This is a genomic window from Vibrio sp. CB1-14, assembly GCF_040412085.2.
Lineage (GTDB): Bacteria > Pseudomonadota > Gammaproteobacteria > Enterobacterales > Vibrionaceae > Vibrio > Vibrio chaetopteri.
In genome coordinates this window covers 633,955-1,095,327 of the sequence record NZ_CP115921.1, presented here as the reverse complement: position 1 = coordinate 1,095,327, position 461,373 = coordinate 633,955, and the positions used below count along the sequence as shown (strand labels likewise).

372 protein-coding genes and 3 pseudogenes (1 of these 375 only partly in view) are annotated in these 461,373 nt (G+C 46.4%); 185 read left to right on the top strand and 190 right to left on the bottom strand.

Going from position 1 to position 461,373, the window contains the following annotated elements; translation table 11 throughout:
- From PG915_RS20765 to PG915_RS20740, 6 genes are all read left to right on the top strand, one after another.
- Window positions 1–5: the 3' portion of a sigma-54-dependent Fis family transcriptional regulator gene (locus PG915_RS20765; protein ID WP_353498903.1), read on the top strand. 1,786 nt of this gene lie to the left of the window's left edge; only the last 5 of its 1,791 coding nucleotides appear in the window; its start codon lies off the left edge, out of view; the stop codon is at window positions 3–5.
- Between the two features lie 254 nt (window positions 6–259).
- Window positions 260–2,170, top strand: a complete 1,911-nt coding sequence (speA, locus tag PG915_RS20760) for an arginine decarboxylase (protein ID WP_353498902.1) — start codon at window positions 260–262, stop codon at window positions 2,168–2,170.
- A complete protein-coding gene (gene speB, locus PG915_RS20755; RefSeq protein ID WP_353498901.1) occupies window positions 2,171–3,091 on the top strand; it encodes an agmatinase in 921 nt (306 codons plus the stop codon). It abuts the gene before it with no gap.
- 174 nt (window positions 3,092–3,265) lie between these two features.
- Window positions 3,266–3,991, top strand: coding sequence for an RluA family pseudouridine synthase (locus PG915_RS20750; RefSeq protein WP_353498900.1), 726 nt, complete (start codon window positions 3,266–3,268; stop codon window positions 3,989–3,991).
- Between the two features lie 121 nt (window positions 3,992–4,112).
- Window positions 4,113–4,259: a hypothetical protein gene (locus tag PG915_RS20745; protein ID WP_353498899.1), complete on the top strand. Its 147-nt coding sequence runs from the start codon at window positions 4,113–4,115 to the stop codon at window positions 4,257–4,259.
- A gap of 151 nt (window positions 4,260–4,410) precedes the next feature.
- The gene (locus PG915_RS20740) at window positions 4,411–4,644 is read left to right on the top strand and encodes a CG2 omega domain protein (RefSeq protein ID WP_353498898.1); all 234 of its coding nucleotides are present in this window, start codon (window positions 4,411–4,413) and stop codon (window positions 4,642–4,644) included.
- A 101-nt stretch (window positions 4,645–4,745) separates the two neighbouring features.
- On the opposite strand, the gene PG915_RS20735 is transcribed toward PG915_RS20740, so the two are convergent.
- The 6 genes from PG915_RS20735 to PG915_RS20710 form a co-directional block, all read right to left on the bottom strand.
- Window positions 4,746–5,207, bottom strand: a complete 462-nt coding sequence (locus PG915_RS20735) for a hypothetical protein (protein WP_353498897.1) — start codon at window positions 5,205–5,207, stop codon at window positions 4,746–4,748.
- A gap of 12 nt (window positions 5,208–5,219) precedes the next feature.
- A complete protein-coding gene (locus PG915_RS20730) occupies window positions 5,220–5,882 on the bottom strand; it encodes a DUF3313 family protein (protein WP_353498896.1) in 663 nt (220 codons plus the stop codon).
- Between the two features lie 109 nt (window positions 5,883–5,991).
- Window positions 5,992–6,990 carry a phospholipase A gene (locus PG915_RS20725; RefSeq protein ID WP_353498895.1) on the bottom strand — a complete coding sequence of 333 codons (999 nt, stop codon included), beginning with the start codon at window positions 6,988–6,990 and terminating at the stop codon, window positions 5,992–5,994.
- A gap of 152 nt (window positions 6,991–7,142) precedes the next feature.
- On the bottom strand, window positions 7,143–7,499 hold the full coding sequence (locus tag PG915_RS20720; protein ID WP_353498894.1) for a hypothetical protein: 357 nt from the start codon (window positions 7,497–7,499) through the stop codon (window positions 7,143–7,145).
- A 90-nt stretch (window positions 7,500–7,589) separates the two neighbouring features.
- Window positions 7,590–10,715 (bottom strand): efflux RND transporter permease subunit, encoded by a 3,126-nt coding sequence (locus tag PG915_RS20715; protein WP_353498893.1) that lies wholly within the window; start codon window positions 10,713–10,715, stop codon window positions 7,590–7,592.
- Window positions 10,715–11,764, bottom strand: coding sequence for an efflux RND transporter periplasmic adaptor subunit (locus PG915_RS20710; RefSeq protein WP_353498892.1), 1,050 nt, complete (start codon window positions 11,762–11,764; stop codon window positions 10,715–10,717). The genes PG915_RS20715 and PG915_RS20710 overlap by 1 nt, the downstream gene beginning before the upstream one ends.
- A 157-nt stretch (window positions 11,765–11,921) precedes the next feature.
- On the opposite strand from PG915_RS20710, the gene PG915_RS20705 reads away from it, so the two are divergent.
- Together PG915_RS20705 and PG915_RS20700 are read left to right on the top strand one after the other, a co-directional pair.
- The gene (locus PG915_RS20705; RefSeq protein ID WP_353498891.1) at window positions 11,922–12,998 is read left to right on the top strand and encodes a sensor histidine kinase; all 1,077 of its coding nucleotides are present in this window, start codon (window positions 11,922–11,924) and stop codon (window positions 12,996–12,998) included.
- A gap of 10 nt (window positions 12,999–13,008) precedes the next feature.
- Window positions 13,009–13,731, top strand: coding sequence for a LytR/AlgR family response regulator transcription factor (locus tag PG915_RS20700; protein WP_353498890.1), 723 nt, complete (start codon window positions 13,009–13,011; stop codon window positions 13,729–13,731).
- Window positions 13,732–13,792: 61 nt separating this feature from the next.
- Here PG915_RS20700 and PG915_RS20695 read toward each other — a convergent pair whose 3' ends face one another.
- Window positions 13,793–14,311 (bottom strand): DUF2058 domain-containing protein, encoded by a 519-nt coding sequence (locus PG915_RS20695; RefSeq protein WP_353498889.1) that lies wholly within the window; start codon window positions 14,309–14,311, stop codon window positions 13,793–13,795.
- A gap of 226 nt (window positions 14,312–14,537) precedes the next feature.
- Here PG915_RS20695 and PG915_RS20690 point away from each other — a divergent pair, with 226 nt between their 5' ends.
- From PG915_RS20690 to PG915_RS20680, 3 genes are all read left to right on the top strand, one after another.
- Window positions 14,538–15,314, top strand: coding sequence for a sulfite exporter TauE/SafE family protein (locus PG915_RS20690; protein ID WP_353498888.1), 777 nt, complete (start codon window positions 14,538–14,540; stop codon window positions 15,312–15,314).
- Between the two features lie 148 nt (window positions 15,315–15,462).
- Window positions 15,463–17,199 (top strand): gamma-glutamyltransferase, encoded by a 1,737-nt coding sequence (ggt, locus tag PG915_RS20685; protein ID WP_353498887.1) that lies wholly within the window; start codon window positions 15,463–15,465, stop codon window positions 17,197–17,199.
- Between the two features lie 156 nt (window positions 17,200–17,355).
- Window positions 17,356–18,585 carry a DEAD/DEAH box helicase gene (locus PG915_RS20680; RefSeq protein WP_353498886.1) on the top strand — a complete coding sequence of 410 codons (1,230 nt, stop codon included), beginning with the start codon at window positions 17,356–17,358 and terminating at the stop codon, window positions 18,583–18,585.
- 273 nt (window positions 18,586–18,858) lie between these two features.
- Here the strand turns inward: PG915_RS20680 and PG915_RS20675 are convergent, their stop codons facing one another.
- Both PG915_RS20675 and PG915_RS20670 read right to left on the bottom strand, forming a co-directional pair.
- Window positions 18,859–19,608, bottom strand: coding sequence for a DUF1989 domain-containing protein (locus PG915_RS20675; protein ID WP_367357786.1), 750 nt, complete (start codon window positions 19,606–19,608; stop codon window positions 18,859–18,861).
- 9 nt (window positions 19,609–19,617) lie between these two features.
- Window positions 19,618–20,358 carry an SDR family NAD(P)-dependent oxidoreductase gene (locus tag PG915_RS20670; protein WP_353498884.1) on the bottom strand — a complete coding sequence of 247 codons (741 nt, stop codon included), beginning with the start codon at window positions 20,356–20,358 and terminating at the stop codon, window positions 19,618–19,620.
- 97 nt (window positions 20,359–20,455) lie between these two features.
- On the opposite strand from PG915_RS20670, the gene PG915_RS20665 reads away from it, so the two are divergent.
- A complete protein-coding gene (locus PG915_RS20665; protein ID WP_353498883.1) occupies window positions 20,456–21,490 on the top strand; it encodes an AraC family transcriptional regulator in 1,035 nt (344 codons plus the stop codon).
- A gap of 94 nt (window positions 21,491–21,584) precedes the next feature.
- Here the strand turns inward: PG915_RS20665 and PG915_RS20660 are convergent, their stop codons facing one another.
- From PG915_RS20660 to PG915_RS20650, 3 genes are all read right to left on the bottom strand, one after another.
- Window positions 21,585–23,066, bottom strand: a complete 1,482-nt coding sequence (locus PG915_RS20660) for an amidase (protein ID WP_353498882.1) — start codon at window positions 23,064–23,066, stop codon at window positions 21,585–21,587.
- Between the two features lie 123 nt (window positions 23,067–23,189).
- Window positions 23,190–23,981: a hypothetical protein gene (locus tag PG915_RS20655; protein ID WP_353498881.1), complete on the bottom strand. Its 792-nt coding sequence runs from the start codon at window positions 23,979–23,981 to the stop codon at window positions 23,190–23,192.
- A gap of 176 nt (window positions 23,982–24,157) precedes the next feature.
- Window positions 24,158–25,681: a DUF1566 domain-containing protein gene (locus PG915_RS20650; RefSeq protein ID WP_353498880.1), complete on the bottom strand. Its 1,524-nt coding sequence runs from the start codon at window positions 25,679–25,681 to the stop codon at window positions 24,158–24,160.
- 644 nt (window positions 25,682–26,325) lie between these two features.
- On the opposite strand from PG915_RS20650, the gene PG915_RS20645 reads away from it, so the two are divergent.
- Window positions 26,326–26,568: an EF-hand domain-containing protein gene (locus tag PG915_RS20645; protein ID WP_353498879.1), complete on the top strand. Its 243-nt coding sequence runs from the start codon at window positions 26,326–26,328 to the stop codon at window positions 26,566–26,568.
- 87 nt (window positions 26,569–26,655) lie between these two features.
- Window positions 26,656–28,650 carry a DUF3466 family protein gene (locus PG915_RS20640; protein WP_353498878.1) on the top strand — a complete coding sequence of 665 codons (1,995 nt, stop codon included), beginning with the start codon at window positions 26,656–26,658 and terminating at the stop codon, window positions 28,648–28,650.
- A gap of 125 nt (window positions 28,651–28,775) precedes the next feature.
- Here the strand turns inward: PG915_RS20640 and PG915_RS20635 are convergent, their stop codons facing one another.
- On the bottom strand, window positions 28,776–30,152 hold the full coding sequence (locus PG915_RS20635; protein WP_353498877.1) for an aldehyde dehydrogenase: 1,377 nt from the start codon (window positions 30,150–30,152) through the stop codon (window positions 28,776–28,778).
- A gap of 662 nt (window positions 30,153–30,814) precedes the next feature.
- On the opposite strand from PG915_RS20635, the gene PG915_RS20630 reads away from it, so the two are divergent.
- Window positions 30,815–32,194, top strand: coding sequence for an ATP-binding protein (locus PG915_RS20630; protein ID WP_353498876.1), 1,380 nt, complete (start codon window positions 30,815–30,817; stop codon window positions 32,192–32,194).
- Between the two features lie 23 nt (window positions 32,195–32,217).
- Window positions 32,218–32,913, top strand: coding sequence for a response regulator (locus PG915_RS20625; RefSeq protein ID WP_353498875.1), 696 nt, complete (start codon window positions 32,218–32,220; stop codon window positions 32,911–32,913).
- Between the two features lie 43 nt (window positions 32,914–32,956).
- Here PG915_RS20625 and PG915_RS20620 read toward each other — a convergent pair whose 3' ends face one another.
- The 3 genes from PG915_RS20620 to PG915_RS20610 form a co-directional block, all read right to left on the bottom strand.
- On the bottom strand, window positions 32,957–33,250 hold the full coding sequence (locus tag PG915_RS20620) for a hypothetical protein (protein ID WP_353498874.1): 294 nt from the start codon (window positions 33,248–33,250) through the stop codon (window positions 32,957–32,959).
- A gap of 51 nt (window positions 33,251–33,301) precedes the next feature.
- Complete coding sequence (locus PG915_RS20615; protein ID WP_353498873.1) at window positions 33,302–34,048, bottom strand: sugar nucleotide-binding protein; 747 nt, start codon at window positions 34,046–34,048, stop codon at window positions 33,302–33,304.
- Window positions 34,049–34,459: 411 nt separating this feature from the next.
- Window positions 34,460–35,836, bottom strand: a complete 1,377-nt coding sequence (locus PG915_RS20610) for an aldehyde dehydrogenase (RefSeq protein WP_353498872.1) — start codon at window positions 35,834–35,836, stop codon at window positions 34,460–34,462.
- 574 nt (window positions 35,837–36,410) lie between these two features.
- Between PG915_RS20610 and PG915_RS20605 the strand changes: the two genes are divergently transcribed.
- A complete protein-coding gene (locus PG915_RS20605; protein ID WP_353498871.1) occupies window positions 36,411–38,000 on the top strand; it encodes a diaminopimelate decarboxylase family protein in 1,590 nt (529 codons plus the stop codon).
- A 52-nt stretch (window positions 38,001–38,052) separates the two neighbouring features.
- Here PG915_RS20605 and PG915_RS20600 read toward each other — a convergent pair whose 3' ends face one another.
- A complete protein-coding gene (locus PG915_RS20600) occupies window positions 38,053–38,649 on the bottom strand; it encodes an alpha-ketoglutarate-dependent dioxygenase AlkB family protein (protein WP_418643013.1) in 597 nt (198 codons plus the stop codon).
- A 16-nt stretch (window positions 38,650–38,665) separates the two neighbouring features.
- Window positions 38,666–39,457, bottom strand: a complete 792-nt coding sequence (locus PG915_RS20595; RefSeq protein WP_353498869.1) for an MBL fold metallo-hydrolase — start codon at window positions 39,455–39,457, stop codon at window positions 38,666–38,668.
- 137 nt (window positions 39,458–39,594) lie between these two features.
- Between PG915_RS20595 and PG915_RS20590 the strand changes: the two genes are divergently transcribed.
- Complete coding sequence (locus PG915_RS20590; protein WP_353498868.1) at window positions 39,595–40,551, top strand: GlxA family transcriptional regulator; 957 nt, start codon at window positions 39,595–39,597, stop codon at window positions 40,549–40,551.
- A 68-nt stretch (window positions 40,552–40,619) separates the two neighbouring features.
- Here the strand turns inward: PG915_RS20590 and PG915_RS20585 are convergent, their stop codons facing one another.
- The gene (locus PG915_RS20585) at window positions 40,620–41,258 is read right to left on the bottom strand and encodes a hypothetical protein (protein ID WP_353498867.1); all 639 of its coding nucleotides are present in this window, start codon (window positions 41,256–41,258) and stop codon (window positions 40,620–40,622) included.
- Window positions 41,259–41,704: 446 nt separating this feature from the next.
- Here PG915_RS20585 and PG915_RS20580 point away from each other — a divergent pair, with 446 nt between their 5' ends.
- Entirely contained in the window at window positions 41,705–42,349 is a 645-nt protein-coding gene (locus PG915_RS20580) for a flagellar brake protein (protein ID WP_418643014.1), read from the top strand.
- A gap of 67 nt (window positions 42,350–42,416) precedes the next feature.
- Here PG915_RS20580 and PG915_RS20575 read toward each other — a convergent pair whose 3' ends face one another.
- Window positions 42,417–44,777: a Lon protease family protein gene (locus tag PG915_RS20575; RefSeq protein WP_353498865.1), complete on the bottom strand. Its 2,361-nt coding sequence runs from the start codon at window positions 44,775–44,777 to the stop codon at window positions 42,417–42,419.
- A gap of 246 nt (window positions 44,778–45,023) precedes the next feature.
- Between PG915_RS20575 and PG915_RS20570 the strand changes: the two genes are divergently transcribed.
- From PG915_RS20570 to PG915_RS20560, 3 genes are all read left to right on the top strand, one after another.
- On the top strand, window positions 45,024–45,923 hold the full coding sequence (locus PG915_RS20570; protein ID WP_353498864.1) for a hypothetical protein: 900 nt from the start codon (window positions 45,024–45,026) through the stop codon (window positions 45,921–45,923).
- 4 nt (window positions 45,924–45,927) lie between these two features.
- On the top strand, window positions 45,928–46,452 hold the full coding sequence (locus tag PG915_RS20565; RefSeq protein ID WP_353498863.1) for a GNAT family N-acetyltransferase: 525 nt from the start codon (window positions 45,928–45,930) through the stop codon (window positions 46,450–46,452).
- Window positions 46,453–46,597: 145 nt separating this feature from the next.
- Window positions 46,598–47,059 (top strand): fasciclin domain-containing protein, encoded by a 462-nt coding sequence (locus PG915_RS20560; RefSeq protein WP_353500176.1) that lies wholly within the window; start codon window positions 46,598–46,600, stop codon window positions 47,057–47,059.
- 82 nt (window positions 47,060–47,141) lie between these two features.
- Here PG915_RS20560 and PG915_RS20555 read toward each other — a convergent pair whose 3' ends face one another.
- The 3 genes from PG915_RS20555 to PG915_RS20545 form a co-directional block, all read right to left on the bottom strand.
- A complete protein-coding gene (locus PG915_RS20555; protein ID WP_353498862.1) occupies window positions 47,142–47,741 on the bottom strand; it encodes a DUF4136 domain-containing protein in 600 nt (199 codons plus the stop codon).
- 91 nt (window positions 47,742–47,832) lie between these two features.
- The gene (locus tag PG915_RS20550) at window positions 47,833–48,537 is read right to left on the bottom strand and encodes a lipid-binding SYLF domain-containing protein (RefSeq protein ID WP_353498861.1); all 705 of its coding nucleotides are present in this window, start codon (window positions 48,535–48,537) and stop codon (window positions 47,833–47,835) included.
- 100 nt (window positions 48,538–48,637) lie between these two features.
- Window positions 48,638–49,219, bottom strand: coding sequence for a class I SAM-dependent DNA methyltransferase (locus PG915_RS20545; protein WP_353498860.1), 582 nt, complete (start codon window positions 49,217–49,219; stop codon window positions 48,638–48,640).
- Between the two features lie 180 nt (window positions 49,220–49,399).
- Here PG915_RS20545 and PG915_RS20540 point away from each other — a divergent pair, with 180 nt between their 5' ends.
- Together PG915_RS20540 and PG915_RS20535 are read left to right on the top strand one after the other, a co-directional pair.
- Window positions 49,400–50,278: a LysR family transcriptional regulator gene (locus tag PG915_RS20540; protein ID WP_042502669.1), complete on the top strand. Its 879-nt coding sequence runs from the start codon at window positions 49,400–49,402 to the stop codon at window positions 50,276–50,278.
- Window positions 50,279–50,473: 195 nt separating this feature from the next.
- Window positions 50,474–51,151 (top strand): cation transporter, encoded by a 678-nt coding sequence (locus tag PG915_RS20535; RefSeq protein WP_418642563.1) that lies wholly within the window; start codon window positions 50,474–50,476, stop codon window positions 51,149–51,151.
- A gap of 8 nt (window positions 51,152–51,159) precedes the next feature.
- On the opposite strand, the gene PG915_RS20530 is transcribed toward PG915_RS20535, so the two are convergent.
- The gene (locus PG915_RS20530) at window positions 51,160–51,765 is read right to left on the bottom strand and encodes an START domain-containing protein (protein WP_367357784.1); all 606 of its coding nucleotides are present in this window, start codon (window positions 51,763–51,765) and stop codon (window positions 51,160–51,162) included.
- Window positions 51,766–51,915: 150 nt separating this feature from the next.
- Entirely contained in the window at window positions 51,916–52,833 is a 918-nt protein-coding gene (yddG, locus tag PG915_RS20525; protein ID WP_353498858.1) for an aromatic amino acid DMT transporter YddG, read from the bottom strand.
- 204 nt (window positions 52,834–53,037) lie between these two features.
- Between yddG and PG915_RS20520 the strand changes: the two genes are divergently transcribed.
- Window positions 53,038–54,573, top strand: a complete 1,536-nt coding sequence (locus PG915_RS20520; RefSeq protein WP_353498857.1) for a phospholipase D family protein — start codon at window positions 53,038–53,040, stop codon at window positions 54,571–54,573.
- A 59-nt stretch (window positions 54,574–54,632) separates the two neighbouring features.
- Here the strand turns inward: PG915_RS20520 and PG915_RS20515 are convergent, their stop codons facing one another.
- From PG915_RS20515 to PG915_RS20475, 9 genes are all read right to left on the bottom strand, one after another.
- Window positions 54,633–55,448, bottom strand: a complete 816-nt coding sequence (locus PG915_RS20515; RefSeq protein ID WP_367357783.1) for a nitrate- and nitrite sensing domain-containing protein — start codon at window positions 55,446–55,448, stop codon at window positions 54,633–54,635.
- Between the two features lie 10 nt (window positions 55,449–55,458).
- Complete coding sequence (locus tag PG915_RS20510) at window positions 55,459–56,565, bottom strand: methyl-accepting chemotaxis protein (protein ID WP_353498855.1); 1,107 nt, start codon at window positions 56,563–56,565, stop codon at window positions 55,459–55,461.
- A 269-nt stretch (window positions 56,566–56,834) separates the two neighbouring features.
- Window positions 56,835–56,987: a hypothetical protein gene (locus tag PG915_RS20505; RefSeq protein ID WP_128650681.1), complete on the bottom strand. Its 153-nt coding sequence runs from the start codon at window positions 56,985–56,987 to the stop codon at window positions 56,835–56,837.
- A 173-nt stretch (window positions 56,988–57,160) separates the two neighbouring features.
- Window positions 57,161–58,312 (bottom strand): arginase family protein, encoded by a 1,152-nt coding sequence (locus PG915_RS20500; protein ID WP_353498854.1) that lies wholly within the window; start codon window positions 58,310–58,312, stop codon window positions 57,161–57,163.
- Between the two features lie 176 nt (window positions 58,313–58,488).
- Window positions 58,489–60,078, bottom strand: a complete 1,590-nt coding sequence (locus PG915_RS20495) for a hypothetical protein (protein WP_353498853.1) — start codon at window positions 60,076–60,078, stop codon at window positions 58,489–58,491.
- A gap of 148 nt (window positions 60,079–60,226) precedes the next feature.
- Window positions 60,227–60,988, bottom strand: a complete 762-nt coding sequence (locus tag PG915_RS20490; protein ID WP_353498852.1) for an ABC transporter ATP-binding protein — start codon at window positions 60,986–60,988, stop codon at window positions 60,227–60,229.
- A gap of 11 nt (window positions 60,989–60,999) precedes the next feature.
- On the bottom strand, window positions 61,000–61,950 hold the full coding sequence (locus tag PG915_RS20485; protein WP_353498851.1) for an iron chelate uptake ABC transporter family permease subunit: 951 nt from the start codon (window positions 61,948–61,950) through the stop codon (window positions 61,000–61,002).
- Entirely contained in the window at window positions 61,943–62,902 is a 960-nt protein-coding gene (locus PG915_RS20480) for an ABC transporter permease (RefSeq protein WP_353498850.1), read from the bottom strand. The genes PG915_RS20485 and PG915_RS20480 overlap by 8 nt, the downstream gene beginning before the upstream one ends.
- Window positions 62,903–62,977: 75 nt before the next feature.
- A complete protein-coding gene (locus PG915_RS20475; RefSeq protein WP_353498849.1) occupies window positions 62,978–63,898 on the bottom strand; it encodes a siderophore ABC transporter substrate-binding protein in 921 nt (306 codons plus the stop codon).
- A 269-nt stretch (window positions 63,899–64,167) separates the two neighbouring features.
- Between PG915_RS20475 and PG915_RS20470 the strand changes: the two genes are divergently transcribed.
- Window positions 64,168–64,881 (top strand): GntR family transcriptional regulator, encoded by a 714-nt coding sequence (locus PG915_RS20470; RefSeq protein WP_353498848.1) that lies wholly within the window; start codon window positions 64,168–64,170, stop codon window positions 64,879–64,881.
- A gap of 225 nt (window positions 64,882–65,106) precedes the next feature.
- The gene (locus PG915_RS20465) at window positions 65,107–66,267 is read left to right on the top strand and encodes an MFS transporter (protein ID WP_353498847.1); all 1,161 of its coding nucleotides are present in this window, start codon (window positions 65,107–65,109) and stop codon (window positions 66,265–66,267) included.
- A gap of 76 nt (window positions 66,268–66,343) precedes the next feature.
- On the opposite strand, the gene PG915_RS20460 is transcribed toward PG915_RS20465, so the two are convergent.
- The 5 genes from PG915_RS20460 to PG915_RS20440 all read right to left on the bottom strand — a co-directional run bounded on the left by PG915_RS20460 (window position 66,344) and on the right by PG915_RS20440 (window position 72,508).
- Window positions 66,344–67,936 carry an ATP-binding cassette domain-containing protein gene (locus PG915_RS20460; RefSeq protein WP_353498846.1) on the bottom strand — a complete coding sequence of 531 codons (1,593 nt, stop codon included), beginning with the start codon at window positions 67,934–67,936 and terminating at the stop codon, window positions 66,344–66,346.
- A 301-nt stretch (window positions 67,937–68,237) separates the two neighbouring features.
- A complete protein-coding gene (locus PG915_RS20455; RefSeq protein WP_353498845.1) occupies window positions 68,238–69,386 on the bottom strand; it encodes a DUF1501 domain-containing protein in 1,149 nt (382 codons plus the stop codon).
- Between the two features lie 5 nt (window positions 69,387–69,391).
- The gene (locus tag PG915_RS20450) at window positions 69,392–70,753 is read right to left on the bottom strand and encodes a DUF1800 domain-containing protein (RefSeq protein WP_353498844.1); all 1,362 of its coding nucleotides are present in this window, start codon (window positions 70,751–70,753) and stop codon (window positions 69,392–69,394) included.
- 125 nt (window positions 70,754–70,878) lie between these two features.
- Window positions 70,879–71,229, bottom strand: a complete 351-nt coding sequence (locus PG915_RS20445) for a hypothetical protein (RefSeq protein ID WP_353498843.1) — start codon at window positions 71,227–71,229, stop codon at window positions 70,879–70,881.
- A gap of 73 nt (window positions 71,230–71,302) precedes the next feature.
- Window positions 71,303–72,508: a peptidoglycan DD-metalloendopeptidase family protein gene (locus PG915_RS20440; protein ID WP_353500175.1), complete on the bottom strand. Its 1,206-nt coding sequence runs from the start codon at window positions 72,506–72,508 to the stop codon at window positions 71,303–71,305.
- A gap of 601 nt (window positions 72,509–73,109) precedes the next feature.
- On the opposite strand from PG915_RS20440, the gene PG915_RS20435 reads away from it, so the two are divergent.
- Window positions 73,110–74,714 carry a BCCT family transporter gene (locus PG915_RS20435; RefSeq protein ID WP_353498842.1) on the top strand — a complete coding sequence of 535 codons (1,605 nt, stop codon included), beginning with the start codon at window positions 73,110–73,112 and terminating at the stop codon, window positions 74,712–74,714.
- A 125-nt stretch (window positions 74,715–74,839) separates the two neighbouring features.
- On the opposite strand, the gene PG915_RS20430 is transcribed toward PG915_RS20435, so the two are convergent.
- Together PG915_RS20430 and PG915_RS20425 are read right to left on the bottom strand one after the other, a co-directional pair.
- Window positions 74,840–75,139, bottom strand: a complete 300-nt coding sequence (locus PG915_RS20430) for an isoamylase early set domain-containing protein (RefSeq protein ID WP_353498841.1) — start codon at window positions 75,137–75,139, stop codon at window positions 74,840–74,842.
- A gap of 137 nt (window positions 75,140–75,276) precedes the next feature.
- On the bottom strand, window positions 75,277–75,903 hold the full coding sequence (locus tag PG915_RS20425) for a hypothetical protein (RefSeq protein WP_353498840.1): 627 nt from the start codon (window positions 75,901–75,903) through the stop codon (window positions 75,277–75,279).
- Window positions 75,904–76,201: 298 nt separating this feature from the next.
- Between PG915_RS20425 and PG915_RS20420 the strand changes: the two genes are divergently transcribed.
- Together PG915_RS20420 and PG915_RS20415 are read left to right on the top strand one after the other, a co-directional pair.
- Complete coding sequence (locus PG915_RS20420; protein ID WP_353498839.1) at window positions 76,202–77,572, top strand: YjiH family protein; 1,371 nt, start codon at window positions 76,202–76,204, stop codon at window positions 77,570–77,572.
- Window positions 77,573–77,810: 238 nt separating this feature from the next.
- Window positions 77,811–78,974, top strand: coding sequence for a conjugal transfer protein TraF (locus PG915_RS20415; protein ID WP_353498838.1), 1,164 nt, complete (start codon window positions 77,811–77,813; stop codon window positions 78,972–78,974).
- Between the two features lie 79 nt (window positions 78,975–79,053).
- Here PG915_RS20415 and PG915_RS20410 read toward each other — a convergent pair whose 3' ends face one another.
- Entirely contained in the window at window positions 79,054–80,169 is a 1,116-nt protein-coding gene (locus tag PG915_RS20410; RefSeq protein ID WP_353498837.1) for a carbohydrate porin, read from the bottom strand.
- A 621-nt stretch (window positions 80,170–80,790) separates the two neighbouring features.
- Here PG915_RS20410 and PG915_RS20405 point away from each other — a divergent pair.
- Window positions 80,791–80,970, top strand: a complete 180-nt coding sequence (locus tag PG915_RS20405) for a hypothetical protein (protein ID WP_353498836.1) — start codon at window positions 80,791–80,793, stop codon at window positions 80,968–80,970.
- Window positions 80,971–81,051: 81 nt separating this feature from the next.
- Here PG915_RS20405 and PG915_RS20400 read toward each other — a convergent pair whose 3' ends face one another.
- From PG915_RS20400 to PG915_RS20385, 4 genes are all read right to left on the bottom strand, one after another.
- Window positions 81,052–82,479: a sucrose-6-phosphate hydrolase gene (locus tag PG915_RS20400; protein WP_353498835.1), complete on the bottom strand. Its 1,428-nt coding sequence runs from the start codon at window positions 82,477–82,479 to the stop codon at window positions 81,052–81,054.
- A gap of 77 nt (window positions 82,480–82,556) precedes the next feature.
- Window positions 82,557–83,918: a PTS transporter subunit EIIC gene (locus PG915_RS20395; RefSeq protein ID WP_353498834.1), complete on the bottom strand. Its 1,362-nt coding sequence runs from the start codon at window positions 83,916–83,918 to the stop codon at window positions 82,557–82,559.
- 196 nt (window positions 83,919–84,114) lie between these two features.
- Complete coding sequence (locus PG915_RS20390) at window positions 84,115–84,831, bottom strand: GntR family transcriptional regulator (protein ID WP_353498833.1); 717 nt, start codon at window positions 84,829–84,831, stop codon at window positions 84,115–84,117.
- A 6-nt stretch (window positions 84,832–84,837) separates the two neighbouring features.
- Window positions 84,838–85,845, bottom strand: a complete 1,008-nt coding sequence (locus tag PG915_RS20385; RefSeq protein ID WP_353498832.1) for a substrate-binding domain-containing protein — start codon at window positions 85,843–85,845, stop codon at window positions 84,838–84,840.
- A gap of 182 nt (window positions 85,846–86,027) precedes the next feature.
- On the opposite strand from PG915_RS20385, the gene PG915_RS20380 reads away from it, so the two are divergent.
- From PG915_RS20380 to PG915_RS20355, 6 genes are all read left to right on the top strand, one after another.
- Window positions 86,028–86,948, top strand: a complete 921-nt coding sequence (locus tag PG915_RS20380) for an aminoimidazole riboside kinase (RefSeq protein WP_353498831.1) — start codon at window positions 86,028–86,030, stop codon at window positions 86,946–86,948.
- Between the two features lie 156 nt (window positions 86,949–87,104).
- The gene (locus PG915_RS20375; protein WP_353498830.1) at window positions 87,105–87,707 is read left to right on the top strand and encodes a 2OG-Fe(II) oxygenase; all 603 of its coding nucleotides are present in this window, start codon (window positions 87,105–87,107) and stop codon (window positions 87,705–87,707) included.
- 270 nt (window positions 87,708–87,977) lie between these two features.
- Window positions 87,978–88,589, top strand: a complete 612-nt coding sequence (locus PG915_RS20370; protein WP_353498829.1) for a Crp/Fnr family transcriptional regulator — start codon at window positions 87,978–87,980, stop codon at window positions 88,587–88,589.
- An 83-nt stretch (window positions 88,590–88,672) separates the two neighbouring features.
- Window positions 88,673–89,041 (top strand): hypothetical protein, encoded by a 369-nt coding sequence (locus tag PG915_RS20365; RefSeq protein WP_353498828.1) that lies wholly within the window; start codon window positions 88,673–88,675, stop codon window positions 89,039–89,041.
- 13 nt (window positions 89,042–89,054) lie between these two features.
- Window positions 89,055–89,816, top strand: a complete 762-nt coding sequence (locus PG915_RS20360; RefSeq protein ID WP_353498827.1) for a hypothetical protein — start codon at window positions 89,055–89,057, stop codon at window positions 89,814–89,816.
- Between the two features lie 375 nt (window positions 89,817–90,191).
- A complete protein-coding gene (locus PG915_RS20355; RefSeq protein ID WP_353498826.1) occupies window positions 90,192–91,772 on the top strand; it encodes a S8 family peptidase in 1,581 nt (526 codons plus the stop codon).
- A gap of 65 nt (window positions 91,773–91,837) precedes the next feature.
- Here PG915_RS20355 and napH read toward each other — a convergent pair whose 3' ends face one another.
- The 4 genes from napH to PG915_RS20335 all read right to left on the bottom strand — a co-directional run bounded on the left by napH (window position 91,838) and on the right by PG915_RS20335 (window position 95,137).
- Window positions 91,838–92,683, bottom strand: a complete 846-nt coding sequence (gene napH / locus PG915_RS20350; protein WP_353498825.1) for a quinol dehydrogenase ferredoxin subunit NapH — start codon at window positions 92,681–92,683, stop codon at window positions 91,838–91,840.
- On the bottom strand, window positions 92,683–93,450 hold the full coding sequence (gene napG, locus PG915_RS20345; RefSeq protein ID WP_353498824.1) for a ferredoxin-type protein NapG: 768 nt from the start codon (window positions 93,448–93,450) through the stop codon (window positions 92,683–92,685). Before napG ends, napH begins: the two co-directional genes overlap by 1 nt.
- A gap of 323 nt (window positions 93,451–93,773) precedes the next feature.
- The gene (locus PG915_RS20340) at window positions 93,774–94,280 is read right to left on the bottom strand and encodes a bactofilin family protein (protein ID WP_353498823.1); all 507 of its coding nucleotides are present in this window, start codon (window positions 94,278–94,280) and stop codon (window positions 93,774–93,776) included.
- The gene (locus PG915_RS20335) at window positions 94,184–95,137 is read right to left on the bottom strand and encodes a M23 family metallopeptidase (RefSeq protein WP_353498822.1); all 954 of its coding nucleotides are present in this window, start codon (window positions 95,135–95,137) and stop codon (window positions 94,184–94,186) included. The genes PG915_RS20340 and PG915_RS20335 overlap by 97 nt, the downstream gene beginning before the upstream one ends.
- A 472-nt stretch (window positions 95,138–95,609) precedes the next feature.
- Here PG915_RS20335 and PG915_RS20330 point away from each other — a divergent pair, with 472 nt between their 5' ends.
- The 4 genes from PG915_RS20330 to PG915_RS20315 are packed head-to-tail and all read left to right on the top strand — an operon-like array spanning window position 95,610 to window position 99,575.
- Window positions 95,610–96,566, top strand: coding sequence for an HlyD family secretion protein (locus PG915_RS20330; RefSeq protein WP_353498821.1), 957 nt, complete (start codon window positions 95,610–95,612; stop codon window positions 96,564–96,566).
- On the top strand, window positions 96,567–97,493 hold the full coding sequence (locus PG915_RS20325; RefSeq protein ID WP_353498820.1) for an ABC transporter ATP-binding protein: 927 nt from the start codon (window positions 96,567–96,569) through the stop codon (window positions 97,491–97,493).
- Window positions 97,490–98,590, top strand: a complete 1,101-nt coding sequence (locus tag PG915_RS20320; RefSeq protein ID WP_353498819.1) for an ABC transporter permease — start codon at window positions 97,490–97,492, stop codon at window positions 98,588–98,590. The genes PG915_RS20325 and PG915_RS20320 overlap by 4 nt, the downstream gene beginning before the upstream one ends.
- 55 nt (window positions 98,591–98,645) lie before the next feature.
- A complete protein-coding gene (locus PG915_RS20315; protein WP_353498818.1) occupies window positions 98,646–99,575 on the top strand; it encodes a LysR family transcriptional regulator in 930 nt (309 codons plus the stop codon).
- A 97-nt stretch (window positions 99,576–99,672) separates the two neighbouring features.
- On the opposite strand, the gene PG915_RS20310 is transcribed toward PG915_RS20315, so the two are convergent.
- From PG915_RS20310 to PG915_RS20285, 6 genes are all read right to left on the bottom strand, one after another.
- Window positions 99,673–100,362 carry an oligogalacturonate-specific porin KdgM family protein gene (locus PG915_RS20310; RefSeq protein ID WP_162631331.1) on the bottom strand — a complete coding sequence of 230 codons (690 nt, stop codon included), beginning with the start codon at window positions 100,360–100,362 and terminating at the stop codon, window positions 99,673–99,675.
- 311 nt (window positions 100,363–100,673) lie between these two features.
- Window positions 100,674–101,849 (bottom strand): tetratricopeptide repeat protein, encoded by a 1,176-nt coding sequence (locus tag PG915_RS20305; RefSeq protein WP_353498817.1) that lies wholly within the window; start codon window positions 101,847–101,849, stop codon window positions 100,674–100,676.
- Window positions 101,850–101,970: 121 nt separating this feature from the next.
- Window positions 101,971–102,807 (bottom strand): MalM family protein, encoded by an 837-nt coding sequence (locus PG915_RS20300; RefSeq protein ID WP_353498816.1) that lies wholly within the window; start codon window positions 102,805–102,807, stop codon window positions 101,971–101,973.
- A 64-nt stretch (window positions 102,808–102,871) separates the two neighbouring features.
- Entirely contained in the window at window positions 102,872–104,173 is a 1,302-nt protein-coding gene (lamB, locus tag PG915_RS20295) for a maltoporin LamB (RefSeq protein WP_353498815.1), read from the bottom strand.
- Between the two features lie 468 nt (window positions 104,174–104,641).
- Window positions 104,642–105,451: a MalM family protein gene (locus PG915_RS20290; RefSeq protein WP_353498814.1), complete on the bottom strand. Its 810-nt coding sequence runs from the start codon at window positions 105,449–105,451 to the stop codon at window positions 104,642–104,644.
- A gap of 75 nt (window positions 105,452–105,526) precedes the next feature.
- Complete coding sequence (locus PG915_RS20285) at window positions 105,527–106,807, bottom strand: maltoporin (RefSeq protein WP_353498813.1); 1,281 nt, start codon at window positions 106,805–106,807, stop codon at window positions 105,527–105,529.
- A gap of 443 nt (window positions 106,808–107,250) precedes the next feature.
- Between PG915_RS20285 and glgX the strand changes: the two genes are divergently transcribed.
- Together glgX and PG915_RS20275 are read left to right on the top strand one after the other, a co-directional pair.
- A complete protein-coding gene (glgX, locus tag PG915_RS20280; RefSeq protein WP_353498812.1) occupies window positions 107,251–109,212 on the top strand; it encodes a glycogen debranching protein GlgX in 1,962 nt (653 codons plus the stop codon).
- A gap of 167 nt (window positions 109,213–109,379) precedes the next feature.
- Complete coding sequence (locus PG915_RS20275) at window positions 109,380–111,170, top strand: sensor domain-containing diguanylate cyclase (RefSeq protein WP_353498811.1); 1,791 nt, start codon at window positions 109,380–109,382, stop codon at window positions 111,168–111,170.
- 91 nt (window positions 111,171–111,261) lie between these two features.
- On the opposite strand, the gene PG915_RS20270 is transcribed toward PG915_RS20275, so the two are convergent.
- Both PG915_RS20270 and PG915_RS20265 read right to left on the bottom strand, forming a co-directional pair.
- Window positions 111,262–112,137 carry a LysR family transcriptional regulator gene (locus tag PG915_RS20270; RefSeq protein WP_042500572.1) on the bottom strand — a complete coding sequence of 292 codons (876 nt, stop codon included), beginning with the start codon at window positions 112,135–112,137 and terminating at the stop codon, window positions 111,262–111,264.
- A 148-nt stretch (window positions 112,138–112,285) separates the two neighbouring features.
- Complete coding sequence (locus PG915_RS20265) at window positions 112,286–113,443, bottom strand: hypothetical protein (protein ID WP_353498810.1); 1,158 nt, start codon at window positions 113,441–113,443, stop codon at window positions 112,286–112,288.
- Between the two features lie 544 nt (window positions 113,444–113,987).
- Between PG915_RS20265 and PG915_RS20260 the strand changes: the two genes are divergently transcribed.
- Together PG915_RS20260 and PG915_RS20255 are read left to right on the top strand one after the other, a co-directional pair.
- Window positions 113,988–114,683 (top strand): DUF2057 family protein, encoded by a 696-nt coding sequence (locus PG915_RS20260; RefSeq protein WP_353498809.1) that lies wholly within the window; start codon window positions 113,988–113,990, stop codon window positions 114,681–114,683.
- A 61-nt stretch (window positions 114,684–114,744) separates the two neighbouring features.
- Window positions 114,745–115,353 (top strand): GDSL-type esterase/lipase family protein, encoded by a 609-nt coding sequence (locus PG915_RS20255; protein WP_353498808.1) that lies wholly within the window; start codon window positions 114,745–114,747, stop codon window positions 115,351–115,353.
- Window positions 115,354–115,429: 76 nt separating this feature from the next.
- Here PG915_RS20255 and PG915_RS20250 read toward each other — a convergent pair whose 3' ends face one another.
- The 3 genes from PG915_RS20250 to PG915_RS20240 form a co-directional block, all read right to left on the bottom strand.
- On the bottom strand, window positions 115,430–116,818 hold the full coding sequence (locus tag PG915_RS20250; protein ID WP_353498807.1) for an SLC13 family permease: 1,389 nt from the start codon (window positions 116,816–116,818) through the stop codon (window positions 115,430–115,432).
- 324 nt (window positions 116,819–117,142) lie between these two features.
- Window positions 117,143–117,991 (bottom strand): alpha/beta hydrolase, encoded by an 849-nt coding sequence (locus PG915_RS20245; RefSeq protein WP_353498806.1) that lies wholly within the window; start codon window positions 117,989–117,991, stop codon window positions 117,143–117,145.
- 150 nt (window positions 117,992–118,141) lie between these two features.
- On the bottom strand, window positions 118,142–118,732 hold the full coding sequence (locus PG915_RS20240) for a TetR/AcrR family transcriptional regulator (protein ID WP_353498805.1): 591 nt from the start codon (window positions 118,730–118,732) through the stop codon (window positions 118,142–118,144).
- A 133-nt stretch (window positions 118,733–118,865) separates the two neighbouring features.
- On the opposite strand from PG915_RS20240, the gene PG915_RS20235 reads away from it, so the two are divergent.
- The 4 genes from PG915_RS20235 to PG915_RS20220 all read left to right on the top strand — a co-directional run bounded on the left by PG915_RS20235 (window position 118,866) and on the right by PG915_RS20220 (window position 122,528).
- Window positions 118,866–119,822 (top strand): AEC family transporter, encoded by a 957-nt coding sequence (locus tag PG915_RS20235; RefSeq protein WP_353498804.1) that lies wholly within the window; start codon window positions 118,866–118,868, stop codon window positions 119,820–119,822.
- A gap of 387 nt (window positions 119,823–120,209) precedes the next feature.
- A complete protein-coding gene (gene thiM / locus PG915_RS20230) occupies window positions 120,210–121,001 on the top strand; it encodes a hydroxyethylthiazole kinase (RefSeq protein ID WP_353498803.1) in 792 nt (263 codons plus the stop codon).
- Window positions 121,002–121,008: 7 nt separating this feature from the next.
- Complete coding sequence (gene thiE, locus PG915_RS20225; RefSeq protein ID WP_353498802.1) at window positions 121,009–121,641, top strand: thiamine phosphate synthase; 633 nt, start codon at window positions 121,009–121,011, stop codon at window positions 121,639–121,641.
- Window positions 121,642–121,655: 14 nt separating this feature from the next.
- On the top strand, window positions 121,656–122,528 hold the full coding sequence (locus tag PG915_RS20220) for a glycerol kinase (protein WP_353498801.1): 873 nt from the start codon (window positions 121,656–121,658) through the stop codon (window positions 122,526–122,528).
- Window positions 122,529–122,542: 14 nt separating this feature from the next.
- Here PG915_RS20220 and PG915_RS20215 read toward each other — a convergent pair whose 3' ends face one another.
- Window positions 122,543–123,121: an SPOR domain-containing protein gene (locus PG915_RS20215; protein ID WP_353498800.1), complete on the bottom strand. Its 579-nt coding sequence runs from the start codon at window positions 123,119–123,121 to the stop codon at window positions 122,543–122,545.
- A gap of 245 nt (window positions 123,122–123,366) precedes the next feature.
- On the opposite strand from PG915_RS20215, the gene nhaD reads away from it, so the two are divergent.
- Window positions 123,367–124,809, top strand: a complete 1,443-nt coding sequence (gene nhaD / locus PG915_RS20210; protein WP_353498799.1) for a sodium:proton antiporter NhaD — start codon at window positions 123,367–123,369, stop codon at window positions 124,807–124,809.
- A gap of 57 nt (window positions 124,810–124,866) precedes the next feature.
- Here the strand turns inward: nhaD and PG915_RS20205 are convergent, their stop codons facing one another.
- Window positions 124,867–125,301, bottom strand: coding sequence for a DUF962 domain-containing protein (locus PG915_RS20205; protein ID WP_353498798.1), 435 nt, complete (start codon window positions 125,299–125,301; stop codon window positions 124,867–124,869).
- 263 nt (window positions 125,302–125,564) lie between these two features.
- On the opposite strand from PG915_RS20205, the gene PG915_RS20200 reads away from it, so the two are divergent.
- From PG915_RS20200 to PG915_RS20190, 3 genes are all read left to right on the top strand, one after another.
- Window positions 125,565–126,461 carry a DUF1254 domain-containing protein gene (locus PG915_RS20200; RefSeq protein ID WP_353498797.1) on the top strand — a complete coding sequence of 299 codons (897 nt, stop codon included), beginning with the start codon at window positions 125,565–125,567 and terminating at the stop codon, window positions 126,459–126,461.
- Window positions 126,462–126,468: 7 nt separating this feature from the next.
- On the top strand, window positions 126,469–126,681 hold the full coding sequence (locus PG915_RS20195; RefSeq protein ID WP_353498796.1) for a hypothetical protein: 213 nt from the start codon (window positions 126,469–126,471) through the stop codon (window positions 126,679–126,681).
- Between the two features lie 308 nt (window positions 126,682–126,989).
- Window positions 126,990–127,529 (top strand): hydrolase, encoded by a 540-nt coding sequence (locus PG915_RS20190; protein WP_353498795.1) that lies wholly within the window; start codon window positions 126,990–126,992, stop codon window positions 127,527–127,529.
- A gap of 43 nt (window positions 127,530–127,572) precedes the next feature.
- Here PG915_RS20190 and PG915_RS20185 read toward each other — a convergent pair whose 3' ends face one another.
- Window positions 127,573–129,021 (bottom strand): PLP-dependent aminotransferase family protein, encoded by a 1,449-nt coding sequence (locus PG915_RS20185; RefSeq protein WP_353498794.1) that lies wholly within the window; start codon window positions 129,019–129,021, stop codon window positions 127,573–127,575.
- A 91-nt stretch (window positions 129,022–129,112) separates the two neighbouring features.
- Here PG915_RS20185 and PG915_RS20180 point away from each other — a divergent pair, with 91 nt between their 5' ends.
- The 4 genes from PG915_RS20180 to PG915_RS20165 all read left to right on the top strand — a co-directional run bounded on the left by PG915_RS20180 (window position 129,113) and on the right by PG915_RS20165 (window position 132,513).
- Window positions 129,113–129,772, top strand: coding sequence for a pyridoxamine 5'-phosphate oxidase family protein (locus PG915_RS20180; RefSeq protein ID WP_353498793.1), 660 nt, complete (start codon window positions 129,113–129,115; stop codon window positions 129,770–129,772).
- 224 nt (window positions 129,773–129,996) lie between these two features.
- Window positions 129,997–131,076 carry an acyltransferase gene (locus PG915_RS20175; protein ID WP_353498792.1) on the top strand — a complete coding sequence of 360 codons (1,080 nt, stop codon included), beginning with the start codon at window positions 129,997–129,999 and terminating at the stop codon, window positions 131,074–131,076.
- Window positions 131,077–131,129: 53 nt separating this feature from the next.
- On the top strand, window positions 131,130–131,855 hold the full coding sequence (locus tag PG915_RS20170) for a nitroreductase family protein (RefSeq protein WP_353498791.1): 726 nt from the start codon (window positions 131,130–131,132) through the stop codon (window positions 131,853–131,855).
- A 184-nt stretch (window positions 131,856–132,039) separates the two neighbouring features.
- A complete protein-coding gene (locus PG915_RS20165; protein ID WP_353498790.1) occupies window positions 132,040–132,513 on the top strand; it encodes a Dps family protein in 474 nt (157 codons plus the stop codon).
- Window positions 132,514–132,595: 82 nt separating this feature from the next.
- Here PG915_RS20165 and PG915_RS20160 read toward each other — a convergent pair whose 3' ends face one another.
- The 8 genes from PG915_RS20160 to PG915_RS20125 form a co-directional block, all read right to left on the bottom strand.
- Window positions 132,596–143,746: a tandem-95 repeat protein gene (locus tag PG915_RS20160; RefSeq protein ID WP_353498789.1), complete on the bottom strand. Its 11,151-nt coding sequence runs from the start codon at window positions 143,744–143,746 to the stop codon at window positions 132,596–132,598.
- A gap of 26 nt (window positions 143,747–143,772) precedes the next feature.
- The gene (locus PG915_RS20155) at window positions 143,773–144,600 is read right to left on the bottom strand and encodes a sulfotransferase (protein ID WP_353498788.1); all 828 of its coding nucleotides are present in this window, start codon (window positions 144,598–144,600) and stop codon (window positions 143,773–143,775) included.
- 14 nt (window positions 144,601–144,614) lie between these two features.
- Entirely contained in the window at window positions 144,615–145,259 is a 645-nt protein-coding gene (locus PG915_RS20150; protein ID WP_353498787.1) for a phage tail protein, read from the bottom strand.
- Between the two features lie 24 nt (window positions 145,260–145,283).
- Entirely contained in the window at window positions 145,284–145,931 is a 648-nt protein-coding gene (locus PG915_RS20145; protein ID WP_353498786.1) for a phage tail protein, read from the bottom strand.
- A gap of 3 nt (window positions 145,932–145,934) precedes the next feature.
- Window positions 145,935–146,975, bottom strand: a complete 1,041-nt coding sequence (locus tag PG915_RS20140; protein WP_353498785.1) for a formyltransferase family protein — start codon at window positions 146,973–146,975, stop codon at window positions 145,935–145,937.
- Complete coding sequence (locus PG915_RS20135; protein WP_353498784.1) at window positions 146,959–148,302, bottom strand: hypothetical protein; 1,344 nt, start codon at window positions 148,300–148,302, stop codon at window positions 146,959–146,961. Before PG915_RS20135 ends, PG915_RS20140 begins: the two co-directional genes overlap by 17 nt.
- 18 nt (window positions 148,303–148,320) lie before the next feature.
- Window positions 148,321–148,941, bottom strand: a complete 621-nt coding sequence (locus PG915_RS20130; RefSeq protein WP_353498783.1) for an aspartyl/asparaginyl beta-hydroxylase domain-containing protein — start codon at window positions 148,939–148,941, stop codon at window positions 148,321–148,323.
- Between the two features lie 397 nt (window positions 148,942–149,338).
- The gene (locus tag PG915_RS20125; RefSeq protein ID WP_353498782.1) at window positions 149,339–150,625 is read right to left on the bottom strand and encodes a hypothetical protein; all 1,287 of its coding nucleotides are present in this window, start codon (window positions 150,623–150,625) and stop codon (window positions 149,339–149,341) included.
- Window positions 150,626–150,810: 185 nt separating this feature from the next.
- On the opposite strand from PG915_RS20125, the gene PG915_RS20120 reads away from it, so the two are divergent.
- On the top strand, window positions 150,811–151,326 hold the full coding sequence (locus tag PG915_RS20120; RefSeq protein WP_353498781.1) for a hypothetical protein: 516 nt from the start codon (window positions 150,811–150,813) through the stop codon (window positions 151,324–151,326).
- Window positions 151,327–151,489: 163 nt separating this feature from the next.
- On the opposite strand, the gene PG915_RS20115 is transcribed toward PG915_RS20120, so the two are convergent.
- A complete protein-coding gene (locus PG915_RS20115; RefSeq protein ID WP_353498780.1) occupies window positions 151,490–152,092 on the bottom strand; it encodes a class I SAM-dependent methyltransferase in 603 nt (200 codons plus the stop codon).
- A 173-nt stretch (window positions 152,093–152,265) separates the two neighbouring features.
- Here PG915_RS20115 and PG915_RS20110 point away from each other — a divergent pair, with 173 nt between their 5' ends.
- The gene (locus PG915_RS20110) at window positions 152,266–152,961 is read left to right on the top strand and encodes a pirin family protein (protein WP_353498779.1); all 696 of its coding nucleotides are present in this window, start codon (window positions 152,266–152,268) and stop codon (window positions 152,959–152,961) included.
- Window positions 152,962–152,999: 38 nt separating this feature from the next.
- Here the strand turns inward: PG915_RS20110 and PG915_RS20105 are convergent, their stop codons facing one another.
- Both PG915_RS20105 and PG915_RS20100 read right to left on the bottom strand, forming a co-directional pair.
- Window positions 153,000–153,173 carry a hypothetical protein gene (locus PG915_RS20105; RefSeq protein WP_353498778.1) on the bottom strand — a complete coding sequence of 58 codons (174 nt, stop codon included), beginning with the start codon at window positions 153,171–153,173 and terminating at the stop codon, window positions 153,000–153,002.
- Between the two features lie 207 nt (window positions 153,174–153,380).
- The gene (locus PG915_RS20100; RefSeq protein ID WP_353498777.1) at window positions 153,381–154,364 is read right to left on the bottom strand and encodes an arginine deiminase-related protein; all 984 of its coding nucleotides are present in this window, start codon (window positions 154,362–154,364) and stop codon (window positions 153,381–153,383) included.
- Between the two features lie 576 nt (window positions 154,365–154,940).
- On the opposite strand from PG915_RS20100, the gene PG915_RS20095 reads away from it, so the two are divergent.
- From PG915_RS20095 to maiA, 6 genes are all read left to right on the top strand, one after another.
- Complete coding sequence (locus PG915_RS20095) at window positions 154,941–156,794, top strand: ABC transporter ATP-binding protein (RefSeq protein WP_353498776.1); 1,854 nt, start codon at window positions 154,941–154,943, stop codon at window positions 156,792–156,794.
- 191 nt (window positions 156,795–156,985) lie between these two features.
- Complete coding sequence (locus tag PG915_RS20090) at window positions 156,986–158,407, top strand: anaerobic C4-dicarboxylate transporter (protein WP_353498775.1); 1,422 nt, start codon at window positions 156,986–156,988, stop codon at window positions 158,405–158,407.
- Window positions 158,408–158,811: 404 nt separating this feature from the next.
- A complete protein-coding gene (gene hppD, locus PG915_RS20085) occupies window positions 158,812–159,897 on the top strand; it encodes a 4-hydroxyphenylpyruvate dioxygenase (RefSeq protein WP_353498774.1) in 1,086 nt (361 codons plus the stop codon).
- Window positions 159,890–161,023 (top strand): homogentisate 1,2-dioxygenase, encoded by a 1,134-nt coding sequence (locus tag PG915_RS20080; RefSeq protein ID WP_353498773.1) that lies wholly within the window; start codon window positions 159,890–159,892, stop codon window positions 161,021–161,023. Before hppD ends, PG915_RS20080 begins: the two co-directional genes overlap by 8 nt.
- A gap of 1 nt (window position 161,024) precedes the next feature.
- On the top strand, window positions 161,025–162,035 hold the full coding sequence (locus tag PG915_RS20075; RefSeq protein ID WP_353498772.1) for a fumarylacetoacetate hydrolase family protein: 1,011 nt from the start codon (window positions 161,025–161,027) through the stop codon (window positions 162,033–162,035).
- Between the two features lie 10 nt (window positions 162,036–162,045).
- Entirely contained in the window at window positions 162,046–162,684 is a 639-nt protein-coding gene (gene maiA / locus PG915_RS20070; RefSeq protein ID WP_353498771.1) for a maleylacetoacetate isomerase, read from the top strand.
- 56 nt (window positions 162,685–162,740) lie between these two features.
- Here maiA and PG915_RS20065 read toward each other — a convergent pair whose 3' ends face one another.
- Window positions 162,741–163,313, bottom strand: a complete 573-nt coding sequence (locus PG915_RS20065; protein WP_367357782.1) for an acyl-CoA thioesterase — start codon at window positions 163,311–163,313, stop codon at window positions 162,741–162,743.
- 140 nt (window positions 163,314–163,453) lie between these two features.
- On the opposite strand from PG915_RS20065, the gene PG915_RS20060 reads away from it, so the two are divergent.
- Complete coding sequence (locus PG915_RS20060; RefSeq protein ID WP_353498769.1) at window positions 163,454–163,858, top strand: PPC domain-containing DNA-binding protein; 405 nt, start codon at window positions 163,454–163,456, stop codon at window positions 163,856–163,858.
- Here the strand turns inward: PG915_RS20060 and PG915_RS20055 are convergent.
- A complete protein-coding gene (locus PG915_RS20055) occupies window positions 163,855–164,742 on the bottom strand; it encodes a LysR substrate-binding domain-containing protein (protein ID WP_353498768.1) in 888 nt (295 codons plus the stop codon). The two genes, PG915_RS20060 and PG915_RS20055, sit on opposite strands and share 4 nt — an antisense overlap.
- Window positions 164,743–164,834: 92 nt before the next feature.
- On the opposite strand from PG915_RS20055, the gene PG915_RS20050 reads away from it, so the two are divergent.
- Complete coding sequence (locus tag PG915_RS20050; protein WP_353498767.1) at window positions 164,835–165,710, top strand: DMT family transporter; 876 nt, start codon at window positions 164,835–164,837, stop codon at window positions 165,708–165,710.
- Between the two features lie 76 nt (window positions 165,711–165,786).
- Here PG915_RS20050 and PG915_RS20045 read toward each other — a convergent pair whose 3' ends face one another.
- Entirely contained in the window at window positions 165,787–168,375 is a 2,589-nt protein-coding gene (locus PG915_RS20045) for a cellulose-binding domain-containing protein (RefSeq protein WP_353498766.1), read from the bottom strand.
- A gap of 409 nt (window positions 168,376–168,784) precedes the next feature.
- On the opposite strand from PG915_RS20045, the gene PG915_RS20040 reads away from it, so the two are divergent.
- Window positions 168,785–169,021, top strand: coding sequence for a hypothetical protein (locus PG915_RS20040; RefSeq protein WP_353498765.1), 237 nt, complete (start codon window positions 168,785–168,787; stop codon window positions 169,019–169,021).
- 19 nt (window positions 169,022–169,040) lie between these two features.
- Here PG915_RS20040 and PG915_RS20035 read toward each other — a convergent pair whose 3' ends face one another.
- Window positions 169,041–169,322, bottom strand: coding sequence for a hypothetical protein (locus tag PG915_RS20035; protein ID WP_353498764.1), 282 nt, complete (start codon window positions 169,320–169,322; stop codon window positions 169,041–169,043).
- Window positions 169,323–169,700: 378 nt separating this feature from the next.
- Complete coding sequence (locus PG915_RS20030) at window positions 169,701–169,880, bottom strand: hypothetical protein (RefSeq protein ID WP_353498763.1); 180 nt, start codon at window positions 169,878–169,880, stop codon at window positions 169,701–169,703.
- A 175-nt stretch (window positions 169,881–170,055) separates the two neighbouring features.
- On the opposite strand from PG915_RS20030, the gene PG915_RS20025 reads away from it, so the two are divergent.
- From PG915_RS20025 to PG915_RS20005, 5 genes are all read left to right on the top strand, one after another.
- Window positions 170,056–171,396 carry a TolC family protein gene (locus PG915_RS20025; protein WP_418643018.1) on the top strand — a complete coding sequence of 447 codons (1,341 nt, stop codon included), beginning with the start codon at window positions 170,056–170,058 and terminating at the stop codon, window positions 171,394–171,396.
- Between the two features lie 17 nt (window positions 171,397–171,413).
- Window positions 171,414–173,144, top strand: coding sequence for an efflux RND transporter periplasmic adaptor subunit (locus PG915_RS20020; RefSeq protein WP_353498762.1), 1,731 nt, complete (start codon window positions 171,414–171,416; stop codon window positions 173,142–173,144).
- Window positions 173,141–176,263, top strand: a complete 3,123-nt coding sequence (locus PG915_RS20015; RefSeq protein WP_353498761.1) for an efflux RND transporter permease subunit — start codon at window positions 173,141–173,143, stop codon at window positions 176,261–176,263. The genes PG915_RS20020 and PG915_RS20015 overlap by 4 nt, the downstream gene beginning before the upstream one ends.
- Window positions 176,264–176,347: 84 nt before the next feature.
- Window positions 176,348–176,884 (top strand): copper-resistant cuproprotein CopI, encoded by a 537-nt coding sequence (gene copI / locus PG915_RS20010; RefSeq protein WP_353498760.1) that lies wholly within the window; start codon window positions 176,348–176,350, stop codon window positions 176,882–176,884.
- A 146-nt stretch (window positions 176,885–177,030) separates the two neighbouring features.
- On the top strand, window positions 177,031–177,693 hold the full coding sequence (locus tag PG915_RS20005; protein WP_353498759.1) for a cupin domain-containing protein: 663 nt from the start codon (window positions 177,031–177,033) through the stop codon (window positions 177,691–177,693).
- A gap of 6 nt (window positions 177,694–177,699) precedes the next feature.
- Here PG915_RS20005 and galM read toward each other — a convergent pair whose 3' ends face one another.
- The 7 genes from galM to PG915_RS19970 all read right to left on the bottom strand — a co-directional run bounded on the left by galM (window position 177,700) and on the right by PG915_RS19970 (window position 187,556).
- Window positions 177,700–178,734 carry a galactose-1-epimerase gene (gene galM / locus PG915_RS20000; protein WP_353498758.1) on the bottom strand — a complete coding sequence of 345 codons (1,035 nt, stop codon included), beginning with the start codon at window positions 178,732–178,734 and terminating at the stop codon, window positions 177,700–177,702.
- A 31-nt stretch (window positions 178,735–178,765) separates the two neighbouring features.
- The gene (galK, locus tag PG915_RS19995) at window positions 178,766–179,932 is read right to left on the bottom strand and encodes a galactokinase (protein WP_353498757.1); all 1,167 of its coding nucleotides are present in this window, start codon (window positions 179,930–179,932) and stop codon (window positions 178,766–178,768) included.
- A 59-nt stretch (window positions 179,933–179,991) separates the two neighbouring features.
- Window positions 179,992–181,044: a UDP-glucose--hexose-1-phosphate uridylyltransferase gene (locus PG915_RS19990; protein ID WP_353498756.1), complete on the bottom strand. Its 1,053-nt coding sequence runs from the start codon at window positions 181,042–181,044 to the stop codon at window positions 179,992–179,994.
- Window positions 181,045–181,251: 207 nt separating this feature from the next.
- Window positions 181,252–184,353, bottom strand: coding sequence for a beta-galactosidase (locus PG915_RS19985; RefSeq protein ID WP_353498755.1), 3,102 nt, complete (start codon window positions 184,351–184,353; stop codon window positions 181,252–181,254).
- A 101-nt stretch (window positions 184,354–184,454) separates the two neighbouring features.
- Entirely contained in the window at window positions 184,455–185,684 is a 1,230-nt protein-coding gene (locus PG915_RS19980; protein ID WP_353498754.1) for an ABC transporter substrate-binding protein, read from the bottom strand.
- 100 nt (window positions 185,685–185,784) lie between these two features.
- On the bottom strand, window positions 185,785–186,636 hold the full coding sequence (locus PG915_RS19975) for a carbohydrate ABC transporter permease (RefSeq protein ID WP_353498753.1): 852 nt from the start codon (window positions 186,634–186,636) through the stop codon (window positions 185,785–185,787).
- Window positions 186,636–187,556, bottom strand: a complete 921-nt coding sequence (locus PG915_RS19970; protein ID WP_353498752.1) for a carbohydrate ABC transporter permease — start codon at window positions 187,554–187,556, stop codon at window positions 186,636–186,638. Before PG915_RS19970 ends, PG915_RS19975 begins: the two co-directional genes overlap by 1 nt.
- A 328-nt stretch (window positions 187,557–187,884) precedes the next feature.
- On the opposite strand from PG915_RS19970, the gene PG915_RS19965 reads away from it, so the two are divergent.
- From PG915_RS19965 to sigZ, 5 genes are all read left to right on the top strand, one after another.
- Window positions 187,885–188,973, top strand: coding sequence for an ABC transporter ATP-binding protein (locus PG915_RS19965; RefSeq protein WP_353498751.1), 1,089 nt, complete (start codon window positions 187,885–187,887; stop codon window positions 188,971–188,973).
- Between the two features lie 138 nt (window positions 188,974–189,111).
- Window positions 189,112–190,110, top strand: a complete 999-nt coding sequence (locus PG915_RS19960; protein WP_353498750.1) for a substrate-binding domain-containing protein — start codon at window positions 189,112–189,114, stop codon at window positions 190,108–190,110.
- A 32-nt stretch (window positions 190,111–190,142) separates the two neighbouring features.
- Complete coding sequence (locus PG915_RS19955; RefSeq protein ID WP_353498749.1) at window positions 190,143–192,416, top strand: alpha-galactosidase; 2,274 nt, start codon at window positions 190,143–190,145, stop codon at window positions 192,414–192,416.
- Window positions 192,417–192,657: 241 nt separating this feature from the next.
- Window positions 192,658–194,631, top strand: a complete 1,974-nt coding sequence (gene uvrB / locus PG915_RS19950) for an excinuclease ABC subunit UvrB (RefSeq protein ID WP_353500138.1) — start codon at window positions 192,658–192,660, stop codon at window positions 194,629–194,631.
- Window positions 194,632–194,830: 199 nt separating this feature from the next.
- Window positions 194,831–195,376, top strand: coding sequence for an RNA polymerase sigma factor SigZ (gene sigZ / locus PG915_RS19945; protein ID WP_353500173.1), 546 nt, complete (start codon window positions 194,831–194,833; stop codon window positions 195,374–195,376).
- Window positions 195,377–195,403: 27 nt separating this feature from the next.
- Here sigZ and PG915_RS19940 read toward each other — a convergent pair whose 3' ends face one another.
- Window positions 195,404–195,724: a hypothetical protein gene (locus PG915_RS19940; protein WP_353500137.1), complete on the bottom strand. Its 321-nt coding sequence runs from the start codon at window positions 195,722–195,724 to the stop codon at window positions 195,404–195,406.
- 54 nt (window positions 195,725–195,778) lie between these two features.
- Entirely contained in the window at window positions 195,779–196,345 is a 567-nt protein-coding gene (locus tag PG915_RS19935; RefSeq protein ID WP_353500136.1) for an EndoU domain-containing protein, read from the bottom strand.
- Window positions 196,346–196,561: 216 nt separating this feature from the next.
- Here PG915_RS19935 and PG915_RS19930 point away from each other — a divergent pair, with 216 nt between their 5' ends.
- The 4 genes from PG915_RS19930 to rsgA all read left to right on the top strand — a co-directional run bounded on the left by PG915_RS19930 (window position 196,562) and on the right by rsgA (window position 199,524).
- Window positions 196,562–197,062, top strand: a complete 501-nt coding sequence (locus tag PG915_RS19930) for a hypothetical protein (protein WP_353500135.1) — start codon at window positions 196,562–196,564, stop codon at window positions 197,060–197,062.
- On the top strand, window positions 197,059–197,670 hold the full coding sequence (locus PG915_RS19925; RefSeq protein WP_353500134.1) for an SCO family protein: 612 nt from the start codon (window positions 197,059–197,061) through the stop codon (window positions 197,668–197,670). Before PG915_RS19930 ends, PG915_RS19925 begins: the two co-directional genes overlap by 4 nt.
- 62 nt (window positions 197,671–197,732) lie before the next feature.
- Entirely contained in the window at window positions 197,733–198,185 is a 453-nt protein-coding gene (locus tag PG915_RS19920) for a copper chaperone PCu(A)C (RefSeq protein WP_042500419.1), read from the top strand.
- Window positions 198,186–198,468: 283 nt separating this feature from the next.
- Entirely contained in the window at window positions 198,469–199,524 is a 1,056-nt protein-coding gene (rsgA, locus tag PG915_RS19915; RefSeq protein WP_353500133.1) for a ribosome small subunit-dependent GTPase A, read from the top strand.
- A gap of 71 nt (window positions 199,525–199,595) precedes the next feature.
- Here the strand turns inward: rsgA and PG915_RS19910 are convergent, their stop codons facing one another.
- From PG915_RS19910 to PG915_RS19880, 7 genes are all read right to left on the bottom strand, one after another.
- On the bottom strand, window positions 199,596–200,954 hold the full coding sequence (locus tag PG915_RS19910) for a sensor histidine kinase (protein WP_353500132.1): 1,359 nt from the start codon (window positions 200,952–200,954) through the stop codon (window positions 199,596–199,598).
- Between the two features lie 55 nt (window positions 200,955–201,009).
- Window positions 201,010–201,834, bottom strand: coding sequence for a response regulator transcription factor (locus tag PG915_RS19905; protein ID WP_353500131.1), 825 nt, complete (start codon window positions 201,832–201,834; stop codon window positions 201,010–201,012).
- Between the two features lie 65 nt (window positions 201,835–201,899).
- A complete protein-coding gene (locus tag PG915_RS19900) occupies window positions 201,900–202,595 on the bottom strand; it encodes a spondin domain-containing protein (protein ID WP_353500130.1) in 696 nt (231 codons plus the stop codon).
- Window positions 202,596–202,603: 8 nt separating this feature from the next.
- The gene (locus PG915_RS19895; protein ID WP_353500129.1) at window positions 202,604–203,287 is read right to left on the bottom strand and encodes a spondin domain-containing protein; all 684 of its coding nucleotides are present in this window, start codon (window positions 203,285–203,287) and stop codon (window positions 202,604–202,606) included.
- Between the two features lie 184 nt (window positions 203,288–203,471).
- On the bottom strand, window positions 203,472–203,909 hold the full coding sequence (locus tag PG915_RS19890; RefSeq protein WP_353500128.1) for a PaaI family thioesterase: 438 nt from the start codon (window positions 203,907–203,909) through the stop codon (window positions 203,472–203,474).
- Window positions 203,910–203,988: 79 nt separating this feature from the next.
- Window positions 203,989–206,277, bottom strand: coding sequence for an acyl-CoA dehydrogenase (locus PG915_RS19885; protein ID WP_353500127.1), 2,289 nt, complete (start codon window positions 206,275–206,277; stop codon window positions 203,989–203,991).
- 5 nt (window positions 206,278–206,282) lie between these two features.
- Window positions 206,283–206,945: a TetR/AcrR family transcriptional regulator gene (locus PG915_RS19880; RefSeq protein WP_353500126.1), complete on the bottom strand. Its 663-nt coding sequence runs from the start codon at window positions 206,943–206,945 to the stop codon at window positions 206,283–206,285.
- Between the two features lie 697 nt (window positions 206,946–207,642).
- Between PG915_RS19880 and PG915_RS19875 the strand changes: the two genes are divergently transcribed.
- The 4 genes from PG915_RS19875 to sstT all read left to right on the top strand — a co-directional run bounded on the left by PG915_RS19875 (window position 207,643) and on the right by sstT (window position 211,765).
- Window positions 207,643–207,987: a phasin family protein gene (locus tag PG915_RS19875; RefSeq protein ID WP_042500368.1), complete on the top strand. Its 345-nt coding sequence runs from the start codon at window positions 207,643–207,645 to the stop codon at window positions 207,985–207,987.
- A gap of 141 nt (window positions 207,988–208,128) precedes the next feature.
- Window positions 208,129–209,889 (top strand): class I poly(R)-hydroxyalkanoic acid synthase, encoded by a 1,761-nt coding sequence (phaC, locus tag PG915_RS19870; protein WP_353500125.1) that lies wholly within the window; start codon window positions 208,129–208,131, stop codon window positions 209,887–209,889.
- The gene (locus PG915_RS19865) at window positions 209,879–210,277 is read left to right on the top strand and encodes a MaoC family dehydratase (protein ID WP_353500124.1); all 399 of its coding nucleotides are present in this window, start codon (window positions 209,879–209,881) and stop codon (window positions 210,275–210,277) included. The genes phaC and PG915_RS19865 overlap by 11 nt, the downstream gene beginning before the upstream one ends.
- Before the next feature lie 270 nt (window positions 210,278–210,547).
- Window positions 210,548–211,765: a serine/threonine transporter SstT gene (gene sstT / locus PG915_RS19860; protein ID WP_353500123.1), complete on the top strand. Its 1,218-nt coding sequence runs from the start codon at window positions 210,548–210,550 to the stop codon at window positions 211,763–211,765.
- Window positions 211,766–211,866: 101 nt separating this feature from the next.
- On the opposite strand, the gene nagA is transcribed toward sstT, so the two are convergent.
- The 3 genes from nagA to PG915_RS19845 are packed head-to-tail and all read right to left on the bottom strand — an operon-like array spanning window position 211,867 to window position 214,622.
- Window positions 211,867–213,003 (bottom strand): N-acetylglucosamine-6-phosphate deacetylase, encoded by a 1,137-nt coding sequence (gene nagA / locus PG915_RS19855; protein ID WP_353500122.1) that lies wholly within the window; start codon window positions 213,001–213,003, stop codon window positions 211,867–211,869.
- Between the two features lie 31 nt (window positions 213,004–213,034).
- Window positions 213,035–213,925: an N-acetylmannosamine kinase gene (locus PG915_RS19850; protein WP_353500121.1), complete on the bottom strand. Its 891-nt coding sequence runs from the start codon at window positions 213,923–213,925 to the stop codon at window positions 213,035–213,037.
- Window positions 213,906–214,622: an N-acetylmannosamine-6-phosphate 2-epimerase gene (locus PG915_RS19845; RefSeq protein WP_353500120.1), complete on the bottom strand. Its 717-nt coding sequence runs from the start codon at window positions 214,620–214,622 to the stop codon at window positions 213,906–213,908. Before PG915_RS19845 ends, PG915_RS19850 begins: the two co-directional genes overlap by 20 nt.
- A 249-nt stretch (window positions 214,623–214,871) precedes the next feature.
- On the opposite strand from PG915_RS19845, the gene PG915_RS19840 reads away from it, so the two are divergent.
- The 7 genes from PG915_RS19840 to PG915_RS19810 all read left to right on the top strand — a co-directional run bounded on the left by PG915_RS19840 (window position 214,872) and on the right by PG915_RS19810 (window position 222,069).
- Entirely contained in the window at window positions 214,872–215,837 is a 966-nt protein-coding gene (locus PG915_RS19840) for a sialic acid TRAP transporter substrate-binding protein SiaP (RefSeq protein ID WP_353500119.1), read from the top strand.
- Window positions 215,838–215,915: 78 nt separating this feature from the next.
- Window positions 215,916–216,425 carry a TRAP transporter small permease gene (locus PG915_RS19835; RefSeq protein ID WP_042500613.1) on the top strand — a complete coding sequence of 170 codons (510 nt, stop codon included), beginning with the start codon at window positions 215,916–215,918 and terminating at the stop codon, window positions 216,423–216,425.
- 9 nt (window positions 216,426–216,434) lie between these two features.
- On the top strand, window positions 216,435–217,718 hold the full coding sequence (gene siaM, locus PG915_RS19830; protein ID WP_042500360.1) for a sialic acid TRAP transporter large permease SiaM: 1,284 nt from the start codon (window positions 216,435–216,437) through the stop codon (window positions 217,716–217,718).
- A gap of 54 nt (window positions 217,719–217,772) precedes the next feature.
- Entirely contained in the window at window positions 217,773–218,663 is an 891-nt protein-coding gene (locus tag PG915_RS19825) for a dihydrodipicolinate synthase family protein (RefSeq protein WP_353500118.1), read from the top strand.
- A gap of 157 nt (window positions 218,664–218,820) precedes the next feature.
- Complete coding sequence (locus tag PG915_RS19820) at window positions 218,821–219,654, top strand: MurR/RpiR family transcriptional regulator (protein WP_353500117.1); 834 nt, start codon at window positions 218,821–218,823, stop codon at window positions 219,652–219,654.
- Window positions 219,655–219,822: 168 nt separating this feature from the next.
- Window positions 219,823–220,974, top strand: coding sequence for an N-acetylneuraminate epimerase (locus tag PG915_RS19815; RefSeq protein ID WP_353500116.1), 1,152 nt, complete (start codon window positions 219,823–219,825; stop codon window positions 220,972–220,974).
- A 12-nt stretch (window positions 220,975–220,986) separates the two neighbouring features.
- Entirely contained in the window at window positions 220,987–222,069 is a 1,083-nt protein-coding gene (locus PG915_RS19810) for a YjhT family mutarotase (RefSeq protein WP_353500115.1), read from the top strand.
- A 63-nt stretch (window positions 222,070–222,132) separates the two neighbouring features.
- Here the strand turns inward: PG915_RS19810 and PG915_RS19805 are convergent, their stop codons facing one another.
- From PG915_RS19805 to PG915_RS19780, 6 genes are all read right to left on the bottom strand, one after another.
- Complete coding sequence (locus PG915_RS19805; RefSeq protein WP_353500114.1) at window positions 222,133–240,756, bottom strand: VCBS domain-containing protein; 18,624 nt, start codon at window positions 240,754–240,756, stop codon at window positions 222,133–222,135.
- 290 nt (window positions 240,757–241,046) lie between these two features.
- Window positions 241,047–241,532: an Lrp/AsnC family transcriptional regulator gene (locus PG915_RS19800; RefSeq protein ID WP_042499897.1), complete on the bottom strand. Its 486-nt coding sequence runs from the start codon at window positions 241,530–241,532 to the stop codon at window positions 241,047–241,049.
- Window positions 241,533–241,654: 122 nt separating this feature from the next.
- Window positions 241,655–241,888, bottom strand: a complete 234-nt coding sequence (locus PG915_RS19795) for a hypothetical protein (RefSeq protein ID WP_353500113.1) — start codon at window positions 241,886–241,888, stop codon at window positions 241,655–241,657.
- Window positions 241,889–242,196: 308 nt separating this feature from the next.
- Window positions 242,197–245,253 (bottom strand): efflux RND transporter permease subunit, encoded by a 3,057-nt coding sequence (locus PG915_RS19790; RefSeq protein WP_353500112.1) that lies wholly within the window; start codon window positions 245,251–245,253, stop codon window positions 242,197–242,199.
- Window positions 245,253–246,311, bottom strand: a complete 1,059-nt coding sequence (locus PG915_RS19785; RefSeq protein WP_353500111.1) for an efflux RND transporter periplasmic adaptor subunit — start codon at window positions 246,309–246,311, stop codon at window positions 245,253–245,255. Before PG915_RS19785 ends, PG915_RS19790 begins: the two co-directional genes overlap by 1 nt.
- Window positions 246,311–247,384 (bottom strand): efflux RND transporter periplasmic adaptor subunit, encoded by a 1,074-nt coding sequence (locus PG915_RS19780; protein ID WP_353500110.1) that lies wholly within the window; start codon window positions 247,382–247,384, stop codon window positions 246,311–246,313. The genes PG915_RS19785 and PG915_RS19780 overlap by 1 nt, the downstream gene beginning before the upstream one ends.
- Window positions 247,385–247,655: 271 nt before the next feature.
- Here PG915_RS19780 and PG915_RS19775 point away from each other — a divergent pair, with 271 nt between their 5' ends.
- From PG915_RS19775 to PG915_RS19765, 3 genes are all read left to right on the top strand, one after another.
- Entirely contained in the window at window positions 247,656–248,378 is a 723-nt protein-coding gene (locus tag PG915_RS19775) for a TetR/AcrR family transcriptional regulator (RefSeq protein WP_353500109.1), read from the top strand.
- Between the two features lie 60 nt (window positions 248,379–248,438).
- A complete protein-coding gene (locus PG915_RS19770; RefSeq protein WP_353500108.1) occupies window positions 248,439–249,284 on the top strand; it encodes a phytanoyl-CoA dioxygenase family protein in 846 nt (281 codons plus the stop codon).
- 168 nt (window positions 249,285–249,452) lie between these two features.
- On the top strand, window positions 249,453–250,037 hold the full coding sequence (locus tag PG915_RS19765) for an NAD(P)H-dependent oxidoreductase (RefSeq protein ID WP_353500107.1): 585 nt from the start codon (window positions 249,453–249,455) through the stop codon (window positions 250,035–250,037).
- A 71-nt stretch (window positions 250,038–250,108) separates the two neighbouring features.
- Here the strand turns inward: PG915_RS19765 and PG915_RS19760 are convergent, their stop codons facing one another.
- Entirely contained in the window at window positions 250,109–250,876 is a 768-nt protein-coding gene (locus tag PG915_RS19760; RefSeq protein WP_353500106.1) for a helix-turn-helix domain-containing protein, read from the bottom strand.
- Between the two features lie 164 nt (window positions 250,877–251,040).
- On the opposite strand from PG915_RS19760, the gene PG915_RS19755 reads away from it, so the two are divergent.
- Window positions 251,041–252,300: an MFS transporter gene (locus tag PG915_RS19755; RefSeq protein WP_353500105.1), complete on the top strand. Its 1,260-nt coding sequence runs from the start codon at window positions 251,041–251,043 to the stop codon at window positions 252,298–252,300.
- 20 nt (window positions 252,301–252,320) lie between these two features.
- Here PG915_RS19755 and PG915_RS19750 read toward each other — a convergent pair whose 3' ends face one another.
- Complete coding sequence (locus tag PG915_RS19750) at window positions 252,321–253,298, bottom strand: hypothetical protein (protein ID WP_353500104.1); 978 nt, start codon at window positions 253,296–253,298, stop codon at window positions 252,321–252,323.
- Window positions 253,299–253,409: 111 nt separating this feature from the next.
- Window positions 253,410–254,351, bottom strand: coding sequence for a helix-turn-helix domain-containing protein (locus PG915_RS19745; protein ID WP_353500103.1), 942 nt, complete (start codon window positions 254,349–254,351; stop codon window positions 253,410–253,412).
- Window positions 254,352–254,546: 195 nt separating this feature from the next.
- Between PG915_RS19745 and PG915_RS19740 the strand changes: the two genes are divergently transcribed.
- The 3 genes from PG915_RS19740 to eat are packed head-to-tail and all read left to right on the top strand — an operon-like array spanning window position 254,547 to window position 258,245.
- On the top strand, window positions 254,547–255,956 hold the full coding sequence (locus PG915_RS19740; RefSeq protein WP_353500102.1) for an ethanolamine ammonia-lyase subunit EutB: 1,410 nt from the start codon (window positions 254,547–254,549) through the stop codon (window positions 255,954–255,956).
- 10 nt (window positions 255,957–255,966) lie between these two features.
- Entirely contained in the window at window positions 255,967–256,833 is an 867-nt protein-coding gene (gene eutC / locus PG915_RS19735; protein ID WP_353500101.1) for an ethanolamine ammonia-lyase subunit EutC, read from the top strand.
- 11 nt (window positions 256,834–256,844) lie between these two features.
- Entirely contained in the window at window positions 256,845–258,245 is a 1,401-nt protein-coding gene (gene eat / locus PG915_RS19730) for an ethanolamine permease (RefSeq protein WP_353500100.1), read from the top strand.
- Between the two features lie 64 nt (window positions 258,246–258,309).
- Here the strand turns inward: eat and PG915_RS19725 are convergent, their stop codons facing one another.
- Entirely contained in the window at window positions 258,310–258,954 is a 645-nt protein-coding gene (locus PG915_RS19725) for a DsbA family oxidoreductase (protein ID WP_353500099.1), read from the bottom strand.
- A 116-nt stretch (window positions 258,955–259,070) separates the two neighbouring features.
- On the opposite strand from PG915_RS19725, the gene PG915_RS19720 reads away from it, so the two are divergent.
- The gene (locus PG915_RS19720; protein WP_353500098.1) at window positions 259,071–259,439 is read left to right on the top strand and encodes a winged helix-turn-helix transcriptional regulator; all 369 of its coding nucleotides are present in this window, start codon (window positions 259,071–259,073) and stop codon (window positions 259,437–259,439) included.
- Between the two features lie 66 nt (window positions 259,440–259,505).
- On the opposite strand, the gene PG915_RS19715 is transcribed toward PG915_RS19720, so the two are convergent.
- On the bottom strand, window positions 259,506–260,051 hold the full coding sequence (locus tag PG915_RS19715) for a peroxiredoxin family protein (protein ID WP_353500097.1): 546 nt from the start codon (window positions 260,049–260,051) through the stop codon (window positions 259,506–259,508).
- Window positions 260,052–260,276: 225 nt separating this feature from the next.
- Here PG915_RS19715 and PG915_RS19710 point away from each other — a divergent pair, with 225 nt between their 5' ends.
- Window positions 260,277–261,458 carry an MFS transporter gene (locus PG915_RS19710; RefSeq protein ID WP_353500096.1) on the top strand — a complete coding sequence of 394 codons (1,182 nt, stop codon included), beginning with the start codon at window positions 260,277–260,279 and terminating at the stop codon, window positions 261,456–261,458.
- Window positions 261,459–261,704: 246 nt separating this feature from the next.
- A complete protein-coding gene (locus PG915_RS19705; protein ID WP_353500095.1) occupies window positions 261,705–262,478 on the top strand; it encodes a DeoR/GlpR family DNA-binding transcription regulator in 774 nt (257 codons plus the stop codon).
- Between the two features lie 83 nt (window positions 262,479–262,561).
- Here the strand turns inward: PG915_RS19705 and PG915_RS19700 are convergent, their stop codons facing one another.
- Entirely contained in the window at window positions 262,562–263,350 is a 789-nt protein-coding gene (locus tag PG915_RS19700; RefSeq protein WP_353500094.1) for a DeoR/GlpR family DNA-binding transcription regulator, read from the bottom strand.
- Window positions 263,351–263,414: 64 nt separating this feature from the next.
- Window positions 263,415–264,674, bottom strand: coding sequence for a tagatose-bisphosphate aldolase subunit GatZ (gatZ, locus tag PG915_RS19695; RefSeq protein WP_353500093.1), 1,260 nt, complete (start codon window positions 264,672–264,674; stop codon window positions 263,415–263,417).
- Window positions 264,675–264,881: 207 nt separating this feature from the next.
- Between gatZ and gatA the strand changes: the two genes are divergently transcribed.
- The 5 genes from gatA to gatY all read left to right on the top strand — a co-directional run bounded on the left by gatA (window position 264,882) and on the right by gatY (window position 269,089).
- Window positions 264,882–265,352 (top strand): PTS galactitol transporter subunit IIA, encoded by a 471-nt coding sequence (gene gatA / locus PG915_RS19690; protein WP_353500092.1) that lies wholly within the window; start codon window positions 264,882–264,884, stop codon window positions 265,350–265,352.
- Window positions 265,349–265,630: a PTS galactitol transporter subunit IIB gene (gene gatB / locus PG915_RS19685; protein WP_042499917.1), complete on the top strand. Its 282-nt coding sequence runs from the start codon at window positions 265,349–265,351 to the stop codon at window positions 265,628–265,630. The genes gatA and gatB overlap by 4 nt, the downstream gene beginning before the upstream one ends.
- A 66-nt stretch (window positions 265,631–265,696) precedes the next feature.
- Window positions 265,697–267,070, top strand: coding sequence for a PTS galactitol transporter subunit IIC (locus PG915_RS19680; RefSeq protein ID WP_353500091.1), 1,374 nt, complete (start codon window positions 265,697–265,699; stop codon window positions 267,068–267,070).
- A 107-nt stretch (window positions 267,071–267,177) separates the two neighbouring features.
- Window positions 267,178–268,239 carry an alcohol dehydrogenase catalytic domain-containing protein gene (locus PG915_RS19675; RefSeq protein WP_353500090.1) on the top strand — a complete coding sequence of 354 codons (1,062 nt, stop codon included), beginning with the start codon at window positions 267,178–267,180 and terminating at the stop codon, window positions 268,237–268,239.
- The gene (gene gatY / locus PG915_RS19670) at window positions 268,232–269,089 is read left to right on the top strand and encodes a tagatose-bisphosphate aldolase subunit GatY (protein ID WP_353500089.1); all 858 of its coding nucleotides are present in this window, start codon (window positions 268,232–268,234) and stop codon (window positions 269,087–269,089) included. The genes PG915_RS19675 and gatY overlap by 8 nt, the downstream gene beginning before the upstream one ends.
- Before the next feature lie 57 nt (window positions 269,090–269,146).
- Here gatY and PG915_RS19665 read toward each other — a convergent pair whose 3' ends face one another.
- The gene (locus tag PG915_RS19665) at window positions 269,147–270,319 is read right to left on the bottom strand and encodes a benzoate/H(+) symporter BenE family transporter (protein WP_418642670.1); all 1,173 of its coding nucleotides are present in this window, start codon (window positions 270,317–270,319) and stop codon (window positions 269,147–269,149) included.
- Between the two features lie 96 nt (window positions 270,320–270,415).
- On the opposite strand from PG915_RS19665, the gene PG915_RS19660 reads away from it, so the two are divergent.
- A complete protein-coding gene (locus PG915_RS19660; RefSeq protein ID WP_353500088.1) occupies window positions 270,416–270,955 on the top strand; it encodes a helix-turn-helix domain-containing protein in 540 nt (179 codons plus the stop codon).
- 21 nt (window positions 270,956–270,976) lie between these two features.
- Here the strand turns inward: PG915_RS19660 and PG915_RS19655 are convergent, their stop codons facing one another.
- Entirely contained in the window at window positions 270,977–271,213 is a 237-nt protein-coding gene (locus tag PG915_RS19655) for a hypothetical protein (protein ID WP_353500087.1), read from the bottom strand.
- Between the two features lie 261 nt (window positions 271,214–271,474).
- On the opposite strand from PG915_RS19655, the gene PG915_RS19650 reads away from it, so the two are divergent.
- Window positions 271,475–271,684, top strand: coding sequence for a hypothetical protein (locus tag PG915_RS19650; RefSeq protein WP_353500086.1), 210 nt, complete (start codon window positions 271,475–271,477; stop codon window positions 271,682–271,684).
- Between the two features lie 194 nt (window positions 271,685–271,878).
- On the opposite strand, the gene PG915_RS19645 is transcribed toward PG915_RS19650, so the two are convergent.
- The 6 genes from PG915_RS19645 to PG915_RS19620 all read right to left on the bottom strand — a co-directional run bounded on the left by PG915_RS19645 (window position 271,879) and on the right by PG915_RS19620 (window position 277,310).
- Complete coding sequence (locus PG915_RS19645; protein ID WP_353500085.1) at window positions 271,879–272,760, bottom strand: L-ribulose-5-phosphate 3-epimerase; 882 nt, start codon at window positions 272,758–272,760, stop codon at window positions 271,879–271,881.
- Window positions 272,761–272,762: 2 nt separating this feature from the next.
- The gene (locus PG915_RS19640) at window positions 272,763–273,410 is read right to left on the bottom strand and encodes a 3-keto-L-gulonate-6-phosphate decarboxylase UlaD (RefSeq protein WP_353500084.1); all 648 of its coding nucleotides are present in this window, start codon (window positions 273,408–273,410) and stop codon (window positions 272,763–272,765) included.
- Between the two features lie 4 nt (window positions 273,411–273,414).
- The gene (locus tag PG915_RS19635) at window positions 273,415–274,236 is read right to left on the bottom strand and encodes a pyridoxal phosphatase (protein WP_353500083.1); all 822 of its coding nucleotides are present in this window, start codon (window positions 274,234–274,236) and stop codon (window positions 273,415–273,417) included.
- 21 nt (window positions 274,237–274,257) lie between these two features.
- Entirely contained in the window at window positions 274,258–274,950 is a 693-nt protein-coding gene (locus PG915_RS19630; protein WP_353500171.1) for an L-ribulose-5-phosphate 4-epimerase, read from the bottom strand.
- Window positions 274,951–274,965: 15 nt separating this feature from the next.
- Complete coding sequence (locus PG915_RS19625) at window positions 274,966–275,433, bottom strand: PTS sugar transporter subunit IIA (RefSeq protein WP_353500082.1); 468 nt, start codon at window positions 275,431–275,433, stop codon at window positions 274,966–274,968.
- 74 nt (window positions 275,434–275,507) lie between these two features.
- On the bottom strand, window positions 275,508–277,310 hold the full coding sequence (locus tag PG915_RS19620) for a PTS ascorbate-specific subunit IIBC (protein ID WP_353500081.1): 1,803 nt from the start codon (window positions 277,308–277,310) through the stop codon (window positions 275,508–275,510).
- Window positions 277,311–277,641: 331 nt separating this feature from the next.
- Between PG915_RS19620 and ulaR the strand changes: the two genes are divergently transcribed.
- The 4 genes from ulaR to PG915_RS19600 all read left to right on the top strand — a co-directional run bounded on the left by ulaR (window position 277,642) and on the right by PG915_RS19600 (window position 281,208).
- On the top strand, window positions 277,642–278,397 hold the full coding sequence (gene ulaR, locus PG915_RS19615; protein WP_353500080.1) for an HTH-type transcriptional regulator UlaR: 756 nt from the start codon (window positions 277,642–277,644) through the stop codon (window positions 278,395–278,397).
- A 123-nt stretch (window positions 278,398–278,520) separates the two neighbouring features.
- A complete protein-coding gene (ulaG, locus tag PG915_RS19610) occupies window positions 278,521–279,588 on the top strand; it encodes an L-ascorbate 6-phosphate lactonase (RefSeq protein WP_353500079.1) in 1,068 nt (355 codons plus the stop codon).
- A gap of 386 nt (window positions 279,589–279,974) precedes the next feature.
- Complete coding sequence (locus PG915_RS19605; RefSeq protein ID WP_353500078.1) at window positions 279,975–280,706, top strand: MFS transporter; 732 nt, start codon at window positions 279,975–279,977, stop codon at window positions 280,704–280,706.
- On the top strand, window positions 280,651–281,208 hold the full coding sequence (locus PG915_RS19600) for a hypothetical protein (RefSeq protein WP_353500077.1): 558 nt from the start codon (window positions 280,651–280,653) through the stop codon (window positions 281,206–281,208). The genes PG915_RS19605 and PG915_RS19600 overlap by 56 nt, the downstream gene beginning before the upstream one ends.
- A 55-nt stretch (window positions 281,209–281,263) precedes the next feature.
- On the opposite strand, the gene PG915_RS19595 is transcribed toward PG915_RS19600, so the two are convergent.
- Genes PG915_RS19595 through PG915_RS19575 form a run of 5 tightly spaced genes read right to left on the bottom strand, consistent with a single transcriptional unit; the run spans window position 281,264 to window position 286,123 of the window.
- Window positions 281,264–282,367, bottom strand: a complete 1,104-nt coding sequence (locus tag PG915_RS19595; protein ID WP_353500076.1) for an ABC transporter ATP-binding protein — start codon at window positions 282,365–282,367, stop codon at window positions 281,264–281,266.
- Complete coding sequence (locus PG915_RS19590) at window positions 282,364–283,122, bottom strand: glycerophosphodiester phosphodiesterase (protein WP_353500075.1); 759 nt, start codon at window positions 283,120–283,122, stop codon at window positions 282,364–282,366. Before PG915_RS19590 ends, PG915_RS19595 begins: the two co-directional genes overlap by 4 nt.
- A gap of 11 nt (window positions 283,123–283,133) precedes the next feature.
- Complete coding sequence (locus PG915_RS19585; RefSeq protein ID WP_353500074.1) at window positions 283,134–283,976, bottom strand: carbohydrate ABC transporter permease; 843 nt, start codon at window positions 283,974–283,976, stop codon at window positions 283,134–283,136.
- Window positions 283,963–284,832, bottom strand: a complete 870-nt coding sequence (locus tag PG915_RS19580) for a carbohydrate ABC transporter permease (RefSeq protein WP_353500073.1) — start codon at window positions 284,830–284,832, stop codon at window positions 283,963–283,965. The genes PG915_RS19585 and PG915_RS19580 overlap by 14 nt, the downstream gene beginning before the upstream one ends.
- Before the next feature lie 58 nt (window positions 284,833–284,890).
- The gene (locus tag PG915_RS19575) at window positions 284,891–286,123 is read right to left on the bottom strand and encodes an ABC transporter substrate-binding protein (RefSeq protein WP_353500072.1); all 1,233 of its coding nucleotides are present in this window, start codon (window positions 286,121–286,123) and stop codon (window positions 284,891–284,893) included.
- A 249-nt stretch (window positions 286,124–286,372) separates the two neighbouring features.
- Here PG915_RS19575 and PG915_RS19570 point away from each other — a divergent pair, with 249 nt between their 5' ends.
- Window positions 286,373–287,248 carry a MurR/RpiR family transcriptional regulator gene (locus PG915_RS19570; RefSeq protein WP_353500071.1) on the top strand — a complete coding sequence of 292 codons (876 nt, stop codon included), beginning with the start codon at window positions 286,373–286,375 and terminating at the stop codon, window positions 287,246–287,248.
- A 401-nt stretch (window positions 287,249–287,649) separates the two neighbouring features.
- Here PG915_RS19570 and putP read toward each other — a convergent pair whose 3' ends face one another.
- The 3 genes from putP to putA all read right to left on the bottom strand — a co-directional run bounded on the left by putP (window position 287,650) and on the right by putA (window position 293,073).
- Entirely contained in the window at window positions 287,650–289,143 is a 1,494-nt protein-coding gene (putP, locus tag PG915_RS19565; RefSeq protein ID WP_353500070.1) for a sodium/proline symporter PutP, read from the bottom strand.
- 90 nt (window positions 289,144–289,233) lie between these two features.
- On the bottom strand, window positions 289,234–289,923 hold the full coding sequence (locus PG915_RS19560; protein ID WP_353500069.1) for a 1-pyrroline-5-carboxylate dehydrogenase: 690 nt from the start codon (window positions 289,921–289,923) through the stop codon (window positions 289,234–289,236).
- A 12-nt stretch (window positions 289,924–289,935) separates the two neighbouring features.
- The gene (putA, locus tag PG915_RS19555) at window positions 289,936–293,073 is read right to left on the bottom strand and encodes a bifunctional proline dehydrogenase/L-glutamate gamma-semialdehyde dehydrogenase PutA (RefSeq protein ID WP_353500068.1); all 3,138 of its coding nucleotides are present in this window, start codon (window positions 293,071–293,073) and stop codon (window positions 289,936–289,938) included.
- Window positions 293,074–293,521: 448 nt separating this feature from the next.
- Between putA and PG915_RS19550 the strand changes: the two genes are divergently transcribed.
- The 3 genes from PG915_RS19550 to PG915_RS19540 all read left to right on the top strand — a co-directional run bounded on the left by PG915_RS19550 (window position 293,522) and on the right by PG915_RS19540 (window position 298,198).
- Window positions 293,522–294,898 carry a hypothetical protein gene (locus tag PG915_RS19550; protein WP_353500067.1) on the top strand — a complete coding sequence of 459 codons (1,377 nt, stop codon included), beginning with the start codon at window positions 293,522–293,524 and terminating at the stop codon, window positions 294,896–294,898.
- 437 nt (window positions 294,899–295,335) lie between these two features.
- Entirely contained in the window at window positions 295,336–297,099 is a 1,764-nt protein-coding gene (locus PG915_RS19545) for a hypothetical protein (RefSeq protein WP_353500066.1), read from the top strand.
- Window positions 297,100–297,241: 142 nt separating this feature from the next.
- Window positions 297,242–298,198 (top strand): hypothetical protein, encoded by a 957-nt coding sequence (locus PG915_RS19540; protein WP_353500065.1) that lies wholly within the window; start codon window positions 297,242–297,244, stop codon window positions 298,196–298,198.
- 70 nt (window positions 298,199–298,268) lie between these two features.
- Here PG915_RS19540 and PG915_RS19535 read toward each other — a convergent pair whose 3' ends face one another.
- The 7 genes from PG915_RS19535 to PG915_RS19505 all read right to left on the bottom strand — a co-directional run bounded on the left by PG915_RS19535 (window position 298,269) and on the right by PG915_RS19505 (window position 304,396).
- Window positions 298,269–298,931 carry an HAD family hydrolase gene (locus tag PG915_RS19535; protein ID WP_353500064.1) on the bottom strand — a complete coding sequence of 221 codons (663 nt, stop codon included), beginning with the start codon at window positions 298,929–298,931 and terminating at the stop codon, window positions 298,269–298,271.
- A 1-nt stretch (window position 298,932) separates the two neighbouring features.
- On the bottom strand, window positions 298,933–299,952 hold the full coding sequence (locus tag PG915_RS19530; protein WP_353500063.1) for an ABC transporter ATP-binding protein: 1,020 nt from the start codon (window positions 299,950–299,952) through the stop codon (window positions 298,933–298,935).
- Window positions 299,949–300,689, bottom strand: a complete 741-nt coding sequence (locus PG915_RS19525) for an ABC transporter permease (protein WP_420884636.1) — start codon at window positions 300,687–300,689, stop codon at window positions 299,949–299,951. The genes PG915_RS19530 and PG915_RS19525 overlap by 4 nt, the downstream gene beginning before the upstream one ends.
- Window positions 300,690–300,771: 82 nt before the next feature.
- The gene (locus PG915_RS19520; protein ID WP_353500061.1) at window positions 300,772–301,665 is read right to left on the bottom strand and encodes an ABC transporter permease; all 894 of its coding nucleotides are present in this window, start codon (window positions 301,663–301,665) and stop codon (window positions 300,772–300,774) included.
- A complete protein-coding gene (locus PG915_RS19515; RefSeq protein ID WP_353500060.1) occupies window positions 301,662–302,468 on the bottom strand; it encodes an alkaline phosphatase family protein in 807 nt (268 codons plus the stop codon). The genes PG915_RS19520 and PG915_RS19515 overlap by 4 nt, the downstream gene beginning before the upstream one ends.
- Window positions 302,469–302,494: 26 nt before the next feature.
- On the bottom strand, window positions 302,495–303,568 hold the full coding sequence (locus PG915_RS19510; protein ID WP_353500059.1) for an ABC transporter substrate-binding protein: 1,074 nt from the start codon (window positions 303,566–303,568) through the stop codon (window positions 302,495–302,497).
- 402 nt (window positions 303,569–303,970) lie between these two features.
- Window positions 303,971–304,396: a septal ring lytic transglycosylase RlpA family protein gene (locus PG915_RS19505; protein ID WP_353500058.1), complete on the bottom strand. Its 426-nt coding sequence runs from the start codon at window positions 304,394–304,396 to the stop codon at window positions 303,971–303,973.
- A gap of 212 nt (window positions 304,397–304,608) precedes the next feature.
- Here PG915_RS19505 and PG915_RS19500 point away from each other — a divergent pair, with 212 nt between their 5' ends.
- On the top strand, window positions 304,609–305,322 hold the full coding sequence (locus PG915_RS19500; protein ID WP_353500057.1) for a UTRA domain-containing protein: 714 nt from the start codon (window positions 304,609–304,611) through the stop codon (window positions 305,320–305,322).
- A 290-nt stretch (window positions 305,323–305,612) separates the two neighbouring features.
- On the opposite strand, the gene PG915_RS19495 is transcribed toward PG915_RS19500, so the two are convergent.
- The 5 genes from PG915_RS19495 to PG915_RS19475 form a co-directional block, all read right to left on the bottom strand.
- Entirely contained in the window at window positions 305,613–306,440 is an 828-nt protein-coding gene (locus tag PG915_RS19495; protein WP_353500056.1) for a DUF2971 domain-containing protein, read from the bottom strand.
- A 148-nt stretch (window positions 306,441–306,588) separates the two neighbouring features.
- Complete coding sequence (locus tag PG915_RS19490) at window positions 306,589–307,317, bottom strand: hypothetical protein (protein WP_353500055.1); 729 nt, start codon at window positions 307,315–307,317, stop codon at window positions 306,589–306,591.
- Window positions 307,318–307,443: 126 nt separating this feature from the next.
- Window positions 307,444–307,674, bottom strand: a complete 231-nt coding sequence (locus tag PG915_RS19485; protein ID WP_353500054.1) for an HNH endonuclease — start codon at window positions 307,672–307,674, stop codon at window positions 307,444–307,446.
- Window positions 307,667–307,942 (bottom strand): hypothetical protein, encoded by a 276-nt coding sequence (locus tag PG915_RS19480; protein WP_353500053.1) that lies wholly within the window; start codon window positions 307,940–307,942, stop codon window positions 307,667–307,669. Before PG915_RS19480 ends, PG915_RS19485 begins: the two co-directional genes overlap by 8 nt.
- Window positions 307,943–307,951: 9 nt before the next feature.
- Complete coding sequence (locus PG915_RS19475; RefSeq protein WP_353500052.1) at window positions 307,952–308,185, bottom strand: hypothetical protein; 234 nt, start codon at window positions 308,183–308,185, stop codon at window positions 307,952–307,954.
- Window positions 308,186–308,357: 172 nt separating this feature from the next.
- On the opposite strand from PG915_RS19475, the gene PG915_RS19470 reads away from it, so the two are divergent.
- Entirely contained in the window at window positions 308,358–309,386 is a 1,029-nt protein-coding gene (locus PG915_RS19470; RefSeq protein WP_353500051.1) for an IS110 family transposase, read from the top strand.
- A gap of 561 nt (window positions 309,387–309,947) precedes the next feature.
- Here PG915_RS19470 and PG915_RS19465 read toward each other — a convergent pair.
- Both PG915_RS19465 and pdxH read right to left on the bottom strand, forming a co-directional pair.
- Complete coding sequence (locus PG915_RS19465; RefSeq protein ID WP_353500050.1) at window positions 309,948–310,763, bottom strand: AraC family transcriptional regulator; 816 nt, start codon at window positions 310,761–310,763, stop codon at window positions 309,948–309,950.
- 283 nt (window positions 310,764–311,046) lie between these two features.
- The gene (pdxH, locus tag PG915_RS19460; protein ID WP_353500049.1) at window positions 311,047–311,685 is read right to left on the bottom strand and encodes a pyridoxamine 5'-phosphate oxidase; all 639 of its coding nucleotides are present in this window, start codon (window positions 311,683–311,685) and stop codon (window positions 311,047–311,049) included.
- A 358-nt stretch (window positions 311,686–312,043) separates the two neighbouring features.
- Here pdxH and PG915_RS19455 point away from each other — a divergent pair, with 358 nt between their 5' ends.
- The 4 genes from PG915_RS19455 to PG915_RS19440 are packed head-to-tail and all read left to right on the top strand — an operon-like array spanning window position 312,044 to window position 318,201.
- On the top strand, window positions 312,044–313,435 hold the full coding sequence (locus tag PG915_RS19455; RefSeq protein ID WP_353500048.1) for an HlyD family type I secretion periplasmic adaptor subunit: 1,392 nt from the start codon (window positions 312,044–312,046) through the stop codon (window positions 313,433–313,435).
- Window positions 313,436–313,471: 36 nt separating this feature from the next.
- Window positions 313,472–314,155, top strand: coding sequence for a transglutaminase-like cysteine peptidase (locus tag PG915_RS19450; RefSeq protein WP_420884635.1), 684 nt, complete (start codon window positions 313,472–313,474; stop codon window positions 314,153–314,155).
- A 6-nt stretch (window positions 314,156–314,161) separates the two neighbouring features.
- Complete coding sequence (locus PG915_RS19445; RefSeq protein ID WP_353500046.1) at window positions 314,162–316,072, top strand: bifunctional diguanylate cyclase/phosphodiesterase; 1,911 nt, start codon at window positions 314,162–314,164, stop codon at window positions 316,070–316,072.
- Window positions 316,073–316,086: 14 nt separating this feature from the next.
- Entirely contained in the window at window positions 316,087–318,201 is a 2,115-nt protein-coding gene (locus PG915_RS19440; RefSeq protein ID WP_353500045.1) for a type I secretion system permease/ATPase, read from the top strand.
- A 48-nt stretch (window positions 318,202–318,249) separates the two neighbouring features.
- Here the strand turns inward: PG915_RS19440 and PG915_RS19435 are convergent.
- Window positions 318,250–319,495: pseudogene (locus PG915_RS19435) on the bottom strand (carbohydrate porin).
- 233 nt (window positions 319,496–319,728) lie between these two features.
- On the opposite strand from PG915_RS19435, the gene PG915_RS19430 reads away from it, so the two are divergent.
- The gene (locus tag PG915_RS19430; RefSeq protein ID WP_353500044.1) at window positions 319,729–320,721 is read left to right on the top strand and encodes a 2-hydroxyacid dehydrogenase; all 993 of its coding nucleotides are present in this window, start codon (window positions 319,729–319,731) and stop codon (window positions 320,719–320,721) included.
- Between the two features lie 89 nt (window positions 320,722–320,810).
- Here PG915_RS19430 and PG915_RS19425 read toward each other — a convergent pair whose 3' ends face one another.
- Both PG915_RS19425 and gltS read right to left on the bottom strand, forming a co-directional pair.
- Complete coding sequence (locus PG915_RS19425) at window positions 320,811–333,740, bottom strand: Ig-like domain-containing protein (RefSeq protein ID WP_353500043.1); 12,930 nt, start codon at window positions 333,738–333,740, stop codon at window positions 320,811–320,813.
- A gap of 264 nt (window positions 333,741–334,004) precedes the next feature.
- Window positions 334,005–335,231, bottom strand: a complete 1,227-nt coding sequence (gene gltS, locus PG915_RS19420) for a sodium/glutamate symporter (RefSeq protein WP_353500042.1) — start codon at window positions 335,229–335,231, stop codon at window positions 334,005–334,007.
- A gap of 361 nt (window positions 335,232–335,592) precedes the next feature.
- Here gltS and PG915_RS19415 point away from each other — a divergent pair, with 361 nt between their 5' ends.
- Together PG915_RS19415 and PG915_RS19410 are read left to right on the top strand one after the other, a co-directional pair.
- Window positions 335,593–336,315, top strand: a complete 723-nt coding sequence (locus PG915_RS19415; protein ID WP_353500170.1) for a DUF4344 domain-containing metallopeptidase — start codon at window positions 335,593–335,595, stop codon at window positions 336,313–336,315.
- A gap of 13 nt (window positions 336,316–336,328) precedes the next feature.
- On the top strand, window positions 336,329–336,715 hold the full coding sequence (locus PG915_RS19410; RefSeq protein ID WP_353500041.1) for a thiol-disulfide oxidoreductase DCC family protein: 387 nt from the start codon (window positions 336,329–336,331) through the stop codon (window positions 336,713–336,715).
- Window positions 336,716–336,772: 57 nt separating this feature from the next.
- Here PG915_RS19410 and PG915_RS19405 read toward each other — a convergent pair whose 3' ends face one another.
- Window positions 336,773–337,648 (bottom strand): NAD(P)-dependent oxidoreductase, encoded by an 876-nt coding sequence (locus PG915_RS19405; RefSeq protein WP_353500040.1) that lies wholly within the window; start codon window positions 337,646–337,648, stop codon window positions 336,773–336,775.
- Window positions 337,645–338,568, bottom strand: coding sequence for a LysR family transcriptional regulator (locus PG915_RS19400; protein WP_353500039.1), 924 nt, complete (start codon window positions 338,566–338,568; stop codon window positions 337,645–337,647). Before PG915_RS19400 ends, PG915_RS19405 begins: the two co-directional genes overlap by 4 nt.
- Before the next feature lie 87 nt (window positions 338,569–338,655).
- On the opposite strand from PG915_RS19400, the gene PG915_RS19395 reads away from it, so the two are divergent.
- Window positions 338,656–338,898 (top strand): DUF2798 domain-containing protein, encoded by a 243-nt coding sequence (locus PG915_RS19395; RefSeq protein WP_042499975.1) that lies wholly within the window; start codon window positions 338,656–338,658, stop codon window positions 338,896–338,898.
- A 48-nt stretch (window positions 338,899–338,946) separates the two neighbouring features.
- On the opposite strand, the gene PG915_RS19390 is transcribed toward PG915_RS19395, so the two are convergent.
- The 5 genes from PG915_RS19390 to PG915_RS19370 all read right to left on the bottom strand — a co-directional run bounded on the left by PG915_RS19390 (window position 338,947) and on the right by PG915_RS19370 (window position 346,081).
- Window positions 338,947–341,985 carry an EAL domain-containing protein gene (locus tag PG915_RS19390; RefSeq protein ID WP_353500038.1) on the bottom strand — a complete coding sequence of 1,013 codons (3,039 nt, stop codon included), beginning with the start codon at window positions 341,983–341,985 and terminating at the stop codon, window positions 338,947–338,949.
- Window positions 341,986–342,216: 231 nt separating this feature from the next.
- Entirely contained in the window at window positions 342,217–342,933 is a 717-nt protein-coding gene (locus PG915_RS19385; RefSeq protein WP_353500037.1) for a YebC/PmpR family DNA-binding transcriptional regulator, read from the bottom strand.
- 85 nt (window positions 342,934–343,018) lie between these two features.
- Window positions 343,019–343,228: a DUF3283 family protein gene (locus PG915_RS19380; protein WP_338167070.1), complete on the bottom strand. Its 210-nt coding sequence runs from the start codon at window positions 343,226–343,228 to the stop codon at window positions 343,019–343,021.
- Window positions 343,229–343,407: 179 nt separating this feature from the next.
- Window positions 343,408–343,608: a PA3496 family putative envelope integrity protein gene (locus tag PG915_RS19375; RefSeq protein ID WP_353500036.1), complete on the bottom strand. Its 201-nt coding sequence runs from the start codon at window positions 343,606–343,608 to the stop codon at window positions 343,408–343,410.
- A 502-nt stretch (window positions 343,609–344,110) separates the two neighbouring features.
- Window positions 344,111–346,081, bottom strand: coding sequence for a replication initiator protein RctB domain-containing protein (locus PG915_RS19370; RefSeq protein WP_353500035.1), 1,971 nt, complete (start codon window positions 346,079–346,081; stop codon window positions 344,111–344,113).
- Between the two features lie 1,234 nt (window positions 346,082–347,315).
- Between PG915_RS19370 and PG915_RS19365 the strand changes: the two genes are divergently transcribed.
- The 4 genes from PG915_RS19365 to PG915_RS19350 all read left to right on the top strand — a co-directional run bounded on the left by PG915_RS19365 (window position 347,316) and on the right by PG915_RS19350 (window position 353,663).
- Entirely contained in the window at window positions 347,316–348,533 is a 1,218-nt protein-coding gene (locus PG915_RS19365) for a ParA family protein (protein WP_353500034.1), read from the top strand.
- Between the two features lie 8 nt (window positions 348,534–348,541).
- Entirely contained in the window at window positions 348,542–349,513 is a 972-nt protein-coding gene (locus tag PG915_RS19360) for a ParB/RepB/Spo0J family partition protein (RefSeq protein WP_353500033.1), read from the top strand.
- Between the two features lie 78 nt (window positions 349,514–349,591).
- Entirely contained in the window at window positions 349,592–351,679 is a 2,088-nt protein-coding gene (locus tag PG915_RS19355; RefSeq protein ID WP_353500032.1) for a GNAT family N-acetyltransferase, read from the top strand.
- Window positions 351,680–351,989: 310 nt separating this feature from the next.
- On the top strand, window positions 351,990–353,663 hold the full coding sequence (locus tag PG915_RS19350) for a DUF342 domain-containing protein (protein ID WP_353500031.1): 1,674 nt from the start codon (window positions 351,990–351,992) through the stop codon (window positions 353,661–353,663).
- Window positions 353,664–353,713: 50 nt separating this feature from the next.
- Here PG915_RS19350 and soxR read toward each other — a convergent pair whose 3' ends face one another.
- Entirely contained in the window at window positions 353,714–354,151 is a 438-nt protein-coding gene (soxR, locus tag PG915_RS19345) for a redox-sensitive transcriptional activator SoxR (RefSeq protein WP_353500030.1), read from the bottom strand.
- 95 nt (window positions 354,152–354,246) lie between these two features.
- Between soxR and PG915_RS19340 the strand changes: the two genes are divergently transcribed.
- Entirely contained in the window at window positions 354,247–355,488 is a 1,242-nt protein-coding gene (locus tag PG915_RS19340) for an MFS transporter (protein WP_353500029.1), read from the top strand.
- 8 nt (window positions 355,489–355,496) lie between these two features.
- Here the strand turns inward: PG915_RS19340 and PG915_RS19335 are convergent, their stop codons facing one another.
- Window positions 355,497–355,859, bottom strand: a complete 363-nt coding sequence (locus PG915_RS19335; RefSeq protein WP_353500028.1) for a hypothetical protein — start codon at window positions 355,857–355,859, stop codon at window positions 355,497–355,499.
- A 194-nt stretch (window positions 355,860–356,053) separates the two neighbouring features.
- Here PG915_RS19335 and lpdA point away from each other — a divergent pair, with 194 nt between their 5' ends.
- On the top strand, window positions 356,054–357,463 hold the full coding sequence (gene lpdA / locus PG915_RS19330) for a dihydrolipoyl dehydrogenase (protein ID WP_353500027.1): 1,410 nt from the start codon (window positions 356,054–356,056) through the stop codon (window positions 357,461–357,463).
- A 47-nt stretch (window positions 357,464–357,510) separates the two neighbouring features.
- On the opposite strand, the gene PG915_RS19325 is transcribed toward lpdA, so the two are convergent.
- Window positions 357,511–358,557: an alcohol dehydrogenase family protein gene (locus PG915_RS19325; protein ID WP_353500026.1), complete on the bottom strand. Its 1,047-nt coding sequence runs from the start codon at window positions 358,555–358,557 to the stop codon at window positions 357,511–357,513.
- Window positions 358,554–359,099: a TetR/AcrR family transcriptional regulator gene (locus PG915_RS19320; RefSeq protein WP_353500025.1), complete on the bottom strand. Its 546-nt coding sequence runs from the start codon at window positions 359,097–359,099 to the stop codon at window positions 358,554–358,556. Before PG915_RS19320 ends, PG915_RS19325 begins: the two co-directional genes overlap by 4 nt.
- 231 nt (window positions 359,100–359,330) lie before the next feature.
- On the opposite strand from PG915_RS19320, the gene PG915_RS19315 reads away from it, so the two are divergent.
- On the top strand, window positions 359,331–360,131 hold the full coding sequence (locus tag PG915_RS19315; RefSeq protein WP_353500024.1) for an acyl-CoA thioesterase: 801 nt from the start codon (window positions 359,331–359,333) through the stop codon (window positions 360,129–360,131).
- A gap of 178 nt (window positions 360,132–360,309) precedes the next feature.
- Window positions 360,310–361,662, top strand: a complete 1,353-nt coding sequence (gene yegD / locus PG915_RS19310; RefSeq protein ID WP_353500023.1) for a molecular chaperone — start codon at window positions 360,310–360,312, stop codon at window positions 361,660–361,662.
- A 65-nt stretch (window positions 361,663–361,727) separates the two neighbouring features.
- Here the strand turns inward: yegD and PG915_RS19305 are convergent, their stop codons facing one another.
- Window positions 361,728–363,746 carry an alkyl/aryl-sulfatase gene (locus tag PG915_RS19305; protein WP_353500022.1) on the bottom strand — a complete coding sequence of 673 codons (2,019 nt, stop codon included), beginning with the start codon at window positions 363,744–363,746 and terminating at the stop codon, window positions 361,728–361,730.
- Window positions 363,747–363,853: 107 nt separating this feature from the next.
- On the opposite strand from PG915_RS19305, the gene PG915_RS19300 reads away from it, so the two are divergent.
- A complete protein-coding gene (locus tag PG915_RS19300; RefSeq protein WP_353500021.1) occupies window positions 363,854–364,753 on the top strand; it encodes a LysR family transcriptional regulator in 900 nt (299 codons plus the stop codon).
- A 20-nt stretch (window positions 364,754–364,773) separates the two neighbouring features.
- Here PG915_RS19300 and PG915_RS19295 read toward each other — a convergent pair whose 3' ends face one another.
- The 4 genes from PG915_RS19295 to PG915_RS19280 form a co-directional block, all read right to left on the bottom strand.
- The gene (locus tag PG915_RS19295; protein ID WP_353500020.1) at window positions 364,774–366,114 is read right to left on the bottom strand and encodes an MATE family efflux transporter; all 1,341 of its coding nucleotides are present in this window, start codon (window positions 366,112–366,114) and stop codon (window positions 364,774–364,776) included.
- Window positions 366,115–366,213: 99 nt separating this feature from the next.
- Window positions 366,214–367,050: a helix-turn-helix transcriptional regulator gene (locus tag PG915_RS19290; RefSeq protein ID WP_353500019.1), complete on the bottom strand. Its 837-nt coding sequence runs from the start codon at window positions 367,048–367,050 to the stop codon at window positions 366,214–366,216.
- Window positions 367,051–367,240: 190 nt separating this feature from the next.
- Window positions 367,241–367,945 (bottom strand): DUF445 domain-containing protein, encoded by a 705-nt coding sequence (locus tag PG915_RS19285; RefSeq protein ID WP_353500018.1) that lies wholly within the window; start codon window positions 367,943–367,945, stop codon window positions 367,241–367,243.
- Between the two features lie 97 nt (window positions 367,946–368,042).
- Window positions 368,043–370,802, bottom strand: a complete 2,760-nt coding sequence (locus PG915_RS19280; protein WP_353500017.1) for a hybrid sensor histidine kinase/response regulator — start codon at window positions 370,800–370,802, stop codon at window positions 368,043–368,045.
- A gap of 141 nt (window positions 370,803–370,943) precedes the next feature.
- Between PG915_RS19280 and PG915_RS19275 the strand changes: the two genes are divergently transcribed.
- The 4 genes from PG915_RS19275 (at window position 370,944) to PG915_RS19260 (ending at window position 374,150) form a co-directional block, all read left to right on the top strand.
- Complete coding sequence (locus PG915_RS19275) at window positions 370,944–371,384, top strand: hypothetical protein (protein ID WP_418642693.1); 441 nt, start codon at window positions 370,944–370,946, stop codon at window positions 371,382–371,384.
- A complete protein-coding gene (locus PG915_RS19270; protein WP_353500016.1) occupies window positions 371,384–372,499 on the top strand; it encodes a porin in 1,116 nt (371 codons plus the stop codon). Before PG915_RS19275 ends, PG915_RS19270 begins: the two co-directional genes overlap by 1 nt.
- Before the next feature lie 116 nt (window positions 372,500–372,615).
- Window positions 372,616–373,047: a hypothetical protein gene (locus tag PG915_RS19265; RefSeq protein ID WP_418643022.1), complete on the top strand. Its 432-nt coding sequence runs from the start codon at window positions 372,616–372,618 to the stop codon at window positions 373,045–373,047.
- Window positions 373,048–373,049: 2 nt separating this feature from the next.
- Entirely contained in the window at window positions 373,050–374,150 is a 1,101-nt protein-coding gene (locus PG915_RS19260; RefSeq protein ID WP_353500015.1) for a porin, read from the top strand.
- 64 nt (window positions 374,151–374,214) lie between these two features.
- Here PG915_RS19260 and PG915_RS19255 read toward each other — a convergent pair whose 3' ends face one another.
- The 3 genes from PG915_RS19255 to PG915_RS19245 all read right to left on the bottom strand — a co-directional run bounded on the left by PG915_RS19255 (window position 374,215) and on the right by PG915_RS19245 (window position 377,641).
- On the bottom strand, window positions 374,215–375,138 hold the full coding sequence (locus PG915_RS19255) for a DUF368 domain-containing protein (protein WP_353500014.1): 924 nt from the start codon (window positions 375,136–375,138) through the stop codon (window positions 374,215–374,217).
- A 208-nt stretch (window positions 375,139–375,346) separates the two neighbouring features.
- Window positions 375,347–376,678, bottom strand: coding sequence for a pyridoxal phosphate-dependent decarboxylase family protein (locus PG915_RS19250; protein WP_353500013.1), 1,332 nt, complete (start codon window positions 376,676–376,678; stop codon window positions 375,347–375,349).
- Window positions 376,679–376,687: 9 nt separating this feature from the next.
- Window positions 376,688–377,641: an arginase family protein gene (locus tag PG915_RS19245; RefSeq protein ID WP_353500012.1), complete on the bottom strand. Its 954-nt coding sequence runs from the start codon at window positions 377,639–377,641 to the stop codon at window positions 376,688–376,690.
- Window positions 377,642–377,765: 124 nt separating this feature from the next.
- Here PG915_RS19245 and PG915_RS19240 point away from each other — a divergent pair, with 124 nt between their 5' ends.
- Window positions 377,766–378,791, top strand: coding sequence for an AraC family transcriptional regulator (locus PG915_RS19240; protein WP_353500011.1), 1,026 nt, complete (start codon window positions 377,766–377,768; stop codon window positions 378,789–378,791).
- Window positions 378,792–378,845: 54 nt separating this feature from the next.
- Here PG915_RS19240 and PG915_RS19235 read toward each other — a convergent pair whose 3' ends face one another.
- Window positions 378,846–380,336 (bottom strand): UxaA family hydrolase, encoded by a 1,491-nt coding sequence (locus tag PG915_RS19235; RefSeq protein WP_353500010.1) that lies wholly within the window; start codon window positions 380,334–380,336, stop codon window positions 378,846–378,848.
- A gap of 336 nt (window positions 380,337–380,672) precedes the next feature.
- Here PG915_RS19235 and PG915_RS19230 point away from each other — a divergent pair, with 336 nt between their 5' ends.
- From PG915_RS19230 to PG915_RS19215, 4 genes are read left to right on the top strand one after another with little or no spacing between them, the layout of a single operon-like run.
- Entirely contained in the window at window positions 380,673–382,112 is a 1,440-nt protein-coding gene (locus PG915_RS19230; protein ID WP_353500009.1) for a tagaturonate reductase, read from the top strand.
- 44 nt (window positions 382,113–382,156) lie between these two features.
- Window positions 382,157–383,149, top strand: coding sequence for a C4-dicarboxylate TRAP transporter substrate-binding protein (locus PG915_RS19225; protein WP_353500008.1), 993 nt, complete (start codon window positions 382,157–382,159; stop codon window positions 383,147–383,149).
- A gap of 49 nt (window positions 383,150–383,198) precedes the next feature.
- Window positions 383,199–383,729: a TRAP transporter small permease gene (locus PG915_RS19220; RefSeq protein ID WP_353500007.1), complete on the top strand. Its 531-nt coding sequence runs from the start codon at window positions 383,199–383,201 to the stop codon at window positions 383,727–383,729.
- Between the two features lie 2 nt (window positions 383,730–383,731).
- Window positions 383,732–385,021, top strand: coding sequence for a TRAP transporter large permease (locus PG915_RS19215; protein WP_353500006.1), 1,290 nt, complete (start codon window positions 383,732–383,734; stop codon window positions 385,019–385,021).
- Window positions 385,022–385,049: 28 nt separating this feature from the next.
- Here the strand turns inward: PG915_RS19215 and PG915_RS19210 are convergent, their stop codons facing one another.
- Window positions 385,050–385,958, bottom strand: coding sequence for a GntR family transcriptional regulator (locus PG915_RS19210; protein WP_042500034.1), 909 nt, complete (start codon window positions 385,956–385,958; stop codon window positions 385,050–385,052).
- A 150-nt stretch (window positions 385,959–386,108) separates the two neighbouring features.
- Here PG915_RS19210 and PG915_RS19205 point away from each other — a divergent pair, with 150 nt between their 5' ends.
- Window positions 386,109–387,128, top strand: coding sequence for a zinc-binding alcohol dehydrogenase family protein (locus tag PG915_RS19205; protein ID WP_353500005.1), 1,020 nt, complete (start codon window positions 386,109–386,111; stop codon window positions 387,126–387,128).
- A gap of 80 nt (window positions 387,129–387,208) precedes the next feature.
- Here PG915_RS19205 and PG915_RS19200 read toward each other — a convergent pair whose 3' ends face one another.
- The 3 genes from PG915_RS19200 to msrP form a co-directional block, all read right to left on the bottom strand.
- A complete protein-coding gene (locus tag PG915_RS19200) occupies window positions 387,209–387,520 on the bottom strand; it encodes a DUF2244 domain-containing protein (RefSeq protein WP_353500004.1) in 312 nt (103 codons plus the stop codon).
- A 172-nt stretch (window positions 387,521–387,692) separates the two neighbouring features.
- Window positions 387,693–388,298 (bottom strand): protein-methionine-sulfoxide reductase heme-binding subunit MsrQ, encoded by a 606-nt coding sequence (gene msrQ / locus PG915_RS19195; RefSeq protein WP_353500003.1) that lies wholly within the window; start codon window positions 388,296–388,298, stop codon window positions 387,693–387,695.
- Window positions 388,298–389,305, bottom strand: coding sequence for a protein-methionine-sulfoxide reductase catalytic subunit MsrP (msrP, locus tag PG915_RS19190; protein ID WP_353500002.1), 1,008 nt, complete (start codon window positions 389,303–389,305; stop codon window positions 388,298–388,300). Before msrP ends, msrQ begins: the two co-directional genes overlap by 1 nt.
- Window positions 389,306–389,533: 228 nt before the next feature.
- Here msrP and PG915_RS25125 point away from each other — a divergent pair, with 228 nt between their 5' ends.
- Window positions 389,534–389,896 (top strand): permease, encoded by a 363-nt coding sequence (locus tag PG915_RS25125; protein ID WP_418642697.1) that lies wholly within the window; start codon window positions 389,534–389,536, stop codon window positions 389,894–389,896.
- Window positions 389,829–390,119: pseudogene (locus tag PG915_RS25120) on the top strand (permease); the annotation flags it as partial. The gene PG915_RS25125 and the pseudogene PG915_RS25120, both read left to right, overlap by 68 nt.
- Here PG915_RS25120 and PG915_RS19180 read toward each other — a convergent pair.
- The gene (locus PG915_RS19180) at window positions 390,063–390,557 is read right to left on the bottom strand and encodes a hypothetical protein (protein WP_353500167.1); all 495 of its coding nucleotides are present in this window, start codon (window positions 390,555–390,557) and stop codon (window positions 390,063–390,065) included. The pseudogene PG915_RS25120 and the gene PG915_RS19180 sit on opposite strands and share 57 nt — an antisense overlap.
- A gap of 323 nt (window positions 390,558–390,880) precedes the next feature.
- On the opposite strand from PG915_RS19180, the gene ahpC (PG915_RS19175) reads away from it, so the two are divergent.
- From ahpC (PG915_RS19175) to PG915_RS19150, 6 genes are all read left to right on the top strand, one after another.
- Window positions 390,881–391,438, top strand: a complete 558-nt coding sequence (ahpC, locus tag PG915_RS19175) for an alkyl hydroperoxide reductase subunit C (RefSeq protein WP_353500001.1) — start codon at window positions 390,881–390,883, stop codon at window positions 391,436–391,438.
- A 432-nt stretch (window positions 391,439–391,870) separates the two neighbouring features.
- On the top strand, window positions 391,871–394,915 hold the full coding sequence (locus PG915_RS19170; protein WP_367357790.1) for a polysaccharide lyase family 8 super-sandwich domain-containing protein: 3,045 nt from the start codon (window positions 391,871–391,873) through the stop codon (window positions 394,913–394,915).
- 211 nt (window positions 394,916–395,126) lie between these two features.
- A complete protein-coding gene (gene ahpC / locus PG915_RS19165) occupies window positions 395,127–395,684 on the top strand; it encodes an alkyl hydroperoxide reductase subunit C (RefSeq protein ID WP_042500071.1) in 558 nt (185 codons plus the stop codon).
- A gap of 216 nt (window positions 395,685–395,900) precedes the next feature.
- The gene (gene ahpF / locus PG915_RS19160) at window positions 395,901–397,493 is read left to right on the top strand and encodes an alkyl hydroperoxide reductase subunit F (protein ID WP_353499999.1); all 1,593 of its coding nucleotides are present in this window, start codon (window positions 395,901–395,903) and stop codon (window positions 397,491–397,493) included.
- 157 nt (window positions 397,494–397,650) lie between these two features.
- A complete protein-coding gene (locus tag PG915_RS19155; RefSeq protein WP_353499998.1) occupies window positions 397,651–399,234 on the top strand; it encodes a DUF6056 family protein in 1,584 nt (527 codons plus the stop codon).
- A gap of 328 nt (window positions 399,235–399,562) precedes the next feature.
- Window positions 399,563–400,240 (top strand): SDR family oxidoreductase, encoded by a 678-nt coding sequence (locus PG915_RS19150; RefSeq protein ID WP_353499997.1) that lies wholly within the window; start codon window positions 399,563–399,565, stop codon window positions 400,238–400,240.
- A 136-nt stretch (window positions 400,241–400,376) separates the two neighbouring features.
- Here the strand turns inward: PG915_RS19150 and PG915_RS19145 are convergent, their stop codons facing one another.
- Complete coding sequence (locus PG915_RS19145) at window positions 400,377–401,342, bottom strand: chromosome partitioning protein ParA (protein WP_353499996.1); 966 nt, start codon at window positions 401,340–401,342, stop codon at window positions 400,377–400,379.
- On the bottom strand, window positions 401,339–402,664 hold the full coding sequence (locus PG915_RS19140) for a sphingomyelin phosphodiesterase (protein ID WP_353499995.1): 1,326 nt from the start codon (window positions 402,662–402,664) through the stop codon (window positions 401,339–401,341). Before PG915_RS19140 ends, PG915_RS19145 begins: the two co-directional genes overlap by 4 nt.
- A gap of 263 nt (window positions 402,665–402,927) precedes the next feature.
- Here PG915_RS19140 and PG915_RS19135 point away from each other — a divergent pair, with 263 nt between their 5' ends.
- Both PG915_RS19135 and PG915_RS19130 read left to right on the top strand, forming a co-directional pair.
- Window positions 402,928–403,824: a lipase family alpha/beta hydrolase gene (locus PG915_RS19135; RefSeq protein ID WP_353500166.1), complete on the top strand. Its 897-nt coding sequence runs from the start codon at window positions 402,928–402,930 to the stop codon at window positions 403,822–403,824.
- A 2-nt stretch (window positions 403,825–403,826) separates the two neighbouring features.
- Window positions 403,827–404,675 carry a lipase secretion chaperone gene (locus PG915_RS19130; protein ID WP_353499994.1) on the top strand — a complete coding sequence of 283 codons (849 nt, stop codon included), beginning with the start codon at window positions 403,827–403,829 and terminating at the stop codon, window positions 404,673–404,675.
- 61 nt (window positions 404,676–404,736) lie between these two features.
- On the opposite strand, the gene PG915_RS19125 is transcribed toward PG915_RS19130, so the two are convergent.
- From PG915_RS19125 to PG915_RS19115, 3 genes are all read right to left on the bottom strand, one after another.
- A complete protein-coding gene (locus PG915_RS19125; RefSeq protein WP_353499993.1) occupies window positions 404,737–405,501 on the bottom strand; it encodes a hydratase in 765 nt (254 codons plus the stop codon).
- Between the two features lie 99 nt (window positions 405,502–405,600).
- Window positions 405,601–405,834: a hypothetical protein gene (locus tag PG915_RS19120; protein WP_353499992.1), complete on the bottom strand. Its 234-nt coding sequence runs from the start codon at window positions 405,832–405,834 to the stop codon at window positions 405,601–405,603.
- Window positions 405,835–405,940: 106 nt separating this feature from the next.
- Window positions 405,941–406,459: a phosphoribosyltransferase gene (locus PG915_RS19115; RefSeq protein ID WP_353499991.1), complete on the bottom strand. Its 519-nt coding sequence runs from the start codon at window positions 406,457–406,459 to the stop codon at window positions 405,941–405,943.
- A 253-nt stretch (window positions 406,460–406,712) separates the two neighbouring features.
- Here PG915_RS19115 and PG915_RS19110 point away from each other — a divergent pair, with 253 nt between their 5' ends.
- Window positions 406,713–407,186 (top strand): peptide-methionine (S)-S-oxide reductase, encoded by a 474-nt coding sequence (locus PG915_RS19110; protein WP_353499990.1) that lies wholly within the window; start codon window positions 406,713–406,715, stop codon window positions 407,184–407,186.
- A 41-nt stretch (window positions 407,187–407,227) separates the two neighbouring features.
- On the opposite strand, the gene PG915_RS19105 is transcribed toward PG915_RS19110, so the two are convergent.
- On the bottom strand, window positions 407,228–408,433 hold the full coding sequence (locus PG915_RS19105) for a multidrug effflux MFS transporter (RefSeq protein ID WP_353499989.1): 1,206 nt from the start codon (window positions 408,431–408,433) through the stop codon (window positions 407,228–407,230).
- Between the two features lie 378 nt (window positions 408,434–408,811).
- Here PG915_RS19105 and PG915_RS19100 point away from each other — a divergent pair, with 378 nt between their 5' ends.
- The gene (locus tag PG915_RS19100) at window positions 408,812–409,483 is read left to right on the top strand and encodes a Qnr family pentapeptide repeat protein (RefSeq protein WP_353499988.1); all 672 of its coding nucleotides are present in this window, start codon (window positions 408,812–408,814) and stop codon (window positions 409,481–409,483) included.
- Between the two features lie 79 nt (window positions 409,484–409,562).
- Window positions 409,563–410,039, top strand: a complete 477-nt coding sequence (locus PG915_RS19095) for a hypothetical protein (RefSeq protein ID WP_353499987.1) — start codon at window positions 409,563–409,565, stop codon at window positions 410,037–410,039.
- An 86-nt stretch (window positions 410,040–410,125) separates the two neighbouring features.
- Here PG915_RS19095 and malT read toward each other — a convergent pair whose 3' ends face one another.
- The gene (gene malT / locus PG915_RS19090; RefSeq protein ID WP_353499986.1) at window positions 410,126–412,834 is read right to left on the bottom strand and encodes an HTH-type transcriptional regulator MalT; all 2,709 of its coding nucleotides are present in this window, start codon (window positions 412,832–412,834) and stop codon (window positions 410,126–410,128) included.
- Window positions 412,835–413,376: 542 nt separating this feature from the next.
- Between malT and PG915_RS19085 the strand changes: the two genes are divergently transcribed.
- From PG915_RS19085 to PG915_RS19070, 4 genes are all read left to right on the top strand, one after another.
- A complete protein-coding gene (locus PG915_RS19085; RefSeq protein WP_353499985.1) occupies window positions 413,377–415,830 on the top strand; it encodes a glycogen/starch/alpha-glucan phosphorylase in 2,454 nt (817 codons plus the stop codon).
- A 114-nt stretch (window positions 415,831–415,944) separates the two neighbouring features.
- Window positions 415,945–418,119, top strand: coding sequence for a 4-alpha-glucanotransferase (malQ, locus tag PG915_RS19080; RefSeq protein ID WP_353499984.1), 2,175 nt, complete (start codon window positions 415,945–415,947; stop codon window positions 418,117–418,119).
- A gap of 323 nt (window positions 418,120–418,442) precedes the next feature.
- Window positions 418,443–420,626, top strand: coding sequence for a 1,4-alpha-glucan branching protein GlgB (gene glgB / locus PG915_RS19075; protein ID WP_353499983.1), 2,184 nt, complete (start codon window positions 418,443–418,445; stop codon window positions 420,624–420,626).
- Between the two features lie 76 nt (window positions 420,627–420,702).
- Window positions 420,703–421,335: a TetR/AcrR family transcriptional regulator gene (locus tag PG915_RS19070; RefSeq protein WP_353499982.1), complete on the top strand. Its 633-nt coding sequence runs from the start codon at window positions 420,703–420,705 to the stop codon at window positions 421,333–421,335.
- Window positions 421,336–421,519: 184 nt separating this feature from the next.
- On the opposite strand, the gene PG915_RS19065 is transcribed toward PG915_RS19070, so the two are convergent.
- The 4 genes from PG915_RS19065 to PG915_RS19050 all read right to left on the bottom strand — a co-directional run bounded on the left by PG915_RS19065 (window position 421,520) and on the right by PG915_RS19050 (window position 427,939).
- The gene (locus PG915_RS19065; RefSeq protein WP_353499981.1) at window positions 421,520–422,119 is read right to left on the bottom strand and encodes a fructose PTS transporter subunit IIA; all 600 of its coding nucleotides are present in this window, start codon (window positions 422,117–422,119) and stop codon (window positions 421,520–421,522) included.
- Between the two features lie 10 nt (window positions 422,120–422,129).
- Window positions 422,130–423,827 (bottom strand): sugar phosphorylase, encoded by a 1,698-nt coding sequence (locus tag PG915_RS19060; RefSeq protein ID WP_353499980.1) that lies wholly within the window; start codon window positions 423,825–423,827, stop codon window positions 422,130–422,132.
- A 9-nt stretch (window positions 423,828–423,836) separates the two neighbouring features.
- Window positions 423,837–426,464, bottom strand: a complete 2,628-nt coding sequence (locus PG915_RS19055) for an alpha-mannosidase (protein WP_353499979.1) — start codon at window positions 426,462–426,464, stop codon at window positions 423,837–423,839.
- A 68-nt stretch (window positions 426,465–426,532) separates the two neighbouring features.
- On the bottom strand, window positions 426,533–427,939 hold the full coding sequence (locus PG915_RS19050; protein ID WP_353499978.1) for a PTS fructose transporter subunit IIC: 1,407 nt from the start codon (window positions 427,937–427,939) through the stop codon (window positions 426,533–426,535).
- A gap of 172 nt (window positions 427,940–428,111) precedes the next feature.
- Between PG915_RS19050 and PG915_RS19045 the strand changes: the two genes are divergently transcribed.
- Window positions 428,112–428,759: a MurR/RpiR family transcriptional regulator gene (locus PG915_RS19045; RefSeq protein WP_353499977.1), complete on the top strand. Its 648-nt coding sequence runs from the start codon at window positions 428,112–428,114 to the stop codon at window positions 428,757–428,759.
- A gap of 34 nt (window positions 428,760–428,793) precedes the next feature.
- Here PG915_RS19045 and PG915_RS19040 read toward each other — a convergent pair whose 3' ends face one another.
- Entirely contained in the window at window positions 428,794–429,399 is a 606-nt protein-coding gene (locus tag PG915_RS19040; protein ID WP_353499976.1) for an oligogalacturonate-specific porin KdgM family protein, read from the bottom strand.
- 268 nt (window positions 429,400–429,667) lie between these two features.
- On the opposite strand from PG915_RS19040, the pseudogene PG915_RS25115 reads away from it, so the two are divergent.
- From PG915_RS25115 to PG915_RS19010, 7 genes and pseudogenes are all read left to right on the top strand, one after another.
- Window positions 429,668–429,796, top strand: a pseudogene (locus PG915_RS25115) (multidrug transporter subunit MdtL); the annotation flags it as partial.
- A 51-nt stretch (window positions 429,797–429,847) separates the two neighbouring features.
- On the top strand, window positions 429,848–430,297 hold the full coding sequence (locus PG915_RS19035) for an HAD family hydrolase (RefSeq protein ID WP_420884634.1): 450 nt from the start codon (window positions 429,848–429,850) through the stop codon (window positions 430,295–430,297).
- Between the two features lie 418 nt (window positions 430,298–430,715).
- Window positions 430,716–431,618 carry a hypothetical protein gene (locus tag PG915_RS19030; protein ID WP_042500209.1) on the top strand — a complete coding sequence of 301 codons (903 nt, stop codon included), beginning with the start codon at window positions 430,716–430,718 and terminating at the stop codon, window positions 431,616–431,618.
- Window positions 431,619–431,705: 87 nt separating this feature from the next.
- Window positions 431,706–432,872 (top strand): DUF5692 family protein, encoded by a 1,167-nt coding sequence (locus tag PG915_RS19025; RefSeq protein ID WP_353499975.1) that lies wholly within the window; start codon window positions 431,706–431,708, stop codon window positions 432,870–432,872.
- Between the two features lie 59 nt (window positions 432,873–432,931).
- Window positions 432,932–433,792 carry a hypothetical protein gene (locus PG915_RS19020; protein ID WP_353499974.1) on the top strand — a complete coding sequence of 287 codons (861 nt, stop codon included), beginning with the start codon at window positions 432,932–432,934 and terminating at the stop codon, window positions 433,790–433,792.
- A gap of 59 nt (window positions 433,793–433,851) precedes the next feature.
- A complete protein-coding gene (locus PG915_RS19015) occupies window positions 433,852–434,412 on the top strand; it encodes a chalcone isomerase family protein (RefSeq protein WP_353499973.1) in 561 nt (186 codons plus the stop codon).
- Window positions 434,413–434,469: 57 nt separating this feature from the next.
- Complete coding sequence (locus PG915_RS19010) at window positions 434,470–435,300, top strand: alpha/beta fold hydrolase (protein ID WP_353499972.1); 831 nt, start codon at window positions 434,470–434,472, stop codon at window positions 435,298–435,300.
- 304 nt (window positions 435,301–435,604) lie between these two features.
- Here the strand turns inward: PG915_RS19010 and PG915_RS19005 are convergent, their stop codons facing one another.
- Window positions 435,605–436,264, bottom strand: a complete 660-nt coding sequence (locus PG915_RS19005) for a hypothetical protein (RefSeq protein ID WP_353499971.1) — start codon at window positions 436,262–436,264, stop codon at window positions 435,605–435,607.
- Between the two features lie 134 nt (window positions 436,265–436,398).
- Here PG915_RS19005 and PG915_RS19000 point away from each other — a divergent pair, with 134 nt between their 5' ends.
- The 3 genes from PG915_RS19000 to PG915_RS18990 all read left to right on the top strand — a co-directional run bounded on the left by PG915_RS19000 (window position 436,399) and on the right by PG915_RS18990 (window position 439,066).
- Entirely contained in the window at window positions 436,399–436,926 is a 528-nt protein-coding gene (locus PG915_RS19000) for a DNA mismatch repair protein (protein ID WP_353499970.1), read from the top strand.
- A gap of 40 nt (window positions 436,927–436,966) precedes the next feature.
- Complete coding sequence (locus PG915_RS18995; RefSeq protein ID WP_353499969.1) at window positions 436,967–437,848, top strand: LysR family transcriptional regulator; 882 nt, start codon at window positions 436,967–436,969, stop codon at window positions 437,846–437,848.
- A gap of 126 nt (window positions 437,849–437,974) precedes the next feature.
- Window positions 437,975–439,066, top strand: a complete 1,092-nt coding sequence (locus tag PG915_RS18990) for an alkene reductase (RefSeq protein WP_353499968.1) — start codon at window positions 437,975–437,977, stop codon at window positions 439,064–439,066.
- A gap of 38 nt (window positions 439,067–439,104) precedes the next feature.
- Here PG915_RS18990 and PG915_RS18985 read toward each other — a convergent pair whose 3' ends face one another.
- From PG915_RS18985 to PG915_RS18970, 4 genes are all read right to left on the bottom strand, one after another.
- Window positions 439,105–440,151, bottom strand: coding sequence for a S66 family peptidase (locus PG915_RS18985; protein ID WP_353499967.1), 1,047 nt, complete (start codon window positions 440,149–440,151; stop codon window positions 439,105–439,107).
- Window positions 440,152–440,268: 117 nt separating this feature from the next.
- Window positions 440,269–442,308 carry a heparinase II/III domain-containing protein gene (locus tag PG915_RS18980; protein ID WP_353499966.1) on the bottom strand — a complete coding sequence of 680 codons (2,040 nt, stop codon included), beginning with the start codon at window positions 442,306–442,308 and terminating at the stop codon, window positions 440,269–440,271.
- The gene (gene uxaC, locus PG915_RS18975; RefSeq protein ID WP_353499965.1) at window positions 442,305–443,738 is read right to left on the bottom strand and encodes a glucuronate isomerase; all 1,434 of its coding nucleotides are present in this window, start codon (window positions 443,736–443,738) and stop codon (window positions 442,305–442,307) included. Before uxaC ends, PG915_RS18980 begins: the two co-directional genes overlap by 4 nt.
- Before the next feature lie 95 nt (window positions 443,739–443,833).
- Window positions 443,834–445,600 (bottom strand): sodium:solute symporter family protein, encoded by a 1,767-nt coding sequence (locus tag PG915_RS18970; RefSeq protein ID WP_353499964.1) that lies wholly within the window; start codon window positions 445,598–445,600, stop codon window positions 443,834–443,836.
- 592 nt (window positions 445,601–446,192) lie between these two features.
- On the opposite strand from PG915_RS18970, the gene PG915_RS18965 reads away from it, so the two are divergent.
- The 5 genes from PG915_RS18965 to PG915_RS18945 all read left to right on the top strand — a co-directional run bounded on the left by PG915_RS18965 (window position 446,193) and on the right by PG915_RS18945 (window position 453,807).
- Window positions 446,193–447,959 (top strand): sodium:solute symporter family protein, encoded by a 1,767-nt coding sequence (locus tag PG915_RS18965; RefSeq protein ID WP_353499963.1) that lies wholly within the window; start codon window positions 446,193–446,195, stop codon window positions 447,957–447,959.
- A 112-nt stretch (window positions 447,960–448,071) separates the two neighbouring features.
- Window positions 448,072–450,066 (top strand): glycosyl hydrolase family 28-related protein, encoded by a 1,995-nt coding sequence (locus PG915_RS18960; protein ID WP_353500165.1) that lies wholly within the window; start codon window positions 448,072–448,074, stop codon window positions 450,064–450,066.
- 208 nt (window positions 450,067–450,274) lie between these two features.
- Complete coding sequence (locus PG915_RS18955; RefSeq protein ID WP_353499962.1) at window positions 450,275–451,456, top strand: alginate lyase family protein; 1,182 nt, start codon at window positions 450,275–450,277, stop codon at window positions 451,454–451,456.
- Window positions 451,457–451,469: 13 nt separating this feature from the next.
- Complete coding sequence (locus PG915_RS18950; RefSeq protein WP_353499961.1) at window positions 451,470–452,144, top strand: oligogalacturonate-specific porin KdgM family protein; 675 nt, start codon at window positions 451,470–451,472, stop codon at window positions 452,142–452,144.
- 73 nt (window positions 452,145–452,217) lie between these two features.
- A complete protein-coding gene (locus PG915_RS18945) occupies window positions 452,218–453,807 on the top strand; it encodes a methyl-accepting chemotaxis protein (RefSeq protein WP_353499960.1) in 1,590 nt (529 codons plus the stop codon).
- Between the two features lie 19 nt (window positions 453,808–453,826).
- On the opposite strand, the gene PG915_RS18940 is transcribed toward PG915_RS18945, so the two are convergent.
- The 3 genes from PG915_RS18940 to kdgR form a co-directional block, all read right to left on the bottom strand.
- The gene (locus tag PG915_RS18940) at window positions 453,827–454,546 is read right to left on the bottom strand and encodes an exonuclease domain-containing protein (RefSeq protein ID WP_353499959.1); all 720 of its coding nucleotides are present in this window, start codon (window positions 454,544–454,546) and stop codon (window positions 453,827–453,829) included.
- A 1-nt stretch (window position 454,547) separates the two neighbouring features.
- The gene (locus tag PG915_RS18935; RefSeq protein WP_353499958.1) at window positions 454,548–456,416 is read right to left on the bottom strand and encodes a DUF294 nucleotidyltransferase-like domain-containing protein; all 1,869 of its coding nucleotides are present in this window, start codon (window positions 456,414–456,416) and stop codon (window positions 454,548–454,550) included.
- An 87-nt stretch (window positions 456,417–456,503) separates the two neighbouring features.
- Window positions 456,504–457,286, bottom strand: a complete 783-nt coding sequence (gene kdgR / locus PG915_RS18930; protein ID WP_353499957.1) for a DNA-binding transcriptional regulator KdgR — start codon at window positions 457,284–457,286, stop codon at window positions 456,504–456,506.
- A 258-nt stretch (window positions 457,287–457,544) separates the two neighbouring features.
- Between kdgR and kduD the strand changes: the two genes are divergently transcribed.
- The 5 genes from kduD (at window position 457,545) to PG915_RS18905 (ending at window position 460,965) form a co-directional block, all read left to right on the top strand.
- Window positions 457,545–458,306: a 2-dehydro-3-deoxy-D-gluconate 5-dehydrogenase KduD gene (gene kduD, locus PG915_RS18925; RefSeq protein WP_268678337.1), complete on the top strand. Its 762-nt coding sequence runs from the start codon at window positions 457,545–457,547 to the stop codon at window positions 458,304–458,306.
- A gap of 15 nt (window positions 458,307–458,321) precedes the next feature.
- Window positions 458,322–458,846 (top strand): YgjV family protein, encoded by a 525-nt coding sequence (locus PG915_RS18920; protein ID WP_353499956.1) that lies wholly within the window; start codon window positions 458,322–458,324, stop codon window positions 458,844–458,846.
- Between the two features lie 10 nt (window positions 458,847–458,856).
- On the top strand, window positions 458,857–459,177 hold the full coding sequence (locus PG915_RS18915) for a cupin domain-containing protein (RefSeq protein WP_353499955.1): 321 nt from the start codon (window positions 458,857–458,859) through the stop codon (window positions 459,175–459,177).
- 39 nt (window positions 459,178–459,216) lie between these two features.
- A complete protein-coding gene (locus PG915_RS18910) occupies window positions 459,217–459,852 on the top strand; it encodes an RpiB/LacA/LacB family sugar-phosphate isomerase (protein ID WP_112477805.1) in 636 nt (211 codons plus the stop codon).
- A 303-nt stretch (window positions 459,853–460,155) separates the two neighbouring features.
- The gene (locus PG915_RS18905) at window positions 460,156–460,965 is read left to right on the top strand and encodes a peptidoglycan-binding protein LysM (protein ID WP_353499954.1); all 810 of its coding nucleotides are present in this window, start codon (window positions 460,156–460,158) and stop codon (window positions 460,963–460,965) included.
- The last annotated feature ends 408 nt before the right edge of the window (window positions 460,966–461,373 follow it).

The following is a 461,373-nucleotide window of genomic DNA, read 5'->3' as shown; positions in this document are numbered from 1 at the left end:
CGTAATCGTAATGACAAATATCTTTTGTTAGACATGAGGGATGATTTGTCCGTTAATGCGCACAAATCTTGAGTAAGCGCTCCACAACAATAAGCACTCAAGATCCTATTCGTGAGCATCATGGAAGATCATCACGAGGTTTGATTTTTCAGGTAAATGCTTCTTCTCAATCATCAAATCGAGCAACAATTCGAATCATATACCTTAAGCAAGTATAGAGATGAGCGACAGCCTGAACACATGATAAGTGAGACACGCTGTGACAACGACTTCAAAGCTTGACCGCGTACGTGCGGATTATAACGTCCAATACTGGAGCCAAAATTTCTTCGGAATCAATGACGAAGGGGATGTCATTGTTTCTCCACATAAAAATGGACAGCACCAAGTACCACTAACCAAAATTGCTAAAGCTCTGGAAGATAAAGGGCTGACGCTACCGGCATTGGTACGCTTTCCACAAATCATCCACCAACGCGTTCATGGTATCTGTGATGCTTTCAACCAAGCTATTCAAGATTACGGTTACCAGAACCAGTACTTGTTGGTCTACCCAATTAAAGTAAACCAACAAAAAGATGTGGTTGAGCAAATCCTAGAGAGCCAAGCGGAAGCAGAAACCAAGCAGCTTGGTCTAGAAGCAGGCAGTAAACCAGAATTGATGGCCGTCCTTGCGATGGCACAACGTGCCAGCTCTGTGATCGTTTGCAACGGCTACAAAGACCGTGAATATGTGCGTTTGGCACTGATTGGCGAAAAGCTGGGGCACAAAGTTTTCATCGTACTCGAGAAGCTCTCTGAACTTGATATCGTACTAAAAGAAGCAGCAGCACTTAACGTAAAACCACGAGTGGGTTTGCGTATACGCCTAGCCTCTCAAGGTGCGGGTAAATGGCAATCTAGTGGTGGTGACAAATCTAAATTCGGCTTGTCTGCCTCTCAAGTACTGCAAGTTGTCGACCGCCTAAAAGCGCAAGACCAATTGGATATGCTGCAACTTGTGCATTTCCATTTAGGCTCGCAGATGGCCAACATTCGCGATGTGCGAAATGGGGTAAACGAAGCGGCTCGCTTCTACTGTGAACTTCGCAAGATGTCTGTACCTATCTCCTATTTCGATGTAGGCGGTGGTCTAGCGGTCGATTATGACGGTACGCGCAGTCAGTCGAGCAGTTCTATGAACTACGGACTTGCCGAGTACGCTCGTAACATCGTGAGTACCGTTGGCGACGTATGTGCGCTCTACGAAGAAACCGCACCGGTAATTATTTCTGAGTCCGGTCGCTCGCTAACCGCGCACCACGCGGTACTGATCACCAATGTGATTGGCACAGAAAGCTATAATGTTCAGTCTGTTGACGCTCCAGCAGAAGAGGCTCATCCTCTGCTTCAAAATATGTGGCAAAACTGGCAGAGCCTAAAAGGCGGCACTGATGCTCGCGCTGTCATCGAGATTTACAACGATACACAAAGCGATCTAACAGAAGCACACACCTTGTTTGCATCTGGTGTAGTTGATCTGCATCAGCGTGCCTGGGTAGAGCAGCTCAGTCTAAGCATTTACGGTGAATTACATCGCCAAATGGACAACAAGAATCGCTTCCACAGACCGATTATTGATGAGCTTAACGAACGATTAGCAGACAAGTTTTTTGTGAACTTCTCTCTATTCCAGTCGATGCCAGACGCTTGGGGTATTGAACAGGTATTCCCAGTATTACCACTATCGGGTCTCGGTGGTGAAGAGCAAACGCGCGCGATCATGCTTGATATTACCTGTGACTCTGATGGTACCGTTAAGCAATATGTTGATGGCCAAGGTATTGAATCTACGCTACCAGTACCTGCTTGGAACAAAGATGAACCCTACCTAATGGGCTTTTTCCTTGTTGGTGCGTACCAAGAGATCCTTGGTGACATGCACAACCTGTTTGGCGATACACACAGTGCCGTTGTTAACGTTACTGACGAAGGCGAGTTTGAATTTACCGCCATCGACGTGGGTGACACTGTTGAAGACATGATGCGCTACGTTCACATCGACGTAGACGCGATTAAAAAGAACTACAAAGAGCTGGTTGAACGCCACATAGCGGCTGACGAACAAGCGCTTATTTTAGAAGAACTAGAGTGCGGCTTAACTGGCTACACCTATTTAGAGGATTTTTAAATGAATGATTTGTTTACTAAAACTGATTATTCACTGTATTCGAACGCAATGACCTTCTTGCGTCGACCTTACGTGAAAAACCCAGTATCTGCGGACGCAGACGTGGTGGTTTTTGGTGTACCTCTAGACATGGCGACTTCCGGTCGCCCTGGCGCTCGCATGGGGCCAGACGCGATTCGCCGCGCTTCGGTTAACCTAGCTTGGGAAGGCAAGAAATTCCCATGGGATTTCAACGTTTTCGACAAGACCAAAGTGATTGACTCTGGTGACTTGGTGTTCGATACCGGTGATGCTGAAGACTTCACTTACCGTTTGGAAGCAGCGACGAGCGAGATTCTAAAAAGCGGTAAAACCATGCTTGCTTTAGGGGGTGATCACTTCATCACTCTACCTATTTTGCGCGCTTACGCTAAACATCATGGTGAGATGGCATTGATTCACTTCGATGCTCACACAGACACGTACTCAAACGGCAGTAACTACGACCACGGTACTATGTTTTACCATGCACCAAAAGAAGGTCTTATTTCTGCTAAGCACTCCGTGCAAATTGGTATTCGTACTGAATACGACGACCACGGCTTTAACGTGATCAACGCCATGCAAGCGAACGATCAAAGCGCAGAAGAAATTGTGACTCAGATCCGCAGCATCATTGGCGATAAGCCCGTGTATATCACCTTTGATATTGACTGTTTAGATCCAGCGTTTGCTCCTGGTACAGGTACTCCGGTTTGTGGCGGTTTGAACTCGGACAAAGTTCTGAAAATCATCCGCGGTCTAGCAGGTATCAACGTCGTGGGTATGGATGTGGTAGAAGTGTCACCTCCTTACGACCAAAGCGATCTTACTGCACTAGCAGGAGCAACCATCGCACTTGAGCTACTTTATGTATGGGCAAGTAAGGAAAACAAGGAATAGAAACTAACACAGTGGGGCATTCAGCCTCACTGCTTTTTTAACACTGCGCCCTTGTTGATTCACCTTAAGCAAATTGATGTCAGCCTACAGTCGTCTTGCTCGTAAACTAGTGGTAAGCTCCACGGTTCTTTGGCTCGTGTGCCTTCTCTGTTATTGCATCAGGACTCCTACTGTATGTCTAAATCTGACCCTGCTAATGAAATCATCGATAACTTTGTGGCACCAAAATGTCAGACTAATGTAGAAATCCTCTATCAAGATGATGATGTTTTACTCATCAATAAACCGAGCGGGTTGTTAAGTTTATCCGGTAAAAATCCACTTAATTGGGATTCGGTGCACTATCGACTAGTAAATGGTCAAAGCGCAACCCAAACTCAAAATGAAACCCCTGCTTTTACAGGGGCAAAATTGCCACATCGGCTCGATTTTGGGACTTCTGGCGTGATGGTTATTGGGCTCAACGACACTGCATCAAAATCTCTTAATCAGCAATTTCAAGATCAGACTGTGCAAAAGCGCTACCTCGCGATGCTAGCGGGATGGGTTGAAGCAGATAGCGGCCAGATATCCGCTCCGATAGCTAAAGATAAAGCTCTATTTCCTCGCGTCAAAATTTGCCACCATACAGGAAAACAAGCCCTCAGTGACTACCAGATCATTCGCCGCCTAGACAACCCACTCAGAACGTTAGTGCAATACTCTCCCATCACCGGTCGCACACATCAATTGCGGATCCATAGCCTTGAGTTCGGCCACCCTATTCTAGGATGCGATCTTTATAACAGCCATCAACTAAATAACGGCTCACAGCGCTTAATGCTACATGCCAGCGACATTTACTTTAACCACCCATCCACTGGCGAGCGCATCCACGGCCATAGTCCTAATCCTTTTTAGCAAAATCGGCGTAAACCATCGCCCGATAAGGTCAACAACGCACTGGTCGAGCCGACTTCCCTGGAGGAAGCGCTGAGTCCATAAGACGACCATCGGTGAAGAAAAAGGTGCCAACGCCTTTATGGCAGCTCAAACCACAAAGCAGCAATTTGTTGATAAGCGAGAGCAGCGCGACCACCAGTTACCAGAGCCTAGATTGGTCGCCCCGGCTCTAACCTACAACCTGACAGCATCCATTTTTGAAAAAAGACAACGAGTACACCACTAGCTCAGACAAATAAGATATGACACCTCTGAACATTAATTAATGAATGGAAGTCAAACACTTATGCCTGATGGCGCAAAATGACAAATTTCCGCTGAGCATCTCCCCTACACTACGCCTCATCCAATTGTTACCACAATGAGACACCCATACAATGCGCAAACTTATCTTTATACTAACGGCCATGCTACTTCCTGTATCAATCAGCTTTGCAAGTATCTCTATTAAAGGCGATCACCTTGAGCTAAGTGAAGACTGTGTAAGCTACGAATCAGATCGCGTTCGAATTGAGTCCGAAGAGTGTGATAATAAACATAACAAAAACAAAGAGAACCGAAGTGTTCATGGCAAGGACAACCCAGGGAAAGGGCACGGAAAGAAAAAGTGAAAAACCGATAATAACGTCAAAATGATAAACGCAAGGCGTTGCGAGCAAACAAGAAGTGGCGATTGTTAATAACTATGACCGCCACTTGACAGCTTCTTAAACTAGCGGCTATCACGTCGATAAATGGAACCCAAGAGCGCAACCAGACAAACTAATACTAACGGTAGATTGATAAGCCCTCCGGGTGCATCACCAAGTGTGACAACGGGTTTCCAGCTACCAACCACAAACCTTCCAGCATACTCTGCGATAGCGATAACAAACATCAAAGGAATAAGGCTTTTATATCGAGCAGCCACCAACAAATATATAAAGGCAAGTAACAGCTGTGAAAGCCCCCACAAAGCAAATATACCAACGATGGTTGACGCGGCCCCCGAACTAAATGAGTCTAATGGAATGGTTGCAATACTTTGTGCGCCACCATCTGCGGCCAATAAGTGATGCTGACTGCGCCATAACGTCATAGCAGTAAGGCAATAAAAGAAATATTGGCTCAGCTTTACCCCTTGATAGCTGTTATCTATCACCTTAGGGAGTATAGATTTAAAGTCAAAATACATGATAAGTGATCCTTATTTGGCGTTTTCGGGTATCTGGTTCAACGTTTGTTCCAGTTTATTTACCCACCCTCTAAGTATGTTTTTAATTTCCTCTTCTGGCTCCAAGATATTATCTAGGCTTTTTTCACCCGCAGTGATGTCAATCGCAGAGAAGAGCGGCTCTTTAGTTTGACTATCAGATATTAAAACTTCAATCCTCGCCGTCGTTACATTGGTATGCTCCCCTGTTGTCAGCAGAGACGCATAAGAAATCGCAAGTCCAATCGGAAGCACTGAACTCGTTGTTGCAAGGATGGAATTTGGCGTAGCAACGTTGCTGATTGCGAACTGGACGGTCAGGCCATTTTCTTTAGGAGAAGACGCCGGCGTTTTATAGTTGGCCAGCGTCGTTTGAGCTTCAAACTCAAGGTAGTTGGCAAAACCTCTCAACTCCTGTTCGGAAAACTCAGAGTCTTGAACCTCCAATCGTGTTGGTGCGATATAAAAATTGGAATACGTGGAGAACTTCTCTTTGAGTAATGTTTGATCAGAATACTCTGCCGGCAACCACACATATCGCCAAGAGTCTGTGTTTGTATTAACTTGATAAGTGAAATCATTGTGCTTAGAGCGTTCAGAAACAGCGCTGCACGCCGTGAGTGTCGCAATCAAGCCCATAATAATGAGTGTACGCATCCTACTTCCAATGTTTGATATTCAAAGAGCTTGCTACTCTAACGCAGTAAAACTATTGAGTGAGTTTGTAGAGAATGAATGGGTACTAAACCGGTATGAACTGTCCGCATTAGAACAAGTCATTGAGGGTTACCCCAATGCCAAGACGTGTCTGAATATGGTTATAATCGATTAAACTATCCCCATAACCATGAAATACTTTGATATAGCCACGCAACTTGCCATAAAGCGGGGTAGTCACATTGAGCGTCATCGCACCTTTGCCTGTCTTGACATTTCCTCGCCCGAAAATCGACACTTTGTACTTGTCGAGATCGTAACCCAAGCCAATTTCACCATGACCAACGTAATCTTCAATATCTGGGTTATCATCACCACGAGCATCATTGATATCCGCTTTCGGATCTTCCGGTAGTCGATACCATGGGCGAATATAGGCCACGACTCGGTCACGTTCATAAGCGAGATTCAGATAGATACGATTCCACGAACGCGACTGAACGCCGGCACGACCATTGGATTGATGCTCAATACCTACCATCATTCCGGTATTGCCGCCTAAGGGATGCCAGTCAAGTGGCATCGCGTAGAACACCTCTGGCCGATAGTTAGTTTCTCGAAAGGGACTGGAAATATCTTTAGCATACACCTGCCACCAAGCCTCAAGCGTAAATGCTCCATAAATTTTATCCCCTGGTACGAAGAGTGAGTCAAACGTTAGAGGAAATTTCAAGCTTATTTGAAATTGCGTTTCGACGGTTTTGAGACCCTGATAAACTTCGCTCGAACTTTGGTTTTCAAGCGGGGTCAAACTCGACGTTGTATAAACTGGCAATATGTAATTCATTCTATGAGGCGTAAGAACAAAGGCTCCACTTTCGGCCTCTCTTTCCTGATTCAAACGCTGACTGATCGCCCCTGATTGGGACTTATTTGGCGCTGCTATGGATGGCGTCGAGCCGGTTTCATTGCAATAGCGCCTAACCTCACCTAATGTTGTGTCATCGTCTAACAAATGGAATCGTTCAAGTTGGCAGTCTGCGGTCTTTCCGCCATGAGCGTTATTCGCAAGACTCAGGGCAAAAAGCGTAATCAAAGTCCGTTTCATGAGGAGCGTATCCTATTGATATTATTTTAATATCAAACTACCCCTCTCTTTACTTTAACGCGACAAACTAGGGCACCAACGGGCACAAAATGGGGGTCAATGGGTCATTTCCCCATCCCCCTCTAAATCAAGCAAGTATCAGTACAACCCAGTTAATCGATGCGCGTCCAAATCATGGTTTTTTTGAAAAACCCGGCTTTCACCTCTATTTGCAATGTGTCATCCACTAAAAATATGTCTGCATCATAGTGCTTCGCCTTCTTGATCGCGTACACCTTTCCTTTAAAGCCATCCGCTACTTCTATCATTTCGGATAAGAGTTGTTGTCCTTCTAATTTAGGTTGTAACGGTGATTTAGTCACAATGCCTTGCCAAAGGCCCGGCTTAGACTGGCTAATTTCAATGTGTGTGGTTTTGTTTTCCGCCAACCACTGACCTTCGATGACTGTCGAATCCGCAAAAGTCATCATCGACCATAGGGTAAGGAATAAGGTAAACAGTATTTTCATTTTAATATCCTTGTAGAATTAAAGCCCACTTTTGAAAGTTGATAAAGGGAGCAAACCTCCCTTTATCATTAGCTCTCTAACAATCATTAGTTAGATCTTCACTCGATAGAAGACGCTATACAGTACAGGTACAAATATCAGCGTCAGCACAGTAGAGAAAATCAGACCCGCGACAATGGCAATCGCCATCGTCTGCCACATCGCTCCACCTGTAATCAGTAGCGGTATCATGCCCAGTACGGTCGTCAAAGTGGTGAGAAGAATAGGTTTCATACGCCTCTTACCCGCGGCAATCAATGCATCAATCGCTCGCTTGCCAGACGCAATCTCAATGTCTACTTGCTCTAGTAAAACAATGGCGTTATTAATCACGATCCCTGCTAGCGATATCACGCCTAAGAAGGTCATAAAACCAAAGAAACTTTTACCAATAAGTAAGCCTGCTACGACACCAACAAACGCGATCGGAATAGTCGAGAGAATGATGATTGGCTTTCTAAATGAATTAAACTGCGCCACCAGCAAGCCAATAATGACAAACAGCGCCAACGGTAAGTTCTCACTGATACTACCCGTCGACTTTTCCGACTTCTCAAATTCACCACCAAGTTCAAAAAACACGCCGCTTGGCCAATTTCCAGACTCTGCCTCTAGCCAAGGTAAAATCGCATTCAACCCTTCACTCGCGGTATAGCCAGGCCCCAACTGAGCGCCAATGGTGACGGATTTATAACTATTACGACGATAGATTTTGGCGTTTTGCCATACGATATCAACGTCAGCAATATGCGCGAGAGTCACATCTCCCGCAGGAGTATAGATAGGCAGCGCCAAAATTTGCTCGACATTGAGTTCCTCTCGCTCTTCATTGGAGAGCACGATAGGAATACTCAAGATACCGTCACGAAACTCACTCAAGGTCTTACCCACCAAAGAGGTCTGCAAACTCAGCGCGATATCTCTGTTACTCACACCTGCGAGCGCCGCTTTTTGTTGATCAATGACAATACGAATCGTCTTGGTTTTTTGCCCCCAGTCATCACTGATGTCTTTAAGGCCATCAATGCTCGCGAGTTTCGCCTTGATTTCTTGAGTAATCGCAAACACCTTGTCCTGATCCAATCCATTTAATCGGATTTCAACCGGGTTTAAAATTGCCGCACCATTTTCGATAAGCCTTGTGGTGGCAATGGCATCTGGGTGATGCTCATTGACGTAAGACTCTATGCGTTGCATCAATTCTGGGTTATCACGATAGTCATGCGTGTTAATGATCCAGAATGAGTACTCTGGGCTCGACGTTCGAGAACTGTGCGGCAAAACATAACGTGGGCCACCATAACCAACGTATACAGACCAGTTTTTAATTCCTTGGTTCTTGATACCTGTGTTTTTGATCCCTAGCTTGTTGCTACCTTCATCATTCACATCGCTCACAGTGATGCTAGGTTTACCATCCGAAGCGTCCTTAGCTTTTAGGGTTAATAAGTACTGCTCGATGTCAGCAACCATGGCTTGATTGTGCTCAATGGAGGTGCCCATTGGCATCGTCACTTCCATCTTGAAAAAAGCTCGCTCCGATGGTGGGAAGAAAATGTTCGGTAACCACTTCATCGCATGAAAAGTGAACACCGTAGCCACCAGCATCGCCACAACCGTCAACCAGCGAAAGCGAATAAGCGTTGTCAGTAGATTGGCATACCAAGCAAGTTGAGTAGGCGATTGTTGCTTCACCTGTTTGGTTGGTTTTAAAAGCAGCACACAAAGCAATGGGATCATCACCAAGCTTAATAGCCAAGAGGTCAATAACGTAATCGTCACGACCACAAACAGTGCTCCCGTATACTCACCCATGGTCGACTTTGCCAAGAAGATCGGCAAGAAAGCGGCGGACGTAGTTAAGGAAGACGTCAACAAAGGAAGTTTAAGCTCATTGGCACTCTCAATCGCTGCCGTTTTTTTACTCACTCCTTGGTTAATGCGAACTAATATGTTCTCTGACATCACAATGCCATTATCAACCAACATACCAAGTGCGATGATAAGTGCAGCAAGAGAGATCTGATCTAGACCGACCCCGATTTGAGACATCACTAAAATGGTCAGTAGCATGCTAACTGGCACCAACAAGGAGACAATCAAACCTGTACGCCAGCCCAAGAAAATAAACATGACTAAGCCAACGACCGTCATCGACTGCACTAGACTCGATACAAATTGATTGACCTTGTCTTCTACTTCCTTAGGCGCAAAATTGACCTTGCTGATCTCAAGACCAATCGGTAACTGACGAGTGAACTGCTCTACATAAGCGTCGACTTGTTCGCCCAAACGCACATTATTACCGGTTTCGACCATTGCAATCGCAACGTTAACAGAAGGTTTTCCATTGAAGTAAACGGGATTATTGATAGGAAACTCGTAACCAGATTCGAGAGTGACTAAACTGTCTAACCTTACCGTTTTACCGCTTGATGGTAGCGTCACTAAGGTACCTTTGACCTCATCGGGTGTGTTGTAGTTACCACTAGGTTCTATTGGCAAGCGTTCTTGCCCAAAGACGACACTCCCCCCACTCAAGACGATATTCTGTTTTGACAAAATATCCGCGAGCTGATTAGGCGTTAAATCATAGGCAGTCAGCGCATTAGCATCGAATTTAAGTTTGATTTGCTCTTGCTGCACACCATGAAGGTCAACCTTAGCCACAACGTCGAGTAAAAACAGCCCACTACGAAGATCTTCCGCCGTTTGCTTGAGCTCACGATAAGAAAAGCCTTCACCGTGAATCGCAAGAACAATGCCGTAGACATCGCCAAATTCATCGTTGACTACAGGCGCTCCAACCCCTTCAGGTAGCGTACTCGCTGCACGTTCGATCTTACGACGTAATTTATCCCAAATTGGCTGAAGGTCAGAGTAGTCCTCTTTGATAGCAACGGTGAGTATCGACACACCGTTTTTCGATTGGCTTTTAACATAGTCCAGTTCAGCAAGCTCTAACACGGCTTTTTCAAGCGGATCGGTGACCAGATCTTCAACCCGTTTTGGACTGGCACCTGGAAACTGGGTGATGACCTGAGCATTTCGAATTGTAAAGCCAGGGTCATACGCTTCTGGGATGGTGTTGTAGGCTTGGATACCCAAAAACGTCAACACCGCAATAATAAGCAGCGTGATACGGCTGTTGTTTAGAGAAAAGGCAGTCATCGACATTACTTCGCCTCCACTCTTACCTGTTGCCCGTCATGAACTTGGCTCACTCCGGCAATCACGACGCGCTCGCCGTTCGATAGCCCTTCGACAATATTGATGCCCTGCTCACTGACGCCATCTACGCGCACGGTTCGCTTCTCGAGTAGATGGGTTGTGGGATGTACTACGAACACATAATGCCCGTTGCCATCGCTAAGCACAGTATGACTAGGTAGTACCATTCCATTGCTGAGACCAAACGCTTCGGCTTTCACTTTGACTGACGTCCCAGTAAACAATCGGCGCTCAGACGGTGGCTGCATCACTAAGGTAACGTGTAGCTGCTGGCTACTTTGCTGACTTACACTGAGCTCATCGACTTTGAGTGGGAATGACTGTGCGAACCCTTCTATCTCTGCACTGAGTTTAACGGCGTCGGCTGTTTGAGTTTGCACAAACTGTGATTGTGGCACCGTGATGGTGATTTTGTATTGTTCAACATCCTGCAACGTAAGGATTTTGGTCGACGAAGTGACTTTAGAGAAGTTATCAATATAACGATGACTCACCACACCAGAAAAAGGAGCAAGTAAAGAGGTGTACTCAACATCTTTTACACTTTGCTCAAAAGCGGCTTGGGACGAAATATATTGCGACTCCAACGCATCTAAATTCGCTTGGCTGATTGCCTTTTTATTAATAAGTGACAGTGCTCGTTCGTACTCTGCTTTCGCTTGTTTTAAAGAGGCCTCACTCGATTTTTTGTTAATCAGCTGTTGGCTACTATCTAGTTGCGCCAATAACTGCCCTTTTTCTACTTTTTGACCAGATTTGATAGGAAGGTCTGTTAACTCACCTTGGATTCGAAAGTTCATATCGATGGTTTTGTTCGCCTCGAGAATCCCAGTAAAGTACCTCACCTGTTGCTGTTGTTGATTTACAACCAACGTTTTCACCGGTTTGATTGGCGCAGAGGTGGCTTCCGGCACTTCATCTTTGCTACACCCAAATAGGCTTAGCGCGACTATCAAGGTAGTCAGTCCGTTTTTATAAGTTTGTGGCGTTCTCATTTCATTCAACCATTACAACGACATTTACGAGCCATAGTAATCGGCTGGGCTTATCGCAAAATGGTAAAATGTACGATTGGGTCTATTTCGGTCATGAGCGGGTCAACAGACAACGTCGTTTCACTTATACTGTCAGCACCTTATTCCTAGAGTGCCTATGTTGAAACCTCCAATCCTAAAGTCTTTGTTCTCAAAATCACTGTTATCCAAGTTGTCGTTCTCACGACAGGACTTGCTGTTGCTGGTCGTATGGCCACTCATCAACTCTGTGATTATCTACTCTTCACTGTACTACGTTATGATTGCGCTGGATGAGCCTCTGACCTTGAACATGGTCTTTCGTGCCCTCACAGGCATATTTTCAATATGCGCACTATTTTGGCTATTGCGACGACTATTTGATGCCAAATTTGGTGCTCTCTATCGCCACAAGCTGCCATATCAAATCTTGATCAACTTGGTTTTAGCTTCATTAGCTATCGCCTTTACCTCCGGCGGTCTCCCGGCGCCGCAAACATTTGACACCGTAACCGTCTTTCAACTCGTCCGGCTAAAGCTGCTTACTCATTTGAACCTATTACTACAAGTGACCATTTACACTATGGTCGTTCACAGTTGGCAGCTGAAACAAAAAGCATTGGAGCTTGAGATGTCATTAAAAGAGTCTGAGATTTCTCTACTGCGCATTCAAACCAATCCGCACTTTCTGTTCAACACACTGAACCTGCTACACAGCGAGATCCCAGCACGTCCAGAACTCGCTCAGGAGCTTATTTTCGAACTCAGTGACTTACTCAGAGGCACGATTGCAATCTCCGACAAGAAGCGAATATTACTCAGTGATGAGATAGAGCTGATTGAGCACTATTTAGCGATCCAAAAAGCTCGATTTACCGAGCGATTGCATTTCTCCATAGATGTAAGTGAAGAGAGTCAAGCGCTGCAAATCCCGCCAATGCTGATCATGCCATTGGTAGAAAACGTCATTAAGCATGCAATAAGTAAGACCATCAACCCCATTCATCTTGAAGTCAAAACCCGCTATGCAGATGGGGAGCTTTGCATTGCTGTTAGCAACAGTTGGCCAGAAACCACAACGCCTAAATTTGAAGCTGGCAGTGGTCACCGTAATATTGTTGACACCCTAAATTTAGAATACGACGACGCCAATTTTTCAATGGGTTTTTCCAACGATACTAGCTGCGCACAAATCACCATTCGTCATGATTTTTAAGGAGAAACCTGTGTACCGAGTCTTATTAATAGATGATGAGCCCGCAGCGACTCAAGCTTTAGCACGTAGCCTTGCGGCATTTGAAGAGATTGACGTAGTTGGTAGCTACAACGATCCCCAAAAAGGGATTGAGGCAATTTGCCAGCAGACACCCGACATCGTATTTATGGATATAGAGATGCCAGGACTGGATGGTTTCATGGTCGCCAAAGCCACAGAGCATGTACCTTATCATCTCGTTTATGTGACAGCTTATTCAGAGCACGCGTTGAGCGCATTTGAAACCAAAGTCGTGGACTATCTATTAAAACCCGTTCGCCAGACCAGACTTGAGCGCTGCCTTGAAAAGATTAAAGCCCTTCCACCTCTGGTATCACCTTCTTTGGAACTGGAAATTCTAGTCCATGATGGCAAGACAACCTACAGGCTCACCGAGAACGATATCAGCTACATAGAAAGCATCGGCCGCTACCAACAAGTTAACCTAACAGCCTCAGGACAGAGAAAGTTTCAGTTACAGACGATAGTCACAGAAGAAACCATGACCAACTTTGAAAAAGAGTTGAGCACAGAGCAATTTTTGCGAGTACATCGCAGTTTTATCGTCAACGTGGGTTTGATAACCCAAGTCCAACGTGAGGCTAGAAATACTCTGCTGTCATTGAGTGGAGTGAGTCAGGCGATACCGGTCGCTAGAGCGAAGGTGGCTGTGGTGAATGAGTACTTGAAGTAACCGCCTTTAAAACCATAAAAAGCCCAATACAATGATTGGGCTTTAACGTAACGTTTGAGTATTACCACATCAGATCGTCTGGCACCACATATTGTGCATACGGGTCATCTTCTTCAACGACTTCTTCTTTCACGTCGTTTTCGATAATGGTCTCTTGGTCACGCTCGGCGATTTTCTTCGCAACGATGGTTGGGATCACCGCGTAGCCTTCTTCTAGACGTGCAATAGACAACTGACCTTTACTTAGCTGGTCACGCACTTCTTGAGTAACATATAACGACTTAACCAAAGTACCATCAGTGAAGTTGTATTTAATGTCACCGTTGCCATGTTCAATAGTGTTAAGAGTAATCAGTTGCTTCACTTGAGCTTTGATTTCTTTGCTCAGTTTTTCTTCATCACGCTGCTTGTTCAACGCTTGATCGCGCTCTTTTTGTGCCGCTTTACTCTCTTCAACGGCCGCTTTTGCTTCACGCGCTTGAACACGTGATTTTTTCGAACCTTTCTTGGCTTTTTTCAGTTTTTTCTCGTTGACCAGACCCGCTTTTAGCATCTGCTCTTGAAGGCTTAGTTTCGACATGGAATGCAATCCTAATTTGTTCTCACAATTGTGGGCATGATCCCAAGAAAGCCCGACAAGAGCAAGCCCAAACAAAGAGAATATCGACGATTTAGCTCTCAATTACCCACCGAGAGACATCAACAGATGATGACTCTGAGATCACGCTTCGGAATGCTGGTTTTGAGAATGAGTTAGGTTTGAGCTATGTTGGCTAACACTCCCCATCTCATTGATTTTACCGATTATGCTGCTTGACCTATCACAGATTGCTTTACTGTTTATTGCTGGTGTCTTCGGCGGTGTACTCAATTCTGTGGCCGGCGGTGGCAGCTTTATTACCTTTCCGACGCTGCTGTTGGTCGGTATCCCGCCAATTGTCGCTAACGCGACTAACACGTTCGCAGCCTGTGCCGGTTATTTGAGTGGCACCTATGCGTTTCGCCGAGAAGTGCTTAAAGACCGCGGCAATTTACTTAAGGTGGTGCTACTCAGTATCGCCGGAGGCATCAGTGGCAGCTACTTACTGATTATTGTGTCGGAGCAACAGTTTGTCAGCACAATACCTTGGCTATTACTGTTCGCCACCGTGCTGTTCATTTTTGGCGATCGTATTAATGCTCGGCTGCAAATGGCGAGTAGCCATCGTAACCTTGGTGGGTTAGTCGCGTTTGGATTAGCGCTGTTTTTGTTCCTTGTGGGTGTATTTGGTGGCTTTTTTAACGCTGGACTTGGAGTGATTGGCCTAAGCTACCTCGCGGTTGCTGGTTACAAAGACATTAATTTGATGAACGGCTTGAAACTCCTTATCTCAACCTGCGCGTCGGCGATTGCCATCGTGCTATTTGTATTTAATGGCCTCATCGATTGGTATTCAGGCATCGCTGTGATGCTCGGAACACTCACTGGCGGTTATGTTGCGGCTAACCTTTCACGACAGCTACCACAGATCTACGTGCGACGCTTTGTCACATTAAGCTCCATCGCTATTACCTGTTATTTCTTCTACGACACTTACTTATAACGCGCAACTATCACCAAGACCTGGTTTATCAGGCTCTGACCAAGTGATAACAAAGCTATGACCTAACGGTTAAACAAGCATCAAGTGGATATGTTACTGATAGCACCTATCTTTATTTGTATCCATGACACACCGTTTAGAGGCTTTTATGTCATTTCGTATCGCGTTGATCGCTACGCTTGTTTCATGCTCGGTAATAGCGCAGCCTGACCCGTTTCCTACTGAACCCAACGACACTGGCAAGTCCTTTATGGTCAGTGCCACCAACCCCTATGTGACCAGCACGGGCTACTCCATTCTCAAACAAGGCGGTAATGCGGTCGATGCGATGGTCGCCATGCAACTGGTGATGTCGGTGGTAGAGCCTGATATGACGGGTATTGGCGGTGGCACCTTTGCTCTCTACTACGACAACAAAGCTAAATCCTTTACCGCTTACGATGGCCGTGATGAAGCGCCTTCCAGTGCCACTCCAGACATGTTTCTAGATAAAGATGGTAAGGCGATTAGCCGCGACGACATTTTGGGTCCTCGCTCCGTAGCGGTTCCAGGTACGCTTAAGCTTCTTCAGCACACTCACGAAAAGCACGGCAAACTGGATTGGAAACAGCTTGTACAGCCAGCTATCAATTACGCTGAAAACGGCTATTCGATGAACAGCTACACCTATGACATCGTAGTGCGTGAACAAACCAGACTTATCCATGATCCAGAAATAAAAGCGCTCTACTGGGAAGGCGATACCATCCGCCCAACGGGCACTAACATGACCAACCCTAACATGGCGACAACGCTTAAAGCCATCGCCGAACAAGGTGCTGATTATCTGTACCAAGGAGCACTGGCAAAGCACATTGTCGAAACGGTCAACGCTCGCCTCGAAAAAGACCAAGCGAAACTCTCTCTCACTGACTTTGCTAACTATCGTGTGAAGACGCGCGACATCGTTAAGTCAAGCTACCGTGGCAATGACATTGTCTCGTTCGGCTATCCTGCTTCTGGTGGTGTATTGGTCTCCCAGTCTCTCGACATGCTTGAAAAATACGATATCGCTTCAATGCCAATCACCACAGCGGAACCTTGGCGACTGATGGTTGAAGCAATGCGCCTTGCTAAAGAAGACCGCATTGCCTACGCCGGCGACCCAAGCTATGTAGATACACCCGTTGAAGCATTGCTCGATAAAGACTATATCGATGATCGCTTTGACATGATCCCAGAACAAGGCGCGGGTGATAGCAAGAGCATTAAGCCAGGATTACCCGAGGTAGCGACACCTGCTGCACACGAAGGCTTTGAAAGCCAAGATACTGGACACATTTCTATTGTCGATAGCGAAGGTAATGCCATCGCGATGACCAGTACCGTCGGCACGGGTATGGGCTCTGGTGTCATGGTCGATGGTGTCTTGCTGAATGCTCAAATGGCCAACTTTTCATCGGTTCCAAGCCTAAAGGGTAAACCGGTACAAAACGCCATTGAAGCAGGCAAACGTCCTCGCTCTGCCATTACCCCGCTGATGGTGTTCGATAAAGACGATAATCTGCGTCTCGTCGTAGGCAGCCCTGGTAGCTCGCAAATTCCGGGTTATGTACTGAAAACTATTGTTGGCATTGTTGATTGGGACCTATCCGCTCAAGATGCGATTGACCTGCCGAACATCCAATACGGCACCAAAATTGACCGCACTAAGCCATACAATCCGACTGGCCTGTTGGTCGAAAAGCGCACCTTCGCCGAATCTATGGTGCCAAGCTTTGCTGAAATGGGCTACAAGGTACACGTTATTCCTGTTGTGAGCGGCCTCAATGCCATTGAAGTCAAAGATGGAATGCTACATGGCGCAACAGATAGACGCAGGGCTTCGACCTCACTAGGCGATTAATTTGGGAAGGCTAAAAGCAGGTGCTTTTAGCCTTTTTTGTAGCGCAGCTGCAAAGATGTCAAAGAGACCATTATGTTGGGCAGATAAACTCATCACTATCTGTGGTAAAGTGCACGCCGCTTCCCAACTAGCACAGCAAAGGTTAAGACCAACACTATGCCGTTTTCTCAATTCTCTCTAAGCCAAAAATTGGTAGCAGCGCTGCCCGATACATTTCGCTCAGCAACGGAAATTCAGACACTCACTATTCCTGCGATTTTGAATCAGCAGGATGTATTGGCCATCGCTAAGACAGGAAGCGGTAAAACACTGGCATATGGCTTACCACTGTTGGAGCAACTTCTCGCAGTGTCATCACACTCACAGGCGCTTATACTGGTGCCTACTCGCGAGCTTGCCTCACAAGTCAATAACACGCTCTCTCTGGTAACTCAGCATACAAAGCTGACATCAATCAGCATTTTCGGAGGAGTGGATAAAGAACAGCAAAAAGCGGCTCTTGCCAAACAACCAAGCGTCATTGTCGCAACGCCAGGCCGCCTGCTTGAACTACTCACTGAAAACGCGCCAATGGCCAGCAACATCAATAAACTGGTTCTTGATGAAGCCGATCGCCTGTTAGAAATGGGATTCTGGACGGATGTCCAACGCATCATCGAGATGCTGCCAGCAAAGCGTCAAACACTGATGTTCTCTGCTACTTTCCCGAAGCTACTAGAGAGCAAGGCCAACGAACTACTTAACTCACCAGCACTCATTGAAGCGAAGAAAACGGAAGATGCAGAACCATCGATAAATGAAACACTCTATCTCGTTAATAAGGGAAACAAAACCAAAGCGCTGATTGACCAAATCAGCCGTCATAACTGGCGTCAGGTACTTGTATTTATTGGTGCCAAAGACAACGCTGATGCACTTTGTAAGAAGTTAAACAAAGCTGGGCTAAACACGGCTGCACTGCATGGCAACAAAGATCAGGCAGAGCGAGAAGCTACTCTCGAGCAATTCAAACAGCAACAAATCAACGTGCTGATCGCCACAGACCTACTTGCACGCGGTATTCATGTAGAGCAATTACCTGTAGTGATAAACTTTGAGTTACCTTCAAGCGCAGAGACCTATGTACATAGAATCGGTCGCACTGCAAGGGCAGGACAAAAAGGTATCGCGGTCTCTTTAGTGTGTCACGGTGAGACAGAGTATTTGACCGCTATTAGAAAGGTGACTCAACGTGAACTAGCGCTACAAGAGTTGGATGGTTTTCCTGTTACCGACCAGCCTTCGTCTGGCGAAAGCAAGCGAGCTCCTAGAGATAAGCAAGCTAATCGCAGAACCAACAAAAAGAAGAGCATTAAACAGTTCCAGGGCAGAACTAAGCGCTCTTAAATGGGTTTGGAGCGAAGGTGTGCCAGAGTTTAAGTTAACAACCTTCTGGACTTTGGCCTCTTGTTTTATCGCGAATACCAGCTCACCGTTAATTCGTCATCCTCACAATAGTGAGGATCTCCTAAAGCGCTTAGCTAACTGCACAGTCACGTTAGTTACATTCAGATCGCGCTGACTGAGATTCCCTTTTCCAAGGGAATGACTTTTTTGGGGGAGCGTTGACGCTCGGCGTGGGGCAAGATGCCATATTTAGAGCTTATCGAGCAATACCAACTAATCCGCTTCACACCATTCTAGGATTTCATAACCGAGCCCTTTTGCATTCACTTTTTCAGGCTCAGTCATCGGCACCGAGTAGTCGCCAACTGGACAGGCTGAAACCGCAACCAACAGATCCATATCTGCGACAAATTCAACGTAGTCACCCGGATTACTTTGGCTTGGCATGCTATCACCACTGCCATCCATTTGAATAAAGCTCGGCTGGAATACCATAAAGTTGTCATGGATGATATCTTGCTCACCCATACCATACTCAGACACGGCCTGAATACCATTGTCGTGACAACTGTTATGCCCTTTGACACCGCTTAACATTTCCCACTGCGCTTGGGTACAGTGACCACCTAAGGCAACGTGGTTATGAAAGTTTTCTGGTAGCGTTGGGTTACCAGAGTGTTCCACCAGCATTGTTGCCATAGGACGAACATTTGGCATACAAGACCACAATTGGCTGTATTGGGCTAAATACGCACCTTCATATAGGAACGTCGTATGCCCCATAAAGTGCTCAGTACGGTCATGCTGATTGAATACCCAAACATCACCAATTTGCGGGCCATCAGATTGAATAATTCGAAACACTTGGCCTTTACTGACTTTAAAGGCTTTGCCGCTATGGCGCTCAATATAACCCTTTGAGACAGAACGCAACTGGTCACGTTTTTCTGTCATTTCAAGATATTTTGAGGCTATGGGTGTTCCCATCAACATGCCGCTTTGCTTCGTGACTGTTTTAGACATCATTCTCTCCTACCAATCAATACGTTGACGATCTGTGAAGAAGCCAGCAGTGGGTCCTTCTTTTGTGAGTGTTGCTAACCAAACAGAAGTGTCCGCCCCTTCTCTAACAGTTTTAGGTCTCGCTTGTGAGTCACCATAATCAGGCAGATCATCGAGGTTCATGTCTGTCTCTACCCAGCCAGGGCAACAGCTATTTACTTTGCCCGAAAACGGCTCTAGTGCTTTAGCGAACAAGACGGTATTGGCGTTAACACCAATTTTGCTCATTTGATACGCAGAGCAAATATCGTCTTTCAACGGCGAATCCATATCACTTAACTGTGCAAGCTGTGCCACCTGTGTCGAGAGGTTCACAATGCGCGGTTCTTGAGACTTCTTGAGTAATGGGATCAGTTTTTGTGTCAACAAAAACGGACCAATTTGGTTGATTTCTAGCACTTCACGAAGCATCTCTTCCTGAAGTTCAATAGGACCAATACCAAAATCTTTCAAAATAGCGGCGTTGTTGATGAGTGCATCTAAATGACCATAGGTTTCCTCAATGGTTTGATACACCGCAGAAAACGTATTTGTGTCAGCAAGGTTGATTACAACCGGCGTCACCTCATAGCCCTGCTCTCTATATGTTTTTGCTTTTTCAGAGCAGTCTTGGATGTCTCCCATCACAACCGCGTAACCTTGCTCCATAAGTAGCTCACATGTCGCTAAGCCAATTCCTTGATAAGCGCCTGTAACCATTGCAACTTTCATAATTATCTCCTGTGGTCATCTCGATTTCTGTATTCACTATACTTGACAAAAATCGAGTATAATTGTTCTTATAGCTCAAGATTACTTTTAGGTTACCATGGATATTATCAGTGCGGTTGGGCCTCTAGTTGCCCCTTATGATTACAATCAAGACACGCTAAAAAACCTGCGGACGCTGTTCAGGCGATACCAAGAGGTAAACACAGTATCGATTAAAGTTGAGCAACTGCTTATCTCCCAACAGCGTATCGATATTGCTACTCTCGTCGCGCTACAAAAAGAGTCTATCGAATCGTTGTGGCACGCTGGGCATTACCATGCGGGCTTTGCTTTAGGAGAATTGTTCTCGGTGGAAAGTTTTGGGCGTTTCAATATAGCTCTACAAAGCGCGCCAGACTTAACCAGTGCCGTGCGCTTGATCTCGCTCTACGCACCGCAATTTGAGGCCATTCTCCAAATTAGATTCTGTGAAGACTCCGGAAGACTATATGTGGAGTTTGAAGATGAACGAAACACCGTCGCTTGGCAATTTGAAGATGCACTGATGGCTTGCTGGCAACTTCTTACTCAGTTAACACAAACTCAGTTACAAGCAACCAGAGTGTGTTTACAAGCGCCTGAACAAGGTAATAGCCAAGGCCTCAACGACCTGTTTGGCACCAACATTGAGTTTTGTGCCCCCTGCACTTACATCGAACTGCCGGCTTCAGATTGGTCAAGAGCTATGGGGGCATCATCTCCCATGATCACGACACTATTTAACTCTTGGTCGGAGCAAGAAGGTAATGATGAAAACCGTTTCCTAGCAGAGATTTACCACTCGATTTACGATCAAATCGCACAGCGCAGCACAGAAGTAACCTTACCTGAACTCGCCACACAGCATCACTGCAGTGTTGCAACGATGAAGCGACGCCTTGCTAAGTACAATAAAAGCCTAACGACGATGAAAGATGAGGTACACATGCTAGTGTGCTATCACTATGTGACAATGACGGCATTACCGTTATCGACGGTTGCCGAATGGCTTGGTTTTAGCGACAGTGCAAACTTCTGCCGAGCTTGTAAGCGTTGGTTTTCCATGCCCCCTAGTCAACTTAGACGTCTGAATACTAAGAAAAGTATCCAGTAAATTAAAACAAAGGGTAGGTACTTTTCAGTAACCTACCCTACGTTATTGAGTTGCGTTAACTAACGATCACTCCCAACCATCGTTAGCTCAGCACTTATAAAACAGGCGCTGGTAATGCAGGAAGGCTAGATTCAATCGCTTTCGCAGCCGCTAGCACCTCTTCATCTTTCCATGGACGTCCAATAATTTGAATGCCAATCGGCAATCCATCTTCGTTCATTGCGACTGGAATGGTTGCAACCGGCCAACCTGTTAGGTTGTAGGCTTGCATCATCGATGAGTCCGCCGTGCCATCGGCTGAGTTGTGCTTAAATGCAACAACTGGCGCTACTGGTGCAATCAACACATCTGCATTTTCAAATACTTGAATCATTGAATTGCGCAGCTTCGCTAAGCGTGCATTAGCCTTTTGCGCGTCTTCAACGGTTGCATCAATACCTAAAGACAACCAGCCTTTAAGCTCTTCACCCATTAACTCTGGGTTGTTGGCATTCACAAAGTTTCTTAAATGCTCGCTACCATCATATAAGAAGTGTTCCACCAGTATTTCACCACCAAATTGGACTTGCTCTGGTAGTTGGTGCGACGTCTCACAACCCGATTTTTTAAGCGCTTCCACAGCGTTGTTAACCGCGTCTTTGTACATCTCTGGTACGGTGACCAAACCATCATCGGTGTAGAAACCGATGCGCAGTTCATTGACTTTTACATCGCTGCTAGCGGCCAAAGGAACGTCTTGTGCAAACGGGTCTTTCCAGTCTGGACCGTTTAGCACTTCTAACAATAGCTCCAAATCATCCACACTGCGCGCCATTGGACCAGCATGGTTAAATTGAGAAAAAGCGTCGCCGTAGCTCGGGATATGCCCTGTGGTTGGAATGCGGCCATGAGTCGGTTTTAAAGCACAAATACCACAAAAATGCGCTGGCAAACGTACGCTACCACCAATGTCGCTACCAATATCAAATGGTATCATTCTTGCCGCGATGGCTGCCGCAGCGCCACCAGAGCTACCACCTGGCGTTCTAGTTAGGTCATAAGGGTTGTTGGTTCGACCATAAACAGGGCTGTTGCACTCATCTGAAAGTGCGAGTTCAGGTGTATTCGACTTACCTAGCAAAATAGCGCCTGCCGCTTTTAGTCTTTTCACCAGCGTCGCATCTTGCTCTGGGACATTGTCTTTGAACATATTACTACCCGCAGTGGTAATAACTCCTTTAGTCTCAAACAAGTCTTTAAGTGTAAATGGAATACCGTGCAGTGGCCCTACCGGCTCACCCGCTTTCAAGGCTAAGTCCGCTCTTCTAGCTTGTGCAATCGCTTCTTGCTTTTGAATTTGGAACACCGCATTGAGCTTTGGATTATGAGTTTCAATTTGAGTTAGACATGCCAAAACTAGCTGCTCTGACGTCACTTCTTTAGCAAGTAGCTTTGCTCTCATCTCAGTGGCCGTCATATTGTGGATACTCTCGATACTCATTGTCTCTCCTGACTTAGTCGCAAATGAAGGAGAAGTCATAGTGGCAGCGGACAACGCCATGGCAGATTTTAGGAAGCTTCGACGATTCAGTGGCATGATTTTCCCCTTCAAAATAATATAGTTAGCTCAACTATAGCGACCGCGATTGACAGAGGTAAGTATATGTAACGGTAACATACCGGAAATCTATAGTAACTCGAACAAGCGATGTGACTAGCATTAGTCGTTGATGAGCGATACTTTAGAATACTGCCTAGCAAATTCAACCATAACCCGCCGATTATCCGCCCTGTCACTCTCTCCACACTCCTTACCATTCCACTTAATATCGGGACTTGAATAAACTGGCATATGATTATCTTCATAAGACATAATTGTACCCCGTTCGCCACATATGTAGCCAAGAGAGTAGTTTTTTAGCGGAGGATAAGTGCTTAACCGATGTGCATCTAAATCAAACTCTTCATAGTAACTCAGCGTTTTAATGTCATGAGAAGCGCCACTAAGATGACCAATTTCATGTTCGAGTATCGAGTCGGGGCAGTTGATAGCGATAGTAAAAAAGAACGAGGAGCTTGAAGCGTAACCGCAATAGAGCGATTTGTAGCTATCAAATGCGTTGGCAAACACTATCGCGTTAAAAATAGGCTCACCTTGTTTGTTCACCTCTGGAAAGGTTCGATTGAGCTCATTGATAAGCAGTCTTTCAGCGACCGCGATGTCCTGAAACCAAGAACTATCAATTTGCGACACATATTCAACGTGAGTTACACGACGGGTCGTTGGAATACACGAGTTTTTAAGTGTCAGGTTGGAATACGCGATCCAAGCGTCTATTTTGGCTTTAACGAACTGTGGTGAATACTCATCCAATATATCTTTGCTAATGTAAAAATGCACCTCAGTATCAAGGGAGCGCGCAAACTGGCAAGTAGGTAGTGTTAGTACACTACCGTATGATTTCAAGGCGCACATTAAGACTAAGAAAAGTAAAGCAATTTTGACTTTCATGACACCTCTTGGACAACGTCATTTTCCATCTAGTCAGTTTGCTTGGTTTACCAATAGTAATCAATGTGCATATTAAATATCCGTGAGAAAGAGTCGCGTGTCGCTGGAGAGAGAAGTCGATGTTTAGAGATGGTTTGAAAGCAGAGCTTCGATTCAAAGCTCTGCCCTATAAAGCCTTACTTTCTAACTGGACGTTGCGGTATCTCATCTCCCGAAATAAAACCATCGTTGTTACGGTCGATGCGAGAAAAGTCATTTCTTAGCGGCCCCCGCACTTCAGACTTTGATAGTTTCCCATCGCCATTACTGTCCATATTTGCCATTGGATTGCGCCCTCGTCTGCCATCCTTTTTTTGACTATCAGCACTCGTGGCACTGCCAGAAAGCGTGTATTGCTTAGTTTCTCGCTCTAGTTTAGTTGGGTTTTGCACATACTGAGTATTTTGGTCGGTCACACAACGAACGAAGTTTTCATAACGAACCGCATCACCTTGGGGACCATGTCCTTGTGGATAATCGACGCCGTTGTATTGTTTCGGGTCACTACGCTGAGCGCCTGCGCCGTGCACATCAATCCATTCACCATTGATGTATCCTAAAGAACTCCCAAATGCGATATAAGCAGCATTATTAGTGTTCTTTAGGTTCGCGTGTGTTGTGCTACTCCAGTAGTTCGCGTAATCGACTTTTTGACCTTCGTTGATGATGGTGCTGGCTTCAAATACAGAATCAATAGCTGCACTACTGGTTGTATCCGGGGAGCGAGAATAGTCCACAATCGATTGTAATTCTTTGATATTTGGCATTCGCCAATCGCTTTTTCCTGCAAGCTCTAGATTTTCACAGTACTGTATTCCACTAAACCAATCCATCCCTTGCTGGCTGTCACCTTGCTGCCACGTCAGGCCAGTTGCTTTGTCTGTGACTGTCTTATCACGGTTATCAACTAGGTTATTGATGCCATAATCGTTGTTACCTCTTACCGTCAGAAGATAAAACGTTTTTTCACCCCCTCTTGGAGATGTCGCCCCATAACCCTTGATTCGTCCATCAATGAAGTTAACGCCAAAAATCGTTTCATCACCATTCATGGTCGTTGATACGTATTTGGTAGAGCTTAGGTATTGAGAGTCAATCAACCGCTCACCGGCGTCCATATCACCAGATTCGAAGCCAAATACAGAGTGGTCGATAAACGGCCTAATTGAGTAAGTGCCAGTACCATTGATGCCACTAGGGTCTTCACCATCAAACAACATTAAAGAATACAACTCTTTAATGGTTGGGACGCGCCAATCGTTGTGTCCACCGAGCTTTAAACTAGAAGCATACGCAATACCTTGATCGTAAGTGACTTTATCGTCGGCGGTAATTTTTCCATCACCATTGAGGTCCGTCGTTTGAGCCCACACTAACCCCGTGTTGTTATCTGTTACCGTGCCATCGCCATGAGCGGTATAGCTGGGAACATACCCTTGATATTGCGCATCTTGACCAAACGCTCGCTCACTTCGACAAGAACCCATTGTTAGAGAATCGCCTAAACATTCAGTTTGGTTTGTATCAACAATGGTATAGGTTAATTGGGCAAACGAGTGTGTACTGACACCCAATAGTGCAATTTCCGCCGACAATTTTACTAAACGAAACATGCAGCGGTTAAGTCCTAGAGACGTGTGAATTAATTTTGATTGGCTCATAGTGCCTCCTAATAAGCGAACGACTTAATCTTGAGGTCATTCTTTTCGACCGCACTACTATGAATCCAAAATGTTCAGAAAATATAGAGATAATAAAAACACCGATTAGCCCCCGTTCAAACGACACAATTTTCTGTCGACATCTGCATTTTCTTCATACTCCCTACACATTGTTTAATTAGCGTACTAATCAATCAGCTATCAATGATCTATCAAGGACTGATGAATGAACAGAGTATTGGTTTTTCTACTTTCCCTACTCGTTCTCACGATATTGCCTTCACTGGTTCTGAGCGCATTTGTTAAACACGCACTCGGGTTATCTTTTTAGTGAACAAAACGGTTTGTCGATACAGAACCTAAACATAACGCTCTACAAGGAAACGAAATTGATATGAAAAACCCTTCTAAAATTGTATTCGGTGGCTCACTATTTTTTGGTGCTGGAATATTAGGCGTTCTGACGATAGAAACCGTCGTCCGAGTTCTTATAGTCTGCGCCCAATGGTTGAACTTTTTAGTCAATTAACGCGCATTCTATGTCCTCCTTTGCTTTCTCCTTATTTTCTACACATTCGTCTCACTTTCTCTGCTCAATCAGGCGACACAATGAACATTCACTTTTGATTTTTAGAGAAATTAACATGAAGAAATTTGCTCTCGCTCTAAGCGCTTTGCTGCTTGCTGGCGCATATCACCCCGCTCAAGCTCAGGAAGAACGCCGTAAGCCGCCTTCCTTTGAAGAAATGGATGCAAACGGTGATGGGCTACTGACAAAAGATGAGCTCAAAGGCCGTTTATTGGACGAGTTGGATCTGCTTGATAGTGATGGTGATGGCGCGTTATCGGAATCGGAACTACCCGAACCACCTAAACGTCGCAGCTGAGACGGTGACTCTCAAAGCCGGCTCTAACTACAACATAGTGCCTAAAAAGCTATGTGTTCATTTGTTATATGGAAATAAGGTTAATACGTGTCCAAAGTTGTCCACTTCCCTTTGGTTTGCACTCTGCTTACCTACTCTTTTACCAGCGCCGCAGCGCTCTATCGTGTGGTAGAGGTAGACACCTCAATTGCTACTGAAGCTAACGAATACTATTCTACGGCCATCGCACCTTCCTCATCAGAATGGTGTTTTGAAGATAATTGTACTGACAACCAATACAGTGCGCTTGGCTATAGCATGAATGGTATGGAGGGAATACCACTAGACCAAGAGGTCGCTTTTGGCGTTGATAACCACTTCTACTATCTCGATTATGATGATCTTTACGATTATTGTGACAGCGAGTTAGGCTACGCAACCTGTGAGGCATGGGCGAGCAATCGGTGGTATGGGGATGCCAGTACAGGTATTGGCGGTCTCGAAAACCATCAAGATGCATTTTACAACGCAAGCTACACACCGCTCTACCACTCCTTTATGGAATACGACTCGCCACTGGACATCGACCCTGACATCCCTTCTGGCTATGAAGAGATGCTATTTGCAGTCGAAAGCACCATCGACATAAAAGCTCGTACTATCGACTCCGCAGGCCATATCATCGCTAATAGCAGCAGCGGCTATTTTGACTATGACGGGTATTATGTACAGCCTTATGGCGGCCGTGGGCTTGTCTTTTCCGATGGAAAGACCACATCCCTAGAACCGCTTGCCAATTCAGCTCTGAGCTTTGCGGACTACGAGGGTGAGCAGTTAATGGTTGAAGAAATGGGTTCAACCATTGCCTTTGATAGCTTTACCTACCCCGCCAATGGTGTGGACAGTCAGACCTATGTTGTCGGCAGTGCCTCGGTCGCGACCTTCGATTACTCAGACACCTCAAAGTACTATAACTCACTAGATCTTAGTGGCTGTATAGAGCTTGAACATCCTATCCTATCCAGTGCTTGCCAGCACTTTGGGTTTGCGACACAAGCCTTTATCTGGTCGCTGGCCGACGATGGTAAAACTCGCTTTCCGGCCAGCTCTTGGGCCACTAGCTATGACAACTATAACTATGCATCAGCACAGGCCAGCATTCGAGCCGCAACCATTGTCGAACGCAGTGACAGTCATTATTTAGGTTTACCTGTATTGGTTGGATTCAACTCCGATCTCGCTGATGACAATCTCATCATGCAAGCTGCGGTATACTTGCCAACCACCACCGATGACTTCTCTGTTGAAGAAAACGCCTGGACATCGGTATTTATTAGCAATGCTAAACTCGAGTACGACGATAGCTATTACTACAGCAACTCTGTCGCTACAGATATTAACTCCCAGCTGATTGTTATTGGCGAAACCAAGCGTTTGGGGAGTGTACCTGAGGGTGGTGCTGCAGCAAACCGAATGTTCATTGCTGACGCGGGACAATCCACACCATCAGCGACCTATTTCAGCGAACTGTCACAGTCGATTTTCTTTGTCGGTGCTGGAGGGCATGCCAATGCAATCAACCAACATAACGAAATCGTTGGTGAAGTGGATGCTGAAAATCATACCGAAATTGATGGGCCGCAACGTCGCCGTCGAGGCTACATCTTTCCTTACAATGGCATTGGAAGCGATGAATCGCGCATAACTCTATTCAACTCACGCGCATGGTGGCTAGATGATCTCACCAATGGAGGCAGTTACAGCGACTTAAACAATGCCTATCGTATTGTCACTGCATCAGACATCAACGATGCAGGAGTGATTTCAGCGACAGCCATCAAATGCGCTTCGGGTTATGACTCCACGGATCACTTCGCCACTTGTGGCAACGGAATAGAAGCCGAAACCGTTGTCGCCGTAAAACTCATCCCTATACAGGGAGCTACCAGCAGCGATATTCAGAGCCGATCGGAAAACACCGCTACCGTTACCCGAGAAGGCGGCAGTATGACTTTAATGGGCATCTTTTTATTACTGGCATTCAGGGTCGTGCGAGATGGGTGGCGCAACCTCATTGATGGTACACCGTCACTCACACTATAACGTCTCAACCAATTTACTGATATGTCACTTCGCCTAGATGAAGATCAAAAAAAGCCGAGCTTTCGCTCGGCTAGATATATCATCGCTTGGGAAGAGTGATGAGATATTCGGTTATTCGCTGTCGATTAAACGATGCGTAGGCCACCTTGAGCAATCGCGAAGCGACGTGCACGGGTGAACGATAGTGCGTTAGTAATACCTTCGCCTGTTGGACCTGCGATAGTGAACGTTGACGTACCTTCTGCGTTGTAGCCAACACCAGATAACGTTGGACCATTGTGTGCGAAGATAGTGGTGTTGATTCGGCCACCAAACTTAGTTACGTTCTCAATGTTGCCTGAGTAGATACATGCAGAGTGCTTGTTACCACGCTCAGCTGCTACCGCACGCTCAATCGCTTCGTCGATGTCTTTACAGATAACCACTGGTAGTACTGGCATCATTTGCTCTACGTGTACGAGTGGGTGGTCGTTCTCAACCAACATTACTGCAAGGCGAGTGTCTGACTTAACGCCGATAGACTTTAGGATTTGACCCGCATCTTGACCTACGTGCTTTTTAACTGGGTGCCATACACGAGAAATCTCGTGTGCAGTGCAAGGTTTCGCACCTTCGAACTCGTCTAGTGTTAGAATTTCTTCTGTTAGCTTCTCAGCTTCTTCCGCTGTCAAAACATATGCGCCAACTTCTTCAAGCTTGTCTAGGAACGCGTCTGCAACGGCTTCTTCAACGAATACTTCTTTTTCACCGATACAAAGTAGGTTGTTATCGAAAGAAGCACCACCGTATACGCCTGCAGCTGCTAAGTCTAGGTTTGCAGAAGCATCAACGATAACAGGTGGGTTACCAGCACCTGCGCCTACACCTTTCTTACCAGATTGCAGGATAGCCTTAACTAGACCCGGACCACCAGTACCAACTAGCATGTTCACTAGTGGCGAGCTCGCGATTTCATTTAGCGTTTCTAGTGTTGGCTCTTGAACCATAGTCACTAGGTTTTCTGGGCCGCCTGCTGCAATGATCGTTTCGTTAAGAAGGTCAATCATCATCGCCGACACAACTTTTGATGATGGGTGAACGTTGAACGTGACTGCGTTACCACCTGCTAGCATAGAGATAGCGTTGTTAACGATAGTTTCTGTTGGGTTAGTCACTGGCGTTACTGCGCCAATCACCCCGTAAGGTGCACGCTCACCAAGAGAAATACCGTTATCACCAGACCAAACCTGAGTTTCTAGGATCTCAGTGCCTGGCGTTTTTGCTGCTGTCAGCTGGTGCTTAGCGATTTTGTCTTCAACACGGCCTAGTTTTGTCTCTTCACGAACTAATTTTGCAAAGTCTTCTGCACGCGCTAGTACTGCACCACGCATCGCGGTGATGATGGCTTCGCGACCTTCTTTGGTACAGTTTACGTAGTACTCGATTTGAGCTTTGTGAGTTGCTTCAATCGCAGCGTCCACTGTCGCGAATACACCTTTAGCGTTATTGATATCAAAAGACATAGTGATTACCTCGTGAGATTTGGTGCTATAAGAGCTGGGCTTTATCGTCGCCTAGATTGCTCTTTTGAGCTTGTTGGCTAGGTCTATTGCCCGCCTCAAGATGATGCTAATTTAACCCAAGCATTCACCCAAACTATGTCACTGAGCGTCAAGTTTATTGACCAAGATACCTAATTTGACCAAGTATGTTACTTGACGGTTTTTTACCTCGAAAAGGAAACATAAAAGTGCTACCAAAGATCATAAAGTTAGCTTAACTCACGCTTCAATCGGACTGGCGTGCGGGACAAAACGTGTTACTTATCTAAGGACAGAACGTAACAGTAACTCACAATACATTGGCAGCAGTTATGATTTAAGTCTTTGTTTACAAACTGACTATAGGATGCAATTAAGATACATCACAGACCTTACCAAGACCCCAACAAATGCACCATGGCGCACATTATTAGTAAGCCTCATAGTGAATCCGATCAAAAAAACCACCAAATTCAAGCTATCGTCAAAGCAAACTGTGCTTTCTGCACATTTTCTCCATAATAGGGTTATAGAATTGAATCACGATATTTAATGCCATAACGATTATGCGAATTACCCTGTTTCAAAAACTCTTCATCTCACTATTTAGTTCGAGCTTGATACTTTTGCTTTCTATGGCATTTATGATCAATTCCAGTTTCAAAGTAGAATTACAAAGCTACTTGAACCAAGAAGAATTACAAAAAGTTGAAACCCTAGCAAAGAGCGTCGCAGGACTCTATTCAGATACTGATGGCTGGCATCCACTTCAGCGCTCACCCAGAGCTTTCGGGTCACTTATACAACAAATCGGCGAAATGCCACCTCCCAAACCTCGACCAGGGGATCCGTGGCGTGTTGAACCAGACTTACCTCGAGTTCGTGATAACAGTCGATCTCACTCGGCTCTTTTCGTGCCTTTAGGCATGCGTATCTACATTCTCGATCAAGATGGTGAATCGCTTTTCAGACGCAACGTTAACCAGGACGAACTAAGCAAGGATCAATTTTTTAGCCGAGTACCAATAGTAAAAGAAGGCAACACGATAGGCTGGCTAGCTGTATTACAAAGCCGCCAAGTCTCAAATAGGTTAGCTGAAAGCTTTATGTATTCTCAAACGGCCAACATTTTTACTGCGACTGTTGCTGCATTTGTTCTAACGCTAATAATTGCATTCATCACGGTTAAGTACCTGCTTACTCCTTTAGGCGCTCTGCACCGAGGAGCAACAGAAATTGCCAACGGCAACCTAGATCACCGTATTGAGCAAATCGGTAATGATGAACTGACGGATCTGATTTCCTCATTCAATCTTCTGGCCGCATCATTGGCTAAGCAAAAGGAGATTCGAGAGCAGTGGCTTTCTGATATTTCTCATGAACTTAGAACACCCGTCGCGGTGCTTAGAGGAGAAATTGAAGCACTGCAAGATGGCATCAGACCAATGGAAACCAAATACCTAGAAGGTCTGCATGCTCAGGTAACGACCCTTACACAGCTTATCGACGACTTACATTCACTGTCGATTTCCAGTGATAGTGCATTTCGAACCAACCACAGAAACGACGTCGTTCTAGCAGACATCATGGATGATTTACTTGCTCGCTTTGAACTCAGATTTGCTTCAAAAAGCTTAAGCGTAGCCAAGGAGTACTCCTCAAGTATCGATACGTCGCTGTATGTGGATGCGAAACTGATACAACAGGTATTTCAAAACCTGTTCGAGAACTGCTTTCGATACACCAATGAAAGAGGGAATATTCGTATCACTCTGCAGTCAAAAGCGAATGAACTGGTCGCTATCATCGAAGACAGCGCTCCTGGGGTACCTGATGAATCGCTGCCCAAATTGTTCGATCGCCTCTATCGCGTAGACAGTTCACGTAGTCGCGCAAGTGGTGGTTCAGGGTTAGGGTTGGCAATTTGCCAGAATATCGTCGAAGCACATCAAGGCACGATAGAGGCCAGCCATTCATCTTTAGGTGGCGTGAAAGTCGTAGTACGCTTACCAAAACAACAATAATTAGAAACTGAATTAGAGGTTTTATGATCCTTATCGTTGAAGACGAGCCATCGCTTGCTCAAGTTATCCAAGACTATCTTAATCACAGTGGTTTTGAATCCCACATGATTGGCGATGGAAACGAAGTGATTGATTGGGTAAAGGAAAATCAACCGGAACTGATCATTCTCGACTTAATGCTCCCGAACCGAGATGGTCTCGATATCTATCGAGAACTAAGAACCTTTAATGACGTGCCAGTCATGATGGCAACAGCAAAAGTCGACGAAATAGACCGCTTAGTTGGATTAGAGCTAGGGGCTGATGACTATATTTGCAAGCCTTACAGCCCAAGAGAGCTCGTAGCGCGCGTCAAAAATGTCCTGCGCCGCAGTCGTTCTCAATCGAGCCAAGAAACGTTGGATGCCGACAAGAATCCATTGCTGAACGTAGACCAACAATTAATGAAAGCCACCGTCACAGACACGGTTCTGCCATTGACGCCAGCTGAGTTCAAACTACTTGCTCACTTTCATCGCCACCCGGGTGTCGTATTCAATCGCGACCAACTCATGGATAGAATCTACTCTGATGGACGTGTCGTTACCGATAGAACAATTGATAGCCACATCAAAAATCTTCGTAAAAAGATCTTCGCAGTTAACTTGGAGTTCGACTGGATAACATCCATCTATGGCGTTGGGTATCGGTTTGAAATTATCGAGACAAGCCAAGATTAATATTCGCGCCATACGTAGTCCAACTAACGGATGCAGTCGCTTCTCAGGCGTATGTATCCACACCCGGCTTTTTGTGCGCTATCTGTTCACCTTGATAGGTTTTCACCACCACCCCTTGCTCATTCTTAATCTTAATGTCGTTTTGGCTACCCAAGGTGGCAGTAGCACCACCCCCATTCGATTTCAAAAAACCGTTAATGTACTTGGTGGTGTCCTTTAAATGCTGCTGAATGTGCGGCTGATGTAGGGCATTGTTGGTTTTCAAGATAGGGATTCTCAGGCGATGATGAGCGTAATATATTCCAGTATTGCGCTGAGGATCTTTATCTTTGATCACGATTTGAATACTTATCAATATTCAAATCGCTAATACAAAAATTCAGTCTGCTTAACCAAAACGCGCGCTCAGTGGCGGCAACGCAATACGCTCATCTCGTAAGCGCTGATCATGGTGATAGGCATCATTCGCAACTACCTTCCACTCCGTTTTGTAGTGTTCTTTCAGCAAGCACACCAACTGATAGAAACTCAAGCGGTCATTGGCGTTGCTATCAAGGTGGTAAAGACCAGGCTCGTTTCTTTCGATAAGCTGCAAAAAGCCCATGGCTGTGTCGTCCATGTGAGACGTAGCTGGATACCAACTTTGGCTAGCGCTAATTAAACCATCTTCTCGCTGCTGCCTTTCAAGGTGTGTGAGCATATTATTGCCAACGGCTTCATCATGGATTTGCCAACCAATTCGCGCAATCATAGCATCTGGATTCATCCGCCAAATCGCATCTTCACAGCGCACTTTATATAGACCGTAGTCATCTTTTGTATTGCGCTCATTGAAGATGCCATAAGGACCATCCACTTCAGCATCAAACACCATAGCGGTGCTGACGAACAGATAAGGGATTTTTTGCTGTGCACAGCGCTTGGCAAGCCATGCTGCCCACTCCTCACTTCCCATCGCCATGTGACACACGGCATCAATCGTTTGGCTTTGCCAGAACGTATTGCTGTCCTGTTCGCTATCAGGCGCAACTTGGTGATGATTCCACTCTACGACATGCCAGCCTCGCTGAGAAAACTGTTTTGCGACTTTTGGGGCAAGGGTGCCGGTGAGTCCGGTCATTAGGATTGTTTTCATTGTGTTGCTCTGCACTTTGTGTTCTTAGGTTAGTTAACCATAAGCGGCATAGAGCTCAATTGGGTGTTTGGGGAAGTCTGATTGGGAGCACGGTTTGTAGGGGTGTGGTTTTGCCGCTTTGGAGCAATTTTGTAAACGATGTGCCCGGTTTGTACGGGAGTGGTATTGGGAATTTTACTGGTAAATTGAGAGTCGATAGAGACGAAGAGCACCCCTCCCAGCCTCCCCTTATAAAGGGGAGGAGCTTACAGGCTCGCTGCGCATCGCCTCATAGTAGTCAGGTGATGTGACGATAGGAACGAGCCTGCTGTTCTCCCCCTTAATAAGGGGGAGCTAGAGGGGGTGCTCTTAAAAAAGCAAAAGCCGAAGCAACAGCTTCGGCTTTTTCACATCAATCAGTCAAACAACCAATTAAACAATACGCAGACCGCCTTGAGCGATTGCGAAACGACGTGCACGAGTGAACGAGTACGCGTTTGTGATACCTTCACCTGTAGGACCTGCGATAGTAAACGTTGAAGTACCTTCAGCGTTGTAACCTACACCAGATAGTGTTGGACCGTTGTGAGCGAAGATAGTTGTATTGATAGCACGACCGAACTTAGTGACGTTCTCGATGTTACCAGAGTAGATACATGCAGAGTGCTTGTTACCACGTTCAGCAGCTACTGCGCGCTCGATAGCTTCGTCGATGTTCGCACAACGAACAACTGGAAGTACTGGCATCATTTGCTCTACGTGTACTAGTGGGTGATCGTTCTCAACAACCATAACCGCTAGACGAGTCTCTGATTCAACACCGATAGACTTAAGGATTTCACCTGCGTCTTGACCAACGTGTTGCTTAACTGGGTGCCATACGCGAGCAATTTCTTGCGCAGTACATGGCTTAGCACCATCGATTTCATCCATAGTTAGGATTTGTGCAGTTAGCTTCTCAGCCTCTACTGCAGAAAGAACGTAAGCGCCCGTTGCTTCTAGCTTAGCTAGGAACTCGTCAGCGACTGCATCTTCAACGAATACTTCTTTCTCACCGATACATAGTAGGTTGTTATCGAAAGATGCACCGCCGTAAACGCCAACCGCAGCTAGGTCTAGGTTAGCAGAAGCGTCAACGATGACAGGTGGGTTACCAGCGCCAGCGCCTACACCTTTCTTACCAGATTGTAGGATTGCTTTCACTAGACCTGGGCCACCCGTACCAACAAGCATGTTGATAAGTGGAGACTTAGCGATTTCATTAAGCGTTTCTAGAGTAGGCTCTTTAACCATAGTGACTAGGTTTTCAGGACCGCCTGCTTCAACGATAGTTTTGTTGATCATGTCGATCATTACCGCAGACACTACTTTTGAAGATGGGTGAACGTTGAACGTTACCGCGTTACCAGACGCTAGCATAGAGATAGCGTTGTTAACGATAGTTTCAGTTGGGTTAGTTACAGGCGTAACCGCACCGATAACACCGTAAGGTGCGCGCTCTTCTAGAGAGATACCGTTATCACCAGACCATACTTTCGTTTCTAGAACTTCAGTACCAGGCGTCTTAGCAGCCGTTAGCTGGTGCTTAGCAATTTTGTCTTCTACACGACCTAGCTTCGTTTCTTCACGAACCATTTTCGCAAAGTCTTCAGCTTTAGCTAGAACTGCACCACGAATAGCAGTAAGGATAGCTTCGCGGCCTTCTTTTGTAGACGTTGCGTAGAACTCAACTTGCGCTTTATGAGTTGCTTCAATCGCAGCGTCCACTGTTGCGAATACACCTTTAGCTTTATTGATATCAAAAGACATAATGATTACCTCGTGAAGAATGAATGGTCTGTATAACTATTTTTATAGAGACAGGCTTTATAAAGACGGAACTCTTGTTGTGCTTACTGTTTAATAACGATGGATTATGTTTGCTCTATCACGGAACGGAGTGATTTGGCTTGCCGTTATTGAATGACTATAAATTAGCCACCCAGCTTCAAGTTGTAACGTCACTGAGAGTCAATATATTTGAACGAACAGAAGCAAAAAGGACACTTTTTACCCACGACGTTACTTGACTTGTTGTAAACACAATTCATTTACTCACAAAATGTTAACCAAGCTCACAAAACCACGTATGAGCTTGCGTAGCACCGACAAATCTCGCTACTTACTTGATACTGGAGTGTATCTGTAACCCCAAAGTAACTTACCTAGCACGGCAATCTAATGTTAACGTTTCATTCAGCAGCAAAATCAATAACCAGCAATACATTAGACGCCAGTGTAAGTTTTTTTGACTCTGGGTGACGTGTTGTTTTTTCCACCGCCGAATACACTAGATACCAACAAATCAGTTCATACCTTTTCAACGATTTCGTGAGGAACGAATATGAAATATCAAGCGCGTTTAGAAGACTCAGTAAAGCAACTAAGTTCTGTATTAGAAGAGCAACAGCGTCTTCTTGCTGAACACAAAGCAAACCAGAACTACGCTGAGCGTCTACAAAACATCCTAACGCCAACTGACGAGCTAACAACAAAAGGCGACGACCTATACATCGGCGGCTGTAAAGCTTCTGACTTGGTTGAGCAATACGGTAGCCCGCTATTCGTTCTTAGCGAAGACACACTACGTGGAAACCTACGTCGCGTTAAAGCAGCATTCGGTTCAAACTGGCCAAAGCCTGTGAACGTGATGTTTGCAATCAAATCAAACACTAACTTTGCTGTTCGTGCTATCTGTCACGAAGAAGGCGTGGGTGGTGACTGTTTCGGTCCTGGTGAAGTTGAAGCAACTTACATCGCAGGTGCGGATCCAAAGACTATCGCACTAAACGGTACTGTTAAGCCTGAGCTTGCTATCCGCAAAGCGATTGAGTACGGCTACGCAGTCCACCTAGACTCGTACGAAGAGATCGAGATTGTTGAGCGTATCGCTCGCGAAGTGAAGCCAAAAGAAAAAGTACGCATCGCTGTACGTCTGAAAGTTATCCCAGAAGATTTCTTCAACGACTTCGAACCAGATGCATACCCATTCCCTAACTTCATCGGCGCGATGAAGTGGATCAAATTCGGTCTGCTAAAAGAAGAAGCGAAGAAGATCATCAACCGCGTGAAAGAAATCGATGTGTTCGAATTCTACGGCTTCCACACTCACCTAGGCCGCTTCTCTAAGCAACCTGAAGGTTGGGATGCGCTATACCGTGAGTATGCACGCAACGTTATCGAAATCTCTCGCGAGTGTGGCGTTCAACCATTCCAAATCGACCTTGGCGGCGGTTGGCCACGTGAGCGTGAGCCAGAGTGTCGTAGCGCTGAGCACATGATGAACCCGAACACTATCGAAGATTACGCGAAAGTAGTGTGTGCAGGTATGCTAGAAGAATTCAACAAAGAAGGCTTCGAGATCCCACAACTATGGCTAGAACCTGGTCGTTACATCGCTGGTAACATCGGTACACTACTAACGTCAGTATACGTAGTGAAAGATGACCAAGAGATGGACTACACCTACACAATGGTTGACGCATCAACTTACCTAGCGACGCTAGTTGAGTCTCAAGAGTCTAAGAACCCTGTTCTACCAGCAAGCAAGATGACTCAACCACTTGTTGAGAAGACAACTGAAATCGCAGGTCCAATCTGTATCCCATCAATCTGGGAAAGCGGTGCACGCATGCCAGCTCTAGAGCCAAAAGACGTTCTAGCTATCATGGATGTGGGTCACTACGCAGAGTCTCAAGCGAGCCAGTTCAACTCTCTACCACGTCCTGCAACTGTGCTAGTTAAAGACGGTGAAGCTGAACTAATCAAGCGTGCTGAAACCGTTGAAGATGTGTTCGCAACTCAAATTCTTCCTGAGCGTCTAAAGCAAAAGAAGAAAAAGCCAGCTGCGAAGAAGCCAGCAACTAAGCGTGCTGTAGCAAGAACGCCTAGCTACGCTAAAAATACAAAGAAAGCGGCATCTGCAAAAGCATAATCAAACTCTGATTTAGCTAATCAAAAGCTCCCTACGGGGAGCTTTTGTTGTTTTAAGGAACCAGAACTTTTCGAAAAGTTAAATTTATCCTTGGCGCCACAGGTCGCTTAGTCTTCGGAATGGTATGTTGCCAATAATGCTGAGTTTCTCCAGCCATTATCAGTAGTGATCCGGATGCTAGATTGAACTCCAATTTCTCACCGGTCGACTTGTGTTTGAGCAAAAATCGCCGCTCACCACCAAAGCTAAGTGAGGCAATCACTGGATTGGTGCCAAGCTCGGGCTCATTGTCACTATGCCAACCATTTGAATCCTGGCCGTCACGATACAAATTGGCGAGTACCGTATTAAACCTATGTTGCGCGTATTGTTCACACAGCGCCTTTAGCTCAGCGAGTTTGGGATACCAGGTCTGAGCCTCTAACTCTAAATTAGAATAGCGATAACTGACATCCCCATACCAAGCTTGAAGTCTCGGGATCGGGTGCACTTTTCCAAACAAGCGAATGTTATCTTGTCGCCAATTTAGCGCGCTTTGTAACTCATGGAACACCGCCTCAGCAGAGTCATGGTCAAACAGTGTTTCAATGTAAAGCAGGCGACCATTTTCAACCTCCTGCCATTCATATTGATGCTCTAGCACGCTCAGCCCCACTATATAGCTCTTAAAATTCGAATGTTTCACCATCCTCTGGAACCGATACTTTGTCAACTAAGCCATGAGCGTTCAACGTTCGCTTCAGCGTTGTTCTATCCACCGGGCAGTGATTCAACGCTTCCAAATGGTTAGCGATAACTTTGCCTGGTGAACGCTTAATAAATTCAATGACCTCATCTGTTGGCATAAGGAGTGGCTGACCAACGTCCATCTGTGCTTGACCCGCTGCAACAACAGTAATGTCTGGCTTAAGCTCAGTGAGTGCCTTATTGACGTCGTTTGTTAGCACCGTATCGCCACTAATGTAGATGCTTGGTTCGTTAGGTAACTCAATATAGAAACCACAACCGTTGGCCATCACTTTATGAATCCAACCATGTCCATGCTGCGCAGGTACCGCAGTAATTTGTCCGCCCAAAAATGGGGTCGGTTGCCACGGTTCCAAAACATTTTCGACAGTCATGCCATACTTTTCCAGGTACGCCTTGTCTTTGCTTGGTGTGGTAACTGGAATCCGGTTTTCAATCAAAAAAGCTTCACCAGCAGGATCTAGGTGATCGCCATGTTGAAGAGGCTTAAAGCCAAAGGTTTGACTGTGCGTCACGAGTGCATGAGTCACTTTAGCAAGTAGCTCATCAGCATTCGCGGGTAGATTTACCGTTGGATTTTTTTCCGCTTTGAATCGAAACACAGAAAACGGAGGCATGGACCCTTTGCTACCCAACATAGGGTCGATAAGAATAAAGTGATCGCCCGATTCAATAACAAATGTCGCGCTTCTTAGATGATGAATTTTCATAGTAACCTCCGATTCTCAAGATGAGTCCATTATGCAGCTGTTGAGAACTGTGCAATACTGTCCCTAGTGCCAACTATCGCTCAAATCAGGCCAACCAATTCATCATTAAGGTTTACTTCTATTTACGGTTTAGTTCTATGCAGCCCTATAAAATCGCGCTAGTTGCGCTCAATGATATTAGTGCTTTTCATCTCTCCGTCCCGTGTCTTGTTTTTCAAGATGTGTTTCTTGGCCAACAGGCTGCGTTTGAATTAACCATTTGTAGCGAAGAGAGTGAGCAAATAACTCTTAGTAGTGGATTTCAAGCCTCGGTAAACGCGGGGCTAGATAACTTAGAGCTAGCAGACATTATAGTGATCCCAGGTTGGCCAAATCATCTACCCGAACCTAGCCATACGCTCATCTCGAAATTAAAGGCCGCTCATAAAAGGGGAGCTATGGTGGTTGGTCTGTGCCTTGGTGCCTACGTATTGGCTAAATCGGGGTTGTTGGACGGTCGACGGGCAACTACCCATTGGGGATACCAGAAGGAGTTCATCGAGAGATTTCCTAATGTCATTATCGATTGCGACCCGCTATTTATCGAACAAGACAATATCATCACTTCTGCGGGCACCGCCGCCTCGCTCGATTGCTGTTTGCACATTGTACGCACTCTTTGTGGCAGCGAAGTCGCGACACAACTTGCTCGGATAATGGTAGCGGCACCGTTTCGAAGCGGTGGTCAGCAGCAGTACATTCCTAATCCAATCGCTAAGCAGCCTGACAAAGTCACCAGCTTTGGACATGTCATCAGTGACGTAGAAAGAAATCTAACCCAAAGTTATGATCTTGATGGCATTGCAGAGCGCTGTGCAATGAGTCGTCGCACTTTTACCCGCCAGTTTAAAGCCGCTTATGGCTGCACTTTTGGAGAATGGCTCCTTAATCGGAGATTGGCACTTAGCCAACAGCTATTAGAGTCAACTGATTACGGCATCGCTACCGTTGCTGAGTTATCGGGTTTTGGCTCCGAGAGTGTGTTTCGTAAGCACTTCTCGCGCAGTTTTAATGCCTCACCATCTCAATGGCGAGTGACATTTAAAGGGGGGTAACGGAAGGTCTCAACCAGGGGGTAAGCGCATATCCCTTGCACTCAACAATAGAATGTGAATACCAGGCCTCAATTGTCATCGAAGCCAGCGTATTCACGCCACTCTGGGATATCACGAGGGTCACCAAACTGGCGAAAGAATCGAACAGAACTTTGTGGCGCCTTACAATCAAACTTATCCTGGCAGTAGTTTGTCAATTTATAGTGACTTTGGTAGCCGTCACTCCAAGCATCATAGGCAAGGTGGGACTGCTTCCAAAACGCATGATCCACCTGCCCTTTGGTTGCGAGAAATGGATAGCTTGGTTTGGATTGTTGGATAGAATAAAGAGCACCGCCATATAAGTTCACCAACTTTGATAACAAGTCAGCGCCGATTTCTTCGATGGTCAGGGCTTTAATTTTCTCAATGTCACCACCGACAAGCGACGCAACTCGCTCAGTTAAGAAATCCATATCGATATGTGGTTGCAACTCATAGGCAAGCCAATTGAGGCGCTCGCCGATTTCATCAAGGAACTCTTGCTTGGTAAACTGCCCCTCGCGAAGTGCTCGGTTGTAGTTAACCACATTTGGATTTTTGCGCGCCAAATAATCTTGGAGCTCAGGGTAGTCATTCAGCGAGGAGTGACTTTTTGCCAGCACGTCCAGTAATGCTTCTTGATTTACGAGCAACTTCCCTAGCTCATTTTTGATACTTTCGTTCATTTCGACCTCATTATTGATTTGAAGGCATGATATATAGAACTGTACATATAATCAACAGCAATGACAAAACACCCTACCTATCAATCTAAAATCCTCCCTGGTTAGCCATTTTATAAATGCTAGGATTTGTGGCCTTCTTTTGTGAGTACCCTCTTTGGCAAAAACAAAAGTTGTGCGGTTGAACTCAATATTGACATCTAAGTCAATATTTTGACTCCTGAATTCTTGTTTTTGATTGCACTTTAATGAGCGAAACCCTAGAATTTTGTGAACACGGTTCAAAAATACAACACGTGTGACTCAAAGCAATTCATATAAAATATCCGAGATAAAGGTTTGAGTGTAGGTAAGAAAACGTCAGGAATTATCAGGCAGTGACGCAACAACAAAAATCCAATCCTCCATCACGCACGACGCAAACACTGAACAGCACCGATGCTCTCGCTATGATCGAGCATGGTGGCGACGTGACATTGACGGTTAATACACCTGTCGGCACTTCTTTTCGCTGTGCGACCCAATTTATTGGTGCTCATTCTGAGTATCGTATTTTGCTGGAAACGCCTAAGATCGATGAAAGTGATCTCAAGTACTTCTTTCAAGAGGGGTTTTGGCTAACAGTAAGAGCGATTTCTCAGCGTGGCGAAGGAGGAATTGTTCAATTCCGCGCACAGCTACTTAATATAGTTGAAGAGCCCTTGCCGATTCTTATTCTGTCTATCCCGCAGTCGATGCAAGTGACCAACCTTAGGAAAGAACCAAGGTATGAAGTAAACCTTGAGGCGATGCTAAGCACTGGGCACAGTCAAACGCGCTGTGAGCTAAGAGATATGTCAAAAAGCGGCTGTCGGTTTATTCTGCCAGCCCTTGGCAAAAGCTTAGTGGTAGGCCAAGAAGTGGCGTTAAACGTTGCAGCAGGCACGCAAAAAGGGCGATACTTCCCGCCACTATCTGGACTTATCTGCAACCAACAAAAATCCAGTCATTACACCGCTTACGGTATCAAATTTGATGAAAAAGGTGAGGCGAATGCCAAAGAGCTGCTCTCCCACCTTAAGTTTGATGGCACAAAACTCAAACTTCGCGCCTAACAGTTAGCACCTAAGCTGCTTAAAAAGTGGAATCGTTAAAAAGCCAAGCATTCGCTTGGCTTTTTAGTTACTTACGCAATGCGTTGAGTCTTGCTTGAGCGATACCAAATATGGTGTCGATGGGGTAACTGCCCTCTAGCGAAGCGGTACCCGCCTCTTTGCCAGTGAAGAGCTCGATCGCTTCGGTCACATGATCGATTGCCCAAATATGGAACTCACCTTTATCGACAGCCTTAACGATGTCAGCACGTAGCATCAAGTTATGAGCGTTAGAGCGTGGAATGATTACCCCTTGCTCGGAGTTACGACCCTTGATCGTGCAAACATCGAAGAAGCCTTCAATCTTCTCATTTACACCGCCAATTGGCTGCGACTCACCAAACTGGTTCATTGAACCTGTAATGGCTATGTCTTGTCGATTTGGTTGACCCGAAAAAGCAGAAACCACAGCGCAGAATTCCGCCATACTGGCACTGTCACCGTCCACGCCACCGTAAGACTGCTCAAAAGTGATCGTGGTTGTGAGTGGTACTTTGGCAGTTTTTCCAAACACAGAGGACAAGTAGGCGGTGAGTATCATGACGCCTTTAGAGTGAATGCTGCCGCCAAGATCGACACTACGCTCAATATCAATCACATCACCGTCGCCGTAGGACGTGGTGGCAGTAATTCGGTTTGGCGCTCCAAACATATGATCGCTGGTCGTTAACACCGAAAGTGCATTCACTTGACCAATCGCTGAGCCTTGAGTGTGGATTAACGTCGTACCATTAATGAAACCTTCCATCACGTTATCTTGCAATCGATTGACTCGCATCTGCTGGTATTCCAATGCTTGGTCGACATGCCCCATACGGATCAAATTAGACTTTGCATTCCGCGCCACATAGTTCGACTCTCGCAGCAAATTGGCAATGTGCGCAGAGTGAAGCGACAGTTTGTTTTGATCACCTGATAGACGCGAGCTGTGCTCAATGATACGAGCAATGGCTTTGCGGTCACAATGCAACATGTTGTTATCATGAACGATACTGGAAATAAAACGCGCATAATGCAGCTCGGAGTCCGCTGTTCGCGGCATTTCATCTTCAAAATCAGCTGTGACTTTGAACAGCTCACTAAACTCTGAATCGTAATGTTGCAGTAGTTGATAGGTACGGTAATCACCAAACAAAATTATTTTCACATTCAATGGAATAGGCTGTGGATCGAGTGATACCGTCCCGGTCAGCGTCACCTCTTTTTCAAGAGAGGTAAAGCTTAGCTGACGTGCACGCAGCGCCCGTTTTAGACCATCCCAAACATATGGCTGCTCTAACACCTTAATTGCATCCATCAGCAGCACGCCACCGTTCGCTCGATGCAAACTACCTGAACGGATTAAAGAAAAGTCGGTGAAGACTGTGCCTTTGTAGGTCGCGGTCTCAATGTAACCAAATAGAGAGTGATAGTTTGGGTTTTCCTCAACAATGATTGGAAAATCACTGCAAGACTGCTTCACAATCAAGTTCACTTTGTAACGTCGCGGGAATTTTTTATCAAGAGAAGCCGTAGCAATTTCTCCCTGCTCATTCCCTTCTTCAAGGAAGATATCAACGTTCTCACAAATATCCTGCTGAAGGGCGCTAAAGTACTTTTTAATTTCTGTGTAACCGTTGTATTCTTTTTTCAGCTTTTTGATCAGGTGACTGATCACCCCAAGGGTCACTTCTTCATTAAGCTTTTGAATGTTATCAGTGAAGGTCTCTTCCCAATCGGTCAGCTCTCTGGCCATACCACGCAGACTCACCTCAAGCTCATCAATGGTGGTACCAAATCGCTCTTGCTCTTCCGGTGGCAGCTCAGAAAAGCTCTCATCAGTATGTAAATCTTCACCATTTAGGGCGACAAATTGGTAATCCCCCTGCGGCGTAATAGTCAGGCTGATGTCTTTCTCTTTCGCCTCTTCGCTGAGCTTTTGCAACTCAACTTGCTGCTTGCGAGCCAAGTCATTTTTGAGTTTATCTGCTCGGCCAAAATAGAGTTCATTGTCAAAAGCCATTGGAATGGCTTTCACCAGTTTCGAAATCAGCTTTTCAACATCTTTCTTCAGCTTCTCACCCATACCACACGGCAACTTTAATACCTGCGGCGTACGAGTATCGGCGAAATTGGCCACATAGCACCAATCATAGAGTGCTTCAGTGTCGTGAGGATGGCGACTTAAATAGCGCAGTATCATGGTACGCTTACCCAGGCCGTTTTGGCCTATCGCGTAGATGTTGTATCCTTTTTCCTTAATAGACATTGCGAACTCAACCGCTTTTTGAGCACGCTCTTGACCGACAATTTCATCAATCGGATCCAGTTCTTTGGTCGACTTGCATGGCAGTTTTTTCAGTTCTGCGGCATGGTATAGCTTGTTAGCTTCGAGTCTTTGAATCGCCATCACCAGCTCCTACTTTTTTCCCTTATTGATTTCAGTTTAGCTGAATTGGCTTTACATTTTAGTGACTTACTAGGTAAATACGTTTAACTGGTGACTTTTTGCACAATCTCCCATTTTTCATCGCACGCCTCATCATGTTTGCTCTCATCTCATTTACTAAGAGAATCAGTTTGGTTATGGTTAGTGCTGGACGTTTCAATTTCAAAGCAATGTACTGAATTAGATGGCTTTGAAACAAGGAGTGATATGGAAAAGATCGTTGCCGCCAGCAGAGTGCTACTTGCCATTGCTATTTTGGCCTTGGCTTGGTCTATCTATATTTTCACCCTCGAAGCCAAACAAGTCAGGGTCGAACTGCCCACTCTAATCAAGCAAATCGACCAAACGGCGCAGCGCATTACTCCCGTGGTCGAAGAAGTACAAAAAATCCAAGCTATCATCCCTAGCATTCTTGAGCAGAGTGAGAAATACCAGCAAGCCATTCCCGAAGTACTCGCAAGAGTTGACGACATGAACCGTCAAATCCCAGTCATTCTCAATGAAGTTCAATCTGTCACAGCGGCCATTCCTCCGATTCTTGAGCAATCAAATCAATGGCATAGCTCTTTACCTAGCCTTCTAGAACAAGTTGAACAAACCAATAAGACGATTAGAGCGACCAACCAGCAAATTGCCGCCACCAACAAACAAGTCCCTGCCATACTGGCCGAGAGTGAAGCGCTGCGCGTCGCGATGCCTGAAGTGATTCGCCAGGCAGAATCTTTAGTACAACAGGCAGAGCAAGCAGGACGTGAAGCCAGTAAAGGGGCTGTTACTGGTGTGATTGGCGGCATATTGTCATCGCCGTTTCAGCTTGTAGACTCGCTCACGTCACAAACCTTCGGAGTCGAAGATAAAAGCTTCTCCGACAAAGACCAACAGCTACACAAGCAAGCGGTAGAAAGCCTCCTCCGTGACCCAAGCGCTGGACAAACCATTCCATGGGAAAATTCCAGTAGTGGTAATTCAGGTACGGTAAGTATCCAATCAACGACTCAAAATGGCAGCTCTACTTGCTATAACATTTTAAGCCGACTTACCATCGCGAAAGGAACTGACAAAGGCACTCACAGCATCGTCACAGAGCGTTGCGTAGTGAGCCAATAACACTATGAAAATACACTATATTGAAGATAGCTCCGTATCCGAAGAGCTCAACCAAGGACTAATCACCATTCTTAGTAGCTGCTTTACTAAGCCTAGTGATAGTCGTTTTAAAACCCAACGCTTTTACAACGAAATGCCTCAGCATCGCTGGTACATAACCGGCGATCATGACCATCACGTTATTGCCCACCTGGCCGTTCATGAGAAGACCATTACTGCTGCGGGAAAAGCAATCCCTATCGCAGGTGTTGCCGAGGTTTGTGTCCACCCAGACTATCGCAAAAAAGGCTTGGCGAAAGCCTTAATCGAAGAAGCCCACCAGTGGATGGAGCAACAGCCGTTTCATTACTCAATACTGTTTGGTCGTGACGAAGTCTACACCTCAAGTGGTTACAAACGAGTCACTAATCTTTCGCTGCTTCCCAATGAGCCTTTGGCTCAGCCTACCCCGGTTTCAGTGATGGTCAAAACGCTGAACCAGCACAGCTGGCCAAAACGAACCGTGCTACTTCCTGGTCTTACTTTCTGATGTTTTTCTACCTGGCGGCGTAAACGTAATTTGTTACTTGCTGCCAGTGATCGATAGCGATACCTCACCGTAACAGACGTCTGCGAATACAAACAAACAAAGGATCACAGATATGAAGACTTTACTAACACGTTCGTTTGCAGCAATGGCAGCGCTACTTCTATCCTTCTCAGCTCTCGCTGATCATCATGGAATGAAAAAAGACATTGTTGACGTTGCGGCTGAAAACGGCTCCTTCACAACACTCGTGGCAGCAGTACAGGCAGCTGGGCTGGTCGACACATTGAAAGGTGACGGCCCATTTACCGTGTTTGCGCCGACCGACGACGCTTTCGCAAAACTGCCTGAAGGCACGGTCGAATCTCTGCTAAAACCAGAGAACAAAGATAAGCTGGTAGCGATTTTGACCTACCATGTGGTGCCAGGAAAAGTGATGGCGGCGGATGTGATGGGACTTGATAAAGCAACGACAGTGCAAGGCTCTGACATCATGATTACGAAGAGTGACGGCAAAGTGATGGTCGACAACGCGACCGTCGTGGCAACTGACGTCAAAGCGAAAAACGGTGTGATTCACGTCATCGATACAGTCATAATGCCAAAATAAATCAAAGCGATTTTGACAAATTGCGGCATTGCAAAGGCCGAAGCTTAACGCTTCGGTCTTTGCTATTTAAAAACGTCGTAGGTTAGCGAGAAGGTAAATCGTCCAGCATAGCGCCAATTAAATTCTTAAGCTCTTCACGCTCTTCTGGGTTATCGATTCGATTTTCAGTCGGCCCCTGAGCTAAGGCTCGCCACCGTGGAAATGCGCCTACCGAATCAAACACTGCGATGTACAAACTGCCCTTCTCACTTTTCTGGCCTGTCAAATCAAACTGCACCCCAGTCTTAATTTGGGTGCTGGCAAATATTTGCTCATCATCCATTGCCGTTTCAGTTGCAATACCAAAGTCAAGGTGCATCGTCGCAGCCTGACCATCTTGAACCGCAATATAACCCTTAGATGTCAGCACTTCATCGATTTGCGCTTTGATTACAGAAAGGTAATGTTCGGCGTCAAAGTCTTCAGAAACTCTCGCCACAGGCAAATTAGTGCGCCACGAATAGGTCACCGCCCCTGACTGGGGTAAAAAACCAAAGTCTCCGGTTTTAGCAACACCATAAGAAAAGTTAAGGGGGGCAGCCGGTTTGGTGGTCGTCGTACACCCCACCAAAGCCAAACTTGTGAGAACCAAGGTCATCACTGCGTATTTCATAGACTGGTGCTTTATAGGCAGATGTTTCATAAACAAGTGTCCTGTGCGATTAAAGTCGGTTGCATAAAGACAATAATGCACGAAAAAACAACAAGTACAAATTTAACTCATCGCTTGATGACTAGCGGTAGACAGCCCGATAGGCGATCCCTTCCAATCGGCGACGTAGGTTCTGCGCTTGGCCTGATTGATGATCGTAGTTGGTGAGTACCTTATCGACAGAAAAGTCGTCACCATACAAGGCATTGTTCAACTTGTCGTCTAATGTCATGTTGAAGGTGTCAATGCTGCCACCAAAGTAAAGTCCTTTGTTTTGCGATACCATCATAGCGCTAATGCCGCTGGTACCACCGACTACTTTACCGCTGACACCATTTCCAATCGTCACGTCGGCTGTACCGCCTATTTTGGTTGAACCAGACTGCAATTGCTCAACCACATCATCAGAAAGAATCACACCCACACCGTTAATTTTCTGCGCGCCCGCTAATAGGCCAAACATCGCACTGCGGAAGGTCACAAACACAGGTTCACTCCAGTGGTGTGCATCTCTGGTAAGCAAAATGCCCTTGCCCCACTGCACGCCCAATAGAAACCCCGCCTGGCCTCCCGATGGGAAAATCACGATGGCTTTGGCAACGCCAGTGACATTCTTCACGGATTCCCAATGCGATACTGAGTCGAACTCATCAATGTTTTGCGCTGCTTTTACTAAAATAGCGTTCGCTTGCTCAATCATTTCTCGGTCGCCAGAATAAGCGTGACTACTAATAAGCAATAGGGACGCGAAACATGACCAAATCCAGCGCTTTGATTTTAGAAACATAATCAACCTATCCAAAAACTAGCCTGTTAGCATAACAAAAAAAGGTGGTACCAAAGGCACCACCTATTCGGAGATCAGATAATTAGTATTGAGTTTTACGTTACTTGCGACCAACACCCATCAGTACTTTTTGTGTGCCTTTCGAGGATTCAATTTCAAAAGCAATAGACACATCGACTTTTTCGAATCCAGCATTGAGGAGTACTTCTTTAGCACGCTTCTCGGTTATACCAAATCCTGCATCATCACTTTCGACCGCCCAGTCCCAATGAACAAACATGCCGAACTCATCCAGCAAGGTGTAGATCACATTAACGGTATCTTGAAGGTTATCAACGAACCCACAAACAGAAGACGCAACGACAAGATCGAATTGATTACGAAACGCAGGGTGCTGGGCAACGAGACCGCGCGTTAACAGATCCACGACTGGCTCTACGTTGTCTAAGCCTTTTTTGTCTAGCTCTTCAATCATGGCTTCAGAGCCATCCAGCGCGACAATATCTTTGGTCGTGGGTGACATTAATTGGCTCAAAAGGCCAGTACCACAACCAAAATCTAAAACTGATTTACCTTTCAACGAGGTCATTTCTGAAAGCGCGTCATAGCATGACTGAGCAAAGACCGCCGTCGCATCGTTATTTTCCCATGTCGCGGCGTACTCATCCCACTCATTAGACATAGTTTACTCCATTGTTTTGCTAGTGCTGAACATAATATAAGCACTTCATTTTAATCCTTGATGACTAGGCATAGATTAAACCAGAACGCCAAGCAATTCCTAGTGTTATCTTCGTATTCTTTGGCACACGTGCTATGATTTTTGCTCCCTTGATTTACTGGCGTTTTGCGATCAATGTCTATCAATCTTTCTCAAATAGAAGCTTTCTGTGCCGTGGTTAGCGCAGGCTCCGTGTCCGAGGCGGCGCGAGTGCTAGACTGCAACCGAACCAAACTTAGCATGGCTATCAAAGCACTAGAGAAAGACCTCGACACCGATCTTTTTGTCCGTACAGGCAATAATGTGACGTTGTCAGAAACAGGGAAGGCAATTTATAAAGACTGCGAAAACCTGCTTGTCACCTCGGCTCGCATTCGACAAACCTGTGCTCAGGTGTCTGGCGACTTTGCCACCGAACTGCGCATTGCTCATGATGACAGCCTGCCAGACCAAGTTTGGCAAGATCTCACATTGGAACTTAACCAGCGTTACCCTGCTCTATCACTCAACATAGTACTGGCCTCATCTGGTGATTTGGCTGACATCGTTGAAAAGAAACAGGTCGATTTCGCCTTTGGTGTTGATTTTGAAAGAGAGGATGACCCAAGACTCACCTACCAGCCTCTTGGAAAAATTCGCATGATGTCGGTGTGCCGAGCCGACCACAAGTTGTCGAAACTGCCTCGTGTCTCTGATGAAGTATTACGCGATGAGATGCAAGTGTCGCTCGCGTATCTCAACTTGCGTGACAACCCTGAGCTACTGCCTTTCTCATTGAAGTACATTGGTTTTTCAAGCTTTGAATTCATGCTAAAAACCATCCTTTCCGAAGGTGCTTGGGGCGTTCTGCCTGAGCCACTTATCCGTCAGCTCCTACGTGAACAGACACTGTCTGTTATCAAACATACCTACGGTCTAACACAAGAAGACTTCTGTATGTTGACCTCATCAGGCATGTCAGAGCACCCTGCGATGACTTGGCTCGCCGACCAAGTCAGTGATTACTTGTTTACCTTCTAGTTGCTCACAAACAGATGTGCGTGCCATCAGTGGGCGTCATTAATCCTGACAGCACAACCCATAGATTAAGCTATTGATTTTAAATAATATTACTAACCTTTACTGCCCCTACCCTCACTCAGTGATACAGTTAATGTTTGAAAGTTAATCACCCCGGCGAAATAATGGCCTTAATTCAAACAAAAGGTAAATCCCATGTCTTCGCTAACGCAACACAACGAATCATCAGTCTTGAGAGTATCAGCCATTATAGCTACTGGCTTCGCTGTCGCAGGCCTAGTGGTTGGTGTGTTGATGGGCTCGCTGGTCATCGCTTTTGACGGTGTTTATTCTCTGGTCAGCTTGCTGTTAACTTTATTGTCACTGGCTGCTGCGCAGCAACTAAAGAACCCGAAAAGTCAGGCTTGTAAATACGGCCGTCAAAGAGTTGAATCTTGGGTGATCGCGATTAAGGGTGCCGTTATTCTGATGATCGTGTTGGCGTCATTGTACTCCGCTATCAGCTCTATGTTTACCGGTGGTCGTCCAGTCGATACCACTGTCGCGACATTGTTCGGCTTGTTTAACGTCATGGGCTGTACTTACGCATGGTGGTACATAGCGTCAAAGAACAAACTAATGTGTGCAAACCTTATCGAAGCGGAAACAAAACAGTGGCAAATGGACACGCTACTCAGCGTAGCGGTAATGGCTGGCTTTATTTCTGCTTGGGTAATGGAGTTCACACCGTGGTCACACCTAAGTGTTTACGCAGATCCTGCGATGATGATTATGATCTCTGCCTACTTCATTAAAGTACCAGCACAGATGTTGTTCGAGGCTTGCAAATCGCTCTCAAACGCTGATGAGGCCAGTGTTGCTAGCAACTCATAAGCGCAAGCTCAATCTATGACATTTGGATGGGAGAGGTGCTGATAATCGGCAATCTCTCTCTTTAATCCCTTAAAGGTTTCTATAGCTCCTTCTATTGTTAATTGATTGGCCAACCAATCTGGCAATGCTCCCCCAACATCAGCAAACGCGGTGTAGACGACAAAGACCTGCCCATCGTCTATCTTGGTCAGTTCCCAACGAGACCGCACCTTATGGATACGAATATAGTCTGGTTGTGGCGCGAGGTAATCCGAAGCATCACTGATCTCCAGCACAAATCGCTTTCCAGTTTGGTAGTACCGCGAGTAAGTGACCATGTCTCTGTTTTTAGCAGGCCAGGGGGCAGCGAAGGTGGTATACACGACATTTTCATTCGGTGAGAGTTGAGCCAACACCTTAGTTTGGTCGACATTGTGTAGCCAATTCGGCACATTCATGGTGTCTTCAAACAATCTCAAAAATGCCGAAAACGTGGTTGATACATCGGCATGAACACGAATTTCGATTAAGCCACTATGGTGTTCACGCTTGTACAAAGTCACGGCATCTTGATTGTAACTTACTAGCCAAGGCTTTCCGCTGGGCGCAGCAGCTGCAATTGGGGTGTTCAACAATCCCAGACAAACCAGTATCACCCCGTAAACGTTCCATTTTAAGCCCGCTCGCCGCCGCATTTCGCTTTGCCTTTTTCACCAAACCTGTCCCTATTACGATAGTAAAGTGAAAAAGATTGCCTAATTTGTTCACATTGAGTGTGCACAGCGCTAGGCGTTGACTTTTTGTTCAACTGACTTTGGCTCTCTCGTTGCCCAAGCACACAGCAGAGACCCAAGAGTAACCATTGCCACACCTTTCCAGAACGATTGAGTCAACGCAACGGAAAAATAGAACGAAGAAAACACCGTTGAAAATACTGGTGTAAAGTAGGAAAACGTCGCAATAAGCACCATATTGCCGCCGATGATTGCTTGATTCCATAACGCATATCCGGCTCCCATAATGACCCCAGCCAACAGCAGCGTAGAAACAGAAGAGAAAGTAAACATCATCTGACTTTCATCACTCAACGCATACTGTATCCACAGCGTGACCGACGTCATCGTAAAAAACAGCACAATGGCATTTTTTCCACCGCTCATTTTAGGGGTAATGTTGCAATACAGCGCCCAAATAAATGCCGCGGCGAATGCCATGGAATATGTCAGCGGGTTCGTTGCTACATTGTTTTTAACGCCCTCGATAGATAAAGAAGCATCTCCCGAAATGCACCAGACGACCCCAACAAATGCCAGCACCACACTAGGGTAAACAAGAAGGTTTACTCGGCGACCACTCATCGCCACTGCGAGCAATACAGTCAGCGCCGGCCACAGGTAGTTAATCACCGCCATTTCCATGGCTTGCTGACGATCATTTGCCATCCCTAATGCAAGGGCAAGACAGATCTCATAACTGACAAACAGTCCGCCACCAAGCAACACGTAGCTAAGTCGATACTCGCCAATCTTTGGTCTTCCCATGACCAACATCAGAGCTAGTGTACTCACGCTATACATTAACGCCGCGCCGCCAATCGGGCCAAATAACTCGGCAATATCCCTTGTTAGCGCAATCACACAGCTCCAAAGCAAAATGGCCATAATGCCAAACAAGGTATATTTATTGGTGCCTAAACCTGCCATCAGTACTCCTAATATCCGGCAACTAAAAACGAGCAAGATTCGTTATAAGTAATTGTTATGCAACCTAGTCGATTTCAATTAGGCTATACTTAATTGCTATGAAATTTATCAGTAAAAACGCCAGCGACCCAGTGCAAATTCTATGATGAGCCGTTACACTCTCGCTGCATTTCTAGAACTCAATCGAATACCAGCACTTTAACTATGCCCAACATTTTGTCTATCAAAAATTTTTTCGCTCTCTTGCTCATCGTCACTTTGAGCGGATGTGTCTCTTCCAGCATTGACCCTAGCCGGTACGAAAAACAATCTTCATACACCATCATCAATGATGAGCCAACCAAACTCGACTTGTATTTCGCAAGAGAAGTGGCCTCCCATTTTCTGATTGATGAAACCGGGTTTCACCCTCTGGATAAGGGTCACGATGCGCTACTCGCTCGGCTGGCGATCATCGAAACCGCTCAATCCAGCATTGACGTACAGTACTATATTTTCCGAGACGACGAAGCGGGAAACCTGATCGCGTGGCGACTATTCGAAGCCGCTGAGCGTGGCGTGCGCGTACGCCTTTTGCTCGACGACATGCAAAAATACGACGACAACGATCTGCTGCGCTTTAGTAGCCACCCCAATATCGAAGTGCGCATGTTCAACCCGCATCACCTTCGCTCTGCGCGCGGCATAGCAATGCTCAGTGACTTTGAGCGACTAAACCACAGAATGCACAATAAGTCGCTGACTGTAGATGGTGTCGTATCCATCATTGGCGGACGAAACGTTGGTAATGAATACTATTCCATTGAATCTACCGTAGAGTTTTCCGATCTAGATTTGATGATGGTGGGTAAAGCCGTGCGTCAAGTAAATCGCCAGTTCGACCTTTATTGGAACAGTGATTACAGTGTGCCAATCGAGTGGATTGCACCAAATCAAGATCTTCGCTATACCGATGCTGACGTCGAAGCTTGGGTCAACGAGCTCGGTCTTGAAGCGAAATTCTCTGGTGGTCAATATGATTTCGCTAAGCTCCCGCTCTACAACGATTTAGTCAATGGTACGGTCGAACTGTATTGGGGCATCGGTGATCTGCTCTATGATTTACCCAATAAACCGGACAGTAAGCAAAGTACCCTTATCGACAGCTTGAGCGTTGTGCTCGACGACTCGAAAACATCGCTCGTATTTATCTCACCCTACTTTGTGCCAACCGAGCAAGGCACCAAAGATCTCATTAATGCCGTTGAACAAGGTCTTGAAGTCATCATTATTACTAACTCACTGGCGTCGAATGATGTCTTTGCCGTGCACGGTTGGTACGCTAAATATCGTGAAGATTTGGTCAAAGGCGGTGTAGAACTGTGGGAAGTGAAGTCCAATGCTGAAATCAAAAAGAACTGGAGCTTAACAGGGAGCAGCCGCTCAAGTCTTCATACCAAAGCGATGGTCATTGATAAGCGTAAAGTGTTCGTTGGTTCAATGAACCTCGACCCTCGTTCAGCCCATCTTAATACCGAAATGGGCGTTGTTATCGAGCAACCTGAGTATGCAAATAAGGTCTATGACGCTATCGGCAAAGAAATCTCAAAGACCGCTTACGAGTTAAAAATGGTCGATGGGGACTTGATATGGTTTGACCACGCGACAGGGGAAACCTTGACGTCTGAGCCAGACGCCAGTATTTGGCGCCGCATGGGCGCTTGGTTCAGTGGTATCTTACCGATTGAGGAGCAGTTGTAACCTTACCCTCGCAAAGCGCTCTGAGGTAACAATACTTCAGAGCACTCAAGTCTAGCATCTTAAACATTGTCACCAAGTGCAGTAACCCGCTCGTCAAATACTCGAAAAACCTCATCTAGAGCGGCTGTCGCATCATCAAAATATTCAACTGCGGTAACGCTCGGGACAAGCACGAGCACTTTATTCTCTATAGTCCCGAGAAGCTTCTTAACGGTAGGAAAATCCGAATGACGTTGCGCGGTGACAAAACGGCGAATCGACTGGTGCAGATACTTCAATCGAATTCGCTCAACGCTACTGCACGTCGCTTTGGCCGCCACACCAGTACCGAGAGCTCTAGCCTGTCCGACACATTCAGCGACCCTCAATAAATCATTCCAAAGCAGTGCGATAGACTCGCCTTCTCTCTGTGGCAGCTCTGTCAAACGGTAATATTGGGCACACTCCTCCACTGATTCAAGCAACGAAGCCAGCTGTTGATTGTGAGTGGCAAGATTTTGCTCTGCCGACCACTGCTTAAACTGAACACGAACCCTTGGCCAGTTTTCTTCAACACTTCGCCAACTGCTAGTATTGCGGACACCCTCATCCAAGTGAGTCAGTGTCTGCAGATGATTATTAATGTCGCTTTGTAGCGTTGGAAGGCGAGATTGCAATTTGTCGTCTCCACACAGCACACCATTGGTGATTCCTCTGTGTTGTTGAATCGCCGCCAGAAGCTGTCTAAGTGTGGTTAAGTACTGCAATCCCGAGCGCTTTGCTTGCTGGCTCTTACTCAGCGCAAGTTTCCTTTTCCACACAAAAACAACCATGCTCAAACAGGCAAAAAGCATTACAACCGTTGCTTGAAGATTGGCCATTACAATATCCATCATCATTCACTCCCTATGCAGTCAGCTTTTCAAGATGCTCAGCCACCTGAGCGTTGTCAGCGGCAGTCTCGGCGTTGTGTTTTGCCGTTAGCGCGACCTGCTCCATATTGCTCGATATTTCCTGAATCGCGATTGCTTGTTGATCGGATGCGGCTGATACGCCAGCAACTTGATCGGTAATCGATGCCATGGATATGCCCATCTCCTCCAACGTGTTTTGAGCCACCAGCGTCTGCTCAGTGCAACGCGTGTTACCCTCGCGAACTTGCTCTATCATCGCTGTGACATCACTCATGCTCGCGGTCACTTGTTCAACATGAGAAGTAATGGCATTAGCGGACTCATGACTTCGCTTAGCGAGGCGGCCAACTTCTTCGGCAACCACACTGAACCCGCGACCATGTTCACCAGCTCGCGCCGCTTCAATCGCAGCGTTGAGTGCCAGCAGATTGGTTTGCTCGGCAATCTCTCGAATAAACTGGGACATCTCCGAGACCGTGTATAAATTGCTCTCCAGTGTAACGATACTCTTCGCCGTTGAGCCTACTTGAGATTCCACTTGCTCAACACTACTTTGAACGCTCACAAGCGCCTGATTGCCTTGTCCACAAAGAACATTGCCTTGCTCAATTGCCTGCAAGGTTTGCTCAATGCGAGTGGATACATCTTCAATACTCTGTGAAATTTCCGTTGCCGCTGATGCAGAAGAGAGCGTCGACTCCGCCTGCCTATCACTGTCCTTGGCCGCATCGGCTGCATTGCTTGCCAATTCTTGAGCACAAAATGCCATTTCTGAACGCACTGCTTCCGCTTTGCGCTGTTTTCGTTGCATCAACTGATGAACATCATCAATGGCGTGGAAGCTTGAATAAAGTAGGCCAAGTGATTGAGGTACAGAAGGCACCTCACCATGCCTTAGCTGCTCAAAGTGCTCATTGAGTACTCGCATTTCTCGATTCAATGTGAACAGCATCAGCCATGCCATCGTCGCAATGGATAGCAATACCAAAAAACCCGCTAGCATCGCATTCAGCGCAAACAGCACCACCGATGACAACAGCACTAGTAGAATGAGCAAATTAAGTATGCTTAACGGTGTTGTGCGCAAGATAAGTATCATCTTTCCCCTCCTTGGCTAAAGACCCACTTTCTTTATGTCTATGATTGAACTGCAACTTTCGTTCCAGACAAAAGTTGAAAAACGAATTTGTATTGATACTAAGTAGCGCTAAGGCTTGCATGAAAACTAGCGGTTGCACGCTTAATGCGCACAGCTGGACTAATGAGGGGCATTGCACAGTGAAGGTGCAATGTATTGATAAAATTAAGAGCAAAAGAAAATGGCGACCCTAGGGTCGCCATTTACAAAGAAGAACTCAACGTCAAAGGTTACGCTTTTTGTAGGTCTTTTGCTGGGTAAGTTAGAGACATGCCGTCTACTTCTACACGAACGTAGAAGCCGCCACTGCTCAAGCCAGTCACGACCATTTTACCTAGATCGATACCTTTAGTTGCAACTACAACATCATCAATAGCAAACATTTTAAACCCTTAATTGGAAGTAAGATTAACAGCAATCTTTCGGACGCTATTGAAGCAAAGTTGGTTGAGTATCACTAATCTAGTTTTTTGTCGTTTTCATCATTTTTTGTTATCAAGCAGGCATAAAAAAACCACCGCAAAAAGCGATGGTTTTTAAAATCAGTGCAGTAAGATTACAGCGATACAGAACCAAATGCTTGGTGCCATACTGTGTGACGATTTTCGCCGCCGTTTTCCCTCTTACGCTCTTCTGCTAGCCAGCAAAGTAGCTCCCAACCGAAACCAGCAGCAATGATGCCGTCTTTATCTGTTGGGTCAGTATCTGGCGTGTACTCAGCGACGTCAGCACCGACAAGACGAACTTTACCCGATGCCTTCACTTTACGAATGATGTCGTAAACCTGAAGGTGCGTCAGACCAAATGGATCTGGGCTTGAGTTTGAACGACAGAACGCAGTATCTAGTGCATCAAGGTCGAATGTGAAGTAAACCGGACCGCCATCGCCACAAAGTTCGATGATCTTGTCTGCTACTGCATCAACGCCTTGCTCGTAAACTTCGTTGGTCGTGAAGCCAGTGGTACCAAATGCGATGTGGTTACCTTTTACAAGCGCAGTTTGACGACCACGCATACCAATTTGAACTGTGCGCTCTGGATCCGCTAGACCTTCAGAGTACAGTTTTGGTAGCCAGTGACCAGACGTGTATGGGTAGTCAAAGTCAGCACGAGTTGATAGGTCATAGTGCGCATCGAAGTGGATAACGCGAAGAGGACCATACTTCTCACCTAGAGCACGCATTGTTGGGTATGGGATTGTGTGGTCACCACCAAATACTAACGGCGTACAATCTTTTTCAACAACCATGTGGTGTAGAAGTTCTGTTAGCTGCTCAACTTCTGCTTTCAGCTCGAATTGGCCTAGGCTATCCCAGTTACCGTAGTCAGAGATACGACACCATTCGAATGGGATTTCACCGTTGTCACCAACCGTACCCATACCCATTTTACTTAGGTGGCGTAGACGCTGTGGTGCGAACTTGTGTGAAGAACCAGTAGGAGAACATTTTTCAATGCCCATACCGTAGATAACAACGTCGGTGTTATCTAGATCTTGTGAGAATGGCGCTTGATAGAAACCTAGGTAATCTTTGTTGATGAAGCTCATTTGTTCGATACCCTTGCCGCCGCCTTGCTCTTTAACGCGAGCTAGGTATGCCGCAACTTCTGGGTCTAGGTTGTCTGCTGCAGAAACGTTTTCCCAGATGTGCTTATATTTCGCTACTTTTTCTGGATCGATTGCAGGCCACTTTTTGATGTTAGACATGATATTGCCTCTCTACTTGGTTGATGGCTAAATACTAGCGTAACAATTTGGGCACCAACAGTAACAGTAGGTACGCTTTACGTTTTTACAAACGTAAATTACTCAGATTACCTTTGAGTAATTAGGGACATTAACTGTCGTACCAAGTACAAAAAATGGTGAACAACTTAAGAGCGCTAGTCTGTGATATTGGCCAAGCTTAATCTGGCATGCTCTAACGTCGCGCGAAGGGAATTATCAAGTATCATAACATCAAGTTGCTGCGCTGCGATGGCGTCGATGTCTATCACGCTTTGTTTAGCCTCGCTCCAATATTGCCTAGCCGTCTCTTCTTGGCCTGCGACCTGATAAATCAAAGCAAGTAGCGTGGTCTGAAGCACATTTCCTTCTGCATAGAACAAATCCAGGCTTTGCAGCGCGGCTTCATTGTCTTGTTGACGAATGGCGTTCAACGCTTGACTTAGCTTAAGCCAGATTGGGAAATAATCATCCTTGCCCAGCAGATTGGTCAAAATCTTGATGCCGTAATCAAAATTGCCCGACAAGCACACTAGCCAACCCACCGCGCCGATAGTGTAATGAGAGTTAGGATTAAGCTGAATAATACGCTCAGCACAGCCGCTGACTTTCTGCGGATTGTTTGTCAGCAATGCCCACCAAGCTTGAGCCAAAATCACTTCGCCATCACGCGGGGCATAATCCAACGCTTTCGAGACCAACTTTTCGCAGCGCTCAATCACCTCGTCATAGCTCATCATGCCAAAGAGTAAGGCGTCACAATAAAGCTGAGCTAACGTAGCCAAGGTTCTCGCATCATTGGCGTATCGACCAGCGACCAACTGTTGATAGAGTGTAATCATATCTTGTAGGCGCTCCTGACTCATTTTGGTCAGGTACTCCAAATAATAGAGACGCGCTTGATAGTCGTTGAGTGAGACCGAGTCTTGCTGTTTAACACGCTGAAATTCATGCATCGATATCACGCCATAGGAAGACGCCATTTTGGTAGCAATACGTTGCACCACCGTGAGTTGGTCGCCGAGCACATCCTCACTAGTAACCACCAAAACAAATCGCTCACTCCAGATTTGCAGGCCGTGCTCTGTCTCATTGAGTGCGACTGTTACACGCAATGACTCACCCGCACGGCGCACTGACCCAGACACAACGTAGCGTGCGCCTAGCTTGTCGCGAAACTCACTTAACGACAGTGAACCTCCCGCCATTTCTTGCACCCGCAGCGGCGATATCACTGCTAGCTGCTCAAACAAGCCCAGTGCATAACTAAGTTCTTCTTGTAGCGACAATGCTACTTCATTGCAGATCGGGTCTTGCAAGGTCATCGCAAAAGGCTGAACCACGAGAGTCGGATAGTTGATATTTGGGATAAGTGGCGAAGGCTCGGTGCTCTCTTTTACTGCAAACTCTGGCATGTAATTGCGCTTAGGCAAGGAGATGACAATAAGCTCACTGTCGTTGTTGCTTTCATAAAAAGCGGTCAGCAGCTTGCGTAATTTCGTTGCCAGCATACGAACCATAGGATCCGAAGAAGGGTTAAAGCTCGCCGGCTTTTCAAACAGATCTGTCGCGATTGAATATTGAGTAAGTTGACTACCTTGGCCTGCCAGCGTTTGCTCCACAACGTAACGTAAAAACGCCACCAGTTTGGGCGACGAATAGAACGGAGGGAAGACAACGATCTTCTCTAAGGTGGTCTGAACTTGCTGCTCCGTGATGGGCTTGGGTATAGGCTCGGTGCTTGGCATACATACTCGAACTAAAGTGCTTTGTGTTTACTAGTTTATCACCTAGCGAGGTGTTTCCAAATCTAGCTGCTTTCAATGCAGTATTTGCCTAACGCAAACTGAAGTTCAAAAAAAGGAGCCTGTCGGCTCCTATATCGGCTTTAAAACATTAACTATTGAAGTAGAGACAGACCTTACGCCCATCGACCTCACGTATATCAAACGGGATCTCGTAGATGGCTTCCATGGTTTCCTGCTGAACCACTTCATCGACTTTGCCCGATTTGATGACCTTGCCTTTCTTCATCGCTACGATGTTATCCGAGTAACAAGACGCAAAATTAATGTCGTGAATAACAATCACCACAGCCTTATTGAAATCGTGCGCGAGACGGCGAAGCGTGTGCATAATTTCAACTGAGTGCTTAATATCAAGGTTATTTAAAGGCTCATCCAAGAATACGTAGTCAGTATCTTGAGCCACTACCATGGCGATAAACGCCATTTGACGCTGACCGCCGCTGAGCTGATCCAGGTACTTATTTTGGATCTCTTCAATCCCTAAATGGCCGAGAGCCTGGTCAATGATTTCGTTGTCCTCTGCCGTTAGACGTCCACCAGAATGTGGAAAGCGACCAAAAGACACCAACTCACGAATGGTAAAACGCATATTAATGTTATTGGATTGACGAAGTACGGCGAGGTGTTTTGCCAGCTCTTTAGTATCCCATTGGGCAAGCAGCTTATCGCCAATCACGACTTCACCCGCATCGCTCTCTGTTAGGCGACTCGCCATCGACAACAGCGTACTTTTACCTGCACCGTTAGGGCCAATAATCGAGGTCACTTCTCCTTTCGGGAAAAGTGCATCTGCATCTTGTACAACGAAGGTTTTGCCGTACTTTTTACTTAGACCTGTTAACTTAATCACTGTTAAACCTCTTAATTAATTCTGTTTCTTAACAATAAGAACAGGAAGTAGGAACCACCGACGAGATTGATGATCACGCTGATCGTGGTTTCGAACGCCAATACCTTTTCAACAAACCACTGACCCGTCACCAGCAGAAATACCGCCAGTAGACTGCTCGCAATCATGAGAAAACGGTGCTGATAATTTCTGAAGATCTCACGAGTTAAACTTACCGTAATCAAACCAAAGAACAGCACAGGCCCCACCAACGCCGTAGAAATGGCAATCATAATGGTAATTAGGATCATCACTCGCTGAGTGAGTTGCTGAGTATTCACACCAAGGCTTGTTGCGTTATCTGTCCCTAGCCAAAGTACATCTAGCTTTGGAGCGTAGTAAAACAGAATTGCTAAGCAAAGTGAGAGTGGGACCAGGCTCCAGTAGACCAATTTGGCATTCACGTTGTTAAAGCTCGCGAACATGGAGTTTTGAATGCTCGCGAATTCATTGGGATCAACCAACATGGTCAAAAAGCCGGTCACACTGCTAAACAAACTGCCGCAGACAATACCAATCAACAATAGCGTGAACACATTGCTGTCTTTGCGCTTAAAGTAGAAATGAAACAGCAATAATGAGAAGCCAATCATCACACAGGTTGAAAGCAAAAAGTTACTCATTGCGTGAATTACCCAAAAACTGGTACTGCCTAGAATGACCACCATCAGTACTTGCACCATCAGATACAAACTATCAAAACCCAATATAGATGGCGTTAAAATGCGGTTGTTGGTGATGGTTTGGAACACCAAAGAAGAAGCAGAAATCGCTACGGCTGCTAGGACAATCGCCAACACTTTTGGTATACGACGTGATAGGAAAAAATGATAGTTATCCGCTGTCAGCCCTTGACCTATAAACCAAGCAATAATGGCAACGCACCCAGCGATGAGTAAGGAGACTTTTAACGAATCACGCATTGCGTTTCTCCCTTAACACCAGATAAATGAACACCGCACCACCGAAAATACTGATGATCATCGAGATAGGCATTTCATAAGGGAAAATAATCAAGCGACCTAAAATGTCACATGCGAGCACCAAGATAACGCCCCAGTAAGCAGTCCAAGGCAAGATCCGCTTCATGTTGTCGCCCATAAATAGCGACACGATATTAGGCACGATAAGACCAAGGAATGGGATAACACCGACAATCATGACTACAGTGGACGAGCTTACCGCTACTAAAATGACACCAATAAAGACTATCTTCTGATAATCGAGGCCGATGTTCTTTGCAAAGCTCTCACCGACACTCGCCGCGCTAAACTGTCGGGCATAAAAGTAAGCCAGTAAGCAGGCTGGTACTGCTAGATACAGGATCTCATAGTTGCCTTGCAGCACACTGGCGAAGTTCGCCACCGTCCACGACGACATGGTTTGCACCAAGTCATACTTATAGGCAATAAAAGTGGTAAGTGCAGAGATCACGTTGCCATACATGATACCGATAAGCGGCACTAGAACTGCGTTCTTAAACTGCAGCCTTTGCAAGAAGCGTACAAAAATCAACGTACCTGCGACGGCGAAAAAGAAGATGGCACCTAAGTGTACCCATTGGCTAGCACCGCCAAGGAAAATTAGCCCAACAACGTAGCCAAGCAGCGCACAATCAATAGTGCCCGTTGTCGAAGGTGACGCGAAACGGTTCTGCACGATTTGCTGCATGATGAGGCCCGCGACACTTAAACCGGCACCGGCAAGAATGATGGCAAGCAATCTAGGAACGCGGCTGATGACATAGATGGAATAGGCATGCTCATCACCACGAAACAAGTCGGCCAGTGAAACGGAAGCAGCGCCAAGAACTAGGGAGCAGACGGCCAATACAATAAGCAGAGCAGTCGCCAAAATGGTTTTATGAATGGTCATTACAACGATGGGCTAATAAGATACTTAACGAGAAGAGTCTCTGCTAATTAGCAGAGACTTTTAATGAATAACAAATTAGTTCAATGCTTTGTCGATATCACTGATCATGGTTTGCGTTGCGGTTACACCGCCACCCGAGATATACCAGGCGTTTGGATCGATATAGACAATCTTGTTGTTTTTCGACGCTGGTGTTGAATCCACTAACGGGTTGTTGAACAGCTCTTTCGCCTTACCAGTACTACGGCCAATCGCTTGTTCGCGGTCAAGAATGAAGATAACTTCTGGCTGAGCATCTGCAACATATTCGAATGAAATAAGATTACCGTGCGAGCCTTCAATTGGTGCTACGTTTTTGCTGCTAGACTCTGCAAAACCAAAATCATCAAACACAATTGAGAAGCGGCTACCTTTATTGAACATGGCGACGTTGCTGCCGTTGTTCATTAGCATCAGCGCATTTAGATTTTGCTTCGCGACTTTAGATGATGCGTTGTCTAGTTGCTGCTGAGTTTCAGCGATAAGCGCTTCCACTTCGTCTTGTTTGTCAAACAGCTTACCTAGCATACGCCAGTTTGCTTGCGCGTCTTGCCAGTACTGACCGTTATCAACGTAGAACATGACGGTAGGTGCAATCTGGTTAAGATCATCGTATACGCGAAGCATGCGACTTTCTGCGATGATTACGTCAGGCTTCAAGGTAAAGATGGCTTCAAAATCCGGCTCACCGACAGAGCCTGTGTTGCCTGTCGTTTGTTTGTAGTCAGCTAGGTATTCTGGAAGCAGTGAGTGAGGCGCGCCTACAGGTTTCACACCAATACGGTCTAACACGTCTAGACTACCATTGCCCAGTACAACGACACGCTTTGGTGTGCCATCAAACTCACTGGTGCCTTTAAAATGCTGAATAGTAACGGCACTGGCCTGAGCGGCCAAAGCTAGACTTGCGGTAAGGGTTAGCGCCAAACGCTTGACGAAACCAAAGGACTGACTCATTCCGATTTCCTTATATACTTTATGGTTATAGTTAACCCGCTCATTATCACTTACTGTAAAATAGGAATCAATATCATTTTCATAATCAATAGTGATTTTATTGTCCTAGCTCAATAATCCTCTGATCTAGAAGCACCTGGAGCTCGCCTCTTCCTAGAAGTCTTGCGCCGATCTCTCCAAAACGCTGTTAAATCATCGCTATTGTTTTTACTCCTGCGCGTTTTGTCATACTATGTCGAAAATCATCGACTTATAGACAGCGCGACACTATGACCACCAAAGCGAAATACTCCGATATCTACCAATCGATCAAGCAGCGCATTTTGAGTGGGCAATACTCCACAACACAAAAACTACCTGGTGGTAGTGAGCTGGCCGAAGAGTTCGGCTGTAGTGAACTGACGATAAAAAAAGCGCTAGATATACTGGTCACAGAAGGTTTGGTCGTTAGAAAGCGAGGTTCGGGGTCGTTTGTTAAAAGACCGCTGGGTAATGCAAGCTACGCCCACTTACATGGCACCAAAGCCAATGTCCTCGCTAATGGTCAGTCCGTTGCGACTAAAGTACTCGAATTTCAGGTAGTGCCGGCCAATGAGCATGTTGCCAAGCGCCTTAACTGTGATGTAGAAGACATGCTCTATAACACCACCCGACTGCGCATCATTGACGGCATCGCCTCTTCGCTAGAAGAAACCTATATGCCGATCAGTATCATTTTGGGTCTAAAACGTGAGCACGCAGAGGACTCCATCTACAGCTTCATCACCAATAAACTTGGCCTAAAGATACACAGTTCAACGATGGAAATTACCGTGGTCAAGGCGAGTCAGTTTTACGCCAAGGAATTTGGAATCTCTGAGGGTGAGCCACTCGTCAACGTTGAGCAGGTGGTATATCTCGATGACGGCGAGATTTTTGAGTATTCGAATGTAAAACATCGCTGGGAGAGCTATAAGTTCGCCACTAACTTCTTTAAAGTTTAACGTTCGCACTCCTCCACATACACGCTGAAATAAGGCCTTATTTCAGCGTCGATAATCCTCATTTTAACTAGCAAAATTTGCCCACATTGACGATAAGCACTCTTTGTCGTCAAGGTCATTTTTTTTCGTTTTACTCACCTCCCCTAAAGCCTCATAGTCGCGGCGAAAACTTCATCAAATCTTACATTTTTTGATTCCCCACGACTAAATTTGGAGGCTCCGCGAGTGGAAAACACAACTGATTTCGCAGTAAAAACTGGCTTTAAAGTTCCTGTTATTGCGCTATCACTCTATGCTGTGGCATCAGGCTATCTAATGAGCTTGATCCCGTTGATGCTCAATCAGTATGGCATAGATGCAAGCAACGCAAGTTGGCTCGCAAGTGTGTTTTATGCGGGTCTATTAGTTGGCGCTGTGATTATTGAGCCAGCGGTTAAACACGTGGGTCACCGTATCGCATTTATTGCTTGCTTGGTGCTATTTATCGCAACCATCGTTGTATTGCCGCTTGTCTCTATCGCTTGGGCATGGCTGATAGCACGTTTTGTTGCGGGTATCGCGGTTGCAGGCGTATTTGTCATTGTTGAGTCATGGTTACTCGTGGGTGACGAGTCAAGCCGAGCAAAACGCCTAGGCCTATACATGGGCTCACTATACGGTGGCTCTGCTCTGGGTCAGCTTGGCATCGGTTTCATTGGAATCGAAGGTAGCGTGCCGTTTGTGGTGATTCTATCTATACTTAGTGCTGCGATTCTAGTGCTAATGTTTATACCAACTCAGCAGCCACAAAGCGCACATTCAGCGACACTGTCACTCAAACAAGTTGCGAAGCTGAACCATGCCGCCATTATTGGTTGTATCGTATCGGGTCTGACACTCGGCTCAATCTACGGTTTAATGCCGGTAGAGCTGACACATCGCAACGTGTCACAGACCAACCTAAGTGCATTAATGGCATTAGTCATTCTTGGCGGTATGGCAGTACAAACGATTGTTCCAGCACTGATTAAAGTAGCTGGGCGCACACCGCTAATGGGTCTATTCTGCCTACTCGGTGTGTTTGGCGTGGGTTTAGTGATTTTGAGCGATGACTTGAGCGTACTTGCCATCAGCCTATTCTTGATTGGCATGGCCACGTTCGCGCTCTACCCGATCGCGATTAACCTTGGCTGTGACAAGCTTGATGAAAGCTTTATTGTGTCAGCGACTCAAGTGATGCTTTTCTGCTACAGCATTGGCTCAGTAGCAGGTCCTGTGATTGCAGACTGGTTTATGAATGGCACCCAAGGTTTGATGGCATACCTGCTAGCAACCATGATGGCGACCGCTATCTACATGTTTATCGCAAGCATTCGCACCAAAAACCACTTGGTGGCGGGAGAATAGAAGTAAAAGGGTCACAATCGTGACCCTTTTTCAATTTTACTCGTTTATTAGCAAACAACGCTTTGGAACCCAACATTCAACTTAGTTCAATGGTTCTATCAATCACCAATCGTCCAACGAACCCTTCATCATGACTAACAAGGATCACTGTACCTTGGTAGCCATTAATTGCTCCAATCAACTGCTGTTTAGCCTCCAAATCAAGATGGTTATCGGGCTCATCCAGCAGCAAAATTGAGGTGTGTGATTGGTGCGAGGCGATCAACATCGCGAGCTTCATTTTTTCTCCTCCGCTAAGTGCTGACACGCTTTGATGCACTGTTTCACGCCGAAAGCCAATGCCAGCCAAAAGCGTTCGTGCCTTGGGTATGTTCAAGGCTTCACAGCGATGACAGACCATATCCAGCATAGAAACCTCAGCGTCTAAAAAGGAGAAATGCTGATCAAGATAGAAGCACTCGCCATTTACCGTGAAATGTCCACCAAAGCTCGAATGATTGCCCCCCTCCAACAGGCGCAACAAGGTGGATTTTCCAGAGCCATTAGCCCCTTTGAGCCAAACATGCTCGCCGGAGAGTATCTGCTGGTTAATTGGCTCCGATCCGATGAGCGAGTGGCTAAAGTCTTCAAAATGCACCTTCACTCGCCCACCAGACTGAGCCTCGCAGGTATACCATTTTTGTGGCTTGAACTGCTCAAGCTGTGATTTCACATCCTGCAGCTTTTGGTCAAGTTCGGCCATTTGACGCTCACTTTGTGCTTTGACTGCCGCGTTTGCCAATTGTGCGCCCTGCTTCTTACCATCCATTAATATTTTGGGCTGACTGCCTGAAGCTCGCTGCTTCTCTCCTCGACTAGCGAGCCTTTGGGCGGTTATTTCGCGGCGCTGGGCTCTCTCAATCTTTACTTTTCGGGCTTTCTCCAACATTTTCGCCATCTTATTGATAGCAGCTATCTTCTCCTCTTTTTGTTTAAGGTAGCCTTGAAAACCACCGCCAAAACAAGTGATACCCAAACTGTTGAGCTCTAAAATGCGATCCGTGTTATTCAAAAAAGTGATGTTATGACTGATCACTAAAATGGGCACATGACGTTTCTGTAGCGTCGCTACTAGCCATTTAATGTGCTTTGCATCTAGATGATTGGTGGGCTCATCGAGGATCCAAGCATCGTGCTCTTGGTGGAGTAAACGATAGAGCCTAATAATCGCTCTCTGTCCTCCACTTAAACGGCTCAATTTAGTGTTTAGAACTTTGGGGAGTCGCAGTGTCTCCATTAAATCGGCAAGTACTTGCTCCAACAGCCAGTCTGAGTCTGAAATACGTTCAAACCACTTACTGTCGGTTGCCCCTTCAGAAATGTGTTTAAGTGCTTCGAGCTTATCTTCAACACCTAAGTAGGCGGCTATCGAGCACTCAAAATCATCGGGCGATGCTTCTTGAAGGTAAACCCCCACGGACTTGAGGCCGCCTTCCCACTCAACACTGCCGCTTGTCGGTTGAGATTGCTTAGCCAATACTGAGGCTAAGTGGCTTTTGCCACATCCATTTTTCCCTACTAGAGCGGTAACACCGCATGGAATCGTGAACGAGAGTTCGTTAAACAGATCTTGTCCATCTAAAAATTGTTTTGATAGTGAAATAGCATGAATAGCATGAATAGCAGTCATACATCCTCCTTGGCAGAGCATGAGACGCATGGCAGCACATACAGTAATGTCGTGATAAGTAGTGATGTCTAGACCAGTAGCGATACCATGATCAGTAGACAAAAATATAGAACGAGCCAACGCCCACTAACTCTGCGATTTCAAAAGTTACTTGTATAAAACGTTCGAAATTGAGTTAGTTGTTCATGTAGGCGTGCGCTCCTAGGGAAGTGATGGGACGGATTATACACAATTGAGCGACGGTGGCAGCCTCAAAACCCGAGACTGCCAACAGGATCGCAAAATAAAGCGCTAGTGCTCACTAGCCAAGTAAACCATTTAGAGCCAGTGGCTCTGGTGCGCCTGGAAAAACTTGAGTCAAAGCAGTGCTATCTGCTCCCATATGCTGTTTTAACACCGCCTTAATCACGGCACGAGTATCGGTCGTTGGTGCCAAATCACGCCCTTGATAGCGCTGTGCTTCAGAAAGCCCAGGCCACTCGGTGATAACTTCAGATTTCTTCAATGCGCCTCCAAGCACAAACATAGCGTTGGCTGTGCCATGATCGGTACCTTTAGTGCCGTTTTCTGCCACGGTACGACCAAACTCACTGGCGGCGATAATAACGGTTTTTGACCACTGTTCACCTAGTGCCTCTTTGAGAGCTGCCAGTCCTTTGTCTAGTTTGGTCAGTTGATTGCTAAGTCGCCCCTTGACCGTACCTTGCGCAGAGTGGGTATCCCACCCTCCTAGCTCTAGTACAGCAATATTGGGACCGTTAGGTGCCCTCATAAACTCTCCAGCTTGGCGCATTAAGCCTGCAAATTGTTTGCTTTGGTTGCCACTTGAGGTCATGGATTCAAGTTTCACCGCATCTTCAAAGTTGGCCGATAACACCTCATCATTTTGGAATAGCTCTGCAAGCAAATCTGCCTGTTGCTGCTTAGCTTTGAGTTTATGGGGAAACCAGCTACTGACTTTAACATCACCGCGCACAATGAGCGGCATACCCGCATCAATCGCAATTGCTTGCTGCGATGTTACTTGAGAGTTCTGCGTTGCCAAGTAACGGTTCATCCAGCCAATGGGATCGAACGGATCGGAGGTGCCATTTTCTAGTACTTTTTGACCATCAAAGTGAGAGCGCTGTCGGTAATTCGTCGCACTGGCATGGACAAATGCCGCTTGTCCTTGCTGATACCACTGATGAACATTCACTAGCGATGGGTGTAAGCCAAAACCTTTATCGAGCGGCTTAAGGTCGCTTTTCGCTATCGCGATGTTTGGACGCAGCGCATAATAGTCATCATCAAAAGTTGGCACTACAACATTCAACCCATCCATAGCGCCACGTAGCGTTATCCAAACCAATTTGTTAGGTGATTGAGTAGAAGCAAACGATAAGTTGGGCAGCAAACCAACCAGAGATGCCGCGCCAACGCCTTTAATAAAATCTCGTCTTGTCGTCATCGTCTTTACCTATATTGAAACTGTGGGCTCATCCAAAGCACGACAAGCTTGGAGACAGGATCTTGCGCTTTATCTATCGCCGTAAGAACATGCTCATCAACTTCACTGCCGTACAGCCTTTGAATCATTTGTATCAGTTTGTCATCGACATTTTGTTTACTGCGCTCCATTTGCCTCACAACCAGTTTGGCGGTTTGATCCGCGACTTGCCAGCGCTGCTTTAGCGCCGATGAAGAATTGTAATCAGCATCGCTATCAGGCCAACCCGCAGGCGAGCCAGACATAAAGGGCTGCTGACCTAACAGTCTCAGGTGCTGAATCATTTGCCTTGGATTCGGCTCAAAATTGGCACTTCGAAGAACTGAAAAATACCACTCTTGAGGCGTGCGAAAGCGCAATTGCTCGGAACTGTTTTTCAGTGGTGAGTTAATTAACGTGAGGTATACAGGGATCAGCATACCTTGATTGTCGAGCCACACCTTGGTCAGCTCATCGATTAAAGAAGCGTGTCCAGTACCATAAAAATGCTCCACCAGCTTGCGACACAAATGCCTTGCGGTATTTTCATGGTTAGCCAGGTCGCGCAAACAGGCGATGCCTTGCTCTTCACCTGCTTGGTCATACACCTGACCAAGCACGTTGATGGCACCCGGCTCATGCATGTCCTCGACAAACTGATAGCCGGGACGCGCTGCTTTGAAGCTGACACTCCAACCCGTTAGGCCTTGCGCTAACTCTATGACATCGTTTTGGGAGTAACCGCCATCGACTCCTAAAGTATGCAACTCCAAAATTTCTCGCGCGAGATTCTCATTGAGTCCTTTATTGCGCTTTTGACCCGCCTTGGATCCAGGACCAATCGAACGATGATTATCCAAATAGATCAGCATGGTCGGGTGCTGACACACGGCAAGCAGCATCGATGGAAAATCGATACTCCAAAGCTCACGAATCACTTCATTTTCGATACCAGCAGCAATAGGTCGAATGCGGCGGTTATCCGCAGATACAGCGAAATGGTTACTCCAAAATTGGATAAGGCGCTCTTGAAATCCAAGTGGTGTGGCTAACGTTTGCTGGTTTCGAGCTGTCGCCAATGCTTGATAGCTTTCTTGGAAAAACGCATTGTTCGATTTGGTGAACAGCTTTTTCTCTTCTTCCGTCATAGATTCTTTTCGGCGACGGTTGAGATCACCCATATGAGCAAGCAGCTCATCAGTGGTAGGCAGCGACGTGATTGCTTTGTTCACATAAGGCTGAGACTTGAGTTGGTCATTGAGTGAAGCGGCGAGTTTTGCATCCCCCACCCTTGGACCAAAACCAAAACGCTGCGAGACAATATATTGTGCGGACTGTGATTTCTCCATGACAACCTCAATGACGGGAGCATACAAAAAGCATTGCACATTCACGCCAAATTGCCCAATCACAAACAGCAAAAACAGCAGCGGCGCTCATTATTGAGCGCCGCTGCTGTTTGATCAGTTAACGATTACGAACGTTTTGGCTGACGGTAAGTTTTACCTGCTGTCTTGTAAGTATCGCTTTGCTTGATTTCAAACATCACATCGAAGAACCATGCGACAAACTTAATCACGTCGTCACCTTCGTTCATGATGTGCTCAGCGTACTCTTGCTCTTCACCATTATCATCAACGTCGTTAAATACGTGATAGATACGCTCTTCACCATCAACTGTCGCCAATGCGAACTGACCTGTTAGGCTCTCTGCCGCTTCTTTGACTTCTAGGTTTTCAGAGCTTTTCAGCTTGCTCAATGCGTCTGGAAGTGTTTTCAACTCACACAGCTGCATGACCAGCAGCTGAAATTCTAATTGTTGCATGCATTACACCGTTATTATTTGCAGACCAAGTGTTATTTGCAGACCAAGCCGCAGCACTTAAAAATCTTAGAGATTATAGGCTCGCCAGTTTGGTCTCTTGTTTCTCAAGCATAGCGTCCAGTTCGTCTCGACGCGCGATAAACTGCTTGAGTTCGTTTTTCGGGACAGAGTCTGCCATAGGAATGTTAGCTCGCATAGCATTTACTGGCCTTCCACGGGAAATCAACTCGTAATGCAAATGTGGGCCGGTGACTCGACCTGTTGCACCAGACAAACCAATTCGAGTCCCTCGTGTCACTTTCTGTCCTTTCTTCACTAAGATTTTACTCAAGTGAAGATAACGCGTTTTGTACGGACCACCATGATCCACAACCACGTACTTACCTGCGTATGGGTGATTGCGCACCATAGCTACAACACCATCACCCGTCGTATAGACATTGGTACCGGTGCGAACGCCAAAGTCCGTACCATTATGTGGAGAAACACGCCCGGTCACTGGGTGACGACGATTTGCGTTAAAGCCAGAAGTAATGCGGTGGTTTTTCACCGGATAACGCATAAACGCACGCTGCAAACTATCGCCTTTTGCATCGTAGTATTGACCGTTGGTATGCAGGTAAGCTGAGTACATCGCGCCGCGGTTGAAGATCTTAATCGCTTGGATCTCCGAATTCCCAGTTGGGGTACCATCGACAAATTGGCTATTTTTCACCACTTCAAAGCGATCGCCAGCACGCAAGTCACGCGTGAAGCTGATCTTATCTTTTAGCAAGGTCACGACTTGGTCGATTTCTCTTGGGTTAAGCCCGAGTTTATTCGCAGAGGCAGAGAAGCTGCCGTTGATACTACCAACCATAGCGGCGCTTTCCCATTCACCCGGGATCGAAATATCTTTGAACTCGTAGCTTCCATCATCTAAGCGAGCATACACTGCTTTTTCAGCGACACTACGGCTAACTTCAAGTTTGCTTAGCGTACCGGTCGCTTCACTTTGCCAAAAGCGCAATCTGTCGCCCGGTCTTAAAGTGTCGAGCACAAGGAAGTTCAAGTCGGTTTCCATTACAGACATCATGTCACTGTAAGGAAAACCCAGTTGGTCAAAGATCTGGCTTAGGCTATCACCAGATTTTACTTTGTAAGCGTATTTAGGTGGCAATTCAGCTTTTGGCGGTTCTTCAGAAAGCACAGCAACGACTGGAGAATCATTGAGGTTAAGATCAATGGTACCCTTCATATTTGAGTCAGGTAAGCTGTGAAGAAAAGCAAACGCTGCCATAAAAGGCAGTCCAAAAGCGATGCTTGTTTTGAGTTTTCGAGACGGATTCTTAGCCGTGGTTGATCCGCCTGCTGGTTGATTCGATTGCACAATGGTTCCGATGCATGTCGTAAATTGAGCCAATAGAGTAATCGTTTCCTATTTTAAATGCACCCAAATGTCGGGAAAAGTCAGGTAAAACATGTGATGAGAGTGTAAAAAAGCGACGTTTGTCATCTATTCAATCTCGCCCATTTTTCAGGCATCAGTTCCAAGATTATCTAACTGCTTGAATTTACTTGAACAGCGTAGAACTGCGTGAAAGAAGAGCTTTATCGGCAACTTATGTGAAAATTCTGGCGACGTTCAACACTTGCTCTATCGCAGAATTAGTAGCATATCAATGCCTTTAATTACACTTTCTATTCATATCCATCCCCATATGATTGCCTAGATATGATAGAATTGTCAGCTCAGGATTAGATGTAAAACGGATAATTTCATCATAAACCTCTGATTGAAAATTGTTTTAGTCACAGGAATTTCGAATTCTAATCAGTAGTTCAATAAACATGGAGTTGGTCTTTATATTCGTCTACACGAATATGTAAACCTCATAATTATGAGTTTCAAATCTCAAAAATACAGTATCGATTCAACTGACTATCAAGTCGGCCAAGACAACATCACTAAGTGGGGCATGGATGTCCACAATACAGTTTTCACCGCTTCAGCGGGTCTATCCATCCTCTTCATTGTCACTCTTTTAGTTCTTTCCCCTGCAGATGCCAAAGCTGCCATTGACGCCGTTAAAGCCGCAGCGCTATCTAAGTTCGATTTCGTCTTTATGTGGGGCGCGAATATCCTTCTGATCTTTGCGATCCTTATTGCCCTATCACCGCTGGGTAAAATTCGCCTAGGCGGCGACAATGCCACAACTGACTATTCCACTTTATCCTGGATTTCAATGTTATTCGCCGCAGGTATGGGTATCGGCCTTATCTTCTGGGGTGTGGCTGAGCCTACCGCATTCTTCACTAACTGGTTCGGTACGCCGCTCAATGCGGAACCTTTCACGCCAGAAGGCCGTGAAGCAGCATTGGGAGCTACCGTATTCCACTGGGGATTGCACGCGTGGGCTATTTACGGAATGACGGCTCTCTCGCTGGCCTACTTTGTTTATAACAAGGGGCTTCCTCTTTCTATGCGCTCTGTGTTCTACCCTCTATTGGGAGACCGAGTATGGGGACGTGTGGGTGACATTATCGATGTGATGGCAGTTCTGGTTATCTTGTTTGGTCTTGCTACGTCACTTGGACTGGGCGGCTCACAGGCGGCAAGTGGTATCAGCCACGTATTTGGTCTAGAGAACAGCCTATTGCTCCAAATTGCTATCATTCTGACCATCATGGGTTTAGCTATTGTATCCGTTGTACGTGGCATGGATGGTGGTGTTAAGGTGCTTAGTAACCTCAATATGATCATTGCCTTCGTCTTCCTTGGTGTCATGGGTATTTTGAACTTCACTACCGTTCTAGATTCTGTGACTACATCGATTGTGGGTTATGTGAAAAACATCATCCCGCTGAGCCAAACTGCTGGACGTGAAGATACCACATGGCTGCACGGCTGGACGGTCTTCTACTGGGCTTGGTGGGTTGCGTACGCGCCATTCTTCGGTATGTTTGTAGCACGCATCTCGAAAGGTAGAACCATTCGTGAGTTCCTAGTCTGCGTACTTGTCATTCCAACGATCGTTACAACTGCATGGATGTCTTTCTTCGGTGGTATTGCAATCCAACAGATCATCGACAAAGTTGGCCTACTTGGCATGGAGCAGGGAATCACAGATGTCTCACTAAGCTTGTTCTACATGCTTGATGCTTACCCTATCGGCAATATTCTGTCGCTGATTGCGGTCGCGCTAATCGTTGTATTCTTTGTGACCACATTGGACTCTGGCTCTATCGTTGTCGATAGCATGACGGCAGGTGGCAAACTTGAGCTACCAATCAAACAGAAGGTTGTTTGGGCTGTAATTTCTGCTGTCATTGCCATGGTCATGCTATGGATTGGCGGTACAGACTCCATTCAAGCGCTGCAATCCATAACCATCATTGCTGCACTGCCGTTTACTCTTATTCTGATATTAGGCTGTGTGAGTCTTCTTAAAGGCATGTTGACTGAGGTTGAAAAGCCAGAAGTAGCCCATAACAAGCCCAACTAGCGCTTAAGAGGTAAGCCGATTTCGGTTCACTTTAAATCGCGATGATTAAAAAAGCCGCCCACTGAATAAAGTGAGCGGCTTTTTTTAATTGTAACGTCGAGTATCGCCTATGTATCTATAAAGAATTACGCTTGCGCGGTTTTAACAATACAGTTGTCAGCGCCAAAACCGTTCGGGACATACTGGTCTGCTTGAGCGTCGTTTACCCACTCACTTTCGTTTACTAAGTAACGGAACTGAAACTCCGCATCTTTTGGCAAACGAGTTTTGTACTTAAAGGACTTCGTCTTGGCGACCTTTTTCATTGGGGTCGGTTGCCAATCCAAGAAGTCAGCCATCAAAACCACACTGTCCACATTGGTCGCATCTAACTCAAAGGTGACTTCTACTTCATCTTTTGTTTTAAAAAAGCGCTTATTAATCATCGCAAGCTCCATTTGTCTAAAAATAACAACATCAAAAGTCCATGTTATGTAATTAATGTCACATTCTCAAGTGTGCATTTCGCAACCATTTATTTCCAAAAGCTATAGGAGGGATCACGGTCGGTGTAAAAAACTGGCTAACAACCGACCCATTTGAACGACTTCGCTTCACACGTTAGAGTCTCATTTTCATCAGGCGCTTCACTCATCGACTGGTACTGCCCGTGACTCTTAAACGCCAGTGTCATCCGATCGTCCATTCTTGTGAGCGTTAAAAGTGCTATTCGATCGCCGGCAAACTTCGCATCAGATAGAATCACTCGCTGACGTGAACTGTCCCATTTGAATAGCCCGAGGTAATAGAACACGCCGGAGCCTTGGTTACTCACAGCAAACGGAATAGCAATTCCCGCAAGAGACTTGCCGTCATAAATTGCCTGCTGGTAACGGTAAAGAAGGTAAACATTACCTCGCTCCATACCGTCATCGTAACTTCCTGCTGCGACCTGTTTCTCCGCATCGATATCTGTTAGTAATGAAAACGCACTCGTCTCTGGCACTTGAATCGTCCAAGGGTTCGGCACTTGAAGACCCAATATTGCTTCAACAACAGGATCTGCTTGTAAGCTTTGCTGCGAAGGGAATTTAGCAAGTATCTCTTCATCAGAAAGGGAGAACCGATAGACTCCCGCCACGATAACAACGGCGAGTAAACAAAGAGGGATCAATAGAATCAGGGGGACTGGGAGCTTCTTCCTAGGCATTGTTATAATTCTCAATAACTTTTTCAATCATTACAGTTTAGCGCGTTCTTGAAAACGCCGAAAGCATCAATCCCCACTATACTTTGTGCATACTCACACCAACACTCACCATACATTCTGTTGCGTATTATTGGTTATTGTAGAACCATATAGTGAATAATTACCCTTAAATGATGAATAGTATTGCCAGCATTCAAAAAAAAGAGTAATCTTGCGCTCAATGCACAAATATGGATGTTTAGTGAATAAATAGGCGAAGGACGTCGTCATTATTAACTAGTTGTAACACGAGAGAAAAATGCAAAATAGTGCTCAATCTGTGCCGGAAAGCGGCAAAAAAGGCAATTTCTGGATGTTCTTCATCCCGTCTTTAATCGGTCTATTCTTGTTTATGGCCCCAATCAGTTACGATGGCGGTCTAACTATCCCTGTTGCTGTACTTGCTAAAGCTTTACAAGCGGCAGTGGGCGACTTCATTGTTCCGTTAGTCACAGCAATCATTGCAGTGATGGCAGCAGCGTCAGTCTTGTCACGCATTTTTAAGCCTGCTTTCATTACTAACAATGAATTTTTAAACGGTTTGTTTAACCCAACACCAATGTGGCTCGCGGTTCGCGTTATCGGCGGTATCGCGGTACTCATGACCTACTTCCAAGTGGGTCCTCAAGCCATTTGGGAAGAAAACACGGGTGGTCTAGTGCTAGAAGGCCTTCTACCGACGCTATTTGCCGTGTTTATTTTCGCGGGTCTTCTTCTACCACTTCTATTGAACTTTGGCTTGCTTGAACTGTTTGGTGCACTACTGAGCAAAATCATGCGCCCAGTGTTCAACCTACCAGGTCGTGGCGCTATCGATTGTATGGCTTCTTGGCTAGGTGATGGTAGTGTGGGTATCCTTCTGACCAGCAAACAGTATGAGAACAAGTTCTACACCATGCGTGAAGCGGCGGTGATTGGTACAACATTCTCAGCAGTATCTATTACATTTAGCTTGGTTGTTATTGCCCAAGTTGAGCTTGAGCACCTATTCCTACCTTTCTATGGCGCAATTTGTTTGGCAGGTATTGTAGCGGCGGTCATTATCCCTCGCTTGCCACCACTGCGTAACAAGAAAGACCTATTTATCGATGGCACTAAACCATCAGCAGACGCAGAAGTCACACCAAAAGGCCACACCACGTTCTCTTGGGGTTTAGATCTAGCGCTGCAGCGTGCTGGTACAGTGACATCGGCCAAGTCCGTATTCGGTGAAGGCGTGAAGAACGCTGTCGACATGGTATTTGGCGTACTGCCTGTCGTGATGGGGCTTGGTACTGTTGCTCTTGTTATCGCTGAGTACACATCGGTATTTGAGATCCTAGGAACACCATTTATTCCTTATCTAGAACTACTTGGCGTACCTGAAGCCGTAGCGGCTTCAAAAACGATGGTTGTTGGCTTTGCTGATATGTTCATCCCATCGATTCTCGCTGCATCGATTGATAACGAAATGACGCGTTTTGTCATCGCAGCCATGTCGGTAACTCAGCTTATCTACATGTCAGAAGTCGGTGCCCTACTGCTTGGTAGTCGCATCCCTGTGAATATTTTTGAGCTGTTCGCTATCTTTATTCTGCGTACGCTGATCACACTGCCTGTGATCGCTGGTGTCGCGCATTTAATCTTCTAAATCGCAGACCACTTTTTCTCTTGATGAGGCTCACCTTTTTAGGTGAGCCTTTTTTATTCCATAAAAACAACATGATGTGTCGTTTACTTTATATAAATATCAATTATCATATGCTCGCGTGTGAATAACTCACAGCAAAGCAGTGGCGTGCTCTTTGCAGAACTCCGGCAAGGAAGTACGTAAAGATAAGACTCATTGGATAATGAGTACTAATGCGAATGAATCGCAGGACATAATAATGAAAAATATCACTAAAGTGGCCGCCATCGTTTTGGCAGCCACCACTCCAACTATATCGAATGCAGCTAACAATATGATCGAAGCGCGCGGCGCCGCCATGGGTAACACTGGCGTAGCCTCGGCTGACTATCTAACGGCAGGCTTATACAACCCAGCCTTAACGGCATCATACAAGGATAGTGACGATGTTGGTCTACTACTTCCAACATTTGGCGTAAGCGCTCGCGATACTGATGAAAGTATCTCTACGCTTGACGATCTACAGTCGTTGATCGACGAGTACGAGAAAAACCCGTCAGGCGAACAAGCAAAGCTAATCGAAATCAACCGCCTACTTGATCAACTCGAAGGCAACAAACCGACAACCGTAAGTGCCAACTTAGGTTTTGCGGTAGCGATTCCATCGAGCCTAGTATCTAGTAATCTCTACGCTCGTGGCTACGCAGAAGCGATTGCAGCGCCTTTAATTGAACCTAACCAAGGTGATACTCCTACAGATATTCAAAATCGCTACGAGAACTCTGAAGTTCAAATGCAAGCTTTTGCTAGTGCAGAGCTCGGCCTAGCGCTAGGCAAAAACTTCACCATTGCCGATCAAGATGTCTCGTTTGGTATCACGCCTAAGTTTCAAAAGCTGCGTACGTACGCATTAATCGCAAGCGTTGCCGACTTCGATGCCGACAATGCAGAAGATAGCATGGTTGAAAAGAGCGCTTTTAACTTCGATTTGGGCGCAGCATGGCACTATAACAACTGGCGTCTTGGTCTATCGGTTCGTGACCTCATTCAACAAGAGATTGATGTACAGACCTACGAAGGGACCAAGATTGATACATACAAGCTAAACCCGATGGCAACCATTGGTTCTGCATACAATGGCGAGTTCGTGACCGTTGCGGTCGACATTGAACTTACTAAGCAAGAGCGCTTTGCTAGCCTAAACGATGAAACTCAGTTCCTACGTTTTGGTATCGAGGGTAATGCTTGGGATTGGGCACAGCTTCGCGCAGGTTATGAGATCGACATGCAAGACAACGTCGACAGTGCCATCACTGCAGGTATTGGTTTGAGTCCGTTTGATGTGGTAAGTCTAGATATTGCGGGCAACTACGCTGGTAGCAATCAATTGGGCGCATCTGCGAACTTAGCATTTACGTTTTAATTGCTAAGCAAATAGAAAAAACGGAGCGATGATCGCTCCGTTTATGTATTTGGCAGTTCTGTTCTATACGACTAAGCGCTTAGAAGAAGTACTTGAAGCGTACACGAACACCTTTGTCTGTATCTTCCTCAAACACTTTCGCAGTTGTTTGGTCATCTACAGTTGTGTAGTAAGCACCTAGGTAGATTGAGAAATCATCTACTTCTAGTACATCTGCAAACTCGTAAGACGCGTACACTGTGTCTACTTTCGCCTTACCTTCTGTGTACGATAGCTTCTTGTTTTCGTACTCGTTATTTGCGTGGATGTAACCAAGACCGAAGCCTTTGTATAGTGCGTTCACACCAACAGTCATGTTGTCTTCGTCAACTGCATCCATATATGCGAAGTTCGCGATAAGGTTCCAGTCAGTTGTCGTGTAGTTTGCAGTCACACCATAACCTTTACGGTCAGAGATATCTACTTCGCTAGTCTTAGTGATTACCGCATCTTTAACTAAGTTAGCTTCCATAGATGCTGCAATACCAAAGTTACCTGCTTGATATGCTACGACCGGGCGAATCAATACAGAGTCTTTGTTATTTACAACTTCGGCATTGTGGTACATTGCTGCTCCCTCAGTACCGGCTGGTGAACCGAATACTACAGAGCGATCACCAATCATTGAGCCTAGCTCGAAGTATACGTTACCAAAGTTTTGGCTATACATGATTTGACCGTCAGAACCACGGCCACGACCTTCTTTCATTTGGTATACATATGCTGCGTTATCACGGTAAAGGTCATTGGCTGTATCACCAGAGTACTCTAGGAAGGTATCTTGCCCCACAGGGAACATATCGTATGCTTCAAAACGACCCATACGTAGGTTCCAGCCATCTTGTGCACCAAACGCAAACCATGCATCATCCAGAGCGACGTCACCGTTGCTTTGCATCAAAGGTTGAACATTTACTTGAAAAACATGGCCGTTGTTTGTGATGCGCTCGCCAGCAAACTCAAGAAGAATACGACCAGATTGGTTGAATTCGTTGTTCTCTTGACCTTCGCGGTCTTGGAAGTTGAAGTCAAATTCAACGTCACCACCGATAGAGAAGTTACCAGTCTCGTTATCTACGATGCTGATACCAGCGTTTGCACCCATAGCAGCAGAAACCAAAACTGCAGCTAGCGATAGCTTAAATGTATTTTTCATTATTAACCCCAGGGATTGTAATTAACTATTTTTTTTATATTTAAAAGCGTTCTGTTTGTAGTGAATGAGAAGGGATAAACCTAGCGCCTCATTCACACGTCACATCAAACAAAAAACTTGAAATCATTTATCGAATGAACGAGGGCAATTTTGGGCAATTTCATTCACACCATCAATCCTAATAAGTTAAAAATGCCTATCTAAATCACGCTTTTAGATAAATACAAAAGATGATAAAAATCAAAAACTTATATATAAATAAATATCCATTTAGCTTTAAAAACATTTATTGACTCAATTTATATGAACTTTAATTGAATTAACGGTCTTACAGTGATGCTTGTCACAATTACAGATTGATAAAAATATTAATTATTTGTTTAAATTGCAGGCCGGGCATGTAACACAAATGTAATTGTTATTTGCGTGTCGACATAACAGCAGTTAACTAACAAGTTGTACAGATGCACCGCGATCAAGGAGAACTCGCTACAACACCTCTTGATGCCAACTTCTCGGTCGTGCCGTGGTCAGACAAGGCACATCGGCCTGCAAATAAACTTGCTATTAGGCGCATATGGTCTAGGTTAACAATATGAAAGTAATTGAGGAGTGAGTCGCATGAATCAAACGTTGGAGCAGGACATTGTTGACGCCATTCATCATTTAGATACTAACCAACTTAGAGACGTAAAATCGTTTGTTGAACGCATATCGAGCGAGAAACAGATCAAAGACTTGGTCACTGAAGAAGAGCTGGCCATGATACTCAAAGTCAGCGCAAGTAAGCAGCGCTGTTAAAGCTCGCTCGCCAGAATATAGACAAAACAAAGGCCAGCATTTGCTGGCCTTTGTTATTGATAACGAGAGCGTCAAATATCACTACTGATACTGAAGTCCCTTTAGATAATGAATCTTCCCTTCTGCACCCGTTAGCAGGAGCTGACTAAGCTGCGCTACGAACAGACGTGACGTAAACACCGTTTCCCCGTCATCACAGAAGATTTCAATACTTGAGTTATCGACAAACACTCTGACTCGACTCTGAGTACTCAGGCGCTTAGCAAAACGCACTGTGCCAAACTCAGCAGCGTGTACCTCTGTCACATCGGTTCGATCCAGAATCCACTCTTCTTTATTGCCCGAGAACACCATTTTGTCACCGTTATCATTGGCAAGTTCAATGCAGAAGTTGCTTTCAACGGATAGCTCTAGCTCAAATGCAGCACTACTCAATGTGTTGCTCGTCGTTAACGGTTGAGTGGTGTGTCTTAGTGCTTTAAGCTCTTCTAGCGGTTGCTGAATCAGTTTATTACCGCGAATCGTCACTTCTCTTGGCAGCGTGAGCATGTGAGCCCAATAGTTTTTATCGGTTGGGTATTCACTTTTAGAATTGCCAAGCCAGCCAATAAGAATTCGCCTGCCTTTCGGGTCTAAGTAGGTTTGAGGGGCATAGAAATCAAACCCCTTATCCAGTTCAAAGTAGCCTTGGTTTTCAAACACACGCTTCTCGGTATCGATAGGTTTGCCCACGATATAGACCACAGAAAAGACGTTCTTTAAGTCGTACTTACTCTCAGACGTCACGCCTTGAGGCGAGAAGATAAACACTCCCCTATCATCTTGCTCATAATAATTTGGACATTCCCACATGAAACCAAAGTTATCGAGGCCAATATCGACATTACCCAGATATTGATAGCTATCGAGAGAGGAACCGCCATAGATTGCCAGTTTTCCCTCATTCTGATGGCTTTCAGCACCAATCAACATATAGTAGTCATCACCACGCCTTAGTGTGACAGGGTCACGCATGTTATGAGTGTAGTGCTCGGAGTTGAAATCGACCACTACCCCTTTTTTCTCGACTTTGCCTTCTTTATCCATGACCGCCAGTATCTGCGTCGGATGACCAGAATCTGGCTCGGGCACATAGTGCGCAGTGTAAAGCAGGTTCAATTGCTCATTTTCAACCACTGCGATTCCAGTATGACAACCGTGTTGATCGTAGTCTTGGTCTGGATAAAGCGCGACACCTCGGTCAGTAAAATGCACAAAATCTTTGGTCGTCACGTGATACCAGTGCTTCAAACCATGCACAGGACCAAGTGGGAACCACTGATAAAAGATATGGTGCTCACCGTTGAAATAACACAGACCATTTGGGTCATTCACCAACCCATGCTTTGGCGCAATGTGATAGCTTGGATAATAAGGATCCTGTTTGGTGAGCTTCGCAATATGCTGCAAATACTCATCCGAAACTTCGTCTAGCCTAACCATACGGTTTTGACGGTTCGAAAAATCCATAACGACTCTCTTTAAAACTCAAAATAAAAAATCCCCTCATGTGACTCGCTCATCCATGAGGGGATAAAATCAATGTGTTAGTTTGTTTCTTTGTAGAACAGTTTGGTCATTGCGAAGGCAACCAAGGCTGCAACTAGCATAACAACAACATACATGCCTAGACCGCCGCCCAAGTAAAGCAACATACCTGGAAGCATAGTGGCACCTGTACCTGCAGAGCCAATACCTGCAATCGCACCGATACAGCCACCAATCGCACCACCCACACAGCCGTACAAGAAAGGCTTAACGCGAGGTAGAGTTACCGCAAACATCGCAGGTTCAGTGATACCAAACAGTGCTGGCAGCGCCGCGCCAAACATGCCTGACTTTTTGACCTTGCTGGTTTGCATGGTCATCACTGCCATCGCCGCGCCAAATTGGCCAGCAATCGCCGCCGTACCGAGCGGGTTGATGTAGTCGAAACCTGTCTCAGTCACCATCGCGATCGTAATTGGAACAATCGTATGGTGCATGCCTGTCACAGCCATAAACTGAATGGCGCCGCCGTAGATGAGACCACCTATGCCGTATGGGATTTGCAGGAAGTAAACAACAATATCAGTAATGAACTTCTCAATACCTAATAGCAACGGACCAACAAAAACCAATCCAGCAATCAATGACACGAGAAGCGTGATAAATGGGGTAAGGATCAGATCCAATACCTCTGGCACATATTTACGAGACGTCTTTTCCACCATAGCGGCGAACCAGCCCATAAATACGGCAGGTAGAATGGAGCTTTGCAGGCCTGTCACCGCAATTTCGAAGCCCATAAATGGAATCATTAGCGCTTCCGCGTTACCAAAGGCGACATCCCACTTATTGGCAAGCTGCGGTGCCACCAGCATCAATCCGAGCACGATACCCAATACCGGGTTGCCACCAAACACGCGCATCGCTGACCAAGTGACCAAAACAGGGATAAAGATAAAGGCGGTGTCGGTCAATACCTGAGAAAGTGTCGTCAGCTGCGGAGACAGCTCAACGCCAAAACCACTGACGATCAGTCCGCGCAGTCCCATGAGCAATCCCGTTGCAACGAGTGCAGGGATAATCGCAACGAAGATGTCTGAGAAAGTTCGAGTAACGCGCTGAAACGTGCTACCCGATGCTTCCTTCTTAGGTGCTGCACTTGTGTCTACTTCACCATTGCCAGTGAGCTCAGCAAACACTTTACCCACAAAGCCGGTACCTAGAATGACCTGATGTTGGCCATTCTTAAAGAAGTAACCGTGAACTCCCTCTGTTTCGCCTAGCTTTTCAGCGTTAACTTTTGAGTCGTCCTTGGTGACGACGCGAAGACGCGTTGCGCAGTGCGTCAACTGTTCGATGTTGCCTTCACCACCGAGCAAGTCCATAACTTGCGATGCGACAACTTTAGCATTTCTTGCCATGGTTCCGTTCTCTCCTAAGAGCACAAAATAGTAACCTGTATTCAACGTGTATTAATGTAATACAGGTAAAATACAGGATAAACCTTTTTGTTGTATTGAACGTGAGAAACGTGCTTGTCATCACAATCAATAATAGATAGAGGGCATATAAAAAAACCACCTTATCAAAAGGTGGTTTTATTGATCTTGGTAGAAACTAGAGCCTCGCTACTATCTCAAAGTCATAGACACTCGACTTATAATAGACAATGGAGTACTCATACGGCTCAGTCTCACTGCGATAGTTAATCGATTCGTTGATCAAGATCGGCTCAAGCGCTTCAACTGATAACTTATCTTGTACGAACTCACTCGGCAATGACGGCTTGATCTTTTGATGCGTTTTTACCATCTCGATGCCTTGCTCTTTTAAATAAGCAAACTTAGATCCAGACAACACCTCTTTATTGAGGTCAGGCAGCAGTGCAACCGGAATGTAGAAATCTTCATAAGACACGACATCACCATTGACCACACGCAAACGGCCGCATCGATACAATTCAGAACCCGGATCAACCAGCAGTTTTTCGGCCAACGCTTCATCGGCCACTGTCTTTTCAAAATGGATAACTTGGTTGCTCGCTTCTAAGCCTGCACCTTGCAGCTCTTGTGCGAAGCCCGCCATGCCCAAAAAGTCATGTTTGAGTTTTTGAACCGCAACATAAGTCCCCTTCCCTTTTTCAGAAACGGTATAACCAATATCGGCCAACTGACCAAGTGCTTTGCGCACAGTCACACGGCTCACCCCCAAACTGTCTACTAACTGACTCTCAGAGGGCAACTTGGAACCTTGTGGGTATAGCCCATCATCAATACGTTGTTTGAGCGTATCGGCGATCTGTATATAGAGAGGTTGTAGTGATTTCGAGTCCATGTGGCGCTAGCGTCTCCGATTATGAATGTGAGCAGGGATGCTCATCTTGCTTTTATAGTCCTTATTAGACAGCGTCTTTTGCAAACAATCAAACGTCTTCACCGCCAACTGTTGGCAATCTTGCTCGATAGAGTCGATTTGCAGTGGCAAACAATCGAGCACGGAATAGTTATCAAAGGTAGCTATGCGCATCGGTTGCTGGGCGGCATCTGCCATTAGGTTGTGCTCATTTAGATACCTGAGCACCCCCTCTAATAGTGAGTAGGATCCAGTAAATAGTGCAGCAGGGAGCCGACCGAGATTCTCAACACAGCTTTGCATCATCTCATAACCACTTTGAGGCTGATAATCTTGGTTAAAGACAAGTTCAGGTTGCAGCGACTGTCCCCCCTCTTGAACAGCATCGACGAAGCCTTGATAACGCTCTCGGCTAGGAGATAAAGAGAGTTGTCCGCCGATAAACGCACATTCAGACACATCTTTTACCAGTGCAGATACAATAGTTTTCGTGGAATCATACGCATCCGTCGTTATCTCACTATAGCGCTCGGACTCCACCTCTCGGTCAAAAAACACTACTGGAATATCTTTGATATGACTTTGATAATAGTCATCGCTATCTAAGCATGAGGCCACCATCATGCCATCAACTTGGCGTTCAATAAGGTTCGCCACCGCTTTTTGCTCTTGCAAGGGATCGTCATCGGTAGAAGCAATCAGCAACTGATAACCCGCGGTTAAGCACAACTGTTCCAATGCTTTCGCAATCGTAGCAAAACCCATATTGGTAAGATCTGGAATCACCAAGCCAAAGGTTTGAGTCTTTTTCGACTTGAGCGCTCTGGCATAAACACTGGGCGAATAGTTATGCTCCTCAACGACACGCAGCACGCGTGCCACCGTCTCTTTATTAATGCGGTGTTTTTCTGCATGTCCATTCAGCACAAAACTGACGGTCGATTTAGAGACCGCAGCTAATTGTGCGATATCGGCCAATTTTAGCTTTTTGCTCATCGCGTTCTACTTATGCTTCCTGCTTGTTGCGTCTTATATAGAGAAGATCTTCACTGCGGATCGTGATCGTGCTTCAGATCACAATTTTTAGCGCCGCTATCATAGTGTCTATTAAAACACATTTTCTTTGCTAAATCGATTTAGTAAACTCAAAACAAATCGATTAGTACAGGAAATTTGTTATGAGTAAGGTTTGGGTAACTGGCGATGCCGTTGTAGATTTGATTCCTGATACGGACACGACGTATCTAAAATGTCCCGGCGGCGCTCCTGCAAACGTCGCTGTTGCGATCGCTCGACTCGGTGGTGAGACCGGCTTTTTTGGTCGTGTTGGCCAAGATCCACTTGGTCGCTTCATGAAGCAAACACTTGGTGCAGAAAAAGTGAATACTGACTTTATGCTATTGGATGATGCCCAGCGCACGTCAACGGTTATCGTTGATCTTGATGAATCAGGCGAGCGCAGCTTCACCTTTATGGTTAAGCCAAGTGCCGATCAATTTATGCAAGTAAGCGACATTCCTGAGTTTAGCGCAGGCGAGTGGCTGCACGTTTGCTCTATCGCTCTTGCTAATGAGCCAAGCCGCAGCGCGACGCTGGAAGCGATGAAACGCATTAAACAAGCTGGCGGCTTTGTCAGTTTCGACCCAAATCTTCGCGACGAAGTGTGGGGTGACCAAAGCCTCATCAAGCCTGTGTGCCAGCAAGCCATTGCTCTGGCCGATGTGGTTAAGTTCTCAGACGATGAACTGATGCTCCTAACTGAAACCGACAACCTTGACGCCGGTATCGCAGCGCTCGGTGAATACAACAATACACTTGTGCTCATTACTCAAGGCGCAAAAGGCGCATTGGTTATTCGCGACAATGAGCAACAACTCATTGCGGGCACACCAGTCAAACCCGTTGATACCACAGGCGCAGGCGATGCGTTCGTTGGCGGCCTACTGACTCGCTTATCTAAAACAGCAGATTGGATCAATGATGAAACAATCGTAGATGCGGTTCGCTGGGCAAACGGCTGCGGCGCTTTGGCGACAACACAAAAAGGCGCAATGACCGCGCTACCAAGTGAGCAAGCCCTTATCGATTACATCAAGTAATCTTGTGCCCCTTGCTGCGGTAAGGGGCGACTTCTTCCCTGTTATACCTCGCCTTTTTTTCTCAAGCGTTATCGTCACGATAAACAACCTAAATTGAAGCACACTGTCTATTTCTTTATAAAGCGCCCTCCCAGTTTCTAACAACGATGGTGCATCATGCAAACACTGATCGACAACCTGACCCAACATGGCTATTTCGTTTGGGATGACTTTCTCTCAACCGAGCAGGTTTCAGCTCTCAAAGAGTGCTTACCTGAAGAGTGGAACAAAGCGCGTATTGGTCGTAATGATGATGTGGCGCGTGAAAGTACCATTCGCAGTGACAAGATCTGTTGGCTTTCACCCGATCTTGGCGATCCGGTAGGGCAATTTCTTAGCAAGATGGAAATCATTCGCCAAACTGCAAACCAACACTTTTTCTTGGGGCTATTTGAATATGAAGCGCACTTCGCCAAATATGAGAAAGGCGATTTCTATCAAAAGCATCTTGATTGCTTCCGTGGCAACGAGAACCGCCGCCTGACGACCGTGTTTTACATGAATGATGAGTGGACAGACGAAGACGGCGGCGACTTAGTGGTTTACGATCTTGATGACAATGAAATCACTCGCATCAAGCCTAAGTCCGGCCGTTTGTTTGTGTTCTTCTCAGAAATGTTCCCTCACGAAGTTCTGCCTACACAACGCGAGCGCTTTAGTATCGCTGGTTGGTTTCGAATTAATGGCGTGAAAGACAACGTTCTTGATATCGCTCGTTAAGCCTCCTCCTACTCTATCCATCTAACACACTAGCAAGTTCTTTATCAAGAATTTGCTAGAAGTGTCCGCTAGCGGATACTCTTCTCCCTCCCCATCTCTTACACTCTCTCACATCAACAAGAAACACCCGCTATTAGCCTCTATAATTTTTTTAGACGACATCAAAAAGGGGCAGCGATGACAAAGACAGTCTGCAGTAAACAAATTCGATGGACGACCTCCTTATCAAGTGAGCTATTGAGTGACCTTGAGTTCATCGCTGAGCGCACAATGCTGTCTAATCAGAGCATTGCTGGCGCAAGCTTGATTAATAAAGGCGTTAACTTTGTTGAAAAAGGGACACTGGCGATTTGCATTCAAACGCCAAACTTGAAAACAGCAAACTGTTTACTGGTGGGTGAAGGAGGTTGGTTTGGCAACTATATTGATGATGCTCATTCCTTGTCCTCATTTATCATGATTGAGATCGAACCTTGCAGCATCGTTCATTTTAGCAATCAAAAACTGACGCCAATTACTCGCAAGAACAATGAGATTTTCAAATGGTTCTACTCACTCACATTCGAATCTCGAGAAAAATGGCTACAAAGCCAAATAGTCAACAATGCCAATATTACTGAACGGATCGTCTATCAGTTGATTGAAATCTTAGCTCATATTAGTAGTAAAAGCATGCCTATGGAAATAGCAATTTCCCAACAACAATTAAGTGATATGACAGGTATTGCAAGACAAAGAGTTAATGAAGTGATGAAAGAGCTAGAAAGAAACCAAATGGTTTCACTGCACCGCGCTAAAATTATTATTAACTCAATTGAAAAACTAGCTCGTTATTTAGACGATATGGATCTCAGCATTCGAGATCCACGAAATATTATTTAATACCTAGTACCATCGGCCTTTTGGCCGCGTTTACCACCAAACAATCAGGGTCTCCTGAGGACTCACTTTATCTGAAGGTTACTATGCCATTTATCTACGCTATAGCAGTTAATACCGATACAAAAGACGATGTAAACAAAAAGCTCCGGGTCAATGGCCTTGAGGGTGAAGTCGTCGTAGATAACGGTGGCAATGTTTATATTTGCCCACAAATAAGCACAACTAAGTGGATGTATTATCCAAAATCAGAACAGCGAAATCATCGTAAAGATACACGCTGGGACTCGATTTTAGAAACAACATTACTGTTCATGGAAAAGCACTACATTATCTCAGTGGATGATAGGCACCCTACATGGTTAGATATCGACAGTCTATTCCGCTGTCCGAAGATGGAATTATATATTGAAAGCTTAGATTTAATATCTAGCCGTCATAGCTACCACAATTAATCGAGATTTTACTATGAAATTATTCAACTACATTCCACACTCATTATTTATCTTTGCCCTTGGTTCACTTTATGGCTGCGGCAATTCGACACCTCAAATTAATGAGCCTGAGATCATGACAACCTCATCCATGAAAATTCGTACATTCGATCTCATTCAGAATCACTCCGGCTTCGCAATTCATGATGTTGTTGCTCAAACTCACTCTCAGCATAAGTACCACTTGCTGAAAGATCATGTCCTAAGTCATTCAAGTCTTCTGACCACCGTTCACTTTAGCGAACCGATTGACTCGCTCCACCCGTTTACCATCAGTTTATTGGATAGAAACCTACAAATTAAACGCGCAAGCACCCAAATAGACATCGTTGATGACGCTTTTTACTGGGTATTTGCTATTGGTGATGTCATAGCAAGTCAGTATTCACTCTACGCAATGACCAGGCCTGATATCACACCTGTTGACGATAGTGTTCCACTGTTTATTGTTGATACAACCTTACCTCAACACAGCATGGCACAACTTAAGGTGACTGATAGTGATTTGTCACTGCAAACGTTGTTACTCGACTCGCCAACACAAATTAACTTACCAAAGGATATTGGCGACTTTTCCATCGAAATAAAACACAGCGAATCCAATACGATTCTCTGTGAGAATCTACTCTCTAAATATACCCACCTATATAGAGAGGAGGTGATTCACTGGCAAGATGGACAATGGTTAGTGGTTGTATCCGGTAATGAGCAGTGCTCTCTTCATCTTATCTATTAGACTATAGTGTCGCGTATGGGTCTTGTAGTGAGCACTGACCCATATACTGCCTATTCATTCAATAAAACTGCAAGAATAGTAGTTTAAAATATTAATAAACATCCTTTATAAACAATAACTTAATCAATAAACACCCAGTAGCACATAAATTTCATCACTGCAGAATAAAGCTGTTTTTTATGATACCTATCGCAGCCATTGGTACAAACCCCATGAAATGCACTTGAGTGCATATATTCTTCACACGTTTCTCATCGGTTTTGACTAGCTTGAATTTCATACGCGAGCTGCACAGCTGTTTCAAGCACTCGCACTGTCAGTTATCTCAACGCTGACTTTATTCAATAATTCGATAACTTTTGAATGGAACACAATATGTTAAAGACATTTTTGACCTTTTCTATCGCATCGGTTTTTGCGATCAACTCTAGCTATACCCTAGCTGAACAAAACCTTGCAACTCCAGAGTTACAACAAAATGAGGTATTAGCACCGCTAGTCACAGCATCAGCAGACACTGCGCTTAGCGATCAGTACATCGTGGTACTCAAGCAACCTATGACGCTAAGTAACGATCCTATTGCGTTACAACAGTTCACAGAGCAGACCGTTTCCGGTCTGGCTACCCAGCATTCATTTGAGATAGAAAAAGTCTTCAATCGCTCGCTAAGTGGCTTCGTTGCCACACTTACCGCCGAGCAATTGTTAGAATTGCGTGGCGATCAGCAAGTCGAGTTCATCGAGCAGAACCAGGTCATTACACTGGATCCGATATTCTCAACCAACGCCAATCAAAGCAACGCTATTTGGGGACTGGATCGTATTGATCAGCGCGATCGCCCACTAAACAGTAACTACAGCTACAACTATGATGGCAGCGGTGTGACCGCATACGTTATCGATACGGGTGTCACCAACACTCACCCTGAGTTTGGTGGCCGCTCGCGATCTGGTTACGATTTTGTCGACAATGACAGTGATGCCACCGACTGTAACGGCCATGGTACTCACGTCGCTGGCACCATTGGCGGGGCGCAATATGGTGTCGCAAAAAACGTTAATATCGTCGGTGTCCGCGTGCTTAGCTGTACCGGTTCTGGTACCACTGCTGGCGTTATCAGTGGTGTAGACTGGGTGGCGGCAAACGCATCTGGGCCTTCGGTTGCCAACATGAGTTTAGGAGGTGGCGTATCTACGGCACTTGATCGCGCTGTTGCTAGTGCCGTGCAATCAGGGGTGAGCTTTATGCTCGCTGCCGGCAATGATAATGCCAATGCTTGTAACTCCTCCCCTGCTCGAGAATCCAGTGGCGTCACCGTGGGCTCCACCACCAGTAATGATGCACGTTCAAGCTTCTCTAACTGGGGCAGTTGTGTCGATGTCTTTGCGCCGGGCTCAAGCATTAAGTCTGCTTGGTATGACGACAGCTACAAGACCATTAGTGGCACTTCGATGGCAACGCCGCATGTCGCTGGTGTCGCAGCACTGTATTTGCAAGAAAACGGGTCACTCTCACCCGCTCAAGTGGCCGCTAAAATCAGTGAGCGTGCGAGCATCAACAAGATAAGCGATACCAATGGCACCGTGAACAAACTGGTTTACAGCCTCACCGATAGCGGTTGCGGCAACGATTGTGGCGGCCAGACACCAGATGGTGAACTCAAGAACGCGACACCCGTGAGCAACATTTCTGGCGGTCGCGGCGAGCAAAAGCAGTATTACATTGATGTCACTGCTGGACAGCGTTTGAGCGTCACGATTTCAGGTGGCTCTGGCGATGCCGATTTGTACTTGCGCTATGGCTCGGCCCCAACGCTCAGCAGTTGGGAATGTCGACCTTATCGCTACGGTAACCAAGAAACCTGTACCGTAACGAGTACAAAAAACGGCCGCTACCACATCATGCTTAACGGCTACACCAGCTTTAGTGGCGTAACGCTAGAAGCGCGTTATTAACTCAGCTTTTTCATCTAACCAATGAGTTATGAAAAACGCCAGCCTTCAAGGCTGGCGCTATTGCATTAGTCCGCGTTAGGCCGAACTTTAAACTCAAGGACTTTCGGCACACAAACATCAATGCAGCGTCCGCAACTGATGCAGTCCTGACTCATTACCCGCTTGTCACCCGCTTTTAGTGGCTGTCTAAGTACATCCGGCTCTGGGCAAACATTATAGCAGTCCATACACTTAGTACACGCTTCGCGGTGAGTGGCTTTTATACGTATTGGACTCTTACGACCAATCACACCATAAGTTGCTCCAAGCGGGCACAGATGCCCACACCAACCGTGTTCGACCAGCACCAAATCCAACAAGAACACCAACGCAATAAGGATCCAACCTGCGCCCATCCCAAATACCAACCCACGATGCAGTGTCGCGACGGGATCCACCCACGCCCAGAGCAGCGATCCCGATACCGCACTGCCAAGTAAGATCACGGGGATCAACCAGTAACGTATTGTTGGAGACCACTTGAAACTGGTTTTGAGATTCAGCTTACGGCGCAGCCATGCCGCCATATCCGTAACGATATTTAGCGGACACACCCAAGCGCAAAACGCGCGAGGAGCTAGCAACGCATAAAAGACCGCAACGACAGTGACACCAATTAGTGCATTCACCTCGGGCCAATGTCCGGTAGCTAATGTTTGCAGAACCAATAAAGGATCACTCAGTGGGACAGTACCTAGCAGCATGCTAGACGACAAATTGCCCTGTAAAATACCCCACGTAGGCCCCATCATAAATAAGCCAATTATCGAGAGCTGACACAACCTACGTAGAATCAGAAATCGATGAGCGCGCCACCAGCCAAGTTCACGGATAGCGTCATTACCAGCATCTTTAGCGAGATTCTTAGCCATTATTTTCTCCCGTCATTGATGCGAATATGCTCAGTTGGTGCAATTTCCGGCGTTTCAGGGAAGGTACCATCTCGCAGCTCAACCTGTTCTTCCCAGCCAAGCTGGTAATGATCCCCCATGTAACCCTTAGCGAGTTCAATCGGAACCACTTTGATAACAGGTACCTCAGTCACGCAGGCTTGCTCACATTTACCACAGCCCGTGCAAGCATCGGAATGAACGGTAGGGATGAACATCGCATGATAACCAGTTCGCTGGTTACGAATCGGCTCAAGCGTGATTGCTTTATCTATAAGAGGACAAACGCGATAACACACATCGCAGCGAAGCCCTTGCCAGTTGAGGCACTCCTCATGATCAATCAGCACCGCTAGCCCCATCCGCGAGTCATCAATGTTAGTCAGCGCATGGTCTAGAGCACCGCTTGGGCAGGCTACGACACAGGGAATGTCTTCACACATCTCGCAAGGAATATCGCGCGCGGTAAAATATGGCGTTCCAGAAGCAACGGGAGAGAGCAATGTGGCGAGTTTCAGCGTGTCATAAGGACAGGCTTGAACACAAAGGCCGCATCGTAAACACGCTTGGTCAAACTGATTGCCTTCCAATGCGCCGGGCGGACGAATAGGCACGCCACCACTGATTCTGGCTTGTCCTTGCTTGGATTGAAGTCCTAATACAGTCGCGGCTGCGCCGACACCGACCGCGGTTCGAGCGGCGTCGCGAAGAAATCGACGTCGACTCTGTGAAGTTTTCTCTGGTGACATATACTCCGCCTTATCAGTGATGAATAAATGGCATAAGGCTATCCCATAAAGTTAATGGGAAATCTGTCATTTGGAATAGTGCTTTATGGTTATACCTAACCTCGCTTGATTTCGGTCAAGAAAGGCTGGTTACTTAGATCACATTACGACATTTTGGGTATGCCAAACGTTCCAGCTCACAATAAGTGACAACGTCACCAGAATAAGTTAGCACTGACATCCCAATACAAAGTATAGCGTATTGAACGTCGCGAAAAGGACATGTCAATCGAAGAGGAAAGGCGCCTCAATAGAGGCTTGAGGCGCGATAAGATTGTTTTGAGCTATGCCGTTTTCACCGCTTTAGCCGCTGGCTTAGCTGCCGGTTTCACTTGATTTGCACCTGATGCCGATGCAGGTTGCGGTGAACTTTTGGACGCAGGAGATGGTGTATTGGCCTCTTTCTTAGCTTGGCTAGTTAAAGTCACCACTTCTTTCTCAGGCAGTTCAGCGGTTTCACCAAAGAACTTGCCACCCGGTTCAATGCTCAAATTGTTGCTCCACACTTTGCCTTTGACACGACCATTTGCCAGAATCTGGATCTGCTCCGCGTGACAATCGCCTTCCAATATGCCATTGACAATCAATTGCTTAGCATAAACTTCGCCTTTTACTCGACCAGATTCAGCCACCACCATCACACCTTCAATGTGCAACTGACCTTCAACGATACCATCGACTTGTATATCGTTTTCTAGTTTGAGTTTTCCGCTAATAACACAGCCTTTGGCGATGAGAGTTGAAGCTGCTGAGCGACTCTTTGTTCCACTGTTTTTACTAAAGATTCCCATCGTATTGCTCGCTCCTTTTTAAAGATATCTTCGAAATCGTTTACGCCCCACTCCACGAACGGCTTAGGGTCAAGTGCTCGCCCAACAAAGCGAACTTCATAATGCAAATGTGGACCCGATGACAGGCCACTGTTACCAGAAATGGCAATGAGCTCTCCCTTACGGACGAACTGTCCCGGGCGAACTTTAAAGCCCTTTAAGTGAGAGTATGAACTGGAGAAACCGAACGAATGCTGCAACCTAAGAAAGTTACCCGACCCTTTCTTACTGCGTCTTGTCACTTCAACCACGCCATCCGCTGGCGCGTAAATTTTTGTGCCAGTATTGACCGCAAAGTCCATACCTCGGTGCATTTTTAGTTTGCCCGTCACCGGGTGCTTTCGCTTACCAAACTGTGACGAGATGCGCTCTTTACCCACCGGTGAACCACTTGGGATCTGGTTGAGCATCGTCATACGCACGTTAGAGTGAATCGCCGCTACATCAAGTCTTGAATCTAAGTCGATATTCTCTGGTGAGTCGGCTACGCCCAATACCTTTTCCAAATCTGCTAGGCGCTCTGACACTAGGCTAATTCGCTCTTCACGCTCAGAGAGATCTTGTTGCAATGTCTGCTTAAGATCTTGCAGGTTGGCCAACTCGTCCCCAAGCGTTTGTGATTCACTGGCAAGCTCCGCCTGCTTTAACTCCGCGTAATCCACCACCTGATACAAGTGCTGAATAAGTAGCACGGCCCCTAGCACTAACACCAGCCCGATCCCCGCCAAGCTCTTTAAGCTGCGACGCATCGATTTACTTAGCTGCCAGTGGGAGGAGCCATTAATCGTTGAAATTGAGATTGTGAGTTGATCTTTCATGATAGTGCAGTGTTCCATAACGCGGTGGCAGCCTTTGCCGTGTTCCTAATTGATAATCTACGAAATCCCTATATCAGGTACTAGTCAGAAGCGGCAAAAGAGTGTCAATACGTGATGTGGTTTCAGACAATTTAGAAAAAACTATATTACGTTTAACAACCAGTTAAAAACATCCGCAACAAATTCTTCTACCTATGTCGTAGTAAAATTCACAATCGCTGGCGTTGTGATCATAATGGCAGTGTAGATTATCGAAAATACAATCAATATTCTGGACTCACGATATAGACACTGTTAACACGCTCGCTCTGCAGTATCGCATAGCAAGATAAGTACAAAATTAATCGAAAGAAATCTATCCAGTCACCGAATCGCTAAAAAGCGACTTGACTTCATAACTTGATGAAATTCAGCTAGAAAATAGCCAACACCCTTCTAATATTGATAGTAGATCTCCATAGAAGGGTTAGGTATGAAACGTTCACTGCTAATCATTATTCCACTAGTCTTAGCGCTCCTTGGCTGCCAAAACGATGACAACGGCAAGGCATTAGGCACACTGGAAAGAGATCGTATTTCTTTTTCTTCCACAGCTAATGAGATCATTCGTGAGCTACCCGTAAGAGAGGGAACCCGTGTCAAAACTGGTGATGTACTTGTCCGCCTTGATACTAAACGCCAAGAAGCCGTGCTAGCGCATGCCATCGCCGAAGAGGCTAAAGCTAGTGCTTACTTACTGCGTCTAACCAATGGTGAAAGACCGGAAGACATTGCTGCCGCCAAAGCGCAAGTCGATATGGCAGAAGCAAAACTCACCGAAGCTCAGAAAAACTATTCCCGCGCCTCTGAGCTAGTGCGAAAAAAACTCGCCAGCCAATCGCAAAAAGACCAAGCGGTCGCCAGCCGTGATACTGCCAGAGCCGAGTTAAACTCTGCCAATGAGGAATTTTCCAAACTCACCGCAGGCTCTAGACCCGAAGATATTACTCAAGCAGAAGCCGCGCTTGCCGCCGCTAAAGCCGATGTTGCTTTACAAACTCAACAGCTTGATGAGTTGACTATTACTGCCACTCGAGATGGCATCTTAGATAGCCTGCCGTATAACCTAGGCGAACGTGTTTCCGTTGGGGCGTTTGTTGCTGTGGTGCTTGCAGATCGTATCCCTTATGCCCGAGTCTATGTTCCTTCTTCTGTGCGCGTAAAGTTCGTTCCTGGACTGCAAGTTGATGTACACGTTGACGGTCTCAATGAGGTGTTAACTGGCAGCGTGCGCTGGGTGGCTGCCGACCCTTCGTTCACGCCTTACTATGCCCTCACAGAAGACGAACGCTCTCGACTTATGTATTTGGCCGAAATTGACCTTCCTGCGAGTGCAGAAAGCCTGCCGACTGGCGTCCCTGCTCAAGTCGACTTGCAAGGACTCAAATAGATGACAGACATTGCAGTAACAGCGACCAACTTGGTCAAAAAGTTTGGTGACTTTACCGCCATCAACGGAATTAACCTCTCTGTGCCTAAAGGCAGTATCTACGGGTTTTTAGGGCCAAACGGATGCGGTAAATCCACGACAATTCGCATGCTCACAGGTTTGCTAAAACCCACCGAAGGTGAGGTCAATGTGCTCGGCTTACAGATCCCCGAACAATCTGAAGCACTCAGGCTTAAAATTGGCTACATGACGCAAAAATTCTCTCTCTATGATGATTTGACCGTTCTTGAAAACCTTCAGTTCATAGGCCAGATATTTGGCTTAGATAGGGCTTTGCTGAAACAGCGAATCGCCGAGCAGATGACCATCTATGGGCTCACTAACCTCCAAAAGCAGCGAGTCGGCGGCATGAGCGGAGGACAAAAGCAGCGACTTTCTCTCGCTTGTGCCACCATGCATCGCCCCGAGTTGTTGTTTTTAGATGAGCCCACATCCGCCGTTGATCCTGAGAATCGTCGCGACTTTTGGGAACAGCTGTTTGATCTAAGTGATCAAGGCACCACGATACTGGTCACCACTCACTACATGGATGAAGCCGAGCGCTGTCATCGCTTAGCCATTATGGAATCCGGTGAGATGCGCGCCGATGGCGAACCAGAAACCCTAATGAACAACATGGGTGTCAACATCATTGAAGTAAAAGCCTCGAATCTTAGAGCGTTAAAAGAACGCCTCATTGCATGCCCAGAAGTACGCTCTGCCGCTCAGCTTGGTATTCGACTGCGTGTACTCATCTACCAGCAAGTTACCGATCCCATTAAGTGGCTCATTAACACATTTCCCGAGCTAGAAAATTGCGAACTCACACCAGCAAGACCTAGCCTCGAAGATGTCTTTGTCTCTGTCACAGGAGAAGGCCGACAATGAAAAGTTTCACTCGTATGAGCGCCATTATGGTGAAAGAGATCCGCCAGCTTTCACGCGATCGCATCACCTTTGGCATGGTGATTATGATCCCACTCATTCAGCTTATTCTGTTTGGCTTTGCCATGAACACGGACGTCCGCAATATACCGGTTGCTATCGTGGATAAAAGTGAGTCAGCGCCTGGTCGGGTGATTGTAGAAGCCGTCAAAGTCACTCAAGTCGTAAATGTCAAAGCTCAATACGCCACCGTAAAGGAAGCAGAAACGGCGATTAGAGAAGGCGTCGTGCGCGCCGCATTAATATTACCAACCAACCTAACCCAGCGTATCACGCACCAAGAAACACTTGGGCAGTGGCTTGTGGATGGTTCTGATACCATGGTAAGTGCAGCCTTACTCTCACTGCAAACTATGCCGATAGCGGAGTTTGCTATCGCAGGGTATCAGCCCAACCAAACCAAAACTTTTGAAGCAACCTTGCTGTATAATCCCAGCCAGCGCTCTGCGGTCAACATCGTGCCTGGTCTGCTTGGGGTGATATTGACCATGACCATGATCCTCTTTACCAGCGCGGCCATCGTGCGCGAACGAGAGCGGGGCAACTTAGAGCTACTTATCACCACGCCGATCCATTCGCTTGAATTGATGATTGGCAAAATCGTGCCCTATATCTTCATCGGTCTTATCCAAATTTTCATTATTTTAGGCTTGGGCTACCTCATTTTCAGCGTTCCCATTAATGGGCAAATCAGCCAGATACTACTCGGTAGCTTACTGTTTATTGCCGCTAGCCTCACCTTAGGGCTGGTGATTTCAACCATCGCTCAGACCCAGCTACAAGCGATGCAAATGACCGTGTTTATTCTGCTTCCCTCCATTCTACTCTCTGGCTTTATGTTCCCCTACGAAGCCATGCCCACTGCCGCTCAGTGGATTGCAGAAGCTTTACCGGCCACTCACTTTATGCGCATGATTCGAGGGATTATTTTACGCGGTGCTGATTTAGCAGACGTATGGCGAGATACACTTTGGCTGGCTGGATTTACCTTCATCGGTATTGTTGTGGCTGCGCTAAGATTTAAGAAGAACTTGGACTAACCGAGCCATTCATGTCGGCCATCCAACCATTACAACAAATTGACAAGGAAGCACCATGGTTTCGAATAAACAAAATAGCAAGAAGTTCGATCTCAACTTGTTGCGAGTGTTTGTCTCGACCTATGAAACACAGTCTGTCACTAAATCAGCTGAAGAATTGGATTTAACACAATCGTCAGTCAGTAACGCACTGTCAAGACTAAAAGGCGCACTTGGCAGTGAACTGTTTACCCGAACAGGACGAGGCATTAAACCGACAAGGTTTGCGGTCGACTTTTACGAGCACATACATGAACACTTGTTGGGTATCGATAAGGTAATGGAAGGGTTGGACAGCTTCGACCCACTCACTAGCCGGCGAAGCTTTGTAATCTATTGCCATGAAGCGGCTCTACTGCGGCTTCAAAAACAGCTCCATGTTCTTGACAAGTACCCAGGCATCTCTTTAATCCTAAAAGAGCTACCTCCCAATGATGCACGTATTTATGAGGACTTAAGGCTCGAAAAAGTCGATCTTGTCATTGACGTAGCCCCACCTGACGGTCGCGTTTTTCAGTCACAGCTTTTGCACAGCGACGGTCTAGTCTGCATTGCAAGTCAGCATCATCCTCGACTCAAGAATGGCCAAATGACCAAACAAGTCTACATGGAGGAAAGCCATGCGCTGCTAAACATTCGTCGCGATAATCTCACTTTTGTTGAATGGTTAGTCAGCGATGTTTTGCCTCCTAGGCGTACCCACAGCCAACATTCATCACTACTAGGCATGTTGCCTTCTATTTCTCAATCCCAGGCAATTGCAACCGTCCCTGAGACGTTATTTGAGGAGTATGGTGAGATGTTCCACTTACAGTCACTACCGTTCCCTTTTGAGACTAAAACCTTTGACACTTATATGGTTTGGCCGAGCAAAATGGCACGTAATTCAGCATTAACTTGGATACAGCGTCTAGTGAAGTCGCTATTGGAAAAGCGTCATGTATAGCAAACTGATTAGTTTTACTGAACCAAAAATACAGAAACGCCGCTCAATGCATGTGCGGCGTTTCGATATTCAATTCGTTATCTCTGACTAAATCAGATTAGAAGTTGAACGTTACACCCACACGAACGCGGTTTTCAGTTTTCACTTCAGCGTTTTGACTTACGTAAGTCTTGTCTAGGATTTGGTAATCTAGGTAAGGTGCCCACGTGTCGAAACCAGTGTATTTAACTTGGAACGTGTGTTCCCATTTGCTGTCTGCACGAGAAAGATCGCTGTTGATCTTACCGCCGTTGTTTTGTGCGATGTAAGCTGGGTTATATTCTAGGTTGAAGTCTGAAACGTTGTAACCTACCCATGCGTCAACTTGGTTTGTGTTCTCAACACCATCAGTTGCCGCTTGGAAACGGTAACGTGCTGCAGTGTAGAAGTTACCTGTTGCGTAAGTCGCTTTTAGGTAAGGACGGTATTCTGAGTGGCTAGTACCGTTCCAGTAAACGAAACCAGGAGTTAGAGTTACGTTGTCGTTGATTGCGTAGTTGTAGTTTAGTTCAGTTTCGAACGCTGCTACTTTGTGGTCGTCTTGGCTAAACGCGCTATCGCCGTGGCCTTGAGTACCTTCTAGGTGAATTTCCCAATCTTCAGCAAAGCCCATGCCCGTGCGAACACGGCTTTCATAAGTTTTTGCTTCTGTGTTGTAAGCGCCACGAACGTCAACGTAGTTTGCGCTTGCTGGAAGTGCTACTGCAGCAACGAGTGCCGCTGCTAATGTCATTTTAAAAGTTTTCATTAAAAAGCTCCGTATAGAACAGGAATGCCAAAAATGGCACGGATTTAATGTGCGAACGACAAGGCCACTGCCAAGCATCCTTGAAGGTCACACCGAAACTGAGCTCAGAATATTTTTTTGAACATTGTTTTTGTCATGGAAGTGTCAAAGACAAACATTGAGTGATATCGATCACACCAAAGTAGTCCATAAAACAACTCAAATGAACATTAAGGAAAGGTAAAAATAACAATAGTGAAACAGAAATTCACATGTGATTCAGTAAGGTCATATGTGATAAGTCGAAAGACCAAATTTGAGTAAAGACTACTTTATTGTGAATAGTGAGTATCATAACTGGAGTAGCTGTATGAGCTTGCCGTGTCCTCGGTAGCGTCCTCAATATTTGAAGAGATCGTGCTCTCAGTCTCGCTAGGCTTGGCCTCTGGCGGCACTTCGTTTTGAGTTGTAGAGGCTGGTTCCTGCTCTCCATCCTGTACTAACCCAAATAAAGGTAACTCCCGTTTGTAGAGTTTGTTTAGGGCACGAATCAACGAGTGTTTGACGACGGGACCAAACTGCAGTTTTTTCAAAACAGGCTTAGCCAGTGACTGCAGCCCAACGACGGAATCAACGCCCAACGTGCTGCCCACTGCATCACGAGCCGATTTAGCGGGCTCATAGCCCATGTACGCAGACATAAATAGCCAAATATAAGCGATAGCTGCGCCATTCGGTTTTACATCACGCCACGCTTCACCGGAAAAATACATCGCTTCGACGTTACCCTTTTCGGCCGCACGTTCAAGCCAGTAACATGCGCGCTGACCGTCTTGCTCCACGCCAACGCCATTTAAGAAGTTAAGGCCAAGCTTAGTCATTCCTTCTTCGCTTTGTTTGTCCGCGGCTTTTTCAAACCACTGGGTGGACTGCTTTGGTGACGGTACAGGGTTCTCGGGAGAAATGCTCCAATCTCCCATAAACAGAATCGCTTCAAGGTTGCCTTCTTCAGCTACCTCTTGAATTTTAGCGACGCCTCTTGGGATATTGCGCTCAACACCTTGACCAAATATTTGCGCTTTCGCAGCTTCAAACTTAGCGTGAACGTCACCTTCTGCACCTGCTATACATAATCGCCAATAATTGGCTTGTTCGCGAAGAACGAGGTCTTCGCGCTTTTTGTCGCTAAGGCGAACAATGCCGTACATTGAGGTAATATTGTCGAGCTCTGCGCCTTTGTGATACCAATATAGCGCTTCGTTAGGTTTGCTTCTCTCTGCTTCTTTGGCGAGATAGAGAATGGTTGGTACATGACCGGTCTCGGCTTTGAAGACGCGATCTTGCCTCTCTTGCTGACGCGCTTTTTCCATCGCTCGACGATAGGCGGCCTCTCGCGCAAGACGCTCTTCCTCCATACGCTTCTTGCGCAGTGAGAGCGAGAACATCCAGACGAACACCAGCAACAGTGACAAGCTGGTAGCGCCAATAGCAATGGTAAGTGTCGACATAATTGAGTGGCTTTTGTGGTAACGGTTACTCTCTATAGTAACGGCTGATTGCGCCAACAATTAAGTGCGATTGTCGATCAACACCACGCTTTTACACTAATCGGTCAATTATTCTTCCGTTTTACTGCGAAGCAGCAGCATTCACCGCTTTGTTGAACGCCTCGCGCGCACCCTCCACGCCAAGTGACTCAGCCTCTTCGAGTAAACTCACTGCTTTTTTTAACTGGTTGTTATCAACTGCATGGGTGATCGCTTGACGATAAAACTCACTCGATTCTTGAGTCGCTTTTGCCGCAATGACCTTGCTCTGAGTGACTTGTTCATCACTTGGGGTTGGATTGGCCTGTGACTTGCGGCCATCAATGGCAATAATAACCTCACCTTGATCACTAAAAGGTACCTGAATATCTTTCACCTCAGGCAAATAGTTCCCGCGAGCTTTAGCATCAAGTTTTGCTGGATGAGTTACCGTCACGCTGCGAGTCGCGGCTTCCGGTTTGGTGTACACCACCAGCATGAGCTTTGAGTTTGCACTTGGCGCAACAAACGTGAAGTTAAGAGCTAATCGATTTCCCAAGTGAAAACGTGCAGGCAGATACCCAAACTCATTCAAATCATATTGCTCAACCACGCTACCATCATCACGGATAACTACCACATAAGGAGCAAAGGCAGAAGAAGATATCAGGCTAGTGATTGTAATATCGAGCGCACCTGAAGTTAGGGGTAGTGAGACGACTGCAACTGGACTCTCGACACCGTCTATGACATAGCGCTGGCTATTCTCATCGATTCGAAATGTCTGTTCACTCGGTGCTTTCATAGCCAGTACGTTAAGGCTAGCCGGATCGAAAATCGTTGCTTGAGAGCGAAGTGGCGCTTGCTCTACCACTTCGGCACTCTGACATCCAGCGAGTAACAAGCAGCTACTAATCAGGGTCGTCGATAGTTTGATCATGTTCGTCTCCAAAAAAGGGCGAAGTCACCTTCGCCCTTCGTCTATTAAATTAATGAGTAAAACGTTAGAACCACGCTTCTACTTGTACGCCTACAAGGAACTCGTTTTTCTTTGATTTGTCTGCAAGCTGTGCGCTGTCCGAACGATCATTTAGATAAGTGCCATATACGCGAATTTCAGGACGAGCAAAGAAGCCTTCACCCATAGAAAAAGCCTGCGCAACCGTCAACTTGCTGCCTTTTTTGTTACCGTAATTGCTGTAGTTTTCAACGTAAGTACCCGCTTCAAATACCGTACGCACTGTGTCAGTCCATTGGTACATTGGGCGAATTACTGCAGAGAACAAATCATGGTCAGTCTTAGCACGGTTCGTCGCTGAAATTGCCGCGTCTGTCGATCGTGCAGCAAGGAATTGGTGACCCATTTCCCACTTCTCACCTAGGCTAATCACACCCCAGTTCAATAGTCGAACACCTTGTGCGTCGTTGTTCGCACCGTCGCGGCGATCGAAATTACCACCGTTACCAAGGTCGGCCATTTGTGCGCCGTACGCGCTGTTACCGTATTGCACAACCGTTTGGTTAAAGCCGGCTTCCATATTTTGGTGAAGAATAGCGGTAACCAATGCGCCATCATCGGCTTGTACGTTGGTATTACCTGAGGCAGTACCCGTTGAGAAGTTGTACGCACCTGCAACCTCTAGTGTTGCATCTTCCCAAAGGTTAATGTTCGCTAGACGTACGTCAGCGATGTAACCTTTGACTTCATCTTCTTTGTATTTATCTTGCTGCTCCCAGCTACCTTCAACACCAGGGTTAGTACCAGGCTTTTGTACCCACTGTTTGCCATCAAGCGTTTTTTGCTTTGAGCTACTATCTTCAACAAGCGCAAGCGACAGTTTTTGATTACCTACAGAGATGTTCTCGATACCACCACCAGTACCAGATGTGTTTAGGAAGTAGAAGTCCGTGATGTGTACGTCACGACGTTGGTAGTAACGCTTACCAGCCCATACTGTCGCTTCTTTGTCTGAACTGAACAGACCCGTCGCTTGAACGTTATACTGTGCAACGTTGAAGTCACCATCTTGCCAGCCATTTGTGCCGCTGTTGCCAGAAGCAATCATCGATTCCACGCGCCACGTTTGCTCACCCGTTTTTAGATCTTTACCAAAACCGAACTCTGAGTAGTTGTCGTTCTCGTTACCTAGACGACCCACTTTTTGCTTCTCGTAGTTGGCATCACCAGTTCCGTTTGAACTAAGCGCAGTGCCCGCACGAAAATAACCAAAATAATCCACAGCGAAAGACGGCGCAGCAACAAGTGCAGTAGAAACAGCTGCAGCGACTAAACATAATTTTTTCATTATTAACTCCGATTTTTATCGTTATATTTCTCAATCGACATTCAAAAAGGCAGCAGAATGTAAGATGTGGTGAGAAAGTTGTCGGAGAGGAGAATAATGGGGTCAATTTTGATGGAGTAGGGGCTGTTATTGATAATAGTGGCAGTACTTCTAAGCACCTCCCCTCATTCATCAATAGTACTTGGCTACGGTTTTGGAACTTTAATTTTCATTGCGGAATTAAATTTGAAGTTGAGCACGGAAAAACCGGAATGATGCCTGTAAAAAACGGCTTAAGTCACACTTTCTTGGTGAAACAGCTCTTGAGTAACAAATACCAGCTATTTGAACAACGTCACTTTTTGAGGTTAATTGGATGTAAACCTGAGAGCGGTATGGTTGCGGAGAAAAATATAAACCCCGAAAACATTGAGAGATAAATTATCTCAAATCATTTTCAGGGCTAATAATAACTATATTATGAATATGCTATTTTGCATTAATTGCTTTAACGAAGATCTCTTGAGCACCTTCAATATTAAGTGCTTTGGCTTCATCTAGCAGGCTAAGTGCCTTTGGAATGTTGTCTTCTGCAACCGCTTTTTCTATTGCAGATTTGTAGTATTCTTCACTGGTTGCAGCAGATGGTATATATTCGTTTTCCGTCTGCTCGCGCTTCGTTACAACATTATTAGCATCAATTTTAACGGTCAAAGTACCATAGAGTGAATGCAGAATGACAGGATCAGCGATCTCTGGTGGTTGGTTGCTTCGAGCTTTCGCATATAGCTTGGCAGGATGAGTCACGGTGGAGCTACCCGCTATATCTTCTTTTGTTGAGTACACCAAGATATGCAGCGCTTTAGAATCATCAAAAGGGATTACCGTTACTTTTGCAGCATATTGGTCAGGATCTAAAACCTTCGCCTCTCTGTACTCAAATTCAGAAAATCGCTTTTCACCTAACACACGGCCTTTATCGTCAGTGACCTTAAATGAAGGCGCATACATACTACTTTCTTTAACTACTAAACTTGCTACCTCAACATCCAAGCTACCGCGATTTCCATCGACAGTAAATGTAGCAACAGGACTTGCTGTTCCATCCAGTAGCAAAATTTGAGAGTTTTTACCAAGCTCGGTCGTTACATTCGCTGGAAGATCCAGCTTTGTCCAACTCAAAAGCTCAACCGATGTAGATACCTGTTGAGAGGGCTCCACATCACTAGAAATAACTTGTGGTGCAGAGCACCCTGCTAGTGAGAAAGCCGCTACTAAGGGCAACCATTTATACTTCATAATTACTCTCCGAAAAAAGAGTACAGCCAGACTAGCTGGCTGTACATGATTAACGTGGTTAGCTATTACGCTAGATTACCACCAAGCTTCAACTTGTACACCAACTTGCATTTGAGATTTGCTCTCGCCGCCGTTGAACTTGTAGCTACCATCTGATTTACCGTCTTCATCTTGATTTAAGTAAGACGCGTAAACACGTAGTTCAGGACGAGCCCAGAAGCTTGAACCTGCTGACCATGCTTGGGCGATAGTGAACTTGCTGTTTGTTGTCTTAGAGCCATCGTTATCATCTTGCGAGTAACCTGCTTCTAGGATTGTACGCATGTTATCGTTCCACTTATACATTGGACGAACAACTGCAGAGTATGTAGTCCATTTGTCTTGGCCATCCCACATACCTTCACCAACACCGTAAACTAGCTGGTGACCAAACTCAACGTTCTGACCGACTTCTGATACACCCCAGTTGATCAAGCGGTAACCAGATGCACCAGACTTAGCTTCAGCACCGTACCAGCTGCCGTCACCATAGAACGCAAACGCTTTTGAGTAACCCTCAGTACCGTATTGAACTACAGTTTTGTTGAAACCGCCGCTCAGACCTACAGTCAATTCAGCCGTACCCATGAAACCATTTTTTGCATCTTTAGCAGCTTGCGATGCTTGGTCAGTTTCATTTAATAGAGCTGCGTTACCAATTAACTCAAGTGATGCGCCTTCCCATAAAGGAATACCAGCATAACGAATGTCTAATGTATTAACATTTAGTGCACCGCCATCGTTTCCTGCGTCTGGAGTTTGACCAGTGCTTGGGTCACCATCTTGAACACCGTCGTTGCGATCGTTGCGAACCCAAGCTAGAGAAAGCTTACCAGGACCTGCTTCGATACCCTCAATACCGGCACCTGCACCTGAAATATTTAGGTAGTAGAAGTCACTGATGTGAATATCTTTACGTTGGTAGTAACGCTTACCAGCCCAAAGAGTTGCTTCCGGAGCAAAACCCAAGAACCCTTTTGCTTGAACGTTAAACTGACGTAATGCAAACTTTGCATCGTCGTTTTCAGTACTTTCCCAGTCGTTTGAACCGTTCGAAGTCATAGCAACCATAGAGTCAACATACATCGACTTACCGTTATCGTTGTATACTTCTTTACCTAGGCCGACCTCACCATAGATGTCGCCTTCGTTACCTAGACGACCAACTTTATTTTTCTCGAATGTCGCTTGCTGACCGCCGTGCTCACTAACACCAACACCAGCACGCATGTAACCATGAAAATCTACATTCGCCATTGCTTGACCAGCAGCCAATACACCTACCACCGCAGCAGCAACTACACTTACTTTTTTCATTTAGAAAACTCCGTTTAACTTATTGTTATATTCAATTTCTTCTTTTTCTTCGACGCTTCGAAGGCAGTAGCGAAGCGTTTCAGACTTACTTGAAATATCGGTTAGGGTCCCGAGTTGATTGAACAATTGCAGGTTAACGAAGTCGTGTAATGGAAGCGTCCTCCACCCTATAGATAGTTAAGGGGGATGAGAAAGGAGTAGAAAAATAACCGTATGGCGTTTTTTTAGGGCAGATCACAATTCAAGGGGGGAGTAGCATAGATGGGAGTAATGTTTTGACGCGCACAATATGCTTTACATCACTATTTTTAACTTTTAGGAAAGAAAACTGAAATTAAATTACATTTAAATTTCTGTGATCTTCGCTTGACCTAAAGTTTACAAAGCTATTAACTAGTGAAAGTAAGATTAATGTCATTCACGAACAAATAGAAAAAATCTCTATGACGCAACATCAATCTAGCCCTTATCCGCTGGGTGCAACACTGGATGAAGCCGGTTGTAACTTTGCTATTCATGCACCCGATTGTGAGGCTATTTATCTCGCTCTCTATGATGACAACGACAAACAAGAGTTGTTCCCACTTTTTAACAATTATGCCGGAATCAAGCATATTCACCTTAGCGGCATAAAAGCCGGGCAACGTTATGGTTTTGTCATAGAATCGTGCGAAGAACGTCAGTACATAGCCGATCCCTACGCAAAAGCATTAGACAAAGCACTGCATTATGTTCCACCATTTTCAGCTGAAAAAAGCTTTAAACTGCCGACTTGCGTGGTCGTTGATGATGCCTTTGACTGGCAACAAGTAAGATCACCCAACATTCCTCGTGAAGAGATGGTGTTATTTGAAACTCATGTAAAAGGGGTTTCTAAACTCAACCCGCAAGTGCCTACTTCAGAGCGTGGCACCTATCTTGGATTGGTCAGTGATGCCATGCTCACATTCTACAAAGAGCAGAACATCAATACCCTTCAGCTACTTCCAATTGCTGCTTGTATGCACGAGCCTCATCTTCTACAAATGGATAAGGTGAACTACTGGGGCTACAACCCTTATGTGTTTATGGCTCCCGATCCACGCTATGCCCACCAAGATGCGGTGGAAGAGCTCAAAACCACCATTCGTGAACTGCATAGAGCAGGTATCGAAGTGATTCTTGATGTGGTCTACAACCACACTGCTGAAGGTGGCGATCAAGGTCCGGTCTTTAACTTAAAAGCTTTAGATTCTAAATTCTACCTTCGCCATGGCGAGTACTTCGCGAACTACACCGGTTGTGGCAACACCGTCGATCTCAATTATCAGCCAGCGCTCAACTTAGTCATGGACACGCTGCGTTACTGGGTACAAGAGTTTAAAGTCGATGGATTCCGCTTCGATTTGGCGGCAACACTGGGTCGTAACGGTGATCACTTTAATCGTGAAGCGGCCTTTTTCCGCGCGGTCGCTCAGGATCCTATTCTCAAGATGACCAAATTGATTGCCGAGCCTTGGGATATCGGGCCAAACGGGTATCAAGTCGGAAACTTCCCATTTGGCTGGAATGAATGTAATGACCGTTTGCGTGATATCACACGTAGCTTCTGGCGTGGCGATCAAGGTTACTTGAAAGAGTTTGCGACGCGTATAATGGGCTCCCGCGATTTGTATAGCGCTGCCAATTGGCCGTATAAGTCGACCGTCAACTACATCACTTATCACGATGGCTTCACCATGCAAGATCTTGTCTCGTACAAGCATAAGCACAACGAAGCCAATGGTGAAAACAACCGAGACGGCCACGGAGACAATCGCTCAAACAACTATGGCGTAGAAGGCGCAACGGACAACCCTGTTGTCCTCGCTACCCGTGAGAAGCAAAAACGCAATTTCATGGCTACTTTGCTGTTCTCGTTTGGTATCCCACACATCCTTACTGCAGATGTGCTATCGCATACCCAGCAAGGCAACAACAACGCCTACTGCCAAGACAACGAAATAAGTTGGCTCAATTGGGAAACCAGTGAAGCTAAACAGCATTTCAAACAGTGGCTTTCGGAAATGCTGGCTGCACGCCAAGAGTATATGGTACCGTTCATCCGCGCCTTTAGCGGTGAAAAACGCAACGACAACCGCATTTTTTGGAGTCGCGTCGACGGCAAATTAATGAGCATGGAAGATTGGAACCGACTAAGCAGTGTCGCTCTGCACATCGGCATTGGTGAAGAGGGTGACGAACTGGTCTATCTCATCAACCAAACCAAAGCTCCGGCTCGTTTCTCTTTGCCGAATGACCGCAATCAAGTTTGGAAAACCATCTGCGATACCCATATCTCAGATGCTGAAGTCGGTCATGCTGAAGGGGAAATCTTGCAAGCGCCTATGTCGATGGCCATTTTGCATTATTCCGCTCAGTCTTAACTGACAACATTGCCACTAGATTGGTCGTTAATCACCCACAAAGAGCTCACTTGTTGAGCTCTTTTTTATTTGAATTGATCTGAGTTATTGATAAACCAATTAAGTCTTTAAAAGCACTCCATAATCAGTGATAGTAATGACGTAGTGTTCAATTTGTTTTATATGTTATGTCGTTACCTAAGCTGTTGCTCCGCCTGTTTAAACCGCTCACTTTTGTGTTGATTGCGGTGCTCATTTACCTCTCCTATCAGCACTATCTGCACTCTCAGTCACTGGCGAAATCTCAATCTCAAGATAATGTAAAGGTGGCGACAGCCTTAATCTGGTCGCAAATCGAAGCGACTTTTGCAAAGGTAGATCTGTTACAAGAGCAAGTCGGTACAACTAACTTTGCGCCTCTTGCCAACCAAATACTTGCCAACAGTTATTTGTACAAAAGCGTTGCGGTTTATGATCGACGAGCAGATCAATACGCAAACTTTAACGATGACCGGCTCACTACAAACAGCAAACGCAATATTGAGTGGCATACCTTTGATGGGTTTACCAGACAATACGCCGTCTCAACTTTATATCAAAAATCCGATGGGATTTGGGTGTTTGCCATCAAGCAGGTTCAGTATCACAGCCCAATCGAAGTGTGGTTTGAAGTGGATGTTCAGCACACCACGCAATATCTATCGAACCTAAAAACACTGAATAACGGTTATGTCTTTGTCATTGACAGTATGACGGGGAAATTGGTATTTCATCCCAATCCAAACCGCATTGGTACCTCTTCGATTAGCTATCAAGGTGGGCTGAAGGAGCAGGTTGACGCAGGGAGAACACGTGGCAGCTATGACTACTTTTACAATGGCGAACTAAAGAAAAGCATTTTCGATGCTCGAAACCCAATTGGCTGGGTCGTCGTGTCCGGTACCAGTCAAACTGATATCCTGTTTACGTCTTACCAGATTTCTTTAACGGCCATCGTCGTATTCGCGCTGCTGTTTTTAATTATATCGGTCAACTACATCACCTTTCAGTTGAACCAAGGGCTGTCTCAACTGACTTTAGCGACAAACATGGCAGCCTTTAAGCAAGACTTGAAACATATCTTTGATCGCTTTACCTACCACGGTGGGGTTCAGTTTTGCCTATATGATGAAAAGGCAAACCAGTTCAATACTATCGATTATCACGGCAATACCAAAGCCAGCTACCAACTCGACAAGTTGCCAGCGTATTTTAAATCCCGTGGCATTAACTACCTTTACAGCAACGAGTACGATCCCCTTGCAAAGCAACTGCAGATAAACGGACGACACTACGCCCTTCCCCTCTATCACCACGATAGCTTGATAGGGGTTATTTATGTCAACAGTGTTTTCTACGCCTTCGAAGGACTCATGCGCGCAATACGTGACTTTTCTGAAGTGGCGTTGGCGAACCTATTGTTAAGCAAACAAGTGGCAATGAACGATCCTCTCACTGGTCTAGAAAACGAGCATCATTTGCGCCAAGAACTGACGAAAGCGAGTGATAGTGAATCACTATTTTATGCAGTGGTCGATGTGTGTGGCTTAACTACGATCAATGACCGTTATGGTAGCGATATTGGTGATAAAGCGATCAAGCAAGTTGCTAACGTTATAAAAAGAAGTTTTCCGAAACCTCAATCGCGCTGCCTGGCACGCACCAACAATGGTCATTTTGGTTTGCTGTTTAGCGCCAATAACTCTATCGATGCGCAAAAGCAACTCGAATGGTTAAGACAGCTTGTCGAAAAAAGCCCATTAGCCATTGATCAGGATGTTATTGGCCAAGCTGACATTGTCAGTACCGTCTCCATAGGGGCGACACCAATAGAGGGATCGGCTGACGGCACACTCAGCCTTGGTCTGAAAAACCTTCAGCAAGCAAAACTTCAAGGGCGAAACTTAGTGTATCTGTCTCCAAGCGAACTTAGAGCCTAAGTCGACCAAACACAAAAAAACCTCGCTGTTGAACGCGAGGTTTCTAATGCTGATGTGTCACTGGCTTAAACTGATTATTTGCGCTTTCTGCTTAAAAGACGCCCAGCATTTCACAAAGATATTTAGCCGCAGGACCTAGGCGTGTATTGGACTTCCAAAGGACATCTGCAGAGTTGAGCATTTCATAACGCTGGAACTCAGGTCTAAAGTCAATCAAGGTGCCCATGGCTTGCTTTTCGACGATGTAGTCTCTCGGTACGATTGCCCAACCAATTCCCTGCTCCACCAGCTTAATCACATCTTCTTGATCATCGGCTTGCCAGATATCTTGTGAGAATGCGCCTTGAGCCTTGAGTACTTTGTTCAGCATCATGCTGCGACAAACGATCTGTCTTTCACCAATCAAGGTTTCATTGCTGACTTGCTGCATATCAGCAAAGATGGAATCTGGGCTGCAAATACACACCCACTCAATGTTGGCAATAGAGATAAAGTCAACGCCTTCAGGTACCGCATCCGCCGCCAAGTTGAAGCCAAGTTCCACATCATCATTAATAATGGCACTCGTCAGATGGTGGGCACTCAAACGTGATACATCCACTTGAGTAAATGGAAAACGCTGCGACATTTTCTCAATCGCCGAATCCAGCAACGAGAATGGCAACAGAGGGTCAATGGCAATTTTCAGCGTATCTTCGACGCTGTCCACACTGGCTTTGGAGTAATTACGGATCCGCTCAGCTTGGCGCAACAACACTTTCGCTTGTGCCAGCATGCGCTCACCTTGCGGGGTAAGCTTAGGATATTTTGTGCTTCTATCGAAAAGCGTAATGCCTAAATCGAGCTCAAGGTTATTCACTCCGATACTTACAGAGCTTTGACTCTTACCAAGATGCCTCGCGGCCGCAGAAAATGAACCTTGCTCTGCCGCAGCGACGAATGCCACTAGCTGTTCAATATTCAGCATACTCAACCCTTTGATTAATTAATTAACAGGCGTACCATCGTAAAACAATAGCACATAAATTGCACCTAAATATAAGCACCACAAATGCTCACAACCCACTCATTCACAATGATTATTTGCAAGTATCAGGATGGCGATTAGTACGCAGTTAGAACGCTTCTCCAAATCGAATATAGAAGCTAGTGTTACCCATTTTCGATACCGCAGCATCGACACCTACAGTAAATCGCTCTTTGGCATTAAGTAAATACCTGACACCAATACCTGCTGACGGGATCACTTCTGACTTGACTGAGTTTGCAAATTGGCGGTCTTCATTGCGTACCACAGCGGCTCCAGCAAAGGCGACGCCGCTCCACAAAGTAGAAAACTTGTGGCGATATTCCACTTCAGCTTGATACACTGAGCTGCCTCGATACTTGTTCCAGTCCGCACCGCGTAAATCAGGCGTCACAAACTCATACTCCGGTGCGTCACCCAGCATTTCCTTACCAATCACTCGATATGCTAAGACATCATCACCAATTGGAAAATACTGACTAACCTCAGCATCTAAACGATGAAATGGCTTTCCTGTTCGTTTATCTTTGGAGTAATGAAGTGTGCTCAGATCAACATTGAGACCTTTTGTCGCCCCCATCATGTTATCTCTTGAGTCATAGGTCATAAGAAAGCCAATAGCGTGGTTACTGCCACTCATTTCTTGTTCAAACGCTTTCTTTATCGCTGGATCGGTTTTTTCATTGAGCTCAGCATTGCCGCCGCTCCACAGCCCTTGAACACCAAAATACAGATCATCGACAATTTGCTTACGAACTTCACCGTAGACAAAGTTGGAATAAGACGCGTATTGGGCGGCTTTCGGAAGCTGAGCACCGATACGACCTGTGTACTTAAGGTTTAGACTGAAGTGTCCAGCATAGAATCCTGCACGCCAAGCATCATGGGCGAACACGTGCTCGTGGCCAATGATGGCCATACCGCTGTCTGAATCTGTATATTGACCATAGAACATACTGGTCGATGGATTGGTTGCACCTTCTTCACGATCGTGAATGTACATCGCGTTTACACCTAGGCCTACGCCCAGCGCATCATCGGTAATTGGAACAGGGAAAGCCGCAAACTTTCTATCTGGGAGCGCTTCTGATTCCTCTTCAGCCTTGGTAGATTCTTCAGGCTTGACTAGGGTTGTTTCCGCCTGAGGCTTCTGCTTTTCAGTGGCTGTTGAGTCTTGTGCCATGGCAGGAGACGCCGAACACAGCGCGGCCAAGATCAAGGACAAAGGACGTTTTGACATCTTCAAATGAAATCTCTTTAAGTACAATAGGATTGACTACAATCGCACTGAGATTCCATTCATTTAACCCATCTGCTGTCTTGGGCCATTCAGTGCTCGTTAAACGATTCTCGCTTGGGGGGCGATGCTACTAGATTCAATTTTCATCGCCAAGCCAATCTATTCGATTTGCATATAGAAACCATTAGCAGCCAAGCGATTTAAATTTACGTGGTATTGTCCGGTTTCGTTAGCAATTTTCATCGCCTCACAACTAAGTCACCTGTTGCATTTGAGAGGATATTGGTTGCCTTAACTTAGTTAAATTGCTTTATATTCACAACATAAACAGCGAATTAGCAATTTTTATAAACTAAAAACACAATAAAGCACCGAGTAATCCACGCCAATGTCAGTTTTTAAAGAAATTCAACCAACCCGTGCATCACAAGATTGCAAAGTGTCGCTAACCTAGGCAAGCTAGAAACCGAAAACTGAGCTAACCTCAACGTAAACATCTTTAGTTCACTTGAACACACCATGATTCACATATTCTGCTAGGGAAATAATAATGAAAGCATCCAATCTGATTGCTGCTGCGCTACTCGTCGGTTGTAGTAGCCTTGCGATGGCTGACGTGACCATCAAAATACCTGACAATGTTGATCTTCTTTCTGTCAATGCAGGCGACCCAACCACAGACTCAAGCGGTTTTTTCTCATCCGGTGAAACAGCCACGCTACCAGATGGCGTCAATCAAATCGTGTTTAAATATGAACCTTTCTTCGATGTGAATCGCGATGAAAGAAAAGTGATTTCTAGCAAAGCCATCATCGCCCGCTTTGAAGCAACAGATGCTGAATTGACCCTGAATGTCCCAACGTATCGAGACGCTCGCCAAGCGCAGAAAAACATTGATAACTTAGAGTGGTCGCTGACTGATAAGAACGACCAAGTTGTCCCTGTGGTTGAAGACAAACTTATCAAAGATGGTATGCAAATCGGTCGCGACTATAACCGTGAAGCTGATGACTACAACCGCAAAGGCGGTGTAGCAGCACTTACTGTGGCTACAACAGCAGCTGTCGTGACAACAACCGCAGCAGCCACAACAGCGGCGGCTACTACCGCGGCACAGCCAACTACGCTGCCGGCAACCGCTCCAGCCGCTGGTGACAACACAGCGGAAGAAATGCTGATATTCTGGTACAACAAAGCGGACGCAGAAACCAAAGCGCGCTTTAAAGAATACGTTAGCAAGAACTGATCGCTCAAAAACTACCAAGCCGCTCCTATAGAGCGGCTTTTTCGATCTTAAGAGAACAACTATGAAAAACATCGTATTGCTCGGTGATAGCCTCACGGCTGGCTGGGGTCTTGCTAAAGGTGAAAACTGGTCATGTCAATTGATTAGCGAGTACCCCAACGTTTCATTTACCAACTGTGGTGTACCTGGCGACACGACAACGGGAATGCTGTCTCGATTCAAATCACAGGTACTAGAAGCAAAACCTGACGTTGTTGTGTTATTTGGCGGATTGAACGATCTCAACTGGGGCATCGACATTGGCGTTGTAGCCAGTAACCTAAATAGCATGATTGCTCAGGCTCAGCACCACGGTATTAAGCCGATCCTTGTTGTGACCAGTGCCATTGACCCTGTTGGCGCGCTTCCGATGTTTGGCAACGAGCCAAGCACCGTCGAACGTTTAAGACAGTCAGTAGAGACATTGAGTAGCGTGCACAGCAAAAAGCTTAAAATGATGTACGGTCATGGGGAGACGGGCATTGAAATCGTCGACGCCTACCAAGCGTTTGAAGCACACGCCCAGAAATATGGGTACAGCGACTTGTATCAAAACGACGGGATCCATCTCTCCAAATTGGGTGCAGAGATCATCTTTGATAAGCTCAATTGCCTAATCACAAAAATTTAGTGATTCAAACTAACAACAACGCCCCTACTCCATCGGAATAGGGGCGTTTTCATTGTAAGTCTTCAACTAACGTTAACTATGCCCAGAACGTCACTGCAATTAGGGTCAAGGCACCAATACAAGCAATGTTGAGCAAGATACCTATTCGCATCATCTCTTGCTGCTTAATATAACCTGAAGCGAACACTATTGCGTTTGGTGGTGTAGCAACAGGCAACATAAACGCACATGACGCGGCAACAGCGATCAGCACCGACAAGATCACTGGCGACATACCAAAGGCTTCGGCAACACTGGCGAAGACAGGAATAAGCAGCGCAGCACTGGCTGTATTACTCGCAAACTCTGTTAGGAATACCACGAAAGCAGCAATCACCAAGATAATGAACAGCATACTAAACTGAGAAATCAGTTCGCTAAGCTCATTCGCCAAGAACACGCTAGTCCCTGTCGCTTTCAACACATTACTTAAACAGATACCGCCACCAAACAGCAATAGCACACCCCAGTCAGCGGTTTTCTCAATGTCCTTCCAGTGAACTACACGGGCAAAGTTAACGGCGACAATCGCACCCAATGCCACAATAGTATCGAACTTAGCATAGCCACCTAACATAGCGTTGATTGGCTTACTAAAGATCCAGAAAAACACGGTTAAAGCGAAAATCAGTAAAGTAACGATTTTACCTTTGTCCCAATTTACAGGCTCATGGCTAATCTCAAATTCTCCATCGAGTTTTGGCTTAAGCACAAAAAACAGCACAGCCAACGCTATCGGCAACAGGATAAACGCAGTCGGTAAACCAAATGCCATCCAATCCGTGAATGTCATTCCAATCTCAGCCGCGGCAATCGCGTTGGGAGGGCTACCGACCATAGTCGCGATACCACCTATACTGGCGCTGTAGGCAATACCAAGTAACACAAACACATAAGTGTTGTGACCACTTTCTTCATTCACTTTACTGAGTACACCAAGCACGAGAGGTAACATCATAGCTGCGGTTGCGGTATTACTGATCCACATCGACAGCAATGCAGTCACGCCGAAAAGCATAAACACGGCGACACTCATACGTCCTTTTGCCAAGACCAGCACTTTGTCGGCGACCACCTTGTCTAACCCTTGTCTATGCATAGCGGCAGCTAAAGCAAACCCACCAAGGAACAAGAAAATTATCGAGTTAGCAAAATTATTCAGCGCCGTCTGAGTATCAAAAACATTGAACAATACCGCGATCACAGGCACCAGAACTGCCGTGACCGTCACGTGTAAGGCTTCTGTAAGCCAAAGCACAGCGATAAACGTCAATATGCTGATACCAAGTACGACATTGGGTTCAAAAGGTAGGGTCGAGTAGAGGACGTAAAACAGAACAATATCAGCAAGAATGATTAAACTATTGCGGTTAAAAAACCACTCTCGAGTATTGGAGGGTAAGGGGACACTATCATTTCTATTCATTATTATGGCTTCCTTTAGTCAATAGGCGGATGCTCCCTTGAGGGGCTATCTCAAGGTGAACGCCCTAGAAACCACAAACATCACTAAGCTATCGATCACTAAACTAATGATGACTAAGCTACTGAAAGTAGGGAAACTACCGTGAGTTTTAACTCGATGTTGTAATTGTGTTTTGAGATGAAAACCCAACACTCAGCAAAGATGTAAGTGGAACCAGGCCATGATCCCACATACCAAACCATTTACATAATACAAACCTATCAATTCGTTAACCACATCAACATTGTGGATACATAAGCGTAACCTTGATCAAATCGCTGAGGATTATGACGTTAGCCTGTCAAATGCGGCTTTCGCCTCATCACTATGCATAACTCGACCATGTCCCTGACCCTGCGTTGTGATCAGGGTGACCAACGACATTTCTTCAGCCGCTTTTTGAGACACTGAGTAATTAGTAAATCGGTCTTTTTCATCATGTACGATGATTGTTGGTGTGCTGCGGCGACCTAGCTTGTTGTATGGGTCAATCGAGGTGATCGGGTAGTGATATTGCGATTGAATATCATCAACAACCGCCTCAAAAAGTCGCATTGAATACCCGGAACGCGCCACGCTGCCAAACAGGTTATCGAGATAATCAAGCACAGGTGCGATAAGTAGCAAGGGCTTATCTTGGAGCTTGGCATGCTTACATTCAATCGCCGCTGCCGTACCCATACTATGCCCGACTAAACCCGCCACTTCCTTTTCACTATCGAGCAAGCCTTCCAAACCACCTACAAAGGCGGGGATGTGCCCGTAAGCGCCTTCGCTTTGTCCGTGAGCTGGATGGTCATACGCAAGAGCGGTATAGCCTTTACTCGCAATATGCTCCATAAGTGGAAAGAATTGGCTCGCAGTACCAGACCAACCGTGTGTGAGTAACCAAACGGGTCCAGTTCCCAAACTATACGTCTTCAGCACACCTTCAGAGGTCGTCACGTCCGAAATGCTTAAGCCTTCCGGCTGAGCATTCTTTGGCGTTGAACGCACTGGCGTCAGAAGCAATTTCTTAGCAGTACTTTTAGCATGATTAGGTGCGAGTTTATGGTGAGCTCGAGTGGTCAAGTTGACCATTTTCTTCTTGAAGCTGAATTTTTTTGATGTATTGAAGTAGATTTTATCACTCATGACTGACTGTCCTTTTTATCCTCGTCATCCTCGGATAGTTTTGTTGTTGAGCATCTATTTAGAACGACCGTGCTTTTTTAAGTTAGCGTTTTACTCGGTCTCTCAATCTAAATTACCGCTCCATTTAAATAGTTGTTCAGATGTAAATCGTTATTCAGGAATCGACCAAGACTTTATAGAGGTGTCAACACTGTTCCAAAATCGCTGACTGCTCTCCTGCTCACCCACCAGCGAGTAGAATACATGTGCACTTAGGTAGTGCCCATAGAGCTCAAACGCGGCTTGTTGCGGATCGAGTGTCGGCTTAAATTCACCACTGTCGACCCCTTTTTGTATTTGGATTGTCAAATAGTGGATCCAGCGATGGATTGCTTTTCTGAGCGCTTGCTGTAGTTCGTCCTGCTGACTGTCTCGCCACGCATCAATAAACATGCAACTCCCTTGAAATGAATGGTTCCAGCTCATCCAATTGTCGATAAGATGCTTAAGCTTTTTCGTTACCATCTCATGCTCGAATTCACGAGCAGGAGAAATCACTCTAGTTTGAAACGTGGCATCCGCATGTTGAACTACGGCAACTTGCAGGTTGACCTTAGAGTTAAAGTGAGCAAACAGACCACTCTTCGACATGTTGCATTGCTTGGCCAGCTCACCGATCGTTAGACTTTCCAGTCCATCTCTGCTCGCAATCTCGAATGCCTTCATCAAAATATGATCTTTTGTTAGCCGACCTTTACTCATAATCACCATCATCAATTCTTCTGCATAGTTTCAATTTAGCACGGTCGTACTATTTTTCAATCTACATTTATTTGTATGACAAGCTATGAAATAATCACTTGGACATCATCCCCTAACAATATGGAAGTAAATCATGGATCTATTGATAGAACAGTTGCTGTTTTCGATTTCAATCACCGGTCCTATTTGCTTACTCATTATTCTTGGTGTTGTCTTCAAACGCATCGGACTTATCAACGATAATTTCATTGAAGTTGCTTCTAAACTCGTCTTTAAAGTTACGCTACCAACTATGCTGTTTCTGAGCATAGTGACGTCAGAACACGATTTCGCCTCAGCTAAGCAATTTCTTACCTTTGGCGTTATCGCTAGCGTCACTTTCTTCCTATTTAGCTACTTCTCCGTGGGCACATTGTTCAAGAAGTCGGCTGATAGAGGCGTGATTATACAAGGGTCGTTCAGAGCTAATACTGGTATCATTGGTATCGCCTATGTCGCCAATGCTTATGGTGAGCGCGGCATTGCTCTAGCCGCATTGTACGTTGCGATTACTACCTTTATCTATAATGTGCAGGCGGTGATTTGCTTAACTCCGAAAGGGGCTGATTCAGGAACATCTGCAGGCAAAATCATGCTCACCACACTCACTAAAAACCCACTCATTATTGCCATCTTGCTGGGTTTGCTGGTGTATCTGCTATCGATTCCAGTCCCAACTATCGTAGTGGACGCGGGAAACTACTTTGCCACCATGACGTTGCCACTTGCGTTGCTGTGCACAGGCGGCTCACTTGATCTTAGCTCAATGAAGAAAGAGCAAGCCCCAACTTGGATCGCCAGTGGCTACAAGTTGGTATTGGCACCGCTTGCCGTTACGCTCGCCGCCTATTTAGCCGGATTTCGTGGTCTCGAGCTAGGGATTCTGTTCTTTATGAATGCCTCGCCTGTTGCTGCTGCTAGCTATGTGATGGCACGCTCAATGGGCGGCAACTCGATCCTTGCTGCTAACATCATCGCACTGACTACCGTACTTTCTACCATCACTTGCACCCTAGGCATTCTGGTCCTTTCTTTGTATGGACTGATCTAGTCTCTGCTCAGACTCTTATATAAAACCATCATAGACCAGTGCTAGCCTAACCACGGCTAGCACTATTTTTATATCCCAGTACAATGAATATACCCAAGTGACCTCAAGATGACGGATTCAGAGCGTTAGACAAAGCTTATATCAAGGAAAATATCTGAAATAATGGCGATCCATTTCGAAGATATTTGACGCGGAGATAAGCTTTGTCTAACGCTCCCTTCGGGCGTGTTTGCTTGGTTCGGATTCATTGTTGGCGGTTTTCAGCATAGAACCACCATGCTTTCAAACCGCCGCCGCGACTCCAAACCAAGCAAATCTCGCTGAACCATCATCTTGAGGTTACTTGGGTATATATGAAAAAGCTCGAATGAGCCTTTGGAGAATAGAATGAATAAACAACAAATCGTCAGTGCCCTAAACAAAGTCCGCGAACAAAAACCGCTGGTAGTGAATATCACCAACTTCGTGGTCATGAACAACACCGCCAACGCATTATTGGCCGTTGGTGCCTCACCAATCATGTCTCACTCAAAACAAGAAATGACTGAGATGATGTCGTTCGCTGGAGCTCTAGTCATTAACATTGGTACGCTAGACAGTGTATGGCGCCCGGGTATGTTCTTCGCTGTTGAGCAGGCTAATGAAAACAACAAACCTGTGATTCTTGACCCTGTGGGCTGCGGCGCAACGAAACTGCGTACCTCTACGGCTCGTCAATTAGCGGAACTTGCCGACAACTTGATTATTCGCGGCAATGCTTCTGAAATCATCGCAATGGCGGGTGAGAAGTCGCAAAATAAAGGCGTGGACGCCCTCGATGCCAGTGAAGCCGCTCTATCAGCCGCTCGCTCATTGGTAGAAAGCTACGCATGCAGCGTCGTTGTGTCTGGAAAAACGGACTACATCGTGACCAAAGAGCGCACCATTGCACTAAGCAATGGTCATGAGATGATGCCATATGTGACTGGTATGGGCTGCTCACTATCAGCTGTAACTGGCGCGTTTGCTGCCGTTGGTGAAACCAGTGGTGTCGCTGCTGCAGCGATCTTCGCGATTGCCGGTGAAATAGCTGCCGAGAACTCTCAAGGTCCTGGCTCGTTGCAAGTCAATCTACTCGATAGCTTGTATCAGCTAAGTGCGGATGACATCGAGTCTCGCCTTAAATTTCGCGAGTGCTAAACATTCCATGGCAAATAATCCGTACCGCTTATATCTAGTCACCGACGAAAACCAAGACTTGCCCACATTAGTTAGCGTTGTCCGCGAGGCCATCGCGGGCGGGGTTACCATGGTTCAGCTTCGTGAAAAACATCATGATGTGCGTGCTTTCATTGAGAAGGCGAAAGCCGTCAAAGAAGTACTAAATGGTACTGGCGTCCCTCTTATCATCAACGACCGTGTTGATGTTGCTCTTGCTGTTGATGCCGATGGTGTGCACCTTGGGCAAACAGATATGCCTGCACATCTCGCTCGAAAACTGATTGGTTCACAAGGTATTTTAGGCTTGTCGATTGAAAGCGAAGCTCAACTAGCAGAGGCTCAATCACTTCCCATCGATTATATCGGCCTAAGTGCGATTTTCGCCACCCCGACCAAAACCAATACAAAGACCCACTGGGGCTTGGAAGGACTGCGCAATACGCTAAGTAAAACGACACTTCCTGTCGTCGCGATCGGGGGCATCAACGACACCAACCTCAAAGACGTCGCAGCGACTGGTGCACATGGTGTTGCATTGGTTTCGGCCATTTGTCATGCGGAAAGCCCCAAACAAGCAGCTACAGACCTGCTTGCCATTATGGATACTTCATCGAATTAGGAGAGATAAATAAGGTGACCAGCCACAACAAACTTTCAACATCAGCGCTGGCGAAACAGCGTCAAATCGAGCCAAAATCTCTGTTTAACGAGTTAAAGCAGCTTGGCTACATTACCTGGCACGACGAACAGTGGATACTCACCGATGTCGGCGCTCGATTTGGTGGGGATTACGTTGAGAGCGAAAAATATGGTCGCTTTATTGTCTGGCCAACCAACTTAGTGTTAGATGACACACTCCGCAGCGACAAGCACCTAACCGCAACACAACTTGGTGAACGTCTAGGTCTAGCGGCCAAGAAAATCAATCTTCTACTCAGTGAGCTTGGCTGGTTGCAACGTCAAGACACTGAATGGATAGCCACGCTACAAGGTGTACGTGCTGGCGCCCAAGCTCGCACCGATAAAGCCAACCATAATAAGTTTGTAGTCTGGCACCCAAGTGTGCTGAGAAACCACAGACTTAAGCAGAGTGTTTTAGAGTTTAAAGGCGCAGATGCAGAAGCCCATTCAACCGAAAAGTCGTTTTCAAGCTTCCGCCAAAAGTTTACAGCAAAGCATCGCACGCTCGATGGCCACTATGTCCAGTCTAAAGGCGAGTTACTGATCGATAACTGGTTGTACATGGCAGGGGTCGTTCACGCTTACCAGAGGCAATTGCCCATTGAGCAAGACGTGGTCAGCGATTTCTATCTACCCACAGGTAAAGTGTATCTTCAATATTGGGGCTCAGATTCAGGGCCAATTGAGAGTAAAATGGTAGAGGTAACTCGCACTTTATATCAGCAGCATGATTTACCACTGATTGAAGTCTTTCCGGAAGAGATTGAGCAACTGGACAGCATTTTGCCAAAAAAACTCAAACCCTTTGGAATTAAAGCCTATTAGTCACCGCTTTATTGTCAGAAGAGGCACAAACAGTCTTGGTGTCCATGTTTACCAGCAATCATATATGGTGTGATCGCCACTGCGGCCACTTCGCTCACAACTTGTTGTGACGAGTGTGAGTCCTGACGCTGGGGTGGCTGTTTTTTCGCCACCATTTGTGGGACTGTCGTGGTCAGCTTCTGCGTAGTCGAGCGAATAAACGCATCGCGATAACTAGGTAGTAGACGCAGAGCAAGGAGATCTTGTTTGGCGTTTTCGAATGACTGATATGGCCCGACCAAACAGCGATCACCGCCCACATCAGGCTTCAACCAAATAGGCTGGTTGACAGTGTCTTGTAATTGACTAGGCGCCGTGCGTAAGCTGCCAGGTTTAACAAAGCCACACTGTATCCAAAATGACTGCTCTTCATGCGATGGGGCTTTTTTTCCCCACACACCTTTACCGATTGGGCATTCACTCTCCAAAATAGGTAACGTTGACTCAGAGCGACTGCCACTGTCACACACCATTGCCGCGTGAACAGGCAAAACCACCAACATATGTAAACCCGATAACAACATAGTCACCATCATTGCGAACCCTGTTTTCATGCTCCCTCCTGACGTCCTGTCAATCACTCAGCTTGATATCTGCTCACTATTTAGCCTAGGCGTTAATTAACTTAAGTCAAAACTTGGCGTTATGAAGAAAATTCAGCGAAGCGACGCACAAAAAAATGGCCACATCAGTTGAGCAGATCTGCGTCAGCTCACAACGCAATTGTTGAAAAACCATTAAAATACCGTATCGCATTTGTTAGCGCCTGATTTCATCTAAGCTTTTGAAGGATCAAAACATGAAGAAAATAAGTCGGTGGCCAACCTTTTTACTCCCCCTTTTATTTGCCACCTCTAGTTTCGCTTCTCCCAGTGCATCGTCTGATGCGTTTAATTTCACTCAATCTACCGTCGGTTATGCATCGTTATTGATTTTTGGCATCGCCTACACCTTAGTGATGATGGAGGAATACCTAAAACTGAGAAAATCCAAGCCTGTCCTGCTCGCCGCAGGTTTGATTTGGATACTCATTGGCTTCGTCTACAAAGACATTGGCCAGCTCGAAATCGCCAAATCCGCTCTGGAGCACAACCTGCTGGAATACGCTGAGTTGCTACTGTTTCTGCTTGTCGCCATGACCTATATATCGGCGATGGAAGAGCGGCGTCTGTTCGATGCGTTGCAGTCTTGGATGGTGGGCAAAGGGTTTGATTTTCGCACGCTATTTTGGCTAACCGGTATTCTGTCTTTCTTCATTTCGCCGATTGCCGACAACCTCACCACCGCACTTTTGATGTGCGCTGTGGTACTTAAAGTGGGCGGCAGCAACCTTAAGTTTGTCAACATTGCCTGTATTAACATCGTTATGGCAGCGAACGCCGGCGGGGCATTCAGTCCTTTCGGTGACATCACCACTTTAATGGTCTGGCAAGCGGGTCATGTGTCATTCTCTGAGTTCATGCCACTGTTTGTGCCTTCCGTGGTGAACTACATTGTGCCTGCGCTAATCATGTCGCTGTTTGTCCCTAAAACCCAACCCGATGCCGTACATGCTCATGTCGAGCTCAAGCGCGGCGCGTTTCGGATTGTTGGTCTGTTTATCCTAACCATTGCAACCGCTGTAGCGTTCCACGCAGTCTTCCACTTCCCTCCCGTGATGGGGATGATGATGGGGCTTGCCTATTTGCAATTCTTTGGTTTCTTCCTTCGCAAAACGCTTCCTCGCTCTATCGCGAAGAAAAAAGCTGTCGCTATTGCCAATAACGACGAAACGGCGCTTAAACGCCTCGGCTCAATCGTGCCATTCGACGTATTTAGGCGTGTCTCCCACGCAGAATGGGATACTTTACTGTTCTTCTACGGGGTAGTGATGTGTGTAGGCGGCCTAAGCCTACTGGGCTATTTAAGCGTCGTCTCGGAGATCATGTACACCCAATGGGATCCTATTTGGGCCAATGTGATGGTGGGTATTTTGTCTGCTATCGTCGACAACATCCCAGTGATGTTTGCCGTACTTACCATGAATCCAGAACTCTCTATGGGTAACTGGTTATTGGTCACGCTTACCGCAGGTGTTGGGGGCAGTTTGCTGTCTGTTGGTTCAGCCGCAGGTGTGGCACTTATGGGGGCTGCGCATGGTAAATACACCTTCTTCGGCCATCTCAAATGGATGCCGGTGATCGCCATTGGTTATGCCGCTAGTATCTTTGTCCACCTTTCAATGAATGGCAGCTTATTCTAGCCACCATTCGTGAATAAGATGTCTAATAACAACACTTAAGCCCCTAACTGAAGGGGCTTATTTTTGCCTGAAGACCCAAATAGGGCCAATGAGAAGGAATTGGATGTCATCGAAAAAAGAAGGCTTTTTTCCCTCAATTTTGTGCCCAACGAATTGCATGATCCACAGCACCACAAACAAGCCTATCGACAAGCTGAGAATCGATACGCCAAACATATCGGCAAATGTGATTACGGCTAAGCAAGCTAGAGTAAACAGCAGCATTTGAATAAACACCGAGCGCGACAACCTAAAGTAAAAAAACATCACTGGAAGCATCACGAGCCAAACCCAGTTAATGGAAACACTACCTAGGGATAAATGAGGAATGCACCATATGAGTCCAACGATAGATAAATAGATACCGGGTACGGCAACTTTATGTATTTTTCTGTTGATACTGTTCTGATGACTTTCTCCGTATGCATCTAACCATTGCTGTAACGACTTCATTTTACTTCCTTGTTGTGTATGACCGTTGATTTCGATTGGTGTTAAAACTCTAGACCAAAATCTGCAACTCTTCCTCCCTTCCTCAGGCTCTTAACATTACTCACTAGACGGCCTCCTGGTATTCACCTAACGCATATCAGTAATAACAATTCATGATTTCAAAATATAATCACGACGTCCTACTATAGCCACAGACCCAAGGAATGAAGTCGACACCCTGCTTGAGCTGCAAGCACTTCAAACTTGAATTAAGGCTATCTGAGATGAAAAAACTTACTATTTTGGCAACGATTACTGCTTCTCTATTTGCAACAACAACCTTGGCACATGATCTTGGTGATCACTTGCCTAAGAAAGGGCAACCAACCGCACTTCAAATCGAGAATGGCGGCAACACAAATGTCACCAAAGACAATTTCATTGCCGCGGAGTCAGACAAATATTTCTTCGAACAGCAAGCGAAGTCTGGTATCAACCACTTCACGCATGATCGACAACTTCTGACAATGGAGACACAAACGGTAGTTAGACAAAACCGCGACACTCTCTATTCAAAGTCAATATGGGACACCAAAGGCGGCGTAACGTTCGAGCTGCCTATTCTAGACAGTTATCAGGCGCTCCAAGTCATTGATGAACAGCACCGAACCGTAGCGGTACTATACGCTGCCAAAGGTCAAAACAAGGTGACCATTACTCCTGACATGCTCTCTTCAGGTCAGCACGTTTGGGTTATTGCACGCACTCAAGTCGCATCCAACGCACCCGCCGACATTCAAGAAGGCAATCGCAAGCAAGATATGCTCAAAGGCACAGCTTCTTCTTCTGAGCAGTACATACCAAAAGGCTTCGATCAGTTTGATCGAGAGAAGGTACGCTTAGCGCTTGAAGCAAACGTGCTGCAACTAGACTTTACCAAAGCAATGGGCGCACCCGATGGCAAAACGCTAAAACCTGAGCAACACCTTGAGCCACGTAAGGTCGAGCAGTTCCATGCTCTCGGTTTGACTTCAATGGGTTTTGGCGGATTACCGAGTGAACATGCCTACTACAAAGTTCTATTAGCACAGGACCGCTCTGGCGAGTGTCAAACTATGAACTTTGACGCACCACCACTGGGTAAAAAATGGGTTCTTCTCTATCACAACCTATGGTTCTGATGCGTATGTGCACACTGAAGAGTTTGCTTTATCGAGCCGAAAAGATGAGCTCAAGGCGAATAAAGATGGCACTTATACGGTGAACTTTAATTGTGGTGAACAAGCGATCAACAATATCGATGTGGAAAAAGGCTGGACCGGTATCCTGCGCATGTACAAGCCGAATTCAGACAAACAAATCGTCAACTATGCGAAAGAAGTTGAGCAGCCACACGGCTAATCACTAGCTCCATACCAACGCAGTTCGACAGATGTTGAACTGCATTGATTTACAATGTAAACACTTGATACCGCAAAATCAAAGAATAGCTACACTTTCCAAAATTTAACCTATCATTCAATAAACTATGTTTGGCGGTTTACCCACCGAAGCGCTCGTAACCTTTTATCGACCATGGTCTAGCTACTAAGCTAAACGTGGGTCGCTATGATGGTTCGTTAGTATGGCCCGTCGATTTATCGTGGCGCTGTGGGCTTGGCACCGCAGGCACTTGGTTTATCGAACAAATATTAGATCAGGAGGACTAAATGCTAGACCAGAATAACACCCAGCTAATGATCATCGACGTGCAAGGAAAGCTGGCTCAGTTAATGCACGACAAAGAGACACTATTTAGTAACCTCAACACGCTAACCAAGGCGGCTAAGCTCATGGAGCTGCCAATCGTGTGGGTTGAACAAATTCCGGATAAGCTCGGTGCGACGATTGACGAAATCAGCCTAGAGCTTACGCACCAGCGACCAATTGCAAAAGAGGTATTCAGTGCTTGGGGAGAAGAAGCCGTGCGCACTGCCACCGAGAATCACAACCGAAAACAAGTGCTATTGGTCGGCATCGAAGCCCATATTTGTGTGCATCAAACCGCCTGTGAACTGATTGAAGCGGGCTATGAAGTACATCTTGTTACTGATGCTGTCTCCTCCAGAACGCCTGCGAACAAAAAACTTGCCCTCAAGCGCTTAACTCAAGAGGGTGCAATTCTCACCTCGACAGAGATGGCACTGTTTGAACTACAAAGAGTCGCGCGGGGTGACCAGTTTAAATCCCTTCTTAAACTCATCAAGTAGTCTTGAGCTCATACCGCAGTTTGGTTGAGTAACCACAAGCCCGTTACTCAACCAAGGAATAGTAGAGCTCAGCTAACACCTTCACTTTATCTGGTATCGCCTCTATTGGGGCGTTACCAAAACCGAGAACAATGGAGCCATAATTACGCGGCTTCGCTAACGGTTGATAAAACTGCATAGGTCTCACCACCATACCCACCTCTTGTGCCATTTCAGACAGTGTTATTTCATCAACAGAACTTTGCCATTGAATAGTGGCGTGCAGCCCTGCCCCTTGTGAAACCAATCGCCAGTCTTGGCCAAATGCATCTTGTATACACTGCTTCATGACTCGGTACTTTTGCTCATAGAGTCGACGCATCTTGCGGATATGTCTAAGTAGCCCGCCTTCATCAATAAAGTCAGCCAACGCCGCTTGCACCAGTGCGGGTGTGTCGCCTGATAATGCATCTTTAATTTCTAAACAAAGCGGTACTAGATGAGGAGGAACGACCATGTAACCTATCCGCAAAGAGTTAAACATCACCTTACTCATCGAACCAATGTAGATCATTTTATCCGCGTTGCCGCTCTCTGCAGCTAGGCCTTGCATACTACGGAACGGGCGACTATCAAACTGAAACTCACTGTCATAATCATCTTCAATGATCCATGACTGATTCTGCTGAGCCCACTCAATCAATTGCAAACGTTGCTCAGTTTGAATCGAGCAACCCATGGGATATTGATTGCTCGGCGTAAGATAAATGCCGCTCGATTCACTGTTCACTATGCGCTGAATGTCCACCCCTGTTCTAGCATCTACATCGACAAAATCGTAATCCACTGCAAAGGTATCCAGCACTTTCACCACTTGACGGTAACCAGGAAGCTCCACCAAAAAACGTTGATGAGGTTTGAGCTTCTGAGTGGCGAGCAACGCGATAGCAATCGACTGTTGAGCACCTGAGGTCACTATGATCTGATCCGGATTACAAACCACGCTACGACTACTAGTAAGGTATCGATGAAGTGCCTCTCGCAAGCTCACCAATCCCTGTAAATCTTGGTTCCCAAGCAATGTACTACGGTTACTGTGACGCTGCAGTAATCGACTCCAAGCCGTCATAGGAAAGGCTGAAAACTCAGCAACACCTGGGGCAAAAAATCCATTATTTGGCGTATCATCCGTTCCACGTTCTGCTGTCACCTGCACCTGATCTGATGCCATGTATTGCTCCGGCAATGACAGTGCCACATAGAATCCACTGTTTGCTTTGGCATTCAAGTAACCCTCAGCAACCAGCTGCTCATAAGTCTGTATCACTGTATTTCGACTGATCTTAAGCTGAGATGCCAGCAATCGCGTGGAAGGGAGCTTGGCACTCGATGGCCAAAATCCTTTAAGAATGCGCGTACGGATCTGCTGAAACAGAACCTGCTGCAAAGTCACTTTGCCAGATGCTATAGCTTCAAGGTCAATAGAGAGGTCACTCGAATCGATTACGCTCAAACTGGATCCACCATTTTTAATATTTTGGATCTAAACAGAGTACCAAAACTTTCCTAATCTAGCTGCAACAGATGAATAAGGAGGTCATGCCATGCTGTCACAAACAGAGCGAACACAAATCAAAAAAGGGACTCACAAGGCCGTATTAGAGACCCAAGCACTTTACGATATTATCGACGAAGCACTCATCGCACATATCGCTATAAACGATACCAATGGGCCAATCATCATTCCCATGCTGGCTTGGCGAGTCGAGAACAAGGTGTATATACACGGTGCTAAGAACAGCCGCCTGTTACGAGTGCTAAAGTCAGGACAGAAGACCTGCCTTACTTTTACACTGTTTGATGGATGGGTATTAGCACGTTCCGCTTTTCATCACAGTGCTCACTATCGAAGTGCCGTCGTGTTCGGTGAATTTGTCACCGTCGATAACAATCAAGACAAAGATCGGCTTTTGAATCACTTTATCGAGCATATTGCCCCAGGAAGAACCGAGCAAATCCGGCTGAGCAATCACAAAGAGTTGGCAGCGACCGAACTGCTGGCTATCGAACTCAATGAGGCATCAGTCAAAGTCGGCTGCCATGGTGTCAATGACGACAAAGCCGACCTAGATATCCCAGTTTGGGCTGGCGTGCTTCCGTACCGGACTGTCGTCGGTCCGCTTGAACCATGCGACGATCTTGCTGAGTGTATCGACACACCAGACTACTCATCTGCTTATGGAAATCGTTGGCATAGCTCTTAACTGGTGAGTTCAATCATAGCAGTGGCATGAGGGAGCTGTAAGAAAACGCCAAACAACGTTAAACGGAGCAAAAGCAAAAGGGTGTAAAAATTACGATCAACCACAAATTGTTGCAAAATACTTGCACCCATACAGCAAATTATTGATGCCAAACACGCCAGTTAAACCAATAAATGCTAGTGTGAAGAGGTTTCGTTTCTAGTGAGAAAACATCTCTTCATACTATGCAGCAAGTTACTAATAAATCAGAAAAAATTACCAGCTTTGAGTTTGCTAGGGTCATCGCGCTACTGGCCGTTATTTCCATTCATGGTCAATTATTCATGGACTATGGCTATATCGGTGAAGAGCCTTGGCTTAACTTCATCACCAACCAAGCCGCTCGATTTGCCGTACCGTTGTTTTTTGTTATCGCCGGCTATCTTATCTACCCAAAACTCAACGCAAGTCCCTACACAACAGCGAAAAACTACAGCACGCCATTGATGATTATCTGGTTTATATGGAGCCTCATTTGTCTTGCGCTACCTTTTAACTTAGGTGTCGTAGCGGAGCACGGTTACTTAGCAGAGCGCACCGGCTACTGGGGTTACCTTATGCAAGCACCACTCAACTCTCTGTTTGAGGGTGGCTTAGTACACTTATGGTTTATCCCATCACTGGTGATCGCAGTCTTCATGATTGCGTGGTTTGTCGACAACAAGTGCCGTTCGTTAATGCTCCCATTTGCAGTCATTTTCTATATCTACGGCTTAGCAGCGGGTAGTTATAATGTGCTCACCGAGATGGAAACCCCAATTTTTACTCGCAATGGTCCTTTCTTTAGCTTCCTTATGGTTGCTATTGGTTTTGAAGCTCGCCGCCATCAATGGAGAATGAGCGTAGGAAAAGCTCTGCTCCTCGCTGCGGCTGGGATGGCGATACATTTTGCAGAAGCATACTACCTACACGGACATGGCCAAGTATTTAATCTCAATGACTTTTTACTCGGTACCTCAATATGGGGAGCGGGACTGATGTTTTTCTTACTCGCTAAACCGAACTTAGGAAAACACCCTATTTGGCTGTCCCTCGGTAAATGGGTATTGCCGATTTACGTGATACACCTATTGGTCACTATCTACATGACCAACATCGTCGCTATTTTAGGTGTAGAAACGGTTGCCGCAGACGCCATTGTGTTCTTTGGCACTATTATTGGCTCTGTCATCTTGATGTTTATTATTGAGAAAACACCGCTATCGTTTGCTAATCTGCGTCGCATTAAGTTCGGTAAAAACAAAGCAGCTTGTCGTGAGGCGTAATACCTGTTAGAAAGGTGCCGATCACAGGCACCTCAAACGTACAAAGTATTCCCATGAAACACGTCTCCGAACTGGAACAACTTCTTCATTCACGTCGCTCAGTACGCAAATACAATGCTGAAGCGGCGTTTGACCATAACGCGGTTCAACGCGCTCTCGAACACGCAACTCTCAGCCCAAACAGCAGCAACATGCAAATGTGGGCATTCCATCGAGTCATCAGCGATGAAAAACGCCAGCAACTTGCAGAGATCTGCATGGGGCAAAATGCGGCTAAAACGGCCAATGAACTGGTTGTCGTCACGGTAACTCCGAACAAATGGAAACAGCGCGCGGCAATGAATGCAGATATCGTGCGCGCTAATTTTGCGGGCCGCGAAGACGAGACCTCAAAGCGTGCATTTAAATACTACGACAAGCTCATTCCTATGGTGTACAACAATGACGCTTTAGGCCTGCGTGGGTTAATGCGTAAGATCTACAGCTTCTGGCTGGGGCGCAATAAGCCGATGGTAAGAGAAGTCAGCAAACAAGATGTTCGTGTGTGCCTTCACAAAAGTGCTTCACTCGCTTCAATGACGTTCATGCTATCGATGCGCGAGCAAGGATACGACACCTGCCCAATGGAAGGCTTTGATTCTGTACGTACCAAAGCATTGTTAGGTCTGGCTGATAACGATGAAATCACGATGATCATCAGTTGCGGTGTTCGTACTGAAGAAGGTATCTACGGCGAGCGCCATCGCGTACCTAATGAACAAGTGATTATCTCTCACTAAGCGAGCAGTCAGCATTGAAAAACGCCATTCCTACTAAGGCTGGAATGGCGAACTATTAAGACGACAAAATAGTAATAGCAAACACCTATCAATACTATCACTACAATCGATTATTCCTTTTTAACTCCCCACCATATACTGACTTCAACAAAACAAGATTCCACTCTTCCCAGAGGACAGTATTATGACAACCACTAACCTTATCGGTCTAGACAAAGACGCATCACAAGCAGTTGCAGCTGAACTTAACCAATTGCTCGCTAACTACCAAGTATTGTACATGAACACCCGTGGTTACCACTGGAACATCAAAGGTGAGCAGTTTTTTGAACTTCACGTCAAGTTTGAGGAAATCTACACCGATCTACAGACTAAAATCGATGAATTGGCAGAGCGAATTCTAACCATTGGTCATACGCCAGATCACTCGTTTAGTCGCTACCTTGAACAGAGTCAGATCGAAGAACATCAAAACGCTTATCGTGGCAAAGAATGTGTTACTGGTCTTGTGAATGGCTTCTCGGTTTTGATTCATCGTCAACGTGAGATCTTAGAGCAAGCATCACAAACCAATGATGAAGGTACTGCAGCATTAATGGGTGATTACATTCGAGAGCAAGAGAAGTTGCTGTGGATGTTAAATGCCTATCTAAACTAAAACGAACAATCGCCATAGGGCACTCACTCACCCTGTGGCTTCTAACAGACAACTTTATGGTTGAGACCAGCTAGTCGTCTATTTATTGGTTACCAAACTGGTATTCGACGACCGCACTGTAGGTTGTCACATCATTAAGGCGAATAAAGTAACGAGACACTTTTGCACCAATCATAATGTTTGAAGATAGCTTCCCCTTAAGGGCAAATGCGATGTAAGGGTCGATACCGTCTTCCGTCGACTCAATTTTTTGCCCTTGATACTCACTCTTAAACTCCGTTTGCCATGCCAGTGCCCCAGCAATACCATTGAGCGACACCCTGTCGTTTTCCCATAAGGTATAATCAACATCCAGACCAATACCATGCCCAAGCGCTGGCGTCACTTTAGCAACCGTGCGGTGATAATCCTCGGGAGATTGACCAACATCAGCTTCTAACTCGGCACTCCCTTTACCAAGGTTTATATAGTTAACTGACACCGCCCAATCTTGGTTATATCGATATCCTACCCCAAGTAACCAAGCTGTATCACGATCTTCGACACTCAGCACCTGTGGGTTATTGTCATAGTTTCTCTCATCCGCTCTCGCCTGACCGATGTCCGCCTTAAGAAACCAATCAGCGTTGACGTTAAATGCCGTTAGCAAGCCTAACAACACGGTACTTACACGTACTTTTCCAGCACGAATTGCACCGAATACCGCCAGTATCATCACAAGCCACCCTCCTATTGAGCCACCGCTTGAGCTATTTCTCACCACATCGTTGCTAGCAAGATTCACGTTTACCGAGACATTTGAGAATGCCGTACCACCATTACCATCAGAGATGCCATAGCTCAGCGTATCGACACCAAAGAAGTCTGCGGGCGCTTGATAGACTAGCTGGTTATTCTCAATCGATACGCTACCAAGCTGACTACTGGCACTCGTCACCTGTAGCGCATCGCCATCACCATCATTGTCGTTTGCTAGTACATTGATCATCACTGTACCACCTTTGACCACGGTGGCTTCATCCGACTCCGCTTGCGGAAGAGTATTCGATGAGGTTGTCGCTACGCCACCAGGGTCAACGATTCTGCCATTTGCTTCACCATCGTCATCATAAATACCACCATCCTTTATGGTTAATTGCACGCACCAGTGGCCTTCTATCAGCTGCCCCTGCTGCCATGAGCTATCACCAGGAGGTGGACAATATCCTTCAAATCCAGGTGCTGATGAGACGTAGTTGTCTGGATCAGTGCCATCATTTGCTAATGTTACCCAACCGTTTGCCTCACTGTATTTCCGATAAACTGCATTTAGAGGGATCGGTCGACTTTGAGGGAGTACCAAAGAATAGCTTTGCCCGGGGATCGGTAGACCAATCGCAACATAGTCAAATACCCCTCCGACATTTGTTGCGTCCTCATCTACAGGCAATTCCTGCTCTAGCAGCAACGCTCCTCCCGTCATTCCATCAGCAACCGTCACACCCTTACGCAAGCACACACCTGGCTCACCTTCTACCAGGTAACTGCTAGACTCCGACGCATAAGACTGAATGACATTACATTCGGCTATCGCATCTTGGAAATCTGGAATACCATCACCATCACTGTCACTATAACCCTCTTGGTTGTCTGGAATGAGATCACCATCAGTATCCTCTTCCCCGAGGGTGGCAAGTTCAGCCACGACTTCTAAGAACACGCTGGTGTTCACCGTTTCATTGCCAGAATCGGTCACTTCAATAGCAAGCTCATAAACACCATCGGTGAGAGCGCTTGGATCAAACTCAAATACTGACTCAGCCTGGCTGATGTTCGCCAGCGCAGAATTATCATTGATCCAACGATACTGGTGGCTATCGCCCGGATTGACGTCGTCAACAACAGCAGTGATGGTCACCATGCCTTGTTGCGGAGAAATGACCGTTCTAGGCTCCTCATTTTGAATGACTTGTAGCGCCACATCAGGTGCAACATTAACCTCATAAACCGTCAGCACATATTGATACTTACTGCCAAGGTTGACGGTATCAGATAAGGTGATGATTAAGGTTTCTTCACTATCTGCCACATCGTCGCTGAAGATCTCAAAATCAATCCCCCCCTCAAGCCCTGAAGTAATCACTACTTCCCCTGAAACAAGATCGTGATCTTGAGTATCCATTGTGCCGCCAGCCGTGTATGGGATGACCACAGGGTAACTGCTAGGCTTGCCGTTGAGATAAACCGCAACTTGATGTTCAGTACCTTCAACAGTCTTACCATCTTTCTCTATTGAGATTAATGGGTGAACCGTAATAGTCTGCAATGATTTACCTGTATTGCCGCTTTGATCCGTCGCAGCCCACGAGACTTTGTGAACACCAGGAGTGAAGAACCCGTCGCTGTTTTCAATCACAACAGGAAGTTGCTGACCTGAACTATCAATCGCCGTTGCTACCCCAAGGTCAACTTTAGTAAATAGTGCAGAGGCATTGATCTCAACATCATCGGGGGCGGTGACGGTTGGACCATCACTTGCGACTATTTCTAACACAGCCTCACCAATCACTTCAGCATCGTTACTATCTTTGACACCATACTTTATGGTGACCACCCCTACATCAGCAGTCTGAAGCTCAATACTGTCACCATTAACGGTTAATGTTCCCGAGTCTGCCCTCGCCCAAGAGAGCGTTAATGTGTCATCATCAGGATCCATATCGTTGGCTAGGGGCGCAAAGCTATAAAGGCCTTGCGCTGTCGCAGCAAATGTTAGGATCTCACCAGTAACAACGGGGTCATCATTCACACTGATGACCTGAACATTAATGGTTCTATCTACCGTATAACCGCTTTCATCAGTCAAAGTGATCGTAAAGCTGTCACTGCCGTTGTAGTTGGCGGTTGGCGTGTAGACGATGTCCGTGCCGTTAATAACTATCTGACCATGACTCGGTGCGGATTTCTCCGTTGCTGTCACCGTATCGCCATCCACATCGCTAAAGTTGAAGCTCAACGTTTGGTTGTTGTCTTCATCGGTAGTGAGGGTCGACGCCACCGTGATGCTCGGCTCATCATTCACGCTGGAGACCGTCACGGTGATGGTTTTATCCACCGTGTAGCCGCTGCCATCGGTCAAGGTAATGGTGAAGCTGTCACTCCCGTTGTAGTTGGCGGTTGGCGTGTAGACGATGTCCGTGCCGTTAATAACTATCTGACCATGACTCGGTGCGGATTTCTCGGTTGCTGTGACCGTATCGCCATCCGCATCGCTAAAATTGAAGCTCAACGTTTGGTTGTTGTCTTCGTCTGTGGTCAAGGTCGACGCAATTGTAATGCTCGGCTCATCATTGACGCTGGAGACGGTGACGTTGATGGTTTTGTCTACTGTGTAGCCGTTACCATCGGTCAGTGTAATGGTGAAGCTGTCACTGCCGTTGTAGTTGGCGGTTGGCGTGTAGACGATGTCCGTACCACTGATGGCTATCTCACCATGACTTGGCGCCGATTTCTCGGTCGCCGTGACGGTATCGCCATCCACATCGCTAAAGTTGAAGCTCAACGTTTGGTTGTTGTCTTCGTCTGTGGTCAAGGTCGAGGCAATCGTAATGCTTGGCTCATCATTGACGCTTGAGACGGTGACGTTGATGGTTTTGTCTATTGTGTAGCCGTTGCCATCGGTCAGTGTAATGGTGAAGCTGTCACTGCCGTTGTAGTTGGCGGTTGGCGTGTAGACGATGTCCGTGCCGTTAATAACTATCTGACCATGACTCGGTGCGGATTTCTCCGTTGCTGTCACCGTATCGCCATCCGCATCGCTGTAGCTGAAGCTGAGCGTTTGGTTGTTGTCTTCATCGGTAGTAAGGGTCGACGCCACCGTGATGCTCGGCTCATCATTCACGCTGGAAACCGTCACAGTGATGGTTTTATCCACCGTATAGCCGCTGCCATCGGTCAAGGTAATGGTGAAGCTGTCACTGCCGTTGTAGTTGGCGGTTGGCGTGTAGACGATGTCCGTGCCGTTAATAACTATCTGACCATGACTCGGTGCGGATTTCTCCGTTGCTGTCACCGTATCGCCATCCGCATCGCTGTAGCTGAAGCTGAGCGTTTGGTTGTTGTCTTCATCGGTAGTGAGGGTCGACGCCACCGTGATGCTCGGCTCATCATTCACGCTGGAAACCGTCACAGTGATGGTTTTATCCACCGTATAGCCGCTGCCATCGGTCAAGGTAATGGTGAAGCTGTCACTGCCGTTGTAGTTGGCGGTTGGCGTGTAGACGATGTCCGTGCCGTTAATAACTATCTGACCATGACTCGGTGCGGATTTCTCCGTTGCTGTCACCGTATCGCCATCCGCATCGCTGTAGCTGAAGCTGAGCGTTTGGTTGTTGTCTTCATCGGTAGTGAGGGTCGACGCCACCGTGATGCTCGGCTCATCATTCACGCTGGAAACCGTCACAGTGATGGTTTTATCCACCGTATAGCCGCTGCCATCGGTCAAGGTAATGGTGAAGCTGTCATTACCGTTGTAGTTCGCATTTGGTGTGTAGACGATGTCCGTACCGTTGATGACTATCGCACCATGGCTTGGTGCGGATTTCTCCGTTGCTGTCACCGTATCGCCATCCACATCGCTGTAGCTGAAGCTGAGCGTTTGGTTGTTGTCTTCATCGGTAGTGAGGGTCGACGCCACCGTGATACTTGGTTCATCGTTCACGCTTGAGACCGTTACGGTGATGGTTTTATCCACCGTATAGCCGCTGCCATCGGTCAAGGTAATGGTGAAGCTGTCATTACCGTTGTAGTTCGCATTTGGTGTGTAGACGATGTCCGTACCGTTGATGACTATCGCACCATGGCTTGGTGCGGATTTCTCCGTTGCTGTCACCGTATCGCCATCCACATCGCTGTAGCTGAAGCTGAGCGTTTGGTTGTTGTCTTCATCGGTGGTGAGGGTCGACGCCACTGTGATACTCGGCTCATCGTTCACGCTTGAGACCGTCACGGTGATGGTTTTATCCACCGTGTAGCCGCTGCCATCGGTCAAGGTAATGGTGAAGCTATCGCTGCCGTTGTAGTTGGCCGTTGGCGTGTAGACGATGTCCGTGCCGTTGATGACTATCGCACCATGGCTTGGTGCGGATTTCTCCGTTGCGGTGACCGTATCGCCATCCACATCGCTGTAGCTGAAGCTGAGCGTTTGGTTGTTGTCTTCATCGGTGGTGAGGGTCGACGCCACTGTGATACTCGGCTCATCGTTCACGCTTGAGACCGTCACGGTGATGGTTTTATCCACCGTATAGCCGCTGCCATCGGTCAAGGTAATGGTGAAGCTGTCACTGCCGTTGTAGTTGGCGGTTGGCGTGTAGACGATGTCCGTGCCGTTAATAACTATCTGACCATGACTCGGTGCGGATTTCTCCGTTGCTGTCACCGTATCGCCATCCGCATCGCTGTAGCTGAAGCTGAGCGTTTGGTTGTTGTCTTCATCGGTAGTGAGGGTCGACGCCACCGTGATGCTCGGCTCATCATTCACGCTGGAAACCGTCACAGTGATGGTTTTATCCACCGTATAGCCGCTGCCATCGGTCAAGGTAATGGTGAAGCTGTCATTACCGTTGTAGTTGGCGGTTGGCGTGTAGACGATGTCCGTGCCGTTAATAACTATCTGACCATGACTCGGTGCGGATTTCTCCGTTGCTGTCACCGTATCGCCATCCACATCGCTAAAGTTGAAGCTCAACGTTTGGTTGTTGTCTTCATCGGTAGTGAGGGTCGACGCCACCGTGATGCTCGGCTCATCATTCACGCTGGAGACCGTCACGGTGATGGTTTTATCCACCGTGTAGCCGCTGCCATCGGTCAAGGTAATGGTGAAGCTGTCACTCCCGTTGTAGTTGGCGGTTGGCGTGTAGACGATGTCCGTGCCGTTAATAACTATCTGACCATGACTCGGTGCGGATTTCTCGGTTGCTGTGACCGTATCGCCATCCGCATCGCTAAAGTTGAAGCTCAACGTTTGGTTGTTGTCTTCGTCTGTGGTCAAGGTCGACGCAATTGTAATGCTCGGCTCATCATTGACGCTTGAGACGGTGACGTTGATGGTTTTGTCTATTGTGTAGCCGTTGCCATCGGTCAGTGTAATGGTGAAGCTGTCACTGCCGTTGTAGTTGGCGGTTGGCGTGTAGACGATGTCCGTGCCGTTAATAACTATCTGACCATGACTCGGTGCGGATTTCTCCGTTGCTGTCACCGTATCGCCATCCGCATCGCTGTAGCTGAAGCTGAGCGTTTGGTTGTTGTCTTCATCGGTAGTGAGGGTCGACGCCACCGTGATGCTCGGCTCATCATTCACGCTGGAAACCGTCACAGTGATGGTTTTATCCACCGTATAGCCGCTGCCATCGGTCAAGGTAATGGTGAAGCTGTCACTGCCGTTGTAGTTCGCATTTGGCGTGTAGACGATGTCCGTGCCGTTAATAACTATCTGACCATGACTCGGTGCGGATTTCTCCGTTGCTGTCACCGTATCGCCATCCGCATCGCTGTAGCTGAAGCTGAGCGTTTGGTTGTTGTCTTCATCGGTAGTGAGGGTCGACGCCACCGTGATACTTGGTTCATCGTTCACGCTTGAGACCGTTACGGTGATGGTTTTATCCACCGTATAGCCGCTGCCATCGGTCAAGGTAATGGTGAAGCTGTCATTACCGTTGTAGTTCGCATTTGGTGTGTAGACGATGTCCGTACCGTTGATGACTATCGCACCATGGCTTGGTGCGGATTTCTCCGTTGCTGTCACCGTATCGCCATCCACATCGCTGTAGCTGAAGCTGAGCGTTTGGTTGTTGTCTTCATCGGTAGTGAGGGTCGACGCCACCGTGATACTTGGTTCATCGTTCACGCTTGAGACCGTTACGGTGATGGTTTTATCCACCGTATAGCCGCTGCCATCGGTCAAGGTAATGGTGAAGCTGTCATTACCGTTGTAGTTCGCATTTGGTGTGTAGACGATGTCCGTACCGTTGATGACTATCGCACCATGGCTTGGTGCGGATTTCTCCGTTGCTGTCACCGTATCGCCATCCACATCGCTGTAGCTGAAGCTGAGCGTTTGGTTGTTGTCTTCATCGGTGGTGAGGGTCGACGCCACTGTGATACTCGGCTCATCGTTCACGCTTGAGACCGTCACGGTGATGGTTTTATCCACCGTGTAGCCGCTGCCATCAGTCAAGGTAATGGTGAAGCTATCGCTGCCGTTGTAGTTGGCCGTTGGCGTGTAGACGATGTCCGTGCCGTTGATGACTATCGCACCATGGCTTGGTGCGGATTTCTCCGTTGCGGTGACCGTATCGCCATCCACATCGCTGTAGCTGAAGCTGAGCGTTTGGTTGTTGTCTTCATCGGTGGTGAGGGTCGACGCCACTGTGATACTCGGCTCATCGTTCACGCTTGAGACCGTCACGGTGATGGTTTTATCCACCGTGTAGCCGCTGCCATCGGTCAAGGTAATGGTGAAGCTATCGCTGCCGTTGTAGTTGGCCGTTGGCGTGTAGACGATGTCCGTGCCGTTGATGACTATCGCACCATGGCTTGGTGCGGATTTCTCCGTTGCGGTGACCGTATCGCCATCCACATCGCTGTAGCTGAAGCTGAGCGTTTGGTTGTTGTCTTCATCGGTAGATAAAGTAGACGCAATAGTAATAGTCGGGGCATCATTCACTCCCTCGACACTGACAGTAGAAGCTATAGATAGGTTAGTACTTAGATTTTCAGTTCCGGTTTCTGATATTTCGGTAATAGTGACAATGCGATTCGTCGTACTAGGTGCGTTATCTGTGTTTTCATAACTGATGCTGTCAACAAGCGTCTGCAGTTCGCTAACACTTAGAGAGCCTCCGGTTAAACTTACTGTCGCCGTAGTCCCCGCCAAAGACACCGAATAGTTAAGACTATGTCCGCTCGTAGTGCCACTTTCACCATTCTCCAGTACGACAGATGTACCATCAATAGTAAGCTTTTCGCTAACACCATCAGTCACATTAGTCACGGTCAGGGTCAGTCCATAAATTTGTTGACTAGCCTCAATAGTATCGGCCTCAGCAGTACTGAACAAAGTAACCGAGCTATTTCCTTCTGTAAATGTTGGATTCTGACTGGTTGCCGTCAAAGTCGGCGAATCATTAACCGCACTGATAGTCACATTGACTGTAATGCTGTCACTGCCTCCGGCACCGTCCGAGACTTGAACTGTAAAGCTGTCACTACCTGTTTCATTGTAAGAAGGTGTATAGGTTAAACCGGAAGGCGTAATCGCGTTTGTTCCAGAGTTCTCTGTAGCATTAAAGCCACTGACGCTGCCTTTGGTTGGAGCAGCTACAACCGACCATGTTAGAGTTTGACCAGCACTGGTATCACTCACAGAAAGCAAATTATTAATAGCGGTCGAGCTTGCATCTTCGGATATAACTAAACTATTTGTCTCGCCACCATTAAAACTTGGAGCAACATTGTCCGTAGCTACGGCTGTCCCATTAATCGAACTTTCCACAGACGAGCCAAACGCAGCACCATCGTTAGGCGTCACCTCAAAACTGATATATTTGTCCAGTTCACTGGTTGTTAGTGTATACGTGCTGCTTGTTGCACCACTAATCGCTGTTTTATTTGCCCCAGAGACATTGTCACTCGCATACCACTTGAAAGTAGTGCCACTTTCAGCATCGGACTCAATATCCGAATAACTATAACTTCCCGTTAGTAACTCACCAACTTTCAAAATACCGCTAAACGCCACATTACTTGCTATTGGTGCATCATTCTCAGGAGTTATAGTGACATTTACCGTAATAGAAGCCGTTCCACCAACGCCATCACTCACCTGAATCGTGAAACTGTCACTCCCTGATACATTTGCTGTCGGAGTATAAGTTAAATTGGTTGGTGTAATATTGGTCGAACCTGAACTCGCTGTCGTCGTGAAGCCGCTCAAGCTTCCTTTTGACGGTGCTGACGTTACAGACCAAGTGAGCGTTTGCCCGTTACTCGTATCACTCACATCAAGTAGGTCGTTAATTGCAACTAAACTATCATCCTCTGTGATAACGAGAGATACGCTTGTACCATCATTGAAACTAGGTGATACGTTATCGGTCACCACTGCCGTGTTATTAATGGAGCTTTCGACCGCAATCCCTGCTGTTTGGGCGTCACTTGGGGTCACCTCAAAGCTGATGTACTTACCTAACTCATCCGCCGTTAATGTATAAGTACTTGACGTCGCCCCTGTTATCGCAGCCTTATTTGCGCCAGAAGTATTGTCACTGGCATACCACTTATAAGTAGTGCCACTTTCTGTATCAGACTCAGCGTCAGCATAGTCATAGCTACCAGTAAGTAACTGTCCGACTTGCAGTGTCCCACTAAAGCTAACATTACTCGCCGTTGGTGCAGTATTGGTCGTAACGTCTAAATAAACCGTTGAGATCGTCGAATCATCAGTACCATCATTTGCTTTCAAGGTAAAAGAGGCTGCATTATCACCGCTAACGTTGGCAGGGCTGGTGTACTGAATATTACTGGCTGTATCTAAATAGGTATTTAAGTTTGCTGATGTCCCGCTCAACGTAATCGTTCCCGCAGAGCTTCCATTTGGGCTCGCAGTCACCCCGCCAGCAGAACTCGCGGTGAAAGTACCCGTCGAAGCTGCCAACGTTAGAGTAATCGTATCCCCATCGCCGTCTGCCACAGTGACCGCACTTAGATCAACATTTGAAGCTAAACTTTGCCTAACCGAAACATCAGTAGGCATGTTGGATAATGTTGGCGCAGAATTACTTGATGGGAACACGTGATCTGCTGTAGAGATCTTTGTCAGGTTAATATGGAAAACATTGGTGCAGCCACTGTAGTCTATTTTAAATGAGCTTAAGTTTAAGTTCGATATCGCAGAGACATCTAAAGATGTAGTACCTGCTGGAATTGAAGCTGGGCTTGTCGCACTCGCTCCTCCCGCATAACTACCCGTTACAGAAACACTGCTGCAAGTTGCTCCATAGGAAGTGTAAAAATCAAGCCCAGTTAATCGAAATGTTTCCAGTTCAGAAGAGTTCGCTGTGACGGTAAGCGAGCCGGAAGATTGAGAATTGGCGTCCAAGTATATCCAACCAGTATATGCATACACATCCGCAGAACCACTGACCTGTAACCGATTATCACTAGAGGTATGCGTCGATTTCGGAGCACCACAAACCCCACCGTCATAATTTGGACTACAAAAGCTCGCACTAATGTACTCCACGCTAGACAGAACAGTGGTAAAACGGTTAAGCGATTTAGCATCAAATAATTGCGTCACTACTAGATCACCAGTGCGAACCTCAAGTTCCCAATCTCCCCCGACTGAACTGCTACCAGTGAGATCATTCGAGGCGGCAACATCAACATTTGCCCCCATAGATAGCAGCTCGAGAAACTTTTCACCCTCAGAGGTTTTAGCGACATCACAGCCATACAACATGACATCGGCACCATCAACTAAAGCACTGTCCATCACCGCCAGAACATGGAGATTATTTTCTAGCGCAGCTCTATCTACCTTGCTATTTCCGAGTAATAGCGTCCCGTCTTCACCGTGAGACACGATATGCAATGCTTCTAGATTATGGTATTGCTGCAAGGTTGCCGTTAGTTGAGCGAGTCCATCTTCGTCTGACACAAACTCTACGATGTCTACGCCAGGTTTGAGTTGTTGGTAGAAAAGATGTTTATCTGGCACGTTGGCATCAATAATGACGAGTTCGCGAATAGCTAAGCCGCTACTCAGCACCAAATGTTCATCAGCATGGTTAACCGATATCTCTCTGTCCGTTTCAGGGGGCAACTGTAACGGAGAGAATTGCGATGCCAGCAGCTCAAGAGAGTCCGATGGAATGTCTTGCTGTTGTGCCCACAGGGTTTTGCTGCTCATCAAACGCTTACCCTGCGCATCGTCTTCATGAGGTAACAATTCATTTATTGAGCGAAGATTTGACTTAGGAAGGAGGTGGCTTTCATGCGATATTCGCGACGAACTATCTGTTTGCTGCCAGGTCGAAACCTTTGACATGAGATAGTTTGCTTGCCGACCACGATTGCCACTATTCATGTAACCATAAATGAATCGACTTTGATAACTGCCGCTTGCTTGTGCATTTCCTGTGAACGCCCCCAATGGAACACACAAGGCTGCCAACGTTCGCATTGCACTATTCATTGTGCTTCACTCCAATTCCGTATGTTTTAATCCGCTAACTTACGCGGCGCTATAATACTTGCCTCAGTACCGGTATTGTCATTCCAAAAGGCCATATCGCTATACTGCTGAAATAGATCCGGTGGTAAAATGCTGCGTCTTGGTGTGAACTGGACTTTCTTCTTAACAGTATGGAGCCCTGATACCCCCAAATGGGCGTCAAACTCGCCAGCTTGATACTCCACGTCGTCAAAATCGTGTCTAAAAGTTGGTAGACCAAGAAAGTCGTAGACGAGCTGCATACTGCGTTGAGGATGCTGAGTCAGTAAATCGTAATCCAAGAGCAGCAGCCGATGGGAATGCTCGCTATAATAAGCCTCTTTTAACGCCGTCCATGCACTGCCCATGGCACCACTGACATTCGCAATCGCGTCACATCGCGTATAAACAGTTTGACGCGATTGTGCTGAATACATCCGGCTGTATTCAAAGGGGTTCTTTCGGTAAATCACTTCAAAGCTGTCCATGATCCAAGCTGGATTGCGAACACAGCAAATCACTTTAAAATCGCCAAACATCTCCACTAACTGGTGAAGGCGAGCCGTCCAATGGCGATTGGTATCAAAAATGACCTGTTTGTCACTTTGCTCTTCGTAGTAGCTGTCGAACAGCGCTCGACAAATTGATTGTCTTTTCGTGTCGTCGAAGAAACTTGCGAACTCGGTCCCCGTTCCCATTTGCTCCAAACTACCTTGGATCAAGTTAGCAACAGGGCTGCTCATAGCAGCATGAAACTGATGATTTTGACGCAATATGCCTGCCAGTAGCGTCGAACCTGAACGAGGCAAACCAGATATAAAATGTACGGTGCTCATAAAACTCTTCACCCTCAATTACGTGACGGGCACGTACCATCTGAACAAATCAAATAATTCACAGCAAGTGAGGGTTGATACATGGAGAATGAATTCGACTGCCCTGTGGCTGAGTTCGTCACTGTTCCCCCCGTGATACCGCCACTACCGCCACTCACTTCAATTCCTCCTAACTTAACGACATCACCTGGGTTTGATGAGTAAATGAGCTCTGGTTGATCCTTGCCTCCTGATGGAGGTTTCGCTTGGGCTAAATAAGCACCAGTTGAAGGCGTTTCTGAAGTACCAACCGCCGTTGTCGCTTCTATTGTCACGGAAATAGGCGTACTTGCTCCACCACCAATCGGATTAAATGTCGCTGTGTGTGTAAGTTGAGGCATATGAGCCTGTGTTAGAGTTTGAACTGCAGAACCACCCTGTATACCAATGCGAGGAAAAAACGAGGTCGACGGAGAGCCCCCCCAGCCAACAGGCGCTGTACCGTGCAGATCGGGGAGCTGAAAACTGACCCTGCCATCTCCACCAAAGGTGGTACCCAATAATGAAAAGAGCGCTTGATCATTCGAGATGGAAACGTGTCCACCTTGAGCTGAATAAAATTGTCGTGGAATAAAGTTAAAGCCAGCGGCTTGGATCATTCCGATATACTGATTGTCCATAGACGAATCCTTGAGTTGGTGTGATCAGTTTCTAGAGGGGAACAATCCTTCTATGCAGAGAATAAAGTTCACAGCTAAAGAAGGTTGGTACATAGAAAAAGGGAGAGAACCACCAGCAGTGTCATTGGTCACGGTACCACCAGTAATACCGCCCCCACTACCTGTGACCGTTACGCCCCCTAGTGGTACTATGCTGCCTGACGACGGATCTGAGGTATAGATCATCTCTGGCTGATCCTTACCTCCGGATGGAGGTTTAGCCTGTGCTAAATATGCACCTACCATAGGTGTGGCTGAGTTACCTTCTGCGGTCGTTGCATGTAGTTCAACATTTAATGCTGAACCACCCGGAGAGCTTATTGGTGAAAACGTTGCATTATGAGTGTGTGTCGGAAGCTCTAGGATAGATAAAACTCTCTCTGGAACACCATCTCTCTCACCTATCGAGTAGTAAGGGAGCCCAGGGCCTTGCCCCATCCCAATTGGAGTGCGTCCACGAAGATCTGGAACCCTAAAAGAAGTGCGACCATCACCACCAAAAAAGGTACCAATTAAAGCAAACAAGGCATTAAACTCACTGATAGCGAGCAACTGACCTTGTGCTACAGCAAAACCTCTAGGGGCAAATTGAAAACCTACACTTTGTATTGCGCCAAGGTATTGACCATCCATTTATCATTTCCCTTTGTAATGTGATGGAACACGAATAAGCATTCCAATGCTTATTTGGAATCGTCGGGCAAAATTTACGCCGCTGTATACGCCGTCATCACAAGCAACAACGCTTAAACGCACAGCTTCTCCGTTCAAAGCCATCACCAACCCGTCTTGTAGCCCAATGGCGAGGATTGTTCCCGCCTTACAACCATGTACTAATGTATCTGATTCATTTGCCTCTATTAGTTGGAAACATACTTTCTCAGCGAACAGTTCCACTGGAATTGCCGTCCCAGCGCTCGCTCGGCATAATGCAGCTAACTCGTCAGAACGAATCAGGTTTAAATCAATATCGGAATTGCGCTTTGTGGGCTTTGGTGCCCATATTCGGCTCTGTGCTTCGACAGTGGCTTTACTTTGATTGCCATTCACTGATTGGGGCACATTGGTAAGACTTGAGCTGTTTGCTTGCGGCACTCCAAGCTCAGCTTTACCCGTTGTTTCCAGACGCTGTGCCAAAGCTAAAACGATTTGACTCGATACTTGAGACATTTGATTGCTAAGTCCCAGCCCTGTAATGCAGGGGGCAATGGAGATGGGTTGCTGCACAACAATATTACCGCTGTCTAACTCGCTAGTGACACAGTGCAATGTAACGGCAGCTTCACGTTCTTGATTGCGAATTTGCCAATACACAGGAGCAGCCCCCTTGTAATATGGCAAGGCAGAGCCATGGATGTTGTAGACACCCAAATCGAAATAAGCCAATAAATCACTCGGTATAAGATATGGAAAGGTTGCTAGAACAGCTGCCCGAGCTTGCCAGCGATCAAACTCCCGAGATAATTCAGGCAATTTAGCTGCACAGCAAAAATGGTAAGGAACCTTGTTGTGTTGCAATAACGCCGCCAACTGCTGCACCTGTAGAGCCTGCTCATCAACCTCCGCTGGATCAGGCAAAATGACACCACCTAAATACCCCGCTTGCAAAAGCAGTTCAATAGAAGGCAAAGCAAATGAGCTAGAAGCAAAGATGACTAACTTAGTCGTTTGCATCATGCGCCTCCTCTTGAGGTACTACTAAGAACCCGGGCATACCATTAACTCGGTAATAAAAACGCACGCTATCCCCCGAGCTCAGTAGCACATCACCCTCTTGTTCTTCAGCCGGCACAAAATTTATGCACGCATGTAAATCTGGCAGAGGGTGTGTGATACCTGATTGATATTGTGTGAGATGTTCATCAGAAAAGGTGGTTAACTCCGCCATGACTAACAACGTCTGCTTAGTCGCATTTTCCGCAAGCTCTGGTATGTTAAGCCGATTGCACGCAGCCACTTTAGTGTTGTTATCTAACTCCCGCCACTGCATACGTTTCAAAAAATCTAAGTTGATGTTTGCAACTTCACCAACATCTGTCCGCTTTGTACGAACATGAATCTGTCTTTCCAATTGCTCATCCGCTGAAAGATCTCTATCCCATTGCTCGCAAAATTCCAGCTGTGGTATCGCCAATAAAGCGCGAATTGAGATCGACTCAGGAATCATAACGGAGTCTTGAGACATTATATCGGCAAAGTGCTTTGCTATTGGTAAGTGCGCTTCTCGGGTAAAACCGTGCTGCATCGCCTCCAACACTAAAATATCGATGTCACCCTCTGGTTGATAATCAAGTGCATCTAAAAGTCTAATTTCCTTAATAAAGTCTTCGACCTCCAACTCTTCAACAGCCGCATTCAACATTTTCACCGCACCAGGCTGAATATCAATAAGAGTAACCTTCAACTGCTCACTGGTTACGCTGCTCTGCTGACGAAAATAACTAAGAAGTGGCAAAACCAAAGGGGCTAGTGGGCCACAGGCTGGATAAACAAGATGTATTGGTGAGGGCGTGCTCATTAAGGAGAGTCGTTCAGAGATCGCTTGCTCAATACCTCGAGTAAACGCCGCAACACGATATGTATCTTTTATAGTGGTCAAACAGTGCTCTGGAGACATCACCAACCCCGTCGCCGATATATACTGTCGCGTCCTGAGATCGATACTTACATCGAGGTTTTCAAAGATGACCTGAAAGCGTTGGTAGAGCTCATCCAGTTTTTGAGCGATCTTACTGGCTGGTTCAGATTTAAGCATAGAATCAACCGCTTCATGAGCTATTCTAGCGGTCGTCTGAGGCACCTGAGATAGACATTGGCCTGCCAATTGTTCGCGAATTTGCTGATCAAGCTTTCCTTGAACTTGCTTGTAGTCGAATTGATCCCATGTCGTTGAGGAGACCGCTTGGATTGGTTTCTTCAGTGCTTTCTTCATCTCTGGTTGCTGAGCTAAACGCCCATGTTCTTTTCGTGACTCCAAGTCGTTTTTCCTTACGTTGTTATCCATTTCTATCGCAATCCATTTCTAAAGCGATGAATACTCAGGCGCTCCCTCATCACATTGAACACCTCTTACTTGTGCTTGTGAGATCTGACGCCTTAGCCAATCATTAACCTCACAATCGATAACCAAATGAATCCTTTCCACTGAGCCAAAGTTCTCAACTTGATGAATCTCATTCGCGTTAACGTACCAAAGCTGCCCCGCCTCCATAGGGACTTGATGACCGTCAACCAAGAACTTCACCTGCTCAGCGCCTTTAATGGGAAGATGCAGCCTCGCTGCGCCATATTCATGGCATAGCCCTGCATCTCTATGTGGCAAAATGATTGATTTCGAGTGCAAGCGCATAAGCCGAACTGACTGCAACGGCGTGTCTATCCACTTCAACACCGATGCAATGAGCGGAAGATTTTCAAGCCTCGGTAGATCGACCCATACATCTGCTTGCTCAATGGCAAAGCACTGTAAAACCTTATGTGAGTCAACATGTTGAGCGGCAACCCTAAGCGGCATAACATCCCAACATCCATGGTAAGCATTTTGATTGACATGTGCTGACCAGCCCTCTGCGGGTAGTTTTTCACACTCTCTTTTAAGCTCAGTGTTATCGACGCCAAAAGGCAAACGCGCAAACAAATCCATCTGAGTACAATTCTCATCCTTGATTTCCAACTGAGTACAGAGTAAAAAGCACACCTAGTCGAAGGCATTAGTGCACATGGACACTATTAAACCTTATGCATTAGAGTTATAGTCTCTGATTGGCAGGAGTCAACTTTTGTTTTTTGTGTTTTTCATCGTGAAATGTGGTGAATGAGGTGGGTTCACTACTTCTAATCGACCTTAGAAGCTCTGATTTTATGGTATGAAGTCCCTTTACTAGCTAAACTTTAGTATTAATTTATGAATTGTATACATCTAAAGTCCAGTAACATGCCGACAAGAGAAGCAGATTAAGAGCCACTTGCGCCAATTGTGACAGATATCACACTGAATAAATGGAGCCATCCGTAAACTTGTTTTGGCGCTTGGTCTTAGTTCAAGCTCTAGAAGTGAGAAAAGATGAATTCGACTCTTTGGTATAAAGTAACCAAGCCTCAAACTCGTCAAATGATGGCTGATATTCACAAACATAGCTCAGCGCTAGGTGATAACTAACATCAAATTTCTCTAGTAGCGCGATATCCGTCAGTATCTCGCGCTCAACAAACGCCTCTCCATGACGGCCGTCACGTATCAATCTCGCTCTATGCCAAAAGCGCTTAATACCCTGTACAGCTATCGCCCCTAGTTCTGTTTTTTCTGGTAAAACAGACGACATGGACTCAACCGGAAACGTAAACTCAAATTTTGGCAACGCCGTCATTCTGTAACAAAATTTTATACTCCCACCAGGTTCAAGTTTTAAGCCCGCATAGTCGATCGATAAATTCAGACTGCACTGACCGAACGTTAACCAGTGTGCTCGGTAAATCTGTATGTCGGTGCGAAAAGAGAGATGTTGGTAGTCAATACTTGAGAATGAACGCGGCAAGACAATCTCGCCAGTGAAACCATCCTGATGCCCTTTGGCCAGACTCCTCACCAGCTCTCTATTCAACTCGAAAAACTGACCTAACGGGATATCAGGCAAATTGGCGCTTTCATATGGCACTAAGACAGCAGAAAGGGACACTTTTTTGGGGATCAATACTCCATCATCCGCTAAAAACTGTTGTAAATGTGCAAAAATCGCCACCTGCGGCTCCCTTCCAAGTAATGCGGTCATGGTTTCTGATATTACAATATCAAACTGCACTGAACTCTTTGGTGACCACGTTGTCGCATCTGCACACTCAATTGAGGTTATCTGATGACCAATTCCAAGGTGTTCAACAATACGTTGAATTGACTCCGTGTTGTCTTTATGAATATCAATCAAGCTTACTCGAATAGGTGCATTCGGCATCAAAGCTAGAAGGGGCAACAACAAACAGCCATATGGACCGGTGCCCGCGTAAACAACATTCACAGTGTGTTTCTGAGACAACTTTTCAAGCAAGCACTGGTAAATACCTTTAATAAACATTTGTGTGCGCAGAGTTTCCTCCAAACATTTTGCCGCTTGTATTGGATTAATTGCGACCCCACTATCTAGCTCAACATTATCCCAGTCATTGATGTTTTCATCTGAGGAAATACCTCCTACCTTGGCATACAACTGTGATAATTCACGTGTAATTTCGTGGTCACGTCCAATATTACAGTCTCTATTAAGTAGTAACTTGGTGTTGGCAATGATTCCGGCCTTTGGTGTTAGTTGGCCTAAAGGTTTTGGTGTTGTCACGCACTGTCCCATCCATATTAGATTGAATGGGATACATATAGTTGCACATGGAAATTTTGCCAGATAATGCGCCGACCCTGTGAACTTGTTCTCGATTTTCCTTTGTTCACAACTCCAAAACTAACAATTCTCGTTAGAGCTAATACAATCAACGAATTATCTACATTTTTTGCAAGCAACCATGTATGAGGCACCATAACCACTTGACTCAATCTCAGAACATTAATGATTCATTAGATAAAATAGTTAATTTCTTCAATGAGATAGGGATTTCTTGGTCATTCGGCAATGTCAACTCAAGCACATTCCTTCCTGGTATCGAAGTCAAACACGGCGCACTTGTTATCGATAGACAGAAACTAAAGCACCCAGGGGATTTACTCCATGAAGCAGGCCACATCGCCGTGACAACTCGCTTAAAACGTTTAAAATTCTGTGGAGATGCAAAATCTATCGGACACAAAGGTGGAGAAGAAATGGCCGCTATAGCCTGGTCATGGGCTGCATTAAACTACATTGGCTTATCACCCGAAGTTGTGTTCCATCAACAAGGCTATAAAGGCGCTTCAGAGTCACTCATCGATGCCTTTGAGAACCAAGGGGGATTTGGTCACCCGCTGCTATCTTACTGGCTAATGTGTGAGCCTCAAGGCACCCTCGGCGGTTACCCCAAAATGAGTCGCTGGCTACGTGAAAATTAGTGCCTAGCCTCACCAGCAAGCTTTCCATAGAGCGCTGACTAATACTTACCCAGTTCTACCGGTTAAAGTCAGAGTGAATCTGGAGGTTGAGACATCCTAGGTGAATCGCCAGCAAAGGCACCTATTATGGCTGTCTCTTGTCTTTTAAACGTGCTCTAACATGTTAGAGACCTTTCTCGACTATCAGATAAGTATGTAACTCTGGATGCTGATCAAACTCTAAATGACGAATGATACAGCCAAGCTCCATAAACAGTTTTAAGAACCCATTTGTCCCAAAAGAAGAGTAGTAAACCTCGAGGCCCATAAAATGATCGGTATGCTCGCCAGCCTCGTTAGTACCACCGAATGAAAAGATAAACACGCCACCAGCATTCAGACTATCTACGATTTTGGTCAACACTGGAACTTGTTGCTCCAAAGGGATATGCCAGATGCTATCCCAAGCGGTAATAAAATCGTACTTGGAAGGCAGCTTACCTTCGCATATGTCTTGGTAATGAAAAGTCGCATCCGGATGACGTTCTTTGGCAAGCGCGATCATCTTGGTCGAGATATCTAGACCTTCTGGTACGAATCCATTTTCCTCAAGTAAATCGATAAATCGCCCGGTACAACCACAGCCAATATCCAATGCACTACCTTTTGCCTTAGCAAAATCAAGAGCGCGCTTGTGGGCTGAAATACCATTCTCGCGATTGAAGCCCTCGCTTTGCCACATATGAGTGATCGTATCGTAAGCCTGTCCTATCTGACGTGGTTTCATTCCTAACTATCCTTCTTTTTCGTTCGATGTCGTTCTTCAAAATAGTTGACCGACCCATTCAAATTACTCCTATTCATTGCTGGCTATCGCCCGCCTAAACTAAACCTCAATGACACAGAGTAAGCAGCTCGAAAGTCGAAAACATAAAGAATTAGAAGCAATGGAGACTCACTATGATCACTGTCAGACATTCACAAGACCGAGGTCGAGCCGATTTTGGCTGGCTAGATAGCAAGCATAGCTTTTCATTTGGCAGCTACTATGACCCTGAGTATATGGGTTTCTCTGCCTTACGTGTGATTAACGATGATGTTGTGCAAGCCAGCGCAGGTTTCGACACACATGGTCACCGTGATATGGAAATCATCAGTTATGTGCTTGAGGGAACCATTGAGCACAAAGATAGCGAAGGTAACGTGCAAACGCTACCGGCAGGAGAGTTACAATTGATGTCGGCGGGAAGCGGTATCTATCATAGCGAATACAACGGTTCGAACTCAGAGACATTACGCTTTTTACAAATATGGATACAGCCAAATGAGTTTGGTAAAAAGCCGGGTTATCAGCAGAAAGATTTCGGACAAGAGAGTGGATTAACTCCAATTGCCACACCAAATGGCCGTGCAGGAAGCTTGCACATAAAACAAAACGCTGAGCTTCATCAGCTCATTTTGGAACCTAACTCTTCGCTCAAGTATGAGATAAAGCCTGGCCGTAAGCTTTATATACACCAAGTAAAAGGGAAGCTTCAGGTCAGCGGAACGCGACTTGGCGAGGGCGATGGCGCAAGCATTGAGTCGCAAGACTTCGTTGAATTTAAAAACGAACACCAAACGCCGGCTACTGCTTTGGTATTCGACCTACCGTAATTCACAAATAAAGCACTACATGATTGATAAGCTTGCCATCATAACGACTGTAGCACTCTTATCACACGCTCAAAGCCCGCTTCCATTTCACGCATCATCATGCGTACATTATTAAAAGCATCGAAGCCGATAATAGCTTCCACTTCTTTGGGGTGATAGCTTGCTATCAGAACCCCAAGTATAACGACTAGGTAAGCGATAAGTTTACTCAATTGATATCCTTAACTTTTTATGGGCATCCTGCCCTTTCGCTAACATAATTAGCAGTCTAAAAGTTAAGTAGAAAAAGTCCAATTTATCTGAGTTCCGACTCAATAAGAGAGTAAAGACCGTCAACCAGTATCGCTTTGGTTAACTGGTCAGGACATTGAAAAGATGAAGTAGCAAACAACCCAATTAGGCGGGCTGCTTGCTTTTGGTTAAAGCTCAGTCGTTCGTGTTGGTAAAAACACTTCTCCCAGCATACATCGCACGCTGCCACCGCCAATACTTTCTATGGTAGAAACATCAAATGGCAGTAATTTCCCATGTGTTGCAAGTTGTTGCTTTTGAGCGGGAGTAAAGGCATCAAATGCCGATTTCGACATCGCGATCACTTTGCAGCCATTCACCGTCTCCAGCTGTAAAATGTTGCCACAAAAGTGATTCACCTGATCTAAGCTGATATCAATCACTTGCTTACTATTTGCGAGTGACTTGATAACAAAACGACGCTCATATTCGGGGATCACTTCTGAGCAAATAACCGCAAAGTGCTCGCCAATCGCCATCATGACGTTGGTATGGTAGATCGGGTGGCCCGATGGCAAAGCGGTCTGGAATGAGACCACGCGGTGATAACCAATTCGCTTAGCATAATCTTCCAACGCTTCGCGCTCACACCGCTGCGATAGTGCTGCATAAATGGTCTTATTGATGTGATCTTTGACCATCACACCAGTACTTTCCAAAAATGCCCCTTGCTCCACGTAGCTCAGCAAATTGTCAGTGGCAACCACATGACGCCCTGCGGCATTGAGGCTATCAATCAAGGCTTGTGGGCGGACTTCTCTCTGGCGGTTTTTACATGCCATCGGAAAGGTGTAAAACGCCCCATCATGGGTGGTACTAAACCAGTTATTGGGAAATACGGCGTCTGGCGTTTCTTCACCATCTAGCGGGTAGTCAAACTCGATAACCTGCACACCGGATTTACGCAGGCCAGCAACCATAGCCTTAAACTCCGCCATCGCTTTGGCTTTGACAGCTCTGGCGTCAAGAGCAACTTGGTGCTGAAATTCATTATCGGCCGCAGTCTCTGCATTAAAACCGAACTCTTTTGGCGGTACCATCACCACACAATTGGCATTTTGAATCGAACGGCCGACACGAGCAGAAATCGTCGTCTCGACAGATGCAGTCATTCCATGATTCATAAGCATCCCACTTCACTAGTTATCGCTTGAAAGTCATCGTTGTTAGCAACGTATTGTTGTTTTGTTTGTTATCTTGCTTAGGTTCTTAAATTGTAAATAGTGTGTTAAATATTAATTTACTGAATGCAGGATTTAATCACAGATTAAACCGTAAAATTGACTGATTGATGACAGTAATTCAGGAAGTTTTACTGCACAAAAACTACGCAGCAATGAAAAAATTGCACCATTTTGTGGATTATTATTCCGACAGTTCAATAAAATCACGGGGTTATGTATGGCAGCAGTTGTGAGTATTGGTTAAAAGCTATACACTTACTAAGTCTGATTCATCAGATCTCTTGCACACGTTCTATCCCGCGAAACGGAACATTCGCCATGTAAAATCAAAATCATAACTCTGACTCACAAGTATCTTCTGCACAGTTGCACATCAACTCGTCAACCGCTACTTGTGAATATCTACTCTTATCTTTGGATAGGAGGATTTTTGACTCTTTGAAATACGACCAAATATGCAGTCAATTGATTACAAAGAGTCTTTCCAACGTTGTTAGGTGAACCATGTACAAACGCTTTGAAAAATTTACAGAAGCTTTTCCAAAGCAAGATCCGGAGAAGCCGCCAGAGGGCATACTCGCTTTCTGCCGCTACTACACTCGCGGCTTTGAAAAGCCGATCATTTTAATGTCACTATTTTCGACCATCATCGCTATCGCAGAGGTGATGCTGTTCGGATTTATGGGACAGATCGTCGACTGGCTAACGGCCAGCGATCCCCAAACCTTTTTATCCGAAAACGGCCACACCCTGTTTTGGGTAGGTTTTTGTGTTCTAGTGGTGTTGCCAACCATATTGCTGATAGCTTCACTGCTCGTACACCAAACACTGCTTGGCAACTACCCAATGGCCATCCGCTGGCAGGCACACCGCTATTTACTCAAGCAGAGTCTCTCTTTCTATCAAGATGATTTTGCTGGGCGTATCGCGACCAAGGTGATGCAAACGTCTTTAGCGGTGCGTGAAACGGTGATGAAAACAGCAGACGTGTTCGTATACGTCTTAGTGTACTTCACCTCAATTTTGGTGATGCTAGCTGCTGCTGATTGGCGTTTGATGATGCCAATGCTGGTTTGGTTATGTGCTTATATTGGCATTCAGATTTACTTCGTACCAAAACTGAAGAAAGTCGCGACAGAACAAGCGGACGCACGCTCTACGATGACCGGGCGCATTGTGGATAGCTACACCAATATCTCTACCGTAAAGCTGTTCTCTCACACCGATCGTGAAACCGAGTATGCAGAGAAAGGCATGAAGGGATTCTTGGATACGGTTTATCGCCAAATGCGCCTTGTGACAGGTTTTGATGTCGCGGTTGAATTTACCAACTACGTGTTACTGTTTACCGTCACTTCTATCTCTATCTACTTGTGGATGGATGGCGCGATTACTGTCGGCGCTATCGCGATTGCCATTGGTCTTGCATTGCGTATCAACGGTATGTCGATGTGGATCATGTGGGAAGTCGGTGCCCTGTTTGAAAACATGGGTACCGTTGTTGATGGTATGAAGACTCTTTCTAAGCCTATTGATATCAAAGATGAAAAAGATGCCAAGCCAATTGTCGTTGAAAAAGGCAGCATTGATTTTGATGACGTGAGCTTCCACTATGGTGAAAACAAAGGGGTCATCAGTAACTTGAATCTCAACATCAAACCGGGCGAGAAAGTTGGTCTGGTCGGACGTTCAGGTGCAGGTAAATCAACACTAGTGAATCTACTGCTGCGTTTTCACGATGTTGAGGGCGGTAACATTCGAATTGATGGTCAATCCATCTCGAAAGTCACTCAAGACTCGCTACGCAGTAAAATCGGTATGGTGACACAGGATACCTCTCTGCTGCATCGCTCAATTCGTGACAACATCCTCTATGGTAAGCCAGATGCCACCGAAGAAGAGTTACTTGCTGCAACCAAGCAGGCGCATGCTCATGAGTTTATCGAAACCTTGACCGACCCGTTCGGTAATAAGGGTTACGATGCGCAAGTCGGCGAGCGCGGTGTCAAGCTCTCCGGTGGACAGCGTCAACGTATTGCCATCTCACGAGTGCTGTTGAAAAACGCCCCTATCCTGATCCTTGATGAAGCAACATCAGCGCTGGATTCAGAAGTAGAGGCCGCGATTCAAGAGAGCTTAAATGAGCTGATGGAAGGTAAAACGGTTATCGCCATCGCGCACCGACTATCAACCATAGCGGCTATGGATCGCCTGATTGTTCTCGATAAAGGTGAAGTCATCGAGCAAGGCAGCCACAAAGAGTTGGTTGCTCACGGCGGAGTCTATGCTCAGCTCTGGGCGCACCAAACGGGCGGCTTTATTGGTGCCGAAGATACCGATAAAGATAGCGTAGCCTAAAGCACAAAGCGGAGCAGAAATGCTCCGCTTTTTGTTTCATTTCAGTCACATATTGATCTCACTCGCAACAATGTGACCCTGTGTACAATTTTACACACCCATTCAAGTTTACAAGCTTTTCCGTATCTAGATCAGTATTTCGAACTGCATACGGACGAATAATAACTCTGTCGCTATAAAAAGGAGTTGTTATGTTTTATGTTCACATGCTACTGCTTCTGGCAGTCATTTTTGTAGGTATTCGCTACGGCGGTATCGCCTTCGGTTTGTTAGGCGGTCTCGGCGTTTCTATTCTTAGTTTCTTCTTTGGTATTGCTCCCGGAACGCCGCCCATTGGCGTTATGCTCATTATTCTTGCGGTGGTTGCGGCATCAGCAACACTTGAAGCAACAGGCGGTCTAAAACTACTCGTCCAATACGCTGAAAAGTTGCTTCGTAAGCACCCATCTAAAGTGGTCTTCCTAGGACCATTGTGTACCTATTCACTCACTGTGATGGTCGGCACGGGACACTCGGTGTATCCACTGCTTCCTGTTATTTATGACGTCAGTATTAAGCGTGGTATTCGCCCTGAGCGTCCTATGGCTATTGCGACAGTCGCATCTCAAATGGGTATCACAGCTAGCCCTATCGCTGCCGCTGCCGCTGTAGTCATGGCCACGGCAGCGACCAACCACCTAGACATCTCTTTGGGTCAAGTGTTAATGGTCACTATTCCAGCGACATTAACGGGCGTATTGATTGCTGCGACTTGGAGCTTAAAGCGTGGTAAAGATTTGAATGACGATCCAGAGTTTCTGGAGCGTATGAAAGACCCACAATTCAAAGCGCAACTTATCGACACAAGTGAAGCGAGCACAGGTGATGCTGGCATCAAAGAGAGTCAAACTGCAAAACGCGGCCTAACCGTATTCTTACTCGGTATTTTGACTGTCATTTGCGTTGCTATGTTTGGTAAAGATCTGGGCCTACTGCCTGATGGCGTGAAAACGTCGACCGCTTTGCAGTTCTTGATGCTCTCTGTCGGTGCTATCATCTTACTGACCACCAATGTTGACCCTAAAAAAATCGTCAACACCAACGTGTTCATCGCTGGTATGAGTGCGGTCATCATCATCTTTGGTATTGCTTGGATGAGTGACACCATCATTGCTTACAACAAGCCTTACATTATCAGCTTAGTTGAAGACGTAGTGAAATCGCACCCTTGGACCTTCGCGATCGCGATGTACGTTTCATCTGTGTTCCTCAAGAGCCAAGCAGCGGTGCTGACCATTATGCTCCCTCTAGGTTTTGCACTAGGCATTCCCGCAGAAGTCCTAATTGGTGTACTTCCAGCTTGTTACGCTTACTACTTCTTTCCATTCTACCCATCAGATCTGGCAGCGATTACCTTTGACCGCTCTGGTACCACTAAGATTGGTAAATATATCCTTAACCACAGCTTCCTGATCCCTGGCTTCATTGGCGTGATCACGGCGACAGCTATTGGTTATGCGATATCTACGGGTGTGCTACCTATCTGGTTGTGGGCGATTGCCGTTGCTGGACTGGCGTTTGCGGTAAACAGCTATATGAATCGTATGAGCAGTGAAGCGCTTAAATTAGCGTAGAGACTCAAACAAACAGCACAAAAGGAGTGGAGCCAAACAAACGGCTCCACTTTTTGTTCCTTCGGCGCTTGCTCCTAGTTTTATAAGGTTCCCTCTTAACGGCTTCGGTGTACAACGGGCTTTACCTTTTTAACACTTCATTTACACCCCATTGTTCTACCCCCCTCTTCACAGAGTCTTTAATTTGCTTTTTATTTCAATACCTTAATTAACAAAAACCCCCACCCCCGATCACACCAAACAATTTGTAGCAAATTTGTTACACAGCCAATTCGCCAACTGTGTTTTTGTCTAACGCACTGACCCTATTCCCTTTTCCCTCAACTTTGCTCAAATTTAAGTCAACACCCTACAACAAGGTCTTCCAACGAAGGAGACCGTTTGACTATCAAAAGGAAATGACCATGACTATCAACTTCAACCCTCTTGGAACCGATGGCTTTGAATTCGTTGAATACACAGCAGCGACTGACGACGGTATTAACGATCTGAAACGCCTATTCGACTCATTAGGGTTCGCTGAGATTGCTAAGCACCGCTCAAAAGAAGCTTGGTTATATCGTCAAGGAGACATCAACTTTATCGTCAACGCGCAGCCACACAGCCAAGCAGAAGAGTTCGCGCGCATTCACGGTCCATCTGTGTGTGGTATGGCGTTTCGCGTAGAGGATGCGGCCAAAGCGATGGCACATGCGTTAGAAAATGGTGGCGAGCAGTATGTCACCGAGATAGGACCTATGGAATTAAGCATTCCCGCTATTTACGGCATTGGTGAGAGCCTACTTTACTTTGTCGACCGCTACGGAAGCGGCAGTATTTATGATGTGGATTTTAAGTTCTACCCAGATGCGCAAAAACGCCTGGCCGAGCAAGATGTGGGTCTCTACGAGCTTGATCACCTGACTCACAACGTTAAGCAGGGCAACATGGATGTCTGGTCCGGTTTTTACGAACGTATCGGTAACTTCCGAGAAATCCGCTACTTCGATATTGAAGGTAAGCTCACTGGGCTGGTTAGCCGTGCGATGACGGCACCTTGCGGCAAAATCCGCATCCCTATCAACGAATCTTCTGACGATAAATCGCAGATCGAAGAGTTCATTCGTGAGTATAACGGCGAAGGTATCCAGCACATCGCACTGACCACGGACGATATCTATCAGACGGTGCAAACACTACGCGATCGCGGCATGGAGTTTATGCCAACACCAGACACCTACTATGAAAAAGTCGATTCTCGAGTCAAAGGCCATGGTGAGGACGTAAGCCGTCTGCAAGAACTGCGGATTCTTGTCGATGGCGCACCGATGAAAGATGGCATCTTACTTCAAATCTTCACCCAAACCGTTATTGGTCCAGTGTTCTTTGAAATCATTCAACGCAAAGGCAACGAAGGCTTCGGCGAAGGTAACTTTAAAGCGCTGTTTGAATCGATTGAAGAAGATCAAATCCGTCGCGGCGTCTTAAACGAGGTAACCGATAATGCGTAAATGGCCAACGTTCCCTCATCGTGAGGGGACTTATTCGAAGCAGGCTCATGCCGACTTTCCAGACGAGGCGATTTATGAGCGTGAAGCAGGTCGAGAAGGCTTCTTTGGTCCTGCCAGTCACTTTCACCACCAGCATGCGCCAACCGGGTGGTCTGAATGGGAGGGTGAACTCAAGCCTCGTGCGTTTAACCTCAATCATGTTGAATCTGATCACCAAGCGTCACCTTGGTCTGCCCCAAGCATACTGGAGAACCGCGAATGTAAAGTGCGAGTCTGGAAGCTCGCGGAAAAAATGCCGGGTCTTGCTCGCAATGGAGATGGTGATGAACTGCTGTTTATTCACCAAGGCAGCGCTGACCTCTATTGTGACTATGGCCATCTTGAAGTTGAAGAAGGCGATTATGTGCTGATCCCTCGTTCAACCAACTGGCGGCTAGAACCCAAGGCGCCGATGTTCATCTTAATGATTGAAAACACTGGCTCAGCTTACGCGCTTCCAGAAAAAGGCATCGTAGGCCAACACGCGGTGTTTGACCCTGCTGTGCTTGAACCACCAGCGATTAATGAGCGTTTTAAAGCACAATACAGTGAGGAGCAAACCACGGTCTCACTCAAGCGTGGCAATAAGATAAACACCATTACTTATCCGTTTAACCCACTGGATGCGATTGGCTGGCACGGCGACTTATCGGTACTCAAGCTTAACTGGCGGGACATCAGACCATTGATGAGTCATCGCTATCACCTACCACCGTCAGCGCATACCACGTTCGTCGGCAATGGGTTTGTGGTCTGTACCTTTGTACCAAGACCTATTGAGAGCGATCCCGGTGCACTGAAAGTTCCGTTCTACCACAACAATGATGACTACGATGAAGTGCTGTTTTACCACGCAGGGGACTTCTTCAGTCGAGATAACATCGAAGCGGGCATGATGACGTTCCACCCCGCCGGCTTCACACACGGCCCTCACCCAAAAGCATTCAAAGCCGGGCTGGAAGCCAAGAAAACCTTTACTGACGAGGTCGCGGTAATGATAGATACGCGCAATGCGCTTGAGCACAGTGTCGAAGCCGAGGCGGTGGAAAACCGTGAATACGTCTACAGCTGGAAAGCAGGGAATTGATATGAAACTAGCAACAATTAACAATAACACCCGCGATGGCCAGTTGGTTATCGTCAGTCGCGATCTCAGCCAATGCATTGCCGTGCCTGAAATTGCCCCAACGCTACAAGCGGCTCTCGATAATTGGCAAAAACTTGAGCCTCTTCTCAACGAAGTTTACCTTGGCCTTAACCAAGGCATTTTGCTGCAAGCGATGCCGTTTGAGCAGTCGCAATGCGAGTCTCCTCTCCCACGCGCTTACCAATGGGCCGATGGCTCGGCTTATGTCAATCACGTAGAACTGGTTCGCAAAGCGCGCGGCGCAGAAATACCAGAGAGCTTTTGGACCGACCCACTGATGTATCAAGGCGGCTCAGACACCTTTTTGGCACCGCACGCACCTATTGTGATGGCAAGCGAACAGTGGGGCATCGACTTTGAGGGCGAAGTAGCGGTCATTACCGATGACGTTCCGATGGGAGCAAGTTCTGAACAAGCACACAGCGCCATTCGACTGCTGATGCTCGTTAATGACGTCTCATTGCGTGAACTCATTCCAGGAGAGCTTGCTAAAGGATTCGGGTTCTTTCAATCCAAACCTTCATCGGCCTTTTCACCTGTTGCTGTCACGCCCAATGAACTTGGCAAATCATGGCATGACAGTAAGGTTCACCTGCCGCTTATTTCGCACTACAACCGCGAACCATTCGGGCACCCGAATGCGGGTGTTGATATGACCTTCGACTTTGGTGAACTCGTTGCCCATGCTGCGAAAACCAGACCGCTGTCGGCAGGTTGCATCGTCGGCTCAGGCACAGTCTCGAACAAGCAAGGCACCGAATACGGCACATCCATTGAAGAAGGTGGCGTCGGATATTCATGCATTGCAGAGAGACGGATGATTGAAACCATTCGCGATGGTCAGCCAACTACATCGTTCATGCGCTTTGGCGATAGCATCAAAATAGAAATGCTGGACGAAAGCGGCCAATCCATATTTGGCGCGATTGAGCAAACGGTCGAGAAGTATTGAGGGTCATGATTTGATTCTATATGACTACTGGCGGTCATCGGCTGCTTATCGGGTACGAATAGCCCTAAACCTAAAAGGTATTCCGTATCAGTCGGTGCCTGTTAACCTCATCAAAGAAGGTGGACAGCAGCATTCCGCTGACTACGCTGCACTCAATCCCAATGAACTAGTGCCAGTTTTGGTCGATGGTGAAGTAACACTCAATCAATCGCTGACTATCATCGATTATCTCGATGAGCACTACGCTGGGCCACAATTGACACCCAGCGAGGGTAAGCAACGTTACCTTGTCAAAGCGCTAGCGCAAGACATTGCCATCGACATACATCCAATCAACAACCTCAGGGTAATACAGCAATTAAATCATCGATTTGATATCGATGAGCGGAATAAGGTGCACTGGATGCAGCATTGGATCAATACCGGCTTTGCTGCGCTTGAGCAAAAGCTGGCACCGATTCGTGGCATCTATTGTGTTGGGTATGAAGTGAGTCTTGTTGATGTCTGCTTAGTGCCTCAGGTATACAACGCACTGCGCTTTGGGGTCGATATGTCGGCCTACCCGAACATAGATGAAATAGCGGGCAGGCTTAATGAACTCGACGCCTTTCAGAGAGCAGCACCCGACAATCAAAACGACGCCACATAACTGAATAGACCAGTTAAATAGAAAAGCTAAATAGAAAAAGGCCCGTCGACTGGCCTTTACTGTTCGCTAACTTGAACTTGTGAATCATCCGCGCTTTGATAAGCGGTTGGCGGCCACGGACGATGCTGCTCCGAATCTATCCACTCTTGCACCCACATTGGAATATCACTTGTCATTGGCTTCTCACCCGCGGCATCAATCACTTGCTCTGGAGGCACCACGCCGTTTTTAGAGGTGACCCCTGCACGAATCAGAACCGAAGAACAGGGGTGTCCTTTCACCCACATAGACTGCTCTAGATAGAACCATTTATCGTCGGTGGCAACACACTGGGTTTTCATGGTGATCTTGTCGAACATACGCACGCGCTTGCGATAGCGAACCGAACTTCCTGCGACCACTAAACCCCAACGGTTTTGTTTGAGAGTACGCATCAATCCACACTTGACCGATAACGCCGTACGTCCCAAATCATAAAGAGTAAGAATGCGACCGTTGTTCATTTCCATGAACATATCGATGTCCCATGGATGACAACGAAATTCGATTTCATCTTGTTGGGTATAACTGATGGCTGGCTTCTTATTAGATTGAAAAATGGTCTTGGCCAGTCTTAAAAAAGGGTACATGTTATTACTCATCTTTGAATGCTGATCTGTAACCATAGACCGGAGATTGAATTTTTACTCTAATTGAAATGAATTTTGTGATGTAAGATTAACATTGATATCGGAGAATAGAGCTTTCACTAGAATTGGAATCCAACAAAATGTCAGTATTACCGTTTGCAGTACGACTCCAGCGTGGAACAGATCTAAAGCTGGCTATTAGAGACGTCGTCGATCAACTAGAACTGAATGCAGGTACCATTGCCTCTTGTGTCGGTTGTTTAACCAAAGCGACCCTTAGACTTGCTGGAGCGGAGGAAACTATCACTTTAGAGGGTTCTTTCGAGATTGTATCAGTGATGGGGACACTCACGGCTTCACATCAACATGTACACCTCTCAGTCGCTACTCGCACTGGTGAGGTGCTCGGTGGCCATCTTTTAGAAGGGTGTATTGTCGACACGACAGTAGAACTAATTATCCACAACTACACCGATAACGTATTTACTCGTGAGTACGACCCCACCACAGGTTTCAGTGAACTTGTGATTCCTCAAAATCGCTAATCATGCTGGCATTGCTCGGCGAGCCACTGTGCAAATTTAATTAACTCAGGTTGTCTTGCACGACTTTCTTTATACACTAAGTAGAAACTATCTCCAGTTTCCAAACCATGTGTGGGGATAACCATAAGATCTTGTTTATCTTTTTCCGTCATCATGTAGTCATTAGCGAAGGTGATCCCTTGGTCATACTTCGCCGCCTCTACCGCAAGTAAAATATGACTAAAGTGCTGTATGTCTAGATTGTTTGGTAATTCAAAGCCCCCCACTTCACACCATTTCACCCAGTCTTTTCCTCTTTCACGAAAGACTGAGTCTGTTGAAAGGATGGGGTATTCCCATAAAGCATCAGGCAAAGGTGCACCTTGGATCGCTTTCCAAATACGATGACTACAGACAGGGTAAAGCGTTTCACTGTACAAAAAATTAGCGACAAATTGGCTTTTAGGAGCCTCTAATGTAATAAAGCAATCCCCTACGCTATCCGACAGCTTAGGATCTTCGGTGACCATATTGAGCGTTAATTCTATCTCGGGATGGCGCCGTTTAAAGTCTGAAAGCCTTGGGATCAACCACTTAACCGCAAGTGTGCTATAGAGAGCTAAACGAATCGAGCCTTGCTCTCCCTCCCGAACCTTTTGGCTCGCTTTAGCGATGGCTGCAATGGCAGGACTGATCTCTTCAAGGTATCGCTCACCTGTCTCAGTTAAAGACAGTTTTCGTCCTCGCCGTAGAAATAGACTCTCACCCAAGTACTCTTCGAGAACACGGATTTGATGACTTATGGCACTTTGAGTCACATTGAGCTCCTGTGCTGCCTCAGAGAAACTTAAGTTTCTGGCAACGGATTCAAAGCAGTGTACTGATCGCAAAGGAGGAAGTTTCATTATCTAAATATCTCATAGTAAGAAAATATTTATCATTTCACTTCATCCTATGTCATCACCTATGCTCTGGTAAAGTTCATCAGGGGTAAATCATGAAACCAATGTCTGTCGGAGTAGCAATGTTGCTGCTAGTTTTTGGAAACCAAATTGCGATCCTGTCCGATGCCCTCATTAAAAGCGTTGGTAACGAGGTTGCGGTGTTTCAGTTTGTGTTTTTTAGACAGCTATCTGCGGTATTGATTTTACTACCCTTTTTCCTTTGGTCACGACCACATAACGTGTACGAGGGCATAAAATGGCACGCTGTCCGCGCTCATGTCTGGCTTTTCGGGGCGATTTTTATGGTCTACGCTATCTCAGCAATGCCGCTGGCGACCGCAAACGCTATTTTTTACGCAGCTCCACTAATGATGTTGCCTCTAGCGTCGTTATTTTTTGGCGAGAAGCTCTCTTCACAAACCATTGCCGCTGCAATAATGGGATTCATTGGTGTAATCGTGATCATTCGTCCCGACCAAATCGACATTGCCGCCTTGGCCGCTTTAGTTGTAGCGTTATCCATAGCCGTTAATAACCTTTTGATTCGCAAATTGCCTAAGCAGCAATCAGTAGTCCAAACTTTGTTGGTCACTAATTTAGTAGGGATCCCAGCTTCTTTGTGTTTAGTTGCTATAGAAGGGCAACCGTGGGACTGGAGCGCTTTCCCTACTGCCGCCTTATCTAGCATGTTTATATTGATCTACGCAGCCACGTGTGTTTTGACCTACCGTGCAGTCGATAGCAACAAAATCGCCAGCGCAGAATACAGTGGCTTGATTGGTGCGGTAGCAGTGGGTTTAGTGTGGTTTGGTGAAATGCCAGATATCTATATGGCTATAGGCACTTTGATGATTGTAGTGCCCATAATCTGGCTAACCAAACACGAACGGAAACAGCGCAAACTGGATTGTAAATCACCGACAACCTAAGCTTTTTGTTGTCGCTGATTCTAAAAACAAAGGCTTCCAAAACTGGAAGCCTTTATTATATTTCTCAGGGAAAGAGTTATTGAGGATTCAGTCCAAGTGTTTGCAACACTAACTTAAAGTTGTCCTGTCGCTCCTTAACAGCGTGAACTTTACCACTCACCGGACACGTACTATCTGGACAGCCACGATTAACAATACCTGACACCGCATCGATAAACTCAGTGCCTTGCATTCCACCATCTACATATTTCTTAAGCTCAGTATGATAGTTCCAAGCCGCGTATGGACCACCTTCGTCATTGTAGGTTTGAACCGAAGAAACCCAATAGAACAGACCCGCAATCCATTTGATTTCGCGATTCTCCTCAGAGCTACAGATCAAGCCTGGATTTGAACAGAAATCCAAATCAGCATATAGAGGGTTGGCCGGAGGTGCTTCCACCACCACACCATTCACAGTAGTGCCTACGGTATCTGGGTCAACATGCGAACGTCCCATAAAGTGGTTTAGAGTACCGAAGTTTTGGCGACCAGTCGTTTGAATAACACCACGTCCCCACCAACCACAGCCTTCAACCGTTCCAGTCGTATCACTTCCATCCCAAATGAACTTACCCGCCTTTTGACCTTCGTACACTTTACAGTCGGCACGCTCCCATACTTGTTGTGAACTGTCGACAGTCGATGGGACTTCCATACAGTGACCATCGTTGGTCCAGCGGCCAACATTCCCATTCACGAGGAGTCCTTTCTCTGCAAGCACTGAGTCTGGCGCTGCAAAAATCGGAGCCGGTGCGCCGTACCATTTAGCATTGGTCAAAGCGCTCACTTCCATTTTCGGATCGCGCGGACACGAATATGGATGATCAATACCTGTCACTGGATCCATGCCATAATCTGCGTACTTCTGCCCCAACTGACCACAACTTGCTGTCATTGGGTAGTTAACCGCCGCGCCGTATCTTACTTCTGACCAGTTGTTCTCGTCACAGGCATTATAGCGAATGGTCTCTTGCATGCTTTGTGATAGGAAAGCAGCAATCGCTACTTTTGCATACTTAGCATTGGTCGCATCGTCTACGGTCTCATCCAATAGCCAGAACGTATTTCCAGCAACACCCACGTTGTGCATAGAGTTAAGGCCAGCTAAGAAATCTGCCCATTTATACACAGTCGACGGTGCCCAGTTGCCTTGCGAGACTTCATACAGGAATGCTTGATTATTCATTGCATTTTCCGCACTCGCCAGCTCGCCGTTAAGTGCAGCGATACGCGTAAGAGGACCGTTAGTGATGCTCTCTCCTACGTAGTAGAGTGGTAACTTAGCGGTTTGGTACTGCTCAATCTTATTGGTGAGCTCTACAGTTTCACTATCAAACAAAATCGCAAATACATTGCTGTGAGCAGCTTTACGCAACTGACCTTGCTTAGACAAATCCCCCATGAAGTAGCTGACCGTTTGCGACGTTGGCATCGAGGTTAACAGTGCAGGGGTACGAATGTGATCGGAGATTTGCTTCACATATTCTAGGGCGTAGTACCACTGCTCATCAGATAATGCCGCCGTATTCGCCGATTTAGTAAAGGCGATGAAATCTGCTCTGGTTGTCGAACCTGCGTCATAAAGTGCAAAACTTGAGAGCAGATCTGCAGAAGATGAAGAGGCAGCATTCCAAACAGCTCGCTTACCGGAATGAGGATTGAAAGCAAAGTCACCAATAGTTAATGTCCAGCCAAAGGTCGCCTGAGGCGCTAAAGTGGAAATAATAAGGTTATGAGCCTGCGCCCAGCCATTAACATCATCAGTCAGTGCATTAATGGCACTCGCTTCAATCGCACTTGCGGTTGAAGCCACTGCGGCCGTTAACGCTTGTTTGACCGCCACTGTACCAAGCGCTTGCCCTTTATCGGCAGTCGCTATATCAAGGACATCAGATGTGAGTACAATCGAACTGCTACCCGCCGCTTCAGCGGTTTGAATGAGTGCGACAAAGATATTGGTCAACTTAGTAACGTCAGCCAGATCTTGGCTACTATTCGTTGCAAAGTATTGGCTAGCAGGCGCATCAAGTGTGGCAGGACTTGCCACCACCAAATGACTTGGCCATCCCGCGACTTCTAACCTTACCGGATCAAGAGGGTTTGGCAGAGCAAGCTTCGCGCTGGGCTCAGAAGAAGCTCCACCACAATCCAGATGCGTTGCCCAGCTGCTATCGCTGCCTGGAATGGAAGACGTCCACCAGTTAGCCTTATACGCTACATTCTCGTTAACCATGATGTCGCCAGCCGTAGCGTGGTTGCTTTGCGTCCAATCTGGATAAACATTAAAGTCGGCACAAGCACCGCTCGATGGAGTCGTGCCTGGATCCGGTGTCGGTTCAGGCGTTGGTTCTGGAGAAGGATCAGGGGTTGGTTCTGGTGAAGGCTCCGGTGACGGATTAGCACCACTGACTACTTTCCATGGAGAATCCCATTCATTTGCATAAATGTCCGTCGGGCTTTGACCTGCCCCAACCCACCATTTAGCTTCGTAGGTGGTACCATCCACCGTTACTTGACTACCACCAGAGTACGACTGAGTGGCATCATAAGGTTCCGCAGCAAACACATGGCTGCTAAACACTAGGCACGCTATAGAGAGCGCGACCTTGTTCATCCTAAACATATTTATACCTTTCTAAAGAGAATATCTTTCTGTTTCACGAGCTAAAAATGAGCGAATAGAAACCATTTCGTTATTTAATAGCTAAAAATATGCTAGCAGCCCAAAGGAAGGTTATCAGGCAATAGGTCAATAATAATGATCAGATGCGGGAGATTTCACAAAATAAATGCAAACTTATAATGAGTTAATTATTAGTTGGAAATAAGTTCAATTATTGAACAAAGCTCGCTTGAATCCTGTTTTGTCACTCATCTCTCTTTAACTCCACGAGATGCAACAACTCAGAACCCTTTTCAAAAACCCCAAATTCTTATTCAACACTTTGCAATAAAGCTGTCACACTTTGTCACTATCTTGCATCGCGACACTCAAACGAAACCACCTTCATTCGGTCAGTTAATCAAACGCTATGCAACAACACAAACACCCGATGGACGCCACTATCGTGCGTCTGATGCAATCACAAGGCTTGATAAAAAGTGAGGCGCGCTCAAGGCTTAAACGCGAAGTCTATCAGCTCGACCCAAGCCAAATTCAGAAGGTAAAACGCTACGCTGAACATTTTGGTATCAATGCACAAGAAAAGTTAATTGAAGAGATACTAGAACTAAGGCGAGAAGCATTGATTTCTCGCCTATCAAAATGAAATCAATTGGCGCTTGGAGTCAACGATACTGAAGGTGGCATTTATCACCTGAACAAACGACCTTGTAGATTTCTGCGCCGCCATCATGCTCAGCAACTTCAAAATAGATCGTACTCTTGTTGCGACCATATTTGTAGGCGAGAGACAACTTCGCGTCATCAATAGTGAGCCCTTCTTTCTCCAAGTGTTTTTGCATTGAAGCCTTAGCAGATTCGAGCGTGTCATTACTCACGTTAGGGTCTAAGCCTGCATATGCACTAAAGGCAGTTATAGCCAAGCACCCCATTATAAATCGTCTCATTCCATACCCCCTCAGTTGTGATCCTATACTTCCAATAGATTAGAAAACGCGATAGCAATGTCTAGTTGGTTTGCTGCAAAAACCCTACCTCTAAGCTCACCTAAGCTATATTTTGAAGATTTCTTTAGCAAACAACACAAGAAATCCGTTGAACTATTGACCTTCCCCTAGGGGTAACCTTTATCTTTAGTGAGTCTTGTTAAAAAGGTTCTGTATGCACGCCATTATCGCCAACAAATCGTGGATCACATTCGTGAGCTTGCTTGCACTCGTTATTTCAACGTTTGTAACTAGCGCGCCTGCGATGGCTATGCATAATGGTATGACCGATGCATCGATGTCTTGTGGTATGACCCAGACAGCGTCCCATCACGCTCATCACAGCACGAGTCCAACACCGGACATTGCAGATAACAGCCAGTGCGCCAGTGCAGAGCCCGACTCCCACACCACCTGTTGCACCACAATGTGTGGCACTACCTTAGGCTTTGCCCCCTTTGTCTTGCTTTCAAGCGAAGGCCACGCTCGCTTCTCCAAGCGCTCTGTAGACCCATTCACGCAACCGATCCATAGAATCGAACACCTCGAGCGCCCGCCCTCGGCGTAATCATTCCAACACACGCTAATGCCCAACCCTAGTTGGGGACGTTTTATCGCGCCTGTTATACAGGCACGTAGTTTGGAAATGATCGTGAAAATAATCAAACATCCGATTGCACTGGCTGTAAGTGCAATCATTCTACTCGCACCCACTGCACAAGCGACAAGCAGCGCGGGAGCAACACAGCAGTCTCAAGCGAGCGCACAGGCGTTATCGCTCGATACATTAATCAACTTGGCGATTGCCAACGATGCCAATCGAACCCAGTATCACGCCCAATCTCAGGCGATGCGAGATACCGGTATTGCCAGCTCAACGCTGAAAGACCCCGTATTAAAAGTCGGGGTCGGCGGTTTACCGACAGACAGTTTTCGGTTCGACCAAGATCCGATGACGAATATTTCGGTCGGTATGATGCAGCAGTTTGGCCGCGGCGATACGCTTGGTCTGCAAAATAAGAAAGCCCAGCAGCAAGCCGATGGTATTGAGCTTCAAGTAAAAGTCCGTGAGCTCGACATTGCTAATAGCATTACTCAGCTATGGCTTGAGCTTGGCTTTCAGCAGCACTCAGAGCGCGTACTGAAAGAAAAGCGTTCCCTGATGGTAGAAATGGAGCGATTCATTCAAACCAACTACGCCATTGGCAACAGCGAGTCACAAGACTTAATCCGTAGTCAGCTACAAGTCAGTCAGCTCGATGACAAGTTGCACGCCAATAGGCAAATGCAAAGTCGGTTGCTGTCTCAGCTCTCCGAATGGCTGGGTTCAGGTTGGCTAAACCAAAGCTCAGATCTTAACGCCAATATCGCAACTGATTGGGGACGTCTTGAGCAGCAATTGACTAGCCAAAGTGGCTCTGGCTATTTCAACTTACTTAACCAGCACCCAATGGCGAAAATGGCCGACATTCAAATTGCTGCCAATGAGACTCAGGTCTCCATTGCCGAAGAGGCCTACAAGCCGCAATTTGGTGTTGAAGCCATGTATGCCCATCGCCAAGCCCCCAACATGCGTGGCGCCCCTGCGCCCGATCTCCTTAGTGCCTACGTAACCATGGACATTCCCTTATTCACCGGCAATCGACAAGACAAGAACCATGCAGCCGCCCAGCACCAAGTGGTCGCGTCAAAGTCGAGCAAAGATGCGTTGTTGGCTCAGATGAATGCCAAGGTTAACGCGCTGATGATGGACAGACACAACCTCATTGAACGCTTCGAGCGCTACCAGCAGAGTCTTCTGCCCCAAGCCAAAGCGCGCACTAGAGCTGTAGAGCGAGGTTACGAGAACAACACCGCACAATTTAGCGATGTGATCACCGCCTCCAGTGATGAGCTAGCCATTGAGATTGAAGCACTGAGGTTGGAGACAGACCTCAACATTGTCAGTAGCAACTTGGCGTATTTCCTTGGTGGATTCGAATACCACGCAGAAACGCCAGTTATTTCTCAGCCGTCATCAACAAAACAACCATAGATTCAAGGGAAACAATAATGAAAACACGAAATGTCGCCCTATTGGCGCTGGCCGTTGGTGCAGGTCTGGGAATAGTGGGAACGCAGTATTTCGGTGCACACTCAATGAGCTCAATGTCGTCACAAAGCACTATGTCATCACAAAGCAAAGGCAATAGCGATGCGAATGAGCCGCTTTACTGGGTTGCCCCTATGGATCCCAACTATAAACGCGACCAACCGGGTAAGTCTCCAATGGGGATGGATCTCATTCCAGTCTACGCCGATGACCTCAACGGCGCGAATGACAAACCAGGTACCGTTAAAATTGACCCGGCAGTAGAGAACAATCTTGGTGTTAAAACTGCCTCCGTCGAGACACAAAAGCTCTCGCCTCGCATTGCTACCGTCGGTTACATCGCCTTTGATGAAAGCCGTCTATGGCAAACCAACGTACGTGTCGCGGGTTGGGTAGAAAAGCTCTACATCAATGCGGTGGGAGAGCGAATCAATAAAGGTGACGTGTTATTTAAACTCTATTCGCCTGAGCTTGTTAAGGCGCAAGAGGAGCTACTCAATGCCTATCGAACTAAGCGTGGCTCTCTTATCAAAGGGGCGACCGAGCGTCTAATCACCCTTGGAGTCGACAAAGCGCAAATACGTCAAATTGTCCGTCAAGGTAAAGCATCACAAACCATCGATATCAAAGCGTTCGGCAGCGGTGTCGTCGCTACGCTTAATGTACGCGAGGGCGGCTACTTGTCCCCATCTCAGTCGGTGATTAGCGCCGGCCCTATCGACCAAGTATGGGTCGATGCTGAGGTTTTTGAGCGCCAAGCTGAATGGATAAAAAACGGTAGTAGCGCAGTGATGACTTTGGATGCTATCCCCGGTAAGGAGTGGCAAGGGCAAGTCGACTATGTCTATCCGATCCTCGATCCATCCACTCGAACCCTGCGCGTTAGGCTCAAATTCGACAACCCGGATTTTCAACTCAAACCTAACATGTTTGCCAATATCGCTTTACAACCGCAAACCGATGACGCTGTGCTGACGATTCCGCATTCAGCGGTGATTCGCTCGGGTGGCATGAGCCGAGTTGTCCTCTCTGAAGGTGACGGCAAGTACCGCTCTGCTCGCATTCGAGTCGGCCGTGAAGCCAGTGATCGTATTGAGGTACTGGAAGGATTAACCACACAGGACATCGTAGTGACATCAGCACAATTCATGCTCGACTCAGAGTCCAGTCAAAGCGCTGATTTGTCGCGCATCAATGGCGTAGAGCCTCCGGTTGAAACTGTGTGGGCAAAAGGTGAGATCACCAATGTGATGGCGGGTCACGCTATGTTAACCATCAATCATCAACCGGTACCTGAATGGAACTGGCCGGGCATGGTGATGGATTTTAACGTGGAGCCAAACGTGGCGATAGAAGCACTTAAAGCAGGACAACAAATCGAGTTTGAAATGGCCAAAACGCCCGATGGTCAATACAAGGTTACGGCCATCAACCCTAGTGAAAACCCTATGCCCACAGAGATCTGGGTCAATGGCAACATCTCTATGCTAATGGCCGATTTTGGCATGATCACCATAGTGCACAGTGACGTCCCAGAATGGAACTGGCAATCGGGAGAGATGAATTTCTCTACAGATGGCAACGTTGATTTCACTGGTTTTGAAGAAGGTGATAACGCACGCTTTTTGATTCAGAAGCAAGGCAGTGAGTTTATTTTGTCTGAGCTCAAACATGGAGGAGAACAGCCATGATTGGAGCGATTATCCGCTGGTCTATCAACAACCGATTTCTGGTGTTGGTGGCGATCTGCTTCTTAACATTAGCCGGCCTTTACAGCGTCAAAAACACCCCGGTGGACGCCATACCCGATCTCTCCGACGTGCAGGTAATCATTAAAACCAGCTATCCGGGACAGGCTCCTCAAGTTGTCGAAGATCAGGTGACTTACCCACTCACCACTGCCATGCTTGCGGTACCGGGCGCAGAAACCGTGCGCGGTTACTCGTTCTTTGGTGACTCCTATGTCTACATCATCTTTAATGATGATACCGACATGTATTGGGCACGTTCACGGGTACTGGAATATCTCAGCCAAGTAGCACCAAAACTGCCTTCGCAAGCCAAACCAACGCTCGGCCCCGATGCAACGGGAGTCGGCTGGATATACAGCTATGTACTGCAAGATACCACAGGACAACACGACCTTGCGGAGCTGCGAAGCTTACAAGACTGGTTCTTAAAATACGAGCTGCAAACCGTCGATGGCGTCTCTGAAGTAGCCACCGTAGGCGGCATGGTGAAGCAATACCAAGTGCAGATCGATCCCGCTAAGCTGCGCGCCTACGATTTAACACTTCAACAAGTGAATGCAGCGATCAAAAACGGTAACCAGGAAAGCGGAGCTTCGGTGATCGAAGTGGCAGAAGCAGAGCACATGGTTCGTACTACGGGCTATTTGACCAGCATAGAAGACATTCAAGCCCTACCACTTAAAGTCACAAGTAAGGGCACACCTTTGCTCCTTGGCGACATTGCCGACATTAACCTTGGCCCACAAATGCGTCGTGGGATCTCTGAGTTTAATGGTGAAGGTGAAGCGGTAGGCGGCGTGATTGTGATGCGCTTTGGTGAAAACGCCAGTGAAGTTATCGACAACGTCAAAGCCAAGCTTGATGACTTACAGCGTAGCTTGCCGGAAGGCGTCGAAATTGTCGCTACCTACGATCGTTCAACGCTTATCAATGCCGCGGTAGACAACCTTTGGAATAAACTCGCCGAAGAATTCATTGTGGTCGCGATTGTGTGTGCACTATTTTTGTTTCACATCCGCTCCTCAATTGTCATTGCCATTAGCTTGCCGGTGGGGATTCTTTGCGCATTCATCGTCATGCATTGGCAAGGCATCAACGCCAACATCATGTCGCTGGGTGGTATTGCCATCGCTATCGGCGCCATGGTCGATGGGGCGATCGTGATGATAGAGAATGTGCACAAGCATATAGAGAAAACGCCGCTCAACGACCAAAACCGCTGGCAGGTGATCAGTAAAGCGGCAGAGGAAGTTGGCGCGCCGCTATTTTTCTCGCTGCTCATCATTACACTCAGCTTCGTGCCCGTTTTCGCCCTTGAGGGTCAAGAAGGCAAAATGTTCTCGCCGCTGGCTTACACCAAAACCTACGCCATGGCGGCGGCAGCAGGTCTAGCGATCACTTTAGTGCCTGTACTCATGGGTTACTTCATTCGCGGCAAGGTACTCCCAGAGCACAAAAACCCAGTGAACAAGGCTCTGATTGGCCTTTACCGGCCGATGCTTAACTTGAGCCTTCGTTACCCGAAAACCATGATCATCATCGCTTTGGGTTTGCTAGGTTCTGCTTACTACCCGACTTCTAAACTGGGTAGCGAGTTTATTCCACCGCTTGATGAAGGCGACTTGATGTACATGCCGACCACCTATCCCGGCATTTCAATTGGTAAAGCACGCGAACTGTTGCAACAAACCAATAAGCTCATCAAAACCGTACCTGAGGTTGAAACCGTGTGGGGCAAGATTGGCCGCGCAGAAACGGCCACTGATCCTGCGCCTCTCACTATGATTGAGACCACCATTCAGCTTAAGCCGAGAGATGAGTGGCGCGAAGGTGTGACGACCGAGTCACTTCGCAAAGAGTTTGACGATCTGGTTCAGTTCCCGGGTTTAACGAACGCTTGGGTGATGCCAATCAAAACCCGAATCGACATGCTCGCAACCGGTATCAAGACCCCTATTGGGATTAAGATCGCAGGACCTGAACTTAGTGTAATTGAAGAGATTGGTGCCAACCTTGAGCCGATTCTCAATGACATCGCGGGCACCGTTTCGGTCTATGCCGAGCGAGTGGCAGGTGGCCGTTACGTAACCATTGATATTAAACGTCTAGCAGCCGCGCGCTACGGGCTGAATGTCAGTGACGTTCAACAAGTGATCTCTACGGCCGTTGGCGGTATGAATGTGGGCGAAACCGTCGAAGGGCTCGAACGTTACCCAATTAACGTGCGCTACCCACAGGACTATCGTAACTCAGTGGTTAAACTGCAAAACCTGCCCCTAGTCACCCCAGCAGGTGCACGCATCGCACTCGCCGATGTGGCAGATATTCGCTATGAAGATGGCCCTCCGATGATCAAAACCGAGAATGCACGCCCGAACGGCTGGGTACTCGTCGACATTGCCGAGCGCGATTTAGGGTCCTACGTCAGTGAAGCGCAGCAAGTGGTCGCTGAAAAGCTGGTGCTGCCCGCTGGCTACTCACTGGCATGGTCCGGTCAATACGAATATATGGAGCGTGCCAAACAACGTCTTGGTGTCGTGATCCCGATTATGCTCGCCATCATCATGTTATTGCTCTATTTGAGCTTTCGCCGCGTGGGTGAGGTACTCGCCATCATGGGCACCTTGCCACTCGCGATGGTCGGTGGCTTATGGGTCATGCACTATCTTGGCTACAACTTCTCAATCGCAGTTGGCGTCGGCTTCATCGCGCTTGCGGGTGTCGCGGTTGAGATTGGCGTCATCATGTTGGTCTACCTCAATCAAGCATGGCATGGACGAAAGCTCTTGGCAGAGCAAGACCATACACCGCTGACCGCTGACATGCTGACTGAGGCAATCCGAGAAGGAGCAGGCCTTCGCGTACGACCGGTCATGATGACCGTGTTAACAGTCATCATTGGCCTTATCCCCATTATGTATGGCTCCGGCACCGGCTCTGAAGTGATGCAGCGTATCGCAGCACCAATGATAGGAGGTATGGCTTCGGCACTGTTGCTCACACTACTTGTACTGCCTGCCATATACAAACTTTGGAAATCTAAAGAGATCAAACAGTAACTAGCTCGCACCTGCTTGTCGCTTGAAAGTACAGTCCCTTGAAAGTACAGAGACGGCAGGTGCAAACCACAAAAGGACATCAAAATGAAAAAGACACTCATCGCACTAACCATGACATTGATTGCCACACAAAGCTTCGCCGATGGCATGGATCATTCAAAAATGGATCACGGAGCTATGAATCATGACACGATAGATCATAGTAAAATGAATCATGGCATGATGAACATGGAAGGCATGTCAGTCGTCGGCATGCCTGCTGCAGGCGCAAAACCCGACAAGGTGGTACACGTCATTCTAAAAGATGACATGACCATCTCATTCAAACGTGATGTCGAAATCAAACCGAACGATGTCGTTCAGTTTGTGGTAATGAACACAGGCAAAGACGATCATGAGTTTGTCATCGGCTCACCATCCGAGCAAATTGCTCACCGTAAAATGATGGAAAACCCAACAGAGGATCACGATCATCACAGCATGGGCAATGTCCTGTACCTCAAGCCAGGAAAAGCGGGAAAGCTCAACTGGCACTTCCACGGTGAAAAAGAGATTGAATTCGCCTGTAACATTCCAGGCCACGCAGAAGATGGTATGACTAAGACGATCGTTCTCAAATAGTCAGCCAGACTCAACCCATTATCAAAAGAGCACGAATTCGTGCTCTTTTCAGTTTCAAACTATGATAGATATGACAATATAATGTGATCGATACCAACGGCGACATCCGTACCACTCATGGCAACTTACTAAGGACAAAGTAGAACATGGAAACTCTAATCAACGCCGATTTTGACCAGCGCGTAGTGATACGACCAACAGACTACCAGTGGGTCGGCTCTCCTATGCCCGGCGTAAGTCGCATGCGTTTAGACCGCATTGGTGATGAAGTGGGACGTGTGACGTCCATCGTACACTATGAGCCAAACAGCGCGTTTTCAGCGCATACCCATAGCGGCGGTGAAGAGTTTTACGTTTTGGAAGGCACCTTTTCCGATGAGCACGGCGACTACCCAGCGGGCAGCTATGTCCGTAATCCTATTGGCAGCGCACATACGCCGAAAATTGGCTCTGACGGTGCGACTATCTTCGTCAAACTGCACCAGTTTCATGAGCAAGACCAAGCTCAGTTTTGCATCAATACATCAAAGCAGTCATGGTATCAGGGATTGGTTGATGGGCTTACTGTGATGCCGCTACATGAATTTGAAGCGGAGCATGTTGCCTTAGTGAAATGGGCGCCCAATACCCAGTTCAATGCCCACCAGCATTGGGGCGGAGAAGAAATATTGGTACTGGAAGGCACCTTTTATGACGAGCATGGTGAATACCCTAAAGGCACTTGGATCCGTAGTCCTCACCTTAGCAAGCACACCCCCTTCACCAAAGGAGATGGCGCGCTTATTTACGTCAAGACTGGGCATTTATAGTCGAGTTTATTTGATGGCAAACTCATAACTTGTACTGTGCTTATACTGATTGCCAGGTCGAAGAATCGCATCTGACTCTTTCCAGCCGCGATTGGGCGAGTCTGGATAAAACTGAGTTTCCAGCGCAACCCCTTGATAATCTTTGTATAGTCCGCCTAGACGATTAGGTGTATTCGCTAGCCAGTTACCCGTATACAGCTGCACTCCTGGTTTCGTCGTGAAGACGCTCATTTCAACACGACTGTCTGGAGAGACGAGACGCGCCACCGGCTCGTTACCTTGGCTCTCTAAAACGTAACAATGATCATACCCATTTGCTTGTCGTTGCTGCTCATCGGCCAATAGATGGGTCGAAATGGGCTTGGTCATATTGAAATCGAAACTGGTCCCCGCCACAGCCTCTGGTTCTGTAAAAGGAATACCATCCGCTTGTGTCGGCAAATAGTGCGCAGCACGAATCTGCAAGCTATGACCTAAGATATCCTCTTCAGACTCAGCACCCAAAAGATTAAAGTAAGCGTGATTGGTTAGGTTAACCGGCGTTGCCGCGGTTGTTGTCGCACTGTAGTCAATAAGTACTTGGTTTTGTTCACTAAGGCTATAGCGGACACTCACCATTAGCTCGCCGGGAAACCCTTGGTCACCATCGGCTGAAACTAAACTGAGCTCAACACTGTTATCACTCTTCTCAACCAAACTCCAACGGCGCTTATCAAAGCCATCCAAGCCGCCGTGTAAACTGTTGCCTGATTGGTTGGTCACGGCTTGAAACTCGTGGCTATCAATCTTAAACCTTCCACCAGCGATTCGATTGGCAAAGCGGCCGACTGTCGCACCTAAGAAGACCTTTTGACGCGCAAAGTCCTCCATCGTCTCAACGCCCAACAGCACTTCTCGTTTTTCATCGTCGATAGGGAGCTTACAACTGAGCCATGTCGCACCAACATCCATCACCGTTACTTCCATTTCAGAAGCATTCGACAAGGTGTAAAGTGAAGGCGGTTTGCCGTCTGCTGCAAGTCCATTCATTATGGCTGTCATCGCAATCCTCTTATCTCAAAGTCAGTCATTCTCAATGCTCAAGTACTTCAACAACACCTGCACCTGCACTTGCTTGGCACACATAAATCGATGCTTGCAATCCAGTGGCTGCTTGATACTTCGCGGTCACAGCTTGCTCAACGGCATCGGTTAGACTTGGCGGGATCAGTGCAACGATACAGCCGCCAAAGCCGCCGCCAGTCATTCTCACGCCGCCTTGGTCGCCAATCACATCTTTGACAATGTCGACTAAGCAATCTATCTCGCTCACGGTGATCTCAAAATCATCGCGCATTGAAGCGTGTGATTCAGCCATAAGCTCGCCCAATCGTTTCATGTCTTGAGCTCGCAATGCCTTCGCAGCCTCAAGGGTTCGGTCATTTTCCGTGATAACGTGGCGTGCTCTCTTCGCGACTACATCGTCTAAGTTTTGTTGGTTTTGATTGAACTCTTCAATACTCACATCACGCAGCGCTTTGACGCCAAAAATCTGAGCGGCTTGTTCGCACTGCAATCGCCGTGTGTTGTACTCGCTGTCAACAAGACCGCGCTGCTTGTTGGAATTAATGATGACCACAGCCATTGCTTCAGGCATCGATACCGCTTGCGACTCTAAAGTTCGGCAATCAAGCAACATGGCATGATTTTGCTCGCCTTTGGCGGAAATCATTTGATCCATAATGCCGCAGTTGCAACCCACAAACTCATTTTCAGCTTGCTGGCCATTGAGCGCGATTTCCGCTTGGCTGATATCGAGATCGTAAAGCGTTTTAAAGGTCTGCCCAATCACCACTTCCAACGCTGCAGAAGAGCTCAGCCCCGCACCTTGAGGGACATTGCCTGTGACACAAATATCCGCACCTTTAAACGTATAGCCTCGGGCTAGCAAGAATTTCACCACGCCGCGAATGTAATTTGCCCACATTTTCCCGGGCAAAAACTCTATTGGTTTAGATAGGTCAAATTCATCGGTATCATTGCCATAATCGACCGACACCAAACGAATGAAGCTGTCTTCGCGCTTTGCAGCAGCGACGACCGTTTGGTAGTTAATGGCACAGGGCAACACAAAGCCATCGTTATAATCAGTATGTTCGCCAATTAGGTTCACTCGACCTGGCGCTTGAATAATATGGGTCGGTTGATAGTCCAATACCTGTTTAAACACGCTTTTCACGTTAGTTATTAATTCAGACATAATACGCCCTCAATCCTTGGCTAATCACGGCGGCGTCGCCGCCGTTTAAAATAGGGTGGTTACTGCTCTTTGTAATGCACATCACTCAACGCTCTTAGTCGCTCAGCCGCTTGCTCTGCCGTTAAATCACGCTGCGATTCGGCGAGCATTTCATAACCCACCATAAACTTTCTCACTGTTGCGCTACGCAGCAGTGGAGGATAAAACAAGGCATGCAACTGCCAATGCTCAATATCCTCACTAGCTTCAAAGAACGGTGCGAAGTGCCAACCCATGGAATATGGGAAAGAACACTGGAATAAGTTGTCATAGCGGCTGGTCAGTTTTTTCATGGCAACAGCCAAATCATCTCGCTGCTCGTCGCTGAGTTCGCTCATGCGGCGAACATGCGTTTTTGGTAGCAACATGGTTTCAAACGGCCACGCTGCCCAGTAAGGCACAACGGCAAGCCAATGCTCCGTTTCAACTACAGTTCTTGAACCGTCTTGTCGCTCGGCCTTCACGTAATCGACCAACAGATTTGAGCCATACTGCTCAAAATACTCTCGTAAGTGCTTATCTTTGCGCTCGATTTCGTTTGGCAAAAAGCTGTTCGCCCAAATCTGGCCATGAGGATGCGGCTGTGAGCAGCCCATAGTTTCACCTTTATTCTCAAACGCTTGCACCCAAATGTATTCTTTGCCGAGCTCTTCAATTTGCTCATTCCAGGTATCGATAACGCCTCTGATTTTACTGACGCTGAGCTCGGGCAAGGTTTTACTGTGATCAGGAGAGAAGCAAATCACTCGGCTTAAACCGCGTACCCCTTGAGTTCTGAATAAGGGGTTGTCGGATTGCGGCGCATCGGGTGAATCCGGCATTAGTGCCGCGAAGTCATTGCTGAACACATAAGTGCCTTGGTAATCCGGGTTCACATCTCCTGAAATGCGAGCGTTAGCTGGACACAAGAAGCAGTTTTCATCAAAGCTCGGCAGCGCTTGCGTAGCAGGCTTTTCATCCTGACCACTCCAAGGACGCTTAGCGCGATGTGGCGAGACTAAGATCCACTGCCCGGTCAATGGGTTGTAACGACGATGTGGATGATCCACTGGGTCAAACTGAATGTCGGTCATAGCTTCTCTCAATAGGTTAATTGCCCGCCGCTGAACATCTTATCAAGCCTTGTCTCGCTCGATCCGTGATCCAATTCGCGACTATGAAAACGTTTACACAAAGTTTTCATCAAAGTAAGTCCTAAAATACAGTGCATTAAGGCCTTGCAGCCTTGATATTAATAGTGATTACCGTGATATTATTGATAACGGTTACAAACCATCAAGTCAGGCATTAAATCTTAGTGCTACCTCATATCGATAGCGTTGCTCGCGAAGTTGATAAGCCTTGTGAACGCTTGGTGTCCAAGAGTCATCACCTCCTACGCCCATGTGGTAACCATCGATGCGCACATACAAGCAGCCATCTTTTTCAAGCTCGTTGGTGTGCTTAGCATCAGCTAAACTATGTTGGCTGAACTCGCTGACAGAAAAATGAAACTTGCCCTTCACTGTCAAACTGCCAACCTTTAACTCACGGCTATCACAGCGCAGACCATTTTCCGATGGGAAAATATAGTCAGTATGCATACTAGACAGTGGCTGTTTATAGCGACCAAAGTGCGCAGATCCAATTCGGTCAGGGTAGTTTTCATGCGGCTCACGTCCAAACCACTCCACTTGGGTGTCATCTTGTGGCTGATGGTATAGCCCGAGCTCCAACCCCACTCTTGGCATTGGTGGTAAGCCTTTGGCGAACGCAACATCCACATCCACTGTCAGTTGACCTTCGCTATCAATGTGGTAACGCCAAGTGCTGGAAATGATTGGCGCCTGAACGTTGCTGTAGAGGGCAACACAGGTGACATTGACACCACCCTCAGCCTCGTCATAGTCGAAGGAATGGCACCCACGAGTTAGGTTCGCCAAGCCTGCAGTTTGCCAGCGGGCAAACCAAGAGTTGGGGTCAAGTTTATTGGCTTCACTGGTGCCGATATCGTTGTCGATAGGCGCTCGACAAAAATTGTCTTTAATCGGCTGCGTTAGCTTCTCCACGCCGCGAACCTTACAGCTCACAAGATAGCCGGCGGCACTATCAAACTCAAAAGCGATATCATCGCTCACCACCGAGAGACGCTGCTCCGCTTTCACAACTGCTAACTGAGCGATAATTGGCGTTTGAGGCACCAAAAGCATCGGCAAGGTTTGCAATTCTATTTGCTCTATCGCAGTGACATGTCCCGCCTCTGCCCACGGCGTCTCTTCAATCAATCTGGTTTCTAGGTTGAGGTGGTACTCGGAGCCTGGCTGCTTATCGATAACATCACATAAGGTGATCTGCTGTTTCTTCCCAGGCTGAGTTGTCATGACTAACTCACCAGAATTACTCGGCGTACCATCTTGGAGCAGTTGCCAGCAAAGCATTTCATTGTCACTGGCAACAAAAAGATTCTCATTTTCTACTTCAATAGTGAGTGGCTGCTCACTAACCAGCTTAAACTGATAATATTGCTGCGCTTTTTTTACTTCAAATAAAGCGGGATGTACTGTTCTATCAGGGAATATCAAACCGTTGATACAGAACTGGCGATCGTTAATTTCATCACCAAAATCGCCACCGTACGCCCAGTAGTGACGCCCTTTATCATCCACTTTACTCAGGCCTTGATCGACCCAATCCCAAATAAAGCCGCCTTGCAATCTTGGGTGGTCGCGAAACGCTTGCCAATAGTCGACAAAGCTTCCCAAACTGTTGCCCATCGCATGGGCATATTCACATAGGATCAACGGCCGTGATTCATTTGGTAGTGCTATGGCCTTTTTGATTCCGATACGGGGAGTGACTTCTGGCTGGTGTCCAACTACAGGCAAGTCCCAGTTTACGCGTGCGTACATAGGACAAATAATATCCGTCGCCGCCGTCATCGCACCGCCGCCTTCATATTGCACTGGTCTTGACGGATCGCGCTGCTTAACCCATTGATACATCGCATAATGATTGCCGCCAATGCCTGATTCATTACCAAGCGACCACACAATCACAGACGGATGGTTTTTATCTCGTTCGACCAAATTCACCATACGTCGCATATAGGCGTTCAGCCATTCGCTGTCATCAGACAAACGGCACATTGGCACTTGACCATGGGTTTCAATGTTGGCTTCATCGACTAAATACAGCCCAAACTCATCACACAGTTGATACCACATCGGGTGATTGGGGTAATGCGCAGTTCGAACCGCATTGAAGTTGTTTTGCTTGAGGAGTTTGATGTCTTCTATCATCGCCTCACGAGTCATGACATGCCCAAGCTCTGGATGATGCTCGTGACGATTGACGCCACGAATAAGAAGCGGTTTACCGTTGACGCAGATCTGGCCATTTAAGACTTCGACATTGCGAAAACCAACCGAATAGGCTTCGCAGTCAATGAGCTGATTCTGGTCATCAATGAGTGACACCACAACGCGATACAGATGTGGCGCTTCGGCGCTCCAAGCTTTCACATCGGCTACCGACAAGCGATGAATCGCTTTGTTGTCCCACGCACCTTTTTCATCGACAAATTCGACGCCAAATGCCTGAGTTTGAGCTGCTATTTCATTACCTGCTGCATCAAATAGTGCCACGTTCACTTTAAGCGTGTCGCTTGGCGAGGATACCGTTGTCGTCACCGTTAACAGGCCATCTCGATAACCAGATTGTAAACTGGCGACAGTCTCCACATCCGCTATATGCGTTATAGATTTCGTGCGCAAAGTAACATCACGGAAGATGCCACTTAGCCACCACATATCTTGATCTTCAAGATAAGAGCCGTCAGACCATCTCAGCACCATCACAGTTAGTTGGTTGCGACCCGATATCAGATGCTGGCCAAGGTCAAACTCAGCCGGCAGTCGAGAATCTTGTGAATACCCTACCCAATGTCCGTTACACCACAGATGGAATGCACTGTTCACACCATCAAAGGTGATGGTGGTGGAGGTATTTTCTCGTGGTGAATAGTCGAAACTTTTGCGATACACCCCTGTTGGGTTCTGCTCTGGCACATAAGGAGGATTGTCGACAAATGGGTACTTCACATTGGTGTAGATTGGTTTATCAAAACCGTGTAATTGCCAGTTGCTTGGAACAGGAAGAGAGTGCCAGTCTGCATCATCAAAATCTGGTTCAATAAAGGCTTCGGACATAGCCTCTGGCGCGGTCAGCAAGGTAAACTGCCAGTGCCCATTGAGTGAGGTTTGATTGTCTGATGCTTGACCAACTCGAGCTTGCTCAATACTGCTGTAGGCATGCAAAGGCGCGTGAGCGGTGAGGACGTTGCGCTGGACAACATGTTGATTTTCCCACTCTCGTGCCGCCATCACTTGGGCAAAAGTTCTCATCTCTACTTCCTATGGTTCCATTAACAACTTCTTTGAAACAAAAAGAGCGCTCCAATGGTTTGGAAACGCTCATTGGTATCGTTATTTAAACGCTTTACAGATTAGTTCTTAAACGTGCGTTGACGTACTTTTTCAAGACGTTTTAGGATTTGATCCACACGCTCAGGTTTCACCATGAACTCTTGGAACCCTTTCATGCCTTCTTTCGCCATCGCAGGATCAGTATCGCGGTCATAGAACTGCGCCGTACCACTCGCCTCTGCCAACATTTCCACACCGATGTTTAGGAACTCATCATCCGCAGGTTTGGCTTTGCTGTTGGTTGGGATTTGCAGTAGGACATCATTTACCAGTTGCTGGATCTCTGGTTTGGCAACAAACGCTAGGAACTTACGTGCATCTTCTTTGTTCTTCGCTTTGGTTGGGATATGAATGGTATCCATTGGTGCATCTTCTGCGATAGGCACAGCAGGGTCGATGACTGGGAATTGGAAGAAGCCCATCTTGCCATCAAGTTCAGCTGGGAAGTTAGGCGCAATAAAGTTACCAATCAGGTACATAGCCGCTTCACCGTTGTACAAGAACGGCTGCGCTTCCTGCCAAGAGTATGACGCGTGGTTGTCTAGGTAGTAGCCTGGTTCCACTAGCTCAGCCCAGTTTGCAAAGGTCTTCTTCACTCGATCGTCGGTATAAGGCACTTTGCCGTCCATCAGGTCGATGTGGAAATCAAGGCCGTTAGTACGTAGGTTGATGTAGTCGAACCAGCCTGCTGCAGTCCATAGGTATTTGGTACCGATAGCAAAAGGCGCCACTTCATTCTTCTTCAGTGTCGCAGCGGCCGCTTTTAGCTCATCCCACGTTTTTGGTTCAGCGATACCATACTTCTCAAAGATGTCTTTACGGTAGTACACACCCCATTGATAGTAAGTGTAAGGCACACCGTATTGCTTACCATTCACCGTCATTGCTGGCGCTGCCGATTTAAAGTCTTGAGCCATGTTGTTGTCAGCCCAAATGTCACTTACATCTTCCAATAGTCCACGATCAACGAATGTTTTCATTCGGTTACCCGCATACCAGAACACAACATCCGGCGGAGAGGTGACCAGCCAGTTACGAATCGTCGTCTTGTACGCTTCTTTATCATACAAGTTGTACTTCACCGTAATGTCTGGGTTTTCAGCTTCAAATCGTTTCACGATTTCAGCCCACGCTTCTTTTGGTGCAGGGTCTGCTTGATCCGAGTTAATCACTAACTCGCCCGCCCAAGCGGTTGTTGAGAGGGACGCGCCAAGTATGGCGGTAGCAGCGAGGTGTTTCACAATTTTCATAGTAAGATCCTTATTGTCGAGCTTGCGCTCAGGCTCCATTGTTATCGTTATAGCTTGCTGGTCGTCGCCAACCAGCACTGATTGTGCGGCTAAATCGGGATTAACCTTTGGTTGCTCCCAACGTTAGACCAGCAATAAAGTGACGCTGCATGGTAAAGAACAGCACCACTGGAGGAATTGCAGCGACGACGGCACCAGCAGAAATAAACTGCCATGACGCCAACCACTGCCCTTTCAATGCACTCAATCCTGCCGTTACGGGGCGCACTTCATCGCTTTGCACTAAAACCAGCGCCCAAAAGTAATCATTCCAAATAAAGGTAAACACCAACACAGACAGTGCGGCTAGTGCCGGCCTGACAAGCGGCAATACTACGTGCCAGAAGATTTTCATTTCACTCACGCCTTCAACGCGCGCCGCCTCAATCAAGGCATCGGGGATGCCGACAATAAAGTTGCGCATAAACAGGGTACAAAAGCCGGCTTGGAAGGCGACGTGGAAGAAGATAAGCGCCCAATGCGTATCATAAAGACCAAAGGTAATGGTGAGATCGCGCACTGGAATCATCAGGATTTGGAACGGTACAAAGTTACCAGCAATGAACATCGCAAAGATCCAAATATTGGCCTTGAAGTTATACTTCGCGAGCGCAAATCCTGCCAACGTAGACAGCGCGACCGCGCCAGCCACTGCCGGTAACGTAATGATCAAACTGTTCAGCAAATACTGGCTCATCGGCGTTGCCGTAAACACTTGCGTGTAGTTTTCAACAAACTGAATATCACTCGGCCAGCCCCAGTAATTACCTTTGTTGATGTCTTCCATTGAACGGATCGACGTCATCATCACCGCGATTAGCGGCAGCAGCCACATCACAATCGAAATCGGCAGCGCCGCTCGATAGCTGATATTGGTAAAGCGTCCAGATTTTTCTATCGGTTGTGGGAACATTATTTTTCACTCCTTAGCATTCGCCACAAGAAGTAAGCGATGTAGATATCCATAATCAAAAACAGAACAACCGACACCGAGGCGCCATAACCCATGCGGTAGTTGAAAATTGATTCTTCGTACATTTGATAAGCGAGCACGGATGAGCTCCCCCACGGGCCACCCGCTGTCATGGTCGCCACTAGGTCAAACGAGCGAAGTGCGCCGATAACCGTAACCACGATAGCAATAAACGTCGCTGGACGAAGCTGAGGCAACACCACATACCAAAGCATGCGCAGTTTCTTGGCACCATCAAGGCGAGCGGCTTCCAACTGCTCTGGATCCAAATTATTCAAACCAGTGAGATATAAGATCATGCAATAGGAAATCTGCGGCCACAGACCGGCGGCAATGATCCCGTAGGTCACGTAATCTTCGTTGGACAAAATCGCAATGGCTTCAATATCGAAAAAGCCAAGTACGATGTTAAATAGACCAAAAGAAGGGTCATAGAACCACGCAAAGACGAGACCCACCACCACTTGAGAGATGACAAAAGGAAAGAAAAACAGTGATTTAACTACGCGAATCCCTCTTACTTGTTGATTGAGAAAGAGCGCAATAGCCAATCCAATAGGTGGTGCCAACATAAAGAACACCAACCACAAAAAGTTATTTTTAAGTGAGGTATAGAAGGCTTCTGAGTCAAAAAGCTCTCGATAGTTGTCGAGACCCACCCAAGTTTTTTCACCCAATCCATCCCATTCATAAAAGCTCAGCCAGATACTGTCCAAAATTGGATAGATGACGTAAACAGAAAAAATTAGGATCGCTGGCGCCAAAAATATCCATGGCGCGACTTGGGTATTAATACGACTTTTGCGTCGCTGTGACGGTAGCTGATTTTGTGGGTATACCGTTTTCACAGATTGTTCCATTTCAAGGTGACTCCCTACCCCACCGCAACATACTGTTAACAGTCATTAATTTCTGAAAATATCAACAATAAGTACTGTTTTAGATGGGTTTTAGTGAAAATACACTCGAATATTAGCCAACATGGTGAAATGTTGTACTGCTCAAAATTAAAACTGTAAACGTTTCCACAGTTTTCACTCAAAGTCGTTAACAATTTATGATCACGATCAACTATTCTCGGTTTGACAGCTAACAAATTGTCAATTAGCGCGTATGGTCATGGTATTCAAAAAAACTGGCATTCACGCATATTCATGCTGCCACTTGTCTGCATAACGAGGAGTTCTTATGGCTGACATCCGCTTAAACCAAGTCATCAAACGCTATGGCAAGGTACAAACCATTCACGGCGTCGATCTCGACATTAACGATGGCGAATTTGTGGTGTTTGTTGGTCCATCGGGCTGCGGCAAGTCGACATTGCTGCGCCTAGTCGCCGGTTTAGAAGAGATCAGTGACGGTGAGATCTTTATCAATGATGAAAAGGTAAACGATGTCGATCCTGCTGAACGCGGGGTGGCTATGGTGTTTCAGTCCTACGCTCTCTACCCACACATGACAGTTGAAGAGAACATGGGCTTTGGCCTTAAAATGAATAACCACCCTAAAGAGTACGTCCATAAACAGGTGCAAAATGCCGCCAAGACACTGCAACTTGAGCAGCTTCTGAAGCGCAAACCCAAAGAACTCTCTGGTGGTCAAAGGCAGCGAGTCGCGATTGGTCGTGCGATAGTACGTAATCCAAAGGTCTTTTTGTTCGATGAGCCACTTTCCAACCTCGATGCCGAGCTTCGCGTCGATATGCGTTTGCAGATCGCTAAGCTGCACCAAGACCTTGCCAACACCATGATTTACGTCACTCACGACCAAGTGGAAGCGATGACACTGGCCGATAAGATTGTGGTACTTCGTGATGGCCGAGTTGAGCAAGTGGGTAGTCCACTGGAGCTGTATCACTCACCACAAAATGAGTTTGTGGCAGGGTTTATTGGATCGCCAAAAATGAACTTCATTCCTGCTCATGTTGAGCAAGTGAACGAGCAAGATATTACTGTTAAAACCGCTAAAGGCGAGCAGTTCACATTGCCAAGAACCGCAGAGCAAGCTCCAAAAACCGGTGACGCACTTACCCTAGGCGTTAGACCAGAGCACCTTACGCTTAATCACGACAATCCAGTTAGATTCGAATTCCAAAGTGAAGTCGTCGAAAGGCTAGGCAACAGTACGTATTTGTTCGGCCAAGCTTCTGGCGTCGATGGTTTCAAAGTTCACCTTCCGGGCGATCAGGCTGTAAACAAATTTGAGCAAGTCGCCATTAGCTGCAGCTATGACGATGTGCATCTGTTTGATGTCGACGGTCAACGAGTGAATTTATAGCAAACAATGCGAGTGAGCTTTGAAAATAAAACCCGATTCAAATACTCACAACATACTGTTAAACATACAAATTGAACTCTTATATGAAACGAGTTCTAATACTCGCAATCGTAATAGTTCCAATGCAAAAGGTGCCCCATGGCAACCATAAAAGATGTCGCTAAAGAAGCAGGAGTCTCTGTCGCCACAGTGTCTCGTGTTATTAATAAATCGCCCAAAGCCAGCCAGTCTTCCATCGACTCAGTGTCTGCGGCGATGAAAAAGTTGGGCTATCGCCCCAATGCGGCAGCAAGAGCGCTGGTCAGCCAAAGTACCAATACCATCGGCGTCGTGGTTTCTGATGTGTCGGATCCGTTTTTTGGCACCTTAATCAAATCAGTGGATCAAGTCGCCAGAGAAGCGGGCAAGCACATCCTTATTGGCAATGGCTATCACAATGCAGATGACGAGCGCCACGCCTTAGAGCTGCTCATCAATAGCCGCTGCGAGGCAATTATTCTGCACGCAAAAGGGCTCAGTGATGAAGAGCTCATCAACTACGCCAAAGAAGTGAAAGGGCTGGTGATCATTAACCGCTTTATTCCACAAATCGAATCACGTTGTATTTCGCTCGACAACGAGCGCGGCGCTTATCTTGCTACGTTGCATTTAATTAAGTCCGGTCATCGCAACATTGCCTGCATTGCTTCTTCCCAAGACATTGAAGATACCCATCAGCGCATTAAGGGCTATCGAACTGCTCTGGAAGATCACGGTATTCTGCTTTCCAAAAACTACATTGAAGCAGGTGCACCAAGCAGCGATGGCGGCGAACTCGCCATGACCAATTTACTGTCTAAATCGTTAGATATTACTGCGGTGGTCACCTACAACGATTATATGGCCGCTGGAGCAATTCAAGCGCTTGAAAATAATGCCATTTCGGTACCTAAAGACATCTCTGTTATCGGTTTCGATGACGGCCTAATCGCCCGCTTTGTGCACCCACATCTCACAACCGTGCGCTACCCAATCGCAATGATGGCCGAACGTGCCGCTCGATTAGCATTACTGCTGTCTCGCGGTGAGGCCATCGAAGATGACCCGATTGTGTTCACGCCAACACTTGTCCAACGTAAATCTGTATTCGCGCGCTAGCCAAAGCGCGCCCTGCATAAATAGGTGGTTGAATGATTTCGATTAATGACCAAGGGTTAGAGTTTCACCTTCAAACCAAACGTTCTAGCTACCTGATTAAGGTCACGAGCACCGGCCACCTTGTTCATCTTCACTATGGAGATAGGCTCACCCATCGACCTCAGTTCAATGCCCTTGAGCATCTTTATCATGACAAGATGGGCTCCTCGACAGACTATGCAGACATACCTGGGCAAACTCTAAACACCTTCAGGCTCGAAGTACCTACCTTTGGCAAAGGGGATTATCGAAGCCCACTTTTGCATGTTGAATATACCGATGGCTCACGTGTCACCGATTTACTCTACCAATCACACCAACTTCTAGACAGCAAACCTTCGCTTGAAGGCTTACCGTCTGCCAGTGCAGAGCGAGATAGTCACCACCTAGTGATTACCTTAGCCGATCCCGTGACCAAACTTGAAGTGGATGTGCACTACTCAGTCTTTAGCCAATCCGACGTCATCACTCGCCATTTAGTGGTGCGAAATCATGCCAGTCGACCAGTACAACTTCTTCGCGCACTCAGTAGCTGCGTCGATTTTGCTGACGAAAGCTGGGATCTGATTCACCTGCAAGGCAAATGGATCAAAGAGGCACAAATCGCGCGCCAAAGCCTTGAAAAGGGCACTGTTCAGATAGACTCCAAAAAGGGGGTGAGCAGCGCCAATCACAACCCGTTCATTGCCCTAGCGAGAAAAGAGACCAATGAACATCTTGGTGCCTGCTACGGGTTTGGGCTCATGTACAGCGGTAACCATTTGTCGGTGGCTGAAGTCTCCCCGTACAACCAAACGCGGGTCATGACCGGCATTAATGACTTTGATTTCCGTTGGGAGCTGGAATCAGGCGAGCGTTTTACCACACCAGAGATTGCGCTCACCTACTCTGCGAGCGGCTTGAACCGCATGAGCCAGCAACTGCATCAGTTCATCAACCAGCATGTTATTTCAGAGCAGTGGCGCAATGTAGAACGTCCTATCCAAGTGAACAACTGGGAAGCAACCTACTTCGATTTCGACTACGACAAACTGGATGCCATCGCACAAAAAGCCAAGTCTATTGGTGTCGAGCTATTTGTGCTCGATGATGGCTGGTTTGGCAAACGTAATGATGACACCACCAGCCTTGGCGACTATTTTGACAACCCAAAACTTGTCGGTGGTATCGCACGCATCAGTGAGACCGTGAAAGATTATGGACTCAAATTTGGTATTTGGGTCGAGCCAGAAATGGTCTCGCCTGACAGCGAGCTATTTCGCGCCCACCCTGAATGGGCGATTACTCATCCCGAGCGCACACCATCATTAGGTCGAAATCAGCTCGTACTCGATATGGCCAACCCTGAAGTGATTGACTATTTGTTTGAGAAGCTCAGTGACGTGTTCTCCCGCGCCCGAGTCGATTACGTGAAATGGGATCACAACCGAAACTTCAGTGATAGCTACGCTCATTCCTTGTCAGCAAAGGAACAAGCTTCATTTAATCACCGCTACGTTCTGGGACTGTATGACTTACTCACGCGACTAACCAAGACCTTCCCGAACATTCTATTTGAGTCTTGCTCTAGCGGCGGCAATCGCTTTGATCTCGGCATGCTCAGCTACATGCCGCAAACCTGGACGAGTGATAACACCGATGCCATTGAGCGCTTGAACATCCAGCACGGTACCTCTCTTTGCTATCCGTTGTCGGCCATGAGCGCCCATGTAGCCGCGAAACCATCGCACCAAGTTCTGCGACGCACACCGCTTGAAACGCGCTTTAATGTCGCTGCCTTTGGAAACTTCGGCTACCAACTCGACATCACTCAACTTACCGAGCAAGAAACCCAAGCGGTGGTGGAGCAAATCGCATTCTATAAGCAGCACCGACAACTGCTTCAATTTGGCCGCTTTTACCGTCTGTCTTCCCCATTTGAAGGCAACATTACCACCTGGTTGGTGGTCAATGATGACGGCAACGAAGCCCTACTCGGCTACTACCAAAAACTGCAGCAAAGCAGTGGCGAGCTAGAAACCATCAAACTGCCTGCGCTGAACCCAGAGCTGGCATTTATCGTCCGCTCTAGAGCGCAGTATCGCGAAGAGATTGAAACCACAGATACACGTGTTAACAGCGAGCTGTATCAGCTCTATGGTGACCAACTAGCCAGTGTTGGCCTACCGCTAAACAATCAGTTTATGGGAGTAGAAATTACCGAGCATACTCGGTATATCGGTGATTTTGGGTCTCGGATTTATCATATTATGGCCGAGGGTTATTAAGCCTGGGATGCTGAACGCCAACTTCAATAGTGATCAACGCTGAATATCGGGGCAACATCTGTGTTGCCTACTCAGCGCCCCTCTGTCACCTTCTTTACCAACATTAAATATAGACCTTGCCAAATGTCAGGTTCACCAAGATGTAACTTGATGAAAGTCAGCCCGTCGCTCCCCGCAACAACTCGATAAATAACTGATCCTAACTATACTTTTGGTTGCTCACTCACAAGGAATATGTCTAATGAAAAACACATTTATTCTTCATTCTGAGTACCCACCCTCTGGTGATCAACCTGAAGCCATTGCGAGATTGATTGAAGGCGTCAATAGCGGCAAAACCCACCAAACCCTCAAAGGTGTCACTGGGTCTGGCAAGACCTTTACCATGGCGAATATCATTCATCGCCTGCAGCGCCCTACGCTAATTTTGGCTCACAACAAAACACTGGCCGCTCAGCTGTATAGCGAGATGCAACGATTCTTTCCAGAGAATGCCGTTGAGTATTTTGTTTCTTATTACGATTATTTTCAGCCAGAGGTCTACATCCCTGGCAGCGACCGTTTTATCCGTAAAGATTCAGCCATAAATGAACAACTAGAACGATTACGTTTATCCACTACGAAATCTCTGATTGAAAGGCGTGATGTAGTGGTTGTCGCGTCGGTGTCATCTGTTTATGGATTAGGGGATCCGCAGGCGTATCGTGATTTACAAATCCCTTTAGCGGTTGGAGCTCAGTTAAATCTAGATGACCTGTTGAACCGTCTAGCGCGCTTACAGTACACACCTACTCAGCCAAAACTTTCACGCGCGGGCTATAGGGTGCAAAACAATACCATCGATATCTTTCCCGCAGACTCTGAGAAAGATGGCATTCGTGTAGATCTAAACAAAGGGACGATTCATCGTCTGAGCTGGATAGATCCAGCGACAGGAGACGTGCTAGCACCTTGTAGCGAATACAAAGTGTCACCAAAAACCCTCTACGCCTCTTCTGCAGAGAAGGTACGTGAAGCTAGCGAGCAAGTTAGACTTGAAATGGAGAGCAGAGTTGCAGAACTCAGTGCAGAAAATAGAGTGACCGAAGCCGCTAGGTTGTATGAGCGCTGCATGCACGATATTGAAATGATGCGGCAATTAGGCTACTGCGGAGGGATTGAAAACTACGCCTGCTATCTGAATGATAGAGATCCCGCTTTGCCACCAACCACTCTCATGGATTATTTACCTAAAGACGGTCTCGTCTTTATTGATGAATCCCACGTGATGGTGCCTCAGATTAGCGCGATGTCAAAATCAGACCGCAGCCGCAAAGACACCTTAATTGACTATGGATTCCGTTTACCCTCAGCACTCAATAATCGCCCGCTAACCTTTAGCGAGTTTGAAAAAGTAAAACCTCAAACCATCTTCGTGTCAGCGACACCAGGGAAGTATGAAGTTAAACGTTCAAATGAAGTCGTTATCGAGCAAATTATCCGCCCAACAGGGTTATTAGACCCTGAAGTTGAAGTTCGCCCTTCGGCAAGCTGCATGGAGGATTTGTTAAAAGAGATACGTATTCGCTCAGCACAAAACGAACGGACGCTTGTGACAACATTAACCAAGCGCAGCGCCGAAACACTGAATGATTTCTTTAATGAGCAAGGTATTCGGGCTCGCTATCTGCATTCTGACGTCAAAACTTCCGATAGAGTGGAGATCATTAATGCTCTCAGAGCCGGTGAATTTGATGTGTTAATCGGTATCAACCTACTACGTGAGGGATTAGATATTCCAGAGGCTTCGTTGGTTGCTATTTTGGATGCTGACCATGCAGGCTTCTTACGTTCTGTAGAAGCTCTAATTCAAATCATTGGCCGAGCTGCACGCAACGTCAATGGCAAAGCCATTCTTTACGCAGACAAGGTCACTCCAGCAATGAAGCAAGCAATAGATGAATCATTGCAGCGACGTACGCGGCAACAGGCCTACAATCAAACCAACAACGTGATTCCTATGAGTTCGCGTAGAAAGATTGCGTCAGCGGTAGAAACCGCGAGACAAAAAGCCCATCACCATGTGGGGTTTTGTGATGATCTTAAGAGCTTGTGTCAGCAAATCACTCAAAGGGAAAAAGCTCTGTTCGAAGCCGTAGACACTAATGATGACCAAAAAATTCAACAAATTCGCGCGGAGCTAGACAGCCTTTATCGGCAGTTCATCTTTATGTAGTGGTGGTGTCACTGACAAGACGTTCACGCAATTTAAAGAGATGTCGTCTTTTTGAATTCTTGATCGTCTTACTAAGGGTCGAAGAAAACTGTCGGTCACTTTGAGCAACAAAGAGGTTAAACTGAGTAGCTCTAATCACTGGCTAACAAACACTCTTACTAACACAGTTAAGCTGAACACTATGAGGTATATGAGACAAATGAAACTTGAGCCAATCTGGTTAGCCTATCAATCCAGCCTAAAGGCGTTTCTACATAGTAAAATCGCTAACCCGGCGGATGTTGAAGATCTACTTCAAGAGATTTTGATTAAAACTCACAATGGCTTTCAAGCGGTGACCGACGAGAGCAAAATCAAACCCTGGCTGTTCCAGATTGCCAACAATACCATTATCGACTTTTACCGAAAAAACAGTAAAAGGCAGGAAGTGACATCGGATGATTTGTGGCACCAGGAACAAGATGAAGCGCAGCTTATCAGCGAGCTCTCCCACTGTCTGCTGCCATTTATCAAGCAGCTACCAGAGCAAGATGCCGAGCTACTCATCGCAATAGAAATCGACGCAGTGTCGCAAAAAGATTACGCAATGAACAAAGGCATCAATTACTCCACGCTCAAGTCGCGAGTGAAGCAAAGCCGTAAAAAACTATTGGATGTATTTCATAGCTGCTGTGACTTTTCCGTTGATTTTCAGGGGAATCTTATGGAATACGCGCCTAAGTCCGGCAGTTGTCATCGCTGCTGATCGTCATAGGTTAACCCTTTGGCGCGGCTAACCTTGCTCTATCCAAACTAACCAGGCTTCAAGGCCTGTTAACACGACCGGGTAGCTCACGCACACCTCAGCTTCATCGCCACCGGAATAGATGCCTTGCAGATAAAACCCTTCCTGCGCACACCAAAACTCATAGCCATTACCACCACCGTCGTAGCTGTCACGCTCACCAGAGAGGTAATCACGAATACCCTGACGGATCTCTTTACCAATTAGCGCTGAGTATTGGATATCGGAAGCAAAAAAGTCCTTCAAGGTGCAATGAGATGGGTTGGCCTCATCAAAATCAGGCCATTGAAACGCTTCGTGTTTTGTCATGATTCTCTATACACCTTTAAAGGTTCAACGCTTACCCGACTTCCATCTTTGCCACTAAGGTTGGTAAATAGGAAAGCCCGTGTTTATCTTACTATTGTCATCGTAAAGCAGCGCACTGGCAACTTGGAACGGCTTGCCATCGTTGCCGTTGCAATAGCCATCGGTCACATCGGTAGCGGGGGCACTCATGCCACACTGTGCCCAACTTGGGTTACTGCAATTGCCGGTTGACGTGGTATTGGAGTACACAATGCTGGCGGTAATTTGGTCTGCACTGCAATGCTCTGGAAACATAGAGCTAAACGACTTAGTGTACACCTTGCCGTTAAACTCTAGCTTAATCTGCCTTAGAGTAAACACGCCTGCTGTGTTGGGTGCATCAGTAGGTTGTGCCGACTGAAAGTTACTCGGTTTCACGCCCTTGGGAAAGGCATGAAATCCTTTCGCGCGGTCGTTTTTCGACGGTTCTCCGCAAAATACATGGTGCAAATTCACTTGTTTGCCATCAATGGTTGGGCTCCATTCATCCAATGTGTTGCAATTGATAGCAAAGGCTTGGCTGGACAGGGCTGAGCCACACAATACATAAAGTGACAAAGCCCATTTTGAAGTCATTTTCATGTTAATAGTTCCTGTTCTAGCCTGACGATATGTTGTACTAATCAGTTTGGACTCTAGACACGCTTGAAGGAACACGCGAGTAAAGCACGGCTAAAGTAGGGTAAGTTGTGACTCAAAGATAATCTTGATGTAAATGACAAATTTCAAAATTTCAGCTTCCTTCAAACACACAGACCCATTTACGTCTCGCTAAGTCATTTAACAAGCAGCAAAAATTTGGACTACCGCACAGATGCCGATATGGAATATGTTAGGATGCGGTTACCAATTCTTCTATGGGTTAACATCACCTTGAACAGCAAATTAAAAATTCTCCTTGTTGCGGCAGCGCTAGGCGCTGGCTTTTATTTGCCATCGGCGTTTAAACAAGCGCCAAACACAGAGATAGATTTGACTGACTATTGCATGCTATCTGACGAAGTTTGCGAGCAGCAAGGCGTGAAAGTTAAGCTCGATACGCGCCGTGTCACGCCGCTGACGCCGATTAAGGTCGATGTATTTTGGCCAAATGCCAATACGGAGTTTTTAACCGTTTCTCTGGAAGGCAAGGAGATGGACATGGGCGTCGCCAAGTATCAGCTTGAGATGATCAAACCCGACGTCTATCAAGGTGAAATTATCTTACCAGTTTGTGCCGAGCAACGTATGACTTGGTATGGTAAGGTTTCTGATGGTGAGACCGACATTAAAGCAGCCTTGAGGATGAGTGCTCGATGAACAAAAAATGGATAGGACTTCTAGCGGTTGCGTTTGGCCTTGGCATAGGCAGCAACCTCTATCTCAACAACCAACAACAAAAACAACAGCAGGCCGAAGAGCTTGCCAAACTGCAAGCGGTCTCCGAATCGGTACTGTATGGCGAGAATGGGCAAGCTGTAGCGATTTTTGATCAAGCTGACCCTCGCACCCGTGTGGTCTACTTTGGGTTTACCCGCTGCCCCGATGTCTGCCCAACCTCATTGGCGATGCTAGCTGGCGCGCTAAACCAGATCGACGATGAAACCAAAGCCACACTAAGACCTATGTTTGTTTCCCTCGACCCTGAGCGCGATGCCGCAGAAGCCTCTGCCGAGTACGCCCACTACTTTCACCCAATGATTGAAGGCTTATCTGCGCCGCTGGAAGTCACCAAACCGCTTGCTCACAAGTATGGCGTTATCTTCCGTAAGGCAGAACTTGAGGACTCCAAGCTTGGCTATACCCTCGACCACAGTTCGTATTTCTATTTCCTAAGCCCGGACGGCACGCTTATTGAAAAAGTGCCGCACACGCTCAATCCTGCTCCGATTATTGAGGCGATTCATCGCGTTAATAAGCAAGGATAAGCAACACTATACTTTATAAACGATGCACTTATAACGATGCACCTTTAACAATGGAATGAACCATGAAGCTCAACAAACTCCTTCTATCTGCAATCGCCCTAGCGCCTCTTTCGATGGCACACGCCGCTATCGATGTGAATGATGTGTACGCTCGCGCAACACCACCAAATGCAACAACCAGCGCGGTATTCGGCACCATTGAAAATACCGGCAATGAAGTTCGTACTATCGTTAGCGCAAGCTCACAAGCGTCAAGCGTGGTTGAACTGCACGATGTTATCAAAGAAGGTGATGTCATGAAGATGCGTCAAGTGAACACCATCGACATTCCAGCCAATGGTAAAACCATCCTTAAGCCTGGCAGCCTGCATGTGATGCTATTGGATGTAAAAGCGCCTATGAAAGAAGGGGACACCATTAACGTTGAGCTAAACTTTGCCAATGGTGAAGTGAAAGTCCTGACCGTGCCAGTGAAAAAAGTCATGTCGGGTATGAAGCATCATAAACATCACTAATCTCAATGCTCTATATCGCAGCGCTGTACAATCAGCGCTGCGCTGCTATTATTAGCCTGTTTTCACTCACTACATTGGAGGATTTTCATGATTGTTATTCATACCCACCCGGTAAAGTTGGCTAAAACTAACGGTTGAGCGAAGCACAACAACAGATACTGTTTCCTAACCCCTCCCCTTCTTTACCCGGTGTTCATAACCGGGGTCTTGTGCAACCTGCACACACTTACATCGGTAAGTACCTGACCCTTATAAAAATAAGACCAAATTTTAGGTACTAACAATGCATTCTATTTTTACCCATCCAATCGCGATCAACGAACTTGGCTGGAAAACCTATTTTCAACAACAGCTCACGCTAGAAGAGTATGACGGCATTATTTTCGGCCGAGTGATTGCTCATCATCGCAGCGGTTATATCGTTTGTACTGAGCAACAAGAGTTTCACCTTGAACACCACATTAGCTACCCAGCGATGACGGTGGGAGACTGGCTACTCCTTGACGAGCAACAGGGGTTTGTTCGCTTGCTGGAGCGAAAGTCACTGTTCAGCCGCAAGGCGCCGGGCTCAAAAATCGAAGAGCAGTACATTGCTGCGAACGTCGATACGGTGTTCATCGTCTGCTCGCTCAACTTTGACTTTAATCTTAGTCGCATCGAGCGCTACCTAACGTTAGTGAATGAAGCCAAAGCAGAAGCGGTTATCGTACTCACCAAAGCCGACTTGTGTGACGATGTCGAAGACAAGCGCCAGCAAGTGCAATCCCTTGACCCATTTTTGATGATAGAAACGGTTAATTCGCTTGATGTGGAGTCGCTACAAGGACTGCAATCATGGTGCGGAACAGGGCAAACCGTGGCGTTTATGGGATCATCAGGGGTCGGTAAATCGACATTGGTGAATACACTGATGCAAACGCAAACTCTGACGACAGGCGGCATTCGTGAAGACGACAGTAAAGGTCGCCACACCACAACGTCTCGCTCAATGCACAAGATGCCAAAGGGTGGATTGCTGCTAGATACACCGGGAATGCGCGAAATTCAGCTCACGGCCAGTGAAGAAGGCCTAGCCGAAACCTTTAGTGATGTTGAAGCGCTGATAAACCAATGCCGCTTTAGTGATTGTCAGCACACCAACGAGCCAGGCTGCGCAGTGCGCAAAGCATTGGAAGCCGGTGATCTTGATGAGAGACGAATGGAGAACTACTTCAAACTGCAGCGCGAGCAAGCGAGAAACAGTGCATCACTTGCGGAAAAACGCAGCAAATCCAAAGAGTTTGGTAAGTTCATCAAGTCGGTGCAGTCTGAAAGTCGCCATCGTAAAAAAGGCTACTAACGGATTAGACATTAAGCCCAAACAAACACGGCTCCGAGTACGCTCGGAGCCTTTTTACATCACTCTTAGGTTTACAGCACTCTTAGCGCAAATCGCTGCTGATACAAAGTATCCGTAGCACTGGTTTCTAAGTAGCTGTGATGCAACATTAAAATCGATTGAACGATCCTCGTTCCTATCCCCAATGACCCGCTCGGCGCGCTGGCTTCTACTCTATTAATAAACACAAACTGAATGCTTTGGCCATCTGGCGAAGTATGGGCTTGGCAATCAACGCTGGCACCGGATGGACTGTGACGCAACGCATTCTCTAGCAAGTTAAGCACCAATCGCTCCAGCAGTCCTTTATCCCCTATGGTTTTAATATCTTTATCCACCTCGACATTGAGTGTTATCTGCCGTCTTTGAAATTGACTTAACATTGTTTCGGCACACTCTGTCACCAAAGAACTGAGTTCAACAGGCTGATACTCATAACTGGGTAAATGAGAATCCGCTTTAGCGGTTTCGAGCAGTGAATAGAGCTGCTCCGACAGCTTACCGCAATTGCGATACGCCACTTCAATCAAGGGGTCAGAACCCGGGTGTTGCAATTTCCAGGTTTCCAAATACCCCAGAACGCTAGAGAGTGGCGTTTTTAAATCATGGCTGAGCTGCACGAGTGTGTCACGGCGACTACTTGCTTGGTATTCAAGTTGAAGAAACTGCTGCTGAATCTGCTTGGCCATTTTCTGATACGAATGCGCGATCGGCACTAACTCGGGTACCTGTTTGGTAAAATCCGGCTTTAAGCGAAAGTCTTGTTCGGCCTGCTGCTCCAAGTTCATGGTCACTTTTTCAATAGGGGTGAGCAGGCTGCGTTTCACTAACCAATAAGCGCCTATCGCAAACCCAAGAATCGACAGCAGCGTCAACCCCGTTAAGGCGATGTAGGGCGTATCCACTTGTGCTTTGGCAATCGCTGAATGCTTGGTGCTGCCAATGACCACATACAAGTAACCGATGGTAGAGCCAAACTCCTCTATCGCGGCGACTGAGAATACCGTGTCTTCCCCTGGATGACGTGGGTCTTGCCCGAGGATCGGAAACGGTTGATTTGACAAAAAACGCCGTATCCTACCCATGATCTCAGCCCCTTCTGGCGCTGCATGAGTGGTAATATTCCCTTGGGCATCAAGAAAATAGATCTCAAAATCAGGGCCGATGAGCATTAAGGTATGAAATATTGATTTCAGCGCTTTGGGGTTGTATTCGGTGCCAATCATCAGTGGATTGTCATCGCGCATATGTACCGCTAAGTCTTTATGCAGACTTTGGGTCGTACGGTACTCAATGGTTTGTCGCTGCCAATGATACGTCACGGCAATGATCACCGTCATAAGGCAGAACCAGAGACTGGTAAAAATCACTAAGCGCATTTTGAAACTCATACCACCTCCTTTTAGACTTCGCTTCCATCACATCAAACTCATCACATCCAATCCGTCACACGCGAATCGATTGAAACTTATAACCAACGCCCCACACCGTCTGAACAAAGCTTTGTTGGTTACTTGGTTGTGAATTATCGGAAGCCTCAGTGTCGGCGCTCATCTGGGTAGAATCGGGCACCGTCAGCTTAGTGCGCAGCCTGTTGATGGTGCTACACACTGTATGGTGATAACCGGTGTGGTTGGTGTGCCAAACATGCTCTAGCAGTTCATCCTTGCTATAGACCCTGCCAGGTCTTGAGGCCAAAAAGTGCAGCAATGTAAATTCAGTGGCGGTAAGTGCAATGGCTTTACCATGCAATGATACCGTGTGCTGCTCTGGGCTAATTGTTAGCGGTCCAAATACTAGCTCGTTATTTTCGCTCTCTTGCGCTGAGGAGCCAGGTCTTGTTTGGCGACGTAGAATATTCCGAACTCTAGCCTGAAACTCTAAGACGCTAAAAGGCTTGGTAATGTAGTCGTCGACACCCGCTTCCAAACCGTCGACTTTATCCATTTCACTGTCGCGTGCAGTCAACATAAGCACTGGCGTCCAATCTTCTACCCGTCGCAGCGAGTGGCATACATCGATGCCGTCACCATCCGGCAGACCTCTATCGAGAATCACAAGATCAAAAGGCTGGACGCTGCAGTGTTGGCGCGCTTCCCCACACAAACTCACTCTCGTGACCTGATGCCCCTGAAACTTAAGATGCATCTGAACTAGGTCAGCGAGATCATCGTCGTCTTCTACCAATAATATATTGGCGGCTTTATACGCCGCAGTGGAGGCTTGGGGCGCACTTGCAGAAAACGAACTGCGGTTTGGTTGACTTGCCATATCACGATACCTGCTCCAATTCCGTAGACCTAGCACATGACCGGAGCAGGTAGTAATAACTTTCATTATTCGATTCGTGTAATGGTAATTCTTGCCCCAGGGTTTAAGAACCTGTGATTCGCAGACAATGCAGATGTTGCTAACCCATCGTCTTTACTCACAATTCCCGGATGAAAAGTGACTTTGTCGTCATCATTCCGATTGGCGTTAAAGCCTTCGCCACCACCAGCAGGTCCAGGTATGGTTGCCGCCAGTTCATCATTCCCTTCGGTTCCTGAATCCCAGACATTCATGTCCATGACAAAGGTTTCGCCAGATGCGAGGCTACCAATGGACAATCCAGTTTCACCGACAAACGCATCATTCGTGTTCACAAACATAGACGCAACCGACAGATACTTAGCTTGCTCTGGTGACAAGGTCAAGGTGATGGAGTCACTCGCACCAGGCATGATGAGCCCTTTCCCTGATGTGCTGGTGTAAACATTATCGTCACTGCCACTTAACGCAAGCAACTGAGCATTGCTGCCACCTTCAGCCAAATGTTCTAGCTCAACAGATACGCTCTGCCCTACCTCAAACATGCTAAAGCCACTATTGTGAGCAAGTATCGCAAGTGGGCTCAATGGCTGATTCGCCGACAAATTTTGAACGCTCACCGTATAACGGTAGTTTTGAGTCGCTGGGCTGTCATCATCGTTGTGACCGCACCCTGCAATCACCGCAACAGCGCTGGCCAATAGTAAAATTCGTGTCTTCATGTGACCTCCTATTTCACTACAACAGTGATCGTTGCAACAGGGTTTAACCAGCGGTGACTGGTATTGTCTAGGTCACTAATACCACCAGCGGGATCACTATCGCCCAAATTACCTGGATGAACATGAACGGTGGTATTGGTTACTGTGGTTTCAACACCGCTACCGCCAGCACCAAAGGTAAGGAAAGGTGGATTAGGCATGCTTCCAGCAAGCTCGTCATTGGCTTCGGTGCCCGCATCATAGCCGCGCAGCGTCGCTTTGTAGGTGCCTGGTTCAGTTGGAATTTTCCAGCTATCTAGGCCAACAAAGCCGTCATTAGTTGGCAGTAACATCGCACTTAGAGAGAGGTAGCCAAAGCTTCCGCTATCCATTGAAAAGGTCGTCGCAACACCTGGGTTTAAAATGCCAGTCGCTGGATTTTCGACCACTACTCCGCCGGCGTTACCGATCACGCTAGCCAACGCAGAGATATCCCCGCCTTCAGCCATCGCCTCTAACTCGGCAGAGGCTGCTTGTCCGGTGCGAAACATCACCAAATCTGAATTGTGTGCAGCAACGATGAGCGGCGTGAAGTAGATGCCCTTAGTAGCATTAGTGATGGTGATTTCAAGCTCAGCGGCATTGACGGAGCCGGCTCCGAGAAGTAGTGATGCAGACGTTATAGCAAGTCCAAGTTGAGTACGTTTTTTCATTGTGATTCCATCCTTTAACTGTCCCTAAGGACACCATTTATTAAACGCACAATGCACAAGTTAAGGTTGTTGCGCGTTTCCATGTGTTAAAGCATGCAGGTTAAGGTTTGCAGCAGCCTCACCGATTTCTCACAAATTTCTCTCAATTGGCTCTGAAAATTCTTCCCTTAATAAATTCAAACCCTTAAGACTGATAGCCCGGTACATCTAGTAGCAACATTTTACTGCGAACAAACAACCCATTGCCTCGCCCGATCTCGCGATCTTCACCATCATAGGCAACCGACTCAACAATAAACTGGCTGCTGTTGATATTGACCACTTTGCCTACCGCTTTCATACGCCCCTTGGAAACAGGCCGAGTGATATAGGTAGTAAAAGAGGTCGTCAGAACAAAATACTCTTTCTCTAGACTTGCAGCAGCAAAAAAGGCGGCATCATCGAGCATTTTAAAGTAGACCGAACCGTGCACCGCACCTGCCGTGTGAAAGTATTTTTTATGTAGCTCAATTTCAATATCTGCCTGAGCTTCCTGAACTTTAATTCGAGGTAAATAGAATTCGTTAATTGGCGCTGCTAAGTACATGCTTTCTAGCGCTTGATAGTGCTGGAGATTTTCCATGATGTTCCTAGTTGAGACTTAATCGTTTGTTATCGTTATACAAAAAAGCCTGCCTACCGAAGTAGACAGGCTTTTAATGCTAGCTTGCGTTGGCGAGCGCCTTTTGTTTTTGAGGATCACCATTCGTTAGCGTGGTCTTCATATCATGGCTGAAATGGTCAACCTGAATCGCTCGGTAACGAAGCGCATCCGCCTCTAGAATTTTATCGACTTCCTCTTGGCTCAAGATATTTTCTTTCAGTGCTTGTGCCAAACGGTCAGCTAATAGTCCTTTGCGAGCAACCTTGCCTGCTTTAACGCCTGCAAGAAGCTTCTTCTCTAAATCTCGCACACCATACATGGCAACAAAAGCGCGATCCATCAGTCCAACATTGTCATCTTCAGCAGCTCCGACATAGCACAGATGCGTCAAGCGATCGCGCATTTCACCAGGTACCATCAGCTTGTTTGCGATGCGCAAAGTGACATCATCGCTTGGTAATTTGAAATGGTTACCAATTGGGAATAGCAGTGTTTTTAATGTTTTACCTGCGAATCCGCTTGGAAAGTTGCGGTAAGCTTCATTCAATGACTTCGCCGCATGGTGGAAACAGTAATCGACTGCATAATCAACAAAGTCACGTTCTTCTGCTCGGCTGCCCTCATCTTGGTATTTCTTCAATACTGCTGATGCCAAATAGAGGTATGCAAGACCATCACCGAGTCGCGCAGAAATCAGCTCTTTGCGTTTCAGCTCACCACCCAGCGTTAACATGGCAAAGTCAGCACTCACCGCAAGAGCCTTGCTCAAGCGCTTCAAATTTTTATAGTGACGAGCTGTTTCACCACTTACCGGCGACGAGGTTAGCGCAGAGCCTGTCAATGCAGCAAACAAGCCGCCAATAGAATTTTTTGTCGCGTGACCGATATGTTTAAACAACAAGTTATCAAACGCCTCAAGACCCGCTTGATGATCTGGGTTGGCCGCCGCTTCCATTTCTTGGAACACGTATGGATGGCAACGCGTGGCACCCTGACCAAAAATCATAAGGTTACGCGTTAGAATGTTCGCACCTTCCACCGTGATAGCAACCGGCACACCCAAATAGGCCGAAGACAAGTAGTTCATTGGCCCACATTGGATAGCACGCCCTGCGTGGATATCCATCGAGTCATTCAAGATGGTGCGTGAGATTTCTGTCATGTGATATTTGGCAATGGCGGTGACAATACCCGGTTTTTGCCCCATATCAAGCGACGTCGTTGTTAGGGTGCGGCTCGCTTCCAGCAAGTAGTTCAAACCGCCAATACGACCTAACGCTTCAGCCACCCCTTCAAATTTACCAATCGACATACCAAACTGCTTACGAACATAGGCGTACGCACCGGTTGTTCTCGCCGTCAAATGGCCAATAGCGGTGCCTAGTGCCGGCAGTGATATACCGCGCCCTGCTGATAGACATTCCACCAACATACGCCAGCCCTTACCCGCATAGTTAGCGCCGCCAATGAGCCAGTCCATCGGGATGAACACATCCTGACCTTGGATCGTGCCATTCATGAAGGCCAAATGAAGGGGGTCATGTCTTTCGCCTATCACCACACCAGGGTGATCGGTTGGAATCAATGCACACGTAATGCCGACGTTCTTGTTATCGCCAAGTAAACCGTCAGGATCTAGCATCTTAAACGCCAGTCCCATTACGGTCGCTATGGGCGCTAAGGTGATATAACGTTTGTTCCAATTAAGTCGGATACCTAACACTTCCTCACCTTGGTGTTCGCCATAACAAACAACGCCGGTATCCGGTATACCACCCGCATCAGAACCTGCTTCAGGCCCCGTGAGGGCAAAACATGGTGTGTCTGTACCATCAGCGAGTCGAGGCAACCAATAGTCTTTTTGTGCTTGAGTACCATAGTGTGAAAGCAGTTCGCCTGGGCCTAAGGAGTTAGGCACCATGACCGTAATCGCCGCGCTCATGCTACGAGTCGCGATTTTGGACACTATCGTTGAATTGGCCAGCGCAGAGAAAGCGCGCCCGCCGTATTCCTTGGAGATGATAAGGGAGAAGAAGCGCTCTTTCTTCAGATACTCCCAGACTTCTGGTGGCAAATCGCGATCTTCTTTGACGGCTTTGTGATCATCGAGCATCGACAACAACGTTTCGAGCTGATTTTCTATAAAGTTCTGTTCTTCCGCGGTCAGCGTCGGCTTGGGATAATTGTGAAGAGTATTAAAATCTGGATTACCAGAAAACAATTCGCCATCCCACCATACTCCGCCCGCTTCCATGGCCTCACGTTCAGTGGCAGACAGAGGTGGCAGCACTTTCTTAAACAGATTAAATGCTGGCTGGCTGATCAACTTCTTTGTAATGACACTCATATCCATTAATCCTTTTGTTGAGTTTCGCAATTATCTTGCTTGTTGTCGGTTTCTAAGCCAGCCGAAATGTAGGGTATGGCTTGCTCGATAATATTTAATAAGTCACTGTCTCGATCGAACTGGCTTGCAGCGATCTCGTTTAATGCCTTAGATGACACAGTGGCAAACACGAACGCCCCAAGGGCAAAATGCAATCGCCAAAACAAAGGCTCTTCATCAATACTTGGGTTAGCTGTGAGCATAGATAGTTTGAATAGCTCTAAAGTTTTCCCGTAATGATTAACAATGAACCATCGCAAATGTCCTTGAACATCGCTATAACCGCTAGCAATGAGCAATAAAAAGCTGGCCATGCCATTTGGGTGTAACTTATTTAAACCCAATAGCGGCGACTTTATTGTGTTCAACACATCCTCAACGCTATAGCTTGCTCTGAGGTTCAATTGTTCTAATTGCCCATGCACTTGTGGCATTAAATGAACGAGGTAGTCATCCAAAATCGCCTGTACTAAAGAGTTTTTATCTCCAAAGTGATAATTGACGGCAGCTAGATTCACATCGGCTCTTTGAGTGATATCTCGTAGCGATGTATTGTTATAACCTCGCTCTATAAATAGAGTCTGAGCAATATTAAATATCTTTTCTTTTGTTCCAGATTTTACTTTCATAATTTAAAACGCCCGTATCAAACGCTCGTTTAATATATCCAGCAAAATTTAATCCAACAAGTGATTAACATCAACTTTTTAAAATTAACATCCATTGCAGAGAGCATATACATCTAAGCTCATGAAAGTAGTAGGGAAATTTTTTAGGTTAATTTCAAAGCCAAAAGAAATTGCAATAAAATACTTAAAATACAGAAAGTTAACAATAAACCACCACAACAAAAACATGAATCACCAGCAAAGCATTCACACAAGGAATGCAACCCCGGATCCAACAGCAATCAAAGAATCGAATAGTTAATCCAGCATAAATAAAGCAAGTCGAATACATTGACTGCCTTTTACTACAGGTGAACGGCTGTATTTTTGTGATCTACATTTCAATTTTGGCAATTAATAGCCGTCTAGCAAAATCAAAATTCAAACACAATTTAAATAACAACAAGTCATTAACAGTAATTAAATTGGGCACTTATGCAATCAAACTCAAAGGACAATTAAACACTGAGCATTATTTTTAGAGCTGATCACCTATAAATTATGCCTTTTGAGGCTAGTGACAAAGGGTTAAGCATTCTTCATCATATCCGCATTCAAACACGCGTTTGAATTCCATGACTTAAATCAAAAAGCGAACAGGTAACTCGATATTAGAGACACGTTGTTCATCAAAAAGACGTTTAAAAGGAAGCTAACCATGCAAAATCAAGCCGCTCTAGAAGCAGTAAATGCTCAACTACAATCTGTTCTTAACCCATTTGCTAACTTCAGCCAACTGGTTGCGAAGAACGTAGAAACACTATCAAAAATGCAGATTGAAACTTTGACTGCATACAGCGAGTTGACTAACGAAAACCTACAAAGCCTTGTGGCGGTGAAACAACCACAAGATCTGATGAACCACGGCAGCAAACAACTCGAGATCATTACTAAAGTAAGCCAGCGCCTACTGGAAGACGGTCAAAAGCTAAGCCAGATTGGTAACGAGTTTAAAGCCGCTGTTGATGAAATTTCGGCAAGTTCAATTACGCCAAACAAGTAATCTTGGCTCCGCTTTTTGAGATGGGCGTACCTCGTTAATAACTATTCGTTTATAAACATCAGTTTCCGAGCATGAGTTTCTAAACATACGTTTCTAAACATGGTGTCGCCCTCTATTTTCTATGCAATAAAGGATGAGAAGATGGAAAATAAGCCCCCATTCCAAGATGTCATCGATAGTTACTTTCAAGCCACCCAAGGTTGGTTTGATGCGTTTCAAAAGCCTACTCAATCCACCATCTTCAAATCTCAAGTCGAAGACTGGAGTCAGCTCGCACAATCTGTCGCTAGCAACCCTACCAGTATCCTAGAGCAGCAAATGACATGGTGGAACCAACAGATAAACCTGTTTAATGACTGTATTTTGTCGACCAGCGAATCTACCGCTAAAGAGACAGATCCCCGTTTTAGAGATGAAAGCTGGTCTGAAAATCCGATGTATAGCTACATCAAAGAGAGTTATAAACTGGTCTGTAAATCGGTACTCGATACCATTGGTAATACCCAAGATATCGAACCAGAAGCAAAAGAGCGCCTCGAGTTCTTTGCGCGCCAGTTTCTCAATGCGATGTCACCAAGTAACTTCATCACAACCAACCCAGAAATCATGAAGCTGACGCTAGAGTCCAACGGTGAGAACCTCATCAAAGGCCTCGACCAATTGCAGAAAGATATGAGCAAAAGCGTAGACATGCTCAATATCCGTATGACCGATAGCGAAGCGTTTGTGGTTGGCGAAAACGTTGCGGCGACAGAAGGCAAAGTGGTATTCAAAAACCATCTGTTTGAGCTTATTCAGTATCAAGCGACAACAGAAGAAGTGTACAAGCGTCCGATGATGTTGGTGCCACCTTTTGTGAACAAGTACTACATCATGGATTTGAATCAGCGTAAGTCATTTGTGAAATGGCTGGTCGATCAAGGCCACACCGTATTTATGATCTCTTGGGTTAACCCGGATGCATCGTACCGTGATACTGACTTTGGCCACTACGTGATAGACGGCATCATCCCGGCGCTGGATGCGATTGAAGCCCAGACTGGTGAGCGTGAAGTGAACGGACTAGGCTATTGTATTGGCGGTACACTGCTTACAGCCGCGATGGCCTATCTTGCAGGAAAGCGTCGCAAGCAGCGCATTAAATCAGCCACGCTATTAACCACGATCCTCGATTTCCAGCAGCCTGGTGAGCTTGGCATCTTTATCAATGACCCGATGATTTCGGCTATTGAGTCTCAAAACAACCATCAAGGCTATATGGACGGGCGCCAAATGGCGGTGTCGTTCAGTTTGCTTCGTGAAAACAGCCTTTACTGGAACTACTACATCACCAACTACCTGAAAGGTGAAAAACCTGTCGCGTTTGATCTACTGCATTGGAATAGCGACAACACCAATGTGCCAGCAAGTTGTCACAACCAAATGCTGCGCCAGTTCTATCTAGAAAACAAACTCAGCCAGCCAAATGGCATTGAGATTGACGGTATTGGTATCGACCTTACCAAAGTGAAATCGCCAACTTTCTTCCTTTCCGCTATCGAAGATCATATCGCGCTTTGGAAAGGCACCTTTAAGGGCACGGATCTGCTAAGCGGTCAAAACACTTTTGTACTAGCGGAAAGCGGACATATTGCCGGCCCGATGAATCATGCGGATTCAACCAAGTATGGCTATTGGACGAATGACAAAGTGGATACGGACGCCGACACTTGGCTTGAGACAGCAGACAAGCACACTGGCTCTTGGTGGGGACACTGGCAAGAGTGGCTTGATGCGCGTAATTTCTCACAGAAAATTGAGGCTCGCGTGCTTGAAGGTGAGCTTGACGCACCGGGAAATTATGTAAAACAACGCATTGAAGACGTACTAAACACGCAAGAGGAGAGCTGCCATGTCGCTTGAAGTAGGACAATACGCGAGCCTAAGTAAAACACTCGATAAAGCGGCCGTAGAACAGTTTGCCTCGTTAGCGGAAGATTATAACCCGGTTCATTTGGATGAAGCCTTTGCCGCAATGACACCGTTCGAGGTGCCGATTGTGCATGGTATGTTAGGCGCGAGTTTAGTGTCTGGACTGCTGGCATCAAAAATCCCGGGGCCTGGTGCTATTTATCTTGGGCAAACACTACAGTTTACCTGCCCAATCCGTGTAGGAGAGACTGTGACCGCTCGCGTAGAGGTCACTGAAGTGCGAGAGGATAAACCCATCGCTAAACTGCTAACTCAAGTACTTAATGAGCAAGGAAAAGTCGCCATCAAAGGCGAAGCGACGGTCATGCTTCAAGGCTAAAACTGAGTCAAAAAAATCGTTCTCGATCCCCAAAAGGCAGCTAACGCCGCCTTTTTCGTGTCACGAACACTAAATTACCCAACATTTACAACCATTAAACTCAACAATAACAACTAAATCATTCAACAATTGAATTATTTGTAGACACATCATCCTGTCTTGCTAAGATACCGAACGCAAACACACTTTATTACATAATAACTGCACTAGCGGAATGGTGCTGTCTAAGACCATCACGACTCAGTGCAGAATCTATACAGGGATATAAAAATGCAAAGTTCTAGCATCCTTGCCCGTTATGCGAATGGTAATCTGGTTCTGCAGATCCTCGCGGGTATCGTTTTTGGTTTTATCCTCGCTGTCGCGTCTCCAACAACTGCTCAAAGCTTCGGAATGCTTGGTAGCTTGTTTGTCGGAGCACTTAAAGCTGTCGCCCCAATTTTAGTTTTCATTCTTGTCGCAGCTTCTATTGCCAACCAAAAGAAAAACCAAACCACGCATATGCGTCCAATCGTTGTGCTGTACCTCATTGGTACATTCTCGGCGGCGCTTACTGCAGTTTTGCTTAGCTTCCTTTTCCCAACCGAGCTTACCTTGGTTGCCGGCGCGGAAGGAGCAACGCCACCGCAAGGTATTGGCGAAGTTCTACACACACTGCTGTTTAAGCTGGTCGATAACCCAGTTAGCGCGCTGATGAACGCCAACTACATCGGTATTTTGGCGTGGGCAATTGGTCTGGGTTTAGCCCTGCACCATGCCTCTGACACTACCAAGGCGGTATTTGAAGATCTGAGCCACGGCGTGTCACAAATCGTACGTTTCATCATTCGTCTAGCCCCATTTGGTATTTTTGGCCTAGTGGCGAACACCTTCGCAACAACTGGTTTTTCTGCACTTGCTGGCTACGCACAACTTCTGTTCGTTCTGCTGCTTGCTATGGCAATCATTGCGCTGGTTGTAAACCCAATCATTGTCTACGTGAAGACCAAAGAAAACCCATACCCGCTTGTGTTCCAATGCCTACGTGAAAGTGGTGTGACAGCGTTCTTCACACGCTCAAGTGCGGCTAACATCCCAGTGAACATGACACTGTGTGAGAAGCTGGATTTAGATGAAGACACTTATTCTGTTTCTATCCCGCTAGGCGCGACCATCAATATGGCAGGTGCAGCGATCACCATTACGGTGCTGACTCTAGCGGCTGTGCATACCATGGGCATCGAAATCGATATCTTTACCGCACTACTACTTAGCATTGTTGCTGCGGTATCTGCTTGTGGTGCATCAGGCGTCGCTGGCGGTTCGCTGCTACTTATTCCTCTAGCGTGTGGTCTGTTTGGCATCTCAAACGATGTCGCAATGCAGGTTGTTGCGGTTGGCTTTATCATTGGTGTGATTCAAGATTCTGCCGAGACAGCGCTGAACAGCTCAACTGACGTGGTATTTACTGCGGCCGTTTGCAAAGCAGAGCAGAACAAGCAGGGTTAATATCCGCTAGCATCCCAACTTCAAAGGGCTGTGTCATCGACACAGCCCTTTTTCTATCTCGCATTCAGATATCTCAATGATTAAAGACGTGCCCATGCTACTTAGCTAAGAAGTTGGCCATCCACCATCACGTGTGAAGCACGATAGTCCGAGTTGAGAATGGTGACAGAGGCTTTACTGCCCGACTTTAGAGTGCCTAAATCGGAACGATTTATCGCTCGTGCAGGGTACATCGAGGCCATGCGAAATGCTTCAGCCTCTTCGATTCCCCACTGAATGACGTTGGCAACAGATTGATCCATACCGATATGTGCCCCAGCGAGTGCTCCTTGCGCGTTAACCAGTCGACCGTTTTGAACACTGATCTGTTCACCGTCAAGAACAAAGCTATTGCTGATGCTACCTACGCTCGCCATCGCATCGGTGACGATCAATAGTTGCTGCTGACGTTTGAGACGCTTCGCCAGCATTACGTTCGCCGAGTCCACGTGAATGTCATCAACGATGATAGAACACCAAGCATGATCGGCCATTAAAGCAGTTCCTACAACACCGGGGTCTCGCCCTTCCAACGGAGACATCGCGTTAAACAGATGAGTAAATCCGTCGATCAATGGCAACTTTTCACCAGATAACTCATGACTTGATGCATTGCTGTGTCCACAGGAAACCACCACGTCATTGTTCTTTAACCAGGCCAAGACCTCGGTATCTACGCACTCTGGCGCCAAGGTGACCAACGTTGTGCCCATCGCTAACCAAGGAAACGATTCAAGTTCAGAAACACTTGGGGCGTAGAACTTACCCGCATCATGAGCTCCTTTCTTATTAGCATTAAGCCAAGGGCCTTCGAGATGGATGCCCGCAACACCCGGGATTCGCTGCTCAATGGCATTGGCTACGGCGTTTAATGCGTTGGTCATGTCCGTTGTAGTGGCACTGATCAAAGTAGGCAGTAAATAGGCCGTCCCGTGTTTACGGTGTGCTTTACATATCGTATTGATGCCCTCAACGGTCATCGTGTTGTTGAACATCACCTCGCCGCCGCCATTGACCTGAATGTCGATAAAGCCCGGAACTATGGTCTTATCTGGATAATCGTCATAGGAAAGATCCGAAGGCACCTCCGCTTTAGGAAGGATATCGACGACAATGTCGTCTCTATACACAAGTACAGAGTCGAAATGAAACGTCGTACCATCAAATATTCTGTGTGCCGAAATGCCGCGTAGTGTCATAACCTTAGTTCATCCCTAAAATAATCATCAATCAGTGCTGAGCGTTACTATTATCCAGCGACAACGAAAATTGCTCTGCTGCTCCAAGCAAACAAGCATCATAGTCCCCAGATGCTTTGGTGATTGGAACTCTAAATGCCGCAGGCTTTTGCTGTATATACTCGTCGACAAGTTCCATGTAGTGGCTCGCTAATCCGACCCCACCACCTAATACGACTAGGTCGAGATCATAGGTTGCCTTTAGATTCGTACACAGCACGGCTATCGCTTGTGCGCTTCGCTTTATTATTGCCATTGCGCTTGCGTCGTTGCGGGCAAGCTCAAACAATTCAATATTGGAAATAGTCGGGTTAATGGTTGCTTGAGCGACTTTGTTAATAGCCGTACCCGAGGCAATCGCCTCTACACAGCCATTCTGTCCACAACCACAATCAGGGCCATTAATATCTATTACAGTATGACCAATATGGCCAGCTAGCCAATTAGAGCCTTTGTGCAGCTTGCCATCAATGATAATTCCGCCACCGACACCCGTTGAAACCGTCACATACGCCATGTTTTTGACAAGATTTGCATGCGATTTAAACTCAAAGCACGCTGCTGCTTGCGCATCATTAAGCATGGCCACCGGCCTATCACTAGTACGTTCAACTTCGCGATGGAGCGCAAAAGGCTGAGGAAATGGCAGGGTATCTGGGTTAATGGATGTTATCCCTTCAGGTTTTACCCAACCCGTGGTCGATATTCCGATGTTCTGAGCTTTTTCCAGCCACTCAGAGCAGGGAGAAAGAATGTGATTCGCAAACTCCCGCACATCAATCGTCGATGGCGTGGCTATTTGAGTTCGCTCAATAAGCTTTCCGTTTTCGACCATGCCCAAAGCGACTTTGGTGCCTCCAATATCAATAGCTAACGTGCTCATTTTGTTTTACCTCTGCGCGTGTTGCCGTATTGAACCACTGAGTGACGACTTCCAACCTTGTCAGTGCAGACCCGACGGTCACTGCGATCGCACCATTTGCAATAGCTTTAGCCGCAAGTTCGGGCGTGTTATATCGACCTTCAGCCATTGTAAAATACCCTGCGTCTGCGAACTGTCTAACAAGTAGCAAATCGGGTTCTGTCGGTTCAACTTCTCCGACATAACCTGAGAGCGTCGAACCAATAATGTCGACCCCATACTCAGCCGCCCAGCGTCCGTCTTGAAAACATGAACAGTCGGCCATTGCAAAACACTCTGAGTCTTTGATCGCGTCAGCGATAGCCTCACGAGTCTCTGGACGAACCCTATCTGTCGCGTCAAACGCGATGATGGATGCGCCTGCTATTTCAAGCTGCTCCACATCTTTTATGTACGGTGTAATTCTGACCGGACTGTCAATAAGGTCACGTTTCACAATGCCAATAATTGGTATAGTGACCTTCTCAGCGACGGCAGCAACGTTCGCGATTCCCTCAATACGAAGTGCTTTAGCACCGGCCGTTTGCGCGGCTAATGCCATAGCCACAATAAACTCCGTATTTTCCAGTGGACTGCCGACAACAGGTTGGATAGATACTACCGTTTGCCCTCGTAACTGCTCTTTTAATTCTCTGATTTTTAGACTTTTATCTCTCACGTCGAGCCTCTCGTCCTTCAATAAAATCTACGGATACCGGCATAACATATCCAGTCAAAATCTACATAAAGTCATCTATCAATAACTAGACTTGGTTAAATTTTGTCCGCGATCACAGTTTGTGAAAAGTTGATTTGAAAATAATCTTCACGACCATAATAATCCATAACGAAGATTTTTTTCAAACAAAATAAAAATTTTTTTTGAAGTGGTTAGATCTCATAAAACGAATGGACAAAAGGGAACATTATGAAAGCCATAAACAAAATCACTATCGCTATGCTGACAGTAGGGTGTGCATTATCAGTACAAGCGGCTACAACACTAAAAATGGGTATGCAAGCGTCTGTTGGCTCTGTGGAGTACACCTCCGCGAAACTACTGGCTGATACAGTGGAAGAGATGAGTAAAGGCGAGATCAAGATTGCTCTGTATCCTAGCGCGCAGCTCGGTGACGACCGCGCCATGCTGCAACAGCTCACTTTAGGTGATCTGGACATCACTTATGCAGAATTTGGCCGAATGGGCTTATGGATACCACGAGCGGAAGCGGTGACATTGCCGTATGTAGCTAAAGATTACGAGCATCTGCGCCGCATGTTTGATTCCGAGTTCGGTCAGGGTGTGCGCGAAGAAATGCTGACTAAGTTCAACTGGCGTGCACTCGATACTTGGTACAACGGAACTCGAGAAACCACATCAAACCGTCCACTCAATTCTATTGAAGACTTCAAAGGACTCAAACTTCGTGTTCCTAACGCGAAGCCTAACCTCAACTACGCTAAATTGTCTGGTGCTTCGCCAACGCCAATGGCGTTTTCAGAGGTTTACTTAGCCCTGCAAACTAATGCTGTTGACGGCCAAGAGAACCCATTACCAACCATCAAAACGATGAAGTTTTATGAGGTTCAAGACAACCTCGCGATCACCAATCATATCGTCAACGACCAGATGGTGATCATCTCAGACTCTACATGGCAAAAACTATCAGAGTCAGAGAGAAAAATCGTTCAAGACGCTGTTTTGAAAGCGGGTGAAGCGCATACCGCATCGGTGAAAAAACAAGAAGCTGAGCTGATCTCTTTCTTTGAGGCTGAAGGTGTCACCGTGACTTACCCAGAACTTGCGCCTTTCCGCGAAGCAATGCAGCCGTTGTACTCAGAGTTCGAGGCGAAAATTGGTGAATCTATCGTTAAAAAGCTAGCAGCGATGTAAAGGCAGCTATCAATTCGTGAAGTAAAGAATTGAAATTGACATCTTGGCTGGCCACTTTGGCCAGCCTTGGAGCAGAAAATGATAAGCAAACTATTTAAAAATATTGAAGAAATTATCACGGTTCCTCTCATGGCAGCACTGCTTGTTGTCTTGACTTGGCAAATCGGAACACGCTGGTTGCTCAATGACCCATCGTTGTGGAGTGAGGAGCTCGCACGAGTCCTATTTATGTACATGTCTCTCATTGGCTGCGCCATCGCAATCAAAAGAGGCACGCACGTAAACATCACCTTTTTTTCAGACAAGCTACCGCAAACCCTTCGTTATTCTCTCGTCATCGCACTTGAGTTGGCGGTACTGGTCTCAATTTTCGCGATTATTTACCTTGGTTACCAACACGTTCAGAGAACTGCTTTCTTCGAGCTCATTACGTTGGGTGTATCCAGTGCATGGATGAACTACAGCCTGCCACTAGGCGGTGTATTCATGGTCATTCGACAAATCGAAAAACTCATCGCCATTGGTATTGAGTTTAAACAAGCAAGTAAGGCAGACACGCCTAGTTCTTCACAAGTGGCTGAGAGGTAAGGAGTTCTCATGGCAGGTTCTATTTTTGGCTGGCTCGCGTTGCTGTTTGCAGGTATGCCCGTTGGCTTCTCACTTATTTTTGTAGCCTTACTATTCTTAATCCTCACCAACAGCACAGGCATCAACTTTGCCGCCCAGCAGATGCTTGGCGGGATAGACAATTTCACCTTGCTCGCGGTACCCTTTTTCGTACTTACCGGACATTTGATGAATAGCGCTGGTATCACCGAGCGTATTTTCAACTTCGCTAAGTCGATGGTCGGTCATGTTACGGGCAGCCTAGGCCACGTAAATATCATGGCTAGCCTACTTTTCTCAGGCATGTCAGGCTCTGCACTGGCCGACGCAGGTGGGCTTGGCCAACTCGAAATCAAATCGATGCGTGATGCCAAATACCATGACGACTTCGCCGGTGGTTTAACAGCAGCCTCATGTATTATTGGACCATTGGTTCCTCCTTCGGTGCCACTGGTGATCTACGGGGTCGTATCCAACACTTCGATTGGCGCGCTATTCTTAGCGGGTGCTGTGCCAGGCATTCTATGCTGCGGCGCACTCATGGTCATGAGCTATTTTATTTGTAAAAAGCGCGGCTACATGACGCTGCCAAAAGCCACACGCAAAGACCAATTTAAATCCTTTAAAGAAGCGTTTTTATCACTGATGACGCCAGTCATCATCATCGGCGGCATCTTTTCTGGCAAATTCACACCAACGGAAGCGGCTGTTGTTTCATCACTTTACGCGCTATTTCTTGGTACTGTGGTTTATAAGCAACTGACCTTTGTTGGTTTCATCGATATTCTAAAAGAAACCGTAAACACTACAGCCGTAGTTGCGCTCATGGTAATGGGTGTCACCGTCTTTGGATGGATCGTTGCTCGTGAGCAGCTTCCTCAAATGCTGGCTGACTATTTCCTAACCATTAGTGATAACCCGCTGGTACTGCTGCTTCTTATCAACTTGCTGCTGTTGTTCCTTGGCACCTTTATCGAGTCACTTGCACTGCTATTACTGCTGGTTCCATTCTTGGTTCCTGTCGCAGGCGCGGTAGGCATCGACCCTGTGCACTTTGGTGTCATGGCGATTCTAAACCTAATGATTGGCATTCTAACGCCGCCAATGGGTATGGCACTCTACGTGGTATCTCGAGTTGGTGACATTCCATTCCATGTTTTGACTCGTGGTGTTATTCCTCTATTAGTGCCGCTGTTTATTGTACTTGCACTCGTTGCTGTGTTCCCTCAGTTCACCTTGTTCTTGCCAGAACTATTCCTCGGCTACGGGAAATAATTAAGTTCTGAGCCAAAATTTGGCTCAGAGCGAACTTACTATAGGATGTTAAAAATGAATAAGTTAACCGGCCTCATTGCCGCACCGCACACCCCCTTTGACCGTAACAATCGAGTTAACTTTAGTGCTATCGATCAGATTGCTGCGCTACTTATTGAGCAAGGCGTGACAGGGGCATATGTCTGTGGCACCACAGGTGAAGGCATTCACTGCTCTGTTGAAGAACGTAAGGCCATTGCTGAGCGCTGGGTACAAGCGGCTGATGGCAAGCTGGATTTGATCATCCACACTGGCGCTCTCAGTATTGTCGATTCAATTTCCCTAACAGAACACGCCGAAACACTCGACATTCTTGCCACATCTGCGATTGGTCCTTGTTTTTTCAAACCAGGTTCCGTTGACGACCTTGTTGACTATTGCGCCTCAATCGCGAGTGCTGCGCCATCGAAAGGCTTTTACTACTACCATTCCGGTATGTCTGGAGTCAGCCTCGACCTTGAGCAATTCTTAATTAAAGGTAACGAACGGATCCCAAACCTGTCTGGCGCCAAGTTCAACAATGCGGATCTCTACGAGTATCAACGCTGTTTGCGCGTCGCTGATGGTAAGTTTGACCTGCCATTTGGTGTGGATGAGTTCTTGCCTGCTGGTCTTGCTGTTGGTGCAATCGGTGCGGTGGGCAGCACATACAACTACGCAGCCCCGTTATACCTTGCTATTATTGAAGCCTTTAAACGAGGGGACCAAGCGCAGGTCACTTCACTAATGGACAAAGTTATCGCCATCATTCGAATCCTTGTGGAATATGGTGGAGTCGCAGCTGGCAAAGCCGCAATGGAGATACATGGTATTGACGCTGGTGATCCTAGAACACCGATCCGAGCGCTAACATCAGCACAAAAAGCCGATGTAGTAGCGAGAATGCGCGACATCAACTTCGTTTAATCGCCTTGCTCACAGTCGTTGGCACCACCACACCAACGACTTTGAATAAGCGAAAATCGATTTTTTGAGATTTCCCGAGAACAGCACAAATGTCAGTGTAAAACCATTCGGGAGTCTGATACTTTCTAGTTTACGACACAAAAGATAAGGGGATGCCGTGGGCTCACCAAGCAATTTGCTGGTTCGTTTGAGATCCAATATGGAACCACTCAGCAAAAAATTAAGGCAGGTTGCCGATTACATCTTGGACAACGCGCAAGATGTGCAGTTTCAGACCATTACTGATCTTGCTCGGAACACCCAAACCAGTGAAGCTACGGTCGTCCGATTATGTCGAGACATGGGCTATAAAGGCTATTCCGATTTTCGTATGGCGCTTGCTGTCGATTTGAGCCAAAGTGGCAGTAAGCCAAAATCGGATCACGACGGCGACATCTGTGACATCTCTGCGAGCAGCGCAATCGATAGCCTTCAAGACACTGCCAAACTCATAGACCGTAAGTCACTCGATAGAATTTGCGCGCTGGTTCATGATGCCTCGTTTATTGGCTGTGTCGGTGTAGGCGCATCCAGTATCGTTGGTCGCTACCTTGCTTATCGGCTTATCCGAATCGGCAAAAAAGCCATTATGTATGAGGATACGCACCTCGCCGCGATGAACGCGCGTCGCTCTAGCGAAGGAGATCTTTGGTTTTCGGTGTCTAGTTCAGGCTCAACCAAAGAGGTGGTTCATGCCGCGAAACAGGCATTCAACCAAAACGTGCCCGTAGTCGCTTTAACCAACATTAACCACAGTCCACTGTCTGCTATTTCTACAGAGATGCTCGTTGCAGCGAGACCAGAAGGGCCGTTAACAGGTGGCGCTTTTGCTTCCAAAGTTGGTGCGCTGCTGTTGGTTGATGTGTTAATCAACTCTTTGCTTGAGAAGTATCCTGAATACAGCGAATCGGTTATGGAAACCGCTGAGGTGGTCGTTCCACTCATGTCATAAAAGCCACTTACCTATCAACAAGCTCATCTTTTGATGGGCTTTTTTATTACCCATTCAAAATATAATAAAAATTATTTTTATTATAACGAAGATCAAAGAATATTATCTCCAAAGATCGATAATAAGGTTGCTTTTTAACCAAGTAGTACCTTCGATAAAGGAAGAAATATGAACATTAGGAAAATGGTCACTTTGGTGGGACTTTCGACTTTGCTTGTTTCCGCAGTGGCAACAGCCAAAGATGCATGGCCAGATCTACCACAAGGCATAAAAAGTGGCGTGAGTGCGCAGATTGGTAACAAGCTTTATGCAGGGCTAGGCTCGTCAGGACAGGCATTTTACATGCTAGATACCACTAGACCTGAACTAGGCTGGCAGCAACTTAGTGACTTTATCGGTCCGGCTCGAAATAGCGCAACAGCGACCGCCATCGGCTCGAAGATCTACGTATTCGGCGGAGCAGGAAAAACCAGCCCTGACGCCCTATCTCCCATCCTTTTTGACACAGTTTACCAGTTTGATTCCCTTTCAAACCGTTGGAGTATGATAGAGACTCAAAGCCCTGTTGGTCTGCTCGGCGCGGCCTCGTACTCGCCTAATGACAATCAGGTGATTTTCTTTGGTGGTTACAACAAGCGATTTTTCGATCAGTACCTCTCGGATATTACTACTACCGATAAAAAAGCGCAGCCTGACAAATGGCAGTCCATCGTTGATCGATACATGGGCATGGCTCCTCGAGATTACAACTGGAACGATCTCGTCATTAGTTATTCGCCAAGTACCAACACATGGAAAACTGTAGGCACCAACCCTTACATTCCAAATTGCGGCTCTGCACTCGTTGCCAATGATACTATCGCCACCCTAATCAGCGGAGAAATCAAGCCAGGTTTGAGAACAGCAGAAGTGAAGCAATACCAATTTGGTAAACCACAGCCTTGGACAAGCCTTTATGCTCTACCAGCTCCAAGCGATTTAACCCGTCAGGAAGGGGTAGCCGGCGCCTATAGTGGCATGAGCAATGGTGCGATGATTGTCGCCGGTGGAGCAAACTTCCATGGGGCGAAAAAGGCCTTCGAGCAAGGGAAGCTATTTGCACACAATGGATTTAGCAAAGCCTTTAACCCTGAGATCTATGTACTTGTCGATAATTTGTGGCAACAGGCAAATAACCTACCCACTGGCTTAGCTTACGGAGCGTCGTTTACCACTAAGTCTGGTGTGCTGATAGCAGGAGGAGAACAAACAGATCGCTCCGCAAGCAATAAGGTATATCTGTTGAGCTGGAACGGAAAGAGTGTCGATATTCAAGACTAGGGAACCTTAAGTATGGCGATTCAACTTTCTCATTTACCTTCATTTCCTGTCCCAATAAAAAACGGTGTTGGAGGATTGCTTGGCCGCCGCCTCTACGCTGGCCTTGGCAGTGCAGGGACGCGCTTTTTTTATTTGGATGTCGATCAGCAGCCGCTTTGCTGGAAGCCTGCCCCCTCTTTCCCTGGTGTCGCGAGGAATGATACGGTTTGTGCATCCAATGGTCGTGAGATGTACATCTTCTCTGGTGCTGGAAAACTCAACCCAGAGGATCCACTTACGGTACTTATGGATGGCTATGTATTTTCATTGGAAACCGAGTCTTGGCAGAAAATCGACACAAGCCTCCCTGTAGGATTACTTGGCGCTAGTGCTGACTTTGTTGATGAGAAACACTTGCTGTTCTTTGGCGGGTATTGCAAAGAAGTATTTGATCGCCTATTTGCCGAGCTCGCCAATTGTAAAGGTGCCACAGAGCAGCAGCGCACTTTGGAAGCGTTTATGTCTCAGTCTATAGACCGCTATGGGTGGAACCAAGACATTTGGCAGTTTGACATCGCCAATCCTAGTTGGCATATCTATAGCGATAACCCCAACGGTGCGACTTGTGGAGCAAGCCTGGTCAAACACAAGCAACTGTTTGTTTTGATCGAAGGGGAAATTAAGCCAGGGCTGAGAAGCCTTAAGACCACAGGTTATCACTTCCTAGAGGGACAAAAGCTATCCACGCAGGCTCTGCCACGGATAGTCGACCATTATGATGGTCACGAAGGCATCGCTGGAGGGTATTCCGGCCTCATCAACAACACGATCACACTAGTAGGGGGCGCATATTTTATTGGTAGCCAATCCAATTTCGCTCAAGGTCGAAACTACAGCCATCAGGGGCTCACCAAGCATTACAGTGAGAGCATATGGCAGCTGGATAGCGATGATGGATGGAAAGAAGCGGGAAAAATGCCAGAAGGGTGCGCTTACGGCGTCAGTATTATGGTTGACGACAACTTGATAGTGATTGGCGGAGAGCTAGCCAGCGGCTGCGCTAGTGACCGCTGCTTGGCCATCTCCGATACCAGCCGCGAAAGCTCGGTGTGTTAAACCTAAAATCCTAATAAAAAAGGGGCTAGGGTATCCCCCAGCCCCTTTCACTTCAGCGAGTTATTACGGATCAATCTTAATCACGTTCATGGTATCAAGTTGATTGAGTAACTCTGTTTGATGATTACCCGGATCATTGATCACGCTAGCATCCGAAATCCCAAGCTCATTCCATCCAACACCTTCTAAGGTAATGTCTGTTTGTTCACCATTGTTGGTGACGCTAATTACCGTTGTCGCGTTGTCCATGGCATCTGCAGGATCATCCGTAACAGAAATGCTGATATTCCCAAGTAAGTCGCCAATGTTGTCGTGCACTGGTAATAGATCAGAAATATCCAAAATATCGCTGCCAACACTAAAGTCAGTAACGGTCTGTTCTGCAGGATCTGCAGTCGTCCCCGCGGCATCTTCGGTAAACAAGAACAAGTCATGACCATCCCCACCGGTGAGGATGTCATTACCGCCACCGCCAAATAGGATGTCACTGTCATCGGTACCCACAATGGTTTCCGTAGTCGCAGAGTCCGTACCAATCTTTATCTGATCTGGCAGGGTTAACTGTTCAGACTGATACAGCGCAACCAAGACTTCTGTTGGCGTGAAATCACTCACCTCACTTGGCGTTACACCAAGCAGGGTATGCAGTGCGATGCCTTCAAGAACGATGGATTGCAACACGACGCCATTGTCGGAAATCTCGAACACCGTATTGCCACTTTGCTCTGACACGCTGAGCTGATCGGTGAGCAACTGATCATCTTTAAATGCGACCGCCGTTAAATCGACGACATCGTGTTTAATGTTTGGATCACTGGTTGTGACGTCACGTACATCAAAGTCTTTGATGGTATCCGTACCGGCCAGGTTCGCAGTTTCCCAACGGAAGGTGTCTTGCGAGTCATTATCGCTACTAATACCGCCACCAGCCGGGATGGTATTACCAAACATCCATTCATCGTCTGACGTTGCGACTAAGATGTCATCTAGCGCACTGTCACCACGCAATCCTTGATTGCCCGTTACCGTAATGGTGATTGGTTGCTCAAGCGACGTTAGGCCATCACTCACATCGATAATAAAGTTATCGGTGTCAGTATCGCCCGCAGCGAGCGCGTTGCTATTTCCAGCAATCAGCACATAGGCCCAGATGCCGGTGGCAATGTTAAAGGTCAAGGTACCGTATGTCCCTGTTGCAGTATAAACATCCCCCACTAAAGTACCACCACGTAGAGAACGGGTAACTGTGCTGTCCACGTCCAACGCGGTGACGGTTCCTGTCGCTGAGTCGGTCACACCTTCCTGAACGCCAGCAGACACAGTGCCACCAATTACAGGGGCATCGTTAGTCCCTTGAATGGTCACTTTCACCGTCGATACCGTGCCATCAATCGACTGTACATTGAACGAATCAACCACTGAGTCACCAACGTTGAGACTATCGAATGCCTCGTTGGCATCATAGCTCCACACGCCATCTTCATCGATGCTAAATACGCCATGAGCGCCAGCAATACTGGCTTGTGCCAAGAACTTGTTATCCAAGTTATCTGGGTCGCTCGACGTTAATGTGCCTCCGGTACTTAACGCAGCATCGGTTTCAGCGATCACGCGGTCGACAGCACTAATAGTCGCGGCATCATTGGTGCCATTGATGGTCACTTTGACACTCGACTCAGTCCCATCCGCCGACTTAACGATAAAGGTGTCGGATACTGATTCGCCACTATTGAGGCCATCAAAGGCTTGATTTGCGGTATAGCTCCATACACCGCTGGCATCAATTGAGAAAGTACCATTGGTGCCAGCCACGTTGTTCTGTGGGATGAACGTATTATCTGGATTATCGACATCTGTTGCCGTCAACGTGCCACCGGTCGTCAATACAATGTCGCTCTCTTGTAGACTGACATCCGCTGAATCAACCGTTGCTGCGTCGTTGCTACCCGTAATACCGATGGTTACTTGCGACTGGGTGCCGTCGATAGAGAACACATCAAACACCTCTTCAACGCGTACACCATCTGCAAGGTTATCAAAGGCGCTGTTGGCCTCAAACGTCCACACACCCGATGCGCTCAGCGTAAAGGTACCTAACGTGCCAACCGTGCTGCTTTGGCCGATAAAACTGTTATCTGGATTATCTGGATCAACAGAGGTTAGCGTACCACCAGCCGTTAGAGCGCTGTCAGTCTCTGTTAGCTCTTGGCTCGCAGCGCTTATAGTCGAGGCATCATTGGTACCGTTGATCTGTACCGTTACCGTGGAAGGAGTACCGTCTACCGAAGTAACGTTAAAGGTCTCTTTGACATGCTCACCCACATTCAAGTTATCGAAGGAGTCATTCGCAACGAACGTCCAAACGCCGTTGGCGTCGATGGAGAAGCTGCCGTAGGTTCCTACTTCACTTGATGGGGTGAAAGTGTTGTCCGGATTATCCACATCCGACGCCGTCAAGGTATCACTGATGGTTAACGCTGCATCGGTTTCATCGGTCACAACAGAGCCTACACTGACCTGTGCAGCATCATTGGTACCTTCGATTTTCACCGTTACTGACGTTGGCGTACCATCAATAGTGGTCACTTGGAATGTTTCCGAAACACTTTGTCCAACGTTAAGCGAGTCATACGCTTCGTCTGCAACGAATGTCCACTGACCATCTGCTTGCACGCTGAACTTGCCATAGGTGCCCTGTACATCTGTTTGCGCCGTAAAGGTATCGTCAGGGTTATCGACATCGGTTGCATCTAGATTGCCGGACAATGTCAGTGCCGCATTGGTCTCATCCAGAGTCTCAGAGTCTGGGCTAACAATGGCAGCGTCATTCCGACCTTGGACAGTAATATCAATCGATTGAGTAATCGCATCACCTTGGGCAGCGCCGCCAACTAAGCTTTCAATATATAAATCAAAGCTCTCGCTGACAGGGCCATCGTTAAGTGAATCAACTTTATCCTGATCGATCACATACTCCCACTTCACCGTATCGTCGGTGTCGCCATCGATCAGTTTTAGCGTGCCGTAAGTGCCGACAATTTCGGTCATCATACTGGTACCGCTCAAACTATAGCTATGCGTATCACTTTGATCGACATCTGAAATTTTCACTTCACCCGACGCCGTACCTGACTCAGTGCCTGTTGGGTCTTCAAATACAGTACCGGTCGCGACGGTATCACCGGCAACGACCGTTGGTGCATCGTTGGTGCCCGTGACTTGGAACTCAACTGTAATGGTATCACTTGCACCATGCTCATCCGTCACTTTGACCTCATAAGTCAATGGTGCCGGTAGCGTTTCACCTTCAGACAAGTATTCAAAATCGCCGGTAAGATCAAACGTCCACGCCCCCGTTGTAGGGTCAGCACTCAAGTCACCACGCGGGTCACCAGAGACGACTTCCCAAAGATGGTCATCGGCAATATTCACCGTATCCACATCACCATCATCAAACGTTCCAGATAGCTGAGTATTGGTGTTTTCTGTGGCCATCTGCTGACCGATATCCACAATTTGAGGCGCATCATTGGTACCAACAATGGTAATAGTAATGAAGTGCTCGTTCGACTCTTCCGTTGCGCTGACATTGGAATCATCAGTAGCAATCACGCTTACCTGAACCGTCTTAGTTTGACCTTTGGCCAAAGCGTTAATTTCTGCATTTTCCTCATCGACAACAAACGTCCACTTGCCTGTATTATCGATGGTGAATGTGCCTAAGTCGGTGTCTTGTTTGACGTCGAAAGTATGGCCATCGCCAATATCCACATCGGCGACGGTGACTTTACCGCTGGCGGTGCTGCCTAAGTTATCGCTCACGGAACCTGTTGCCGCGCCAGAAACACTTGGCCTGTCATTGGTGCCGGTAATGGTGACTTCAACGGTTTGTGTCACCTCTGCACCAAAGCTGTCTGTTGCGCGCACCGTGAATGATTCAACTACTTTCACCCCGTCGGCCAAAGCTTGAACATGCGGCTCATCATTATAAAGTTCGTACGTCCAAGTATTGGTTGTTGGGTCGACGACAAATTGGCCATAAGTGCCATTGAGATCCGCTGCAGCCAGTGTCACCGTATCGTTGGTATCAACATCATCAAGGACAATCGCTTTGGTAACAGAAATACTACCCGAGCCGTTGGTATCATCTTCCGTCACTTCGCCATCTTGAGTCACCATTGTCGGCGCTTGGTTTTCACCACGGATGTTGATCGTGAGCGTTTGGGTATCGGTTAGACCAGATGGATCTGTAACCGTGACTTGCCAGGTTTGTGGGATTGACTCATTGGCACCAAGCGCAATGATATCCGCATTGTTTGGATTGACCACGTAAGTCCATGAGCCGTCGCTATTAAATTGAAGCGTGCCGTAGTCATTTTCTACGCTCGTTGGTGTCGCAGCCCAAGTATGAAGATTCTGATCTTGAGTATCGACGTCAGACACCGACAGCTGACCAGAAATGGTTTGATCAGGGTCGTCCGCCACTATGGTTTCTTCAACGTTCGCTTGCAGCGTTGGCGCGTCGTTTTGACCATTGACGTTGACTACAATCTCTAAGGTCTGAGGTAGCCCGTTTTCATCCACAATGGTTTTGCCATATTGGTCAACGGCATAGACCTCGAAGACATCCTGGCGAGTCTGCCCCTCTTGGAGTGATTGTACTGCTTGGCTGTCATTATCAAGCGTAAAGACCCAGGAACCATCTTGATTCACTGTGATATTTCCATATGTACCACTTCCGTCAATCAAGGTCCAGGTGATTTGGTCACCCAAGCCAAGATCAGGATCAAGTGCAAGAGGCCCTCCTGCATCCGCAGATGTAATCGTTATTGCAGAATCGCCAGTGCCGAGCTCATTCGGGTCATCGTTATCTTCATTCGCTGTAACGGTTTCAACTACGATTTTGTCTTCCACAACAACATCTTCAGCCGAACCGACAATCTTAACTTTCACCTCGCGTCTATCAGAGGCTGTACTTAGATCTTCGTTAGGATCGGTGTCTGTTACCGTTACAAAGAAGGTGTCAAAGACTTCTTCACCCGCAGGCAGTTCTACGGATGGGTCTAACACATATGTCCATTCACCTGTTTCTGAGTCAACCGTTAACGTACCATAGCTGCCTTGACCGTTCTCTACTACCCACACATGGGTATCACCAAGATCTGCGTCATCAACGCCCAACACACCCGAAATTGAGTCCGTTACGTCCTCAAAGGCTTCACCTAAGAAAATGGTGTCATCTTGTGGACTCGTTGTGTCTGAACTGTAAGTAATCTCAGGCTTATCCGCTGTACCATTGATGGTCACATCAACATTAATGTAGAACGGGCCAAGAATAATACGCCAATTCTCTGTCGCGGTTTCTCCCTCATCCAGACCTTGAACAAGGAGTGAATCATTATCAAGCTCATACTGCCAGTTGCCGTCTGGCGTTCTCACCAGCTGCCCATAGATTCCACCGTTAACCGGTACAAAGCGAGCTGCCTCAGGGACATCAAATATGTAAGAGTCGCCATCAATAAGTTGACCATCCTCAGTTACCTCTAATTCCGAGATATCCACTGGAATAATGCCGCCACCTCCAGAACCGTCACCTGGATCGCGCTGACCGACAACATCGATCACGACCTCTTGGCGATTAGATATGCCTCCGTCGTTATCTGTCGCCACAACATAAAACGTTTCCTGAACAGTTTCACCAGAGATCAAAGCTTGTGTGGCAGGCAAAGAGTTGTCGATGACATAGGTCCACTTGCCATTATTATCGACCGTTAACGTGCCATAGGTACCCACTCCGGAAGTCTCGATAGACCATCCACTAATAGAGCTTTCATTATCGACATCGCTGGCGACTAATTGTCCGTCAGTACGCGTCAAATCAACCCCATAGATGTCGGCCGTACCGTCCTCTACGACCGTACCCGTTGATTCACCGGTTATTACCGGAACATCATTTCGCCCTTCTATCGAGATCGTAATATCCTGAGTAATAGTGGCCCCATTTTGATCCTGAGCGATAACGGTAAAGACTTCTTGCTTCACCTCATCCTCATTCAACGACTGAATCACATCGTTTTTCGGTGTGAACTGCCAATTGCCATCTTTATCGATTGATAGATCGCCATAAAGACCTGAATAGACATTCTCTGTTTGACCATCTGCAATAACAAATTCCGCAAAGTCATCATTATCAACATCTGACAGTATCGCGCGCCCCGTTAACGGCGTCAGATCGTCTGATGGGTCATCGGTACCATTGTCTTCAACATAAGTGCCTGTGATATCTCCACTTACAGTCGGAGCATCGTTTTGACCTTCAATTCGAATCGTCACAAGCTCGGTGGACGTTGCATCATGACTGTCAGTCACCGTCACCTCGAAGGTGTCCGTCACCCGCTCTCCAGGCTTTAATGCTTTAATATCATCTAACTTGTCCGCTTGATCATAAGTAAATGTCCACTGACCATCAGACGACAGTATCAGTGACCCATATTCACCACGACCACCGTTAGAATCTGATATCTCCCATAGATGGAAATCATCAGCATCAACATCGCCAGGATTTAACTGACCGGTAGCGGTATAATTCCCTGCCTCGATTGTATCTTCTGAGATTGTACGAGTTTGAGCACCACGTATGTTCGGCACGTCATTTTCACCAACGATATTAATGGTGATATCTTGAATCGACTCATGACCAAACTTGTCCAGCACTCGAATACGCACGGTGTCTTCCAGCGTGTCACCCTTATCAAGTGAATCCACGGCCAGAGCGTTATTGTTAAGTACATACTGCCACGTGCCCGACGCTTCATCGATACTAAATGTACCGTATTGACCGCCGTCCAAAACGCTCCAAGTCACTACTTCATTGAGATCAGGATCACCGCCGCCAATCACGTTGCTATCGAGCTGACCTTGAGTTGGCACACCTGCGATGACGGTACCACTTAGGTTGGCACCATCTTCAATAACGGTGTAGCTCGGCTGCACTGAGATTTCTGGATCGGTATTGGTACCGGCAATGGTGACGTTAACGGTAATGGTGTCAGTCAGCCCTCCTTCGTCAGTGACAATGACTTCGAAACTGTCGACACGGCTTTCACCCGGTGGAATCTCGCGGGTGGCATCCCAGTCACTTTGCAACTGATACGTCCATCGACCATTGTCATCAACCGACATATAACCGTAGGTGCCGCTTGCTTGGCCTGTCGCTTGATCTTCGTTCTCGACTGTCCAGGTATGAGAGTCAGTGGTATCGATGTCGCTGACAGTAAGCGCACCAGTGGCACTTGAGCGAGCATTGGTCGCTTCGATCACGCTACCAGAAGTGTCGCCTTTAACATCCGGCGTATCATTGGTGCCTTTGATCGTGACAGTGATGGTTTGAGTTGCAGTGTTATCACTTTGACCTGAATCGTCTTTCACTGTAACGGTAAAGGTGTCGGTTAGCGTTTCACTATCGACACCTTTCAACCCCTGAACGGTCGGGTTGTTATTGTTGAGGGTATACACCCACTCGCCAGATTGTGGGTCGATGGAGATATTACCGTACTGCCCTTTGGTCGAATTAATTGACCAAGTATGGTCGTCACCAATATCGACATCGCCATCCGTCAGCGTACCCGATGTGGTGATTGGGTTGGCAGGGTTATCATCAGGATGTACATCTTCCGTCACTTCACCGGCTAAGGTTCCGCCAATCACTGGACGATCGTTGTCGCCGTTAACCGTAATAGTGATGGTTTTGGTGCTCACCGCGTTGTATTTGTCGGTGACGCTCACTGAGAATGTTTCAGTAACGACACTGTCGTGAGCAAGGGCATCTACAGAGGCTTTTTGGCCATCACTCACGCCCAGCGTATACTCCCACTCACCGGTCGTTGGATTCAGCGTCAAAGTACCATAGGTACCTACACCCGCATTGGTGTCGTTAATCTGCCACGCTTCAGTTTCATTGAGATCCGGATCGTTCGCGCCTAAGTCAGCGCCAACGGTTTGACCATACCCATTCACTTCATACAGTACGCCAGTACGCACACCATCAATGTCTGGAGCGTCATTGGTACCAATAACGTCAATGCTGACTTCGAACACCTTAGTTGCCGTACCATCTGTGACACTGACCTGGAATATTTGCTCACCAAATTGAGAATCCGCTGGATAGGTAACGTTATCCTCTAAATGCTCCGCACGATTTGGAACAAGCGTGTAAGTCCACTTACCATTCTGATCGATAGTTAAATCGCCAAGCACACCAACGGGATTCAACACTTCAAACTCAAACGTGTCCAAAGTATCGAGATCGCTAACGTCAATGACACCATCTTCGGTAATGTTGAGGTCTTCAACGACTGTCGCGCTATCATCACCCGTCAATACCAACGCATCATTGGTACCAGTAATATTGATCGTAACGTCTTTGGTGCGAGTACCGCCGTTGCCATCGTCGACAAGAACCGTAAAGGTCTCCGTAACGAGCTCATCTTTTTGCAACGAATCGGCTTTGTCGTTATCGAGAATGTACTCCCAAGTGCCTGTAGAGGCATTGATTGAGAACGAGCCATACTGTCCGTCTGAACTGCCAACGACAGACCAGGTATGCACATCAGTCGCATCCGCATCTCTTGGGTTGAGATCGCCAGTTGCTTTAACTTCGCTATCATCTCCTTCGACATTCTCAGTAATAGAGTCGGAGCTCCTACCACGGATATTGGGACGATCATTAGTACCAGTAATCGTGATAGTGATGGTTTCAAAGGACGTGCCATCAACAGAGTAAACACGGAACGACTCTTCCATGGTTTCATCCACACCAAGGCGCTGAATCGCGCTCTCGCGAGTGTTCACTTGATAATCCCAGTCACCAAGAGCATCAATAGTTAAAGTACCGAGAGGGGAACCGACTGGTTCAACGGTAGTGTTGAAGATGCTCTCTCCGGTATCAACGTCATCGACACGAAGTGACCCTTCACTGGTGATATAACGAACACCATTTTCTCGCGTGACATTTCTGTCTTCAACCACATCACCAGTATTGGTACCAGAGATCGTTGGCTGATCATTGGTACCATTGATGGTCACCGTGAGAGTTTGGCTAATGTAGGCATCTCGGTCATCGATTATGAAGGCATCAATATCTACCGTTGTCGACTCTCCAGCTCTTAGTGCTTGGGTGGCAGGTTTTGTGTTATCCAGTTCAAACGACCATGAACCATCACTGTTGATGGTAAAGGTACCGTATTGATTTTCAACGCTGGTTGCCGTGCTGTCATTAGAATCAAAGGCATAGCTCAACTGCGCATTATCCGCGAGATCATAATCATCAGCGTTAATTTGTCCGTCAGCTCGTTGATCGCCCGCTTCGTTGAGTCCAGATTCTTTGACTGAATCGGCAAATACCCCTCCGGAGGTTAGGTACGGTTTGTCGTTGGTGCCCTGAATGGTAATGGTGACCTGCTGGGTTGCAGTGGCGTTCTGATCATCGGTCACCACGACATCAAACGTCACAGTAGCAGTCTCATTTTCTTCTAGTGCTTGGGTAGCATCTGAACCATTGTTTAGCTCAAATTTCCACACGCCATTTTGGTCAACTGAAGCGGTGCCATAAGGGTTGGTGGCATTCGCTACGGAGTAATCCAAAACGTCGTTATCGGGTAGGTCGATATCGCTAGCTACAATCTGGCCTTCGATACTTGGCGTACCTAGGACAACACCCCCTGTATCTTCATGTCCAGATTCCACCACGGTTCCATCAGGATCACTCGTACCCGCAATGACTGGTGCATCATTCGTACCAATAATGGTAACCGTTATGGTGTGCGGAGTGCCATCTTCAGACAAGACCGTGAATGTTTCAGTTGCCGTTTCACCCTGCCCCAAATACTCAACATTGGCGTTCGGTATTTGGTAATTCCACGCTCCATTGGTGGTAATAGTCAATGTACCAAGCGCTTGATCTGCCGCAGCGCCTTCAACGGTACTGGTTGATGTAAAGGTATTCGGATTGGTATTGAAGACCTCTTCATTCGCACCATCGACATCAGACAATTCCAGCACGCCATTGTCTGACAGTGTGACTTGGGTGTCATCTTCGGTGACGCTGCCTATAGATTCAGATGGGTCACTGATTAGCACTGAACCGTCATTAACACCGACGATATCGACCGTAATGGTGTGTGTGGTGTTATTGTCGGTTTCAACGGTAAAGGTTTGAGTTGCACGCTCACCCGCAGCCAAACCTTGCACATTAGCGCTGCCGTTTGGAATTTTGTACGTCCAATTACCCGCAGAGTCTATGGTTAACGCCCCGTCGGTAAAGTTTCCAGCTGCTGCAGTCAAGGTAGCAGGAACGAAAGCTCCCTCCCCAAGGTCTACATCACTTATCGTCGCCTGTGATGTGAAATTCAAATCGCCGTTCGCATCTATTTGCGTTGCTTGGTCTTCAGTAAGTTCTACATACGACAGACCGCCGATCTGAGGGGCGTCATTGGTGCCATTGATGGTAACGACAACATTGTGAGGAGTGCCATCTTCACTGAGAACTTGGAAAGTCTCTGTTCTGGTATCGCCCGCACCAAGTTGCTGAACTTCAGTGGCGGTATTATCGACTTCATAACTCCAAGCACCGGTCGCTGTAATGGTGATAGTACCAATAGGTGTGATGCCCCCTACAGTCACTGGCGTGACAGTGGTTTGGAACTTAGCTTCGCCTGTATCCACATCAGAAATAGTAAGCTGACCATTATCTTTAAGAAGGTCGCCAGGCTGAACATTGATGTCTTCAATAACTAAGCCTACTGCATCGCCATCTATAACAGGCAGGTCATTGGTGCCTTGAATGGTCACTTCGATGGTTTCGGTTTTAGAGCCATCGATAGAGGTAACAGTGAATCGCTCGACGCGCGTATCGCCGTCGCCGAGGGACTGGATCTCTTGCAGTGCATTGGAAACTTGATACGACCAGTCACCATCTTCAGTAATGGTTAAGGTACCAAGCGGAAGCTGACCATTGTCGTTAACGACACTGGTGACGGTGGTACTGAATTTATTCTCGCCAGCATCGTTGTCAGTAATCGTGAGCGACAGATTATCGCCAGCAGTGAGAAGACCAGCATCTACATCATTGTCCTCTTTCACCGTATCTGTCGTTGGACCGGTGATGAAGGTTTCATCTTCGGTGCCGTTGATGGTGACAGCAATGGTGTGCTCGGTGCCATCCGCAGACGTGATAGTGAACTCTTCTATGACTTTGTCGCCATCATCCAACGCCTGAACGGCTGAGAGTGTGTTATCCAGCGTGTAAGTCCAAGTGCCGTCGGCCGTGATAGTGAGCGAACCTAGCGTGGTGCCCACTGGCGTTGCGGTACCGGCATCAAAGACGTTCTCACCGGCATCTTCATCGGTAATCACTAGCTTATCTGTGGCCACTAAGGTATCGCTAGGAGCTACAACGGCATCTTCGGTGACATCTCCCGATTCTCCGCTGACGATCGACGGCGCGCCATCGACACCCGTAATCGTCACTACTATGGTTTGACTCACGGAACCATCAATGGAAGTCACTTGGAACACTTCATCGCGAGTAATACCATCACCCAGCTCTTGCACGCCAGTGAGGGAGTTATCGACGGTGTAGGTCCAGTTACCATTGGCATCAATAGTGAGATTGCCTAGAGGCGAATGACCATCACCATTATTGAGCTTAGTGACGGTGGTGTTGAACAGGGCTTCACCGGAATCAAGGTCAGTAATCGTTAGACTGCCTGAGTCGGTGAGGATACCCGCCGTATCTTCGGTCACCGCACCTGGTTGGTAGTTGCTGATAATGGTTGGATCTTCAGTGCCGTTAACTGTGACATCGATTTGATGTTCAGTGCCATCGGCGGATGTCACTGTGAACGACTCCGTTAGACTGGTACCCACATCCAGCGCTTGGATTTGCGGCAGTGAGTTATCGACTTTATAAGTCCATACGCCAGCTGCATCGATGGTTAAGGAGCCAAGTGTTGTGCCGACCGGCGTTGCGGCGCCCGCATTAAACACCTCTTCGCCGGTATCATCATCGGAAATCACAAGGGTATTAGTCGCGACGATGTTGCCGTCGCCATCCACCAAGACGTCTTCTTGAGCGATAACAGAATCGCCCGAGGTGATAGTCGGCACATCGTTAACACCATTGATGGTAATGACGATATTTTGCGGGGTACCGTCTTCGCTCAATACTTGGAATGTCTCGGTGAGTGAGTCACCCTCGCCTAATCCTTGAACCGTTGGATTGGTATTATCAACTTCGTAGTTCCACGCACCCGTTTCGGTGATGGTGAGCGTACCCAGAACGCTTCCTACTGGCGTCACGACCGTTTGGAACTTGGCTTCGCCAGTGTCCGCATCAGAAATCGTCAACTGACCATTGTCTTTGAGAAGGTCTCCCGTTTGTACTTCAAAGTCTTCGGTAACGCTGCCCACAGCATTGCCGCCAATAAGAGGCAAGTCGTTGGTACCTTGAATCGTGACTTCAATGGTTTCGGTTTTTGAACCATCGATAGAGGTAACAGTGAATCGCTCGACGCGCGTATCGCCGTCACCTAGAGATTGGATCTCCTGAAGTGCGTTGGAGACTTGATAAGACCAGTCGCCATCTTCGGTGATGGTTAAGGTGCCAAGCGGAAGCTGACCGTTGTCGTTCGCGACACTAGTGACTGTAGTGCTGAATTTATTCTCGCCAGCATCGTTATCCGTAATAGTGAGCGATAGATTGTCGCCAGCAATAAGAAGACCAGCATCCACATCGGTGTCTTCTTTCACTGTGTCCGTCGTTGGACCGGTGATGAAGGTTTCATCTTCGGTGCCGTTAATGGTGACGGCAATCGTGTGTTCGGTGCCATCAGCAGACGTGACGGTGAACTCTTCTATGACTTTGTCGCCATCATCCAACGCCTGAACGGCTGAGAGTGTGTTATCCAGCGTGTAAGTCCAAGTGCCGTCGGCCGTGATAGTGAGCGAACCTAGCGTGGTGCCCACTGGCGTTGCGGTACCGGCATCAAAGACGTTCTCACCGGCATCTTCATCGGTAATCACTAGCTTATCTGTGGCCACTAAGGTATCGCTAGGAGCTACAACGGCATCTTCGGTGACATCTCCCGATTCTCCGCTGACGATCGACGGCGCGCCATCGACACCCGTAATCGTCACTACTATGGTTTGACTCACGGAACCATCAATGGAAGTCACTTGGAACACTTCATCGCGAGTAATACCATCACCCAGCTCTTGCACGCCAGTGAGGGAGTTATCGACGGTGTAGGTCCAGTTACCATTGGCATCAATAGTGAGATTGCCTAGAGGCGAATGACCATCACCATTATTGAGCTTAGTGACGGTGGTGTTGAATAGAGCTTCACCCGCATCAAGGTCGGCAATACTCAGGCTGCCTGAATCGGTGAGGATACCGGCGGTATCTTCAGTCACTGCGCCTGGCTGGTAGTTACTGATGATGGTCGGATCTTCGGTGCCATTGACCGTGACATCGATTTGATGTTCAGTGCCATCGGCGGATGTCACTGTGAACGACTCCGTTAGACTGGTACCCACATCAAGGGCTTGAATTTGCGGTAGCGAGTTATCGACTTTATAAGTCCAAACGCCAGCTGCATCTATGGTCAAGGTGCCAAGCGTTGTGCCGACCGGCGTTGCGGCGCCCGCATTAAACACCTCTTCGCCGGTATCATCATCGGAAATCACAAGGGTATTAGTCGCGACGATGTTGCCGTCGCCATCCACCAAGACGTCTTCTTGAGCGATAACAGAATCGCCCGAGGTGATAGTCGGCACATCGTTAACACCATTGATGGTAATGACGATATTTTGCGGGGTACCGTCTTCGCTCAATACTTGGAATGTCTCGGTGAGTGAGTCACCCTCGCCTAATCCTTGAACCGTTGGATTGGTATTATCAACTTCGTAGTTCCACGCACCCGTTTCGGTGATGGTGAGCGTACCCAGAACGCTTCCTACTGGCGTCACGACCGTTTGGAACTTGGCTTCGCCAGTGTCCGCATCAGAAATCGTCAACTGACCATTGTCTTTGAGAAGGTCTCCCGTTTGTACTTCAAAGTCTTCGGTAACGCTGCCCACAGCATTGCCGCCAATAAGAGGCAAGTCGTTGGTACCTTGAATCGTGACTTCAATGGTTTCGGTTTTTGAACCATCGATAGAGGTAACAGTGAATCGCTCGACGCGCGTATCGCCGTCACCGAGGGACTGGAGCTCTTGCAGTGCATTGGAAACTTGATACGACCAGTCACCATCTTCAGTAATGGTTAAGATGCCCAGCGGAAGCTGACCATTGTCGTTAACGACACTGGTGACGGTGGTACTGAATTTATTCTCGCCAGCATCATTATCGGTAATGGTGAGCGACAGATTATCGCCAGCAGTGAGAAGACCAGCATCTACATCATTGTCCTCTTTCACCGTATCTGCCGTTGGACCGGTGATGAAGGTTTCATCTTCGGTGCCGTTAATGGTGACGGCAATCGTGTGTTCGGTGCCATCAGCAGACGTGACGGTGAACTCTTCTATGACTTTGTCGCCATCATCCAACGCCTGAACGGCTGAGAGTGTGTTATCCAGCGTGTAAGTCCAAGTGCCGTCGGCCGTGATAGTGAGCGAACCTAGCGTGGTGCCCACTGGCGTTGCGGTACCGGCATCAAAGACGTTCTCACCGGCATCTTCATCGGTAATCACTAGCTTATCTGTGGCCACTAAGGTATCGCTAGGAGCTACAACGGCATCTTCGGTGACATCTCCCGATTCTCCGCTGACGATCGACGGTGCGCCATCGACACCCGTAATCGTCACTACTATGGTTTGACTCACGGAACCATCAATGGAAGTCACTTGGAACACTTCATCGCGAGTAATACCATCACCCAGCTCTTGCACGCCAGTGAGGGAGTTATCGACGGTGTAGGTCCAGTTACCATTGGCATCAATAGTGAGATTGCCTAGAGGCGAATGACCATCACCATTATTGAGCTTAGTGACGGTGGTGTTGAATAGAGCTTCACCCGCATCAAGGTCGGCAATACTCAGGCTGCCTGAATCGGTGAGGATACCGGCGGTATCTTCAGTCACTGCGCCTGGCTGGTAGTTACTGATGATGGTCGGATCTTCGGTGCCATTGACCGTGACATCGATTTGATGTTCAGTGCCATCGGCGGATGTCACTGTGAACGACTCCGTTAGACTGGTACCCACATCAAGGGCTTGAATTTGCGGTAGCGAGTTATCGACTTTATAAGTCCAAACGCCAGCTGCATCTATGGTCAAGGTGCCAAGCGTTGTGCCGACCGGCGTTGCCGTACCAGCATTAAACACTTCTTCGCCCGTATCATCATCGGAAATCACAAGGGTATTAGTCGCGACGATGTTGCCGTCGCCATCCACCAAGACGTCTTCTTGAGCGATAACAGAATCGCCCGAGGTGATAGTCGGCACATCGTTAACACCATTGATGGTAATGACGATATTTTGCGGGGTACCGTCTTCGCTCAATACTTGGAATGTCTCGGTGAGTGAGTCACCCTCGCCTAATCCTTGAACCGTTGGATTGGTATTATCAACTTCGTAGTTCCACGCACCCGTTTCGGTGATGGTGAGCGTACCCAGAACGCTTCCTACTGGCGTCACGACCATTTGGAACTTGGCTTCGCCAGTGTCCGCATCAGAAATCGTCAACTGACCATTGTCTTTGAGAAGGTCTCCCGTTTGTACTTCAAAGTCTTCGGTAACGCTGCCCACAGCATTGCCGCCAATAAGAGGCAAGTCGTTGGTACCTTGAATCGTGACTTCAATGGTTTCGGTTTTTGAACCATCGATAGAGGTAACAGTGAATCGCTCGACGCGCGTATCGCCGTCACCGAGGGACTGGAGCTCTTGCAGTGCATTGGAAACTTGATACGACCAGTCACCATCTTCAGTAATGGTTAAGATGCCCAGCGGAAGCTGACCATTGTCGTTAACGACACTGGTGACGGTGGTACTGAATTTATTCTCGCCAGCATCATTATCGGTAATGGTGAGCGACAGATTATCGCCAGCAGTGAGAAGACCAGCATCTACATCATTGTCCTCTTTCACCGTATCTGCCGTTGGACCGGTGATGAAGGTTTCATCTTCGGTACCGTTGATGGTGACAGCGATGGTGTGCGCAGTGCCGTCGGCAGAGGTTACGATAAATTCTTCAACCAACTGATCGCCAACATCCAGAGCTTGCACCGCCGCTAATGAATTATCTACTGAGTACGTCCAAGTACCATCTGCCGCGATAGTTAGTGAGCCTAGTGTTGAACCTACTGGTTCTGCGTTCCCAGGGTTAAACGTCTCCTCATCGGCATCTTTATCACTAATCACCAATGTATCGGTTGCCACTAGGTAACCAAGAGCATCAGTGCCTGAGTCTTCGGTCAGTGCAGAGGAGGAACCATTGATAATCTGCGGTAAGTCATTGGTTCCGACAACAGTAATCGTCAATGCCTCGCTGTTGATTGCGCCAAACTCATCTCGGATGGTAACTGGGTAGGTAATGTCTACGGAGTCTCCCGCATTTAGAGCTTGAGTTGCGGCTGAGTCATTATCAATCTCAAACGTCCATTCACCATTTGGCTTCATCACCAACTGGCCGTACTCACTGCCACCATCTTCTACAAAGAAGGTGAAGGTTGTGTCGTCATCAACATCCTCTCCGACGAGAGTTCCGGACGCAAAAGACGTACCTTCTGTGTTGTCTCCAGACTCAATAACGGTGCCGTCTAAGTCGCTCGATGAAGATATTGTAGGTTGATCATTGGCACCAAAGATTTCAATGGTAACGGGCTGCATGACAAACGCCCCCGCTTCATCAGCTACTTTGATATTGAATACAACTTCACCCGTCTCACCTTCTTTTAAAGACTGAGTAATCGCTGCGTTATTGTCTAAGGTAAAGCGCCACTCACCGGTCAACGCGTTTATGGTAAATTCGCCATAGTCACTCTTGTCCGTAGTGGTAAAGCTAAGCGTTCCATCATTGTCCACCGCTCGTATGATGCCAAAATCAGACACCTTACCTGGAAACAGTGTGCCATCGTCACGATGACCCGCCTCATTCACAGCGCCGCTGGTGCCCCTTCCATCCTTTATTTCCGGAGTATCATTCGTACCGATTACCGTAATCGTAACAACCTGCTCGCTACGAGCGCCAAATTCATCGGTAACAGAAACCGTGTAGTTCAGGGTTTCCGTTTCACCTTCACTTAACGCCTGAGTCACCGAAGCTTCATTGTCGAGTTCAAACTGCCATTGACCATTTTCATCCACTGAGAAAGAGCCAAAGTCATTTTGTTCAGACTCAATTTCAAATGTGAGAATCGCATCCGCATCAACATCGGTTACTGACAAAGCACCTGAGGCTAGGTTGTCGCTGCCAATACCATCTCCCTGCTCAGTCACAGTCCCAGCAGCATCGCCACCCGCATCAAATGTCGGTAAATCGTTAGTGCCATTAATGGTAAGCGTTAGTGTTTCTGTAGTGACCGCGCCTTTATCATCGGTAACGGTTACCTCAAATGTGGTGTTTATTGAGTCGCCTTCTTTTAAGCTTTGCGTCGCAGAAGAGCTGTTATCCAAAGTAAATACCCAGTCGCCCGTTTCGGGATCGACTCTAAGCTGACCGTATTCATTGGTATCGTTTTCTACGCCATAAGTCAGCGCTGCATCCGTATCATTATCAGAGGCACTAATGCTACCGGAAGCCGTATTCACACCTTCTACAATTTGGCCATCGTCAAGATTACCACTCTCAACTAAGGTACCTTGCCCTACTTCGTCAATAACCGGTATGTCATTGATTGGATTGATTTCTAGTAACACACCACCCGTTTGCACGGAGTCCGGCTGACCCTGCCCATCATCAACGCTATAAGTAAACTGGCCTGCATCTTCACCAAACGTGTACTCTTGGGGCGCATCAAACTGTAGATTCTCAAACTCCTCTTGAGTCAGGGTTTGCCCAAGACTAACCGGCGTGCCATCTGCGAGCGTCACTTGCCCCAGTTTAGGAAGCTCTGTGACTGCAACGGTTAGAGCATCACCATCGGTATCCGTTGGAAAGGTCAACCCTAAATCACTGTCCTGTGACTCTTCATCATAGTTTCGCGCTTCAAATAGAGTGACGGGCGCACTGTTCGTTGCGATATCTAACAGTGCATTGGTTTGTGTTTCTGTCAGGTCTTGTCTATTGAGGCCCAGGGTTTCAAAAAACGTAGCGGCTAAGACTTGTGGATTAATTGCTTCGACGGTAGCAGCATCGGTGATACTGGAGCTTAATGAGCCACCTGCTGCTGTGGCTTGGTCTTCATTTTGAGTAGGATCAGCACCGGCCTCAATTTGAGCGATAATCGCATCGGCATCGAGATCGTTGGCTGAGAAGTCCTCTAAATCGGAAGCACTGTTTTCGGCTTGGGAATTAATCTGAGCAAATAGTGTTTCCCGCAGTTCAACATCAGGAACCAAGTTATCCGGCGACAGCTCTATATCACCGGGTCTCATTTCAGCACCTTCTGGCAGCAAGACAATTTTGCCATTTGAATCAAGAACTAACGTTCCTGACAAATCGACTAGACCCAATAACGCAGCAATACTCATGGCGAACTCCTCGAACAACCGTCGCAACACACTTAGTCAACTGTCCACATTCACTGAAGCAACTCATTGTTTATAAGATAGTTTTATATATGTTCAGTGTAGGACTGTAAAAGCAGATTTCTAATTTACTTTACTAAGTAATTACCAATAAAAATCAGGCTTTTAAACCCTTAGAGATTAGAAAATGTGAAAATTCTCAAAAAAGACATGAACTGTATCTCCAATGAGAAGGTTCATTGAAGATACCGTGGGATGCAACGGATACTTGGTAATGGTTTGTCGAGATGAGTCTACAGCGTGTCAAGAAGATCCGGATTCACGCCAAACCCAGTTTTATGCTCTTCTATCACGACTTCACTTCTGGTTTGTATAACACCCGGCAAAGTGCCCAGTTTGGTAGACATGAAAGATTGATAAGACTTCATATCTTTGGTTCTCACCTTAATCATGGTATCGAAATCACCAGAGAGTGAGTAACACTCTTCGATTTCAGGCATCAACTCGACAGCCTTGGCAAATTTTTCAAAGATAGAGAAACTCGTCTGATCAAGACGGATATGAATAAACACTTGAACATCCAACCCCAGTTTCTCTGGGTTGAGTTCAGCGTGATAACCCACAATGAAACCTTCTTTTTCCAAACGTTTCACGCGATCTGAGCAAGGGGAGGTCGTCAAATTGACCAGCTTAGCCAACTCAACTATTGGCATACGACCTTTGCGGCTAAGTATGCGCAGTATTTCTAAATCGATTTTATCTAAAGCAAGCGAAGCCATTGATTTAACTCAAGTGAACGGGATACTCCACGATTGTAAATCAAAGGTTATGCATGTAAAAAGATGTGAGATCACAAAGTTGTGACAAATGCCATCAATCGATATCAGTTTACAGTGTTAATTTATGCGAGATTCGTTTGACCGCTAAGTACAGTCTTCACTGTTTGTTGATTCTGCTTATTGCATACACGGCAATAAAGCTGTCGCTCTAGCTTGTAGTAGCCGCTGCCGTTAACCAGTTGAGACATCAACATTTGGAAGTTTTGAACGATAGATGAGTTATCGTTGTGGCTGCGTCGCATCACTGCTTTGTGTGCCGTATCCTTTTTGCACGCGGTGCAGTAGTTAGTTGGCATTTCAAGTCTCTCCATCTGTTCTGAATGATTCGTGACCATATTGTGTTTAATCTTGGTCGTTTGGCAAAACGATCATGCCAAAAAATGTGGTTGGTATTCCAAAATAACGTCATTATTTTGCGAAAATTTGATCAAGATTTCGAAATTAACTTACAAATCGCTCGTTAAAGCCGATGAATACCGAACTCGTCCGCAAAAAACACAAAATTGCGGCGAAATTACGAGAAGCGGGTTCAATTTTGCACTCGCTACAACGCAAAAAGCCTGCAATAAATGCAGGCCTTTGATCATATTCACTGTAATTTCAGTTATTTCGCCGGTTTTACCTTAAAGAAAATAGCAAACAGAACTGGCACCACAATCAAGGTCAGCACGGTTGCAAACCCTAGACCCGCCATAATGGTGATCGCCATTGATCCAAAGAAGGCATCAAACACCAACGGTATCATCCCTAAAATAGTCGTAAGCGCAGCCATACTCACTGGGCGTACACGACTTACCGCACTATCAACCAGCGCCAGATATGGGTCTTTGCCACTATCAAGTTCCAAGTTGATTTGATCCATAAGCACAATACCGTTTTTCAGGATCATGCCACTAAGGCTAAGTAGACCAAGCAACGCAGTAAAGCTGAACGGCATATTAGACACCAGCAAACCAAACGCCACACCAATGATAGAGAGCGGTACCGTGAGCCAAATCACCAACGGCTTCTTAAACGAGTTGAAAAGCAGCATAGTGATAATGAACATCAACAGATAGCCCATCGGAAGCGACTTAAACATCGCCTCTTGCGCGTCTTTAGATGACTCATATTCGCCACCCCATTCGATCGTGTAGCCAGCAGGTAGAGGCAGTGATTCTACCTGTGGCTTAACACGAGCGAATAAACTTGCCGCCGTCTCGTCGCCCAACACATCATGGTCAGCGAGAACGGTTAGCGTACGTTTTCTGTCACGGCGTTGAATAATTGGTTCTTGCCATTCCAACGTGACATTATCAATCACCTGCTCAACGGGCACATACGTTTGCAGCATTGGGCTCCAAATGGAGATGTTCTGTAGCGACGCGTAATCAACCCGCTCTGCTTCCGTTAATCTGGTCACGATTGGTAGCATTTGCGTACCATCGCGGAACACACCAATCGTGTTTCCACCGAACGCCAATTGCAGGGTGCTTGATAGATCTTCTTTTGAGATACCCAAGCGGCGCGCCTTTGACTCGTTGAACTGAGGTACCAACTGCTTAGTACGCTCACGCCAGTCATGACGAACGTTTCTCGAACCAGGATCGGCAAGTAATACATCTTCAACTTGCACCGCGATATCACGCAGTACCTGCGGATCTGGGCCAATAATACGTGCTTCTATCTTAGACGCTGGCGACGGTCCAAATTCCATCAATCGTAGCTGGAACGTAGGTGCTGCAAATTGAGAAGACAATTCCGCGTCTAGCTTATTGAGCAATCCAAACATGTTATCGCGGCTAGTTGTGCGCACTTGCAACTGCGCAAAGCCTTCATAGCTCTTCTCAGGCTGATAAGTCAGCATGAAACGTTGCAGGCCTTGTCCAACGGTCGAAGACACAAACTCAACATTGTCCTGCTCTTGGATATACGCTTCTACCTGCTCGGTTTGCTTGAGCGTTTGGCGAATATCAGTGCCTTCCGGCATCCACATATCGACAAAGAACATTGGCGTATTTGACGGTGGGAAAAACGACTGTTTTACCAGACCAAACGCCATGACTGCGGAGACAAGCAGCGCAATCATACCTGCGACCGTAAGCCAACGTAGTTTCAATGCCAACTCCAAAGACCAACGGAACACTGTAAACAGCACGCCTTTGTATGGATCTGCATCAGCGGCTTGGTCATTCTTATCCGATTCTTTCAGCAAGATATCGGCTAGGAACGGCGTTAGAGTTAGTGCCGTGATCCAGCTTAGGAACAACGAATAACACAGTACCCAAAACAGCGAACCCATAAACTCGCCCGTCGCGTCTTGTGACAAGCCAATTGGCGCAAACGCTGTGATAGCAATCACCGTTGCACCAAGCAGCGGCCACTGAGTTTGCTTAGCAATACTCATCGCAGCTTGCTTCTTAGTTTGACCTTGCTTGAGCCCGACCAGAATGCCTTCGACGATCACAATGGCATTGTCCACCAGCATACCAAGCGCGATAATCAGTGCGCCTAGCGAGATACGGTGCAGCTCGATATTGTTGATACTCATCATAATGAAAGTACCAAACACCGTAAGCAGCAGAACCGCACCAATAATGATGCCGCTGCGCATACCCATGGTGAACAGCAACACCACAATCACGATGCCCACAGCCTGAGCAAGACTGACAACAAAGTCTTGTACCGACTTATCCACTTCCGCCGACTGGTTATAGAAGTAGTCGAGATTAATGCCTGCAGGCTTGATGTTTTCCAGCGCTTGAAGCTGTGCATCTAAAGCTTTACCAACTTCAACTACGTTAACGCCCGCGCCAAATGAGATAGCTAGATTGATAGCAGGCTTACCGTTAAAGGTAATCACGTTCGATGGCTTTTCTTGGATACCTTTGGAAATCTCAGCCACATCTTTTAAGCGAATCAGGTTGCCCGTGTCGCGGCCGTGGATAATCAGATTTTCCAGCGACTCCACTGAGTCCAGATTACCGTTTGGACGAATCGCCAAGCTTTCGCCGTTGATCATGATTTCACCGGCAGACTGCACGCTATTTTGCTGATTCAGCAGTCCCATAACGGTGTTCATATCTAGGTTAAGTGCAGAGAGACGTTCCAGCGATAACTCCACAAACAGCATCTCTTTCTGGTCACCCGCAATCGACACCTTTCCAACGCCATCGACCAACTCAAGCTCACGACTTAGATAATCAGAATACCGTTTAAGCTCCACATAGTCGTAACCATCACCAGTCAGCATGATCATCACACCAAACACATCACCAAAGTCATCGATGATCTGAATCGAATTCACACCTGATGGCAGGTTTGGTCTTAAGTCATTAATCTTACGACGCATTTCGTCCCAAATCTGCGGAAGCTCGTCTGGGCCATAGTCCATTTCCATACTGACCATGATTTGTGACAGCCCGGCGGATGACGTCGACTTAATGTTCTTAATATAAGGAAGCTTACGGATCTCCTTTTCAAGTGGATACGTGAGCTCTTCTTCTACTTCCGTTGATGTTGCGCCGGAATAAGTCGAAATCACCATCGCATCTTTAATGGTAAAAGCAGGGTCTTCAAGACGACCTAGATCGTTAAACGACTGAATACCACCAATGGCCAAAATGACCAGAAACAGCCAGCTAATGACGCGGTTTTTAATTGAATACTCGGTCAAACTCATTACTTATTGTTCTCCATGAGTGCTACTGCTTCGCCATCTCTGAGCTTTCTCAAACTTGAGCTAATTAGAACATCACCTTGAGCAACGCCAGAATCGACAATCACGCCAAAGCTATTCACCTGATCGACACGCACGGGTGTTTTCATTGCTACACCATCTTCATGCTTCCAAACGTAAAACTGTTGCGGCTCAAAGCCTGCTTCTAGCACCGTCATAGGCAGTTGATAACCTTGAATCGTGCTCAAACCAGCGGCCACCATATCAACATGAACAGACACGCTGGTTCCCGGCAAAATCTTTGCTTTTGGCTGAGGCATTTGCAGCCACAATTCATAGGCTCGGCTTTGCGCATCAGGCTCGCTAGAATGTTCCAGGTAAGACATGATGAAACTGTCTTCAACCCCAGAGAAAAAAGCACGCGGCTGATAAGCATTGCGCTGAGCTTGTGGGGTAATAGACGCTAGAATGTGGTCAGAAAGACTGATCTTCACATAGACTTTGTCATCCTGATAAATGGACACCACAGTTTCACCTGGACCAACGTTCTCAAAACGCTCTTTGCTCACTTCGGCCACGACACCGGAAAACGGTGCTTTTAGACTGGTGTACTGAATTTGATGTTGGATGTTTTGGTACTGCGCTTTCGCTAGTTGACGGTTTGAAGTCAACTCATCCAATTCAGAGTTTGAAATCATGTCACGCGCGTAAAGCTCCGTACCTCGACGCAATTGCTTAGTCGCCAGCTCATATTGAGCCAGAGCATCACGATATTGCTGCTGAAGTTTTTCATCATCCAGCTTGGCAACAACCTGACCCTTCTTCACCGATTGACCCGGTTTTACAAGCAAATGGGCTATTTCACCTTGAATGCGAAATGACAGCTTGGTTTGCTCCGCAGTCACAACTTGACCTTTAAACTCACGATATTGCTGCTCTACAGGCTTAGATACCTCAATGGACTCCACCATCAAAGGGGCACGTTCACGAACGGTGATATCCGAGTAGCAACCCGTTAACGCTAGCGATGCGAGACCGATGGCAATAATTGACTTTTTCACTAGATACCACCCTCACGTGTCCATAGTTTTACTCGCTGTCCCTCAACTAAGTTTGCAGCGCCTGCGACCACTATTTGGTCACCTTGCTGCAAGCCTGCTGTCACTGCGCCGTTTTCATTGGTTGAAAGTTGGATTTGGTTGATTTGCTCTGTCATCGGGTCAAAACGCCAAACTTTGCCACTGCTCTCTTGCTGACTTATCCACGCGCTCGCAGGTAGCGAAAAAGCGCGCTCTTTGGCTTCGCTTTGGATATGCACCAGACCAGACATGCCTGACAACACATTGATGTTATGTGGTTTAACCATTGTTACTGCCGCTGCATAGCTATTGGTATCAAGATCTGGCTGCATAGCAATCTCACGGAACCTTGCTTCAATACGTTGATTACGATGGCTATCCAACGTCACAAAAAAGTGCTGATTTTTCAGCTCCTCTAGCGTCATCGCCTTCACTTCTCTTACAGGGATAGTGAAGGTGACATCGAGATCATCACTGCTAATTAGATTCAAAATGGGTTGTTTGGCACCAACGACTTCAAAGGGCTTTTGGTAGGTTAAAGAGACCACACCATCAAATGGGGCGATAATTTGGGTGTAACCAAGATCCGCTTTTGCTTGTGCGAGTGAGGCTTGTGCCGCTTTATATTGAGTTTCGTTGCGATCGAACTCATCGGCACTAATAAGCTTTTTAGCAAACAGCTGCTTTGCTCGCTTCCACTGGGATTCGGCAAGATCGAATTCTGCTTGCTTGGCGTCAAGTGCCACTTGATAGTCGGTCGGATCGAGCGTCGCTAAGATTTCACCTTTCTTAATGGCTTCACCCATTTTGACGTCTATAGACGAAATCTGTCCCGCCACCTGAAAAGAAAGTTGAGCACGATCTGTTGCATCAACTTGTGCTAGGTAACTGCTAACAGGAGCAAAGTTGAGCTCAGGCACCTGAACCACTTTGACGGGCTTAATGACCGGTTCATTGATTTCTGATTGAGCTTGATTACAACCAGAAAGGCCGACGACTGCCAACAAGGGCAGGACCAGCATACTGGCAGTTTTGAATAGACGATGGGTTTTCATAATATTTATCCCAAATTATATTTTACGGGCGTGCAGTAAATTAACTTTACAATTGTGCAGTATATGTATAATTTGAAAGAGATCAATACATGCTGCACATGCGTGCAGTATAATTTTTTTCGATGAACTTCATCACTTTTGGTTATAAAGAAACCCTCAAACCCCGGTTTCAGTAGATTTACGGCATTATGCGGCCCAGCTGATGTGCATCTTGTCGATAGGTAGGTAATTCAGTACCCTGTATAGGAATGATTAATTAAAAAGGTATCGAGTGGAGAAGAAAAAAGGTCGTCGCAGCGCCATGGCGGCAGAAGAGACGAAAAACCTGATCATGACGGTCGCCGCAGACATGTTCTGTGAACTTGGTTACGAACGCGTATCGATTCGCAATATCAGCGATCGCGCAGGGGTATCTCACAGCCTAATTCGCCACCACTTTGGCAGCAAAGAGCAGATCTGGTATGGCATCAGTGACCATATGCATGCGTATATGCAAAAGTACATCATGCACCTTCTCTCGCAGCTACCCGAAGATACACCAGCGAACATCAAGCTATATCGATTTGCGACTGAAATGCTGGCCAACTTGCTGATCAACCGCCAGCCAATGCAATTAATCGCCGATGCGATGCGTCAAGAAAACGAGTTCTTCGACTACTTTATTGATAGCAAAGGGGAAATTGAATGTATCGTGATGGCATTGGTGAGTGAATACAACCAAGGTCGCAGTGAAAGCGAGCAGTTCAATATGCATGAGCTCAAATGGCAAATGATGCTCTATGCGTATGGCTCTGCGTGCATGATGCCAATGCTAAAAGAAGCTTGGTCGGAAGTGACTCAAGTCGATGATGAGTGCCTACTCAAACACTGGCAACTTTTCGAACAATTGACCGCACACAAGCTACAAATAACAGAGCAAGATCGGCTCAAACCAAGCAAAGTTTCTGATCTCGTCTACCATGTTAAGTGCGATTGGGGCGAATGCCCAATGTAAACAGAACCTTTTAAAAGCAGCCCTAAAGCTGCTTTTTTTACGCACTAAAGGACTATCACAGTGACCATTTCAAGCAAACAAGTAGCAACCTTCGACGAGCGCGGTTATTTGGTGCTAAAAAATGCCATTCCTACGTCACTGCTTCGAGACTTACGTCAGTCTTACGACACTTTGCAGCAACAGCTACTGGAGAATGCGCAATTTGATGGCTTGGTGAACAACGTTGCCACTCTCCATCAAGGCGACCAAAATTTTATCACCAGAATAAACAACTTGTTTTCTTTCGATACACCTACCTTCGTTCAGCTACTTGGGCTTCCAGCTCTGCAACAAACAGTACAAACCCTAGTTGAAGGTGAGGCCATTCCTATCTACGAATCACTGCTCATCAAACACAAAGGTGATAACCAGAACATTAATTGGCACAGAGACATGAATTACCAAAGAGAGTCTCGAATCTTTACTGTTGGTCTGTACCTCGATGACTCCAAACATCAACAAGGTGCATTGCAAGTCATCCCACACTCGCATCTGAGCTCGGATTCCGTTTGTGAAATCACGCGTCGTTGGCAACAAAACGACATAGCAAGTACCGAAGTCACAGCCAAAGCCGGTGACATCGTCATTCACGACGTTATGCTTTTGCATCGCTCATCCCCCCTTACCGAACAAACACAACGCCGCACCGTTTACTTTGAATTTCGCTCCCTTGCGCACTCCCAAGCCAACCCACTTTTCTCCGCATCGTGGATACAACAACGCCAAGCGCTAAACCGTTACGCTTGCCAGCTTTGGAGTCACTCGCCAACCTCAACAATAGATAGTAAGCGCAAATTACAAGACCTCTATAAACAGCAAGTACGTTATGAATCTGCAGAATACTGCTTTGCGCCACCGTTAGACTAAACAGTCACCAAACTCAGGAACGCCCGCCGTTTTCAGATAGCGCCATTGGCACTATTTTTAGGTTACTAAAAGTATACTAATTGCAAACAAACTCCAGGTTACTTTAATATACCACCAAGGCGTTAGGGGCAGTTCCCAAGCCGTAGTGAGATTTAGAGGTCAACACCCATGAGCAATGTACTTATTATCAATGCATACCAGCCTTATCCATTCTCTGAGGGCAAACTTAACGCCACTCTGGTCGACAAAGCGGTCACGCTATTGGAGGCGAAAAGCCACCAGACTCGCGTAGTGACGATGCAAGAAGAAATTGATGTACCGGCACAATTGGAGAACTTCAAATGGGCAGTTCGAGTGATCGTTCAGTCACCAGTGAACTGGATGACCGTACCTTGGAGCTTTAAAAAGTACATGGACGACGTGTTTACTGCGGGTATGGGTGGTGACTTGTGTTTGTTTGATGGTCGCTCAGAAGCTGAGCCTAAGAAGAACTACGGCACAGGTGGCACGCAAACTAATTCTAAGTACATGCTGTCATTAACGTTCAACGCACCGGAAGAGTCGTTCAATGATGAGTCTGAATACCTTTTCCAAGGTAAAAGTGTTGATGACCTCATGTTCCACATGCACGCCAACTTCCGCTTCTTTGGTATGAAAGCCATGCCAACCTTTGCGGCTTATGACGTGATGAAAAATGGCGATATCGACAAGGACTTTGCTCGATTTGAAGAGCACCTGAATCAGCACCTCTAAAGACGCAGCCCCTCAGGCTCTTCACCTTTCTGAGTCAAACCAGCCGCTGTCTATCTAATCGAACAAGCTCTTTACGACTGTGATAGGTTAGGTATCAGCGGCAACTCATCATGAAACGCCCCTTGTGCGCCCATAAAACCAAACGTGTAAGGACGCACATTAAGTCCTTTTCTTGACTGCTGATTTTGGCTATCGCCAAGCAATGTGAACATCCAGTCTTCCAGCTTTTTGTTGATTGCTGCAAACTCTTCGTGTGTCAGCTCCGCTTTTACCATTGTCAAAAAAGCCTGATCATCATTGGCAGGCAAGTTAATCACTCGTTGTTGAAGTCGATTCAGAACTTGGCTGGTGAAAAACACCGGATACTTAGCGCCTTGCTCAAATGCAGTATGGGTAGGTACGTTGAGATTAGGGCTGCCGTGGATATCCAAAGTGACCAAACCAACGTCTTCAAGCATTCGAAGATAACGATACAGCGACGCTGATGTCAGTTGATGCCTGTCTTGAATCTCATTTAGGCTTCGGTTCTCTGTTAATTCTGTCCATAGAGTGAACAGTGGTGGGTAGTTAAAAAATGCCAAGTCTTGCTCTTTAGTAAACAACGGAATGCGCGATAGATTCTTTTCAGCCTTCGCGATGAGCTTTGATAGCGGCATATCTAGATTCTCAGAAATGGCAATCAAACGCTCCACCGACAAGGACTGGTGACTATTCAGCATTCGTTTCACGCTCACTTCCGAGACACCTAAACGCTCCCCCAAAACTCGGTAAGGCAGTTTACTTCGCTTAAGTTCCGCTTTGATTAGTGCACACACTTCCTGTGCTAGTCGGCTTTCCATGATTGCCTGATCCTCGGCTCATATAAAGACCCCTAAAGTATCACATCAATAACCTTTACATGAACTATTAGCCAAAGAGTCCACTATTGCGATACCTATTTAGCCACAGGGATCTCAAATCGAAGTTTATTTGTACAGAGAAAGTCAAACAAAAGGAACATGCTGTGACAAAGGAAATCCTCACACGACACTATGCCATTCATCAAGCTTGCCACTGGGCGGTCGTCGGTATGCTGGTTCCTGTGCTCATTCTGATATTTCAGTTTCATGGATTGACTCTGAAAGAAGTCGGTATTGTGATGGCGGTTTGGGTTGGAGCAACGGCAGTACTAGAGATCCCTTTAGGTAGCCTTGCAGATAAATATGGGCGAAAACTCACCTATCTATTGTCGTTACTTCTCAACCTTGTCGGAGCGATCAGTCTTTACTTCGCAGCTAACATCCAAACCTTTTGCTTAACCGCGATAATTTTAGGTGCGGCTCGAGCCGTCTACTCCGGTACCCTTGACGCTTGGTTTTATGACTATTTTCAGGCTTCATCAGGAACAAAGACCTTTCACAGCGCATCGGCCATCGTCAATCTAATGACAACGCTCGGGCTTGCTATTGGCGCCTATCTAGGCGGGCTTTTGCCAAATATAGGTATAGCTGTTCTTCATAGCGCTAACAGTCCATACGACCTCAATATTGTCGCCACTCTAATCGGCAATATTGGGCTCATCATTCTGACCGCACTGCTCATCAAAGACCCGTCAAAGACAAAGCACTCTCATCCAGACACCACAATTGAAGCAAACCAAATCGTTAGCGCTGCAATTCACAACGCTCTGAAAAACACTCAATTAAGGCGATTGCTTCAAACCGCATGTATCTACGGAATGGTGCTAATCAGTTTGGAAAATTTTTGGCAGCCTTTTTTAGCTGCACTCTTAGAGTCTAACGGTGAGGGAGCGGATACCCGCTTATTTGGAGGCATCGCGGCCGGTTATCTCGCTGTGGCGGCACTGTCATCACTCGCCGCCGTGAGCATATTAAGGCTTTTGAAAGGCTCTCACCTTAGGCTGTTGATGGCAAGCCGAGCCTTATCGGGATCCCTACTTATCATACTGTCCCAAACAGCAAGTATCAGCACCTTTGCTACCTATTACCTGCTGTTCTTCTTTTGGTTCACAATAGGAAGCAGTTCAGAAAAAGTGTTACTTAACACCAGTACAGCCTCTCAGCATCGCTCAACAATGATTTCTATTCACTCATTCGTTGTCACTGGAGGCGCAGTGTTAAGCTCACTTCTACTTAGTTATATCGCAGAACGTTGGGGAGTCAGCAGCGCTTGGCTCTTATGTGGCGTGATACTCACTGCGACATCGACATTGTTCAGGGAGCACCGCACTACGACAAATGAGATAAAAACTGTGGCCGACTGAATACGCCATATACCACCAAACTATCTCACTACATATCGAAGTAAAACTTCGTTATCGAGCACTACATTGGTAGACCAAATGAAGTTCGCTCCCTCTCCACTGAACTTTTCAATGAAATTCATGTACGACTTCTTGTTGTTTACACCAATTTCATTTTCTGAATATTGTGTCGCTTGCGGCCATGAGTTTGAATCAAACTCGGGTTCCATCCAGTTGCTCGGTACTTCCCAGTGAGCGGCATAAGCATTTTCACCATTATCTGTGCCATCGGTCGTGCAATTAGTCGAAAGACGCTTTCCTTCAACTTCACTCAAACAGGCCAAATCATAGATTGGAGAGGTATAAAACGTTTGCGCCTGCCAGTCAGAATTTGTCACGGTGCCATCGCTAAAGCTCGCGATAAAACCACCATCTCCCGGATGAAATGCCTTACCGCGGTTGTTTTCTGTCCCTAAACCAAGGTTCTCTTCCCAATCAATGACTTTTACAGCAATCGTGTATGGCTTGTTTACCTTAAACTTTACGATACTAGAGTTAAACGGGGTGAACGGCACCGAATCTACCGCGACGAGTTGGCCATTAATGTATAACTCAAAGTAGTTGTCGGCGAATATATAGCCTGTCACTTCTTGTCCGTCGGCATCGATAACGACCACAGGCACAAGATCTTCATCTACGTCCGCAATACCATTAGGGGTAATTTTGGCGCACTCTTCATACAAGTCGACCGCTTTTGTTGCAGAGCCAAATTGGTTTTCTGCGGGAACTGTCCAAGTCTTGCCTTTAGAGTCGGTAATCTCACCAACACCTGCAACACGGCTTCTACCATTTTTGCACTCAAAAAGATTGGCTTCCACAGTTGCTGCAAGACCTTGAGTGATACTGGCCGATCCTTCGTAATCATTAAGCTTCTCACTTGCAAAAACCTCTGAGTTCAAAGAGCAGCCAGTCAAGATGATGGCGATTATATGAAGATATTGATTGTTTATAGTGATCATCAGTAAGCATCCAGTAGCTAGCAGATTGCTTAAGTGTAGTTTTTAATGGCTCTTGTTCCATCAACAAACAAAAGGGAATCATCGATTAACAGAGTGTGTTCGATATTTCGGCTAAACCGATGCTTGAGCGAGCGTCGCAGAAGGACTCTCACCAAACAGCTTTTTGTAGTTACCGGCAAAAAGCCCTAAGTGAAAGAAGCCATGCTTGAACGCGATATCATAGACGGAATGTTCGCCGTCACTAGTGAGTAAAGCCCTGCGAGCTTGGTTCAACCTAACTCGCAACAGAAATTGGTGGGGCGACATGCCACAACAAGAGTGAAACGTGTTTTGCAACGTTCGACGACTCACATGTACGGCACTGCAAAGCTCGCTGATGGTCATTGGATGAGACCAATCACGACTCTCTAATGTTTGCTTCACCCGCTTCATGACTTTGGCACGTTGATACAAAGGCTCCATTGAATCGTTGCCACCGCTAGACGAGTCAATAACATCCGCGACAAAATCCAAAAGTAATGATTCATGTGTATCGCAAGACCAACGCACCGGTTGATTCGATAGTAATATCGATAGATAGGCTTTCAATTGATAAGCATGAGGCGTCGATACCACTTGGTTGAGCATTGCCAAACTGTCTATCTCGATATCCATCTGGTCGAGAATAGAGCCTAAAGCTTGCTGGTCCAGCACCACGCCGTAAATAGAAAAGTCTTCCGGCGTAACCAGTTCAAAGTCCAGTCCGCTCGCACGAAGCAACATATCGTCAGCGCCTTTCTGGTGATGATTGAGATAAAGAGACTTATCGGTCGCACTTAACCCCAACCACAACCCACCTTTAGTGACTTGGCAATCCTGCCTTAAACCGCGATTGCTCTCTTCACGAAACACATGAACATTGGAAAAACAACGCTCAATAATTCGTCCATGATACCCACCGTCGGTGATCTGATCATAAGCCTGAATCCAATTCAACAGGTTGTCTGCTTGTTGATTTGCATCATTAGAGGGACGGATGCACAACTCTGGCGCAAACTTGCAAATTTCATCCATCACTACTACTCCTTCTAAAGAGATTTTCGGCGCCCAACTATGGAGCAGGAGCCCTATAAGGCATTGTTTATTAACACATTTAACAATTGCCACTTTTTGACAAGCATATGGAACGCTATTCGCAAGTTGATTAATTAGCTGCGCTGCACGTTCAACAAAAAATGCAGCAAGAATCGAACCATTGAAGGAGTCGTCATGACAGCGACGTATCGTCGACAACCCTATCGTCGACAACAGGGAAACCATGTATTTACGTTTAGTTCACTTGCGGAACTAATGGCAAAAGCGACCCCAGAACGCTCTGGAGATGCCTTAGCTGGAGTGTGTGCAGAATCTGCTGCAGAACGCGTAGTGGCACAGATGACGCTTGCGGATTTGCCGCTCAAAACGTTTCTCAATGACGTCGTGATCCCCTACGAGAATGATGAAATTACCCGACTGATCATTGATAGCCATGACAAACAAGCCTTCTCACTCATCGAGCACCTCACGATAGGTGACTTTAGAAACTGGCTACTTAGCGATCAGGCTGACTCGGAAACACTAGCACAAATAAGGCCGGGGCTTACGCCAGAAATGGTGGCGGCGGTGAGCAAAATCATGCGCAATCAAGATCTCATCTTGGTGGCTAAGAAGTGTCAGGTTGTGACTGCTTTTCGAAATACCATTGGACTGCCGAGCCGCCTTTCCACTCGCCTTCAGCCTAATCATCCTACAGATTCACTCAATGGCATCGCAGCGAGTATTTTCGATGGCCTGATGTACGGCAATGGAGACGCCGTCATTGGCATCAATCCGGCAACGGATAATGTTCCTCAGGCGATAAAGCTCACGCAGCTTATGGATGAGGTCATCCAGCAATATCAGATACCGACTCAGTCGTGCGTTTTAACTCATGTCACCAATACCATCGAAGCCATTGAGCTAGGAGCGCCTGTCGATTTAGTGTTTCAGTCGATTGGCGGAACCCAAGGCACCAATGACACGTTCGGCATCAATCTTTCTATTTTGGAACAAGCGCAGCAGGCCGCGCTATCACTCAAACGCGGCACGGTTGGTAACAACGTCATGTATTTCGAAACAGGTCAGGGTACCGCGCTGTCTGCTAACGCTTTTCATGGTGTTGATCAGCAAACGTGTGAAGCGAGAGCCTATGCGGTGGCACGCCAATTTGACCCTTTGCTAGTCAACACCGTTGTCGGCTTTATCGGCCCGGAATACCTGTTTGATGGTAAGCAAATTATTAGGGCGGGGTTGGAAGATCATTTCTGCGGAAAACTGCTGGGGTTACCGATGGGCTGTGACATTTGCTACACCAACCATGCCTATGCCGATCAGAATGACATGGACAATCTGCTCACTTTACTCGGCGTCGCCGAATGCTCCTTCATTATGGGGATTCCTGGCTCTGACGACATCATGCTTAACTATCAAACCACATCATTCCACGATGCTCTCTACGCTCGAAAAGTGCTTGGCTTACGACCTGCCCCCGAATTCGAGCAGTGGCTGGTAGAAACGCAGATTTTTAACGATGTCGATAAGGTACGTTTAAACGACCAACTCGCCTCTCCCTTCTCCAAAGCCATAAAACAGGTCAGCTAAGGAAAGTGACATGACAAAGGTAGTCAACATTAACAAAGCATCAAACTCTGTAGTGACCAGTCCTTGGCAACAACTGCGTAGTTTGACCTCAGCACGAATCGCACTAGGCAGAACTGGTAACAGCATTCCGACCGACGCTCTCTTGTCGTTTCAGCTTGATCACGCCCAAGCGATGGATGCAGTGCACTGCGCACTAGATACCCAAGCCTTAAAAATCGAGCTTGAACAGTTACCAATGCTTCAGTCCGTTGCGTCAGGTGAAGTTCAAGTTGTCGAAAGCAAAATAACCGATCGCTTAATGTACCTTCAAAGACCCGATTTAGGTCGACAGCTCAGTGACGCGTCTTGGGCACAACTGAAAAAACAGGCGTCCACCTCTCAAACCCAACCCGATCTCGCTATCGTCATCGCCGACGGATTGTCATCAACGGCGATACAAAATCACGCGGCTCCCTTTTTAGAGCGACTTCTTCAAAAACTGGATAAAAGCAAATCATGGCACCTTGCACCTATTACGATCGTTAAGCAAGGGAGAGTCGCCATTGCCGATGATGTTGCTGAATGCCTTAACGCTCGTATGGCGCTGATATTGATCGGCGAAAGACCTGGATTATCCTCCCCAGATAGCATGGGTTTATACCTAACTTGGGGCGCAAGGCGAGGCACAAAAGACTCTGAACGAAACTGTATCTCAAATGTCAGGCCTGACGGCTTGAGTTACGACGACGCTTGCCAGCGAACCCTGTACCTACTTGAAGAAGCCAGGCGATTGCACCTATCTGGTGTCGATCTCAAAGACCGCTCTGAGATTGACGATGAAAGCAGTTCAACACTGAATCAAACTAGCTCCAACAACTTTCTTATCAACCGTTTGTAGAAGGATTTACTATGACAAAACATCAGGAGTACCTGTCTAAAAGACAGTTAAAAAAAGGCACCGCAGGGTGGATTTTACTTGCCGGCCTTGGGGTCTCTTACGTTATTTCTGGCGACTTCGCTGGCTGGAACTTTGGCATCGCGCAAGCCGGCTGGGCTGGATTTCTTATTGCCGCCATTGCCATGGCCGTCATGTACATTACTCTGGTGCTATCACTCGCCGAGATGTCCGCAGCCATTCCTGCCGCTGGCGGGGGATACAGTTTCGCAAGACAAGCCATGGGGCCAACCGGAGGATTTGTCACTGGGCTGGCGGTTTTGATCGAGTATGCACTAGCGCCAGCTGCCATCGTCATCTTCATTGGCTCGGCGGTGAATGAACTGATTGGTATTGATGGTCCTGTCGTTTATGCCCTGTTTTATGCGGCGTTTATTGGCATTCATCTGTTTGGTGTCGGCGAGGCGTTAAAAGTTATGATGGTGATCAGCGGTCTGGCGGTTTTGGCTATCATCCTAACCGCGGTTGCGCTCATAGGTCACTTTGATGCCAGTAACCTATTTGACATCGCACCAGCCACTGCTGAAGCAACTGAACTCCTACCTTTTGGTTGGTATGGTGTTTGGGCGGCACTCCCCTTTGCAATGTGGCTATTCTTAGCCGTTGAAGGAGTACCTCTCGCCGCAGAAGAAGCCAAAGACCCAGCGAAAGATGTACCAAAAGGTATTATTGGCGCGATGATTTTCTTACTCGTGACTGCAGCATTAGTCGTCTTTCTACTTGCAGGCGCAGCCGGCTCAGAGCTGATTGGCGCGAGTGCAGTACCGTTGGTCGATGCGCTAAAAGTGACGAACAACCCAACGATTGCAACTTTAGTCAACATGCTCGGACTTGCTGGCCTTATCGCTTCGTTCTTCTCGATTGTTTACGGCTACAGCCGCTTGGTTTTTGCACTCTCGAGAGCCGGGTACCTGCCGAAAAGCTTATCTTTAACCAGTAAAAACAAAGTGCCATCTCGCGCTTTAATTGTCCCGGGCATTTTTGGATTTGCTGTGTCGCTTACTGGCGAGGGAGACTTGATTTTGGCCATGGCCGTTGTCGGCGCCACAGTGTCCTATGCCTTAATGTCTCTTAGCCACATCCTACTGAGAGTGAAACAGCCTGAACTTGCGCGTCCGTATCGCACTCCAGGCGGGATTGTCACCTCTGCGATTTCACTCATTTTATCGCTAGTCGCACTTACAGGTGTGTATGCCTTTGACCCATCGGCGTTCTATATGACATTTGGACTGTTTGTCATTGGTGGGGTTTACTATGGGCTATATAGCCGCAACAACCTGGTGGCCTCTAGCGCTGAAGAAGAATTTGCGATGCTGTCAGTCGCAGAGCAGGAACTCAATACTGATGTAGGTTAATGTCAAAAAGGGTCAGACATCGCATCCGCAATGCCTGACCCTTTCAGTTCATTTAGCCCGCTACTTATTGAGCAAGCAACTCTTGCAATACCTGCCTATACACCTCTACCGGCTGCGCCCCTGTCAATGCACTTTGACGATTAAACACCACCGTTGGCACCGAACTGATTCCCAAATTCTTCCAAGTATCTTCCGCTTGCTGGACTTCAAGGCGTGCACTTGGCTCATCAAGACGCGCAATTGCACTTCCACTGTCTAGCCCCACCGCAGCAAGTTCATTCGCCAGCACGTCACGATTGCTGATATCTTTTCCCTCTCCGAAGAACGCACTGAACAGGCGGAGTTTCAAGTCTGTTTGTTTACCTTGCTCTTTCGCATATTCAAGCAAAATATGCGCCTCAAAGGTGTTGAGCATTCTCATCTCATCGCTGTAGTCAAAGGTGAACCCAACCTCTTGACCTAACTGGGTCAGTTGCTCGCGAGCGCGAATGCTGTCTTCTTTCGTTGTTCCATATTTTTCTGCTAAGTGCTCTCGCAGGTTTTGACCTTCCAATGGCATATGGGGATTGAGTTCAAACGGCTGCCATTCAAGTTCGATACGATCCTCAATACCCAGCTCTCGAATCGCTTGTTCCAAGCGCTTGTAGCCGATAATGCACCATGGGCACACCACGTCCGATACTACATCCAATTTGATTGTTTGGCTCATAATGACTTTCTCTTTGTTGATGCTTTCTTTTATTGAAATTTTAGTGACTAGGTATATTATGGTGACCTAAATATCTGTTTCAACCAGTTACCATTTGGTGACCTAGGAGCTCTATCATGGAAAGCCAGATCAAAGTTGATAATCGTGGCCGAAAGTCTGTTAAAAATGCCTGTTCAGAGCCCTGTGCAATAGAGAAAGGCATGCGCCTGATTGGTGGGAAGTGGAAAGGCTCGATTATTTATCATCTCAAAGATGGCCCGGTGCGCTTTAATGACCTAACGCGCCTTTTAGGTGGTGCCAGTAAGAAAATGGTCGACCAGAGACTGAAAGAGCTTGAACTCGAAGGCATGGTAGACCGTAAGGTCATCAGTGACAGGCCCATTGCCGTAAGCTACGAGCTGACTGAGTTTGGCCGCACTGCGCTGAAAATACTTGATGATCTACGCGTATGGTCTGAGACCTACGACATTCAAATCCGCTCGTAATACAAACACCTGAACCACAAAGGGGAGCATGATGCTCCCCTTTGCTTCATCTCTCGTACAGGGAAATTAGTAATCTAGCGTTCCACGAATTGGATAGTGGTTATTCGGGTCTCGGATCCAAGCGAGGCCGCGAGATAACGCGCCTAATTCTGGCCTAACAAACGGGTTGTTTGAGATATCGACGACATGTAAGTTACCGTGTTCATTCACCACAAAAAGCCCAGGCTCTGCAAAATTGTGGTCAGTTTCCTGCTCTGAGCGAGGCAATGAAATATAGACGCCAAGCTGCTTCATTTGCTCTTCCGTCACACCATAAGCCAGTGGGAAGCTCACATCGAGCTTTTCTAAATGCTGTTCTAGCTGCGCTTTCGAATCTCCTGACACTGCCAGAATATCTACACCCGCATCTGCAAATGCCTGTTTGTAAGACTCCAGCTCATTGAGGTATTTCGTACACAAAGGGCAGTGTTTGCCGCGATAAACGAATACCGCTTGCCACGTTAAACCGCCTTGGGGCTCTCCAAGAGTTACCGATGTACCATCCAAGAAGGTCGCTCGTAGTGATGGAAACGCATCGCCCGCTTTAAGTTTTACCGATGTAGACTTACTCACTCCTTAGCACACATTGTCTGATCGCTTTAGATTGTGGGTCGAGTTCTCTATAACTTCAAGTAGTTAACTTTTAGTAACCTCACCTGAACCACCTTTGCAAAACTGGCAAAAATCATTTGTAACAACTGCTGTTTTTTACAATTCAACTTTCTTCAATAATGCGCTTAACAAAACGAAAGCAGTTCACGTCTTTAATCAGCAACTGCAAATTATTGGAGAAATACAATGCCTATTGCACTTTTTGCATTAACTCTCAGTGCCTTTGCCATCGGCACAACAGAGTTCGTTATTGTTGGGTTAATACCAACTATGGCCGCTGATCTGGGCGTATCACTGCCTTCAGCAGGTTTATTAGTCAGCTTATACGCGCTTGGTGTTGCTGTTGGTGCACCCGTGCTCACTGCTTTAACCGGTAACTGGAAGCGTAAATATGTTTTGCTTGCTGTGATGAGTTTGTTTGTTGCGGGTAATCTCTTAGCTTGGCAAGCGCCTGGCTACAATACACTTGTTCTAGCGCGCATACTGACAGGTCTTGCTCACGGCGTGTTCTTCTCGATTGGGTCGACCATTGCAACCGGACTAGTTTCGAAACAGAAAGCAGCCAGTGCGATTGCGATCATGTTTACCGGTCTCACCGTGGCACTTGTCACTGGCGTGCCTCTTGGTACCTACATTGGACAAACTTTTGGCTGGCAAACTACTTTCTTGGTGGTGGCTGTATTGGGTCTCATCGCGCTGATTGGCAGTGCATTCCTAGTACCAAATAATCTTAAGCAACCACCGGCAGCAAAACTCTCTGCTCAGCTCAAGGTATTGGCGCAACCACGCTTGTTGCTTGTCTATGCGATCACCGCCCTCGGCTATGGCGGCACCTTCACCGCTTTCACTTATCTAGCCCCTATCTTGGAGCAGGTGTCAGGTTTTGAATCGAGTGCAGTGAGCCTAATCATGTTGGTGTACGGCGTATCCGTTGCTGTGGGCAACATCTGGGGTGGCAAGATGGCGGACTCTATGGGGCCAATCAAGGCGCTGACCATTATCTTTGCCGGCTTGGCGGGCATTCTATTGGTATTTAACTTTACCGCAGTAAACCCGATTGCCGCTGTTATCACTATTCTAGTTTGGGGTGCCTTTGCCTTCGGTAATGTCCCAGGCTTACAAGTTTACGTGGTAAAACTTGCCGAGAAATATGCACCTGATGGTATCGACGTCGCTTCAGGCCTAAATATCGCAGCCTTCAACGTTGGCATTGCCCTTGGCTCTTGGGGTGGTGGTCACATCGTCGCAAAAGCAGGACTCATGCATACCCCTTGGGTTGGCGCAGCGATTGTGATCCTAGCTTTGTTACTCACTCGATTAAGTGGCGCACTGGACAACAAGTCTATCGCGCACCTCAAAACAGCATAACGTTCAATCTAAATATACAGTTAGAAATCTCGAAAGCAGTCGCAAATCGACCATACGACTTTTCTAACTGAACTTTCGAATGGAGTTCGGTAAAAAAGTAGGAAAACACCGAGAATACGATCTAAGCTTCGACTTTTTATTTACTTTTTAATCAATACGCTGTTAGTACATAAGTGGTATACAAAAATAATAACAAGGTTATACTATCGAAATTGAAAGAATACGAAAGAATATAAAGGAGTTGTGATGAATCAGCTAGAACGTAGAGAGACTATCCTTCAGTCATTGAACGAGCATGGTCAGGTGCTTGTCAAAGACATGGCCGTCACACTTAATACGTCTGAGGTTACCTTACGTGCTGATTTGAAAGCTCTAGAGCAAGAAGGCAAGCTTAAGCGCTTCTTTGGCGGAGCACAATCCATCAAACATCTGCCGTTATCGCAAATCGATAACGAAGTACAAATTGACCGTCGTTATGAAATCAATGGCGCGTCAAAACACAAAATCGCCGAAGCCGCAGCGGCAATGATTGCCCCATCAGACACCGTCATTCTCGATAGCGGCAGCACCACACACCTTGTGGCCGAGCAACTTGCCGTTCGCGGTGGCAACACCATCATTACCAATAACCTGGCGGCTTGCGTATCTCTTATGGATGCAGAAAATACCACTCTGGTTGTCATCGGCGGTACGTACCGCAACAAAACCAAATCTTTGCACGGCTTTCGTGCTGAACAATGCTTAGATGGTGTTCAGGCCGACATATTAGTCGTAGGGGCTGATGGTCTTGATCCTGAAAAAGGGATTACAACATTCAACGAGGGCTACGCAATTACTGATGTCATGGCAAAGTGCGTCAAGAAAGTAATTGCGGTTGTCGACTCAACAAAACTCGGTCGAATCGGGTTCAATCAGGTACTGGATATCGCACGTATTGATGTGCTTGTGATTGATGAAGGTATTAGCTCAGAAGATAAAACTCGATTTGAGCAGTGTGGTGTCCAAGTCGTTGTAGTATAAAGCTTACTATTGTTTTATTTAGGCAATGGCCCTATAGATTTGCTCCATAGGGCTTGCTATCTCATCGTCTAAAATAGCATGCACTAAACGGCAACAACGTGGATGCCTTGAGAACGGAATCGCGCCATATCCTCACTCGAAATGCCGCTATCGGTAATCAGCATGTCTATCTGCTCAGGCAACAGCACTTGATTAAAACCAGAGCGCGATAGTTTAGAAGAGTCCGCTAAAATCACCACCGTTTTAGCACACTTCGCCATCGTTTGTGTGACGTTATAGCCTTCATTGAACGTCGTCACTCCTTTCTTTGGGTCTAGGCCATCCGCGCCAATAAACGCGATATCCGCGTACACACCGTCAAAAAACTCTTCCGCTTTGTGTCCATGGATCGACTGAGAGACATTACGATATACACCGCCACTAATCGCGAGCGTAATAGAGCCAATCCCGGCCAATGTGGAAGCAGCGGCTAGATTGTTGGTGATCACCGTGACATTGCCAGTATCTGCCAGTGCCTGAGCAAGCAGGTGGGTAGTACTGCCACTATCGATAATGATGGTCGAGTTGGACACGACTAACTCAGCCGCTTTTGCAGCAATTTTTCGCTTGGCTTCATCATTAATCTGGTAACGCTGATTAACGGCAAGCTCGCGGTCTAAACCATTTTGAGAGGCGACAGGCATTCTCATCAAGGCCGGCAAAGCCGCTCCACCAAAAAAACGCTCGAGTTTTCCTTCTTTTTCGAGACTAGTGAGGTCATTTCTGACCGTGACATGAGACGTATTCAACTCTTCTGCGAGGGCTTTCACCTCAACCGTCCCTTGTGCACAGAGTAAATCCAGTATCTTCTTTCTTCTTAAAGTGACATTCATAGGACCCATCCTTAACACTCAACAACAAACGAAGCGCCTAAGCGCTTCGTCCCTCGATATCAGATTATTGACAGGCCGATGAATACTGGCCGATGACCTCTTGGATCTTGTCGATTATCAGCGCAGGAGCCTTTGCTTCAATCTCTCCGGAGCTTACTTTAATATATTGATTTGGCATGTATTGGCTGAGCATAGTCAGAGGAATCTCAACCTTATTCAGGTTCTCTATCAAACGGCTCTGAGCCGCTTGAATACGTTCATCCGTCCAGTAATAGCGAATGCGATCTGAAAAGCTAAAATGCAGATTATTGATGATATCGGAATGCTTCTCGCCGTAGTAAGACTTCCAGTACTTTGGTGTATCTAGTAGTACATCATCGACCACTTTCTTAAACTGACTGTTGTGCTCAGATTTCACCAAACAGGTTTCAATTTCAGCAAGAGCAAACAAAGCTTCACGCAGGGCAAACGTCAGAGCAGGTCCTACTTTCAAAATCGAAAAGTGAGTCTGAACGAGATCTTTTAGATGCTTGGCTGTTTGGTAATCCGTAGAGTGCGCTTCGTAAATCCAAGGCGTGTCTTCGATATAGTGTGAAATCTCTGCTGCGGCCGATTTTTGATAGCGAATGACTTTACTATGGTCAAACTCTACGCCCGGTTGAACCACAACACCGACAACCTTATCGATCACATGGCCAATACCTAGCGCTTCAAAGGCCGTTACATGGGTATCTATGGTATGGCGTACATCGGCAAGTTCAGTGACATGAACCGTATCAATCTCGGAAGCTTCACCGCCAGGCACTGGTACTTCCGTGCCAATAATATAAGTGATCTTATCTCTGGTCTCTGCTGGTACAAATTCTTCTGCCACAGCACAAAGCTCAGCCGCTCGCTTCGCAACGACCGAAGGCTCTAAAGGTACGCTGTCATCGGAGCATGACATTGAGGCATCGAGGTGAATCTTAGTAAAGCCCGCCTCAACATACTGCTTGATTAATTCGCGTGATTTTTCCATCGCTTGAACAGAGGTTTCGTTTTGCCAGCAATTAGGGCCTAAATGATCACCGCCAAGGATGATTCTCTCTATCGGAAAGCCGACTTCATTTGCGATCTCGTAAACGTAACTTACGAAATCCTTTGGCTTCATCCCTGTGTAACCGCCAAATTGGTTCACTTGATTCGATGTTGCCTCAATTACTACGGGCAACGAATTATCAAGTTCGTAACGAAATGTCGCCTCAATCACCAAAGGGTGAGCGGAACATACTGAATATACGCCTATATTATTGTTTGTTTTATGTAAACCAACGATCTGTTTCATAACTTACCTCATCGAAAACGAAAGCCATTCACACTTTCGAGTTTGCAACTTAATTAAACGAATACCCCGAAACATACCAACAAAACTTACGAATGTCTTCGTTAATTTCTGTTTATTTTCGTAAGTTAACGAAACGTGCGGCAGATCGCTTTTTTATTCGAAGGTTTTGTTTATGATCACTCCGAAGCAAAACGAAAGGTTAAGAAAATGATAGAAACTCAACTTTTGGTAAACACCGATGTTGACCTAAAGACAAACAAAGAAGTACTCGACCACCTAAGTGACTTCTTAACAGGCGAAGGATTTGTAAAGGAGAGCTATCACGCTGCGATTCACGAGCGTGAATCGATTTTCCCAACAGGCATTGATCTAGGTTTTGGTGCAGTGGCAATTCCCCACTGCGACGCATCACATGCGAACAAACCTTGCGTCTATTTAATTAAACCATCTCAGGGGATCCCTTTCGAAAGAGCCGATGATGATGGTGAGCTGATCGCAGAGCTAATTATCGCCCTTGTGGTTACAGACCCTGCGGAACAAATGCAGCTATTACGTGCCTTGTTCACATCATTGCAGGACGAAGCATTTTTTAACGAACTCAAAAACGCGCCATCGATTGAAGCAATGACGGCCACATTCAGTTCGAAAATATTAAACAAAGATAAGGAAGTAGCATGAAAAAAGTGATTGTAGCGTGTGGCGGTGCAGTAGCAACCTCAACCATGGCAGCAGAAGAAATCAAAGATCTGTGTGAAGAACACAACGTGGATATCGAAATTGTTCAATGCCGCGTTAACGAGATCGATACCTACATCTGCGATGAGGTCTCCTTTATCTGTACCACTGCAAAAGTGGATCGCACGTTTGGCGACATTCCTCTGTTCCACGGCATGCCATTTATCTCAGGTGTGGGCGCAGACGAACTAAAAGAAAAAATGCTGGCTGTTGTTCTTTAATTATCCCTGTTCAATGGCACCGTTCTCAAACAGCGTGCCATCGAGAGACTAAAGGAATACCCTACTATGTTAAACGAAATTATCAGATATGTGCTCGATCTCGGGCCAACAGTAATGCTGCCGATTGTGATTATGATTTTCTCAATGGCATTCGGAATGAAGCTCGGCGATGCGTTTAAGTCAGGCCTTCATATTGGTATTGGTTTTGTCGGTATTGGTCTCGTCATCGGCTTGATGTTGGAGTCAATTGGTCCTGCAGCACAAGAGATGACCGCTAACTTCGGTATTGAACTAAGCGTTGTCGACCTTGGCTGGCCAGGCACCGCTCCGATTACCTGGGCAAGTGAGATGGCGCTAATTGCCATTCCAATTGCTATCGCAGTCAACATTCTCATGCTGGTATCTAAGATGACTCGCGTAGTAAACGTGGATATCTGGAACATCTGGCACATGACTTTTACTGGTGCGATGGTTCACATGGCAACCGACAGCTACATGCTAGGTATTGTTGGCGTTATCGTCCACGCTGCATTCGCTTACAAACTCGGTGATTGGTTCGCAAGAGATACTAAAAACTACTTTGGCCTAGACGGCATTGCGGTTCCACATGGCACATCAGCTTACTGTGGCCCTATTGCGGTCATGGTTGACGCAATCATTGAAAAGATCCCTGGTCTTCGCAATATCCACTTCTCTACTGATGGCATTCAGAAAAAATTCGGTGCATTCGGTGAGCCGGTAGTGGTTGGCTTCATCATGGGTCTAGCGATTGGTTTGCTAGCAGGTTACGACCTACAGAACGTGCTGCAATTGGCAGTGAAAACCGCCGCGGTGATGTTATTGATGCCTCGCGTTATCAAACCAATCATGGATGGTCTGAACCCAATTGCGAAGCAAGCTCGTGCTCGTCTACAAAGCAAATTTGGTGGTGATGACTACTTGATCGGTCTAGACCCAGCACTACTGCTTGGTCAAACCAACGTAGTATCAGCAAGTCTAATGTTTATTCCATTGACTATTTTCATTGCTGTACTGCTACCAGGTAACGCGATTCTACCATTTGGTGACTTAGCAACAATCGGCTTCTTTGTGGCAATGGGTGTAGCGGTTCACAGTGGTAACCTATTTAGAACCATCATTTCTGGCTCTATTATCATGGCAGGAACGCTTTGGATTGCGACGCAAACCATCCCATTCCTAACCAAACTAGGTCAGACAACAGGTCACGTAACAGGCAGCAACCTAATCGGTTCTATGGACCAAGGCGGCGCACCAATCACTTATATCTTGATTGAGCTGTTCAGACTGGAAAACTTAGGCGGCCTCATCATTATCGGTGGTATCTACTCAGTCGCAGTAGCTATGACATGGTCTCGTGCTAAGCAATACGAAAAGCAAGTCCAACAAGAGAAAGAAGCGCTAACAGAAGCTAACGCTTAATCCAATTCGCTGGCAGGGCAACCTGCCAGCCCTTCACTCTTTCACATTTAAGACGTTAAGTAAGACCTACACACTTTTTGATGTGGGTGTCGTTGCGAGTAAAAACTATGAATATGAATCATCATGTCGAAGTCGTGGAGAACCAAGTACTCCAACTGACAGCCTACGACATGCCAGAAATAGGCGCAGACGAAGTGTTGGTCGAGGTGTACTACTCCGGCCTTTGTGGCTCAGATGTCCCTCGAGTGTTCGACAAAGGCGCACACTTCTACCCCATTACGCTCGGCCATGAGTTCTCAGGCAAAGTCGTTGCTGTTGGCCAAGATGTTGAAAAATACACAAAAGGGGACAGTGTTTGCTGTGCGCCACTTGTTCCTTGCCAAGAGTGTGATGTCTGTAAGAAAGGGTTGTACTCCCTTTGCAAACACTACTCTTTCGTGGGCTCTCGCCGTCAAGGCGGTAACGCACATTACGTTGCTATCCCACAAAAGTGCTGTTTCAAACTTCCAAACACAGTTTCCTTGGTTGAAGGCGCATTTTTTGAGCCCATCACCGTCGGCCTTCATCCCATCGTCATGGCAGGCGGCTGCAAAGATAAGCATGTTGTCATTGTTGGTGCGGGCACAATTGGTCTACTCACACTACAAGTCGCAAAAGCGTTAGGCGCAGCATCAGTGACCACCATTGATATTTGTGATGACAAGCTCGAAACAGCGCGTCGATTAGGGTCTGACCGTACCGTTAACTCTCTCAATAGCGAACAAATGGCTGAGTTTACTGAGCTCTCTTCATCAACTCAGAATCAGATGATCATTGAGCTCGCGGGTGTACCTGAAACCTTTATGCTCAGCCTAAATATCGCTGGTCCTCGAGCTTGCATCTATCTGGTTGGCACCATCCATAAAGATTTCAATATTGCTTACAAAGACTACGAAAAAGTGCTTCGCAAGGAGCTATCGATTGTCGGTAGCTGGATGAACTACTCCTACCCATACCCGGGAGAAGAGTGGGATATCGCTTGCCAACTGTTCTCTGAGGGCAAGGTTAACACCAACGTATTACTCGATGGTATCTACGAGCCAGATATGTACATCACTCGCGTTTCACAACTACCAACACAACCAATGTCAGGCAAAATTTTACTTAGCTGGGGTCAAGAAGATGAATAATATTATCAATAGCAATTACTGGTTACGACAAGCACGACGCGATGGCTATGCAATCCCAGCGTTCAACTTCCACAACCTAGAAACCGTGCAGGTTATTTTAGATACCGCGAAGTCGTTGGAATCTCCGGTCATTCTTGCGGGTACACCTGGCACCTACGGCTACGGCGGCTCTCGCGAACTTCTTCACATGGTGAATGCCGCAGCAAAAGAGCGTAACATGCAAGTCGTGGTGCACCTTGACCACCACCATGATCTTAACGACATTCGTGAAAAGGTAAGACTCGGTATTCGCTCTGCCATGATTGATGGAAGTGCACTGCCACTGCAAGAAAACATCGCACTAACCCGTGAAGCGGTGCAAATTTGTCACGCTTATGGCTGTTCTGTTGAGGCGGAAATTGGTCAGCTTGTTGGTCAAGAAGACGATCTTATCGTTGAGTCGGTCAATGACCCATATACACACCCTGAAGATGCCAAACTGCTTGTAGAGCAAACCGATGTCGACTCGCTTGCCATTGCCATCGGTACCGCCCACGGTATGTACAAAGAAGAGCCAAAACTCGATTTTGAGCGCCTAGAAAAGATTGCTTCTCTGATTGATATCCCGCTCGTCCTTCATGGAGCGTCAGGTGTTGCTAGCCGTGATGTACAACGCTGCATCGACCTGGGCATCGCTAAAGTGAACGTGGCGACAGAGCTTAAAATTGCTTATTCAGATGCACTAAAAGTGGTGCTTAAAGAACAACCAGGCGTTAACGACCCTCGTGTTTATAACGAGCTACCAAAAGCTGCTATGGCGAAAGTGGTAGAAGACAAAATCATTATGTGCCGCAGCCAGGGTAGACTCTAGCTCGTACATTTTGAGTACAGCAATCCCCCACTGCTACTCCTGATAATCAGAGGCCACTTAGTGGCCTTTTTTATCAGAGCTACAAAGAAGCACTGAATACAACCAACCTGCAATAAGCCCCCACAAGGTCGCATTAATACCCAAAATCGTCACGCCCGATAACGTGACCACCAGCACTAACAAAGCGGGCTCACGGTAGTCTGGCGAATCAAACGCACTTTGCAAACACATCATCAGGGTTCCGAGCAATGCAAAGCCGGCTAGCATATGAGTTATTTCCTTCGGGAACGCCAAAAATATCGACACAACACTCGATGCTAGTAGCCCAGCAACGAGATAAAACACACCCGCCCAAATCACTGCCCGGTATCGTTTGTTCTTATCACTATCGACATCGTCATTCATACAAATCGCTGCGGAAATGGCAGCGAGATTGACGCTAAACCCACCGAAAGGAGCGGATAGCACGTTGGCAATACCCGTCCCTATCAGTACCGATTTTACTGGCGTCTCATATTGGTAGCTCTTCATCATCGCCACGCCAGGCAGGTTTTGAGACAGCATGGTCACGATATAAAGCGGAATAGAAATATTTAGGATCGCTGACCTATCAAACGTAGGCGTAACCCAACTCGCTTGGGCAATGGCTAGCTCTGGGTTTGACATCGATCCACCATCAGCAGAAAAAGCCAGAGCGCAACCGACGACAAGCAAAAGCAGCATAGTGTACTTGGGCACAAAGCGCTTACTCACGATAAAAGTGAGAAACATCCATACAAAAACATAGGGTGTCGTCATTGCTGGCTCAAATGCGCGAACGCAGAATGGTAACAAAATTGCACCGAGCATAGCGGTAGCGAGAGGAGTTGGAATACGTTGCAGCGCTCGAGACAGGGGAGGTACGAGGCCAGTAATAACAATCATTAGACCAGAAACTACAAAGGCGCCTATCAAAGCAGGCATGTCATATTGCGTGGCTGAGCTTACCAATATCGCAGCACCCGGCGTCGACCACGCAGTTAAAATCGGTATTTTGTAAAACCATGAGAAACCTATCGACGTTATTCCCATCGTTACACCAAGAGCGAGCAACCAACTCTCTATTTGCTCGGGCGAAGCGCCTGCTGATGTTGCAGCTTGCAATATGATCACCACCGAACTGGTATAACCGACGAGCACCGCCGTAAAGCCCGCTGTTATGTGGTGCAACGTAGAAATATTTTGGCTCATTGTCATCCCTTTCTGTATAGTAACTCCATCTGTGCGTAATAACGCACAAAATAAAGATAGCACCGTGCGCTATAACGCACAACAGGACAAAGCCAAATGCAAGACTCCAAATTTAAGTCTGAGATCGCCCAGCATCTAAAATCAGAGCGAAAGAAGAAGAAATTGAGCCTAGATGCAACGTCCAAGCTCACAGGCGTATCCAAAGCCATGCTTGGACAAATAGAGCGAGAAGAATCGAGCCCGACGATCGCGACGCTATGGAAGATCGCCAGCGGCCTTGATACCTCTTTTTCGGCTTTTTTTGCCAATGAACCGAGCTTGCAGACTCCCGAACGGCTTTTTCCTGACGATCCCAGAATGAAGGTAAAGCCCCTGTTTCCTTTTCAGGAAGACACTGGCATTGAGGTCTTTGAGATCACTTTGTCCGGGCATCATCAACAAGTGTCTAGCCCACACAGTGTGGGCGTTATTGAGCATGTGCATGTGATAAGTGGCCAAGTGCAGATATTCTTTGACCAAGAGTGGCACTTACTAAATGCCGGTGAAAGTTTGCGTTTTTACAGTGACCAACCGCATGGCTATGAAGCGGTATCAGAAGAGGCAATATTCCACAATATCGTGAGTTACCCTAGATAATAAAGGCAGTCATAGTACTGCCTACTCGTACTGAGCAATACTGTCATCAATGCTGCCTATAGAGTACAGCACCAGCTCCTCTGGATTTTCCCCTTCGCCTAACGCCTGTACATCCTCACCGTCGGCAATGAGCTGTTTGATAATGGCTAGTCCTCTCTCCTGCGGCACTTGAATAATGATGGGCATCTCAGATGCTGATACGCCATACTTGGTTGCTATAAGCAAATCTTTGACCTTTTGAACATCATCGCTGTCCATATATTTCTCCTTCAAGCCAATGCTTTGAAAGTATAGGCGGACAACAGAAACCCTTTGGGAATTATTGCGGTTAAATCTCGTACATCCAAATGTCGAAAAGGCAATAATAGGACGCAGAGACGATCATTCAATAACAACGATTCAATACATAGATAAAAATCAAATTTGAGATGAGAAACATGAGATTTAGCAGAAACTTGGTGGAGTTGCATAAAATGATAATGCTATAGTCATCGAAAATTATAAATTGAGAGAACTATCATGCATTCAACCGACGCTATTGAACTCGTAAAACTTGGGGTAAATATCGAGATTTCAAAAGATTCATCACTACACCCTAATGACGCACTTGAAATCATCAAGATTGCGAGTGAAATCGGCACTCGAGTAACGGTGAAGAAAAAGTACCACACTGACGTTCTGATGGAGATGGCAAAAGTAGGTCGAGACCACATTACCATCGCAATCTAGCATCTAGTCCTTGCTGGTAGCGCAATGAATCTTTTCTTTTAGGTTAGGTTTCATTCCCGCGATACATGCAACTCATCTGGGGGGCTCAGAAGGTTGCCGATTAGGTGTCAAAACTGGAGCATCTTAGTTCTGACACCAACCGTTGTAATGGCTAAGCCCGAGTGACCTGACAAGCAATCCTCTAGCTTTATTCGTTAGTGCTCAAACAAAGGCATCATATCTGTCTGACGACACACTTCATTCAATTTACTCTGAGCTTTGAGAATGTTGTCTTTCCACTTCTCATCATGAGCCCACATTTCGATTACTAATGGCACTACGCATTCCGTTTGTTTCAGTGTTTTAAATATCGCATTGAAATCCACTTCGCCTTCGCCAATAACGAGATCTCGGAACTGTCCCTTATACTCCGGGGTGACTCGGTAAGTATCCTTTAAGTGAATCTGTGTGATTCTCGGTTTACTTAACTTAAGTTCAGTGACGATGTCATAGTTCCAACCCGAGATATTACCAACGTCGGGGTATGCGGTGAAGTAAGGCGAGTTAATCTCTCGACTTAATACTTCAAATTTACTCAACGAATTTAGGTAGTCCGTATCCATAATTTCAACGGCCAACATCACACCTGCTCGCTCCGCTAACTGAGCAGATAGCTTCATGCCTTCTATAAAACGCTGATGAGTCGCATTGTCCGCAGGCTCATAGTAAACGTCATAACCAGCCAGTTGAATGGTTCGAATTCCCAGCTTGTAAGCGAGTGCAATGGCTTTCTCCATATGCATCACCGCTTGTTCGCGTACTTGAGGATCCGCTGAGCCAAATGGAAACTTACGATGAGCGCTCAGGCACATCGACTGTAGAGGCACTTGATATGCTTCACATAGATGGCGAAGCCCATATATTTCCTCATCGATCCAATCCAGGCGGCTGCGTTTTTCGTCGGATTCATCAACCGATATTTCTAGAAAATCAAAGCCTAACTCTTTGGTCGTTTTTAGCTTATCTTCCCAGCTAAGGTTATTGGGCAAGGCCTTCTCGTACAACCCAACACGATGACGCAATAAATTTTGGTACATACCTAGCTCCAATAACGATTAATTTGCGCTTTCAGTGCCTCAGCGGTTTCTTGTCCCTTCTCACCAGCTAGGGCGCGACCAGCAATGAACGTTTTTGCTTTGATGCCTTCGAACAAGTACAAATCCTCCGGAACAATACCGCCAGTGATCGAGAGCTCAATGCCAAGCTCAGACAGAGCACGCATCTTAACTAGGTCTTCTTCAGTCCAGCCGACACCTGCCAGTTCTGCATCTCGAGAGCGATGGTAGATAGCTTGCGTGATACCGAGATCGACCCATGCCTGCGCATCTTCCATAGTCCAGTTACCATAGATCTCGATTTGAATTTCGCCGTTAAACTCGTCTGCAACTTTTTTACATGCATCAATAGTTGCGATATGTGCCGCTGCCGATACCGTGATCCAATCAGCGCCAGCCTCAAATGCCATACGAGCCAAGATTGCTCCGCCATCTGTGGTCTTCATGTCACACACTAGAATATGGTCTGGGTGGTTTTTGCGTAGCGTAGAAACGGCTTTCATCCCTTCAGCAAACGCTAGAATAGTTCCAACCTCAATGACATCAACATAACTTTGAACGTTGTTAGCCACTTCGATTGCAGTTGTAAGGTCAGTTTGGTCTAGCGCAATCTGAATCATTGGTTTAGTCATGGTTTTATCCTTTAATTTGTTCACGTATTAGATGGGCAAGTCCATCTTGATTGTTATCTGTTTTACATATGGCTTGAGCATTCAGCTTCACGATGTCATCTGCGTTTTTCATCGCAACACCCAACCCCGCATACTGGAGCATTGAAATATCATTGTGATTGTCTCCAATAGCGATGACTTGAGACGGGACAAACCCTAAGCTACTCACATACTCCGCCAACCGTCGCCCTTTGCTATTTCCCTTAGCAGCAAAATCGATCCGGTTTGACCAAGAGCGCTCACCGTTGAAGTGCTCCGTCACCCATGGCGTTTGCATTAACCTATCGACTGAAGCTTGCTCACCCTCAACGACAAACTTCCACACATAGTCTGTCTGTCTCGCGGTATCGGTAAACGAATCCACTCGGTAAATATTAGGGCGATGGCGCTCAGGAGCTTGCTCTGCCCACTCTTCCAACACCAACATGTACTCAAATGGGTTATAGTTGGAATACGTCATTGCATCGGTGATGTACATCACCATCTTGAGCTTGTGTTCATCAGCAAGCTCAATAAATTTGAGCGCATGTTGGTGCTCAATGGCATTGTGAGTCAGCACCGTTTCTGTTTTGTAGTCATAGACATAGGTCCCATTACAACAAATGATTGGCGTATCTAATCCAAGCTCGTAGTAGTAAGGCCTAGCGGCTGTATGGTGCCTACCAGTGACTATCATCACATGACAATGTTGTTTAGCCTCATGTATCGCTTGTTTCACTTCAGGGTGGATAGTGTGGTCGTCCGTCAACACCGTCCCGTCTAGATCTAGCGCGAGTACTTGATACATATCCTCTCCTTAGCGAGCCAATTAATGCTGACCGTAATAAGCATTTTCACCGTGCTTACGAAGGTAATGTTTGTCCGAGAGCTCTGGCTGAATCTTAATGCCGCTATTGAGCGAGCGTGTCGCTAGTGCCATAGCGGAAACTTCCTCTAGAACTACCGCATTGTGGACCGCATCATTCGCATCTTTACCCCAAGAAAAAGGAGCATGTCCTGCGACAATCACACTAGGTACTGCCATCGGTTCAATGCTGCGTTGAACAAACTCTTCAATGATTACAAGCCCAGTATTCTTCTCATACTCTTCTGATATTTCACGGTTGGACAATTTGCGAGTACAAGGAATATCACCATAAAAATAGTCAGCATGAGTCGTTCCCAATGCGGGAATATCAATGCCAGCTTGCGCCCAGATCGTCGCGCTACGCGAGTGCGTGTGGACAATGCCACCAATTTCTGGAAAAGCCTTATACAGCTCAAGGTGTGTCGCCGTGTCGCTTGATGGATTGAGATTCCCTTCAACGACATTACCGTCTATGTCCACAACCACTATGTCTTCTGCCGTCATGTCGCTGTATTCAACGCCAGATGGCTTGATGGCTATCACACCATTTTCACGGTCAAACTCAGAAACATTACCCCATGTAAATGTCACTAAACCGTACTTCGGAAGCTGCAAGTTCGCTTCTAAAACACGCTGTTTCAACTGGCTATATATAGACATATCGACTCCTTAAGCTGCTTCTGCTTCGGTAAGCGCCATATCAATTAGGTTTGCAACATCTTCTGGTGTTTTACAGGCGCGCAGCTTGGAAAAATCTTCATCAAATTCAATGAGATTTGCGACCTGCATTGTGCCTTCAATGTGCTCTTCAGAGTCTTTGCCAGCCAAAGTAATAAGGACATCAACGGGTTCGTCAACACCATCAAAGACGATGGGTGTCTCAAGAACGGTCAACGCAAAGCCAGTTTTGATAACGCCATCTTCTGGACGACAATGTGGCAGTGCAAACGCGTCATGGATGCAGATGTAAGGACCCTCTGTCGAAATCGCCTCGATGATCGCATCGTAATAACGCTCTTCTGCAACACCAGCTTTAACTAAGGCGTCAGTACCGATTTTTATTGCTGACTGCCAGTCTGTCGCTTTCACATTAAGTTGGATTGAGTTGTTATTAATCAAAGACTCTTTTAAGTTCATATTTCTGCTCACTTATTTGTTTCGTTACTAGCGTTTTATTATTAGGCTCAGTAGTTAGGCTACTGAGCTCATTTTTATTTATGGAAGTGGTTTTCGATGATAGAAATCAGTTCGTCACCAAAGGTTTTCACCATGATCATATTCTTGACTGCCAACTGTTGCTTACCTTCCGGAAGGTTGCTGATTTTCTCTGCTAAAGCGACAGAAGTGACGATAATGTCAAACGACCCTAGATGTGATTTATAGTCCGTAATCGCACTGTTGAATGTCGTGGCTGGCACCCCTTTCTTATCAAGGAACTCTTTAATCTTCTTCGAGCACATCATAGAAGAACCTTGACCAGAGCCGCAGCAAACTAGAACGCGTACTGGTTTATGTTCACTTGCACTGCTCGCTTGAGGAGCTTCTGCCACCGCTGAAGATTTCGCAGGAACTTCTACCTCAACCTCAACTCCTTCTGGTGTCACAGCTGTCATAGTCTCAGCACGTGCGGCTTCGCCATCTTCTTCTGCTCGCAGAGCTTTTGATGCGAAGTACATATAGACACCCGCAAGTGCAACAACAACAAAGAAGAACATGCCAGACGTTGAGATACCTTGCATAATTGGAGGGAATACCAGCGCCCAGTCAGCCATGCCCATCCAGCCGTTAAACTCAGTGCCTGATTGTGCAAAGATATGAATTGCCCAGGCAGAGCCCACAACTTCGATAATGCCCATGACGAAACAGATCTTCATCACCGCTTTCCAGCCACCAAAGTGGTTAGCGAATACACCAATCGTTGCGTTGGAGAAGAACATTGGGATGAAGCCAGGAATAATCATGATAGGTGCGTCGAATGCCAACATCGCGAGCACTGCCACGAATTGACCGACGGCACCCCATAGGAAACCAAATACCATTGCGTTTGGTGAGTAAGCGTAGATAGCCGCACAATCAATAGCCAATACTGCATTTGGGATGAGGCGTTGAGATATGCCGTTGAATGCCTCTGACAGCTCTGCCACAAACATACGAACACCCGTTACGATAACTTGAATCGCAACCGCAAATTTCAGTCCAGTCTCAAAGATATAGATTAGCCAGTGAGTTTTACCTGCCATGTCCTGCAGATTATCGAGACCAAAAGAAAGTAGGATAATGCCGAAGAATGCCGTCATTACCAGGGTTGTCGCTGCGATACTGTCGTGGAAGATGTGAAGCCACTTTGGAAGATTAATGTGGTCTACGCTGTCGTTCTTATCACCTAACTTAGGTGCTACCTTTGTCGCGACCCAAGAAGCAAACTGCTGCTGGTGACCAATAGAGAAACCTGCGCCACCCGTCACTTCCTGCGTTGGCTTGAACATGATGTTTGAGGAAATACCCCAATAAAGCGCCATTAATATCGCCGAGTAAATGATGGTTTCCCACATGCTCGCGCCAAGCACAAAATAGAATACAGCGATTAGGCCAGCTTGTTGGAACATGATATGTCCCGTAAGCATGATAGTACGTATACCTGTGATTCGTCTAAAGGCTACCAATAGTATGTTGATACCCAAAGCCATTAGTACGGCATACCCAACCCAGGAGTAATTGTCTCCCATGGTTTCCATGGTGGCCATCATAGAGGTATATGGGTCAATAACCGAACCAGTTAACCCATGAATTTCACTCATTTTTTCAATCACTGGCTTAAAGCCAGCAACCAGAGTACCTGCGCCCACTTGAACAATCATAAAACCGACGATGGTTTTAATTGATCCAGCGATCACGGTTGTTGCGTCACGTTTGAGGAGGATGTAACCGAGGCAAGTCACGATACCAAGCAGCAGTGGTGCTTTGGTCATAACCTGACTGTAAAAAATATAGAAGATGTCGTATAGGAACTCCATATCTTTACCCTTAATGTAATTTGTAATTTTAATGATTTGTAGGATTCAGTGATTTGTTGTTTTGCTCACGGGACTAACTTTAACAATCAAAAGTAGTCATTCAATGCTCACTTGTGATTAGTTTGATTTATATCAATTATCCATCATTGCAATATGGTTAATTGAGTAACGGATCACACCCAAAAACATAAAAATCATTAAAATCAATCACTTAATAAATAAGGTGATAAATGTCTCGTTTTTTGATCGTGACCGTTTGACAATCATTATCGTGATTATTAGACTCACAAGTAATCAAGAAGTTGTCACGAAAACCAATGAAGTGATAAATATGAATGAAGTACAAAGACACAACGGTATCCTATCGTTACTCGAAGAAATGCAGACAATAAATGTCTCTCATATTATTGATAATTTTAGTGTTTCCCCGGCGACTGCTCGACGGGACATCGCTAAATTAGACGAGCTTGGTAAGCTTCGAAAAGTACGAAACGGTGCAGAAAAAATAGAGAATCAGAAGAGAAAGTGGTCACCACTTAATATCAACAGTACTGATTTTTATGAAGAGAAAGCGCAAATAGCACACGCTGCAGCATCGCTTTGTAAAACAGGTGACACTGTGGTCATTAACTGTGGTTCTACTGCGTTTCTACTCGGACAACAGCTGTGTGGCGAAGATGTTCAAATTGTCACCAACTACTTTCCACTCGCTAGCTACCTAATCAATGAAGACCATAACGATGTGATCATCATTGGTGGTCAATACAACAAAGCGCAAAACATCTTCCTTAATCCAACCCCCAATTCACTGGGTGGCTACGCTGGAAACTGGATGTTTACCTCTGGCAAAGGGCTAACCGATGCAGGCTTATATAAAGCGGATATGTTGACCGCTGTTGCTGAGCAACAGATGTTGGAACAAATCGATAAGCTGGTTGTTGTTGTGGATAGCTCTAAAGTTGGTCAGCGTACAGGCATGCTGTTTTGCAACACCAAACAAATCGACATCGTCATTACGGGCAAAGACGCCGACCCCGATGTCGTAAAACGAATTGAAGCTCAAGGAACACAAGTCATCTTGGTTTAATTCGAACGGGCTTTCTCGCCCTCGAACAATTATAAATTTCAGCTCAGTGCCTTAGTCAAAAATTAAGGCGCTCGGCTCCCTACATCCAAAATTAATCAAATTTGTGAAATAAAAGGTATTAACATGAGCAATGTAAACGAAATCACTCGCGAGTCTTGGATCCTAAACACATTCCCTGAGTGGGGTACTTGGCTAAATGAAGAGATTGAGCAAACCGTTGTTGCACCGAACACTTTCTCAATGTGGTGGTTAGGCTGTACTGGCATCTGGCTAAAGTCAGAAGGTGGTGCAAATCTATCGATGGACTTCTGGTGTGGTACTGGTAAAAAGACCCAAGCGGTTCAAAAAATGAAAAACCAACACCAGATGATGCGTATGGGTGGCGTGGAAGCACTTCAGCCTAATCTGCGCACCGCGATCTTCCCTCTCGACCCATTTGCAATCAAAGAAATTGACGCGGTTATGGCATCGCACGACCATGGTGACCATATTGATATCAATGTCGCCGCGGCGGTACTTCAGAACTGCGGTGAACACGTGAAATTCATCGGGCCAAAAGCGTGCGTTGACCTATGGATGAAATGGGGTGTACCAGCAGATCGCTGCGTTATTGCAAAAGTCGGTGATGAAATTCAAATCAAAGATGTCAACATCAAGGTGCTAGATGCATTTGACCGTACCGCTCTCGTTACCTTACCAGAAGGCACATCATCTTTAGATAAAGAGATTCTCGATGGAATGGATGACCGCGCAGTTAACTATCTCGTAGAAACAACGGGCGGCTCAGTTTACCACTCTGGTGATTCTCACTACTCTAACTACTACGCAAAACATGGTAACGACCATAAAATCGATGTAGCGTTGCTGTCATACGGCGAAAACCCACGAGGCGTCACAGATAAAATGACTTCTTCGGACATTCTTCGTGCAGCTGAATCACTAAATTGTGAAGTCGTTGTGCCATTCCACCACGATATTTGGGCGAACTTCCAAAACGACCCACGCGAAATTGAAATGCTGTGGAACATGAAGAAAGAGCGCCTTCAATATGGCTTCGCACCATTCTTCTGGCAAGTCGGCGGTAAGTACACTTACCCAACAGACAAAGGACGTATGCACTATCAACACTTCCGTGGCTTTGCAGACATCTTTAAGAATGATCCAGAGCTGCCGTATCGCGCTTTCCTTTAATCCTTAATCCTATTCCAAAGGGAGCAAATTCGCTCCCTTTTTTAATCACTGTAAGGAGGTCTTATGCTGCTAAGGGAATTAAGGCACCACTTTCAATCGGGAGACCTAGAGTGCGCTGTTGCCGTCCTTTCACCCAACAGGGATGAATACTACCTTATGGTGAAAAGCCATAAATGGGGCATTAATAGCTTTCTAGAAACTGCTCGAACGCAAAAGCCAAGAGCGTTCAAAACCCAACTAGCCTTACTAAAGGTTGCTAGGAGTATTGGTTTTAATCATCACTCTATCGAAGTAAAACATCTTTAACCATTTCTATAACCGCCATCTTATTTCTGTCATGTACTAGGCTTATTATTCAAATTCGACAAATCTAGAATTGTAGAGATATGAAAAAGGCAGTTTGGTTATTAGCACTTGGGCAAACGATGTTGTGGTGTTGCTTGTATTATGTGTTCCCTGCAACCTTGCTACACTGGGAGTCAGCATACGGTTGGTCAAGATCGGATCTCACACTAGCTCTAACGCTTGCCGTTGGGGTATCCGCGATCGTAGCACCCTTTGCAGGGCGCATTATCGACCGAGGTTACGGTTCAATAATGATGACAATGTCTGCGACAGCAGGAGGCATTCTTCTCTATCTCATTAGTGTCGCTGACACTCTCTTTTCATTCTATATTCTATGGTCAATCATGGGACTCGCCATGGCCGGTTGCTTATATGAGCCATGTTTTGCATTTTTGGTTCATTGCATGAAGGCGGGTGCCAAACGAGCGATTACTCTGATTACCTTGATGGCAGGTTTCGCCAGCACCATTTGCTTCCCCTCGGTGCATTATCTTCACGAACATTTTGGGATCGAGTCAACTCTGCAGATATTCTCAATATGCGTCATTATCGTTGCGGGTCCTCTAATGTTCTTTGGGTCACGAGCTGTGGCGAGAGACTACCTAGCGAGCAGTACAGCAAGCACCTCTCCTACTTCTACAGACAAAATAGAGAGTGCCACTCATTTTCTGACATCTCCGTTGTTTTGGCTGCTCACATGCGGATTGCGGATTTTCGATGTTAGCTCTAACTCATGGTGTGGTAATAAATCACCTACTCCCATTAATGAGTGAGCGGGCACTGCCAGATAGCCTAGCAGTGCTTGTCATTTCCTTAATCGGTCCGATGCAGGTTGCCGGACGAGTCGCTTGGACGCTCGTTGACAGACACTGGTCAGTGATGAAAATTACAGTTCTGTGTTTTGTGTCTGTCACTACCGCCACGTTGTGCTTAATCGCATCATCCAGTGTGACCTATTTAGTATTTGTGTTCGTTCTGCTCCAGGGGTCTGCATACGGAGTGTTGAGTATCGTCAAACCACTCGTTACTAGAGAAGTGATGGGCGACCTCAATTTTGGCGCTATCGCTGGTGCACTCGCGGTGCCGTATCTGCTAGCTTTTGCGACGTCACCTTACATTGGATCTTTGATCTGGCAAATGGGTGGTTATGACTACGTACTGTGGGCGATTTGGGGCTTTGCACTCATCGGTGTCATATCAATTATTATGGTCTACAGGCTACATAGCCAAGCCACACTGCTGCAACTTAAGAGCAGTATTCTAGATATACGATAAGTCGATATCCCAGAATAACGAGTATCAAAATAAGCACTCGTTATTCTGGTCTCTCTTAAGCGACTTTCATTGCAACTTTTTCATCTAGATAGACGCGTTTTTTACTATCAACATCAAACAAAAAAGCATCACTAAAATTAAAACCAACGTCGATGACTTGGCCTTCTTCTATTCTGAAACTTCGGTCGACACTCAGTAAGAATTTTTGCTGGTTCGTCAGGCAGTGAATGATGCGTGAGCCACCTGTTGTCTCGACTAGCTCTACACTCGCTTGCCAGCACACTTCCGCTTGTTTGCTTGCTTCTAGAACCGACATTTTGTCAGGTCTGATCCCCAGTAAATACTCTCCTGAGGTCATGCTAGAGTCCAGCAGTGTCCAAGATGTTTCCCCATTCATCAACTTACCGACTGTGCCATCAACCTCAAGTGGCAAAATGTTGGTGGGTGGGTTACCGATAAACGATGCGACAAATACGTTGGCAGGATCATCATAGATCTCTTCAGGGCTTGCAAACTGTTGCAAAACGCCATCTTTCATCACCGCAATCTTATCTGCCAATGTTAGCGCCTCAATCTGATCATGTGTGACGTAAACAGTTGTGTTTCTGAGCTTGCGGTGGAGCTGCTTTATCTGAGCTCGCATGGAGTTTCTAAGTTCTGCATCTAGATTAGACAAGGGCTCATCCATTAGGTAAATCCCAGCATCTCTAGCAATAGCTCGCCCCATTGCGACGCGTTGACGCTGACCACCAGAAAGCTGTCCCGGCTTTTTATCTAGATGTTCTGACAGCCTAAGCGTTTTTGCGACTTCACCAGCCTTACTATGCCTAGTGGCTTTGTCGACCCCTCTGAGCTCAAGACTAAAGGCAATGTTGTCACGCACTGTCAAATGCGGATAGAGCGCATAGTTTTGAAATACGAAGGCAAGGTCTCGATCCTGAGGCTGTACCGAATTCATCCTTTGGCCGTTAATCACTAAGTCACCTGCGGAAATGTGCTCTAAACCGGCGATCATGCGCAGCAAGGTCGACTTACCACAACCCGAAGGGCCAACAATGACAATGAACTCTCCGCTCTTGATATCCATGTTCACATCGTGAATGACTTGGTTGCCCTCAGAGTAGACTTTATCTATGTTCTGTAGCGTAATCGATGTCATTTTGAAGCCCCTCTTGGAAGTTGGTCTCGCAGTCTCAAAGCTAGATCTGGACGGTCCGTGGTAAACGCATAAACGCCGTAATTAAGCGCTTTTGTAATTGTCTCTGCACAGTGTGCGCCATAGCATCCATACTCCATGCCCATCGCCTTGACCGCACATTGAGTCTCTGTTTTTAGCTGACTGACGTGTACTGACACTTCATTGACGCTCATGTCTTTTGCCAGCGTTGCCACTCTCTCTGCTCCTAAAAGATTCGGTAGATTTCTTGCAACGAGCCATATGGTGAACATGGGCGGTCGTTTTTTAGCCAGCTCTTGCAGTGTTTCACAGTTAAATGAAGAAATGATGCACTTGTCGGTCATGTTTGTTTCTTCAAGCACCGACAGCACCTTGTCGACGAGTCCCGGATAGGGTGACTTCTCAACATCGCCCTTGATTTCGAGCCTTAGCTTGATGTCACTTTCTCGGTACATCTCACACAGCTCTGTTAGTGTCAGCATACGCTCGCCACCAGAGTGATTAACTCGAGCCTGAGACACTTCCTGCCACGTTTTTTCGCTTATGGCACCTGTCATGTCGGTGGTTCGGTCAAGGGTGGCATCATGATGAACGACTAACACACCATCCTTTGTGGGGTGAACATCGAACTCAACAAGTTCAACCGGCAAGGTTAGTGTTTTCTCGAATGCTACGCGGGTGTTTTCACCCCAAAGCAATGTACCGCCTCGGTGAGACGCAATGAATGATTTTGTCATAGTAAAAAGTCTTATTTTAACGCTCCCATGGCGATGCCACGGACAAGGTGTTTTTCCACAAGTTTGAAGCACAGTAAGGTTGGCAGCATGGTTAATGTCGCCCCTGCCATCACCAGCGGCCAGTTAACAATGCCATCATCAGCGGCGGCAGCATAAAGACGCGATAGCGCGATCTGAAGCGTTCTGACTTCCTCACTGTCGGTGGCGATAAGTGGCCAAATGTATGAGTTCCACTCTCCAAGGAACGTGAACAGCGCCATCGCTGCAATAGCAGGTCTCGACAGTGGGACAATCACCTTCCACAACACCTGCAAATGACTAGCGCCATCCACCCAAGCCGCTTCGTCCATTGCTTTGGGTATATTCTTGAAGTACTGACGCAAAAAGAAGGTGACAAACCCACTCGCAATAGAAGGAAGGATCAACGTCCAATAGCTGTCCAACAGCCCCACTTTCGCCATGTTTAAGTAGTTCGGAATCAAGCTTATATGACCCGGCACCATGAGTGTTGCAACCACTAGCCAGAACAAAAACTCCCTTCCCTTGAATTCAATACGGCTAAAAGCATAAGCAGCGCATACCGATACCACTAAACTCAGTACCGTCACGGCTATCGAGACCACAGCGGTATTGAACAAATACAATGGAAAGTTCATATCGCTAAACGCAATCGCGTAATTTTCCAGTGAGAATCGAAACTCACCAGCGCTGTATGCATCAAAGGGTATGAGTGATAAAAACACGCCATAACCGATTGGAAAAAGAAACATCAACGCCAGTGCGATGAGCACAACATTAGATAACGACCAATGTGTTTTCTTCGGTTCAATGAGAGTGAGATTAGCTGCCTTCATAGTGCACCTTCTTGCCAATTAATTTGGACTTTACGACGGCCAAAACCAAAAGAATGATGAACAGAATGACGGCGAGTGCCGAGCCTTCACCAATATCGAACAACACAAATCCAGTACGGTAGAGTAAGTTCACCAACATATGGGTCGCGAACGCTGGACCACCATTGGTCATCACATTTACAATGGTAAAGATCTGGAATGACTCAACTACTGAAATAATCAGCAAGAAATAGGTGGTTGGCATGACTAGCGGAAAAGTCACTCTGCGGAACACATGAAACTTTTTACCGCCATCGACTTGAGACGCTTCGTAGAGCTCCTTTGGGATAGACTGCAATCCAGCGACGTATATCACCATGTCATAACCGAGTTGCTTCCACGTGTTCACGATGATAATGACCCAAAGAGCAAGCATGGGAGACTGAAGCCAAGTCACCTTATCAACACCCAATATGGCTAGTAGGCTATTGACCAGACCAAAATCTGTCGCAAATATCCAACTCCAAATAACAGAGATCGCGACCGTCGAGGTCACTGAAGGTAAGAAGTACGCACCTCGTAAAAAACGGATGAGTTTGGTCTCGTTGACAAGGAAGTTCGCCAGTAACAGCGCAAGACCGAGTCTTATCGGTACTGATACAACCACGAACACAATCGTAATGATTAATGAGTTTCGAAATTCTTCCCCACCAAGCAGATTGCGATAGTTTTCCAATCCCACAAAAGGCATATCGTTACTAAGAAAGTTCCAGCTATGAAAGCTGTAGAAAAACGAAGAAACAATGGGCCAATAGGTAAAAATGCCTATGAGCAATATGCAAGGCAGCACAAACAGATAAGGTGCTAACTTTTTCATTTTAATGATTCATAAAATAAAGTAGGAAGGCAGGCGGCAGCCTGCCTAAAAAGAACGCTTAAAGGCGCGATTTGACGCGTTTATCAAATGTTTTGAGGGCTTCATCAGCGCTCTTTTGACCAAGCGCAATCGACTCCCAGATCCCTCTTTCCTGAGAGCGTATCCAAGCCATTGCTGGCGGACGAGCACGCCCTTGCGCCACTGGCAATTGATCCATTGCAGCACCAAACTCAGGGTGTTCCTCTATCAGAGACTTCGAAGATTCAACCTCAAGTGCAGTCTTGTTCACAGGCATATAACCCGTATGTTGGAACCACTTAGCACTTTGATTTTGGGATGCCAAGTACTGCATAAACTGCCATGAGGCTTGCTGCTTTTCTTCGCCAATGTTCGCCATCATACCGACACCGGCACCGCCGATAGGCACACGACATTCCACCGTACATGGCATTGGCAATACCACGAGATCCTCTCCTAGCGCGCGCTTGTAGTCGCCAAGGTTACCGGTACTATCAAAGTGAATAGCCACACGACCTGAGCTGAAGTGCTGCTTCACCATCTTTTCATCGGTCACGCTCTCTGCAGAAGCGACATGATGTTTGTGGTAGAGATCGCCCATCCATTGAAACGCGTCTATTGTGGCCTGTTGATCAAAGCCAGATTCATTAGTGACTGGATTAACCCAATCACCACCATTTTGCATCACTAACGCAAAACGAGTGAACTGGCTCGGTGTGTTGATTCCATAAACATTGCTGTTACCAAGTTTAGACTGAACTGTTTTCGCGACTTCAAGGATCTGGTCAAAGTTGGTCATCTCCGGTACGTCAGTGATTCCCGCTCTCTCTAACAATGCCTTGTTCACATACATGAGTGGTGTAGAAGAGTTAAACGGCATGACATAGTTGCCGCCTTTGTAATTGCCAATTTCTAGAGCAAAAGGCTGTAACTCTTCAGTAAACTCGCCATTGGCTCGATAGTAGCCGTTCAGATCAGTCAGTACTTTTGCTTCAGCAAATACGCCGTACTGAGTAACCTCTAGCACCGCCATATCTGGATTGCGACGAGCAGGGATTGAGGCTTGCAACTTGGTAATGATATCGGCGTAGTTACCATTGTAGGTGGCACTCACTTCTACATCAGAGTGCGCGCTGTTGAAGTTATCGATGATTGTTTGTAACACCGCTTCCGCATCACCAGTCTGGTTATGCCAAAGCTCGACCTGAACCGGTTGTGCAACCGCACTCGCAGCCACAAGTGAAAGAGCTAGAGAAGAAAGACGCAGTTTCATTTCAAATTCCATATCGTTGAAGAACTGCCATGAATGCTAAGTTGATTAGTTGACACTTAAGTTACATTTATCAGCCAATTGCTTGAATCTTGGTTTGCAATTGTTGCAAAACAGGTATAACCAATTGATATTAAAACTGTTAGTAATCCGCAACTTTCATTGCACACGCAATTAACCTGCAATTTGAAACCAAACAGTCACAGTCTCTCGCTACGATAACTCTATGTTTCGGAGCCAATCTCTTTCCAAATGAATTCTAAGACACTGACATTTCAATCAAAATTACGTGCGTTATTTGAGCAACTCCTTGTAGATGAGGGCTCTCAACTAACCAAAAAAGAGCTTCGGGCTGTCGACTTTTACCTAAAAAGCCCCGAACACATAGGTCTCTCAGGCAAAGACGTTGCCCGGGAAATAAAGGTTCACCCATCCACTTTGGTTCGACTGGCGCAAAAACTCGGATTCAAAGGTCATCCTGAGCTTAAGCGCTATTTAATTAAGACCACTCAATCTTTTGAAGATGCGAGAGAAAGGCATCTACACACTAACAATCAGATGATTGGCAATGTTCTACACGCCACTATCGCCCAAGAAATTGAACACCTAAAGTTAATCACCAGCACACTCACCCAGCAACAACTGGATCAGGTGTGTCATCTGATCCTCAATGCCAAACGAGTCTACGTAAACGGACAAGACAATACCGAGGGGTTTGCAGAGCACTTTACGAGGCGACTGATGCGATCCGGTATTGATGCCAAAGAGGTATCAATGAGTCGATCAAAGCTCGCGGAGCGTTTTTCCCTTTCTGAGAAAAATGATGTGCTTATCTTAATTTTCAACAACGAGCTCAGTGACAACACCAAGCGCCTTATCTCCCTCGGAAGGAGTCTGGACATGCAAATTATTGGCATCAGCGATCTGAGTTCTATGGTTGTCCCAGATGATGTGTATTTGATACGGATCTATCGTGGAGAGACTAAGGGGACAAAATCGGTCAGTCCATCACTAGTCGTTAGCAATGCGATTATCCGCAATCTAACAGCTCTGTCGCCAAATCGAACTCTTCAAGGACTGAAACGATTTGAACTCATTCGTGCTAACGTTGATGCGCTGCTCCGCTAATAGGTGACTCACTAGCCTCTCTATCCATTTCTAATTTCGTTCGAATTGCTCACAATTCGAACCCTAGATTACCGTGTTTCCAAAATTATCTGAGTGCCTCAGCAGAGGCGAATCGAAAGCTATTTTGGGAAGATGGCGATGTCTTGCAGGTGAAAACTACGGCCAGCCGATTTCCAAATATGGCTTGTGGTGGGTAAAGCTTCACACACCTATACTAGGTCAAATATGGAGATGAAATCGAACTCACAAGGCATCGCCTTACCTAACGATAATGATCATAAATTTGAAGTGGGTGTGGCGTATTGCTTCTAAAACTCTCGGTTGAAACTTGATAAAGGTATGGATAAAAATAGCCCCGACTTAGTCGGGGCTATCGTAATAACATCGATGTTGAAGCTAACTTAGTCTAACTCAACCAAGTTCTTCTCAAACGTCGCATGTTGCGCCTGAACCGCTTTATCAGGGCCGCCCGTCATTGAGCTCACTACCATGATTGAAATCCAAGATAGAATGAATCCAGGGACGATTTCGTAGATATCAAAGATACCGCCAGAAAGCTGCTTCCATACAACGATGGTCACACCACCAACGATGATACCTGCGATAGCACCATTACGGTTCATACCTGCCCAGTAAAGGCTAAGTAGGATTGCAGGACCAAACGCCGCACCAAAGCCTGCCCAAGCGTAAGAGACTAGACCAAGCACCGAACTGTCTGGCGTCATGGCAAGCACCAGCGCGATAACAGATAGCAAAACAACACCAACACGACCAACCATCACAACTTGCTCAGAAGTCGCATCTTTGTTGATGACTTGCTTGTAGAAATCTTCTGCCAATGCTGAAGATGACACCAATAGCTGTGAATCCGCCGTACTCATGATTGCTGCTAAAATTGCCGCAAGCAAGATACCCGCAATCACAGGATGGAATAGCGCGTTCACAAGCAGCATGAAGATCTTCTCACCATCTGCTAGAACGTCACCGCCGGTATTAGTGATGTATACAAGACCAACCACGCCCACTAGCAATGCACCAATCATAGAAAGGCCAGACCAAATGACCGCAATGCGGCGCGCCGTCGTTAGATCTTTGTTGCTACGTGATGCTTTAAAACGCGCCAAAATGTGTGGCTGGCCAAAGTAACCTAAGCCCCATGCGACCAATGAAATGATGGCAACTGCAGACAAAGGCTGACCTTTCGCGTCATTCCAAAGTGTCAGCAGTTCAGGGTTAATCGCTTTGAGGTCTGCCGTTAGCTGACCAAGACCACCTTGCATACCGATCACCGGTACAATCATTAGCGCTGCTGCCATTAGTAGGCCTTGAACTAAGTCAGTCCAAGATACCGCAAGGAAGCCACCAAATAGCGTGTAAGACACAACACACACAGTACCGATGATAACTGCGATGGTGTAGTCCAAACCAAATACCGTTTCAAACAGTTTACCGCCTGCCACTAGACCAGAACTGGTATAGAAAAGGAAGAAAAGCAAAATGAAGAACGCAGATACAACCTGAATAACCTTAGAGTTGTCGTTAAAACGACGAGATAAGTATTCAGGAAGAGTCAGAGCGTCAGTCGTAATACTGTAAGTACGTAGTCGTTTCGCGCAGATAAGCCAGTTAAGCCAAGTACCCACCAATAGGCCACCCGCTAACCAAAATGCCTCAATACCCGCTGCATAGGCGTAGCCCGGCAAACCAAGTAGCAGCCATCCACTCATGTCTGATGCACCAGCAGATAGCGCCGCAGGCCAAGGGCCTAAAGAGCGTCCACCAAGAAAGTAGTCGCTTGAACTCGCCGTGCGCTTATAAGCGATCACGCCGATAGCAAGCATCATCGCCAAGTAAGCGATAAAAGTTGTCGTAATAGCGAAGCTATTTTGAATCATTATTATTTCCTCATCCTAGAATTCAGCCTCCAACATGCTTAGTGCTGGAGGCTGGTAGGGCGGCGTGGAGCGGGTCGAAGACCTTAGCCACTAGCTACCAAGTTCAAGCAAAGTAGCGTTGCCCCCCACTGCTGTGATGTTGATGGTTCTTGTTCTTTCCGTTATGAACCTCAACACTAGATTCGGATCGTGCGACGTTGGAAGTGACGCCAGATCCGTTTCAGATACCAAAAGACCTATCGCTCCATCGCGATTAGCCAGTTGATGGTTAACCTGCCATTGTGTTTCTTCAGAGCCTACAAGACCGACGACACGAACATCGAAGTCGATGAAGGTAGTGGCTTCTTCTAAAGCGACAATCTGGACTAGGTTAGACGGCAATTGAGAACGCTCGACTGCCGAAATTAAAATTTGATTAAACTTCTCATTACCAGAGCAAACAATGACGCCATTGCCAGCAATCAGCGCTGCTGTTATCTGAGCAACCGCCGCTATTTTTGCTTGCGCTTCGATGCTCTCAAGCACGACCAAGGCCACACCACGACCTGCCGCGTAAAGCTCATTGGTTTCACCTGTTGGTCCTGGCATCACATGCGGGTTAGCCAGCAGGATATTGGCTTGTTGAACGTGAAACGCCATCACGCTTGCCAGCGTCGCATTTAGCTCTGCCATGTTGCGCTGAACAGAAAGTAAGCACTCACGTTGCTCAGCAAAATCGGTGATATTCCAGCTCTCCCATGCACTCAAAACATCAGAGAAAATTGTTGCGTTATTAACCATGACTCTTTCTCCTTACTTTGAAATGGAAGCGGTGTCGTTAACGACATCAGTAAAACGATACAGATAGTGAGGGCCACCTGCTTTTGGACCTGTGCCCGACAGCCCTTGTCCACCAAACGGTTGAACACCGACTACGGCACCGACTTGGTCACGGTTGATGTAGCAGTTACCAACACGAACGTGTTTCTCAATCCATTCGTAAGTAGACTCATTGCGGCTATGTACGCCAAGAGTTAGGCCAAAGCCTGTCGCATTAATACTGTCGACAACTTTCGGCAGTTCAGACGCTTTAAAGCGCACTATGTGCAAAATTGGACCAAAGTGCTCTTCAGTCAGTACCGAGATATCAGAGATTTCAAACGCACATGGCGGTACAAAATCGCCCTCAGCACATTCATCATCAAGAGATAGCTGGGCCACTTTCTTGCCTTGTTTAGTCATAGCTTCAATATGAGCAAGAAGCTTTTGCTTCGCGTTGGCATCAATCACAGGGCCAACATCGGTCGAATGCAGGTATGGCAAGCCAACTTTTAGCTCATCCATTGCACCTTGAATCAGATTAATCACGCGCTCGGCGATATCTTCTTGAATGTACAATACGCGCAGAGCACTACAGCGCTGACCCGCCGACGCAAACGCTGAGCGAACCACATCACGCACCACCTGCTCAGGGAGAGCAGTAGAGTCCACAATCATTGCATTTTGACCGCCGGTTTCAGCGATAAATGGCACGGGTGCCACTTGGCGTGCGGCCAAGGTGCTATTGATGCGCTGCGCTGTTGGTGTCGAGCCGGTAAAAGCAACACCTGCAATCGCGCTGTGAGAGGTTAGAGCATGACCCACATCCGCACCACGACCAGTAATGAGCTGAATAGCGCTTGCAGGGAAACCTGCTTCAAGCATCAGCTCAACCGCACGTACAGCAATTAGAGAAGTTTGTTCTGCTGGTTTAGCAACTACGGTATTACCAGCAACCAAAGCTGCGGTCACTTGACCAAGGAAAATCGCCAGTGGGAAGTTCCATGGGCTAATACAGACAAACACACCGCGCCCACCGCGAGTCATCGACTTAGACTGACCATCGAAACCCAGTACCGATTGTGTCTTGAAGATGTGTGGTTGTTTTGCATAGTAACGACAGAAATCGACCGCTTCGCGCACTTCATCAATACTATCGTGAATAGTTTTTCCAGCCTCTTGATGACAAATTGCCACCAGCTCATGCAGGTTATCTTCTAGCTTGTCTGCCAGGTTTAGTAAGCACTGACTACGTTCGGCATAAGGAAGCGTTGACCAAGATACGAATCCTTCCTCAGCAACCTTGATAGCTTCGGAAACATGATCAAGGTTCGCCATAGCGACCTGACCAACGACGATTCGACGATCATAAGGTGCAGTAATCGTATCTATCGCAGCGCCTGCTTTGATCATGCTTTCGTATTGGGACTGTCCATTGATGATTGGCGCACCCAGCCACTGCTTGCTACGAAATACGTCCACTTTGTGTTCGTACTCTTTCACTTCGCTCTCGATATCAACGTTAACGCCAATCGAGTTTTTGCGATCGCTAAAGATAGACGGTGGCAGTTCAATATTGTCGTTATGCAGGGTGTCGTTAGCGTTGAGTGCATCGACAGGGTGAACCGTCAGACTCTCAACAGGGCAACGAGCATCCACCAAACGATGTACAAAGCTGCTATTCGCGCCATTCTCTAGCAGTCGGCGTACCAAATATGGCAACAGATCTTTGTGGCTACCCACCGGTGCATAGATTCGAACCGGTTGCTTATAGGTATCCATCACATGGTCATACAGGGAATCACCCATACCATGCAGGCGTTGGAATTCGTAATCGGTGTGCTGCGCCATAGTCGCAATCGCAGTCACCGTGTGCGCATTGTGGCTAGCAAACTGCGGGAAGATGTTTCCACGTACATTGTCACTCAGTAGGAAGCGAGCACAGGCTAGGTATGCCACGTCAGTCGCTTCTTTACGCGTATAGACAGGGTAGTTATCGTAACCCGCTTGCTGAGACCACTTGATCTCACTGTCCCAATAAGCGCCTTTCACAAGACGAAGCGGGATCAAATCGCCCTGTTGTTTCGCCATTGCATTGACCCAAACCAACACAGGCAGTGCACGTTTAGAATACGCCTGAATTACCAGACCAAACTTACCCCAACCTTTCGCAACATCGCTGCGGTAAACCTTTTCAAAAAGCTTGAGAGAAAGCTCAAGACGGTCAGCTTCTTCCGCATCAATAGTAATGGCAACATTGAGTTCACGAGCGCGAGTCAGTAGCTGAGTCAGCGTCTCGCATAACTCAGTCAGTACGCGTTCTTCGTTCGCGACTTCATAACGAGGATGCAAAGCAGAAAGCTTAATAGAAACCGATGGCGCAGGACTGGTATCTAAACCATATTGATCACTACCAACCGCCTCAATTGCCATTAGGTAATCTTTGAAGTACTTATCGCCATCAGCTTTGGTTAGCGCTGCTTCACCCAACATATCAAACGAATAGGTAAAGCCACGGTCACGCATTTTCTTACCGTTCTTTTGAGCTTCACCAATGTTACGGCCTAATACAAACTGATGCCCCATGACCTTCATTGCCTGATACATGGCTTTGCGAATCACAGGTTCAGAGAATTTATTTACTAAACGGTTCACCGCTTTTGCTGGGCTTTGCGATTGTGAATCTGGTAGACCCACCACTTTACCCGTCAGCATCAAGCCCCAAGTTGAGGCATTGACAAACACAGAGTCAGAATTCTTAAGGTGTGACTTCCAGTCAGCCACACTGAGCTTGTCGCGGATAAGCGCATCTGCCGTCGCAGAATCAGGAATACGCATCAAGGCTTCCGCAAGACACATCAGCAAAATGCCTTCTTGAGTATCTAAACTGTACTCAAGCAGCAAGGCATCAATCATCTGAATCGCATTTTTGTCAGCACGAATGGCTTCAATGAGCTGAGTGGTGTTCTGTGGGATCCGCTGGGCTTCCTCACCTTGCGGTGTTGCCAGAGGTAAAAGCTGTTTCAACCATTGAGACTCATCCACCATATAGAGTGGAGAGATCAGTGACCAGAGCTTCGCAAGCGGCTGCTCGACAAACTCCGTTTTTAGCACATCTGTTGCTGTAAACATGTGTGTTCCTCAATCTCTACTCAGCCGAAAAATCGACTGAACTACTACAATGGCAGGCAGTGTATTTTGAGTGCTTGAGAATTACTTGTCAAAAACTCCGTTGTTTTTGCACTTTTCTACGCTTTGTAACAATTCAAGAACATGTTCACAATTATAATGCGACACAAGGAATCATTATTGGGACATATTTTACAACTTGTTACTCAGAAACTTTTGGAAATTAACATTAATTAAAAATATATAATTTACACACAAAACCATGAAGACAATATATCAATCTCAATGTCATTGTTGAGTTTATAAATTCAAGCAATATAATCATAAAACAATATTTTTACTTTTGTTACCTAGATCACTAAACAGTTGTAAATAAATGATTTTACTTTTTATTTTTTGAAATAGAATCACAAAAATTATTCTAATGTTGTTCAATAAAAGAGAAAATCAAGTGAAAAAGTCAGTATTAAGCACTGCAATTCTATCTGCAATTGTATTATCGGGCTGTGGTGGCTCTAGTGATGAAGGCGGAACTATTCAAGGCCGCACTATTACCGTTATCGATGGTTATTTGGAAAATGCACAAGTTTGTGTAGACCGAAATGAAAATGGCGTATGTGACGACGGTGAAGTAATAGGCAAAACTAATGCCAATGGCCAATTTACTATCCCTGCCTCAGACAAGGATCACCCGGTCATCATCCGTTCAATCGCGGGTAGCACCAAAGATGCAGATCGCGTCGGATACCTAACTCAAAGCTTTGAAATGACGGCAAGTTCTGACTCTAGCGTGGTTACACCCTTCACGACTCTAGCGAATGCTAACGATATGTCAATTGAAGATTTGGCAGCCGTACTCAATCTGGACAGCAGTGTAATCTCTGGAGATTATGTCTCACTGAAAGGTGATATAGATAAAGCTGAAGATGCAATTAAGGGGCATGCGATTGCCCGTAGTTTAGTGCAAGAACTACCGACAGAATCAGCGAATATTAAAGGTGACGAGTTAGAGAAAACTGCAACTGAAATTAATGACATCATCAATCAACACAATGGTGATATTAAAGAAATCGAAGATTATGATATCGTCAAAAATGAAGATGGTGATTATAAAGCAGTAGAGGTAATCAACAACCTTCAGAGCTATTTGATCAAAGGTAATGAAGATAAGGATTCACCAACGTCAACATGGAACCTTGCTAATTTCAGTAAGCATTGGGCAGCAGAGGAAGGTGTATTTAGTGCTTGGTTAACTAAAGATAGCCTATGTGTAGAAGAAAATAGCCAATCTGAGTGCATGAGTTACAGTGTTAATGGCGATGTGCTTTCTATTCCTTCAGAAAATGGCAAAGAAGAGAACAATGCCTTCATTTACACATCAACTGAACTAGCTTTTGCTGTACCAGATGAAGGCGATTTGACGCTATGGACAACAAGCGACCTAACAACATCTATAAACTTCACAGAAAAAGACTTTGAAAACAAGACTTGGTTCATTGTGATGGATGACTCAAAAGACTCGACTTCAGTGCCGGTTTACGGTGAATTCCGTTTTGGCGTGTTCAACTCAGAAACAAAAGTTGGTGAAGTAACCCTCATTGAAGATGGTGAAGAATACAAAACAACTTGGACGCTTCCAAGTGGCAACTTGCGCATTGAATTTGACCAGCAAGCTGGCGACAATCCACTTGTAATTCGCTACGCTACGACGAATGGCGAGATAATGATAGTTAACGACATGGATCAACACGCTGATGTTTATGCGATGATGACTCAAGACGAATCATTAGCGTTAAACATCGTCGAGAAGTGGGAAAACGCAAAGTAAATAACCTGCTTTGAATCACTCGCTAGCTGCATATCGATGAAGCTAGCGGGTGAAATTATCGCAAGAATCGATGTCCATTGTTCCGTTACTAGAACGCTTTATAGTCACAATTTTGTCCTACAAACTAATCACCTATCGACAATCAAGAGAAGTATATTTGAAAGCTGTCTAACAAACCTAGTCAGCAGTAGCCGCTCTTTTTTCCACATATACCCCTTCGTTCTCACCCCCTTCTCAACCATCCAATACCAATACAATTCAATCACTAAGATCGATATCACCATCAATAATCGCCAGTTACGTCACAAAAATCGTATAATTTATCTCCACTTCAGTGACTGCAATCAAGCTACCAAATGTTACAACTAGCAACATCTCTATTTATAATACAATAATATTGACATCCAATATAAAGGGACATGAAAGAGAGTTAAATTATGCGAGTATCAAAAATTGCAGCAGCGATCACCCTCTCAACGGGGCTTCTAATGGGTTGTAACCCTGAAGTTATTAATGAGAACACTGGAGAGGGTAATAGTGGGGGCGGTACAACTCCAACATCAAAACTGGTGGGTCACTATTGGCAGCTCATCGAAGAAGGGGACGTAGCGGCACAATCAAGCGCAGATTTACCTAATGTGTATGTTTTTGATGGAACATCTCAACACTATTACAATGATGATGACAATCATGGCACCTACACCATTTATACCACCACTTATACTGACGATATCGATGAAGAAACGCTTTCTTTCACTTACTACGATACAAGTGGAGAAACAGTCACGACAGGCAGTTATTCCGTGACTAATGGTGCATTGACCATTGATACCGATAACTACGGGAAGCTTTCAGGCACAGACCAATCAGAAACTAGCTCCGTAGCCGATGCGGTAACCAAAGCTAATGATAGCGCTGGCTACAACAACTCGGTTCAAATCTTGGACGCTTTGGATAACGATGTTGGTGAGCTTAGACTTAAGCTTTTAGACTCATCTACAGGCGCCACTGTCGATAGCATTGCATCAGGTCGTTTGACTGTTGATGTTATTTATCAAGAAGATGGAGACACAATACAAGATGCTGACGGTACGGGTGATAACGCATACATCTCTCTTTACACCAACGGTACATCCAATAAAAACCTATATGGTGAAGTCATTCTCAGCGAAGGAAAAGTGCAATATCGCGGTGCAGGTGTTGGCGGTGTCAGCGGCGGTTCAATAACGGATGCTGGCGGCACCTTTGCTAATGGTGACAAACTGGCTATCGAGGTGACATGGGGCAACGACGAATTCAAATTTACGGTAAATGGCGAAGAGTTTACTGGCGAAATCACTGAAGATGCGGCAGTTACCGTTATCTCATTGAAGATTGGTGACACAAGTAATACAACAAACTTTGAGTTTATCGGTGACAATCTAGCGGTCTATTCAAGTGACACAGGTACCGAAGCTCTCGTATTTGAAGACGATTTCGACAACTATGCAGCAGGGCAAAACCTGTCAGGAAACCCATACAATAGCAGCACATCGGAGGCGACCATCATTGGCGATGGCAACTCTTCAGAACCATCTGAGCCGTCTGAGCCAACCGATGTTACCGATGACTTTGAATCCTATACGGTTGGCGAACTCATCAGCTCAGCAAGCAGCGCTTGGACAACAGCCAACATCAAAGATGACGCCGATGGCACAACAACCGCAGAAGTTGCGGTCGACCCAGACAACAGTGAAGAGAAGTCTCTGTATCTAGCAGACAGTAACTCGGCGACTAAACCATTTGCGATGCGCGAATTTACTGCACCGACGGCTGCAGGTTCGGTATCTTTGGATGCGTACTTCCCATCAGCCAACACCAAGTCAACATACATCAACATCGGTGATGGCAAAAACAACTCAAATCGTTACTTCGAGCTGAATCAGTCAGGCACTAAATTGAAATATGAAGCTGGTAGCGATGATGTTGAGATTGCGAGCGATATTGCTCTTGATGCGTGGCATTCATTCACTATTACATGGACAGACGCAGGACTAGTCACAGTCACTATGAATGGTCAAGAAATCGCAACAGACATTGATCAAGCAACGACGGGACTCGATTCTAGTATCGTACCTTCACAGCTAACACTTTACACAGGTGACAACAGCAGCACAGTCAACACCGCGTATTTCGATAACGTCGACTCTGAACTGTTTTAACAGCATCACCTTCAGCCGGCTCGGCATTAATGCCGAGCCCCACAACAGGTTCTAACTCCACACTAACATTGTAAGTAATAAGCAAAGCTGCATTTTGGGGTACTTGTAGGGTGCCCGTTTTTTTCGTTTTAGGAAGTGACCTATGATGTATCACGCCAGAAAGCTTGCGCTTTCCACCCTTATTCCTCTTATTCTGACCGCTTGCGGTGGAAGTAGCTCAAGCAACACCAGCATTCCAAACACACCAGATATTGATGATTCCGGAAACTACTATGTACTGAGTAGCGCTTCACTAGTTTCGGATGGCTCAGCCAATATGGACACTTACGATTTGATTGAAAGTGTCCTTGGAGTGGGCTCTATCGAGGCGCCCGACCTGTATGGTGAGGACAACCATAGCGGGGTAAGACACATCACCGAGGACAGCGATAATCAGGTTGGCGACTATTTCCGCTTTACTATTCATCGCGACCTAGATGGCGATCGAGATACGGGTAAAACCGACCGCCAACGCAACGAAATTAAGGTGTACGATAAATCTAATGACTCACTCAAAGGCTTTATGGACACCATATTTGAGTACCGCTGGAAATTTCGAATTGACGAAGACCTGCGCGTCACCAACCACTTTACCCATCTTTTTCAGCTAAAAGCCGTATCTGATTTTGGTGATCCTGTTAGTCAGCCGTTAGTGACTATTACTGGCAACACTAAGAGCGGTGTCAGTGGCTTAGAAGTACGTCATGTGGATAGTCAGGATGCTAAGACCATGTTGCTTCATACCTCACAGCTAGGTATCGACTGGGCAACACAAATACAGGGACAATGGCTAGAAGTCTTTGTTCGTGCGCAGTTCAGTGAACAAGGCTCGCTGGAAATGTCGGTGACACCACTTGGCTCTGAAGCACCGCTGTTTACCGTCAATGAACAAAATATCGAGCTTTGGCGCTCTGGCAGTAACGGCAGTACCGTCAACTTCGTAAGACCCAAATGGGGTATCTATCGCTCTCTTAATGATAAAGCAGGGCTTAATGCTGGCGAAGACGAAGTCTGGTTTGCAGACTTAGAGGTAAAAGAAGTCCAAAAGATAGAACCATAATAACAGTCACAATAAACTCCGAGAGTCGTAATAAACGACCTTCGGAGCTTAAACGTCAGGTATCGATGGATTACAAAAACCAATGAAGCTGCTGCCAATCCTTCTTGTCACCGAGTGCTTTTAGCAGTGGACATGGGTTTACTAAATAAGCATGGTCAGCAAACTCACACAGTGGTCGGTCATTGATAGAGTCGGTATAGAAATGGATCTCCGAGTACTGCGTCATACTCTCTGTCAACCATTGTTCCAGCCTTGCGACTTTGCCTTCGCGATAAGTAGGAATGCCGTCGATTCGAGCGGTGTAACAGCCGCCTTCTTCCGCCAAATCAATCCCCATCGCTTCATCAATACCAATACGTTTACCAATAGCCGACACCAGAAAGCTCACGGATGCGGAGATGATTACCGTCTGAACATTATCACGCTTAAGCTGTGCAATCAGTGTGGCGGCTTGAGGAAATAAACGAGGCATTATCTTCTCGTCAATGCACTGCTCCACCAGCAAAGAGACCGTCTCTTTCGACACGCCAGCTAATGGCGACATGGAAAACTTTAAGTAGTCTTCCATATCCATATTACCCTGCGCGTAGAGTGCCATCAGGCGTTCGTCTTCTTTCAAAAAGTCAGGTGCCGTCGCTATCCCTTTTTCCACCAAGAATCGGTTCCAAAGCATGGCACAATCGGCATCAAGCAGCGTCTCGTCCATGTCGAATACATAAAGAGGATTAGACATTCTAGGCTCTCACAGGTTGAATTTCGTTTAGGTTAAAAAGTAGCTCTAATTGACTACCAACAGACAGCAAGCGCTCTGAGGATCGGTTGAGCAGATCAACAGTGAGTTCGCAATCATCCACATCCACTTGGTAGCGAATCACATTGCCAAGCAGTTGATGATTCTTAATGACCCCTGTTCTCGGAGCCGAAATGTGCTCACCATACTGACGTCCTTGCTCACGCACATAGATGGACTCTGGACGGATTGCGACTTTGCTGTTCACTTCGAGATCAAAGAGCGATTTGGCTTGTGCTGCTTCCACCAGATTATAGTGACCCATAAAACCGGCGACGAACTCATTCACTGGATGGGTATAAATCGCCTCTGGCTCGCCTTGCTGGACAATCTCGCCTTTGTTCATCAAGAAGATACGATCAGACATGATCATCGCCTCTTCTTGGTCATGGGTGACAAAGATAGTGGTCAGGTTTAGCTCTTTTTGGATAGTGCGGATCTGCTGGCGAAGGTTCTTGCGGATTTTGGCATCCAGCGCAGACAAAGGCTCATCCAATAACAAGATCCGCGGCTTGACCACCAAAGCTCTGGCAAGAGCAACGCGCTGCCTTTGGCCACCGGATAGCTGGTGCGGGTACTGCCTCTCTTTACCCGTCAATTCCACCAGGTCGATCACCTTGGTAACCTCGCGCTCTATCTCTGCCTTAGCCAGCTTTTGCATCTTGAGGCCGAACGCGATGTTTTCGGCTACCGTCATATTCGGGAATAAAGCATAAGATTGAAATACCATGCCGATGCCACGCTGCTGCGGTGCGGCGTGAGTGATATCGACACCATCCACTAAAACCTGGCCGCCTTCAACGGGATTGAGTCCCGCCAAACTGCGAAGTAACGTTGACTTTCCGCAGCCACTAGGTCCGAGCAGAGTAATGAACTCTCCCTTCTCAATCGTAAAGTCGATGTCTTCGAAAACCGTGTTATTACCAAATCGCTTGGTAAGTTGACTAACAGATACGTAGCTCATGATTTGCCCTTTTGTTGTTGACTGCTAAAACGGCTGGCAAGCCATGTCAGTAGGAAGATAAAGAAAAAGTAAGTCATCACTAACGCAGAGGTAAAGTGACCGCTGGTTTGACGCATGTTATAGAGATAGATTTGCAGTGTTTCGTAACGTGTTCCCACCAAGATATTGGCGAACACAAACTCACCCAATAAGAACGAGAACGAAAGGAACAGCGACGCCAACAAACCCTTCTTCAAGTTCGGAACGATAATCAAGAGAAATGCCTTGGTTGTGCTTGCGCCTAATAAGTGAGCCGCATCCATCAAATCGTTCAAATTAATCGCTTCAAAACTGTTGGATATCGCGCGATACATAAACGGCAGCGCGATGGTGAAGTAGGTACCAATTAAGATCCATGGCGTACCGATCAAAGGCACCGCACTGTCGGCATAGATCTGTAATAGCCCTACTGAAGAGACCACAGGCGGTACAGCGAACGGCAACAAAATAAGCACGTTCATTAACTTGTCGAGTTTTGGAAAGTAGTAAAACACCACAAAAATCGCCGGTAGGATCAACACCACACTCAATGCTAGAGCCGCGAAACAGACCAACAGCGAGCGCCCAAATGCCGTAAGAAAACGTGAATCGGTAAGCAGTTGAATATACCAATTAAAGGTAAAGCCGTCGGGTAATATGGTGGCTCCCCAACTTGATGACAGGGAGTACACCAAGGTCGCGATAATCGGAACCAGCATCAGTCCAACGATTCCGTAAACAACGGCTTTATGATAGTAAGTACTAACATTGCTTGTTAGCTTTTTACTCACGAGAGATTTGCTATTTTGAAGCATGATAACTCCTCGACAATAGCCATTGATTGATAACCGTAATGAAGGCGAGAATCGCCATTAGAATCAAGGAAATGGCCGCCGCCAGATTCGGCTCAAGGAACAAATCACCCGATACTAAGCTTGCGATGCGCACGGTAATAACGTTGTAGTTGCCCGTGGTCAGCGCGTAGACACTGGCGTATGCGCCCATTGCGTTAGCAATCAAGATAATGAAGGTGCCAAGCAGCGCGGGAGACAGCACAGGTAGAGCAACCTGAGTCCAATACTGATGCGTTTTCGCACCAAGCAGCGCCGACGCTGACTGCCAATCATCTTGCAGCGCATCAAACGCGGGATAGAGCAGCAGCACACCCAGTGGGATCTGAAAGTAAATATAGATGACCAGTAGTCCCCATTTACCATAGAGATTGAACCCCTCAATCAAACCATACTGCTTAAGGAGCAACGTGACTGCACCGTTGACACCCAGAATAATGATGAAGGCGAACGCCAGAGGCACACCAGCGAAGTTACTGCTCATATTAGTAAAGGCAATAACACCATCGCGCAGTCGGCTATCGACTCTGCGAAGCGATGACACCAATAACGCAGCAATGGCGAGACCAATCACACTCGACCATACCGACAACCAAATACTGTTGCTAAAGGCTTGAATCATGAAGCTGGAGTCAAATACCTCAAGGTAATTGTCCAGCGAAAACTCGCCATCGTATTGAAAGCTATTAAAAAACACCCAAACCATTGGGGCGAGCTGGAACAAATAGAAAAACAGCACAAAGGGCGCGAGCCAAAGCACGGGTTTAAAACGATTCCACAGAGACGCGCCCTGACGAGACTGCGTCTTGCCGTTGCTCGGCGTTGCGATTACTGAACTACTCATAACGCGATCATTTCCGGTGCATAAGGTTTACGATGCTCAAGCCCGAGAAGCTGACAACACAGTCCACAAAGCTCTGTTTGCTTCACGGTTGTGTCGGCGTGGGTAAAGGTATCACCAATGACAAACAGTGGGACTTCACGCTCTTCAGGCAAGATGCCGCCGTGCGAAAGGTCATCGTTCATACCGTGATCACTGGTCACCATGACTTGATAACCCGCATCAATCCAAGTACTGATGTAGTTGGATAGGTAAATATCCGCAGCGCGCGCGCTGTTTCGATATTGCCTCGAATCCAAGCCATGCTTGTGCCCTGCGTCATCGATATTCATTGGATGTATTAGGAGAAAGTCTGGATTGAACTGCTGTCTGAGTGATTCTGCGTCGATAAACAAAGCCTCATCAGGGTAGTGATCCCAATGATAGAAACGACCATGCTGAATGTTGAGTGATTCATCGTCGGTAAAACGGTCACGAACCGCATCATAAGGCGCTCGGTTATAGAGTTCACTCACCCAGTGATAAGCGGCAGCTGCCGTTACCTTGCCCTGCGATTTGGCTAGGCCAAAGATGGATTCTTGATTCGATAGGCGTACAATTTGATTATTAACAATGCCGCTCAGAACAGGTGGCACTCCAGTCAAAATGCACTCATAGAGTGGTCTCGACATTGATGGAAGCTCACACTGAATAGGATATAGGGTTGCTTTTTTCTGCTCGATTAAGCCGTTCAAGTAGCCCATGCAATCACGGGCTACTTGATAATTGAGACCATCGAGGACAACAAGAATGACCTTATTGCTCATACTTACCTCTTACTTAGGTTCTCAAATTACTGCTGATGGATAAGCACGTTTTCTTGCCACTGACGAGGTAGGCGGCGCGCTGATTTTTCCCATGCTTTAAAGTCAGTCACTGGGTGTACGTTGCCGTACTGGTCGTTTGAAATCAGCTTTTCTTGAATCGATGCAGGCAGCTCAACATTAGAGCGGATTGGGCGAGCGTAGCCCTCTGCAAGGTTGATTTGACCGCGGTCACTAAAGATGTGTTCACGAGCCAATTTAGCTGCGTTCGGGTTCTTCGCGTACTTGTTGATGATGGTTGTGTAGCCAGAGATAACCGAACCATCTTGTGGAATGTTAACGCTAAAGCGCGAACGGTCGATTTGGTCACGGTAGTTCAGCGCGTTGAAATCCCAAAGGAGAGCGACTTCGACTTCGCCTTTTTCCAGGTTCGCAATGCTTGGGTCAGTGAAGGATAAACGACCTTGTTTAGCAAGCTTCGAGAAAAACTCAATAGCAGGCTTAAGGTTTGATTCATCACCACCATTGGCGAATGCTGCGGCTAGTACCGCATTGTTCGCTTGCGCTGCAACACCTACGTCGCCGACAGTAACTTTATAATCACCTTCAAGAATATCTTGCCAAGACGTCGGTGCATCTTTTACTAGGTTGTTGTTTGAGATAAACGCGATAGTACCGGTATACGCCAAAGCCCAGTGGCCATCTTTGTCTTTCGCCCAATCAGGAATATCACTCCAAGTGGTTGGTTTATAAGGCTGCGTCACACCCTTTTGTACCGCTACGCGTGCAAACGCAAAGCCCACATCACCGATATCCGCTGTCGCATTTTTCTTTTCTGCTTCAAACTTAGCGATCTCTTGTGCCGAGCTCATATCAGTATCTTGGTGCTTCAAGCCGTAAGTGGACTCAAGGTCATTCCAAGTATCTTTCCAGTTTGCCCAACTATCTGGCATACCCACACTGTAAACCGCCCCTTCTTTTTTTGCCGCTTCGGTCAGTGCTTGCACACCGTCGTCAGCCATGGCAGTAGAAGAGATCGCCGCTGCAATCAGAGTAGCAGTGCCAAGTTTTGCGATACTTGCACGGTTAAGCAAAGTTTTCATTGTCTCTATCCTTCTGGACTAGGTCAGTAAGTTCACTTTTTATGCTATTTCGCGAATGTGACAATTTAGGGCAGAGTTTTTGACGGTTTTATGGAGGTTAAATGGCAGAAATGCGTCAGTTTGATGAAGGGAATAGGTGACGACCTTGCTCTCAACGTACGTCATTCCTGTGAAGACAGGAATCTACTTGAGGCTTGGAGTGAGCGTTGAGTAGATCTCTGCCTGCGTAGGCGCACGGCCAGTGAGATGACGACTATTGTGAGTGTGAAGAGCCAGCAACGCGCGTCATTCCTGCGCAGGCAGGAATCTACTTGAGGCTTGGTGCGCGCTTGAAGAAGATCCCTGCCTGCGTAGGTGCACGGCCAGTGGGATGACGGCTATATTTGGGCAGGAAGAGGAGATTTAGTGCTTATACCTAAACGTATTACTATCATCAATCACATCAATCTTAACCGGTAAAGTACCAGCATTAATGTTACCAATCTGGTCAAACGACTTTCGTGAAAGATCAATAACACGACCTTTCACAAAGGGACCACGGTCATTGATTTTCACATCGACAGTTTTGCCATTGTTGGTATTCGTCACCCTAACGATGGTGCCAAACGGTAACGTTTTATGAGCCGCAGTATAGGCTCTCATGTTATATCGCTCGCCACTTGCGGTGCGCTTGCCATGGTATTTGCTTCCATACCACGATGCTTGGCCAACAAGCTCATGAGAACGGGCATAGCTGCTGGTTTTTGCATTGTCGACGGACGCGGTTGAAGAACAACCAGCTAAGATAGTTAGAACAAGAGCGATAAAAGCGAGGTTGAGTTTTTTCATGTTGTTTAAATATGAGGTTATTAATTTAGTCGGATTGAATTTTAATTATTGCTGATTTTGAGAAAAACTGGGTTTTGACAACGTCATAGTTAGGAAAGAACTTAGAAGTGAGTAGGTTACAATCAAAGCCAGATGAGATTGAAGCCTTCATAAAACTGTTACCAAGCTGTCGTATCTTGTTCATCTATACGCCTTTGGACTAGGTCACAACAATGAAAACCCTCACTCAGCTTGCGAAAATCAAAACCACCATAAGAGATCAAATCTCAGGAAACATAATGCAGGCTGGGCAGAAGCTACCTTCTGAGCGTGAGTTGAGTGAACTCTTCTCAACCACTCGAATTACCATTAAAGACGCCCTTACCTCCCTTGAAACCGAAGGTTTGATCTATCGAGAAGAGCGTCGTGGCTGGTATGTTTCACCGCAGCGTATCCGCTATAACCCACTGTCACGCAATCACTTTCATCAGATGATTCGCGATCAAGACCGAATTGCTGAAACTAAGCTGGTGAATGTTAGAACTGAGATGGCAAGTGGTGAATACGCAAAGGCGCTGTCGGTTGACACGATTACACCGATTCATGTCATAGAGCGACTGCGATACATCGATGGACGTGTAGTGCTGTTTGTGGAGAATTGCCTGATTGCTTCGCTATTCCCCGACATCTTGGATAAAAACCTAACCATGTCACTCACACAGTGCTACCAAGAAACGTATGGCTACGAGACAGGGCGTTCTCACTTCGACGTCATTCCAACATCAGCGCCTAGCCATGTCGCCAAAGCCCTCAATTTGGCAGAAGGACAACCTGTTCTAAAGATATGCCGTGTGAACTACAAGCAAGATGGTATGTTGATGGATTGCGAGTTTGAGTATTGGCGACCTGATGCCATGATGATCTGCATCGGCAGCGAGTCTCAGTAGTTGATTCATTTGAAGTGTCGGAAGGCATAGGAAACTAGCCTTTTCAAGCAATTATTGGACTATAGAAAGCTACAGTTTGATCACTTTCTGAAACGTTTTTGGACATAACTGATTCAGTTATATTACTAAATTAGAATGTAACGGATTAGTCCACGTATGGAAAAGTAACGCCCGCTTAAGTTGTGAGGTACGCACCACTGAAGCCAAATTTTAAACCGTAATCACCCAAACCAAAATTAACACCAAAACCGCCAAGCGTTACGAATCAACTTGAAGCGATTGTTAGGTAGCTACACGCGCTGGATTAATTTGTAAGTATTAACGGCGACCTCGTGCTCAAATACTTGGCACTCAATGTAATTGTCATTTATAGCTTTCAATATTCTATTTTTTGTATCCACACTGGTTCTAGGACCGAAAAAAATAGATTTAATTGCATCTTTGGGTATATCTGCCAAATAGACTTTGTTACCGAAAGGGTCAATTATCGGACGATTATCACTGTTTACTTGAGGTTTAATACCAATAAAATTCAAAGTTAATCGCACTTCCTTTTCATAAGCCCACTCACTAGATTTGACACCTAGAATCGACGAACTATCGTAAACTTTGCCAATGTCTAGCAAGTTTGGGGATTCCTCATATTTTATAACTATTGGGTCAGTGCTCACACCATTCAGCCCGGGCCGATGAAAAAACTCGTGATTAGAATCAAACTCAATAACGTAACCGCAACCCGAATCTGCATAATGTGACCACATTAACAAACTCTCATTCGTTTGAGATAACGAAAGCACCCCAATAACTTTATCCATTAACTTTGACATTTCAGATGTCATTTTGTTTTCTCTAATAAGGTTACCTGAGTTCTCTTCGATTTCACTGAGAACCTGATTATACTCTGGCTCCAACTCAATGCGTTTGTCATCACTCAAATCCGACCACCACTCGTTCAATAGTTCTCGAGATTCCTTGGACAAATTATTAACTAGATCAGTTACATTGAAAGAATGATGCATTTCATATGGGTCATTTAAAGAACTCAGTTGAGTAAATCTGACTCGCAAATTCTCCAGTACATCGACTCTTTCCACTGGCAAATATTTATATAGTTTCAACCGACCCCCTTCTTGCTTGTATAACGACCAACTTAGATACCTAACGCCGCATTAAGTGGTGAACAACGCCTCCACCCAGCCTAAAACCTTGCCGCATTCAACACTGAAGCCAACCCAAACCGAGAATGCCAAGCGTTGAGAATCCGTCTTAAATGCCTACTCGCCTGTCAACTAAAGGCCATATTTGACTTTTTGGTATATCTTCCATGTTCGTTGAGAGGCTATTGGTATCTGCTTCATATGGAATGGCACCTAAGAGACCATTAGAAAATCTACGTGCAATATAGCCTTTCAGTTCTTCGGTAAATCCACTAGGGCAAGTTACCCAAACAGCATTTAGCCAAAGAACTGTTAAAGATATATAGTTTCGCTCAAATTTCGAACTTTCGTAAGAGACTGATAAGCTTAATGAATTTCCAAAATTTACCTTCATATCAACAAGTTGATTCTTGATTTTCAACCTAAAGTTACTAAGCATAAAAATTAGACAAAAAATAAAGTCGCGAAAAGAAGGATCATTTTTATCATTCACAAAGCCTGAGATTTCAACTTCCTTAAAAATAGCCCCTAAACTTTGTTGAACATCTTCAAGCACACCTAAGCCTAATGGTCGTTCCATCGGAATTTTTCCACCATCCATTACACGCTCAGTTTTTCGTTCAAAATATGAAGTTACTGGCTTGAAATTATTAATGACAACACCACAATTTTTTTGTTCTGGATGAGCGAGGAAATCTCCTAACTCTCGAAATATACTTGGTTTTGGGGTGTAATCCCTAACCAAAACAATAAACAGAGCGACATCATCTTGGTCGAATTCACGTTTTAGATACTTATCAAAAAATTTATGTATATGATGCTTTGTATACGAATTCACGTCACTCTCCTAGCCAGTTAACGCCTGCAATAAGGTGTGCCCCACTGAACCAGCAAAGCACACTGAACTCCATACCAAAACCGCCGAGTGTAACGCATCACCTTGATTGCCTTGTTAGGCTAATTTTTAGAATCGATAGAAATCTAGGTTCAGCTTTCCTGCGTGGTATTTTTTGTGGCAATCATCACATAAAGTTACGAAGTTAATAATATTATCGCTGCCTTCTTCCGAAAAAGGGATTAGATGATGCCCTCTAGCCTTCTTTCTATCGTGATCCCAACAAACTATACAAATATGCTCTTGGAGTTCTTTAATTTTTTTTTGCTGTTTTGTGTGAGAATAAGGGCGCTTAACCATTATTTTCCTCTTGTGCTTCAATAAGAGCACGTATTTTACTCGGTAACTCTTTACTGCCACCTTCAACTAATGTCGCTTTTGCGGCACTATCCGTTACTCTCTTCTTAAGCCTAACAAGTTCAATGTGCATTTCATCCTGTTCAGTTTGGGTCATATTATCAATGCGCAAAATCAGCGCACGATCACGTGTATCTGGCGAAGGTTCAGAAACCGTTTGAGTACAAGAACGCTTATTGTGCCCACTTTGCCCACAAATACTACATTTCATATGTGACCTCTAAAACGTGGTGATTTTTACATCATTATCTGAACTGGATACACCTATCTCCCCTTCACCTTCACTGATTGTCCATGTTGCCGTTATTTCGGGAATATTTTCATCATTTCTGTCTAAAAGAACAATTTCTACTTTTCCATTTTTCTTTTTCACAGCAATAGCGATACTCGCTCCGAAAGGCATGACATTCATAACCGAGTCACCTTTCGATAAAATTTTTATATCAAGATTCATTGAAATTCCTACGCTTTTGTTAAAAACAGTACATTAAAGACAATAACACAATTGTTAATTATCCATTTGTGATTGAGGTGGGAAATTAGCCTAACGAATGATATGGACTCCCTCTCCCTGACACTCTGCGTGCCATACTTACTCAGTACACGCTGAAGAACTGGAGGTTACTATGTCCACAATTCAAACTATTGGCGTTGACCTCGCCAAGAATGTGTTCAGTATTCACGGCGTTGATGCATATGGCAAGTGTATCCTACGCAAAACTGTTAAAAGAAACAAACTCTTAGACACATTCGCAAAATTACCACCCTGCCTCATCGGTATGGAAGCTTGCTCCGGTGCGCACCACTGGGCAAGGGAGTTACTTAAACTCGGTCATAGCCCTAAAATCATGGCGTCCAAATTCGTTATTCCGTATCGACAAAATGAAAAGAATGATGCCAATGATGCAGAGGCCATCTGCGAAGCAGTATCTAGACCCAAAACACGATTTGTCTCTATAAAAAGTGAAGAACAACAAGCAGTGCTTTGCCTACATCGTATCCGTCAAGGCCTAATTAAAACAAGAACCGCAACCATTAACCAACTCAGAGGATTACTTTCTGAATTTGGTCTTGTCATGCCAAAAGGCCGCTACTCAGCCCAAAACACTATCGGGAGTATCCTTGAGGATGCTGAAAATGGTTTACCCATGCTAGCTCGTGAACTACTTCAAGATCTGTCGAACAAGATTCAAAGCCTTAATCTTGAAGTCCTGCACTATGATCGAAGAGTATCAGCATTAGTCCGTGAAATGGCTTCAGCCAGGGCTCTTATGAATATTCCTGGTGTCGGTGAACACAGTGCAAGTGCCATTGTCGCGACCGTCAATGACGCCAAGCAATTTGGCTCTAGCTGCCAGTTCGCCGCATGGATAGGGTTGGTTCCAAGGCAATACTCAACAGGTGGTCATGTTCACCTTGGGCGCATCAGCAAAAGAGGCGAAAAACATATTCGTACTCTACTTATTCATGGCGCAAGAGCCATTATTGCACGATGCAAAGAGAAAACCGACCGCAACAGTATTTGGTTAAATCAACTCGTTGAACGACGAGGTTATAAACGAGCGGCTGTCGCCCTAGCAGCAAAGAATGCTCGTATCATATGGGCACTATTAACCACGGGAAAAGAGTACAAAATTAACTATGTAAACGGTTAACACTCACCGAGTCAAAGCAATAGCAAATGATGACAATACGATCAGACCGAGATGTTTAAACCTGTCTATAAAGCTAGTAGCAAATACTGACTAACGAATGAGGTCAACATCAAGCGAATATCATCAGGGTGACGGAGTTTCTCCGATTAAACACCGAATGTAGAGCTGCTGTCAGATCCACTGTTATTAGCGGGAGCTATTGTTGACAAAAGAGGGAGTCCATGTAGCTTTATAGACGGACTTTTTCCGTCTTTGCATTCCGCCTATGTTGCAGCCATTTATTATGAAACTCAACTGGTATCAACCTGTTATGTGAATCGACATATAGATGTTGGGTTGAATTACGGAAAAACACCGTATAAGAGAACAAAGTACGGATTAGATTAAGTTGGTCTATTGGTGTACTGCTCAGGTGTGCCGTTTGTCGGTTCTGTGAAGGTTTGGGGCAAAGGCGTGTTTGCTAAAACCGGTTCACATAAATCTCTGTCAAGTGAACTAACTGCGCAGACGTGACAAACTTTATTGGAATCGACCAAGCTTTATTGTCTTCCGACATGAAGATTAAGAGAAACGCTTGCGATACTGCGACGGAGAGATGCCTTGCAACCTAGAAAAGGCATGAGTAAAGGTACTTTGACCAGAAAAGCCAGTGAGTTCTGCAATTTGACCTAAGTTTAAGTTGCCTTGTTCAATCAATCGCTTGGCTGCATCAACGCGCTTGTTCAGCACATATTGGTGTGGCGTAATGCCTAAATGCTCTCTAAACAGCATATGGAACTGACTCTCTCCTAGAAACACACTACCGGCAAGCTGAGCGACGGAGATCTTATGGGCTAAATGCTGCTCGATGTAGCGATCAATCTGTTCAAGATCGAAACGAGAGTCACGCAGTGACGTCTTAAGCTCTGAAATGTGGCGCTGCAATAACGCCACCACAGTGTCGTTGCATGCACGACTGAGTAACAGATCATCTGGGCTACTTTTCATTTCTGCCACCAACATCTGAATCAGTTTTTGAATTTGAATATCAAGTTGAAAGTAAGTTTTACTCTTCGATAACTCATTGATTCTTTGAAGAAGTACTGGATCATCATCACTTGGCAGTGGCATGTTCAACACCAAAATATCCGGTTGATCAACAATGCCACCGAAAGCATGATCAAGGCCAGATGTCACCACACAGCCCTGTCCAGGGCCTACCTTGTTGCCAACACCGCCAACATCGAACTCAGATTGACCTTTGAGTCCAATCACAACTTGCGTGTAATGGTGCTCGTGAGAGTCCATATGTGAAGGCAGACGAACGATTTCAGCTGGCTTGATGATGCTGGGCACTGGGGAAGCATGATCAAGGATGTCATTATTGCGTTTCACCATGTTTCCAGCCTCAGTGTAAATGGAATGTCGATCCGCGGAGTATATCGATTTCCAGTGAATTTGGGAAAGCGAATCGCGCAATCGCTTATCGTTATTGGGCTTACTATGAATAGATCACCTAGAAACAGAAGCATAAAAAAGGATCCTTACTTGATCAAGCTTCCGGAACAATGATCATGAACCAACAAGTTACGGTGGTTGCAATTTGTACTATATCGAAGCAAAAATATAAAAAAAGCTGCGAAAACCGCAGCTTAGATAAAATCTAAACGCTAAATAGCAGTTACGGCGCCAATCTTTCTGCATCCCATTGACCGGTTCCATCTTTGCTAAACAGGAAACGGTCATGCAGTCGGTGTTCGCCACCCTGCCAAAATTCAATCGATTCAGGACGAATACGGTAGCCACCCCAAAACGTTGGTACTGGGATCTCGCCTTTAGCAAACTTCTGTTTCAGTTCCAGAAATTTACCTTCAAGAACACCGCGTGCCGAAATACGACTACTTTGTTTACTCGCAATCGCTGCAAGTTGGCTTTCCTTTGGGCGCGAGGTGAAATACTTCATGTTTTCCATCGCCGTCAACTTTTCCGCTACACCAGTAACATGCACCTGACGCTCAAGAGTGTGCCAAGGGAAATGCAAACTCACCTTATTGTTATGTTCGATGTGCTGCGCTTTACGGCTACCAAGGTTGGTGTAAAACACGAAGCCGCTCTCATCGACGCTCTTTAACAAAACAATGCGCTGAAATGGCATACCATTTTCGTCAACCGTTGCCACAGTCATCGCGGTTGGGTCGCTAAGCTTGGCTTCCACCGCCTGCGCTAGCCACTTGTTAAATTGATCAATCGGGTCGTCTTCTAAATCTTTACGACGCAAGCCACCTTTCGAATACTCGCGGCGAATATCTTCAATTCCCATAACAACTCCTCACTTTTTTGTGAATTTTGCGCCGATATGTGACAGAAAACAACCCGAATTCCCTATCTCGACGTCGATTTTTGAATTCTATCGCCTAGTTTGTCACTAATGGATGATGAATTTCTTCAAGCCAGACAATATTTCGATAATTCATTACTTTATATTCACCACGTCGCTGCTAAACTTTCGGATAACGCTAGTGACGAAGTGCCCCCTTAACAAACGGTCACACCGTGAACTACGTCCAATAATGCATGATGGATCGACTCTTTCTATGAGAACAGGTTACAGATGGATAATCTTGGTAATAGAATCAAACTATTAGTCGACTCCTGAACATCACCCCTGCGGATGGAATATGGATAATAAAGAATACAAAAAGGTGTCGGACGCCGAGCTGGATTACATCGACGACAAAACCGCTGCTTTGCTGCTCAATACTCCTACCAGTGCCAGAATCATGCTTTGGGTGATGTTGCTGTTTTTTGTTTGTGCTGTGGTCTGGGCTGCGTGGGCAGAAATCGATAAAGTGACCGTCGGCCAAGGTAAAGTTGTTCCCTCTTCGCAAATACAGGTGATTCAAAACCTAGAAGGTGGTCTCGTTAAAGAAATTCTCGTTCGAGAGGGCGACTCGGTCACTCAAGGGCAACAACTTCTGCTGATTGATGATACACGTTTCAGATCGGACTTTCGCGAGCGTGAGCAGCAGGTTCTCAATCTTACAGCGAGCGTGTTGCAACTCTCAGCGTCGCTGACTAGCGTTATTATTGATGAGTCAAAATCAGGAAATGACTGGCGAGAATCTGTCACACTGGATACCAATAAGCTCGCCTACCCGCCTACATTTGAAGAGAACAATAAGAACTTAGTGTCTCGCCAAAGAGCAGAATACCGCCAAGATCTCAATGAACTTCGCAACGAGCTCTCTGTTATTGATCAACAGGTCAGACAGAAACAACAGGATCTCGTTGAGATGCAAGCCCGAGTTCGAAATCTAAGAAACGGCTACAACCTAGCCCGTGACGAGTTAAACATCACCAAACCTCTAGCCGATGAAGGTGTCGTCCCAAAAGTTGAACTGCTTAAATTGCAACGACAAGTCAACGACACTAGACGAGAGCTTACTTCAACGGAGCTTAAATTGCCTACCCTGCGCTCTGCCATCGAGGAATCCAAACTCAGCCGTATCGACATTGCACAAAAATTCCGCTCAGAACAGCAAGAAAAACTCAACGAAGCACAAGACCGGCTCTCTTCCATGACAGAATCCGCTGTTGGTCTTGAAGATAGAGTAAACCGCACTGTCGTGGTGTCTCCTGTAAACGGCACGGTAAAAACACTTAACGTCAACACTGTCGGCGGTGTTATTCAGCCCGGCATGGATATTGTTGAGATCGTTCCAACCGAAGACACCTTGCTGGTTGAGGCGAAAATTGCACCGCAAGATATCGCGTTTTTACGCCCAGAATTACACGCTATCGTCAAGTTCAGCGCCTACGACTTTACCAAATACGGCGGCTTAGATGGAACGCTAGAACATATCAGCGCGGATACGACTCAGGATGAGGAAGGCAACAGCTTTTATATTGTTCGAGTCAGAACCGAAAAGACTAGCTTTGGTCACGATGAAACCTTGCCTATTATTCCGGGCATGACCGCATCGGTTGACATTATTACAGGTAAACGCACGGTACTAGATTACCTGCTCAAACCAATAATAAGCGCACAAAACAACGCTCTAAAAGAGTAAAGGGACTTAGTGATAAAGAGTGAGCGAATGGGGCGTCTGCGCGCCAAATTGAAGTTTACATTAATCGGTTGTGCCGCAGCGGTAACCTTATCGCTCGCGACGACCACTGACGCCTACACCAAACAAGAACAGCGTTGGATTAGTACAGTTACCAAGACGTACGGAGAGCGGGCGGGTAAACGTGTTCAGACATGGCGTTCTGTGCTGGCTGGTTTACAGGGAAAATCCGAGAAACAACAACTGTCTGGAGTGAACGAGTTCTTCAACCAGCTCAACTTTGTCGATGATATTCGATTGTGGGGAAGAAAAGACTACTGGGCAACGCCGCTGGAGTTTTTAGGGAGCAATGCTGGTGACTGTGAAGACTTTACCATCGCCAAATACTTCTCGCTGCTCGAACTCGGTATCTCCGATAAAAAGCTACGTTTAGTCTACGTTAAGGCGATTGAGCTCAATCAATTCCACATGGTGCTTGCCTACTACGAAACACCACGCTCTCAACCGCTGATCTTAGACAATCTTATTGGCGAAATAAAACCCGCGTCTAAACGCGGCGATCTACTCCCGATATACAGTTTTAATGGTCGCAACTTGTGGACCATGAAAACCACCCAAGGCAAGTTAGCCGGAAAGTCGTCGAGACTAAAATTATGGAATGATTTGCGCAGTCGCGAGCGCTCATTAACGTTACGGAAACCAAAGGTAAATTACGACGAGTAAATAATTATGACACTATACAGACAGCTAGTGGTCGGCATGATAGCCGTTTTTTTACTGTTATTGACGTCGGTGTTTATTATCGAAATTAACACCACCAAAGATTTTTTGGAGCGGCAGCAACGCTCTGAAGTCAATAACACCATCAATACCGTCGGACTTGCCTTGGCGCCGTACCTACAGTCTCAAGACAAGGTCGCCGTGGAATCGGTGATCAACGCCCTATTTGATGGCAGCACCTACTCTACGGTTCGCCTGGTATTTCTTGAGAGTGATGAAGAAATACTGCGCACTTATCCAATCAAACCGAGCGACGTACCTGCATGGTTTACCAATCTTCCTCTGTTTTCGCCAATCCAGGACTCTCGCGTCGTCACTAGTGGCTGGCTACAGTTGGCAGAGGTAGAAATTGTTAGTCACCCTGGCGAGGCCTATTCTCAGCTTTGGCATGCGTTTGAGCGTCTTTCAGCGGCATTTTTGGGCATTCTCGTATTAGGCTTACTCGCTATCGCGTTTATATTACGCCGAGCGCTGAATCCACTGCGCGCCATTGTGGTTAAAATGGAACAAGTGGCCAATCGTCAGTTTGGTGAACCGCTGCTTAGACCTAGAACCCGAGATTTGATTGCTGTCGTAGATGGCATCAATAGTATGTCGGCACACGTAGAAGAATCCTTCAAACAGCAAGCGAAGGAAGCACAGAAGCTGCGCGAACGCGCGTATATGGATCCCGTGTCTCACCTTGGTAACCGTGCTTTCTTCATGGGACAGCTCAATCAGTGGCTGAGCGAATCTTCATTGGGTGGCGTCGCCATCTTGCATGCTGAATTTATTAAGCAGACTTATAAGGGGGAAGGTTATGAGGCTGGGGATGGGCTAGTGCGCGAGCTTGCCGATCTACTGTCGATGACCATTAATTTGCCAAACACCGTGATCGCTCGTATCTCGACGGATGAGTTTGGTTTTGTATTCCCGAATATTGATGAAAATGAACTCAAGTTCGCAGCCAACAGCATCATCACCTGTATTCAAGATCTCAATGCAGACCCAACTGGTCTTAGCAAAGCAAAAGCATCCCTTGGTGTGGTGTTTAATGAAGAGCGCAAAAATTCTACGCAAATGCTGTCTGTGCTGGATAACGCGCTCACCAAAGCTAAATCGAATCCAGAGATAGATTATGGTTACATCTCTAACGAACACACTGGCGTCATCATGGGCAAACAGCAATGGCGCGCCTTGGTCGAAGAGGCCATCAACGACGACGAAGTGACTTTCCGCTTCCAAGCTGCCAATAGTAGCTGGGGTGAAACCTATCACCGTGAGGTGTTCTCGGCGATTGAAAAAGATGGCGAGCGCTACACGGCCAACCAATATCTATTGGCGCTTGAGCAGCTTGATGCAAGCCACATCTTCGATGAACACGTCATTATATCGGTCATCAATAAGCTAGAGCGTGAAGAAATGTCTGATGCCATCGCCATCAACATCACGCCGACCAGTATTGCTCAGCCAAGCTTCATTCGTTGGATATCGTTAGAACTAAGTAAACACGCCAGTATTTGTGAGAAGCTGCACTTTGAGATACCAGAGAGCTGCTTTATCAGTAACCCGCATCACACCGCCCTATTTTGTAATGCCATTCGCAATGCGGGAGCAAAATTTGGTGTCGATAATTACGGACGCAACTTCCAATCTTTGGAATACCTCAACGAGTTTAGACCCGATTACGTGAAATTGGATTACTTGTACACCCATCAACTTGATGATGAAAAACAGAAGTTTACGCTGACGTCTATTTCAAGAACAGCACACAACTTAGGTATCAAAACCATTGCCTCTCGCGTGGAAACACAAACTCAGCTCGACTTCTTGTCTGAGCACTTTGTTGATGTGTTCCAAGGCTTTATCGTGGACAAATAATAGGTGCAGAATCCATGAAGGATCCGTTACTCAATTCGCTCATCTACATCAGTCGATATTACGGCTTAGCCAACTCCCCTGAGGCGTTGGTTAATGGCCTGCCCCTATCTTCAGGCAAACTGACTCCATTCTTACTACCACGCTCAGCCGAGCGTGCGGGTTTGGTCGCCAAAGAAAACCGGGCGGATCTGGATGCTATTCCAACCATCGTTTTTCCTGTAATTCTGCTTCTCAAAGGCGGCGATGCGTGCGTGCTGAACAGTATCGATCAAGAAAAAAATGAAGCGGAAATCATTACACTTGAGTCTGGCATGGTGCCCATCTCCATTGCCCTAGACGATCTTATTGCCCAGTATTCGGGGCGTTACTTCTTGGTTAAAAAGCAGTTTCGCTACGACGAGCGCTCTCCTGAAGTACTTAAGACCCGAGATGGCCACTGGTTTTGGGGCACCTTATGGGAATCAAAACGCATCTACCGCGATGTGTTGATTGCCTCGCTACTTATCAATATCTTCGCCATTGCCGCGCCGCTGTTCACTCGTTTGGTATACGACAAAGTGGTGCCAAATCTTGCCTTTGAAACCCTCTGGGTACTGGCTGCGGGTATTTTTATCGTCTTCGGCTTTGATTTACTGCTCAAACTCATGCGCAGTTACTTTATTGACGTAGCAGGTAAAAAGTCAGACATTCTTATTTCATCTAAGCTGTTTAGCAAGGTGATGGGCATCCGAATGGAGTCGCGTCCACCGTCGGTCGGAGCGTTTGCGCGTCACTTGCAAGAGTTTGAATCGATTCGCGAGTTTTTCACCTCAGCAACCATAGCTTCCCTGATTGATCTACCGTTTGCGCTGCTGTTCTTAGTTATCATTTGGCTAATGGCAGGTAACTTGGTGATCATCCCTATTGTCGGGGTTGTGATTCTCATTATTTATTCGCTACTCATCCAAGGGCCGCTGCGCAAAACTATCGACGAAGGGTCGCGTCTTGCTTCGCAAAAATACGCTAACTTAATCGAGAGCTTAGCAGGACTAGAAACTGTGAAAATATTTGGCGCCCAAAGCCAATATCAGTACCGCTGGGAAGAAGCGGTCGCTCACATGGCAAACTGGAATATTAAAAGCAAACGTATCACTGATGGTATTCAAAATACCGCTGGCTTTGTGCAGCAATCCTCCAACATAGGCATGATCATTCTCGGCGTTTACTTAATTGCAGAAGGTGAGCTGACCATGGGTGGACTCATTGCCGCTACTATGTTGAGTAGCCGTGCAATCGGTCCATTAGTGCAGCTTTCGCTGCTATCAACACGCTACAACCAAGCCAAATCGTCAATGACCATTATCGAACAGGTCATGGCGATGCCCGACGAGCAAGAAGAAGGCAAGCGCTACATTCACCGCCCTATCATTCACGGCAAAATCGAACTGGATCGCGTCACCTTCCACTACCCAGATTCACCCATGGCGTCGATTCGGGATTTAAGCCTAACGATAGAGCCCGGAGAAAAAGTGGCTATCATCGGTCGTATTGGTTCAGGGAAGACCACGCTTGAGCGGCTCATAATAGGTCTTTACCAACCAACTGAAGGTCATGTCAGGATTGATGAAACCGACATTGCTCAGCTTCACCACGTGGACGTAAGACGCAATATTGGCTGTGTACCACAAGACTGCGCTCTATTTTACGGCTCTATTCGCGACAACATTACGCTAGGGCGACCACTGGTCGATGATCGCGACGTTATGGACGCAGCAAACCGAGCTGGGGTGACCGTCTTCACTCAACAAGATCCTGCCGGTCTTGAAAGACAAGTAGGTGAAGGTGGCTTGCTCCTCTCTGGTGGTCAAAGACAAGCAGTCGCGATTGCCAGAGCATTCTTAGCTCGCCCTCCGATTTTGATTATGGACGAGCCCACCAGCTCTATGGATAACCGCTCAGAGCTGCACATTAAAACCCAGCTCAAGCAGCTCAAAGAGTCGGAAACACTGCTGCTGATTACCCACAAAACGTCCATGTTAGATGTGGTTGATCGAGTCATTGTCATGGAGAAAGGCACCATCATAGCGGATGGTCCAAAAGCTCAGGTACTCAGCGATTTGAGACAAGGCAAAGTCAAAGCCGCAAGCTAAACCCATAAAAAACCCGCTCGATTTGAGCGGGATTTTTTTATACTAACACTAGATAAAGATACGGGCGCGGATGCCAAACACCCAGGCATGACTTTCACTCGAAAACGCAGGGTCTTTGATGTATTGGATATCAGGTGTAATTTGAACGTGATCACCCCACTGCATGTTGTAGTAAAGCTCTGCAGCAACTTGCCTTTCACCTGCATTTAAGAACGTTTGCAATGTATCTTCATTGGTTTGTGACCAGTTAATGGCAAAGCCCAAATTATTGGTCGGCTGGCCTAAACCAAAGTAACCCATGCCGACTGATAACGAGCGGTCATACAAGGCAACATCCCCCTCAGAAATACCACCACGAACAAATGGCATAATTTGCGGAGTAACAAATTGACTCCAAGAGAAGTTCACACCTTGTCCTGATTCGCCGCCGATGACCGTACCATCTTCCAATACTGTCGATGACAAGCTATGACGAGAGCCAGCATCCATATGCCAAAAGGTCAGATGCAAGTTATCCGTATAAATTTGCTCTTGAGAAGCAGTCCAGCCTATTTCTAAGGTTTTAAAGTAAGCCCCGTCACCGCCAAATGCCGTGTCGAAACCATCAAAAATGTCCTCTGATTTACCTTTCGCATCGGCAATACCACCGACAATGTAAAAGTTGTCACCCAACATATGACCCGCAGAGATTGCCAACGCACCATCATCGGGTAACCCCATCGCGCCCGCGCCGGTTGAAAATGCGAGATTCGTAAAACCAGACCAAGGACTTGCTAAGGCATAAACATCAACATAGTTGGTCACGTCTTGCCAACCGACAATAATGGAGCCTCGGCCATCACTGATTTTCTGCTTCCAGTTTAGATCCGTGACGCGAAAACCTTGGTCACTGAATGCTGGCGCAATCATACCCGCGTAGCCTACTTGATCTTGCCCAAGCCACGCGAAACTCTTCGGATCGGTATCGGTGTTCAACCTTCCACACTAGGCTGCCCACATTGTCTGTGCCATGGCCAAGTAGATTCCACGAACCGTAAAATCTGGCAACGCCTGAAACTGCATTCACGTTAGCGCCATCAACACCATTGGGCGATTTTAGCCCCAGAGCAAAATAGTCCGCACCAAAGGTAAAACCCTTATCCGCTAACTGATTGCGCCAGTCTTTCTTTTGCTCCGTTTGCTGAGCAATCGTATTCTCAACGGAGTCTGGGCCTTCAAAGTTAGCCGCATTCGCCGATAGGACAAAAAATAGACCTAGTAATAATGGGCTTAATGAAAAAGTCTTTCGGGTCATAGATAACGCTCTTTTAGGTGAATGCTTGGTCATCTATTTTAGTCGACTGAGCACTTATTAATTGCCATTTGATGACATTGAATAACGGAGTGGACGACACATAAAATTAAAATTCATCACCTCACGTTATATACCCACACAGGTGCTCGGTTTATCTACGTATTAAGGGTGTGATACTTTGCTAACAGACACGCTCAACTACACTATCGTCAGCCCAAGAGTGAGGAATAATAATGACCAGTATTGTATTTTTTAGCGCCAAATCTTACGACGAAGTTGCCTTTGAAAGCGCGAAAGGGTCAAGAACATTGCACTATCAGTTCTATAGCTTTGGACTCAATGAAAAGACGGCAAAGATGGCGAAAGGACACGACGTCGTCTGTGCTTTTGTGAATGATGATCTATCAAGACCAGTTCTAGAGCAGCTCGCACATCGAGGCATTCAGATGATTGCCATGCGCTGTGCTGGATTCAACAACGTTGACCTAGAAGCAGCGAAGGAGCTGAACATTCAAGTGGCGCGCGTTCCGGCTTATTCTCCCGAAGCCATTGCTGAGCACGCTGTCGGCATGATGATGACGCTAAACCGCCGTTTCCATAAGGCGTTTCAGCGCACTAGAGACGCGAACTTTTCATTGGAAGGCCTGGTTGGATTCAACTTTCACGGGCGAACTGCAGGCATTATCGGCACTGGCAAGATAGGCATTGCAACCATTCGTATCCTTCGAGGGCTAGGAATGAACGTGCTTTGTTATGACCCGTACCCAAATGAGGCAGTGACAGAACTCGGAGCTACATACTGCGAGCTCGATGAACTGATCAGTAAATCGGATGTGATTTCTCTGCACTGCCCTATGCAGCCTGAAAACTATCACCTTCTCGATGCTACTGCTTTCGGTAAGATGAAAGATGGCGTGATGATTATTAACACCAGTCGAGGAGAACTACTCGACGCATCGGCTGCAATAGAAGCGCTCAAGCAGGGTCGTATAGGCGCTCTAGGCTTAGATGTGTACGAGAGTGAGAAGGAGCTGTTTTTCCAAGATAAATCCAACGATGTAATTGTTGATGATGTCTTTCGTCGCCTATCGGCGTGTCACAATGTGCTGTTCACAGGTCACCAAGCGTTTTTAACCACTGACGCACTCGAAAATATCGCTGAGACAACACTGGGTAATGTTGAAGACTTTGCTGTACAAAAGCGTTCTGCGAACTTCATTGACTAGATAAAAACGGGATGATTTGTAAACACAAATCATCCCGTCGACACTAGGTTTTTGCCTTGATTTTTTGGTAGCCGCTTACCGCAGCGTTACTACGTATCGAGAACAATAATAATCTGGCTTAGTTCAGGAACACTCAATGACGATATTCCAGTCACACCTTCAAGCTCAATGGTTACGCTCTTACCATCTTTATTGATGTTAACCAGAGTGCCAGTTTCATCTGCCGTATTCGTCACTGTGATGTTGTTATTATCTAACAAGTCATCAAGAGTTTCACCGCTACCTTCAAACACATCCGTTAAGTCCAGAATATCTCGGTTTCCATCGACTTGAGAGAAGTCAGTGACGACATCATAACTGCCATCGAGGTCATCGGCTCCCCATTTAAAGGTATCGTTACCTAGACCACCAGTGAGGACATCATTGCCCAAACCACCTTCAAGCACATCGTCGCCATCCGTGCCGTGAATAACAGTCACTCCGCTGCCACCCTGCACAGCATAATCCACTTCTTCCACATCGGCTACATTACCGTTTGGTACGATATTGACATTAACCGTTGCTGTATCATCGCTTTGCAGCCCATTAGAATCCACCGCACGATAATCGAACGCATCGGCAACTTCGCCATCAGTGACGGTTAAGCTCTGTAGGACAAAGCCAGCATCTTGACCTTCAGCGTTGTAAGGCATGATTCGCATTTCATCAAAAGGAAGAGTCGATGTGACCTCGATGACCGCCTGATGATCAACGATGGTACTGTTGTCCATTACAATCGGCGTTTCATCAAGCAAGGTACCGCCCGCATAGAGATAAACGAATATCTGAGCTGCACCGTTACCATTCGCAGCTGCACTGAACTGTCCAGTTAAGCTGCCAACACCAACCAAGGCTCGAGTCATCATACCCGCTGTAAATCGAATAGACATAAACTCGTTCTGCTTAGCTTCTGTCTCTTTACCCTGCCCGTTCTCATCGTCCCGCTTGGTAAAGAAGCCTGATTGTTTAGCCGCGCCAGCACCATCGAAGGCGATCTCTTCCATTTCAACACCAATGTGCGGTTTATCGCCAGTATAGGTACCCCCCGTCACTTCAACGCCGTTACCAAATGGATCTTGTCCTTGATGGTTATAGCCAAGAGCCGACACATCAAAACCAACCTCTAGGTCATAATAGATATTGGTGGTGTCCTCAACGAGGTCTCCGACATCTAAATCAAAACGCTCGCCTGTACCTGATAAGAAGTAAAGCTGACCAAACTCTGGCTCGCCGACAATCTCTACCAAGCTGTCCTTATCATTACTCACATCGTCCTCTGCATCGGTAACAAAATCCGCAAAGTTAAGAGGAATGGTGTCATCAGGGGCAAAGAACTCAAAATCCGTCACAAGTGGTGGCGTATTTGGCTCCACTGAGGTAGGAGCTTCAAGCACGATAAGATCAATGAGTTCAGACTCTGACTTATCGGCAGGAGAGAACGTGGTATCTCCCTCGGAAGCAGTTGCAGTAATCGTCAGCGGATAGGTACCTTTGTCAGCCACTTGAATCTGCAGGTCATCCAGATTACTCCAATCTGAAATATCGACCTTGCCATTGGCACCAGCAATCGATGTTTGCGTACCGTTAGTGACAATCGCACCTTGTGGCAGACCTTGAATCAGCAGGGTTAAGCTTTCTGAACCATCCGTATCAGTAAGGTTGGCAACAATATCGCTGATATCGATATAGGTATCTTCATAACCTACGTTGCTGCGCGCTGACAATACGATGTTATCCAAAAGTGCGCCGTAGCTATCGTCTTGCTCAGATTCGAACTCAATACGATAAGTGCCGTCTTTCGGTACTTGGAAGAACTCTTGAACATCATTCCAGTCTCGATTTACGGAATCATCGAACTCAAACAGCTCTGTACGGTTGTCCTCTTCGTCTACTAGGAACACTTTGAGTGGTGAGTCGTTAACGCGTCGCGCTGCTACGTCAAAATTAAGCTCGTAGAATTGACCGCCTTTGCCGTCAAACTCAGTAAACAACGAGTCATCTTTGCCACGTCGACCTTCTATTTCAAATAGCTGGTTATCTCGATCTTGCGCATTGCCGCCAAGATAAACGCCCTCTTGGCTCACTTCGACGATGCCGCCTGGATTATTGGTGCCCCAAGTGCCTACAGAGCCATTCGAGCTGAGCTCAGTCTCTGTCACATCACCACGCCATGAACGATTAAGCGTGACGTTCTCAAAGTCTATTGAAGCAACGATTTCATCACCGGACACTTGCAAAATAGGAGTATCCGTCACCGGTTTAACGACAACCTCTAGGTCGTGAGCTTCAACCTCTTGGTTTAAGGCATCAAGACCTGTCACCAGCAGTGTAAAGTCAACATCGCTGTCTTCTGGTGGTTGCACTGTTAACGTATCAAGCATCAATGGAGTGACAGACACCGAGTTATCTGTCACTGTGAGCTCGGAATTACCATCGAAGATTTTTGCACCAGTAGGAATGTTGGAGATGACAATCGACTCCGCAGCGCTGCCGGCTGGTAGGCTAATATCGAGGTCAATTTTGCTATCTTCAAAGCCACTTGCTGCCGCAACAGTTACATCAGCAACACCGGTCACCGAGATGGTCGAAACTGCCGTATTGGATGGCTCACTTGCATCATCAAACGTCGTAATCTCAATAATTCGATCATCTTGCGATGGCGACTGACTGGTGTTTTCGAACTGAACCAGACTAATCGCTGCCTCATAATCCTCGGCGGAGGCATCACCGGTAAGGGTAATTTTTATCGCACCAGACTCTAACGTTTCAGTGGTATACATAATGCCACTTAGCAGAGGATTGTCCGTTGCGTTTAGCCCAAACACATCGCCCGTTTGTGGGTTTGTGAAAATAAGCTCCGCTGACGAAATCACGTTGTTTTCATCGAAAATCGTAATGTCGGTATCAACAATAGTTAAAGGCTCATCACCCTCAGTAAATATGGCATCAAAGCCGGTACCCACCGCGCTCAAATCAAGATCAAGCGTTGGTGGCGCATTGTTGTCACGCTCATCGATGATGGTCACAACTGAGACTGCGCTCTCACCTTGATCACTGTCCACCGCTGTGTACTTGAAGCTATCATTCAGTGCGGTATCGAGATAGCGAAGCTCCCAGTTGCCCGCGCCGTACGTACCTAAACTCACACCTGTAATCAATACGCCTTCACTAGCACCGACTAGGTCATCGACTGAGAAGTTCAATACGTGGAACAGCTCATCGTTACCTGAGGTAAATTTCTGTACATTTGGAATGTAATCGATGGCCTTACCATCGCTCAGCATAACTTCTACCGTGACCGAAGATTCATTGTCACCACCAAGTCCACTTAAGAAATACCCCCCCATACCGTCAAGCCCAAGCTCAACATGAGTGGCAGGACGCTGAGTAAAATCTATTGTAAGCGTTTCACCTTCATTGATGCCGTGACCACCGCCAATACCCAAACCATGCCCTACATGATTGGCTTGCACATCACCACGGTACTGAGTCAAATTGCCTTTGTCCGAGCTAATGGTAATCGAATCACCATTCTCTAACTCTAGTACGCGGTTCTTACCGTCAACCTTATCACCCCAGTTATAGAACTCGTCTCTCGTGCTCTCTAAGTCGCTATCGGTTGGTATCACCTTAGTACCCAACACAAAGCCTTGAGCATTCGAATCAGGTTGATAAGTGATATGTGTTGGGTCGAAGGCATCACCGTTCTCGACATTAGATTGGTTGATAGCAACACCGTTGTAGAACAGTGTCCCGCCGACCGGAAGCTCCGTAATTGTCACTTTTACTTGTTTACCATCCGCATCATCTTCGATGTCAGAAATATGGTCACTACCCTCGCCTTCAATAGTTCCTGTACCTGTATCGAACACAACAGAGACTGGATCGTTGCCATCAACAGAGAAGCTGAAGTCTTCTGACTCCGGTGGATCGTTGACAGGAACAACATTGATCGTGGATGTGGCAACATTAGATGCCAAGCCTTGATCATCAAACACAGTGATCTCAATATTGCGATCAACTGAATTTGGATCTTCACTGTCGTTATCGAACTGCAGCAATTGTAGCGCGGCTTCATAGTCAGCCGAGGAACCCTCACCTGAAATAGTGAGTACCAATGCCCCCGCTATGGTCACTCTAGTGACATCCAAACCTGTTGGTAGCGAGCCAACAACTTGTAAGCTGTCACTCGCTTGTGGGTTGGTGAGCTTGATTTCCGCTTTGGTAATAACGTCAATATCATCATCAATGACAATATCGCTATCCACCACCATGATGGGGTCATCACCTTCGGTAAACGTCGCTAAGTAGCCTGTACCCGCTTCACTATCATCGAGATCAATGACTGGAGCGAGATTGTCATTGTCACCGTCTGACTCACCATCAATTTCGCCATCATCAGAAATGGTTGCGCCGACGGTGATTCCAGTCTCACCATTGGTAGTTAGGCCAGCAGGCTCCGTGACTTTGAGGCTAAAGTCTTCATCTTGCTCATACACGTCGTCATCAACAATGCCGACATTGATATCCACTGCGGTAACGCCAGCAGGAATCACGATTTGATTATTGACGATATCGAGTGTGACATCCTCGCTGCCATTGTTATAGCTCGCCGTCGTAGTGGTAAAGTCACCACTGTCGGTCGTGTCATCAATGCGCTCAAGAGTGACTGTAAGCGGAACGTCCGATGGATTACTTAGGCCTAAAACATACTCGACAGAACCTGCGTCTTCACTTACTTCACCACCACCGGTAAGCGTGAGTGTCACGTCATCGTTATCAAGGATGTTACCTGCGAGAGACTGCCCACCAATCGTTAAGGTGAAGTCTTCTGTGTTCTCGAAGCGGTTATCATCAACGGTTGGTAATTCGATAGAAAACGAAGAGACTCCCGCAGGGATTTCTAGTTCACCAGTTACCGCGTTGTATGTCACTTCATCGCTAAAGTCTAAGCTACTTAAATCAATATCATTTGCCGAAGCTGAGTCGGAACCGGCACCGAACGCAATATCAAAAAAGGTTTTAACGCTGGTGGTGCCATCGAGAGTCACGTTATAAATGAAGCTGTCCCCTTCCGTGACATCGTTATTGTCAGCCTCAAAGGCAATAATATCCACAGCTACTGGTGCCGGGTTAATTAACACGCTAACCGTTGCGGTATCAGTACCGCCCCGCTCATCAGTGATTTGGTACTGGAACTGAGCATTACCGATAAACTCATCAGGCAATTCAAACACGACATCATTCCCGTCAATGTAGGCATCACCTAAACTTTCACCAAAAATGGACGTCACGCTAAAGCTATGGCCATCGGGATCGCTATCGTTAGCAAGGATTTCACTTAGTGGGATACGAACTTCTTGTCCCTGGGCAAATACATAGGCGTCAGCGCCATCGAACGAAACACCCTGCAAGAAATAGTCTGAAGAATCATTCCCTCTTGCTGCACCATCCGTGAACTCAACGGCTTCAAATTCAATTCGATCAAAGGCAAAACCGCCGGTATCGATATTGAAAATCCCAGCATTGCCTTCTTCATTTGAAAAGTAATCGGAAGCAATCAATGTATCACCCAAATAGGCGCTCCATTTACCTTGCTCGTGGTTATCCGTTCCCCCTTCATCCGCGTACAAGTTCGTAACGGAGAATGAGCCACCGACCGCTGGAGCTTTGAGATCAATAGTTAGCTTCTCTGACTTTCCTTCATTGCGGTTATACTGGATTTGCTCGTTAGGGCCACCGGTGGACGTGCCGTCGATCCCCAATTTGTCGCTGCCATATACCTGATAGCCGGTGTCAGAGCCATCGTAAGAGGCAGTAACGCTATCAATTAGGTCATCTGAGTCATTGGTATCAAATGTCCAACCAGGCTTCTCAGAGCCGACCGTGCCTATTGTTCGATCTAGACCTTCAGGGTCATTTTCGGCAATCGGATCGGTATTATCGTTATCGATGATGCTACCTGTGGCACTCACTCCATCTAAAGTCAGTGTGTAGGTCTCAACGGGCTCAACAAGCGCATCATCTACGGTAGGGAGTACGATGTCGAAAGTGGTCACGCCAACGGGCACATTCAACACGCCGTCCACCAAAGTGACATCATTAGTGAAGCTGATGTTCGCTGTGTCGACATCTGGCGATATCGGTAAGTTAAGTGGATACTCCACTGGGGACAGAGTTTGCTCGGAAAGTGTTATATTGAAGACGAGATCATTGCCTTCTACGACCGAGTCATCATCACCTGCGACCTCAATAGAGGTGATCGAAGGTTTGTCGTTGTCTAGAATGCTGCCCATCGAGTCTACGCCGTCTATGGTAAGGGTGTACGTCTCTGTTGGCTCAACTAGGGTATCGTCTACGGTTGGCAAAACGATATTAAAGGTCGTCACGCCGATAGGCACATTGAGCATGCCATCGACCAAAGTTACGCCATTGGAGAAGCTAATGCCCGAAATGTCGACATCAAGGGAGGCCGGTAGCGTAAGTGGATACTCAACGGGTGATAGCGTCTGCTCTGATAACGTCACATTAAAGACGAGATCATTGCCCTCTACGACTGAATCATCATCACCAGCAACATCAATAGACTCGATCGAAGGTTTATCATTATCGAGGATAGTACCTGTCGACTCCACGCCATCTAACGTTAACATGTAAGTTTCGGTCGGCTCGACGATGGTGTCGTCTTCAGTCGGCAGGACAATATCAAACGTTGTTATGCCAACAGGTACGGTAAGCATACCATTGGCAAGCGTTACGCCATTGGTAAAACTGATGTTGGCAATGTCGACATCAGGGGATGCAGGTAAGGTAAGTGGGTATTCCACTGGTGATAAGGTTTGCTCTGATAACGTGACATTAAAAACTAAATCGTTGCCCTCAATGACAGAGTCATCGTCACCAGCGACTTCAATCGAAGTGATAGACGGCTTATCGTTATCTAGGATAGTACCTGTAGAATCAATACCATCAACAGATAGGGTGTACGTTTCTGTAGGCTCAACAAGCTCATCATCCACTGTTGGCACAATGATATCGAAGGTCGTAATACCGGCAGGGACATTGAGCATTCCGTCGGTCAAACTCACACCATTGCTAAAACTGATGTTTGTTGTATCGACATCGGGAGAAGCAGGCAGTGTTAAAGGGTACTGCACGGGTGATTGTGTTTGCTCAGATAAGGTTACGCTGAAGACAAGGTTGCTGCCTTCCACTACCGAATCATCCTCACCCGCCACATCAATCAAGGTCACCGATGGTTTATCATTATCGAGAATATTGCCAGTGGACTCCACACCATCGACATTTAACGTATAGCTTTCTGTTGGTTCAACAAACTGGTCGTCCACCGTTGGGAGGATAATGTCAAAGGTGGTCACGCCCACAGGGACATTGATCTTGCCATCAACTAGCGTCACACCATTGGTAAAGCTAATACTTGACGTGTTTACATCATCGGAATCTGGCAAGCTCAGAGGATATTCAACAGGCGATTGAGTGGCTTCAGACAGCGTTACGCTGAACACCAGACTCTCACCTTCGGTAACCGAGTCATCTTCGTTCGTTACCTCAACAGAAGTGACAAACGGTTTGTCATTGTCTAGAATGCTGCCCATCGAGTCTACGCCGTCTATGGTAAGGGTGTACGTCTCTGTTGGCTCAACTAGGGTATCGTCTACGGTTGGCAAAACGATATTAAAGGTCGTCACGCCGATAGGCACATTGAGCATGCCATCGACCAAAGTTACGCCATTGGAGAAGCTAATGCCCGAAATGTCGACATCAAGGGAGGCCGGTAGCGTAAGTGGATACTCAACGGGTGATAGCGTCTGCTCTGATAACGTCACATTAAAGACGAGATCATTGCCCTCTACGACTGAATCATCATCACCAGCAACATCAATAGACTCGATCGAAGGTTTATCATTATCGAGGATAGTACCTGTCGACTCCACGCCATCTAACGTTAACATGTAAGTTTCGGTCGGCTCGACGATGGTGTCGTCTTCAGTCGGCAGGACAATATCAAACGTTGTTATGCCAACAGGTACGGTAAGCATACCATTGGCAAGCGTTACGCCATTGGTAAAACTGATGTTGGCAATGTCGACATCAGGGGATGCAGGTAAGGTAAGTGGGTATTCCACTGGTGATAAGGTTTGCTCTGATAACGTGACATTAAAAACTAAATCGTTGCCCTCAATGACAGAGTCATCGTCACCAGCGACTTCAATCGAAGTGATAGACGGCTTATCGTTATCTAGGATAGTACCTGTAGAATCAATACCATCAACAGATAGGGTGTACGTTTCTGTAGGCTCAACAAACTCATCATCCACGGTTGGCAAAATAATGTCGAACGTCGTCACGCCAACGGGCACATTAAGGCTGCCGCCAACCAAGGTCACATTGTTACTGAAGCTGACGTTGCTTGTGTCCACATCAAGAGAATCTGGCAAGCTTAGAGGGTATTCAACGGGCGATTGAGTGGCTTCTGACAGCGTTACGCTGAACACCAGACTATCCCCTTCGGTAACCGAATCATCCTCACCCGCCACATCAATCAAGGTCACCGATGGTTTATCATTATCGAGAATATTGCCAGTGGACTCCACACCATCGACATTTAACGTATAGCTTTCTGTTGGTTCAACAAACTGGTCGTCCACTGTTGGGAGGATAATGTCAAAGGTGGTCACGCCCACAGGGACATTGATCTTGCCATCAACTAGCGTCACACCATTGGTAAAGCTAATACTTGACGTGTTTACATCATCGGAATCAGGCAGCGTCAGTGGGTATTCGACAGGTGACAAGGTCGCTTCAGAGAGCGTCACACTAAAGATAAGATTCTCACCCTCAACAACGGAATCACTATCACCGCCGACATCAATCGATATCACTGAAGGTTTATCGTTATCAACAATGCTGCCGGTCGACTCTACGCCATCGACCGACAAGGTGTACGTCTCGGTCGGCTCGACAAGCTCATCATCCACCGTTGGCAAAATAATGTCGAACGTCGTCACGCCAACAGGCACATTAAGGTTGCTACCAACGAGGGTCACGTTGTTGGTGAAGCTGATGTTCGCTAAGTCAACATCAACCGATTCAGGCAAGGCTAGTGGGTATTCAACAGGCGATTGAGTGGCTTCAGACAGCGTTACGCTGAACACCAGACTCTCACCTTCGGTAACCGAGTCATCTTCGTTCGTTACCTCAACAGAAGTGACAAACGGTTTGTCGTTGTCTAGAATGCTGCCCATCGAGTCTACGCCGTCTATGGTAAGGGTGTACGTCTCTGTTGGCTCAACTAGGGTATCGTCTACGGTTGGCAAAGCGATATTAAAGGTCGTCACGCCGATAGGCACATTGAGCATGCCATCGACCAAAGTTACGCCATTGGAGAAGCTAATGCCCGAAATGTCGACATCAAGGGAGGCCGGTAACGTAAGTGGATACTCAACGGGTGATAGCGTCTGCTCTGATAACGTCACATTAAAGACGAGATCATTGCCCTCTACGACTGAATCATCATCACCAGCAACATCAATAGACTCGATCGAAGGTTTATCATTATCGAGGATAGTACCTGTCGACTCCACGCCATCTAACGTTAACATGTAAGTTTCGGTCGGCTCGACGATGGTGTCGTCTTCAGTCGGCAGGACAATATCAAACGTTGTTACGCCAACAGGTACGGTAAGCATACCATTGGCAAGCGTTACGCCATTGGTAAAACTGATGTTGGCAATGTCGACATCAGGGGATGCAGGTAAGGTAAGTGGGTATTCCACTGGTGATAAGGTTTGCTCTGATAACGTGACATTAAAAACTAAATCGTTGCCCTCAATGACAGAGTCATCGTCACCAGCGACTTCAATCGAAGTGATAGACGGCTTATCGTTATCTAGAATACTGCCCGTTGCTTGGACATCATCGACTGACAGGGTATAGGTTTCAGTTGGCTCAACAAGTTCATCATCTACGGTTGGCAGCACAATATCAAACTGAGTAACACCAGCAGGCACATTGAGAACGCCGTCCACAAGCGTTACGTCGTTAGAAAAACTCACGTCAGAGGTAATGACATCTGGAGACAATGGCAAGTCAAGTTGATAGTTGACCGCCGATTGCGTCTCTTCAGAAAGCACCACACTGAAGACAAGATTATTGCCTTCTACAACGGAATCATCCTCACCAGAAACATCAATAGATGTGATGGTTGGCTTGTCATTATCTAAGATCGTACCGGTTGAGCTAACACCATCAACTTGAAGATCGTAAAACTCTGTCGCCTCTACAATCTCATCGTCCACTGTCGGTAAGATAATATCGAATGTTGTGACACCGATTGGTACGTTAATCATCCCCCCGACCAACGTGACATCATTGGTGAATGTGATACCCGCAGTGTTGATATCATCTGATGCTGGTAAGGTCAGTGGATACTCAACTGGAGAAAGCGTCTGTTCTGATAACGTCACGTTGAAAATCAGATTTCCACCTTCTTCCACAGTGTCATCTGAAATAGCAACTGACGTTACCGTTGCCTTGTCGTTATCTAGGATAGAGCCTGTAGCATCGACACTATCTAGCGATAATGTATATGTTTCAGTTGCCTCAACAATGTCGTCATCCACCGTTGGTAACACGATATCAAACGTTGTCACACCGATCGGCACATTGACCATACCATCCACTAATGTCACACCGTTGGTGAAACTAATGTTGGACGTGTCTACGTCTTCAGAAACAGGCAGTGACAACGGATACTTTACAGGTGACAAGGTTTGCTCTGAAAGCGTGACATTAAAAACTAAATCGTTGCCCTCAACGACAGAATCATCACCACCAGCAACATCAATCGAGCTGATTGATGGCTTATCGTTATCTAGGATAGTACCTGTAGAATCAATACCATCAACAGATAGGGTGTACGTTTCTGTAGGCTCAACAAGCTCATCATCCACTGTTGGCACAACGATATTGAAGGTCGTAATACCGGCAGGGACATTGAGCATTCCGTCAGTCAAAGTTACGCCATTGCTAAAACTGATGTTTGTTGTATCAACATCGGGGGAAGCAGGCAGTGTTAAAGGGTATTGCACAGGTGATTGTGTTTGCTCAGATAAGGTTACGCTGAAGACAAGGTTGCTGCCTTCCACTACCGAATCATCCTCACCCGCCACATCAATCAAGGTCACCGATGGTTTATCGTTATCGAAAATGCTGCCAGTAGACTCCACACCATCGACATTTAACGTGTAGGTTTCTGTTGGCTCAACAAGTTGGTCATCCACCGTTGGGAGAATAATATCAAAGGTAGTCACTCCCACAGGAACATTAAGCATGCCATCAACCAACGTTACATCGTTGGTGAAGCTAATGTCCGACGTGTTTACATCATCGGAATCAGGAAGAGTCAGTGGATATTCGACAGGTGACAAGGTCTCTTCTGAGAGCGTCACACTAAAGATAAGGTTCTCACCCTCAACAACGGAATCGGTATCTCCGGCGACATCAATCGATGTCACTGAAGGTTTATCGTTATCAACAATACTGCCGGTCGACTCAACTCCATCAAGATTCAATGTGTAGGTTTCAGTGGGTTCAACAAGGTTGTCGTCCACTGTCGGCAAAATAATGTCGAAAGTAGTCACACCAACCGGAACGTTAACCATACCATCAACCAGCGTAACACCGTTGGTAAAGCTGATATCTGCAGTATCTACATCAAGAGATAGCGGGAGCGAGAGCGGATACTCAACTGGCGATAGCGTCGGCTCTGAAAGTGTCACGTTGAACACTAGGTTTTCGCCCTCGACGACTGAATCGTCATCGCCAGCCACTTCGACAGATTGAACCGACGGCTTGTCATTATCCAGAATGGTACCCGTTGAGCTTACACCCTCAACATCAAAAACATACGTTTCAGTAGGCTCAACCAACTGATCGTCAACGGTAGGTAAAATGATATCAAATGTCGTTACACCAATCGGAACATTTAAATTTCCATCGACTAGGGTGACACCGACCGTGAATGAAATGGTGGTGAGATCGACATCCGTCGATTCTGGCAAGTTGAGTGCGTATTGAACTTCAGTAAGCGTTTCTTCTGATAGCGTGACAGTAAATACGAGGTTTCCACCTTCTACAACACCATTTTCTCCACCCTCAGGAACGACAGAGAGAACTGCTGGCTTGTCGTTGTCATAAATCTCCCCAGAAGCCTCGATACCACCAACAAAAAATGTGTAGTTTTCGGTCGCTTCAACAATATCATCATCGACAGTTGGAATAACGATATTAAAAGTAACAACACCAGCAGGAACGTTTAAAACCCCTCCAGATATAGTCACTCCTTCACTAAAAGAGATGCTCTCTAGATCAACATCTAAAGATTCCGGAAGCTGGATAATAATGTTTATGGCAAGAGGAGGGGCTTCAGAAAGGCTGACGTTGAAGTCGAAGTTGGTCCCCTCATCAACTCCAGGCCGATCAGAAGCCATAGTCACTGCGGTTACGACAGGAGGCACGAATCCAAGCGCATCAAGTAAAGTCAGAGACTGGGTTTCGGTGAGACCTTGAGCTTGAAGCCCCGACGTATCGAAGTTCGTTGCCGCTAGAGTCTGTGCCCCTGCGCGGGAAATAGAGCCAATCGCAATAGGACTCGAACCGCCTTCTTCACCAGCGGCTGGTGCTTCTTCTTCATTTTGAGTTGGATCTTCGCCTTGTTCAATTTGCGCAATAATTGCCTCGGCGTCGACATCACCGACATTAACGGTTTGTCCCTCACCGTCCGGTTGAACCAGTTTTATGTTGAGTTCTTCACCCACCTCAACGTTATCCAAAATATCGATAACTACATCCCCAGGACGCGGAGCAGTCCCTTCTGGTAATACCGTGAGATTACCCTGCGCATCGACAATCAAAGTTCCCGATACCTGTACTAAAGATGCTAACGAAATCGTACTCATGTTCTGCTCCTTGAATCACCCGCTTGCGCCCGGGCGTTCGATCATAGGTTCCAAGCCAACTGCTTCTGGTCTGCGCGTTATCTATCTTGACTTTATTGTTCGAATGCGGCGTTGCCAGATTAAATTTACTTTGTACTTACATTTAGATACCAGAGTAGCCAAAAAAATGAAACTTTCTGCCAAACTAAATCGCTGTTGTCTCAAAAACGAAAAAAGTCTCGCAAAAGCGAGACTTTTTATTACTTTTCTATGTTCAGCAGAGAGTTAGCCAATCACAGCAATGAACCCTTGAAGTATGACTAGATTAACGATGTCGATAAAGAACGCACCAACAATAGGCACCACCATAAAAGCTTGAGGAGATGGGACGAAGCGGTTAACAATTGAGCCCATATTCATGACAGCCGTTGGCGTCGCACCTAAGCCGAAACCACAATGTCCACCCGCAATCACAGCACCATCGTAGTTTTTACCCATTACACGGAAGGTAACGTAGTAAGCGAAAATAGCCAGAACGACAGATTGAACACCAAGGATAATTAAGAATGGGATCGCCAAGTCAAAGATATTCCACAACTGCAAGCTCATCAGAGCCATCGCTAGGAATAGAGATAGGGAAACCGTACCGAGGATATCCACCGTCTCTGCATCCACTTTATAGCTTTTTGTCACTTCGCAAACGTTAGTAATGAACACACCAATAAATAGAGCGTAAACAAAGTCGGGGATCATCAGCCATGAGATTTCAAAGGTGTTGACCCACTCGTGTAGATACTTAGCGCCTGTGACACAGATAAGCAGAATAAACAGAACCTCAACCACTTTTTTAGCAGTTACTCGATCACGTTCATTTTCGTTGTAAGTAACAAGCTCAGGAAAACGTTCGTGGGTATCATTGCCACGACCGTATTCTGACTCAAAATCATTTTTGTCTATCAAGCGCTGTGCAACTGGACTGCCAATAATACCGCCAATGATGAGACCAAAAGTAGCTGAAGCCATGGCAATTTCTAGGGTATTCGCAATGCCGTAAGTTTCAGTGAACGTCGTAGACCAAGCGGCGCCGGTGCCGTGACCACCAGAAAGAGTGATAGATCCGGCAATTAACCCCATCAAAGGTTCAAGACCAAGCATAGTGGCAAGGCCAACACCGACACTGTTTTGTATAATGATGTAAATAGAGGCGATCGCCAGGAACACAAAGACTTTGGCACCGCCTTTCATCAACTGAGTGTAATTAGCTGCTAACCCCACGGTTGCGAAGAACATCAACATAAAGGTTTTCTGTAACGGAAGAGAGAACTCTAAATTGATATTGTTGAAGTGCAACACAGTAATAATGATGGCGACGATCAAGCCACCGACAATGGGCTCTGGAATATTGTACTTGCGAAGCGCAGGTAGCTTACTGTTGATGATGTGACCAAGAAAAAGAACGCTGATTGCGATCAAAAAAGATTCTAACGTGCCAACAGAGATGGTGTTGTTCATATGACCTCTTTTTTTGCTGTATCGCTCATCTTCCTTAATGAGGTTTCGATTCGATATTGTAGTGTAGTAAAAATAGGATAGCTGGCGATCTCTGCAAAATCACCACACGACCTTGTTTCTATATCCATAACTTTTTGAGTGCCGAGGAAGCGTCGACATAATGACAACCCAAACGACTCGCGATGGGTGTATTGAAGCCTTTGAGACACCGAGAGATGCTTTAGGCCAAAAGAATAACTACACTGGTTAAGGCCGGATGGTAACACAATCTCGCAAGATCGACTAATTTGACAAATAATACAAACAATAAGGGACTACTGTGAAAAGAATTGCTCTCGCAACTGGATTACTTCTTACCCACATGGCGTATGCTGAAGTCGCTATTAATTACCAACAACCACAATCTTCCACTGACAAAACCGCGCAGCAGGCAATCAAAGAAAGCGGTGCAAATGAGTTGCTAGTCGAACTGTCCAACGACTACTTCTCATTCAATCAAGCGCTGACCATCCAATATGGCGGCGAAGACGGTCCCCTCTATGATCCATCAACGCATACTGTGCACATGCCGTACGCGTTTTACACCGATTCTCTCAATTACTTCACCAAAAATGACTATCAAAATCGATTTGGTAAACCTGCGCAACAAGATGCCATCGACACTCTACTCCACACTCTACTTCATGAAGCCGGGCATGCTTACATCGCCGATCAAGGCATTCCTATTTTAGGCAAAGAAGAAGATGCCGTTGATAATTTTGCTGCGGTCATCATGCTGAATTACGTTGAGCAAGGTGCCGATGCCACCATCAGTGCCGCAGACATGTTCGCGTTTGAGTCTGAAGATAGACCCGACTACTATGATTTTTACGAATACATTGGCGAGCACAGTTTCGACTTGCAGCGCTATTTCAGTACCTTGTGCTTAGTTTATGGTAGCGATCCTGACAACCACGCCAACCTGCTCGATGAGATTGAAAAAGACTATCTTGATGAGCAAAAAGATAAGTGTATCGCCACGTATCAAGAGATCGATTACAACTGGAAGCAAGTATTAAATATCGATACTAATTCCAGTAGTTAATCATTGAGGTTCTATGCCGACATCACTCATCCTGTTTTATGATGGTCACTGTCCACTTTGCGTGAAAGAGATGACCGCTCTGAAGAAGCATGACACGGATAATGTTATTCAGTTGGTCGACATTTTCTCTGAGACCTTTGAACGCTACCCAGACATTGACCCAAAATCTGCCTCTGAGAGATTGCATGCCTATGACGAGAACGGGGTACTTTTGGAAGGGTTAGACGTCACGTATCAAGCATGGCGTCTTGTCGGCCGAGGACACTATTACGCTTTTACACGCTGGCCACTGTTAAAACCAATATGTGACTGGTGTTACTTGAAATTTGCCCGTCACCGCTACACGGTGTCGGGCTGGCTAACAGGCAAAAAGCGCTGTGACAATTGTCGCATCGATTGATGAGTCGACAAGTCACAGCCTCTCAACATCCCGCTCACGCTATTTACACTGTAAAGGTTATTTGTGCGCGTCTGCACGCACCGCTTTAAACAATACCGACGTGTCAGAGCGCCCTTCGCCTGACTCTGACAAGGCGCGATAACGCTCGATAGATTGCAGAGTCAATGGCAACTCTATACCCTGCTTTTGAGCTTCATCCAGACAGAAACCTAAATCCTTGATCATCCAGTCGATGGCAAAGCCAAAATCATATTGGTCTTTGTCCATGGTTTTGGCACGATTTTCCATCTGCCAGGAGCCTGCTGCACCATTTTTCAAGCAATCCACCAACGAAGGAATGTCTAAGCCACTCTTTTGAGCCAGTAGTAAACCTTCTGAAAGCCCCGTAAGCACGCCAGCAATACATACTTGGTTCACCATTTTTGCACGCTGACCTTGACCCACATCTCCCATCAGTACCGAAGACTTGCCATAAGCATCAAAGAGAGGTTGAAGGGCATCGAAGGTTTGAGCGTCACCGCCACACATAATGGTCAACACACCATTTTCCGCGCCCGCTTGACCACCAGAAACCGGAGCATCCATAAAACGAATCCCAGCACTTTCACATGCAGCTCCCAATTCTTCAGCCAAGGTTGCCGACGTCGTAGTGTGATCAACGAGCACCGAACCCGATTTCATTGATGCGATCGCGCCCTGCTCTGCTGTCGTCATCTGACGAACATCATCATCGTTACCCACACAGACAGCCACAACATCCGCATCTTTGACACATTCCGCAACTGACTCTGCATATTGTCCTGCGTATTCATTCGCCCAGCGCTGCGCTTTTTCTGTCGTGCGATTAAATACACACACCTCAAAGCCTGCTTTCACTAGGTGTCCTGCCATTGGGTATCCCATAACGCCCAGTCCAATAAAACTTACTTTCATTTCGGCTCCTTGTTTATTTGATTCGGATTAACGGCCGTGTCCATGTGACGAGCGGTTGCAAGAATCGCTTCTATCAGGGCTTTTACGGCTTTAGGTTGATACTGTCTGCCTTTGTACACCAAAAAGGCCTGACGGTCACTACGGTAGTATTCAGGAACAACATGAACGAGATTAATGTTTCCCGACACGTGCTTGAGTGGCAATGACGCCACTCCAAGCCCGCGCTCGACAGCATCAACCAAGGCTTGGATATCATTGACAACCAATCTTGGTTTCAACTCAATATCTCCAACGACTCTCCCATCGTTGACCACTTGGATGCGCCTAGCATCATCAATTGTGAGCCAATCGGCTTGCTCTAACTGTTCCATTGTTTCAATTGGCGCATGCTCATCAAGATAGGAAGCACTAGCAAAGAAGCCGTGTTTGGCGGTAAAGAGTGGACGGGCAATAAGATCTTCCATGTCAGAGGTATCAAACGTGATCAAAAGCTCTCGATCGGTTTTTGGTTTGCTTTGATCGTGATTCAACGCCAGATCAATATGCACATTGGGGTAGGTCTTTAAATACTGTTCCACAATCGGTGCAATAAATGAATGGTAGAAACTATGGGGTACCGCTAATCGAACCCTTCCTGCGACCAGATCGGTTTTCTCCGTCACGTTGTTTAGCCCGATTTCTATCTGCTCGACGCCACTGCTCAGTTGGTCGAATGCCATTTTGCCTACCTCTGTCGGCGCAAGCTCACGTCCATGCTTCTCAAGCAGTCTTAGTCCAAGCTTTTGTTCTAACGAGGAAATCCTTCTCGACACTGTCGACTGAGGGAGTCCCAAGCGATTCGCAGCCGCCAGTACAGAGCCCTCCTCGACGACTTTACAAAACAAGTAAACGTCATCAATGTATCCAAATATGGAATCCATAATCCTAAACAACCGTATTTTTTCAGGTAATGACTAGGTTTATACTTTTCTCATCAAAACACAAGCAACAAATAGAAGACACATAATATGAGCAAAACACAATTCTGGTTAACCGCACTACTGTCGTCACTCACAATGGCGACAATGATGTCAGGCATCATTTCGGGCTACAAAATGGGTTTCAGTGCAGAATGGCCTGCCGTATGGGCGAGCAGTTTTATGGTTGCGTGGCCATGTGCACTGTTACTGAATCTGACCGTACTGCCAAGAATCCGAGCATTTGCCGCATGGTGCTGTCAGCCAAAAACGATCAAACAGTCGAAAGCATGATCAAGGCATTCACCTTGATCATGCTTTCATAAACTCGAGATAGGTTGATTAGATATCAGCGTAAGAAGGCTGCGCCACATGTCTGATTGGCCCTGGCCTTGCGAACCAAAAGCCCTGGAACATATCGCAATTCATCTGCTTGAGTTTCAAGTACTGCGCGTGGGTTTCCACCCCTTCAGCCACAACATCGTAGCCAAATGCATGAGACATGGTGATCACTGACTCAACAAGGGCGCTATGCGCTAAATCGGTTTCGAAATCGGCAATAAAACTGCGGTCAATCTTAACTTCATCTAAAGGGAGTTGCTTTAACATAGAGAGTGAAGAGTAACCGGTACCAAAATCGTCGAGAGAAATACGAATACCCGCCGTTTTTAGCGTGTTCAGCGCTCGAAGGCACTGTTCAAAGTCACTCAATGCAACGCTCTCAGTGATCTCCACGGTAAACTGAGACGGTGACAACTCATGGGACAGAATGGTTTGAACAAACTCTATCGCAAAATGTGGGCGACAAAGTAAGCTCGAACTCACATTGATCGATACACTTATGCCGTCATCGATCAACTTATTTGCTAGATCCTCACATACACGCTTAAGCACAAACTCACTCAGTTTAACGATAAGTCCAGATTCCTCAGCCACCCCAATAAAAAGCTGCGGTGAAATGTATTGCCCGTCTTCATCTTTCCAGCGCGCGAGTGCTTCAACACTGACCGCCCCTACTCCTTCTGAGCTGTAGATAGATTGGTACCATACATCAAGATCGCCATTGCCAATCACTCGCCGCAGTTTCTGCTCAATGGTTAGCAGTTGCTGACTTTCTTGCTCCAGCGTCGAGTCGTAGAGCGCCGCCTTTCGACTTTTCGAACGCTTGGCTCGATACATGGCAATATCGGACTTTTTAATCAGTTCATCCGCGCTATTCGCATCAAAAGGATAAAACGCTATCCCTAAACTACCCTGGGTGCTGAACTCACTGCCATTGACGAAAAACGGCTTCTCTACCGCTCTCAGAATGCGGCTAGCAAGCTCTAAAGCCTGAGCTGGTGTCTCTACATCACACATCAATAGAAACTCATCACCGCCAAATCTCGCAATCAAATCGTTTCGTCTCACAACTCCTGAGAGCTGTTTGGAGACATGCAATAGCAAGGCATCGCCCACATCATGGCCATAGGTGTCATTGACGAACTTAAAACGGTTCAGATCCATCAACATTAGCGCTAATGGACGCTCTGTTTTCTCTGCAATATGCGCCTTAAGGCGATCGGTCATCATACGGCGGTTGGCAAGCCCAGTCAGCGGGTCATGATAGGCTAATTGACGAATTCTATCTGCAGAGTGCTTTTGCTCAGTGATGTCCGACATGGCACCAAGAAATCGAACTGGACGACTAAACTTGTCGCAAATCACTTTACCTGTAGAGGATACCCACACATAGATACCATCCGTTCGTCGCAATCTAAACTCCACTTTAAATGGGATTTCTTGCTCGATTTGAGCCAGTAATTTCTGCTCTAAATCGTCAATATCGTCGCTGTGCACCAAATCGAAAAATGCGCGACTGGTCAGCACTTGCGTGTTCGGTTCACCGTTGTCGAACTTGAGAATATCGTTCCACCGGCTACTCCATATCAGTTTGTCAGTCAGTAAGTCCCAATCCCAAATTGCGTCGTTCGAAGAATGGCTCACCACCTGCAATTGATTCGCGAGATCGCTTGAGATCTGCGCTCGGCTTTGCGAACTCTGCAACAGCAAATCACGCTGCAAGAACAGTGCAAGCATATCGAGGTAATTGTGATAACTGGAAAGTTTCGCAAGATCAGGCTGGCCTTCAATCGGCTCTACAATCGCCATCACTTCGGTGCGAACCTCTTGCCTATCGGTGACACAAAGTAAGGTCATCACAAATGACTCAGGGAGTGAGTACAAACTGCTGACGGGAAAGGTTTCCGTCGGAAAGTGAATGCCTTGTTCAACGCTACTGAGGTGACGGCCATCGGTGTGCGCATAACCGACAACACAACTGTCGATACCCGACTTCGCACCATTGATTGCCCATGCAACCGGTGTATCAAACAAACAGCTAGCATTCACGATGGAAGAGAACCCGGATTGCCCTTGTGAATAGAGTGTTTCGTGCAGTTCAGCGGGTGAGCGCTCAGAATGACTGAGCAATTGATTACGAATAGTAAAGTGTGGATTGTGGCTTGGCCTTGTCGCACCGCAAGATTGGCGCACAACCATGGACTGCTCAATCAAGCCAAGATCGCTCGCGAAAGGTGCACCTGATAAACGCATCATCAATCGCTCTACGGCGGCAACGGAGAGGCGTTCAAGTTGCTGATCCACTGTCGTTAATCTTGGCTGCGTCCGTTCGCCCATGAAAATATTGTCAATCCCAACAATCGCTACCTGTTCGGGAACGCGAATGCCGTTTTCAGACAAGCTTTCCATCAGGCCGACAGCAATATGATCGGTGGCACAGATGACCGCGCTGCATGGATCATTATCTTGCCAATAGCGCTCATACGCTTCTCTGCCCCCCTGCAAAGCGGTATTACTGACATTGAGAATGTGTCGTTTCGTAATCGCATTACCATTACGCTCGGCACGTTTCTGAAACGCCTTAAAACGCATTCTAACGTCGTTAACTGAGAGATCGCCACAAAACCCTATATCAACATGTCCAAGCCCAACTAGGTGGTCGTACAGCGCGCTTACGCCACTCGCTTGGTCACTCGATAGAGATTCAACCGCCAATGGGGAGTAACTGGCCGCCACAGAGATCACAGGTATTCCTCTCTGTACCGCTTTTTCCACCAATGCACTAGCGGACGCGTGCAGTACGACAATAAGCCCATCGATGTGATCAAAAGCAAAGGGAATATCAAAGTCGCGATTGTGGCCAACACGAAGAAATATCAGATTGATTCCGTGTTCCGCACCGTAGGCTCTAAGTGTGCTGGTGATTTCGCCCATGTAGAAGCCACTTAGCATCGGTAGAATAACACCGATGGTCGGCTTGGGATGGCGACGAAATAACACTTTGTGACCTTCATTGACCATAGTGTGTGTATTGTCCATGATATTGATTGTTTTTGCTGTCTGCGTTATTAGCCTGATATCTGACCATTCATACAGTAAGAAATTTTGTGCCTATCGAGCAGTGTCGGTTGATAAAAGTGTTAACAACCACACACTCGGTAGTGGGGAGAGTTTTGTAAATTTGACCGAGTTAGCGTTCCCCAAGATCCAAAAAAGGAGCCAACCGAAGTTCGCTCCTTTTCATCACTATTTAGGGGTAAAGTGCCCTAATTATTGCTCAGCGTTATGGTAAACCTGCTGAACATCATCACAGTCGTCTAACATATCAAGGAACTTCTGGAATTTCTCCGCGTCCTCGCCAGCGATTGCAGTGTGCGTTTGTGGCACGAAAGTGATTTCTTCTACATCTAGCGTCAGTTCTGGGTACTCAGCAGTCAGCGCTGTTTTTGCTTTGAAGAATTCAGTGTGAGGGGCAAATACCGTGATCACGTCATCTTCAAGCTCGATATCGGTCACATCAACGTCGGCCATCATTAAAGCTTCCAGTACCGACTCTTCATCGTCGCCTTTAAACTGGATTACAGCTTGGTGATCAAACATGTGTGCTACGGTGCCAGGGCTACCAATTTTAGCGCCCGTCTTAACGAAGCATTGACGAACATCCTGGAAAGTACGGTTGCCGTTGTCGGTTAGACAGTCAACGATCACGCTCACACCACCTGGACCAAAACCTTCATAACGTGCTGGTTGGTAGTCTTCACCACCACCACCGCTGGCTTTGTCTATCGCTTTGTCGATAACATGCGCTGGAACTTGATCTTTCTTTGCTTTAGCAATCAGGTGCTTAAGCGACAGGTTCATTTCAGGATCGGCACCACCGTTTTTAGCAGCAACGTAAATCTCTTTACCGTACTTGGAATAAACTTTAATTTTTGCGCCTTGTGTCTTCGCCATTGAGGCTTTGCGCACTTCAAAACTTCTTCCCATTGGGATGTTCTCTCTAATTCAATTTAACGCGGAGGATTTTAGCAAATCGTCGTCACAATTCAATTCTATGCGGCAACGAAGAGTGTTACATCACTCCCATCATCTTTTTGTATTTGTCGACACACGCCTCAAACCATGCTTTTTCAGCGTCATCCTGAATGCGTTCTAGCTGTTCGCGAATCGCTTCAGGGCCAGCTTTGGCTTCCTTCATTTGCCACACAACATAAGAGGCTTGCTTATCAAGTTCCACTTTGTTTTTTTCGGCAGGGGGAAGCAAAGAAAGGTTATACGACATGGTTCTCTATATCGGTTAGTGTGGCAAGGCTGAGAATATAGCACCCTTGGTGTAGCAAACTCAAATGAAAGCCGTGACTACACGCTTTGATATTACGCCGAAATTAGGTGTTAGATAGAATTAAGGGTGGCTTATGCCTGCCACCCTACTCTTTTGCTCCATCGCTACTCAACCGTAGCTTAGTGGATGAGTCCTAGGTCTCTCGCTTCTTCCAGCGATAGACCACTCTCTCTGATTTCTCTTAATGCTTCAATGCGGCGTCGTGCATCAGCGGATTTCGCTTGTTTTGCAGGACGAGATTCCTCTTGAAAGTCCTCAGATTGATCCCACTTATTGGTGATGGATGTCATTTGGTCATGGTCGATTGAATTGATGGACATTGTTACCTCCTGATGAACCATGTCTGGACACCTAATCTGTAGCAAACGACAAAATTGTTGTTAAGAAAAACTGAGTCAGAATGTGATTGGCTCGGAAATTCTCATCAGAAGTATTAGAAAGGAGTTTATAAACTTTGAAATCCGCAAAAGACGGCAGTACATTTAGGAGATTCCACCTCGGAAAATTGACTTGATCCAGATCTCCTTTTTTTAACGCAGTCCCTTGATGTTATTGCCCTTAAGCCCAATGCAACTTTGAGCATAATGGTGAGTTTTTGATAAAAAAAAGCGAGTCCAAACGAACTCGCAAAAAAATATATCAGAATGAATGTAACAATATGAGCCAATCTACTTATTTCATTAGAAAGGACAAAAGGTTGTCTATTCGGGATAAATAATAGCCAGAGGCACTGTCTATTATGTCAGCTGACTGTCAGCGTTATGTGTAAATACCATCAATACTAAAAACCTATGTAACAAGGTTTTTCACTATTGGAAATCGTTAAACCGAAACCTCGTCCAACACTCGGAACACCGACTCATCGATATGGCCTTCGTGCACTTGTTTACATACTTTCTTACGTACCGCGAGTGCTGAAATCAACCTTTCGATAGATAGGTGCTTATTCTCCTGACGAGAATTATAAAGCTCTACCACGCGGCTCAGTACCTCATAAGCGATGATATCCCCATCTACACGCAACCAATCAAGCTTCTCCATGAGCTCAGAACACTCTTGTTTTATCGAAGCTATAGAATGACCCGTCATGGCAGACAAAGCGGTTACACTGCGTTCTAGAGCCTCTGGTGAGGTGTACTTCGATAGAATGATGGTAATCTCATCTGCATTGATCTCTACTAAATGCTTACGTTGCTTAACTCGACGGCCTAAATTGCCTCTAGGAGAGGGCGCTTTACGCTGGATAGGCTCAAACTCACCATCAATGATGGACGACAGTTCATCGAGCTGCTTGCGAGTCACGAGTTCATTTCGTAGTGGGTTAGGTAGCGTTGGAGCCATATTACGTTTGCCCGCATTGGTGGTACGAGCACGTGAATAACGCAACACTTCTTCCACGTCACAGCGGATATCGACTTGGAAATCGGGCAGTTTTGCATCGGGATCGTGGCACGTCAGCGTCAAGTGATAGCCCCATAAATTGACATCAAACTTATTCGGAGACTCCACATGTTCAGCAAGGTTACGAAGTTCGCGCAGCAAATCCATTGAGAAACGGCGCCATTCAATATTGCGCGCCAATTTCTGATTCAAATCTGTCAGCATCAATGAATCGGTATGACGACGAGCCATACGGCTACGAAAGTATGAGTAGAGTTGGAAAACGAGCGTGTGCTGCTTCAAGATCTCTGGTGGGAACAAGAAGAAATAGTCACGAGTAAGCAACTCTTCATAGAATGATGGCTCCCATACCAAAATGTAAAGATTTGGCTTGATCTTGATCTCACCATCCGCGCCTTCGCGAGGTGCTTCTTCAGATGCAGTGATCGTTCTGGCTAAAAATCTAAAGCGATCACTTTTAAAGCCTTCCGGCATGTTTTCACTGAGCCAACGCCCGGTCAGTTCATGTAACTGAAAGTCGGTAAATTCAATTCGATCGATGCTATCGCGAATCGAGTCACGCGCTGGACCACTGTCTTTTTTGCCACGCAATGACAGGATATCAGTAATGTAGAGTGGCGTTTTGTTAGGCACGTGCTTCGCATCAAGATGATACTCCTCATGATGATGATCATGATACTGAACAGTAAGAGTAAACAACGCAAATAGTGTCATGAGATCATCAACAGTCATGATGTTCTTGGAAGAACGTGTTTCGATCACGGCTTTCGTTCCGGAGATCGAGACCATTGATTTCTGATAACTTTTACGAGTTCTAGGTGGTGCGAGCGCTTGATCGATGATCCCTGCCCAGTTTGTGGGGGAGACAACAAACTGATCCGCTTCATCACGCATAGCTGGTGGCGTATATAAACCGTGCTCGTTGAGAAGGCGTTTGTTTACTTGAGTTTGAGCAAGTGCTTTGGATTTTTTCTGCTTTTCGGATTGTTTAACGGATTCTGTCACCAAACTCGTTGCACCAAGTACTGACACAAGTTGATTGGGATTGATGAAGCGATGAAGCATCGTCTTACCTGCCAATCCTTCTTCAAATCTTACACCATGCTGACTGAACAAACCGATGTTTACTGCGGCACGTAATCGCTGTTGAATCGCTGCACGAGTCAACTTGCCATCCGTTGCGTCAATCAGTTCGGTTGTTGAAACAAAACCGTCTTTAGAGCTGAATCCGCGTAGGGAAATTAGATTCATTAACTCAAGGATGCTTTTGGTTACCCCTTTGAAATGTTGATATTGTTCGATCCAATCAACGGCTGTTTCCGTGACTTCAAAAAGGTGTCCGCCTTTGTGATCCCTTGGGGATCTAATCAAGATTTTATCTTCACTGCTCATGGTTGGATCTAGATCACATTATCCGTAAATTCGATATTGTTCCATAGGATAATGAAATTTGGATCATAAATAAAGCGCTATTTTGTTTATTGGCAAAAAGACTGATCTTTATGATTATACTGATCTAATTTGATTAAGTGATCTTATGATCTGTGAAATAAAATGCCTTTAAGCCACTGAAATTAAAGCAAATCACTAAGCTCTCCTATGGAACTATGATCAACACGATTACGAAACCATGATCATCATATTTTGAAAGCATGATCAACTTGTCCCGAATGCATGATCACCGCATTATTGAAAGCTTGATCATCATAGCTTCGGATCAATGATCATCATCTAGTGACAAGTTATCCACAGAAATGGTAGAAAAGCTGTGTGTAGATTAGAGAATATCTTGGTCAATCCTCTAGTTTTACTCCGAAAGCATGATCAAGTGGTGTGTGATTGAAGAAGAAATAATCAAATTGTCGCTTTGTAATACAAGCAATTTTTTAAGTCATCGAATCCGGATAGTGTATTGTTGTTACATATTTGGTTACGGCATCTGCGGAACTATGATCAAGTGATTCAGCCCAGTAACTGCCGTGTTTCGATTTATGTCTATTTATACGCCAATTTGAGCACTATCCTTTGCTTCGCGGGACTTAAGCCGTAATCTAACCGAGATTTTACATGCTTCCGTGAAGCTCATTTACTTGATCATTGTTCCGCTAAAGATGATCATCCTTTGGGGTTAAGTCGAGTTGCTTTCATTCGAGAATTTTCCTTGATCATGCTTTCATCGTCTAGCTGTTTCCCGAAACAATGATCAAGGTAATCCCTTGATCATTGTTCCAATGCTGATTTATCTTGTGGTTGATATGCTTTTCTCTTTACTCAGAACAGTCAAATTCTGAGTCTCATCAATGCTTAGATGTAAGTGGCTGTTCTCAATTTGTTTTCAAATGAGCAACCTCCGTAATTTATAGGCCAAGTTGTATCGTTCCGATAGAAGTTGTCTTTACATTGTAAATGAGTGACACGGTAACACTTTAAAAGTTTTTAGTTTTCAGGGTACTTTATTAACAGAAATACTCGCTATTTGGTGATACTTTGCGCAAATAATCATCATAGAGCTAGATGCCAGTCAAATTAATGTAAATAATCTATGTAGATGAGTGGACAGCTTTTTCTTGAGATTGTACGATATTGCTGTACATAAACAATTAGGTTACTTGGTTGGAACTTGGGTATGAAAAGAGAACAAACAATAGACAATCTCTACCAACTTGCAGAGCAAACTCAGCAAGTGCAAGCGGATCGTATTGAAATCGTTTTGGAAGAGCGCAGTGATGATCACTTCCCAGCGATGTCAAAAGCGATGATGGAAACGCGCTCTGGTCTAACTCGTAGAAAGCTGGACGATGCCATCAGTAAAATAGAGCAGGGCGGTCATCAGTTTACGAAAAACAACGCTAATCATTACTCTATTTCGCTGCAAGAAGCGCATATGTTAATGGATGCGGCAGGTGTGCCTAAGTTCCACGAGCGCAAGAATAGCGCTAATAACAAGCCATGGATTATCAACGTACAGAACCAAAAAGGTGGTACGGGTAAGTCGATGAGTGCTGTACACCTGGCGGCTTGCTTAGCGTTGAACCTAGACAAACGTTACCGTATTTGTCTAATTGACCTTGATCCACAAGGCTCACTTCGTTTGTTCTTAAACCCGCAAATCAGCGTTGCTGACCATGAGAATATCTATTCTGCGGTTGATGTAATGTTGGAAAATGTCCCAGAAGGTACAGAGATTGACTTAGAGTTTCTTCGTCGTAACGTACTACTGCCAACGCAATATCCAAATCTTAAAACGGTATCTGCGTTTCCAGAAGATGCCATGTTTAACGCTGAAGCATGGCAAACGCTGTCGCAAAGCCAATCTCTCGACATCGTTAAACTTCTAAAAGAGAAGCTGATCGACAAGATTGCTGAAGACTTCGATGTCATTATGATTGATACCGGTCCTCACGTAGATCCATTAGTATGGAATGCAATGTACGCATCGAATGCACTGCTAATTCCATGTGCCGCAAAGCGCCTTGACTGGGCGTCGACAGTCAACTTCTTCCAGCATTTGCCAACGGTTTATGAGATGTTCCCTGAAGACTGGAAGGGGTTAGAGTTTGTTCGTCTAATGCCTACTATGTTTGAAGATGACAACAAGAAGCAAGTGTCGGTACTAACTGAAATGAATTACTTACTTGGCGACCAAGTGATGATGGCCACCATCCCAAGAAGCCGCGCATTTGAGACTTGTGCTGACACCTACAGCACGGTTTTCGATTTGACGGCGTCTGATTTTGAGGGTGGTAAGAAAACGTTGGCGGTTGCTCAAGACGCTGTTCAAAAAAGTGCACTAGAGTTAGAAAGAGTATTGCACAGCAACTGGGCTTCACTGAATCAAGGGTAATGTAAGAAATGGCAATTAAAACTTCAGAATTAAACGCCAAGCTATTTGGTAAAGCAAATAAACGACGTGCAACGACACCACAAGAAGCACAAACGGCTGCAAAAGAGCAGGCACAAGTGATTGAACTGTCTGTAGCGGGTGAAGAACTTGTGTCGTTTGAATTGGTTCGCGTTCCAGCAAATGAAGTAGAAGCTAACACGTTTGTTTTCCAAGAAAACGCGCGTGAGCAATCCTTTCTAAACGAGCATGCACTGTCAGATGTATTGGCAACATTGCGCGACAAAGGTCAGCAATACCCAGCAGTTGGTCGCCGTCAAGCTGATGGTACCATCGAGGTATTGGATGGTAGTCGCCGTCGTATGTCATGTATTTTGGCGCAAAAAGAGTTTTTGATTTACGTTGCGGAAAACATTAACTCTGAACACGCTAAGTTCCTTTCTGACGTCGCAAATGCTCATAAGCCTCTTTCACTTTATGAGAAAGGAAAAGAGATGCTTGCTAAACTTGAAAATGGTGAAGCAGATGATCAGAAAGCATTAGCAAAAATGTTCCAGTGTAGCGAAGCACTAGTCAGTGGTGCTCTAAAGGCCGCCGACTTGCCATTAGAACTACTTCAAGCGTATCCAAATGTGAGCGACTTGGGTCGCCCAACGATTGTTAGACTACACAAGCAATTCAGTGAACTCGACAAAGACAACCAGACTAAACTCATTGATCGTTGTCAGCAGTCGGATGGTTTCGTTTGGCAAACTAGCCACGCGCAGGGCGTCGCTCGTATCACTAAAGATGTGTCTGAAACACTAGAAAACTGGATCCATGAGCTGTCGCCACCAAAGCGTGCCAAAGTGACTAAGATTGATTTAGTTAAAGGCCGTGCAAGCTATACGCGCAAGGGGCCAAACCTAGCGATTAACCTGAAAAAGGTCGATGACCAGACCATGGAACAAATCCTAGAGTTTCTGAAACAAAAGATGCAATAAATTCAACTACAATACCCCGCAAGAGCGGGGTATTTTTTTGTGCTAAGATTGGCCAAGGTTTTTAACAATGACTTCGCCATGGCAAATCACTCTTTATCCTATCGTATTAACTCACAGCTAAGCTCGATAACTCAATTACAGCAGCTCGCTCAGGCTCAATTTGTACGCGCTGTAACGGTATTAAAAGGCGAGTCACAATGGCAGCAAACTTTGCTCTCCCATTTTGTTGACCACTTTCCTTTGCCATCTCGATTCCATATCGGTTCAACGAAAATTGATGGGCTAGTTAATATTCCTCCCAATCAAGGTAAACGTCTTTTAGGGCAAGATACGCAGCTGTTAGTGGTCACCATTGATAAGCAGTTTGACGCTAACAGTTTTAATGCTGCGCTTGGGACTTTGGTTGGCGGTGGATTGCTTATTTTGCTTCAGTCTGAACAGTCGTCACTCCATCCTTGGCTTGTAGGTGCAATATCTGAGTTGCCAACGCTTGAAGAAAGCAGCTTAGAAGTGGCACAGCCGAGTTGTTTTTGTTTAGACGATGAAACCCGTCTTACATCGCTTGCATCTAAAAGCGCTATTAATCGATTCGAACAGCAAGAAGAAGCCGTTGAGCTTATTCATCATGTTGTCTCGGGACACAGAAAACGCCCGCTTGTTCTAACGGCAGATCGCGGCCGCGGGAAAAGCAGCGCCCTGGGTATTGCTGCTGCAAGGTTCAATGGTTACCGGCCTCTTCGCGTTTTGATTACCGCACCAAGCAAAACGGCGGTGGTATCGGCGCTAGCGCATTTTAACAGTGAGTTGGCTGGACAGAGTTTATCTGCTTCTAGCGTTACACTTGAGTTTATCGCGCCAGATGAACTGCTACAGACTAAGCCAAACTGTGATTTGTTGTACGTGGATGAAGCTGCTGCACTACCCATCTCGATGTTAAAACAGATGGTGGAGCACTATCACCGAATGGTCATTAGTACCACCATACATGGGTATGAAGGATGTGGTCGCGGTTTCAGTGTTAAGTTTCTGCCGTGGTTAACTGAGAATCGAAAAGGGACTAAGAGCTACCATCTCGACACGCCAATCCGTTGGAGCCAGTTTGATTTGTTGGAGCCGTGGGCTTCATCAACGTTTTTGCTAAATGCAGAGCTTACTTCTTTGCCAAAGCCTATGGTTACAGAACCGATCCGACGAGAAGCTCTAACTTGGGAATCTTTCGATTCAGCAAGCGCGTCTTCTAATCGTAAGTGTCTCGATGCGGCTTTCGCTTTGCTGGTTAATGCACATTATCAAACTTCGCCGAATGACCTAATGTGGTTGCTAAACAATAAAACCATGAAGCTGTATATCATGAGCTACGATGATATCGTTGTTGGCAGTCTCTTGGTGAACAGGGAAGGGGAGCTAGACACCGAACTCATCGAGCGTGTTCAGTTAGGTCGAGCTCGTCCGGCCGGGCACCTGGTTCCAATGGAATTATCAAACCACCTAGGACTATCGGCTGCTGCGTTGCAAACTTGCTTTCGCGTAATGCGTATTGCGGTTCACCCATTGTTGCAAGGTAAAGGGTTAGGAACCGAAATGTTGAGCGCCTTGTCTCAAGTGGCGAAAGGCGATGTTGATTATCTAGCTACAAACTTTGGCGCGACAACAGAGCTTGTCCGTTTCTGGAAAGCAAATGAGTTTGGCCCTGTTCGAATTGGTAGCGCGAAAGATAAAGCAAGCGGCACTTTCAGCAGTACTTTCATTCGGCCTCTATCTGCAGATAGTGTTGAATGGATAGATGAAGCACGCAATCAGTTTAATGGCTCCCTATATTTTGCTCTTCGCTCGCATGCCCAAGATGTTGAACCATCGCTTGCACTATCTTTAATGAATAGCGCAGAGTCTAAGTCTTTGTCGTCTATCTCTGTTTCCCCTTTGGTATCAAACTATGCAAGAGGAGGGAACAGTTTTAATTCGGTTCGGCCGTTCTTGGCGCCGTTGCTTCCGTTGGCATTGTCATTTAACGCTGGTCATCTGAGTCTGCTCATTGTCGCAGTTGTTGCTCAAGAGTGGAGCTGGACTGCGATTGCGGAGTATTTTGGTTTTGCTGGCAAGAAACAAGCCGAGCAAGCATTTCGTGAAGAGCTCTCTCAACTGTTGACTGTTTTACAGTGTAAATAGACTCAGTGCTTTCGACCGCCAGATTTACACTGTAAACGACAAGACTGTTTACAGTGTAAATTCATCATTGCTCATTTTTACACTGTAAATTGCATCAAACAATCTACACAGTCCTATTCGATAGAGCATCTCATTCTAGAATCACGTTCAAGTTATTGAACAATTTACCGTGAGCACTCCCGTAGTTTTCGTTGATAAAGGTAGTCTCAGTAGTGAGACTTCACTAAGATAGAATGAGTTATTGAAGCATGATCACACTCGCAACTAGTTTCTGCGAGCGTGAGTTCGCATAAGGAAGTGGTCGTCAGTCATGTGGAAAAGTGTTCTATCTCTCTCTTCAGATAAGCAACAAATTATCGCTCGATTGCCTAAAGAGTACGAACAAGGTTTGGCGTTGGAGCTCACTTTGCTTGGCAATGCGCTGCAGGAAATCAACGCACAAGATTTCTGGGTAGATGACAGCGCTGTGAACCAATTTATCAAATCGGCGCAAGCGGCAAAGGGGGAAGCATTCTCGGGCATGACGCTCGCGGAAATACGTAACGCAACCGCAGAAGTGGTACTCACTGAGCAAGATATGCTGGCGAGTATTAAGGTAACTGGTGCGTACGCAGGCGAAGCTTTAACCCCGAATGACATTATCTCTGCTTTAACCAACGCTCGAGTCGTGAAAGGCCTCAATAAGAAAGCGCTTAAAAAGGTACTGTTGCTCAGTCAGCAGTTGAAAAAAGGCGAAACGTACACCCAGCCCGTTGCGATAGGTAAGCGTCCCAAAGAAGGCAAAGATGCCCAGTTCATTCCTTTGGTTGCCGATCCCAAGCAGCGAGTTTTAAAACCTCAACAAGCAGGCCCCAACGGCAAAGTCGATATGCGTGACTTGGGCGCTGTCGTCACCGTTGGTGAAAATGAACAAGTGATGCGACGTATTCCTGCGATATCTGGAGAAAATGGCTATACCGTCACTGGCGCCATTATCCCACCAAGGGCGGTAAAAGACTTACCTCTAAAACCTGGTGCAGGCACTCGTTTCTCACCAGACAACCCGAACACTTTATTGTCTACGATGTCCGGTATGCCAATCATCAAAGCCTCCGGTGTTGAAATAGACGAGGCGCTTTGTCTAAGTAACGTTGATATCTCAACAGGCCACATTAAGTTTAAAGGCAGCGTCGTGATTTCTGGCAATGTAGAGCCTAACATGGAAGTGACAGCCACTGGCACAATCACCGTCGGCGGTTTTGTTGAATCGGCATTTCTTAAAGCAAAAGGCGATATTACTGTCGCGAAAGGTATTATCGGCCACAATGTTAATGATGGTGAGCAGAAATCTTGTAGACTGGAGTCTGGAGGTGACGTCGTTGCCAACTACGCACAGTTTGCGGATATCACAGCCAAGGGCGACATTCACTTCACTGTACATAGTCTGAATAACGACATACGTTGCTCTGGCGATTTGTTGGTGATTGGTAGTAACAAGAAGCAGGGCACATTGAGTGGCGGTGAGGCAAAAGTTGGCGGTAAGGTTCAATGTCATCACCTTGGTGTTGAAGGCGATACAGCAACCTACATTCAAGCGTTTGCTAACTATGAACATTACGCTAAGAAGCTTGAGCAATTGCAAGATCGCTACACAGAGCTACAAGAGCGTAAAATGATCGCCATCAGGCGTGAGATTGAGCTTAAGAAAATCCCTAAATCTAGCCGAAGTGATGAGCAAAATGCCGAGCTTGCAGCGCTTAATAGTGCCGATACTGAGGCATTAGATGCGCTAAATGAAGAGAAAGAACGCATCGAGCTCGAGCTGTATGCGAAACTAGAGCTAAATACCGTCGAGTCAATGATGCAAACTCATACCCGCGTTACTGTTCAGTTTGATGACGAGAAGGTGACGACTCGCTCCACACACGGGCCGGCAACTTTTAGCTTTAACAAACAAACCATTACCTTCGCGCCTAAATTGAAAGAAGAAGATATCTTGGTGTAACTTAATCAGATGCGAATGCGTAAGACTTCTGCAATTCAGTCAAGCGCATCTCACTTTTGCTGCTTCCATAGCGTGGCGCCGTTCCCTAACGTATCAGCTAGGGCATCTTGTGGGTTGCGCAGTCGACACTTAGACAATGATAAGCAGCCACAGCCAATACATTCGCCAAGCTCATCTCTGAGTTTTGTCATTAGCCAAATCTTTTCATCCAGTATGGATCGCCAGACTTGTCCCATTTGTTGCCATTCTTCCTGACTCGGTGCTCGATTGAGCGGTAAACTGGATAGCGCCTGTTTAATTTCTTCCAAACTAAGCCCTAATTGCTGACCCGTTTTTATCACGGCTATTCGCCTCAGTACCGAACTGTCATACCGTCTTTGATTGCCTTGATTACGCCAACTGGTGATCATCCCTTTTTGCTCGTAAAAGTGCAGCGCAGAAACGGCGACTTCCGCGCGCTTTGCAACTTGTCCTACGGAAAGCTCCATAATTACTCCTTATCTTTTAGGTAATTATAGCTTGACCTCAAGTTATATTGAGCTTTTAACCTTGAGATCAGTCACAAGGTTAGGGAAGAAACAGAATGGAAAAGAATAGAAGACTACACCTACTAGGGTTGATGTTTGATGGTATCGCATCGGGAATGATGTTGATGGCGTTACCATGGTTTATTCTCAAGCAGGGAAGTAATGGAACGTTTTTGGCTGTCGTGACCTTGGTCTGTACGATAATGTCATTTGTACTAACCCCGCTTATTGCTACGGCAATAGACCGTTATCCCCGAAAGCGTATTTTAGCGCTGACCCAATTGATACAACTGCTTGCGGGCAGCAGTGTCGTGATAGCTGGTACTGTGATTAGCCGTTCGCATTTAGGTAATGACCACAGCGTATCTTCAGTTTGGGTACTCGCTTTTTGCCTAGTCGCGTTTTGGATCGCGAGCGATCTTGCATGGGCAACAAATGGTGCGTTTACTCAAGAGCTTTATGTTCCGAGCGAATATGGCCGTATCTCCAGTCAGCAAGAGATCGTCATGCAGATCACGACCTTGAGTGCTGGCGGTATGGGTGTTTGGTTGTTGGAACTGTGGTCACTGGAGAAGTTTGCTCTGCTAGCTGCATCGTTGTCCCTCGTCGCCTTGATGTGTTTTGTTGCTATCCGGCATCGATCTTTTTCGTCGAAGCAGAAAAGGACTCCGTACCACCTGCAACTGCGTGAATCAACGAGTATATTCCGCCAATCTCCGCGATTCTTCGCTTTCATTGCATTATCGTGTGTGGGCTATCCCATGATGACGTATTTGGCAAAATTGGTTCCTATCTACCTTTCAGAGAATCAACAATCCGGTGAGTGGTTTGCTTGGTGGCAGATAAACTACGGCGTAGGAGCCATGGTTTGTGGACTGATGATCGTCAAAGTAATGAATAAAGTAAGCCATCAACAGCTTATGTTGGTGAGTATGGCATCCATCAGCGTGCTGCTTTGTGTGATGACAATGACATTGTCACCGTTATCCATTGTGTTAGTGGCTCTGCTTATCGGAGTGTTTAACGCGACTAACCGTATTGCAAGAGTCAATAAACTCCATCATGAGGTTGATAATTCAGTCAGAGGCCGAGTTGATGGCGGAATGAAATTGTTTTCGACCGCTTTGCAAAGCGCGAGTTACGTTGTTATTGCGTATCTAGCGAACTATCAACTTACAGAGCTAGGTTTTGCCATCGGCGCACTGGTCATCATGCTTGCAACATTCGCAATGTGGTTGCTACGTCGCACAATTATCGTAAGCACAAGCCAACCTCGTTTCATTAAACCTGCATCTTGACAATGGCACTATTGAGGTTTGGCTACGGGTTGTGGTAGAGGCTTGGCTGGCAGAGGTGTCGGGACGGGCTCTGCTGGCGTTTCTGGACGGGTGATCTTAATGCTCTTAATGAAACGGCTGAAATAGAGTTCTTTGACTAGTTCGTCACAACGATCATGGGTCAGTCCTCGCTTTGATTGTTCGCTTCCTACCGAAACGATGGTTTGGTTGGTAGGGCGGTAACCGTTCGCGACCTCACAAAGCTCAATCGTATCCATATAGTTTGGGTAAACATTAACGGGAGATGATCGAAACCCTAGTTGGTTCATTTGATAGGAAGAGCAACCAGAAAGGGTAAGCGCCGCAATAGTGATGAGTGCTTTGATTCGCATTGTTAATCGTGTGATTCTTTTGCCATTGATGGGAGCGCTAATACTAGCGACTATTTATGACAGATAAAGCGAAGTTTGAAACCTAGGTCACTTAGCCGAAAGATTTAACACTGCTCAGACATTTAACCAGTCTATACTGGGGCTCACTTAGCAAATTCCCAGCAAATCCAACCAGATATTCAAGGAGAAACAGCATGACGGAATCTATCAACGTAGATGTTGCAGTACTCGGTGGTGGACCCGGCGGTTATACCGCAGCCTTTCGAGCCGCAGATTTGGGCTTGTCAGTGTGTATTATCGAAAGTAGAGAAACTTTGGGTGGCGTGTGCGTCAATGTGGGCTGTATCCCGTCAAAGGCTCTATTGCATGCGACATCACTGATTGAGCAAGCGAAACTTGGTCAATCTATGGGGATAACCTTTGCCGAGCCCCAAATCGACCTCGGGGCGTTACGTGAACATAAGCAATCAAAGATCAACGAACTTACCAAAGGCATCGCTGGCCTAGCAAAAGCACGCAAAGTGACGCGACTTCAAGGGCAAGGGCAGTTTACCTCTACCAATACACTCGCGGTTACGGGGGAGAACGATCAAATTGTTGAGTTTAAGCACGCCATCATTGCGACGGGATCCCACTCGATCTCACTGGCTATCGCGCCAAATGATCCGCGTATCTGGGATTCAACCGATGCTCTGGCAATGGAGTCTATTCCAGAACGTTTGCTTATCGTAGGTGGCGGCATCATTGGACTTGAAATGGCACAAGTCTACGCAGCGCTTGGATCGAACATTACAATCGTAGAAGCACAAGACCACATCATTCCAAGTGCGGATAAAGATCTAGTCCAACCTTTGCAACGTGCAACTAAGAAAACGTATCAAACGCTAACCAAAACTTTAGTGACCCAAATGGACGCTCAACCAGATGGTATCTTAGTGTCATTCGAAGGAAAAAAAGCCCCAGAACCTAGCTTGTTTGATGCAGTGTTGATTGCAGTAGGTCGAGCACCGAATACAGGCAACCTTGGTTTAGATCTGCTTGGTGTTGAACTTGACGTAAAAGAGCGCGTTAAAGTTAACGATAGAATGCAAACCAATGTGGGTCATGTGTATGCCATTGGCGATATTGTTGATGGACCAATGCTTGCACATAAAGCCACTCATGAAGGCAAGGTTGCAGCTGAAAACATCGCTGGCTTAGATTCAACGTTCTGCCCTGCGGCCATTCCGTCTGTTGCTTACACACACCCAGAACTTGCTTGGGTCGGTTTAACCGAGACAGAGGCCAAAGAACAAGGTGTGCAATACAGTGTGGGCAAGGTGCCTTGGTTGGTGAGCGGGCGTGCCCAGAGTGTGAATGCTACCAATGGTGTGACGAAAGCGTTGTTTGATGCAGAGACAGGGACACTAATTGGTGCTGGTATCTGCGGCGAAAACGCGGGTGAGTTGATTCACGAAGCCGGCGCAGTGTTAGAACTAGGCGGTCGAGCGAAAGATATTGCCCATACGGTTCATGCTCACCCTACACTGGCCGAGACGTTTGCTTTTGCGGCTGAAGTTGTGGAAGGCTCTATGACGGATATGCTTCCAGCCAGAAAGAAATAATTAAATAAAGAGGGCGCAGAAGCGCCCTTATGTACTCTTAGACGCGATTAAGATGCACTCACATTGAGAACAATCTTGCCAATGTGGTTTTTTTCAACAAACTCAGTTTGTGCCTGCTTAATCTCTGCAAGCTCAAGTGTTTTGCCGACAAGTGGCTTAATCTGCTCCTCTTCGATGCGGCTGATTAGATTCGGGAACACTTCATCTTCGAGTCCAGTGCAGCCAAAGAATGACAAATCCTTGAGGTACAGGGTACGAACATCGAGCTCAACCAGAGGGCCTCCGATCGCACCAGAGACGGCATAGCGTCCTTTTGGTGCCATGACTTCTAGAAGCTCAGGCCATTGTGGTCCCGCAACAAGGTCAATCACGACATTAACACTGTTATTGCCAAGCGCTTCCACTAAGTTTTGACCCCGAGATACCGTCTTGTCTGCGCCAATCTCAAGCAGTGTCCCAGCTTTGGATTCACTCGTAACTGCAACAACGGTTGCCCCCCGCGCTTTGGCTAGCTGAACAGCTGCGGAGCCCACCCCACCAGAGGCACCAGTAACTAATACAACATCGCCTGAGGTAACATTTGCACGCGTTAGCATGTTCTCAGCAGTGGAGTATGAACATGGAAATGAGGCAAGCTCAATGTCCTTGTAGCTTGAATTTACACTGTAAGCCTGGCGGGCATCTACGGTCGTATACTCCGCAAAACCGCCATCACACTCAGAGCCAAAGTACCAGAAATGCTCAAGCTTTTGACCGTCGACATAACGCAAACATGGGTCAATCAGTACGCGTTCGCCGATGCGACTAGCGTCGATATTAGAACCTACTGCGACGATATGACCACACACATCAGCACCTTGAATACGAGGTAAACTGAGCGCATTGCCAGCCCACCCAGCATCTTCACTGTCGTTGTCGCCTTTTGAGTACCAGCCGATACGCGTATTGATATCGGTATTATTCACGCCAGCTGCACTGACTTTAATTAAAACCTCATCTTCTTTTGGCGAAGGTAACGGAATATTGCTGCGGAGTTCTAGCTGGTCTAGATCGCCATGACCAATCAGCTGTACGCCTGTCATTACCGTGCTCATTGTTGAATTCCTTTCTTGTTGCTTGTTGAATGGGTAGAAAACAAAGTAGTGATAGCTACTTTGGCAGCGGTAATCGCCGATTCACCTAAAATGGGATAAGCGGTTGTTGTTCCCTCATGCAGAACAAATAGAGCATCTGAAAGACCCTCGTGTCCACTCAGTTTGGCAAGAGAGTCGATAACCTGTTGTTTGTGTTGTTCAACGGTTGAATTTATCTCCACGTTGTCAGGAAAAGCAGCAAGCGCGTTGACCGATAGGCAACCTTTCGGCGCGTGCTCTTTCATCCAGCCACCAAGAACGTCAAAGGCAGAAAGGGTAGCATCTAGCCCACTTTGCTGTGCGCACTCTTCTAACAGTGCGATGTAGCGTTGGTGTCGATGGTTTAAAGCACCAACGACCATACTCTCTTTGGAAGGGAAGTATTTGTATAAGGTGCGCATACTCACACCAGACAGTGTTTTTAGCTCAGCGACACTTGGCTCTGCGAATCCTTTTTGCGCAAAAGCAAGTTCAAGGTTTTCTGCGATTTGTTGTTGTGACATTACAAGTCCTATACAGGTAGAATGTTTATACTACCTGTAGTGTAGAATGATTGTTCTACTCTCGTCAATAAAGAGCCGCCTATTGATTCTTGTTAATGGATTGTTTGTTGTGGTAACGGAATGTTATTTCCTTTTGTGTGTAAAATGTAACAAAATCAGGTAACACCTCTTGCAGCAACCCATCCGACCAGTTATTGTTAAGTAACAAGGTGTTAACATAAGGTGGTAGGGATGCACTTCGACGAATTAATCGCAACAGCCAAGCTGTGTGCGAAAACCAGTGAACATATGTCGATCCCGGCGTCATGGGGACAGGGGAGAACCGTTTTTGGTGGGTTATCCGCTTCATTGCTGTATACCGTGATGCAGTCTCACTTGACTGGCGAGCGTGTGCTGCGCTCGCTTAACACCAATTTTGTTGGCCCGCTTTTGGTGGATGTGCCGTTCACTTTTGAAGTCGAGGTTCTTAGGGAAGGCAAAAGCGTTTCTCAGCTCAGTGCGCGTTTGGTGCAAAATGGTCAAGTGGCGGTGTTCCAACAGGGCTGTTTTGGTGCCGATCGTGAGTCCAAAATTGTAGTGAACAACAACGATAACCACATCATGCCAGTACCCGATGACCTACCAAGATTTCCATCGATTGAGCAAGGTGCACCGAACTACACGTCACACATTGACCTAGCACTTGCCCGTGGCCACCTGCCTTTTACTGCAAGTAAAGACTCACATACATGGGGTTGGATGCGATTTAAGGTTTCTCCTGAATCCATCTCAGACGCACATTTAATCTGTCTGGTTGATGCCTGGCCTCCCGGCGTATTGCAGATGATGGGAACGCCAGCACCAGCCAGCACCATGATGTGGAACTTGGAGTTTATTCATCCCCACCGCTCAGTGCAGCCTGAAGATTGGTTTGCATATCAGTCCCACACAAGGCAAGCCGCAGAAGGCTATGCTCACGCGCAAGCCAATATTTGGAATAATCGCGGCGATCTTGTTGCGGTTAGTCGTCAAAGTATCGCTATCTTTGACTAGGTACTTTGGCTAAGCGCGTTTTACAGTGTAAACAAAGCGAATGGGGCTCCGACGACAGATCGTAGCCCCATTTTTGTGTTTGACCTGTCTATTGGTGCAGGGTTTACGGTTTGGCGCTTGAAGTTCATTGTCAGGCTGCTATTCTTTGCGGCCTTTTTCACGTGTTGAGGTAATTCTTATGGCTATCGGTTTTGATTACGGAACCGCAAACTGCTCCGTAGCGCATTTAAACAATGGCAGCGTTGAGCAAATCCCGCTTGTAGGGGATAACTGCTACATTGCATCAACACTCTGTGCACCAACAGCAGAAACCGTATCAGAATACTTATTTCGCTGTTTAGACATTCGTCCATCCAATGACATTGGTGAGTCTGTATTGCGCCGTGCCGTCAAGATGAACCGTGAAGAAGGTATTGAGGTGATCCCAAGCGATGTGCTGTTTGGTGAGCAAGCTCTGAATCTCTATTTAGAAGATCCGAAAGATGTCTATTACATTAAGTCCCCAAAATCCTTCTTAGGTGCAATGGGGCTGCGTGATATGCAGCTTTCATTCTTTGAAGATCTGGTTTGCGCCATGATGAGTAACGTCAAACGTAAAGCGGAAGCAAATCTAGAGAGGACAATTGAGCAAACTGTCATCGGTCGCCCGGTGAACTTTCTAGGACGAGGTGGCGATGCATCTAACTTCCAAGCAGAAGGAATTTTGCTGCGAGCGGCAAATCGCGCTGGCTTTAAAGATGTCGAATTTCAATATGAGCCAGTCGCCGCTGGGCTTGAATTCGAATCTACCCTGACAGAGAACAAAAACGTACTGGTAGTTGATATTGGCGGTGGTACAACTGACTGCTCTTACATTCAGATGGGACCATCCTGGGTTGGAAAAGACGACAGACAGCAATCGCTGATTGCCCATACAGGTCAGCTCGTCGGCGGTAACGATTTGGATATTTACATCGCATTTCGCCGTTTTATGCATGCCTTTGGTATGGGGACGAAACGTCTTTCTGGCTTAGATATCCCCGTGACTCAGTTCTGGAATCCTATTGCAATCAACGACGTACAAGCGCAAAGAAAGTTCTATGCTCACGACAACTTGAAAGAGCTAAGGTTACTGGCAAAAGAGGCGTTGGAGCCTGAAAAAGTGAATCGGCTGATTGCTTTGCACCAAGAAACTTTAGGCTATGCGGTGATTCGTGAGGCTGAAAAAGCCAAGATTGCGCTCGAAGAAAATGCCGAATACAAAGCGATGCTCGATCTCTACAGCGAACATGTAGGTATTGAAATCAACCAATCAGATATGGCGGCGGCGATTGATAATCCGACCAAGAAAATTCAAGCTCTAGTTAAAGAAGCGGCGCAACAAGCGGGCACGTTACCGGATGTGATTTACATGACGGGAGGATCGGCACGTTCTTCTGTTCTTCGCAAAGCGGTTCAAGATGTGCTGCCAAATATTCCAGTAGTCTCGGGTAACTACTTTGGCTCGGTTACAGCAGGGTTGGCACGATGGGCAGATGTTTGTTTTAGATAACAAGAGCCCTGCGCAGATAGACAAAACCCAGAGCGTTGCTCTGGGTTTTTCGTTTGTGATTCGTCTTACTTATTCGGCATAGGTAAGATTTCAAACATGCCATCAAACTCATCGAGTGAAGCCGCGAGCTTGCCAATGAGTTCAGCGTCGCCCTTGATACCGGCTTGACCTGATTTCAGCAGCTCATCAAGTGATGTCTGGCCAAGTGCCACTCGGGTAAGATCCGATTTGTGGATGATAAGTTCTACATTGGTTTCCGGTAGAGTATCGACTTCGATGTTACTCATATTGGCATTAGACACTTCGCCGTAGTATCGCTCTTCCACATCTGGATGATACAAACCAAAGTTAAAGTCTAAACCTGCTTGCTCGGCTTTTTCTGCATTAAGCCTAACAGCAATGAAGTCTAGGAACATTCCCGTTGGTGTATTGGCAATCACGTCTGCTGAGGCCAGCTTGATAGAAGGTTGGATCTCGCCAGTTCTAAGCTCAACCGCACCTTGTAGGTAAGAGTTTCGCCAAGCCATGGTTTCAGATTGATAGCCTTGCTGCTCGAAGCTGTCTGCAAGCGCATAGCGGTAGGTCACATTGTTTGGGTCACATTGCACCAGGTCGTTAAACAGCTGAGAAGCTTCTTGATACTCCCCATGTTTAAAGTGCTCCATGCCCGCGTTGAATAGAACATCTGCCCCGGCTGCTTGCACATACACACATGACTTGTCTTGTGTTTGCAGTGGGTTGGTGTTCACTGGGTTCATGTCATGATATCCCAGGTATAGGTTTACAACGGCACGAGCGTTATGGCTGTATGAGCCGTGATAACCGTTAGTGTGCCAAGTTTGCTTTTGAGACTCAGGAACCAGATTTTCTATTTCGCGTCCCACATCGTGGATAGTTACCCCGTGGTTTGCGAGACGCATGGCTTGGTTATGAATAAAGCCGTAGTTGTCACGCTGGAGTGTCATGTAATCGGCAATTTCATTTTGCGGCGTATTCGCATCATTCCAAACTGGCGCAGAGTGCGCAGCGTGGATGTTGTCGACCAGACCCGTATCAACGTAACGCATTTTTAGTTCTGTCAGGTATTTAGTCCACACCAGCGCGTCACGAACTTTAGCGCCGCGGAAGGTGTAGATATTGTGCATACCATCGTAAGTCAGCTCAGCAGTGTTTAGAGAGCGATATTGAGGCACATAAAGCACGATCTCAGCTGGTGCTTCTGCGCCAGGCATGTTGATGGCATGGAAATCGAGACCATCGATTGTGATCACTTTCTCGCGTTCTTGGATTTCAGTGGTAGGTGCTACCAACGTGACCTCTCCACGTGATGTACCCAGACCAAGTGCGTTGTCGACAATGCCTTTTTCGTCGTTATCCAACGTTGTGCCGTACTGATAGTTGGCGCGGCGTCCCATCGCGGTACCTGCTATCACGTTCTCGTCAGCAAGTTCCTTGATGAAATCTTTTGGCGCATAGATTGGCGCACCTTCGCTGAAGTCACCAGACTCATAGACACCACGAGAGCCTCCAAAGTGATCCGCGTGCATGTGAGAGTAAATCATGCCTGTGATTTTGTGCTCACCGTTGATTTTTGGTAGATGCTGTTTGGCAAAGTCCCAAGAGGCCGCAGCCGCTTCCTTCGATAGTAAAGGATCGTGAATCACATAACCATTGTCTGTACGGTAGATGGTCATGTTGGAGAGATCAGCGCCGCGGATTTGGTACACGCCATCAGTCACTTCATAAAGGCCGCCAGCTGCATAGTTGAGCATACCTTGGCGCCAGATTGATGGATTGACTGTCGGTGGAATCTCATCGACAGAAAGCTCTGCCATAAACTCAAATCGGTTTTTAAGCTCACCCGCAGCATGGGTACCAAATTCAGCGATAAGGCCACGTTTGGTGCGGTCAAATGCAGACGTGTCTTGCCACGGTAGTGTAGAAGCAAGCGTCTGATTGGCCTCCAGCGTATGGGAGCTTGCAGGTTTACCTTGGTAGTCCTCAAGGCCTGCATAATCAGCGTTAGCAGCGAATGACGCCATAACAGCGATAGCGATAGTTGAAGGAGTAAGCGTTCGAAGCATAGAAAACCTCATCACAGTATTAACAGGAAACAAGGTCACTATATCGGCTTGACTCATAACCAAACATGCATATAAATTTAGTTAAAACATAACTATTGGCTATATATATGAAACTGTCTGATTTTGATCTCAATCTAATGCGCGTGTTTTTAACTGTGTATCGCTTTCAATCCATTACCGTAGCGGCAGAAGTACTCGACCTTACCCAGCCTGGTGTTAGCGGTGCTCTTAAGCGGCTGCAGAACCAGTTAGGCCAACAACTGTTTGTTCGAGATGGGAGAGGAATTGCCCCAACGCATTTGGCGCATGAGATGGCTCGTCAAATAGAACCTGCATTGGAAGCCATCGAAAACACATTGAATGACGCCCAAGAGTTTTCTGTTGAGGGAAAGCGTCGTTTCGTGGTGTACGCCACGGAACCTGTGATGCTTAATCTAGTTCCGAAAATCGAAGCCGATAAAAGTTTAGGGAACTGTGAAATTGTGCTGTCTCCGACAACTGTTACCGAAGCGCAACTACGTGAAAAGCTCAATCTAAGGCAGGCCGATTTAGCGATTGAGTTTTCTGAGTCCTCGACATCAAGCTATTTTACTCAGCCGTTCTTCTCAGACCAGATTTGTGTGATAGCCAGCAAGCAGCATCCTCGAATTCAGGGGGCGATCAGTGCTGTGGAGTATTACCAAGAAAAACACATCACACTAAAACTGCGCCGCGAAGAGATTTTTCTGGTGGACTATTTTACCAAGGAACATATTCAGCCGCGCAAAGTCGCCGCAGAATGTGAGTCGCTTCTCGCTCTAATGGCGTTAGTCGGGAGCAGCGAAAGCATTGGTATGACAAGCTTGAATATGGCTAAGCAGTTTTCCGAGCAGTTTGGATTGCAGATCTTGCCGGTTCCATTTAGCTCATTGCCGGTAAGCTATGTTCTGATGGGGCATAAGAGAGAGCAGAATAGCAAAGCCAATTTATGGCTACGTGAAAAATTGCTCTCTTACGTTCAAGGTTGATAGTAAGAGAGCTGCACTCGTTATGCTTCAGACAGGTTCATCTGTTGCCTTTTAAGGAAGGCAAACAGTAAGACTAAACTGATTAGTGCTGTAGCGGCCTCGGCAAACAGGATACTTGCCCAAATACCATTGGCAGGAAACAGACCTGGCAGAATAACCACCCCTAGCGCGACAAACACAAAACCGCGTGCCAGCGAAATAATGGTGGCTTGATTCGGTTTGGCAATGGCTTGAAATAGATTGGCAACGACCAGGTTAAGCCCCATAAGCGGCGTGGCATAAAAGAAAAACAGCAGAGCTGTGGCGGAAAGCTCTAGTAATTCACTCTCTGCACCCAAATAGAACTGTGCCACGTCTTGCGCTGTGAACCAGATAATCGACAGGAATAACAGTCCACTGCCAATGGAAGTTACCAGTCCAAGCTTGAGTGTGCTGTATACGCGCTCGGTTTTGCTGGCACCGTAGTTAAAACTGATGATTGGCTGACAAGCTTGGTTGATACCAACGATGACAAACAGCGCAAACACACCGACGTTAGCTGTTAAGCCGTAAGCGATGATATGACTCTCGCCAAACTGGCTAAGTAGCACATAGTTAAATAGCAAAATGGTCAGTGCAGAGGTGATCTCGATAAAGAATGTCGGAACGCCGATTTTCAAGATTTGACCGACTTTATCTAGCCCTAAACCTTCCAAGCTCAAGCGTAGCTGTCCTTTTTGCTGCCAAAAATGCGTCAGTAGAACAATTGCAATGACACCTTGTGAAATAGCCGTCGCGTAGGCGGCACCTTTCATGCCCCAACCAAACTCAAGTACAAAGAAGTAATCAAGAACTAGGTTTGTTACTGCGCCCAGTGACATGGCATACATGGCCAGTTTCGGGTTGGTATCGTTGCGCACAAAGCAAGACGTGACCCAAGCCAACGCATAGAGCACGAAGAACTTAAGCATAACGTCTAAATAATCGTGCGCGAGCTGCGCCATGTAGCCGCTGGCACCCATGAGCGCAATGATCTCATCTAGCCAAATCAACGCAGACACGACAGTAATCGTGGTAATAATTGCCGTTGCTAGCATCGATTGGCTAAACAAGGTTTGACCGATTTTGAGGTTGCCCTTGCCAAATTCAATCGACATCAGCGCTGCGCCACCAATACCAATCATCATGGCGATAGCAGAAAAAAGAGAGTACGCCGGAATTGTGAGAGCGATGGCACCCAGACCTTCAGCACCAACGCCTTTGCCCACAAACCAAGCGTCACCCATTATGAAGATGGATTTGATGACCATGCCCGATAATGCAGGCAACAAATACTGAATAAACGATTTCTGAATCGGATCAGACTTTAGATTTATGCTCATGGATAACCAAAATACGTTGAAAGTAATACAAACACTATTACTGGTATTATCGTTACCAAAACTGGGCTAAGAAAGGGATATACTGACCTTTATCTGGTACTATTTTGACGTCCGTTTTCGAAATTCTGCCGGAGACTCACCCATTAGACCTCGATAAAAGCGTCCAAAATAAGAAGGATCATCAAAGCCTAAGTCCAAAGCGATGGTTTTTACCGTTTTAGTGGAAAATAGTAGGTCTCGGTTCGCTTCTAATAGGATTCGGTCATGCAAAAGGCGGGTAATGGTCTTACCGACATGCTTCTTGGTTAACTCGTTGAGGCGTTTGCTGGTAATGGATAGTTCGTCGGCATAAAACTGAACGTGGCGTTGTGAGCGATAGTGGCTTTCAATCAGCCCAAGTACCTTGGTAATACGAGCATCTTTTACCACCTGTGTGTCTTCGGTGTCGATGGAAAATCTTAGCAAGTAGCGCAAAAAACTGGTAAGCAGTGACTCAATCAGATCCCAATCGGCTTGTGGTTGGTGGAATTCATCCAGTAGCAGGCTAAAGAGTGGCTCGAAATAGGCGAGTCCTTCATCAGAGGTATCAAAGTAGGGCTGTTGGTCATCGTGAGAGCGAAAGACGGCATTGAACATACGCTGGTGGCGCGGACGGTTCTCAAGAAAATCGGTTGAGAAAATCATCATACGATAATTGTCAGTGAGCTCGGCTGTCTCGTGAACTTGTCCCGGTGCGATGGTGAAAAAGCGCCCTTTTTTACTCGGATACTCGACAAAATCGATGCCCTGTTTGCCTACATCATCTAAGCACCAAATGATTTCAAAGTAGTCATGTCGATGAGCACCAATAATCCCGCCTTCGTCATCGAAGGCACTGTCGATGATCTGACAGGGGTTTCCCTTAGGGAGGGTGATGACGTTTATCTTATTGCTCATGTTGATTGACCAAGTGCACTAGTTTCTCAATTATGGCAGTCATGATATGTGAATGCTATGGCTATGTATTTATTCAAACAACGTGACTGGTAATCTATTACGTCGTCGTTGATAGGTTATCGAAAATAAAAAAATTCGAGCCATTTCTAGCTCGAATTTTTTTATTTTCGATAACTGATTTGAAGCTGCGTTACATCATCAACGAAGAAATAACGCCTATCACACCACCAAATACGCCGCCCCAGACGACAAGCCAGCCTAGATGCTCTTTAATCATCTTCTGAACGATTTCTTTTACTAGCTTTGGTGTTAGCTCGCTAAGGCGTTGGTCGATAATGGCTTCTACATTGCCTTTTACTTCATCAAGCATAGCTGGGGATTCAAGTTGCTCAATCAGCGCCTGTTTGACCGAGTCACTTTGGCTAATGTCGATGACAGCTTGCTGCATTTTCTCGACGAATGGCTCTCTCATTGGCTGAAGCGCTTCTGAGCCGCCAAGCATGGCGAGCATGCCGCCAAATTGAGAGTTTTCGATAACTTCAACCAGTGAATCAAAGGCAGGGTTGAAGTCGACTTTTTCTAGTACTGGCTCAAGGTTGATATTGATTCCCGAGCCCATCTCTTTATTAAGAAAGCGGTCGATGTTCTCGCTGGTAAAAAACTGCTCCATCATTAGGTTCTTGATGGCCAGTTTGAAATCTTCAAAGCGAGCTGGGATGACGCCTGAGCCATAAAGCCCGGGCACCTTCTCAAACAGCATGTGAATGGCTAGCCAATTGGTAACGGCACCGGAGAACGCGAAAAGACCCGCGTATAGCAGCAGGCTATTATCCAGTTGATAACCCGCGCCAAGTAGCGCAAGTGCGATGACATTAGTAATGAAGCTCTTGTTCATGATTTGATCTTGATAGAAAACGTTGCGCTGATTTTAGAGAAAAAGTCAGCGCATAAAAGCCTCATGTTGAGTCGATGTGTTAGATAAGGATCAAGTGCTACTCTGGTTGCTCTCGAATGGTTTTTATTTTCTCTAGCAGCACAGACTTGTTGAAGGGTTTAGAGACGTAATCGTCCATCCCGCTATCGGTACAGCGTTGTATGTCGTCATCGAGCACGCTAGCCGTGAGTGCGATAATAGGCGTTCGAGCCTTATTATACTGCTCTTCATACAGTCGAAACTCTTCTGACGCGGTAAAACCGTCCTTCACTGGCATCATGCAATCCATCAGCACCACGTGATAGTAATTGCTGTCATCGCATAGGAAGTTCAAGGCTTCTTGTCCGTTGTTGGCGATATCTACGTGATAGCCGGATTTTTTGAGTAGTAACGAGGCCACCTTCTGGTTAACCAGATTATCTTCTACCAGCAAGATGGATTGGTTATCGGGACTTTTTGCCATCTCTTGCAGTGTCGGTTGTGTCGGCTTGACCCTGATATGTTCTGCTGGGTTACCGTTTCCGACTACCTCGAGTTTTGGCTCCCTCGTTTTGCCCAGTGCTTGGTGTTGTTTTGGCGCGTTAGAGAGTGCATCAATTAATCGAGCGCCGAGTAGCGGATAGGTGACAAGCCCGGCTATAAGCCCTTGATAATCCCCTGCGGGAGCATTTTGTGGTTGAACCAAAACAATAGGGGTTGAAGACCAGGTGACGCCAAGTTTCATCAAGTCAGTACGAGCATTTTGGCTATCATCCATACAATAGATGATGATGCTGTTGCTTGTAACATCCGTAATTTCACCCAACTGCGTGTGTATCACATGGTGCTGTAAACCAAAATGGGTGAGCTCATCGGTTACCGATTGCGCGAAGCCTTGTTGATTGGTGATGACAACAAACTGAGTTTGATTCAATAGTGGTGACGTTGGCGCTTTCTCTTGAGCAATACCTGACTCTATAGTGAAGAAGAAGCGGCTGCCTTTGCCTTTTTCTGAGTCGATCTCTATTCGTCCTCCCATAAGCTCAACCAGTTGAGAGGAAATCGCCAATCCTAAACCGGTTCCTCCGAACTGGCGGGTGACTGAGCTGTCTTCTTGAGTAAAGGGCTTAAAGATTGAATCTTGTTTTTCTTTATCGATACCAATCCCTGTGTCCTCGATAGACATCGTCAGCGCACATCGCTCCCCACCAATATGCTCAACATCGATGCTAATACCCACATGACCCTCGCTAGTAAATTTGACGGCATTGGACATGAGGTTCATTAAAATCTGGCGCAGACGGTGATCATCGATAATGAGCATATGTGGCATGCCACGTTTGAAGCGCACTTGAAGATCGAGATCTTTTTCCTTGGCTTTTGACATCACGATGGCGATCGTGTCGTAGGCGATCTCACGTAAGTTTGAGCTGTGAAGCGAGATGAGCAGGTTACCAGACTCGATCTTAGATATGTCTAAGATATCGTTGATCAAGATCAGCAGCGTCTGTGATGAGGTTTCTATGGTGTTGAGATAGTCGCGTTGCACGGGATCGAGCTGGGAATCCGACAAGATCCCTGACATGCCGATAATGCCATTTAACGGGGTGCGTATTTCGTGGGACATGTTGGCTAAGAAAGAGCTTTTCGCGACATTGGCGCGTTCGGCTTCATCTTTGGCCGCTATCATGCGGCGCTCGTTTTCACGTCGCTCTTCTATTAGACGATTCATCTGTCCGCCAAAATGGCTAAATTCGTCGTGTCCTTCTGTAGAAGCTAGTACGTTAGCACCATCATGTTTCTCAATCTTCTCAAATGTCTCTAGAGTATTGTTCAAGAAAAAGATGATGCGGCGAGCGATGTTAAAGCTAAGGATAAGTAGCGCTAGCATCACAGATAAGGTAATCCCTATGGTGAGCCATAACCGAGTTTCGAGAGCACTGATGTCCATGCTCATTTCATTGGAAAGTTGCTGGTTGATCTGTTCCGTGGCTTGTTGAATAAGCTCTAAGCGACGATCCAGGGCTTCCACTCCTTCTACGATCTCTACAAGTTTGGGCTTTGGTCCCGATTCGCTCAGTACACGGTCTCGAAATTGAATGCTCTTGATGAAGGATTCATCAGAGAAGGTTTTAAGAAGTAAACTGACTTGCGAAGCATCAGCATTGATGTTCAAGAATCGGTCGATGAGGTATTGTTGCCTCTCGAACAGCGTACTGAGTGTTTGATGGTTTCCCTCTTGGTGTTCATGGCTAGAACCATGTCCTTCATAGATGTCGATGTGAATAAGCCAGTTTTCTTCGGTTGCCCAAAAACGTATCCATTCCAGAGTGAATAGTGCGCTAAGGTGAGATTCAATCGAGCGTGAACCTGTATCGACTTTGACGCCTTCAAGCTTGGCAATAAGAACAGAGACCAACTCCTCAACCCAAGAACTCCATTCCTCGAGCTCCTCAATATCCGCAACAAACTCTATTTCTGCCTGTGCTTCTCTAAGTTCATCAAGTGTATTTTGGACGCTTTCTATATCGGTCAGGTAATAGGCTTTGCCGAGTACAAGTTGTAATTTATCGAGGCATTCATCTAACTTGGGAAATATGACAGTTTTGTTGCTGTTAAATGTTCGTTGGAGCTTCTCCAAGCGCGCATTGTGGAGGATGGCGCTGTATTTTTCTAAAAAGCCAAGTGCCTGTGATTGATGAGAAAGTACCGACATTTGTTGCAGGTTTCGCTGTGTTCGGAACGCTTCCCAAGCGGAAAAGACTAAAATCACAATTAAGGGCAAAACAGCCATTAAAATGATTCGAGTTTTGATCGACATCTTGTTTAACGCATTCATATCCCGGATTCCTAGCGAATATTCTTGAACATCACTGTTCGTAAACTAATCTAACCTAAGTCTAGGAAAGGAATTCGCTAGAGTGTAATAATAATGATTAAAAAACGTCATTCGCTAAAATGCACAAACCTTGGAAATATCATGGGCTTGCTAGTGGTAGCCTTAATGATATTCGCAGCCTCTTTTTACACGCCCAAAGTGAGCGCGTCAGACTCTTACGCCATCTTTTCAATGAACTCAAGCTTCAGCGAGCTTAGCCGAAGTAAAGCGCGCATGCTTTACCGAGGTAAAACCAAGTCACTGCAAGGCAAACGGGTTGAGTTATCGGACTGGCCTGAAAGCTCATCTGAACGTGCAGATTTCTATCAATCGCTACTAGGAAAAGATGTGGCGCAGATGAACGCTTACTGGGCAAGCCTCTCATTCTCCGGTAAAGCCCGCCCTCCGAAAGAAATCGATGCCGCTAATATTGATGCTATGGTTGAATGGGTAAGCCAGAAACCTGAGCGTATTGGCTATGCACCTCTTGGCGCGCTGCCAGATGGTGCCAATGTGTTATACGTGGTCGAGGGGGGCAAGTAATGATGAAGAAACTGTCTCACACGCTTATTCTAGCCGCACTTTGCGCACCGGCTCACGCTGTCATTGAACTCACCGATACGTTTTCATTTAGTGGCTTTGGCTCTGCGTCATGGGCTCGCTCTGATAACGATACTCCACTATTTATCAATCGCTTCATCAAAGATGAGAATTGCTTTGATTGTGACACCACCTTTGGTTTGCAGCTGGACTATTACAACAGCGGGTTTAAAGCATCGGTTCAAGGCGTCAAACGACCACAGGATAATTGGAGCAACCCTTCCCTAGAGTGGGCGTACGTTGGTTATGAAGTGGGGGATTTTGATATCCGAGCTGGCCGCCAGCGTCTTCCGCTGTATTTAGCATCTGAATACTTCTATGTAGGGCAAGCCTACACCCTTGCGAGGCTGCCTACTGAAGTGTATGGCGCCTTTCTCGGCATAACCGGCTATAACGGCTTCGCTGTTACTTGGAATCATTACTTAACGGATGAACTCCAGCTCTCCTTAACTCCTTATGTAGGTTTTAATGACAACAACAAGGTCGAGTTTAGCCCAACCTTTGCGTTAGATTTTGAAACCGATCGTCTTTACGGATTGAACGCCAAGCTGATTGGTGATTTTTATCGCTGGAACTTTTCGGTGATGGATGGCGAGTTTGATGTGACCTCTTCGGGTACGGGGTTTGTATCCATACCATTTCCTCCTTTCGAGTCTACATTTCCGATAGAGGGTACCGATCGGAACACCGTTAAAATATATTCTATCGGTACTGAATATGAGTTCGGTGCTCTCAAAACAACCTTTGAATTCCAAAAGACAGAATCGCGGCGTATGGATTGGTATGGCTTGGCTAGCTATCGAATGGCGCCGTTTACTCCTTACATAGCATACGGACAGCTGTATCAAGATGGAGAGCGCTCAAATATGACGTCGACACTGGGCGTTAGATACGATTTGTTGAGTAATGTGTCTATTAATGCCGAATATCAGTACGTCCAAGTACTGAACGATGGCACAGGTCCATTCGCTCCAGAAAGAACGATTACTATTCCGTCTACACCATTACCTGATAACAGCGCCAGCGTGTACACGTTAATGGTTAACTTTGTGTTCTAACGTCATTTAGGTTGTAAGAAAGCGCAGCCCTATTTGAGAAATAGTCAACTTACGAGGTGATGATGCGGTTAGTCAGTTCTTCTCCAAAAGCTCGGCCAATTAGAGTACTGGTCACCATGACCATGCTCTTTGTTGGTCTTGCACTTGTCCCACCGGATAGTCGTGCTTTTGCTGCGACTGACTACGCCGTTTTTACTTTCAATCAAGATTTTGATGAACTTAGCCGCAGTAAGGCAAGGATGCTGTATCGAGGCAAGGCCAAGTCACTGCAAGGCAAACGGGTGGAACTCTCTGACTGGCCAGAGGCCTCTAGCGAACGCTCTGAGTTCTATCAATCCTTACTTGGTAAAGATGTGGCACAAATGAATGCCTATTGGGCAAGTCTATCTTTCTCTGGTAAAGCAAGACCGCCAAAAGAAATCGGCAATGCTAACGTCATCACGCTGGTGGCATGGCTGACTGAAAAGCCGAATCGAATTGGTTATGCGCCGCTGGATGCAGTACCGAGTGAAGCGAAAGTACTCTATGTGGTGAGTGAGGATAAATAATAATGAAAAAACAACTTCTTACAATGAGCTTAGCAGCGGTATCAATACCAGCATTCTCCGCGGTGGATATTACCGAAAACTTTTCGATTAGTGGGTTTGGTTCCACTTCTTGGGCACGCTCTGACAACGATATGCCAGTGATGATCAATCGTAATGTCAGTGATGAAAACTGCTTTGATTGTGATACTACGTTTGGCGTGCAGTTAGATTATTTTTACGAGGCTTTCAAAGCGTCGGTACAGGTTGTTAAACGCCCTCAAGATCACTGGAGCGAACCTCAGTTGGAGTGGGCCTATTTAGGTTACTCAATTGGAGACTTTGAGTTTAGAGGAGGACGCCTTCGGTTGCCTCTGTTTTTGGCGTCTGAGTATTACTATGTCGGTCACGCTTACACAATGGCCAGACCAAATGAAGAGGTATACAACAGCATACTCGGTATCACCGCGTTTAATGGCGCTAGTGTGACTTGGAACTATGGTATTAATGATGAGTTGCAACTGGCTCTCACGCCGTTTGTTGGGTTTAAAGACAATAATGAAGTTGATTTTAATCCTTCCGTGACGTTGGAGTTTGAAACTAAAAATATGTGGGGGGCAAATCTACAGCTTATTGGTGATAGTTTTAGAGTGAACTTTGCTTATCTAGATTCCAATTTTGACCAGATAATAAAGCTCCACCAGGTTCCAGCGCCATGGAATGAGCAAAGGCAGCCGGATCAAAATATAAAGCTCTATTCACTCGGTGGTGAGTATGACTTTGGTCAGTTGAAGTTAACGGCTGAAGGGCAGCAAAATGACTTAGGCTCGTCTTGGTATGGCAGTGCTGCTTATCGAGTGCAGAAATTTACGCCTTACATAGCTTACGGTCAGACTTATCGTGAGGCTTCTGATGACAACGCTTATGATGGAAAGACAGGCGATAGTTGGACTCTCGGCCTGAGGTACGATGTTTTATACAACGTATCGATTAATGCAGAATGGCAGCGATTTGAGAGTTTTGGGTTGGATAATAACGGTCGACCGATCAGTGGACCATTTATCGACTCACCAGGCTCGGACACCGACGCGAACATGTACACCATCATGGTTAACTTTGTGTTCTAACTTACGTTCCTAACACGATCAAAAAAGGCTCACTAAGTGAGCCTTTTCTTTCTAGCCGGTGGGATTATTTCTCACCTTTCTCCGCAACCTTTTCAAGCGCTAGTACTAGGCCAATACCCACTAACATTAGAACAACGGCAGTTGCCAGTTGCGAAGGTTGACCTGTCACAGATTCAAAGTTGAATGGTGATAGGTTTTCTTGGATTAGTGGTACTTGCTCACCTTTTGAGTTGGTACGCCATGAAATGGTTTCTTTCCAAGGCCAAAGCTTAGGTAAGGTGCCAAGCATTAGACCCGTAAGGAACACTAGAGCGAAATCACGGAAACGCTTCAGCAACCAAGACAGCACGTGTGAGAACGATAGTAGACCAATCAAACAGCCCATCGCAAAGATCACCATAACGTCTAGCTGAAGACCTTTAACAGCACCTAATACAGGTGTGTACATGCCAAGCAATAGAAGAATAAAGCTGCCCGAGATACCAGGTAGAATCATCGCACAAATCGCGATACAGCCCGCGAAGAAGATGTTTAGGCTGGTTGGATCCATTTGCAGCGGTTTAAGAACCGTGATGCTGTAGGCAAAGACCGCGCCGAGTAGCAAGAACACGAAGCGAGACAGCGTCTTTTGCTCGACCTGTTTAATCATGTGGTAGACCGAGACCAAGATAAGGCCGAAGAAGAATGACCATACTGGAACAGGGTGGGTTTCTAGAGCCCAAGAGATGAACTTCGCCAATGACAGGATTGACGTTAGGATGCCGCCAAATAGAGCGATAAGGAAAAAGCCATTGATATGGTCAAATGCCGCTTTAAAGCCATCACGTTTCCAGATGCCCAGTATACTTGGGTTTACGCGGCGAATACTCTCAAGTAGCGTATCGTAAATACCAGTAATAAAGGCGATCGTACCTCCCGATACCCCAGGTACAACGTCCGCTGCACCCATCGCCATTCCTTTTAAGAATGTAGTCAGATAGTTCTTCATGGTTTCTTCTTGGTTTAAAAAGTTGATGCAGAGTATATATGCATGCAGGTAGAAGTGCACTAGTCATTCGTGAGTGTGTTCGCAAGGGCTTTCAGCTCATACTAATAGCTAGTAAGGTGTCACTACGGCCTGTGTCAATTTAAACCGTTATGGAATCATTTGAGGCAAAGGCAGCTCACTGCACTTGAGCTACCTTTAACTTTAGGGGTTACTTAGAGAGCTTTTTAGGTAGTATCTCCAGCACTTGTCTCACCCACTTAGGTGTGTAGCTTTGCCCATGGCCTCCTGAATACGAAAGGGAGCCTTGCTGTTCCCCCTCCCCAGATCTCACCTCTTCGACCACATCATAAAAGTCGATAAGCATACGTTCGACTTGTTCATCCGAAATTGGATCAATAGCCAGATGAATAGCTGGTGGCTGAGCGTTGCCTAGCAAACTCCAACCTCGCTGAGACATACCAGCAACGACTTTAGTGATGTCCAAGGTAGGAGAGTCAATAATGAGCAGTGACAAATCCGTGTTGGCGGTGCGAAGATCATTTGACTGCGCTAAGCCATCAATCATCATTTGCTTAATGGTCATAATGCGTTTCGCATTTTCGACATAGCCATCTTCACCTAGGTAGTTCATCACTGCCCACGCACCTGCGGTTGAGGCGAAGGTACGGCTACCCCCCAATGACTGGGTAAAGTACGCACCACAAGGCCAGTCATCAACGACGGTATAGTGATGAAACTGCTCATCTCCCCCGCGATACATCACTGTCGACATTGGCTTAGGAGCGTAGCCATATTTGTGCATATCAGCAGAAATAGAGCGCACGCCCGGTACGGTAAAGTCCCAGTTCGGAAGCTCGTAGCCTGCTTTCTTAACGAAGGGGGCGAGATAGCCACCCACACAGGCATCGACGTGAAGCCACAAACCTTTCTCAGTTGCTAGCTCAGATAACTCTTCAATACGATCGTAAACACCAAATGGCCAGCAAGGTGCAGAGCCAACAAGACCGATGGTGTTTTCGTTGATCGCGGCTTTGGTGGCTCCGATATCAACGCGATTGTCTGCTGCGACTGGAGTTCGAACGATCTTGATGCCGAAGTACTTGCCTCCGCGCGAGAATGCGGAGTGTGCGGAATACGGCATCACTAGTTCGGGCTCTTTGATGTGCGGCATGGTTTCACGAGCCCAATCTCGCATGGCTTTCATTGCACAGTAAATGGACTCAGACCCGCCGGTGGTGAAGTTGGCGCGCATGTCGTCACTGCCATGGAATATTTCACGAATCATTTCAATGAGCTCGTCTTCGATTTGTCCCGCTGGCTTGTTCATAAATGTAAAAAGCGCGTTGAACGAGAAGAATTTCAGCGCGGCTTGCTCCACGATATCTTGGATATCCTCATTGCCTTTTAGTGAATACATACCAAAACGACCGCCCTCAACAGGTACCATGTCTTGCTTGAGTTCATCGAGCTTGTTGAGTACGTCCTCTTTGCCGTACCCAGTCTTAGGAAAATAGGATTGGCTGAGTTTCATGATTGGCATAATGTTGACCTACTTATTCAAAAAATGGCTGCGGTAGCCCATTATCAGGGCAGTGAGTTTAGATGCGGTGAGGGCGGTGATGTGATTGACGTCATTAGCAGGACAAAGCTCGACAATATCAAAACCACAAATATTGCCCTTTGCGGCCTTGTTGAGTTCGAACAGTAGATCTTTTTGCTGTTTGAACGTTATTCCGCCAGATTCTGGGTGGGTTGTGCCCGGAACGTAAACCGCGTCCATACCATCGATATCGAGTGATACATAAGTTGGTACATTGGCATCAATCACTTCTTGCATGATCGCCTTTGCGCCGCACGCGTCGACTTCGCTAACGGGTATGATTCGAATCCCCGCCTGTTTCGCTCGCCTAAATTCTGCGGCGGTAGAGTTACGTGCACCTATAACGGTAATGTTTCGCACAAAAGGGAACTTACGGATATGTGTGGTTTGAGTACCGTGATTAAACTCAGACTGCAGCGGCATGTCCGCAAAGTCGAGGTGAGCATCAAAGTAGACAAAATCGATTTGGTGCCCGCAGTCTTCAAAACCACGAACCAGCGGGTAAGTGATGGAGTGATCGCCTCCTACAGTGATAGGTACGGCACCTGACTTTAAGATCTCTTTGACGCTATTTGTGATGCGGTTTCTGTTTAACTCTCCCTCTCCTGGGCTAATTACGACATCACCGATATCGCCGATTTTAATGCCTTCAAGTAGGGTTAAATCGGTATCGACGTCGTAGAGCCCGACATCACCAATATCAAAGAAAATGGTCACAGGGTTATCACGAAGGGCATTAGGCATTTCTGCTTGTCCCGCCTGAATATAAGGGGCGAATGTACCTTCAGCGTAAGGAACGCCAAGCATCGCATAGTCGAGATTGTGTTCAGCTAAGTTGTGAATGCGTTCTGCGCCCATAAAGGTGCGCCGAGAGGCATAGAAATTAGGGATCTTCTCAGACATAGAATAGCCTATAGTGTTGTCGCGCTTTAAAGCCCTAATCGTTGCAGTTTCCGATGTTCAATAATTGACTTTTTTAAATGAAATTGACATTTTAGACATGAAGAGATTGATTTATGAGACATGGATGAACTTACGCGAACAGAACCACTATTTTGCTAAAGTGATCGTTCAGTACTTAATAGAAGTGCTTGAAAGCGAGCGCCCGTCAATGGCTCTGTCACTTAAACGCCAACTGACAGAGCGTGTTACCAAGCAGGCGGATATGGACTTAATACAAGCTGAGCAGTGGGCGCGCCATTACAATAAATTCATACCTGGCCTGTATTTAAAGCTGTATGAGCGCGTAACCGTGCAAGACTTTGGTTTATATGGCTACGTCGTTGCTGCCAGTTCAAGTGTTCGTATGGGGTTGACACTTTCTCAGCAGTTTTTGGCGATGACGACGACATACTATGAAGAGTCGCTGGTGGAAGCGTCTGACTATTTAACGATAGTGCCAGGTATTAATGCTGACGATGATGCGGTGCAGCTACTCAGTGAAGACTTTGCCGCTGGATATTGGGCTTTGCTGATCCGCATCATCATTGGTCATCGGGCGGATATGGATAAGCTGGTGCTCGATTTTTGCTATCCCGCGCCGCATTACGTTGCGCAGTATCGAGCTCTCTTTTCAGGTTGCACTCTGCGTTTCAATCAGCCGCAAACACTCATCAAACTACCCACTAGTTGGCTTAATGAGCCGATTTCACTCGAACATTCATGTATCGATCTTTTACTATCAAATCAACTGATATCGAATGATGGCCTTGAGGGTGATAAGTTGAGTGATATTGAACGAAAGGTGTCTGAAGTTGTGATTAGCTCGCACTTTACTAAAAGTACGGTGCCAGATGTTGCTATGGAGTTTTCTATTACTTCGAGGCAACTGCGTTTTTACCTCCAACGCAATGGACTTAGTCTTCGAGATATCGTACTGCGCGCACGTATGGCGGTGGCATCCAAATTGCTGGAAAATACTGAACTTGATATCGGCACCATTGCTGAAACTCTCAACTACAGTGAGGCGAGCGCTTTTGTGCGTAGCTTTAAGCGCTATTACGCTATTTCTCCGTTGCAATATCGTCTGCAAAAGCTCGATCCATTTACCTAAAGGTCACAAGGCTCTACCAAATGGTTGAGCCTTGTTTTGATGGGCGGTTAATGGCTATAGCGTCACGCCAGACTTAAATATCGCCAACTCACGAATACCATTGCGCTCATTGTTGGTTTTCTCACCGCTGGCGATCGTAATCACTTTATCGATAAACTGCTCAACCAAGGCGTCCATAGAAATCTCTTCCACTAATTGACCGGCATTAAAGTCAATCCAATGCGGCTTATTGGCAGCAAGCTCTGAGTTGGTCGAGATTTTCATGGTAGGGACAAAACCGCCATAAGGGGTGCCGCGACCTGTGGTGAACAGCACCATATGACAGCCGCTTGCCGCCAAGGCAGACGTTGCAACCGCATCGTTGCCTGGTGCACTTAATAGGTTAAGGCCAGGTTTTGCCAACACTTCTCCATATTCAAGTACGTCAATGACTGGGCTGGTGCCTGCTTTTTGAGTACAACCCATGGATTTATCTTCCAGCGTAGAAATGCCGCCTTTCTTGTTGCCCGGTGATGGGTTCTCGTAGATTGGCTGATTGTGGTCGATAAAGTACTGCTTGAATCCATTGACCATCTCGACAGCTTTATCAAAGGTTTGTTTATCAATACAGCGCTCAAACAAGATGTGTTCTGCTCCAAACATCTCTGGTACTTCGGTGAGTACAGAGGTGCCACCAAAGTGGATGAGAAAATCTGAAAATTCGCCCAGCATTGGGTTGGCGGTGATGCCAGATAAGCCGTCGGAGCCACCACATTCAAGGCCAACTTTGAGTTTGCCTAATGGAATATCAAAGCGTTGGTCTTGGCGAACTGTGTCATAAATAGCCTCTAGGTGCTCAAGGGCGACGGCGACTTCATCTTGCTCATTTTGGGCAATCATGTATCGGATACGGCTATCGTCGACGTCACCGACTAGCTCCTTGAAAGGGGCAATTTGGTTGTTTTCGCAACCTAGCCCAATGACCAACGCGCCTCCCGCATTTGGGTGGCGAACCATATTGGCGAGGATTTGGCGAGTGTTTTCATGGTCGTCGCCAAGCTGTGAGCAGCCATAGTTATGCGGAAACAAAAACAGGCCATCGCAATCAACAGCAGGGTGCTTTTGTTTAAAGCAGTTAATCGCTTGCTGAGCAATACCATTGACGCAACCAACGGTAGGAATGACCCAGATTTCATTGCGGATCGCCACATCACCATTGGCTCTTTCGTAGCCTTTAAACGTTGGCATGGCTTGCTCATAGCGGCGCGGACGAACGAAGTTCGGGGTGTATTGGTAGTCATTGGTGTCAGATAGCGTGGTCTTCATGTTGTGAGTATGTACCCACTCGCCACGCTTAATAGGCTGAGTCGCTGTACCTATGATGCTGCCGTATTTGTATATGGCATCGCCAGTATTCAGATCGCTCAGAGCAACCTTACTGCCGCGATCCATGTCTTGCTTCAACGTGAGTTCGGTTGTGTCGACATCTAACGTGAGATTGCTCGTTAGTGCTTGTAAGCAAACAATAACATTGTCTGTTGAGTGAATTTTGATAAAAGCTTTCATGGGTATCCCAGTCATGTGATTCCCGTCCGACGCAAACATTCTAACGCTAGAGTTGTATTTTAATCAATTAAAAACAGCGTCTCCCCCAACGATATATAAAATAATCAGTCATCAGGCCTGATATAGAGAATGTGTTGTATTAATGAACAGGTGTTTGAAATGAAATAGCAAATAAAAAACAGATAAAAAACAGATAACGATGATCACTTACACGTTTGCGATTAATTTGTCGCGTGTTAGTGAAAAGCCCGGCTTACACTCAATCCCACAATCGATAACACCTGTCCGACAACAGCGTTTACCTATCGTTTATTACCTATCGTTTAGGGACTAAGAATGACACTACTCACAAGAGATCCATCCATCCACGCCATCAGACCTGAAAAAGTGGTTCAGTTTGGCGAAGGCAATTTTCTACGCGCTTTTGTAGATTGGCAATTTGACTTACTTAATGAACACACTGACTTTAATGCGGGTATTACCGTAGTTAGACCAATTGATGCTGGCCACCCAAAACTGGATACCCAAGGAGGCGTTTACACAGCGCTTATCCGAGGCATCAACGAACAAGGTGAAAGTGTTGCCGAGCCTCGTGTGATCACTTCTGTTAATCGCGAAGTGATGGCGTACGGTGAGTATGAAGAAGTCCTAAAGATTGCTGAAAACCCAGAGCTTGAGTGGGTGGTCTCGAACACCACGGAAGCGGGTATCGTTTACAACGATCAAGACACCTTTGATGCGTTTCCTCCCGTTAGCTTCCCTGCCAAAGTGACGCAGTTTTTGTTTAGACGTTTTGAGTTCTTCAATGGCGCGCAAGACATGGGACTTATCTTCCTACCTTGTGAGCTGATTGATGCCAATGGCGAAGCGCTAAAGGAGATTGTGCTGAAATACGCTAACGAATGGCAACTTGGCGAAACATTTTGTGATTGGATTATGACAGCCAACACATTTTGTTCCACGTTAGTTGATAGAATAGTCACCGGTAACCCAAAAGACGAACTCAGCGAACTTGAAACGGCATTGGGCTATCAAGACAATTTCGTCGTTGCTGCAGAGTATTTCTACTTGTTCGTTATCCAAGGTCCGAAATGGCTTGAGAGTAAACTCAAGCTAGACCAACTCGATCTCAACATAAAGGTCGTTGAAGACATTACCCCTTACAAACAACGTAAGGTTGGCATTCTTAATGGTGCACACACCGCAATGGTGGCGGTTGCCTATCTATGCGGTATTGATACCGTTAGCGAAGCCATCAATGATAACGACGTCTATCCATTGCTAAATCGCTTGCTTGAAGACGAAGTGATTCCATCTCTGGATATGGATAAAGATGAGCTGCTTGCGTTTAAAGACAGCGTTATCGACCGTTTTAAAAACCCATACATCAAACACTACCTACTTTCTATCGCGCTGAACTCAATGACAAAGTTCAAAACGCGCTTATTACCACAGCTTCTAACGTTCACTGAGCAAGAAGGCACGGCACCTAAGCACCTTAGCTTTAGTTTAGCGGCGCTGTACTGCTTCTATCTTGGTAAGCGTGGTGATGAAGAGATTCCACTCAGTGATGACCAACATCTTCTAGACCCTTTCACCGCATGGCGTGCTCACCCTGAAACGCAGGCGAGCAATGTGAAGGCATTCTTGTCGATGAGTCAGCATTGGGGATGCGACCTAACTGAGTTACCAAACCTTGAGGCCATGGTGACAGGTTATGTAAGCAACATCCAAACGCTCGGTATGAGAGCCGCGATTCAGCAGCTTTCGAAGTAAACAGCCGGCCACTAAAAGCAAAAATATAAAAAGGAACAAAAGCAATGACTACCCTACAAACCACTGTGAAAAAACTCTCTTGTGCTGTCGGTATGACGCTAGCGATGGCGTTTGGCGCCAACGCAGCGACGGAAGTGATGATCGCTTACGGCAACCAACCGGGTGAGCCTATCGACAAAGCGATGCACTACTGGGCTGACCAAGTAAAAGAGAAATCAAACGGTGAAATCCAATTCCGTCTGTTCCCATCGAGCCAATTGGGCAGCGAAACAGAGGTGATGGAGCAAGCGAAATTTGGTGCCAACATCATTACCATCAGCTCTTACGGCTACCTAATGGATACGGTGCCAGATCTTGGCATCATCAATGCGCCTTACCTGTCTCAATCTTTCGAGAAGAAATCGAAGCTGCTTCACACCGAGTGGTTTGAAGGCTTGAACGATGATTTGGCGGATAAAGGACTGAAAATCGTAGTGCCAGATGTGGTGTACGGTACCCGCCATCTGCTTTCTAAAGGTTCGGTGAAAACACCGGCTGATTTAGATGGTGTGAAAGTGCGTGTTCAACACTCTCGCTTGTTTGTTGCAACGGTGAAAGCGATGGGCGGCGTTCCAACGCCAATGTCTCTAGCGGATGTCTATCCAGGTCTTTCTCAAGGTGTGATTGAAGGGGTAGAGAATCCAGCCGTGGTGCTACATGGCGGTAAATTCCATGAAGTAGTGAAAAACCTCAACCTAACAACACACACTAAGCATATGTCGCCATTTGTGGCCGGCACTATGTTCTGGGAATCACTCTCTGATGAAGAGAAGCGCATCATCCTTGAAACCAGCCGCGATATGGTGAGCTATGGCGCGACACTGATTGCCGAGAGCGAGCAGCAAGCGATTGACCAGCTAAAAGCTGAAGGCGTGACGATCAACGAAGTGGACATCACTGCGTTTGAAGAATCAGCACGTAAAGTGGTGCAAAGCGAGTTCCCTGAGTGGACTCCAAATCTATATCAAGACGTTCAAGACAAGTTAGAACAGCTGTAACCAATGTGGGGCTCTTTGAGCCCCCTTATTTCAGCTTTTGGAGCACATCATGGAAACTCAAGTTTCACTCAATCACACCGAGCTGTCGCCAAAAAACAAAATCATGGCAACACTTGACCGAATCAGTCAGCTCGACACCGCTGTTGCAGCCTCATTCTTAGCCATTATCGTTGTACTGATGAGCTATGGCGTGGTGACACGATACGTATTTAACGCGCCAAGTGCCTGGGTTGAAGAAGTCTGTCTAGCCCTATTTGTTTGGATGACCTTTATGGGCGCGAGCGCCTTGATGCGTACAGATGAAGTGGTCAGAATCGATTTTCTGGTTCACAAAATCCCAGCGTCGGCGGCGAACGTGTTGGATAACTTAATTAGACCGCTATTGGTGATTTTTGCATTAGTGTTCATGGTGTATTGGGGTTGGAAACTGCTGCCGTTTTCTCAAGTGAGATTTACACCTGCGCTTAAAATTCCATATATCTATATCTACGCAGCAGTTCCTGTGAGCGGCATGTTTATGCTTTATCACCAACTTAAGCACCTTTACTCGTTCTTCGCTTCTCGCAATAAGGAAGACTAATCATGTCAGTCATTCTGCCGATTTCCGCCCTGCTTTTCCTATTTACATTGGGTATTCCTGTCGCATTTTGTATTTTCCTTGCGACCTTGGCTTATTTCCTTCTTAACGACCATTTGCCAATGATGATGATGGTTCAGCGACTGGCTGGTGGTTTAGAATCAGTGACATTGCTCGCTATCCCATTCTTTGTTATGGCGGGTGTGTTCATGAACCACTCTGGCATCAGCCAGCGCTTGCTGAAGTTCTCTGAAGTACTGACGGGTCACATGAACGGCGGACTAGCACAGGTCAACGTTGTGTTGAGTACTTTGATGGGCGGCCTTTCCGGTTCTAATATCGCCGATGCGGCAATGAGCTCGAAACTTCTAGTACCTCAAATGGTGGCTCGTGGTTACAGCGCGTCATTTTCTTCTGCGGTAACGGCAGCATCATCACTGATCACACCAATCATTCCACCGGGTATTGCTCTTATTATCTACGGTTACGTCAATAACGTATCGATTGGTAAGTTATTCTTAGCCGGTGTGGTTCCTGGGGTCATGTTGTGTGGGATGATGATGGGGCTGGTTTCGGTCATCTCGAAAAAACGCAACTATGCGCCAATCCGTGAAAAGCGTGCCTCTGCGAAGGAAATCGCTATCTCTGCGAAAGATGCGTTCTTGGCACTGTTGCTGCCTGTCATCATCATCGGTGGTATTCGCTTTGGTGTGTTTACGCCAACAGAAGCGGGCGCAGCTGCAGTGCTTTATGCGCTGGTATTGGGTATGTTTGTTTATAAGCAGATGAATACGTCTTTGCTTTGGAGTGCGACGAAAGAGTCGGTGCTTGCTTCTGCAAACGTCTTGTTGATCATCTGTGTGGCAGTGGGTTTCTCTAAGTTCCTGACTTGGGAGCGTGTACCGCAAAACCTAGCGACATGGCTGACTGGCGCCGTTGAAAGTCCGTTTACCTTCTTACTGCTGGTTAACCTTTTCCTACTGATCATTGGTATGTTCCTAGAAGGCAACGCGGTGATGATTGTATTGGCTCCGCTGCTAGCGCCTGTGGCTGCGTCTTACGGCATCGACCCTGTACACTTTGGTATTATCTTTATCTTCAATAGTGCGATTGGCACTATTACCCCGCCACTCGGTACGGTGATGTTTACGACCTGTTCGATTACCAAGGTGTCGATAGAGGACTTTGTGAAAGAAGTGATGCCATTCTGGATGTTACTGATTGTCGCCTTACTAATGATTACTTACATCCCGATGATTTCGATTGGTCTGCCAAATATGGTGTTTGGCTCGTAATCAAGATGACGAAATAATTAAGCCAGCATTACGCTGGCTTTTCCATTATTAGACTGTTTTCCATCGTTCGCTTGGCGGTTTGAAGGTGCCGTCTTAGCTCGCCCATCGCCCCAATGTCATCTCGGCTCAGCATCTTGCTTAAGATGGCCATGTGCTCTTCAATCGCCACCATGTTACGTTTGCGCAAGTCAGTATTATCCCATTGATAATGGTAGTGAAATATCATCGAGATGATGTCATAGAACTGATCCATAAATGGATTGTTGGACGCTGAAAGCAGCAGCGAGTGAAACTTCTGGTCGAGCTCGGAAAACGCGCGAAATTCACTGACCATAGTATCGCGAAGCTCTCTATGCTCATGCAGTAAATATTGCGCTTTTTGCCATCGTTCATCACTTAAAGGCAAGTTCATAAAGCGGCTTAAGGCATGGCACTCCAACATCTCGCGCAGCTCAAATAAGCTAGCCGCATAACCTTTTTCAAACTGAACCATGCGCCAGCGGCCGCGGTGGATGTTCTCAATCAGACTAAAGCGTGAGAAGCGAATGAGGTGTTCACGTACCACAGTGGTCGAGCATTTGGACTGTTTTGACAGCTCTAGCTCGGTAAATTCCTGCCCTGGCATCATCTGCTTGGATTTGATGGCGTTATTAAAGAACACCTCGAACTGTGCCCGCTGGAGCTCGTTCTCTGATAGCGGAGTGTTGTAGCCATCTTGCTCAGAAGGTGAGCGTTTAATTGTCCATTCAGCGTCCTCTTGCTCAAGCACGCCTTTATCACACAAGTCATTCATAACGTGTCGAATCGTGGTTCGGCTAACGCTAAACAGATCGGCCAGCGCTGCTTGTGACGGTAACGGTGAATCGATGTGGCCAAGCTTGATTGCATCGAGTAACTGGTTGGTGGTGGTTTCGCGAAGATTCTTATTGCGCGCCATGATTGACGTCCTAGTCGTTGCCTTGATTGCAATAAAATACCATTAAAAACCCATCAACATTGATAGAAAGCCCATATTTTAGTGAAAAAAAACCAATAAAAACCCGTTTAAATACAATTGAGCTATTCAAAATACGTAAGAGACAAGACAATGAAAACACTAGTATGTGAACAGCCTCATCAAATGCGCTATACCGAAAAAGCGATGCCAACAGTGCTCCCTAATGAGCTATTGGTTAAGGTGGCTGCAGTGGGAATTTGCGGCACGGATATTCACGCATTTACTGGTAACCAGCCTTTCTTCAGCTATCCGCGCGTTTTGGGCCACGAGCTTTGTGGTGAAGTGACTGAAATGGGCGCGAGCGTCTCAGGCGATTTCCAAATTGGCGATAAAGTTGCGTTAATCCCTTATGTGGCTTGTTTTGAGTGCCCATCGTGCCTGAGCGGCAAAACCAACTGCTGTGAAAACATTTCTGTGATTGGTGTGCATCAAGATGGTGGCTTCTGTGAGTACCTTTCAGTGCCGCAATCGAACGTGCTAAAGGTCAATGGCGTTGATAATGAAACCGCAGCCTTGATTGAGCCGTTTGCAATCAGTGCTCATGCAGTCAGACGTGCTGCGCTATCGGCAGACGATGCTGTCTTAGTAGTCGGCGCAGGGCCAATTGGTCTTGGCGCAGCTGCTATCGCAGCAGCGGATGGTGCACGTGTTGTCGTGGCAGATACGCAAGCTGAGCGTCGCGCGCATGTGGAAAGTGAACTTAAGCTAGCAACGCTTAACCCGATGGATGCGGATTTCCATGAGCAGCTCAAAGCGCAATTTAACGGTGCGTTGGCTCAAGTAGTGATTGATGCCACAGGTAACCCTCATGCGATGAACGGTGCGGTGAATCATATTCGTCATAGTGGCAAGATTGTTTTCGTTGGTTTGTTTAAAGGCAACCTAGAGATCAGCGACCCTGATTTCCATAAAAAAGAAACCACACTGATGGGCAGTCGCAATGCGACCATGGAAGACTTTAGCAAAGTGCAGCAGTTGATGGAGCAGGGTAAATTGACGGCCAATATGATGCTTACACATCGCTTTGACTTTGCCACAGTCGGATTGGATTATCAGAATTCCGTTGTCGACAACAAAGAGTTACTAAAGGGTGTTATCCACTTTGAATAAGAGGAAGGTCTTCACCTTCAAGCGTCATTAAATATAACATCAAAGGTTCAAACGCAGTGTTTGAACCTTTTTATAAGTGACTACTTAACTAAATATAGATTTGGTCGTCTACGTGGCGGCGCTTTTTGTGGCGGCGTTGGTTGCTCAGTGACAGTGACGCTTTCAACGGATCCGGTGGTCACTTTGATTTCTTCAGTATCTGTTTTTGGCTGAACAAACAGATGGCGTAAGTTCGCGATGCAAGCGACTGACGCGACAAGAGCAAAGAGTATTGATGGGGTGCCACCCATTATATCCATAAAGAAGATTGCGACTGCGACCACGACGAGAGAGCCGAGAGCGGCATTGATGTGTGCTTGGCGAGGCGTACAGCTTGTACTTATTAATTCCATTTTCTATCACCATCTGTGTCAGTGTTAAAACGACTGCGGACAACGCAATGTTAAAACATTTGATTCACAAAAAACTCCTGGCTAATCAACAAATACAGAATTCAAATGGCTCGATCGCACACTTTAGCCAAACGGTCATCGTTTTTGTTCAAACCATCCGATAAGTACTCAGTCAAGCCTTTACACCAAGCCGCTTTTTGAGCACTTTCCACCGCGCCGCTAAGAGTAATACAGCGATGAGCATGTAGACGATTGGCTCTGCCACCTCTGATTTAACTGACCAATAAAAGTGTATAGGCGCTAGTATCGCCGCCAAATAAACCCAGTTGTGCAGCTTTTGCCACTTTGAACCGAGCTTGCGCATCATGGCTTGGGTTGATGTAACCGATAGCAGTAGCAAAATAACCCAAACAGCAGCACCGACAGTGAGGTACGGTCGTTTTACTATTTCTGAGGCGAGTAGGCTCCAGTCTAGCCCAAGATCTAGCGTCGCAAAGGCGATGAGGTGCAATACAGCCCAAAAGAAACAGTAAAGGCCGAGTAGCCGTCTCACTCGTACTAATAGACCTTGTTTGCTCCATCGTGCTAACGGTGAGACGAGAAGGGTTATGAACAGAGTATTAAGCGCACTGATGCCAGTGAAATGAATAATGCTCTGCACTGGATCGCCACCCAAGCTGTCATTGTTGATGGCTATGACTAGTAGAGCAAAAAAGCCAAGTGACACGGTATGAATGAGTACCTTTAGCGCGACTATGGATTTAGGAGAGAGCTTCATTAATAGAACTTCCTCAAGTCCATATCTTTATATAGGTGCGCGACCTCTTCTTCATAACCATTAAACATCAAGGTAGGCTGCCTGCGACTGCTCAGTAGGCTTCCTTCACCAATAAAGCGCTCGCTCGCTTGGCTCCATCTTGGGTGATCGACTTGTGGGTTGACGTTGGCAAAGAAGCCATACTCACTTGGTGCAGAACGATTCCAGGTTGTTGGCGGCTCTTTGTCAGTAAGGCGAATACGAACAATCGACTTAATGCTTTTAAAGCCGTATTTCCATGGCACGACAAGCCTTAGTGGTGCGCCGTTTTGTGGGGCGAGCGTTTTGCCATAAAGCCCAACTGAGATGAGCGCGAGTGGGTTCATTGCTTCATCGAGTCTTAGCCCCTCAACATAAGGGTAATCAATACTGCTCCACGAGCGCTGTGCTGGAAACTGTTTTGGATCGTAAAGCGTTTCGAATGCCACGTATTTCGCTCCGCTTTGAGGGTCTGCCATTTTAATCAGGTCGGCAAGCGGAAAACCAATCCAAGGGATATTCATCGACCAAGCTTCTACACAGCGCAGTCTGTAGATGCGCTCCTCAAGCGTATACTTGTTAAAAATGTCATCGTAGTCGAGCTTGATTGGGTTGTTAACCAAGCCGTCGATCTCAACTGTCCATGGATCAGTGATAAACTCAGAAGAGTTGTTAGTAGGGTCGCCTTTGTCAGTGCCAAACTCGTAAAAGTTATTGTATTTTAGTACCTTACTTTCTGGAGTGAGTGAAAGGCTAGCTTGATATTGCTCGGGTTTGGTGGCATCAAGATTTACCCTAGGGTCGGTTGTTGCTGTCGTCTCTTTAGAGGAGAAGATATCAAATATCCCAGCTTGAGCATTGGCAGCTAGTGGCATTCCTACAACAGCAATCCCAAGCTTTTTTAAGATCTCTCGTCGTTCTTTGTAAACCGACTCTGGCGTCGCGTCGTTCTCAGATAATGCCCAGCGATGATTCTTCTTGATTAACATACTCTTCCCCTGATGATGCCTGCGTGTTCGCAGGCGACTAACTTGTCGTTTATAGAGTTAATCAGACCGAGTTAGAGCAAAATGTCTTTCATTTTTTGTGGCGCCTATCGAATTAGAGTGCAGCTGATAGATGTTTTTTAGGTCGCGACGAGTTTTTTTGAATTAAAAAAGCATCCTTTTTGCACCTCATACGTGATGTCTATAGAGACTTATCTATAGGATCACATAATGTTGGATGTTTTCACCCGGCTAGCAGACTGGCTTGCCTATTCTTTACTTGGACTTTCTCCATCGACCTCGGTAGGTATTGGCGTTCATTTTTTCATTGAAGACACCAGTAAGATTTTGGTGCTTCTTGTTGTGCTGATTTACGTTATCTCTCTGATACGGGCTGCGCTAAGTACAGAAAAAGTCGGAGATTACCTCCAAGGTAAACATAGAGGAGTGGGGTATGGTTTAGGGGGGATGTTTGGCGCTGTGACGCCTTTTTGCTCCTGCAGCTCAATTCCACTGTTTATGGGGTCTGTATCTGCTCGCATACCCTATTGGTATCACTATCGCTTTTCTGATCACCTCACCGCCTATCAATGAAGTGGTCGTCATCATGCTTGGCAGCATTCTTGGTATTAAGTTTACGGTGCTTTATGTCGTGACTGGACTCTCTCTAGGCATTCTCGCAGGCGTTCTGGTGGACGCCCTAAAAGCGCACCGCTGGCTGCAACTTTTTTTCTCACAGGTTTACCTTCAAGAGGGGCCATCAATTGAACCCAATAGCACAGCTCAAAGTACGCCTAAGATGACCTTTCAACAGCGACATCAGTTTGCAGCCAATGAGACCGGCACCATCGTTAAACGCATTTGGAGCTTGCTTTTGCAGATAGCGATGAAGTTCATGAGTACGCTGCCCAAATGGCCCCATACCTGCTGCAATACTATTAAACTCAATAAGTTGCGGCCCTAGCTCTTGGTCATCCATAAAATCTGTACGCATCATGAGCAGCGGCGTACGTTTGGCATTGCCTTTCTGGTGAATGACTTTGTGCATCGCAAGTAGCTCACGGAAAAACGCATCTCCTTGGGCAACGGGCTCAATTGCTTCTTGAAGAAACTGATGATTTTCAGCCACCGCGTTGATCAATTGACCAAAAATAGGCACTGATTTACGAAGTGCATTGAAGCGGGCTTCGGAAATCGTTGCTGGCGTGAGGCTAATTGCGGCGTGTTTGCTGCTTCCTGGTGTCGCTTTTAACATGACATTGTGGGTCATCATCCAGTTGATGGCATCTTGGATAGCAAGTGTTGGGGTGTTCATTATTCGTACCTATAACCTGGCAGTGGTTGACGGCGCCAGTCGAGAAACTAAGGTTGACCATACTTCCAATAAAGTCGAAATAACACTTCCAGTTTTTATGTTGTCAACATCGATAGGTAAAGCCAATCGCTATTGATAGAAAATACCAATTGAATAGATAGGCACAGACGAATTTTCAAAAACGCGCTCGCATTGCAATATGTATCCATCGGCGCAGGACAGTGTCACACCAGATAACAAGACCATATTGAGAGAGTAAAATTATGATCAACACGACTATCAAGCCATTTTCAGCAACTGCATTCAAACAAGGCGAATTCGTAGAAATCACAGAGCAAGACGTGAAAGGCAAATGGGCTGTATTCTTCTTCTACCCAGCTGATTTCACATTCGTTTGCCCAACAGAGCTTGGTGACCTTGCTGACCATTACGCAGAGCTTCAAGAGCGCGGTGTTGAAGTTTACTCAGTATCAACAGACACGCACTTTACGCATAAAGCGTGGCACGATAGCTCAGACACTATCGGCAAGATCAACTACTACATGCTTGGCGACCAAACAGGTACTATCACTAACAACTTCGGTGTAATGCGTGAAGGTCAAGGTCTAGCAGACCGTGCGACGTTCTTAGTTGACCCAGAAGGTGTCATCCAAGCAATGGAAATCACAGCAGAAGGCATCGGCCGTGACGCAGAAGACCTAATGCGTAAAGTGAAAGCAGCACAATACGTAGCGGCTAACCCAGGTGAAGTTTGCCCTGCGAAATGGAAAGAAGGTGAAGAAACACTGGCACCATCTCTAGACCTAGTGGGTAAAATCTAAGCGTATCGCTTGATGTAAACCGGATTATCGAGTCCGTGTTGCACGCCCCAATAGCTCTATATTGCTTCTACCATTGGCAATTTAGAGTAGGGGCGTGCAACCTTTTGTACCTCTGAAATTCTCACTTCCTCAGTATTGATGTCTATTCATTAGATTGATGCATTATGAATTGTTCACCTTTTGTAAAATCGGGACTTGGCTTCCGACTTAGCATGCAATTTATCAGCTTTCTTTGGTAAATTGAGCTGGTCATATCTGTTACTTATTGATGTTCGTAGGCTGGTAACTTTTTCCTTACAGCGACGGGTAGCTTTCAAGTTAGAAATCCATAAACTCTATGAATAGTGACCTTTACAATAAAAAGTTAACTTAAATCTTCACCTATGAGCCATTAGATTCGTCGCTCCTGTTCCTCCTAATTAGAGAATCTCAATGCTCAACAAAACTCGATTGACATGCCTTGTCTTGCTCGGTTTCAATTCCCCTCTTCATGCTTCTGATCTGCCTTTTATGGAATTACTTGAAGCGCGAACGTCAGTGTCGTCCCAGACCCAAGCTCTCGCAGTTGCCAGTTATGATCATGAATACTTTGATATTAGCGTCGACGCCAAGGCTGGCGACATGGTCGTTGGTCGCCTCAATCACCCACTGAACTACAAGCCAAGCCAATTAAGCGACGCTCTGCACTACGAAATTGCAGGAGGTCAACATTCACCATTTATGCTAAGAAATCAGCGTGATGAAAACGGTAGATTGTTTGGTGAGTTCGTACTTAGTGAAGACGCAGGTTTGTCTATGGGTCAATATCCCATTGACGTGGTGTTGAAACATGGAGAGGCTCAAGTAGAGAAGCGGACTATTACGATTAATGTGGTTCATCAGACGCAGTGGGATCTTTTGCATCAACGTGCCATGTCTTTCCTTGAGGGCAACAGGCGTCTGCAAGGCGCTTTTGTGTATACCGACGGCGAGATAGAAGATTACATTCAAGAGCTCAACGACAACGATGGTGCGTTTGAAGGTATGGAGTTCTACCATGCAAGAAACGAAGATGAGCTTTTGGATATTCGACCGCGCGTGCTTGGCAAGGAACTGATGCTAGCAGCTAATCAAATTAATGCGTTGGCTTATGCGTTAACTTACAGTGACCAGTTCGGCTATCAAGGGGAAGCGTTTGAACGTCAGCGTTTACTGAGCGCGCTATACAAAGCGATCAGTCGTTACACGGCGCACTTCCCGCTGAAGGATTTCGCGAATACGCCTACTCTGATGCACAATATGGTGACCCACCAATGGCGATTTACCGATCCTATCAGTGCTGCGGGCTTTGTGATGTCACCCGTGATGAATCGAGATATTTCTCGAGGCGATACCCAAGCGAAGCAAGCTAAAGAGAGCTTTCAAGCGCTGCTGCAAATCGCATTTGATCTTCCCTATCGTCAGCGCCAACCAGAATATAACCGCTACTATCTACAACAGGATTTAAAACACAGCCCTGGTGCTTGGGCGGATGCAAACCGTCATCACCGTATGCGAACTTGGCTCATGATGAGTGTATTGTGGAGTGATTATAATCAGCCGCTGACGTACCAGCCTTGGTGGTATGGCGACTATGCTCCGTTTGCTGCGCAAAACACCTCATTGTTACCGGAATGGACACCCAAAGGAGCCTTGTACGACCTAAAAATGTGGCTAGAGACCAATACTCGTTATGCCTTTAAATACGGTCAATCGGGGATTTTACCTGATGGTACGGTCTCCCATCACGTTGGGGCGAGACAAGACATGGCGTTCTTTGCGTATGGCTTTGAGTGGATGGCGGGAACGCCTTCGGAAGTGGTTGGTATCCTTGCTGACACGCCGTGGAAGCTGAGCAATGCCACTTACAATCAGTTGGCAGATTTCGTACTCGATAGTTACCCAAATTTCGTCTATCGCGGTGGCCTAGATTTTCAGACGGCTGGTCGTAGTCATGCCTCGGATATCACGCCTATTTTCGGATTTACCAAGCTTATCAAAGGGATTGATACCGTTTTGGAGGCGAAAAGCAGTGATACAGAGATCCGCCGCGAAACAGAACTGGTGAACTTTCGCAATAACCTAGAAAACAATACCCATGAAGCGACGGTGAATCGTGCTTACTGGAACAGCGATTTCATGGTGCAAAGACAGTCTGGACAGCAAACGCCGGCGTACTATATGTCGTTCAAAATGAATTCATCGCGTTCTATGGGGGCAGAGAGTTTTGAACCGGATGTCGGTTATCACAATGGTGGTGGTGTTCTGCAATTGCTTGTTGATGGTGATGAGTACTCTAAGGTCATGGACAGCTGGGATTGGCATGCTTTACCTGGTCTAACAGAGGAGCTTAGAGTCAATGAACTGCCAATGAAGAGTGATTTCAAACTCTTTAACCCTAAACATTACTCCGGCGTGGTCTCTAATGGCAATCATGGTTTTGCCTCATTTAAGTACGACAGCGAAGCGCCTTATAACTCTGCCTCTGCGAATAAGTCGGTAGCGTTTATCGATAACATGGCAGTGGCGCTGGGATCTAAGGTGACAAGAACCAAAAATGGCGACGGCTGGGAAGTCGGCAACATCATTACTACCTTAGATCAGGCGGCATGGGATACGCCACTGACCTATCAAATTGATGGTGGCGATCAACAAAGCGTTGATGAAGGCGACTACCTCGACGACACATTGTCGGTTCAAGATAGCGCTTGGTTCCATCAGGATAAAATGGGTTATGTAGTTCTAGCGAGCTCAGAAACGTCTGTGATGCTGCGTGGTGGCGATGCCATTAATAGTACTCATGGTGACGGTGAGCCGGTGTTCCATATTGCGATTGACCATGGTCAGCACCCAAGTGGCGAAGGCGTCGGTTCAAGCTATCAATACATTGCGATTCCGAACGTCTCTGCTGAGCAAATGCCAGAGTTGGTCGAGCAGCTTAAACATCAATTGTTTGTTAGAACTAATGAATCGAGCCATGTGGTTTACTACTCACAAGATGCGAGTAGAGAAATCGTCGCTATGGCCTTTCATCAAGCAGGTAGCGAAAGTGTCGCAACACAAGGTGGTGAGCCACTTAACGTGAGCGTCGACAAACCGGCGTTGGTTCTCCTAGAGCGCAATGGTGATAGCTGGTCTGTATCGGTGCAAGATCCGCTGCATCATGTTGATCGCAATGCGATGGAAGAGAATGATAGACGCCGTTTGCGCTTCTTCACTCGCAATGACCGTAATACGTTAAACCTTACCATCAATCGCGGTCTTCGCTCTGGTCAGTATGATTACCAAACTCAGGGTCATCGTATCGAGCATTTAGCGGGGCAAACCGTGACAGTGAATGGTTATGGCAATCAATCGGAGTTGACTATCGAACTCCCAGACCAGCAGGACAAAGCGTATCAAGGCAGGCACGACCTTTTCACAGGGATGCCAGCAACGGTAGTGATTGCTGCCGAGTAACCTCTTCAGCTTCGTTTAAACATATGAAATATCAGCCCCCTCAACTCTGGAGGGGCCTTTTTTATGTCGTTGATAATACCCGCACAAACTTAATAGGAATCTCCTATCAAATGAATAGGAAAGGACGAATTTTCAAAAACAAGCGGCTGTTGCAAACTATCTACATCGGCGCAGGACAGCGCAACACAAACACTTTGAGAGAGTAGAAATTATGATTAACACCACTATCAAGCCATTTTCAGCAACAGCATTCAAACAGGGCGACTTTGTAGAAATCACAGAGCAAGACGTGAAAGGCAAATGGGCAGTATTCTTCTTTTACCCAGCGGACTTCACGTTTGTTTGTCCAACAGAGCTTGGTGACCTTGCAGACCACTATGCAGAGCTTCAAGAGCGCGGTGTTGAGGTTTACTCAGTATCAACAGATACGCACTTCACGCATAAAGCGTGGCACGACAGCTCAGACACTATCGGCAAAATCAACTACTACATGGTTGGCGACCAAACAGGCACTATCACTAACAACTTCGGTGTAATGCGTGAAGGTCAAGGTCTAGCAGACCGTGCAACGTTCCTTGTTGACCCAGAAGGCGTTATCCAAGCAATGGAAATCACAGCAGAAGGTATTGGCCGTGACGCAGAAGACCTAATGCGTAAAGTGAAAGCAGCACAATACGTAGCGGCTAACCCAGGTGAAGTTTGCCCAGCGAAATGGAAAGAAGGTGAAGAAACACTAGCACCATCTCTAGACCTAGTTGGCAAAATCTAAACGCTCGTAGAGCTTAACAAAACGCAGCAATAAACGGCATTCGTGTCCGTGTTGCACGCCCCGTAGTCACTTTTATGGCTTCTACCATTGGCTTGTAAAAGTGGGGGCGTGCACCCTTTAAATACATTATTAATTCAACATCAAAAGGGTCCCCTTTTCGTTATCCCTTTTTAAATTCCTTCTGATGTTAAGCAGTCTTATAGAATAGGTATCAGTATGTTAGATCAAGCAATGAAGCAGCAATTAAAAGCGTATCTAGAAAACGTTAAAACCCAAGTTCAATTGGTTCTAAGTCTTGATGACAGTGATACGGCAAGCAAGATCGAATCTCTTGCTAATGACATCGCATCACTTAGCAGCAAAATTGACGTCGTTCGCGACGACGCTGTAAGCCCGCGCAAGCCAGTCATGCGCGTTGTAAACCCAGAGAAGGGCACTGCAATCGGTTTTGCCGGCCTGCCAATGGGTCACGAATTTACATCACTGGTGCTAGCGTTACTGCACACAGGTGGTCACCCAATCAAGCTAGAAGCCGAAACCATTGAGCAAATCGCACAGCTGAACTCACCATTAGATGTTGAGATCTTTATCTCGCTGTCATGCCAGAACTGTCCAGAAGTGGTTCAAGCCTTCAACATGATGGCTGCAATTAACCCACTGGTAAACGTCACTATGATCGACGGTGCTGCATTCCAAGATGAAGTAAAACAGCGCGATATTATGGCGGTACCAAGCGTGTTCATTAACGGTGAACTGTTCGGCCAAGGCCGCATGTCACTGAATGAAATTCTAAACAAAGTCGACACAGGTGCAGCGGAGAAAAAAGCCAATCAGCTAAACGAAACCGCACCGTTTGATGTACTGGTTGTAGGCGGTGGCCCTGCGGGCTCTTCTGCGGCTATCTATGCAGCGCGTAAAGGTATTCGCACTGGTGTTGTCGCAGATCGCTTCGGTGGTCAGGTGATGGATACCATGGCAATCGAGAACTTTATTTCAGTGAAAGCGACCACAGGACCTAAGCTGGTGGCTAGTTTAGAAGAGCACGTTAAAGAGTACGGCGTTGAAGTCATCACTGAGCAGCGTGCAGCAAATATCATTGACGCAGAAGATACCGATGACGGTTACACTCACGTAGTTTTAGAAAGTGGCGCGGTGCTAAAAGCTCGCTCTGTCATAACAAGTACTGGTGCACGCTGGCGTGAAATGAACGTTCCTGGTGAGCAAGAGTACCGCAACAAAGGCGTGGCTTACTGCCCACACTGTGATGGCCCACTATTCAAAGGCAAGCGCACAGCCGTTATCGGTGGTGGTAACTCAGGCATTGAAGCAGCGATTGACTTAGCGGGTATTGTTGAGCACGTTACGGTTCTGGAATTTGCGGATGTACTTCGTGCAGACCAAGTGCTTATCGACAAAGCCAACAGCATGCCAAACATCGATATCATCACGATGGCTCAAACCACGGAAGTGTTAGGTGATGGCACTCGAGTGACAGGTCTTGAGTATAAAGACCGCAACACAGATCAAATCAAGCAAATCGAGCTTGCTGGTATCTTTGTTCAAATCGGTCTAGTGCCAAACAGTGAATGGCTAAAAGGTACAAAGGTAGCACTATCGCCACGCGGTGAGATTGAAGTCGATGCCCACGGCGCAACCAGCTTGAAAGGCGTGTTTGCGGCGGGTGATGTCACCACCGTTCCTTACAAGCAAATCATCATCGCAATGGGCGAAGGTGCAAAAGCGAGCTTGGGCGCTTTTGATTTCTTGATTCGTAATCCGGCGCCAGTGAAGGAAACTGAACTGGCCTAACTACCCAGATATGCCATTAAATTGCCGCTTTCACTAGAAGGCGGCTTTTTTGCGTTTAGAGTCGACGAACTAAACCTTCGAGAGCCAATCCTTGTCTGTAGTTGTACAGGACGTTGTGTAATACTTGTCCCATTAAATATTACCATCTTGGGGTTTTATGTTTTCTTCCAAAAATCCGTATAGTTTTTTAAAGGTTCTGCTTTGCCTGACACTATATTTCTTTGTGTTAAACCTTGTGTTCCCACTAGTCTCCGATGATTTTAGTCATTTGATGACCTCTGAGCAGTTAGGAGGATTGCAGGCCGCGGCGAACTCATTCATGACGTGGAATGCTCGTACTGGTGAGTTATTGCTGTTGTTACTGGGTGATTGGCTAAATGGTGTCACATATAGTGTCTTCAATACTCTGATTTTCGCATCAATTTTCTATTTTACTTATCAGATCCTCTATGTCCGGAAACCCGTGTCAACGAGTGAACCGTGGTCAATCTTAGTAATGCTAACCATATTGATGCTCGGCTCAATTTTTGGCGCGGTTTTCTTGTGGCGAGCGGGTGCGCTAAATTATGCTTTGTCGCTGAGTCTGTTTTTAGGCCATTTTGTATTGGTGAGATATTACGTAGCAGATCAAACAACGTGGTTTGAGCGTGCCTCCTTAGGTTCGGTCGTTGCTGTAAGCACCTTAGCCTTTTTGGCGGGTATGAGTAGTTTTGATATGGGAGCGGTAGGCGTCGTCATTCATGCGGCATTCATAGGCTTTATTATCGCCACTAAGAGAGAATGGAACTGGCGCTACGTTGCTTTATCTATGAGCTTTGTAACTGGATTTTTGGTGTTGTATTTTGCTCCGGGCACGCAAGTTAGAGCAGGTCATGCTGCCAATGTTGGAATAGGTGAACTTATCGGCTGGTTATTTTCCGCACAAGCCCCGGACTTTTTTGCCTATTCTTTGCTTAACATTGGTAAGTCAATGTTCAAAACCAATTATGTGGTCGCACTGGCTTCTTTGGTAGCAGTGTCTTGTTCGTTTGGGATGCTCAAAAACGCCGAGCTCCAATCTTATCGCTCTCGATTAGGGCTGGGTTATGCCGCTATCATCGTCGTATTGCTGGCTTTACTCTTTGTCGAGGGTACCATGGCAGGGGATGCACTTGGAGCAGTAATTCTTGTGGCCAACGGCATTCTGTCCGCAGTCATAGCTGCTATCCTTGTTCTTAAACCTACCCGAAATGCCCATGCGCAGACTCTTTTATTCGTTTCATTGATTAGTGTACTGCTTTTTATTGATATTTCTATTTATGTAATAAGTGGTTCGCCAACCAGACGTGCGTACTTTTTCGCGACTTACCTTTCCGCTCTCATTGTCACGATGTTGGTGACTACATATTGGAGCAATAAAAAAACGCTTTTGGTTTTTGCCCCTATTTTTTCGTTAGGCTTATTTTATGTTTCACTAGCCACTTATGGGCTGTACAAAGTTGAACAGGAGAGAGTCATTCTACCTGCACAATCACATAGCGGAACCGAACCGCTTATAATTGAAGATTATGCCATTCTTAATACTCCTCAGTTTTATGGTTGGGATTTCCTAGCTAAAGGGGAGAGTGTCGAAAATAGTGGATTGAACAATAGCGTTGCTCGATACCTCTCTGTACCAAAAGTTGAGCTAAAGAATGAGCTTCAAGAGTTGGGGCCTATGGAGTTTATCGATTATCTGTCAACACTTTCTGAAGAAAAATAACAAGGCCTTTTTGCGCAGCCTATGTCAATTGGGCTGCTTTCCCCCAACTTTTTCGCTGTCAGCTTTCGATACACAACCCTCAACTCGAATCTTTGATTTAACAGTGTTAGTCGTTGTAGCTTGCCTTTATCATTGTGAAACTCTTGAAAAAGCTTTATACGAATAACATAGGAGCTTGTTTAGTTGTAGTATCCCGTCTTGAGGCCTTTTTGTGTACAGCATCTTGAGTATTATTCATCGATTATTATCTTGTTTACAGTAAATAACTGCGGATCAGCAGGTTAGTCTGCTATGTTGTTTTAATTAAAGCCACTCACTGGAACTCAAAATGAAAACTATCCTAATTACAGGCGCGACGAGCGGCATTGGTTACGAGCTTACTAAACAACTGTCTGAAAAGGGCTTTAAGGTTGTTGCGTCAGGGCGCAGCGAAGACAAGCTGGCTCAGTTGAAACAGCAAACCGGTTGCGAGGTTGTTGTTGCGGATCTCAGTGACGCAAGTGAAACGGTAGCTCTGTTTGACAAAGCAATCGCACTTGTTGGTGGTGTTGATGTACTGATCAACAATGCGGGCATGATTTCTCGTAAATGCTCGATTGAAGAGTTCACGTTAGAAGAGTTTGAAGAGCAATACGCTATCAACCTTCGTGCGCCGGCACTACTAAGCCGTGAAGCGCTTAAAGTGATGAAGCCAAAAAAATCAGGTCAAATCATCAATGTAGTGAGCACAGCTGCGAAACGTGCCAACGAAACCATGAGTATCTACTCAGCAATGAAACAAGGGTTCGCAGGTTTTAGCGCCATCTTGATGAAAGAGGCGCAGCCTCATGGCATTAAAGTAACCTCACTGTTCCCTGGTGGCACCGATACGAATTTCCGCGAGGCAGAGCGCCCTGAGTATATGCATCCAGCAAGTGTTGCTAAAGCGGTGATTCAGGTACTAGAGCTGCCAGCTGATGTAGTGATGCATGAAATGACGTTTAGACCTATGGTTGAAATCGAGTAACAAAGCCACTTAAAAAAACGAAGGCACGACCCAAAGTAGTGCCTTCGTTGCGTATAGCAGGCAATATCACTCATATCCGTTCGTTTCTTTCCTTGCTTTATAGACTTCATCAAGACCAAAACCTATCGCTTACTCGCTAAAAGCTATCAAAAAATTCGTGTCGAAACTCACTGACTTTTTGTTGGTAGAGCGTTTGCCATTGAGCGTCAGTTAGCCCTGCATAGTCAGTTTTTCTTTGCTGCGAAAGACTATTTTCAAGCTGATTCAATTCAACGTGATAGTCTCGGACCATGTTTTGCTGCGTGGTGACTTGCCGCTCTCTGGCTCGAATTTCCTCGCTCTGTGCCGGCGACAAATAGGTGTGTTCAAGCTCGTCAATAAATGCGCTTTTTTCGTCCTGGTTCATTATGTCTGGTAAGGAGCTTACCGCTTTTTCGAACTTGGCTACATCGGTATTTAAGCCTAAATCATGTTCTTGGGACGCCTCTAAAAGCACCTCAAACGCCTCACGATATTGCTCTGGACTTTCTAGTGGTAGGTTTTGCTGATTTAGTTCGAAATCATAAGCCGCAAATTCATCGCTCAACAAAACCTCTGCCCACTCTCCCCAAACAAGTTTCGCTTGGTGTTTAAATTGAGCGATACGTGATATCAGTGACTGTTCGTTTTCAAAGAGCAAGGTGCCAAGCCTTTGTTGCCAAAGACGACTAAGCTCTGGGTAGTTTTTTGTAAGCTCGAAGTAGTTTGGGGTTATGATTTGCTTTAGGGCGATAAGGCTGTCCTCGCAGTTACTCTGAGACAAGCAGCTGCGCCAGAATGACTCGAGTGAATCAATAAGTCTTTTACCTTTTTCAGATTGAAGCTGATGAGCGTAATGTTCAAGGCTTGTAGTTAGCCCATCTTTTTTTCTAGTCATTGGTAATGCAGATCTGCCAGCAGAGACCCTACTCGTTGAATCAGTAATCAGAACGGCATTGTTTGTGTCTGCTTCTGCCTTTTCTGGAGTCGCGTCTTGCACTTGGGACGGGGTATTACCGCTAACATACAGCATCACGGTGCCCGCCAAAATGACGGACACAGTTAATAAGGTCAGGCGCTTCATGGCTTAATCGCCGCCACAACTGGAAAGTGGTCCGACAGATTGTAGTGTTTCCACAAACTATCATCGGTTGAGCGAGAGACATCGACTCGGTTGTCGTTAGAGGCACGCTGACCAAACTCGCTACTCACCATGACGTAATCGAGGTATTCGACATTCTCGCCACCAGATAGCGCTTCACCCGCAAAGTCATTGATGCGCGGATCAAATGTCGATTCGGTGTAGCCAGAATACGCGGGCTCGATAGCGCTCAGGTTGGTAATCATCTGCTGGTAATCTTCTGGGAACTTGAGCTTGTTAACGTTGAAGTCACCGCTGTAGACCACGGTCTCGTGAGCGGGAATTTGTAATGAATGCGCGAGAGCCTTGATTTGCTGAAACTGCTTCTGTCTAAATGCACGCGCCGTGTCTGTGTCAAACGAAGCGGTGTGCGTAGCGAAGACATGGTATGCCTCACCGCCTTTAATGATTTCGGCATAGTTGACCCCTTTGTCTGCGAAGCAATCGGTGCCAGAACAATCCGGAAACACATATTGTGCCTCATTGACGATAGGGTAACGGCTGACAATGATGACGCCACCGTCGTAGATGTTGATGCCTTCCTTATCCAACATCTTGGTTTGGTAAGGGTACTCTTTGGCCAACTCCCTCAAAAAAGCATCGCGGCCACTGGCAAATACCTCCTGCAGTGCGAGCACATCATAACCTTTGACATAATTGGGCAGTAGCTCGTAGCGATCGCCGATATGTGAAGCGATAGCCGGCAGAGCCCAAATGTTGTAGGTCATCAGTTTTAAGTGCTGATCGTTGTTGTCGATAGTTTCATCGACCTTTTTTGGGGTAATGGTGTAATACAAATCGTCGTAGCGTGCGGTTTTGACGGACTTAAATGCGAGCTCGGTGCCGCTATCAAAGGCGTCGGTCATTGATCTGTGTATGTCGCGATCCTCTTTGAGTACGAGACCAACATCCGCCGAAGATACTCCATATTCGATGGTTGAATTGTACCAATGACCTTTCATCACCTGACTTAGGGTGACACTCTCCCCTTTTGGGTTAGAAACCACGGTTTCAAACTGATAAGTGTGATTGGATTTCACGCCCTCCCAGCGATTAAAACTGAGCACAGACTTGGTTTCCCAAGGCCCCAGTGTTTCGATGTGCTGCTGCCATTCTTCACCGTAATTCAGCTCTGCTGTTCCCTGATGTTGTACCTGAATGGTCAATGGCTTATCGGAGTTATTAGTGAGGTAGACGTCTGTGTCTGCGACGCTTGGTAGTGCGAATAAGCTACCAACTAAAAGGATTAACTTGTTGTAATTCATTTTGATATCCGTGGTTTAGGGTGGAGTAATTATTCTTATTTATCTTTATGACTTGCACGTTAAAACCGTATGACAATAGTTGCTTATTCGATGGATGTGATCATTGCAAATGAGGTTGATATGCAAATATGGGCACAAATTCACATTTTTTAAATGCACTTTGGCGACCTCAAATTTGCTCTACTACGCTGATCGACTCATCGGAGGTCTGACAAGGAAAGATAACAATGAAACACATGTCACTGGTTTTTTTGTGCGCGGCTATGGCGCTCAATGTTCAAGCTAAACTGTTTGGTCATCAGTCTGGATACACACAAACCCAATACCCCATCGTGTTGGTTCATGGGCTGTTTGGTTTTGATTCTCTAGCGGGTTTTGATTACTTCTACGGCATTCCGCAAACCTTGAGTAAGGATGGAGCAACAGTGTTCGTCGCGCAGATTTCAGCAACCAACAGCTCTGAAGTTCGAGGTGAGCAACTACTTACTCAGGTAGAGAACGTACTCGCAGTCACTGGCGCGAAAAAGGTCAATCTTATCGGTCATAGTCACGGTGCGCCGACTGCCAGATATGTTGCTTCGGTAGCGCCGGAAATGGTGGCCTCCGTGACAAGTATTGGTGGTGTAAACAAAGGCTCTAAAGTGGCAGATCTGGTGCGCAGCACCGTCCCTGAAGGCTCTGCCGCTGAAGCAATCGCAGTAAAACTGGCGGGTGGATTGACCACACTGATTGGTTTGCTCTCTGGTGGCTCCGATTTACCTCAAAACGGACTGAGCTCACTTGAAGCGCTCACAACACAGGGGTCACTGGCGTTTAATGCCCATTATCCAGAAGGTGTGCCTACCGCCACTTGTGGTGATGGTGACTGGCAAGCAGACAATGGCGTTTATTATTACTCTTGGACAGGCACTTCAACCTACACTAATGTGCTCGATCCCGCTGATCCGGCAATGCTTATCCTAGGGCTTGCCTTTGATGAGCCTAACGATGGCCTGGTGGGTCAGTGCAGCACCCACTTAGGCAAGGTAATTGGCGACGATTACAAAATGAATCACCTTGATGAAATCAATGGCCTGCTTGGTATCCACCACTTATTCGAAACCGACCCGAAAACCTTATACCGACAACATGCTAATCGACTCCAGCTTCAAGGACTCTAGCCATGCGAATGACAACCAAAGGGCTGATGCTCTTGTCCGTAGTTAGCATTGTTGCTGCGGGCGCTTGGATTTGGACGGTAGCCCGAGATAGTTCGAATTTGGCAATACAGGCGTCCTCTCAACAGGACACTCAAGTTGATGAGGCGTCACTTCGTGATACCTTCGATTACTTTCTGTCTGATGCTAGTCAAACAGACGTGAAGACAATCGAGCAAAGATTTGAACACTATAGCGACAGCTCAACTGGTATGGATCCTGTGCTCTTTAAGAAATTCATCCAATACAAAGCAGCATTGGCAGAACTGGGTGCAACCGATGACTTTAGTGCTTTGCATCAGCAAATATTAGCACTTCAAGCGCACTTTTTTACTGTTGAGGAGCAGCAAAGATTATTTGCAGAAGAAAACCAAATGCGAGAGCTTGCGCTTAGGCAAAAAGAGCTAAAACAGATAGCTCAAAGCCCAGCAGAGTACCAGCAGATGTGGCAACAAGAACTAGCACAACTGTCCCCGGAGCTTCAGGAAAGCTATCACAACGCCAACTTACTGACAGCGCTCAATGAGACAAACTCTATGGATGCGCAAAGTCAGTTTTTAGTTCGAGAGTCATTAGTTGGTGCTGAAGCGAGCCAAAGGTTGGCGGCACTGGATGAGAAAAGGGCGCAGTTTGAGCAAAGCGTTCAAAGCTATATGTTGGCGCGAGCCGAGATCATCGAGAATGAGTCGTTGTCGGAGTATGACAGAAAGCAAGCCATCGCCGAACTCAGAGAGCCTTTGTTTGACAGCCGTCAGATCCGTCGAGTCGAGGCGTTGGAGCGAATACATGATCAGAAAAGTGCGTTGACCCCTTAAAATAGAGAGCTATGGAGTCGTTCAAGCGCGCAGAGCTGCGCGCATTCACTCTTGCTAAGGCTTAACCTTTAGCCTTAAATGTGACTTGGTATTCACCAAAACCTTCATACTGAATCGTAGTAGGCTTATCAAACGCCACTTCAACGATGCCACAGTAAGAACCTGTGATGATTGCTTCACCTGCTTGGAAGTCAACACCACGACGAGTCATGGTATTGATTAGCCAGTAAATTGGCGTTTGAGCGAGTTTGTTTGGGTGCTCACCTGCGAAGGTTTGCACATCGTCGCCTTGAGAGACGTTAATGTTGATATTTGCTGCATCAAATGCCTTCTCACGAGGAAGCTCAGGACCAATGAATAGCCCTTGGTTAACCAAACAGTCAGCCAGCTTTTCATAGAACTCAGCACCGCTGTCGTCCGCAAAACGTGACTGCATTAGCTCTAGCGCCATGTGGCAGGAGCCGATAGCATCGTTGATTTGCTCTTCGCTATAGCCTTCAGGGTTAGCGGGCAGCGCTTTGTTGAGTACGAAGGCGATTTCTGGCTCGACTCGAGCGATATTATTGTCCGCAAACAGCTTACACACTTCACCAGTTTGCACACTGTCGGCAAAAATCGGCGCAACGACGAACTTATCGTCTGCGAGAGGAAGTAAACACTTCCAGCCACCCACCTTGTCACTGTGGATATCAATCATCGATGATTGAATTTGCAGTGCATCGTCGAGTGTTTTCGGGCGCTGCGATTCATCAAGGCGTGGCGCTTTAGTGCCTGGCACTCTGCGCCCTAGTAGCTCAGAGGCAGCTAACTTAAAATTACTTGTCATACAATATCACCTAAATTGAATTTTGGACGATAATAGCTGATTTTTGGGTGATTGGATAGTGGTCGAGATTAGTGAATGAGATGCCTGTCACTCACCGCTTTAAGTTTGGGAAATCCCTGACAGTTTTTCTCTAAATTCGGCGCGCTTCTCTCTTATGAACTCGATAAATAACTGAGACTTAAGCGGTAAATGTCGTTTGTCTGAGTAGACAAGTAGCATGGTTCGATCTTGGGGGATCCAAGGCTCAAGTATGGGTGTGGCATCCTCATCACGCAACAGGGAGTAGGGTAGATAGCAGATGCCCGCATGGCTTAGATCGAGTGCTTTTGTCACAGGTCAAAAGCCAAGAACCTTTAGAGCGTTTGCAGAAGAGTTCGCCGCAGTCGTTGAAAAGTAAAGGACAAAACAAAGGGGCTATACACGCCCCTTTGTGTTTTGGTTATTTTACAAGCTTGGAGACGTAAGGAACGTTTCTTAGCTTGTCGTTCCAAGGCAGTCCGTAACCGACGAGCAAATCATCGTTTTCCATCTCATAGGCATAAAGCTGCGGGAATGGGATATCCGCTCTGCCCGGTTTGACAAATAGGGTGGCGATAGACAGAGATTTCGGTTGATAGTTTTTGGACAAATACTCAACCAGACGTTTCATGGTACCGCCGGACTCAATGGCATCATCAATAACGATGACATCTTTGCCTTCAATTTCGATATTCTGATGATAAACAATTTCGGATTTGTTGTTGCGATCACCCGGTGTATGAGGGCATGAGATGGTATCCATACTCACATCAATCGTCAGCTGTCTTACCAGGTCAGCGGTGAATAAGATACCACCCGGCACTACAGAGATGACGACCACCTCTTGGAATTGATTGCTGATAAGCTCAGCAACTTTCTTTGTGCCAGCTTGGATCTGCGCTTCACTCAATACGAGCTCGCCTAAATGCCGATTACGCATAGTTTTTCTCCATTAAGCCGCGATTCCCATAATGCGGAATACATTTGGGTCTTGATATCCTAGCACCGAGAGCATTTGTCTTCGTTCGCTTTGTCTCGAGTTTGAATCAAAATTTTTGACTACATCTCATATCCGACCTTGATTTAGCGACCGAGTACCTTCCATTCATGTTAGACCTTGTCAGCATAGTCCCATCTTGTCCTAAACTGTGATACCTTGCTTGCCTTCAAGTGTGTTTTGGTTGCGATACAAGATGGAAAAGATCTACTTTGCTGGTGGCTGCTTATGGGGTGTACAAGAATTTATGCGCCACTTACCCGGTGTGGCAAAAACCCAAGCTGGTAGAGCCAATGGCACAACGGATACCACTACAAGCGACTACGATGGCTATGCTGAGTGTGTTCTCACTGAGTTTGACCCAGATAAAGTGACCTTCGAGCAACTGATGGATTTCTTTTTTGAAATCATCGACCCGTACAGCCTCAACAAGCAAGGAGACGATGTTGGGACTAAATACCGAACTGGAGTTTACAGTGTGAATCCTAAGCATCTTGAACTTGTTAGACAGTATATCGCGGCGCGTCCAGACTCAGGTAAAATCGCGGTTGAAGTACTGCCGCTCAGCAACTATGTCAAGAGCGATGAAGAGCATCAAGATCGATTGACGCTACATCCGAATGACTATTGCCACATTCCTAAAAACATACTCCATAAGTACAAGAGCTAATTTGCGTAATTTTTTAAAGGGGCAAGACGCCCCTTCACTGGTCAATGCGCCTTTACAAGGTTATCGACAACAAAACCTCGATTTCTCACCATCAGCCACATCAAGCCGCCAATCACGCCAATACACAATTGAATCATGCCAAGATTGGCAATCAGCGATTCTGGTCTAATCGATACCAACAACATGCCCGCAGAGCCACAAATCATGGCAAAGAACTGAATTAACGCGACAGCGGAGCCGGTGTCTTTGTCTTGTTGATCAAGCATTAGGTTGGTCGCTGGAACACGCATCATAATTACCATGAGCGTTGCAGGGGCGCAAAGTAGCGCGAATGCCCATGGAGACGTATCACCGAAGGTAAGTGTCATAACACCAACGGCAACCAATACAGCAAAGCATCCTGAGATGACGTTCTGCACCGCGATGTGGCGTGAAAGCTTCATATAAATGGTTGGGCCAAAAGAGGCGACGATGGCATTGAACGAGAAGAAATAGCTAAACTGCTGTTCGGTTAGACCAAACCCGTTGATGTAGATGTAAGAACCCGCCGCGAGAAAACCCATCAAAGCCATAGGTGCGATAGAAAAAATGCACAACAGAATCACAAAGCGCGGGTTTTGAATCACGACACCAAGACGAGTCCAAGATCGCACTAATGAACCTGTGTAGCGGCTTTCTAAGGTCTCTTTGTAGCAAAACGCTAACAGTGATGCACATGCACCAAAAATCGCGAGCGTAACAAACATCATTCGCCAAGAGGCGATTTGCAGCAAAAATGCCCCTAATACGGGCGCTACCATAGGAGCGATGATCACTAGCGACATAATGGTGGCCATAATGCGCTCGCGCTCGCGGCCTTCGAACATATCTTTAACGATGGCGGTCGATACCACGGTGATGGCGCTTCCAGCAAAGGCTTGCACAACGCGTGAGGCGATAAGGTGTTCAATGCTGCCAGAAAACGCACACAGAATACTGGCCAGCATATAGCTACCAATACCAACCAGCAAAATGGGCTTGCGGCCAAACTTTTCACTCAGTGGTCCCCAAAACAGAAGACCAACGGCGTAGGTGATGAAATAGCTACTTAATGTCAGGTTGACCATGGACTCGGTGGTATTAAAGACATCGACCATAGTAGGCAGGGCAGGCAGGTACAAATCAATCGTCAGAGGGGGAAAGGCGCTGATAATAACGAGGAAAAATAGGGTTCCTTTTGATCCCAGCACGGGTTGAGGTTGTTTCAAGCTTAAATCCTTCAAGTTGAGAATATATTTAAGAGCGATAGAACGCATGCGTCAACTAAGGCTGTGAAAGGAATTTAGTTGACTAAGTCAACCAATTCTATCGTTATTCATTGTTAAGTCAACTAACGTATTGGAAAGCTTATCTATCGCTCTCTCCGGCTCTAAATTATTTTTTTGATATGAGCGTGCGCTCATCGAAGTTTGTTGGGGTTAGCATGCTGAAATGACCCCTTAAATTCGCTATTTTGCTTGTGTTTAAATTGTTGTTTTTAATGGGTATTTATTATTAGTTTCAGGTTGCCCTCAATGTTATGCTCCGTAAACCAATCGTGAGGAACACAGTGCCTTTTGGGGCAGCAGCACATATATCGAGAAACTATGTATCAAAGTAATTCGCACTACCAAGACAAAACCTTTCATCAACACGACTTTTCACGGCAGGATTTATCGCAGTCTTCGTTTTCCAACTGCCAGTTCTACCAATGTGACTTTTCTCGTGCTGACTTATCTGATGCGAGCTTCGAGCATTGTAAGTTTATTGATCGTAGCGACTTGGAAGGCTGTCACTTCGATTACGCTAACCTCAAGGATGCCAGTTTCAAGAACTGTCAGTTGGCGATGAGCAATTTTGAGGGAGCGGAGTGTTTTGGAGCCGAGTTTAGAGAGTGTGACCTCAAAGGTGCTAATTTTGCGAGGGCGAGATTTGCCAATCAAGTCAGCCATACCATGTATTTTTGCTCGGTGTTCATTACTGGTTGTAACTTGTCTTACACCAATTTTGAGCGTCAAGTCATTGAGAAATGTGATTTGTTTGAGAATCGTTGGATTGGCGCAAATTTGCAAGGTGCGTCGCTGAAAGGTTCCGATTTAAGTCGCGGCGTATTTTCGCCTGATTGCTGGGATCAATGTCGCCTCCAAGGTGCCGATCTATGCCATGTGGATCTAGAGGGACTCGATCCAAGGCGCATCGATTTAACCGGTGTAAAGATCTGTGATTGGCAGCAAGCCCAGTTGCTCGAACCGCTCGGTTTAATTGTGATGCCAGCCTAAAAGCCTTGAAGCAAATCAGCCAATAAACAATGGATTAACTACAATTATAGTGACAATCAGTCCAGTATAAGGATGTAGTATGAAAAGAGTGATCGTCGCGGCTATCGCCGCGCTGACGGTAATAGGTTGCAGTCAGCCAGAAAGCGAGGCTAAGCAGTCGCTTGCTATTACGTCACAGAACATCGCCGGAGCGTGGCAGTGCGAATACAAGCTAACGGACATCAAATCCAAGGTGCATGTCGCATATGGAGAGAATGGTGAGTTTAGTGGTCGGGTGTTCCTAAATTATCCTGTGACGACAGGCAAGGGAGCGGTTAAGGTTGAACTGGTTACAGGGGGCTCATGGCAACTTGACGGGACAACACTGACCGAGCACTTTGAGGTGCTTAGCATGGCGACAGCCAACGCCAACGGTAATGAGCTATCTGAGCCATTGGCAGAGGCACTACGAGAGTATCAACAACTGACTACCGAAGTGCTTGAGCTGTCGGCGACCACCATGACACTCAAAGAAGTGACGGGTGAACACACTCAGTGTACTCGACGTGCAAGTTAGTTGGGTTTTGAGTTAGGTAAGTTTGATAAGTGAAAAGCCCGAGCGTCTGAGACTTTCGGGCTTTGTTTTTGGTTGATAATCTTGAACTAGTAACCCATCAACTGCAACAAGTTCTCGGCGGTGCTGATCGCCTCTTTACGGTTAGCAATGTTGAGCTTTTGGTACAGGTTACGAATGTGGGTTTTAATCGTTGTGCCTGCAACATCCAACTCTTGAGCAATTTGCTCGTTGCTGAATCCAGAGTAAATCAACCCTAGAACCTGCCATTCACGCTGGGTCAGTGGGCTAGTGCGTACTAACTCAGGGATGTTCGGGTGGTTGACCAGCTTCTCAACAAACTCTTCGTTAAAGTGCACTGAGCGGCTACGCTGAGTGGTGTTGATGTCTTTCATTAGCAGTTGAGCACGGTGACGCTCAAGATCGCCAAGATCGGACTTCGACACTAGATTGGCCAGCAAGTGCCCAATGGTTGCGCCATCAATCAGGAAGTTGCCAATCATGCCTGTTTGGTTAGTCAGTACTAACGCTTCTTTCAGAAGTTGTTTGGCCTGGTCTTCATTCTTGCTGTGCACATTGAGGATCGCTTCGACAATCAGGTTACGATTGCGATCGGTCACCAATTGATGCTTACTCGCTTCTTGCTCTAGGAAGTTCAGCGTGCTTTGCGCTTGATCATACTGTCCCAACTGAATCTGCGCACGGGCAATATTGCGCCACTGCAACTGAGAGAAGTGATTGCATGCTTCGTCTGGACGAGTAGCGGTTTCTAGCCACTGTTCAATCGATTCCATGTCGTTTCGTGCTTGCCAGTACAGCAGTAATGACAATGAAGCATTCGCCGTCCAATCAACGTGATAGGTAGATTGTTTGATGAGGTGTTGAATTTGCTCAATCACCTTCGAGGCTTTGTCTAGCTCACCACGACCGATAGCAATACGCGCAATCATGGAGTAGCTGTGCAGATGTTTACTTGGGTCGATGTTACCCAGTACGTCAATGCCCTTGTAAGCACACTCTTCGGCCTCATCAAGGCGATTCCAACACCAAAGCACTTGTGCACGAACGCGCAATAGAAACTCGTGCAGTGGGACTTGGTGCAGTTGCTGCTCTTCAATGAGTTTAAAGGCGCTTTCTTGGATCTCGAACGCGGCTTGTACATAACCTTGAGCGATCAAGATTTCACTTTGTTGTAGCTGCGCCCACAAGGCTTGATGATACACGTGATATTGACGCGCCAGCTTTTCAGTCTGCTGCATCATCGACAGTGCGCGGCTGAGATTACCAATCACGTGGTTCACCTCACCAACGACTGAGGTAGCGACAATACGACTGCGATATTCCGAATGGTCGAGCTCGCTCAGTGCGAGTTCAGCCAGCTCGATGGCTTGGTCTGGTGAGTTTTGGTTGATTGCCACCTGAGCACGAAGCGCGTGGAATTCGCCTTCTTCTTTTTTGCTCAAATTGACTTTGCGCGCGGCCATTTCTTCACCGGCTTTGGCAATCAGCTCGCCCACTTCATTGTATCGGTGTTGGCTCTGTGCCAACCAAGCTTGCAATACACATAGCTTCGGCTGACTGTAAAGCTGATCAGCACTTAACACACCAATGGCATCTTCCAGGGTGGTTAATTCACCGTGGTTAAACATCTTCCAGCCAAACTCCAGCAAGATACTCGCCACCAAATCTGCGTTGTTAGCAAGGCGCGCGTGGCGTAGTGCTTGGTGAGGGACTTTCTGTTCTAGCCAAGCGTTAGCCGCGGCTAGGTGTAAGTCGTGCTCTTGCTGTGGAATTCGTGCTTTACGTTCGTGCGATAAGAACTCAGCAAATAGGTTATGGAACCTAAACCAGTTGTTCTCTCCCTCTAATGGATAGATGAACAGACCAAAGCGGTTGAGTGACTCGATCATACTGAGTGCATCGTCACGTTTGGTCAGTGCGGTGACTAAGTTGTCATTGAAGTGATCAAGCACCGAGCACTGCATTAAGAAATGGCGGGTTTCTTTATCAAGTAGATCAAACACTTCTTCAACAAGGTAGTCCCAAAGGTGTGCGTGATTAAACTGAGAGATAGTCTCTACCGATTGGGCCAGTGTGCGCTTTTGATGTTGTGCTTGAAGGGCGAAAAGCTGCAGTGCCGATGGCCAGCCTTCCACATAGGTGCGAAGCGTATTCGCGGTTTCGTTATCGATCTCACTGGCAAGGCGCTGGCTAAAGAATCGCGTGGTTTCTTCAGTATCGAAGGCAAGCAACTCGTTACCAATTTCAATCATGAGATCGCGAACGCGCAGGTTCGCTGTACCCAGTGGTGGGTTACCTCGGCTGGTGACGACCAAAGTAATGTTGTCTGGCATGTGCTTTAGGAAAAAGCGCATTGCTTCATGGATGTCTTCATCGCTGATGAGGTGGTAGTCATCCAGAACGATATAACACTCATGGTGGTAGCTGGTTAGTTCAGCGAACACCTCGCTAAACAGGGAATGCAAAGAAGAAAACTGTCGGCGCTCTGCCAACTTTTGCGCATTTGGGCAACTGTTGCTGGTGGCTTTGTTGATGGCTTGCAGCAGGTAGTTGACGAAGCGAAATGGGTCGTTATCACTTTCATCAATGCTGTACCAACCTACATGAGGTTTGTCCGATAGCCATTGAGCGGCCATGGTGGTTTTGCCGTAACCGGCTGGCGAGCGAAATAATACCAGTTTATAGAAAGGCGCCTGTGCAAGCAGGTCTAAAACTCGAGGACGAACAATGGCATTGTGTAAGCGGCCAGGTCGAGTCAACTTTGAAGGAATCCACATGAGTTATTTCCTACGATTATTATTTTCAATGCCCTTGGGGTGGAGGGCGTGTTTACCACAGCTTTGTTGAGCCAGCTCGAAGATATAAAACAGTAGGTTATACAGTTTTTGATCAAGCGCTCGGTTTTGATTATTGTATGGCCAATCCCTCGACTACGCCTCGTATTTGTGATCTTTGTCACTATACCCTTGGTGTGGAAGGGGGGATTGGTCTGCCATGTATACAAAATTTTGGGAAATTTTGATTCTTTTTTGCGAGTAACTGTGATCTTCACAACAATTTTTGTAATTAGTTATCCGCCGGATAGTATTTCTTTCTTAGTTCGTGGCTAGATTAAAAACTGAGCTTGGCGTGATCGCAATCACCAGAAAAAACCGAATCAGAGAGCGGAATGGGAGATCGATCACTAAGTGGAGGGGAGTACGCCCTCTACGCCCTCCTCACTCATCCTCCAGGGAGTCGGACTTAGGAGGATGTTTATGGATACGTCACCATGCACGATATGTGACAGATGGATAAAACTTGAAAGTGAGATTTCGTAATGAAACCTGCGCAACAGAAAAAATTTGATAAAGCTTCTTTCCAAGAAAGTGTTAAAAAACACCTATCAGCAACGTATGCAACGACAGTAGAAACTGCGACAGAACGTCAGTGGTATCTAGCAATGGGTCGTGCGCTTGCTGAGCTAACGACTTTTGACCTGCTTGAAACTGAAGCGGACGAGCGCATCAAGGGCGCGAAAAGTGTTAACTACCTATCTCTAGAATTCCTAATCGGTCGTCTAACAGGTAACAACCTAATCAGCATGGGTCTGTACGAGCAAGTTACAGATGCAATGGCTGAACTAGGTCACAACCTAACTGACCTTCTAGAAGAAGAGCGTGACCCATCACTTGGTAACGGTGGTCTAGGTCGTCTAGCAGCATGTTTCATGGATTCATGTGCAGCTCAAGAATTCCCAACTGTAGGCTACGGTCTTCACTACGAATACGGTCTATTCAAGCAGTCATTCGAAGATGGTCGTCAAAAAGAAGCGCCTGATGCATGGCGTGCTGTTGAAGGCTACCCGTGGGAAGTCGCTCGTCCAGAGCTTGCACAAGAGATTGGTTTCTTTGGTCACGTTGAAGTTGTAAACGTTGATGGCAAAGAAGTACGTCAATGGGTTCCTGGTATGTCTGTAAAAGCAATGCCTTGGGATCTTCCAATTGTTGGTTACGAGTCAGATACAGTTTACCCACTGCGTCTTTGGGAATGTCAGGCAATTGCTCCATTCTCTCTAGAGAGCTTCAACAACGGTGATTACTTCGAAGCACAGCACGCGCTAATCGATGCGGGTAACATCACTAAGGTTCTATACCCGAACGATAACCACGAGAAAGGTAAGACTCTGCGTCTAATGCAGCAGTACTTCCACTCAGCGGCGTCTGTACGTGACATCCTACGTCGTCACGAAGCAGCAGGTTACACGCTAGCGGATCTTCCTAAGCAAGAAACCATTCAGCTTAACGATACGCACCCAACCATTGCTATCCCTGAACTCATGCGCATCCTTCTAGATGAGAAAGGTTTGAGCTGGGATGAGGCGTGGGCGATTTCTTCTAAGACTTTCGCATACACAAACCACACTCTACTTCCAGAAGCACTAGAGACTTGGTCTGAGTCGCTAATCCAGCGTCTACTTCCACGTCACATGGAAATCATCTTTGAAATCAACCACCGCTTCCTACAAGAAGTACGTGCAATGTGGCCTGGTGATGGTGAGAAACAAGCGAAGCTTTCTATCATCCAAGAAGGTTTCCACCGCATGGTTCGTATGGCTAACCTATGTGTTATCGGTTCATACGCAGTGAACGGTGTAGCAGCACTTCACTCTCAGCTAGTGAAAACAGATCTGTTCCCTGAATTCCACGAGATGTACCCAACTCGTCTACATAATGTAACGAACGGTGTGACACCACGTCGTTGGTTGAAGTTCTGTAACCCAGGTCTATCGGCTCTTATCACTGAGAAGATTGGTTCTGAGTGGCCAGCTAAGCTTGAGCAGCTGGAAGGTATCGCGAAATTCGCTGATGACGCTAAGTTCCAGAAAGACTACATGGCTGTTAAGAAGCAGAACAAACAGCGTCTAGCTGACTGGGTTAAAGCGAACATGGGTATCGAGCTAGATACGAATGCTATCTTTGATGTGATGATCAAGCGCCTACACGAGTACAAGCGCCAGCAGCTTGATTTGCTACACGTGTTGTCTCTGTACCACCGTTTATTGAATGACCCAACATTTGATATGACGCCACGCGTTGTATTCTTCGGCTCTAAAGCTGCACCGGGTTACCACCTAGCGAAAGAGATCATCTTTGCGATTAACAAGGTTGCTGAGAAAGTAAACAACGACCCACGCCTAGGCGGTAAGCTGAAAGTGGTATTCATTCCTGACTACCGTGTAAGTATGGCTGAAATGTTGATTCCAGCTGCTGACGTTTCTCAGCAAATCTCTATGGCAGGTAAAGAAGCATCAGGTACAGGTAACATGAAGATGGCGCTTAACGGCGCACTAACTATCGGTACGATGGACGGTGCTAACGTTGAGATCCGTGAAGAAGTCGGTGACGAGAACATCTACATCTTCGGTCTAGAGGTTGATGGTGTGAAACGCACGCAAGCGGCAGGTTACAACCCATACGACTTCTACAACGCTGATCCACTACTGAAGGCATCTCTAGATCTACTGCTAGGTGAAGAGTTTACTCCAGGTCAACCAGGTCTACTACGTGCAACATACGACAGCCTACTAGATGGTGGTGACCCGTACTTATGTCTTGCTGACTTCGCATCTTACGTGAAGGCACATGAAGACATGGACGCGCAATACCGTGACCAAGCGGGTTGGGCGAAGAAAGCGATTCTAAACACGGCGCTAGTTGGCAAGTTCAGCTCAGACCGTTCGATTCGCGATTACGTGAATAACATTTGGAAGCTTGAATCAGTTTCACGCTAACAAATTTAACCAAGGTACCTCAGTTCCTCAAGGGATAGAGGTACCTTGGTTTTTACTTGAATTAATAATAACCCTACCGATTTGAAGGTTAAGAGAAGTCCTTCGGAGAGAGCGATGACAGAACAAACAGCATTAAAACAAGTTGCTGAGATGGCAAGAATAGCCGACAGCTACGTAAGTGCGTGGGGCGATGAAGCCAAAGTTGAGGACGAAACCATTCTTCGTCTGCTTGCGTCTTTAGGCTACGACACGACAAATGATGAATCACTACTAAAATCTGCCGAGAAAAAGCACAAGAAAGAAGTGCTGGATCCAGTACTGGTTGTTAAAGACGGTGATGCAGTAGAAGTAGAACTTCATTTAGGTGTGAGCGCGAGAGAAAGCGATTTCAGCTGGCGTCTAGAGACCGAGCAAGGAGAAGTACTTGAAGGCTATCTTCAATCTCAGATCGTTCGTGATGAACGTGCTGAGGGTGGCCCTTTAGTATTTGCGTTACCAAACAACCTTCCATGGGGTTATCACAAGCTTTACCTAGAGCGTAAGCGCCGCAAAGCGCCTTACGAGATGACACTTATTCGCACACCTCGTGCATGTTACAAGCAAAGCGCATTTGACGAAGGCAAAAAGCTTTGGGGTCCAAGTATCCAGCTTTACACGCTTCGTACTCAGCACAACTGGGGTATCGGTGATTTTGGCGACCTTAAACAGTTGGTTGCTGATATCGCTGCACGCGGTGGTGACTTTGTGGGTCTTAACCCAATTCACTCGCTTTTCCCTGCGAACCCAGAAGGCGCGAGCCCATACAGCCCATCTTCACGTCGCTGGCTAAATATTCTTTATATCGACGTAAGCTCTGTCGCGGAGTTTGCATTGAGCGCAGACGCACAACAAATCGTTGGTGGTTCTGAGTTCCAAGTACGTCTACAAAAAGCGCGTGAGTCACACTGGGTGAACTACACCGAAGTGGCTGAGCTTAAGATGAACGTATTGCCGCTGCTTTTCGATGAGTTCAAATCTCGTCATCTAGACAAACAGTCTGAGCGCGCGAAACTGTTCCTAGACTTCATTGAAGCAGGTGGTGAGAGCCTACTGCATCAAGCCGCATTCGATGCGATCCACGCTGAGCTTCATGCAGAAGACAGCAACATGTGGGGCTGGCCAGTATTCCCAGAGAAGTACCGCCGTTTCGAAAACGCAGCAACACAGAAGTTCATTGCAGATAACCAAGACAAAGTTCAGCTTTACATGTACTTGCAGTGGATCGCTGATGTTCAAATCAATGAAGCTCAAGCACTAGCTGAAGAGAAGGGTATGGCAGTAGGTCTGTACCGTGACCTAGCTGTAGGTGTTGCGGATTCTGGCTCTGAAACTTGGGCAGACAATGGCAACCTAGTGATGGATGCGAGCATCGGTGCGCCACCAGATATCTTGGGTCCTCTGGGTCAAAACTGGGGTCTACCTCCACTAAACCCACAGGTATTGCAAGCCACATCGTACGATGCATATATTCAGTTGCTACGTGCGAACATGAAGCACTGTGGTTCACTTCGCATTGACCACGTTCTTGGTCTTCTGCGCCTTTGGTGGATTCCAAAAGGTGAGAACGCAACGAAAGGTGCTTACATCTACTACCCAGTAGAAGACATGCTAGCAATTCTAGCGCTTGAGTCACACCGTCATCAATGTAGCGTTATTGGTGAAGACTTGGGTACTGTGCCAGATGAAATCGTAGAAATTCTGCGTGACGCTGGCGTGCACTCCTACAAGGTGTTCTTCTTCGAAACAGCAGAAGATGGCGGCTTTATCTCTCCTGAGCACTATGCGGATCAATCAATGTCTGCACTATGTACTCACGATATGCCAACGCTACGTGGCTTCTGGCACTGTGATGACCTGAAGATGGGCCGCGAGATTGGTCTGTATCCAAATGAAGAACAGCTAGCGGGTCTATTTGATGACCGCCTAGTGTGCAAACAAGGCATTATTGATAGCGTCGCATGGCATGGTTATCTACCTGAAGGTGTGGGTCGCGATGCAAGTCTTGTCCCTATGGACGCGCATTTGAGCGAAGCGCTACAGCTTCACGTAGCCGCGGGTTCTTCTGCACTACTCAGTGTTCAGCTAGAAGACTGGCTAGAGATGGATAAGCCAGTAAACATTCCTGGTACGGTTAATGAGTACCCAAACTGGCGTCGTAAACTGTCGATGAATCTTGAAGAAATCTTCGTTCAAGAAGGGGTGAATCGCATCGCTAAACGCCTTACGGAAGTACGCGCGAAAGCCAGCTAATCATAGATTATTGAATCGCTAACAAAGCACGACTCTTTTGGATATTTGTTCTGTCATTTCCAAAGAGTCGTGCTTTTCTTCGTTTTGGCGGCTGGGTTATATCATTCTCAAATTTATATTGTAAATTGTCGGTGAAATAGGCCGATTGCAATGCAAAATTGGGCGCTTGTCACTTCCCGTACAGGATGTTTCCAGTACAATGAAATCTTAAAGATAGCCCGCATATCGCGGGCTTTTTATTTTGTGCCTCCGACGTCTTTGCCATTGGCTGGGACTCAACAATAAAAAGGGGGGGTACAGTGTTAGGTCGAGGGAGATGAACGTTGAACAAAAAAGGGCTTAAAAGACAACAACAGGCGTACGATCGACTCTCGAGTGCATCGTTTGCTGACCCATTCTCATTCCTAGGTCCATACCTACAAGATGAGACTCATGCGCTAAGGGTTTGGATGCCCGGTGCGGACGCCGCTGCGGTTGTTTTAAAAGATGGCACCAGAATGCCAATGGTTCGAGACAAAGCATCTGGATTTATCCTTGAATCGGATCTCGATTTACGATTTACCCACTATCAGTTGGCTGTTGACTGGAATGGTACCGAGCAGATGCTCGATGATCCGTACCAATATCACGGTTTGTATGCGGAATATGAAGAACTGCATACACCAAAAGAGATGTATCACCACATGGGGGCGCAATTTATTACCCAAGAACGTGATGGTGAAAACATCGAAGGTACGCGTTTCTTAGTGTATGCACCGCATGCAACAGCGGTAAGTATAGTCGGCGACTTTAACGCTTGGGATGGTCGTCGTAACCCAATGCAGCGACTTGATTACGGTATTTGGGGACTGTTTGTTCCAAACCTACCAGAAGGCACTCAATACAAGTTTGAGCTCAAAGGACCTGATGGTGAAGGTCTGCCGCACAAAGCGGATCCATGGGGCTTTTATTCTGAACAATACCCATCGTTTTCTTCTGTTACCTATAACCATGACCGCTATGACTGGCAAGATACCAACTGGCAGCAGCGTCCGGTAACAGAAAAACGCAAAGAAGCACTGTCATTCTACGAACTGCACGCAGGCTCTTGGAAACGTAATGACAATGGCGACTTCCTAAATTATCGCGAACTTGCTGATGAACTTATCCCTTACTTAACCGATATGGGCTACACCCATGTTGAATTGATGCCAGTTTCTGAGCACCCGTTCTACGGTTCATGGGGCTATCAGCCAGTAGGTTTGTTTGCACCGACTAGCCGTTTTGGCTCACCCGATGACTTCAAGTACTTTGTTGATCAGTGTCACCAAGCTGGCCTTGGTGTTGTGCTTGACTGGGTTCCGGCGCACTTCCCATCGGACGATCACGGCTTAGCGAACTTTGACGGCACGCCGCTGTTCCACGATCCAGATCCACGTCGCGGTTGGCACCAAGATTGGAACTCTTACATCTACGATCTTGGACGCGAGCACGTTCGTCGCTTCTTGGTATCTAACGCCCTTTACTGGTTTGAGCAATTCCATATCGATGGCATCCGCGTGGATGCGGTGGCTTCTATGCTGTATCTCGATTACTCACGTAGTCATGACCAGTGGATCCCGAATGTCGATGGCGGCCGTGAAAACTACGATGCGATTGCAACTTTGAAATGGATGAACGAAGAAGTGTACAAACACTTCCCGAATGCCATGACGATCGCCGAAGAATCGACGGCCTTCCCAGGTGTTTCTGCGCCAACCTTTGCTGGTGGCTTAGGCTTTGGGTTTAAGTGGAATATGGGTTGGATGCATGACAGCTTGTCCTACATTCAAGAAGATCCAATTAATCGTAAATACCACCACGATACCATCACGTTCCCGCTTGTTTATGCACATAGTGAAAATTATGTTCTGTCGCTATCACACGATGAAGTGGTATACGGCAAACACTCTATCCATAACAAAATGCCGGGTGATGAGTGGCAACAAACAGCGAACCTTCGTGCTTACTTGGGTTACATGTATGCTCAGCCGGGTAAGAAGCTGAACTTCATGGGTGCGGAATTTGGTCAAACGGGTGAGTGGAACCACGATGACCAGCTTCAATGGTTCTTGCTTGATTTTGAACGTCACCAAGGTGTGAAAGCACTGACTAAAGACTTGAACTTATTGTATCGCAGTGAAAAAGCGTTGTTTGATCAAGACTCAGATCCGCAAGGTTTTGAGTGGCGATTACAAGATGCCGCAGAAGCGAGTATTTTGGCGCACGAGCGCATTAGTGAAGATGGCGAACGTGTGCTGGTTGTCAGCAACTTTACACCAGTACCACACGAAGCATTCCGATTGGGTGTGCCGTTAGCGGGTCGTTATGAGCTATTGCTAAATACCGATGACAGCCTCTATGCCGGCAGTGGTTTTGGTGTCGCTCAGGTAGCAGAAACGGAGACTGTTGAGAGTGAAGCGCAACCTCAGTCTCTCTCGCTGCGTCTGCCGCCGCTTTCAACGGTATTCTACAAGTACCAAGGCTAAATGAGTTGAAGCCCCAGCATTTTGCTGGGGCTTTTGTTTATTAAGCTCTTCGATAGAGGTAGATTCGTTAACGAGTATGAAGACCCGAGATAAAATCATTCAAGCCAGCTTGAAGCTATTTAATGAGAAAGGCGAACGCGCCATTACTACTAACCATATTGCTGCCCACCTAGGGATGAGTCCTGGCAATCTCTATTACTACTTTCGCAATAAAGAAGACATTATCAAGTCGATATTTTCCGACTATATCGCTTACGTCCGTGAGTCCTTTGTTCCGGTATCCAGTGACACTCCAGCGGAGGTGTACCTGCAGCGCTATTGCGAAGAAGTGTTTGGCAGTATCTGGCGTTTTCGTTTTTTCCACGCCAGCATGCCCGAAATCGTGATGCGCGATAAAGCCCTGCATCAAGCCTATTTGCAAGCGCATGATGTATTGGTTGCCAGAGCTCACGAGTCGGTGCTCAATCTGCGCCGCGACGAATTTATTGTCATCGACGACGATCAAATCGATGAGCTAATTGAATTGATGCGCGTAGTTGGTGGCTTTTGGGTGAGTTACTTAATGGCAAACTCAGTGGGCAAGTCGATAACCAAAGCTGATGTGAATCGCGGCGTGGGTAAGTTTATCGTTTTATTGTGGCCTTATAGTACCGATAAGGGTAAAGAAGTGCTGACTAAGTTGAAATTGAAGTATAAGACGGTGGCGTAGTAGTACCGACGCACCCAACTTGAGAGTCGCAGCGATATTTCTAGCACCACCGTCGTTAGTTGTACTTCCACCTAGGCTCCCTCGCCAACATCGGCGAGGGGAAGGTGTTTGTATTAATCCTGCGGATATACTTGAGCAAAGCCTTTCTCAATGCACCCACAAACCTGCTTGGCAGTGCACCAATCTAAAGCAGTAAGAACAAAAATGCTGAGATGATGACACCAATGCCGAGCACTGCCGGGTAAGCAATATGGCTGATGTCTTTTGCGACGTTGTCTTGTTGCGCTGATTCAGTTTCTGATTTATCAACTTGGGGCTCGCTAGCAGCATCACCTTTTTCAAATAACGCCATGATCTCTTCAGTATTTCGCGCAGCGAGTAACTGGTCACGGAAATCGTCATCAACCAGCGATGACGTCAACGTAGTCAGAACCTCCATGTGTGTCGAACCTGCCTCTTCTGGCGGTATCGCTAACAAGAAAATCATGTTGACTGGCTCATCGCCATCTAGGCCTTTCCACATCAGCTCATCTTTCACAAATGCACATGCGAAGACAGGCTCTTTCACTGCCTCTGATTTACCATGAGGCACGGCTAAGTATTCGCCAAGGGCAGTCGGTCCCTCTTCTTCGCGCTTTAATACTGCCTCAAGAAATTGTGCTTTGTTAGTAAGTTTGCCTGTTTGTTCAAGCTTGTCCGTCAGTGCATTGATGGCGTCGAAGCGATCTCCAAACACAGCATCAAGCATGATCAGCTCAGGAGTTGTAAGTTGGGCAAGTTTCATGATGTGCTCCTTATTTTTGCTGTGTCAGCCAAACAAATTGGTATGGTGCCAACTCAAATTCTGTTGGCATAAACTGTTCACTAATGAGGTCAAAGCCGGAATCCGCTAACACTACAGCTTGAGCTTGTGATGTCAGGTTAACCGCAAATCGAATGGCTTCTTCACCATCGCCACGCTGCAATGCAAAGATACCATCACCCAAATTCAGGACTTGTTGAGAAGCCTGTGGTGAGAACGCGACGTACTGCTGACGAAGGCTCAATAAGCGCGTCATTGGGTTGAATACTTTTGAACGCAGTGAGTCTTCGTCTGCCAGCTCACTTTCTAGCTTCGCTAAATCCAATTTTTCACGGTTGATGCGTCGGTTAATCCCTGAATCGAGCATACCTTGTACGTCATTTTCGCTACCCAACAAGCTGTGGTAATAAATCGCTGGAACACCTATGAATGACAGCAAGATAGATTGAGCTGCGATGAATTTCTTCGCTTTGTCGTCAATGCTATCGGTCGGCTCTGTAATCGCGCTGAGGTAGTTAATATTCAGCTCATAAGGTGATTGGGTACCATCACCGTTATTTTTGTAGTTCACTCGACCGCTTTTGCGTTCGACTTGCGCGCACATCATTTGGCGGTCTTCGTCCGTCAGGATGCCTTCTGTTGGACGAACCCCGATCCCATCGTGACTGGCAAGGAAGTTAAAGTAGGTAGTTTTATCACCTTGAGCGAGTTGCGCCATTGCTTCATTTGTCAGCGAAGTCGCCCATTGCGTCAATGTCTCGCTATTTTCGCTCATCAAGGCGTGCAGCGTTAATGGCGGTAGTGGGAACTGATAAACCATATACGCTTCATCGCCGCTCCCAAAGTAAGATACGTTCTCTTTGTGCGGCACATTGGTCTCAGTGATCAACAGCGTCCCTGGCATCACTTCATCCAAAATGATTCGCCACAGCTTGATGATTTCATGTGCTTCTTCTAAGTGGATACATGTAGTTCCGAGCTTTTTCCAGATAAAACCAATCGCATCAAGGCGAATCGAACGTCCACCATTTGCCGCGTACATCAACAAGATATCGATGCTTTCCAAAAGCACTTTCGGACTGTGAAAGTTAATGTCGATTTGATCGTCCGAGAAAGTCGTCCATACATGTACAGCCTCACCCGATGCCTTGCTAAACCGAGTGTGGAGCGGCAACGCACGGGGGCGCGTTACACTTGAATAGTCAAGGCTCGGATCCGACTCTACAAAGTAGTCTTGATATTTCGCATCACCTGCTAGGTAACCTTGGAACCAATCACTGCTCTTCGAGATATGGTTGATGACACAGTCGTACATCAGGTCAAAGTTCTCAGATAGTGCATTCAATTGCTCCCAATTACCGAGATTAGAATCCACTTGACGGTAGTCGACCACACTAAAACCATCATCCGAGGTATAAGGAAACATTGGCAAAATATGAATGTTGCTCAATGCCGCCTTCAAGTGGCGATCAGCGAATGTCTTCATCGTCGTTAGCGTCGGTTCTCCTTGATTAGAAAAACTGTCGCCATAAGTGATCAAGTAAGAGGTACGTTGATCAACCCAATTCTGATATTGCGGTGCTTTGTCTTGCCACTTTTTCATTAGAGCAAGAATATCATCGGTAATTTCTGTCGCGTCGGCGTTGCCATATAGCTTGGCAACTTTGTTATAAATCGCATTAGCAATCATGACTCTCTCCTACTTCTCTTTGTGACCAAGCGTTAAACGCACATCTAAGCTGTTGTTAGGGCGCACAATGTAAGCGCCATCGAGTGGCTGCTCGCGATAGTTCACCAATTCAACGTCAGCAAAGTGCTTTAGCGAATCAAGGTCAAGCTCGATTGGGCTCCCAGTTGGGTTGAACACGCGTAGAATGATCGCATTATCGCGGTAGAAGGCGTGTCCTAAGCTAGATAGTTCCAGCGCTTGCGGTAATGAGAACAGACTGAATGAAGATGAATGCTGTCTCGGCTCAAAGCGAACTTGGAAGCGTTCAAGACGATTTTCAAAGCTGTTCAGCGATTGTTTTTGGTACCCAAAAGGTTGGTCTAAATACCGGCGCTCTAACTGACGAATGGTCTTGTGCTGTGCGTTATCACACAGAGCCAGAGCAAAGCTAAAGCTCATCGCTTTTTGCAGTTGAGCATCGGGTGTATATACCACTGTGTTGTTGATGCCAGATGCACGCCCTGGACGCCATAACAAGTCATCCTTACCAAGTCGTCCGGTCGACTTAAACAAAGTCAGTGCGATCTTATCGCTCTCTGAGCCTTTCAATATCTGAAACTCTTTAAGGCCACGACCCGTTAAAATCAGAGATCGCTCCGATTCCGCAATCGCGACAGAACCATCTGTGGTTTCAATATCGACAGGACACTCTCGGTACTTTTCGCGCCATTGCGCTAGGTCAGGAGCAACAGGACGCTCCATCAGTGCGAAAGGTTGAGTACTAATTGAAGTATCAGTCTGAAGATCTGAGTTAATCAAAACGCGAACACGGTGGTCGCAAGTGTTGTTCAAGGTGTTGATATCAAACAGAAGCTGGGACTCACCACTAACCAGACTCATCGTGATGTCGAATACCGCTTGTCTATTTTGCTGACCACTTTGGCGTGCCGTCAGATCTTGTGGCACCACTAATGTTGCTCGAACAGATAAGCTTTGTTGCGTTTCACCAACGGTACATGACAACCACTCAAGCGAAGTGCTGTAGTTTGGTGTATCACCTTCCAGTGGTGAGAAGTCGTAGGAGTCGCCATCGTCGGCTTGCTCTTCAAACGTCAGCAATTGTTCGATAACGCGACCATTGAGTTTGTCTTCTAAGTGCAGTTGACCTTGCTCTAGAGAAACTCGTAACGCTTGGTTTTCAATTACCGTCTGCTCGCTGTTCACTTGCTCCATATTAGCTTGCTTACACGCTTGAACTTCAAATACGCGATAACCCATTGCAGGTAATTCTGAAACAAGCACATTCAGCTCAAATCGGTAGTATGGTGGTACGTCGACCTCTTTCTCGCCGTCTTTCGTTACTTCAATGATCTTACCGCCACTTAACGTTTCTTTATTAAGAACTTCAATAGGCAGGGGTAGACCCGATTCCAGAACCGCAATATTCTCACTCGCACTAAATACAACCGCCTTAACCATCCCGTTATAAGGTGTCATTTGACCGTTGAATAGCATCAACTCATCGTCGTTACATGCGCTGGCAATCTCTTTAATAACAAGGTTGTAAAGGCCGTGACAAATCTCTTCCGCTTGTTTGAGGCGATGCATGATATCGGCGTTTGTGGCATCGCTATTACATCCACCCATGCTGTCATGGGCATGACACTCAAGGATTTTTTTCCAAGCAATATCGATTAACTCAGTGTGTACAGTAATACCTTGCGCCTTAGCGATAGCAACCACTACTTCAAGTTTCTTCAATAAGAACTGTTCTATTTCAAAGTTGAGTTTTTTGATGTCATAACGCACTGAACCAATGGTTTTATGAATGCGTGTGTAACGTGGCAATTTGAACTCACCTTGGTATGTCTCAAACGTGTGACCATTCTCACGTAATACATCAACAAATGCTTCCATTGACGAAATCACGTAGACATCTTTACCTGATCGCTCAGTCGCGGCTTGTAAGGTTTTCGGTAACTCAGGGTCGATATTAACTTGGTCACCACCCGATGGAATCAACACTTCATCTAAACCTGAGAGTGATTTGATCTTCTCTACCATCGGGAAGATTTTCTTATCTAGATGATCAGGTGTTGCGTTGATATTCTTTGCTGCGCCATAACCGTGAACTAGGTTGTAAGCGTAGATCTCATCTCCCCCCATAGAACGCCAGAAGAAGTGTGATTTTTCAACTTGCTGGTCATAATCAATGCCGCGCCAGAAGATAATGTTATCTATACCCATGCCTTTAAAAATGGTTGGCATTTGCGCGTTATGACCGAAGGTATCTGGTAAATACCCCACCTTCATACAGTGGCCAAGCCCCTCAGCGATATGCATACCGTATTTCAAGTTACGGATGATCGACTCTACGGCGACGTTGTAGGTATCTGTTTGTGTGTACCAAGGTCCAATAAATAGTTTTTTCCCTGAAACCAATTTAGCCATGCGCTCCTGCATGTAAGGTAGGACTTTAAGATAGTCTTCCACAATAGAGGACTGGCCATCTAAGTGGTAACAGGTGTAAGTCTCGGTGTTTTCGAGCGTTTCAATCACTTTTGTAAAATTGTAAGTCGCGAGTACATCACTATCCTGTTGGGTGAAATACCACTCACGGTCCCAGTGAGTGTGAGGAATTACGTGTACTTTAGCCATTGGCGTTGTCTCTAAATCTTGGTCTGAATTTTATTGGAGGAAGACGCATCTTCCTCCGTTGAAAATGGTTAAGCTTGAGTAGGCTCAGGTTTAGTGCAAAGCAGTAGAGCAACAGCAATAAACATCGAACCTGCAAGAACGGAAATGGTATAGCTCACAGGGTCGGACGATAGGAACCATCCCCATACAGCTGGTAATGGCAAGCTTTGGAATACGTTAAGCAATACACCTAGTTGCGTTCCGATAATCGAACCCAAGATCATGATAGGAATCATCTTCGGATTCTTAAGGATGAATGGAATTGCCCCCTCTGAAATGCCAATTAAGCCCAGCATTAAAGAGGTTTTACCGACAGTCTGCTCTTCAGAAGAGAACACGCGTGGGCGGAATTTGCCATCGAGCAAAGCTGCCAGGCCAACACCGATAGGCGGGATAACGATGCCTAATTCACGAGCGAGCAAGTCAAACCCTTCACCCATGCCATTAAGACCCAGTGCCACTGAACCTGCAGCTTTATTAATAGGCCCACCTAAGTCAAATGCAGTACCAGCAGCAATTACCATCGAGTAAATACCACGACCAGCATCACCCGCTTCGGTAAACAGGTTGATCATTGCTATGTTCAAAGCGCCAAAGAATGGATTAATTAGATACTCCATCGTTAGCACCATCACCACTCCAGTAATCGCGGGTACGACAAGCATGGTTTTCAATGTCGTGAAATCTGGTTTCACCTTAATAGTATCGTTTAAAAAACGGACAAGGTAACCGACAAGAAAACCTATCGCGATGGCTCCGAAGAAACCAGAAGGCGCCCAACCCTCTAGGTCGAAAAAGCGTTTGTATACTTCATCGCTCATTACACCGCCAATAAAGGCCGGAATCAAAGCGGGTTTACCAGCGATAGAATAGGCAAGGTATGCTGCAAAGATTGGGTACATGAACTTTATGGTCATGAAGCCCAACTTATCTAGGGTTTGAATCGGTGTGTCAGAGATATCAATGAACTCACCTGTGATCTTCGCTACCGCCATTAAAAGGCCGCCTAAAACCACCACTGGGAGCATGTAACTGATGCCCGTCATGATATGGCCGATCGCAACTTGATACGCCGAGCGTTTTTCTTCGAGTGGTAATTCACTCAATGTCGCCGACTTTTCTTTGCCACGTTGAAAAACCGATGGCAACAAAGCATCTACATGTTTGATTAGCTCTTGAGTTCTTACTTTTAAAGGATTGGCATTGTCAAAACGTTCCATGTCCATGATCGGTACGTCAACGGCTAGCACGACGCCGTCAGCGGTTGCGATATCATGAGCAGTTAGACGGTTTTTCACACCATCGCTGCCTTGGGTTTCTACTTTGACTTCGTAGCCATGCTTGTCAGCCCAGCTTTTGATTTTTTTAGCTGCCATAAAGGTATGTGCAATGCCTGTAGGGCAGGCAGTTACTGCAACCAGCTTCTTTTTACTCATGGGTATCTACCTTGTTATTTCTTACTGTGGACAGTATATGAGCCTCGATTCGGATCAGATATTGTTTCCTCATACAACTCACGTATCACGATACATCTGTGATCCGACGCAAAGACAACGCGGCCATTTTCAAGCGTAATACCGACAGTTTCCTCAATAATAGTCAAAAGCGATGAATACTTTTCGAGGCATAGAGCGCGTTATTTACGAGTATCTGATTGGGCACGCCAGTCAGTTACATGAGATCTCGGCAAAGACCATAGCCAACAAGGCACTTACTACGACAACTTCGGTCAATCGAGTTTGTAAAAAAATGGGATATGCCAGCTACACAGAATTGCGATATAAGTTGGCAAATGAGTTAAAAGAACAGGCACAGAACCTAGAGGGTGAAAAGTGCGAGCAAAGTGTCATTTCACAAGTGGCAAAGACACTGAGTGGCTCTCCCGTAGTGTATCTATACTCTCGCGGCGCATCGATTGTGAGTGTGAACTATTTGTCGCGCTTCCTCTCTCTGGCTAATGTTCCTCACTTGGTGATCACTGATATTCACCAGTTAACGAGAGCTGAACTCGGGACGGTGTTGTTAATCAGTAAATCCGGGGAAACACAAGCCGTCGTAGAAATGGCGCACAACGCCAAAAGAAAAGGTTTGAAGGTGATGGGGATAAGTCGGAAAGGTTCTACTTTAGCGCAATCTAGCCACCTGAATGTCCCATTGGAAGAGCAAGTGGATGGTATATCTCTCTATAGTCGAGAGTCGCAAATCCATATCCTTAATATTGTTGATAAAATCGGCAAAGTGCTGCTCGGTTTTTAATTCACCTCTGCTCTTTTTCTGATTTCTTTCGTTACTACAGGTTCATCACAAAACCTAAGCGCACTGCGTAATCGTTCTCACGGTTACCTTGTTCATCCACATAGGTTTCATCTACAGAAACAAGCTCTATGTATGGCATCCAAGTTTCATTCAACTTGTAGTTAACCATGATCGTGTGCTCCCAGTAATCATCTCGACCAGTGCCTTGATCCACGCCATCTTGATAACGGTAACGAGGGTTGTACATCAGACCTACATCTCCAAAGTTTTTCGAGATCCAAAGATCAAACTGGTTAGAGGCTCCACGAGTGGTGCCAGAACCATCAAGGTAGTTTTTGCCATTCGCATCGTTTGACCAGTTGTAGCGGTAACTACCCGTTAGAGACACGCCATTGTCAAATGTGGTACCAAGCTTTAAGTAAGGTCGGTATTCCGTCCAGTTCGGAGCCGTTACCATCACCAAACCCGGCGCCCAATACCAATCTTCACCAAGATCAAACTTATAAGTTGCTTCAAATTCCTGAGCCGCTGCCTTCAAGCCATTCTTATCTGGATCATCAGAGTCATTGCCAGCAAAGTAACCATCATTGTGGATTTGCGCGGCTTCGGCACTAAACAAGTACAACGTATGGTGATACATTCATTGTATTACCGTTCGAGTTGAATATTGGTCACATATAAAAATTGCGCACACTATGTTCTATTACAGAAATAGAGCATCATCTTTATTAGTTTTTATCGATTCCGAATTTAACTCAAATTATACAAGGTTTTGCATAAATATCAGGAATGCCAAATCGCATGAGGGAGATGCTATGTCGTCAGCGGACATTACTGTTGTCCTATTTCTCACTCGCTGGTGGTCTGTCGAGTCATTAGTATTCTGAGAACCAATTTATGAGGTTCTCATGTCCAGATTTATCGTTTGCAGTTTTTTCCTAGTCTTGCTTTATCCAACAGCCATCGATCTCTACTTGGTCGGTTTGCCAAAATACCTACGTGATGAAGAGGCTTACCATGAAGCCAATCATGGAGCAAAAAATTGGCAGGAGTTGTATGTCGATTACTATGGGCTGACTCACGACGAAATGATCTTAGCCGGCAGTATGTGGGCAGAGCATCAGGAAAAAAACGAAACAGAAGTGACTCTGTTTAAAGGTATTAAAAATATCGTCGAAGCGTTTTCAGCGCTGCCGCATGGTATTTGCTCTCAGAACTCACAGAACAATATTCGTCGCATGCTGATTAATAATGGTATTGATGCACCATTTAAGGCGATTGTCGGATACGACGATGTATCAAATGACAAACAAAAGCCTCATCAATTTGGCGGTATTAAATGCATCGAGTCAATCTTGGATCACTTGGATAACCCATTTGTTTGTATATTGGTGACCATGAGGCGGATACAAAGTTTGCTCGCAACATACAAGAAGCTATTGGTGATGGCGCTAGGGTTATTTCTGTGGCAGCGGCATACAGCCGCAGTGGACCAAAACTATGGGATACCAAGCCTGACCATGTTGCTTACTCAGTAGAAGATTTGCAGGATATCATTAGCCAATACACATAGTTTAATCAATGAAGATTATGGTTGCTCAGCAGTATGTAGAGCAGCTGCAATAGAAATTGGACTTTGATTTTTAAAGCGAGCTTAGTGCTCGTTTTTTGGATCTTATGCTCCCAAAGTACCCACCTCGCACATTCTGTGATCGCCCTCATAGGATTCTAAAAACCATACCTAAAATGTGTGATTAGTTTAAAAAATCGCCACCAATCTTATCTTCCAATTTTGAAAACGTGAAAAGGATCCCAACACGTTGAGTAAAATAAAATTAGAGTAATTACTCAAACATAGAGTATTTGCTCTATTATAAGATTTTGAAAAATAAAAAGAACATTTCATGTGTGTTAGCTGAATTTTGATTAAAACCAATAATTTAACGTGGAGGTATCATGGACATACCAACCTGGCAATACGTGGCATCTATGTCTTCTTACATAGTGTTTTTGTTACTACTCATCGAGGGCATGCGCCGGACTCCCCGGTTGACCGCCTTTATTTGGATCGCAACTTTATTTACCGCGCCGTTGTGGGCTGATCAGTTGGATGGCTGGTTCCGCTGGGCGAAAACCGTGAGCGTACTGATTCCGACAGCTTTGGTCGTCGGTCTTGCTCGACTAGCTTGGTACTACCGAGAAAACCCGAACGCGATATTGCGTTTCTTCCGCGGCGACTGGGTACTGAAAGTGTTGTACGGTGTGTTATTTCTGAACATTGCCGAAGCGACACTCAAAGATCTAGTTACGGGCAACTACTTCAACTTCATTTGTGGCGTGATCTTATGTATCACCATTCCGTTCCCGCGCTACAAGAACGGCGTGCGTCAGTACTGGCTTATTTCTAAAGACAAGCCGAATGACTTGCTGTTCTATTCCACGGCGGCTTGGAACTTCCTATACACCACATGGAACCTAGCGTTTGTGTATGGCGAAAACACCGGCTTCTTCGCGAGTTCGTTCTGTATTTTGATTGCTGCCGAGCTCTACCCGGTCATCAAAAAACGTCCAGAGCTCTACATCATTGCACGTGTTTACACGCTAGCGTTCCACATTTTCGTGCGTGCTATCCACGATGTGTTCACCCCGGTCATGGACTCCAGCGCATGGCGTAACGAGAGCGTGCTCTATTGGTGGGGCGCTATCAACCTTGCGATGCACATTCCATTTGTCATCTGGTACTTCAAAAAGCAGCGCGAGCAGAAAGAACCACCGTATGGCGACAACCAGCCTCCGCTGAAAACGGACTGCGTCAATGAGTATGACGAAGCACCCGACAAAGTAGCGCTAGCCAAATAGGCAAATAGCTTAAAGGCTCTCCCCCGGTGGCCTAGTTGATGACGACGTCATTAGGCCACCACTTCAAAACCTGACACAGGTGATGGTATGAAAAGATTAACAGCACAGATTTTGGCGTTGTTGGTAACACTGTGCGCGGCGTTTATGTCTCCGCTTGCAGCTGCCGATCAAGGCTATAACGAACAACAACTTATTGGTGAAACTTGGCAAGGGACGTTTGATGGCGACCCTGGCGAGGGCAGTCTGTTTTATCGCCTTGATTTCCTGGCGGACGGTAAAGTCAAAGTGCTTAGACAGTCTGGTGGTTTTAACAAGACTGAAGTTCAAAACTGGTACATCGAAGAGGGTCAAGTTGTGATCCGTAGCAATGCTGGCGATGATATCACTGACTTTGATAACGCGACTTTCGCGTATACCGATCGCGATCAGATGCGCTTTACCAAGGATGGTAGCCATTGCAACTTCCATAAACTGTATCAAACCCGTGCTTATCTGCATGTGCTGTTTGTATTGGTCGGCTTGATTGCACTCAATGAGCTTTGCCGTCATGTGAAATGGGCGAACTACCTACTTTGGTTCGTACTGCCGATTGCACTTATTCCCCTATTCAGTAGCTACGGCGTTACCTACTGGTTTAAGTGGGTCAAGCTTTACTCGGTAGTCGGTGCCGCCGCGCTGTTTACCCTTATCCGATTTACCCCTATTGGCGATAAAAAGTGGGCACGTTTTGGCGCTGCTGCGTTCTTGGCGCTGAATATTTCAGAGGCGGTGCTGCAAGATTTCACTATGGGCAACATGGCCAACATTCTTAATGCGACCGGTGGCTTGCTCTCTATCATCACTCTGGCGGGCTGGGCACAGATCCACGCTGACAAATCAAAACAAAAAGACATGGTGTGGCCTGCAATGACCACGTTTTGGATCATCGCTTACGACATCTGGAACATCGTGTTTGTTTACCTCAACTTCCCTGGCAGTGCTACAGCGCAGGCCATGGTTCTGGTGGCGGCAACTCTGCCATCACTGTTTATCAAGAAAGGTACTTGGCTGCAGGCGCGCGCCTTCACGCTGGCGGGTTCCTTTATGTATTACTTCAGTTGTCCATTTATGTACGAAAGCAACGTGGTGGTGCTGCCGCGCAACGATGAGCTCATGTTATTAGCGGGATTGGCGAGCTTTGTGGCAAACGGCATCTATGCCTGGTTGTTCTTTAGAAAAACGCGCGAACAGCGCATGGCGTCAGTTCTCTCTTAATACTAATAAATTTGTAATAAAAACAGTTATATGTCTCATTATTGTAGTGGAGCCAAATTATGAAATCTTACCTAATTCCAATGACCTCAATCGCCCTTGTTTGTTCTGGTGCTGCTCTTGCTAACGAGGAAGCTGAGCAACAAATTGACATGTCGAGCCCAACTGAAGCCTATACCGCGTTAGGCGTAGGCTACGGTAACGAAGGGATGAACCTAAAAGCGATGTACATGCTGTCTGAGCCCGACTCAGACCGTAAATCCGGTTTCATCCTAGAGTTCAACGATGTGTTTGATGAAAAGGGCGGCGATCCAAAATTCTCAGGCACTAAAGTCATGGGTGGGATGGTCGTGCCTCAAATGAACGATAAGACCACCAACCGCAACTATCGTTTCCGCTATGGCTCGGTGAATACCACTAACGGCCTTGGACATATGGTGGATGCGGTGGTTAAAGACCATCCTTTTTACGGTCAGACCGCAGTAATTCAAGCTGGCGCAGTCGCGACGCTACCGATTGGTGATAATGCGTTTATCTGGCCGGTATTGATGGCGGGTGGCGTCATTATGGAGGACAACACCAGTAAACTCGCAAGCTATGACCCCGCAATGGCCGCCGCCAACAATCTTAGCAGTAGCGGTATTGATTGGGCGTCGACTATCTATTCGGTTAAGGTCTATGGCCGTTACAAGTTCAATGACTCTTGGTGGGTGTTGGGTGCTTGGACTTACACCGATGAGTTTGGCGGAAAGAGCTGGGATAAACCTGTCGCTGAGGGCGGTTTAGAGCTGAGCCCTCAGCAAATCGAGTTGACGCTCGGTTACCAGATCACCAACCGTCAAAACCTACGTCTTAACTACCATAACTTCTCTGACAGTGATGCTCCGGACAAAGTATGGCTTGAATACAACTACGCCTTCTAACGTTTGAGCATTCATTGACAATACATGACCCCTAAATTTAGGGGTCATAAGGAGAAACCATGAAATTACCGTTACTAATGACTTTACTCGCTGCTGTCTCTGTTACTGCACAAGCAAAAACGATCAGTGGGATCGACGTGCCCGATACCTTGACCACACAGCAGCAAGAACTCACCTTGAATGGTGCCGGTGTGCGCAGCAAGTTCTTTATGGACTTGTATGTTGGCTCCCTGTTTACCGCTTTGCCTGCAACCGAGGCCGCGCCTCTGATTGGTGGTGAACAGGCATCCGCTATTCGTCTTAACATTACTTCTAGCATGATCACCAAAGAAAAACTGGCCGATGCGCTCAACGAAGGTTTTGATAATGCGACGGGCGGCAACACGGCGCCAATTGATGCCAGTATTGCTAAGTTTGTTGAGTTGACCTTTGCTGATGAAGTGACAGAGGGTGATCAGTTCACCTTGATGAGCGTGCCCGGTGAAGGCATTTATAGTTATAAAAATGGTGAGCTGCGCGTATTGGTCGAAGATGATGCGTTTCGCCAAGCTCTGCTCGCGGTCTGGTTAGGTGATAAACCGACGGATAAATCGCTGAAGAAAGCCATGCTGTCTCATTAAATCACTGTACTTTAGACGGAATCAATAACTGACCCTAACCTAAGGTGGGAGGTAAAAATGGAACAACGACAGGTTATTGAAGACATTGATGTTCATATTGAAGGCGACGGTGAGCACACCATAGTGATGATTCATGGCTGGCCGGATACCTATCGTTTGTGGGATAGCCAAGTTGAGCAGCTTAAGTCGCGCTATCGCTGTGTTAGATTTTCGCTGCCGGGTTATGAGCTTGGGCAGCCACGCCAATATCATGACTTAGACTCTATGTTGACTCTGTTCGATACCATCATAGAGTCCATTTCAAAGGGCAAGCCGGTGACCTTGTTGCTTCATGACTGGGGCTGCGTGTTTGGCTACCAATATGCGATGCGCCATCCTGAAAAGGTGAATCGTATTGTTGGCGTGGATATCGGTGATGCGAGCTCAAAAGACTTAGTGCTGCCTGCGAAAGCTAAAGCAATTTTACTGGGCTACCAGCTATGGTTGATGCTGGCATGGAATCTAGGAGGAAAAGTTGGCGATTGGATGACGCGAAAAATGGCGACAATTTTCGGCGCGCCGGGCGAAATCTCTCGTATCCATTCTGGTATGAATTATCCCTATCATTGGCGCTGGAGTAGTGTGTTCATGAAGCGCGAACTGGGAACGAAGCCGCTTGATATTCAGGTACCTTTCTTGTTTATCTACGGAAAAGACAAAGTAGGTATGTTTCACTCAAGTCCATGGCAGAGAAAAATGGCTGACATTGAAGGCAACAAAGTGGTGGGATTGTCCACTCATCACTGGGTGATGGCCGAACAGCCTGAGGAGTTCAACCGCATCGTTGGGCAATGGCTTGTCGAAGCGGATGCTTTATTGGCGCCATTAGATTTGCAAAATACAGCCTAGAGAACGAAGTTAACATTCTATTTAAAAAACTAAACCCCCTGTCTTTAACGCCGCTGCTCCTGAGTTTCGCGGCGTTTTTATTTGAGTCTTGTTTCAGAAGGGGGGTATTGCCTGTGGAGATACCGAGATTCTTGTCCACACTCAATAGACTTAACTCAATAAACGATTCAAAGGCTGGCTAAGGGGAATGCAAATCACTATTTTTGCTATGGCAGGGCTTATCGTCTCAAACCTCGTGTACCTTTCTTTTGATAAGCTTTGGTATTGCAGCGATGATTACTTTCCACTTCTCGATGATAAGAAGCTAAAAACCAGTCGAGTACTTAGCCTCAATCTCGGCAATTTTCTTTTCTATATCTTTAAGTTGCTGTTTGAGGCGAATAAGCTCAGCCTTGTCTTTTGGGGTGACGGTGAGCTTAATCGTTCCAACCCCGCAAGCGTCTCTAGTGGCTTGGCTAAATCGGGTAAACCCAGAGAGCGATACCGAGTATTCAATAAACTGACTTTGGTCTTTGTTGGAGGCTCGAATATCGACAGTACTGCCTTCCTTACTCTGTAATATCAGTCGATTGATCAGCGCTAAGTTTTGCTTGTCGGCTCTCACAAATCCAGACTCTTTGCTGTTTGAGAACAATTGCCCCTCAAAAGCCAGCGGTTTGTTATTGTCGACTTTAAATACCAAATCCACTTTGGCGTTTTCTTCATCCAAGTCTTGAGCAAGACCGAAGGTGATGAGCAACTTCGAGCGATCATCGCAGCGAATACCGTATGTGGTAAATTTATCTTCAACCAGATCACCAAACCCCCACACCCTGTGGGTTTCGATGCGGTCAAATTTATCAATATTGTGCTCGTTGAACCAGCTTGCGCTAGCTGCGAAAGGGGTAGAAGCAACAATAATCAACAGTAGTTGATAAAGGGTCAGTTGGTACATTTTTACTTGATGCATAGACACTTGATACATGGCCACTCGGTTGGTCTCACTCTGAGAAATCTCAGTAACACTGTTATAAGGTTAGGTACCTGATTGATTTTATGCCAGTTGTGTGACGAATCACGATTGTTGCCTACACTGAATAAAAACAGAGGGAGATAAGGATGACACGAGCATTACTGCCGCCAGCTTGGGTGATGGTCTCTATTGGTCTTATCCTTAACGTGATGGCGATTGTGCTTTCGAGCCAAGTACTGGACAGAATGTCGAGTGATATTGCTTTAATACAAGAACGTAAAGAGGCAAATCTGTATTCGATGCAGCTTGCGTGGAACCAAGTAGAAACTCTGGAAAGAAAGCGCGAAGCATTGCTTCTGCACCTTGATGGTGATGATATTGATACTGATATTTCGGATATGTTGAGAGGGCACCTATCTCAATGGGTGACCGCTCAAGTTCCGCCGATTCATCGTAAGCACCTGCCTGAATTGATGGCTATGATTAATAGCGCGCAAGATACGCAAAGGGATTTGATTGATGGGCTCTATCTAGACAATTTGGAGCTCTCAGAAACGTTAGCAAGCGTCGAAGAAGACATGGCGTATTACAAAAACATCGCAGTGTTTCTGCAAATTCTCGGACTGGCGTTGATTTTAGCCCGTGATCTTTCTCGCCGATCATTGCCAAATTGATATACTCTAAGGCATCGCTTTTGCAATTTATGAAATAAACATGCTTACTCGTTCTGATGATCTGGAAATATTACTCTCTGTTGTCGATAGTGGTGGTTTTTCTGCTGCGGCAGAGGTGCTCGACATTCAAGTTGCGAAGGTGTCTCGCAGTGTGAGTAAGCTTGAGACCCAACTTGGGGTGACGCTTTTAAACCGTACCACTCGCCGTATTGAACTCACCGACGAAGGTCGTCAGTTTGTCGAGGGTGTCCGTGAAGGACTGCGTATTCTTCAGCAGACCGAAGAGGAGATTGTGGCTAGAGGTGAGCTGCCAAAAGGGCGATTGAGAGTGGATGCTGCAAGTCCATTTGTACTGCATCAACTGGTGCCACTTATCGCTGAGTTTAATAAAGACTATCCAGATATTGAGCTTGAGCTCACCTCCAACGAAGGGTTTGTTGATTTGCTTGAGAAGCGCACCGATGTTGCGATTCGTATTGGTAAATTAACTGACTCAACGCTGCATGCGAAACCGCTAGGAAAGAGCCTGTTGTATCTCGTCGCATCACCCGATTACCTTGCCCAGCGTGGCTACCCCAAATCGGCTGCTGATTTGAGTACGCATAGTTTAATCGGCTTTGTCGGTGCGAAGGTACTTAACCAATGGCCACTACCCGGCAACCCAACGATTCAGCCAAGCATGGTGTCGAGTAACGGTGAGACGGTGCGCCAGTTGACTCTTGCGGGGAACGGGATTGCGTGTATGTCGGGCTTTATGGTCAAACAAGATATTGAAGAAGGGCGCTTGGTGCCACTTCTTGAGTCAGAAAAACTCACTACGACGGGTCGCGAGCAAGTCAATGCGGTCTATTACCGCTCGTCGTCGGTTGCGCGCCGCATTACTGCGTTTATTGAGTTTATCCAGCCTAGGCTATCGCTGTAGTCGTTATTTCCTTCTTTGCTCCGCTGGCTTTTGCATTTTTGACAAAAGCCATTTGTGATTATTGCTCTCAATCTAGAGGTCACTCGTCGCTAAAATGTCCCCATTACGATATTGAGGGCATACGACATGATCTTTTCTAATTTTAACTACGGCCAACTTGAGCTAAGCAATCGCATCGCGATGGCACCGATGACCCGTTCTCGCACCACTCAACCGGGTGATGTGCCGAATGACATGATGGCGACTTACTACGCACAGCGCGCGAATGCAGGTCTTATCATCACTGAAGGTGCGCCGATCTCGGCCATTGGTCGTGGTTACTCGATGACCCCGGGTATCTATACCCAAGCGCACATCGATGGTTGGAAAAAAGTCACGAAAGCGATCCACGACCAAGGCAGCAAAGTATTCATTCAGCTTTGGCACGTAGGTCGTCGTAGCCATGAATCCATCACGGGTGAACAGGTTTTGTCTGCGTCGGCGATTAAAGAAGCTGACCAAGTATTCGGTCCGCTACCAGAAGGTGGCTTCGGTATGATTGAAACTGGCGAACCTCGTGCAATGACTGAGCAAGATATTCAGCAAACTATTACCGATTATGTGCAAGCCGCGAAAAACGCGATTGAAGCGGGCTTCGACGGTATTGAAATCCATGCAGCGCACGGTTACTTGCTTGATCAGTTTATGCGACTTTCTAGCAACCAACGTACTGACCAATATGGTGGTTCTCAAGAAAACCGTATCCGTTTACTCGTTGAAGTGATGCAAACGGTGGTGAATGAAATCGGTGGTGATAAAGTCGCGATTCGTGTTTCGCCACACGTCATGGAAGGCTTTGCCGAAGAAGATCCAGAGATTGTCGAAGTGGTGAAAAAGGCACTTGTTGCGCTGGCTCCAACGAATCTTGCTTATGTGCATTTCTCTGAAAATATCTCGCGTTATGTTGAAGCGCCAGAGTCTTTCCGTAAAGAGGTGCGCGACATTTACCCGAACCCAATTATGATTGCAGGCAAGTTGACGAAAGAGAGTGCTACTGTTCTGCTTGAAAAGAACTACGCCGACCTTGTGGCATTTGGCACACCGTATGTGACCAATCCAGATCTTGTGGCGCGTTTCAAAAACAACTGGCCACTGGCTGAGTTTGATGCCGATGCAAGGCTGAGCTTGTATGGCGGTGATGAGAAAGGGTATATCGATTATCCAGAATACAGCGCTTAAACGTGTTTAGAGCCTCTTTGTGAGGCTCTTTTGCTATTTTATGGTGCTAAAGTCTGGGTAATTGAGCCAATGTGTTCCTCTGACTTGGCGCTAAGCGATACGGATGCCAGTGCCCCATTGATTAGCGTTAAGTTAGGCGGCTTGTGGCCAATATCGAGATCAATCATTACTGGAATAGGGAGATCGCCGAGGTATTGTCTTAGACACTCGTAATAGCTGAGGCGATTCGAATCGGTTTCATCTGGTGCTGCACTACGGCCGATAAGTAAGCCGTTAATGCATTCAAAGACGCCGCGATATTCCATGCTTAGAATGCTTCTAGCCACTTCCGTTGGCGGCATTTCTGCATTCTCTAAGTAAAGAATAAGACCCTCAGGCTCGCGTTCTGACATCGCTTTAAGATCGAGGTACTCCGTGCCAAAAAGATGTGAGAGAGTATCCCAGCACCCGCCAATGAGTCGCCCTTGAATAGTGTCCCCGTGGGAAGGCTTTGTCAGCCATTTCCAACATGTTTTTGTGTCTAGCTCAAGGCCAGATTCCGGAGCGTTTACGAAGTCAGGCCAACAACTCGCATAGTGCTCAAGCGCCTCTTGAGTGAAATTGCCTCCACTCGGCGTTGCAAAATGTTGAAGCGTACTTGAAGTGAGAGGATCGATAGCATTGGGCGCGAGATCCATCAGGTTTGAACAATGCCCAGTTGCCCAGCCAAGTTTGCAAGCAAAGGTCGCCGATATTGTGCTGACATCGGAAAATCCCAGAATCCATTTAGGGCGAGCCAGCTTGAGTCTTTCAAAATCAATCAGCGGCAGTAGCTCCATCGCAATCTCGCCGCCCCAAGGTGGGTAGATCGCATCAATGCTGTCATCAAGTAGCATCGACATCAGTTCTTCGGCTCTTTGTTTTGCCGAGCCACTGACATGTTTTCCTTGGTCGTATAAGCAGTCTCCAACCACTATGTTAAAGCCCTGCGACTTGAGGTGATTGGTGACGCATTCAAAACGAGCATTGTGTTTGGGTGAAATACCGGATGAGAATGCGGTGATACCGAAGGTACTGCCTTTGGTTAGAGGGTTGGGGTATTTCATTGATGGCTCCAGCTTAGATGTATTAAAAACCAGAGTAGCGATTTTGTGTATTGGTCACAAATAGTTAGCGGGTTTTCTAGGATGAAGCCAGCTCTCGTTAAAGAGCTGGCCTTAGTATTACTCGCTGAGTGCTAAATTGTCGCTTTCAGGCTGCCAACTGCGAGTTCGCAAAGAATGAGAATGTAAGTTGTAGGTGATTGTGGTTTTGTTGCCACTTTGGTTGATACTGAATGTAATTTCGGTGTCGCTCCAAGAGACGTCCTCAAGTAGAAGCTCTCCATTTTCCGATAGGTCGTGAAGTACCATGGTGTTTAATGCGGTCGCATTGGAGCGAATCAAGGTGTATGCAAGGTTTGATGTTGCTGGGTTATCTGGCGCTTCACCAATCAAGACATCGCACGACGAACTGAACACCATCTTCTGGTTAAATGGTGTTTGTCCTTCAATTGCATAGCGATGGGAGTGTGCTGAAACCGAACTTAACTGACGTGTATTTGTCATCCGGTTCAGTGCGCCCGGCAGCGGGTTGGAGCAATTGTTAAAGCCATCCGTGTCGGTGTGCTCACCACGAATGTGGTAGGTCAAATCCAACTGTTGCTGATGTGGGTTGGCAATCAGGTTTGCTTCTACATACGCTTCTCCAACACAGAACAAGACACGTCGGAACATAATGTTCTGATAGGCCTTGCTATCCCACTGCTCGATAGTGTGACTATCTACTTCTGCTGGCGGTTGGTTCCAATCGGCAAGCGTATCTATGACTTTGCAAATAGGTGAGTCAGAGAAGTGAAGCAACGTAGGGTCGATTGGCGATTGGTTCTGTTGATTCACAACGAGGGTGTTATGCGTGGCGGTATTCTTGTAATAGCCGTAATGCAGCTCTGCGCCATATCCGGTGGTGCCGAGATCGGGCAGGATCTCTTTGCCATTGCGAACAATGATCAAGCCTAATCGATCGTAGTGATCGTGTTCGCCACCATATGGGCTGTGCTTGAGAAGCAGTGAATGATCATTGATTTGGTCGTAATGAATTGTCACGCCCGCCTGAGCTGTGTGGATAGATTGACATTGCAGTGGTGCACCATCTGGAAGTTCATCCACACCGTAAAGTAGTGCATCGATGTTATCCCTAGAGATATTTTGATAGATGCTGGTTAGAACACTCGCAAACTCATCACAAGGGTACTGCGCGTAGGCAAACTCAAACAGATGTGAATGTGTAATGCGTTCTTGGCCAGCAATACAGTCATTAAGACGCGGGAAGTCACCGGTATTCAGCACCAAGTTAAGTGGGAACTTGAGCATCTTCAGAAAGTTAGGGTTAGAGCTTACAGAATGAGGCGTCGAGTAGGCGATCTTTTCAAAGTTCAACAACGCCTGTAAGGCATAGTAATGATAGTGAATCGAGCCTTCAAACCACATTCCTTCTTCTGAACAGCCGTGGTTTAGCTGATAGTGGATACCGTAGTCAGTATTCAGAGCAAAATCGATGTAGCGGCTTTCTTCCAAGATAAGCCCAATCACACCAATCGTGGCGTTGATTTTCATCTCATGGTTGTGGAGCTGATCAGTTCGGTACTTCATCAAAAACTCAGCCCCTTCGCGAAGTAGGCGCTGTTCGATATACGACTGCTCGTCTGGCGTCAGTTGCTCACGAACAAAGTCATAACCGCGAGCAAGATCTAAGTGACAGTTTGCCTCGCATAGGGTTTGCGCATTGGCTTTACCTGGGACGTTGTAAGGGATACCACCATGGACTTCGTAATCCGGATAGTATTTAGCGGATTGAAGTAGGATGTCTTTTACCTTATCGAAGAAACGTTGTTCACCGGTTAGATTCCACAGCAAGCCTAGATCGTAGCACGCTTTTGCATTCAGGCCATTTAGCCATCGCCACCAAGCGCCGTCATAAGGTTCCCCTGTGAACTCTTTGCCGTCAACAGGGCAGCAGTGCGAGAGGGGCTTTTCACGATCCCACGTTAGGCGGACGCCATGTTCAGGGCAAAAGTAATAGAGGTTCCAAGTCGCACGGCCATCAGGCGGAACCAAGGTGTCACTATTAAGCACAACACGATTGTCGTCGATAAGTTGGGCGATGGTTTGCTCAGAGGCGTGCTGTTTGATGGATTGAATTTGTTGTTCGCTAAACTGGATCATTGAGCATCTCCTGTGAGTTTAGATTGAGGAAAATTAAAGTAGCGCTCTGCGTTGTAATAACAGATGTTTTCGATGGTTTCTTTGAGCAGACCGTCACTACTTGGAAGCTCGCCATTTTCAACCCATGATGCGAGTTGGTTGCAGAGTACACGGCGGAAATACTCGTGACGACTCATGGAAAATACGTTGCGAGAGTCGGTTAACATACCGATGAATCGACCCAATGCGCCCAAGTTCTTTAATGTGGTCAGCTGCGCTTCCATGCCGTCTTTATGGTCGTTAAACCACCATGCCGCGCCAAATTGGATTTTTCCAGCGGCGGAGTCACTGTCTTGAAAAGCGCCAGCAATACAACTGAGTAACGCATTGTGATTCGGATTGATGCTGTAGAGCACTGTCTTCGGTAGCTGGTTGGTTAAGTCTAATTGACTGAGAAGCTGGGTTAGATTTTCGGCAATGAGGCGATCATTCATCACGCTAAACCCAGTACCACCGCCAAGCTCCTGTTTTCTGCGCTCGTTGACATTCACCAGCACACCAATGTGGAGCTGCATTGCCCAGCCACGGTTGTGATAGTGTTGACCCAGTTGGTTGAACAGATAAGAGCTAAGCTGTGTGGTTTCGGTATCTTTGAGGACTTGCCCGGATAGCAGCTTCTCAAACAGTTGTTGAGCTGCTTTGTGTGAGCAAGGAACAAAATTTACCTGAGTGAGCCCAATATCGGACAATCGGCAGCCTGCGGTATGAAATGCTTCGATTCGCTTTGAAATCGCGTTGAGGAAGTCATTGATGGAGGCAATATGAAGAGCGGTGATTGTGCTCAGTTTATCAATCATACTGCGAAAAGCACTTGGCGAGCCAAAGGCAAATAGGTCGTCTGCTCTGAAAGTCGGGAGTACTTCAACGTCAAAATCGGACTCGGCAATCAGTTTGTGATAGCCAAGATCGGAGAGCGGCGAGTCTGTCGTGCAAAGGGTGGTGACGTTGCACTGCTTCAACACACTTTGGGTCGTGAGTCTTGATGTAGCAAGCTCGGCTTCACAGTGCGACCAGATAGCATCGCAATTGTCTGGGTTTAATAGGTGTGAGCAGTTGAAGAATCGCTCCAGCTCTAGGTGAGACCACTGATAAAGCGGGTTTCCGAGCAGATAAGTAGCCGTTTGACACCACTTTTCGAACTTTTCCTTATCGGACGCTTCGCCTGTTATGTAATGTTCTTCAATCCCATTGCTGCGCATCGCTCGCCATAAATAGTGATCACTATGCAGCCAGCATTCAGCGATGTTCTCCGCACGATGATTTTCCCATATCTGTTTTGCATCTAGGTGATTGTGATAATCAATAATCGGCATAGCTTTGGCGTAGTCATGGAACAAGCGGCGAGCCAAATCTGAGGTTAAAAGAAAATCGTCGTGGATGTATTGGTTCATGGGTTTGATCTCGAAATACTTTTTTAAAACGTAGTGGTGACTAGTGGATTGCTAAACGCAAAATAGGGGCTGGTGGCCAGCCCCTTGTCACTACGTTAACTCTGAGTTTGCAGGTTAAGTACTTTGGTTTCCTTGGCGCTTTTTAGCAGCAAAGCACCTACGGTCAGTACCACGCCGCCACAGAACAAGAATGCCATGCGACCCCAGAATGGATTTGGTATCAGTACCATAGTGGTAACCAGCACACCGAAGATCAAGATTAGCTTACCAAGCATGCTGCGCTGTTGGCGATCGACTGCATCTTGTCCTTCTTCCTCGATGACAGGCGTTGCAACGTCAGTCCAAAACTCGTTGAGTTCCGTTTTACGCTCGCCTTGTGGCTCTTTGTAGAACTTAGTGGTTAGGCAGAAGAAACCGCCAGTGAATACAAGGTGGCCGATGATGCCATTCATTACCATCAAGTCTGATGCCTCACGACTAGTGAAGCCGCCCTCGATACCTAGAAGGTTTGCGATAACATCTGGTGTGATGACAAAACTCACCATGTAAGAGACCACCATACCGACAGCTAGCGTAGCCCAAGCTGCCCAATCCGGCGTCTTCTTAATGAACATGCCAAAGAAAAGCGGTACTAGGATAGGCATTTGTAGCAATGTACTTACGTACATCATGGCATCAAATAGGCTCAATCCACGGAGTGAGTTGATGAATAAAGCAACTGCGATAATCAGCGCGCCAAACACCATAGTGACGCCTTGGCTTACACGCATCAGTTTTTTCTCAGATGCATTCTTGTTGATGATTGGGCTGTAGAAGTTACGAACAAATACCCCTGCGTTACGGTTTAGACCTGAGTCCATTGAAGACATGGTCGCGGCAAATACAGCAGACATAAGTAAGCCAACCATACCCACTGGCATAACTCGCTCAACGAACACGAGATAAACGGCATCAGCGGCTTTACCGCCAAGAGCGTCAGCGTGTGCAAGTGCTGCATCAGGGTAAAGGACTGCTGTTACCCATGGCGGCATAAACCAAATAGCAGGACCAATCAGCATAAGAGCAAACGCAAGCAGCGCTGCTTTACGCGCATTGGTTGAGTCCTTTGCAGTCAAGAACCTGTAAGAATCTTGCATATTGTTAATGTTTTGAAGCTGCTTAACAAACATGAAGATGAACCAAGCGACGAACAGTAGCGGGTAGTTCATGTTCGGCCCCATAACAGAGTCTGCTGGGAACTGCTCAATTAAGTTACTTGGACCTCCAATCTTGATGAGAGCTGCAACCGCACACACGACCGTCACCGCCATGATCACGACCATTTGCACAAAGTCCGACGCAACCACACCCCAAGAACCACCGATCACGGAAATAAATAGAACAATCAGGCCGGTGATGACGATGGTCGTTTCGATGTCGACATTGAACACGGCACTAACAAACAGCGCTAGACCGTTTAGCCAAATACCGGTGTAAACGATGCTGGTTGGCATCGTTGCCCATGTAAATACCTGTTCATTTGTCGTACCAAAGCGGCGACGAACCCCTTCTACTGGTGTCACAACACGCATTTGACGGAAACGGTAGGAGAAAAACAGCCAAGACAGCAAAAAGCCAAATGCGTTGGCCATGAAAATGACCATAATAGGGAAGCCATCGGTAAAGGCTTTACCTGCTGCCCCAGTGAATGTCCAAGCACTAAACTGGGTCATGAAGGCTGTTGAGCCCACCATCCACCACAGCATTTTGCCGCCCCCGCGAAAGTAATCACTGGTGGAGCTACCTGCTAGACGCTTGAATATGACACCTACAGCGATCATGAAGACGAAGTAGACACCGACAACAACAATGTCAATATTCATTACACTTACCTCTAAAATGAAATTACTTAAATCAAAAATTAAAACACTGGTTCATTATTGCTTTAAGTGTGTCTCTATTGCCAAAAAACTGTGCGTTTTTGTGATGAATGAAACGGTTTTTCATTTTTTTAGTTCGTGGGTGATGTTTTGAATGTTGGATTTTGCTCTTCGTAGGGTCTTCTCTTCTCATAAGTCGCTAAAGTCACAGTGTGTTTGAGGTGTTCAACAGCAAAAGTTCATTAATCCGTAACGTTGTAATACATATCGTTTGACGTTTTTGTGGGCCTGCGCCTATTCAAGATTTGGAAGCCTTCAGTGGCGTTGATTCTGAGGGGACACTCATCTAACAAAGCGAGTACAAGTGCCCCAATGGCCATTAGTTTGACCTACCTGTAACTATATCAGTAACTATCTTTCACCCCTTCTGCACATTCTTTGATCGCGTTAACACAAAACTACTTCGTCAGACATAATTAGTTACATAGGTCACATAATGGCCGGAATGATCTTTATAAAAACAGTATTTGCCAAATAATGAAACGGAGTTTTAAAAAATTAATCTTAGAAAAATAAAGTGTAAAAGGAGTTCAGAATGAATGTCGATATGCTCGTCGTGGGCGTTTACTTTATCTTTATGATAGCGATAGGCGTGATCTTTAAACGTTTCGCGGGTAGTTCTACCAGTGACTACTTTAGAGGCGGCGGTAAAATGCTCTGGTGGATGGTGGGTTCAACAGCCTTCATGACCCAGTTTAGTGCGTGGACTTTTACTGGAGCCGCAGGTAAAGCTTTTACCGATGGCTTCCCAATTATGGTTGTATTTATGGCCAACGCATTTGGTTTCCTGCTTTCTTGGTTATTTTTTTCGTACCGTTTCCGCCAAATGCGTGTAGTAACACCGATTGAAGGCGTTCGTCGTCGCTTTGGTGCTACAAACGAGCAGGTATTTACTTGGGCGACTATGCCAACCAGCATCGTTTACACCGGTATTTGGTTGAATGGTTTGGCACTGTTTGTTAGCGCGGTATTCAAAGTAGATATCGAGACAACCATTGTTGTCACCGGTCTAATCGTTCTGTTTATCTCTGTTATCGGCGGGGCTTGGGGTGTTGTAGCATCCGATTTCGTTCAGATGGTGGTCATCATGGCGGTAACGGTCGTGTGTGCGGTTGCAGCCCTGATTAAGATTGGTGGTCCAACCAACCTTATCGAGCAGTTCCCGGCAGATTCGATCATGGGTTCAAACATGAACTACCCACTGCTGTTCGTGGCATGGTTCATCTTCATGTTTGTTAAGCAGCTCCAAAACATCAACAACATGCAAGACTCTTATCGCTTTCTGACGGCTAAAGATTCGACCAATGCGCGCAAAGCAGCATTACTTGCATTTGTTCTTATGCTGATTGGTCCAGCGATTTGGTTCCTACCGCCTTGGGTAACGGCAGTCATGTACCCAGACGCAGCAACTGTTCACGCAGCAGAACTGGGTAGCAAAGCAGCGGATGCGGTTTACTTGGTATTCGTTGAGAATGCAATGCCAGTTGGTATGGTTGGTCTGCTTATGTCAGCGGTATTTGCGGCAACCATGTCTTCAATGGACTCAGGCCTTAACCGTAACTCTGGTGTCTTTGTTCGCAACTTCTATGCGCCAATCCTGGATAAAAATGCTGACGACAAGAAACTGATGCGCGTGAGCCAAATCGTCACTATGTGTTTCGGTGGTCTGATTATTCTCGTTGCACTGTTCATCAACTCGCTTCGAGGATTGAGCCTATTTGATGCCATGATGTACGTTAGTACATTGCTGCAGATGCCAATTCTGGTACCACTGTTCTTCGGTATCTTCATTAAGAAGACGCCAGATTGGGCCGCATGGGCAACACTGGCCGTCGGTATCGTAGTGTCTTATCTTGTTAGCTTTGTGATTACTGCAGATGTGGTAGCAAACTGGCTGAACTTAGACACGCCATTTACAGGCCGTGAAGCGAAAGACCTTAAGGTTCTGCTAGGCATCATGGGTCACCTATTTATTACTGGCGGTTTCTTCTGCCTAACAACTCGATTCTACAAAGAACCTGCTGGCGAGCGAGAGTCTGAACTCACTGAGTTCTGGAATGATGTCGCGACGCCAGTAGTAGAGGAAGAAGGTCAAGATGAGCTAGATCGTCAACAGCGCAACATGCTAGGTAAACTGATTCTTGTCTTCGGTGTTCTAGTGACTCTGATGGTGCTGATCCCGAATCCATTCTGGGGACGTATGGCCTTTGTCTTCTGTGGTGCGGTTATTGTTACGGTAGGTAGTTTACTTCTCAAGAGTGCAAAGCAAGCAGATAAACTAGCAGCCAGCACCGCCACTTAGCCTTTTAATACCCCTATTGAGGAGCTACGCAGTTCACAGTAGCTTCTCTTTTTTTAAAACCACCAATCAAGAAATAAATCTATAAACACGGAAGGGAGATCCAAACGTGAAAATGAACGTGAACACACTTGCCATACTTATTCCTCTAACCCTATATAGCGCCTCTGGTCTTTCTGCTCCAGGATATAAACAAGGCGCAGTGTTACCTACGACATTTCAAAATACTATCTACGCAGTTGAACACGGTGTCATCGCCGATGATGGCATTGATGATTCTGCTGCGCTACAAGCCATCATCGACCACGAGGTTAACGCTTCTACGAGTAACAATACGGTGATAGTACTGCCAAAGGGTACTATCAACCTTAGTGATGAAATCCATATCGACAAGTCAGGGCTGGTTATCAAGGGAGCGGGAAGCGATCCTGCTACGGGGACTGAAATTGTCGTCAAGTCTTGGTCACCTTATGGTGTGGATGCGAGCAATGCGCCTGACTTTGATAAGAAATACTGGCCTGGTTTTGGCGTATTTCGTGTCGAAACTCGAGAGAAGCATGTTAAAGAACCTGCTTACGAAGGGAGCGTCAACTTTCACTGGAAACACAGTATTGAGTTTGCACAACCTGCAAAAATGGGTGACACCACTATTTTCTTAGAATCCGGAAAGGCTGGTGAGTTTAGTCAAGGAGATCTTATTTATGTCGGTGCCGCTAGTGACAAAGCATTTTTGGATAAAGGGCAAGTACCAGAATCGAGAAGAAGCGGTAGTCATATAAAAACCGGTCACATGCGTACACAGATTTTTAAAGTGGCGGCGGTGAATACTGGCAACAATACTGTCACCCTTGATGGCGCTTTGGAGTTCGATATCCCGCTAAACAATGAGAGTGGTTATAACAGCCGAGTTATGCCAATCAGTGCGGTAGAAAACTTTGGCCTGCAAGACTTCTTCCTGATTATGGATACAAAAGGCAGTCATTGTGAAGGCTACAACCGCAACCAATTTTCGGCTAGTAACCCCAATGGCGTCTTGTATCGATATGAGAATGTATGTGCACAAGATGCAATTCACGGCATCATTCTCAAGTGGGCATACAACGGCTGGGTTGATAATGTCCATATCGACATGATTGGCTCACACCCTATTGTTAGTGAGTTTGCTAAAGCGGTAACTATCTCCAATAACATGATTGACGGGTCGTGGAATAAAGGTGCTGGTGGCAATGGGTATGTTCGTGGCTCTAAGCTATACAACAGCTGGATTCATAATAACGATATTCGCAACATTCGACACCTAGCCCTCCAGTGGTCTGCGACCGGAAATGTTGTTGAGAACAATACACTCAATGTTGATATGAACTTCCATGGGGGCTGGGAGCGCAACAACTTAGTTCGTTATAATGACATTGCCGTACCGTATGAGCATCGCAGTTGGTCAAATGGGACGCCAGAGTCGGGAGCAACCTGGCAACCCATTTGGGTTGGGTCGGGCGACCATGCAAGTAAGTGGTCAGGGCCAACCGGACCAAACAATGTTCTAGTTAACAATACGCTGAAGAAGGCAAAGAACTCGGGTGCCAGTATTACTCGCTGGGGGCTGTTTGATGAGCCTGATGTAGAGTATGCGCTCAATTGGGATGGAAGCAATTACCAGCATCTCAATATTAATGGAGAGCCAATAGCAACTTGGAATCAAACATTGGCAGAGGGCGTGCATCAACAGATACCAACCTCTGGTGTCACTGTTGCTGGAGGTTCTTGGCCTCCAGAGGGGGTTGACCCAGAAGAGCCGGTTGAGCCCGTTGATCCACCCGTATCTGAAGGGTGTGATGCCGTAGCCCAATACAGTTGGGGGCAGAAAATGGAGTTGGATCTATCCCAAGCAGCCTGTTTAGCGATTGATAGAGATCTCACAGGGAAAACCGTACAAGTATGGGATAGTGATGCAAATAGTAACTGTGATTTCAGGGGGACGTTATCCAGTGTTGATGGCAGCGGTTCAATTAGCGTGACATCAAACTATGTGAGCGGTAACACTCTCTCAGGCAAGTTAGTGAAATTTAGTGCAAGAAATAACTGTCAGTATGTGAAATTTAGATCTTATTAGGTTTTATTTATCTAAAGTAATATAAATCATGGGGTTCTTTTGGAGCCCTTTTTTTATTTATATTGGCCAAAATTAACGTGGTGTTGGTAATTTTGATTGAAATCACAATTATCACTTTTTCTATGTGCGCTACCTAATAAGATGATCTCGATCTTACTTTTGAACCGATGTTTCAATTAACATAAGTTCAGTTCTAATAAGGAGATTAATGATGATTAGTAAAAGTATGATTGCTATTTCCCTCGCTCTATCCTGGGGAGCAGTAGCGGGTAATGTCGACTTTATTTCATATGATTCATCGGCGCTTGAATATAACAAGCAACATCTAACGATGAAACAAGGTTCTATAGATACATTAGTTGCAAAAGCAGATAAGGCGCTTAATGCCGCAATAGATCCGGTGACGAATAAAACTCTATTACCAGCCAGTGGTGACAAACACGATTATTTTAGCTTTGGCCCATACTGGTGGCCGAACCCAGATACTGAAGATGGCTTACCCTATGTGCGCCGTGATGGTGAATATAATATGGCCACTAAAAGCGCAGCGACGGACAAACAGCGTTTTATCCGCTTTGCCAAAGACGTGACAGACCTGAGTCTCGCCTATTACTTCACGGATAATCAAGCATATGCAGACAAAGCGAAAGCTCAGCTTAGCGCATGGTTTGTTGATCCAAAAACACGAATGAACCCTAACCTCAACCATGCTCAAGCAATCCCTGGAATTGTTGATGGGCGTGGTATTGGCATTATTGATAGTCGCTTACTTATCCCAGTGCTGGATAGTATCAACATCTTGCAAGAGCAACTGGATCCAAAAGACTATCAGGCCATGGTTGTTTGGTTTAGTGAATTTAACCAATGGCTTCTAACCAGTAATCATGGTTTCGAAGAGGATAATTGGCACAACAATCATGGTACGTGGTATGACGCACAAGTGGCTGCTTTTGCCATTTTTGTCGGGCAAGAAGATATTGCAAAGCAGCGCTTGAGAATCACGCAAATGCGCCGAATCGGCAGTCAATTTGATATGAATGGTCGTCAACACGGAGAGTTAGAACGGACTCGCCCTTGGCATTATTCAAACTTTAACCTAGAAGCCTACAGTCATCTTGGTCACTTTGGAGACAAGCTTGGCATCGACGTTTGGAATTATGAAGTTGATAAGCACTCTTTAGCAAAAGGTTATCAATATATCGCTAAACATGCTAATCAACCTGATAAGTGGCAATACAAAGAATTAAAAGGCTTTGATGGTTCCAAAGCCTATGTGAATTTGCTTTATGCGCAGAAAGCATATGGTGAGTCGGTATTTACCAACGCTATTTCTGAGCTGAGTAAAGAAAAAGTAAATAGCAAAAAAGTTGCAAATCTACTATTCAAATAAAAGGAATTAAACTGTGTCTAAGGTCTATAAAATAGCTACAACTGCGGTTGTGGCATTGCTTGCTAGTGCCTCTATTTCTGCGGCATCTCTCGATTTTCGTCAAGAATATAAACACGAAAGTGAAACATACGCTAGTCGCGTGAAGCTTGGGGCTGGCGTTGGGAATATGTATTTTGGCGTTGAAGCGATGCAGAAGGGGAAACCATTTTCAGAATGGCAATCGAAAGGCAATGAATTCGACTTCGGCTACAAATACAAAATTGATGATCATTGGATGCTTATACCAGGTATGCCAATTACGTTCTTCCCAGGTCACGTGACTTATAAGCCTCAGCTTCGTGCTCAGTACTCTTTTGATTCAGGGTTTGTTACTAAGCTTCGCTATCGGCATGAGTTCCGTAATTTCTCTGATGATCGTTCTTCTGAACAGAAGAGTAAAGTCACGGCTAACCTTGACTACAAATACAATGGTTTTCAGTTTGGTCTAGAGGCGAACTATGAGAAAGGTTTGGATGATCAAGTGTTATTCGACAACGGTGACACCAACTGGGATGCAGTATTCAAACTTGGCTACAAAGGCGAAGACTGGAGTTGGCGCCCATATGTTGAGTTCGCCAATGTTTCGGTATCGAGCTCTTCAAGCGATCGTCAGCTACGAAGCCGTATCGGCATTACTTATAGCTTCTAGACGTATGCTGTAATTGATTGTCTGTATGGCCACGCTAGATTGTTAGTGTGGCCATTTTTTATAGTGAGGGATCATGACATTGATAAAAAAGGGCGCACTGCTGCTGATTACAGCGATGTTGGGTATCGCGTTGATTGTGTTTGTAAGTTTGGATTCCATAAAAACATCTTTAGTCGAAACCAAAAAGCATGAGGTAGCATCGTTACTCTCGTTTGCAAAGAAACAAGCATCGGATGCCATCAAGCAAAGCCGCTCCCCGGAAGAGGCTGAGCAACGCGTCATTGCAGCGTTGTCTACCTACCGTTTGGGCAACGCTTACATTTGGGCTAATGACCACAATGCTATCGCCCGCGTGCATGTGCGTGGCGACAAACTTGGGGCGTTCCAAAGCTCTTATGCTAGGCATGTAAACCTGCTGAAGGATAAAGCGTTCAACTATGTTGTCGGCGAGGTGAGTAAGCCAAACTCGTCGGAAAAGGTGACCAAGGTGAGTGCGATTACCATGATCCCAGAGCTGAAGTGGGTGATGGGGCTGGGGATATACATGGACGATGTTGAAGAGAGTTATCAGCAGCTTGTGACACGCCTTTTGATCTATAGCAGCGGTATCTTAGTGGTGATATTGCTGATAAGCGGTCTCATTGCGCGTAGTATTTATCGGTCTGTAGGCGGTGAGCCGAGTGTCGTTGTTTCGTTAACCAAGCGTATAGCAGATGGGCACTTATCTCAGCCTGTTACACAGTCTGTACCACAAGGCAGTATTTTGGAGTCGGTTCGCCAGATGCAGGCTTCATTGAAGCGGTTTGTCGATAAAATCAGTTCGGTTTCGGTGATGATCAACCAGTCTACCGATAGCCTAGATCGCAATATCGGCGCGACGACGGAAAGCTTAGGTCAAATCCGTTCGATTTCAGATGACACTCTCAACTCTATGAAGGCTCTCGAACTTAGTATCGAGGAAATCAATATAGGTATTGATAAGGCACAATCGAATAGCTTTCAGTCTCAATCATTGTCGGAGGAGGGAGCCGAGGCGATTCAATCCATGGACGGCTCGGTGGAGGACATTCGTACTAGCCTAGATGGTTCGCTGCACAGTTTTGGTCTTTTAGAAGCCAAATACGAGCAGATAACAGGGGTTGTTGAGGTGATCCAAGGTATCGCTGAACAGACTAACTTGTTGGCGCTCAACGCAGCCATAGAAGCCGCGAGAGCGGGCGAACAAGGGCGTGGTTTTGCTGTGGTCGCTGATGAGGTTCGAAGCCTAGCGGCTAGGACATCTGATGCAACGGTGGAAATATCTAAAATGAGTGAGCATATCTTGTCGGAGTCTGAACATGTTTCCAATGACTTGAGAGGGCTACTCGAAAAAATCTCGCAAAGCGAGGCCAAATCTGAACAGGTTGGTGTGATTTTCAGTCAAGTTAAGCAAGGTGCGAGTGATGTTCAGAGTATTGTAGCTGATTTAAAACAGTCGACGAAAAATGAGTTGGCCATTTCTGAGCAGGTTTATCTATACATTGAGCAACTGCTCAAAGTTCAAGAAGCAAACTTGAATCGAATTGAGCAGTTTTCATTGAGCTCCATTGAACTCAAGCGGTTATCTGACGACCTACAATCTAACAGCCATGGATTTGAAAAAGAGCGTGTAGTGGCACGTTAAAAAACAGCTGCGTTGTATTTTAAGGTCGATAAATTACCTCACTGAGCGGACGATGGCAGAGCTTTAGCCTTTTGACTTGTGCTAAAAATAGCTCTGCACATCCTAGTGCATCACTGGCCGCTGAGTGAGCGTAATAATCTGGTAAATTATAATGTTGCCGTAGGTCATCGAGTTGAAAGCTGGAATGTCCTCGATTTTTCCCTAAGTAGCTAAATCGTTTCTCAAGCAGCAATGTGTCTACCATGTAACAAGGTAGCTTTTCAATTTGGTAGCACCTTTTGAGATATGACGACAAAAAGCCATACTCAATACCTGCGCTATGGGCAATGATGGTTTTACCCCGAAGATGTTCGATCAATCGATCGAGCGCAAGCTCAGCATCAACGCCTTGTTCTCGAACTTGGGTTGGCATAATTTCATGAACGACGGCGCTTTCTGGGCGAATAGTCACATCTTGTCGCAAAATCACTTCATTGACACTGGTTAAATCAATTTCTTCGTAGTTTAACTCCACCGTTCCAATAGACAGGATCCTATCAGAGTCTGGTTCTAGCCCCGTCGTTTCAAAATCTAGGGCGACAAATTGTTGCTCGGACACTGGGCGCTGTGCGTTAGGGAGAGGATAGGCAAAGTAATGCTCTAGTGCATGAGAAGGCCAGTGTTTAGCCTGCATGGATTGGTGCAGAGCTTCGATGTTATCGCCTTTAGAGAAGAGCTTTTGTAGGGTTTTGGCCAACATATTAGAACCCGCTTACAAATTTGAGTTTAGCGACATCCTGCAACTCACTAATGATCTTGAACGCGTCTTTTAGGTGCTTACGTTCAAAACTGCTGAACTCATCAGGGCGGATGTTGTTGTCTGGGGTATCGCCACGCACTTGGGCGTTGAGTTGGTGTCTAAACCTAACCTGCATCAGAAAACGGTAAGCGCCAATGATGTTATCGCAGCTGTCTTGAGACAATGTACCTTGCTCGACGGCATATCGAAAACGCTCTTCAGTTCCTGTTAAAGAGCCTCCGGCGGCTAGGCTGTATATGCGAGCGAGATCGATAATAAGGTTCAGAGCAAACTTTTTGATGTTGAGTGACTTGGTATTGTTGCCACTTTTCTCTAGAACTAGGCTGTTAAAAATACCAAGTGGTGGTGAGGTTTCGATGGCATCGCGTGTCAATGCTGGGATAAATCGAGGGTTTGCATGAATAGTCTGGTGTAGGTGGTTTTGAAGCGTATCGACAAGTTCCGCATTGCCGTAGACGCAGCGTATCTCCATGAAGACACTGATACTGAGCAGTTTGTTGTATTCAGGACTGGCCACCCATTTCGTATAGTAGTCCTTCCAGCGACCTACGTTCTGGTTCCATTTGGCTGTAGCGGCCATGTATTTACCGCTGCATAAAGGGTAGCCAACGGCGGCGAGTCCATTACATACGCGCATAGCAAAGTAAGCGAAGTAGAACCGGTCACTCTCGGTTGCATCTTCTGCGAGAACCAAAGCATTGTCTTGATCCGACAGCATGTGCACTTCGTTTCTCGCATGGGAGCCAGCAACCATCCATGCATAGTCACATGGTGGTGGCCCGAGCACCTCTTCGGTTAGTTGGATTATTCGCCTATTGAACGCATCCATGATCATCGACATGACCTGTCCATGAATCTCGGCACTCACGCCACTTTCTACTAAGGCTTGGAAAATGGTTTCCTTTTCATCTCGAAGATTTGCAAGGGCAGTTATCGAGTTCGCATACTTGATCTTTTCAATCAAAAATAGTGACTGAGTTCGATGGTTGTGAACTAAGTGAGTGGTAGTCAATAAGCCCTTTACTTCGTGATTGGCAATGACAGGTAGACAGCGAATGTTGTACTGCAGCATAAGTGAAATCGCTTGAATTACTTTGTCTTCGCTGTTTATCAAGATTGGATTGCGAGTCATGACTTCATGTATCGGTCGATGGGTATCCACCTCTTGGGCAACAACATGTTGTGTCATATCTCGGTCTGTGACTAAGCCAACAATTTCACGTTCTTTTAGTACGACAGCACATGAACTGCGGCGTTTGCCACACATGCCTTTGGCGACATCAATGATTGAGTCGTTATAGTCAGAGACTGTGATATTTTCGCTAGCTACTTCACCAACAGTACGAAAAAACAGGCTTTTGTCTTCTTTATTGACGATCGAGCGTATCGCAGAGTGTAAACGTGTTTTGGCCGTAGCCGCAAAGTAGTCTTTGATCTCGGGGTGCTGTTCGCACGTTTCTTGGATGTTGGCGTGCGGTATGAGATAAAGCAGCGAGTCTTCAATCGCTTCTGCTCGATAGCCATCTTCAGCTTCTTTAAGCGGCTCTAGGAAAGTGAATCCAAATTGATCTTCCTCTCCAAGGCGAGCTCGTAACTTATTGATCTGGGTTCGCTGCTCAATAGCACCTTTTCGAATCACATAGAGGTAACGTTTCTCGCACATGGAATGAAATTCAATACTTTCTCCCTTGGCGAGGTATTTGACGGTCACCGCGCTGGCCAATGATTCAACGACGGGTTTTGGAAGAAGATCGAAAGGGTCGAGATGAATCAAGAAATCAAGAATATTGTTTGAAGCTGAGGTTCCCATGTTAATCCCTTAAATGAAATGGCGTTTCAATAAAATATCTGATGGCAAAAAAAGCAGCACGTGTGCTGCTTTTCTTCTTTATCAATGTCAAATAGGGTACTTATGGTAGCCTAAATGCTCAGAGACGTTACGTCCTGCTGTATGAAGAAGAGCGATATACTCTTGTTTACGGCTTTCCTCGAATCGAATAGTAGGGAATGAAACTGAGATAGCCGCAATAGGAGCGCCAAATCGGTCGTAAACCGGAACCGCAATACAGCGTAGTCCTGGCTCTTGCTCTTCATTGTCTTCACCAAAGTGTTGCTCACGAACGAGGTTCAACTCTTTAAGCAACTGGTCTACGTTTTCGTGCGTATGTTGCGTGTGTTTCTTAAACTCAACGTCAGCCAATAGATTTCGCACTTCCTGCTCATCCATATGAGACATGAGTACTTTACCAATTGCCGTGCTGTAAAGCGGATTGCGGCGACCGATGCGTGAGTGCATACGCAGATGGTAACTAGAGTCAATTTTGTGCAGGTAGATAATGGAATCTTCGTCAATGGAGCCTAGGTGAACAGTCTCATTGATTATCTTAGAGATTTTTGCCATCTCAGTATTGGCAAGGTCAATAAGATCGACATGCTCTAAAGCCTTTGAACCTAGCTCAAACAATTTTAATGTCAGTGCGTATTTATCGGCTTCCCCTTCCTGCTCAACAAAACCGAGTGTCTTCATCGTTTGCAAAAAGCGATAGGTTGTCGCTTTGGACATCATCAAACGTTGAGAGAGCTCTGATACACCGATTTCTTTTTGATCAGCCAGCGCTGAGAGAATGTTAAATACTTTTAGTACTGACGATACGGCTTCTGGTTGAGTTGATTTTTCCATTTCACGCTCTGAGTCATTTTCAATAGTTGCAGATTATACCTGACATACTTGAGTGAGTCAGTAGTTTCGAAAAGGCTTTTCATTAATTTAAAACCAGTATGTGAGACGACCGTCACATTCAAGAGAACTAAATTAAAAAAATAAAACGCAATTTCAAAAATAACTTTAAGGTGTGTCATTTTTTGTGTAATGTAGATTTCAACAGAGTGAACACCCCCTTTATTTGTTCACCACACATTTATTACAAAGGAACAGACTATGATTCTTGATTCGTTTAGCCTTGAAGGCAAAGTAGCAGTAGTAACTGGTTGTGATACTGGCCTTGGTCAAGGTATGGCTCTTGGACTTGCTAAAGCAGGTTGCGACATCGTTGGTGTTAACATTGTTGAACCGTCAGAAACGATTGCGATGATGGCGGAGACAGGTCGTAAGTTTATTGATATTCGCGCCAACTTAATGAAGCTAGACGACATTCCAGGCATCGTTGATCGAGCTGTTACTGAGTTGGGTCGCATTGACATCTTGGTAAACAATGCAGGCATCATTCGTCGCAATGACGCCATCGACTTCTCAGAGCAAGATTGGGATGACGTGATGAATATCAATATTAAGTCGGTGTTCTTTATGTCACAAGCGGTTGCAAAACAATTTATTGCTCAAGGCCAAGGCGGAAAAATCATCAACGTGGCTTCAATGCTGTCATTCCAAGGTGGTATTCGCGTACCGTCTTACACCGCTTCAAAGAGTGGTGTGATGGGAGTGACTCGCTTGATGGCCAACGAGTGGGCAAAAGAAGGCATCAATGTTAATGCGATTGCACCAGGTTACATGGCGACAAACAACACAGCAGCGCTTCGCGCCGATGAGAAGCGTAACGCTGAAATTCTAGAGCGAATTCCGGCTGACCGTTGGGGCACGCCTGAAGACTTAGCTGGCCCATGTGTATTCTTGGCATCGAAAGCATCTGACTATATCAATGGCTACACTATTGCCGTTGATGGTGGTTGGCTGTCTCGTTAACTGGATTGAGAGAAGATGATTGACCTATTTTCTGTCGGTCAGGCATTGGGTTTTTTGAGTTTTGGGTTAGGAATCTCCACCTTTTACCAAAAAGATGACAGGCAGCTCAAAATTTCGATGTTGGCTTTTAATATCAATCATCTTCTCCACTTTTTATTACTAGGTTCAACCGTTTCAGCTGCCGCCGCGGGACTGTCGGCAGCCAGAACGTTGGCGTCGATACACACTCGCTCCAAACTTGTGGCGGTGTTTTTCATTGTTGTTGCTGGTGGCTTTGGGTACTGGATTGCTGATGGTATAGGGCAATTGTGGTCAATATTTGGCACTGTGATTGGAACATTTTCTATGTTTGTTCTCAGCGGTGTGGCAATGCGTATTGGCTTTTTGCTGGGCGCCACATGTTGGCTTATCAACAACATACTGGTTGGCTCAATTGGTGGCACGTTACTGGAAGCGACGATTATAGTGACGAACCTAGTGACCATTTATCGTTTACGTAAATCAAGTGATTTAGTGGTTAGCAAATCACAAACACAATAGGCTTTTACACATGTTCGTATTTAACAAAGATATACAGTTAGAAGATTTAGGTGAAGGTGTAAGTCGCAAGGTACTTGCACACAACGACAACATGATGTCGGTTGAAGTCCACTTTGAGAAAGGTGCGGTTGGTGCTATGCACTCTCATCCTCATGAGCAGCTAACATATGTACTGTCAGGTGCTTTTGAGTTTACGATTGGTGAGGAAAAGCACATCGTCAAGGCGGGCGACACTATGTATAAGCAGCCAGATATTGAACACGGCTGTGTGTGTGTTGAAGCGGGTGTGTTAATTGATACGTTCACACCAATGCGCAAAGATTTTGTTTAAGATTTAACTATTGACGAACCTTTTCGTCGGGGAATTACTATGAAAATTGCACTAATGATGGAAAACAGCCAAGCACCTAAGAATGCTATGGTTGCAGCGGAACTGAACTCTGTAGCAGGTGGCCTAGGTCACGACGTATACAACGTTGGTATGACAGATGAAAACGACCATCACCTGACTTACATTCACCTTGGTATCATGGCGAGCATTCTTTTGAATTCAAAAGCAGTGGACTTTGTCGTTACTGGTTGTGGCACAGGCCAAGGCGCGTTGATGGCAAGCAACCTTCACCCTGGCGTGGTATGCGGTTACTGCCTAGAACCCTCTGATGCATTCCTTTTCAACCAAATCAACAATGGTAATGCTATTTCATTGGCCTTTGCGAAAGGCTTTGGCTGGGCTGGTGAGCTGAACGTTCGTTACATTTTCGAAAAGGCATTTACTGGTGCTCGCGGCGAAGGCTACCCAGTTGAGCGAGTTGTACCTCAGCAGCAAAACGCTGCGATCCTTAATGATGTTAAGGCTGCTGTTTGCAAAGACGTTGTAGCGTCACTAAAAGCGATTGATCAAGATCTCGTTAAGCAAGCTGTTGGCAGCGCTCAGTTCCAAGAGTGTTTCTTTGCAAATTGCCAAGTGACTGAGATTGCTGAATACGTTCGCACTTTGATTGACTAGTTTGATTTGATTCCAAGTAACCTCAGAACTCCTTGAATCCTTGTCTCTGGGGTTACTTTTATCAAACATTGCACCACCTAGTAACTATTTTATTATTTGTTTTGATGTCCATATCGGGATTTCTCCAGCCAGTGTTATCACTGGCTTTTTTTGTCGACAATAATGAACTGATTTTATTGTCAATTTCTCACCATTTCATCGGTAATCCTTGCTCACTCTCAAAACCAAAATCTGATATTGAACTACAAAAAAGCACTCTTAAAGTTGCATATTAAGTTTACTTTTTGAAATGGTATGTTCAGCATGAATAGTGAGTATTTTAACAGCGTCAATCGCTATCGATATTTTTACAACATTCGCCCCGGAGACACATTAAGCAAGGTTATTCTCAAAATCTACCAATACCGTTATGGCAGTGATGGCTATCGTCAGGTGCTTGATCAAATCCTCACTGACAATCCAGAAATTAAACACCCTGACAAAGTCAGCATCGGCCAAGCGATTTCACTTCGCCCTCTTAATAGCAAGCCCGCCTCCATCTCTCCAGTGGCGAGTCAATTCGCGCCAAACCCGGCCATTTCAAATGAAGATAAAGCGCAGTTTGAGCGCACGATGAAACAGATGCCTCAACAGCAGCAAGATTTGTTTTGGGCTCTGTCGTGGTTAGAGGATGCCTGGGGGCCAGCGAGTACGGGTGCTGGGGTGACGTTTGCGTCTATGGGGATACTGTTGGGAGGCAAAGGGAAAGGAAATATAGTTAAACTCGCGGAGATTGAGAAAGTCTACCAACAGTACAAATTAGGTGTGTTGACAAAAGGTCAATATGATTATCGTCGCAGCAAGATTCTGAAATCCGTTGCCAGAAACTTTGGACCTATTGAAAAAGTACTGTTTAAAGGGAAAAAGGCACGCGAAGCTATGCGGATATCAAGAGCTGGTGGAGTCTCTAGCACAGTTGCATTACGCAAGAATACACAGAGATTAGCAGCACTATCATCTGGAGCAGCACGAGGCGGTACGCTTCTTACAGCTGTTAGCCTGGGAGTTTCCTGTCAACAGATCTCACAATCGGGTTCTACAGCGGAGAAAACAAAATTTTCGCTGAGATGGTAGCGAGTACTGTTGTTGGAATAGCAGCTGGCACTGCAATATCACTCGTAGTTGGTGTCGCTTCGATTGGTTGGTTTGCTGCACTGAGCATAGCCGCTGTCTCTGCAGGTATAGGTTATGTAGGTGGTAAAATGGGAGTCTATATATACAAGGAGAATATTCCCTATTTCAATCTTGTTTCGAAAACCGGTGTAGATAAAGTATGTTCTCAGTAGCTCAGACTCTTACTATCACTTTTTTTTCGTGGGTATATTCATGGCCGTTTGGTTCGTGGTTGTCGGAGCAATATTATGTTTTTTTACTCTCAAAAGTATAAAAGAGTACGCATTTACCAAAGATCATTATACCGAGGTAGAGCTGGCAGTCGTTTCGGGCTTTCATTTTGTGGCCTTAATACATGGTATCGCATTG

Bases quoted from the DNA above. Each gene is read 5' to 3' on its own strand.
- speB (WP_353498901.1), top strand. From the start codon at position 2,171: ATGAATGATTTGTTTACTAAAACTGATTATTCACTGTATTCGAACGCA.
- PG915_RS20750 (WP_353498900.1), top strand. From the start codon at position 3,266: ATGTCTAAATCTGACCCTGCTAATGAAATCATCGATAACTTTGTGGCA.
- PG915_RS20745 (WP_353498899.1), top strand. From the start codon at position 4,113: ATGGCAGCTCAAACCACAAAGCAGCAATTTGTTGATAAGCGAGAGCAG.
- PG915_RS20740 (WP_353498898.1), top strand. From the start codon at position 4,411: ATGCGCAAACTTATCTTTATACTAACGGCCATGCTACTTCCTGTATCA.
- PG915_RS20735 (WP_353498897.1), bottom strand. From the start codon at position 5,207: ATGTATTTTGACTTTAAATCTATACTCCCTAAGGTGATAGATAACAGC.
- PG915_RS20730 (WP_353498896.1), bottom strand. From the start codon at position 5,882: ATGCGTACACTCATTATTATGGGCTTGATTGCGACACTCACGGCGTGC.
- PG915_RS20725 (WP_353498895.1), bottom strand. From the start codon at position 6,990: ATGAAACGGACTTTGATTACGCTTTTTGCCCTGAGTCTTGCGAATAAC.
- PG915_RS20720 (WP_353498894.1), bottom strand. From the start codon at position 7,499: ATGAAAATACTGTTTACCTTATTCCTTACCCTATGGTCGATGATGACT.
- PG915_RS20715 (WP_353498893.1), bottom strand. From the start codon at position 10,715: ATGTCGATGACTGCCTTTTCTCTAAACAACAGCCGTATCACGCTGCTT.
- PG915_RS20710 (WP_353498892.1), bottom strand. From the start codon at position 11,764: ATGAGAACGCCACAAACTTATAAAAACGGACTGACTACCTTGATAGTC.
- PG915_RS20705 (WP_353498891.1), top strand. From the start codon at position 11,922: ATGTTGAAACCTCCAATCCTAAAGTCTTTGTTCTCAAAATCACTGTTA.
- PG915_RS20695 (WP_353498889.1), bottom strand. From the start codon at position 14,311: ATGTCGAAACTAAGCCTTCAAGAGCAGATGCTAAAAGCGGGTCTGGTC.
- PG915_RS20690 (WP_353498888.1), top strand. From the start codon at position 14,538: ATGCTGCTTGACCTATCACAGATTGCTTTACTGTTTATTGCTGGTGTC.
- ggt (WP_353498887.1), top strand. From the start codon at position 15,463: ATGTCATTTCGTATCGCGTTGATCGCTACGCTTGTTTCATGCTCGGTA.
- PG915_RS20680 (WP_353498886.1), top strand. From the start codon at position 17,356: ATGCCGTTTTCTCAATTCTCTCTAAGCCAAAAATTGGTAGCAGCGCTG.
- PG915_RS20675 (WP_367357786.1), bottom strand. From the start codon at position 19,608: ATGTCTAAAACAGTCACGAAGCAAAGCGGCATGTTGATGGGAACACCC.
- PG915_RS20670 (WP_353498884.1), bottom strand. From the start codon at position 20,358: ATGAAAGTTGCAATGGTTACAGGCGCTTATCAAGGAATTGGCTTAGCG.
- PG915_RS20665 (WP_353498883.1), top strand. From the start codon at position 20,456: ATGGATATTATCAGTGCGGTTGGGCCTCTAGTTGCCCCTTATGATTAC.
- PG915_RS20660 (WP_353498882.1), bottom strand. From the start codon at position 23,066: ATGCCACTGAATCGTCGAAGCTTCCTAAAATCTGCCATGGCGTTGTCC.
- PG915_RS20655 (WP_353498881.1), bottom strand. From the start codon at position 23,981: ATGAAAGTCAAAATTGCTTTACTTTTCTTAGTCTTAATGTGCGCCTTG.
- PG915_RS20650 (WP_353498880.1), bottom strand. From the start codon at position 25,681: ATGAGCCAATCAAAATTAATTCACACGTCTCTAGGACTTAACCGCTGC.
- PG915_RS20645 (WP_353498879.1), top strand. From the start codon at position 26,326: ATGAAGAAATTTGCTCTCGCTCTAAGCGCTTTGCTGCTTGCTGGCGCA.
- PG915_RS20635 (WP_353498877.1), bottom strand. From the start codon at position 30,152: ATGTCTTTTGATATCAATAACGCTAAAGGTGTATTCGCGACAGTGGAC.
- PG915_RS20630 (WP_353498876.1), top strand. From the start codon at position 30,815: ATGATCAATTCCAGTTTCAAAGTAGAATTACAAAGCTACTTGAACCAA.
- PG915_RS20625 (WP_353498875.1), top strand. From the start codon at position 32,218: ATGATCCTTATCGTTGAAGACGAGCCATCGCTTGCTCAAGTTATCCAA.
- PG915_RS20615 (WP_353498873.1), bottom strand. From the start codon at position 34,048: ATGAAAACAATCCTAATGACCGGACTCACCGGCACCCTTGCCCCAAAA.
- PG915_RS20610 (WP_353498872.1), bottom strand. From the start codon at position 35,836: ATGTCTTTTGATATCAATAAAGCTAAAGGTGTATTCGCAACAGTGGAC.
- PG915_RS20605 (WP_353498871.1), top strand. From the start codon at position 36,411: ATGAAATATCAAGCGCGTTTAGAAGACTCAGTAAAGCAACTAAGTTCT.
- PG915_RS20595 (WP_353498869.1), bottom strand. From the start codon at position 39,457: ATGAAAATTCATCATCTAAGAAGCGCGACATTTGTTATTGAATCGGGC.
- PG915_RS20590 (WP_353498868.1), top strand. From the start codon at position 39,595: ATGCAGCCCTATAAAATCGCGCTAGTTGCGCTCAATGATATTAGTGCT.
- PG915_RS20585 (WP_353498867.1), bottom strand. From the start codon at position 41,258: ATGAACGAAAGTATCAAAAATGAGCTAGGGAAGTTGCTCGTAAATCAA.
- PG915_RS20580 (WP_418643014.1), top strand. From the start codon at position 41,705: ATGATCGAGCATGGTGGCGACGTGACATTGACGGTTAATACACCTGTC.
- PG915_RS20575 (WP_353498865.1), bottom strand. From the start codon at position 44,777: ATGGCGATTCAAAGACTCGAAGCTAACAAGCTATACCATGCCGCAGAA.
- PG915_RS20570 (WP_353498864.1), top strand. From the start codon at position 45,024: ATGGAAAAGATCGTTGCCGCCAGCAGAGTGCTACTTGCCATTGCTATT.
- PG915_RS20565 (WP_353498863.1), top strand. From the start codon at position 45,928: ATGAAAATACACTATATTGAAGATAGCTCCGTATCCGAAGAGCTCAAC.
- PG915_RS20560 (WP_353500176.1), top strand. From the start codon at position 46,598: ATGGCAGCGCTACTTCTATCCTTCTCAGCTCTCGCTGATCATCATGGA.
- PG915_RS20555 (WP_353498862.1), bottom strand. From the start codon at position 47,741: ATGAAACATCTGCCTATAAAGCACCAGTCTATGAAATACGCAGTGATG.
- PG915_RS20550 (WP_353498861.1), bottom strand. From the start codon at position 48,537: ATGTTTCTAAAATCAAAGCGCTGGATTTGGTCATGTTTCGCGTCCCTA.
- PG915_RS20545 (WP_353498860.1), bottom strand. From the start codon at position 49,219: ATGTCTAATGAGTGGGATGAGTACGCCGCGACATGGGAAAATAACGAT.
- PG915_RS20535 (WP_418642563.1), top strand. From the start codon at position 50,474: ATGTCTTCGCTAACGCAACACAACGAATCATCAGTCTTGAGAGTATCA.
- yddG (WP_353498858.1), bottom strand. From the start codon at position 52,833: ATGGCAGGTTTAGGCACCAATAAATATACCTTGTTTGGCATTATGGCC.
- PG915_RS20520 (WP_353498857.1), top strand. From the start codon at position 53,038: ATGCCCAACATTTTGTCTATCAAAAATTTTTTCGCTCTCTTGCTCATC.
- PG915_RS20515 (WP_367357783.1), bottom strand. From the start codon at position 55,448: ATGATGGATATTGTAATGGCCAATCTTCAAGCAACGGTTGTAATGCTT.
- PG915_RS20510 (WP_353498855.1), bottom strand. From the start codon at position 56,565: ATGATACTTATCTTGCGCACAACACCGTTAAGCATACTTAATTTGCTC.
- PG915_RS20505 (WP_128650681.1), bottom strand. From the start codon at position 56,987: ATGTTTGCTATTGATGATGTTGTAGTTGCAACTAAAGGTATCGATCTA.
- PG915_RS20500 (WP_353498854.1), bottom strand. From the start codon at position 58,312: ATGTCTAACATCAAAAAGTGGCCTGCAATCGATCCAGAAAAAGTAGCG.
- PG915_RS20495 (WP_353498853.1), bottom strand. From the start codon at position 60,078: ATGCCAAGCACCGAGCCTATACCCAAGCCCATCACGGAGCAGCAAGTT.
- PG915_RS20485 (WP_353498851.1), bottom strand. From the start codon at position 61,950: ATGCGTGATTCGTTAAAAGTCTCCTTACTCATCGCTGGGTGCGTTGCC.
- PG915_RS20480 (WP_353498850.1), bottom strand. From the start codon at position 62,902: ATGACCATTCATAAAACCATTTTGGCGACTGCTCTGCTTATTGTATTG.
- PG915_RS20475 (WP_353498849.1), bottom strand. From the start codon at position 63,898: ATGAGTCAGTCCTTTGGTTTCGTCAAGCGTTTGGCGCTAACCCTTACC.
- PG915_RS20470 (WP_353498848.1), top strand. From the start codon at position 64,168: ATGACCACCAAAGCGAAATACTCCGATATCTACCAATCGATCAAGCAG.
- PG915_RS20460 (WP_353498846.1), bottom strand. From the start codon at position 67,936: ATGACTGCTATTCATGCTATTCATGCTATTTCACTATCAAAACAATTT.
- PG915_RS20455 (WP_353498845.1), bottom strand. From the start codon at position 69,386: ATGACGACAAGACGAGATTTTATTAAAGGCGTTGGCGCGGCATCTCTG.
- PG915_RS20450 (WP_353498844.1), bottom strand. From the start codon at position 70,753: ATGGAGAAATCACAGTCCGCACAATATATTGTCTCGCAGCGTTTTGGT.
- PG915_RS20445 (WP_353498843.1), bottom strand. From the start codon at position 71,229: ATGCAACAATTAGAATTTCAGCTGCTGGTCATGCAGCTGTGTGAGTTG.
- PG915_RS20440 (WP_353500175.1), bottom strand. From the start codon at position 72,508: ATGGCAGCGTTTGCTTTTCTTCACAGCTTACCTGACTCAAATATGAAG.
- PG915_RS20435 (WP_353498842.1), top strand. From the start codon at position 73,110: ATGAGTTTCAAATCTCAAAAATACAGTATCGATTCAACTGACTATCAA.
- PG915_RS20430 (WP_353498841.1), bottom strand. From the start codon at position 75,139: ATGATTAATAAGCGCTTTTTTAAAACAAAAGATGAAGTAGAAGTCACC.
- PG915_RS20425 (WP_353498840.1), bottom strand. From the start codon at position 75,903: ATGCCTAGGAAGAAGCTCCCAGTCCCCCTGATTCTATTGATCCCTCTT.
- PG915_RS20420 (WP_353498839.1), top strand. From the start codon at position 76,202: ATGCAAAATAGTGCTCAATCTGTGCCGGAAAGCGGCAAAAAAGGCAAT.
- PG915_RS20415 (WP_353498838.1), top strand. From the start codon at position 77,811: ATGAAAAATATCACTAAAGTGGCCGCCATCGTTTTGGCAGCCACCACT.
- PG915_RS20410 (WP_353498837.1), bottom strand. From the start codon at position 80,169: ATGAAAAATACATTTAAGCTATCGCTAGCTGCAGTTTTGGTTTCTGCT.
- PG915_RS20405 (WP_353498836.1), top strand. From the start codon at position 80,791: ATGAATCAAACGTTGGAGCAGGACATTGTTGACGCCATTCATCATTTA.
- PG915_RS20400 (WP_353498835.1), bottom strand. From the start codon at position 82,479: ATGGATTTTTCGAACCGTCAAAACCGTATGGTTAGGCTAGACGAAGTT.
- PG915_RS20395 (WP_353498834.1), bottom strand. From the start codon at position 83,918: ATGGCAAGAAATGCTAAAGTTGTCGCATCGCAAGTTATGGACTTGCTC.
- PG915_RS20390 (WP_353498833.1), bottom strand. From the start codon at position 84,831: ATGGACTCGAAATCACTACAACCTCTCTATATACAGATCGCCGATACG.
- PG915_RS20385 (WP_353498832.1), bottom strand. From the start codon at position 85,845: ATGAGCAAAAAGCTAAAATTGGCCGATATCGCACAATTAGCTGCGGTC.
- PG915_RS20380 (WP_353498831.1), top strand. From the start codon at position 86,028: ATGAGTAAGGTTTGGGTAACTGGCGATGCCGTTGTAGATTTGATTCCT.
- PG915_RS20375 (WP_353498830.1), top strand. From the start codon at position 87,105: ATGCAAACACTGATCGACAACCTGACCCAACATGGCTATTTCGTTTGG.
- PG915_RS20370 (WP_353498829.1), top strand. From the start codon at position 87,978: ATGCTGTCTAATCAGAGCATTGCTGGCGCAAGCTTGATTAATAAAGGC.
- PG915_RS20365 (WP_353498828.1), top strand. From the start codon at position 88,673: ATGCCATTTATCTACGCTATAGCAGTTAATACCGATACAAAAGACGAT.
- PG915_RS20360 (WP_353498827.1), top strand. From the start codon at position 89,055: ATGAAATTATTCAACTACATTCCACACTCATTATTTATCTTTGCCCTT.
- PG915_RS20355 (WP_353498826.1), top strand. From the start codon at position 90,192: ATGTTAAAGACATTTTTGACCTTTTCTATCGCATCGGTTTTTGCGATC.
- napH (WP_353498825.1), bottom strand. From the start codon at position 92,683: ATGGCTAAGAATCTCGCTAAAGATGCTGGTAATGACGCTATCCGTGAA.
- napG (WP_353498824.1), bottom strand. From the start codon at position 93,450: ATGTCACCAGAGAAAACTTCACAGAGTCGACGTCGATTTCTTCGCGAC.
- PG915_RS20340 (WP_353498823.1), bottom strand. From the start codon at position 94,280: ATGGGAATCTTTAGTAAAAACAGTGGAACAAAGAGTCGCTCAGCAGCT.
- PG915_RS20335 (WP_353498822.1), bottom strand. From the start codon at position 95,137: ATGAAAGATCAACTCACAATCTCAATTTCAACGATTAATGGCTCCTCC.
- PG915_RS20330 (WP_353498821.1), top strand. From the start codon at position 95,610: ATGAAACGTTCACTGCTAATCATTATTCCACTAGTCTTAGCGCTCCTT.
- PG915_RS20325 (WP_353498820.1), top strand. From the start codon at position 96,567: ATGACAGACATTGCAGTAACAGCGACCAACTTGGTCAAAAAGTTTGGT.
- PG915_RS20320 (WP_353498819.1), top strand. From the start codon at position 97,490: ATGAAAAGTTTCACTCGTATGAGCGCCATTATGGTGAAAGAGATCCGC.
- PG915_RS20315 (WP_353498818.1), top strand. From the start codon at position 98,646: ATGGTTTCGAATAAACAAAATAGCAAGAAGTTCGATCTCAACTTGTTG.
- PG915_RS20310 (WP_162631331.1), bottom strand. From the start codon at position 100,362: ATGAAAACTTTTAAAATGACATTAGCAGCGGCACTCGTTGCTGCAGTA.
- PG915_RS20305 (WP_353498817.1), bottom strand. From the start codon at position 101,849: ATGTCGACACTTACCATTGCTATTGGCGCTACCAGCTTGTCACTGTTG.
- PG915_RS20300 (WP_353498816.1), bottom strand. From the start codon at position 102,807: ATGATCAAACTATCGACGACCCTGATTAGTAGCTGCTTGTTACTCGCT.
- lamB (WP_353498815.1), bottom strand. From the start codon at position 104,173: ATGAAAAAATTATGTTTAGTCGCTGCAGCTGTTTCTACTGCACTTGTT.
- PG915_RS20290 (WP_353498814.1), bottom strand. From the start codon at position 105,451: ATGAAGTATAAATGGTTGCCCTTAGTAGCGGCTTTCTCACTAGCAGGG.
- PG915_RS20285 (WP_353498813.1), bottom strand. From the start codon at position 106,807: ATGAAAAAAGTAAGTGTAGTTGCTGCTGCGGTGGTAGGTGTATTGGCT.
- glgX (WP_353498812.1), top strand. From the start codon at position 107,251: ATGACGCAACATCAATCTAGCCCTTATCCGCTGGGTGCAACACTGGAT.
- PG915_RS20275 (WP_353498811.1), top strand. From the start codon at position 109,380: ATGTCGTTACCTAAGCTGTTGCTCCGCCTGTTTAAACCGCTCACTTTT.
- PG915_RS20270 (WP_042500572.1), bottom strand. From the start codon at position 112,137: ATGCTGAATATTGAACAGCTAGTGGCATTCGTCGCTGCGGCAGAGCAA.
- PG915_RS20260 (WP_353498809.1), top strand. From the start codon at position 113,988: ATGAAAGCATCCAATCTGATTGCTGCTGCGCTACTCGTCGGTTGTAGT.
- PG915_RS20255 (WP_353498808.1), top strand. From the start codon at position 114,745: ATGAAAAACATCGTATTGCTCGGTGATAGCCTCACGGCTGGCTGGGGT.
- PG915_RS20250 (WP_353498807.1), bottom strand. From the start codon at position 116,818: ATGAATAGAAATGATAGTGTCCCCTTACCCTCCAATACTCGAGAGTGG.
- PG915_RS20245 (WP_353498806.1), bottom strand. From the start codon at position 117,991: ATGAGTGATAAAATCTACTTCAATACATCAAAAAAATTCAGCTTCAAG.
- PG915_RS20240 (WP_353498805.1), bottom strand. From the start codon at position 118,732: ATGAGTAAAGGTCGGCTAACAAAAGATCATATTTTGATGAAGGCATTC.
- PG915_RS20235 (WP_353498804.1), top strand. From the start codon at position 118,866: ATGGATCTATTGATAGAACAGTTGCTGTTTTCGATTTCAATCACCGGT.
- thiM (WP_353498803.1), top strand. From the start codon at position 120,210: ATGAATAAACAACAAATCGTCAGTGCCCTAAACAAAGTCCGCGAACAA.
- thiE (WP_353498802.1), top strand. From the start codon at position 121,009: ATGGCAAATAATCCGTACCGCTTATATCTAGTCACCGACGAAAACCAA.
- PG915_RS20215 (WP_353498800.1), bottom strand. From the start codon at position 123,121: ATGAAAACAGGGTTCGCAATGATGGTGACTATGTTGTTATCGGGTTTA.
- nhaD (WP_353498799.1), top strand. From the start codon at position 123,367: ATGAAGAAAATAAGTCGGTGGCCAACCTTTTTACTCCCCCTTTTATTT.
- PG915_RS20205 (WP_353498798.1), bottom strand. From the start codon at position 125,301: ATGAAGTCGTTACAGCAATGGTTAGATGCATACGGAGAAAGTCATCAG.
- PG915_RS20200 (WP_353498797.1), top strand. From the start codon at position 125,565: ATGAAAAAACTTACTATTTTGGCAACGATTACTGCTTCTCTATTTGCA.
- PG915_RS20190 (WP_353498795.1), top strand. From the start codon at position 126,990: ATGCTAGACCAGAATAACACCCAGCTAATGATCATCGACGTGCAAGGA.
- PG915_RS20180 (WP_353498793.1), top strand. From the start codon at position 129,113: ATGCTGTCACAAACAGAGCGAACACAAATCAAAAAAGGGACTCACAAG.
- PG915_RS20175 (WP_353498792.1), top strand. From the start codon at position 129,997: ATGCAGCAAGTTACTAATAAATCAGAAAAAATTACCAGCTTTGAGTTT.
- PG915_RS20170 (WP_353498791.1), top strand. From the start codon at position 131,130: ATGAAACACGTCTCCGAACTGGAACAACTTCTTCATTCACGTCGCTCA.
- PG915_RS20165 (WP_353498790.1), top strand. From the start codon at position 132,040: ATGACAACCACTAACCTTATCGGTCTAGACAAAGACGCATCACAAGCA.
- PG915_RS20160 (WP_353498789.1), bottom strand. From the start codon at position 143,746: ATGAATAGTGCAATGCGAACGTTGGCAGCCTTGTGTGTTCCATTGGGG.
- PG915_RS20155 (WP_353498788.1), bottom strand. From the start codon at position 144,600: ATGAGCACCGTACATTTTATATCTGGTTTGCCTCGTTCAGGTTCGACG.
- PG915_RS20150 (WP_353498787.1), bottom strand. From the start codon at position 145,259: ATGGACAATCAGTATATCGGAATGATCCAAGCCGCTGGCTTTAACTTT.
- PG915_RS20145 (WP_353498786.1), bottom strand. From the start codon at position 145,931: ATGGATGGTCAATACCTTGGCGCAATACAAAGTGTAGGTTTTCAATTT.
- PG915_RS20140 (WP_353498785.1), bottom strand. From the start codon at position 146,975: ATGATGCAAACGACTAAGTTAGTCATCTTTGCTTCTAGCTCATTTGCT.
- PG915_RS20135 (WP_353498784.1), bottom strand. From the start codon at position 148,302: ATGGATAACAACGTAAGGAAAAACGACTTGGAGTCACGAAAAGAACAT.
- PG915_RS20130 (WP_353498783.1), bottom strand. From the start codon at position 148,941: ATGGATTTGTTTGCGCGTTTGCCTTTTGGCGTCGATAACACTGAGCTT.
- PG915_RS20120 (WP_353498781.1), top strand. From the start codon at position 150,811: ATGAGGCACCATAACCACTTGACTCAATCTCAGAACATTAATGATTCA.
- PG915_RS20115 (WP_353498780.1), bottom strand. From the start codon at position 152,092: ATGAAACCACGTCAGATAGGACAGGCTTACGATACGATCACTCATATG.
- PG915_RS20110 (WP_353498779.1), top strand. From the start codon at position 152,266: ATGATCACTGTCAGACATTCACAAGACCGAGGTCGAGCCGATTTTGGC.
- PG915_RS20100 (WP_353498777.1), bottom strand. From the start codon at position 154,364: ATGACTGCATCTGTCGAGACGACGATTTCTGCTCGTGTCGGCCGTTCG.
- PG915_RS20095 (WP_353498776.1), top strand. From the start codon at position 154,941: ATGTACAAACGCTTTGAAAAATTTACAGAAGCTTTTCCAAAGCAAGAT.
- PG915_RS20090 (WP_353498775.1), top strand. From the start codon at position 156,986: ATGTTTTATGTTCACATGCTACTGCTTCTGGCAGTCATTTTTGTAGGT.
- hppD (WP_353498774.1), top strand. From the start codon at position 158,812: ATGACTATCAACTTCAACCCTCTTGGAACCGATGGCTTTGAATTCGTT.
- PG915_RS20080 (WP_353498773.1), top strand. From the start codon at position 159,890: ATGCGTAAATGGCCAACGTTCCCTCATCGTGAGGGGACTTATTCGAAG.
- PG915_RS20075 (WP_353498772.1), top strand. From the start codon at position 161,025: ATGAAACTAGCAACAATTAACAATAACACCCGCGATGGCCAGTTGGTT.
- PG915_RS20065 (WP_367357782.1), bottom strand. From the start codon at position 163,313: ATGTACCCTTTTTTAAGACTGGCCAAGACCATTTTTCAATCTAATAAG.
- PG915_RS20060 (WP_353498769.1), top strand. From the start codon at position 163,454: ATGTCAGTATTACCGTTTGCAGTACGACTCCAGCGTGGAACAGATCTA.
- PG915_RS20055 (WP_353498768.1), bottom strand. From the start codon at position 164,742: ATGAAACTTCCTCCTTTGCGATCAGTACACTGCTTTGAATCCGTTGCC.
- PG915_RS20050 (WP_353498767.1), top strand. From the start codon at position 164,835: ATGAAACCAATGTCTGTCGGAGTAGCAATGTTGCTGCTAGTTTTTGGA.
- PG915_RS20045 (WP_353498766.1), bottom strand. From the start codon at position 168,375: ATGTTTAGGATGAACAAGGTCGCGCTCTCTATAGCGTGCCTAGTGTTT.
- PG915_RS20040 (WP_353498765.1), top strand. From the start codon at position 168,785: ATGCAACAACACAAACACCCGATGGACGCCACTATCGTGCGTCTGATG.
- PG915_RS20035 (WP_353498764.1), bottom strand. From the start codon at position 169,322: ATGAGACGATTTATAATGGGGTGCTTGGCTATAACTGCCTTTAGTGCA.
- PG915_RS20020 (WP_353498762.1), top strand. From the start codon at position 171,414: ATGAAAACACGAAATGTCGCCCTATTGGCGCTGGCCGTTGGTGCAGGT.
- PG915_RS20015 (WP_353498761.1), top strand. From the start codon at position 173,141: ATGATTGGAGCGATTATCCGCTGGTCTATCAACAACCGATTTCTGGTG.
- copI (WP_353498760.1), top strand. From the start codon at position 176,348: ATGAAAAAGACACTCATCGCACTAACCATGACATTGATTGCCACACAA.
- PG915_RS20005 (WP_353498759.1), top strand. From the start codon at position 177,031: ATGGAAACTCTAATCAACGCCGATTTTGACCAGCGCGTAGTGATACGA.
- galM (WP_353498758.1), bottom strand. From the start codon at position 178,734: ATGACAGCCATAATGAATGGACTTGCAGCAGACGGCAAACCGCCTTCA.
- galK (WP_353498757.1), bottom strand. From the start codon at position 179,932: ATGTCTGAATTAATAACTAACGTGAAAAGCGTGTTTAAACAGGTATTG.
- PG915_RS19990 (WP_353498756.1), bottom strand. From the start codon at position 181,044: ATGACCGACATTCAGTTTGACCCAGTGGATCATCCACATCGTCGTTAC.
- PG915_RS19985 (WP_353498755.1), bottom strand. From the start codon at position 184,353: ATGAGAACTTTTGCCCAAGTGATGGCGGCACGAGAGTGGGAAAATCAA.
- PG915_RS19980 (WP_353498754.1), bottom strand. From the start codon at position 185,684: ATGAAAATTGTGAAACACCTCGCTGCTACCGCCATACTTGGCGCGTCC.
- PG915_RS19975 (WP_353498753.1), bottom strand. From the start codon at position 186,636: ATGTTCCCACAACCGATAGAAAAATCTGGACGCTTTACCAATATCAGC.
- PG915_RS19970 (WP_353498752.1), bottom strand. From the start codon at position 187,556: ATGGAACAATCTGTGAAAACGGTATACCCACAAAATCAGCTACCGTCA.
- PG915_RS19965 (WP_353498751.1), top strand. From the start codon at position 187,885: ATGGCTGACATCCGCTTAAACCAAGTCATCAAACGCTATGGCAAGGTA.
- PG915_RS19960 (WP_353498750.1), top strand. From the start codon at position 189,112: ATGGCAACCATAAAAGATGTCGCTAAAGAAGCAGGAGTCTCTGTCGCC.
- PG915_RS19955 (WP_353498749.1), top strand. From the start codon at position 190,143: ATGATTTCGATTAATGACCAAGGGTTAGAGTTTCACCTTCAAACCAAA.
- uvrB (WP_353500138.1), top strand. From the start codon at position 192,658: ATGAAAAACACATTTATTCTTCATTCTGAGTACCCACCCTCTGGTGAT.
- sigZ (WP_353500173.1), top strand. From the start codon at position 194,831: ATGAAACTTGAGCCAATCTGGTTAGCCTATCAATCCAGCCTAAAGGCG.
- PG915_RS19940 (WP_353500137.1), bottom strand. From the start codon at position 195,724: ATGACAAAACACGAAGCGTTTCAATGGCCTGATTTTGATGAGGCCAAC.
- PG915_RS19935 (WP_353500136.1), bottom strand. From the start codon at position 196,345: ATGAAAATGACTTCAAAATGGGCTTTGTCACTTTATGTATTGTGTGGC.
- PG915_RS19925 (WP_353500134.1), top strand. From the start codon at position 197,059: ATGAACAAAAAATGGATAGGACTTCTAGCGGTTGCGTTTGGCCTTGGC.
- PG915_RS19920 (WP_042500419.1), top strand. From the start codon at position 197,733: ATGAAGCTCAACAAACTCCTTCTATCTGCAATCGCCCTAGCGCCTCTT.
- rsgA (WP_353500133.1), top strand. From the start codon at position 198,469: ATGCATTCTATTTTTACCCATCCAATCGCGATCAACGAACTTGGCTGG.
- PG915_RS19910 (WP_353500132.1), bottom strand. From the start codon at position 200,954: ATGAGTTTCAAAATGCGCTTAGTGATTTTTACCAGTCTCTGGTTCTGC.
- PG915_RS19905 (WP_353500131.1), bottom strand. From the start codon at position 201,834: ATGGCAAGTCAACCAAACCGCAGTTCGTTTTCTGCAAGTGCGCCCCAA.
- PG915_RS19900 (WP_353500130.1), bottom strand. From the start codon at position 202,595: ATGAAGACACGAATTTTACTATTGGCCAGCGCTGTTGCGGTGATTGCA.
- PG915_RS19895 (WP_353500129.1), bottom strand. From the start codon at position 203,287: ATGAAAAAACGTACTCAACTTGGACTTGCTATAACGTCTGCATCACTA.
- PG915_RS19890 (WP_353500128.1), bottom strand. From the start codon at position 203,909: ATGGAAAATCTCCAGCACTATCAAGCGCTAGAAAGCATGTACTTAGCA.
- PG915_RS19885 (WP_353500127.1), bottom strand. From the start codon at position 206,277: ATGAGTGTCATTACAAAGAAGTTGATCAGCCAGCCAGCATTTAATCTG.
- PG915_RS19880 (WP_353500126.1), bottom strand. From the start codon at position 206,945: ATGAAAGTAAAATCTGGAACAAAAGAAAAGATATTTAATATTGCTCAG.
- PG915_RS19875 (WP_042500368.1), top strand. From the start codon at position 207,643: ATGCAAAATCAAGCCGCTCTAGAAGCAGTAAATGCTCAACTACAATCT.
- phaC (WP_353500125.1), top strand. From the start codon at position 208,129: ATGGAAAATAAGCCCCCATTCCAAGATGTCATCGATAGTTACTTTCAA.
- PG915_RS19865 (WP_353500124.1), top strand. From the start codon at position 209,879: ATGTCGCTTGAAGTAGGACAATACGCGAGCCTAAGTAAAACACTCGAT.
- sstT (WP_353500123.1), top strand. From the start codon at position 210,548: ATGCAAAGTTCTAGCATCCTTGCCCGTTATGCGAATGGTAATCTGGTT.
- nagA (WP_353500122.1), bottom strand. From the start codon at position 213,003: ATGACACTACGCGGCATTTCGGCACACAGAATATTTGATGGTACGACG.
- PG915_RS19850 (WP_353500121.1), bottom strand. From the start codon at position 213,925: ATGAGCACGTTAGCTATTGATATTGGAGGCACCAAAGTCGCTTTGGGC.
- PG915_RS19840 (WP_353500119.1), top strand. From the start codon at position 214,872: ATGAAAGCCATAAACAAAATCACTATCGCTATGCTGACAGTAGGGTGT.
- PG915_RS19835 (WP_042500613.1), top strand. From the start codon at position 215,916: ATGATAAGCAAACTATTTAAAAATATTGAAGAAATTATCACGGTTCCT.
- siaM (WP_042500360.1), top strand. From the start codon at position 216,435: ATGGCAGGTTCTATTTTTGGCTGGCTCGCGTTGCTGTTTGCAGGTATG.
- PG915_RS19825 (WP_353500118.1), top strand. From the start codon at position 217,773: ATGAATAAGTTAACCGGCCTCATTGCCGCACCGCACACCCCCTTTGAC.
- PG915_RS19815 (WP_353500116.1), top strand. From the start codon at position 219,823: ATGAACATTAGGAAAATGGTCACTTTGGTGGGACTTTCGACTTTGCTT.
- PG915_RS19810 (WP_353500115.1), top strand. From the start codon at position 220,987: ATGGCGATTCAACTTTCTCATTTACCTTCATTTCCTGTCCCAATAAAA.
- PG915_RS19805 (WP_353500114.1), bottom strand. From the start codon at position 240,756: ATGAGTATTGCTGCGTTATTGGGTCTAGTCGATTTGTCAGGAACGTTA.
- PG915_RS19800 (WP_042499897.1), bottom strand. From the start codon at position 241,532: ATGGCTTCGCTTGCTTTAGATAAAATCGATTTAGAAATACTGCGCATA.
- PG915_RS19795 (WP_353500113.1), bottom strand. From the start codon at position 241,888: ATGCCAACTAACTACTGCACCGCGTGCAAAAAGGATACGGCACACAAA.
- PG915_RS19790 (WP_353500112.1), bottom strand. From the start codon at position 245,253: ATGAGTTTGACCGAGTATTCAATTAAAAACCGCGTCATTAGCTGGCTG.
- PG915_RS19780 (WP_353500110.1), bottom strand. From the start codon at position 247,384: ATGAAAACCCATCGTCTATTCAAAACTGCCAGTATGCTGGTCCTGCCC.
- PG915_RS19765 (WP_353500107.1), top strand. From the start codon at position 249,453: ATGAGCAATGTACTTATTATCAATGCATACCAGCCTTATCCATTCTCT.
- PG915_RS19760 (WP_353500106.1), bottom strand. From the start codon at position 250,876: ATGGAAAGCCGACTAGCACAGGAAGTGTGTGCACTAATCAAAGCGGAA.
- PG915_RS19750 (WP_353500104.1), bottom strand. From the start codon at position 253,298: ATGATCACTATAAACAATCAATATCTTCATATAATCGCCATCATCTTG.
- PG915_RS19745 (WP_353500103.1), bottom strand. From the start codon at position 254,351: ATGGATGAAATTTGCAAGTTTGCGCCAGAGTTGTGCATCCGTCCCTCT.
- PG915_RS19740 (WP_353500102.1), top strand. From the start codon at position 254,547: ATGACAGCGACGTATCGTCGACAACCCTATCGTCGACAACAGGGAAAC.
- eutC (WP_353500101.1), top strand. From the start codon at position 255,967: ATGACAAAGGTAGTCAACATTAACAAAGCATCAAACTCTGTAGTGACC.
- eat (WP_353500100.1), top strand. From the start codon at position 256,845: ATGACAAAACATCAGGAGTACCTGTCTAAAAGACAGTTAAAAAAAGGC.
- PG915_RS19725 (WP_353500099.1), bottom strand. From the start codon at position 258,954: ATGAGCCAAACAATCAAATTGGATGTAGTATCGGACGTGGTGTGCCCA.
- PG915_RS19720 (WP_353500098.1), top strand. From the start codon at position 259,071: ATGGAAAGCCAGATCAAAGTTGATAATCGTGGCCGAAAGTCTGTTAAA.
- PG915_RS19710 (WP_353500096.1), top strand. From the start codon at position 260,277: ATGCCTATTGCACTTTTTGCATTAACTCTCAGTGCCTTTGCCATCGGC.
- PG915_RS19705 (WP_353500095.1), top strand. From the start codon at position 261,705: ATGAATCAGCTAGAACGTAGAGAGACTATCCTTCAGTCATTGAACGAG.
- PG915_RS19700 (WP_353500094.1), bottom strand. From the start codon at position 263,350: ATGAATGTCACTTTAAGAAGAAAGAAGATACTGGATTTACTCTGTGCA.
- gatZ (WP_353500093.1), bottom strand. From the start codon at position 264,674: ATGAAACAGATCGTTGGTTTACATAAAACAAACAATAATATAGGCGTA.
- gatA (WP_353500092.1), top strand. From the start codon at position 264,882: ATGATAGAAACTCAACTTTTGGTAAACACCGATGTTGACCTAAAGACA.
- gatB (WP_042499917.1), top strand. From the start codon at position 265,349: ATGAAAAAAGTGATTGTAGCGTGTGGCGGTGCAGTAGCAACCTCAACC.
- PG915_RS19680 (WP_353500091.1), top strand. From the start codon at position 265,697: ATGTTAAACGAAATTATCAGATATGTGCTCGATCTCGGGCCAACAGTA.
- PG915_RS19675 (WP_353500090.1), top strand. From the start codon at position 267,178: ATGAATATGAATCATCATGTCGAAGTCGTGGAGAACCAAGTACTCCAA.
- gatY (WP_353500089.1), top strand. From the start codon at position 268,232: ATGAATAATATTATCAATAGCAATTACTGGTTACGACAAGCACGACGC.
- PG915_RS19665 (WP_418642670.1), bottom strand. From the start codon at position 270,319: ATGAGCCAAAATATTTCTACGTTGCACCACATAACAGCGGGCTTTACG.
- PG915_RS19660 (WP_353500088.1), top strand. From the start codon at position 270,416: ATGCAAGACTCCAAATTTAAGTCTGAGATCGCCCAGCATCTAAAATCA.
- PG915_RS19655 (WP_353500087.1), bottom strand. From the start codon at position 271,213: ATGGACAGCGATGATGTTCAAAAGGTCAAAGATTTGCTTATAGCAACC.
- PG915_RS19650 (WP_353500086.1), top strand. From the start codon at position 271,475: ATGCATTCAACCGACGCTATTGAACTCGTAAAACTTGGGGTAAATATC.
- PG915_RS19645 (WP_353500085.1), bottom strand. From the start codon at position 272,760: ATGTACCAAAATTTATTGCGTCATCGTGTTGGGTTGTACGAGAAGGCC.
- PG915_RS19640 (WP_353500084.1), bottom strand. From the start codon at position 273,410: ATGACTAAACCAATGATTCAGATTGCGCTAGACCAAACTGACCTTACA.
- PG915_RS19635 (WP_353500083.1), bottom strand. From the start codon at position 274,236: ATGTATCAAGTACTCGCGCTAGATCTAGACGGGACGGTGTTGACGGAC.
- PG915_RS19625 (WP_353500082.1), bottom strand. From the start codon at position 275,433: ATGAACTTAAAAGAGTCTTTGATTAATAACAACTCAATCCAACTTAAT.
- PG915_RS19620 (WP_353500081.1), bottom strand. From the start codon at position 277,310: ATGGAGTTCCTATACGACATCTTCTATATTTTTTACAGTCAGGTTATG.
- ulaR (WP_353500080.1), top strand. From the start codon at position 277,642: ATGAATGAAGTACAAAGACACAACGGTATCCTATCGTTACTCGAAGAA.
- ulaG (WP_353500079.1), top strand. From the start codon at position 278,521: ATGAGCAATGTAAACGAAATCACTCGCGAGTCTTGGATCCTAAACACA.
- PG915_RS19605 (WP_353500078.1), top strand. From the start codon at position 279,975: ATGAAAAAGGCAGTTTGGTTATTAGCACTTGGGCAAACGATGTTGTGG.
- PG915_RS19600 (WP_353500077.1), top strand. From the start codon at position 280,651: ATGTTAGCTCTAACTCATGGTGTGGTAATAAATCACCTACTCCCATTA.
- PG915_RS19595 (WP_353500076.1), bottom strand. From the start codon at position 282,367: ATGACATCGATTACGCTACAGAACATAGATAAAGTCTACTCTGAGGGC.
- PG915_RS19590 (WP_353500075.1), bottom strand. From the start codon at position 283,122: ATGACAAAATCATTCATTGCGTCTCACCGAGGCGGTACATTGCTTTGG.
- PG915_RS19585 (WP_353500074.1), bottom strand. From the start codon at position 283,976: ATGAAGGCAGCTAATCTCACTCTCATTGAACCGAAGAAAACACATTGG.
- PG915_RS19580 (WP_353500073.1), bottom strand. From the start codon at position 284,832: ATGAAAAAGTTAGCACCTTATCTGTTTGTGCTGCCTTGCATATTGCTC.
- PG915_RS19575 (WP_353500072.1), bottom strand. From the start codon at position 286,123: ATGAAACTGCGTCTTTCTTCTCTAGCTCTTTCACTTGTGGCTGCGAGT.
- PG915_RS19570 (WP_353500071.1), top strand. From the start codon at position 286,373: ATGAATTCTAAGACACTGACATTTCAATCAAAATTACGTGCGTTATTT.
- putP (WP_353500070.1), bottom strand. From the start codon at position 289,143: ATGATTCAAAATAGCTTCGCTATTACGACAACTTTTATCGCTTACTTG.
- PG915_RS19560 (WP_353500069.1), bottom strand. From the start codon at position 289,923: ATGGTTAATAACGCAACAATTTTCTCTGATGTTTTGAGTGCATGGGAG.
- putA (WP_353500068.1), bottom strand. From the start codon at position 293,073: ATGTTTACAGCAACAGATGTGCTAAAAACGGAGTTTGTCGAGCAGCCG.
- PG915_RS19545 (WP_353500066.1), top strand. From the start codon at position 295,336: ATGCGAGTATCAAAAATTGCAGCAGCGATCACCCTCTCAACGGGGCTT.
- PG915_RS19540 (WP_353500065.1), top strand. From the start codon at position 297,242: ATGATGTATCACGCCAGAAAGCTTGCGCTTTCCACCCTTATTCCTCTT.
- PG915_RS19535 (WP_353500064.1), bottom strand. From the start codon at position 298,931: ATGTCTAATCCTCTTTATGTATTCGACATGGACGAGACGCTGCTTGAT.
- PG915_RS19530 (WP_353500063.1), bottom strand. From the start codon at position 299,952: ATGAGCTACGTATCTGTTAGTCAACTTACCAAGCGATTTGGTAATAAC.
- PG915_RS19525 (WP_420884636.1), bottom strand. From the start codon at position 300,689: ATGCTGGTTCCGATTATCGCGACCTTGGTGTACTCCCTGTCATCAAGT.
- PG915_RS19520 (WP_353500061.1), bottom strand. From the start codon at position 301,665: ATGAGTAGTTCAGTAATCGCAACGCCGAGCAACGGCAAGACGCAGTCT.
- PG915_RS19515 (WP_353500060.1), bottom strand. From the start codon at position 302,468: ATGAGCAATAAGGTCATTCTTGTTGTCCTCGATGGTCTCAATTATCAA.
- PG915_RS19510 (WP_353500059.1), bottom strand. From the start codon at position 303,568: ATGAAAACTTTGCTTAACCGTGCAAGTATCGCAAAACTTGGCACTGCT.
- PG915_RS19505 (WP_353500058.1), bottom strand. From the start codon at position 304,396: ATGAAAAAACTCAACCTCGCTTTTATCGCTCTTGTTCTAACTATCTTA.
- PG915_RS19500 (WP_353500057.1), top strand. From the start codon at position 304,609: ATGAAAACCCTCACTCAGCTTGCGAAAATCAAAACCACCATAAGAGAT.
- PG915_RS19485 (WP_353500054.1), bottom strand. From the start codon at position 307,674: ATGGTTAAGCGCCCTTATTCTCACACAAAACAGCAAAAAAAAATTAAA.
- PG915_RS19480 (WP_353500053.1), bottom strand. From the start codon at position 307,942: ATGAAATGTAGTATTTGTGGGCAAAGTGGGCACAATAAGCGTTCTTGT.
- PG915_RS19475 (WP_353500052.1), bottom strand. From the start codon at position 308,185: ATGAATCTTGATATAAAAATTTTATCGAAAGGTGACTCGGTTATGAAT.
- PG915_RS19470 (WP_353500051.1), top strand. From the start codon at position 308,358: ATGTCCACAATTCAAACTATTGGCGTTGACCTCGCCAAGAATGTGTTC.
- PG915_RS19465 (WP_353500050.1), bottom strand. From the start codon at position 310,763: ATGGTGAAACGCAATAATGACATCCTTGATCATGCTTCCCCAGTGCCC.
- pdxH (WP_353500049.1), bottom strand. From the start codon at position 311,685: ATGGGAATTGAAGATATTCGCCGCGAGTATTCGAAAGGTGGCTTGCGT.
- PG915_RS19455 (WP_353500048.1), top strand. From the start codon at position 312,044: ATGGATAATAAAGAATACAAAAAGGTGTCGGACGCCGAGCTGGATTAC.
- PG915_RS19445 (WP_353500046.1), top strand. From the start codon at position 314,162: ATGACACTATACAGACAGCTAGTGGTCGGCATGATAGCCGTTTTTTTA.
- PG915_RS19440 (WP_353500045.1), top strand. From the start codon at position 316,087: ATGAAGGATCCGTTACTCAATTCGCTCATCTACATCAGTCGATATTAC.
- PG915_RS19430 (WP_353500044.1), top strand. From the start codon at position 319,729: ATGACCAGTATTGTATTTTTTAGCGCCAAATCTTACGACGAAGTTGCC.
- PG915_RS19425 (WP_353500043.1), bottom strand. From the start codon at position 333,740: ATGAGTACGATTTCGTTAGCATCTTTAGTACAGGTATCGGGAACTTTG.
- gltS (WP_353500042.1), bottom strand. From the start codon at position 335,231: ATGAACAACACCATCTCTGTTGGCACGTTAGAATCTTTTTTGATCGCA.
- PG915_RS19415 (WP_353500170.1), top strand. From the start codon at position 335,593: ATGGCGTATGCTGAAGTCGCTATTAATTACCAACAACCACAATCTTCC.
- PG915_RS19410 (WP_353500041.1), top strand. From the start codon at position 336,329: ATGCCGACATCACTCATCCTGTTTTATGATGGTCACTGTCCACTTTGC.
- PG915_RS19405 (WP_353500040.1), bottom strand. From the start codon at position 337,648: ATGAAAGTAAGTTTTATTGGACTGGGCGTTATGGGATACCCAATGGCA.
- PG915_RS19400 (WP_353500039.1), bottom strand. From the start codon at position 338,568: ATGGATTCCATATTTGGATACATTGATGACGTTTACTTGTTTTGTAAA.
- PG915_RS19395 (WP_042499975.1), top strand. From the start codon at position 338,656: ATGAGCAAAACACAATTCTGGTTAACCGCACTACTGTCGTCACTCACA.
- PG915_RS19390 (WP_353500038.1), bottom strand. From the start codon at position 341,985: ATGGACAATACACACACTATGGTCAATGAAGGTCACAAAGTGTTATTT.
- PG915_RS19385 (WP_353500037.1), bottom strand. From the start codon at position 342,933: ATGGGAAGAAGTTTTGAAGTGCGCAAAGCCTCAATGGCGAAGACACAA.
- PG915_RS19380 (WP_338167070.1), bottom strand. From the start codon at position 343,228: ATGTCGTATAACCTTTCTTTGCTTCCCCCTGCCGAAAAAAACAAAGTG.
- PG915_RS19375 (WP_353500036.1), bottom strand. From the start codon at position 343,608: ATGTCCATCAATTCAATCGACCATGACCAAATGACATCCATCACCAAT.
- PG915_RS19370 (WP_353500035.1), bottom strand. From the start codon at position 346,081: ATGAGCAGTGAAGATAAAATCTTGATTAGATCCCCAAGGGATCACAAA.
- PG915_RS19365 (WP_353500034.1), top strand. From the start codon at position 347,316: ATGAAAAGAGAACAAACAATAGACAATCTCTACCAACTTGCAGAGCAA.
- PG915_RS19360 (WP_353500033.1), top strand. From the start codon at position 348,542: ATGGCAATTAAAACTTCAGAATTAAACGCCAAGCTATTTGGTAAAGCA.
- PG915_RS19355 (WP_353500032.1), top strand. From the start codon at position 349,592: ATGGCAAATCACTCTTTATCCTATCGTATTAACTCACAGCTAAGCTCG.
- PG915_RS19350 (WP_353500031.1), top strand. From the start codon at position 351,990: ATGTGGAAAAGTGTTCTATCTCTCTCTTCAGATAAGCAACAAATTATC.
- soxR (WP_353500030.1), bottom strand. From the start codon at position 354,151: ATGGAGCTTTCCGTAGGACAAGTTGCAAAGCGCGCGGAAGTCGCCGTT.
- PG915_RS19340 (WP_353500029.1), top strand. From the start codon at position 354,247: ATGGAAAAGAATAGAAGACTACACCTACTAGGGTTGATGTTTGATGGT.
- PG915_RS19335 (WP_353500028.1), bottom strand. From the start codon at position 355,859: ATGCGAATCAAAGCACTCATCACTATTGCGGCGCTTACCCTTTCTGGT.
- lpdA (WP_353500027.1), top strand. From the start codon at position 356,054: ATGACGGAATCTATCAACGTAGATGTTGCAGTACTCGGTGGTGGACCC.
- PG915_RS19325 (WP_353500026.1), bottom strand. From the start codon at position 358,557: ATGAGCACGGTAATGACAGGCGTACAGCTGATTGGTCATGGCGATCTA.
- PG915_RS19320 (WP_353500025.1), bottom strand. From the start codon at position 359,099: ATGTCACAACAACAAATCGCAGAAAACCTTGAACTTGCTTTTGCGCAA.
- PG915_RS19315 (WP_353500024.1), top strand. From the start codon at position 359,331: ATGCACTTCGACGAATTAATCGCAACAGCCAAGCTGTGTGCGAAAACC.
- yegD (WP_353500023.1), top strand. From the start codon at position 360,310: ATGGCTATCGGTTTTGATTACGGAACCGCAAACTGCTCCGTAGCGCAT.
- PG915_RS19305 (WP_353500022.1), bottom strand. From the start codon at position 363,746: ATGCTTCGAACGCTTACTCCTTCAACTATCGCTATCGCTGTTATGGCG.
- PG915_RS19300 (WP_353500021.1), top strand. From the start codon at position 363,854: ATGAAACTGTCTGATTTTGATCTCAATCTAATGCGCGTGTTTTTAACT.
- PG915_RS19295 (WP_353500020.1), bottom strand. From the start codon at position 366,114: ATGAGCATAAATCTAAAGTCTGATCCGATTCAGAAATCGTTTATTCAG.
- PG915_RS19290 (WP_353500019.1), bottom strand. From the start codon at position 367,050: ATGAGCAATAAGATAAACGTCATCACCCTCCCTAAGGGAAACCCCTGT.
- PG915_RS19285 (WP_353500018.1), bottom strand. From the start codon at position 367,945: ATGAACAAGAGCTTCATTACTAATGTCATCGCACTTGCGCTACTTGGC.
- PG915_RS19280 (WP_353500017.1), bottom strand. From the start codon at position 370,802: ATGAATGCGTTAAACAAGATGTCGATCAAAACTCGAATCATTTTAATG.
- PG915_RS19275 (WP_418642693.1), top strand. From the start codon at position 370,944: ATGGGCTTGCTAGTGGTAGCCTTAATGATATTCGCAGCCTCTTTTTAC.
- PG915_RS19270 (WP_353500016.1), top strand. From the start codon at position 371,384: ATGATGAAGAAACTGTCTCACACGCTTATTCTAGCCGCACTTTGCGCA.
- PG915_RS19265 (WP_418643022.1), top strand. From the start codon at position 372,616: ATGACCATGCTCTTTGTTGGTCTTGCACTTGTCCCACCGGATAGTCGT.
- PG915_RS19260 (WP_353500015.1), top strand. From the start codon at position 373,050: ATGAAAAAACAACTTCTTACAATGAGCTTAGCAGCGGTATCAATACCA.
- PG915_RS19255 (WP_353500014.1), bottom strand. From the start codon at position 375,138: ATGAAGAACTATCTGACTACATTCTTAAAAGGAATGGCGATGGGTGCA.
- PG915_RS19250 (WP_353500013.1), bottom strand. From the start codon at position 376,678: ATGCCAATCATGAAACTCAGCCAATCCTATTTTCCTAAGACTGGGTAC.
- PG915_RS19245 (WP_353500012.1), bottom strand. From the start codon at position 377,641: ATGTCTGAGAAGATCCCTAATTTCTATGCCTCTCGGCGCACCTTTATG.
- PG915_RS19240 (WP_353500011.1), top strand. From the start codon at position 377,766: ATGAACTTACGCGAACAGAACCACTATTTTGCTAAAGTGATCGTTCAG.
- PG915_RS19235 (WP_353500010.1), bottom strand. From the start codon at position 380,336: ATGAAAGCTTTTATCAAAATTCACTCAACAGACAATGTTATTGTTTGC.
- PG915_RS19230 (WP_353500009.1), top strand. From the start codon at position 380,673: ATGACACTACTCACAAGAGATCCATCCATCCACGCCATCAGACCTGAA.
- PG915_RS19225 (WP_353500008.1), top strand. From the start codon at position 382,157: ATGACTACCCTACAAACCACTGTGAAAAAACTCTCTTGTGCTGTCGGT.
- PG915_RS19220 (WP_353500007.1), top strand. From the start codon at position 383,199: ATGGAAACTCAAGTTTCACTCAATCACACCGAGCTGTCGCCAAAAAAC.
- PG915_RS19215 (WP_353500006.1), top strand. From the start codon at position 383,732: ATGTCAGTCATTCTGCCGATTTCCGCCCTGCTTTTCCTATTTACATTG.
- PG915_RS19210 (WP_042500034.1), bottom strand. From the start codon at position 385,958: ATGGCGCGCAATAAGAATCTTCGCGAAACCACCACCAACCAGTTACTC.
- PG915_RS19205 (WP_353500005.1), top strand. From the start codon at position 386,109: ATGAAAACACTAGTATGTGAACAGCCTCATCAAATGCGCTATACCGAA.
- PG915_RS19200 (WP_353500004.1), bottom strand. From the start codon at position 387,520: ATGGAATTAATAAGTACAAGCTGTACGCCTCGCCAAGCACACATCAAT.
- msrQ (WP_353500003.1), bottom strand. From the start codon at position 388,298: ATGAAGCTCTCTCCTAAATCCATAGTCGCGCTAAAGGTACTCATTCAT.
- msrP (WP_353500002.1), bottom strand. From the start codon at position 389,305: ATGTTAATCAAGAAGAATCATCGCTGGGCATTATCTGAGAACGACGCG.
- PG915_RS25125 (WP_418642697.1), top strand. From the start codon at position 389,534: ATGTTGGATGTTTTCACCCGGCTAGCAGACTGGCTTGCCTATTCTTTA.
- PG915_RS19180 (WP_353500167.1), bottom strand. From the start codon at position 390,557: ATGTTAAAAGCGACACCAGGAAGCAGCAAACACGCCGCAATTAGCCTC.
- ahpC (WP_353500001.1), top strand. From the start codon at position 390,881: ATGATCAACACGACTATCAAGCCATTTTCAGCAACTGCATTCAAACAA.
- PG915_RS19170 (WP_367357790.1), top strand. From the start codon at position 391,871: ATGCTCAACAAAACTCGATTGACATGCCTTGTCTTGCTCGGTTTCAAT.
- ahpC (WP_042500071.1), top strand. From the start codon at position 395,127: ATGATTAACACCACTATCAAGCCATTTTCAGCAACAGCATTCAAACAG.
- ahpF (WP_353499999.1), top strand. From the start codon at position 395,901: ATGTTAGATCAAGCAATGAAGCAGCAATTAAAAGCGTATCTAGAAAAC.
- PG915_RS19155 (WP_353499998.1), top strand. From the start codon at position 397,651: ATGTTTTCTTCCAAAAATCCGTATAGTTTTTTAAAGGTTCTGCTTTGC.
- PG915_RS19150 (WP_353499997.1), top strand. From the start codon at position 399,563: ATGAAAACTATCCTAATTACAGGCGCGACGAGCGGCATTGGTTACGAG.
- PG915_RS19145 (WP_353499996.1), bottom strand. From the start codon at position 401,342: ATGAAGCGCCTGACCTTATTAACTGTGTCCGTCATTTTGGCGGGCACC.
- PG915_RS19140 (WP_353499995.1), bottom strand. From the start codon at position 402,664: ATGAATTACAACAAGTTAATCCTTTTAGTTGGTAGCTTATTCGCACTA.
- PG915_RS19135 (WP_353500166.1), top strand. From the start codon at position 402,928: ATGGCGCTCAATGTTCAAGCTAAACTGTTTGGTCATCAGTCTGGATAC.
- PG915_RS19130 (WP_353499994.1), top strand. From the start codon at position 403,827: ATGCGAATGACAACCAAAGGGCTGATGCTCTTGTCCGTAGTTAGCATT.
- PG915_RS19125 (WP_353499993.1), bottom strand. From the start codon at position 405,501: ATGACAAGTAATTTTAAGTTAGCTGCCTCTGAGCTACTAGGGCGCAGA.
- PG915_RS19115 (WP_353499991.1), bottom strand. From the start codon at position 406,459: ATGCGTAATCGGCATTTAGGCGAGCTCGTATTGAGTGAAGCGCAGATC.
- PG915_RS19110 (WP_353499990.1), top strand. From the start codon at position 406,713: ATGGAAAAGATCTACTTTGCTGGTGGCTGCTTATGGGGTGTACAAGAA.
- PG915_RS19100 (WP_353499988.1), top strand. From the start codon at position 408,812: ATGTATCAAAGTAATTCGCACTACCAAGACAAAACCTTTCATCAACAC.
- PG915_RS19095 (WP_353499987.1), top strand. From the start codon at position 409,563: ATGAAAAGAGTGATCGTCGCGGCTATCGCCGCGCTGACGGTAATAGGT.
- malT (WP_353499986.1), bottom strand. From the start codon at position 412,834: ATGTGGATTCCTTCAAAGTTGACTCGACCTGGCCGCTTACACAATGCC.
- PG915_RS19085 (WP_353499985.1), top strand. From the start codon at position 413,377: ATGAAACCTGCGCAACAGAAAAAATTTGATAAAGCTTCTTTCCAAGAA.
- malQ (WP_353499984.1), top strand. From the start codon at position 415,945: ATGACAGAACAAACAGCATTAAAACAAGTTGCTGAGATGGCAAGAATA.
- PG915_RS19070 (WP_353499982.1), top strand. From the start codon at position 420,703: ATGAAGACCCGAGATAAAATCATTCAAGCCAGCTTGAAGCTATTTAAT.
- PG915_RS19065 (WP_353499981.1), bottom strand. From the start codon at position 422,119: ATGAAACTTGCCCAACTTACAACTCCTGAGCTGATCATGCTTGATGCT.
- PG915_RS19060 (WP_353499980.1), bottom strand. From the start codon at position 423,827: ATGATTGCTAATGCGATTTATAACAAAGTTGCCAAGCTATATGGCAAC.
- PG915_RS19055 (WP_353499979.1), bottom strand. From the start codon at position 426,464: ATGGCTAAAGTACACGTAATTCCTCACACTCACTGGGACCGTGAGTGG.
- PG915_RS19050 (WP_353499978.1), bottom strand. From the start codon at position 427,939: ATGAGTAAAAAGAAGCTGGTTGCAGTAACTGCCTGCCCTACAGGCATT.
- PG915_RS19045 (WP_353499977.1), top strand. From the start codon at position 428,112: ATGAATACTTTTCGAGGCATAGAGCGCGTTATTTACGAGTATCTGATT.
- PG915_RS19040 (WP_353499976.1), bottom strand. From the start codon at position 429,399: ATGTATCACCATACGTTGTACTTGTTTAGTGCCGAAGCCGCGCAAATC.
- PG915_RS19035 (WP_420884634.1), top strand. From the start codon at position 429,848: ATGATCTTAGCCGGCAGTATGTGGGCAGAGCATCAGGAAAAAAACGAA.
- PG915_RS19030 (WP_042500209.1), top strand. From the start codon at position 430,716: ATGGACATACCAACCTGGCAATACGTGGCATCTATGTCTTCTTACATA.
- PG915_RS19025 (WP_353499975.1), top strand. From the start codon at position 431,706: ATGAAAAGATTAACAGCACAGATTTTGGCGTTGTTGGTAACACTGTGC.
- PG915_RS19020 (WP_353499974.1), top strand. From the start codon at position 432,932: ATGAAATCTTACCTAATTCCAATGACCTCAATCGCCCTTGTTTGTTCT.
- PG915_RS19015 (WP_353499973.1), top strand. From the start codon at position 433,852: ATGAAATTACCGTTACTAATGACTTTACTCGCTGCTGTCTCTGTTACT.
- PG915_RS19010 (WP_353499972.1), top strand. From the start codon at position 434,470: ATGGAACAACGACAGGTTATTGAAGACATTGATGTTCATATTGAAGGC.
- PG915_RS19005 (WP_353499971.1), bottom strand. From the start codon at position 436,264: ATGTATCAAGTGTCTATGCATCAAGTAAAAATGTACCAACTGACCCTT.
- PG915_RS19000 (WP_353499970.1), top strand. From the start codon at position 436,399: ATGACACGAGCATTACTGCCGCCAGCTTGGGTGATGGTCTCTATTGGT.
- PG915_RS18995 (WP_353499969.1), top strand. From the start codon at position 436,967: ATGCTTACTCGTTCTGATGATCTGGAAATATTACTCTCTGTTGTCGAT.
- PG915_RS18990 (WP_353499968.1), top strand. From the start codon at position 437,975: ATGATCTTTTCTAATTTTAACTACGGCCAACTTGAGCTAAGCAATCGC.
- PG915_RS18985 (WP_353499967.1), bottom strand. From the start codon at position 440,151: ATGAAATACCCCAACCCTCTAACCAAAGGCAGTACCTTCGGTATCACC.
- PG915_RS18980 (WP_353499966.1), bottom strand. From the start codon at position 442,308: ATGATCCAGTTTAGCGAACAACAAATTCAATCCATCAAACAGCACGCC.
- uxaC (WP_353499965.1), bottom strand. From the start codon at position 443,738: ATGAACCAATACATCCACGACGATTTTCTTTTAACCTCAGATTTGGCT.
- PG915_RS18970 (WP_353499964.1), bottom strand. From the start codon at position 445,600: ATGAATATTGACATTGTTGTTGTCGGTGTCTACTTCGTCTTCATGATC.
- PG915_RS18965 (WP_353499963.1), top strand. From the start codon at position 446,193: ATGAATGTCGATATGCTCGTCGTGGGCGTTTACTTTATCTTTATGATA.
- PG915_RS18960 (WP_353500165.1), top strand. From the start codon at position 448,072: ATGAACGTGAACACACTTGCCATACTTATTCCTCTAACCCTATATAGC.
- PG915_RS18955 (WP_353499962.1), top strand. From the start codon at position 450,275: ATGATGATTAGTAAAAGTATGATTGCTATTTCCCTCGCTCTATCCTGG.
- PG915_RS18945 (WP_353499960.1), top strand. From the start codon at position 452,218: ATGACATTGATAAAAAAGGGCGCACTGCTGCTGATTACAGCGATGTTG.
- PG915_RS18940 (WP_353499959.1), bottom strand. From the start codon at position 454,546: ATGTTGGCCAAAACCCTACAAAAGCTCTTCTCTAAAGGCGATAACATC.
- PG915_RS18935 (WP_353499958.1), bottom strand. From the start codon at position 456,416: ATGGGAACCTCAGCTTCAAACAATATTCTTGATTTCTTGATTCATCTC.
- kdgR (WP_353499957.1), bottom strand. From the start codon at position 457,286: ATGGAAAAATCAACTCAACCAGAAGCCGTATCGTCAGTACTAAAAGTA.
- kduD (WP_268678337.1), top strand. From the start codon at position 457,545: ATGATTCTTGATTCGTTTAGCCTTGAAGGCAAAGTAGCAGTAGTAACT.
- PG915_RS18920 (WP_353499956.1), top strand. From the start codon at position 458,322: ATGATTGACCTATTTTCTGTCGGTCAGGCATTGGGTTTTTTGAGTTTT.
- PG915_RS18915 (WP_353499955.1), top strand. From the start codon at position 458,857: ATGTTCGTATTTAACAAAGATATACAGTTAGAAGATTTAGGTGAAGGT.
- PG915_RS18910 (WP_112477805.1), top strand. From the start codon at position 459,217: ATGAAAATTGCACTAATGATGGAAAACAGCCAAGCACCTAAGAATGCT.
- PG915_RS18905 (WP_353499954.1), top strand. From the start codon at position 460,156: ATGAATAGTGAGTATTTTAACAGCGTCAATCGCTATCGATATTTTTAC.